This window comes from Flagellimonas chongwuensis, from assembly GCF_013376415.1.
GTDB lineage: Bacteria > Bacteroidota > Bacteroidia > Flavobacteriales > Flavobacteriaceae > Flagellimonas > Flagellimonas chongwuensis.
The window spans coordinates 57,672-519,044 of the sequence record NZ_WYET01000001.1 but is presented as its reverse complement, the minus strand read 5'-3'; the positions used below and the strand labels follow the sequence as shown (position 1 = coordinate 519,044).

Annotated in this window: 396 protein-coding genes and 5 tRNA genes (2 of these 401 running past the window's edge); 207 read left to right on the top strand and 194 right to left on the bottom strand. The window is 41.9% G+C overall.

The genetic code is table 11. From position 1 onward, the window contains the following. From GUA46_RS02245 to GUA46_RS02200, 10 genes are all read right to left on the bottom strand, one after another. Positions 1-1,590: the 5' portion of an ABC transporter permease gene (locus GUA46_RS02245; RefSeq protein ID WP_176619123.1), read on the bottom strand. Its footprint begins 822 nt before the window's first position; the window shows 1,590 of its 2,412 coding nt (coding positions 1-1,590); its start codon is at positions 1,588-1,590; its stop codon lies off the left edge, out of view. Positions 1,591-1,637: 47 nt separating this feature from the next. Beyond that, a complete protein-coding gene (locus GUA46_RS02240; RefSeq protein ID WP_176619122.1) occupies positions 1,638-4,076 on the bottom strand; it encodes an ABC transporter permease in 2,439 nt (812 codons plus the stop codon). A gap of 22 nt (positions 4,077-4,098) precedes the next feature. Further along, complete coding sequence (locus tag GUA46_RS02235; protein WP_176619121.1) at positions 4,099-6,531, bottom strand: ABC transporter permease; 2,433 nt, start codon at positions 6,529-6,531, stop codon at positions 4,099-4,101. A gap of 21 nt (positions 6,532-6,552) precedes the next feature. Continuing rightward, positions 6,553-8,919, bottom strand: coding sequence for an ABC transporter permease (locus GUA46_RS02230; RefSeq protein ID WP_176619120.1), 2,367 nt, complete (start codon positions 8,917-8,919; stop codon positions 6,553-6,555). 10 nt (positions 8,920-8,929) lie between these two features. Next, the gene (locus GUA46_RS02225) at positions 8,930-11,329 is read right to left on the bottom strand and encodes an ABC transporter permease (RefSeq protein WP_176619119.1); all 2,400 of its coding nucleotides are present in this window, start codon (positions 11,327-11,329) and stop codon (positions 8,930-8,932) included. Between the two features lie 24 nt (positions 11,330-11,353). Further along, a complete protein-coding gene (locus GUA46_RS02220) occupies positions 11,354-13,771 on the bottom strand; it encodes an ABC transporter permease (RefSeq protein WP_176619118.1) in 2,418 nt (805 codons plus the stop codon). A gap of 24 nt (positions 13,772-13,795) precedes the next feature. After that, complete coding sequence (locus GUA46_RS02215) at positions 13,796-16,177, bottom strand: ABC transporter permease (RefSeq protein WP_176619117.1); 2,382 nt, start codon at positions 16,175-16,177, stop codon at positions 13,796-13,798. Positions 16,178-16,207: 30 nt separating this feature from the next. Beyond that, positions 16,208-16,903, bottom strand: coding sequence for an ABC transporter ATP-binding protein (locus tag GUA46_RS02210; RefSeq protein ID WP_108245939.1), 696 nt, complete (start codon positions 16,901-16,903; stop codon positions 16,208-16,210). 65 nt (positions 16,904-16,968) lie between these two features. Further along, on the bottom strand, positions 16,969-18,219 hold the full coding sequence (locus GUA46_RS02205) for an efflux RND transporter periplasmic adaptor subunit (RefSeq protein WP_176619116.1): 1,251 nt from the start codon (positions 18,217-18,219) through the stop codon (positions 16,969-16,971). A gap of 8 nt (positions 18,220-18,227) precedes the next feature. Continuing rightward, complete coding sequence (locus GUA46_RS02200) at positions 18,228-19,562, bottom strand: TolC family protein (RefSeq protein WP_176619115.1); 1,335 nt, start codon at positions 19,560-19,562, stop codon at positions 18,228-18,230. Between the two features lie 204 nt (positions 19,563-19,766). On the opposite strand from GUA46_RS02200, the gene GUA46_RS02195 reads away from it, so the two are divergent. The 3 genes from GUA46_RS02195 to GUA46_RS02185 are packed head-to-tail and all read left to right on the top strand — an operon-like array spanning position 19,767 to position 22,932. Beyond that, positions 19,767-21,125, top strand: coding sequence for a sigma-54-dependent transcriptional regulator (locus GUA46_RS02195; protein WP_176619114.1), 1,359 nt, complete (start codon positions 19,767-19,769; stop codon positions 21,123-21,125). Positions 21,126-21,128: 3 nt separating this feature from the next. Then, a complete protein-coding gene (locus tag GUA46_RS02190) occupies positions 21,129-22,481 on the top strand; it encodes a sensor histidine kinase (RefSeq protein ID WP_176619113.1) in 1,353 nt (450 codons plus the stop codon). 7 nt (positions 22,482-22,488) lie between these two features. Beyond that, complete coding sequence (locus GUA46_RS02185) at positions 22,489-22,932, top strand: 3-oxoacyl-ACP synthase (RefSeq protein ID WP_176619112.1); 444 nt, start codon at positions 22,489-22,491, stop codon at positions 22,930-22,932. Here the strand turns inward: GUA46_RS02185 and GUA46_RS02180 are convergent. From GUA46_RS02180 to mce, 8 genes are all read right to left on the bottom strand, one after another. Continuing rightward, positions 22,929-23,546: an MCP four helix bundle domain-containing protein gene (locus GUA46_RS02180; RefSeq protein ID WP_176619111.1), complete on the bottom strand. Its 618-nt coding sequence runs from the start codon at positions 23,544-23,546 to the stop codon at positions 22,929-22,931. The genes GUA46_RS02185 and GUA46_RS02180 overlap by 4 nt on opposite strands. A gap of 151 nt (positions 23,547-23,697) precedes the next feature. Beyond that, positions 23,698-24,057: a hypothetical protein gene (locus GUA46_RS02175; protein ID WP_108245671.1), complete on the bottom strand. Its 360-nt coding sequence runs from the start codon at positions 24,055-24,057 to the stop codon at positions 23,698-23,700. A 43-nt stretch (positions 24,058-24,100) separates the two neighbouring features. Then, the gene (locus tag GUA46_RS02170; protein WP_159075793.1) at positions 24,101-24,517 is read right to left on the bottom strand and encodes a GreA/GreB family elongation factor; all 417 of its coding nucleotides are present in this window, start codon (positions 24,515-24,517) and stop codon (positions 24,101-24,103) included. A gap of 205 nt (positions 24,518-24,722) precedes the next feature. Next, a complete protein-coding gene (locus GUA46_RS02165) occupies positions 24,723-26,048 on the bottom strand; it encodes a sigma-54-dependent transcriptional regulator (protein WP_176619110.1) in 1,326 nt (441 codons plus the stop codon). Positions 26,049-26,053: 5 nt separating this feature from the next. Next, on the bottom strand, positions 26,054-27,145 hold the full coding sequence (locus GUA46_RS02160) for a sensor histidine kinase (RefSeq protein ID WP_176619109.1): 1,092 nt from the start codon (positions 27,143-27,145) through the stop codon (positions 26,054-26,056). A 141-nt stretch (positions 27,146-27,286) separates the two neighbouring features. Continuing rightward, positions 27,287-28,498 (bottom strand): esterase, encoded by a 1,212-nt coding sequence (locus GUA46_RS02155; protein WP_176619108.1) that lies wholly within the window; start codon positions 28,496-28,498, stop codon positions 27,287-27,289. Positions 28,499-28,862: 364 nt separating this feature from the next. Then, a tRNA-Ile gene (locus tag GUA46_RS02150) sits at positions 28,863-28,936 on the bottom strand. Positions 28,937-28,995: 59 nt separating this feature from the next. Beyond that, a complete protein-coding gene (gene mce, locus GUA46_RS02145) occupies positions 28,996-29,403 on the bottom strand; it encodes a methylmalonyl-CoA epimerase (RefSeq protein WP_176619107.1) in 408 nt (135 codons plus the stop codon). 102 nt (positions 29,404-29,505) lie between these two features. Between mce and rbfA the strand changes: the two genes are divergently transcribed. Next, positions 29,506-29,901 (top strand): 30S ribosome-binding factor RbfA, encoded by a 396-nt coding sequence (gene rbfA / locus GUA46_RS02140; RefSeq protein WP_108245666.1) that lies wholly within the window; start codon positions 29,506-29,508, stop codon positions 29,899-29,901. 2 nt (positions 29,902-29,903) lie between these two features. Then, on the top strand, positions 29,904-31,106 hold the full coding sequence (locus GUA46_RS02135; RefSeq protein WP_176619106.1) for an ABC transporter permease: 1,203 nt from the start codon (positions 29,904-29,906) through the stop codon (positions 31,104-31,106). Here GUA46_RS02135 and dusB read toward each other — a convergent pair. Both dusB and GUA46_RS02125 read right to left on the bottom strand, forming a co-directional pair. After that, entirely contained in the window at positions 31,103-32,095 is a 993-nt protein-coding gene (dusB, locus tag GUA46_RS02130) for a tRNA dihydrouridine synthase DusB (RefSeq protein ID WP_176619105.1), read from the bottom strand. The genes GUA46_RS02135 and dusB overlap by 4 nt on opposite strands. 52 nt (positions 32,096-32,147) lie before the next feature. Next, positions 32,148-34,568 (bottom strand): TonB-dependent receptor, encoded by a 2,421-nt coding sequence (locus GUA46_RS02125; protein WP_176619104.1) that lies wholly within the window; start codon positions 34,566-34,568, stop codon positions 32,148-32,150. A gap of 150 nt (positions 34,569-34,718) precedes the next feature. Between GUA46_RS02125 and lepA the strand changes: the two genes are divergently transcribed. Then, entirely contained in the window at positions 34,719-36,515 is a 1,797-nt protein-coding gene (gene lepA, locus GUA46_RS02120) for a translation elongation factor 4 (protein WP_108245663.1), read from the top strand. A gap of 220 nt (positions 36,516-36,735) precedes the next feature. Here the strand turns inward: lepA and GUA46_RS02115 are convergent, their stop codons facing one another. The 3 genes from GUA46_RS02115 to GUA46_RS02105 all read right to left on the bottom strand — a co-directional run bounded on the left by GUA46_RS02115 (position 36,736) and on the right by GUA46_RS02105 (position 41,104). Next, positions 36,736-37,176 (bottom strand): DIP1984 family protein, encoded by a 441-nt coding sequence (locus GUA46_RS02115; RefSeq protein ID WP_176619103.1) that lies wholly within the window; start codon positions 37,174-37,176, stop codon positions 36,736-36,738. Between the two features lie 182 nt (positions 37,177-37,358). Continuing rightward, positions 37,359-39,128, bottom strand: coding sequence for an SLC13 family permease (locus GUA46_RS02110; protein WP_176619102.1), 1,770 nt, complete (start codon positions 39,126-39,128; stop codon positions 37,359-37,361). Between the two features lie 122 nt (positions 39,129-39,250). Beyond that, entirely contained in the window at positions 39,251-41,104 is a 1,854-nt protein-coding gene (locus GUA46_RS02105; RefSeq protein ID WP_176619101.1) for a cation:proton antiporter, read from the bottom strand. A 210-nt stretch (positions 41,105-41,314) separates the two neighbouring features. Here GUA46_RS02105 and GUA46_RS02100 point away from each other — a divergent pair, with 210 nt between their 5' ends. From GUA46_RS02100 to GUA46_RS02075, 6 genes are all read left to right on the top strand, one after another. Next, positions 41,315-42,172 carry an MBL fold metallo-hydrolase gene (locus GUA46_RS02100; RefSeq protein WP_176619100.1) on the top strand — a complete coding sequence of 286 codons (858 nt, stop codon included), beginning with the start codon at positions 41,315-41,317 and terminating at the stop codon, positions 42,170-42,172. Positions 42,173-42,211: 39 nt separating this feature from the next. Next, complete coding sequence (locus GUA46_RS02095; RefSeq protein ID WP_176619099.1) at positions 42,212-43,861, top strand: S8 family peptidase; 1,650 nt, start codon at positions 42,212-42,214, stop codon at positions 43,859-43,861. 3 nt (positions 43,862-43,864) lie between these two features. Next, positions 43,865-45,715: a M1 family metallopeptidase gene (locus tag GUA46_RS02090; protein WP_176619098.1), complete on the top strand. Its 1,851-nt coding sequence runs from the start codon at positions 43,865-43,867 to the stop codon at positions 45,713-45,715. 143 nt (positions 45,716-45,858) lie between these two features. After that, positions 45,859-46,656, top strand: a complete 798-nt coding sequence (locus GUA46_RS16930; protein ID WP_176619097.1) for a ribonuclease P protein component — start codon at positions 45,859-45,861, stop codon at positions 46,654-46,656. Further along, positions 46,640-48,265, top strand: coding sequence for a S41 family peptidase (locus tag GUA46_RS02080; RefSeq protein WP_176619096.1), 1,626 nt, complete (start codon positions 46,640-46,642; stop codon positions 48,263-48,265). Before GUA46_RS16930 ends, GUA46_RS02080 begins: the two co-directional genes overlap by 17 nt. A 112-nt stretch (positions 48,266-48,377) precedes the next feature. Continuing rightward, positions 48,378-49,334 carry a hypothetical protein gene (locus GUA46_RS02075; RefSeq protein ID WP_176619095.1) on the top strand — a complete coding sequence of 319 codons (957 nt, stop codon included), beginning with the start codon at positions 48,378-48,380 and terminating at the stop codon, positions 49,332-49,334. Between the two features lie 17 nt (positions 49,335-49,351). Here the strand turns inward: GUA46_RS02075 and GUA46_RS02070 are convergent, their stop codons facing one another. Beyond that, positions 49,352-49,933 carry a hypothetical protein gene (locus GUA46_RS02070; RefSeq protein ID WP_176619094.1) on the bottom strand — a complete coding sequence of 194 codons (582 nt, stop codon included), beginning with the start codon at positions 49,931-49,933 and terminating at the stop codon, positions 49,352-49,354. A gap of 233 nt (positions 49,934-50,166) precedes the next feature. On the opposite strand from GUA46_RS02070, the gene dcm reads away from it, so the two are divergent. Continuing rightward, positions 50,167-51,414: a DNA (cytosine-5-)-methyltransferase gene (gene dcm, locus GUA46_RS02065; RefSeq protein ID WP_108245652.1), complete on the top strand. Its 1,248-nt coding sequence runs from the start codon at positions 50,167-50,169 to the stop codon at positions 51,412-51,414. Further along, on the top strand, positions 51,392-52,000 hold the full coding sequence (locus GUA46_RS02060; RefSeq protein ID WP_176619093.1) for a hypothetical protein: 609 nt from the start codon (positions 51,392-51,394) through the stop codon (positions 51,998-52,000). Before dcm ends, GUA46_RS02060 begins: the two co-directional genes overlap by 23 nt. Here GUA46_RS02060 and GUA46_RS02055 read toward each other — a convergent pair. From GUA46_RS02055 to rpiB, 3 genes are read right to left on the bottom strand one after another with little or no spacing between them, the layout of a single operon-like run. Continuing rightward, positions 51,997-52,437, bottom strand: coding sequence for a GNAT family N-acetyltransferase (locus GUA46_RS02055; RefSeq protein ID WP_108245650.1), 441 nt, complete (start codon positions 52,435-52,437; stop codon positions 51,997-51,999). The genes GUA46_RS02060 and GUA46_RS02055 overlap by 4 nt on opposite strands. Further along, positions 52,437-53,360 (bottom strand): cation diffusion facilitator family transporter, encoded by a 924-nt coding sequence (locus GUA46_RS02050; RefSeq protein ID WP_176619092.1) that lies wholly within the window; start codon positions 53,358-53,360, stop codon positions 52,437-52,439. The genes GUA46_RS02055 and GUA46_RS02050 overlap by 1 nt, the downstream gene beginning before the upstream one ends. 5 nt (positions 53,361-53,365) lie before the next feature. Next, positions 53,366-53,797: a ribose 5-phosphate isomerase B gene (gene rpiB / locus GUA46_RS02045; RefSeq protein ID WP_176619091.1), complete on the bottom strand. Its 432-nt coding sequence runs from the start codon at positions 53,795-53,797 to the stop codon at positions 53,366-53,368. 594 nt (positions 53,798-54,391) lie between these two features. Between rpiB and rnr the strand changes: the two genes are divergently transcribed. From rnr to GUA46_RS02030, 3 genes are read left to right on the top strand one after another with little or no spacing between them, the layout of a single operon-like run. Next, positions 54,392-56,575, top strand: coding sequence for a ribonuclease R (gene rnr / locus GUA46_RS02040; protein WP_176619090.1), 2,184 nt, complete (start codon positions 54,392-54,394; stop codon positions 56,573-56,575). A 52-nt stretch (positions 56,576-56,627) separates the two neighbouring features. Continuing rightward, positions 56,628-57,308 (top strand): head GIN domain-containing protein, encoded by a 681-nt coding sequence (locus GUA46_RS02035; RefSeq protein ID WP_176619089.1) that lies wholly within the window; start codon positions 56,628-56,630, stop codon positions 57,306-57,308. A gap of 2 nt (positions 57,309-57,310) precedes the next feature. Further along, the gene (locus GUA46_RS02030; protein ID WP_176619088.1) at positions 57,311-57,973 is read left to right on the top strand and encodes a LysE family translocator; all 663 of its coding nucleotides are present in this window, start codon (positions 57,311-57,313) and stop codon (positions 57,971-57,973) included. A gap of 35 nt (positions 57,974-58,008) precedes the next feature. On the opposite strand, the gene GUA46_RS02025 is transcribed toward GUA46_RS02030, so the two are convergent. The 7 genes from GUA46_RS02025 to GUA46_RS01990 form a co-directional block, all read right to left on the bottom strand. Next, a tRNA-Cys gene (locus GUA46_RS02025) sits at positions 58,009-58,079 on the bottom strand. Positions 58,080-58,155: 76 nt separating this feature from the next. Beyond that, positions 58,156-58,227 (bottom strand) — tRNA-Cys (locus GUA46_RS02020). A gap of 64 nt (positions 58,228-58,291) precedes the next feature. Continuing rightward, entirely contained in the window at positions 58,292-58,648 is a 357-nt protein-coding gene (gene folB / locus GUA46_RS02015; RefSeq protein ID WP_108245644.1) for a dihydroneopterin aldolase, read from the bottom strand. A 47-nt stretch (positions 58,649-58,695) separates the two neighbouring features. After that, positions 58,696-59,655 carry a PorP/SprF family type IX secretion system membrane protein gene (locus tag GUA46_RS02010; RefSeq protein WP_176619087.1) on the bottom strand — a complete coding sequence of 320 codons (960 nt, stop codon included), beginning with the start codon at positions 59,653-59,655 and terminating at the stop codon, positions 58,696-58,698. Between the two features lie 22 nt (positions 59,656-59,677). Beyond that, the gene (locus GUA46_RS02000) at positions 59,678-73,960 is read right to left on the bottom strand and encodes a T9SS type B sorting domain-containing protein (RefSeq protein WP_229418414.1); all 14,283 of its coding nucleotides are present in this window, start codon (positions 73,958-73,960) and stop codon (positions 59,678-59,680) included. 15 nt (positions 73,961-73,975) lie between these two features. Continuing rightward, positions 73,976-76,048, bottom strand: a complete 2,073-nt coding sequence (locus GUA46_RS01995) for a PorP/SprF family type IX secretion system membrane protein (protein WP_176619086.1) — start codon at positions 76,046-76,048, stop codon at positions 73,976-73,978. A 6-nt stretch (positions 76,049-76,054) separates the two neighbouring features. Then, positions 76,055-78,313, bottom strand: a complete 2,259-nt coding sequence (locus GUA46_RS01990; RefSeq protein WP_176619085.1) for a T9SS type B sorting domain-containing protein — start codon at positions 78,311-78,313, stop codon at positions 76,055-76,057. 267 nt (positions 78,314-78,580) lie between these two features. On the opposite strand from GUA46_RS01990, the gene GUA46_RS01985 reads away from it, so the two are divergent. The 4 genes from GUA46_RS01985 (at position 78,581) to GUA46_RS01970 (ending at position 81,459) form a co-directional block, all read left to right on the top strand. After that, the gene (locus GUA46_RS01985) at positions 78,581-80,266 is read left to right on the top strand and encodes a glutamine--tRNA ligase/YqeY domain fusion protein (RefSeq protein ID WP_176619084.1); all 1,686 of its coding nucleotides are present in this window, start codon (positions 78,581-78,583) and stop codon (positions 80,264-80,266) included. A 297-nt stretch (positions 80,267-80,563) separates the two neighbouring features. Further along, entirely contained in the window at positions 80,564-80,893 is a 330-nt protein-coding gene (locus tag GUA46_RS01980; protein WP_108245638.1) for a YtxH domain-containing protein, read from the top strand. 3 nt (positions 80,894-80,896) lie between these two features. Further along, positions 80,897-81,247 carry an LPXTG cell wall anchor domain-containing protein gene (locus tag GUA46_RS01975; protein WP_108245637.1) on the top strand — a complete coding sequence of 117 codons (351 nt, stop codon included), beginning with the start codon at positions 80,897-80,899 and terminating at the stop codon, positions 81,245-81,247. After that, entirely contained in the window at positions 81,244-81,459 is a 216-nt protein-coding gene (locus GUA46_RS01970; RefSeq protein WP_108245636.1) for a DUF6327 family protein, read from the top strand. Before GUA46_RS01975 ends, GUA46_RS01970 begins: the two co-directional genes overlap by 4 nt. Before the next feature lie 67 nt (positions 81,460-81,526). Here the strand turns inward: GUA46_RS01970 and GUA46_RS01965 are convergent, their stop codons facing one another. Then, positions 81,527-82,462, bottom strand: coding sequence for an SPFH domain-containing protein (locus GUA46_RS01965; protein WP_108245635.1), 936 nt, complete (start codon positions 82,460-82,462; stop codon positions 81,527-81,529). Between the two features lie 93 nt (positions 82,463-82,555). After that, positions 82,556-84,052 carry a glutamate--tRNA ligase gene (gene gltX, locus GUA46_RS01960; RefSeq protein WP_176619083.1) on the bottom strand — a complete coding sequence of 499 codons (1,497 nt, stop codon included), beginning with the start codon at positions 84,050-84,052 and terminating at the stop codon, positions 82,556-82,558. A gap of 164 nt (positions 84,053-84,216) precedes the next feature. Here gltX and GUA46_RS01955 point away from each other — a divergent pair, with 164 nt between their 5' ends. The 7 genes from GUA46_RS01955 (at position 84,217) to GUA46_RS01925 (ending at position 92,120) form a co-directional block, all read left to right on the top strand. Continuing rightward, the gene (locus tag GUA46_RS01955) at positions 84,217-87,636 is read left to right on the top strand and encodes a hypothetical protein (RefSeq protein WP_176619082.1); all 3,420 of its coding nucleotides are present in this window, start codon (positions 84,217-84,219) and stop codon (positions 87,634-87,636) included. Then, complete coding sequence (gene ybeY, locus GUA46_RS01950; RefSeq protein ID WP_176619081.1) at positions 87,629-88,048, top strand: rRNA maturation RNase YbeY; 420 nt, start codon at positions 87,629-87,631, stop codon at positions 88,046-88,048. The genes GUA46_RS01955 and ybeY overlap by 8 nt, the downstream gene beginning before the upstream one ends. Positions 88,049-88,050: 2 nt before the next feature. Continuing rightward, a complete protein-coding gene (gene mnmG / locus GUA46_RS01945) occupies positions 88,051-89,919 on the top strand; it encodes a tRNA uridine-5-carboxymethylaminomethyl(34) synthesis enzyme MnmG (protein ID WP_176619080.1) in 1,869 nt (622 codons plus the stop codon). Between the two features lie 99 nt (positions 89,920-90,018). Beyond that, positions 90,019-90,246 carry a hypothetical protein gene (locus GUA46_RS01940; protein ID WP_176619079.1) on the top strand — a complete coding sequence of 76 codons (228 nt, stop codon included), beginning with the start codon at positions 90,019-90,021 and terminating at the stop codon, positions 90,244-90,246. A 120-nt stretch (positions 90,247-90,366) separates the two neighbouring features. Continuing rightward, positions 90,367-90,564 (top strand): hypothetical protein, encoded by a 198-nt coding sequence (locus GUA46_RS01935; protein ID WP_176619078.1) that lies wholly within the window; start codon positions 90,367-90,369, stop codon positions 90,562-90,564. After that, the gene (locus GUA46_RS01930) at positions 90,542-91,372 is read left to right on the top strand and encodes a class I SAM-dependent methyltransferase (protein WP_176619077.1); all 831 of its coding nucleotides are present in this window, start codon (positions 90,542-90,544) and stop codon (positions 91,370-91,372) included. Before GUA46_RS01935 ends, GUA46_RS01930 begins: the two co-directional genes overlap by 23 nt. Before the next feature lie 241 nt (positions 91,373-91,613). Continuing rightward, a complete protein-coding gene (locus GUA46_RS01925) occupies positions 91,614-92,120 on the top strand; it encodes an OmpH/Skp family outer membrane protein (RefSeq protein WP_176619076.1) in 507 nt (168 codons plus the stop codon). Positions 92,121-92,174: 54 nt separating this feature from the next. Here GUA46_RS01925 and GUA46_RS01920 read toward each other — a convergent pair whose 3' ends face one another. The 5 genes from GUA46_RS01920 to GUA46_RS01900 form a co-directional block, all read right to left on the bottom strand. Continuing rightward, entirely contained in the window at positions 92,175-92,624 is a 450-nt protein-coding gene (locus GUA46_RS01920; protein WP_176619075.1) for a DoxX family protein, read from the bottom strand. Between the two features lie 52 nt (positions 92,625-92,676). Then, positions 92,677-93,243, bottom strand: coding sequence for a Crp/Fnr family transcriptional regulator (locus tag GUA46_RS01915; RefSeq protein ID WP_176619074.1), 567 nt, complete (start codon positions 93,241-93,243; stop codon positions 92,677-92,679). Between the two features lie 184 nt (positions 93,244-93,427). Continuing rightward, positions 93,428-93,883 carry a hypothetical protein gene (locus tag GUA46_RS01910; protein ID WP_176619073.1) on the bottom strand — a complete coding sequence of 152 codons (456 nt, stop codon included), beginning with the start codon at positions 93,881-93,883 and terminating at the stop codon, positions 93,428-93,430. Between the two features lie 12 nt (positions 93,884-93,895). Beyond that, entirely contained in the window at positions 93,896-94,291 is a 396-nt protein-coding gene (locus GUA46_RS01905) for a DoxX family protein (protein WP_176619072.1), read from the bottom strand. A gap of 12 nt (positions 94,292-94,303) precedes the next feature. Beyond that, positions 94,304-95,455 carry a DNA polymerase III subunit gene (locus GUA46_RS01900; protein WP_176619071.1) on the bottom strand — a complete coding sequence of 384 codons (1,152 nt, stop codon included), beginning with the start codon at positions 95,453-95,455 and terminating at the stop codon, positions 94,304-94,306. Between the two features lie 180 nt (positions 95,456-95,635). On the opposite strand from GUA46_RS01900, the gene GUA46_RS01895 reads away from it, so the two are divergent. The 3 genes from GUA46_RS01895 (at position 95,636) to GUA46_RS01885 (ending at position 99,557) form a co-directional block, all read left to right on the top strand. Continuing rightward, a complete protein-coding gene (locus tag GUA46_RS01895; RefSeq protein WP_176619070.1) occupies positions 95,636-96,826 on the top strand; it encodes a phosphoglycerate kinase in 1,191 nt (396 codons plus the stop codon). Between the two features lie 118 nt (positions 96,827-96,944). Further along, on the top strand, positions 96,945-98,540 hold the full coding sequence (locus GUA46_RS01890; protein WP_176619069.1) for a lytic transglycosylase domain-containing protein: 1,596 nt from the start codon (positions 96,945-96,947) through the stop codon (positions 98,538-98,540). Positions 98,541-98,552: 12 nt separating this feature from the next. After that, the gene (locus tag GUA46_RS01885) at positions 98,553-99,557 is read left to right on the top strand and encodes a DUF4837 family protein (RefSeq protein ID WP_176619068.1); all 1,005 of its coding nucleotides are present in this window, start codon (positions 98,553-98,555) and stop codon (positions 99,555-99,557) included. A gap of 75 nt (positions 99,558-99,632) precedes the next feature. Here the strand turns inward: GUA46_RS01885 and GUA46_RS01880 are convergent, their stop codons facing one another. From GUA46_RS01880 to tatA, 3 genes are all read right to left on the bottom strand, one after another. Continuing rightward, positions 99,633-99,803, bottom strand: a complete 171-nt coding sequence (locus GUA46_RS01880) for a DUF6747 family protein (protein ID WP_176619067.1) — start codon at positions 99,801-99,803, stop codon at positions 99,633-99,635. 240 nt (positions 99,804-100,043) lie between these two features. Next, positions 100,044-102,095 (bottom strand): OmpA family protein, encoded by a 2,052-nt coding sequence (locus GUA46_RS01875; protein WP_176619066.1) that lies wholly within the window; start codon positions 102,093-102,095, stop codon positions 100,044-100,046. A gap of 221 nt (positions 102,096-102,316) precedes the next feature. Then, positions 102,317-102,514 (bottom strand): twin-arginine translocase TatA/TatE family subunit, encoded by a 198-nt coding sequence (gene tatA, locus GUA46_RS01870; protein WP_166249756.1) that lies wholly within the window; start codon positions 102,512-102,514, stop codon positions 102,317-102,319. 166 nt (positions 102,515-102,680) lie between these two features. Between tatA and GUA46_RS01865 the strand changes: the two genes are divergently transcribed. From GUA46_RS01865 to purD, 23 genes are all read left to right on the top strand, one after another. After that, entirely contained in the window at positions 102,681-103,550 is an 870-nt protein-coding gene (locus GUA46_RS01865) for a M23 family metallopeptidase (protein WP_176619065.1), read from the top strand. Continuing rightward, positions 103,551-105,050, top strand: a complete 1,500-nt coding sequence (locus GUA46_RS01860) for a GH3 family acyl-acid amido synthetase (protein WP_176619064.1) — start codon at positions 103,551-103,553, stop codon at positions 105,048-105,050. It begins immediately after the preceding gene. Between the two features lie 50 nt (positions 105,051-105,100). Beyond that, positions 105,101-106,789, top strand: a complete 1,689-nt coding sequence (locus GUA46_RS01855; RefSeq protein WP_176619063.1) for a DUF6909 family protein — start codon at positions 105,101-105,103, stop codon at positions 106,787-106,789. Between the two features lie 2 nt (positions 106,790-106,791). Then, positions 106,792-107,787 (top strand): hypothetical protein, encoded by a 996-nt coding sequence (locus GUA46_RS01850; protein WP_176619062.1) that lies wholly within the window; start codon positions 106,792-106,794, stop codon positions 107,785-107,787. Between the two features lie 9 nt (positions 107,788-107,796). Then, on the top strand, positions 107,797-108,573 hold the full coding sequence (gene rfbD, locus GUA46_RS01845) for a dTDP-4-dehydrorhamnose reductase (protein ID WP_176619061.1): 777 nt from the start codon (positions 107,797-107,799) through the stop codon (positions 108,571-108,573). Between the two features lie 39 nt (positions 108,574-108,612). Then, positions 108,613-109,680, top strand: coding sequence for a dTDP-glucose 4,6-dehydratase (gene rfbB / locus GUA46_RS01840; RefSeq protein ID WP_176619060.1), 1,068 nt, complete (start codon positions 108,613-108,615; stop codon positions 109,678-109,680). Further along, the gene (gene rfbA, locus GUA46_RS01835; RefSeq protein WP_176619059.1) at positions 109,677-110,546 is read left to right on the top strand and encodes a glucose-1-phosphate thymidylyltransferase RfbA; all 870 of its coding nucleotides are present in this window, start codon (positions 109,677-109,679) and stop codon (positions 110,544-110,546) included. The genes rfbB and rfbA overlap by 4 nt, the downstream gene beginning before the upstream one ends. Next, positions 110,543-111,079 (top strand): dTDP-4-dehydrorhamnose 3,5-epimerase, encoded by a 537-nt coding sequence (rfbC, locus tag GUA46_RS01830; protein WP_218109495.1) that lies wholly within the window; start codon positions 110,543-110,545, stop codon positions 111,077-111,079. Before rfbA ends, rfbC begins: the two co-directional genes overlap by 4 nt. Before the next feature lie 72 nt (positions 111,080-111,151). Beyond that, positions 111,152-112,285 (top strand): non-hydrolyzing UDP-N-acetylglucosamine 2-epimerase, encoded by a 1,134-nt coding sequence (gene wecB, locus GUA46_RS01825; protein WP_176619058.1) that lies wholly within the window; start codon positions 111,152-111,154, stop codon positions 112,283-112,285. Then, complete coding sequence (gene wecC, locus GUA46_RS01820) at positions 112,282-113,496, top strand: UDP-N-acetyl-D-mannosamine dehydrogenase (protein WP_176619057.1); 1,215 nt, start codon at positions 112,282-112,284, stop codon at positions 113,494-113,496. The genes wecB and wecC overlap by 4 nt, the downstream gene beginning before the upstream one ends. A gap of 31 nt (positions 113,497-113,527) precedes the next feature. Beyond that, entirely contained in the window at positions 113,528-114,850 is a 1,323-nt protein-coding gene (locus GUA46_RS01815) for a lipopolysaccharide biosynthesis protein (RefSeq protein ID WP_176619056.1), read from the top strand. Continuing rightward, the gene (locus tag GUA46_RS01810) at positions 114,847-115,386 is read left to right on the top strand and encodes an acyltransferase (RefSeq protein ID WP_176619055.1); all 540 of its coding nucleotides are present in this window, start codon (positions 114,847-114,849) and stop codon (positions 115,384-115,386) included. Before GUA46_RS01815 ends, GUA46_RS01810 begins: the two co-directional genes overlap by 4 nt. Before the next feature lie 98 nt (positions 115,387-115,484). Continuing rightward, the gene (locus GUA46_RS01805; protein WP_176619054.1) at positions 115,485-116,441 is read left to right on the top strand and encodes a glycosyltransferase; all 957 of its coding nucleotides are present in this window, start codon (positions 115,485-115,487) and stop codon (positions 116,439-116,441) included. Beyond that, a complete protein-coding gene (locus GUA46_RS01800; RefSeq protein ID WP_176619053.1) occupies positions 116,431-117,651 on the top strand; it encodes an O-antigen ligase family protein in 1,221 nt (406 codons plus the stop codon). Before GUA46_RS01805 ends, GUA46_RS01800 begins: the two co-directional genes overlap by 11 nt. Before the next feature lie 72 nt (positions 117,652-117,723). Next, positions 117,724-118,098, top strand: a complete 375-nt coding sequence (locus tag GUA46_RS01795; RefSeq protein ID WP_218109494.1) for a serine O-acetyltransferase — start codon at positions 117,724-117,726, stop codon at positions 118,096-118,098. 3 nt (positions 118,099-118,101) lie between these two features. Continuing rightward, on the top strand, positions 118,102-119,175 hold the full coding sequence (locus tag GUA46_RS01790) for a glycosyltransferase family 4 protein (RefSeq protein ID WP_176619051.1): 1,074 nt from the start codon (positions 118,102-118,104) through the stop codon (positions 119,173-119,175). After that, positions 119,168-120,406, top strand: a complete 1,239-nt coding sequence (locus GUA46_RS01785) for an O-antigen ligase family protein (protein WP_176619050.1) — start codon at positions 119,168-119,170, stop codon at positions 120,404-120,406. Before GUA46_RS01790 ends, GUA46_RS01785 begins: the two co-directional genes overlap by 8 nt. After that, positions 120,403-122,532 (top strand): polysaccharide lyase family 8 super-sandwich domain-containing protein, encoded by a 2,130-nt coding sequence (locus GUA46_RS01780; protein WP_176619049.1) that lies wholly within the window; start codon positions 120,403-120,405, stop codon positions 122,530-122,532. The genes GUA46_RS01785 and GUA46_RS01780 overlap by 4 nt, the downstream gene beginning before the upstream one ends. A 19-nt stretch (positions 122,533-122,551) precedes the next feature. Further along, entirely contained in the window at positions 122,552-124,126 is a 1,575-nt protein-coding gene (locus tag GUA46_RS01775; protein ID WP_313790849.1) for an alginate lyase family protein, read from the top strand. Continuing rightward, complete coding sequence (locus GUA46_RS01770; RefSeq protein WP_176619047.1) at positions 124,123-125,316, top strand: glycosyltransferase family 4 protein; 1,194 nt, start codon at positions 124,123-124,125, stop codon at positions 125,314-125,316. Before GUA46_RS01775 ends, GUA46_RS01770 begins: the two co-directional genes overlap by 4 nt. A 17-nt stretch (positions 125,317-125,333) precedes the next feature. Next, positions 125,334-126,485 (top strand): glycosyltransferase family 4 protein, encoded by a 1,152-nt coding sequence (locus tag GUA46_RS01765; RefSeq protein ID WP_176619046.1) that lies wholly within the window; start codon positions 125,334-125,336, stop codon positions 126,483-126,485. Next, a complete protein-coding gene (locus GUA46_RS01760; protein WP_176619045.1) occupies positions 126,482-127,453 on the top strand; it encodes a UDP-glucuronic acid decarboxylase family protein in 972 nt (323 codons plus the stop codon). Before GUA46_RS01765 ends, GUA46_RS01760 begins: the two co-directional genes overlap by 4 nt. A gap of 216 nt (positions 127,454-127,669) precedes the next feature. Beyond that, positions 127,670-128,947, top strand: a complete 1,278-nt coding sequence (gene purD, locus GUA46_RS01755) for a phosphoribosylamine--glycine ligase (RefSeq protein WP_176619044.1) — start codon at positions 127,670-127,672, stop codon at positions 128,945-128,947. On the opposite strand, the gene GUA46_RS01750 is transcribed toward purD, so the two are convergent. Then, positions 128,936-129,157 carry a DUF6341 family protein gene (locus GUA46_RS01750; protein ID WP_108245594.1) on the bottom strand — a complete coding sequence of 74 codons (222 nt, stop codon included), beginning with the start codon at positions 129,155-129,157 and terminating at the stop codon, positions 128,936-128,938. The genes purD and GUA46_RS01750 overlap by 12 nt on opposite strands. 39 nt (positions 129,158-129,196) lie before the next feature. Between GUA46_RS01750 and GUA46_RS01745 the strand changes: the two genes are divergently transcribed. From GUA46_RS01745 to GUA46_RS01730, 4 genes are all read left to right on the top strand, one after another. Continuing rightward, positions 129,197-130,126 carry a DUF6427 family protein gene (locus tag GUA46_RS01745; RefSeq protein ID WP_176619043.1) on the top strand — a complete coding sequence of 310 codons (930 nt, stop codon included), beginning with the start codon at positions 129,197-129,199 and terminating at the stop codon, positions 130,124-130,126. A gap of 39 nt (positions 130,127-130,165) precedes the next feature. After that, positions 130,166-130,771, top strand: a complete 606-nt coding sequence (locus GUA46_RS01740) for a DUF4254 domain-containing protein (protein WP_176619042.1) — start codon at positions 130,166-130,168, stop codon at positions 130,769-130,771. Then, positions 130,755-131,804, top strand: a complete 1,050-nt coding sequence (locus GUA46_RS01735; protein ID WP_313790848.1) for a glycosyltransferase family 9 protein — start codon at positions 130,755-130,757, stop codon at positions 131,802-131,804. The genes GUA46_RS01740 and GUA46_RS01735 overlap by 17 nt, the downstream gene beginning before the upstream one ends. A gap of 105 nt (positions 131,805-131,909) precedes the next feature. Continuing rightward, positions 131,910-132,848, top strand: coding sequence for a hypothetical protein (locus GUA46_RS01730; RefSeq protein WP_176619041.1), 939 nt, complete (start codon positions 131,910-131,912; stop codon positions 132,846-132,848). Here the strand turns inward: GUA46_RS01730 and arsS are convergent. The 3 genes from arsS to GUA46_RS01715 form a co-directional block, all read right to left on the bottom strand. After that, entirely contained in the window at positions 132,845-133,933 is a 1,089-nt protein-coding gene (gene arsS, locus GUA46_RS01725) for an arsenosugar biosynthesis radical SAM (seleno)protein ArsS (protein ID WP_176619040.1), read from the bottom strand. The genes GUA46_RS01730 and arsS overlap by 4 nt on opposite strands. An 85-nt stretch (positions 133,934-134,018) precedes the next feature. Further along, positions 134,019-134,354, bottom strand: a complete 336-nt coding sequence (locus tag GUA46_RS01720; RefSeq protein ID WP_176619039.1) for an arsenosugar biosynthesis-associated peroxidase-like protein — start codon at positions 134,352-134,354, stop codon at positions 134,019-134,021. Positions 134,355-134,545: 191 nt separating this feature from the next. Further along, the gene (locus GUA46_RS01715; RefSeq protein ID WP_176619038.1) at positions 134,546-135,103 is read right to left on the bottom strand and encodes a fasciclin domain-containing protein; all 558 of its coding nucleotides are present in this window, start codon (positions 135,101-135,103) and stop codon (positions 134,546-134,548) included. A gap of 159 nt (positions 135,104-135,262) precedes the next feature. Here GUA46_RS01715 and GUA46_RS01710 point away from each other — a divergent pair, with 159 nt between their 5' ends. Continuing rightward, positions 135,263-136,036, top strand: coding sequence for a patatin-like phospholipase family protein (locus tag GUA46_RS01710; RefSeq protein ID WP_176619037.1), 774 nt, complete (start codon positions 135,263-135,265; stop codon positions 136,034-136,036). Between the two features lie 15 nt (positions 136,037-136,051). Here the strand turns inward: GUA46_RS01710 and GUA46_RS01705 are convergent, their stop codons facing one another. Next, entirely contained in the window at positions 136,052-137,101 is a 1,050-nt protein-coding gene (locus GUA46_RS01705) for a ferredoxin--NADP reductase (RefSeq protein ID WP_176619036.1), read from the bottom strand. Between the two features lie 120 nt (positions 137,102-137,221). Here GUA46_RS01705 and GUA46_RS01700 point away from each other — a divergent pair, with 120 nt between their 5' ends. The 22 genes from GUA46_RS01700 (at position 137,222) to GUA46_RS01595 (ending at position 158,161) form a co-directional block, all read left to right on the top strand. Next, the gene (locus tag GUA46_RS01700; protein WP_176619035.1) at positions 137,222-138,691 is read left to right on the top strand and encodes a DUF5687 family protein; all 1,470 of its coding nucleotides are present in this window, start codon (positions 137,222-137,224) and stop codon (positions 138,689-138,691) included. A 21-nt stretch (positions 138,692-138,712) separates the two neighbouring features. Continuing rightward, complete coding sequence (locus GUA46_RS01695; RefSeq protein WP_108245583.1) at positions 138,713-139,408, top strand: ABC transporter ATP-binding protein; 696 nt, start codon at positions 138,713-138,715, stop codon at positions 139,406-139,408. A 100-nt stretch (positions 139,409-139,508) separates the two neighbouring features. After that, positions 139,509-142,040 carry a type IX secretion system periplasmic lipoprotein PorW/SprE gene (gene porW, locus GUA46_RS01690; protein WP_417942307.1) on the top strand — a complete coding sequence of 844 codons (2,532 nt, stop codon included), beginning with the start codon at positions 139,509-139,511 and terminating at the stop codon, positions 142,038-142,040. A gap of 21 nt (positions 142,041-142,061) precedes the next feature. Then, a complete protein-coding gene (locus GUA46_RS01685; RefSeq protein WP_108245581.1) occupies positions 142,062-142,481 on the top strand; it encodes a bactofilin family protein in 420 nt (139 codons plus the stop codon). Then, positions 142,459-142,689: an AtpZ/AtpI family protein gene (locus GUA46_RS01680; protein WP_108245580.1), complete on the top strand. Its 231-nt coding sequence runs from the start codon at positions 142,459-142,461 to the stop codon at positions 142,687-142,689. Before GUA46_RS01685 ends, GUA46_RS01680 begins: the two co-directional genes overlap by 23 nt. Continuing rightward, entirely contained in the window at positions 142,686-143,075 is a 390-nt protein-coding gene (locus GUA46_RS01675; protein ID WP_176619034.1) for a hypothetical protein, read from the top strand. Before GUA46_RS01680 ends, GUA46_RS01675 begins: the two co-directional genes overlap by 4 nt. A 118-nt stretch (positions 143,076-143,193) precedes the next feature. Continuing rightward, complete coding sequence (gene atpB / locus GUA46_RS01670; protein WP_176619033.1) at positions 143,194-144,333, top strand: F0F1 ATP synthase subunit A; 1,140 nt, start codon at positions 143,194-143,196, stop codon at positions 144,331-144,333. Between the two features lie 37 nt (positions 144,334-144,370). Next, positions 144,371-144,562 (top strand): ATP synthase F0 subunit C, encoded by a 192-nt coding sequence (atpE, locus tag GUA46_RS01665; RefSeq protein WP_053970734.1) that lies wholly within the window; start codon positions 144,371-144,373, stop codon positions 144,560-144,562. 96 nt (positions 144,563-144,658) lie between these two features. Beyond that, entirely contained in the window at positions 144,659-145,159 is a 501-nt protein-coding gene (locus tag GUA46_RS01660) for a F0F1 ATP synthase subunit B (protein ID WP_108245577.1), read from the top strand. A gap of 6 nt (positions 145,160-145,165) precedes the next feature. Further along, entirely contained in the window at positions 145,166-145,705 is a 540-nt protein-coding gene (gene atpH / locus GUA46_RS01655) for an ATP synthase F1 subunit delta (RefSeq protein WP_176619032.1), read from the top strand. A gap of 2 nt (positions 145,706-145,707) precedes the next feature. Beyond that, positions 145,708-147,288 (top strand): F0F1 ATP synthase subunit alpha, encoded by a 1,581-nt coding sequence (atpA, locus tag GUA46_RS01650; protein WP_176619031.1) that lies wholly within the window; start codon positions 145,708-145,710, stop codon positions 147,286-147,288. 80 nt (positions 147,289-147,368) lie between these two features. After that, the gene (atpG, locus tag GUA46_RS01645) at positions 147,369-148,229 is read left to right on the top strand and encodes an ATP synthase F1 subunit gamma (protein WP_176619030.1); all 861 of its coding nucleotides are present in this window, start codon (positions 147,369-147,371) and stop codon (positions 148,227-148,229) included. A 349-nt stretch (positions 148,230-148,578) separates the two neighbouring features. Next, positions 148,579-149,844 carry a ParB N-terminal domain-containing protein gene (locus GUA46_RS01640; protein ID WP_176619029.1) on the top strand — a complete coding sequence of 422 codons (1,266 nt, stop codon included), beginning with the start codon at positions 148,579-148,581 and terminating at the stop codon, positions 149,842-149,844. A gap of 8 nt (positions 149,845-149,852) precedes the next feature. Further along, entirely contained in the window at positions 149,853-150,461 is a 609-nt protein-coding gene (locus GUA46_RS01635; protein ID WP_176619028.1) for a hypothetical protein, read from the top strand. Between the two features lie 285 nt (positions 150,462-150,746). Next, entirely contained in the window at positions 150,747-151,232 is a 486-nt protein-coding gene (locus tag GUA46_RS01630) for a hypothetical protein (protein WP_176619027.1), read from the top strand. 133 nt (positions 151,233-151,365) lie between these two features. Beyond that, the gene (locus GUA46_RS01625) at positions 151,366-152,829 is read left to right on the top strand and encodes a lipopolysaccharide biosynthesis protein (protein ID WP_176619026.1); all 1,464 of its coding nucleotides are present in this window, start codon (positions 151,366-151,368) and stop codon (positions 152,827-152,829) included. Continuing rightward, entirely contained in the window at positions 152,819-153,253 is a 435-nt protein-coding gene (gene dut / locus GUA46_RS01620; protein WP_176619025.1) for a dUTP diphosphatase, read from the top strand. Before GUA46_RS01625 ends, dut begins: the two co-directional genes overlap by 11 nt. A gap of 82 nt (positions 153,254-153,335) precedes the next feature. Then, complete coding sequence (locus GUA46_RS01615) at positions 153,336-154,352, top strand: sugar phosphate nucleotidyltransferase (protein WP_176619024.1); 1,017 nt, start codon at positions 153,336-153,338, stop codon at positions 154,350-154,352. Between the two features lie 43 nt (positions 154,353-154,395). Next, a complete protein-coding gene (locus GUA46_RS01610) occupies positions 154,396-155,313 on the top strand; it encodes a tetratricopeptide repeat protein (RefSeq protein ID WP_176619023.1) in 918 nt (305 codons plus the stop codon). Beyond that, on the top strand, positions 155,313-156,092 hold the full coding sequence (lolB1, locus tag GUA46_RS01605; RefSeq protein WP_176619022.1) for a lipoprotein insertase outer membrane protein LolB1: 780 nt from the start codon (positions 155,313-155,315) through the stop codon (positions 156,090-156,092). Before GUA46_RS01610 ends, lolB1 begins: the two co-directional genes overlap by 1 nt. Positions 156,093-156,144: 52 nt before the next feature. After that, on the top strand, positions 156,145-157,320 hold the full coding sequence (locus GUA46_RS01600; protein WP_229418413.1) for a murein hydrolase activator EnvC family protein: 1,176 nt from the start codon (positions 156,145-156,147) through the stop codon (positions 157,318-157,320). Positions 157,321-157,324: 4 nt separating this feature from the next. After that, complete coding sequence (locus GUA46_RS01595; RefSeq protein ID WP_176619021.1) at positions 157,325-158,161, top strand: aldo/keto reductase; 837 nt, start codon at positions 157,325-157,327, stop codon at positions 158,159-158,161. Between the two features lie 3 nt (positions 158,162-158,164). On the opposite strand, the gene GUA46_RS01590 is transcribed toward GUA46_RS01595, so the two are convergent. After that, positions 158,165-158,677, bottom strand: a complete 513-nt coding sequence (locus tag GUA46_RS01590) for an acyl-CoA thioesterase (RefSeq protein ID WP_108245565.1) — start codon at positions 158,675-158,677, stop codon at positions 158,165-158,167. 58 nt (positions 158,678-158,735) lie between these two features. After that, on the bottom strand, positions 158,736-159,680 hold the full coding sequence (locus GUA46_RS01585; RefSeq protein ID WP_176619020.1) for an HU domain-containing protein: 945 nt from the start codon (positions 159,678-159,680) through the stop codon (positions 158,736-158,738). Between the two features lie 105 nt (positions 159,681-159,785). Here GUA46_RS01585 and dprA point away from each other — a divergent pair, with 105 nt between their 5' ends. Further along, entirely contained in the window at positions 159,786-160,892 is a 1,107-nt protein-coding gene (dprA, locus tag GUA46_RS01580; RefSeq protein ID WP_176619019.1) for a DNA-processing protein DprA, read from the top strand. A gap of 333 nt (positions 160,893-161,225) precedes the next feature. On the opposite strand, the gene trpS is transcribed toward dprA, so the two are convergent. After that, the gene (trpS, locus tag GUA46_RS01575) at positions 161,226-162,194 is read right to left on the bottom strand and encodes a tryptophan--tRNA ligase (RefSeq protein WP_176619018.1); all 969 of its coding nucleotides are present in this window, start codon (positions 162,192-162,194) and stop codon (positions 161,226-161,228) included. 114 nt (positions 162,195-162,308) lie between these two features. Here trpS and GUA46_RS01570 point away from each other — a divergent pair, with 114 nt between their 5' ends. Then, positions 162,309-163,046 carry a lysophospholipid acyltransferase family protein gene (locus tag GUA46_RS01570; protein WP_176619017.1) on the top strand — a complete coding sequence of 246 codons (738 nt, stop codon included), beginning with the start codon at positions 162,309-162,311 and terminating at the stop codon, positions 163,044-163,046. Here GUA46_RS01570 and GUA46_RS01565 read toward each other — a convergent pair. The 7 genes from GUA46_RS01565 to recA all read right to left on the bottom strand — a co-directional run bounded on the left by GUA46_RS01565 (position 163,043) and on the right by recA (position 171,783). Then, entirely contained in the window at positions 163,043-164,908 is a 1,866-nt protein-coding gene (locus tag GUA46_RS01565) for a sensor histidine kinase (protein WP_176619016.1), read from the bottom strand. The genes GUA46_RS01570 and GUA46_RS01565 overlap by 4 nt on opposite strands. Positions 164,909-164,912: 4 nt before the next feature. Then, positions 164,913-166,073 carry a histidine kinase gene (locus GUA46_RS01560; protein ID WP_176619015.1) on the bottom strand — a complete coding sequence of 387 codons (1,161 nt, stop codon included), beginning with the start codon at positions 166,071-166,073 and terminating at the stop codon, positions 164,913-164,915. Between the two features lie 114 nt (positions 166,074-166,187). After that, the gene (locus tag GUA46_RS01555; RefSeq protein WP_176619014.1) at positions 166,188-168,089 is read right to left on the bottom strand and encodes a sensor histidine kinase; all 1,902 of its coding nucleotides are present in this window, start codon (positions 168,087-168,089) and stop codon (positions 166,188-166,190) included. Positions 168,090-168,210: 121 nt separating this feature from the next. Continuing rightward, positions 168,211-169,662, bottom strand: coding sequence for an outer membrane beta-barrel protein (locus tag GUA46_RS01550; protein WP_176619013.1), 1,452 nt, complete (start codon positions 169,660-169,662; stop codon positions 168,211-168,213). Positions 169,663-169,673: 11 nt separating this feature from the next. After that, a complete protein-coding gene (locus GUA46_RS01545; RefSeq protein ID WP_176619012.1) occupies positions 169,674-170,204 on the bottom strand; it encodes an RNA polymerase sigma factor in 531 nt (176 codons plus the stop codon). Positions 170,205-170,232: 28 nt separating this feature from the next. After that, positions 170,233-170,676, bottom strand: coding sequence for a hypothetical protein (locus tag GUA46_RS01540; protein ID WP_108245555.1), 444 nt, complete (start codon positions 170,674-170,676; stop codon positions 170,233-170,235). Between the two features lie 99 nt (positions 170,677-170,775). Next, entirely contained in the window at positions 170,776-171,783 is a 1,008-nt protein-coding gene (gene recA / locus GUA46_RS01535) for a recombinase RecA (RefSeq protein WP_176619011.1), read from the bottom strand. A 266-nt stretch (positions 171,784-172,049) separates the two neighbouring features. Between recA and trhO the strand changes: the two genes are divergently transcribed. The 8 genes from trhO (at position 172,050) to GUA46_RS01495 (ending at position 179,865) form a co-directional block, all read left to right on the top strand. After that, complete coding sequence (trhO, locus tag GUA46_RS01530) at positions 172,050-173,081, top strand: oxygen-dependent tRNA uridine(34) hydroxylase TrhO (protein ID WP_176619010.1); 1,032 nt, start codon at positions 172,050-172,052, stop codon at positions 173,079-173,081. 102 nt (positions 173,082-173,183) lie between these two features. Next, the gene (locus tag GUA46_RS01525) at positions 173,184-174,344 is read left to right on the top strand and encodes a PSP1 domain-containing protein (protein ID WP_108245552.1); all 1,161 of its coding nucleotides are present in this window, start codon (positions 173,184-173,186) and stop codon (positions 174,342-174,344) included. Further along, the gene (locus GUA46_RS01520; protein WP_176619009.1) at positions 174,334-174,825 is read left to right on the top strand and encodes a gliding motility lipoprotein GldH; all 492 of its coding nucleotides are present in this window, start codon (positions 174,334-174,336) and stop codon (positions 174,823-174,825) included. Before GUA46_RS01525 ends, GUA46_RS01520 begins: the two co-directional genes overlap by 11 nt. Next, complete coding sequence (locus tag GUA46_RS01515) at positions 174,825-177,149, top strand: penicillin-binding protein 1A (protein WP_176619008.1); 2,325 nt, start codon at positions 174,825-174,827, stop codon at positions 177,147-177,149. Before GUA46_RS01520 ends, GUA46_RS01515 begins: the two co-directional genes overlap by 1 nt. Positions 177,150-177,252: 103 nt before the next feature. Then, the gene (locus GUA46_RS01510; RefSeq protein ID WP_108245549.1) at positions 177,253-177,960 is read left to right on the top strand and encodes a CoA transferase subunit A; all 708 of its coding nucleotides are present in this window, start codon (positions 177,253-177,255) and stop codon (positions 177,958-177,960) included. A gap of 11 nt (positions 177,961-177,971) precedes the next feature. Then, on the top strand, positions 177,972-178,334 hold the full coding sequence (locus GUA46_RS01505; RefSeq protein ID WP_176619007.1) for a four helix bundle protein: 363 nt from the start codon (positions 177,972-177,974) through the stop codon (positions 178,332-178,334). Positions 178,335-178,371: 37 nt separating this feature from the next. Further along, positions 178,372-179,025: a 3-oxoacid CoA-transferase subunit B gene (locus tag GUA46_RS01500; RefSeq protein WP_108245548.1), complete on the top strand. Its 654-nt coding sequence runs from the start codon at positions 178,372-178,374 to the stop codon at positions 179,023-179,025. 324 nt (positions 179,026-179,349) lie between these two features. Beyond that, positions 179,350-179,865: a GNAT family N-acetyltransferase gene (locus GUA46_RS01495; RefSeq protein WP_108245547.1), complete on the top strand. Its 516-nt coding sequence runs from the start codon at positions 179,350-179,352 to the stop codon at positions 179,863-179,865. On the opposite strand, the gene GUA46_RS01490 is transcribed toward GUA46_RS01495, so the two are convergent. Further along, positions 179,854-180,174: a hypothetical protein gene (locus GUA46_RS01490; protein WP_108245546.1), complete on the bottom strand. Its 321-nt coding sequence runs from the start codon at positions 180,172-180,174 to the stop codon at positions 179,854-179,856. The genes GUA46_RS01495 and GUA46_RS01490 overlap by 12 nt on opposite strands. Positions 180,175-180,314: 140 nt before the next feature. On the opposite strand from GUA46_RS01490, the gene GUA46_RS01485 reads away from it, so the two are divergent. Beyond that, positions 180,315-181,016, top strand: a complete 702-nt coding sequence (locus tag GUA46_RS01485; protein WP_108245545.1) for a helix-turn-helix domain-containing protein — start codon at positions 180,315-180,317, stop codon at positions 181,014-181,016. On the opposite strand, the gene GUA46_RS01480 is transcribed toward GUA46_RS01485, so the two are convergent. The 6 genes from GUA46_RS01480 to GUA46_RS01455 all read right to left on the bottom strand — a co-directional run bounded on the left by GUA46_RS01480 (position 180,991) and on the right by GUA46_RS01455 (position 186,501). Next, positions 180,991-181,479, bottom strand: a complete 489-nt coding sequence (locus tag GUA46_RS01480; protein ID WP_108245544.1) for a very short patch repair endonuclease — start codon at positions 181,477-181,479, stop codon at positions 180,991-180,993. The genes GUA46_RS01485 and GUA46_RS01480 overlap by 26 nt on opposite strands. Positions 181,480-181,547: 68 nt before the next feature. Beyond that, the gene (locus GUA46_RS01475; protein WP_108245543.1) at positions 181,548-182,294 is read right to left on the bottom strand and encodes a succinate dehydrogenase/fumarate reductase iron-sulfur subunit; all 747 of its coding nucleotides are present in this window, start codon (positions 182,292-182,294) and stop codon (positions 181,548-181,550) included. Between the two features lie 6 nt (positions 182,295-182,300). After that, positions 182,301-184,304: a fumarate reductase/succinate dehydrogenase flavoprotein subunit gene (locus tag GUA46_RS01470; protein WP_108245542.1), complete on the bottom strand. Its 2,004-nt coding sequence runs from the start codon at positions 184,302-184,304 to the stop codon at positions 182,301-182,303. Between the two features lie 2 nt (positions 184,305-184,306). Then, complete coding sequence (locus tag GUA46_RS01465) at positions 184,307-184,972, bottom strand: succinate dehydrogenase cytochrome b subunit (RefSeq protein WP_176619006.1); 666 nt, start codon at positions 184,970-184,972, stop codon at positions 184,307-184,309. Positions 184,973-185,206: 234 nt separating this feature from the next. Further along, a complete protein-coding gene (locus GUA46_RS01460) occupies positions 185,207-185,824 on the bottom strand; it encodes an SIMPL domain-containing protein (RefSeq protein WP_176619005.1) in 618 nt (205 codons plus the stop codon). A gap of 62 nt (positions 185,825-185,886) precedes the next feature. Next, positions 185,887-186,501 carry a collagen-like protein gene (locus tag GUA46_RS01455; RefSeq protein WP_108245539.1) on the bottom strand — a complete coding sequence of 205 codons (615 nt, stop codon included), beginning with the start codon at positions 186,499-186,501 and terminating at the stop codon, positions 185,887-185,889. Between the two features lie 254 nt (positions 186,502-186,755). On the opposite strand from GUA46_RS01455, the gene GUA46_RS01450 reads away from it, so the two are divergent. The 3 genes from GUA46_RS01450 to GUA46_RS01440 all read left to right on the top strand — a co-directional run bounded on the left by GUA46_RS01450 (position 186,756) and on the right by GUA46_RS01440 (position 190,001). After that, positions 186,756-187,490, top strand: coding sequence for a LytR/AlgR family response regulator transcription factor (locus GUA46_RS01450; RefSeq protein ID WP_159075787.1), 735 nt, complete (start codon positions 186,756-186,758; stop codon positions 187,488-187,490). Between the two features lie 9 nt (positions 187,491-187,499). Continuing rightward, positions 187,500-189,032, top strand: coding sequence for a sensor histidine kinase (locus GUA46_RS01445; RefSeq protein ID WP_176619004.1), 1,533 nt, complete (start codon positions 187,500-187,502; stop codon positions 189,030-189,032). 81 nt (positions 189,033-189,113) lie between these two features. Beyond that, positions 189,114-190,001: a RimK family alpha-L-glutamate ligase gene (locus tag GUA46_RS01440; RefSeq protein ID WP_108245536.1), complete on the top strand. Its 888-nt coding sequence runs from the start codon at positions 189,114-189,116 to the stop codon at positions 189,999-190,001. A 10-nt stretch (positions 190,002-190,011) separates the two neighbouring features. On the opposite strand, the gene GUA46_RS01435 is transcribed toward GUA46_RS01440, so the two are convergent. Both GUA46_RS01435 and GUA46_RS01430 read right to left on the bottom strand, forming a co-directional pair. After that, a complete protein-coding gene (locus tag GUA46_RS01435) occupies positions 190,012-190,440 on the bottom strand; it encodes a hypothetical protein (protein WP_108245535.1) in 429 nt (142 codons plus the stop codon). 182 nt (positions 190,441-190,622) lie between these two features. Beyond that, positions 190,623-191,012, bottom strand: coding sequence for a DUF2721 domain-containing protein (locus tag GUA46_RS01430; protein WP_108245534.1), 390 nt, complete (start codon positions 191,010-191,012; stop codon positions 190,623-190,625). Positions 191,013-191,091: 79 nt separating this feature from the next. Between GUA46_RS01430 and GUA46_RS01425 the strand changes: the two genes are divergently transcribed. The 4 genes from GUA46_RS01425 (at position 191,092) to GUA46_RS01410 (ending at position 194,434) form a co-directional block, all read left to right on the top strand. Then, positions 191,092-192,384 carry an aminopeptidase P family protein gene (locus tag GUA46_RS01425; protein WP_176619003.1) on the top strand — a complete coding sequence of 431 codons (1,293 nt, stop codon included), beginning with the start codon at positions 191,092-191,094 and terminating at the stop codon, positions 192,382-192,384. A gap of 5 nt (positions 192,385-192,389) precedes the next feature. Then, positions 192,390-192,563 (top strand): hypothetical protein, encoded by a 174-nt coding sequence (locus GUA46_RS01420; protein WP_176619002.1) that lies wholly within the window; start codon positions 192,390-192,392, stop codon positions 192,561-192,563. A gap of 72 nt (positions 192,564-192,635) precedes the next feature. Further along, entirely contained in the window at positions 192,636-193,727 is a 1,092-nt protein-coding gene (locus GUA46_RS01415) for a serine hydrolase domain-containing protein (RefSeq protein WP_176619001.1), read from the top strand. 41 nt (positions 193,728-193,768) lie between these two features. Then, on the top strand, positions 193,769-194,434 hold the full coding sequence (locus GUA46_RS01410; protein ID WP_229418412.1) for a cation efflux transmembrane domain-containing protein: 666 nt from the start codon (positions 193,769-193,771) through the stop codon (positions 194,432-194,434). A gap of 177 nt (positions 194,435-194,611) precedes the next feature. Here the strand turns inward: GUA46_RS01410 and brnQ are convergent, their stop codons facing one another. Further along, entirely contained in the window at positions 194,612-195,901 is a 1,290-nt protein-coding gene (brnQ, locus tag GUA46_RS01405) for a branched-chain amino acid transport system II carrier protein (protein WP_176619000.1), read from the bottom strand. Between the two features lie 243 nt (positions 195,902-196,144). Here brnQ and GUA46_RS01400 point away from each other — a divergent pair, with 243 nt between their 5' ends. Continuing rightward, entirely contained in the window at positions 196,145-196,399 is a 255-nt protein-coding gene (locus tag GUA46_RS01400) for a hypothetical protein (RefSeq protein WP_108245934.1), read from the top strand. A gap of 121 nt (positions 196,400-196,520) precedes the next feature. On the opposite strand, the gene thiL is transcribed toward GUA46_RS01400, so the two are convergent. After that, positions 196,521-197,567 carry a thiamine-phosphate kinase gene (gene thiL / locus GUA46_RS01395; RefSeq protein ID WP_176618999.1) on the bottom strand — a complete coding sequence of 349 codons (1,047 nt, stop codon included), beginning with the start codon at positions 197,565-197,567 and terminating at the stop codon, positions 196,521-196,523. 247 nt (positions 197,568-197,814) lie between these two features. Between thiL and GUA46_RS01390 the strand changes: the two genes are divergently transcribed. From GUA46_RS01390 to GUA46_RS01345, 10 genes are all read left to right on the top strand, one after another. Beyond that, a complete protein-coding gene (locus GUA46_RS01390; protein ID WP_108245530.1) occupies positions 197,815-198,144 on the top strand; it encodes a HesB/IscA family protein in 330 nt (109 codons plus the stop codon). 40 nt (positions 198,145-198,184) lie between these two features. Next, positions 198,185-199,630 (top strand): Fe-S cluster assembly protein SufB, encoded by a 1,446-nt coding sequence (gene sufB / locus GUA46_RS01385; RefSeq protein WP_108245529.1) that lies wholly within the window; start codon positions 198,185-198,187, stop codon positions 199,628-199,630. A gap of 8 nt (positions 199,631-199,638) precedes the next feature. Beyond that, the gene (locus GUA46_RS01380) at positions 199,639-200,097 is read left to right on the top strand and encodes a hypothetical protein (RefSeq protein ID WP_176618998.1); all 459 of its coding nucleotides are present in this window, start codon (positions 199,639-199,641) and stop codon (positions 200,095-200,097) included. Between the two features lie 57 nt (positions 200,098-200,154). Continuing rightward, on the top strand, positions 200,155-200,907 hold the full coding sequence (gene sufC, locus GUA46_RS01375) for a Fe-S cluster assembly ATPase SufC (protein WP_176618997.1): 753 nt from the start codon (positions 200,155-200,157) through the stop codon (positions 200,905-200,907). A 76-nt stretch (positions 200,908-200,983) separates the two neighbouring features. After that, positions 200,984-202,300: a Fe-S cluster assembly protein SufD gene (sufD, locus tag GUA46_RS01370; RefSeq protein ID WP_176618996.1), complete on the top strand. Its 1,317-nt coding sequence runs from the start codon at positions 200,984-200,986 to the stop codon at positions 202,298-202,300. Positions 202,301-202,398: 98 nt separating this feature from the next. Next, positions 202,399-203,064 carry a porin family protein gene (locus GUA46_RS01365; RefSeq protein WP_176618995.1) on the top strand — a complete coding sequence of 222 codons (666 nt, stop codon included), beginning with the start codon at positions 202,399-202,401 and terminating at the stop codon, positions 203,062-203,064. Next, positions 203,064-204,290, top strand: coding sequence for an aminotransferase class V-fold PLP-dependent enzyme (locus GUA46_RS01360; RefSeq protein ID WP_313790847.1), 1,227 nt, complete (start codon positions 203,064-203,066; stop codon positions 204,288-204,290). The genes GUA46_RS01365 and GUA46_RS01360 overlap by 1 nt, the downstream gene beginning before the upstream one ends. 73 nt (positions 204,291-204,363) lie before the next feature. After that, positions 204,364-204,786, top strand: a complete 423-nt coding sequence (locus tag GUA46_RS01355) for a SufE family protein (protein WP_176618993.1) — start codon at positions 204,364-204,366, stop codon at positions 204,784-204,786. Positions 204,787-204,793: 7 nt separating this feature from the next. Beyond that, positions 204,794-205,123, top strand: a complete 330-nt coding sequence (locus GUA46_RS01350) for an iron-sulfur cluster assembly protein (protein ID WP_108245524.1) — start codon at positions 204,794-204,796, stop codon at positions 205,121-205,123. Positions 205,124-205,176: 53 nt separating this feature from the next. Further along, positions 205,177-205,683, top strand: coding sequence for a DUF2480 family protein (locus tag GUA46_RS01345; protein ID WP_176618992.1), 507 nt, complete (start codon positions 205,177-205,179; stop codon positions 205,681-205,683). 483 nt (positions 205,684-206,166) lie between these two features. Here the strand turns inward: GUA46_RS01345 and GUA46_RS01340 are convergent, their stop codons facing one another. Further along, complete coding sequence (locus tag GUA46_RS01340; RefSeq protein ID WP_176618991.1) at positions 206,167-207,924, bottom strand: Ig-like domain-containing protein; 1,758 nt, start codon at positions 207,922-207,924, stop codon at positions 206,167-206,169. Positions 207,925-208,476: 552 nt separating this feature from the next. Beyond that, positions 208,477-210,267, bottom strand: coding sequence for an Ig-like domain-containing protein (locus GUA46_RS01335; protein WP_176618990.1), 1,791 nt, complete (start codon positions 210,265-210,267; stop codon positions 208,477-208,479). 231 nt (positions 210,268-210,498) lie between these two features. Between GUA46_RS01335 and GUA46_RS01330 the strand changes: the two genes are divergently transcribed. After that, on the top strand, positions 210,499-210,681 hold the full coding sequence (locus GUA46_RS01330) for a hypothetical protein (protein ID WP_176618989.1): 183 nt from the start codon (positions 210,499-210,501) through the stop codon (positions 210,679-210,681). A gap of 185 nt (positions 210,682-210,866) precedes the next feature. Here the strand turns inward: GUA46_RS01330 and GUA46_RS01325 are convergent, their stop codons facing one another. Next, positions 210,867-213,062 carry a S8 family serine peptidase gene (locus GUA46_RS01325; protein WP_176618988.1) on the bottom strand — a complete coding sequence of 732 codons (2,196 nt, stop codon included), beginning with the start codon at positions 213,060-213,062 and terminating at the stop codon, positions 210,867-210,869. A 151-nt stretch (positions 213,063-213,213) separates the two neighbouring features. After that, entirely contained in the window at positions 213,214-214,164 is a 951-nt protein-coding gene (locus GUA46_RS01320) for an endonuclease/exonuclease/phosphatase family protein (RefSeq protein ID WP_176618987.1), read from the bottom strand. Positions 214,165-214,255: 91 nt separating this feature from the next. On the opposite strand from GUA46_RS01320, the gene hflX reads away from it, so the two are divergent. Beyond that, positions 214,256-215,467, top strand: coding sequence for a GTPase HflX (gene hflX / locus GUA46_RS01315; RefSeq protein WP_108245520.1), 1,212 nt, complete (start codon positions 214,256-214,258; stop codon positions 215,465-215,467). 251 nt (positions 215,468-215,718) lie between these two features. Here the strand turns inward: hflX and GUA46_RS01310 are convergent, their stop codons facing one another. Continuing rightward, the gene (locus GUA46_RS01310; RefSeq protein WP_176618986.1) at positions 215,719-216,651 is read right to left on the bottom strand and encodes a DUF3078 domain-containing protein; all 933 of its coding nucleotides are present in this window, start codon (positions 216,649-216,651) and stop codon (positions 215,719-215,721) included. 440 nt (positions 216,652-217,091) lie between these two features. Between GUA46_RS01310 and GUA46_RS01305 the strand changes: the two genes are divergently transcribed. From GUA46_RS01305 to GUA46_RS01295, 3 genes are all read left to right on the top strand, one after another. Further along, complete coding sequence (locus GUA46_RS01305) at positions 217,092-218,576, top strand: IPT/TIG domain-containing protein (protein ID WP_176618985.1); 1,485 nt, start codon at positions 217,092-217,094, stop codon at positions 218,574-218,576. A gap of 429 nt (positions 218,577-219,005) precedes the next feature. Continuing rightward, positions 219,006-220,772: an Ig-like domain-containing protein gene (locus tag GUA46_RS01300; protein ID WP_176618984.1), complete on the top strand. Its 1,767-nt coding sequence runs from the start codon at positions 219,006-219,008 to the stop codon at positions 220,770-220,772. A gap of 802 nt (positions 220,773-221,574) precedes the next feature. Then, complete coding sequence (locus GUA46_RS01295; RefSeq protein WP_108245517.1) at positions 221,575-223,359, top strand: Ig-like domain-containing protein; 1,785 nt, start codon at positions 221,575-221,577, stop codon at positions 223,357-223,359. A 792-nt stretch (positions 223,360-224,151) separates the two neighbouring features. Here GUA46_RS01295 and GUA46_RS01290 read toward each other — a convergent pair. From GUA46_RS01290 to hemA, 15 genes are read right to left on the bottom strand one after another with little or no spacing between them, the layout of a single operon-like run. Continuing rightward, a complete protein-coding gene (locus tag GUA46_RS01290; protein ID WP_176618983.1) occupies positions 224,152-224,865 on the bottom strand; it encodes a 3'-5' exonuclease in 714 nt (237 codons plus the stop codon). 9 nt (positions 224,866-224,874) lie between these two features. After that, a complete protein-coding gene (locus tag GUA46_RS01285) occupies positions 224,875-225,345 on the bottom strand; it encodes a methylated-DNA--[protein]-cysteine S-methyltransferase (protein ID WP_176618982.1) in 471 nt (156 codons plus the stop codon). After that, complete coding sequence (locus GUA46_RS01280; protein WP_176618981.1) at positions 225,345-226,466, bottom strand: CNNM domain-containing protein; 1,122 nt, start codon at positions 226,464-226,466, stop codon at positions 225,345-225,347. The genes GUA46_RS01285 and GUA46_RS01280 overlap by 1 nt, the downstream gene beginning before the upstream one ends. Positions 226,467-226,506: 40 nt before the next feature. Beyond that, positions 226,507-227,811, bottom strand: a complete 1,305-nt coding sequence (locus GUA46_RS01275; RefSeq protein ID WP_176618980.1) for a serine hydrolase domain-containing protein — start codon at positions 227,809-227,811, stop codon at positions 226,507-226,509. A 35-nt stretch (positions 227,812-227,846) separates the two neighbouring features. Further along, a complete protein-coding gene (locus GUA46_RS01270) occupies positions 227,847-228,032 on the bottom strand; it encodes a hypothetical protein (RefSeq protein ID WP_176618979.1) in 186 nt (61 codons plus the stop codon). A gap of 22 nt (positions 228,033-228,054) precedes the next feature. Then, positions 228,055-229,341: a hypothetical protein gene (locus GUA46_RS01265; protein ID WP_176618978.1), complete on the bottom strand. Its 1,287-nt coding sequence runs from the start codon at positions 229,339-229,341 to the stop codon at positions 228,055-228,057. 18 nt (positions 229,342-229,359) lie between these two features. Then, positions 229,360-230,349 carry a porphobilinogen synthase gene (gene hemB / locus GUA46_RS01260; RefSeq protein WP_176618977.1) on the bottom strand — a complete coding sequence of 330 codons (990 nt, stop codon included), beginning with the start codon at positions 230,347-230,349 and terminating at the stop codon, positions 229,360-229,362. Positions 230,350-230,379: 30 nt separating this feature from the next. Then, positions 230,380-230,739, bottom strand: a complete 360-nt coding sequence (locus GUA46_RS01255; RefSeq protein WP_176618976.1) for a four helix bundle protein — start codon at positions 230,737-230,739, stop codon at positions 230,380-230,382. Between the two features lie 36 nt (positions 230,740-230,775). Then, on the bottom strand, positions 230,776-231,564 hold the full coding sequence (locus GUA46_RS01250) for a PhzF family phenazine biosynthesis protein (protein ID WP_176618975.1): 789 nt from the start codon (positions 231,562-231,564) through the stop codon (positions 230,776-230,778). Between the two features lie 28 nt (positions 231,565-231,592). Continuing rightward, positions 231,593-232,495, bottom strand: coding sequence for an oxygen-dependent coproporphyrinogen oxidase (gene hemF / locus GUA46_RS01245; protein ID WP_176618974.1), 903 nt, complete (start codon positions 232,493-232,495; stop codon positions 231,593-231,595). Then, entirely contained in the window at positions 232,492-232,983 is a 492-nt protein-coding gene (locus GUA46_RS01240; protein WP_176618973.1) for a DUF6973 domain-containing protein, read from the bottom strand. The genes hemF and GUA46_RS01240 overlap by 4 nt, the downstream gene beginning before the upstream one ends. Continuing rightward, positions 232,980-234,005, bottom strand: a complete 1,026-nt coding sequence (hemE, locus tag GUA46_RS01235) for a uroporphyrinogen decarboxylase (protein WP_176618972.1) — start codon at positions 234,003-234,005, stop codon at positions 232,980-232,982. The genes GUA46_RS01240 and hemE overlap by 4 nt, the downstream gene beginning before the upstream one ends. Then, entirely contained in the window at positions 234,002-234,664 is a 663-nt protein-coding gene (locus tag GUA46_RS01230) for a uroporphyrinogen-III synthase (protein WP_176618971.1), read from the bottom strand. Before GUA46_RS01230 ends, hemE begins: the two co-directional genes overlap by 4 nt. Continuing rightward, a complete protein-coding gene (gene hemC, locus GUA46_RS01225) occupies positions 234,642-235,568 on the bottom strand; it encodes a hydroxymethylbilane synthase (RefSeq protein ID WP_176618970.1) in 927 nt (308 codons plus the stop codon). Before hemC ends, GUA46_RS01230 begins: the two co-directional genes overlap by 23 nt. Beyond that, positions 235,565-236,821 (bottom strand): glutamyl-tRNA reductase, encoded by a 1,257-nt coding sequence (gene hemA / locus GUA46_RS01220; RefSeq protein WP_108245504.1) that lies wholly within the window; start codon positions 236,819-236,821, stop codon positions 235,565-235,567. Before hemA ends, hemC begins: the two co-directional genes overlap by 4 nt. Before the next feature lie 211 nt (positions 236,822-237,032). Between hemA and GUA46_RS01215 the strand changes: the two genes are divergently transcribed. Next, positions 237,033-237,911, top strand: coding sequence for a helix-turn-helix domain-containing protein (locus tag GUA46_RS01215; protein ID WP_108245503.1), 879 nt, complete (start codon positions 237,033-237,035; stop codon positions 237,909-237,911). Positions 237,912-237,922: 11 nt separating this feature from the next. Then, positions 237,923-238,681 (top strand): ThuA domain-containing protein, encoded by a 759-nt coding sequence (locus GUA46_RS01210; protein WP_176618969.1) that lies wholly within the window; start codon positions 237,923-237,925, stop codon positions 238,679-238,681. Here GUA46_RS01210 and GUA46_RS01205 read toward each other — a convergent pair. From GUA46_RS01205 to GUA46_RS01195, 3 genes are all read right to left on the bottom strand, one after another. Beyond that, a complete protein-coding gene (locus GUA46_RS01205; protein WP_218109493.1) occupies positions 238,667-239,542 on the bottom strand; it encodes an N-acetylmuramoyl-L-alanine amidase-like domain-containing protein in 876 nt (291 codons plus the stop codon). The two genes, GUA46_RS01210 and GUA46_RS01205, sit on opposite strands and share 15 nt — an antisense overlap. Further along, positions 239,517-240,851 (bottom strand): hypothetical protein, encoded by a 1,335-nt coding sequence (locus GUA46_RS01200; protein ID WP_176618968.1) that lies wholly within the window; start codon positions 240,849-240,851, stop codon positions 239,517-239,519. The genes GUA46_RS01205 and GUA46_RS01200 overlap by 26 nt, the downstream gene beginning before the upstream one ends. A gap of 103 nt (positions 240,852-240,954) precedes the next feature. Further along, a complete protein-coding gene (locus tag GUA46_RS01195; protein ID WP_176618967.1) occupies positions 240,955-242,034 on the bottom strand; it encodes a mechanosensitive ion channel family protein in 1,080 nt (359 codons plus the stop codon). A 146-nt stretch (positions 242,035-242,180) separates the two neighbouring features. On the opposite strand from GUA46_RS01195, the gene hemH reads away from it, so the two are divergent. The 4 genes from hemH to GUA46_RS01175 are packed head-to-tail and all read left to right on the top strand — an operon-like array spanning position 242,181 to position 246,636. After that, on the top strand, positions 242,181-243,227 hold the full coding sequence (gene hemH, locus GUA46_RS01190) for a ferrochelatase (RefSeq protein WP_176618966.1): 1,047 nt from the start codon (positions 242,181-242,183) through the stop codon (positions 243,225-243,227). Between the two features lie 33 nt (positions 243,228-243,260). Beyond that, positions 243,261-244,052 (top strand): DUF3050 domain-containing protein, encoded by a 792-nt coding sequence (locus tag GUA46_RS01185; protein WP_176618965.1) that lies wholly within the window; start codon positions 243,261-243,263, stop codon positions 244,050-244,052. A 53-nt stretch (positions 244,053-244,105) separates the two neighbouring features. Beyond that, the gene (locus tag GUA46_RS01180) at positions 244,106-245,482 is read left to right on the top strand and encodes an MATE family efflux transporter (RefSeq protein ID WP_176618964.1); all 1,377 of its coding nucleotides are present in this window, start codon (positions 244,106-244,108) and stop codon (positions 245,480-245,482) included. A 53-nt stretch (positions 245,483-245,535) separates the two neighbouring features. Then, a complete protein-coding gene (locus tag GUA46_RS01175) occupies positions 245,536-246,636 on the top strand; it encodes a lactonase family protein (protein ID WP_176618963.1) in 1,101 nt (366 codons plus the stop codon). On the opposite strand, the gene GUA46_RS01170 is transcribed toward GUA46_RS01175, so the two are convergent. The 7 genes from GUA46_RS01170 to GUA46_RS01140 all read right to left on the bottom strand — a co-directional run bounded on the left by GUA46_RS01170 (position 246,637) and on the right by GUA46_RS01140 (position 253,983). Then, on the bottom strand, positions 246,637-247,731 hold the full coding sequence (locus tag GUA46_RS01170) for a TFIIB-type zinc ribbon-containing protein (RefSeq protein ID WP_176618962.1): 1,095 nt from the start codon (positions 247,729-247,731) through the stop codon (positions 246,637-246,639). A gap of 143 nt (positions 247,732-247,874) precedes the next feature. Beyond that, positions 247,875-249,014, bottom strand: a complete 1,140-nt coding sequence (locus GUA46_RS01165; protein ID WP_176618961.1) for an SPFH domain-containing protein — start codon at positions 249,012-249,014, stop codon at positions 247,875-247,877. A gap of 193 nt (positions 249,015-249,207) precedes the next feature. Beyond that, positions 249,208-249,822 (bottom strand): hypothetical protein, encoded by a 615-nt coding sequence (locus GUA46_RS01160; RefSeq protein WP_176618960.1) that lies wholly within the window; start codon positions 249,820-249,822, stop codon positions 249,208-249,210. A 277-nt stretch (positions 249,823-250,099) separates the two neighbouring features. Beyond that, positions 250,100-251,227 (bottom strand): DmpA family aminopeptidase, encoded by a 1,128-nt coding sequence (locus GUA46_RS01155; protein WP_176618959.1) that lies wholly within the window; start codon positions 251,225-251,227, stop codon positions 250,100-250,102. Then, the gene (locus GUA46_RS01150; RefSeq protein ID WP_176618958.1) at positions 251,220-251,741 is read right to left on the bottom strand and encodes a DinB family protein; all 522 of its coding nucleotides are present in this window, start codon (positions 251,739-251,741) and stop codon (positions 251,220-251,222) included. Before GUA46_RS01150 ends, GUA46_RS01155 begins: the two co-directional genes overlap by 8 nt. A gap of 18 nt (positions 251,742-251,759) precedes the next feature. Continuing rightward, on the bottom strand, positions 251,760-253,184 hold the full coding sequence (locus GUA46_RS01145; RefSeq protein WP_176618957.1) for a Gfo/Idh/MocA family protein: 1,425 nt from the start codon (positions 253,182-253,184) through the stop codon (positions 251,760-251,762). A 10-nt stretch (positions 253,185-253,194) separates the two neighbouring features. Beyond that, positions 253,195-253,983 carry a 3-keto-disaccharide hydrolase gene (locus GUA46_RS01140; protein WP_108245488.1) on the bottom strand — a complete coding sequence of 263 codons (789 nt, stop codon included), beginning with the start codon at positions 253,981-253,983 and terminating at the stop codon, positions 253,195-253,197. A gap of 107 nt (positions 253,984-254,090) precedes the next feature. On the opposite strand from GUA46_RS01140, the gene GUA46_RS01135 reads away from it, so the two are divergent. The 8 genes from GUA46_RS01135 to GUA46_RS01100 all read left to right on the top strand — a co-directional run bounded on the left by GUA46_RS01135 (position 254,091) and on the right by GUA46_RS01100 (position 266,879). Then, positions 254,091-257,225: a VPS10 domain-containing protein gene (locus GUA46_RS01135; protein WP_176618956.1), complete on the top strand. Its 3,135-nt coding sequence runs from the start codon at positions 254,091-254,093 to the stop codon at positions 257,223-257,225. 80 nt (positions 257,226-257,305) lie between these two features. Next, entirely contained in the window at positions 257,306-260,431 is a 3,126-nt protein-coding gene (locus tag GUA46_RS01130) for a VPS10 domain-containing protein (RefSeq protein ID WP_176618955.1), read from the top strand. Between the two features lie 18 nt (positions 260,432-260,449). Continuing rightward, positions 260,450-260,995 carry a CopD family protein gene (locus GUA46_RS01125; protein WP_108245485.1) on the top strand — a complete coding sequence of 182 codons (546 nt, stop codon included), beginning with the start codon at positions 260,450-260,452 and terminating at the stop codon, positions 260,993-260,995. A gap of 92 nt (positions 260,996-261,087) precedes the next feature. After that, the gene (locus GUA46_RS01120; RefSeq protein ID WP_108245484.1) at positions 261,088-262,503 is read left to right on the top strand and encodes a sensor histidine kinase; all 1,416 of its coding nucleotides are present in this window, start codon (positions 261,088-261,090) and stop codon (positions 262,501-262,503) included. A 39-nt stretch (positions 262,504-262,542) separates the two neighbouring features. After that, positions 262,543-263,325 (top strand): enoyl-CoA hydratase/isomerase family protein, encoded by a 783-nt coding sequence (locus tag GUA46_RS01115; RefSeq protein ID WP_108245483.1) that lies wholly within the window; start codon positions 262,543-262,545, stop codon positions 263,323-263,325. A gap of 24 nt (positions 263,326-263,349) precedes the next feature. Next, positions 263,350-264,903, top strand: a complete 1,554-nt coding sequence (locus tag GUA46_RS01110; protein ID WP_176618954.1) for a hypothetical protein — start codon at positions 263,350-263,352, stop codon at positions 264,901-264,903. A gap of 212 nt (positions 264,904-265,115) precedes the next feature. Further along, on the top strand, positions 265,116-265,679 hold the full coding sequence (locus GUA46_RS01105) for a hypothetical protein (RefSeq protein ID WP_176618953.1): 564 nt from the start codon (positions 265,116-265,118) through the stop codon (positions 265,677-265,679). Positions 265,680-265,805: 126 nt separating this feature from the next. Further along, the gene (locus GUA46_RS01100; RefSeq protein ID WP_176618952.1) at positions 265,806-266,879 is read left to right on the top strand and encodes a PA0069 family radical SAM protein; all 1,074 of its coding nucleotides are present in this window, start codon (positions 265,806-265,808) and stop codon (positions 266,877-266,879) included. Positions 266,880-266,947: 68 nt separating this feature from the next. Here GUA46_RS01100 and GUA46_RS01095 read toward each other — a convergent pair whose 3' ends face one another. The 4 genes from GUA46_RS01095 to GUA46_RS01080 form a co-directional block, all read right to left on the bottom strand. Then, a complete protein-coding gene (locus tag GUA46_RS01095) occupies positions 266,948-268,372 on the bottom strand; it encodes a Gfo/Idh/MocA family protein (protein ID WP_176618951.1) in 1,425 nt (474 codons plus the stop codon). Positions 268,373-268,436: 64 nt separating this feature from the next. Next, the gene (locus GUA46_RS01090) at positions 268,437-269,093 is read right to left on the bottom strand and encodes an HD domain-containing protein (protein ID WP_176618950.1); all 657 of its coding nucleotides are present in this window, start codon (positions 269,091-269,093) and stop codon (positions 268,437-268,439) included. Further along, positions 269,093-269,827, bottom strand: a complete 735-nt coding sequence (locus tag GUA46_RS01085) for a lysophospholipid acyltransferase family protein (RefSeq protein ID WP_176618949.1) — start codon at positions 269,825-269,827, stop codon at positions 269,093-269,095. Before GUA46_RS01085 ends, GUA46_RS01090 begins: the two co-directional genes overlap by 1 nt. A gap of 78 nt (positions 269,828-269,905) precedes the next feature. Continuing rightward, entirely contained in the window at positions 269,906-270,316 is a 411-nt protein-coding gene (locus GUA46_RS01080; protein ID WP_014032829.1) for a BrxA/BrxB family bacilliredoxin, read from the bottom strand. A 122-nt stretch (positions 270,317-270,438) separates the two neighbouring features. Here GUA46_RS01080 and GUA46_RS01075 point away from each other — a divergent pair, with 122 nt between their 5' ends. Then, entirely contained in the window at positions 270,439-271,176 is a 738-nt protein-coding gene (locus tag GUA46_RS01075; protein ID WP_176618948.1) for a TerB family tellurite resistance protein, read from the top strand. Here the strand turns inward: GUA46_RS01075 and GUA46_RS01070 are convergent. Next, a complete protein-coding gene (locus GUA46_RS01070) occupies positions 271,173-272,327 on the bottom strand; it encodes a PepSY-associated TM helix domain-containing protein (RefSeq protein ID WP_176618947.1) in 1,155 nt (384 codons plus the stop codon). The two genes, GUA46_RS01075 and GUA46_RS01070, sit on opposite strands and share 4 nt — an antisense overlap. Before the next feature lie 239 nt (positions 272,328-272,566). Here GUA46_RS01070 and GUA46_RS01065 point away from each other — a divergent pair, with 239 nt between their 5' ends. The 3 genes from GUA46_RS01065 (at position 272,567) to GUA46_RS01055 (ending at position 275,317) form a co-directional block, all read left to right on the top strand. Continuing rightward, complete coding sequence (locus tag GUA46_RS01065) at positions 272,567-273,151, top strand: HupE/UreJ family protein (protein ID WP_176618946.1); 585 nt, start codon at positions 272,567-272,569, stop codon at positions 273,149-273,151. 85 nt (positions 273,152-273,236) lie between these two features. Then, positions 273,237-273,674, top strand: a complete 438-nt coding sequence (locus GUA46_RS01060) for a deoxycytidylate deaminase (RefSeq protein ID WP_108245473.1) — start codon at positions 273,237-273,239, stop codon at positions 273,672-273,674. Positions 273,675-273,688: 14 nt separating this feature from the next. Beyond that, positions 273,689-275,317 (top strand): S41 family peptidase, encoded by a 1,629-nt coding sequence (locus tag GUA46_RS01055; protein WP_176618945.1) that lies wholly within the window; start codon positions 273,689-273,691, stop codon positions 275,315-275,317. A 1-nt stretch (position 275,318) separates the two neighbouring features. On the opposite strand, the gene GUA46_RS01050 is transcribed toward GUA46_RS01055, so the two are convergent. Continuing rightward, positions 275,319-275,519 (bottom strand): hypothetical protein, encoded by a 201-nt coding sequence (locus GUA46_RS01050; RefSeq protein ID WP_176618944.1) that lies wholly within the window; start codon positions 275,517-275,519, stop codon positions 275,319-275,321. Positions 275,520-275,528: 9 nt separating this feature from the next. Further along, a complete protein-coding gene (locus GUA46_RS01045; RefSeq protein WP_163624157.1) occupies positions 275,529-276,113 on the bottom strand; it encodes a MarC family protein in 585 nt (194 codons plus the stop codon). 121 nt (positions 276,114-276,234) lie between these two features. On the opposite strand from GUA46_RS01045, the gene GUA46_RS01040 reads away from it, so the two are divergent. After that, complete coding sequence (locus tag GUA46_RS01040) at positions 276,235-276,804, top strand: DUF3109 family protein (protein ID WP_176618943.1); 570 nt, start codon at positions 276,235-276,237, stop codon at positions 276,802-276,804. Here GUA46_RS01040 and GUA46_RS01035 read toward each other — a convergent pair. The 5 genes from GUA46_RS01035 to GUA46_RS01015 all read right to left on the bottom strand — a co-directional run bounded on the left by GUA46_RS01035 (position 276,797) and on the right by GUA46_RS01015 (position 282,999). Then, positions 276,797-278,764, bottom strand: a complete 1,968-nt coding sequence (locus GUA46_RS01035; RefSeq protein WP_176618942.1) for a tetratricopeptide repeat-containing sensor histidine kinase — start codon at positions 278,762-278,764, stop codon at positions 276,797-276,799. The two genes, GUA46_RS01040 and GUA46_RS01035, sit on opposite strands and share 8 nt — an antisense overlap. Before the next feature lie 15 nt (positions 278,765-278,779). After that, on the bottom strand, positions 278,780-279,514 hold the full coding sequence (locus tag GUA46_RS01030; protein ID WP_108245468.1) for a LytR/AlgR family response regulator transcription factor: 735 nt from the start codon (positions 279,512-279,514) through the stop codon (positions 278,780-278,782). Between the two features lie 235 nt (positions 279,515-279,749). Continuing rightward, positions 279,750-280,040 carry a hypothetical protein gene (locus GUA46_RS01025; RefSeq protein WP_108245467.1) on the bottom strand — a complete coding sequence of 97 codons (291 nt, stop codon included), beginning with the start codon at positions 280,038-280,040 and terminating at the stop codon, positions 279,750-279,752. A 587-nt stretch (positions 280,041-280,627) separates the two neighbouring features. Next, positions 280,628-281,281 carry a gluconate 2-dehydrogenase subunit 3 family protein gene (locus GUA46_RS01020; protein ID WP_176618941.1) on the bottom strand — a complete coding sequence of 218 codons (654 nt, stop codon included), beginning with the start codon at positions 281,279-281,281 and terminating at the stop codon, positions 280,628-280,630. Further along, entirely contained in the window at positions 281,281-282,999 is a 1,719-nt protein-coding gene (locus GUA46_RS01015; protein WP_108245465.1) for a GMC oxidoreductase, read from the bottom strand. The genes GUA46_RS01020 and GUA46_RS01015 overlap by 1 nt, the downstream gene beginning before the upstream one ends. A gap of 136 nt (positions 283,000-283,135) precedes the next feature. Between GUA46_RS01015 and GUA46_RS01010 the strand changes: the two genes are divergently transcribed. From GUA46_RS01010 to GUA46_RS00990, 5 genes are all read left to right on the top strand, one after another. After that, positions 283,136-284,134: a sugar phosphate isomerase/epimerase family protein gene (locus GUA46_RS01010; RefSeq protein ID WP_108245464.1), complete on the top strand. Its 999-nt coding sequence runs from the start codon at positions 283,136-283,138 to the stop codon at positions 284,132-284,134. Between the two features lie 23 nt (positions 284,135-284,157). Next, positions 284,158-284,601: a DinB family protein gene (locus GUA46_RS01005; RefSeq protein ID WP_176618940.1), complete on the top strand. Its 444-nt coding sequence runs from the start codon at positions 284,158-284,160 to the stop codon at positions 284,599-284,601. Between the two features lie 23 nt (positions 284,602-284,624). Continuing rightward, complete coding sequence (locus tag GUA46_RS01000; RefSeq protein WP_176618939.1) at positions 284,625-285,854, top strand: nucleoside permease; 1,230 nt, start codon at positions 284,625-284,627, stop codon at positions 285,852-285,854. 97 nt (positions 285,855-285,951) lie between these two features. Beyond that, positions 285,952-287,190: an MFS transporter gene (locus tag GUA46_RS00995; RefSeq protein WP_108245461.1), complete on the top strand. Its 1,239-nt coding sequence runs from the start codon at positions 285,952-285,954 to the stop codon at positions 287,188-287,190. Positions 287,191-287,210: 20 nt separating this feature from the next. Further along, the gene (locus GUA46_RS00990; protein WP_176618938.1) at positions 287,211-288,347 is read left to right on the top strand and encodes a Gfo/Idh/MocA family protein; all 1,137 of its coding nucleotides are present in this window, start codon (positions 287,211-287,213) and stop codon (positions 288,345-288,347) included. Between the two features lie 50 nt (positions 288,348-288,397). Here the strand turns inward: GUA46_RS00990 and GUA46_RS00985 are convergent, their stop codons facing one another. Beyond that, the gene (locus tag GUA46_RS00985; protein ID WP_176618937.1) at positions 288,398-288,862 is read right to left on the bottom strand and encodes an ASCH domain-containing protein; all 465 of its coding nucleotides are present in this window, start codon (positions 288,860-288,862) and stop codon (positions 288,398-288,400) included. A 9-nt stretch (positions 288,863-288,871) separates the two neighbouring features. Then, positions 288,872-290,575, bottom strand: coding sequence for a GMC oxidoreductase (locus GUA46_RS00980; protein ID WP_176618936.1), 1,704 nt, complete (start codon positions 290,573-290,575; stop codon positions 288,872-288,874). 142 nt (positions 290,576-290,717) lie between these two features. Here GUA46_RS00980 and GUA46_RS00975 point away from each other — a divergent pair, with 142 nt between their 5' ends. The 6 genes from GUA46_RS00975 (at position 290,718) to nadD (ending at position 295,393) form a co-directional block, all read left to right on the top strand. Beyond that, a complete protein-coding gene (locus GUA46_RS00975; RefSeq protein ID WP_176618935.1) occupies positions 290,718-291,770 on the top strand; it encodes a sugar phosphate isomerase/epimerase family protein in 1,053 nt (350 codons plus the stop codon). Beyond that, entirely contained in the window at positions 291,767-292,513 is a 747-nt protein-coding gene (locus tag GUA46_RS00970; protein ID WP_176618934.1) for a 3-keto-disaccharide hydrolase, read from the top strand. Before GUA46_RS00975 ends, GUA46_RS00970 begins: the two co-directional genes overlap by 4 nt. 40 nt (positions 292,514-292,553) lie before the next feature. Further along, positions 292,554-293,270 carry a 3-keto-disaccharide hydrolase gene (locus tag GUA46_RS00965; RefSeq protein WP_229418433.1) on the top strand — a complete coding sequence of 239 codons (717 nt, stop codon included), beginning with the start codon at positions 292,554-292,556 and terminating at the stop codon, positions 293,268-293,270. 84 nt (positions 293,271-293,354) lie between these two features. Then, positions 293,355-294,212 carry a YicC/YloC family endoribonuclease gene (locus tag GUA46_RS00960; protein ID WP_176618932.1) on the top strand — a complete coding sequence of 286 codons (858 nt, stop codon included), beginning with the start codon at positions 293,355-293,357 and terminating at the stop codon, positions 294,210-294,212. Next, positions 294,209-294,805, top strand: coding sequence for a guanylate kinase (gene gmk, locus GUA46_RS00955; protein ID WP_176618931.1), 597 nt, complete (start codon positions 294,209-294,211; stop codon positions 294,803-294,805). The genes GUA46_RS00960 and gmk overlap by 4 nt, the downstream gene beginning before the upstream one ends. Positions 294,806-294,808: 3 nt before the next feature. Continuing rightward, on the top strand, positions 294,809-295,393 hold the full coding sequence (gene nadD / locus GUA46_RS00950; protein ID WP_176618930.1) for a nicotinate (nicotinamide) nucleotide adenylyltransferase: 585 nt from the start codon (positions 294,809-294,811) through the stop codon (positions 295,391-295,393). 1 nt (position 295,394) lies between these two features. On the opposite strand, the gene GUA46_RS00945 is transcribed toward nadD, so the two are convergent. The 3 genes from GUA46_RS00945 to GUA46_RS00935 all read right to left on the bottom strand — a co-directional run bounded on the left by GUA46_RS00945 (position 295,395) and on the right by GUA46_RS00935 (position 299,735). Further along, complete coding sequence (locus tag GUA46_RS00945; RefSeq protein ID WP_176618929.1) at positions 295,395-296,117, bottom strand: DUF6503 family protein; 723 nt, start codon at positions 296,115-296,117, stop codon at positions 295,395-295,397. A gap of 37 nt (positions 296,118-296,154) precedes the next feature. Then, complete coding sequence (locus tag GUA46_RS00940; RefSeq protein ID WP_176618928.1) at positions 296,155-298,449, bottom strand: inorganic phosphate transporter; 2,295 nt, start codon at positions 298,447-298,449, stop codon at positions 296,155-296,157. Positions 298,450-298,520: 71 nt separating this feature from the next. Continuing rightward, entirely contained in the window at positions 298,521-299,735 is a 1,215-nt protein-coding gene (locus tag GUA46_RS00935) for a porin (RefSeq protein ID WP_176618927.1), read from the bottom strand. A gap of 300 nt (positions 299,736-300,035) precedes the next feature. On the opposite strand from GUA46_RS00935, the gene dgt reads away from it, so the two are divergent. Then, positions 300,036-301,394 carry a dGTP triphosphohydrolase gene (gene dgt / locus GUA46_RS00930; RefSeq protein ID WP_176618926.1) on the top strand — a complete coding sequence of 453 codons (1,359 nt, stop codon included), beginning with the start codon at positions 300,036-300,038 and terminating at the stop codon, positions 301,392-301,394. Here dgt and GUA46_RS00925 read toward each other — a convergent pair. Together GUA46_RS00925 and dxs are read right to left on the bottom strand one after the other, a co-directional pair. Next, positions 301,391-302,449 carry a DUF3078 domain-containing protein gene (locus tag GUA46_RS00925; protein ID WP_176618925.1) on the bottom strand — a complete coding sequence of 353 codons (1,059 nt, stop codon included), beginning with the start codon at positions 302,447-302,449 and terminating at the stop codon, positions 301,391-301,393. The two genes, dgt and GUA46_RS00925, sit on opposite strands and share 4 nt — an antisense overlap. Then, positions 302,440-304,251 carry a 1-deoxy-D-xylulose-5-phosphate synthase gene (gene dxs, locus GUA46_RS00920; protein ID WP_229418411.1) on the bottom strand — a complete coding sequence of 604 codons (1,812 nt, stop codon included), beginning with the start codon at positions 304,249-304,251 and terminating at the stop codon, positions 302,440-302,442. Before dxs ends, GUA46_RS00925 begins: the two co-directional genes overlap by 10 nt. Before the next feature lie 50 nt (positions 304,252-304,301). Here dxs and GUA46_RS00915 point away from each other — a divergent pair, with 50 nt between their 5' ends. Next, a complete protein-coding gene (locus GUA46_RS00915) occupies positions 304,302-304,751 on the top strand; it encodes a nucleoside deaminase (RefSeq protein ID WP_176618924.1) in 450 nt (149 codons plus the stop codon). 53 nt (positions 304,752-304,804) lie between these two features. Here GUA46_RS00915 and GUA46_RS00910 read toward each other — a convergent pair whose 3' ends face one another. The 4 genes from GUA46_RS00910 to aspS form a co-directional block, all read right to left on the bottom strand. After that, a complete protein-coding gene (locus GUA46_RS00910) occupies positions 304,805-304,999 on the bottom strand; it encodes a cold-shock protein (protein WP_108245446.1) in 195 nt (64 codons plus the stop codon). 83 nt (positions 305,000-305,082) lie between these two features. Beyond that, positions 305,083-305,343, bottom strand: coding sequence for a hypothetical protein (locus tag GUA46_RS00905; protein ID WP_108245445.1), 261 nt, complete (start codon positions 305,341-305,343; stop codon positions 305,083-305,085). Beyond that, entirely contained in the window at positions 305,340-307,124 is a 1,785-nt protein-coding gene (locus tag GUA46_RS00900) for a chloride channel protein (RefSeq protein ID WP_176618923.1), read from the bottom strand. The genes GUA46_RS00905 and GUA46_RS00900 overlap by 4 nt, the downstream gene beginning before the upstream one ends. A 64-nt stretch (positions 307,125-307,188) precedes the next feature. Next, positions 307,189-308,937, bottom strand: a complete 1,749-nt coding sequence (gene aspS, locus GUA46_RS00895; RefSeq protein ID WP_176618922.1) for an aspartate--tRNA ligase — start codon at positions 308,935-308,937, stop codon at positions 307,189-307,191. A gap of 365 nt (positions 308,938-309,302) precedes the next feature. On the opposite strand from aspS, the gene GUA46_RS00890 reads away from it, so the two are divergent. After that, positions 309,303-309,653, top strand: coding sequence for a toxin-antitoxin system YwqK family antitoxin (locus tag GUA46_RS00890; RefSeq protein ID WP_108245442.1), 351 nt, complete (start codon positions 309,303-309,305; stop codon positions 309,651-309,653). Positions 309,654-309,727: 74 nt separating this feature from the next. Here the strand turns inward: GUA46_RS00890 and GUA46_RS00885 are convergent, their stop codons facing one another. The 7 genes from GUA46_RS00885 to GUA46_RS00855 form a co-directional block, all read right to left on the bottom strand. After that, positions 309,728-313,240 (bottom strand): efflux RND transporter permease subunit, encoded by a 3,513-nt coding sequence (locus tag GUA46_RS00885; RefSeq protein WP_176618921.1) that lies wholly within the window; start codon positions 313,238-313,240, stop codon positions 309,728-309,730. Between the two features lie 20 nt (positions 313,241-313,260). Then, positions 313,261-314,433, bottom strand: coding sequence for an efflux RND transporter periplasmic adaptor subunit (locus tag GUA46_RS00880; protein WP_176618920.1), 1,173 nt, complete (start codon positions 314,431-314,433; stop codon positions 313,261-313,263). 22 nt (positions 314,434-314,455) lie between these two features. Continuing rightward, on the bottom strand, positions 314,456-315,787 hold the full coding sequence (locus tag GUA46_RS00875) for a TolC family protein (RefSeq protein WP_176618919.1): 1,332 nt from the start codon (positions 315,785-315,787) through the stop codon (positions 314,456-314,458). Beyond that, a complete protein-coding gene (locus tag GUA46_RS00870) occupies positions 315,788-316,393 on the bottom strand; it encodes a TetR/AcrR family transcriptional regulator (protein ID WP_108245438.1) in 606 nt (201 codons plus the stop codon). It abuts the gene before it with no gap. Between the two features lie 90 nt (positions 316,394-316,483). Further along, entirely contained in the window at positions 316,484-316,633 is a 150-nt protein-coding gene (locus GUA46_RS00865; RefSeq protein WP_159075784.1) for a hypothetical protein, read from the bottom strand. Then, entirely contained in the window at positions 316,611-317,045 is a 435-nt protein-coding gene (locus tag GUA46_RS00860; RefSeq protein WP_108245437.1) for a hypothetical protein, read from the bottom strand. The genes GUA46_RS00865 and GUA46_RS00860 overlap by 23 nt, the downstream gene beginning before the upstream one ends. After that, positions 317,035-317,583 carry an RNA polymerase sigma factor gene (locus tag GUA46_RS00855; protein WP_176618918.1) on the bottom strand — a complete coding sequence of 183 codons (549 nt, stop codon included), beginning with the start codon at positions 317,581-317,583 and terminating at the stop codon, positions 317,035-317,037. Before GUA46_RS00855 ends, GUA46_RS00860 begins: the two co-directional genes overlap by 11 nt. A gap of 172 nt (positions 317,584-317,755) precedes the next feature. Here GUA46_RS00855 and GUA46_RS00850 point away from each other — a divergent pair, with 172 nt between their 5' ends. Beyond that, a complete protein-coding gene (locus GUA46_RS00850; RefSeq protein ID WP_176618917.1) occupies positions 317,756-318,739 on the top strand; it encodes a polyprenyl synthetase family protein in 984 nt (327 codons plus the stop codon). On the opposite strand, the gene GUA46_RS00845 is transcribed toward GUA46_RS00850, so the two are convergent. The 3 genes from GUA46_RS00845 to GUA46_RS00835 form a co-directional block, all read right to left on the bottom strand. After that, complete coding sequence (locus tag GUA46_RS00845) at positions 318,736-319,929, bottom strand: lycopene cyclase family protein (protein WP_229418410.1); 1,194 nt, start codon at positions 319,927-319,929, stop codon at positions 318,736-318,738. The genes GUA46_RS00850 and GUA46_RS00845 overlap by 4 nt on opposite strands. A 23-nt stretch (positions 319,930-319,952) precedes the next feature. Beyond that, positions 319,953-320,423: a hemerythrin domain-containing protein gene (locus GUA46_RS00840; protein WP_108245433.1), complete on the bottom strand. Its 471-nt coding sequence runs from the start codon at positions 320,421-320,423 to the stop codon at positions 319,953-319,955. 159 nt (positions 320,424-320,582) lie between these two features. Further along, positions 320,583-322,853, bottom strand: coding sequence for a TonB-dependent receptor (locus GUA46_RS00835; RefSeq protein ID WP_176618916.1), 2,271 nt, complete (start codon positions 322,851-322,853; stop codon positions 320,583-320,585). 79 nt (positions 322,854-322,932) lie between these two features. Between GUA46_RS00835 and GUA46_RS00830 the strand changes: the two genes are divergently transcribed. Both GUA46_RS00830 and GUA46_RS00825 read left to right on the top strand, forming a co-directional pair. Continuing rightward, the gene (locus tag GUA46_RS00830; protein ID WP_176619528.1) at positions 322,933-323,589 is read left to right on the top strand and encodes a metal-dependent transcriptional regulator; all 657 of its coding nucleotides are present in this window, start codon (positions 322,933-322,935) and stop codon (positions 323,587-323,589) included. After that, positions 323,589-324,410, top strand: a complete 822-nt coding sequence (locus tag GUA46_RS00825) for a ZIP family metal transporter (protein WP_176618915.1) — start codon at positions 323,589-323,591, stop codon at positions 324,408-324,410. Before GUA46_RS00830 ends, GUA46_RS00825 begins: the two co-directional genes overlap by 1 nt. A gap of 6 nt (positions 324,411-324,416) precedes the next feature. On the opposite strand, the gene GUA46_RS00820 is transcribed toward GUA46_RS00825, so the two are convergent. The 7 genes from GUA46_RS00820 to GUA46_RS00790 form a co-directional block, all read right to left on the bottom strand. Next, positions 324,417-325,541 carry an efflux RND transporter periplasmic adaptor subunit gene (locus GUA46_RS00820; RefSeq protein WP_176618914.1) on the bottom strand — a complete coding sequence of 375 codons (1,125 nt, stop codon included), beginning with the start codon at positions 325,539-325,541 and terminating at the stop codon, positions 324,417-324,419. Positions 325,542-325,543: 2 nt separating this feature from the next. Continuing rightward, complete coding sequence (locus GUA46_RS00815) at positions 325,544-329,881, bottom strand: CusA/CzcA family heavy metal efflux RND transporter (protein WP_176618913.1); 4,338 nt, start codon at positions 329,879-329,881, stop codon at positions 325,544-325,546. 77 nt (positions 329,882-329,958) lie between these two features. Beyond that, complete coding sequence (locus GUA46_RS00810; RefSeq protein ID WP_176618912.1) at positions 329,959-330,357, bottom strand: hypothetical protein; 399 nt, start codon at positions 330,355-330,357, stop codon at positions 329,959-329,961. Between the two features lie 155 nt (positions 330,358-330,512). Further along, positions 330,513-333,629 carry a VPS10 domain-containing protein gene (locus GUA46_RS00805; RefSeq protein ID WP_176618911.1) on the bottom strand — a complete coding sequence of 1,039 codons (3,117 nt, stop codon included), beginning with the start codon at positions 333,627-333,629 and terminating at the stop codon, positions 330,513-330,515. 135 nt (positions 333,630-333,764) lie between these two features. Continuing rightward, the gene (locus tag GUA46_RS00800; protein WP_176618910.1) at positions 333,765-334,241 is read right to left on the bottom strand and encodes a hypothetical protein; all 477 of its coding nucleotides are present in this window, start codon (positions 334,239-334,241) and stop codon (positions 333,765-333,767) included. Between the two features lie 4 nt (positions 334,242-334,245). Continuing rightward, positions 334,246-335,004: an SDR family NAD(P)-dependent oxidoreductase gene (locus GUA46_RS00795; RefSeq protein WP_176618909.1), complete on the bottom strand. Its 759-nt coding sequence runs from the start codon at positions 335,002-335,004 to the stop codon at positions 334,246-334,248. A gap of 26 nt (positions 335,005-335,030) precedes the next feature. Then, positions 335,031-335,786: a DUF6090 family protein gene (locus GUA46_RS00790; protein WP_176618908.1), complete on the bottom strand. Its 756-nt coding sequence runs from the start codon at positions 335,784-335,786 to the stop codon at positions 335,031-335,033. Positions 335,787-335,911: 125 nt separating this feature from the next. Here GUA46_RS00790 and GUA46_RS00785 point away from each other — a divergent pair, with 125 nt between their 5' ends. From GUA46_RS00785 to GUA46_RS00775, 3 genes are read left to right on the top strand one after another with little or no spacing between them, the layout of a single operon-like run. Continuing rightward, the gene (locus tag GUA46_RS00785; RefSeq protein WP_108245424.1) at positions 335,912-336,355 is read left to right on the top strand and encodes a hypothetical protein; all 444 of its coding nucleotides are present in this window, start codon (positions 335,912-335,914) and stop codon (positions 336,353-336,355) included. Beyond that, entirely contained in the window at positions 336,352-336,765 is a 414-nt protein-coding gene (locus GUA46_RS00780) for a DUF2141 domain-containing protein (RefSeq protein WP_108245423.1), read from the top strand. Before GUA46_RS00785 ends, GUA46_RS00780 begins: the two co-directional genes overlap by 4 nt. 4 nt (positions 336,766-336,769) lie before the next feature. Next, complete coding sequence (locus GUA46_RS00775) at positions 336,770-337,162, top strand: DUF423 domain-containing protein (protein ID WP_176618907.1); 393 nt, start codon at positions 336,770-336,772, stop codon at positions 337,160-337,162. On the opposite strand, the gene GUA46_RS00770 is transcribed toward GUA46_RS00775, so the two are convergent. The 8 genes from GUA46_RS00770 to GUA46_RS00735 all read right to left on the bottom strand — a co-directional run bounded on the left by GUA46_RS00770 (position 337,159) and on the right by GUA46_RS00735 (position 343,578). Next, positions 337,159-337,872, bottom strand: a complete 714-nt coding sequence (locus GUA46_RS00770; protein WP_176618906.1) for a DUF4097 family beta strand repeat-containing protein — start codon at positions 337,870-337,872, stop codon at positions 337,159-337,161. The two genes, GUA46_RS00775 and GUA46_RS00770, sit on opposite strands and share 4 nt — an antisense overlap. A gap of 35 nt (positions 337,873-337,907) precedes the next feature. Continuing rightward, positions 337,908-338,660, bottom strand: a complete 753-nt coding sequence (locus GUA46_RS00765; RefSeq protein WP_176618905.1) for a DUF4097 family beta strand repeat-containing protein — start codon at positions 338,658-338,660, stop codon at positions 337,908-337,910. Between the two features lie 20 nt (positions 338,661-338,680). Beyond that, positions 338,681-339,466, bottom strand: coding sequence for a HEAT repeat domain-containing protein (locus tag GUA46_RS00760; protein ID WP_176618904.1), 786 nt, complete (start codon positions 339,464-339,466; stop codon positions 338,681-338,683). A 2-nt stretch (positions 339,467-339,468) separates the two neighbouring features. After that, on the bottom strand, positions 339,469-339,996 hold the full coding sequence (locus tag GUA46_RS00755; RefSeq protein ID WP_176618903.1) for an RNA polymerase sigma factor: 528 nt from the start codon (positions 339,994-339,996) through the stop codon (positions 339,469-339,471). Positions 339,997-340,207: 211 nt separating this feature from the next. After that, a complete protein-coding gene (locus GUA46_RS00750; RefSeq protein ID WP_176618902.1) occupies positions 340,208-340,351 on the bottom strand; it encodes a hypothetical protein in 144 nt (47 codons plus the stop codon). 7 nt (positions 340,352-340,358) lie between these two features. Continuing rightward, positions 340,359-342,575, bottom strand: coding sequence for a ferrous iron transport protein B (feoB, locus tag GUA46_RS00745; RefSeq protein WP_176618901.1), 2,217 nt, complete (start codon positions 342,573-342,575; stop codon positions 340,359-340,361). Further along, complete coding sequence (locus GUA46_RS00740; protein WP_176618900.1) at positions 342,572-342,814, bottom strand: FeoA family protein; 243 nt, start codon at positions 342,812-342,814, stop codon at positions 342,572-342,574. The genes feoB and GUA46_RS00740 overlap by 4 nt, the downstream gene beginning before the upstream one ends. An 89-nt stretch (positions 342,815-342,903) precedes the next feature. After that, entirely contained in the window at positions 342,904-343,578 is a 675-nt protein-coding gene (locus GUA46_RS00735; RefSeq protein WP_176618899.1) for an SCO family protein, read from the bottom strand. Positions 343,579-343,729: 151 nt separating this feature from the next. Between GUA46_RS00735 and rseP the strand changes: the two genes are divergently transcribed. Both rseP and GUA46_RS00725 read left to right on the top strand, forming a co-directional pair. Then, on the top strand, positions 343,730-345,085 hold the full coding sequence (rseP, locus tag GUA46_RS00730; RefSeq protein ID WP_176618898.1) for an RIP metalloprotease RseP: 1,356 nt from the start codon (positions 343,730-343,732) through the stop codon (positions 345,083-345,085). Positions 345,086-345,154: 69 nt separating this feature from the next. Further along, positions 345,155-345,228, top strand: a tRNA-Asn gene (locus GUA46_RS00725). Between the two features lie 55 nt (positions 345,229-345,283). Here the strand turns inward: GUA46_RS00725 and GUA46_RS00720 are convergent. After that, positions 345,284-345,844 carry a YceI family protein gene (locus GUA46_RS00720; RefSeq protein WP_176618897.1) on the bottom strand — a complete coding sequence of 187 codons (561 nt, stop codon included), beginning with the start codon at positions 345,842-345,844 and terminating at the stop codon, positions 345,284-345,286. Between the two features lie 261 nt (positions 345,845-346,105). Between GUA46_RS00720 and GUA46_RS00715 the strand changes: the two genes are divergently transcribed. Together GUA46_RS00715 and GUA46_RS00710 are read left to right on the top strand one after the other, a co-directional pair. Next, positions 346,106-347,104 carry a sensor histidine kinase gene (locus GUA46_RS00715; RefSeq protein ID WP_176618896.1) on the top strand — a complete coding sequence of 333 codons (999 nt, stop codon included), beginning with the start codon at positions 346,106-346,108 and terminating at the stop codon, positions 347,102-347,104. A 3-nt stretch (positions 347,105-347,107) separates the two neighbouring features. Then, positions 347,108-347,797: a LytR/AlgR family response regulator transcription factor gene (locus GUA46_RS00710; protein ID WP_176618895.1), complete on the top strand. Its 690-nt coding sequence runs from the start codon at positions 347,108-347,110 to the stop codon at positions 347,795-347,797. A gap of 36 nt (positions 347,798-347,833) precedes the next feature. Here the strand turns inward: GUA46_RS00710 and GUA46_RS00705 are convergent, their stop codons facing one another. Beyond that, positions 347,834-349,483, bottom strand: coding sequence for a solute:sodium symporter family transporter (locus GUA46_RS00705; RefSeq protein WP_176618894.1), 1,650 nt, complete (start codon positions 349,481-349,483; stop codon positions 347,834-347,836). A gap of 267 nt (positions 349,484-349,750) precedes the next feature. Between GUA46_RS00705 and GUA46_RS00700 the strand changes: the two genes are divergently transcribed. From GUA46_RS00700 to GUA46_RS00690, 3 genes are read left to right on the top strand one after another with little or no spacing between them, the layout of a single operon-like run. Next, complete coding sequence (locus GUA46_RS00700; RefSeq protein ID WP_176618893.1) at positions 349,751-351,043, top strand: DUF5690 family protein; 1,293 nt, start codon at positions 349,751-349,753, stop codon at positions 351,041-351,043. Then, complete coding sequence (locus GUA46_RS00695; protein WP_176618892.1) at positions 351,033-352,205, top strand: TIGR03364 family FAD-dependent oxidoreductase; 1,173 nt, start codon at positions 351,033-351,035, stop codon at positions 352,203-352,205. The genes GUA46_RS00700 and GUA46_RS00695 overlap by 11 nt, the downstream gene beginning before the upstream one ends. Next, entirely contained in the window at positions 352,202-352,876 is a 675-nt protein-coding gene (locus GUA46_RS00690) for a phosphonatase-like hydrolase (protein WP_176618891.1), read from the top strand. The genes GUA46_RS00695 and GUA46_RS00690 overlap by 4 nt, the downstream gene beginning before the upstream one ends. Here the strand turns inward: GUA46_RS00690 and GUA46_RS00685 are convergent, their stop codons facing one another. Further along, positions 352,877-353,443 carry a helix-turn-helix domain-containing protein gene (locus GUA46_RS00685; protein WP_176618890.1) on the bottom strand — a complete coding sequence of 189 codons (567 nt, stop codon included), beginning with the start codon at positions 353,441-353,443 and terminating at the stop codon, positions 352,877-352,879. Positions 353,444-353,725: 282 nt separating this feature from the next. Between GUA46_RS00685 and GUA46_RS00680 the strand changes: the two genes are divergently transcribed. The 11 genes from GUA46_RS00680 (at position 353,726) to GUA46_RS00630 (ending at position 368,942) form a co-directional block, all read left to right on the top strand. Further along, entirely contained in the window at positions 353,726-356,935 is a 3,210-nt protein-coding gene (locus GUA46_RS00680) for a SusC/RagA family TonB-linked outer membrane protein (protein WP_176618889.1), read from the top strand. A 21-nt stretch (positions 356,936-356,956) separates the two neighbouring features. Further along, positions 356,957-358,408, top strand: coding sequence for a SusD/RagB family nutrient-binding outer membrane lipoprotein (locus GUA46_RS00675; protein WP_176618888.1), 1,452 nt, complete (start codon positions 356,957-356,959; stop codon positions 358,406-358,408). A 79-nt stretch (positions 358,409-358,487) separates the two neighbouring features. Then, a complete protein-coding gene (locus GUA46_RS00670) occupies positions 358,488-360,143 on the top strand; it encodes an alkaline phosphatase family protein (protein WP_176618887.1) in 1,656 nt (551 codons plus the stop codon). A gap of 6 nt (positions 360,144-360,149) precedes the next feature. Beyond that, positions 360,150-361,517, top strand: coding sequence for a (R)-1-hydroxy-2-aminoethylphosphonate ammonia-lyase (gene pbfA / locus GUA46_RS00665; protein WP_108245402.1), 1,368 nt, complete (start codon positions 360,150-360,152; stop codon positions 361,515-361,517). After that, a complete protein-coding gene (locus tag GUA46_RS00660) occupies positions 361,517-363,121 on the top strand; it encodes a purple acid phosphatase family protein (protein WP_176618886.1) in 1,605 nt (534 codons plus the stop codon). The genes pbfA and GUA46_RS00660 overlap by 1 nt, the downstream gene beginning before the upstream one ends. After that, the gene (locus tag GUA46_RS00655; protein ID WP_176618885.1) at positions 363,111-364,184 is read left to right on the top strand and encodes an alkaline phosphatase family protein; all 1,074 of its coding nucleotides are present in this window, start codon (positions 363,111-363,113) and stop codon (positions 364,182-364,184) included. Before GUA46_RS00660 ends, GUA46_RS00655 begins: the two co-directional genes overlap by 11 nt. 132 nt (positions 364,185-364,316) lie before the next feature. Continuing rightward, complete coding sequence (locus tag GUA46_RS00650) at positions 364,317-364,949, top strand: Crp/Fnr family transcriptional regulator (protein WP_176618884.1); 633 nt, start codon at positions 364,317-364,319, stop codon at positions 364,947-364,949. A gap of 63 nt (positions 364,950-365,012) precedes the next feature. Beyond that, positions 365,013-366,746 carry a SulP family inorganic anion transporter gene (locus GUA46_RS00645; RefSeq protein WP_176618883.1) on the top strand — a complete coding sequence of 578 codons (1,734 nt, stop codon included), beginning with the start codon at positions 365,013-365,015 and terminating at the stop codon, positions 366,744-366,746. A gap of 54 nt (positions 366,747-366,800) precedes the next feature. Continuing rightward, positions 366,801-368,216 carry an MBL fold metallo-hydrolase gene (locus GUA46_RS00640; protein ID WP_176618882.1) on the top strand — a complete coding sequence of 472 codons (1,416 nt, stop codon included), beginning with the start codon at positions 366,801-366,803 and terminating at the stop codon, positions 368,214-368,216. A gap of 104 nt (positions 368,217-368,320) precedes the next feature. Beyond that, a complete protein-coding gene (locus tag GUA46_RS00635; RefSeq protein WP_176618881.1) occupies positions 368,321-368,665 on the top strand; it encodes a rhodanese-like domain-containing protein in 345 nt (114 codons plus the stop codon). Between the two features lie 10 nt (positions 368,666-368,675). Beyond that, complete coding sequence (locus GUA46_RS00630) at positions 368,676-368,942, top strand: heavy-metal-associated domain-containing protein (protein ID WP_176618880.1); 267 nt, start codon at positions 368,676-368,678, stop codon at positions 368,940-368,942. A gap of 15 nt (positions 368,943-368,957) precedes the next feature. Here the strand turns inward: GUA46_RS00630 and GUA46_RS00625 are convergent, their stop codons facing one another. The 3 genes from GUA46_RS00625 to GUA46_RS00615 are packed head-to-tail and all read right to left on the bottom strand — an operon-like array spanning position 368,958 to position 371,516. Further along, complete coding sequence (locus GUA46_RS00625) at positions 368,958-369,836, bottom strand: sterol desaturase family protein (RefSeq protein WP_176618879.1); 879 nt, start codon at positions 369,834-369,836, stop codon at positions 368,958-368,960. Positions 369,837-369,841: 5 nt separating this feature from the next. Further along, the gene (locus tag GUA46_RS00620) at positions 369,842-370,294 is read right to left on the bottom strand and encodes a monoheme cytochrome C (RefSeq protein WP_176618878.1); all 453 of its coding nucleotides are present in this window, start codon (positions 370,292-370,294) and stop codon (positions 369,842-369,844) included. 1 nt (position 370,295) lies between these two features. Beyond that, positions 370,296-371,516, bottom strand: coding sequence for a sulfite oxidase (locus GUA46_RS00615; protein WP_176618877.1), 1,221 nt, complete (start codon positions 371,514-371,516; stop codon positions 370,296-370,298). 163 nt (positions 371,517-371,679) lie between these two features. Here GUA46_RS00615 and GUA46_RS00610 point away from each other — a divergent pair, with 163 nt between their 5' ends. From GUA46_RS00610 to GUA46_RS00560, 12 genes are all read left to right on the top strand, one after another. After that, complete coding sequence (locus GUA46_RS00610) at positions 371,680-371,886, top strand: YgaP family membrane protein (RefSeq protein ID WP_108245391.1); 207 nt, start codon at positions 371,680-371,682, stop codon at positions 371,884-371,886. A 182-nt stretch (positions 371,887-372,068) separates the two neighbouring features. Then, positions 372,069-372,197, top strand: coding sequence for a hypothetical protein (locus GUA46_RS16895; RefSeq protein WP_262497841.1), 129 nt, complete (start codon positions 372,069-372,071; stop codon positions 372,195-372,197). Between the two features lie 185 nt (positions 372,198-372,382). Beyond that, the gene (locus GUA46_RS00605) at positions 372,383-373,684 is read left to right on the top strand and encodes a TolC family protein (protein WP_176618876.1); all 1,302 of its coding nucleotides are present in this window, start codon (positions 372,383-372,385) and stop codon (positions 373,682-373,684) included. A gap of 7 nt (positions 373,685-373,691) precedes the next feature. Then, a complete protein-coding gene (locus GUA46_RS00600; protein ID WP_176618875.1) occupies positions 373,692-374,783 on the top strand; it encodes an efflux RND transporter periplasmic adaptor subunit in 1,092 nt (363 codons plus the stop codon). Positions 374,784-374,799: 16 nt separating this feature from the next. Continuing rightward, positions 374,800-377,994: an efflux RND transporter permease subunit gene (locus tag GUA46_RS00595; protein ID WP_176618874.1), complete on the top strand. Its 3,195-nt coding sequence runs from the start codon at positions 374,800-374,802 to the stop codon at positions 377,992-377,994. A gap of 104 nt (positions 377,995-378,098) precedes the next feature. Beyond that, positions 378,099-378,404 carry a hypothetical protein gene (locus tag GUA46_RS00590; RefSeq protein WP_108245387.1) on the top strand — a complete coding sequence of 102 codons (306 nt, stop codon included), beginning with the start codon at positions 378,099-378,101 and terminating at the stop codon, positions 378,402-378,404. A gap of 9 nt (positions 378,405-378,413) precedes the next feature. Then, the gene (locus GUA46_RS00585; protein WP_176618873.1) at positions 378,414-378,617 is read left to right on the top strand and encodes a YgaP family membrane protein; all 204 of its coding nucleotides are present in this window, start codon (positions 378,414-378,416) and stop codon (positions 378,615-378,617) included. A gap of 60 nt (positions 378,618-378,677) precedes the next feature. Beyond that, positions 378,678-379,229 carry a YeeE/YedE family protein gene (locus GUA46_RS00580; protein ID WP_176618872.1) on the top strand — a complete coding sequence of 184 codons (552 nt, stop codon included), beginning with the start codon at positions 378,678-378,680 and terminating at the stop codon, positions 379,227-379,229. Positions 379,230-379,231: 2 nt separating this feature from the next. Then, positions 379,232-379,645, top strand: a complete 414-nt coding sequence (locus GUA46_RS00575; protein WP_176618871.1) for a YeeE/YedE family protein — start codon at positions 379,232-379,234, stop codon at positions 379,643-379,645. A gap of 102 nt (positions 379,646-379,747) precedes the next feature. After that, positions 379,748-380,152, top strand: coding sequence for a response regulator (locus GUA46_RS00570; protein ID WP_108245383.1), 405 nt, complete (start codon positions 379,748-379,750; stop codon positions 380,150-380,152). Positions 380,153-380,243: 91 nt separating this feature from the next. Continuing rightward, positions 380,244-380,315 (top strand) — tRNA-Arg (locus GUA46_RS00565). A gap of 231 nt (positions 380,316-380,546) precedes the next feature. Further along, positions 380,547-381,815 (top strand): site-specific integrase, encoded by a 1,269-nt coding sequence (locus GUA46_RS00560; RefSeq protein ID WP_176618870.1) that lies wholly within the window; start codon positions 380,547-380,549, stop codon positions 381,813-381,815. Positions 381,816-382,472: 657 nt separating this feature from the next. Here the strand turns inward: GUA46_RS00560 and GUA46_RS00555 are convergent. Then, complete coding sequence (locus GUA46_RS00555; RefSeq protein WP_176618869.1) at positions 382,473-384,134, bottom strand: MORN repeat-containing protein; 1,662 nt, start codon at positions 384,132-384,134, stop codon at positions 382,473-382,475. A 123-nt stretch (positions 384,135-384,257) separates the two neighbouring features. On the opposite strand from GUA46_RS00555, the gene GUA46_RS00550 reads away from it, so the two are divergent. The 4 genes from GUA46_RS00550 (at position 384,258) to GUA46_RS00535 (ending at position 389,438) form a co-directional block, all read left to right on the top strand. Next, complete coding sequence (locus tag GUA46_RS00550) at positions 384,258-385,268, top strand: hypothetical protein (protein WP_176618868.1); 1,011 nt, start codon at positions 384,258-384,260, stop codon at positions 385,266-385,268. Positions 385,269-385,713: 445 nt separating this feature from the next. Next, the gene (locus GUA46_RS00545; RefSeq protein ID WP_176618867.1) at positions 385,714-386,724 is read left to right on the top strand and encodes a hypothetical protein; all 1,011 of its coding nucleotides are present in this window, start codon (positions 385,714-385,716) and stop codon (positions 386,722-386,724) included. Positions 386,725-386,793: 69 nt separating this feature from the next. Next, positions 386,794-388,752 carry a tetratricopeptide repeat-containing sensor histidine kinase gene (locus GUA46_RS00540; protein WP_176618866.1) on the top strand — a complete coding sequence of 653 codons (1,959 nt, stop codon included), beginning with the start codon at positions 386,794-386,796 and terminating at the stop codon, positions 388,750-388,752. A 29-nt stretch (positions 388,753-388,781) separates the two neighbouring features. Further along, positions 388,782-389,438 (top strand): response regulator, encoded by a 657-nt coding sequence (locus GUA46_RS00535; RefSeq protein ID WP_136564776.1) that lies wholly within the window; start codon positions 388,782-388,784, stop codon positions 389,436-389,438. A gap of 451 nt (positions 389,439-389,889) precedes the next feature. Here the strand turns inward: GUA46_RS00535 and GUA46_RS00530 are convergent, their stop codons facing one another. The 9 genes from GUA46_RS00530 to GUA46_RS00490 all read right to left on the bottom strand — a co-directional run bounded on the left by GUA46_RS00530 (position 389,890) and on the right by GUA46_RS00490 (position 403,594). Beyond that, complete coding sequence (locus tag GUA46_RS00530; protein ID WP_176618865.1) at positions 389,890-392,937, bottom strand: hypothetical protein; 3,048 nt, start codon at positions 392,935-392,937, stop codon at positions 389,890-389,892. A gap of 61 nt (positions 392,938-392,998) precedes the next feature. Next, complete coding sequence (locus tag GUA46_RS00525; RefSeq protein ID WP_176618864.1) at positions 392,999-393,583, bottom strand: hypothetical protein; 585 nt, start codon at positions 393,581-393,583, stop codon at positions 392,999-393,001. A gap of 21 nt (positions 393,584-393,604) precedes the next feature. Further along, entirely contained in the window at positions 393,605-394,144 is a 540-nt protein-coding gene (locus GUA46_RS00520; protein WP_176618863.1) for a hypothetical protein, read from the bottom strand. A 21-nt stretch (positions 394,145-394,165) separates the two neighbouring features. Continuing rightward, positions 394,166-394,729, bottom strand: a complete 564-nt coding sequence (locus tag GUA46_RS00515) for a hypothetical protein (RefSeq protein ID WP_176618862.1) — start codon at positions 394,727-394,729, stop codon at positions 394,166-394,168. A 122-nt stretch (positions 394,730-394,851) separates the two neighbouring features. Next, positions 394,852-395,640, bottom strand: coding sequence for a hypothetical protein (locus GUA46_RS00510; protein WP_176618861.1), 789 nt, complete (start codon positions 395,638-395,640; stop codon positions 394,852-394,854). 28 nt (positions 395,641-395,668) lie between these two features. Then, a complete protein-coding gene (locus GUA46_RS00505) occupies positions 395,669-396,601 on the bottom strand; it encodes a DUF4412 domain-containing protein (protein WP_176618860.1) in 933 nt (310 codons plus the stop codon). A gap of 69 nt (positions 396,602-396,670) precedes the next feature. Next, a complete protein-coding gene (locus GUA46_RS00500) occupies positions 396,671-396,907 on the bottom strand; it encodes a hypothetical protein (protein ID WP_176618791.1) in 237 nt (78 codons plus the stop codon). Between the two features lie 39 nt (positions 396,908-396,946). Beyond that, complete coding sequence (locus tag GUA46_RS00495; RefSeq protein WP_176618859.1) at positions 396,947-401,464, bottom strand: two-component regulator propeller domain-containing protein; 4,518 nt, start codon at positions 401,462-401,464, stop codon at positions 396,947-396,949. Positions 401,465-401,929: 465 nt separating this feature from the next. Next, complete coding sequence (locus GUA46_RS00490) at positions 401,930-403,594, bottom strand: RluA family pseudouridine synthase (RefSeq protein ID WP_176618858.1); 1,665 nt, start codon at positions 403,592-403,594, stop codon at positions 401,930-401,932. A 333-nt stretch (positions 403,595-403,927) separates the two neighbouring features. On the opposite strand from GUA46_RS00490, the gene GUA46_RS00485 reads away from it, so the two are divergent. Both GUA46_RS00485 and GUA46_RS00480 read left to right on the top strand, forming a co-directional pair. Beyond that, positions 403,928-406,837, top strand: coding sequence for a PEP/pyruvate-binding domain-containing protein (locus GUA46_RS00485; RefSeq protein WP_176618857.1), 2,910 nt, complete (start codon positions 403,928-403,930; stop codon positions 406,835-406,837). After that, on the top strand, positions 406,838-408,100 hold the full coding sequence (locus tag GUA46_RS00480) for a serine hydrolase (RefSeq protein ID WP_176618856.1): 1,263 nt from the start codon (positions 406,838-406,840) through the stop codon (positions 408,098-408,100). It begins immediately after the preceding gene. Here GUA46_RS00480 and GUA46_RS00475 read toward each other — a convergent pair. Then, positions 408,087-410,822 (bottom strand): Npt1/Npt2 family nucleotide transporter, encoded by a 2,736-nt coding sequence (locus GUA46_RS00475; RefSeq protein ID WP_176618855.1) that lies wholly within the window; start codon positions 410,820-410,822, stop codon positions 408,087-408,089. The genes GUA46_RS00480 and GUA46_RS00475 overlap by 14 nt on opposite strands. 88 nt (positions 410,823-410,910) lie before the next feature. Beyond that, positions 410,911-411,813, bottom strand: a complete 903-nt coding sequence (locus GUA46_RS00470) for a serine hydrolase (protein ID WP_108245371.1) — start codon at positions 411,811-411,813, stop codon at positions 410,911-410,913. Between the two features lie 336 nt (positions 411,814-412,149). Between GUA46_RS00470 and GUA46_RS00465 the strand changes: the two genes are divergently transcribed. From GUA46_RS00465 to GUA46_RS00440, 6 genes are all read left to right on the top strand, one after another. Further along, on the top strand, positions 412,150-416,112 hold the full coding sequence (locus tag GUA46_RS00465; RefSeq protein ID WP_176618854.1) for a response regulator: 3,963 nt from the start codon (positions 412,150-412,152) through the stop codon (positions 416,110-416,112). 78 nt (positions 416,113-416,190) lie between these two features. Further along, positions 416,191-416,898, top strand: coding sequence for an Hpt domain-containing protein (locus tag GUA46_RS00460; RefSeq protein ID WP_176618853.1), 708 nt, complete (start codon positions 416,191-416,193; stop codon positions 416,896-416,898). After that, complete coding sequence (locus tag GUA46_RS00455) at positions 416,895-417,263, top strand: response regulator transcription factor (RefSeq protein WP_108245368.1); 369 nt, start codon at positions 416,895-416,897, stop codon at positions 417,261-417,263. Before GUA46_RS00460 ends, GUA46_RS00455 begins: the two co-directional genes overlap by 4 nt. A 9-nt stretch (positions 417,264-417,272) precedes the next feature. After that, a complete protein-coding gene (locus GUA46_RS00450) occupies positions 417,273-418,274 on the top strand; it encodes a HEAT repeat domain-containing protein (protein ID WP_176618852.1) in 1,002 nt (333 codons plus the stop codon). A gap of 14 nt (positions 418,275-418,288) precedes the next feature. Then, positions 418,289-419,731, top strand: a complete 1,443-nt coding sequence (locus GUA46_RS00445; protein ID WP_176618851.1) for a glycosyltransferase family 2 protein — start codon at positions 418,289-418,291, stop codon at positions 419,729-419,731. A gap of 50 nt (positions 419,732-419,781) precedes the next feature. Beyond that, positions 419,782-421,017 (top strand): YaiO family outer membrane beta-barrel protein, encoded by a 1,236-nt coding sequence (locus tag GUA46_RS00440; RefSeq protein WP_176618850.1) that lies wholly within the window; start codon positions 419,782-419,784, stop codon positions 421,015-421,017. A gap of 81 nt (positions 421,018-421,098) precedes the next feature. Here GUA46_RS00440 and GUA46_RS00435 read toward each other — a convergent pair whose 3' ends face one another. The 6 genes from GUA46_RS00435 to GUA46_RS00410 all read right to left on the bottom strand — a co-directional run bounded on the left by GUA46_RS00435 (position 421,099) and on the right by GUA46_RS00410 (position 428,242). Next, positions 421,099-422,451 carry a hypothetical protein gene (locus GUA46_RS00435; RefSeq protein WP_176618849.1) on the bottom strand — a complete coding sequence of 451 codons (1,353 nt, stop codon included), beginning with the start codon at positions 422,449-422,451 and terminating at the stop codon, positions 421,099-421,101. Positions 422,452-422,500: 49 nt separating this feature from the next. Continuing rightward, positions 422,501-423,076, bottom strand: a complete 576-nt coding sequence (locus GUA46_RS16890; RefSeq protein ID WP_218109491.1) for a collagen-like protein — start codon at positions 423,074-423,076, stop codon at positions 422,501-422,503. Between the two features lie 51 nt (positions 423,077-423,127). Beyond that, entirely contained in the window at positions 423,128-423,277 is a 150-nt protein-coding gene (locus tag GUA46_RS00425; protein WP_159075780.1) for a hypothetical protein, read from the bottom strand. 168 nt (positions 423,278-423,445) lie between these two features. Further along, on the bottom strand, positions 423,446-426,271 hold the full coding sequence (locus GUA46_RS00420) for a response regulator (RefSeq protein ID WP_176618848.1): 2,826 nt from the start codon (positions 426,269-426,271) through the stop codon (positions 423,446-423,448). 113 nt (positions 426,272-426,384) lie between these two features. Then, a complete protein-coding gene (locus GUA46_RS00415; RefSeq protein ID WP_108245362.1) occupies positions 426,385-426,969 on the bottom strand; it encodes a GDYXXLXY domain-containing protein in 585 nt (194 codons plus the stop codon). Next, the gene (locus tag GUA46_RS00410) at positions 426,962-428,242 is read right to left on the bottom strand and encodes a DUF2157 domain-containing protein (RefSeq protein WP_176618847.1); all 1,281 of its coding nucleotides are present in this window, start codon (positions 428,240-428,242) and stop codon (positions 426,962-426,964) included. Before GUA46_RS00410 ends, GUA46_RS00415 begins: the two co-directional genes overlap by 8 nt. Positions 428,243-428,496: 254 nt before the next feature. Between GUA46_RS00410 and GUA46_RS00405 the strand changes: the two genes are divergently transcribed. Then, positions 428,497-428,850 carry a hypothetical protein gene (locus GUA46_RS00405; protein ID WP_108245360.1) on the top strand — a complete coding sequence of 118 codons (354 nt, stop codon included), beginning with the start codon at positions 428,497-428,499 and terminating at the stop codon, positions 428,848-428,850. A gap of 3 nt (positions 428,851-428,853) precedes the next feature. Here the strand turns inward: GUA46_RS00405 and GUA46_RS00400 are convergent, their stop codons facing one another. Next, a complete protein-coding gene (locus GUA46_RS00400; RefSeq protein ID WP_108245359.1) occupies positions 428,854-429,795 on the bottom strand; it encodes an NAD-dependent epimerase/dehydratase family protein in 942 nt (313 codons plus the stop codon). A 64-nt stretch (positions 429,796-429,859) separates the two neighbouring features. Here GUA46_RS00400 and GUA46_RS00395 point away from each other — a divergent pair, with 64 nt between their 5' ends. Both GUA46_RS00395 and GUA46_RS00390 read left to right on the top strand, forming a co-directional pair. After that, a complete protein-coding gene (locus tag GUA46_RS00395) occupies positions 429,860-430,357 on the top strand; it encodes a hypothetical protein (protein WP_176618846.1) in 498 nt (165 codons plus the stop codon). Further along, positions 430,347-430,847, top strand: a complete 501-nt coding sequence (locus tag GUA46_RS00390; RefSeq protein ID WP_176618845.1) for a nuclear transport factor 2 family protein — start codon at positions 430,347-430,349, stop codon at positions 430,845-430,847. Before GUA46_RS00395 ends, GUA46_RS00390 begins: the two co-directional genes overlap by 11 nt. 1 nt (position 430,848) lies before the next feature. On the opposite strand, the gene GUA46_RS00385 is transcribed toward GUA46_RS00390, so the two are convergent. From GUA46_RS00385 to GUA46_RS00375, 3 genes are all read right to left on the bottom strand, one after another. Next, positions 430,849-431,559 carry a hypothetical protein gene (locus GUA46_RS00385; protein ID WP_176618844.1) on the bottom strand — a complete coding sequence of 237 codons (711 nt, stop codon included), beginning with the start codon at positions 431,557-431,559 and terminating at the stop codon, positions 430,849-430,851. Positions 431,560-431,641: 82 nt separating this feature from the next. Further along, positions 431,642-432,448 (bottom strand): SDR family oxidoreductase, encoded by an 807-nt coding sequence (locus GUA46_RS00380; protein WP_176618843.1) that lies wholly within the window; start codon positions 432,446-432,448, stop codon positions 431,642-431,644. Then, entirely contained in the window at positions 432,441-434,711 is a 2,271-nt protein-coding gene (locus tag GUA46_RS00375; protein WP_176618842.1) for a M28 family peptidase, read from the bottom strand. The genes GUA46_RS00380 and GUA46_RS00375 overlap by 8 nt, the downstream gene beginning before the upstream one ends. Before the next feature lie 122 nt (positions 434,712-434,833). On the opposite strand from GUA46_RS00375, the gene GUA46_RS00370 reads away from it, so the two are divergent. Then, complete coding sequence (locus GUA46_RS00370; RefSeq protein ID WP_108245353.1) at positions 434,834-435,304, top strand: CBS domain-containing protein; 471 nt, start codon at positions 434,834-434,836, stop codon at positions 435,302-435,304. On the opposite strand, the gene GUA46_RS00365 is transcribed toward GUA46_RS00370, so the two are convergent. The 4 genes from GUA46_RS00365 to GUA46_RS00350 are packed head-to-tail and all read right to left on the bottom strand — an operon-like array spanning position 435,305 to position 437,484. Continuing rightward, positions 435,305-435,658 carry a hypothetical protein gene (locus GUA46_RS00365; RefSeq protein ID WP_108245352.1) on the bottom strand — a complete coding sequence of 118 codons (354 nt, stop codon included), beginning with the start codon at positions 435,656-435,658 and terminating at the stop codon, positions 435,305-435,307. It abuts the gene before it with no gap. Between the two features lie 9 nt (positions 435,659-435,667). Next, on the bottom strand, positions 435,668-436,240 hold the full coding sequence (locus GUA46_RS00360; protein ID WP_176618841.1) for a pentapeptide repeat-containing protein: 573 nt from the start codon (positions 436,238-436,240) through the stop codon (positions 435,668-435,670). 17 nt (positions 436,241-436,257) lie between these two features. Further along, positions 436,258-436,749: a DUF6265 family protein gene (locus tag GUA46_RS00355; RefSeq protein WP_176618840.1), complete on the bottom strand. Its 492-nt coding sequence runs from the start codon at positions 436,747-436,749 to the stop codon at positions 436,258-436,260. A 36-nt stretch (positions 436,750-436,785) separates the two neighbouring features. Beyond that, a complete protein-coding gene (locus GUA46_RS00350) occupies positions 436,786-437,484 on the bottom strand; it encodes an SIMPL domain-containing protein (RefSeq protein ID WP_108245349.1) in 699 nt (232 codons plus the stop codon). Positions 437,485-437,609: 125 nt separating this feature from the next. Between GUA46_RS00350 and GUA46_RS00345 the strand changes: the two genes are divergently transcribed. Next, positions 437,610-438,755, top strand: a complete 1,146-nt coding sequence (locus GUA46_RS00345; protein ID WP_108245348.1) for a glycerate kinase — start codon at positions 437,610-437,612, stop codon at positions 438,753-438,755. Here GUA46_RS00345 and GUA46_RS00340 read toward each other — a convergent pair. The 4 genes from GUA46_RS00340 to GUA46_RS00325 all read right to left on the bottom strand — a co-directional run bounded on the left by GUA46_RS00340 (position 438,743) and on the right by GUA46_RS00325 (position 440,905). After that, positions 438,743-439,345: a GNAT family N-acetyltransferase gene (locus GUA46_RS00340; RefSeq protein ID WP_108245347.1), complete on the bottom strand. Its 603-nt coding sequence runs from the start codon at positions 439,343-439,345 to the stop codon at positions 438,743-438,745. The two genes, GUA46_RS00345 and GUA46_RS00340, sit on opposite strands and share 13 nt — an antisense overlap. Before the next feature lie 109 nt (positions 439,346-439,454). Further along, positions 439,455-439,925 (bottom strand): hypothetical protein, encoded by a 471-nt coding sequence (locus tag GUA46_RS00335; RefSeq protein ID WP_108245346.1) that lies wholly within the window; start codon positions 439,923-439,925, stop codon positions 439,455-439,457. Between the two features lie 49 nt (positions 439,926-439,974). Continuing rightward, positions 439,975-440,469, bottom strand: a complete 495-nt coding sequence (locus GUA46_RS00330) for a Dps family protein (protein ID WP_108245345.1) — start codon at positions 440,467-440,469, stop codon at positions 439,975-439,977. A gap of 211 nt (positions 440,470-440,680) precedes the next feature. Next, the gene (locus GUA46_RS00325) at positions 440,681-440,905 is read right to left on the bottom strand and encodes a hypothetical protein (RefSeq protein WP_176618839.1); all 225 of its coding nucleotides are present in this window, start codon (positions 440,903-440,905) and stop codon (positions 440,681-440,683) included. 200 nt (positions 440,906-441,105) lie between these two features. On the opposite strand from GUA46_RS00325, the gene GUA46_RS00320 reads away from it, so the two are divergent. Together GUA46_RS00320 and GUA46_RS00315 are read left to right on the top strand one after the other, a co-directional pair. Continuing rightward, positions 441,106-441,438, top strand: coding sequence for a single-stranded DNA-binding protein (locus GUA46_RS00320; protein WP_176618838.1), 333 nt, complete (start codon positions 441,106-441,108; stop codon positions 441,436-441,438). Between the two features lie 143 nt (positions 441,439-441,581). Then, the gene (locus GUA46_RS00315; RefSeq protein WP_108245342.1) at positions 441,582-441,986 is read left to right on the top strand and encodes a hypothetical protein; all 405 of its coding nucleotides are present in this window, start codon (positions 441,582-441,584) and stop codon (positions 441,984-441,986) included. Positions 441,987-442,046: 60 nt separating this feature from the next. Here GUA46_RS00315 and GUA46_RS00310 read toward each other — a convergent pair whose 3' ends face one another. The 9 genes from GUA46_RS00310 to GUA46_RS00270 form a co-directional block, all read right to left on the bottom strand. After that, positions 442,047-443,600, bottom strand: a complete 1,554-nt coding sequence (locus GUA46_RS00310) for a M20/M25/M40 family metallo-hydrolase (RefSeq protein WP_176618837.1) — start codon at positions 443,598-443,600, stop codon at positions 442,047-442,049. 76 nt (positions 443,601-443,676) lie between these two features. Next, positions 443,677-443,841: a hypothetical protein gene (locus GUA46_RS00305; protein ID WP_176618836.1), complete on the bottom strand. Its 165-nt coding sequence runs from the start codon at positions 443,839-443,841 to the stop codon at positions 443,677-443,679. Positions 443,842-443,923: 82 nt separating this feature from the next. Beyond that, positions 443,924-444,766 (bottom strand): phosphatase PAP2 family protein, encoded by an 843-nt coding sequence (locus GUA46_RS00300; protein WP_176618835.1) that lies wholly within the window; start codon positions 444,764-444,766, stop codon positions 443,924-443,926. Positions 444,767-444,795: 29 nt separating this feature from the next. After that, the gene (locus GUA46_RS00295) at positions 444,796-445,698 is read right to left on the bottom strand and encodes a histone deacetylase family protein (RefSeq protein WP_176618834.1); all 903 of its coding nucleotides are present in this window, start codon (positions 445,696-445,698) and stop codon (positions 444,796-444,798) included. Further along, positions 445,698-447,830 carry a Tex family protein gene (locus tag GUA46_RS00290; RefSeq protein WP_176618833.1) on the bottom strand — a complete coding sequence of 711 codons (2,133 nt, stop codon included), beginning with the start codon at positions 447,828-447,830 and terminating at the stop codon, positions 445,698-445,700. Before GUA46_RS00290 ends, GUA46_RS00295 begins: the two co-directional genes overlap by 1 nt. Positions 447,831-448,004: 174 nt before the next feature. After that, a complete protein-coding gene (locus GUA46_RS00285) occupies positions 448,005-448,424 on the bottom strand; it encodes a hypothetical protein (RefSeq protein ID WP_176618832.1) in 420 nt (139 codons plus the stop codon). Between the two features lie 93 nt (positions 448,425-448,517). Beyond that, on the bottom strand, positions 448,518-450,599 hold the full coding sequence (gene metG / locus GUA46_RS00280) for a methionine--tRNA ligase (RefSeq protein WP_176618831.1): 2,082 nt from the start codon (positions 450,597-450,599) through the stop codon (positions 448,518-448,520). Between the two features lie 142 nt (positions 450,600-450,741). Next, complete coding sequence (locus GUA46_RS00275) at positions 450,742-452,460, bottom strand: DUF1501 domain-containing protein (RefSeq protein ID WP_176618830.1); 1,719 nt, start codon at positions 452,458-452,460, stop codon at positions 450,742-450,744. Positions 452,461-452,469: 9 nt separating this feature from the next. Then, complete coding sequence (locus GUA46_RS00270) at positions 452,470-453,981, bottom strand: DUF1800 domain-containing protein (protein ID WP_176618829.1); 1,512 nt, start codon at positions 453,979-453,981, stop codon at positions 452,470-452,472. Positions 453,982-454,152: 171 nt separating this feature from the next. Here GUA46_RS00270 and GUA46_RS00265 point away from each other — a divergent pair, with 171 nt between their 5' ends. The 4 genes from GUA46_RS00265 (at position 454,153) to GUA46_RS00250 (ending at position 458,616) form a co-directional block, all read left to right on the top strand. Beyond that, the gene (locus GUA46_RS00265) at positions 454,153-454,512 is read left to right on the top strand and encodes a YraN family protein (RefSeq protein WP_176618828.1); all 360 of its coding nucleotides are present in this window, start codon (positions 454,153-454,155) and stop codon (positions 454,510-454,512) included. 52 nt (positions 454,513-454,564) lie between these two features. Further along, the gene (locus GUA46_RS00260) at positions 454,565-455,224 is read left to right on the top strand and encodes an aspartate kinase (RefSeq protein ID WP_176618827.1); all 660 of its coding nucleotides are present in this window, start codon (positions 454,565-454,567) and stop codon (positions 455,222-455,224) included. 73 nt (positions 455,225-455,297) lie between these two features. Next, positions 455,298-457,280 carry a DUF3352 domain-containing protein gene (locus tag GUA46_RS00255; RefSeq protein WP_176618826.1) on the top strand — a complete coding sequence of 661 codons (1,983 nt, stop codon included), beginning with the start codon at positions 455,298-455,300 and terminating at the stop codon, positions 457,278-457,280. Positions 457,281-457,461: 181 nt separating this feature from the next. Continuing rightward, the gene (locus tag GUA46_RS00250; RefSeq protein WP_229418409.1) at positions 457,462-458,616 is read left to right on the top strand and encodes a serine hydrolase domain-containing protein; all 1,155 of its coding nucleotides are present in this window, start codon (positions 457,462-457,464) and stop codon (positions 458,614-458,616) included. Positions 458,617-458,877: 261 nt separating this feature from the next. Here GUA46_RS00250 and mfd read toward each other — a convergent pair whose 3' ends face one another. Continuing rightward, positions 458,878-461,373, bottom strand: partial view of a transcription-repair coupling factor gene (gene mfd, locus GUA46_RS00245; protein ID WP_176619527.1) — the 3' portion only. 900 nt of this gene lie beyond the right edge of the window; 2,496 of the gene's 3,396 nt are visible here — the last part of the coding sequence; the start codon falls outside the window, past its right edge; the stop codon is at positions 458,878-458,880.

Here is a 461,373-nt window from a genome sequence, read left to right as displayed (position 1 = left end):
TCCCCTGCCTTTATAATCGAATCCCATGGCACTGCTGGTAATACTGCCGTCCTTCCCTAGGCCCAAATTGCTATCAGAGCCGGATACGCTCAAAATATCAGGGTTTTGGGTAAGTTCATCCCGCAAAAGTTCTATAACGGCATAACTATCCTTTCTGCCGTTCAAGGGGATGGATACCACCTGTTCCTTGTTATAGCCCAAGTCCTTGTTCCGCAAAAACTCTATTTGTCCGTGCAAAACCAATGTCCCACTGATCAAAATAATGGCGATTGCAAACTGAAGCACGATCAAACCGTTTCTTAACCGGTTTTTACCAAAGTCCAACTTACCTTTCAGTGCTCTAAGGGTGCCCAGTTTGCTCATGATCAATGCCGGATAGCCCCCAGCAATCAGGGTGATTATAAAAATGGATGCAGCAAACAGAAGAATAATAGCGGGCTTGGTCACCTCGGCAAAAGTGGCCTTTGTTACGAATAGGGTTTTAAAGGGATCTATGAGTAAATTGCTTAGCAGAAGCCCAAGTCCGATGGAAACCAAGAAAACAACTACACTTTCCATCCAAAACTGGAAGAACAGTTGCTTTTTTACCGCCCCCAGTGTTTTGCGCATACCGATTTCTTTCAATCTTTTTTCACTCAGGGCAATGTTCATGTTAATGAAATTTGCGCAAACAATGAATATAATCACAATTGCCACCCCAAGAATCAAATAGGGAAAAGTGCGGGCTGTTTCGGCCTTTCCTTCCTTAAAGGATACGAAGTGCATGTCGGTAATAGGCAACAAATGGAACTGCTTAAACTGTCCATTTTCATCAGGGGATGCTCCATCCCTTTTATCGCTTTCGATACTTCCCCTATAATGAAGATTGGCAAATTCCCTTGAATTGACCTCGAACTGTTCTGTCGTCATACCCTCTTCCAATTGCAGATAAATCGGAAAAAACTGAGAGTTCCAAACATCCTTGTTAGCCTCAAATTCGGGATGGTTCTCGAACGGAATCACAATATCAAAATCTATACTGCTATTGGTCGGTGTGTTTTCCAAAACGGCCGAAATGGTAAAGGGATAAACATCGCTTCCCACTTTAACCTGAAGCACATCGCCGACCACATTCGTGTTCCCGAACATTTTTGTGGCTGTTTCTTCGGTTATGGCAACAGAATTTTTTGAAGGCAAAGGATTGTTAGTATTACCCGCAATCACGGGAAAGCTGAAAATAGAAAAGAATTCGGCATCAACGAATTCGGCATCCAAATCCAAATCTTTGTCCTGGTAGCTTACCAAGGCATCCTCGCTCAAGCTTCGGGTAATTTGCTTTATTCCCGAAACTTCTTCCTTAAGGGCGCTCGCCAGAGGGACTGGGTTGGATGTGCTCGTTTCTGCTCCTCTTGGGGTTTGGCTGGTCAGGTAGATTTGGTATGCACTATCCTTATTCTCGTGGAACTGATCAAAAGACAGTTCAAACAAAGCTGTCATGCTCAACAGAATGGCCACGGCAAAAGCGCAGGTAAGTCCTACAATGTTGGCAATACTGAATATTTTGTTTTTTATCAGATTTCTCCAAGCGATTTTAAGATAGTTCTTGAACATGGTTTTCGTTGTTTGTTGGTTCCTGTTATGTTTTGATTTCTTTTTAACTACTCGTTCCTTAAACTCTCAATAGGGTTTATATTGGCCGTTTTATAGGTTCTTGCTCCCGTAACCAAAAGGGCCACCACGGCCATCCCGATTCCACTGGTCAAGAAAACCCACCAACTTAGCTCTGTCTTGTAAGCGAAACTTTCTATCCATTCTTGGACCAAGTACCACGATATAGGTACTGCAATGGCGAAGGCAACACCTACCAAAATCAAAAACTCCTTGCACAACAAAATGTTCAGTTGGGCTAGATTGGCACCCAACACTTTACGCACCCCTATTTCCTTTACTCTGCGTTCCGTGGTATAGACTACGAGGCCCATTAGTCCCAAACAACTGATCAATATGGCCAGTCCCGTGGCCCATTTTAAAAGTTGGACAGCGCTTTTCTCCTGTCTGTAAAATCCTTTTACCGTTTCATCCATGAACCTAACTTCCAACTCCTCATCCGGATAAACGGAAACTAAAACTTCCTCCACTTCATCAACAATTTGGGTCCACCGTTCGGGATTGTTGCCCAAATCAAAATGGATACCGTCAAACCCTCTGCTATAGTGCCCTCTAACGGCCAAAGGCCTTATTTCGGACCGTAATGATCTTTGGTTAAAATCTTTCATCACCCCAACTATGGCAATTTTTACGGTATCCAACTTTACCGAGGTTCCAACCACTTCTTCCGGGTTTTGGAAACCAATGGCCCGTGCAAATGTTTCGTTCACCACGTACTCGTCTATACTATCGTTCAACCTTTCCCTGCCGGCAATCAGCGGGATTCCGTAGGTTTTTAAATAGGATATGTCACCTGTCAAAATTTGCGCTTCTTGATGCGTTTCATTGCCATCTTTATAGTAGGAAAGTATGGTTGATGACATATTGTTGGAGGCAGGCGGATTATCGCCCCAGCTTACTTGGGAAAGTCCCTTTATATTCTTTATCTGATTGAATACCCTTTCCTTCTTAATCTGGGACCTATCATTCCAAGGCAAGTTTACATATGCGACCGCCTCTGTTTTCATTCCCATGTCCTTCTGCATTAAAAAATGTAATTGTTTTGCGACCAAGAAGGTCGCGATTACAAATACCTGGGCCACCACAAACTGGAAAACAGTAAGGGTCTTGCGCAACCGAACTCCTTTGTCCCCTTTTGAGAACTGCCCTTTAAGCACCGAAACAGGCTTAAATTTGGACAGTACAAAAGCTGGATAAAATCCAGAAAGCAGACACACTAAGAGCATCAAAAGTAATATGCCAAATATGCCCTCGGCACTGTACAATACCGATAGGTCTATCCCGCTTGGAAGAAAATCCTTGAACTGGCGCAAAAGAAATGGAGCCATCACAAGTGACAGTACCGTCGCCAATAAAGTCAATATAAAAGTTTCACCGAAGAATTGTCGCACCACTTGTTTTTTGGAGCTTCCCAGTGTTTTCCTGATGCCTATTTCCTTAGCTCGCGTAAGTGCCTGCGCAGAGTTTAGATTGATGAAATTTGCACAGCCCAACAACAATAGGAAAAGTGCTATAAAAGCAAGACTTTTCAATACCTTCATGTTGGCCACATGATTAGAATTATTGAATGGGTAATCGCCATGCTTTCCCCCAAAATGTATTTCTGAAAATGGCTGGATTCGGAACCACCTTTCGTCATTGACGGCCCAAGGCTCCCTATTTTTATGCTCTTTGGCCAATTCATCCAACCGAGATTGAATGTTCGGAACACTGGCCCCTTCACTTATCTTGAAAAAAAGTTGGTCTCCCGAACTTGTCCCGTTCCAGGCATCACTGGTCGTAAAATCACTTTCTCCGAACATTTTGGCGGAGGACAAGGACATAAATTCGGTAAACCTGAGGTCGCTATTTTGCTTAAGGTCATCCACTACGCCCATTACCTTCACATTAACAGAATCGTTATAGACCAAGGTTTGCCCAATTACCTCGTTGACATTCTTATGTGGAAAATATTTTTCCGCCTTAATCTTGGTCAATACTACTTGTGCGGGTTCGGAGAGTGCTGTTTGGTTATCTCCGGCCAACCAATTGTAATCAAAAATCTCAAAATAGGCCCCATCGGCCAATATGCCATTGTTCTCATTTCTGAACACCAGGTCTTGTGCCTTATTTTCGATGGTGGAGAAATAGGTGCTCATAAATGGAGCCGATACCTCTACGCCCGAAATTCCGTTCTTGAACTCTTTCATTAAGGGAACGGAGACACCTCTGTTTGAAAACTCATTCTCTCCGGATTCAAAAAGAGTAGTGACCCGGTATATCCGATCTCCATCTTTATGGAATGTATCAAAAGAAAAATCAAAATAAACTATGGCACCGATAACGATAGATGAACACAGACCAATGGAAAGCCCAATTACATTTATAAAAGAGAACAATTTGTTCTTTAAAATACTTCTCCAAGCTACTTTTAAGTTGTTGAAAAACATGGCATTTGGTTATGGTTAGTGTTTATTCGGTCCTAAGGCTCTTTACCGGGTTCACGATAGCAGCCTTTATACTTTGATAACTCACGGTCAATAGGGCTACTCCCACGGCCAACAGGGCCGATAGTGCAAAAATCCACCAAGGGATGTCTATTCGGTATGAGAAGTCCTCCAACCATCGGTTCATGGCATACCAACCAAGCGGTAACGCTATAAACACGGCAAGGCCAACGAGCTTTAAAAAGTCCACCGATAATCGGTAAACAATTTGGCCAACACCTGCACCCAATACTTTTCTCACCCCGATTTCCTTTACCCGTTTTTGAGCATTGAAAGTGGCCAAGCCCAAAAGTCCCAAACATGCTATAATGATGGAAAGCACTGTGAAAATCATAAAAATCCGCCCTAAGCGCTGTTCCGCATCGTAACTGGAATTAAAAGAATCATCCATAAAATAATGGTCAAATGGCTGAGTCGGTGCCATATCCCGCCAAATGTTTTCAATTTGCGCAACGGTCTGGGAAACATCTCCGCCATTTAATTTAATGGCCAGGTTACTGGCAAATTCACCCCCATGGAAAAGGGCCAATGAGCCCACCTCATCCCTAAGTGTTTCGTAATGGAAATTCTTTACAACGCCTATTACGGTGCTTAACGATCCATTCTGAAAATCATTGACAAATTGGGTTCCGATGACACTTTCAGGGGTTTTTCCCAAGACGGCCACTGCTTTTTCATTAAGAATTACGGCCGAGGAATCCGTAGCGAATCTGTCCAGATCAAAAGCTCTACCGGAAACCAATGACAGTCCGATGGTGGATAGATAATCATCATCCACCGTCCATTGTTGCATATTGATGGATTTCTCCTGACTACGATCTTCTGCCAACATGTAGGTTCCGCTGCTTCGTGAAGATGGGGTGGGCAGATAACTGCTCAATGTGGCGGTATTTACCTGGCTGAGGCGAACCACCGCATCTTTAAATGCCTGCCTTTTTCCTTCCAGACCGTTGACGCCGCCAATTATCAATACTTGGTTTTTTCCATAACCAAGATCCTTGCCCTGTATAAATCGTAATTGTTGAAAAACCGTAAGCGTTCCCATGATCAAGAATACGGAAATGCTAAATTGGAGTATGACCAGGGCATTTCTTATCCTTCCTCCACCTATGGAGTTGTCCCCTTGGCCTTTCAATACTTTTGCGGCAACAAAACGGGACATAAAGAATGCGGGGTAACTTCCAGAGAAAAGACCAAGGACCAAGGCTGCCATGATCAAAATCAACCAAAATATAGGGCTGGCATAGGGGATGGACAACTCTTTGCCCGCTAGGTCGTTGTACAGTGGCATAGCCAAGGATGCGATGATCAAAGCAAAAATTAATGAGCCCAAGGCAATTAGTCCAGATTCTGTCAAAAATTGACCTATTAAACCACTGCGCTGGGATCCCAATGTTTTACGGATGCCTACTTCTTTGGACCGTTTAAGGGAATGTGCCGTGGAAAGGTTCATAAAATTGACGCTTGCCAGCACCAAAAGGATCAAAGCGATTGCTCCCAAAATATATACATTTTTGATATCGCTAACCGTGCTGAATTCCGGGTTTCTTTTGGAGTATAAGTGAATGTCCATTAACGGAATGGTGGAGTAGTTCACATAATTACCGGAATCCAAGAACTGTTGTTCCGTTATCCCGGGGAAAAACCGTTGCGCATATGGAATCAGATACTTGCCGACCATGGCCTGCATCTCACTTTGTATATCTGTGCCCTTGGCTCCGGGCACCAATTTCACAAAAGTGTAATAATTATGGTTTCCCCATTCTGCAAGTTGTGCATCTTCATATCCTGCCATGGATAAGAAAATGGGCTTGTCCCTAAAAATGGAGTTTTTGGGCAGATCCTCCAATACTCCGGTCACGGTAAAAACTTCATCATCATTAATAACCAAGGTTTGCCCTACTGCTTGATCAATTGGAAAATGCTTTTCTGCTGCCGTACGCGTAATGACCAGCGTGTTCGGCTCTGCCAAAGCGGTGCGTTCATCTCCATAAAGAAGTTGGATTCCGAACATTTTAAAAAAAGTTGAATCCGCATAAGACACAAAAGATTCCCGTACGTTGTCCGTGGCCTCTTGTTCACGGATAAAAACACTCCCAATACTCCTGAACCTTGTAGCCATTTCCACTTGGGGAATGTCGTTCACCAATGCTTCCGCCATTGGTGCCGATACCTCAGATGTGTTTTCTACAGTGCCGCCGAATTTCATATCTGCATTTATTCGGTAAATGTGTTCCGCATCCGTGAACATTTTATCGTGGCTCAGGTCATCATATATATAAAGGCAGAGCAAAAGCCCACCAGCCATTCCAATAGCTAATCCAAATATGTTGAGGAAGGTGAAGAATGGCTGCTTTTTTAGGCTTCTCCAAGCGATTTTTATGTTGTTTTTGAACATGGTTCTCGTTTTTTGATGATGTTATTCCGTTCTTAGGCTCTTTATCGGGTTTGTGGTTGCCGTTTTGATGGATTGAAAACCAATGGTAGCCAAGGCCACTGCCAAGGTTCCTACTCCTGCCAAAACAAATATCCACCAAGATATAGGGGCCTTGTATGCAAAATTTTCCATCCATTTGTCCATAAACCAATAGGCGAAGGGTGACGCTATGCAAATGGCCAAAAGCACCAGTTTTAGGAAATCCTTGGACAATAATGTGGCTACGTTTTCCACCGATGCGCCCAAAACCTTCCTAATTCCTATTTCTTTTCTTCGCTGCAAGGCCGTAAACGTGGCCAAGCCGAAAAGTCCCATTACTGCAATCAAAATGGCAAAGCCCGTAAATGCCCCAAAAATCTTTGCCAACCGGTCTTCTGCTTTATACTGTGAGTCAAACACATCGTCGAGAAAGTAATACTCGAACGGCTGCTCGTTTTCATACTTCTGATAGATGATCTTCAATTCATCTAGTATTGTTGGAATATTGGTTTTAGGACCTACTTTGGCATAAAGCACCCCTCCCTGTTCAAGCCAAGCGTATGAAGGATCGTTTTTTACAAACAGGGATAGAGCTCCTATCTTGTGGTGTAACGAGGAGTAATTAAAATCTTTTAAAACCCCTTGGATTTCATACCTGTCATTAATTTTTTGATGAATAGGATTATCTTTTAAGCTTAATCTGGCAACAGCAGCTTGATTAATGATTACTGCAGACTTGTTCCCCATTTGGGCAATAGAATCCTTAGGCGGTATGGCCCAATCAAGCCCCATCATCGAAATAAAGTCTTTGTTAATGGTAAGGGTTGGCAAGAAAATCATCTCATCACCAGTATCGCTTTGGGCACTCATCATATTATGGCCCTTGTAAAGCGGTAAAATACCAGAGGTAGTTTCCACAATTTCCGAAAGGGAACTCACCTCTTCTTGAAAAGCTCCGAAGTGTTTGCCCAGGTTTCCGGAAAAAGGCAGCATTACAATATTTTCCCTGTCCACGCCCGTATCGGCATGCCTGAAAAAATCAAGTTGCCTATCCATCACCAATGCACAGATTATGAGTACTACGGATATACTGAACTGGAAAACAGTAAAGAACTTTCTTAGGGCTACTCCCCCTTGCTGTTTACTCATTTTTCCTTGTAATACCACAATGGGTTTAAACGATGAAAGTAGAATAGCGGGGTATGCCGCTGCCAAAAATATGGTCAGTAACAGAAGCAGTAAAAGTGACAGCAACATTTCGGGACTGTAGATGAAAGCTTTGTCCACTTCTACACCTAGAAGCTCAAAGAATTTGGATTGCGTGGTAAGGCATAAAAAATAACCGAAAACGAACGATATGACCGTATAAAGCGCGGATTCAAAATAGAATTGTTGCGCAATGGCCTTTCTGGGCGCTCCCATTACTTTTCTTACGCCAACTTCCTTTGATCGTGTCGTAGAACGGGCAGTGGATAAGCTTGCGTAGTTTACCAGTGCCAATATCAAAATCAAAAGGGCCACCAATGGAAATATTCTGATGTATTTGTTTTTGGCCCAGTCCTCACCTAGGTGCAAGCTACGTAATGGCTTCAATAAATACTTTTTTTGAAGGTCATCACCTGAGTTCTTTCCAATGGAATTTAACAGGCTTGCTTCCACCATTTTAGGGTCGGCCAATTCATCCAACAGAAAAAGTGTGGTGAAGTTCGAGTACCCTTGTTCAATATCCTCCTTATACTTTTCAATTCTCAACATACTGGAAATGGGCATGATAAAATCAAAATGTATACTTGAGTTAGAAGGTGGGTTTTCGGCAACGCCCGTAATGGTAAAAAGCATATTGCCAAAAAGCTGTAACGACTTCCCAATTGGGTCGGCATCTGCAAAATACTTTGTGGCTATCCTTTCGGAAATAACCATACTGTTCGGGTTAATCAAAACCTCCCTCTTATTGCCATTTGTAAGATTAAAGCTGAAAAACTCAAAAAAGTTAGGGTCGGCGAACAAAATATTATCCTCGGAAAACTTTAATGAAGGGGTCTCGGTATTGGTGACCAAAACATTTTCAGAAATCTTTTGGTACCTTAGGTATTCTTCAATTCCTGCTACACTTATTTTACTTTTCGGACCTTCAGAATAATCCAAATATGGAATGTAGATGGGGTCTTTGCCAAAGGTCATCTCCGTTTCGGCCTGGTAAATGTTGTCTGCATTACCATGAAACTTATCATAGCTCAACTCATGTCCAACATATAGAACTATCAGCATACATGCGGCAAGCCCCATGGATAGGCCGACAATGTTTATACTTGAATAACCCTTGTTCCTAATGAGTCCTCGCCAGGCTATTTTTAGATAGTTCTTAATCATGATTCTGTTCTTATTCCGTTCTTAAACTTTTGACCGGGTTGGATTTTGCCGCACGTATGGCCTGAAAACTAACTGTGAGTACCGTTACCGCTAGAGCTCCGAGCATGGCCAAGCCAAAAATCCACCATTTCAAAATCACTCTGTACGGATATTCTTGTAGCCATCCGTTCATCACATAATAAGCTATGGGCACTGCAATAAAACATGAGATTATGACCAATTTTAAAAAGTCCTTGGACAACATGTTCCAGACATTAAATACCGAGGCACCCAGCACTTTTCGGACACCTATCTCCTTGGTGCGTTGTTCGGCCACAAATGAGGTAAGACCAAAGAGGCCCAAACAGCTTATTAAAATGGCAAGTGCAGTGAAAATACCGGATAGGGTTCCTATTCGTTCTTCAGATGCAAATTTCTCAGCGTATTCCTCGTCAACAAAATCGTATTGAAAGGGAATGTTCGGAAAATGCTCTTTAAATACTCTTTCGATTACTGCAATGTTCTGGCTGGCACTCTGTGACGGATTCAATCTCATATTGTAATAGGAAGAATTACCGTATTTATCAAAAACATACATACCTTGCTTTACTGGTTCGTACGGCGATTGTGCGATCATGTCCTGCACCACACCTATTATCTTTAATGGTGGCGAAGGGTCTTCCTCATCATCGTCTTTAATAAATTTTCCAATTGGGTTCTTGAGCCCCATATATTTCACGGCCGATTCATTTATCAGCACGGCATTGGAGTCCGAGGGGAATTCCCGTGAAAAATCTCTTCCCTCCACAATCTTTAAGTTGAGACTTTTGGCATATTCAGGAGACACTTCGGTCCATGCCAGGTCTTCTTGGAAACCTTCCGGTTTGCCCTCCCAAACAAATCCACTCCGGTTGGACCAAATGTTAGTTGTCGGGGCACTGGAAGTGGACATTTCCACAATTGCGCCCGAATTGATGAATTCTTCCCTCATCAATTCAAACTTGCCGGTAAAATCCTGACTCATCGTTGGAATCTGTACCAGACCCTCCTTATCGTACCCAATGGGCCTGTTTTTTGCAAAATTGATCTGTTGCATTACAATCACGGTTCCGATGATGAACGCTACGGAAACCGTGAACTGGACCACGACCAATATCTTTCTTGGTAAACCGGAATGCTTGCCTGCCTTAAAGGTTCCTTTTAAAACATCCACTGGTCTAAACGAGGATAAATAAAGAGCGGGGTAGCTACCTGCCAAAAGGGCGGTGACCGTTATGAAGAGCAAAGAAACTCCCCAAAATGCGAGGGAGCTCCAAGGGAAGGATATCTCCTTTCTTGCCAAATTATTGAACCCGTTCAGCGAGGCCACAACAATCAATACAGCAATTAAAAAGGCAAACGATACCACCAAAAATGATTCGCCCAAAAACTGGTTGATCAATTGGGAACGTTGAGATCCAATGGATTTTCTGATTCCCACCTCTTTTGCCCTTTTTTCCGAACGGGCGGTGCTCAGGTTCATAAAATTGATGCAGGCCAAAAGCAGCACAAATCCTCCGATAATTCCGAACAACCAAACATATTTAATTCTGCCACCTGCTTGCTTCCCGTTTTCGAAATTGCTACGGAGGTGCCAATCCTTCATTGGAAATAGAAATAATTGAGTGTTGAATTCCCTTGAGTTTTCGTTTAGCTTCTGTTTTACTTCCAGAATTTTTGAGGTAACGGATTCCATGGTTGTATTATCCGCAATTTGGACAAACATTTGAAACGAATTGTTCCCCCACTGATCTTCGGCATTTTTGATCCATTCGTTCACCGAGACATATTTGTCCCATGGCATAATGAACTCGGTGTCGTTAAAAGAGGCATTGAAAGGAAGATCCTCGTAAACTGCCGTAACCATCATATCGTATTGGCTGTTGACCTCGATTACCTTCCCGATTGGTTCCTCATCACCAAAAAGTGCTTTGGCGGTGGACTCGTTCAACATTATGGAGTTGATTTCCCGAACACCGTCCCTTTCTCCCTTCAAAATTTTTATATCAAGGATTTCGGGAGCTTCCCGCTGCATAAAATTGCCTTCACGTGAGATGCTTGTTTCCTTATATTTTAAATATTGAGAGGTGGTCCAAGAAGACATCACCAAATACTCAAAATTATCCATATAACCATCCCTGAAAGCTTTCTCCAATGGCCTTGGGATAGCGGGCCCGGTTCCGGTTTCACCATTGAACGTTTGTGACTGGAATATTTGGGCAACTTTGTCCTTTTTGGTGTTGTAATTGTTATAGCTCAGCTCATCTTGCACCCACAGGCCAATAATGAGCGTTACCGCCATGCCCAACGCAAGGCCTCCAACGTTGATTATGGTGTAACCCTTGTTCTTGGCAAGGTTTCTCCAGGCGATTTTGATATAATTTTTTAGCATGATTGATGGTGTTTTTTGATTGATTTATTCATTGCGCAGACCTTTGGTCGGTTGTAAAAAGGCGGCCCCTATGGACTGATAGCTGATGGTTAGTACGGCAATGCACAGGGCGATGACCCCTGCCATTAAAAAAACTTCCCATCCAATACTGATTCGGTAAGCGAAACCTTCCAACCACCTGTTCATAAAATACCAGCCAATAGGTGTGGCAATCGCAATTGAAATGATGATAAGTTTCAGAAAGTCAAAAGTGAGCAGTTTGTAAATATTTTGGAAAGGCGCGCCAAGTACTCTTCGAATACTTATTTCCTTTCTTCGTTGTTCTACCATAAATGCTGATAGCGCAAATAGACCCAGACAAGCCACAAAAATGGCAAATAGGGCAAAACTGTTGAATATTTTGCCCATTCGCTGTACATCTTCATGCATTTGGGCAAATTCCTGCTCCAGAAAAAAATAGTTGAGTGCTTGATTTGGGACATTTCTGTTCCAAACCTGTTCAATGGCAGCGAGCGCATCGGTCGGGTTTCCTTTTTCAAGTTTTACCGAAACAGCTCCATTGTCCTTTCCGATGACTAATGACAATGCGGAGATATCCTCTTTCAAGGATTTAAAATGAAAATCCTCTATCACCCCTATAATCTCAAAAACTTGGCTGTTGTTGTCCAATTTTTTACCGATTGGATCCTTTAGACCAAGCTCTGTGGCCATTTTGTTATTGATGACTATCGAATTGATGGAATCGTAGGCAAAGTCCTTTGAAAAAGTCCTGCCCTTATCCAATTGGATTCCCAAGGTTTCGGTATAGCCATAGTCAACCTTCCAAATCTGTGCAGCTACACCTCTTCCTCCATCATCCTGGCCATCGACCATAAAGGTGTTACCATTTCGGCTCCCTCCATCAATGGGCAAATAGTTGGTGGATGTCACGCTTTTCACCTGGGATAATGATGATAATTGCTCTTTAAAGGATTCTATTTTGTTGTCAAGAATATGGGTGCCCTCGAGTACTACCACACGTTCCTTGTCGTACCCCAATTCCTTGCTCACGATATAATCCATTTGCCGGTAAATAATCAACGTGCCAATGATCAAAATTACCGAAGTGGTGAATTGAAAGATGACCAATCCACTACGTAACCTTCCGCTTTTGCTGCCCACACTCAAAGTCCCCTTGAGAACATTTGCAGGTTTAAATGCCGAAAGATAAAATGCCGGATAAATTCCTGCCAGCACACCCACAAATAAGGCTGCAACGAGCAATGTGGGTGCGAACCACCAATCGGTCCATGGCAATTCAATATTTTTTGAAGCAATTTCATTAAAGAACGGCAACAGTCCCCAAGCCAAGAGCACTCCCAGTACAAACGAAATAATACTGAACATCACAGATTCGGTCAAAAATTGGTTGACCAAACTGTTCCTAAATGCACCAATGGTCTTTCTTAAACCCACCTCTTTGGCCCTATTGGCAGATTTTGCAGTGGAAAGATTGATAAAATTGATAATGGCCAAAAGCAATACAAAAATAGCTATGGCCGCAAAGAGCCATACAAACTTGACATCGCCATGCTTCAATCCATCCTGCATTTTAAGATCCGATTTCAGATAAATGTCCGTCACCGGTTGCAGTTTGTACTCAGCGGTCCGCAACACATCTATAAAACTGGCCGAGCGGCCCCTTTCCATTTGCGCCGGAATAATGTATTTTTCAACAATTGAGGACATTTTTTGTTCCAATTCATCAATATTGGTGTTCGGATTCACCAATACATAGGTAAAATAGTTCTGATTCGTCCAGCTTCCATTGGTGTCCTCCACGGGAAGCATAAAATCAAAATCAAGATGTGAATTCTCCGGTATATCTTTCATGATACCTGTAACGGTATAGGGATTTGAGGTATCGTTGTCCAAGAACACAAGCTGTTCCAAAGCATTGCCGCTGGGAAAATATTTATCCGCTTTGGATTTGGAAATCACGATACTTTTAGGGTTGGTCAATGCTGTTGTCGGGTCTCCCTGTTCCAGCTCGATTTCCAATATTTCAAAAGCCTCTTGATCCGCAACAATAAAGTTCTCCTCAAAAGTATTCTCTTGAGTACCGTTTATCCTAAAACCTCGCTTGCCCGCACCAAAAATTTCAATGGTGTTCACTTTTCCAGCCTTGGTTATTTCTGCAAAATCAGATTGGAGTGCATCGGCAAAAGGCAGTTGAAAATGAGTGCTCTTCATTACCTCTCCTTGAATCTCTCCTTGGAACACCACTCGGTATATGTGGTCTTTGTTTTGGTAATGGGTATCATAACTGGATTCATTACCGATGAAAAGAGTGATTAAAAGGCATGCCGCTATGCCCACGGCAAACCCTCCTATCTTTATAAACGTAAAGAGCTTATCCTTTTTAATGCTTCTCCATGCAATATTTAGGTGGTTTTTGAACATGTGATTGATGATTTTCGATTGATTTTATTCGGCTCTCAGACTCTTGGTCGGGTTGGTCAAAGCCGCCCTGATGGATTGAAAACTTACGGTCAACAGGGCAATGCCCAGTGCAATGGTTCCTGCAAGAGCGAACAACCACCATTGCATATCGATTCTATAGGCAAACCCCTGCAACCAGTTTTCCATGGAAAAATAGGCCACCGGAAAACCTATGAGCAAGGCAATGAGCACCAGCTTGGCAAAATCCATGGACAGCATTTGGCTTATCTTGCTTACAGAAGCCCCCAATACTTTTCGAATACCGATTTCCTTTCTTCGCTGTTCCGCCGTGTAGGCCGCAAGTCCAAAGAGGCCCAGTGCTGCTACAAAAATGGCCAGTATACAGAATATGACACTGATCTGTCCCGCCCGTTTTTCGCGTGCATACATCCTAGCGATATTTTGGTCCATAAAGGAGTAATTGAAATCTAAATTGGGAACAACCCTGGTGAAAGTGCTTTTTAGATCAGCAACCGTATTGGCCAAATTCCCGGATTTAAAACGTACCAGCATGAACGATTTGCCTTCACTTGGATTGTTGTGGAATGCATAGGCCCCGATGGGTTGGTGCAGCGATTCGTAGTTGAAATCATCGACCACCCCGACAATGGTATTGGGCTTTCCGATATAAACTTCTTTTCCAATGGCCTCTTCAGGGGAAAATCCCAAATAATCGATGGCTTTTTTGTTCAACACGACTTCCACCAATGTATCTTTTTCGCTTTTGTACATCGGCAAGCTACTGCCCGCCAAAAGATGCAGTTTAAGAGCGTCCACAATACCTGCATCGGTGACATTGGTCTGAATGTTCAAGCCCTGTTCGTCCGAGCCTTTTCTTTTAAGGGTTCGTCCACTGACATCTCTGCCCGGATATCCTTGGGCCATGGATACTGCTGTAACTTCTGAAAGGTTTTTGAACTCTTGTTCCAAGGCATCACGATTGTCGTTGTCGCGCAATCCACCCACAGAAATTGCCATAACGTTGTCAGCGGTAAAGCCAAGGTTTTTGTTCTGGATGTATTTCGTTTGTTGATAGATGACCATTACTCCTACAATCAACGCAGTGGAGGCCGCGAACTGCATCACCACCAAGCCTTTTCTTATCATTACGTTGCCCTTTCCGCGCTTTAATGACGGGGACAGGATTTCTTTCGGCAAAAACCGGGACAGGTACATGGAAGGATATAGCCCTGAAAACAATGTCGTTATGGTCCAAACTCCCAACGCTGCCAGTAAAAAAGTTGGGGTGAGCAACAAGTTCATGTTCAAGTGTTGATTCGTCAGGCTGTTAAAGCTTGGCAACAATAACATGGTCAAAGCGATGCCCAAAACCATGGAAATGCCCGTAATGAATCCGGTTTCCACATAAAACCGACCTACCAACGATTCTGAGGATGCCCCCAAGGTTTTGCTGATCCCCACTTCCTTGGAACGTTTTTGGGAACGTGCCGTGGTAAGGTTCATATAATTGACACAGGCTATCAATAGGATTAAAATGGCCAGATAGGTAAGGTTGCGTACTTCGTGGATATCGCCGATCCTAGAAGAATATGCGTTTCCATAGGAGGCTGAATACAAGTGTACCTTGCTCAATGGCTGTAAACCGAAAGAGTACCATTGTTCCTTCTTTGGGAGGTTTGCATCCAACATTTGGCCTATCTGTGTTTGGGTGGCATCCACCGAAACGTTCTTCTTTAACAGACAATAGGTTTCAAAACTGGCATTGCTCCACGACTTAGTATTATAGAACCAGTACCCATTGCTGGATGCCATGATCTCGGCATCCAAAGTGCTGTTTTCGGGAAAATCCCGGTATATCCCCGTTACCTCTAACTCACGGTCGTTATCGACCAGAATCGTTTTGCCGATCGGATTTTCATTGTTGAAATACGTTTTGGCCGCAGTTTCCGAAAGAATGACCGTACCCGGCCTGTCCAGAGCACTGCCCGCATCTCCCTCGACCAATTCGATGTCAAAAATGGTCAATAGCTCCTTGTCCGCCCAATAGAAAAATTCTTCGGTAAAATTTTGATCGTTTATGCGCAAGGAGGCAGGTCTTCCAAAATTATGTTTTAATAACCTTGCAGCACTTTTCACATTGGTTACCTCTTCTTTCATGGCCAAGGCGGTTACCGGTGGGACGGTAGCCCAGGTCTCAAAGCCGAAATCACCATTGGTCTTCAACAATACCCTTTGGATCCTGTCTTTTTTTGGGAACATGGAATCGAAGCTCCTTTCGTGGGAGATAAACAGAAAAAGAAGCATGACGATGGTCAACCCCATAGAAAGTCCAACAATGTTTATTGTTGAAAACAACTTGTTGGTCTTTAAGTTCCTCCAGGCTACTTTTAGGTGGTTCTTGAACATGTGATTGATTTTTTGATTGATGAAAAACTCCTATACCATACTTTTCATGGGCTTGTTTTGGCTTTCGGTCACAATTTGACCGTCGAACAGGTTGATCACCCTGTGTGCGTAATGCGAATCCCGGTCGGAGTGGGTTACCATTACAATAGTGGTCCCTTCTTGGTTGAGTTCCGTCAACAGGTTCATTACCTCGATGCCGTTTTTGGAATCCAGGTTACCGGTCGGCTCATCCGCCAAGATCAGTTTTGGATTGGTAACCACGGCTCTAGCTATGGCTACTCTTTGCTGCTGCCCCCCCGATAATTGCTGTGGAAAATGCTTTTCTCTATGGGCGATTTTCATACGCTCTAGCACTTTCTGCACTTTTTCTCTTCTTTCGGCCTTGTTCATTTTAAGATAGATCAAAGGAAGTTCCACGTTTTCAAAAACGGTGAGCTCATCAATCAGGTTAAAGCTCTGGAACACAAAGCCCAGATTGCCTTTTCGGAGTTGGGTGCGTTGACTTTCCTTTAATCCGCCGACTTCGTGACCTGCAAAATTATAGCTGCCCTGAGTAGGGTTGTCCAGCATACCTATAATGTTCAGCAGTGTTGATTTTCCACATCCGGAGGGGCCCATGATTGCCACAAATTCCCCTTCTTCAACCTTAAGGTTTACGCCATTTAGGGCCAAGGTTTCCACCTCTTCTGTTCGGAAACTTTTTTTAAGATCTGTAATTTTTATCATTGTAATGGTTGTTTGATTGCTTTTTAAAGACTGTTCATTCTTGATCATTGTTACATTTCTGCGGATTATTTTAATACAATCCGTTCTGCATCGCCAAAACTATCGTAGTTACTGGTAATGACCTGTTCTCCAGGCTGAAGACCCTCAAGGACCTCATAATATCTTGAGTTTTGTTTGCCCAATCGCACATTGCGCTTAATGGCCTCATTGCCATCGGGACTTACCACGAACACCCATTGTCCTCCCGTGCTTTGGAAAAAACCTCCTTTGGGAAGCAACATGGCATCGTTGGATTCGCCCAGTTGCAATCGTATGTTGTAGCTCTGACCTGCTCTTATGGTTTCGGGTTTTTCGTCCACAAAAACCAAATCGACCCTAAACCTGCCGTTCCGTACTTCGGGGTACACCTTGCGCAAGCGCAGTTTGTACTCGTTTCCATTTCGCTCCAAAGAAGCGGAAAGATCTCTCTTTACACGGTCAATATAATGCTCATCGATATCCGCTTCGATTTTAAAATCGGTCAGTACATTGATCTGGCCGATACGCTGTCCCTGAGAAATGTTCTGGCCTATCTCGGCATCCAAAAAGCCCAATTGGCCATCGGCCGGGGCTCGAACGTTCAAGTGGTCCAACCGCTCGTAGACCATGGACAATGTTTTCTGCATACGATCTAGGTCCGTATCCAGTCCCCTTAATGAGGTTTCTCTCAATTCATCATCCTGCTCGGTCTGTAACTTTACTATTTCGTATTGTTTTTGTGCCAATTCGTAATCTTCCTTGGATTTTAGGTATGTTTCTTTGGAAACCAATTCTTCTTCATATAGTTCTTTGTTCTGCTCGTAAGCTCGTTTTAAGCGTTGCACATCGTATTGTGCAGTGGCCAAGGATTTTCTGCCCTCCACTTGTCTGGAATCAAAAGTAAGTTTGGTGGAACGTAGATCGTTCTGTTTAAGGGCCAAGTTGCTTTCGCTTGCCAAAATTTGCTCGTACAGGGCCATGTTCTCCAATTTAAGAATAATGTCCCCTTGCTTGACCATGGAACCTTCCTCGATCAATTTTTCGGATACCCGGCCTCCTTCATAGGCATCCATATAAATGGTGGCGATAGGTGCCACGTTCCCATTTATGGTTATGTAGTCGTCAAATTTGCCGGCGGTCACCGAGGAGATGGACAAGCGATCCTTCTCTGTCCTAAAGGTGGACATGGAGCTGGCAAAAATCAACTTATAGCCAACGAACAAGAGCAATATGCCCAAAGCGATGTAGCCGTAATGCTTGAGTTTAAGTCCTTTCTTTTTCTCTAATTGTATATCCATGGTTTATTTTAGTTGATGTTAAATATGGGCAGACCGCTGTAAAAATCAATGGTACTTTGATTGACTTTTAACCTTAATCCCACCTGTAAGTTCTCGTTCTGTGCCACACCGAAAAGGTTCTTGGCCTGAAACAGTTCCAATGCATTGATCAATCCCTTTTCATATCTTTTTTGAGCTATGGTGAAGGCCAATTCCTGTGCATCGACCTTTTGTAAGCTCTGCTCATATTCCGCAATGAGTGCACGGTTGTCCTGAACTAATTGTTGCAACAGTTTGAACAGTTCCTGCTCTTGTATCTCAAGGTTGTTCTTTGCCTGCATGTAAGCTATCTTTTGCTGTTTTACCCTGGAGTGATTGGCCCAACCATTGGTAATCGGAATGTTCAACTGGGCACCGACAAACTTGGATTGGTTGTCGTTGAACTGGGTCTTAAATGGAATTACATTGCCATCCTCATCCACATTGGTCTCAAAATAACTGGTTCCGTAACCTGCAAAAAGGGATAAAGAGGGGAATAGGTCTCCCCTTGTGGCCTGCATCTGCTTTTTGGCCGCGGAAACACGATACTCCTGTGCTTTTACCAAGGGAACAAATCCGCGGGCCGACCGATACAGCGAATCCAAGGTCACTTCTTGGTTGGGTGAGGTCTCTTCAAGGGTTTCTTGGATCTCAATGTCCGTAGCGCCGATCAGGTTCATTTCTTGTAAAAGCACCAGTTTGGCATTTGTCAATTGGTTGCGGTTCTGGGTCAATAGAAACTTATCCCCCAAAAGATTGGATTCAGCTTCGTAAAGATCGGCCCCTGCCATCAATCCCAATTCTACTTGTTTTTCGACCAAATCGTAATTGGCCTGCGAAATTTCGAGCTGCTCCAAAGTATTGTTCACTAGGCCTTGAAAGAACTTGATATCGTAAAACGCACTCATCACCCTAAAGGCCAACAAGAACTTTTCCTGTAGAATGTCCTCTTGGGTTGCCTTATAAATAAATTTTGACGCTCTTATCGAATTCATTTTTTGAAAACCGCGGAACAGGTCCAAACTGGCATTAAGCGAATAGTTGTTGCTGAAGAATTCCGTGTTCACGTAATCGTTGGTCTGGGGGTCGGCAGACCTACCATATCGTATAGTATAGTCGGTAGAGCCGCTTACCGATGGCAACAGGTCACGTATGGACTGCCGATAAGATTCCTTGCTGGATTCATTGTTGTATGAGGTATTCTTTACCTGAAGGTTGTGTTCGATGGCATAATCCACACATTCTTCCAACGTCCATACTTCTTGGGAAAACCCAAGGAACGAAGCCAATAATAAAAAGGTTGTTATGTTTATTTTTAGATTCATAGTGTATTACTGTGCCAAACTGTATTCTATTCTTATGCCAAAATATTTTAAAATTGATTATCAGACAGTTACACTTGATAAAGTGTTCTCAAGATAAAACAGGTGTAAAAATTTTGTACAAAAAATGTCCAAATATTTTACAGTAAGGCAGACCATATTGAAGCAATTACTAGTTTTAGCTGTCCATTTGAATACTGTTATCCAATGATTGATGCCAAAATCTTAGTGGTCGATGATAATAAGAGTGTGCTGAGTGCTCTGGAAATTCTTTTACAGTTTGAGTATAAAAGTGTTCAAACCATCTTCAACCCCAACCAGATTTCTTCCTTTCCAAATCTTGAGGATATGGACATTGTATTGTTGGACATGAACTTCTCCGCTGGTGTCAACACCGGAAACGAAGGATTGTATTGGCTCAACGAAATTAAAAAAAGGTCCCCTAACACATCGGTAATTATGATGACCGCCTACGGGGCCGTTGATTTGGCGGTAAGGGCATTAAAACAGGGGGCTTCTGACTTTGTACTGAAACCTTGGAACAACGAGCGGTTGATGACCACGGTGAAATCTGCTTACGAACTTCGAAAATCGAAGCAGGAAATACACAACCTCAAGAAAAAGGAGAACAATTTAAAACAGGTCATTAATCAGGATCGTAATTTTATCATCGGCCAGTCCAAAGCACTGACCTCTGTGCTCAACCTCGTGGCCAAGGTTGCGAAAACCGACGTTAATGTGCTGATCACGGGTGAGAACGGCACTGGAAAAGAATTGATAGCCCGTGAGCTGCACCGTCTTTCCAACAGAAAAAATGAAGTTTTTATAAGTGTGGATATGGGCTCCATTGCTGAGAATTTATTCGAAAGCGAGCTTTTTGGCCATACCAAAGGTTCGTTTACCGATGCCAAGGAAGATCGAGCGGGCAAGTTTGAGGCCGCCCATCAAGGTAGTTTGTTCTTGGATGAAATCGGAAATCTTTCATTGCAGATGCAGGCCAAATTATTGTCTTCCATTCAGAACAAATCAGTGGTACGCGTAGGTTCCAACAAACCTATACAAGTGGATATAAGATTGATATGTGCGACCAACTGCAATTTGGAACAAATGGTTGCCGATGGACTCTTCCGGGAAGATCTAGTGTACCGTATCAACACCATTCATATTGAGGTGCCACCACTTCGCGAACGCGATGGGGACATTTTGGTGCTTGCCGATTTTTTCCTGAAAAAATTTGCTCACAAATACGATAAATCGGGCCTACGAATGAACCAGGCGTCCCAGGAGAAACTGATGGAATACCCCTGGCCCGGAAATGTACGGGAGCTGCAACATACCATGGAACGTGCCGTAATATTATCTGACGGCAACGTACTTAAACCATCGGATTTTTTGCTGCATGCCAAGCCCATGCAATCCATGGATAGCGAACCCATGACCCTAAATGAAATGGAGCAACAGATGATCAACAGGGCCTTGGAGCAGAACGAGGGAAACTATAGTGCAGCTGCGGAACAATTGGGTATTTCTCGCCAAACGCTCTACAATAAGTTGAAAAAAAAGTGATCTATGGCCAGTAGAAATTTTTATATACAACTTATTCTTCGGGTCATTTTTTTGACGCTGTCCGCCATAGGAATGGCTTTCTCCATGTCCTATAAATGGTATTTTGCCATGGCACTCTTTGTCCTTATTTTGGTGGTACAGGTATTTACATTGATTACCTTCATCAACCGGACCAACCGCAAAATCGCCTATTTTTTCGATGCCATTAAAAACGAGGATTTCACCCTTCGGTTTCCAGAAGGTGTTACCATTGAGTCTTTCAAAGAGCTGAACAAAAGTTTAAACCGTGTAAATGGCCTTATCCAACAGGTACACATGCAACTCCAGATACGGGAACAGTACTATCAAGAAATCCTAAAACAGGCGAGCATCGGTATCATGACCTATAATGAGAAAGGCCACATCCTGTTTGCCAACCCAACTTTGGAAAAATTATTGGATTACACTCCTTTGAACCATATTAAACAATTAAAGCAGGTTGATGAAAACCTCTACCAGATATTTAAAAATTTCAATCCCTTTGAACGAAAGCTCTTTCAATTGTCCAATGAGCGGGAACAAATTCAATTGGCACTCAAGTCCACACCGTTGATGTTGAACGGACAGTCCTTACAATTGGTCGTGGTACAAGATATCCATAAAGAGTTGGACGAAAAAGAAACCGAGTCTTGGGTACGGCTCATCCGTGTGCTGACCCACGAGATCATGAACACCATTACCCCTATCGCTTCCATTTCGGATTCCATCATAAAGTATTACCGAAAGGGTGACAAGATCACCCCAATGGAGGAGCTGGAGGAGGTTCAGATCAAAAACACCTTAAAGGGCCTGGAAGTGATCAAAGAGCAAGGAGGCGACCTGATGGACTTTGTACAATCGTACAGAAGCCTACTGCACGTACCGGAACCCAACAAGTCATTGGTCAAGGGAAAGGACCTTCTGGAAAAAATCGACGTACTGATGTCGGCCAGGTTGGTGGATGGGGAAAGTGAGTTCGCCACCGTTTGCCATCCAGAGGATTTGGAATTTTACATTGATGAGAAACAAATTTCCCAAGTACTAATCAATTTGGGAAAAAATGCTTTGCAAGCGGTAGAGTCAACAAACGCAGGAAAAGTACAAATGATTGCCGGAATTGATGAAAACGGCTCCAAATTCATAGATATTCGTGATAACGGCCCCGGTATTCCTCCTGAGGTGATGGACGAGATATTTGTCCCGTTTTTTACCACAAAGAGTGAAGGTACGGGAATTGGGCTAAGCCTTTCCAAAAGAGTGATGCAACTTCACGGGGGGAGCATCCAAGTACGTTCGGTTCCCGATTCGGAAACTGTTTTCCGACTTACCTTTGCATAACCAAATTATGAAAAAAGCACTATTGGAATTTTGTTGGAACTATGTGAACGAACGTTCGGAACGCCTTAAAAAACAGAGTGGGGAGCTACAGGAATCCTTGGGCTCCGAAACCAAAAGTTCAGCAGGGGACAAACATGAGACGGGTAGGGCCATGGTACAGTTGGAACAGGAAAAGCTCGGGCAACAATTACAGGAAATCGATACTACGCGCGGTATTCTCCGTAAAATCAATATTGACGGTAGTTCGGAGAAAATACGGCTGGGCTCCTTGGTACAAACCAGTATGGCACATTATTTTTTAGCTATTTCCGCTGGGGCTTTCACCCAAAATAATACGGTTGTGTACTGTATTTCCACAAATGCCCCTATTGCCAAATTGTTGTTGGGAAAAGAAAAAGGGAAGCGATTTACCTTTAATGGTAAACAACATGAGATATTGGAGGTAGATTAAGCCTCGTCTTCCACCAATTCCATATTGGGTTTATCACGATAAAAAACGATGATGAGAAAGAGTATCCCAATGATCACCAAAAATACAATTTCGATTCGGGACAGTAATTGGTTCATTCCTAAAGACCTTTTGGATTGCTGTGTCAGCTGTCTGCCCTCAGAAAGTTGAACCTCTACAAGTTCGTCCAGATTTGTACTGATGCTGTTCAAAACAGCAGTGATATCCTCTTCAGAAGCCTGGTCCTTCAAATGCTTCTCTTCCAAGGTTTTGAGTTCTGCGTAATTCTCTTTTAAGCTTGTTAATTGTAACGATTCCTCACGGGTCAAATCCGTCTTTTCGAAATCGGCCAAAATAGTCTTTATCTCAGGATATTGTGGAAGCGATTTTTCATCCAAGGAATTATATGCCAAGAACATTTCCTTTTCGTGAAACAGATTGTTCAGCCTATAAATATATTCCTGAACAACCAAGCGGTCCTCAAACACAGAATCCACTCCATGCTCCACTGTAGAAAAGTTTCGATTGTTCAACCGATTGGATGCAAGAACCAATAAAAATGCTGCTGCGAGTACAAAACCTGCATGAATTCGTTGTCTTATCGTTCTTTTTGGCATCCTTTCTGTTTTTTACATGAATTGTATTAAATAAAATATAAATGAATGATATTAAAATTTTTACGGGGATGCAAATCCGCCCAGCCATTAGCTAACCATTCTAATTGAGCAAACCTAATGCTTGAGGCGGGCGGATATCATCAATCAACTACTACAGTACATTGAGCTCACCGGACTCGAGAGCATCCTTTAAATCTGCTTTAACCACCGGGTGACTATTAAAAAATCTTTTTCCGTCCGTTTTCTTGATCTTTACAACAACGGTACCATCCTTTTTCTCTTTGATGTCGGTTACTACCACTTTGTTCCCAACCACTGTTTTATAGTTGGCAATGCCTCCTTTTTTAATGATGAAGTTTGCCCTCGGAAAGTCGATATGTTGAAATTGAGGTGCATCTGGACGGCCGATTTCCAGGACATCGCCAACCTTGATTTCTTGTGGGTTTGCACTTTGTGCATTGATATTTGTGGTAGCCACCACGAACAGAATTGCTAAAACTATAATTCTCATAACTATTTAATATTTAGGGTTTATAATTGTTTTTATTGTTTTCTTAAAAGTCAAAACTGGACAATAATTGGTGTGACTGTTCTACACCGATTATTTTAAAGGATTGTATATCAGATGGAAAACCAAACTGAATTTGATCTCCTACTGCAAGGCCGACCAAACTGGCACCAAAAGTGCTCACCACGGAAATCATGCTTTTCTTGAGATTTCCCCGTGTGGAAGGAACCAGCTGGAACGTTTGCTGGGCCCCCTGTGCAAATTCCACAGTGACCTTTGAATTTAAACGGACCACATCGTCCGGCATGTCCGACTCATCCTCTACCAAAGCCCCGTCTATCCTCTCGCCCAACTGTTCCAAGGCATCCTTATGGGCATAATCCTCATAATACCTATGAAAGTTCAGTATTCTTTTCAGCGTTAGATAATCCTTTTTCTCCATGATCAGGCTTCCGTATTTCATTTTCATTTCTTAACGGACGGGATACTAAAAACGGCATCCCTGCATTTTGGACATTAAAAGGCAAAGCCTATGCCATTTGGATGTACTACAAGTGAATTTTAATAATAATAAATTGATTATTAGTCAATTACATGTTTATTGATGTTAAACAGAGGAGGTCGGTAGCGGGTAATTTTTACCCAGTCGGGGTATTCTGCCCCAGCGATTATTTGAGCTTCTCGCGAAGTGTTTTGCGGTTAATGCCCAAAATTTCAGCAGCCTTTGTCTTATTGCCTTGAGTGGATAGCAGCACTTCTTGAATATATTCCTTTTCTTTCTCCTCCAGTGTCTTAAAACCTTTTTTCGGAAAGTCGATTTTGTATTTTAATTCATCCGGAAGATGCTCCAAAGTAATTTTGCCGTCGCACATGATTACGGCGCGCTGCACTACATTTTCCAGTTCGCGGATATTGCCGGGCCAAGAATATCGCTTTAAGACTTCTAGGGCATCATCGTCCATACGCACAAATCGGTCCTTGTACTCAATGCCATATTTCTGCATAAATTTATCGACCAACAAGGTAATGTCCGAAGTACGTTCCCGCAGTGGTGGCACCTCCACAGTGACAACGGAAAGACGGTAGAACAGGTCTTCGCGAAAGGTTTTCTTTTGAATCAGTTCGTCCAGATCACTATTGGTGGCCGCTATCACCCGAACATCCAATTTTTCAGGTTTTTGAGAACCGATTTTGGTCACTTCTTTTTCCTGAAGCACCCTCAACAACCTATTTTGAACAGCCAATGGCGCATTTCCGATCTCATCCAAAAAGATGGTACCCTTATGGGCCGCTTGGAAAAATCCGTTACGGTTTTCGTTAGCACCTGTAAAAGCACCTTTGGTGTAACCGAAAAGTTCAGCTTCCAACAAATTCTCAGGTATGGCCCCACAGTTCACAGCTATAAAAGGCGCCCGTGCGAATTTGCCCGAATAATGGATGGCCCGTGCCACTAGTTCTTTTCCCGTGCCGCTTTCCCCACGCACCAAAACCGTTGCCCGGTTGTCCCTTACCCTATCTATAATCTCGGTAACTTTTTGGAATGCTTCGGAATTCCCGATCATATCAGCATAGCCATTGCTGGGGATGGGTTTTACTGCTGGTGTTTTAAAGGTTTCTTTTGCTTCCTTATGCGCTAAGGCTTTTTTTACGGCCATTTCGAGTTCGACCTTTGTAAAGGGTTTGGTCAGATAATCGGTTGCCCCATGTTCGATTACGCTTGAGGCATCTTCAACGGAAGGAAAACCGGTCACTACCAACTTCGGCATATTTGGATAATGTTCGGCCACATATTTTACCAATTGCAGCCCATCGATATCAGGCATATTAATGTCAGTCACCAACAGGTCTATTTCAGTATCCTTTAAAATGTACAGCGCCTCCTTTACCGAAATGGCCTTGTACGTGTGATAGTCCATCGATTTTAAGTGCCGTTGCAACAGCTCAAGAATATCAATGTCGTCATCAACCAGCAATATGTTCTCCTTTTTCAACAAGGCGCTTACTTTTTTGGGAATTTTAATGTAAAGATAGTTCCTGTTGGGGTATTTGGCCTAACCGCAATACTTCCTTGGTGACTCTGTACAATGCCGTGCACTACACTAAGTCCCAATCCGGATCCCTCTCCAACGGGTTTGGTAGTAAAAAAAGGGTCAAAAATATGTGCTTTGGATTCTTCCGGTATGCCAGGTCCTTCGTCGGCAATTTTTAAAATGACATTGTCTTTTTCCATCATCAAAGAAACGGAAATAACGCTTTTAGGCGGCGCAAAATAGATGGCGTTCACAATAAGATTGAAGACCACTTGGGTCAGCTGAATTTTATCGATACGAAGTTCGATGGTGTCCTGGGAATGTTGAAATTCGCAGGCTACCTCATTTTGGCGCAACGTGGTCCGTAACATGTTGATGGCTTCCTCAATTACCTCTACCACATTGATGATTTCCCGTGTCTCGGGCATTTCGCAGGCAAAGAACATCAGTTTTTTGACCACTTCGCGAGAAAATATGGTGTTGGTAATGATCTTGTCCAAATCTTTGGACGCTTGTGGGTCATTGCTGACGCGCTCCTTCAACAGTTCGGTGAATCCAAGAATATTGGCAAGTGGCGTATTGAGCTCATGGGCGATTCCGGCCGTAATCTCTCCCAGAATCCGTAGCCTATCGGATTGTTCCACCTGTCGGCGAATGTGTTCTTCCTTTTCCTTGATTTCTTTTCGCTCCAACAGATTGCCCACTTTTAGGCATACATTGTCCAACAGTTGCTGTTCTTCCTCCAAAAAATCCTTGAGTTGGTACTTGGGGGACGGATACCCTACTTTGATTTCTCCCCTTGGTTTATTGAACACGGTGATGAACGACTCCAAAAACACGTAGTCTTCTCCTTTTTCCTCTGTCTTTATAAAATAATCAGAGTTGGATAGGAGCACGTACGTTTCCTCATTAAACTGCCAGGCCCGCTGCAAACACTGCACAATACCGAGCAATGCGGTTTCCATATCATCGTAATCACAGTTTACAATGAGGGAAGTTACCTCGTACAAACAGGTGAGTTCCTTGATACGTTCCTTGAGTTTTTGTTCAGCAGTGAGCATGTTCTTCTCCTTTTTAGCAAATTAGTGAATTCTTTGGACTCAATCCCCTCGGTCAAAAGGACGACAATATTGATTCTTCCAACAAAAAAATCCTTCCAAATCGAGATGATTTGAAAGGATTCATTTTCAATATGAATAGGTTTATTTAAACAACATCGGTGCGAATTCCGATAGGTAGATTCTCCAGTTGGACCATGTATGTCCGCCGGTACTTTCGCGATAGGTGTAGTCAAAATCATGTTTGTCCAGTTCATTTCGCATATCGACCACACTTTGGTACAAGAAGTCATCCGTACCACATGCAATCCAATACAATTCAGGGTCAGCGGCTTTTAAGGCTTCTATTTGCTTTCCTCTTTTGGAATGGTCTACCTCGATTCCAAAACGGCTCAAATCGGCAAAGCCCATGCTCATAACACCTATGTAATCAAAAAGTTCAGGGTTTTCAAAAGATGTGTTCATTGTCTGTAGGCCGCCCATACTCAAACCGGTCAAAGCACGGTTTTCTTTGTTGGCTTCCACCTGAAAATGTGATTCTATATAAGGAATCACATCGTTGACCAAACTTTTTTCGAACATCATATTGGCCATGCCTCCTGCAGGTTGTGTTGAAGGCTCAAGCTTAGGACTTACCGTCAAAGCCGAGGCCTGGGTCGGGTTGCCATTGGTCATCACTACGATCATAGGTTCGGCTTTTCCTGAATTGATCAAATTGTCCAATATATGGTTGGCAACCCCAAGTGTTGGCCAAGCCTCTTCATCTCCACCTCCGCCGTGCAGTAGGTATAGAACAGGATAGTTTTCGTTACTGTCGGCATACCCTGGTGGGGTGTACACATACATTCTACGGGTTTGATCCAAGGTTGGGGACTCGTACCAAATTTGGTGAACTGTGCCTTTGGGCCCTGTTTTGGCCCAATAGAGTTCGGATGCTTCGCCAGGAATGTACAATACATTTTCCGTTCTAAAAGTCCCATCACGTGCGATCATCAAATTTGCAGTGTCCAAGGTGTTGACGCCATCCACTACAAAAGTGTAGCCGTAAAGCTCTGGTTCCAAAGGCCCCACCGTAGTGGACCAAACATCATTTTCACCTTTGGTCAGTTCCACTGTTTCGCGTGTCATGCCCATACCATCATTGGGAACCATTGGCATCCAATTACCGGATAAGATTACCTTATCTGCTTTTGGTGCCTTAATTCTAAAGGTTACCGTGTTGTCGTCAGCAATTTCCGGAGAGACAAGCCGCTCCATGGAACCTACTTCTTGGCCAATTACGGCCAAGGGCAGGATTAAGGCCACAAGCATTAATTGCATGCGGAACTTACTTACTTTGTTTACTGTTTTTTTCATTCTAATTTTGTTTAGTTGTTGTTTATGTGTCGCTTTCAGTGGATTGGTTTTTAAAAGAGCAAACCTTAAATACATTTTAGCCATCCTTGGAAAAATCAAATTATCACTGAACATAATATCACTAAGATATGATATTTTTCTTCATTGTAACAAATTGTTACAATAAAGATTGAGACATAAGAAATTTCTGGAGTCCAGTCTGGGATCAGTTATAAAAATGGTGATTAAAAAATGATGGTTTACAGAAAAGTAATTGGTTCTTTTTCTCTTTCTACGATTTTGGAAAACTGGTCGAGAAAATTATTAGACAATTGACATTATTAAAAAGCAAAAAATCCGTAACAGACCAGTTACGGATTTTAAGTGGTCCCACCTGGGCTCGAACCAGGGACCACCTGATTATGAGTCAGGTGCTCTAACCAACTGAGCTATAGGACCCGCAATTTGCGGATGCAATATTAGTGTTTATTTTTCATCATCGCAAGGTTTTAATGCCCCTAGCTTTCTTTTATTTCCTGACAGAGCTCCACCAATACGCCGTTGGTGCCCTTGGGATGCAAAAAAGCAACCCGTTTATTATCCGCTCCCTTTTTGGGTATTTCGTTCAAAACCACAAAGCCTTCTCCCTTCAACCGTTCTATTTCCAAGACAATATCTTCCACGGCAAAGGCAATGTGGTGTATGCCCTCTCCCTTTTTTTCCAAATACTTGGCAATGGGGCTATCGGGCTTGGTCGCCTCCAGCAATTCAATCTTATTGGGGCCCGATTTAAAAAAGGAGGTCCTTACCCCTTCAGAGGCCACTTCCTCGATTTTATAATGGGGCACACCCAACAATTTTTCAAATAAAATATTAGATGCTTCCAGGTTCTTTACCGCAATCCCGATGTGTTCAATTTTTTCCATATGAGATGATATGAGCGTTAAAATCTTCGCCTTTTTCCAAAATTACGGAGTGTAAATGGTTAATAGCGTGAGGATAGTCATTTATTCGCTTATTTTTGCAGTATGGAGGAAACACAAAGACAGAAAAAAATCGCTGGAATCATTCAGCAAGACCTAGCCGATATTCTACAACGGGCCGCTACGGATGGTGGCCTCAAGGGAACTTTGATTTCCGTATCCAAGGTATCGGTAACGGTAGATTTATCCTTGGCCAAGGTATATGTTAGTATTTTTCCGAACAAAGGGGCCAAAGAGCTTTTGGCAGGTATTAAAGAGAACCAAGTGGCCATTCGTTACGAACTCGCCCAACGCACAAAACATCAACTAAGGCGCGTGCCAGAGCTCAATTTTTATCTGGACGATTCCTTGGAATACATCGAAGGTATTGAAAAATCATTGAAAAGAGAGGAGAACCCTATCGAGAACAGGGACTTGCTCGACAAACGCAAGAAATCCTGATTTTGAACTTTCCGCTTTATATCGCAAAACGTTACTTACGGTCCAAAAGCAGCCAAAATGCGGTAAATATCATCAATTTCATTACTTTTTTGGTGATTGTGATAGGTTCTGCAGCACTTTTTATTGTGCTCTCCGCTTTTGCCGGCCTCAAAACGTTCAGTCTTTCCTTTTCCAATACCTTTGACCCAGATTTAAAAGCTTCACCGACCATTGGCAAGCATTTTTCCGTTTCGGCCGACGAAGAAGCGCAACTTGCTCAAATCGAAGGGCTGGCCGACTTTTCCAAGGAACTTGAAGAACGCGCCTACCTTACCTTTAAGGAAAAAAGTACCATTGCCTATATAAAAGGCGTAGACGAAAACTACCGTGCCGTTACAGGAGTCGACAGCACAATAACCTTTGGAAACTGGGGTTTCGATGTTTACAACACCGTAATCGGTTTTGGAATTTACAACTTACTTGGTGTCCCGGTTAGCAACAGGGCCGCACTGGAGGTTTTGGTGCCCAAACCTGGAGAAGGCTCTTTATCACAAGGTTTTAACTCCAAACCGTATAATGATCTTTCCTTGGTGGTGAGCGGGATTTATGCCGTTGAGGAGTCTTTGGATAAAAAATATGTGTTAGCACGACTCCCTTTAGTACAAGAGCTTTTGCAGAAAGATAGCACAGAAGTTTCCGGTATCAATTTTAAATTGACGGACAATGCTTCCCCTGATGATGTCAGGAACTCCATTATTGCTGTTTTGGGAGATAAAGTATCGGTTTTGACGCGCAGGGAACAAAACACCTCGCTCTACCGGATGCTGAACACCGAAAATTTAGCGACCTATTTAATTTTTACCTTAGTGCTCATCATTGCCCTTTTTAATGTGGTCGGAGCCATCATCATGATGATTTTGGACAAACAACAGAATTCCAAAACGTTGTTCAGTTTGGGTACAACTATTAAGGAACTGCGCCGTATCTATTTTATCCAAGGTTTATTGGTTACCTCTTTTGGTGGGTTGATAGGAGTGCTTTTAGGAACCATATTGATTGGCTCCCAACTGGCCTTCGGTTGGTTGAAGATTACCCCTTCTTTGGCCTATCCCGTGGAATTCAACGCTATTAACATATTAATCGTACTTGGAACGATTGTCGTCTTGGGCATTATTTCCTCAAAAATTGCGAGCAGTCGAATCAACGAAAAGCTGATTTCCGCTTAAGCGAACTGAAAATCACCGAACTTTTCCTGAACCTCATCAAAGGCGGCAAAAACATCTGCTGCATCATCGCTGGTCACCATTTTCATGCGGTATTCCTTAAAGTGGGGAATGCCCTTAAAATAGTTGGTGTAGTGCCTTCTGGTTTCAAAAACACCTAGTTTTTCACCCTTCCAATCGATGGCCATCTGTAAATGTCTTCGAGCAGCATCCACGCGTTCCAACATGGTCGGGGGTGCCAAATGCTCACCGGTTTCAAAGTAGTGTTTCACCTCCTTAAAAAACCATGGGTAACCAATGCTTGCCCTACCGATCATGGCGCCGTCCAATCCGTATTGATCGCGCATTTTAACCGCGGCTTCCGGTGTATCCACGTCTCCGTTCCCAAAAACGGGAATATGCATCCGTTGGTTGTTCTTTACCTCGGCAATGGGCTTCCAATCGGCCTCTCCTTTGTACATCTGCACGCGCGTACGGCCATGTATGGAGATGGCCTCGATACCGACATCCTGCAATCGTTCGGCCACCTCGACAATCTTAATGGAATTGTTGTCCCATCCCAAACGGGTTTTCACGGTTACTGGTAATTTGGTACGCTTAACGATTTCTTCCGTCAACTTGACCATCAAGGGAATATCCCGCAGAATACCGGCTCCGGCATTTTTGCAGACCACCTTTTTTACGGGACAGCCAAAATTGATATCGATAATATCGGGGTTGGATTTTTCCACAATATCCACCGCCTGTAGCATAGAATCCAGTTCGGCACCAAAAATTTGGATCCCTACGGGACGCTCCTTTTCATAAATGTCCAATTTGATGACACTTTTAGCCGCATCACGAATCAATCCTTCGGAAGAAATAAATTCGGTATACACCACATCGGCGCCCTGCTCCTTGCACAATTTACGGAACGGAGGGTCGCTAACATCTTCCATCGGAGCTAGAAGAAGCGGAAAATCAGGGAGTTCTATGTTTCCAATTTTTGGCAAATCCTTCAGGTTTTTGGACTGCAAAAGTACAAAATAGACAATAACCTAAAAGCTAGTTCTGGGATTGTAGTCGATCGCGCTCATTTTTATCGATTCCGCGCTGGTTGTCTTCCAATCGGAAATTGCCGAAATTATAAGTAAAGCCAAACCGGATAAACTGTGTTTCGGGCCGTCTTCTGTAAAAATTATCTTGGTTGAGATACTGCGAACGATACGTGGGCACGTATTGCTCCAAAATGTCCTCAGTAGCAAGCGATAAGGTGATTTTATTATCAAACAATGTCTTCCTCAAGCCTATAGTCAAATTGAACTGCTCGTCCGAAACATAGGAACCAAACAAAAACTTGGAAATATACGTCGCGGCCACTTCGCCCGTAAAGGTCCCATCCTTGGAGAGCGTCAGATAATTGCCAAAATAGGCGTAAACACCATTTACTTCGTTAGTGAAGGGCACATTTCCACTCTCCTCGGCCAAAAAGGTCTCTTCTTCATGGAACAGAGAGGTATAGGCATACAAAAACCAAGCGGGCAAAATGGATTTGCTCACGGTAAAATCCAAACCATAGGATTTACTTTCCAGAACATTCTGCTTAAGTTCCACCAAAGTTTGGTTGTCATTATCCTGAAATACCAAATAGGCGATATTCCTACCGTTATCCCGGTAGTACACATCAAAGAAGTATTCGCTGTTGAGCGTATAGTTGAAATTGAAATTGTTGCTAAAGCTTGGCCGCAACCCTGGATTTCCCTCTTCAAAATCATTTTCATTATAAAAAAAACGGAAAGGATTCAAATCATTGTACTTGGGCCTGTCGATGTTCCTTCCATAATCAAAAGAAAAGCTATGCTTGTCCGATGGTGAGTAGAGTACGTATACGGATGGAAACGGTTCAAAAAAGTCTTGCGTATTGGTCTCTCCCAACGTAATCGAGTTTCCTTCCGCTTTAGTGAGCTCACCTCGAACACCCAACTTCATGGACCATTTTTCCCAGTTTTTTATAAAGCTCATATAAGCGGCATACACATCCTCATCGTAAAAATATCTGTCTGATTGAGATGCATCGACAGTGTTGCTACTACCATTAAAGTTGAAAAAGCTCATCGTGTTTTCTGAGGTGATCGTTGATATCTTTGCTCCCGATTCGATGGATGCATTTCCCACGGGGGTAAAATAGTCCAGTTGTCCGGTGAAAATTTTTATTTCTTGGTCGGAATCGGTATCAAACCCAAAATCCCTCAAAAAAGTGCCATCTGCATCAAAATAATCAGAAGATAAGCGCTGGAACATTTCACCATTAAAATAGGTATAGTGTCCATTGGCCCTGATTTGCGCTCCTTCTTTTTTCAGCTTGTGCACATAGGTTAGGTCGAATGCCAAGTTGGTGTTGTCCATGTTGGCATTGTTCCGCGTTGTAAATGTGGAATCCAATTGTGCCTGGCCGTTCCTCATTTCGTTGTTGAGCAAGGTTTCCTGCTCTTGGTCCAAATTGAATAAAAGATTGGATGTAAGGTTCAAGCTGTTTCTATCATCAAAATCATAATCTAGGATAAAGCTGGCATTTTGCGATTGCGACCTATCCGTTTGATTGTAATCGGTGTCCCATGTAGAGAACACATTATTGGCATCGTCCATAAAATTGATGCCCTTTTTGGTCTTGTTGATTTCCTTTTTTGGGTTGATGGTGTAGTTCGCAAACAGGTTGAGCTTGTCCGTTTTGTAGTAATGGCTTGTACCGATACTGTATTTTGGAAAAACGGCCTGTGTGAAGGTTCCATTGACGCTTCCTTTATAACCCGGTACTATATTCTTGCTAGTGACAATGTTCAATATGGGTCCGCCTTCAGCATCGTACCTGGCAGGTGGGTTTGCGATTACCTCTACCGATTTGATGTTCGTTCCCGAGAGTCCTTGCAGCAAATCCTGAACCTCTTGACCTGAGAGCTGTACTTTTCTATCGTTGAGATAGACGGTAGCATTTTGGCCACGGATCATTAAATTATCTTGATTGACAATGACCCCTGGCGTATTTTTAAGGATATCCCACGACGTGCCTTGTGAAACCACGGTGTTTTCGACTGTAAAGACCAGTCTGTCCGGTAATCTTTGAAGCTTTGGACGTTGCGCGGTGACGACCACTTCGTCCAACTCGTTGCTTTCCATTGGAATGATCAAAGCCCCTAACGAAACGTCTTTTGTAATGTCCAGTGCCCTTGGCTCAGAGCCGCTTCCCACATAGCTCGCCTGCAACAAATATAGATTGGCCTCTACCCCTGTCAGTTTAAAAAACCCTTCTTCATTGGCAGAACTCCCTTGAACAAAAGTCGAATCGGCCGCTTCGAGCAAAAGAATATTCGCATAAGGAACCACTTGATTTTGTTCGTCGACAACCTTTCCGGTTATGGTAAAGGTTTGGCCGTACGCGCCACAAATTGTAAAGGACACCAATAAAACAATAGAGGTGAGGTTCTTCATTAGAGGTTAGGGTTGAGCTTCAAATCTAAGAAATTATTTCTGAGCGAAATACGAAGGAATTTTCTTATTGAGAAAAAACCGTTTACAGGTATTTAAAACAATTATATTTGCAGTTGATTATATCCCTTTTTAGGGTATGTTATTGTTGATATGGAGAAGATCAGGAATTTTTGCATCATTGCGCACATAGACCACGGTAAAAGTACCTTGGCAGACCGTTTGTTGGATTTTACAGGCTCGGTGACCGAACGCGAAAAACAAGACCAATTGTTGGACAACATGGACTTGGAACGCGAAAGGGGAATCACCATCAAGAGCCACGCCATTCAAATGGATTACATGCACAATGGTGAAAAATATGTGCTTAATTTGATTGATACTCCCGGTCACGTGGATTTTTCCTATGAAGTTTCCCGTTCCATTGCTGCGTGTGAAGGTGCACTTTTAGTAGTCGATGCTGCACAAAGTATCCAGGCACAGACCATATCCAACCTGTACCTGGCGTTGGAAAACGATTTGGAGATTATTCCTGTCCTCAACAAAGTTGACCTTCCCAGTGCCAATCCAGAAGAAGTTACCGACGACATCGTTGACCTTTTGGGGTGCAAACCGGAAGAAGTAATTCCTGCCAGCGCAAAAACTGGAATTGGAATAGAAGAAATTTTGACCGCGATCATCGACCGCATACCTGCACCAAAGGGAAATCGCGACGAACCGTTACAGGCCTTGGTCTTTGATTCCGTATACAACCCATTTAGAGGCGTTGAGACCTATTTTAGGGTGGTTAACGGTGAAATCACTAAAGGACAGAAAATAAAATTTGTAGCTACTGGTAGGTCGTATGAGGCCGATGAGATTGGAACCTTGAAACTTACACAACACCCCAAACAGAAGATTTCAACCGGGGATGTGGGCTATTTGATTACCGGTATCAAAGATGCCCGAGAGGTAAAAGTGGGTGATACAATCACCGATTCGGCCAATCCGACGAAAAACCCAATCGGTGGTTTTGAGGATGTAAAACCCATGGTTTTCGCTGGAATCTACCCTGTGGACACCGAAGATTTTGAAGACCTCCGCTCTTCCATGGAGAAGCTCCAGCTTAACGATGCTTCCTTAGTGTTTACTCCTGAAAGTAGTGCGGCATTGGGCTTTGGTTTCCGTTGCGGGTTTTTGGGCATGCTGCACATGGAGATCATCCAAGAGCGTTTGGAGCGGGAATTTGATATGACCGTAATCACTACGGTACCTAACGTTAGCTACCACGCGTACACCACAAAAGACAAAGAAACGGCCGTTATCGTAAACAACCCGTCCGACCTTCCCGACCCATCGACCGTAGACCGTGTTGAGGAGCCTTACATAAAGGCCACTATTATCACCAAGTCGGATTTTGTTGGGAACGTAATGTCACTTTGTATTGAGAAACGGGGACAGATCGTCAACCAGACGTATTTGACCACAGAAAGGGTAGAGCTCATTTTTGATATGCCATTGGCGGAAATCGTTTTTGATTTTTACGACCGGTTAAAGACCGTTTCAAAAGGCTACGCTTCCTTTGATTATTCACCGATAGGGATGCGTGTATCGAAGCTGGTTCGCGTAGATATACTTTTGAACGCCCAACCGGTGGATGCGCTATCCGCATTGGTCCATTTTGATAATGCACATACCATCGGTAAAAAGATGTGCGAGAAATTAAAGGAGCTTATACCAAGGCAACAGTTCGATATTCCGATTCAAGCCGCTATCGGATCCAAGATTATTTCCAGGGAAACCATAAAAGCATTGCGAAAAGATGTTACGGCCAAATGTTATGGTGGCGATATTTCCCGTAAGCGTAAATTGTTGGAAAAGCAGAAAAAAGGGAAAAAGCGTATGCGACAAGTGGGTAACGTGGAAATTCCACAGCAGGCGTTTATGGCCGTTCTAAAATTGAACGATTAATGCATAAAAGGGTGCAGTGCATACTCTGAATCAATGTTGTCAGACTGAAGCTGTTAAGGTATCATGAATATTGAGTCCTATGTTTTGAAGCTTGATTACAACTTTCTTGACGTTTGAATTGTAATGGCTAAATCAAATAAAGCTGTACCCCCAATAACTTTTTCAAGTTGAACTTCGGTATCAACAAACAGTAATTGCATTTCTGCACCACACTTTTTTACTATATAGTTGTATTATAGTTATGAGTGTCCAATTCTTGTTGGATTTTATCAATCTCCTCCTCCAAGTCAATAATATGGGCATCTCTTTCTTTTGTTTTGATGGATGATTCCCAAACATATGTCTCCGGTTGGGAATAATAAGTTTTTCCTGCGGGGGCTTTTCCCTCCGTAGTAGGAATGGTCTTTAAAAATTTAGCCAGTGTCTTGAGTTCGGACAATCGATATATTTTCTCTTGTACAGCTTGATTGGTTTTCGTAATCCTCGTTTTTATACTGACCAGCCTATCTATTGTATCATTGAGTTCTTCCAAAACTTTCTTGGGGTCGTATGCCCTTGGGTTTCCTTCAATAACACAATTATAGGTCGAAATCCTTTTTTGCAGTTCCAGAATATTTCTGATAAGTCTGTTCTTTTCTTTTAAAGCTTCTGCTATTGTCATATGGTTTAAATTTTATCTCAAGCTTGCATGACCAATAGAAACCATATTAATTTATACTATGGTTTGGTTTCGATTTAGCCGCAACTCACGGAAAAGATATATATGATTTTGAAAAGAGGCACCTGTCAATTGACGGATGGCCCATATCAATTGACGAATCGCCAAAAAAGAGGATTCTTGATTTATTGAAAAGGGAAAAAATACGGTATCACAAAAGTGGCCGCTATCCAAATAACAATATTGAGCGGGGTCCCGACCCTTAAAAAATCATTGAATTTATAGTTTCCCGGAGCATAGACCATTGTATTGGTCGGATAGCTTACCGGGGTCATAAACGTTAGGGAGCAAGCGAACATCACCGCAACCAAAAATGGTCTTTCGCTTATCTCCATTGCAGAAGCCAAACTGATGACTATCGGCGTCATCAATGCAGCCGTGGCCTTGCTTGAGAGCACATTGGTGCTCAAAAAAGTAACTAAATACAATATGCTCAGGGTCACTTGGGCGTGGTAATTTCCCAGCGTCTGTTCTATAAATTGGGCGATTTTTTCGGCCCCGCCAGTCTTTTCAAGGGCCGTTCCCATAGAAAGCACTCCAGCCATCATAAAAATGACCTTCCATTCCACGGCCTCGTATGCCTCTTTTGGCTTCAAAGTGGATGTGGCCACCAACAACAATGCTCCTACCATACTGCTTATCAAAATAGAGGTAAGGTTCAGCGAGGCCGCAAGCACCACCCCTATCGCAATAATAATAGCAGGAATGGCCTTTTTATAATTTACTTTTGCATGCTTGTATTCGGAAAGGGCCACCACCAAGCCCTGCTCGACCAGTGTGTCAACATCGGCTTCAGTGCCCAAAATCAGTAGCATATCCCCCTCCATCAAGTTTACGTCGGCCAATTTTTCATACAAAATCTCCCCTCGTTGCCGAATGGCCAAAACCGACCCATTGTACTGCCTCCTAAAATTAAGTGAGCGGAGAGAGCCCTCGGTAAGCCTAGAACCAAAGGGAACAATAACTTCATAAATGTTTTTCTCCAGTTCTGATTTGTCAAAACGTTTGTCCCCTGTCACCCTATATCCTTTTATGTCCCGAATAGCATTCAGTGTTTTTGGTGGCACAAGGACTTTCATTACATCTCCTTCCAAAATGAATGTTTCCGGGCCGATACTTTTCTTGTTAAATCTATCTCTGGAAATATCCAATATCTGCACGTTATAGTCGTTGACCAATTTGGACATGTGCAACGGTTTATTACTATCAAGGCAATCTTTTTCAACTAATAACTCGGTAATATACTTTTGGGCTTCTTTGGTAAGTACGTCTTGCTCCTTTTTTTGTTTTGGCAGTAGAAGCGGTGCCACAAAAAAGATATAGGCAAAGCCAATGGTTGCCAAACAAAGTGCTGCCAAACTGAATTCGAACATCCCAAAACCTTCCAATCCATATTCCTGGGCATAGCTGCTCACCAAAATGTTGGTGGAAGTGCCTATCAAGGTGCAGGTGCCTCCAAATAACGCCGAAAAAGAGATGGGAATCAACAACATGCCCGGGGCTATTTTGGTTTCCCTGCACACGGTCAATGCAATGGGCAAAAGTAGTGCCACTACGGCAGAATCGTTAACAAATGCGGAAAACATGCCCGCAATAAGACAAAAGGTGATGAGAGCAATGCTATAATGTATTTTGGCCAGTTTTATGATCCGGTCGCTAAGACCTCCTAAAATACCAGAGTTAAATACCGCGGCACTTACCACAAACATACACCCAAGGGTTATGGTGGCCGGGTGATTGAATCCCGAAAAACCTTCTTTGGGACTAAGAACGCCTGCCACTATAAACAGTGCCATAATGATGATGGAGGTAGTATCTATGGAGAAATAGTCCTTTATGAACAGGACGATCCCTATACAAATAATCACAATGGTAATAATCAAATCGCTGCCCATATTGCGCGTAATTTAGAGTTCCATTCTTTTTTGGCCACCTATCTTTTCTGTGCCGGCTCTATTAATGGTAAGTGAATAGAATAGTCTCTAAACCATTTTCGATTCTTCTTCAGAAAACAATTTTACTCATTCTCAGGATTCTTTTCCTCTTTTGTCACTTCGATTTCTTTCCCCAAATAAACCAACTTATAGCCCTCGCCTTTTGGATTAAAATCTTTACTATTGGCGGGAATTATCTCAATACTGCCATCCGGGGATTTGGTGAACAAAGGAACAATGTCCCTCTCTTCATAGGTAATGTCAATCAGCTCATCATAGTGCTCCTTGTCATCCAGATCAATTTCATGGATGGTAGGGTGCTTACGGACAGTGTCCATTAATTGGATAAAGTCATCGGTGTGCGAAAAAAGACCCTCTTTTGGATTATTGTCCGGGTCGTTCACCTCTTCGGTGTTTACAAGCCTGAAGGCCCCGTTCTCCCCAAATTGTCTTTGAAACTTGTTGATTGCGAACTTGTTGATATCCGAGTTTCCGGTCAAGGCCATTAAATAACCCATATCGTTCAGCTCGATATTGTCAGTAAGCGTATCTGAGAAAATATTGGCGGTAATGGCTTCAAGTCCCAGTTTTTTCGCCTTTTCCACATTGTTTTGGTTGTTGTCTATCAAGACCACGTGCCTATTGTTCTTTCTAAGATAGTTTCCAATGAGTCTGGAAAGTTTGGACGCGCCAATAATCAAAATACCCTCGGACTTCTTCAGGAAAACGCCGACCAATTTTGCGAAAAAACGGGCCGTGGTCGCGTTCAACAGTACCGTTCCCAGTACGATCATAAATACCAAGGGTGTAATATATTCGGCACCTGCCTCTCCCCTTAACACCAGTTTGGAACCAAAAAGCGAAGCTATGCCTGCTGCAACGATACCGCGCGGGCCCACCCATCCTATAAAAAGTTTTTCGTTGAACTTTAAATTGGACCCCTGTGAGCTCAGAAAGACCCCAATGGGCCGTATGATAAACACAATTACTGCGAAAAGTGCCACGGTGTTCCAATTATAAATAAGCTCCAGATCGCTGATGTTGATATTGGCCGCCAACAGGATGAAAAGAATGGAAATCAACAGTACGCTCAAGGACTCCTTAAAGTATAGAAGTTCCTTAAGGTTGGGCAGATTCATATTTCCCATCACCATGCCCATGACCACTACGGCCAATAGCCCAGATTCATGTGCAAACAAGTCCGATTCCACATACACCAGTAGCACGGTAGACAGGGAAACTACATTGAGCAGATAATGGGGGATAAAATTTCTTTTGATGGCAAATGCCAGTGCATGTGCAAAGGTGAAACCAAAAGTCGTCCCGAACAGGATGATTTTACCGAACTCGATAAGTGCCGTTTGGGTAAAGGCCTGTCCTTCTCCAACACTAATGAACTCGAACACCAGTACCGCGACCAAGGCCCCGATGGGGTCGATAAGGATTCCCTCCCATTTCAGTACAGCCGAAACGTCCTTTTTCAAAGGAATGTTTCTAAGGATAGGCGTAATTACGGTGGGTCCGGTTACAATGATAAGACCGGAGAACAAAAATGAAATTTGCCAAGAAAGGCCAAAAATATAGTGTGCGGCAACCCCTGCACCAAAAAAAGTGACTATGGTGCCAATGGTGATCAACTTGGTGATTACCGGCCCCACATTGGATATCTCGGCCCTTTTTAGGGTCAATCCCCCTTCAAAAAGGATAACGCTAATGGCCAAGGACACAAAATAATAAAGCCCTTCTCCAGGGAACAGTCCTTTTTCACCATTCCAGATCGGCTCTATCAGTTTTGATCCATCTTCCGTATATAAAGTAGCTATGGGACCCACCAGCAATCCTATCAAAATAAGGGGTAAGATTGCAGGAAGCTTAAAGCGCCAAGCCACCCATTGTGCAATAATGCCAAGAATTATGATTCCAGCAAGTTCGAGCATCGTCTAAGTTTTGTGGAAATTTACTGTTTTTCTTTTAGATAATCATTCTTCAATGTATGGGCAACGCAATACGAAAGTTCATATTTGCCCAAACATTCCTGGGATTTAACGAAACTCGTCTCCTTTTTGTTAAAATACGGCCAATATATCTTTATTTTTTCGCCATTTGGGTCGTGCTTTTCTTATTTTGCACCCCATTTTACTTTCGGAATGACAATTTATCCCATAGAGACAGGTAATTTTAAGTTGGATGGTGGAGCCATGTTCGGTGTGGTTCCCAAATCTATTTGGAACAGGACCAACCCTGCGGATTCCAACAATATGATCGACCTTGCCGCCCGCTGCCTTTTGATAGAAGATGGCGACAGGCTCATTTTGATCGATAACGGACTTGGCAACAAACAATCCGATAAATTCTTTAGTTATTATTATCTCTGGGGCGATCATTCATTAGACAGGTCATTAAAAAATGTCGGCTTCCATCGGGATGATGTAACTGACGTTTTTTTGACCCACTTACATTTTGACCATTGCGGTGGCAGTATCCAATGGAACAAAGACCGGACCGGATATGAGCCCGCCTTCAAAAATGCCAAGTTCTGGACGAACGAGGCACACTGGGAATGGGCTACCCAACCCAATGCAAGGGAAAAAGCTTCGTTTTTAAAGGAAAACCTTTTGCCTATGAAAGAAAGCGGTCAGTTGCATTTTGTGGACAGAAAAGAATCCCCGTTTGTCGAAAGTTCGGAACTGGGATTCGGCATTCACTTTGTGGACGGGCATACCAATAAGCAAATGCTGCCACATTTAAAATATAAAGGTAAAACCTTGATTTTTGTGGCAGACCTCCTACCAACGGTTGGACATATTCCGTTACCTTATGTTATGGGATACGACACCCGACCTTTGTTGACCTTAAAAGAAAAAGAATCATTTTTACATAAAGCTGCAGAAAACGATTGGCTACTCTTGTTCGAGCACGATGCACATAATCAAATCTGCTCACTGAAGCAGACCGAAAAAGGAGCCCGTTTGAAGCAACTGTTTTCTTACGACGAACTATTTTAAGTACAATAAATCAACTTCACTCTTTTACAAATACATTCTATGAATCGCACATATAACAAACTATCGTTCCTGTCGCTTTCCGCCTCTATTTTTTTGATGGGCTGTGGGTCTACCGCATTGGTCTCGACTCCTGTTGAGAATATTGATTCCGTACCCCTGAAAGTTGCCGAACTTACCGATACGGAAAAGAAAAACTGGGGCCATTTGGACCTGATCAAGGACACTATTCCCGGGATGAGCGTTGACAAGGCTTACGACGAAATCATCAAAAACAAAAAAGGAAAGACAGTTGTAGTGGCCGTATTGGATTCCGGCATGGATTTAGAGCATGAAGATTTGAAAGGCGTACTTTGGACCAACTCCGACGAAATACCCAACAATGGCAAGGATGATGATGGTAATGGTTATGTGGACGATATCCACGGATATAACTTTTTAGGCACATCTTATAATGAGCAATTGGAATATGTTCGAATGCTTCGTTTGAACATTGGAGATGCATCCGAAAGGGCAGAAGCAAGACTTTTGCTCGACAAGGAATATCCGGAAGCCGTTCAGAACAAACAACAGTACGAACAAATATTTCAGGTGGTAAAAGGTGCCGATGAACTTGTAAAAAGTGAGCTTGGCAAAGAAACCTACACTAAAAAAGATTTGCTCTCCATAAAGGCAACAACGGCACAAATGGAGCAAAGCGTTGCGGTATTGACACAAATGTTCACTTATGGCGACACTATTCCAGAAGTATTGGAGGAGCTTAAAGAGGGCATTACCTATTTTACCGATCAAGCCAATTATAACCTCAACAAAGATTTTAACGGTAGGGAGCCTGTGGGCGACGACCCTTACGATATTACCGACGTTCCATATGGTAACGGAAACCCAAAGAACATGGTAGATACCGAAAGTCATGGAACTCACGTAGCCGGAATCATCGCTGCCCAAAGAAACAACGGTATTGGCATGAAAGGTGTTGCCAACAATGTTGAGATTATGAGCATTAGAGCCGTTCCCAACGGAGATGAATACGACAAGGACATCGCGCTGGGTATCCGCTATGCTGTTGACAATGGCGCATCCATAATCAACTGTAGTTTCGGAAAGTCCTTTTCACCGAAAGCAGAATGGGTCTACGACGCCATAAAGTATGCCGCATCCAAGAATGTGTTGATCGTACATGCCGCAGGTAATGATGGTGAAGACCTAGAGCTTCCAGAAAACAGAAACTATCCCAACGACGATATGGACAGTGAAACGGAGTTTGTGGACAACGTGATTACCGTTGGGGCCCTTTCCAGTAGTTATGGCTCCGAAATGGTCGCGTCTTTCTCCAACTATGGGAAACAACGTGTGGATGTGTTTGCTCCCGGAGACGCCATATACTCCACCATGCCCAATAGCGATTACGAATTTCAAGGGGGAACATCCATGGCCGCTCCCGCAGTTGCCGGTGTTGCTGCCCTGATTCTTTCTTACTATCCAGACCTTTCTGCCTCTCAGGTTAAAAACATTATGATGCAGTCTGGGCTTAGGACCAAGACATCCGTTATAGTTGCCGGAGATGAGACCAAAGCAACCACTTTCGACAAAATTTCCAAGTCCGGCAAGATGGTTAATGCCTATAATGCCTTAATTTTAGCGGACAACATCTCAAACGGTAAAATGACCTTAGAGAGCAATTCAAAATAATATATGAAGCATTTACGATCCCTCTTTTTCTCGGCCTTTTTTGGAGCTACCCTTTTTTTAAGTGCACAATCAAGTGACTGGCAACAGCGCGTGGATTATACCATGGATGTACAAATGGATGTAAAGACCTATCAGTACACCGGTACCCAAAAATTGATCTATACCAACAATTCCCCGGATGAATTGAGCCGTGTTTTTTACCATTTATACTACAATGCTTTTCAGCCCGGTAGTGAAATGGACATCAGGCTACAAAACATCAAAGACCCGGATAAAAGAATGATGGTCGATGGAAAAAGTAGGATTGCATCCCTTTCGGAAAGTGAGATGGGTTACCTCCATGCTGAATCGCTTACCCAAGACGGTCAACCTGTTTCCTTTACAGAGGAAGGGACCATTCTTGTGGTTGATTTGGCCAAGCCAATTCCTTCAGGAGGAAAAACAACTTTAGAAATGACCTTCAAAGGACAAGTTCCTCTTCAAATTAGACGTTCTGGTAGAAATAGTAGTGAAGGCGTTGCACTTTCCATGAGCCAGTGGTATCCAAAACTTTCAGAGTATGATTTTGAGGGATGGCATCCAAATCCATACATCGCCCGTGAATTTCATGGGGTTTGGGGCGATTTTGATGTAAAAATTACCTTGGACAAAGATTATACCGTTGGAGGTTCTGGATATCTTCAAAATCCGGACGAAATAGGTCATGGATATCAAACACCGGGAACCAAAGTAAAGACCAAGGGCAAAACCTTGACATGGCATTTTAAAGCACCCAATGTACACGATTTTATGTGGGCGGCCGACCCAGAGTACATTCATGATGTGTATGAAATGGAAGATGGTCCTACCCTTCATTTCTTCTACAAGGACAACCTAGAGTTCAATGAAAACTGGAAAAACCTTCAGCCAAAAACGGCGGAAGCAATGAAATTCTTCAGCAACAATGTTGGTAAATATCCCTATGAACAATACTCCGTTGTGCAGGGAGGTGATGGTGGAATGGAATATGCCATGAGTACCTTGATCACTGGCGAACGTGAATTCGGGAGCTTGGTCGGCGTAATGGTTCACGAAATGGCCCATTCTTGGTTCCAGCACGTGCTTGCGACCAACGAATCAGAACATGAGTGGATGGATGAGGGCTTCACTTCGTTCATCAGCAGCTTGTGCATGAACCAGATTATGGAACAGAACAAACAAAACCCTTTTGAGGGGTCGTATCGGGGATATTACGCTCTGGTAAACTCAGGTCTTGAAATGCCCCAGTCCACCCATGCGGACAGATATACGACGAATTTTGCCTATGGAGTTTCTGCCTACAGTAAAGGTTCTATTTTCCTTTCCCAATTGGGCTATGTGATTGGACAGGACAAGTTGATGGAGACCATTCAAAAATATTTCGAAGACTTCAAGTTCAAGCATCCTGTTCCGAACGACATCAAAAGAACGGCAGAAAAAGTTTCGGGTATGGAACTCAACTGGTACTTAACAGATTGGACACAGACCACCAATACCATTGATTACGGTATTAAAAGTGTTGATGCCGATGGGGAGAATACCAAGGTTACCATGGAGCGCATTGGTGAAATGCCAATGCCCTTGGATATTTTGGTTGTGGGCAAGGATGGAACACAAAAAACATACTACGTGCCATTGCGTATGATGTACGGCGAAAAAGAAAACCCATATCCAAATTTGGACCGTACCATTTTGGAAGACTGGCCATGGGCCTTCCCAACCTACGAGTTTACCTTGGACATGCCCTTGGAAAATGTGCAGGCCATTATGATCGACCCGTCTCAATTGATGGCCGATGTGGATGGTGAGAACAACGTATACCAAGCAGAGGAATAAGCAGCTTTCCTTTAACAGAACAACAAGGGTGGCCGTTTGTGCCGCCCTTTTTTATTAAGGAAGGGCTCATCCTTGTCCCCTTGAGGGGACCTTAGGGGTGTTCGTTGACCAATTATTCTTAATATATTTAGCTTTTGTGACCATTGAAAAACAAGATTATTCCATACAATCCAAGGTTAAAAGAGTTCGCTAGGCAACTGCGTAAAAACAGCACGCTCTCTGAAGTCCTTCTGTGGGAAAAAATAAAACAGCGTGCTTTGGGGGTTCAATTTCATCGACAAGTGCCTCTCCTTGAGTACATTGTTGACTTTTATTGTCATGAATTACAGCTCGCTATTGAAATTGATGGGATATCTCATGAGTTCAAATATGATAAGGATGCAGAAAGAGAACGTCAACTAGAAAAAGTGGGCGTACATTTGATTCGGCTACAAGATAGTGAGGTCAAAAAAAATATGTTCAGTGTTTTGATGACCTTAAAAGAAGTCATAAATGAAATGCAAAGTAAAAAGCCTGGTTTTGAAATAGAAATTACACCCCTAAAGTCCCCTCAAGGGGACATTTCCTTCCCCAAAAAAGAGAAGCTGACCAACAAAAAATTGTTCGAAGCGCTTTTTACAGAAGGCAAGTCCCTTCATGAGTTTCCGGTTAAGCTGATCTACCTCCCTTCAAATTTTAACGATGGTGCCAGAGTAAAGGTCGCTGTTGTCGCCCCAAAAAGAAAATTTAAAACGGCGGTAGACCGCAACCATATCAAAAGACTTATGAGAGAAACGTACCGGCTCAACAAGCCCCTCATTTTTAACAACATTGAAGGGAATTTTGCGTTCATATTTTTATACCTTGGCAAGAAGGCCCCAATTTTTGATGAAGTAGAAACGGCTATGAAAAAGCTGTTAGATGCCTTTGTAAATAAAGAAGCCCATGAAAAGATTGATTAGAAAACAGGTTTTGATTCCCGTTTTAGCGGTAGTGGTATTAGTCGGTGCCAGTAGCTTTAAAAGCGACTTTTTTGAAATTGCCAAACAGATAGAAATCTTTACCACACTCTTCAAAGAGCTTAACATGAACTATGTGGACGAGACCAATCCCGCAGAATTGATGGATTCGGCCATAAAAAACATGTTGGGGGAGCTAGATCCCTATACCCAATTTTTGAACGAGCAAGATGTTGAATCCTTCAAAATAAACAATGCTGGGGAATACTCCGGTATTGGCGCCTTGGTCCGTTCTTATGAAAACAAATTGTTAATCGTAGAGCCGTATCAAGACTATGCGGCAGATAAGGCGGGGTTAAAGGCCGGTGATGAGATTATCAAAATCGGTGAGACCTTGGTCGCTGATTTTGACGATAACGCAGGAGAATTGCTCAAAGGGACAAATAACTCCACCGTCGAGGTTACTTTTTTACGACAGGGGGAAACCAAAACCACCACCATTACCCGAGGTGGCGTGGAGGTTGATGCGGTCCCTTTTTATGATATGATCGATGATAAAACCGGATATATTGTTTTGTCCCGTTTTAATCAAAAAGCTTCAAAACAAACACAATCTGCTTTGCAGGACCTTAAAGGCCGCGGAGCTGAAAGGTTGATTCTTGACCTTAGGGGAAATCCTGGCGGGCTGTTGTCCGAGGCGATAAACGTAACCAATCTGTTTGTTCCAAAGGGCGAACTCATTGTTACCACCAAATCCAAGGTCAAAAAATTCAATCAGGAATATAGGACCCGAAATCAGCCGGAAGATGAAGAAATTCCGTTGGTGGTGCTTGTAAATGGAAAAAGTGCTTCGGCCAGTGAAATTGTTTCGGGCGGACTACAAGATTTGGACCGTGCTGTAATTATCGGTGCCAGGAGTTTTGGAAAGGGTTTGGTGCAACGACCGCTCAAACTTACGTATGGCACCCAGTTAAAAGTAACTATCTCCCGATATTACACGCCCTCTGGTAGATGCATACAATCCTTGGATTATTGGAACCGGGATAAGCAAGGAAATGCTGTTCGGAATACAAAGTTCAATGAGTTCACCACTAGAAACGGAAGAAAGGTATGGGATGGAGGAGGCGTAATGCCCGATATCACCATCGAATCCTTAAAAACAAATTCGTTGATTGATGCTTTGGAATCCAACAATATCGTTTTTGATTTTGCCACACAATATTTCTACGACCATAGTTTTGATTCTGTCGACAACTTTAGCTTTTCCGACTCTGATTATAGCGCCTTCAAGGCCTATGCCTCACAACAAAACTTCTCTTATCAGACCAAAACAGAAAAAGTCTTGGAAGAAACCATCAATGGAGACGACACTTTATTGGGCGCCGAGGTGCAAGAAAAATACAAGGATTTGCTTTTGGCAGTAAATCGTGGAAAAATCAATGCCTTGGATACTTATAAAGATGAAATCCAGAAAAATTTGGAAGACGAGATCATTACCAGATACTTTTACAGAGAAGGTCTTTACAAGTATTATCTTAAACATGATGATGCCATTCTAACAGCCACCGGATTACTCGCGGACAACAACAAATATTCCTCTATTTTAAAATAATAAAACCACCTGTACCAATTCAAACAGGGCATCTATCAATTCAAAACGTGTAACCGTCAAGTTGGGTAGTTAAATCATCTTATAAGATGGTATTTTAACTTAAAACTTGTTTATGACCTACACCATCCTAACGCTCACCATAATTGGTATTGTGCTTTTGTTTTGGCTAAACAATCTGATCAAGAATTGTTTTTCTCGTTCCTTCTGTATACTTAAAAACCGAAAAAGTAAATCTATAGAGACTAAGGAGGCCTCGATTATCTCCGTAAAAACCATCAAAAAGGGAAAAAAACCGCTTTTGGAGCTCTTGGTATTGTTCGAAAACTTTTCCGGGAGCCATATTCATAGAAAAATTAGGGTGTGGGACAGCAAGCCCCATTTGCACCGTTTTGAACAGGATAAAAGTATTCCTGTTGGACTCAATATTGCTCGTAAGCCCAAAGACCCCATCTTTTTGTCGCAAGAAGTCTGTAGGTTCTCCTTTGTATTTGTTCTCATCTGTATACTGAAAATTTTACTGTATGTTATCGGAAGCTACATTCTGATAAGTGTAGCTTTGGAAAAAATATTTTCTTCCCCTGAGGAATATGAGTTTGTACTCAGAACATCGCAAACTTGGCAAATTGGGCTTATTTTAATAGGTGTAAGCGTTCTGTTATACTTACTCTTGCAAAGAATTGGTGTTTTGGTAAATGGAAAAACCAACGAGCAAAATTGGAACCTTCTATATTACGGCGTGGGTACGACGGCCAATATTATAGATTACAAAAACACAGAACCATTTATAAAAAATGATAAGACCATTCAGTTTTCGTATGCATTTAAAACCCCTTTGGGAAAGAGGTTCGAAGGGTTTGACAAAAAAATTATTGATGATGCAGATGTTGATTCTCTGTTGGAATCCGACCTGTTGGATATTATGTATCTTCCCAATAATCCGGAAGTATCGCGTATCAAAGAAAATTTAGAATCCCAGGATTTTGTCCATTTTCTCAACCGCTTGTTTATGATCGCGGTCTTTATCTTTTCTGTTGTTTTTGTGTTTTCCTTTTACAAAACTGTTTTTTGAGGCATGATTTAAAATAGTCAGTCCCCTTCTTCGTAATATATCTTCATCAAAGACAAAATATCATTCTCAAAAAAGAACTCCATAGCCCCGTAATCATCGGTAAAAACAATTATTGAAGCTAACAGTGCCTGAGGGTCTTCAATTTTCATGGCCTCTAAAAACGTTTGTTTTGGTGTCCCGATTTTAATTCCATCCAAAACTGATAATTTAGGGGTTGTAATATTGGAAAAATGAAGGCCTTCTCTGTTTTCATAAAATTTGATTTCAGTATCCTTACATGTTATTTTTACGAAAGCTTCTCTGTCTTCCTTTGATTCTCCTTCAGAATAATCAATTTCTATTGTCATCTCTTTGCCCAATATCGCTTTTAGCGTGTCAATTTGTAACGCAAAGTCATATGGATCATAGATGTCAACTTCCGAATCCACCACATACCTTTTTGCCTTGCTCTGTGTTATTTTGGATTCCTTCTTATCAACATCTATTTGTTCTATGGAGTCTATTGTGGCTATGTCTTGATTCTTGGTTTGCTCTTTTTTTGAATCCTTGCATGCCATAACGGCAAAAATTAAAATGCCAGAGATAATTGTCGCTTTCATAAGTGAAGCTGTTTTTAGAAATTATAAATCCAAAATAGCTAATCCTCTCCATAGATAGCCCAACCAATTGACGGATACTATATTTGAATTTACGAATGGCCCTTCAGGACCTATTCGTCTGTTCGTAATACCCAAAATTCGGTTAACTTTTATTCACATTTGGAGTTAAAGCCCATCATCACAAATTTGTATGACGATACTTTGTAAAAAAGGAATTAATTCTATTTTTGGGCATGCAACAACTTAAGGTCTGTGAACTTTTTGCGGGTGTTGGCGGCTTTCGCCTGGGATTGGAGAGCACGGGGTATTACCAAGTGGTGTGGAGCAACCAATGGGAGCCTTCTACAAAAATGCAGCATGCTTCCTTAGTTTATGAAGCACGTTTTGGTGCCGAAAATCATTCCAACGCCAACATTGAAAACGTAAAAACCGAGGAAATTCCCGACCATGATATTCTTGTGGGAGGTTTTCCTTGCCAAGACTACTCTGTTGCGACTTCGTTAAAAAATTCCAAGGGACTCATCGGAAAAAAAGGCGTGCTTTGGTGGTCCATTCACCGCATTCTTTCGGAAAAAAAAATTAAGCCCAAATACTTGTTCCTGGAAAATGTGGACCGTCTTTTAAAATCGCCCTCCAGCCAACGAGGTAGGGATTTTGCCGTAATGCTCCGCAGTCTATCAGATTTGGGTTATGCCATAGAATGGCGGGTAATCAATGCCGCCGAGTATGGAATGCCCCAGCGCCGAAGGCGCATTTTTTTTCTGGCCTATTCAAAGGATACTCCTGTTTACCAAAAACTTACAGAGACCCTTCCTCTCGACTGGATTTTAAAGAAAAGCACTTTTTGCAATGCGTTTCCTGTTGATGAATCCACACAAAATTTGGTAGAATTTGATTTGGAAGAGGATTTGGTCAAACTATCCAAAAACTTCAACAAAGAACAAAATCTTTCCCCATTTTTGAATACGGGAATGTGTATTGATGGAAAAGTATCTACCCTAAAAACCGTCCCTGCTTACAGTGGCAAAAGAACCGTTCTCTCCAATGTTTTGAAAAAAGGTCCTGTTCCTTCTGAATATTACATTGATGGTAACGATTTGCCCAAATGGGAATATTTAAAAGGGGCAAAAAAAGAAATACGCAAGACCAGCACTGGTTTTGAATACAATTACAGTGAGGGCAGCATGGTTTTTCCCGATGCCCTTAATCAACCTTCTAGAACTATTATAACTGGTGAGGGCGGCAAGTCCCCATCCCGGTTTAAACACGTGGTCCAAACCTCCAAGGGACTGCGAAGACTCTTACCTGTTGAATTGGAACGGTTGAACATGTTTCCAGATAATCATACCCAATTGGAGGGCATTTCGGATGCCAAACGTGCCTTTTTTATGGGCAACGCATTGGTTGTGGGCATTGTGGAAAAAATAGGTGATTCCCTGTTCCAGAAAATAGCCGAACTTGAAAAGCAACTTCAAAGCTGACCTATCCAAAGAAAAACAACTGGCGCCTTTACTGGATTCCTACTATCAAAAACACTTGAAACACTACAGTTTTAAACGTGTTCAACATCGTAAAAAACAATTGCAGGGCATAGATCTTATCCTAAAGGATAAGTCCTCGGAAAATGAATTCTTTGTTGATGAAAAAGCACAGTTGGATTACATAAACGAAAGTTTGCCCACTTTTGCGTTTGAACTTTTTTATCACAAAAATGAAATACAAAAGCAAGGTTGGTTGTTCGATGTTGCCAAAAAGACACATTTTTATGCCTTGGTGACCAGTATTTATTCGGATGAAGAAAACGTGTTCACCAGTTGCAATATTACTTGGGTTAACCGTGAAAAATTGATTCTTCGCTTACACGAATTGGGCCTGAACCAAAATAGTTTGAAACGGGTTTGCCTCCATCATACAGAAAGGCATGGAAAACTTATACTGGAGCAACTTGACCCTAGAAATCAGGGCTATCTGTTCTTTTCCCATCAAAATAAAGCGGAAAAACCCGTGAATCTTATTTTAAAATTGGATTTTTTGGAACGACTTGGTGTGTCGAGAAGATTGGTCTAAGCCTTCAACATTCTTGTATGCGGAATTCCATCCTCCAAGTATTCCTCGCCGAAAGCGGAAAAGCCCAAATCCGAATAGAATTTTAATAAATAGGATTGTGCAGAAATCTCGATGGGCTTGTTCGGAAATTTTTCATCAATTGCCGATAAGGATGCCTGCATAATCTGTTTGCCCAATCCATATTTGCGTTGGTCTTGGCTTACCACTACCCTGCCAATACTTACATTATCAAAATAATCACCAGGTTTAAAAACTCTGGTATACGCTACTACTTCGCCTTCTTTAACTCCTATTACATGAAGTGCTTTTTGATCCTTGTTGTCCACATCTTGGTACACACAATCTTGTTCAACTACAAAAACCTCGCTTCGGAGTCGTAGAATTTGATATAATTCTTCAGTCGAGAGCTCATTAAAACTTTTAACGGATACTTGCATTAATCTTGGACTATTATGCTTTTGGAGTCACATTTATCAAACTCGGGCTGAATGTTTACATGGTTTATACCATGTTTATGGTACACATGTTCCTCTATTTTCTCTAGGATTTCATCAAATTCTGAAAGTCGGATATCATTTTTAAAATCGATATGGGCTTCCATATGTACTTCATCTTCATTAAGTTGCCAAATATGTACATGATGTACATTTTTCACGGGTTCTATGGTACAGATAGATTCCACTATATCCTGAATGACCACGGATTTTGGTGTAAAAAGCATCAATACCTTGGTGGATTCCTTCAATAGGTCATATCCCATATAGATCAAATACACCCCTATGATCATGGTAAGAATGGCATCTACCCAATAAATCTGGAAATATTTCATTAAAATACCACCTATTAATACCGCTACGGATGCCATCATATCGGTGAGTAAATGCAAATAGGCGGACTTCATGTTCATATTCTCCTCTGAGTCCTTTTTCAACAACAATACACTAAAACCGTTGCCCGCAATGGCAATCAAGGCAAGCCAAATTACCAAGTTGGATTCTATTACTTGCGGTTCCAATAACCGTTCAATAGCTTCCTTCATTAAAATTATAGCCACGACCACCAACGTAGCCGCGTTAATGAAGGCCGCCAAAATTTCCGCACGTTTATACCCAAAAGTTTTAAGATTGGATGCCTTCTTCTTGCCCAACCGCCTTGCAACATAACTTATGACCAAGCTGAGTACATCGCTGAAATTATGAAGCGCATCGGACAATAGTGCCAAGCTCCCAGAAAGCAACCCACCAACAATCTGTGCCAGTGTAATGCCAATGTTCAGAAAAATAGAGATAAGAAGATTTCTTCCTTTTAGATCGGGATGTGCATGCGAATGTGAATGTCCGTGATGATGATGGTGCCCCATAAGGTTTATCTACAAGGAATTTTTTCTATTCTACGTTCGTGCCGACCGCCTTGAAACTCTGTCTTTAAAAAGGTTTCCACCATATCCAAAGCTTGCGGTAGTGCTATAAAACGAGCGGGCAGGCTCAAAATATTGGCATCGTTGTGCTCTCTGGCCAATTGGGTGATTTCATTGTTCCAACATAGGGCGCCCCTAACACCTTGGTGCTTATTAATGGTCATGGTAGCTCCATTGCCACTACCGCAGATAACTATTCCAAAATCCACTTTTCCTTCCTCCACATCTGTTGCCACAGGGTGGGTAAAGTCCGGATAGTCCACACTATCGGTTCCATCGGTTCCGTAATTGATAACTTCTATTCCTTTAGATTTCAATAGACCGATAATAGCAAGTTTGTAATCGGTTCCGGCGTGGTCGTTTCCTATGGCAATTTTCATGGGTATAGTATTAAAATGGGTACATAGCAAAGGTACAACATCTTTTCATGTTGCGTTGTTTATAAAAATGATGGAAATTTTGCATTGGTTTAAAAAACAACCCATTAACAATAACACTCTTTTGTTAACTATTTGAAGAAAACTAATTGCAATGAAATTTTGCAATTCCAGAAAATCGATCAGTAGAAATAATTATTTAATGTTGGTCTGATATTCGATTAAAAATTAATCAACCAATATGAAGAACTTTATTGCGGTAATTAACATTAAAAACACATTAACTTTTCAATAAATTGATGTTGATAACGGTTATTAAAAACTGTGTACAAAAAATCTAATCGATTGATTTTTAAAATTCTTGTGTTCTTACAAATTGTGAACAAAAAGTTTTGATCGTTCAAAGCAACTTTTTTGAAAAAATTTTATTCCACATTTCAACGATCAATCATAATCATCATTTTAATTAAATTTAAAAAAGAAGAAAAAATATAATATTGATTATTGTTGATAAAGTTGACTTTGTTTGAGATTACTCTTCCTTTCCTTGTTGGTCAAGGATTATAATTCGTATTTTTCAAAAAAATAAGGACGTTAATGTCAAAGAAAAAGAAGAGAGCTGGGAGTCAGCGAAAGAATGAAATTACTAAGGGCATTTTCACCATACTGGAAAAGGAACCATCTAAAAGCTTCAATTATAAGCAAATAGCATCAAAACTCGGAATAGACGATACCCAAGATAGGAATCTTTTAATCAAACGTTTGGGACAGTTGAGGGCCAGTGACCGTATTCTGGAGCCCGAACGGGGCAAGTATCAAAAGAAGCAATCACTTCACACGTATTACACCGGTAGGGTAGATTTAACCACAAGTGGCAATGCTTATATTATTGTTGATGAACTAGAGGATGACATCTTTATACATAACAATAATCTGAACCGGGCTTTCCATGGTGATACGGTCGAAGTTTTTATAAAGCCAAGACGAAAGAGCAAGAAGATGGAAGGTGAGATTTCCAAAGTGCTCGAACGTAAAAAATCATCGTATGTAGGTATTGTTGATAAGCAAAAAAGCTTTGCTTTTGTACGCCCTACCGATTCTAGGATGTATACGGATATTTTTATCCCTGCGGAAAAAATGAAGAAGGCCAATGATGGTGATAAGGTTTTGGTGAATCTTGGTGATTGGCCGGATGATACCGATTCGCCTTATGGAGAAATCGTGGAAGTCTTAGGAAGACCGGGGGAACACAATACCGAGATACACTCTATTTTGGCCGAATACGGTTTGCCGCATAAGTTTCCGTATGAAGTGGAACAGTTTGCCAAAACATTGGATACGAGTATAAAAGAATCCGAAATTGCCAAGCGAAGGGATATGCGCGATGTGCTAACCTTTACCATCGACCCAAAGGATGCCAAGGATTTTGATGATGCACTTTCTTTTCAAAAATTGGAAAATGGCAATTACGAAATTGGTATCCATATCGCCGATGTTTCGCATTATGTCCAGCCGGACACTATTTTGGAAGATGAGGCTTACGACAGGGCCACATCGGTTTATTTGGTGGACAGGGTAGTTCCCATGTTGCCCGAGGTGTTGTCCAATATGGCCTGTTCCCTTCGGCCCAACGAGGAAAAATATACCTTCTCTGCGGTTTTCGAAATGGACGACAATGCTAAATTGATAAACCAATGGTTTGGTAGAACCGCCATTAATTCCAACGAACGTTTTGCCTACGAAGAGGCCCAGCACATCATAGAAACAGAGCAAAACAACATTCCTAAAGAGATATCCATTCGTGAAAACGCTTATTCCGTATCTAATGATATTGTGGATGCCGTTCTCACTTTTGATAGATTGGCAAAGATCATGAGACAGGCCCGCATGGATGCCGGCGCCATTTCTTTTGATAAAATAGAGGTGAAGTTCCATCTATCTGAAGATAACGAACCTGTTGGCGTTTACTTTAAAGAAGCAAAGGATGCCAACAAATTGATTGAGGAATTTATGCTCTTGGCCAATAGAAAGGTGGCCGAGTTTATCGGAAAGCAGAAGAAAACGTTTGTGTACCGAGTGCACGATAAGCCGGATGAGGACAAATTAATGGCGCTGAACGGAGTTATTTCCAGATTTGGACATAGTATCAACCTAAAGGACAGTAAGACCATTAACCAGTCCCTAAATAAATTACTGGAGGACGTAAAAGGCAAAAAAGAACAGAACTTGGTCGATACCTTGGCTATCCGTAGTATGAGCAAGGCGATTTATACCACCGAGAATATTGGTCACTATGGACTTGGCTTTGAATATTATACCCATTTTACTTCGCCCATACGCCGTTATCCGGATGTAATGGTCCACCGTTTGCTGCAGCACTATCTTGACAAGGAAAAGGCGCCAAAAGCAACCATTTATGAAGAAAAGTGCAAGCATTCCTCGGACATGGAACTCTTGGCCGCCAATGCGGAACGGGATTCTATCAAGTATATGCAGATCAAATTTATGGAGGATCACAAGGACCAAGAATTCCTTGGTGTCATCTCCGGAGTTACAGAATGGGGCATTTATGTGGAAATTGTTGAGAACAAATGTGAGGGCATGATCCGTATCCGTGATATCAAAGATGATTATTATGTTTTTGATGAACGCCAGTATGCCATAGTGGGAGAGCGAACCAAACGGATGTATCAGTTGGGAGACGAGGTTTACGTAATGGTAAAAAACACTGATTTGGTCAAACGGCATCTCGACTTTTCGTTGATTGGTAAAAAGAAATAATACTATTTTGGAATAAAGTTTGTTATCCTATTGAGAACCAAATTTTTATAACATGAGAATTATTACGATTGTTATTTTGTTCCTATCCCTTCAATATATTGAGGCCCAGGATGCTACCATAACCCAAAACCTACAAAAGTTTACCGAAGTAAAGGGTTTTGATGGTATTTCCATCAATTTGATACGATCAAATGAAAACAAAGCGGTGATCACTGGTGCAAATACCACCAATGTGGCCATTGTCAATAATGAAGGTATTTTGAAAATCCGAATGGAGATCGTTAAAATATTCAGTGGATATAGAACCTATGTAGATCTTTATCACTCTGAAGAATTAGTGGTTATAGATGTAAACGAGGATGCAAGAATTTCTTCCGATGATACCTATGTGCAAAAAGTCTTGGAACTTAAGGCACAGGAGGGCGGGGAGTTGGAAATCAATTGTGAGGTGGACCAGCTGTTGATCAAAGCGGTTTCCGGCGGTAAAATTTTTGCTGGGGGCTTTTCCAATAACCAAGACGTGATCATCAATACCGGTGGTGAATACAGCGGAAGAAACTTTAAAACAAAGTTTACCACCATTAACGTCAATGCAGGTGGCAATGCCGAAATTTATGCATCGGACTACGTAAAGGCCAATGTAAAGGCCGGTGGCGAAGTACTGGTATATGGTGATCCGAAGAAAATGGACGAGCAGACCCTTTTTGGTGGAAAAATAAAAAGAGTGAATTAAAAATGATTGATGATATCCAAGCTGCGATTCCTTTGGGATTTCTATTGAGCTTTATGATCGGACCTGTTTTCTTTGTTTTGTTGGAAACGAGTGCCACAAAAGGTTTCAGGGCGGGTGTAAGTTTGGATATAGGGGTAATTTTGGCCGATATTGTTTTTTTGCTCATTGCCTATTTCAGCAGTTTTCAGTTATTGGAGAATTTGAGCAACGAACCTGGTTTATTTGTTTTTGGGGGGATGATCTTATTGGTCTACGGAATTTTTCTTTTTGTAAAGAAGGCCAAGAAAAAGACCAATGTCAGGGCATCCAAGGGTACATATTTTGGACTGTTGGCAAAGGGTTTTCTTTTGAATTTTATAAATATCGGCGTATTGGCATTTTGGTTGGGGCTTATTATCGTTGTCGGACCCAGTTTGGAGAACAATCCCAATAGAATGATGGTATTTTTCGGTACCGTACTGGTAGTCTATTTTGCAACCGACCTGATTAAGATCATTTTGGCCAAACAGTTGAAAAAATACTTGACCCAAGAACGTATCGTTTTGATTAAAAAGGGATTGGGAATTGTATTGATCATTTGTGGTATCATATTGATAAGCAAGGGTTTTTTACCGAGCGACAGGTTCGATCTCCAGGAACGTATTGAAAGAATAGAGGATTTGTAAAACAAAAAAACCCAGCACTTAGTGCTGGGTTTTTGAGGCATCGAGCGGATTCGAACCGCTGTACAAGCTTTTGCAGAGCTCTGCCTAGCCACTCGGCCACGATGCCAAAGGGATCGCAAAGCTAAAAATATTTTATGAATATTTGGATTGAAAATAATCTAAATATTCATGTAATAAATTTGAGGCATCGGGTGGACTCGAACCACCATAAAAATCCTTGCGGGACTTTGTCTATCCAATTCGACCACAATGCCGTTTAAAATGATAAAAGCAAAAATATAAAAACATAATTTTATTCAATGCTTAATTATCAGCGGTTTATCGAGTAATTCCGAGTTTCACCGAAACACTTTCCACATCGCCCCCAATGGGTGGATTAATTTTGGAAACTTCTACTTCCACTTCGGTTACTTCTTGTATTTCTTTAAAAATACGATCAATAATACGCTTGGCCACATGTTCCAATAAATTGGAACGTACCTTCATTTCTTCTTTTATAATATTGTTCAGATGAACGTAATCCACAGTTTCACTCAACTGATCGGAGATTGCAGGTCGGGAAAGATCTGCGGAAATCTCAAGATCTACCCTGTAATCGCTCCCAATGAGCATTTCTTCCTTTAAACATCCATGATTGGAGTGTATCCTAATATTTTTTAACCTGATTTTACCCAAAACTGTGAATTATAAGAAAGGGCAAAAATACGTGAAAACACATTAAATCAATACATACATCTACAGTTACTTATTCCTTGGAAAAGATCCATTCCAACGGTAACTACATGCGTACCTGTGCTATATCCCAAAATTTCATTGGTGATTACCTGATAGGAATAGCCAAAATAGAAATTGCTTTTTTTAAGACCGGCTATAGGTGCTATGTACAATGGTTTTCCTAATTGATCGTTCAAAAAACGATAGGTGAGACCCACGTAATAGTAATCTTCAAAATCACGGAAACGGAACTTGGCGTTCAAATCGGTAACGGAACGGCCATCGCTTTCGAACCACTGAAAGAAAACAGAGGGTTCAATTTCCAGTTTACTGTTCTTGCTCTTGGAAATGCTGTAACCGGAATATACGTAGTAGTTTCTAAGCTTATTGGGCTCTATGGTAATAATATCGGTATTGAAATTGGACAGATCCTTGTTAAGGACATTCCCTGCATTTGCACTAAAGAAGAACTTGTCATAACGATAAAGTACCCCAAGATCAAAATTGTGGTTGGTGGTGGCCTTATCGTCAGCTGGTAATTGCCCGTTGTTCTCCCTGAATTGCTCCACATCTATCCTAAACTGGTTAAAGTTGTAAGAGATACCAAAAGAGAGAAAGATATCGTCGTACCTATCCAGTGTCAAATGGTGTGCAAAAGAAACCCTGGCACCTCTTTGTCTGGTATATCCATTGCTATCGTTATAGAGCATCATACCAACTCCCGATCTATTCCCTATTCTGGCATCTGCGGCCAAGGTCTGTGTATCTGGAGCATCTTCTATTCCTACCCATTGCGTAAGACCGTTTAGACGGACTTTTATATGATCACCGATACCTGCATAGGTAGGTGACATTAAAAAGGGATTATCGGCAATGTATTGGGATAATTGGGGTACGGTCAACTCTTGTCCCTTGGCAATAAATGCCAAGGAAAACAATAAGATGGCTACGTATATTCTTTTTTGCATGGGGCTATAGCAGGTTAAGTGTTTATTCTCTGTATAATGTAAAGTGACCTACAAACTCTCTGTTATCCTGTGCTCCCTCAAGTCGTACAACATACCAGTAATCTCCGGTAGGCAATGGTTTACCTTCGTAATTACCATCCCAACCCTTAACGTTGCGGGTCATCTCTTCCACTACTCTACCATAACGGTCATAAATCTTGATTAGTACGTCGGGGAACCCTTCAATGTTGTCAGGTATCCAAAAGTCGTTGCGACCGTCGCCATCTGGGGTGAAAAAGTTCGGGAATTCGATATCTATGAACTCCATAAAGATCTCTGCAGTGGCCTCACAACCATTCTGATCAATCACTGTTACCGTATACGTTCCTGTACTGCTAATGAAGTACGTGTTATCGGTTCCATTGGCCACATCATTGAAGTAGAAGGTATAATCCTCTACACCACCATCGGCAATTGCTGTAATTTGATTGATGGTTGTGTTCTCCAAGGTCAGTACCAATGGTTCAAAAGTAGCTATGGTAAAGTCATAGGTGGCCATACATCCATTGGCATGTGCTATGGTGAGGTAATGGTCGCCTGGCGTCATATTGGTAAAGTCGGCCGACAATTGCATATCTGTCGGGTCTGTGGAATCCAAGGCATACATTAGGTCACCGGCAATGGATTCGTCTTCCAAAGCAATGTTCAAATAGTTGTTAGGAATGTTTCCGGTACACTCGTACATAGGGGTTACCGTGGCAGCCAATATAACTCCTGGGTCCATTTCGACGATTACATTAGTTTCACAACCTTGCGCATCCCTGATGAACACCACATGTGCACCCGCGGTCAAATTTTGGAACAAGGTCTGATCTTGTACAAAATTTGCATCGGCACTACTGTTCAAACTTGTTTCGTATGGAGCTGTTCCTCCAGAAATTTGAATTTCAAAGGAACCATCACCACTTTCAAAACATACCTCATCGGTAATATTGATGGCTTCCGCAACAATGGGCTCTGGTTGCTCAAGTTCGAACTGGAACGTAATGAAACATCCGTTTACATCCTGGGCAATAACATCGTAAATGCCCGGTGCCAAATCGGTAAAGGTGTTTACGGTATCGAATCTATTAAGGCTAGGAGAAATGGCGTATAAAATTTCACCTGTTCCACCGGATACCTCAACGGAAATGGTACCATCTTCCATTCCGGCACAGGTAATATCGGTAAATTCTTGTCTTTCAACCTGCAAAGGAGCTGGGTCCAGGATAGGGATCATTGGAGATTCTTCCATACAATCTTCGCTGGTCACCCTAACATAATATTCACCGGCCATAAGGTCATCGAACCTTCCTGTGGTATTGGGTCCATCTACCAAATTGCTGAAACCGGGATCGCTGAACAATTCGTAGCTATAGTTGCCCAGACCACCAGTGGCTCTGGCAATAATAGTTGCAGTGGCTTCTCCGGCACAATTGATGAAAGCTGCCCTGTCATCTATTTCCAATATTAATTCAGGTGGCTCTCGGAGACTCACTTGATTTGAAATCATGGCAGTACATCCATTTACGTCCCTCACCATATATTGATACTGACCGGCTCCCATGTTCAAGAAATCATGATGGGAGGTAGGATTGTCAAAATCCACCCAGGTTGAAGTGTTTTCATCAAAATACTGGTAAGGAGCTGTTCCACCTGTAGCGGATAAACGCATGCTTCCATTGGTCAAACACGTCAGGTCCTCAAGTTTGATCAGAGAAGCTCTTACCTCTGTTGGTTCCGAAATGGTAACGGTATCTGTTGTATCACTACAGCTCCAATTATCGGTAACCGTAATACTGTAGGTTCCGGCACCTAAATTGTTGAACATGTTGCTTCTTTGGGGACCTGTGGTGAATACAATGGTCGTTCCCGCTTCATCATAATAATTCAATTGATAATCATAGGAACCGCTGCCTCCGGTCACTGGATCTGCCCAAACTGATGCGGTGTCATCTCCATAGCAATCCAATGAAGTGGAGGATACGTTGATATCCGCAACTATTGGGGCTGGTGGCAGCAAGGTCAACGTTCTATCTTCAAAACAACCGCCAGCATCGGTAACCCTAATAGTATAATCATCTGCTGACAATCCAGTGAACACATGGCTTTGTACATCATTGATAGTGAAGACCTGCATTGTGTTCATATTGGTTAAAACGATATCATATGGGGCATATCCACCTACTGGTGCTACAAGAATTTCACCAAGATCATTGGTACAGGTAACGCTGGCTACTTGTTGTGGTGTAAAATCCAACTCAGCGCTTGGTGAAACTATGGTCACGGTACCTGAGGTGGCATCACAAAAAGGAGTACCTGTCGCGGTGACTTCAACATAATAGTTGCCACCTATCAAATCTGGGTGCGTTATCGCAAATGAGCCTGACGACGTATTTTCATTTCCGGATACGATCAGTGTTCCATCCGTTCTGTATACTTCATAATCATAAGCTCCCGCATATCCGGTAACATCTATCGTAATTTCACCAGCATCGTCAAAGCACACTGCCGCAGCGGTCGCCGTTGCCACTACATCTATGGTATCGTATGGAGCTACAGTGTAAATTGTCTGTACATAACAACCGGTAACATCATTAGTTGCCCTGAATGTATAGCTACCGGGTTGGGTCAACTCAAAAGTTGCCGTAGTTGCTGTAACCGAGCTAGGTACCACACTACCATAAGGATTTCCAACGGGCAACAATTCGAATGTGTAGGTATCGCCAGGTGTAGATTCCGTAACGGTCAGGATTACGCTTTCTGGATTCAAACAAGTTATAGCTACATCTTGCGATGCATCCAATGTGAACGTGTTCAAAGGTTGAACTGTAATACTATCCGGGAATTCACAACCATTGGCATCCCTAACCACATAGTTGATGGTTTGTACGGTTCCATTGTCAACAACATCAAAAGTAGCGCTCGAATCGAAACCATTTCCATTAAAACTGTAGAAATATGGAGCGGTTCCTCCCGTGGCCGTAACAGATATTGTTGATTCATCCACGGAATTGCTCGGGGTACAAACGAACGGTGTTGCCGTAGCTGTTGCGTCCAGAACAGCAGGTTCAATAACGCTCTCTGCCTTTACGTCTTCACATGATCTGGAAGAAACCACACGAACTTCGTAGTTTCCTGCGGGTAGATTTTCGAACAAAGGATTATTTTGTAATGGTCTGCTGGGTGCACCGGCACTAAGTCCAATCAATTCATATTGATAAATTGGATTGGTTGCGGTAGACGGATTAAGGACTGCTAAAATACTTCCATCACTTCCACCAAAACAGCTAACATTTTGTATGGTAGCATCCAATAGTTCTGGATCTACCTTATCATCCAACACTTGTGAAACCACATAGGTACAAGGTTCAGCAGTATCCAGATCTGTTATGGTAAATACATAGTTGCCTGGTTCCGTAAGGTTGGTAAAAATACCATCAGTATTAGTGATAATGGTCGATGTAACCGGACTCACCGTACTGTATTGTAGGTTGGAAGAACCACCAGTCACCGTTACGGTTATTTCTCCTCCCGGATTGATGGTACAATCTATAGGTTTAACAACGGCTGCCGTGGCAGTCATAGCGTTGGTCAATACTACAGGTCCTACGGTAGTAAAACAACCCCATTGGTCTTCAATATAAACTTCGTAGGTACCGGCGCCCAATCCAGAGAATACGGTATTGGTCTGTGGTGAACCTACGTTGGCTCCATTTCGGATCAATTGATAGGTATAATTGCTTCCTTGGCCACCACTAACAGGATCGGTTGCCGGTATGCCCACAACTTCAATTTCTCCTTGGAGGTTGGTACAATTGGCTTGATTGATTCTTAAATCGGCCACAATAGGGTCTGGAACGGTCAGTTCAACATCTGGAAGTTGCACCGAACACCCTTCTTGGTCCATTACCCAAACTTCGTAAGTTCCAGCGGAAAGACCATCAAATCTTGCATTGGCCACGTAGTTGGATGGGTTGTTCGGATCTGGGTTTGGAGTTGTATCTACATAGTAGGTATATCCTCCCCATCCACCTTGAACGTCCACAACCTCTATAATTCCATCGTTGCCGGGATCACAGGTAATCGGTGTCATTTCAGTGTCACCGGTTATTGCAGATGAAGGACCAGCAATAGTAAAGGCTTCCATATTTGTACATTCAGGGAAGGCATCTTGTGCAATTTCCACAATATAGCTGCCTGCCGCTATTGAAATGGGTGCCGTTGGTCCAGTAGAGGAGGAATTGCCATTACTGGCCACGGTATCGTCCGATGGATCGTTAGGGGTACCGTTGGTATTGTAAATGATCCAATTGAACCCACCAGAATACGTGGCATCCAAAAGTTCAAAGGTTACTTGACCACTATCTGTTCCATAACAAATTACATCGCTCACTACATTTACATCAATGGTAAAGGTGTTGGGGTCTGCAATTATTTCCGAAGTAGTGACTGTACAACCGGTATCTAGGTGCCTCACTACAAAATTATGTGTTCCAGCGCTCAAACCACCGAATACGTTGGATGGTTGCCAAGTAGCTCCATTATCAATACTGTACTCGAAACGACTTGGATCTCCTGCCGTAGAGCTTACGGTAATGGTGATTTCACCATCAGCTCCTGGATTACAGCTTATCGGATTGGTTATGGCGGCCGTCGCATTGGTAATTTCATCAAATGGGTCGATAGTGGCGGTGGTGGTTCCCACACAACCATTGTCGTCATACACATTGATGGTGTAGCTTCCCCCGTTCACATCAGTTTCAATATAAATAGGGTTATTACCGGATTGAACAACTACGGAGCCTGCATCATTGATGAATTCATAACGAACGTAAGTACCGCTTCCGCCGGTGATGGAAGAACCATCAACAGTGATAATAGCATTGTTCATGTTGTTGCCAGCGGTACAGGCAAATTGATCAACTGTCGGTGCGGGAACTATTATTGCTTCTGGTTCACTAATGGTAACTGTTTCAATATGGGTACAGTTGTTGGCCGCTGTAACTTCAATAGTATATGTTGTACCGGTTACAGAACCTGCAAGACCAGTAAAGTTTGCTGTAAAGTTGGTATTGGATGTAGGTGCGATCGGTACGGATATAGATCCATCGGTAGCCGAAATAATTTCAAAGGTATATGGACCAATTCCATTATCTACTGCGCTTACAGAAATTGTACCGTCATCGGCGCCATTACATGTTACATCGGTATACGTTGAGGTAAAAGATGGTATAGGCGCATCGGGTACATCAACGGTAATGGATTGGGAACAGTAAGGAGCTGTTGTGCCAATATCGTACACCAACACTACATAACTACCTGCCGCCCCTGCTCCTGCCCAAGTAAATTGGTTGGAGGCATCGAGGGTCAATGCTCCTCTTGGTTCATCATATGGGTCCGGACCGTCAATTTCGAACTCGTAGTTTCCTGATCCGGAAAGCACTTCTATTTGTAATTCTCCGTAGGCCAGATTACCTGGTTCACAATCCAATGCGACAGTTTGTATTACATTGAATTCCAATGGAGGGTATATATCAAATGTTTCGGAATCCGAGCAACCATTTAAATCTCTAACCGATACGGATTGATTTGTGCCGGAACTTAGTCCTGAAATGGTATATTGGTCGCTGCCATCAAAAGTGAACGTCTGGTAGGCCGAACCGTTCACGCTTATTTGGAACGGAGCCATTGCCACCGCAGCATTGTCCAAGGTTATGGTCACTTGGAACTGTCCTTCGTCCACACATTCGTCTACCACAACTAGGGATATTTCCGGACTTGGATCTTCAAGTACGGTTATTGGCTCGCTCTGGATACATCCGTAGGCATCCATTACATATACTATATAATCCCCGGCCTCTACATTAGCAGTGCTGCTGCTGGTCCAACCGGCACTTACAGCGGTTGGTGCTGGGTCGGTATCCAACAAATATTGGTATGTATAAGGAGCGGTACCATATCTTCCTGTGGCAGCAATAACTCCTGCATTAGGGTTACAATTGTCGTTTTGTGGGCTTGTCACATCTAAATCCAGCGGATTTGCAGATTCACGAATCGTAAATTCTCCACCGTCTACAGAACAGCCATTGTTTGGTCCTCCAACCTCTGATAACAACAGATAGTATTCTCCTGGAGGAAGTGTGCCAAAATTGTTAATGGTTACCGTTGTTGGAGCGTTAACTGGTGCTGTTCCGCTATAGCCAGTTGATACATTGGATTGCCTATTAAAAATTTCATAGTTTACCGAGGTCGCCAAAGCATCAAACCCAGTGAAAGTAAAGGATATGTTTCCATCTGAGGAACCGGTACAACTCACATTGTTTACAACATCTAGATTGGATGTCATTAAAGAAGGTGTATTGATAGGAGCCGCAGCTTCTTCAAAATAATAACAGTTGGTAGTGAGGTCAAAAACCACAAAGGTATAGGTGATACCTGGGGTAAGGCCTGTGAAAGTTGCAGTATCTCCCCCCGGTGTATCGGGAGAAATATAATCGTTTGCAGGATCATCCACGTAAGGAGCGTTATAATTTTCCAAGATGGCAAACTCATAATTTCCACTTCCAACAGCAGATCCTACGGTAACTATTGCAGTACCTCCAGATACACAATCTGCGGTTGTGGTACTCACATCAATATCAAGATCATTGGGTGGGGATGCAATAATTTCTGTTGTATAAGAAGCACATCCGTTGGCATCAACAACATCTATTTGATAGATTCCAAATTCCAATACCGTAAAAGTATGATCTCTGGCTCCAGATGTAGTTGTATAGGTTTGAGGTGCAATACCGTTATTTGCAGTAAGTATATAGGTATATTCAGCGGTTCCGCCAGAAACACCTGAAATAGTGATAGAACCTGGGTTTGTTACCCCAGAACTGGAATCACAGGTAATGGGCACATCCGTTGTAATATAAGTAATAGGGTCTGGTTCCGATATAACCACGGGAAACGGGTCGGAAACACAACCTTTGGAATCTGTCACCGTAACTTCGTAGTCACCAGCAGGGAGTCCTGTAGTTTGGCTGCCGTAATTGGTGGGGCCATTGACTTCAACCACATTGATAGTATATGGAGGAACTCCCACAGAAGTATCGATTACTATATCCAACGCTCCTGTATTTTCCCCATTACACAAAATGTCCGTTGGTGTAACACTGCTGATCACGGGTTGAGTTGCCGGAGTAATAACAATACTGTTTGTGGTGACTGTACAACCAGCGCTATCGGTAACTCGGAACATGTAAGTTCCATCTACATTGGTATTGAATTCGTTTCCGGTAAATCCGGTTGAATTGTATGATGCCCCGGCATCATTGGACCATTCGTAGGTATAAATCCCCGTACCGCCCGTTGCATTGATAAGAATGCTGGCATCGTCCAAACAAGTCAAATCATTGTTTAGTAATGCCGATGCGGTCAAAGCTGGATTGATCGTTGCCGTATCGGTAGTGGAACAACCAAAGTCATCACGAACCTCAATGGTATAGGTTCCAGCACCTAAGTTTATAAAGGTATACGTTGGTTCGGTGGTCGGAGTTGGTGTCATCCAAGCTCCATTGTTTATCCTAAATTGATAGTTTCCGTTACCACTTGTTACATCTACCTGAATGCTTCCATCATTGTTTCCGCTATAACATAACGTTGGAGTTAAATCAAACGCAATAATTTCGGCCGGGTCAACTGTGATAGTTACGGTATCCTCGCACATATTGGCATCTCTTGCCCTTACAACATAGTCTCCTGCTGCTAAACCAGAGAACGTACCTGTGGGTTGGTAGGCTGCTAATAATGCGCCACTGGTGTTTTCCAATTGATACTCATAGGTAGGTGTTCCGTCTGTAGCAGTAGCGGAAATGGTAGCCCCACCATTGGTACATGTTAGTTCGTTGACAATGGTAGCAGTTACATCCAAAACATCGGGTTGAGCCAATGTCTGGTTTAGAACTACGGAACATGCGGGATCCCTTAAATCTATAATTTCGATGGTATGAGGTCCTGCATCAAGGCCGGTTATGGTAATTGGGCTTGAAAGCTGGGTGCCAGAAATTGCACCTCCGTCCACCTGATAGGTAAATCCAGTTGTTGGATCAAAATTTTCAACTTCAAACGTGATCGTACCGTCAGCTGCACCATTACAGGTAAGATCTGTGAAAGCTGTTACGGCACCGTCGAAAGCATTGCCATCTTCAACGGTAACATTCAATGTGATGGACCCACCACATACTTCTGGAATTTGGTAAGCCTCAATATCATCGATGGCGATGTCGTTTCCGTCTGTTACGGAAGAGTTGGTACGGATTACAATATCCAGATTGGAGTTGGCCCCAGGGTTTAGGGTTACATTATAATCGTGCCAGTCAGAAGCTCCATTGTTTTTAGGGATGTTTCCCGTTGTAGTACTTTGGATAACGGTGCCGGAACCATCTACCAATTGTATTTCAATAGATGGATCACCACCGCTTGTTCCTGTTCTCAAAAGGTTAAATGCCCAAAGTGATACGGTGATATCACGGTTTGGAACGACCTCAACATCAGTTTTTTGATAAACGATACCGCCAACTCCGGCCACTCCGCCAACATTGATGGCCAAGAACCTTCCATTCGCTACACCAGTATGGTCATTTGGACTTAGCCAACTTCCGTATGGATTTGCAATCACCTGTGTTACAGAGTATTCTCCATCTTGGATTTCTGTGTTAATAGGTGTCCAACCACAAGAATTTAGTGTGCCGTTTTGTGGTTCGTAGCAATACACAGGGTCAATTTCCGAAATGCTGGTGTTTGGTCCTGTTCCAAAATTCTCTGAAAGCAGAATGCTTGGTGTAGGTGCTGAATTGCTGGTATAGTTTACGGTAATGGTATGGTTCCCAACAGGTACATCGCTAAATACATTGGAGTCGTTAGGTGTATTTAATGTGCCATTGATTTCGTAGGTATAGTCGAAATCTGCACTATCTGGGGTTACAGTTATTGTACCCTCGCCATCACACTCATAATCTACAGTTGCCGTAGCATTCGGGGGAGTCGGTTCCGGTTCTATGGTAACCGTCATAGGAAAGGTACAAAGGTTTGCATCCCTAATGTAAACGGTATGGGTTCCTGGCATCAAATAGCCAATGGAACTTGCTCCATAAGTTGATCCTCCATCAAAACTATATTGATAGGGAGCTGTACCACCAATGGCATTGGTAATTCGTACTTCCGCACCCATTCCTGGATTACATTCGGCCAAGGCTGTAACTGCTGCAGAGGCAGAAAGGGTCAATGGTTCGGTAATAGTGTAAATTTCGGTTACCTCACAATTATTGGCGTCCCTAACACGAATGTTGTAGCTGCCTGCGGGCTGGTTGTAAAAGGTATTCGATGTTTGGTAGGTCGACCCATTGTTTATACTGTAGGTATATGGTGCTTCACCTCCTGTTGCGGAAATGGTTATTTCTGCTGTGGATTCACCACTACATAGAATATCCGTGTTGGATATGGTAATGGCCAAAGGATCATCTTGGGCAATGGTGATATCGTAGGTAGCTTCGCAATATCCGGATGCCCCACCATTATCCCTTACATAGACAATATAGTCGCCGGCACCGGTTACGGTAACCGGATTGGTAGTTGAAAAGTCACTTGCACCAGGCGTTGTTCCGTTGGCAACCACGGCATACACATAGTTTCCGTCTCCACCGGCAGCAGAAATGGTTACATCGGTATCGGTTTCACAAGCGGTAATATTTGGCGCTGAAGCAACCACACTAAGTTCAGGGTCAATGGTAATGGATTCTGTATCGATACAATCATTTCCATCCCTTACCGTAATGGTATAGGTTCCTGGGCCCAAACCTGTAAAAACATTGTTGGTAACATATGGACCTCCGTTTAAGCTGTATTCATAATTTCCATCACCACCGGAAACTATATTTGCGGTAAGTGTTAATCCCGTGGCATCATCATAACAAATGTCGTTTGGAACAATGTCCAATTCGGGAGCTATGGCTTCATTGATTACAAAATCATCGGTGAATATACATCCGTTTGCATCGGTTACCGTATAGGTATAGGTTCCTCCTTGGTCAAGCCCGGCAAAGAAGCCGCTTGATTGCGGACCAAAAGTTTCAGGCCCAGCAGTGATTTCATAGGTAAAACTGCCCCATCCTCCACTGGCGGTAATATTTACGGAACCATCTGCCAAACAGGTTGGTTGGGTTACTGTAAATGGTGCTGTTACTGCTGAAGGCGGTGCGTTGATCGTAATGTTTGCTGTATCAGTACAGTTGGTAAGGTTATCCGTAACCGTGATGGTGTAGGTTCCGGCAGCCAAGTTGGTCAATTGTATAGTGCCATTAGTCTGTGCTGAACCAGAGAAGTTATCGGGACCTGTTACCGTATAATCAAAATCTGTATTGAAATTGGTGACGGTAAACTGGATTTCACCATCCTCTTCACCCAAACAACTGATATTGTTGATCAATTGTCCGGTCACGGAAATTTCAGTTACCGGGTCAATGGTGAAACTTTCATCGTAACTACATCCATCGTTATCGGTTACCCTGAACATATAGGTTCCTGGAGCCAAGCCTGCAAATGTACTGTTGTTACCGTTGTTGACCGCACTGCCAGAGGGCGAAATTATTTCATAGACCAAGTTTGGACTACCCCCTGTAACTGTTAGGGACACATCTGAAACAAAACTCGGACATAATGGATCGGTTGCGGCGAAATCGATATCCGTTGGAGGATCCAAAGGAGCAATCGTCAATGAGTCATCAAATGTACAACCATTGGCATCCCTGACCGTCAAAGTATAAGTGCCATCTGTTAAGTTGCCAAAGGATTCTTCCAATAAGGTACCGGAATCGGAAACAAAATTTACGCCGTCAATGCTATATTCATATGGTCCATTGCCTCCTTGAACATTGAATATCCTTACTTCTCCGAGTTGTGCACAGGTATAGTCCTGTACAATTTCAACCTCGGCATCCAAGGCATTGGTTGGTGCGGATATGGAATGGTATTCGTAATAGTCACAAGAGGCACTACCTTTTCTTTGGTTGATGACCACTACATAATCACCAGTTCCCAAACCAGGGAAATTACCAGAGGTATTAGTGGCCAACGCATTGGCAAAGTCATAGTTGTCCTCGTCAAAACCAGTTGCGTCAAATAGGTAGTAGGTAAGCTGATACCCATTGTCATCCACCAAATTGAAAGTGATTGTACCTGTTGATTCCCCGTAGCACAATACATCCATTACCGATGTTGCATTGTATTCGGCGGCAGGTCTGAACTCAATATCGACCGGATTTGAAAAGGCATGACAGTTATTTCGGTCCATAACCACGTAGGTATATGTACCTGCTCCCGCAGCCCCTACAACATCAAAAATCTGACTGGTCTGGTATTCGGAAGGCGGGATATCCGCTACACTGGGGTATGAAATCTGTGTTACCCCATTCCTGTCCACAAAGGACCAGATAGCATACAAGTGTGGGGTTCTACCCCCTGTTGAAGACATTTGTATATTTCCTTCCCTACATGTAATGTGCTGTGAAACCCTTGCTTCAAGCTCTAAATCAGCTTCGTCAAGTATGGTCACCTGTTCGGTATAAATACAACCGTCGTCTGTAGAAACGGTGACATCGTACACACCGCTGTTTAAGTTTTCAAAGGTGTAGTTGTTATCATCAGAAGGCCCATAGTCGTCCACTACGGTGCCTCCTTGGGAAATTTCATAGTAATATTGAGGTTCTACATTTAAAACAGATATAGAAATCTCACCTAAATCGTTGCAGCTTGTGTTTACGGTAGAGACATCGACTTGGAAGTCACGGTCCAAAATACCTATGTTGTCCAAAACGAAGACACAGCCATCGGTTACACCTTGCTGTCTCATTTCTACCATGTAGGCCCCATTATTGGTAATTTCGAAAGTTTTATCGGGACCATAGGGAACAAGAACGTTTCCAGTGGTTTGGTCTACCAATTGAAACTCGTAGGTATCCGGCATATTGATTACCTCTATACTACCAGGGTTTGTACAGATGATATCTTCGGAGATATATTGTGGATTGAGCGGGTTCTTGTATATATTGAAGTAGAACCTGCTAAAACATCCATTTTGGTAGTTGATCACCAATCGATACTGCCCTGTATTTTGGGCCAAAAAGTCGTTTCCTGTGTCAACAGTGTTCCAAGTACAACCGGAGTTGGTGTTTGCACAACCATCAACCGATGCAGTACAACTGCTCTCGTCCAATTGTTCCCAAACAATGCTGGTTGCATCTGGGATATTTATTTGGATGAGTTCGCTATCGTTTAATCCACAAAGGAAAATTTCAGGAAGTTCGCTACCGTCATTGGGGCAAATATCAATGGCTCCATCAATGGTGTTGGAAGTGTCATTGATCAATGCCGTAATAGGGTTGGATTGAACGGAACCGAACAGTTCCACAGTTATAATTTCCTGAAAGTCCTTACAAGGGTCAGCAACCTGTTTATCAACAATATAAGTTCCAATAGCGTTCACCAACATGGTGCTTGGGTCACTGTCGGAATCGCTGTCCGTAATAACGGTATCGATACCAACGTCTATTTGACCGTTTCCGTTTTCGTCGCGATACCATATATAATTGTCAAAATTATCTCCTGCATCCAAGAGCACGTTGTCCCCACAGAGTTGTACGGTTCGCGTAAAATCGCAGGCTTCAAGGTCATCCAATAAAAAGTTGGTAGCTCCGGGATATGGAAAGCCACAGCCATCAAAGTCGTATACACTGGGGTCGTCCGTTATTGGTGCTTGATTGATTGCTCCCGAATATGTGGAATAGGCAAGGTTTTCGATAATATCGGTACAGGCATCTATAAAATCAAAGCAATTTTCGGCCACTTGTACCCGCATGCGGATTATTGCGGCTGGATCATTTTCTTCAACATAGCGATCGGGTATGGAGAAAATTATGGTTCGTGTAGCTGGGTCGTATGTGTAAGTTACATCGGTGGGCGTGCTTATGCTGGACTCATCTAAAGTAACATTAATGGGCAGTACGTCCCTAATGGTATATCCCACGGCATCGTCGTTGCCTACGTTTTCAAAGGTGAGCACATAATCTAAATATTGGCCAAGGTGCACGCCTTGCCCTGTAATATCATTTCCGGCAATATCCTCTACGGTTTTACCAAGATTTATTTGAGGTTCAATAATTTCCACATCCAACGAGGTGAAAAAGATGTCGTATTTATCTCCTGTGGACGAAGCCCTTAGTGTAGCTCCCGTTTCATCATTGGGAATTACGGAATTGCTGGGGTTTGGAATGGTGAAAAGATCTACATCCCACCCCAAAGTGTTGATACTATTGGGGTTTCTGGAGGTAACTATTGTACCTTCATTAGTAATATTACTGTTAAAAAAGTTTGTTGAAGGATTTGCACTGTTCGATAAAGTAGTAAAGCCACCATTGCTATCCGCTTTAATGGATAGTTGATCGCCTGTAATCCTATTATCCCCCTCTGAAGTAGCTACCCCTAATTTTGCCCTTACCGGGAATGGAGCCGGCAATGTGGTAAATCCATCTATGGGAATATCAACGGTTTCTCCGGCCTTGATACCGGCATAACCATCAAAAGTGGTAATATATTTACCTGGGTAGGTAGGGTTTTCATAAACTACCACCATGGTCCACCCTCCAGAAACACCTCCTTGTACTGCGTCTCCCGAACTTGCACGAACATTTCCGACAAAGTATTCACCATCGGGATTTCCGAGCGCAGTAACAATATCGGTTACATCTTTATAGCAGGCATAAGGGGCATAGTTTCCAAAGTCGGAATCACCATCACCATCAAATAAAATTTCATCTGCGGTAATATCTTGATAAGTCCCCCCTGGCACCCGAAATTTAACTTGGTTGAAATCGCTACTTCTATTTGTGTCTAGATAAACTGCGGACCAATACAAACCAGCATATCTAATTCTGGAACAGCTGGGGTCCGGAACCGCCAACGTTGCACTACTGGAGCTAAAGGTAGAAGGGTCTCCGTCAATATCAATGTACTGCATGTTGAGATCATCGTTGTAGGATGAGCTCGACCCAGTAACATTGTAAGGGTCTTCAGGGTCACCGCCACTGTTGTCCCTGTTCACAATGTTGTTCGCTATAAAAGTAAGGTCTCCCTTAAGTTGGTTTTCATAGCGAACATCTAGATTATTCTTTATTTGTGAAAATCCTGTATAAGCAAACAGCAACATACAGGTTATTGTGCCCCACCTGAGTAGTGATTTTTTCATAAGCTGGTGGTAATATTAAATGGTAGTGTTTGGTTTGATTCGCATAATCCACATATCGTCGTCATACGAAGCGTTAAGTTTGGAGTAGTAAGATGTTAGGGCGTTGTTCCAGGTCTCGTGTCTTTTTAAATACACGTACCTGTTCTTGTCAGCTGGGCTGACAAAGTAGCTCGCGTGCAACCCTTTAGCATTCAATTCTTTAACAAATTGCTTTGCACTTGATGAGTTATCAAAAACATTAGCGATTATGTAATATCCTTCTGGTAATCCATCTCCGGATTGTGTTCTAATGACCACATGGTTTTTCCCGTTGGAAACACCTGTTACATTTTTGGACAATTGTCCAGTTCCGTACTTGGAGCCGCTATTATTCACTTGACCCGAGTATCCGGCAATTTGTGAATCATTGCCATTTACGTTCATCACCCAGGCATCCCCTTGGTAAGTACCGTTCATCTTATTATGATAGGCTTCCAAGGCATCGGTTTTGCTTCCGAAGTCACCAATGTAAACGTAGTTAAGTCCGTTCTTTGGGTTCTGGAAATAGTCGGCATCTATACCTTGGGCCCTAAGTTTTTCAATGAACGCATTAAGGTTATCTGTGTCCCTAAATACATTGGCGATGAGGTAGTGTCCGCTTTCCACATTTGGAACCACGTGGGATTTGAACCCGGTTGTTTTTTTGCTTTTTGTAGGTCTGTATGTATTATCTTTTTCAGAAGCGGTATTTGAGGCATATGTGACTTTGGTATTATCCTTAGCCTCATTGATTTTTATAACCTTTTTTGTGGATGTGTCATTGGTTAGCCCGTGATTGGCAACAGGTTGCTTTCTTCGAGTGACGATATCTGCGCTATCCATATTGGCAAAATATACCGCTTTGGCTTTTTCTTCCAATGTGGGGTTTTGGCCACGGGTTTCCCGCTGTACCATTTTCATAACAGTTTCAAAACGTCTTTCCAAGTCCTTTTTACGAGTGGACTCAATGGAATCCTGACGCATCAGCAACTTATCCAAAATAGCGTCGTTTTCGGCAAGTTTGTCCTGTAAACGGGCTATTTCAAGGTCTTTATCGGTGATGTTCAAACTATCTTGTGGAACATTCTCATCATTGGAAACTAATTCTTCTCCTTCTTTTTCCAACATCACACGATCTTCGGTCAGGTTAGGAGTAAACGAATAGGCCAAAGAGATTTCGTGGGTAACGCCAAAGTTTTCAAACTCGTTGGAAAGGCCTTTTTCTACGGTATATCCGAGTGAGATATTTTTAGTAAGGTTAAAACCAAGTCCAGCGGAAGCACCATAAAAATCATCGTAACCAGCTTGTACCCAACCCAATTTGGGAAGGTCAAGAATCAGGTTACCTCCAAGGGTTATGGTTTCTTCTCCAACCTTGCGAACCCGTGCCAAAGGCATCAGCCTTGCTTGTTCCATTATACCTGAACCATTTTCAAACTGATGGGTATATTGTAGGTGTCCGGAGTAGGTTTTTTCGTTGAAGTCGGTTACCGATTCACTTGTTTTTAAGTTGTAATCAAAAAGGTTTTCGGCAAAACCACCAATGTCGAACTTTCCAATGGAAAAGTTGAACCCAGGTTGAAAGCTCACTAACGAACTGCTTTCCAAAGTACCCAACAGTGGGTCAAAATCGACGGAATTGGCCCTATCTTGATTGAATGCACTTTGATAGTAACTGACGTTTGCCCCAAAGGTAAAGGTGCTTTTTGGGCTCAGACGCACGCCATATGCATAGTTGGCATGCACTCCAAAATTGTTGAACAACCCTTCACGGTTGGTAAATAAGCTTAAACCAACACCGCTCCTATCGCTTACTCTACCACTATAACTCAAGAAATACACCTGATTATTATCATCAAAAGATACCGACTGGTTTCTATGAAAAAGGTTGATGTATGACTTGTCCTCCCTTACTGTGGAAAAAGTTGGGTTCAGCAAGAACCTATTAAACTTTAAAAGGTTTTGGGAGGGTACGTTATAAGGTACATATGCGCCTTCTTCCTGTCCTCTCATTCCGGAGAAGACAAGTAACAAAAGGGCAAGTAATAGTAGAGGTTTTTTGGTCTGCATTGCTGCTTATTTAATAACAGTGATGGTTCCTTGTTTTAGGCTTTTGCCACCACGTGTGACCTTGTAATAGAAGATCATGTTCTGTTTGTTGAAAGAAGTGGTGGATTGTGGCCAATTATTTTCATAGCCCGCTTGGCTAAATACTTGTTCTCCTCGCTCATTAAATATGGTGACGAGAACATTTGGGTCACGGGAATAGGTGTTTGGCAATACCCAAAGGTCGTTGATACCGTCTCCATTGGCGGTTATAACGTTCGGTATGGCAAACATATCCCTGTAGGTAATTGTAACGACCTTGCTTACGGTACAGGTTCCAAAGGTTGCGACCAGCAGGTACTCACCTTCTTCGGTAAAGTCGTAATAACTGTTGGAAGAAATTAGGTTGTTACCGGCATCGTACCATTCATATGAATCTGCTCCGCTTGCTGTCAGCGTTTCTGTTTCACCCTCAATAATGATGAGGTCTTTTGACTTGTCCAATACCAACAATGATTCATCAAATGCGGTAATGGTTACTTGATTTGATACTAATGGACAATCGTTTGAAGTGATGACAAGTTGATAAACACCTGGTCCGCTAATAGTTAAGTTTTGTGATGAGGTATTGACTACGGTTCCGTCTTTTTTCCATTCAAATGATTCATCGGTCAAATCCGTTGTACTCTCCAACACGATAGGTTCTCCGCCTTCACAGAATACAGTACCGTTTGCCGTAATTTGAAGTGTTTCGTTGGAAGCCAATTTTACCTGTAGTGAGTTGGAAGCGGCCTGGAAAGCGTTCAGGGTTCCGATCAGGACATACGCCCCATTTTCTTCTTGGTTTGAAACGGTAATAGTTTTGGCGGTCTCCGCAGCAATATTACTACCGTTCAGTTTCCATTGATAATCAAAAGAGTTTTGAAGGTCTGTGGTTACATCCGTTTTGGAACCGTTGCCGCTAACAGCATTGATAGTGGTAAGGCTCAAGGTGGCATCAACACTTTCGCAAGAGCCGTAAGTTCCTATATAGTCCACTACAAACTCAAACGATTCTGGCGATACTACTTTTGTTGTGGCCGAGGCTATTGGTGCTGGGGTACACGACCCGCCATTGTCGGTTACGGTTACATAATATTCCCCAATGGTATCAACATTTAAAGTACTATTGGTGGCATCGGTGATGGCAACGCCGTTTTTATACCATTGATATGTTGCATTGGATGCTGTAGTATTTACTGATAATGTTTTGGTCTGGGCAGGAAGGAGTACAATATTCTCTTCGTTGTCCAAGGTAATTTCGAATGAGCTTGAGTTGGATACAGTAACCGGAGCTGACAACTCGGTACAAACACCAGAACCCGATATTTCAACTTTATAAGACCCTTCAAAACCACTGGTTCCCGCATCTACGGTAAAACTGCTGGCGTCAACAGTGGGCCCACTAATAACCGCTCCATCTTTATACCACTTATAGGTCAACCCTTGGCCGCTGATGTTAGCTTGCAACAAATGGGATTCACCTGGGCAAAGAGAAATACTGCTTGCACCATTAATGGCCAGTCCAGCACTGTTGCCGGTTGATATTTCAATATAATTGGACATAGTGTTTGCAGAACCTGAGCAATCCCCATAGTCCAATTCTACATAGTACATGCCGGGGTCAAAAACGGTGATGCTTTCTGTTTTTTCGGCAAGTGGGGTACCACTGCGGTACCAATTGTAGATATATGTTCCTGCATTGGGGATATTATGAGGCTTAAGAGTTACTGAGCCTCCTCCGCAAATTTGTATTTTACCTTCTGAAGGAATATTTCCGCTTCCGTTTTCACTGATGAGCAAAGGAGCTTTATAATCGATATAATACATGGTGAAGGCATCCGAAGCGGGACTTGTTTTGGCAGGAGAAGTACTCCGAACCCTCATTTTATAATTATCTCCCCTTATATCCGAAGGAAGAGAAAACTGAAAGACAAAGTCGAAAACCTGGTTCTTGTCACTTACACTGGCAAGTTCAGTAGGGTTGGAAAAGTAGCCATTGGCATCCGAAAGCTCCAGTATAAACTTATTGTTGCTGGCCACCAAGGGCGGGTCCCAGTTAAAGCCGACGTAGTATTGATTAAATTCACTGGAAGCACAGATGGCATCCCATGCAACATTTCCCCCAAGGTTGGGGTTGGCAGCTGGTTCTGGTTTATACAACACTTGGGCTTGTACTCCAAAAGTGCCCAGCAGCATAAAGGCAAAGGCCAAGACCAGAATGCTATACGTTGAATTACTTTTTTTCATCACCGTTAGATTTTAAGAGGGTTATGGGCTTAATAGCCCTGTTAGTTTGTGCCCCTTAATTGTAATTCATTCAAAAAGACGGTGTTCAGGCGCCTTTTCATCATATAGTATTCCAATAACAAATATGTCTCTAATTTCGTCGAAAGGAAAGATATTGTTGTAGGTGATACCAAAACTGTTGTGAAATCGCCTAGTTTGTATACACAAGAGCATGAAAAATAGCTATGAACTAGGGATTTTACTACATTTGCGCATCAAATTATGGGTATGTCAGAAGAAGCTAAATCGCTCAATTTTATAGAACATATTGTTGAGGACGACTTAAAAAATGATTACAAAAAGGAGGAGTTAAGATTCCGTTTTCCTCCAGAACCGAATGGCTATTTACACATAGGGCATGCAAGCTCCATCTGCTTGAATTTTGGTTTGGGCTTACGGTATAATGCCCCTGTAAACCTTCGGTTTGATGACACCAATCCGGCCAAAGAAGAGAAGGAGTATGTAGAGGCTATCAAAAAGGATGTCAGTTGGTTGGGGTTTGAATGGGACACAGAATGCTATGCATCCGATTACTTTCAACAGCTATACAATTGGGCCGTTATTTTGATTAAGAATGGCAAAGCCTATGTCGATAGTCAGTCTTCCGAAGATATAGCCAATCAAAAGGGAACTCCAACAGAACCAGGCAAAGAAAGTCCATATAGAAATCGTTCTGTTGAGGAGAATTTAGAACTTTTTGAAGGAATGAAGAACGGTGAATTCAGCGATGGTGCGCATGTACTTCGGGCCAAAATAAACATGGCATCTTCCAATATGTTAATGCGTGATCCAGTGATGTACAGGATTCTTCATAAACCGCACCACCGAACAAATATCGATTGGTGTATTTATCCTATGTACGATTGGACACACGGTGAAAGCGATTACATAGAACAAGTCTCACATTCCTTGTGTACACTGGAATTTTTACCACACAGAGAGCTCTACGACTGGTTTTTGGACCAAGTGGTATCTTCTGATAAATTACGACCTAAACAGCGTGAGTTCGCTAGAAGAAATTTAAGTCACACCGTGGTCAGTAAACGTAAATTGCTTCAATTGGTGGAGAAAGGTGTTGTTGAGGGTTGGGACGATCCTCGGATGCCCACAATTTCTGGATTGAGAAGAAGAGGATTTACCCCTGAATCCATCAGGAATTTTGCCGATACCATTGGAATAGCCAAGCGCGATAATGTTGTTGATGTTTCCCTGTTGGATTTTCATGTTAGGGAGCATTTGAATAAGATTGCGCCGCGCGTTATGGCTGTTTTAAACCCTTTAAAGGTTGTTATCACCAATTATGAAGAAGGCAAGGAAGAATGGTTGGATGCCGAGAACAATCCCGAGGACGAATCAGCTGGAAGTAGAAAAGTCCCTTTTTCCCGAGAGATTTATATTGAACAGGAAGATTTCAGGGAGGAAGCCAATCGAAAATTCTTTAGGCTAAAGCTTGGAGGTGAGGTCCGTTTAAAAAATGGATACATCATTAAAGCGGAAAGTTGCACGAAGGACGATAACGGGAACATTGTGGAAGTACAATGTACTTATGACCCCAAAAGTAAAAGTGGTTCCGGTACAGAGGAAAGTCTGCGAAAGGTAAAAGGAACCCTTCACTGGGTTTCCATACCACATGCCATAACGGCTGAAGTGAGATTGTACGACCGTTTGTTCACCGATGCGACACCGGATAGCCATAAGGAAAAGGATTTTATGGATTTTGTTAATCCCGAATCGTTGGAAAAAGTAACCGGTTATTTGGAACCAAGTTTGAAAGATGCCAAAATCGGTGATCGGGTTCAATTTCAACGTATGGGTTATTTTAATGTTGACAAAGATTCAACATCGGAACATTTGGTGTTCAATCGAACAGTCACTTTAAGGGATACCTGGGCCAAATTGGAACAAAAAGAGTAGCATAACATTTTCTTATAGAACTTAAACCCGCCATTGAAGTTTGTTATGGAAAATGACTTCATTAGGCGGGTTTTATTTGCCAATATTTTAAGGCCTTACAATTTCCTTATTGGAAGTCAAAAAAGCGACTTACGGACCTTTATTTGCCTTATTTCATCAAAAAATAGCTAAAGCGTTAATCATTCGTTCGATTGAATCGATCGTTGTGTATGTTGTGATATAATTTTGAGTAAATCGATTCGGGCAACACACTTGCCCTCGATTTAAAAATCAAGTTTAATTTAAAGAATCAATATTATGTCAAATAACACAGGAAATGTTCTAACCGCACTATTAACAGGAGCTCTTGTAGGAGCAGGTGTTGGAATTCTTTACGCACCAGATAAGGGAAAAAGAACCAGAAAAAAAATCAAGAAAAGTGCTGTTAAGGCAAAAGATGATATTTCACAAAGTCTTACACACGCCAAAGAGGAATTCAGCAAATCTGCCGATGCCAAAAAAGTGGAATTCGAGGAAAAGTTGGAAGACACGCTTTCTAGCATGAGCTATAAAGCAGATGACATTTTGGTGGCCCTTGAGAAGAAATTGGAAGATCTAAGAAAAAAGAATGCCCAACTACAGAAGTAATATATGGCCTTCGAAGAAATTAAAGAACAGATAGACCATGTAGAAGAAGGAGTGAGGTCCTATGTAAAAAACAGTTTTGATTTTTACAGGCTTCAAAGCTTTAAGTCCATGATGAGAGGAGTTACCATGGCTACCAAGGTGCTAATAATTGGTTGTGTGGCCTCTTTGGCCCTACTGTTTCTTTCATTGAGTGCTGCATTTTGGCTGGGAACACTGTTGGAAAGTACTTCGCAAGGTTTTTTAATAGTCGGAGGTTTTTATGTACTGATTGGTTTGCTTCTGTTCTTGTTAAGGAAGAAGTTTGAAAGCCCACTCCTAAAAAAGTTTTCTAAATTTTATTTTGATGAATTATGATCAAAGCACAATACACATCATTCGAAGACATTGATAGGGACCTTAAAATCTTAAAATTACAAAGACAGATAGATGAGGAACAGGTGAAGTTGTCCTTACAAAAAACCAAGGAGGAACTGTACCCGACCAATATATTAGCTGGCATGGCGCCATTGCTCCAAAAATTGGCACTTACCATTGTAGCAAAAAAGCTGATGAACAAATTCAGTTGATTATGAATCTGTCATAAAACAAAAAGGCCGCTTAGTAGAGCGGCCTTTTTTATGGTTTTTAGAGCATCTATGCATCTCCGGCATCTTTTTGGTTCTGTTTACGTTTCATAGCCTCACCAATTTGATTGCTTGCAGTAAAGGAAGCTACCATATTGTTCAGCATATCACTGCCCGCCTGTGGTGAGTTGGGCAATAGGATCAGGTTGGTATCAGTTTCCTCACCGATTGCTTGTAGGGTATCATAATGTTGCGTTACCACTATAAGCGCTGATGCTTCCTGTGAATTGATTCCCACCTTGTTAAGCACTTCTACGGACTCTTCCAGACCTCTGGCGATTTCCCTACGTTGGTCGGCTATACCTTGACCTTGAAGTCTTTTACTTTCCGCTTCGGCCTTTGCCTTTTCTACAATAAGGATGCGCTGGGCATCACCTTCAAATTGGGCAGCTATTTTTTCTCGTTCCGAAGCGTTGATGCGGTTCATGGCAGCTTTTACTTGTGCATCCGGGTCAATATCGGTTACCAGTGTCTTTATAATATCGAACCCATAATCCAACATGGCATCTTGTAATTCGGATTTAACAGCAATGGCGATATCATCTTTTTTTACGAAGACATCATCCAGTTTCATTTTGGGAACCTCGGCGCGCACTACATCAAACACGTAGGATGTAATCTGATCGTGCGGATATTCCAATTGGTAAAAGGCTTCGTATACTTTATCTCGAATCACTACATATTGAACGGAAACCTTGAGTTTGACAAAAACATCGTCCAAGGTTTTTGTTTCAACGATAACGTCCAATTGTTGAATTTTAAGGCTCAACCGGCCCGCTATACGGTCTACGATCGGAATTTTCATTTGAAGCCCGGAACTTCTGATGCTGTGAAACTTACCAAAACGTTCGATAGCAACGGCCGTTTGTTGTTTTACAATAAAGAAAAATTTAAATAGGATAATAAGCGCTACAAACGCAATAGGTATTATTAAATAGTTGCCCATAGTGTTTAGAATTTATGTTAGAAATGGAAATTACGAAACTTGACTAAAGTATTAGTAGCCAATTGTTAAATAATGTTACATTTCTTTTGAATTCTAAAGTCGGTCTATGGCAGCTTTGATACGGCCTATACTTTCTGCTTTGCCGATCAAGGCCATTATGTCAAAAAGATGAGGGCCTTTCATGTCACCAACAATGACCAAACGGAGTGGTGGCATCACTTTTCCGAAGGAAAGTTCTTTTTCTCCAATCCAGGCCTTAACGGTATCTTCAATTCTGGATGATTCAAAGTCTTCGATGTTTTCCAAAACCTCTACAACCTGCTGCATAATTTCTGGAGTATCTTCTTTCCATTGTTTTTTGACAGCTTTTTCGTTGTAGGAGGTAGGGGCCTGGAAGAAATAATCTGACAGCTCCCAAAAGTCATTCACGAAGTTTGCGCGTTCCTTTATAGACGACACTACTTGTTTGATATAGCTTTGCTCTACTGAAACCCCTTTTGCGTTCAGTTCAGTTGAAAACAGTTCCGCAAGTTCTTCATCTGTCTTGATTTGTAACCATTGCTGATTATACCAATTGTTCTTTTCTGGGTCGAAACGTGCACCTGATTTGTTTACCCGCTCCAAAGTAAAGGAGTCTATCAATTCCTCTAAAGTAAATATTTCTTGCTCTGTTCCAGGATTCCATCCCAACAAAGCCAAAAAGTTCACCACGGCTTCAGGGAAGAAACCGGCCTCACGATATCCTTCGGATTGGTTCCACGTGAGCGGAAAAACAGGGAAGCCTCCTTTTTCTCCATCACGCTTACTCAATTTTCCTTTGCCCACAGGTTTCATGATCAAGGGAAGATGGGCAAATTCCGGAGCATCCCAACCAAAAGCATCATACAATAGGGAATGCAACGCTAAGGACGGTAACCATTCTTCTCCCCGGATAACATGGGTAATTTGCATTAAGTGGTCATCAACAATGTTGGCCAAATGATAGGTGGGCATTCCATCACTTTTGAACAGCACCTTGTCATCAAGGATATTTGAATCTATTTTTATTTCTCCGCGGATAATATCTTTAAGGAGTAATTCTTTATTCTCAGGAGACTTAAACCTGATTACGTAATCCTCACCTGCAGCAATCTTAGCCTTGACCTCCTCATTGGTCAATGAAAGAGAGTTGGTCAGTTTTAAACGATTATGCCAATTATAGATAAATGTTTTCCCTTTGGCCTCATGGTCTTTCCTATGTTGGTCCAAAACTTCAGCTGTGTCAAAAGCATAATATGCCTTACCCTTTTGAATAAGCTCGAGAGCGTATGATTTGTACAATTGTTTGCGCTCGCTCTGTCTATACGGTCCAAAGTCACCTTCTTTTCCAGGCCCTTCATCAAAAGGAATACCGCACCAGTTCAACGCCTCGATAATATATGCTTCCGCGCCTTCAACAAAGCGGTTTTGGTCTGTATCTTCAATGCGAAGTACAAAGTCACCATCATTTTTTTTAGCGAACAAATAGTTGAACAAAGCAGTGCGAAGACCACCGATATGTAAGGGTCCTGTTGGGCTTGGTGCAAATCGAACTCGTACTTTTTGATTCATAATAGGGCTGTATTGGAACGCAAAGATACATTGATACCGATGAATTGAAAAGGGTTGTAGCAGCGTGTTTCAATATTTCCAAAGGTTTGGTAAAAGGAGGTTTAACAAATTTTTTCTGCTCTTTTCCAACGGATCGGGTAATTTGGTAATACAAATTCATCATTTTGAGTGCATATCAGAACATATTGGCTAAGCTGGAGAGCTTTATCAAAAGGTTTTATACCAAGCAATTGATAAAGGGGATTTTCTTGTTTTTAACCTTGGGCACCATGTTTTGGATTGCCATTACCTCTTTTGAATATCTCCTTTGGTTGGATAATTCTTGGAGATTGATGTTGTTCGTCCTTTTTGTAATTGTTGAAGTCTATTTGTTATTTCGATATGTAGTTGTACCGTTGATGTACCTCTTCAGAATGAGAAAGGGGATTGATAATAAAGCCGCGTCCAAGTTGATAGGAAAGCACTTTCCTGATGTGGATGACAAGTTGTTGAATTTATTAGAGTTGTCCGAAAACCCACAAAAGTCAGATTTGCTATTGGCCAGTATCGAGCAGCGAGCATCCAGTTTGGGGCCTGTACCATTTGCTCAGGCCGTTAATTTGAAGGAAAGTTATGCCTACGCGAAATACATCATAATTCCAATATTTATTTTCACTTTGATTTGGATAACCGGCGACATCGTTTCTTTTTTTAATTCACACCAAAGGGTAATGCACTACGATATGGCCTACGAAAAACCAGCGCCATTTACCTTTCAGGTTATGAACTCCACATTGGAAGTGATGGACAACGAGGCGTTGACAATACAAGTGAAGACAGTTGGGGATGTGCGTCCGGACAATGTGGAAATTGTGGTGAACGGCGAAGCACTTTTAATGCAGAATAGAGGGTCGTATTATGAATATACTTTTCAACCACCTGTTCCTGAAGCGAGTTTTTATTTGTCGGCGAACGGTTGGAATTCCAGAAGTTATAATGTAAGTAGTTTTAGGACGCCTACTTTAGTCGATTTTACACTGGAATTGGAGTACCCGAAGTATCTTAACCTCATGTCCGAAACAATTACTGGAACGGGTAATGCAGAAGTTCCAGAAGGGACAAAAGTTACTTGGAAGATTCAAGGAGACTATGTTGAAGATATTAAAATGATTTCGGCGGACACAACGCTTTCTTTCACAAAGGAGAATAACCTTTTTTCCAAAACAAAACGATTGTATGCTGATTTTGAGTATAAGTTGACCACTTCGAACAAAAGGGTTGAGGATTTTGAAAGGTTAGCTTATCGATTGAATGTTGTCAAGGATGCCAAGGCGACCGTCCAGGTAGATCAGGTTCTCGATTCTTTGAACCCGAATGAGTCTTACTATACGGGTCAAGCTGCTGATGATCATGGTTTAAGTGAGATTCGATTGGTCTGTTATCCATCCGACGATGCTAATGCAATACAACGGTTATCTCTAGAACGTCCAAATACAAATGTCTATCAGTTCTACTATACATTTCCATCTGGTTTATCCCTTGAGTCCGGAAAAAGATACAAGTTGTTCTTTGAAATCGTTGATAATGACGGGATTAGGGGAGGAAAGATTACCAAAAGTGCTGTCTTTGATGCTACCCTTTATAACGATAACGAATTGAATAACAAAGAATTAGAGTTTCAGAACACCACTTTGAACAAAATGGGTGAGTCTTTGAAATCTTTTAAAGAGCAAGAGGAAAAATTATCGGAGCTGAACAATCTTCAGAAAGAAGAAAAATCCCTGAGTTTTGAGGATAAAAGCCAGATTAAAAATTTCTTGCAACAACAGAAGAGGCAAGAAGAGTTGATGCAGAAGTTCAGTCAAGATCTGAACAAAAGCATTGATAAAGATTCTGAGGATACAGAAATGAAGAAGATGCTTCAAGAACGTTTGGAACGTCAAGAAGCCGAAGCAAAAAAGAATGCCGCCCTACTCGAAGAGCTTGAAAAAATTGCTGAAAAAATCGATAAGGAAGATTTGCAAAGACGGTTGGAAGAGTTGGGTAAAAATCAAGGAAAGAACAACCGTAACCTAGAGCAAATTTTAGAGTTGACAAAACGTTATTATGTTACTGAGAAAGCTTCCCAAATTTCCAAAGAACTGGATGAATTGGCTAAAAAACAGGAAACACTTTCAGAGTTAAAGCTAGGTCAAGATTTTAGTGATAAAGAACAACAAAAGCTTAATGAGGATTTCAATGATCTGGAAAAAGAAATACGTGAATTGGAGAAGGACAACGAACAATTGCAAAAGCCTTTGGAATTAAATACGGATAAGAACAAGACCGATGCAGTAAAAGAGGACCAAAAGGATGCTTTGGAGGAAATCAATAAGCACCAAGGAATGGAACAATCCTCCCAGACCGACGATAAGAGAAAAGCAGAGAACAATGCAACCAAAAAGCAAAAATCTGCTGCACAGAAAATGCGTGAGATGAGCCAGTCCATGAAGTCTAGCTCCATGGGTGGAGGAGAAAGTGATGCTGAGGATGCTGAAATGCTCCGTCAAATTTTGGATAATCTGGTCACATTTTCTTTTAAACAAGAGAACCTTTTTGACAAAATACAAACTGCCGATGTTGACATTTCACAGTTTTCACGCACAGTAAAGGACCAGCAAAACTTAAGGAGGTTATTTGAACATGTGGATGATAGTCTTTTCGCACTTTCTCTACGCAGGGCAGAGTTGTCTGAATTCGTAAACGAGCAGATTACCGAAGTTTATTATAACATTGATAAATCACTAGAAAGTATAGCCGAGAATCAAATTTATCAGGGAGCTTCATATCAACAATATGTTATCAATGCCACCAATGCACTTGCAGATTTTCTGGCCAATATTTTGGACAACATGCAACAGAATATGAGCCCTAGTCAAGGAAGTGGAGGAGAGGGTCAAGACTTTCAGTTGCCAGACATTATAAAAGGTCAGCAAGGCATTCAGGAAAAAATGAATGGGTCTGGCCAGCAGGGTAAACCCTCGGAAGGGCAAGGCCAACAAAGTGGTGAAAATGAAGGGGGCCAACAAGAAGGTCAACAGGGCAATCAAGGTAAAGGTGAGAACGGACAGGAAGGTGATAAAGGAGAAAGAGGGCAAGGCTCTGGTCAGGGTGAGGAAGGACAATCAACTGGAAATGGACTTGATGAAATGAATCTTAATGAGGTGTATGAGATTTATAAGGAACAGCAGTTCCTAAGAGAAAACTTGGAACGGCAGTTGGAAGATATCATGCAACAGTCCGACAAGAATCTTGCTAAAAAATTAATCCAACAAATGGAGGATTTTGAAAACGATTTGTTGGAGAATGGCATCACAGACCGAACCCGGAGCAAGGCAAACAATATTCAACATCAATTGATGAAGTTGGAGAACGCTTCCATGGAGCAGGGAGAAAAAAAGGAGCGTGAAAGCAATACTAATGTAAATCAATATGTAAACCCGGTTACCACCAAACCAGAACTGCTTCAAGATTACCGGAATAGCATTGAAATATTAAATAGACAAGCATTACCTTTGCGGCAAAATTTTGAAAGGAAGGTAAAGGTTTATTTCGATAATGATTGAGTTTCATTTTAAAAGTGATTTGCTGATCGAGGACAAATCCAAGTATGCCGATTGGGTAAATAGGGTTATACAATCCGAAGGATTTTCTGTCGGTCAAGTGGATTATATTTTTTGCACAGATGAATATTTGTTGGAGCTGAATCAGGAGTATTTAAAACATGATACCTTCACGGACATTATTACTTTTGACTATACAGATGGGAGTACCATTTCAGGTGATATTTTTATTTCAACTGATAGAGTTAAAGAGAATGCCAAGGAGTTTGAAGAAGATGTTTTAAACGAACTCCGCCGGGTGATGAGTCATGGTATTTTGCATCTCGCGGGATATGGAGACAAGAGTAAAGAAGAGTCCAAGTTGATGCGTGATAAAGAAGATGAAAAGATTAAAATGTTCCACGTGGAACCATAGATATGTTTGAAAAGGAGTATGATGTTATTGTAGTAGGAGGAGGACACGCCGGAGCCGAGGCAACAGCCGCCGCGGCCAATATGGGTTCTAGTACTTTGTTGGTTACAATGAACCTTCAAACTATTGGGCAAATGTCTTGTAACCCTGCTATGGGTGGTATAGCCAAAGGGCAAATTGTTCGGGAGATAGATGCCCTTGGCGGATATAGTGGAATTGTTACGGACAAGTCTGCCATACAGTTTAAGATGTTGAACAAATCTAAGGGGCCGGCAATGTGGAGCCCACGTGCACAGAATGACCGCATGCGTTTTGCAGAGGAATGGAGAATGGCTTTGGAGAACACCTCCAATGCAGATTTTTATCAGGAGATGGTCAACGGTCTTTTGATTGAAGGTGACAAGGTAGTAGGGGTAAAAACCAGTTTAGGATTAGAGATCCGTGCCAAGGCGGTAGTGCTTACCAATGGCACTTTTTTGAATGGATTGATTCATATTGGTGAAAAGCAATTGGGTGGAGGTAGAGCTGGTGAAAAAGCTGCAACAGGAATAACCGAGCAATTGGTTGAACTTGGTTTTGATAGCGGACGGATGAAAACGGGAACCCCTCCACGGGTGGATGGGAGGTCTTTGGATTATTCCAAAATGATTCCTCAACCAGGGGATGATCACCCAGAAAAGTTTTCCTATTTAAATACACCTATTCTTCAAACACAACGTGATTGTCATATGACACACACCAGTAAATTGGTGCACGATTTATTACGAGAAGGATTCGATAGGTCACCTATGTTCAACGGTAGAATTCAAAGTTTAGGCCCACGATATTGTCCGTCAATAGAGGATAAGATCAATCGCTTTGCCGATAAGGATTCCCATCAAATATTTGTGGAGCCAGAAGGCTGGAATACGGTGGAGGTATACGTAAATGGATTCTCAACGTCCCTTCCAGAAGATGTTCAATACAAAGCTCTAAAGTCGGTGAAAGGGTTTGAGCATGTCAAGTTTTTTAGACCGGGGTATGCAATCGAATATGATTATTTTCCGCCTACACAATTGAAGCATACGCTCGAAACTAAGTTGGTTAACAACCTGTATTTCGCTGGACAGATTAACGGCACTACCGGATATGAAGAAGCAGCTTCGCAAGGTTTGATGGCCGGGATAAATGCTCACTTAAAAATTAATGAAAGGGAACCATTTATCCTAAAAAGAGATGAGGCCTATATAGGAGTTCTGGTCGATGATTTGATTACAAAAGGGACAGAAGAACCTTATCGAATGTTTACCTCTAGAGCAGAGTACCGCACCTTGTTGCGACAGGATAACGCCGATTTAAGATTGACGCCAAAGGGATATGAAATAGGCTTGGCAAAGGAAGAGCGCCTAAAACGGATGGAAGTGAAGATGAGCAAGTCTGATAATTTTGTCGACTTCTTTAAGAAGACCAGCTTCACCACCGATGAAATAAATCCTATTTTGGAATCTTTGGATTCGTCTTTGGTAAAGCAATCCGATAAATTGTTCAAGGTCTTTTCAAGGCCAAAAGTTACCATGGAACACATGCTTCAACTGGACGCTGTTTCTGAATTTGTAAAGGAAAACAAGTTGGACACAGAGGTGTTGGAACAGGCCGAGATTCAAGTGAAATATTCCGGGTACATCGAAAAGGAAAAAACAAATGCGGATAAACTTCAGCGATTGGAGAATGTTCGTATTCCCGACAACTTCGATTATTCAAAACTTAAATCCTTGTCCTATGAAGCAAGGGAGAAAATGGAAGCCATTCGACCGGTTACCATATCGCAGGCATCACGGATTAGCGGAGTTTCTCCAGCTGATATAAGCGTTCTTTTGGTGTATTTGGGGAGATAAGCCAAAGACTTGTTCCACGTGGAACACAATTTTTTGTTTTTCCTCTTATATGTAAATGGCTCAGTTTTTGATTTCATTTTTGGCTTAACACTACGCCAGATGAAACGATTTTTACCATCTATTTTTGTTTTGGTCCTTTTGAGTTCCTGTATTCCGTTACGGATTGCTCCAAACATAAAGGACTATAAATTGATCCAAGGCAAACGTTTTAAAAAGGGACTTCCAAAGAAGAGTGTCTTCGTTTTTGAAGACCCGAAAGATGCGAACGAATTTTACGAATATATCAATACAAAGTTTCAACTCGACGATTATTATGTAGATGTATAGGTTCCCTTTTCGGTCAATGACAATACATTTTACTTTTCGTTTTACGAGGTTGAGATTCCGACGAAGACCATAAATTTAATTCCCGTGGCCTTAGATGTGGCGTTAACCAAATCGGCAGATATGGACCCGATTCTTGAAGATGCTTATGCCACACGAGTTGGAAACTGGTACATTGCCGTGGAAGTTTTTAGTGATACGGAAGAGGATTGTTTATCTGAAGATTCAATTTCAAGAGAAATGGTTTTGTCCTATCTTCGGGAATTGAAAAACGAATATTTGACAACCGATAACTATAATGAAGTTGTTTTTAAAAACTAAAGACTTTTCTGTTTCTGGAGAACAGTTCGAATTGCATTGGGATGAAGAATTGGATATGCTAGTGACCCAACCGCAACCCGAGAATTTGGCTCCTTACTACGAAAGCGAAGACTATATTTCCCATACTGACTCCAAATCTTCTTTCACGGACAGGCTGTATCAATCAGTAAAAGCTAAAAATCTTAAAAATAAGATTCAAATAGTTGAAAATCAATTAGATGACGTACAAAATCTACTCGATTTGGGTGCTGGAACCGGTGATTTTTTGATTGCGGCCCAAAATTCAGGTTTTCAAGCAACAGGAGTGGACCCAAATGACAAAGCAAGAAAACTTGCTGAGCAAAAAGGAGTCCGACTATTTTCAAGTGTAGAGTATGTGGCCGGACAAAAATTCCAGGCCATCACCCTTTGGCATGTTCTCGAGCATTTGCCCAATTTGAAGGAGCAGATAGAAACCTTGGTCCAACTATTGGAAGAGGACGGTGTCTTGGTGATTGCTGTCCCCAACTTTAAATCCTATGATGCCAAACACTATTCATCCCATTGGGCGGCTTTTGACGTTCCAAGACACCTTTGGCATTTTTCAAGAACATCGATTTCCAAACTTTTTGTCCCACATCAAATGGAAGTGGTAAAAATTGAACCGATGTGGTTCGATGCTTTTTATGTATCAATGCTGTCCGAAAAGTATCGAGGAAACAAACTGTACCTCGTTAGTGCATTTTTGGTAGGACTATGGTCCAACCTCAAAGCCATATTTACCAAAGAGCATTCTTCGTTGATCTACATTCTAAAAAAGAAGAAATAAGCGATTTTCGGGGCCGCTGCCGAACGAATCCGCTTTTGTATGCACAATCATATCAAACCAAAGAGAACCGCTCAAATCGGCTTGTCTCTGATTGCCAATAAAATAAATATAATGAATGCCGTTGTTGTATTTCCATAGAAAACATTTATGGTTTGGTCGGGCCTGATTTTTATATCACAAAAACTTAATGGGCGCCATTCCAAAAGCTTTTCTATTTTTGCGCATCTATAAAAAGTAAAAGATGAAAAAATTAGTAGTGCTTGCAATTGCCATTACGGCAATGTCGTGTCAGCAAAACAAAATTGGATATGTGGACAGCGTAAAAATCATGGACGAGTATCAAGAGAAAGTTGATGTCGAGGCCAAGTTCCAAAAAAAGGCCGAAACCATGGGTAGAAAACGTGACAGCATCTCACAAGCGTTCCAAATGGAATTGCAGGAATTTCAGGGCAAGGCACAAAGCTTGTCCCAACAAAATGCACAAGAGCAATATTCAGAATTGCAACAACGAGGACAGCGTATTGGCCAGCAATTACAGCAAGAAGAGCAACAATTGCAACTGACCAGCCAAGAACAAATGGACTCTTTGGTTAAGAAGGTGAAAAAAGAAATCAGAGCTTACGGAAAAGATAATGGCTACACCTACATTCTTGGTGGAGGCGAAGGCGGTTCTGTGATCTATGGTGACAAAACAAAAGATGTTACGGATGCCATCCTGAAGATTTTGAACGATAAGTACGAGAATTAAACTCGAAACATGAATTTATTCAATAAGCCCACTCTTTAGAGTGGGTTTTTTGTTTTACCTAATTGAAGCAAAGTAAACCCATAGCATAAAAAAGAACTGCAACGGGACACGGAACCATAGGTAGTCGATTCCCGGCCCATTCATTTCCCCCGTTTGGTAGTTGATTTCCTCAAGGGCCGCTTTGATGTTGGCTGGAAGAATCAAAATAAAAAATACGATCAACAAACAAGCCGTTTGTTTTTGATATTTAGGCAGCAAAAAGCCAATAGCGAAGAGAACTTCCATAAATCCGGTGATAAGCACAACTGCCTTTTTAAAAGGGATAAACGAAGGAACTATGGTCTCCATTCCCCCGATAAATGCAAAGTGCCCAATAGCAGTGAACACCAACATGCAGGACATGGCAATTCTGCCCGCTAATTGCAGGTCCAAATTCCTTTTAAAAACCTTTAAAATCAACGTGGATACTATAAAGGTACCGATAAGTACAACGAGAGGTTTCATCTTTTTTTAGGCAAAATTCCAACATTACATCTGGCAAGTCAATGAACCCAGGTTAAGAAATGCGCCTACGGATACGGCTCAGGGCCTGTGGGGTAACACCAATATATGAAGCAATATATTTCAAGGGAATTTCACGAAGTAGCTCGGGGCGTTCTTCAAAAAGATTGAGATAGCGTTGTTCGGCACTATCCCGCAGAAGGGAAAGCTCTCGCTTTGATTTTTTCAAAAAAAGTTCCTCGCTGGCCTTTCTCCCGATCAAGTTCCCAATGCTGGAAGAGGCATAAACCTCTTGAAGTTCCTTGTGGCCAAGACGCCAAAGTATCGTATCGGTAATCGTTTCCACTGTATATTCGGATGGTTTTTGGGTGAGGAAAGAGTCGTAGGCGCTAACAAAAGCCCCATTGAACACAAAACCAAAAGTGAGACCCCCATCTTCTTTGGGAATGTAGAGGCGAACAATCCCCTTTTCTATAAATGACAAATAGTTTTCCACCTTGCCCGCCTCAACCAACATACTCTTTTTAGGGAATTCATATCGGTTCAATTTTGATGAAAAAATCTCCCAATCGGCTCTTGAAATACCGAATTCCGATTCGAAATATTGTCTGATTTGTTCCAAGAGAGTTACCCTTTATTTTTTTTCTCACGAATCACCACAATCATGGCCACAATCAATAAAATGTTTGAGATAATCCCTAAAATGGCACTATTTCCTTTATTCAACTCTATGAGATTAAGTACAAAAAGAACCAGACTGATTACTATGACCAGTATAGGTGCGATTGTTTTTTTTCCGAACATGATTACATTTTAAGTTCTATATCGAGCTGTCGGCCCTCTTCCTTGGCCTTGTTGTCCATGCGGGTCCCCATTGCCAGCCCCATCGACATGCCTATGGGCAGTCCAATGCCCAAGAACGCCATATTTCCCAAACTAAGCCCCAGGGCAGCTCCAATGGGCAAACCAAAAACTGTCATGCCCAGAACAAACCATGTTTTTCTAAAATAATTTATGGGTACGATTTTGAGTTTCTGAGCCAACATTCCTACAATTTTTGATTGCTCTTTTCGGATTTCGTTCCGCAATATTTTACCAGAATCGGTAACCGAATTCAATTGTGTTATATGCTTGTTGATGACCAATTCGATTTCTTCGGGCAGTTTCTTTTTTTTGACTTCAACGATCAATCGTTCGAATTGCTCATAGGCAAGTTTGGTTTTGTCGGATAGTTCAGGACGCTGGATAGGCTCTAGAATCATGCTGGAAAGGTTTTACTGCATCAGATATACCAAAAAAACGGTCGGAATCAAATATACCACGATGGTTTGTGCACCTACATAATCCTTGGCCACTCGCTGCCCCAACAATAGCATTAACAACGTTATGGCAGAAAGTGTGGCGCCATAAAAACCGAACATACTTTCACCTTCCACAGCAAATTCAAAAATGCCCACTCCACACAATATTCCAGAGAGCATTTCCAACACTAAGACAACGCTCAGCAGAACAGGGACCGTTCCCTTGAAAATTGTTTTTGAGAAATGACCGGTCAGCCAACCAAGATTGCCTTTCCAATCCATGAGCTTGTCGATTCCGCTCTGTAAAAAAGTAATGGTAAGGAATGCCAGCAGTAGAATTTCCGTGGCATTTGAAAATAAATCATTCATGGTCAGTTTTATTTAATCGGCCTTTGCATGCAAGAGCCGTGTAAGTTTTATGGACAAATCCGTGAAGATCAACTTGGAATTTCCGTTGCGTTCCACGTGAAAAATGGCTTGCTCCAACTCCTTTACAATATCCAAAATATTGTTTTCATGTACAAAGGGAGCAAATTTTTTCAGGTCAAAACCCTCCATGTGTACTTTGGCATGTACAAGTTCGTTGGCCTTGTAGTTGAGCAAAAGGGCTTGTCGCATCATAGTGAGACAGTAGGCCAAGAACTTTTTTTGCACTTCGCGCCCCGTTTTGGATACCTCATCGCTCCACAGGATAAGTTCCTGCACGGCACCCTTGTTTCCCTTGGCTTTAAAGGCACTACGCACCCATTGTACGAACCAACGCTCAAAAACTAGATCTTCCGAATCCTTGTTCAAAAGATCTAAGGCTTTATTGAAATTTCCGTTTGCCTCAAAGGCTATGGTGAGTGCTTCTGTCTGCGATACGCCCCTGAGCAAAAGTTCATCGGTGATCGCCTGTTCCGCCAAAGGAGGGAAGTTCAGGATCTGGCAACGGGAACGGATAGTATTGATAATCTGCTCCTCTTCTTCTGCCAAAAGGAGCAACACCGTTTTGTCTGGTGGTTCCTCGATCAATTTTAAAAGTTTGTTGGCCGCAGAGGTGTTCATTTTTTCCGCCATCCAAACAATGAGAATCTTATATCCGCCTTCATAGGACTTCAATGAAAGCTTCTTTACCATGTCTTGGGCTTCATCCACCCCGATTTGGCCCTGCTTTTTTTCGATGCCGATGTGCCGGTACCAATCAAACAAATTGCCATAGGGCTGTTCCTTCACAAATTGTCGCCATTCCTCCAAATAGTGGTCGCTTACTGCATGCGATTTTACCTTGTCCGAATTGGAAACGGGAAAGGCAAAATGCAGGTCGGGATGCGAAAGGGAGTTGCACTTTGTATTGCAGACAGGGTTTCCTCCATCATTCTCCCCACCAGTATTGCCACAAAGTAAATATTGCGCATAGGCCAAAGCCATAGAGAGCACCCCGGAGCCTTCGGGCCCAACAAAAAGCTGTGCATGGGCGACCCTACCTGTTTCAGCGGTTGTCACCAAATGACTTTTGATATGCTCTAGCCCTAAAACGTTTTTAAAAAGCATGGACCAAAGATACATTTTTAAGCGTGGAAGTTTTGCATGCTGTCTTTTCTGTCCATTGCTGGTTTAACATATCGAACCGAAAAGGTTAAAAAGCGATAAACTTTCAAATAATAGGTCTCTGCAACCATGGAAAAAGCAGGAAATCTTTACATTTGAAATTCTCAAAAAAGAACACAATACATGAAGACGATAGACGATTTTAACTTCGAAGGAAAAAAAGCATTGATCAGGGTGGATTTCAACGTGCCATTGGACGGAGATTTCAAAGTGACCGACACCAGCCGTATAGATGCTGCAAAACCTAGCATCCTTAAAGTTTTGGAAGATGGCGGGTCCGCAATTTTGATGAGCCATATGGGCAGACCAAAGGGAAAAGCCAATCCGGATATGTCACTTTCACACATTGTCGAGACCGTCTCGAATGTAGTTGGTGTACAAGTGAAGTTCGCCGAGGACTGTGTTGGCGCAAAAGCAGATGAAGCAGTTGCTGCCTTAAAGAGCGGAGAGGTGCTTTTGTTGGAGAACCTTCGTTTCCATGCTGAAGAGGAAGCCGGTGATGAGTCCTTTGCAGAGGAATTGTCCAAGCATGGCGATATTTATGTAAACGATGCGTTCGGAACAGCGCACCGTGCCCATGCATCAACCACAATTGTGGCCAAGTTTTTCCCAGAAAATAAATGTTTCGGTTATTTATTGGCCAAAGAAATCAAAGCAATCGATAAAGTGATGGAAACAGGGGAAAAACCAGTGACCGCAATTTTGGGCGGGGCCAAGGTGTCTTCAAAGATCACGATTATCGAAAACATATTGGACAAAGTGGACAACCTTATCATAGGAGGTGGAATGACCTATACTTTTGTAAAAGCTCAAGGCGGCAAAGTAGGCGACTCCATTTGTGAGGATGATAAAATGGAACTGGCTTTGGACATCCTGAAACAAGCAGAGGCCAAAAACGTGAAAGTATACTTGCCAGTAGATGTTTTGGCAGCCGATGATTTTAGCAACGATGCCAACACCCAATTTGTTGACGTAAACGAAATTCCCGACGGATGGCAAGGATTGGATGCCGGTCCAAAAACCTTGGAGATATTCAAGCAAGTAATCTTGGCTTCCAAGACGATTCTTTGGAACGGTCCCGTAGGTGTTTTTGAAATGGAAAATTTCGCCAAGGGCACCATTGCCGTAGGTAATTATATTGATGAGGCAACACAAAGCGGAGCGTTCTCCCTAGTAGGAGGAGGAGATTCCGTTGCCGCCGTCAAACAATTCGGGTTCGAGGAGAAGGTGAGCTACGTATCCACTGGTGGCGGGGCCATGCTCGAAAGCCTGGAAGGGAAAACATTGCCGGGCATTGCTGCAATATTGGACTAAGTCTCACGTTGTGAGATATCAGGGCAAACGTTAAAAGTTAGAGAATTTTGTCTCGGGGCTTTATTCTTTCAGAAAAAAAAGCCATTTTCGTTCGCCCCGAAATCAAATTTTGTCCAAAATGAAACAGAGTTTAAGCGTAGCTGTTTTTGCTGTTCTCCTATCAGCAAGTCCCTTTGTGCGTGCACAACAATCCGAAATTGCACAGAACAAGTCAAAGGATTCCGTTTTGCTCCAAGAAGAGGAAAATGGGACCATCACGGTTTCCAACATTAAAATTGACGGCCAGCTTATGGCCCTGGAAACGCACGAGGACGGAAAATTCAAGCTACGCGACCTTGAGGAAGCTTGGCGGTACGATAGCCTTTGGCTGAAAGAACTCCATAGCAATGCCGATTTGTTCAGTGATATGTTGTTGGAGGTTCAGAATGATTCTGAACTGGAGGAAGCCTTTGAGGTAGATTTGCCTACCGATACGTTAAAAGCAAGGTTGGCTCGTATGAACGAGAAAACCCCGTTCAATATTACCTACAACTCATCTTTGGAAAGCGTGATCAAATCCTTTTTGACAAGGAGAAGGGACTTGATGCAGCGGATGATAACTGCTAGCCAGTTTTACTTCCCGTTATTCGAGCAAGAACTGGACAACCAAAACATTCCTTTGGAAATAAAATATTTGGCCATTGTGGAATCCGCCCTCAACCCCAAGGCTCGATCTAGGGTTGGCGCCAAAGGGCTGTGGCAGTTTATGTACAGCACGGGCAAAATGTACGGACTGGATGTAAGCAGTTATGTGGATGAAAGACATGACCCTATTATGGCTACAAAGGCCGCCAGCAAATACCTTTCAAGGCTCTACGATATTTTTGGAGACTGGGATTTGGCCTTGGCAGCGTACAACTCTGGTCCTGGAAACGTAAACAAGGCGATTCGACGTTCCGGAGGATATGAGAACTATTGGAACATTCGTCCATTTCTTCCACGTGAAACTGCTGGGTATCTTCCCGCGTTCTTGGCGACCATGTACATTTTTGAATATGCCGAAGAACATGGGCTACAATACAAAAAAGCGGATAGGCCCTATTTTGAGACGGACACGGTACATGTTAAAAACTTGATTACTTTCGACCAGATTTCAAAATTGGTCGATATAGGAGCCGAAGAGCTGGAAATGCTCAATCCGGCGTACAAGCTCAACATCATACCTAAAGTCGAAGGGAAAAACTATGCCCTGCGTTTGCCCATTGCCAAAATAGGCAAGTTTGTTTCCAATGAGGAAGAAATCTATGCTTATGCAAAAAAGGAGCTGGATTCTTTGGAAAAGCCTTTACCGAACATGGTAACTGCGGAAGACCAGATACGTTATCGGGTGAAGAGTGGGGACTATTTGGGCAAAATCGCGGAACAATATGGAGTCGGTGTAAGCCAGATAAAAAGCTGGAACGGGCTTCGAAGCAACAATCTTCGTGTTGGACAGCGCTTGACAATATATCCCAGAAAGCCATATATCGCGCAGAAGACCTCAAAATCGAGCAACTCTGGAACAACCGTTGCAGGAGGTTCCAAGATCCATACGGTACAATCCGGTGACTCACTTTGGACAATCTCCAAAAAATACCCCGGAGTTTCCATAGAAAATTTGCGAGAATGGAACGGTATTAGCGGTAATAACCTAAAACCGGGCACAAAACTTAAATTGTGTGATTGTTCTTCGTAAATTTAACACAAGATGAAAAAATTAGGAACACTATTGTTTGCCGCTACTATGTTGGCACTGGGAGCCTGTAAGAATTCAGGTCCAAAAGAAAAATTCTTACCGCCCTCAACGGGAGGCATCAATACCTTAATGGTAGTTATGGACACTGAGCTTTGGAGAGGGCCGGTGGGTGAAAAAATAAGGGATGAGTTTGCCGCACAAATTGTGGGACTTCCCCAAATAGAACCTAAATTTACCATAACCCAGGTACCACCAAAGGTTTTTAAGGGAACTACCACACACTCGAGATCTTTGCTGTATGTTGAACAAGATTCTACGTCTTTGGCCCATATAAAGGACGATGCCTACGCCAAACCTCAAAAAGTTGCAGTGGTTACAGGCCCAACAGAGGAGGTGATGATCAAAAACCTTGATTCTTTGGCAGACAGGGCCATAAAGGAATTCAGGGCCAACGAGATTGCCGAGGCACAACGAAGATTCGAGCGTTCTCTGAGCAAGGACAAAGCTTTGGAAGAGGAATTTGGGATACACATGAACGTGCCATCGCTCTACAAGGTCGGTAGAAGAGAGGACAACTTTGTTTGGATGGACATACAAATTCCAAAGGGAACCATGAACATCATTGCTTATGAGATGCCCTGGGACTATTTCAGCAACGATTCCACTTTTGTAGAGGATATTGTTAGGATGCGTGATTCTATTGGCCAAAAATTTATTCCAGGACCTTATGAGAACACTTACATGATTACCGAAAAAGCTTTTGCTCCTTATGTTTTTCCCGCTCAAATAGGCGGTAAAAAAGCGGCGGAGGTAAAAGGTGTTTGGGAAATTCATGGGTATCCTATGGCAGGTCCATTTTTAACCTATATCATCAATGACGAGGAGAACAATAGAAAAATGGTGATAGAGGGATTCACTTTCGCCCCCTCCGAAGAAAAAAGGGATTATATGTTCGAGTTGGAAGCTATCTTAAAGACAGTGGACTTTAAACCATCGGATACTGCCTCCACTGACTAAAAAATAATACTCATACAATACAAAAAGACCCGACAATTGTCGGGTCTTTTTGTTAGTTAAATATGAGATGATCTATTAGTCAAATGCAAAGCCTGTGGCCATTCTATATACAAATGCATAAAGCACTATAAAGAACATAACAAAGCTAAACCATGCGAACACTTTAAAGTATTTTTCTATGATGATGTGCCCAAGGTTTCTAAACCCCTCCAAATAGATTTCTTTAACGAGTAGTAATTTTTTCATATGTCTGATTTAAGGATTAAATACAGGCCAAAGATTTAGTTTACTGGGATGGAATCGAAAACAAAAGGACAAAAGGCAATAAAAACAAGGTGAAAGAAGCCACTTTTGGACAATAATCTATAAAGGCGAGCCTTTGATCGATAAAGTGCACATGGGCCAACCGTAGTTGGGCAGGCAGAAAGATCGATAAAGTGCAAAAATCCCAAGAAAAAGGGAGTCTGGATATCGCTTTAGCACGACTTATTCGGCCACTAGAATAAACTCCGACCTTCTGTTCAAACGATGTTGGTCGGCGGCACATGGTGTTCCATTGGAACAATTGTTCAACAGACGCTCTTCCCCGTATCCAACGGCACTTAAGATTCTTGAAACGTCGATTCCCTGGGAAACAATATAATCACGAGTGGATTTGGCGCGCTTGTCCGACAAATATTTATTGTAGCTCTCAGGACCAATGGCGTCGGTATGCGATTCAATTTTTAGGGAAAGTGTTTTGTTTTCGTTGAGCACGGTTACCAATTTATCCAGCTCTTGAGCGTACGTTGGTGTAATCTCATAACTGTCGAATGCAAAATAAACATTGCTTGGCTCGTACACTTCTGTTATTGATTTTTCTTTTAAGGCCTCCCTTAAGAATTGGGTAACCGGAACATTTTCATTCTCTTTGGTTTTTACAGAAATGGAGTCATCCATAAAACCTTTTTTTGTAGCCACAAGGGTATAACCCGTTGATGGACTCAGGTTTTTGAAAACATATCTACCGGTTGTGTCCGAAACGGTCTTGTTCAGCAATACACCATTTGTACCATACAAATTTATATTGGTTTCTTCCAATGGAATGCCCGAGGACTCACTGGTAACGGAACCAACAATGGCGTTGTAGTTCGGAATGGACTTAAAGGAATAAATATCATCATCCCCTTTGCCTCCTTTACGATTGGATGCAAAATAACCTTGCTCACCGGAAGCATCGACAATATAGGAGAAATCGTCCCTGTTACTGTTGATGGGTTCGCCCAAGTTCACACCCACACCAAAAGTTTCATTGGTACCATCGGATTTATATACATCCAGCCCTCCGAAGCCCATCGGTCTGTTGGAAGAAAAATAGAGAGCGTTTTCGACCGCGTAAGGAAACATTTCCTTCGCTTCGGTGTTGATGGTCTTTCCAAGGTTTTTTGGCTCGGAGAACGCCCCATTTGCACCAATGTCCACCACATATATATCTGTTTCGCCAAACCCCCCGGGTCTATCTGAAACGAAATACATTTTTTTCCCATCCGGGCTTACCGCAGGATGTCCCGTAGAATAATTTTCACTATTGAAGGGAAGCTCCTCTGCCTTGGTCCATTCGCCATCTTTAAGCTCAGAACGGTAAATCTTCAGGTGGTTGATTCCGTTTTCTCCCCGTTTCAAACGCTTTCCATAGTTGTTCCTTGTAAAATAAATAGTTTTTTGGTCTGGTGAGAAAGCCATTGAGGCTTCGTGATATTTGGTGTTGATCTTTCTAGAAAATTTCTGTGTAGCGGAAAGTTCACCGTCTTCACCTTTTTGGTGTGCAAGGTAAAGGTCCAAAAAGGGTTGATTGGTCCAACGATAGCGGCGTGTCGTCAAAAACAAAGTATCCTTGGCTGAAGCATAGACGATATCCGAGCCATTGTGAAACATGGGGGAGAAATCGGAGTAGGGAGAGTTGATTTTCAAATTTTTGATCGAAACATCATAAGTTGCTTCCCAAGTGTTGGGATCAACCTTATCGAGTTCATTTAGGGGCTCGTTTCTTTTCTGTCTTAATATTTTGGTCAGTGTGGCGGCTCTTTGATATTTGCCCGTACCTTTTAATGTTTCCTTGTACTTGAACAGTGCACCCTCCTCAATTTCTTCTTTGTACAATTGGTGCAGCTCATGGTACCATTGGTACGCTTTCTCCAAGTTTCCTATATAGTAATAGGAATCACCGGCCCTCGAGAGCAACTGTTGTGTGTGTTTGGCGTCGGTTTTTTCCAGGACCAAATCAAAAATGCGGGCTGCCTCAGCATACCACATTAGGTCAAAGTACTCATTTCCCTTATCGATAAGCTTGTCCACAGTTCCTCGCTTGCGAAGATATCTGCCCAACTTTTTGTCGTTAAGACCATCGAGGTGCTTTACAAAGTCTGTGGTTTCCTGTTCTTTCGCATGGTTCACTTTTTCGGATGTGGAAGATGTTCCCCCATACTCGGAAAAGGCAAACTCTTGGGAAAAGGCCCCAAGTGTGCACAAAAGAAAAATAAGCAAGATCAGTTTTTTCATTACCACTCCATCTGCACAAACAAACATGATTGTTCGTTTGGAGGTTAAGCATTTAGAGGCCTAACAGTTTAGTTATAACCGCTAAAGTAGGATAAGGTAAGTGGGGTGATAATTTTTTGTTGTGAAAGAGCGAAATTGTGACGCTGAATGGTAAAAAAGTGTTGTTGCTGCTCGAATTTTTTTATAATTCGGCACACCTCAAACCGTCAAAAAGGTCAAATTTACGATTTTGACTCTTTTGTTTCTCCTTCCAATTTATCGTCTTCTTTGGTCGCGTCCTTAAACTCTTTGATACCGCTACCAAGTCCTTTCATCAGCTCTGGAATCTTTCTGCCTCCAAAAAGCAAAACTACCACGGCCACGATCAAAACAATCTGCCAAGGACCTAGCATACCAAGAAATATAGTTTGAGCAATCATAATATCAAAACCTTTAATTAGAAATGTAAAAGTACTAAAAAGAAGTGAAAGAGCGTGTTCGATTAACGAAAATTGGCATTTGAGAATGATTTTTAAGAACTTATCGGCCCAAGCTTTTTAAAAAGCTTAACATGCATATTAAAATCTAAGACTATCTTTGTTCATCATGGCAAAGGATAAAAAGAAAAGAAAGGAGATCAAACGCAAGTTACTGCACAAGTATCGCTTGGTTATTCTCAATGAAAGCACTTTTGAGGAAAAGATATCTTTTAAGCTCAATAGGCTGAACGTTTTTGTTACCGGCACCATGTTTATTATTGTGCTGATCGGAGTTACAACCTTGATCATAGCCTTTACCCCATTGCGCGAATATATTCCGGGATACTCATCTACCAGATTGAAACGGCAGGCAACCGACCTTACTTACAAGACAGATTCTTTGGTAACGGTCCTTAACTATACCAACCGGTATTTGGATAACGTAAGGAAGGTATTACGGGGGGATGTAGAAAACAATCAGATGAATCGTGACTCGCTATTTGAACAATACAAACTGGACCCTGCTTCTGTAGACCTTACGCCAATACGACAGGATCTATTGTTAAGGGAGGAGGTTGAACTTGAAGATAAATACAATCTTTTTGAAAGGGACATCGAAAACTTGGGAACATTATTCTTTTCACCTGTAAACGGCACCATATCCCAAGGGTTTGACCAAAAAACGAAACATTACGCGGTAGATTTGGTAGCACCACGGGAAACCCCGGTCAAGTCCATTGCGGATGGTACAGTGCTTTTTGCGGAATGGACCACAGAAACGGGTTATGTAATGATTATAGAACATCAAGAAGGAATAACCTCGGTATATAAGCACAATGGTTCCCTGAGCAAGACCCAAGGAGATTTGGTTCGGGCTGGCGAGGTAATCGCATCAATCGGAAATACGGGAGAACTTACTACGGGACCCCATCTTCATTTTGAGCTTTGGAGAAAGGGCAAACCAGTGGACCCACAAAACTATATTGACTTCAATTAAATGTCCTTAAAAGCATTTGCCGCCAAAATATTTGCAAATCGGATAGCGAAGAAAACCGAAAAGTGGGTGAATCAACCTGTGAAAACCCAACAAAAGGTGTTTAACAACTTGATTACCCAGGGCAAGGGGACCCTTTTTGGCAAGGATCATCAGTTCGCAACCATTACATCCCACCAAGATTTTGTAGAGCGCGTTCCCATACGTGATTATGAGGAACTAAAAGGGTACGTACAACAGATAATTGATGGAAAAGAAGATGTGCTATGGCCCGGAAAGCCCATCTATTTTGCAAAAACCTCGGGAACCACTTCGGGCGCCAAATATATTCCGATTACCAAACCCTCCATCAAAAACCAAGTGGAAGCTTCCAGAAATGCCATTCTCAATTATATACACGAAACGGGGAACGCTGATTTTGTGGATGGCCGGATGATCTTTTTACAAGGAAGTCCTGAACTTGAAGAAAAAAACGGAATCAAGCTGGGAAGGCTTTCAGGGATTTCGGCCCATTATGTGCCCAACTACCTTCAAAAAAATCGATTGCCAAGCTGGGAAACCAATTGCATTGAGGATTGGGAGACCAAGGTGGACAAAATAGTCGAGGAGACCGAAAAAGAGAAGATGTCGGTAATTGCCGGTATTCCATCATGGGTGCAGATGTATTTTGAAAAATTGAACTCCAAGACAGGGAAAAAAGTCGGGGAACTTTTCAAAGAGTTTCAATTGTTCATATATGGAGGAGTGAATTACGAGCCATATAGGGCCAAATTTGAAAACCTTATAGGAAGAAAGGTGGACAGCATTGAACTGTTCCCAGCCAGTGAAGGATTTTTTGCCTATCAAAACTCCCAAAAAGAAAAGGGGATGTTGTTGTTGCTGGACGCGGGTATTTTTTATGAGTTTGTCAAGGCCGATGAATTTTTTGATGAAAACCCAAAACGATTGACCATTGCAGATGTGGAACTTGAGGTCGATTATGCAATGGTAATTTCTACAGATGCCGGACTTTGGGGTTATAATCTTGGAGATACCGTTCGGTTTATTTCCAAGAACCCATATAAGATAATGGTTTCGGGGCGCATCAAGCATTTTATTTCTGCTTTTGGGGAACACGTTATTGCCAAAGAGGTTGAAGAAGCATTACGACTTGCCGTCGAGGGAACCGATGCGTTGGTGAACGAGTTCACCGTTGCCCCTCAAACGGACCCTGAGGAAGGACAACTTCCCTATCATGAATGGCTCATCGAATTTGAAAGGGAGCCATCGGACGCAAAAAAGTTTATCGAAATCATAGAGGAGAGCATGAAGCATCAGAACAGCTATTATTTTGACCTCATCGACGGGAACATTCTCCAGCCATTGAAGATAAGCAGCATCAAACCAAATGGTTTCCAAGACTATATGAAATCCATTGGTAAGTTGGGAGGGCAGAACAAGGTCCAACGCCTTGCCAACGACCGAAAAGTGGCCGATGGGCTTCAACCATTTAAAATTAGTTGACTTAGAAGGGCTTAACTTTCATAGGAATTCATTTATTTTTGCCAGAAGATATGATGGCAACAGAAGTTAAACAAACGACCAGGGCACAGGAGTCCACTAATGCAATTGAACGCTTGTACATTACCATGCGCCATTTGCTCAATAGGGGGTTTTACAAGCCTTCGGGGGTTTCCGGTAATGCGCTACGTACCGCACTTTTACTGCTTCGCCCGGAAATTTATGGGACTATTGCGGAAGACAAGGCCGAATTGAACGGATTGATCTATGTATTGGAACGCTTGCCGCAAGGAATAGAGGAGTGCCGTTTCATCAATCTAACATCCGATGAAGGTTTTGGTAAATCGCACCTAAGGCCCATTGTGCCCCCAAAAAGAAGAAGAAACTGCTACCGCATTGATGATGAGCAGATGAACATTGAAATCACACGGGGAAGGAGCGATATTTATGATATACTTACCCACCTTACCTTTTTGTTCGTAGAGTCCGGTAAAATCTCCAAACGGGTCTTGGTGGATGACGGTACTTCGACCATACGGGACTGGGACAAGCTGAGCGAATTTGTACTCTCCGAGGAAAAGAACAATGAAGAAAGGGAAGTTGCCTTGATTCATTGTGCCAATATTTTGGGTAGGACTTTTGATGAGGTCGTTGATATTGAAAACAAGCTCAGGACCCCCGAGAATCCCGACCGTTTCTTGAATGTGATTTATTGGCTCGGCAAATTGGCGATAGAAGAAGAGACCACGGGCAATAAAAGGACCATCACTTTCAGTCCGTTGTTGAGAGAACGTTTGGGCCACCATATCCATGGGGAAAAGTGGGCCGATAAAATTAAGGCGACTCTCAAGGAGTACAACTTAATGGAGAGGCCCCTGCATATTATCAGTGCCAATATGCACAGTGTTATGAATTCCCTTTTTGCCAAAAAAGCATTGATGGAGGAATTTCCCGACAATGAATCTTTGGATGTTTATGAAGCTTTGGGCTCCGACAAAAACAAATCGCTCAACAAGAAAGTCAGGGATTTGGCCCAGAAAAATGGGATGATAACCTTAAAGGACGAGTCCGGGGCCAACATCGATGTCCAGATTTTTGATACCGCTAAATTTGGAGACAAAAGCTGCTGCTATCAACTCCCTGCAGATGTTGCCCAAGAGGATAAACCAGTTATATTTGTGATGGATTACGCCTTTGGCGAGCAGGCCTACGAGACCATAGACGAACTTTTGAAACCGATGGAAGATGGGAAGGAAAAAGTTTTTCTTAATGTCGATTCGGTCTCCATTATGGGAAAGGCGGGTATCTTGGAAGGAGGCAAGGGAGATTTGATGATTCCTTCCGCCCATATTTTCGAGGGCACGGCGGATAATTATCCCTTCAACAACGAACTCAAGGGTTCCGATTTTGAAGGGCATGGATTAAAGGTGATGGAAGGAACCATGGTTACCGTATTGGGGACATCGCTTCAAAATAGGGACATTCTCCAGTTTTTCAATGAATCGACATGGAACGTCATAGGATTGGAAATGGAGGGGGTGCACTATCAAAAAGCGATACAATCGGCATCCCAGATACGAATGAGCATAAAAAAAGATGTCAAGGTAAGATACGCTTACTACGCATCGGATAATCCTTTGGAAACCGGAAGCACGTTGGCTTCTGGTGGACTGGGAACAACCGGGGTAAAGCCCACATATTTGATAACGGACAGAATTTTAAAACAAATATTCAATTCATAGGTATGGCAGACCAACCAGTAAATCAGAATAACTCGGACGAGATAGATTTGGGGCAATTGTTCCAGATGATTCGAAATGGATTCAATAAGTTAGGAATACTTTTTTTATGCCTTTTTCTATATCTAAAAAAGAACGCATTGATACTAATTGGGTTGGTTGTTTTGGGCGTGGCCATAGGGTTTGGGTTAAAGTTCATAACGACCGAGAAAGTCCAGATTGATGTTATCGTAAGGCCTAATCTGGAAAGCAAGGATTATTTGTATGATGTAGTTTCTGAAATTGAGTCCAACATAAAAGACAAGAACCAAACCTTTTTAGATAGGTTCGACATTTCAGAGGAAGACCTAAATGGGTTTAAAATTTCGATTGCTCCGGTAAAGAAAGAGGAGACAGAGAATAATGATAAGCAATTGGAGTATTTGGAAATACTTCAAAAATTCCAAAATACGGATTTGATTGCGGATGTAATCAGGGAAGAATTGCTAAAGAAAACGGAACTCAACCATAGAATTTCGTTCACTTACAATAACACTAGAGGAGAGGAACTAGCCGAAAAGCTTATGAGCTATATCAATTCTAACGGTTATTTCATGGAACTGTTATCGGTGCAAAAGGAAAATTCAAAAGAAAGAATCGAAAAAAGTGAGGTGTTGATAGCTCAGATAGATACGATTATCAAGAGTTATTCAAAAAACCTAAATAAGCAGAACACACCTCTGGAAACGGGAAAACTGATTTTGCAAAATGAAGAGAAACTCAATATTACAGGGTTAATAAGCTTAAAAACAGGGTTGATAGAAGATATTGAAGAAAGAAAAGTTGAACTTAAACAAATGACAGCTCCCATAACTATTGTCAATTTTGGAAACCCACATCAGGTAAAAAAGCCCTTTTTTGGAAAGAAGATAATTGTTCTACCCTTATTGTTCCTTGGGATATTCTTTTTGTTGTCTTTCCTGAAGTACCTCAATAGGAAAGCTTCAGAAATTGAAGTTTAGAATTCTTGTATGGTTAAGGTGGTTGTCACAGGGTCTGATGGTCAACTCGGAAAAACTTTTGCTGAGGTTGTGTCAGGTCTGGATTTTATTTCCTTTGATTTTAAGAAATCCAAAGAGCTGGATATAGCAGATGGAGACCAACTGCAGGACACTTTTGAGAACGAACATTATGATTTCTGTATCAATTGTGCTGCCTATACGAATGTTGAACAGGCAGAAAAATCTCCTGATTTAGCGTATCAAGTCAACGCAAAAGGAGTCAAAAATCTGGCAGAAGTTTGCAAAAAGCATCATACTACTTTGATTCATATATCCACTGATTATGTTTTCGATGGCAAAAAGGACAGTGGCTACACCGTGGAAGATAAAACCAATCCCATTAATGTATACGGAAAGTCCAAGTTGGCAGGAGAAAAATTTATTCAACAGATTCAACCCAACCATTATATAATTCGCACATCTTGGTTGTACAGTAAAAAATATGGACATAATTTCTACCGTACAATTTTAAACAAGGCACTAGCAGGAGAGGATTTGTATGTTACCGATGCCCAAACAGGGTGCCCTACTAACGCAGAGTCATTGGCCAAATTTATTTTGAACGAAATCGTATTGGAAGAAAAGCCTTTTGGGACGTATCATTTTACTGACGGGAAGCCCATGACATGGCACGATTTTGCGGAACAAATATTGAAAGAGAGCGGGCTAACGGATAAGGTCAATCTTGTTTTGGATTCGAATTATCGTACATTAGCAAAGAGGCCAAACAACAGTGTTCTCTTATAATCCAAACGCAAGGTCATAAAGGCTTATAAATAGGATTGCATGGATAAAAAAAATAGTCCAAAAAAAATTCTGATTACGGGAGGAGCCGGCTTTATCGGCTCTCATCTTGTTAGGCGTTTGTTGACCCAACATAAAGATTACCAAGTTTTTAACCTAGATGCCCTTACCTATGCAGGAAACTTGGAGAATCTGAAAGATATAGAGGAAGCCCCAAACTATACCTTCGTTAAGGGTGATATTACTGATGCAGGTTTTGTAAACGATTTTTTCTCCCAATTTAATTTTGATGGGGTTATTCATCTGGCCGCGGAATCCCATGTGGATCGATCCATATCTGACCCGGTATCCTTTGTCCGGACCAATGTTTTGGGCACAGTCAACTTATTGAACGCCTCATTACAGTTGGCCAAGAACAACACTGGTTTTTTATTTTACCATATCAGTACCGATGAGGTTTTTGGGAGTTTGGGGCAGGAAGGTTTGTTCAACGAAAGTACGGCATACGACCCCAACTCGCCTTATTCGGCATCCAAGGCAAGTTCCGACCATTTTGTTAGGGCCTATGGTGAGACCTATGGTTTGCCTTACATAATCTCGAATTGCTCCAATAATTACGGCCCCAATCAATTCCCCGAGAAATTGATTCCCCTGTTCATCAACAATATCATAAAAAACAAACCATTGCCCGTTTATGGTGATGGAGACTATACACGGGATTGGCTATATGTAAAGGATCATGCCGAAGCCATCGATTTGGTATTTCATAAAGGAAGAAAAGGAGAAACATATAACATTGGCGGGTTCAATGAATGGAAGAATATAGAATTGACCCATTTGCTATGCCGATTAATGGATATAAAACTTGGAAGAAAAGAGGGAACTTCAGAAAAACTGATAACCTTTGTAAAAGACCGCCCAGGACATGATTTAAGGTATGCCATTGATGCATCCAAAATAAACAAAGAATTGGGGTGGAAACCCTCGGTCACCTTTGAAGAAGGGCTCGAAAAGACCATCGATTGGTATTTTGAAAACCAAGAATGGCTGGGGCATGTTACCTCAGGGGACTATTTGGAATATTATAAAAAGCAATATCAAACACAATGAAGGGAATCATTTTGGCAGGAGGAACAGGAAGCAGACTGCATCCACTTACCCTTTCGGTAAGCAAGCAGCTGATGCCCATTTACGACAAGCCGATGATTTACTATCCTCTTTCTACTTTGATGTATGCAGGAATCAAAGAAATATTGATTATTTCCACCCCAAAAGACCTTCCGCTGTTTAAGGAACTCTTGGGAGACGGAAAAAAGTACGGATGCTCCTTTTCTTATGCAGTTCAAGAATCCCCAAACGGATTGGCTGAGGCGTTTATCATAGGAGAAGATTTTATTGGCTCAGATAAGGTGGCTCTCATTTTGGGAGACAATATTTTTTACGGAGCAGGTTTGTCCAAACTATTACAGGAAAATAGCGATCCAGAAGGAGGAATTATATACGCCTACAGAGTAAACGACCCTCAGCGATACGGTGTAGTAGAGTTTGATGGGGAAGGAAAAGCTATCAGTATAGAAGAGAAGCCCAGAAACCCCAAATCCAATTATGTTGTGCCGGGGATTTATTTTTATGATAATGAAGTGATTTCTATTGCCAAAGGCATACTGCCCAGCAGTAGAGGAGAATTGGAGATTACCGATGTCAACAAAGCGTATTTAAAAAGAGGCATGCTCAGCGTAGGTATAATGGATAGGGGTACGGCGTGGCTAGATACCGGTACATTTCAAGCTTTAATGCAAGCGTCACAATTTGTGGAGGTTATAGAAGAGCGCCAAGGATTGATAACAGGGTCTATTGAAGTGGCAGCCTATGAAATGGGTTATATCGATGAAAATCAGTTGAAAGATTTGGCTGAACCCTTAATGAAAAGTGGTTATGGTAAAAGATTGCTGGGCATATTGAACAAGGAAGCATGATAAAAGCGACAGAGACAAAACTGAAAGGATGCTTTATAATAGAACCTCAGATTTTTGAGGATGAACGGGGGTATTTTTTTGAGTGTTTTAATCACAAAGAGTTTTGTGAGGCGATAGGTAAAGAAATAAACTTTGTGCAGGACAATCAATCTTTCTCTAAAAAAGGAGTGTTGCGCGGATTGCATTATCAAAAGAGAGAGCATGCCCAAGCGAAGCTAGTTTCGGTATTGGAGGGTAGAATTCAGGACGTAGTGGTCGATTTGCGTAAAGATTCCCCTACCTTTGGCGAACATTTATCTATAGAGTTAAGTAGTGGTAACAAGAAGCAGTTATTTGTGCCACGTGGATTTGCCCATGGGTTTTTGACATTGAGTGAATTCGCAAATGTATTTTATAAGTGCGATAATTATTATCATAAAAATGCTGAGGGAGGAATTAGATATGATGACGAACATTTAATGATTGATTGGCAAATAGACCCAAAAGACCTGTTGCTTTCAGAAAGAGATAAAAATGCTCTATTACGGTTCTGAGCTGAGAGAGAAGAGGCATTGTCATCTTTAACGCACTAAAGGAAATAGATAGTTAAGTAAAAAATCTTTGAATTGGGAAAAAAAAGGAATTTGATAGTTTTTGGAACGAGACCCGAAGCCATTAAAATGGCCCCATTGGTGAAGGAGTTTGAGAAACATTCTGATGAATTTGACACTAAAGTTTGTATTACTGCCCAGCATCGGGAAATGTTAGATCAAGTTCTTTCTTTTTTTGAGATAGAACCGGATTACGACCTTAATCTTATGAAACCCAATCAAAACCTTTATGGTTTAACGGCAGACATTATACAGAACCTTAAGGTAGTGTTGGAGGATTTTGAACCAGATTACGTATATGTTCATGGAGATACAACAACTACAATGGCCACAAGTATCGCAGCTTTTTATTCTGGATCCAAGGTGTGTCATGTTGAAGCAGGATTGAGGACCTTCAATAAAAAATCACCCTTTCCAGAAGAAATGAACAGATGTGTTACAGGGGTTGTAAGCGACATACATTTTGCACCTACCCAAACGTCCAAAGAAAATCTTTTAAAAGAAAACAAGCCCCCCAAATCAATTCTTGTAACGGGAAACACTGTGATTGATGCACTACATTTAAGTGTCTCCAAGGTCAATGCCCAAACATATGACCACCCGGAAATAAGTATGCTGTCCCAAATTTTAGATCCTAGTAAAAAGCTTGTTTTGGTAACAGGTCACCGCAGGGAAAATCACGGGAAAGGTTTTTTGGACATTTGTGAAGCGCTTAAAGAACTTTCCACAAAGTATTCGGATATTCAAATAGTTTACCCCGTTCACCTTAACCCAAAGGTTCAAGAGCCTGTTTATAAAATACTTGGTGATATTCCCAACATAGAATTGATATCTCCTTTATCTTATCCCTCTTTCGTTTGGTTAATGAATAAATCCCATATAATTATAACAGACAGTGGAGGTGTACAAGAAGAAGCGCCAAGTTTGGGGAAACCCGTTTTGGTAATGAGGGATACAACCGAAAGGCCAGAGGCGGTCGATGCTGGAACTGTTCTTTTGGTTGGGACCAACAAGGATTTAATTGTCTCAAAAGCATCTAAACTTTTAGAAGATAAAAATGCTTATGATGAGATGACCAAGCTGCACAACCCTTATGGCGATGGCATGGCAAGCAAAAAAATTGTAGAACATATAAGAAAGCAAAAATGAACAACCCTTCGGTCGTAATGGTAGGATTAGGTTATATAGGTCTTCCTACAGCAGCATTGGTGGCTCAGAAAGAAACAAAAGTATTCGGAGTAGACATTAACCAGGAAGTGGTTGATACTATAAATGCTGGAAAAATCCACATTGTGGAACCAGAGTTGGATGTAGCAGTTTCTAAAGCAGTTGCTTCTGGGTTTTTGAAAGCTGGGACACTGCCGGTTCCTGCGGACACTTTTTTAATTGTGGTACCGACGCCGTTCAAAGGAAAGAATGAACCGGATATATCCTTTGTCCAAGCTGCGACCAAGTCTGTCTTACCTTTCTTAAAGGCGGGGGATTTATATATAATTGAGTCAACTTCACCGGTAGGAACTACGGAAAAGATGCGCGATTACATATATAGTGAAAGGCCAGAGCTCGAAGGCAAGATTTACATTGCATACTGTCCTGAAAGAGTATTACCAGGTAATGTTATGTATGAGCTGGTCAACAATGATAGGGTAATCGGGGGAATCGACGATGAATCCACCGATAAGGCCGTTAACTTCTATGCGCAGTATGTCAAAGGAAGTCTGCATAAGACCAATGCGCGTACTGCTGAAATGTGCAAGCTGGTAGAAAACTCTTCAAGAGATGTACAGATTGCCTTTGCCAATGAATTATCCTTGATATGTGATAAAGCAGACATTAATGTTTGGGAGTTGATAGAGCTTGCAAACAAACACCCTAGAGTAAATATTCTACAACCCGGTTGTGGTGTTGGGGGACATTGTATAGCGGTGGACCCTTATTTCATTGTTTCGGATTATCCTATGGAGTCCCAAATCATTGGGAAAGCAAGGGAAATCAATAATTATAAATCATTTTGGTGCGCTGAAAAAATCAAGAATGCAAAATTGGAATTTCAGTTGCAAAACGGAAGAAAGCCTAAAATAGCTTTGATGGGACTGGCATTTAAACCTAACATCGATGATCTTAGGGAGTCTCCGGCAAAGTATATTGCACAAAAGGTTTTGCAGGACGCCAATGATGAAGAGTATTTTATTGTGGAGCCCAATATTAACGAACACAAAGTTTTTAAACTTACAGCGTATAAGCAAGCTGTAGAAAAAGCGGATATTATAGCTTTTTTGGTGGCTCATGATGAGTTTAAAAGTTTGGAAATCAATCCGGATAAATTGATTTTAGATTTTTGTGGAGTAGTTTCACGGTAGGTTAAGGTATTAAAAGCGATACTTCGGGTAAATGTTCAAGCATTTTTTCAAATCAGATTTTAGTAAAAATGTTGCAACATTAATGGGAGGAACATTGATAGGTCAAGCTATCCCATTCTTGTCTACGTTTATTTTGACCAGAATATTTACCCCTGATGATTTTGGACTATTTGCAATATACTTTTCATTAGTTAATATAATAGGTACAGTTTCCACGGGCCGATATGAAATGGCGATATTGCTTCCAAAACATAAAAGCGCAGCTTTGGGACTGCTTAAGATTTCAATTTTGTCTTGCCTTTTGGTTAGTGTCTTGTTGCTGGGAGTTCTGCTGTTGGTGGGTGAAGAAATAGCAATCTTGTTGGGTAACAAAGAACTGTATAAGTTTCTTTTTTTATTACCTATTAGTGTTTTTGGGTTTGGAATATACAAAACCCTTAGTGTTTGGTTTACAAGGCTAAAAAAATATAGAAAAATCTCAGCAAGTATAATTGTTAAAAGCATTTCTGGATTAATCTTCAATATAGGAGTGGGTTTGTATTATGGCGTTATTGGTCTTTTTTTGGGAAATGTTTTAAGTTCGATTATTGCTGTATTTATTTTAAACCCCTTTGAAAAGGGAGATTTTATAATAAAAAAGAGAAGAATACACTTTTTATTACGGAAATATTGGAAGTTCCCAGCTTTTGATGTTCCCTCCTCTTTTATTTATATGTTATCAAAAAATGGAGTGGTATTATTGCTGAGCAAGGGATTCTCGGCGACTATAACCGGACATTATTCTTTAACAGAAAGACTATTGATAGCGCCTTCACAAGTTTTTGTGGGGTCATATACTCAAGTATATAATCAAGAAGTAAGTGAAATGTTCAGTAAAGGAAAACAAATAGGCGGCTTTGTCTCTAGAAATATTTTTAAAGTTGCCAAACTTCTTGCAATACCTTTTATTGTTGGCACATATGCTTCACCCTTTCTGATATCTATTTTGCTTGGTAAGGGTTGGGAGGTCCTATATAAATACATCTTTATACTGTCTCCTTTCATCTTTTTTTCAATGATATTGAATCCAATGAGCTATGTATTAAAAATTAAGGATAGACAAGATATATCATTTATACAGCACCTTGTTTTGACGGCAATTAAACTTTTAAGCCTTTTTATTTCAATTATGGTTTTTAAGCTAAATGTTTTTATTGCACTTCTCGTCTATGGGATTCTTTCAATTTTAACCTTGGCTTTTAATGCCAACGTCATATTTAACATTCTTGAATTACCGGTAAAGAAAAGGCTCCCTGTTTTTTTAATTGCCTTGATTTGTGTTGTGATGACCCTAATCAATATGTACTTTATATGAATATTACAAAAAAGATAATCACAATCAAGGTTCTGGTATTAAACAGAATAAGTCTCATATTGCCCAATTTTCCAAATCATCGTTTTCTCTACAAACCGTTTGAAGGTTTAAGGCAGATTATATGGAAAAGCTTATTTAAAAGGTTTGGCACAAAATCTTTTATAAGAAGCAAAGTCCAAATAGTGGGCTATAATAACATTAGTGTTGGAAATAATTGCTTAATTGGACCTTCGTCTATAATCAATGCAACAAACAGAATAACTATTGGTGATTATTTTCTATCTGGTCCTGGACTGATAATATACACGGCCGAACATGGTTTGGAAAATAATGACACCCCTTATTGCCTTCAAAAGAGCACTTCTAGTAAAGTAGTAATAGGGGACAATGTGTATGTTGGGGCAAGAGTAACCATTTTAGGAGGAGTAACCATAGGAGACAATGTTATAATAGCAGCAGGGAGTGTTGTTACAAAAGATATTCCGTCCAATGAAATATGGGGTGGTATACCTGCTAGGACCATTAAAAAAGTATAACAAAATCATTTAAAGTATTGATGTATGTCCTTATTCAAAAAGATGATTTAAAGTCCAGAATGTGGTCTAGGTCGTTACAGCCACATGGAATTAACCTTATGGCATTACACGGCTCCCCAATAAAATGGAGCTTATTTTACATTAAATCCAGTATTAAGTATAAACCAAAGGCGATAATCTTTAGGTATCTTAACGATTACCCTAGTTTAGGGAAAACATTGCTAAGATTTTTCTCTGAAGCTCTTACCATAGCAATGGCTAAAATAAATGGCACCGCAATATATTGGATTTGTCACAATGTGGATAAAGAAACTGATTCGTACTATCCATATCTCAGTAAAATAAGAAGGAATTTATTGCAAAGCTATTCTGAAAGAATTTTTGTTTTGGATGAAATTCTTGTTCCATATGCAATTAAAGCTTTTCCAAAAGCAAAAGTTGATAATATATCCTTCGGCACTTTTGAAATTAAAAATAAAGATTATGATCGTATAAAAGAAATTAACGATTTTATAACTGAAAATAAGTCTGACAGAACAATTTTTGGATTGTGCATAGGTTCTATTAATTATAAAACCATTCATTTTTTAGAAATCCCAAAATTATTACAGAATGCAAAGGATCAGGGAATAGATTTGAAATTAATAGTAGGGGGTCCAATATCAGGATATCTTAGGGAAAAGCACCCTGAGATTTTTTCTTATTATACCGAAAGCAAAAATATTTTTTTTGTAGATGGGTTCATTAAACATGAAGAATTGGATATTAGGGAGATTTCCTTTGTGTTCAAGTCGAATACAGATTTATCGGTACCTTTGAGTTATTATACCGCAGCTAAAGCCAACGTCCCGATTATGGCTATTGAAGATACCTTTTCCGCCGAAATTGTAATAGCGTATAATTTAGGTGAGGTGGTAAACAAAGATTATAAAAACTTGTCGCAAATAATTGAAAAGGTAAACAATACGAAATACTCATATGATTCTTTCTTAAGAAAGAATTCTTGGGACAGAACAGCTTTGAAATTAAAAAAATATCTTCAAAATGGTGAATAGAAGCAGGTTTTATACAGTGGGCGTCTCTATTGTTATTGCTTTGCTATGTTTTGAAGCTCAAATACTGTTTAGTTTTATAACTACAACACGTATCTCATTGGCTGTTCTTCTATTTTTATTTGCTGGACTTCTCTTGGAAAAAAAACCAATTAGGATCAACAAAGCACATCTTCCTCTTCTATTTTTCTTTGTATTTATTCTTTTATGGTCTATTCTAAACAGTACAGTTCATATTTTTAGTGGGAGCAGGATAGATATAAAGCCTTTTATATCTCTTTGCTTGATTTTTTTAACAATAGGTCTTTTTAGTTTAATAATTACAAACGCCAAAATTCAATTTAAGGAACTGATTAGACTCTTGTGGATTTTTGGGAACGTTATGGTTTTCCTCACTTTTTTTATACTATATCTTCAAGCGGATTTTAATTTTTTTGATAGTAGTTTGCGAATCAGTAAATTAAAACATTTCTTCAATGACAACCTTCCTGGAGGGACGAGCCGATATTTCTATGGATTGGTAACGCTGAACACAATTTCATTGAGTTTTGCTTTGGGTTATTTGAAATCCAGTAAGAGAAACCGGTTGATTTCGATTGCAGGAATAGTTTTATTATTGATAATGCTTTTTGTTGCAAATTCACGACAGAACATATTGTTCTTGCTCTTTATTGCTATTTTTCCAAAGTTGCTAACTTTTAACATTATTAAAGTTCTAAAGTTTTCGATAAGGACTTTAGTAGTCGTAGCTATTTCAATTGCGGTATTGAGCTACACTACAGATATATTGTCTAACATAAAAGAGAAGTATATCGAAAGGACAACATCGCAGATAGAGGAAGGTAGCGAAAGGATCGAGACATATACCTTGGCATATGAAGACATAAGAGCAAGCCCTATTATGGGTACAGGCTTAGGCAATTTTGAAAGAAGGCATGGCATTACAACGCACAATGGTTACCTATGGGTGGGAGCGGAGCTTGGGCTCTTACCATTAGTAGTATACTCCCTAATCCTTATATGGCTGTTTTTTACTTTTACTAAAAGTAAATCTTCTTTTGGAGAATATAAGGCCTTCTACACTCTAATATTTGCTTATTTGGCAGGATATATTTTGATTGCAAATAACTTTAATGAACTTTTTAAAGATTATATATTCTATATTTTCTTTTTAGTGTATTTGATTGGCACCAAAAAAAGGATGTGCCATTAACATTTTTTAGTGAGAATGGAAAGACCTCCTATATTATTATATCGCTTTGGACATTGGTTACATACGAATAAAATGCGGTTTCCCGCTAAAGTAATAACATGGGCCAATAGGATGCTGTTTGCAACTTTTATACCGTCATCAGCTAAAATTGGGAAAAACACTAAACTTGGCTATTTAGGGCTCGGTATAGTAATTCATAAAGATGCAGTAATCGGCGAAAACTGTACAATTGGCCAAAACGTAACGATAGGAAGAAACCTAGGCGATAAAAAGGTTCCAATTATTGGAAATGATGTTTATATAGGGGCAGGTTCCGTTGTTTTTGGAGAGATAGAGATAGGAGACAACTCTATAATTGGGGCAAACTCAGTAGTGACAAAAAACATACCTAAGGACACTATTGCTTATGGAAACCCAGCAAAAATTATCAGAAAAAAGAGAACATAGGGCATGGCAAATAGGAAACATATTTTATTGATTACAGAGTCCATGCTTCATTATCGTATTTCATTATACGATAAATTCACTCAGTATTTTGAAAAGGAAAATTACAGATTGTATGTTTTTTCAAACCAAAGGCTAAAGGAGGTAGAGGCATCAAAAATTGAATATTGGCGAGGAGATTTTAGAGTAGATAAATTAATTAAACTAACAAAAAAGATTAAACCGGATTATGTAATTTTTTTTTGGAACATTTATAACTTAAATTCTTGGGCCTTCATGATTTGGTGCAAACTTAACCAGGTTAAATTTATTTACTGGAGCCATGGGATGAGTCTACAAGACCCAAATAATAAAGTTAAAAAGACTGTATACAATACCTTTCAGCACTTATCAAACGCAAACATTTTATATTCTAAAAATGAGTTGAGGTTTATTCCCGAGCAGTGTAAGAACAAAACCTTTATTGCAAACAACACAATCAATTTTTATGACTTCCCTGCAATTTCATCTTCCAAAGAAGAAATAAAAAAGGAGTTGGGCCTCCCATATAAAAAAATAGTATTGTTCGTAGGCAGAATCCAAAAAAGAAAAAAGCTCGATGTTCTTATAAGAATATTTGGTGGACGAAAAGAAAAAGATGTTGGATTGGTAATTGCTGGGCCAGATATGCCTGTTGAATATAGTGACATAATTGCCGAACAAGACAATATTTGTTATCTCGGCGCCATCTATAATAAGCAGAAGGTGAATAAACTTTTTAAGTGTGCCGATTTGTTTTGTATTCCTGGAACCAATGGTCTTGGAATCAATCAGGCGATGTATTGGGGTCTGCCCGTATTAACTTTAAATGTTAGGCATAGTCCAGAAATTTATTACTTAGAACAAGGAAAGAATGGATTTGTCTTGGATACAGAAAGAGAACTTGAAAACAAGATTTTTGAAATTTTGGAAGACAAAAACCGGATGGAAGAACTTTCAAAATATGCCAAACAACATATTCGGGAGGAAGCATCACCGGAGAAAATGTTCGAGGGTTTTATAACTGCTATTGAATACCTAGAAAGAAAGCGAGATGGGTAACATTTATTCTGTAAAAAAATATGGCGAGGTGACTTTTGACTACATCATGATTTTCTTTTTTCTGATTCTTCCCGTAGACAATAAACTTGTTCCTCCCTTATTAGTAGTATTGATTATATTGTCTTTGATTAAGCTTGAAAAAAATATCCTTAAGGTTAATTGGAGCAAATATAAAAAGTACTACCTACCATTTATTGTCTATTTTATTTTATGTTGTTTGTCTTTGATATGGTCAGAAGACTTTTTTAGAGGACTCAAACAACTGGAAACCCGTTTGCTTTTCCTTGTGGCCCCACTTATTTTCCTTATTAATAAACTCGAGCCCATTAAAGTATATAATTGGTTAAAAGTCTATTGTTATAGTGTATTAGTTTTAACTTCTTTCTTTTTCGTTTACGGCCTTATATCATATGCCCAAATCTATTCGCCATCAATAAAATACCCCTACTATGCATACTTGTTTGTAATGAGTGAAATTTTGGATGGTTTTGGAATACATAGGAGTTATTTTTCAATTTCATTATTGATTGCGATTATGCTCATTTTTGGTGGAGGCGATCAACTAAATAAAATCAAAAAATATATAAGTATTATTTTTTTATCTGTAATGATTCTTCTGTTTCAATCAAAAATGAACGCCATTATACTGGTTTCTATTTTCATTCTGTTTTGGGCTCTTTCGATGAGAAGGTTGCCTGTAAGGCTTAAGATATTTTCTACAGTTGCATTACTATTTTTTTTGACCTTTTCTGGTTTGGTAGCCAAGAAAAGATTTGCTCCCATGTTCGAAAGAATTGAGAATAGAGATGCCTTTACGGGAAGAAACAGTACAGAGGAGAGGTACCAATATCTAGAGGCATCATTTGCTTTGGCAAAGGAAACTCCACCCCTAGGATATGGAATGGGAGATGTAAACAACCTTATAAAAAGTAAGGCAGAGGAGATTGGCTTGCAAAGAATTTTAGAAAAAAAAATATATGATCCACATAATGAGTTTATAAAAATTTATTTGGGGTTGGGAGTTGTCGGACTTATCAGTATCGTTATACTATTCTACAAACTTTTTTATAGAGCTATTACCAACAAAAATATTTTTTTGTTTGGTATAACATGGGCTGTTTTTTGTAGCTGTTTTACCGAATCTTATTTAAGTAGACAAGGTGGAATTGTTCCATTTCTTATTTTTTCTTGTCTATTAATTCAGTTTAATCCTAAGCAAAAGATACCATGAAACTTTACCTGAAAGCAAATTGTACTGTAGTAATATTGGTTATGTTTTCTTTGTTAGCAAATAACGTCTTTGCAAATACATTCGATAAGATTTCCAATAGGGTTTGTATGGATTTATGGAGACAGGTTAACCCATCAGGTAAATATATGGACCAATGGATAGCCACTCAAGAAGATAAGGGCGGATGGGGAGAGTTCAGCTACGGAAAACTTACATCAGAGGAGTCAGACAATAACCAGCACATGTTTAGGATCTGGAGTTTGGCGAAGGAAGTTACCAACCAAGATAGCCCCAAGTATTTAAATGTCAACTATATAAATTCGATTCAAAAGGGTCTTAAGTATTGGTGCGATTCCGAAACACAGGACAGTAATTGGTGGGACAACCAAATAAATTATCCACAAAAAATAGGAGAGATATTGTTGCTTTTGAAGACTTTGCCATCAAGCTTTGATAAATATGATAAAGCGCTAGAATCACAGCTGTTAAAACTTTTTAAGCCAAGAAAAACCCAGGAGTTGTCCTCCTATGGTAAAGGTGCCAATATGATTGATTTTGCACTTCATTATATCTATAGGGGTGTATTGCTCGAGGACATGGAAATTCTTGTCCAAACCACTAAGTTTATAACTGCAAACCTGCAAACGAATATTCAACCAGACCTTTCTTTTCATGAACACGGACCTCAAATGCAAATTGCCAGCTATGGACTGGAGTTTTCAAAAGGGATGGTCAAAATCATGTATTACTTGCGAGGAACAGAAGCTTCGGTTGATCTTTCTTCAAAGAATGTAAAAGAGGTGCTGGCATTTATTAAGAAAACACAATTAAGAAGCTTCTGGGGCAATAATTGGGACTTTAACGTTGTGGGACGTGGCATAAGCCGCCCAAACGGAACAATAATTTCGAATGAGGATATAGAAATGATTAAAAAGTTGATTTTAATCGATGAGAACAGTGAAGAGGTTTATGAGGAAGCTTTAAATTCAATAGAAAATCCGAATAAAGGAGGAAATATCTCAGGCCCAGAGCATATATACTATTGGGAAAGTGATTACACTCAACATTGCGGAAAGGAGTATTGCTTTAATGTTAGATGCGTTTCTAAAAGGACTATAGAAACTGAAACAAGGAATGGGGAAAACATCAAAGGAAATAATCTGACTTATGGAGCAAATTTTATATCGATCCATGGTGATGAATATGAAAATATTATGCCCATTTGGGATTGGGCCATGATTCCTGGTACAACAACTGTATGGACTAGGACCTTTCCTTTGAGAGGAAATAAAAAAGATGAAAACTTTGGCACGGACGATTTTGTGGGCGGTGTCTCGGACAGTCAATATGGTGTGAGTGCAATGGTCATAAGAAAAGCGGAATTTAGAGCAAAAAAAGGATGGTTTTTTTTCGAAAACGAAGTTGTATGCCTAGGGTCAGGGATAGAAAACTATACTAAGTCTCCACTAAGAACAACCATAAATCAATGTTTAGGAGAGGACTCATTTAAGTTCTGGTATAAAGAAGGTTCAAAGGTAAAAAAAGTACAAGGAAATGGAATAACACAAAATTTTGATGATAAGCTTAACACCATAGTGCATGACGGAATAGGTTATTTTTTCCCAATTAGGCAAAATGTTAAAGTAGACCTAACCAATAAAATGGGCAATTGGAAGTCCATCAATAGAAAAGAAAGTAATTTGGAGGTTGAAAATAGGGTTTTCAAATTGTGGATTGAACATGAAAGGGGAGAAGAAGTTGATAATTACCAGTATGTAGTTTTTCCAAATGCATCAAAAAAAGCATTAAAAAAATATATTAAAGAACCTGTCATCAACATTATTTCAAATACTGAGCGGGTACAGGCTGTTTATCAGAGTATTTTAGGCATATTGCAAGTTATTTTTTATGAACCAGGAAGGTTAACTTTTAGCAAAGGTTGGATTGAGGTAGACAAACCCTGTATAATAATGCTTAATAAAAGCAAGGAAGTTTATTTGGCGGACCCTACACAAAAAGAAGAATTTTTAAAAGTAAGGCTGGGAATAGGAGATAGCCAGTATAGTTTTGATGTAAATTTTGCCGATGCTACCGATAAAGGCCAAACAATAAAAAAGTGCCTCTAAGGTAGAAATTAAAATATTGATGAAAAAGCACTTGAACACTATTAGACACTTAAAATGGAGACAAGTTTATTATCAGGTATTTTATCGGTTCAAAAGGAAGTTTAAAAGTTATACAACTCCTAAGTTCGATAAACATTTAAGGGAAAGAAAGCAACTTGAATGGAAGAATGGTTTAAGTGAACAGGAATCGTATTCTGTCCCCAATAAGTTTATGTTTTTGAATAGAGACAAGATATTTGGGCAGGCCGTCGACTGGAATTTTGGGAGCTTTGGAAAATTATGGACCTATAACCTCAATTATTTTGATTTTCTAAATCAAGAATCCATATCAGTTGAACAAGGTCTTTTTCTAATGAGAGATTATATTTCTAAGGAGGAGCAGCTAAAAGATGGCCTGGAGCCATACCCCATTTCGCTACGGGGCATTAATTGGATAAAATTTCTTTCCAAGAATGGAATTGAGGACGAGCAATTGGATAAAGCCCTTTTTAACCACTATCAAATCTTGTTGGATAATCTTGAATACCATCTTTTGGGAAACCATCTTTTAGAAAATGGATTTTCACTCCTATTTGGGGCATATTATTTTCAAGACGAAAAGTTATACAGGCAAGCAAAGAAGGTTTTAGGAAATGAACTCCGAGAGCAGGTCATGGGCGATGGCGCCCATTTTGAGCTCTCTCCCATGTACCATCAAATTTTATTACATAGGTTGCTTGATTGTATAAAGCTTTCCCAATCCAATTCATGGAAATCTGAAGAGCTTCTTTCACTCTTCAAAAAAAATGCAATAAGGATGCTCTCTTGGCTTGAAATAGTGACATATTCGAATGGTAATATCCCAATGGTCAATGATAGTGCTTACGGTATAGCTCCTTCATCTGTAAGTTTATTTAACTATGCAAGAAGCCTTGGTATAAAATGGGAAAAGGGAAAAATGTCTTCTTCTGGATATCGGAAATTTGAGAAATCAGGTTTTGAAGTCTTTATGGATGTGGGAAATATTGGGCCGGATTACCAACCAGGACATGCACATTCGGACACATTTAACTTTGAACTGTATGTGGATCAACAACCCATACTTGTGGACACGGGAATTTCAACTTATGAGAAAAATGAATTAAGACAGAAAGAGCGAGAAACCTCCGCACACAATACTGTTAAAATAGGTAATAGAGAACAGACACAGGTTTGGGGTGGTTTTAGAGTTGGGAAAAGAGCCAAGGTCGTTGAACTTGAAGAACGAGATGGTTATATTAAAGCATCTCACAATGGATATTATCCTACACTTCATGAAAGAGAGTTTAGAATTGAGGATAGTGGATTCAAAATAATTGATAGGATTAAAAACCAAAAAGAACATGCAGTTGCGCATTTTCATTTCCATCCAAGTATCAGCAATATAGAGCAAGAAAGGGATTCAATCATTTTGCAAACAGAAGGAATTGTGCTCTTTTTTAAAGGAGAGGGAATAAAGGTTTCCAATCAGCCATGCCATATTGCGGAAGGCTTCAATATCCGAAAAAACGCAATTAAAATTGAGGTAAGTTTTAATCAAACTTTAGAGACAACCATAAGAAAAGTAAATAGATGAGAATTCTTTTTCTAACGGACAATTTCCCCCCCGAATTCAATGCCCCTGCTTCACGCACTTATGCGCACTGCAAGGAATGGGTAGAACAAGGGGCAGATGTAACGGTCATTACCGGAGCACCAAACTTCCCAAAAGGGAAGGTTTTTGAGGGATATAAAAATAAACTGAGACAAGAAGAGTGGATTGACGGTATCAGGGTAATTCGGGTTTGGACCTATATTGCCGCCAACGAAGGCTTCATAAAAAGAATTGTGGACTATAACAGCTTTATGATTTCAGCAATATTCGCAGGTCTTTTTATAAAAACAGATTTGATTATAGCCACGTCCCCACAATTTTTTACCGCTATTGCAGGTAGATGGCTGTCCATTTTAAAAAGGAAAAAATGGATTATGGAGGTGAGGGACATTTGGCCAGAATCCATAAAGGCTGTAGGTGCTATGAAGAGCAACTTTATCATCAGGTATTTTGAGTATTTGGAAAGAAGAATGTATAAAACTGCCTATAAAATTGTTACTGTCACAGATAGCTTTAAAAAACAATTGATTCAAAAGCACAACATTCCATCCAGCAAAATAGGAGTGTTTAAAAATGGAATCGATGAATCGCTGTTTCAACCATCGCCCAAAAATCAAGACATTTTAAAAAACCATGATTTAGAGGGAAAATTTATTATTGGGTACATAGGTACCCATGGGATGGCACATAAACTCGATTTCATTCTAATCGCCGCTAAGGAAATTAAGGACCCGAACATTCATTTTTTGTTTTTGGGCTCAGGAGCGGAGAAAGAAAACCTTTTGAACCTAAAGGAAAAACTAGGATTAAAAAACATCACGATGTTGGATTCGGTACCCAAACATGAAGTAAGCATGCACATTTCAATCTTAGATGTGGGACTTGTAAACCTGAAGAAGTCGACAACCTTTAAATCTGTGATTCCATCAAAAATATTCGAGCTGGCGGCCATGCACAAACCTATACTCTTGGGTGTGGAGGGAGAGTCTAAAGAATTGCTTGAGAGCTATGGAATAGGTGAATCCTATGAGCCTGAAAATAAAGAGGAATTTATAAATAAGGTGGAAAAGCTAAAAGCTCAAAAAAATAAACAATATCCCTTTGATACCTTTGTGGCTGATTTTAAAAGAAATAATATTGCAAAACAAATGCTATTATTCATGAGTAAATAGCGCAAATTTTAAGTAAGATGAACTTTCTGGAAACCGCGGTCTTAGTTTTTATTGGATCCTTCCTTCTAGTGTATCTCACAATTCCCAAGATAATAGGTGTTGTTGAATACAAAAGGTTAATGGACGATCCCAACCAAAGAAGTTCACATAGTCAGAGAACACCGACCTTAGGGGGGGTTTCCTTCTTTTTCACACTCATTATTGCTCTATTCTTTATTAAGAACTGGCACGAACATACCGAAGACATATTCATCATTCCCGGTCTCACCATCTTGTTCATTATTGGTTTAAAGGATGATATGGTGGTACTGTCTCCTGGGTCAAAACTAATTGCTCAAGTAGTTGCAATTGCTTTTATTTTGGTTAACGATAGCTTTGGGATTGAGTCTTTGAACGGTTTTTTGAATATTTATGAAATACCATATTACCTCTATTTGGTGATCGGGGGCTTTTTAATGCTTACCATTATCAATTCGTATAACCTAATTGATGGAATAGATGGGTTGGCTTCAATAGTTGGAATTGTAATTATGGTAATTTACACAACTATTTTCTATTTGTCTCAAGAGTATTTTTTTGCTTTGATAGCCATTACAATGAATGCCTGTTTAATGGCGTTTTTTGGATTCAATATATCATCAAGCAAAAAAATTTTTATGGGCGACACCGGCTCTTTAATCGTCGGGTTTATCATAAGCGTTTTGACATTGAAGTTTCTGGCCCTTGAACCAACAGCTTATGGAGAACTTCCATTTTTGTTGGAAAATGCGCCATTGATAGCTATAAGCATTTTGATAGTTCCTCTTTTTGATACAGCAAGAGTGTTTGCAATCCGGTTGGCAAACAAAAGAGGACCATTTTCTCCGGACAGGAACCATGTACATCATGTTCTTATTGATTTTTGGGGGCTTTCCCACAAACAGGCAAGTTTTATCATAGGCTGTTTCAACATCATCTTTGTAGTGTTGTTTATAATATTGGGAAGCAAGGCAAAGAATACAGGGATGGTGATAATGCTAGTAAGTGTTGTGATTTTTTTGGGTTATATATTTTTCAGGTACAATTACAACTTTACCACATTAAAGCAGAAGATTCGGTTGAAAAGGAAAATAGAGTCCATCAAGGGAAAAAAGGAAAACCCTGCTAAAAAGAAGAATGATAAAGAATGAAAAAAACACTCATCACCGGAGCGGCCGGATTCTTAGGCTCACATCTTTGCGATAGGTTCATTGCCGAAGACCACCACGTCATAGGCATGGATAACCTGATTACAGGGGATATCAAGAACATAGAGCACCTATTCCACCTAAAGCGGTTTGAGTTTTTCCATCACGATGTCACCAAATTTGTCCATGTTCCGGGCAAGATGGATTACATCCTTCACTTTGCCTCACCAGCAAGCCCCATAGATTATTTAAAAATACCGATTGACACGTTAAAAGTGGGTTCCTTGGGAACCTTAAACTTATTGGGATTGGCTAGAGATCATGGAGCAAGGATTCTAGTAGCATCCACATCCGAAGTGTATGGCGACCCCTTGGTACACCCACAAAACGAGGATTATTACGGAAATGTCAGCCCCATTGGGCCGCGAGGAGTATATGATGAGGCCAAACGCTTTATGGAATCCATAACCATGGCCTATCACCGGCACCATGGACTGGACACCCGTATCGTTCGGATTTTTAACACTTATGGGTCCCGCATGCGGCTCAACGATGGCCGTGTGGTTCCCGCTTTTATGGGCCAGGCCCTTCGTGGAGAGGATTTGACCGTCTTTGGAGATGGTTCACAATCCCGTTCCTTTACCTATATCGATGATCAAATTGAGGGTATTTACCGCCTTTTGATGAGCGATTATGTAGAACCTATCAACATCGGGAACCCGGATGAAACCACGATTTTGGAATTTGCCGAGGAAATCATCAAACTGACGGGAACCGACCAAAAAATCGTGTTCAAACCATTGCCACAAGATGACCCCATGCAACGTCAGCCCGATATTTCACGCGCAAAGGAAATTTTGGATTGGGAACCCAAGGTGCATCGTTCCGAAGGACTCAAAAAAGTGTTCGAGTATTTCAAATCCCTTTCGGATGAAAAGTTATGGGAGGCCCACAGAGAGTTTTTACCATAAATCATTCGTCAAATGTCATTTCGAAAAGAGGAGCGAAGCGACAATTGAGAAATCTGACTTGTTTTAGATTTCTCGCATTCGCTCGAAATGACAACCACACTCCGTTACGGCCTAGTGGAAATTTGTGCAATTCGTGTCGAAAACTAAGCCTAGATCATTTGCAAATAACCCTTAAATTAAATTTGAATTGAGTTATTTTTGCCAAAACATCAAATCATGAATATCCTGGTCTTGGGTTCTGGCGGTCGTGAACATGCCATTTCCCTAAAAATCTCTCAAAGTCCTAAAACATCCAAACTTTTTGTAGCGCCCGGCAATGCGGGCACCTCTCAAATTGCCACAAATGTTGAGGTCGGCGTGAACGATTTTGAAGCCATCAAGCAATTGGTACTCAAAGAAAGCATCGAATTGGTGGTGGTTGGGCCGGAAGATCCTTTGGTAAATGGTGTACATGATTTCTTCTTGAATGATGCTGACTTAAAATCCATTCCCGTAATCGGACCGGAAAAAGCTGCGGCAGAACTGGAAGGCAGCAAGGAGTTTGCCAAGGAATTTATGATGAGGCACAATATTCCAACGGCAGCTTACGAGAGTTTTACCAGTGAATCATTGGAGGCAGGATATGCTTTTTTGGAAACTTTAAAGCCACCGTATGTTTTAAAAGCAGATGGTTTGGCCGCCGGAAAAGGTGTTTTGATTCTTCAAGATCTGCAAGAGGCCAAGGATGAACTCAAGTCCATGCTGGTCGATTCCAAATTCGGAAACGCAAGTGCCACGGTGGTCATCGAAGAGTTCTTGGACGGTATCGAACTGAGCTGTTTTGTGCTGACCGATGGCACTAACTACAAAATCCTTCCCACCGCGAAAGACTACAAAAGAATAGGTGAGGGGGACACAGGACTCAACACCGGCGGCATGGGGGCCATTTCTCCGGTTCCTTTTGCCGATTCTATCTTGATGGACAAGATAGAGCGCCAAATCGTAAAACCGACCGTAGACGGCCTTAAAACCGATAATTTGCCTTATGTGGGCTTTATCTTTATCGGGTTGATCAAAGTCGGCGATGAGCCCAAAGTAATCGAGTACAACGTTCGTATGGGAGACCCCGAGACCGAGGTGGTGATTCCTCGCCTTAAAAGTGATTTGGTGGATGTCTTGGTTGCAATGGCCAAAGGAACTTTAGATCAAGTTGACCTTCAAATCGATGAAAGAGCCGCAACCACGGTGATGGCTGTTTCCGGAGGGTATCCCGAAGCCTACGAAAAAGGAAAAGAAATCACAGGGGCGGAAAACATTCAGGATTCCCTAGTTTTCCATGCAGGAACAAAACTATCAGAAGGAAAAGTAGTGACCAACGGAGGGCGCGTCATAGCGGTTACTTCCTTCGGAAAAGACTTTAAGGAAGCACTGAAAACATCCTATCAAAATATGGAAAAACTCCATTTTGATGGAATGTATTACCGAAAAGATTTAGGGTTCGATCTAGATGTATGAGTGGGAGCTTATGCTCTTGTCCTCTTCACCGTTCTCGTTGAAAATCTTCAACTGGCCCATCCAATAGACCATCGCCACAAAACCGATGATCATAAAAATCCAGTTAATGGAGTTGGAACCCCACCAGCTGTGCATAAAGCGGAAAAAATCTAATGGTGCGAAAAGGTAGTTTACAAATAAGTCCTCTATACCGTAAAAAAACTTGCTCATCTTGGCTATATTTACTTTACAAAAGTAGCAAAAGATAGGATGATTTCAAGCTTTTTCGGAAAAACTAAACCCATAAACAATATAGTTCTCGCCAGTTTCCTGTTCCTATTCTATTTTACAAATGTTTTTTTTCAACTGGGCGACCAAAAACTCAATCAGGTTATCCCCCTGGAACTGATGCTGTTTGCGGTTTTGTTGATCTCGGTTTTCATCACCAATCAAATTGTAAGAACTGAAAAGGCAACGGAGTCAAACTCCTACGCGATGCTCTTCTTTGTACTTTTAATTGTTTCGTTTTCCGATGAATTGGTGCTTCAAAACGTATTGTTTGCCAATTTCTTTTTGCTCTTGGCCTTTTGGCGGATATTGTCCATCAAGTCCACAAAAAATGTCAAACACAAAATTTTTGATGCCTCCCTGTTGATTGCCATTGCAAGTTTGTTCTACGATTGGGCCCTCGCTTTTATGCTCCTTGTCTTTTTTGTTATTGGGGTCTACGACAGAAGAACATTTAAAAATTGGCTGGTCCCTTTCTTGGGCGTTGCAACTATTTTTATGCTAACCTTCACCGTGTTGAAACTCAAAGGCTCATTGGATTTTTTTGAGGACCATTATCAATTTTCTTTGGGGCTTTTTACCAGCAAATCGTTCTTTCAGGTATTAAATATAAAGACATTGATCTATTTGATATTGACCATACTTGTTTCCATTGTGGTATTCATCAGGTTGAGAAACGTGAGCGGGGGTAAATTACTGTTGCTTCGGATAGTGTTTTTGATTTTTATCTTAGGTACCGGTATTATCCTTTTTACCCCTGCCGATGCCTCGCCGGTTTTGCTCACCTTTTTTCCCGCCGCTGTATTTTTTACCAATTATTTTGAAGCCATGAAAAAAAGAAGGCTTCAAGAAGCCGTAATGGTTGGCTTTGTGGTATTGGCCTGTTCGCTTTTTGCCGTTCATCTCAACTAAATATGGCATAAAGCAATATCTTTGAACAAATTTTAAGCTATGTTCAGCGATTTTGCCTTCAAGATATTTCAGGAAAGTATAGATACTTACCATATCAAGGACGATGTGTACCAAGAATTCAGCAACCCTTATCCAAAGGATAAAGTGGAGCATTTGCTTTACAGAAAAAACTGGATTGATACAGTCCAATGGCACTACGAGGACATTATACGGGACCCACAAATCAATCCTGTTGCCGCTTTGGACCTTAAACGTAAAATCGATGCTAGCAATCAGGATCGCACCGATTTGGTAGAGTATATTGATGGTTACTTTTTGAATAAATACCAATCAGTACAAGTAAAAGAGGGTGCCACCATCAATACCGAAAGCCCGGCCTGGGCCATTGACCGTCTTTCCATTCTTGCGTTGAAAATATATCACATGCAAGAAGAGGTGAACCGTAGCGACGCCCCTCAGGAGCATATCGATAAATGTAGTGCAAAATTGGCCGTGCTTTTGGAGCAGAAAAAAGACCTTTCCACGGCTATTGACCAATTATTGGCGGATATTGAATCGGGTGACAAGTACATGAAAGTCTACAAACAGATGAAAATGTACAACGATGATGAACTAAACCCAGTGTTGCGTGGGCAAAAAGGGTAAACATACCCATATTTTGGTCATCCGCCTGTCCGCCATGGGCGATGTGGCGATGACCGTTCCCATACTCCATGCGCTTACCGAGAAATATCCAGAAGTACGGCTTACCGTACTCACAAAAAGACCGTTCACTCCTATTTTTGATGGATTGACAAATGTTGAGGTAAAAGAAGCGGATGTAAAAAATAGGCATAAAGGATTGATGGGGCTTTGGCGATTGTACAAGGAGTTAAAACCACTTCAGTTAGACGCCATTGCCGACTTACATAATGTGTTGCGAAGCAGGATACTTAAAAAGTATTTTGCCTTGGAGCGGATTCCGTTTGCCCAAATTGATAAGGGCAGAAAAGAAAAAAAAGCACTTACCCGGCCCAAAAACAAAGTTTTTGAGCAATTAAGGACCACACACCAGCGATATGCCGATGTTTTTGCAGAACTCGGTTTCCCCATTGACCTGACCACAGCCAAACCATTGGACCGCATCCAGCTTTCCGAAAACGTTCTGGGGTTGGTGCAGCAGGATGCCAAGAAATGGGTGGGCATTGCCCCATTTGCTGCTCACGAAGGCAAAATGTACCCGTTGGAATCTACGGAAGAAATTATCCAAACGTTAAATAATACCGATAAGTATAAAGTTTTGCTCTTTGGCGGTGGAGCCAAAGAAGTGGAGGTATTGGAGAAATTTTTTGAACGGTATAGAAATGTTGAATGCATGGCGGGCAAACTCAATCTGGCAGAAGAACTACAGCTTATTTCCAATTTGGATGTGATGTTGTCCATGGATAGTGGCAATGCCCATATGGCTGCCAATTATGGAATTCCTGTGGTCACACTATGGGGGGTTACCCATCCGTATGCCGGGTTTTATCCATTCGGACAACCTATGGAAAACGCACTTATGGCGGACCGGGAAGCATATCCGCTGATTCCTACCTCGGTATATGGGAACAAAGTGCCCGAAGGGTACGAAAACGCCATGAAAACCATCAAACCAAAAGACGTATTGGAGCGATTGATGATAATTTTGGAAAGGTGAGCAACCAATTATTCGTTGCTGCATCATTTCGATAAGGTCATTTGTTATATCTTTCCATGTCCTTTTGGACCCGCACAACCCAAAATCACATAAACAATACAGACTATGAAAAAGACAAACTTGATTTTTACAACTTTGATGGGCATCGCACTGTTCTCCTGTTCCACCGAATCGTCTACAGGAAGCCCTGAACCCGAAGTTGCCCGATTGAACATTACATTTATAATGGATGACGAAGCCGAGCGATTGGACAATTTGGGCAATCCTGTATCGGTTCCCGAAGGAAATGCAGCTCAAAACCCTGATTTTGAGGTTCTGGGATTGCATTTTATGGGTCTTTATCCGGACAAGTTCACTCCCTATGATGAGGGTGTCACCATAACTTCGACCGCGACTACGGGAAGCGGGGGAGCCACTGCCATTGATTTTGACAGCGAAGTGTTTTTGAATGAAGAGATCAACACCTTTAGCATTCCATTGAGTTACGTAGCTGCCGGCACGTATGAATATTTTAGGGCTTCTATTGGGTACCAGAAATACAAAATCGTATACAACCTTGAGGGAGCCGAAACAGAAATTCCCGATTGGCCGGATGGCGTTGACGATAATATTGATGTGGATGCCACTGTTGGGTCTTTTTTGGGTTACAACACTTATATAGGCAATTATACCCTGGAAAAACTTACAGTAGATATCAATGGGAATAAGGCCCAAGGGTATTTTGGCCTGGAAACCCAAGGGAATATTAACGGGTTTGTCCTGACACAATTAACACAAGGCAATGCCCCCCAGACCACGGTGCCCAACCCCATTGATGATACATCTCCAGTTCCTGAGGGCTCATGCGTGGTAACAGGACAGTTTCCTTCTGCTTTGGTGATTCCAGCAAATGCCATTGAGGACATCAATATTGAAGTGGTCATATCCATCAACAATAGTTTTGAATGGGAAGACGGCAATGGCAATGGCAAGTACGAGCCTCTATTGGGCGAAAATGTGGTGGATATGGGTACACGCGGAGTGTTCCCCTCCGTAGTGGATTAGGCCACTGTTCCTTGGCAGCTACTACCGGCACCTGCGGTACATCCGTAGCAATGTTGTGAAATAATAATCTCCCGATTGCTCAGTACATCATCATTATAATCTTTGATGTGCTTTACCTTGCTCGCCACTTTTAGGTCCAGCATTTGATTGAAATCACAATCGTACAACCAACCGTCCCAACTTACGGAGATGGTATTGGTACACATTACGTTTTCAACAGCAGCAGGATTGTAGGCCTCCACCAAGGAATACATGTAATCCTCGTAATTGTCGGATGCGATGAGGTAGTCCAAAAACCGTGAAATTGGCAAATTGGTAATGGCAAAAAGATTGTGGAAATCAATGTCAAAATCTTCTTTCAATGCCTTTTTGAAATCTCGTTCCATCGCGCTTTGGTCCGTAGGTAAAAAGGCCCCGGAAGGATTGTAGACCAAATCCAAGCGCAGATCGCTGTTTGGCATGCCGTAGCCTACTTGGTTAAGCATCTGCAAAGCTTTGATGGATTTGTAAAAAACACCATCGCCACGTTGCTTGTCCGTTTTGCCACGCGTATAGTGCGGCATGGAAGACACCACATGGACGTTGTGTTTTTTAAAGAACTCGGGCAGGTCGTGGTACTTTTTATTGGCCATTATGATGGTCAAATTGGAGCGGACGATGAAATCTTGGATACCCGCTTTGGAAGCTTCTTCTACAAACCACCTAAAATCCGGGTTCATTTCAGGAGCTCCGCCTGTAAGGTCCAAAGTGTGCGCCCCGGTGTTGCGGATGACCTCCAGACATTGTTGCATGGTTTCACGGGTCATGATCTCCTGTCGGTCCGGGCCTGCGTCCACATGGCAGTGTGCACAGACTTGATTGCACATATACCCTACATTGATCTGGAGCACTTCCAACTTTTTTGGCTTTAATGGGAATTGACCTGATGCTGCGATTTTATCCTTAAAAAATGGAAGCTCTCCATTGGCAAAAAGGTCGCCGCTCAATATTTCCAATTGTTTTTGGGTATTGGCAAGCTCGTCTTCCCGCGCTTTTAATGATTTTTTAGCTGCTTTCTTTATGTCGGTGAGTATACTCTGCGTCATTTCTAATTTATATCGTCCGCCGGAACCCCTTATGTTCCATTCGGTATATTTTTTCTACTACCTAAAACCCCAAGTTTCCTAGGCACTACATGGAAAGTTTATCGTACTTGTTCATCATTTGAACACCATGAACCAATGAAGCGCCGCTTTCAATAGCCGCGCCCGCGTGCACGGCCTCCATCATCTCTTCTTTGGTGATGCCACGTTGCAGGCCATCCTTAGTATAGGCATCAATGCAATAGGGACATTTTACCACGTGTGCTACAGCAAGTGCTATCAAGGATTTTTCGCGCGCACTGAGGGCACCTTCCTCGAAAACCTTTCCGTAATAGTCAAAAAACTTTTTCCCCAGTTCTTCGCTCCATTCTGTGATGTTGCCAAATTTTCTAAGGTCTGCTGGGTCATAATATGAATTGGCCATGTTCTTCTATTTAATGTTTTACCTAAACATACAACAATTATCACATTCTTTTAGGTCGAAAAATTTTGAATAGGATTACAAATTCCCAAAAACAATCATGTCGGATTATAAGAAAACTGATTGTCAGTCACCTAAAAAAGAAAAGAGCGACTACTGTCGCTCTTCCACTAATTCAAATTAAGGACTACCTATTATTTTGAAGGTAATACAACAGTATCCACTACATGAATCACACCATTGGATTGGTTTACATCTGCAATGGTCACTGTGGAAACATTTCCAGCACTATCTTTTATCATTATCATCCCTTTGTCCATCATGGCGGTCAATTTATCTCCATTGACTGTAGTGAGTTCGGCCATACCATCACCTTTCTTGATCCATTTTTTCAAGTCTTTGGCATTGTATTTTCCAGCCACTACGTGATACGTAAGTACACCTTGCAATTTTGCCTTGTTTTCTGGCTTAAGCAATGTAGCTACTGTTCCATCGGGCAATTTTTCGAATGCACTGTTGGTAGGTGCAAATACGGTAAATGGACCTTCGCCTTGTAGCGTCTCGACCAAATCAGCAGCTTTTACGGCAGCCACCAAGGTAGTATGGTCCTTGGAGTTTACTGCATTGGAAACAATATCCTTACTTGGATACATGGGGGCTCCCCCTACCATTTTAGTTTGTGAAAAACCTGTAGTGATGGTCATAAACCCAGCACAAGCAATTAGTAACGTTAATGTTTTAATAGATTTCATGAGATTAAATTTTTAGTTTATATAATCACTTACGGAGTTTTGACTAGATGGGTTTGGTTTTTTGATTAGAGTCAAACCTTTTAATTGAAATACAATGTTGCCGTAACCTTGAAAAACCATCATTATGTTAACTTTACAGTTTATTGATTCTGAACAAAAATGCTAGAAGATAAATCCATAGGCCTGATTCTTTCCGGAGGAGGTGTTCGGGGCATGGCACACATAGGTCTCATTAAGGCCATGCGGGAACATGAAATTGAAGCCAAAGTAGTGGCCGGAACAAGTATTGGAGCTCTGGTGGGTGCGTTGTATGCCAACGATAATTCGGTAGAGGACATGCTCAAGTTCTTCAAAGAGACCCCATTGTTCCAGTATAGTTTTTTTGCCATCAACAAACCGGGGTTTATTGACACGGAACGGTATTTCGGGATTTTTAAGCATTTCTTCCCCGAGAACAATTTCAAAAGTTTGAAGCGTCCCCTTTTCGTGGTCGCTACGGATTTATTGAAAGGAACGGAAAAGGTTTTTTATGACGGTGAACTCATCAAACCATTATTGGCATCTGCTGCCTTGCCGCCTGTTTTTAGCCCCGTGACCATTGATAATATATTATATGCCGATGGGGGCATTATGAACAATTTTCCAAAGGAATATGTGGACCATATTACGGATTTCACTATTGGAAGTAATGTGTCCATAACCGTACCCTTGGGGAAAAAGGATTTGCGAAATTCCTTTCAGTTGACAGCAAGGGTCACCAGTTTAATGATCCATGCATCCAACCACGAGAAGATGCTCGAATGTGATTTATTTATAGAACCAGGCGAACTGGAAACCATAGGTGTCCTTGATAAAAAAGGTATTGAAAATGCCTTTAACATCGGTTACGAACATGGGAGTAGGGCCTTGGAAAAATTATTGGCCAAAACCTAATAGGTCCCCTTTGATCTACACATCGTCATAATCCACCTTAATGCTCGGAGTGGTGGGATGGGATTGACAGGTTAGGATAAACCCTTCTTCAATTTCACTATCGGTCAAGATCTGGTTTCTTACCATTTCGACCTTTCCTTTGGTAAGCCGGGCAATGCAGCTACTGCAAACACCGCCTTGGCAAGAATACGGAGCATCAATATCTTCTTTTAGGACAGCATCCAGCACGCGTTCCTTTTTGTCCATTACAAAGGTAAAGGTCTCATCGTCCAAAAGAACTTCCACCCTAGTTTTTCCTTCCAGTTCTTCGGCAAGTTCGTCATCGCCCTCATCATCGGTGGTAAAGAGCTCAAAATGTATTTTCTCCTTGGCAACGCCATTGTCCTTGAGGGTATCCGTTACCTGCTCGATCATTTCTTCTGGCCCACAAAGGTAAAAGCCATCAAATTGGGTTCCCTTGAACTTGTTTTTAAGCACGAAGTTCACGGTCGAACGCTCTATCCTTCCAAAAAGAGCATCTTCCTCGGTAGACCTGCTGTACACATACTGTACAAAAAAGCGGTCACCATATTGCTCTTTAATAGATTGGATGGTGTTAAAATACATGGTCTCTTCGGGAGATTGATTTCCGAACACCAAGACAAAAGTGCTTTCTGGGTTGCTCTCCAAAACTGTTTGGGCAATGCTCATAATGGGAGTAATGCCACTACCAGCGGCAAAAGCAGCTATTTTCTTTGTTGAGGTTTCATCAAAGGTAAATCGTCCCTCTGGCAACATAACGTCAATTTCGTCCCCGGCCTTCAATTGCTCGTTGGCAAACACGGAAAAGGTTCCCCCTTCCATTTTTTTGATGCCCACCGTCAATTTTCCGGACGAAGGTGGTGATGAAATGGAGTAGGCCCTTCGGAGCTCTTTTCCATTCAAAGTGTACTTTAAAGTAATGTATTGTCCCGCTTTAAAGCTGTAATCCTCTTTTAAGTTTTCCGGTATGTCAAAGGTAAGGGCCACGGCATTTGGCGTCAATCGGTCCACCGCGGCTATTTTTAAGGCATGAAAATGACTCATGTATCGAATTTTGCTGCAAAATTAAGCATTACAGTCCTTTTGCACATCTATTTTTATAAAAAGCATGTTTCTTCTGTAACAAATCCAATAAATTAGACACCAACTAAAAAAACGCCGACCATGCTCAAACATTTTATTGGACTCCAATGGAAATCATTTTTTAGATCTGCAACCTTTAAAACAGAAATTTGGTTTAAGATATTGATGGCCTTGGGGGCCCTATACTTTATTGTGGTTTTCCTCGGAATGGGCGTAGGGGCCTTTTTCTTGATCAAGGAAATGGAAATTGGAGACCCGCTTCGTGTCGTGAACCAGTTTATGATTTACTACTTGGCCTTTGACCTCGTTTTTAGGTATATGCTGCAAAAAATGCCTGTCACCAATATCAAACCATTGCTCTATTTGCCCATAAGCAAGAGCAAGGTGGTCAATTTTTCATTGGGAAAAACGGTGATATCCTTTTTCAATATTGCTCACGCCTTCTTTTTTATTCCGTTTAGCATTGTGTTGCTTACCCAGGGCTACCCGCCCTTGCAGGTCATTGGTTGGCACTTGGCCTTGATGGCCTTGATCTACTGTAATAACTTCATCAATGTAATGGTGAACAACCAGAACGTGGTCTTTTATGTGATTGCAGTATTGTTCATTGTTGCCGGTGCATCACAATACTATCAATGGTTTGATATTACCATCTACACCGGCCCAATTTTTGACTTTTTCTATGATATCCCTTGGACGGCCATTATACCTTGGATGATTTTGGTCGGATTGTACTACGGTGCTTTCGCCTATTTCAAAAAACATATGTATCTGGATGGAGGTCTGGCCAAAAAGCAGACCGAAGCCAAGACCGAGAATCTGGAGTGGTTGGACCGCTTCGGGAACTTGGGTACTTTCTTGAAGAACGACATCAAACTGATAAAACGAAACAAAAGATCGCGTTCCGCTGTGATAGCGGGAGCCTTTTTTATCTTCTATGGACTCCTGTTTTTTACGGGAGCGTTGGAAGTCTACGATGGCCCTTTCTGGAAAATCTTTGCGGGGATATTCGTTACAGGAGGATTCCTGTTCAGCTTTGGGCAGTATGTGCCTAGTTGGGACAGTAGCTACTATCCTTTGATGATGAGCCAGAACATCAAGTACCGGGAGTACCTATCTTCAAAATGGTATTTGGTGATTATAGCTACCATTATTTCCACCATTTTGGCCACCTTCTACATCTATTTTGGGTGGGAGGCCTACGCAGCGGTATTGGTTGGTGCCATTTATAATGTGGGAATCAACAGTTATTTGGTGCTTTGGGGCGGAGCTTATGTAAAGACCCCGATAGACCTTACGTCCAACAAAAAGGCATTTGGCGACAAGCAGGCCTTTAATGCCAAGACCTTGTTGCTCACCTTGCCCAAACTGGTCTTGCCCATAGGGATTTATGCCATTGGTCACTTTTTGATCAACCCCATGGCGGGATACATATTTGTAGCGGTCTTTGGACTGCTCGGGTTCGTTTTTAAGAACAAAGTGTTCACCATGATCGAAGGCATTTACAAAAAAGAGAAATACAAAACATTACAAGCTTACAAACAGAAATAACACACCATTAATAAAAAATACATGATTACAGTTCATAATTTAACCAAGACCTACGGCCAAAACACAGTTTTGAACATTGAACATTTGGAAATTCCCAAAGGGCAGAGCTTTGGCCTCGTCGGTAACAACGGAGCAGGTAAAACAACGCTTTTCAGTTTGTTGTTGGATTTGATTCAGCCTTCATCCGGCCATATCATCAACAAGGACGTACAAGTGGACCAGAGCGAGGATTGGAAACCGTTTACGTCCGCATTTATTGATGAGACCTTCCTGATAGGATACCTCACGCCCGAAGAATACTTCTACTTTATCGGAGAGCTGCGTGGCAGGAACAAGGCCGATGTAGATGCCCTGTTATCCAATTTTGAAGATTTTTTCCATGGCGAGATATTGGGTCAGAAAAAATATTTGCGGGACCTTTCCAAAGGAAACCAAAAGAAAGTGGGCATTGTGGCCAGCTTTATCGGGAACCCCGAAGTGGTGATCTTGGACGAGCCTTTTGCGAATTTGGACCCGACCACCCAAATCCGATTAAAGGGAATCATTAAAGATCTCGCGGCAAAAGAAGGGGTGACGGTATTGGTCTCTAGTCACGATTTAATCCACGTAACCGAAGTTTGCGAACGTATCGTGGTGCTCAACAAAGGAGAAATCGTTAAGGATATCCATACCTCGGCTGAGACCATGAAGGAACTGGAAGCCTTCTTTGCGGGCTGATGTTTGAAAAGCGACACTGAAAATTCTTGCATTTTATCGATAAGCCTTATAATAATCCGCTCAATTTTGAGTTTAAGCTTACACAAGATTATCGATAATTTTGAAGCTTCATCACACATTTTTAGGCGCCATGGTCTTGGGAGGACTTGCATTCAATGCATGTTCCACCCAAAAGGACAAGTTCATCAACCGAAATTGGCACGCCATCAACACCGAGTTCAATACCTTGTACAACGGCAACCTTGCCTTTCAACAAGGGCTGGAAGAAATCAATGCCAACTACCGGGACGATTATTGGGAAATCCTTCCCGTGGAACGCCTCAAGGTGACCGATGAGATCAAACTCGACTCAGAGGACAACAATCCCAACTTCCTTATTGCCGAGGAAAAGGCCACCAAGGCCATCCAAAAGCACAGCATGGACATTAAGGACGAGGAGCGGAATCCGCAAATAGACGAAGCATTCCTTTTGCTTGGAAAGTCACGCTATTTTGACCAACGCTACATCCCGGCCCTGGAGTCCTTCAATTATGTCCTTAGAAAGTACAGCAAGAGCGACAAGTTGAACGAGGCAACCATTTGGCGGGAAAAAACCAACATGCGTTTGGACAATCCCGAAGTAGCCATCAAAAACCTGAAGAGACTTTTTAAATACGAGAAACTTAAGGATCAGGAATACGCCGATGCCAATGCTGTTTTAGCGCAGTGCTACATCAACCTGAACGCGCCCGATACCGCCATTCAAAAATTGAAAATATCCCAGGCCTACACCAAAAAGAACCCCGAAAAGGGAAGGTACCTGTTCATCATTGGGCAGTTGTACGATCAATTGGGGCATAAGGACAGTGCCAACTATGCCTACAATAAGGTAATAGACCTTAACCGTAAATCGCCAAGGGTGTACATGATCAATGCACACTTAAAAATGATACAGAACACGGAGCTCGCCGAGGAAAACCGAGAGGAGATGTTGGAATACCTCACCGATTTGGAGGAGAACCGGGAGAATAGACCGTTCTTGGACAAAATCTACCGTCAAGTGGCCGAATATCATATGGCCTATGGACAGGATAGCTTGGCCTTGGCCTATTACAATAAATCCATTCAGGCGACCCAAGGCGAACGCAAATTGTACGCTTTGAACTATCAGAGCTTTGCGGACTATTATTTTGATGAAGGCGAATATCGATTAGCGGGTTCTTACTACGATAGCACGCTGACCAACTTGAACGAGAATACGAGAATACATCGCAACATCAGTAAAAAGCTGGACAACCTTGAGGATGTGATCAAGTACGAGGACATTGTGCAACATGCCGATAGCGTGATCACACTGTACCAAATGCCGGTTGCGGAGCGAACCGTATATTTCGAGGATTACATTGCTGAGATCAAGCGAAAGGAAGAAGCTGAGGCAGAGAAACAATTGGAGCGGACCAATGCCGGTTTTGCCACTTTTGCCAATAGCAAGGGAGGAAAGGAGAACCAAGGGAAGTTCTATTTTTACAATATTACCAGTCTAGGCCACGGCAGAAACGATTTTAAGACCAGATGGGGAACAAGAAGCCTTGAAGACGATTGGCGCTGGAGCAACAAATCCAAAACATTGGTTTCCGAAGCTACCGGAGAGGAAATTGCCGCTAACGATGAGGTGTTGACCGAAGACCAAAAATATTCAGTCGACTATTACTTGGAACAGGTTCCTACCGATATCGCTGTAATAGATAGTTTAAAGGGCGAGCGCAACTTCGCCAATTATCAATTAGGGTTGATATATAAAGAAAAGTTTAAGGACAATATGCTGGCCGCTGCCAAATTGGAGCGCGTACTATCCTCCAACCCGGAAGAGCGGTTGATTTTACCATCAAAATATAATCTCTACAAAATTTACGAGGAATCGGGAAGCCCATTGGCGGTGAGCATGAAGCAGAACATCATCACCAATCACCCCGATACCCGCTACGCAGAAATTTTGCTGAACCCGCAAGCGGTGTTGGACGGAAACACAGATAGTCCTGATGCGAGGTATGCCTCATTGTTTAAACAATATGAAGACCAACAGTTCTTGGAGGTGATTACCCGATCGGAAGAATATATCAATCAATTTACCGGAGACCCAATAGTGCCTAAGTTCGAGATGCTGAAAGCCAATGCCATTGGCCGTTTGCAAGGTTTTGAACCCTTTAAGGAAGCGCTGAACTATGTGGCGCTTACCTACCCCAACAATCCCGAGGGGAAAAAGGCGGAACAGATGGTAGAGGAGCAACTCCCCAAATTGGAGACCAAGGAGTTTTCCCCAGAAACAGGTTCCACAGGAGCAGGAAATTGGAAAGTGGTTTTTCCGTTCAAAATCAAAAATGATGAAAATGCGACCAAGCTCAAAAACCGTTTGGTCGAGGTGGTGGACGAACTAAATTACAAGAACATTATATCAAAGGACATCTATAATTTGGAAAATGAGTTTGTGGTGGTACATGGTTTTCCATCCAAAGATTTTGCCCTAGGCTTTGCCGAGCTTATAAAAAATAATAAGGACTACCTCATTAAAGATGAGAATTTTGTAGTTTTATCCGACAATTATAAAATTATACAGGTCCACAAGAATTTAGAATCATACAAAGCACAATTTTAATCCCCAAAACCCTAGAACACTATGTTTTCTGACAACAAAAAACCACGACCTATGAATGAATTTGGCGGGCAGCCCAACAGAATTGAAAAGAACACTACCATAAAGGGAGATATTACTTCCGAGGCCGATTTTAGAATAGACGGCAAATTGGAGGGCAACGTTACCACATCGGGCAAAGTAGTTATCGGAAAAGATGGCTACATCAACGGAAAAGTGGAATGTGTGAACGCCGATATAGAAGGCAAGTTCAATGGCGAACTCAATGTTAAAGATCTTCTTTCCCTGAAATCTTCTGCATATATTGAAGGCACTGTGAGTGTAGCAAAATTGGCAGTGGAACCCGGAGCAACCTTTAATGCCGCCTGTACTATGGGCAAGGGTACTACATCTGCCACCAAAATGCAGTCGACCGCGAAAAATGAGCCAGCAAAAGCCTCCTAAAAAATATCAAAAAACAATTAATACAGCCGCCCGTTTGTCTGGTTCCGCCATTCAAATGGGTGTTGTTATTTATTTGGGGGTATGGGGCGGTAAATGGTTGGACGGCCATTTTGAAACAGAAAATGTTTTCTTGCCGATCTGCACTCTGTTGGCCGTTGCGATTTCCATATATTTGGTAATCCAACAACTCAAAAAAATCAACGATTGAAAATTAGGTATTACCCAATCCGCTTTGTCTCTTTTCTTTTAGTTGGGTTGTTGATTTTGTTCTACGCACAGTCTTGGTTTTTGGAAAACCACAGGCACAACCTTTATACGATTCAGTTGATAAAAAGTTATGTGCTCAATGCCATAATGGCCTTGATCGTTTTTTTTGTGATTTACATTTTTAGAAATAAATATCGGGATTTACTGGGTTTCTTTTTTTTGGGCGGGAGTCTTCTTAAGTTTGCTCTTTTCTTCATTTTTCTATATCCTTCCTTTATTGCGGACGGTACGCTGGAGCGTTTGGAGTTCCTTATCTTTTTTGTTCCGTATGGATTTGCGCTCGTTCTGGAAACCTACTTTTTGGTGAAACTGCTTAATACTGTGTGACAAAGGCCGGATTTTCATCAAAAAAAACAAAGAAAAAAATAATACCCGAAAAAGCTTTTTTCTTTTGAAGGAGCAATGTATTTTTGCACCAATTTTTGAGGACCCATAGTTGGATCATATGCGATATTCTTTTTTCAGTAAAAAACTAGTTGCCGTAATTTTTTTAATTGCGGGATTTGTATCGGCCCAAAATCATGAGGGAGAGGAAGTTGAAACCGGTGCGCATGATTTAAAGACCCAGATCAAGGAATATATTGATCATCACTTGTTGGATTCGTATGACTTCAATCTGTATTCCTACACTACGGACCAAGGAGAGCACAAATACATCGGGTTCCCGCTTCCTGTGATTCTTTGGGACAATGGACTCAAGGTTTTTTCTTCTTCGCAGTTTGAGCACGGTGAGGCCGTAGCTGAAGTGGATGGAAATCACTACGCACTTTATCACAACAAAATATACAAGACCGATGCCGAGGGAACCATTAATTTTGGTGGCCATCACGGTGACGAAACTCATACCGAGGATGCTTTTGGGGAGAATTTGGTAGTGGATGATGCCCATCCGACCAACGAAAAGCCACTGGATTTCTCCATTACCAAGAACGTTGTTTTTATCATGGCCGTTGCGCTTTTGATGTTTTTGGTCTTCCGTTCTATGGCGAAAAGATATCAGAAGAGTACCATGCCAAGAGGTGTCGGAAGGTTTTTGGAGCCTTTGGTACTTTTTGTTCGTGACGAGATTGCCATTCCAAATATTGGAGAACACAAATACAAGAGATACATGAGCTACTTGCTGACCGTATTCTTCTTTGTGTGGGTCATCAACTTATTGGGGCTTACCCCACTTGGCGTAAATGTGACCAATAACATTGCCGTTACTTTTGCTTTGGCAATGATTACTTACCTTATCACAACTTTTACGGGGAACAAGAACTACTGGAAGCACATCTTTTGGATGCCGGGCGTGCCGGTTCCTATGAAAATAATATTGGCGCCCATCGAATTGTTGGGAACTTTCATCAAGCCATTTTCGTTGATGATTCGTTTGTATGCCAACATTACTGCGGGTCACGTGGTATTAATGAGTATTATCGGGTTGATGTTCATATTTAAGAACTGGATAGGAAGCCCATTGTCTTTCTTGTTGGCATTCGCTCTTTCCTTGTTGGAATTGTTGGTGGCGGCATTGCAGGCATATATTTTCACCATGCTGTCCGCCCTTTATTTTGGTATGGCGGTAGAAGAGGATCATCATTAATTAAGAATAGAACGTTTAATATTTAAATTCATATATCATGACAATTCCAAACATCGTAGGTGCTGGTTTGATCGTAATCGGAGCAGGATTGGGTATCGGTAGAATCGGTGGACAGGCAATGGAAGCTATTGCACGTCAACCTGAAGCTTCTGGTAAAATCCAAACAGCAATGTTGATTGCAGCAGCCCTTATTGAAGGTATCGGTTTCGCAGCTCTTTTTGCAGCTTAATAACCGTAAAAACATTGATGAAGGCCATAGCGGTTGGCTATGGTCCTTCATTAATTTTAAAGTGATAGAGTTTAAAGAATTCATATTTTAAGATAAATGGAAAAGTTAATCGAGCAGTTTTCCTTCGGGTTGTTTTTCTGGCAATTATTGCTTTTTGTGGCTCTTTTGTTCTTGCTCAGAAAGTATGCGTGGAAACCGATCCTTGGAGCAGTTGAAAAACGTGAAGAGGGTATCAAAGGTGCACTTGAAGCTGCGGAAGCCGCAAAGAAAGAAATGCAGAATGTCACTGCTGACAGTGAAAGACTTCTAAAAGAAGCCAGAGCCGAAAGAGATGTTTTGTTAAAAGAAGCTAGGGACATTAAGGCCAATATTATTGCCGAGGCCAAGGAGCAAGCCCAGGTGGAAGGCGATAAGATGATCAAGCAAGCACAAGCGACCATCGAAAGTGAAAAGAAAGCTGCCGTAGCCGATATTAAAGCTCAGGTGGCAAATCTATCTGTGGAGATTGCCGAAAAGGTAATCAAACAGGAACTATCCGATAAAGGCAAACAGGAAAAGTTGGTCGAGGATATGTTGGGCGATATTAAACTGAACTAGAAGACCATGAACCAAAACAGGGCAGCCATACGTTACGCAAAAGCAACTTTGGATTTCGCAGTCGAAAAGAAAGCGGCCGATGCCGTCGAAAAGGATATGCGGGAAATAGCTGCGACCATTTCTGACAGCGTGGAGCTTCAAAATATGTTGGAGAGCCCAATCATAAAATCAGAGGTGAAACGAAACAGTTTGTTGGAAATCTTCAAAGGTGCCAACGAAATCACCAAAGGACTACTTCAGACGTTGATAAGCAACAAGCGTATCGATATGCTACAGGAAGTGGCCTTTAAGTACATTATCCTTCACGAAAAATTGAAGGGTGAGGAGGTAGCTTATGTTACAACTGCCGTTCCATTGACATCCGAATTGGAAAAGAAAATTTTGGAAACGGTCACCAAGGCCACCGGAAATAAGGTTACCCTGGAGAATAAAATCGATGAGAGTATCATCGGAGGATTTGTGCTTAGGGTGGGAGATACCCAATACGATGCGAGCATCGCGAACAAATTGAACGGATTAAAAAGAGAATTTACAAATAGTCTATAAAAATGGCAGGAGTAAAAGCCGCTGAGGTATCAGCAATTTTGAAAAAACAGTTATCAGGTTACGAAGCATCCGCTTCTTTGGATGAAGTAGGTACCGTATTACAAGTAGGTGATGGTATTGCCCGTGTATATGGACTTTCCAATGCCCAGTACGGGGAGTTGGTAGAGTTCGACGGTGGCATGCAAGGTATCGTTCTTAACTTGGAGGAAGACAACGTAGGTGTTGTATTGTTGGGCCCATCCAAAGAAATCGTGGAAGGAGCTACTGTCAAGAGAACTGAGCGTATCGCTTCCATCAACGTTGGTGAAGGAATTGTTGGCCGTGTGGTGGATACCTTGGGTAAGCCTATCGACGGTAAAGGACCTATTTCTGGCGAAACCTACGAGATGCCTTTGGAACGTAAGGCTCCTGGTGTAATTTTTAGACAACCCGTTGACGAACCTATGCAGACGGGTATCAAGGCTATCGATGCCATGATTCCAGTAGGTCGTGGACAAAGGGAGTTGGTAATTGGTGATAAGCAAACAGGTAAGACTACCGTTTGTATCGATACCATTCTTAACCAAAAAGAATTTTACGATGCGGGTGAGCCGGTTTACTGTATCTACGTTGCCGTAGGTCAGAAAGCATCAACGGTTGCCGCCATCGCCAAAACGTTGGAAGAAAAAGGAGCTTTGGCCTATACGACCATTGTTGCCGCAAACGCTTCCGACCCTGCTCCGATGCAGGTATATGCTCCATTCGCTGGTGCCGCTATCGGTGAGTTCTTCAGGGATACAGGCCGTCCGGCTTTGATTATCTATGATGACTTGTCAAAACAAGCGGTTGCTTACCGTGAGGTTTCCTTGCTTTTGAGAAGACCTCCAGGTCGTGAAGCATACCCTGGTGACGTTTTCTTCTTGCACTCAAGATTGTTGGAGCGTGCCGCCAAGGTTATCGGTGATGATGATATCGCAAAAAATATGAACGACCTTCCAGAGTCGTTGAAATCGATAGTAAAAGGTGGTGGGTCGTTAACTGCACTTCCAATTATCGAGACACAGGCAGGTGACGTTTCCGCTTATATTCCTACCAACGTAATCTCGATTACCGATGGTCAGATATTCTTGGAGCAAGACTTGTTCAACCAAGGTGTTCGTCCTGCGATCAACGTAGGTATCTCCGTTTCCCGTGTGGGTGGTTCTGCGCAGATCAAGTCCATGAAGAAAGTGGCAGGTACATTGAAGCTTGACCAAGCCCAGTTCCGTGAATTGGAAGCTTTCGCCAAGTTCGGTTCCGATTTGGATGCCGCTACCTTGAACGTAATCGAAAAGGGACGTAGAAACGTGGAAATCTTGAAACAAGGTCAGAACGATCCATTCACAGTAGAAGATCAGGTGGCCATCATCTTTGCTGGTTCCAAGAACTTATTGAGAGATGTTCCTGTGGACAAGGTAAAAGAGTTTGAAAAAGATTACTTGGAGTTCTTGAACGCTAAGCATAGAGATGTGTTGGATACCCTTAAGGCAGGTAAGTTGACCGATGAGGTTACAGATACATTGACAGCTGTTTGTAAAGACCTTTCAAGCAAGTATAAAAATTAGTCCAAAGTATTCAGTAGTCAGTATTGAGTCGGTAAAAGTGCTCAATACCCAATACCAGAATCTCAATACTAAACAATAGTATGGCAAATCTAAAGGAAATACGTAACAGGATATCATCCATCTCATCAACGATGCAGATTACCAGTGCCATGAAAATGGTATCGGCCGCCAAGTTGAAGAAGGCTCAGGATGCTATTACGGCGATGCGTCCCTATTCCGATAAGCTGACCGAGCTCTTGCAAGGGCTTAGTGCAAGTTTGGAAGGAGACGGTGGAAGTGAGTATGCCGACAAAAGACCCGTAAACAAAGTTTTGGTAGTAGCCATCACATCCAATCGAGGTCTTTGTGGTGGATTCAACTCCAACATCATCAAGCAGAGCAATAATTTGGTGTCCAATAAGTATCCGGGGAAACAGGTCGATTTCTATACCATTGGTAAAAAAGGAAACGACATCCTTAGAAAAAGACACACTATTTTGGGTGACCAGAGCCGTGTTTATGATGATTTGACTTTTGACAATGTTGCCGAAATCGCAGAGCTTTTGATGCGTTTGTTCACTAAAGGAGATTATGATAAAATCGAATTGGTGTACAACAAGTTCAAGAACGCTGCCACCCAGATTGTGATGACTGAACAATTCCTGCCCATTGTTGGAGCGGAAGGTGATGAGGCCATTGCAGCGGATTACATTTTTGAGCCATCAAAAGTAGAAATTGTAAAAGAATTGATTCCAAAATCCTTGAAGACACAGTTGTTCAAGGCCATTAGGGATTCTTTTGCCAGTGAGCACGGTGCCCGTATGACCGCCATGCACAAAGCAACGGACAATGCCGCTGAGCTCAGAAACGAATTAAAGTTGACCTACAACAAGGCTCGTCAAGCAGCGATTACCAACGAAATCCTTGAAATTGTTGGTGGAGCGGAAGCATTGAACAATTAAGACGAACCAAAGTGAGGCTAAATATTCAATAGAAGAGGCCTTGCACAACATAAGATTACCACTTTCATAATATGAAAAGGCCACCCATTCGGTGGCCTTTTTGTTTTGAGCTTTTTGGCCCATTTTTCATGGCGATTTACCCGTCAATTATGGAAAAACCCCAGTTTTTTTAAGGTTTTTGTCCAATCCATTGTCAAAAAAAGTTGTTAGTTTAGTTGCTACACAATCCCCATTACTTGTCAAGCGCAGCAGAAATGTACGTAAGCACAACGCTCATATACAAGGTGTTGCGTTACATTTTTTAAAAAAGATTCCCCAAATCTTAGTATAAATTAAAATTGAACAAGTAATGAAACTACTGAAGAAACTACTCCTCGTAATGCTATTGGCTCTGTTGGCCTGGAACTGCGAAAAAGAAGAGACCAACTACCTTGAACCAATCCAAGAAACAGAAGGCAATGTGCAGCTAAAGGCATTGACCATTGATGAGCTGCCCGATTTTTCTGGTTCCATAGCACAGCAGACCTCCAAGGTGGGCTGGGCCTCCAAAAACGACGGTTCGGACGTGGTGCTGGACGGCAGCCGCGTGCTAGTAGTGACCGACTCAGTGGGGAATACTACCTACTCGCTGCGGATGTACGTCGCCGATACCCCTCACAACGTATTTTATAACGTGGTGGCCAAGCAGACCCACGAAGGGGTACAGCGGGAGCCCTTTGTGCTGCGCTACGAGGTGGACGAGGACTACTGGCCCGAATATGTGGCGGGGCCACGACAGGAAAAACCGTTCAAGGGCTCCATAGGGGTATATACTTTGGAAGCCTTTGGCCTGCAAATGGACCAGAACGGCAAAATGGGCAGTGAACCGGAGCCCTGTCTGGAAGTGAATGCTGATGGAGGCGACGGGGACAGCGGTTATAGTGGCGGTGGTAGCAACAGTCAACCAGAAGAAGGAAGTTCCAGTTCTGGAGGTGGTGGCAGCAATGATCCGGGCAGCTATTACGACTATTGGAACACCTATGCGCCGGACAATGGTGGAGGTGCCGGCGACGACACCGAACCTTTTGTGGAAGTTGGCGAAGGAAATTTTGGTGGCCCGGGGACCGATGGCATTTTAAAGGCCATTGCCATAACGGGCAAGAGTGCTGACTGCCCCGAGGAAAACACCCTATTGCCGATTAATGAGGAGGATGCAACGGAAGACCCTAGTTGTGAAAGTTTTGACTATTATAAAGTTGGAAATACAGGTGTTCAAGTAGCTGGTGTAAATGGTGTTTGGGATGTGGTTACTAAATGGGGCAAATGTCCTGGCATTGGCGTTGCTGCATCATACCAAACTTATTATTTTCATTTACCTGCATATTGGAACCCAAATTATGCAGCTGAAAGAAGTGCAGATGCTTTGGCAGGTGCATTTTTCGATTTGCAGAAATGGTTTCAGAAGCAACCTTGCAGTCAAATTAATACGGGTGTACTTGCATTGAAAATGGATCAGTTTATAAAGGAAAATTTCCAAGAAATTGGAGGGCAGGCAACAAGAAATGCCCCTTTGGGTTGGTTGGGAACACCGAGACAATATAAAGAAGATTGGTCGGATACTGATGATTGTTATTAAATTTATGTATGAATTCAATTTCGTGGTATTTAGTTTTATCGTGCTTAATCGCTCAGACAATGGTTATTGATGAAAGTGTTTTATGCAAATCGTTCTCAGATGTGTTTAAAGATTCTACTTACATAGAATTAAATATGAGCAATTCTGTAGATTCTGGTCTAACATCCTACGACTATTGCACAGTTGATGGGATGGCAGGGCAATATCATTTTTTAGGATTTCCTGTAGAAAAGATAGCTGCTAAAATAGAATTTGCCAAGGATAAAAATTTCAAGGAAATTCTTGTAATACTTAAGGTATGGGATGCGGAACCGTTCTATAAAAAAGTTGTCCGTAAATATGGCATGCCCAATACATCTGGCTTATCCAAGTTTTATCTAGAAAAGCACGGGTTTAAAATACCAGTTGAAGTGCACAAAGATTCTTTGGATAAATATTACGAACAAATACCCAAACCAGAAGTAAAGGATTTCCATGAAATTCAAAGTTTGGCGTGGTATGATATTAACAAGAAAAACAATTGTGTTTTAACCGACCTTTTGATTAAAAACAGGACAAATCCCGCTAACAATTTCCAAGAAAAGGAGATTTGGGTTTCCTTTAAACGTGCTAGATGATTTATTTTTTAGTTGCAACCATAGCATTTTATTAGGAGTTGAAAAGACTTTAAGCTCAGCAACGGAGTGGAAGTCTTTTACAATTGACCCAAAGGTATCGGCAACTTCCATTTTACTTTATGGACTGTTTTTTTTGTATGAAATTAAAGAGTAAGTCCTGCCCATAGTTTATAACATTACACCGAAAACTTAAATAGGGTCGGTCAAAACCGATGAGAGTATTTATACACGAAAAAGACTTTTCTTTATATATTAATATTGTGTTTAAAAGTGTCTAATCATAATATGAAAATTGAAAGCTTGATAAGTAAGAACATATTGAATGTTCCTTTCGAATATAAAGTGCTTGACTCGAGGGGAAATTCTGGTTCAATAACCTATTTGATTACTGGCGCCAAGCAGGAGTTTTATACCAAACCATTGAAACATATTTTGGTAAAGACCGATGAGGAGGGGATTATAAAACAGTTATTGACCGATTTTCAAGGTATTGTGGATGAAGAATTCTATTGGTTTTTGGTACTTGAATTTGGAGAGGCCGATCTAATGCTTAAGCATGAAATTGAAACCCAAAGAAAGGCTATACAAGTTAATGGAACAACGTCCACAGAGACTAAAAGCACCCTAAAGAAGTGTGGCATTGGGGACGACCCTTTATTTATTATATGGGATAATCCTGAATTGAAGATGATGTTATCCATTATCAGGGAAAGCAACAAAACAGAATTGACGATAGGGGAAATTCCATTCACAAAAAATACAATCAAATAATAGAGTTAAAATAACCATTCATTAATATTAAAAGGCCACCGATTCGGTGGCCTTTTTGTTTTTCTTAGGATAATAAGGTTTAGGTAGTAACGGCTTTTATGTAACTTGTAGCACCATAAAGAAGCAATACCTATTGAATCCATTAAAGAGGCTTTTTAAACAAACGTTTATCTATGGTTTGGCCACGGTAATGCCAAGAGTGCTTTCGTTCCTGTTAGTGCCCTTGTACACTTCTGTAATGGACCCGGAAACCTATGGCGAAATTTCAGTAATCTTCTCATGGTTTGCCATTTTTAATGTGGTCCTGGCCTATGGTATGGAAACGGCATTTTTCCGTTTTTTCAATAAGTATGACGACAAACAGAAAGTGATATCGACCTCATTGATTTCACTGTTGTTATCTTCTTTGGTATTTTTTGCGGTAGCCTTTATTTTTAAAGGCACATTTGCTTCGCTGATAGATGTTCAGAGATCATTGGTCATATACATCATCCTTATTTTGGTCTTGGATGCCTTGGCCATAGTCCCTTTTGCTTGGCTAAGGGCCAACGAGCGACCGTTGCGGTATTCCATCGTAAAGGTAGTCAGCGTGGCGATCAATTTGCTCTTGAACGTTTTCTTCCTAACGATGTTGCCAAAGATGGCCCAAAATGGGGAAGCGCTGTGGACCGCGATCTATAAGCAGGATTTTCAGATTGAATACGTCTTTATCGCCAACGTTGTTTCCAGTGGTGTGGCCTTTGTATGGGTCAGTGGAATTTATTTCGAACGAAGATACAGGTTTGACAAGCTATTATGGAAGGAGATGCTAAGGTACTCATTGCCCATAATGCTTGCCGGATTGGCATTTACCATAAATGAGGTTTTTGATCGTATCCTGCTCGATTACTTGTTGCCGGAGGACATTGCCAAATCCGAAATAGGAAAGTACTCCGCTTGCTACAAATTGGCCGTTTTCATGACCTTGTTCGGAACCGCCTTTCGATTGGGCGTAGAACCTTTCTTTTTTAGTCATGCCAAAACCGAAAACCCAAAAAAGGCCTATGCCCAGATCACCAATTATTTTGTGATCATGGGAAGTATGATATTTTTAGGTGTAATGGTTTTCATAGACCCATTAAAACAACTATTGGTGCGCGACCAAGCATTTTGGGAAGCCTTGGATGTTGTTCCAATCATACTTTTGGCCAGTTTCTGTTTGGGTATTTACCATAATCTATCCGTTTGGTACAAGGTAACCGACCGGACCAAGTTTGGGGCGTATATTTCATCAGTAGGGGCCTTCATCACCTTGGCCATCAACATCACTTTGATTCCAAAAATGGGATATATGGCATCTGCATTGGCCACTTTGGCGGCCTACGCAAGTATGATGCTGCTATCCTATCACTATGGAAAAAAATACTATCCCATACCGTACAATATGCGGAAAATCGTATTCTACATGTCCGTATCCCTCGTATTTTCAATACTTTCGTTCTATGTTTTTAATAGAAATTTAATAGCCGGTGGCATACTACTTTTGTTATTTTTGGGGTTAGTGTACAAGATGGAAGGAGATAAATTAAAAAGCATATTTATAAAGCGTGAAAATTAAGATCATCAACAAATCAGGGCATAAGTTGCCGCATTATGAAACCCTTGCCTCGGCCGGAATGGATTTAAGGGCGGATTTGGAAGCACCTATAACATTGAAGCCTTTGGAAAGGGCCATTGTCCCCACAGGACTTTATATGGAGCTTCCTGTCGGCTTTGAAGCACAAGTGAGGCCACGTAGTGGACTGGCGGCAAAAAAAGGAATCACGGTGCTTAATGCGCCGGGAACCATTGATGCTGATTATCGTGGAAATGTAGGGGTAATTCTGGTGAATCTTTCCAATGAGGATTTTACCGTGGAAAACGGCGAGCGCATTGCCCAAATGGTGATTGCGAAGCACGAGCGAGCCGAGTGGGAAGAGGTTGAGGCCCTTTCGGAAACCGATAGGGGCGAAGGTGGATTCGGAAGTACCGGCACCAAATAAAAAAGAATGTCAGGTCGAGCGTAGTCGAGACCTTTTAAATAGCGTATAACTTTAAAAGATACCCGCCTCAGCGGGCATTTCTATGAAAATAATCGTACCCATGGCGGGCAGGGGATCTCGTCTAAGACCGCACACATTAACAGTTCCAAAACCATTGATACCCGTTGCGGGCAAACCTATTGTGCACCGATTGGTTACCGACATCGCCAAGGTGTTGGGAGAGCCCATAGAGGAAGTCGCCTTTATTTTGGGCGACCCCGCCTTTTTTGGGGAGGATGTTGTGGAAAGTTTGATGGAATTGGCCGATGAACTGGGAGCCAAGGGATCCATCTACAGACAGGATCAACCATTGGGAACAGGCCACGCCATAATGAGCGCCAAAGAATCATTGAGCGGTCCTGCGGTGATCGCTTATGCCGACACCTTGATTCGTGCTGACTTTGATCTGGATAAATCCGCTGACAGTGTTATTTGGGTAAAACAGGTGGAGCGTCCAGAAGCCTACGGGGTGGTTCAATTGAACGAGAACAAGGAAATCGTCGAATTGGTCGAAAAGCCGCAGGAGTATGTCTCAGACTTGGCCGTAATCGGTATTTATTATTTTAAGGATGTGGGAGTGCTCAAGGATGAGTTACAACACGTGCTGGATAACGACATCAAACACGGTGGGGAATATCAAATCAATGACGGCATCAAACGCATGATGGACAAGGGCATGAAATTTGTTCCGGGCAAAGTGGACGAATGGATGGACTGTGGCAACAAAAACGTGACCGTGGAGACCAATCAGCGTATGTTGGGCTTTTTGGAGAAGGAAGGAGAGCAAATGGTGGCCAATTCCGTAAAGCAGGAAAATGCCAATATTATTGAACCTTGTTTTATTGGGGAGAATGTTGTTTTGAAAAACACAACGGTCGGACCTTATGTGTCCGTTGGGGCTAACACCGTTTTGGAAAACTCAACGGTAAAAAACAGTCTGATACAGAGCAATAGCAAGATCAGCAACGCCAACTTGGATAACGCCATGATTGGCAACCATGTGGTCTATAATGGTAATTTTGAGACCATTAGTATTGGAGATTATTCCGTTTTGGAATAACTTTGGAATAGCTTTTAGTTTGATGGGGACTTAGGATGTTTATATGAAAAAGGAACTTCTCGTTTGGTTGGTTATGGGAGCATCAACAGTGATGCAATATAATACCTATGCCCAAGAAGAACAGGAAAGCTCCGAAGTCTACCTTGAAGAATATACCGATGAGTTTCAAGAAAACTTCTTTGAAGCCTTAAAGCAAAAAGGTATCCAGAACTACGATAGGGCCGTGGATCTGTTCCTGAAATGCAAGCAATTGGAGCCCGACAACAGTGTGGTGGATTATGAACTCGCCAAAGCGTATATGTTGGATAAAAAATATGTGCAGGCCCAAGATTATGCCGTTACGGCATTGTTATCAGAACCCACGGATTATTGGTATTTGGATAATTTGTTGACCATTCTGGACAAGCAGGGCAGTCCCATAGAAAGAATTAAACAACGAATACCTTATCAAAATAAAAAACTGCAGCAGAACATGGCCGTTTCCCTGTTCAAAATGAAAAAGTATGGGGAAGCATCAAAAGTGCTGGAGGATCTGGAGAGTTCTCAATTGAAATCGGACCTCAAGGAAAAAATAGGCGATTCGCTTCAAAAAGATAAACAACCGGATGCGGCACCTGTCTTAGAGAACCGCGCAAACCCTGATGATCCATTGGCCACAGAAAAGGCCCGGATGGAGCAATTAATAGCAGCATCGGATTTTAAGAAGCTATTGAACGATTCCCAAGAAGCGTTGGATGCCTATCCGTTGCAGCCCTATTTTTATTATGCATACGGAACAGCTTTGAACAATACGGGAAACCCCAATAAAGGTGTAGAGGTTTTGGAAAGTGGTCTGGACTACTTATTGGACGACGACGGTTTGAAGAATAAAATCTACCGGCAGCTTTCAGAAGGGTATTCCAAAATCGGAAACGCCCAAAAAGCGAACGAATATTTGAACAAAATCAATTCAGGATTATAATGAACCTATATAAAAATATTGTTAGAATAACGGTCATCTTGACTTTACTGATCACTTTCGGCGCATGTAAGGGAACCAAGTCCATTACCGGTGGAGAAGTGAACCCAAAGCTTTCAGCTAAGAACATCATCAATGCCCATTATTCCAATGAGCCCAAGTTCAAAACGTTGAGAGGTCGTGTAAAAATTGATTATACCAACGGGGACGATTCCCAAGGGGTAAACGTAAGTCTTCGAATGGAAAAGGATAAGGTGATATGGATGAGCGCGCCCCTAGGTGTGGTCAAGGCCCATATCACACCGGAGAAGGTATCTTTCTATAACAAGCTCCAGAACGAATATTTTGACGGTGACTTTAGTTATCTTAGTGATATGCTCGGAACGGAGCTGGATTTTGAGAAAGTACAAAACCTGTTGCTCGGAAATGCAGTCATGGATTTACGTAAGGAAAAGTTCAACTCGGAGGTGAATAATGGCAACTATCAACTAAGGCCAAAAGCTGCACAGGAATTCTTTAAGATACTGTTTCAATTGGAGCCCAAAAACTTCAAAATAGCTTCCCAACAAATATCCCAACCGGCAAGCTCAAGACAGTTGACGGCAAATTATACCTATCAGGATATTTCTGGAAAAATACTTCCTGAGGATATTAAGATAGTGGCGGAAGAAAAGGGTGAAGTGACAACGATAGATTTGAGTTTTCGTAACTTGGAACTCGATAAATCCATGACATTTCCCTATAAAGTGCCCAATGGATACGATAAAATTACATTAAAGTAATATGAAAGGTAAATTTTCATATTGTGCTTTTAGTCTGATAGTTATATTTTTTATGTCGACAAAGTCATTTGCTCAAACCAGTGAGCAAAAGGCGTTGGAGTCGAAGCGTGAGCGATTGCAAGAGGAAATCAAGGAAATCAATAGATTGCTCTTTGCCGAACGTAAGGAAAAGGGAACTGTTTTGGATCAGATGGAAGCTTTGGACAACAAAATAAATGTCCGTCAAGAACTGATTCGTGTTACCAATCAACAGTCCAATTTGCTAAACAGGCAAATCAATGTCAATATCAGGAATATCAGTAAGCTCCGTGAAGATTTAAAAATCTTAAAAGATGATTACGCTGAGCTCATTCAAAAAACCTATCAGAACAAATCGCAGAACAACCGCTTGATGTTCCTGTTGTCTTCGGAAAATTTCTATCAAGCATTTAAAAGGCTTCAATATATGCAGCAATATGCAAAGCATCGGAAGAAGCAGGGTGAGGGAATTGTCAAAAAAACAGAGGAACTTACCCAATTGAATCAAGACTTGGTACGTCAACGAAAAGAAAAGGACCAGCTCATAGCCGAAAATCAGAAAGCTAAGGCGGAATTGTCCAAAGAAATAGAGTCACAAAGAAGCCTTTTAACGAGCATAAAACAAAATGAAGCCAAATACACATCTGCAATCGCAGAAAAGCAAAAGGAGGCCCGCAAAATTGACCGAGAGATAGAGAGAATGATCAAAAGCGCAATTGCAAGTTCCAATAAAAGCTCAGGAAACTCTGCAAGCAGTGCCACATTCGCACTAACACCAGAAGCGAAACTATTGGCCGATAACTTCTCATCCAACAAGGGAAGGCTCATTTGGCCGGTAGAAAAAGGTATCAAAAGCCAAGGGTATGGTGTGTATGCCGATAAATTGTATCCAGGAATAAAACATAGGAACAACGGAGTTACCATCACCACGGATAAAGGTAGTATAGCAAGGGCCATTTTTGAGGGCGAGGTCATCGCAATTTTATCTGTTCCAGGTGGAAACAAAGGGGTACAGATCAAACACGGAAACTACATAAGTACATACTATAACCTATCCAATCTGTTCGTAAAAAAAGGGGATAAAGTGGCCGCCAAAGAGGCATTGGGAGAAATAAATACCAATCGGTTGGATGGCACCACTAAATTGAAGTTCTATTTGTATAAGGATTCCAATCGTTTGAATCCCGAAGATTGGATTTATCAACTATAACACTATGAAAGAAATAACAGATTTACAAGGCTCTTTTGAATTGCACAATGGGGTTCAGATGCCCTATTTTGGATTGGGTGTATATCAATCCGAAGACGGAAGCGAAGTGATCAATGCCGTAAAAGCTGCATTGAACCATGGTTATCGCCATATAGATACTGCGGCCATTTATGAAAACGAGGAGGGCGTTGGTACGGGTATCCGTGAAAGCAATGTGGACAGAAAAGACGTTTTTTTAACGAGCAAGGTCTGGAACACCGATCAGGGGTATGATGCTACTTTAAAGGCTTTTGACGCTAGTTTGGAACGATTGGGTACGGATTATCTGGATTTGTACCTCGTACATTGGCCAAAGGGCGAAATTTCCAAGGAAACGTGGAAGGCACTGGAAAAGTTATACAAAGAAAAAAGAGTCCGGGCCATTGGCGTGAGCAATTTTTTGCAGCATCATCTGGAAGATTTATTGACCTCTGCAGAGATTGTGCCCATGGTGGACCAAATGGAATTCCATCCCTATTTGGTGCAACAGGATTTGATTGATTTCTGTAACTCCAAAGGTATTCAGTACGAAGCTTGGTCTCCATTGATGCAAGGAAATATCTTCGATTTGGACATTATGAAGGATTTGGCCTCCAAGTATAATAAGACGATTGCCCAAATTGTATTACGATGGGACCTTCAAAAAGGAGTGGTCACCATTCCAAAATCATCTAAAGAAGAGCGCATCATTGCTAATTCCGACCTGTTCGATTTTGAACTATCCGAAGAAGATGTGCAATTACTTGATGGATTGGAGAAGGGCAAACGGTTTGGCCCCGATCCTAATAATTTTGCTTTCTAAAACTTAAGCGGTAAAAAGCGCCTTAAGTTCCGTGGCATCTGCGGGTTTTAATTTGCCGGCAAGCACCAAGCTTAATTGCTTTCTTCGCAGAGCAGCGGCAAAACGTTCCTTCTCTAAGTCGGTTTCAGGGTCCAGAGCGGGTACTTCCGTAGGTTTCCCGGTATCGTCTACCGCAACAAAGGTGTAAATGGCCTCATTGGCCTTGGTACGCTCACCCGTAAAGCGATCCTCTATCCAAACATCGATGAAAATCTCCATGGAGGTATTGAATGCACGTGAAACAGCAGCTTCCACGGTCACAACACTGCCCAATGGCACAGCTCGGTTAAAGGCCACATGGTTTACCGAAGCGGTAACGGTAATTCTACGGCTATGTCGTCGAGCGGCGATACTGGCAGCCCGGTCCATACGGGCCAAGAGTTCCCCGCCAAAAAGATTGTTGAGGGGGTTGGTTTCACTTGGTAATACCAAATCGGTCATTACCGTACGGGATTCACTGGGTTTTTTAGCGCGCATACCTTAAAATTTTGCGCAAAGATATTGAAGTGTGGAATGGTTTTAAAGGAAAGCGGGATTATTTCTCGGAAAGCATCCAAGCATCTCTTGATTCCTTGCTTTTTACCTCCCTTAAAAATATGAGAGCTTCCTTGGGGTCATCAAAACTATCATAGGCTACCTGATGCAATCCGTACTTGTTCACACCCAAATAAAATGCATTGTATCCCTTTTGTTTGAGTTGGTCCACCTTTTTGTCGGCATTTTGCTCTTCACGAAAAGCACCGGCAATAATGTGATGTTTGCCCAATTTCTTTTTGGTCACTTTAATGTTGATGGCGGGCAATTCCAATGGAGCACTTTCAAAAAACGTAGCTTCCTGGATCAAACGGGATACTTCTTGTTGCGCATCTTGTTGAGCGGCAACCTCTTTTTGTTGGAGTTCCCCATAAGTACGGTAGGATGTAGCACCAAAAGACACCGCCAACAGGATAACTGCCGCATACTTTAACCAAGGTCTAAAGGAAGTTTGTTCCCTTTTCTCTGGAGTGATGATAAATGGAATACGCTCTTCCAATTCTTCTATCTCTTCTTTGATGACCTCACGTTGAATTGGAGTAGCGGCAAATGTGGATAGTCCAAAGGAAGAAGTCAAAAAATTGATTTTTTCTTCGGGTTGAAACTGGATACGTTGTTCACTGTTATGCCACAATTTTCCGATTCCAAAAAGCTCAATGCTATCTCCTTGGGCCAATCTGGTGTTCCAATCGTCGGCAATGTTTTCCACTTCATGAAGCATATCCTCATACCCCAAATTCTTTTCTTTGGAGATATGGGACACCAACAAACCATCATTTTTGGACAGTTGGGCGTTAAAGGAAATGGTCTTGCTAGGTGGCACCAATGTATTGGTCGCCAAATCAATTTCTGCGGATTTACCATGGGCCAAAAAAGCCCCAAAACCTGGCACTACAACACAATTGTAATCGAACAACAATTTTTCTATGTATGAATCTATCCGCATAGGCACAAATATTGTAAAAAATGGGACAGTACAAAATAAGCCGGATAACTTTTTATTAACATTTGAAAATCTGTATTTTGTGGACAACTTTGACGCCCAAATCAAATGACTGAACCTGAAATTATTGCGGCCTTACGGTTGCAAAACATTCCGAATATCGGAGATGTTACGGCTAAAAAATTAATTGCCCATTGCGGAAGTTCAACAGCTATTTTTGAGGACAAGCTGCACCACCTTTTAAAAATTGATGGGATTGGAAAGATGACCTTAAAGGGTCTATTTGATACCATCCATCTGGAAGAAGCCCAAAAGGAGTTTGAATTTTTGACCAAAGAAGATATTATCATCTCTTATTTTATGGATGATGATTATCCTGCCCGTCTAAAGCATTGTGTGGATTGTCCGATTTTGCTTTTCCAACGAGGAAACATTGATTTGAACAACCAAAAAATTATCAGTGTGGTCGGGACTAGGAACGTAACCAACTACGGGACTTCATTTTGTACTCAATTTATTGAAGAATTAGCCCCGCTAAACCCGGTCATTGTAAGTGGCTTCGCCTATGGGGTGGATATTTCCATTCAAAAGGCGGCAATGGACCATGGATTGCAGACCATTGCCTGTATGGCACACGGGCTTAATCAAATTTATCCAAAGGTGCATGCCAAATATGAAACCAAGATGGAGAAAAACGGTGGTTTTGTCACGGAGTTTTGGAGCAACAGTCAACCCAATCGTGAGAATTTTCTAAAACGTAACAGGATTATTGCCGGAATCAGCGAAGCTACCGTTGTCATAGAATCAGCAGAGAAGGGCGGCAGTCTGGTCACGGCGGATATTGCACATGGATATCACCGGGATGTCTTCGCTGTTCCGGGAAGGGCGACCGATAAGTGGAGCAAGGGGTGCAATGACCTCATCAAATATCAAAAAGCACACTTATTGACCTCTGCAGCAGAGCTGGTTTACCTTTTAGGATGGGAAATTGAGGAAGAAAAACAGGAAAAAACGGTGCAAAAACAGCTGTTCGTCGAGTTGGATGAAACAGAACAGTCAATCTACTCCTACCTGCAGATAAACGGGAAACAGTTGCTGGATACCGTTGCTTTGGAGTGCAACCTGCCCATTTTTAAGGTTTCATCCACTTTATTGAACATGGAGATGAAGGGAGTTATCCGACCATTGCCCGGTAAAATGTTCGAAGCGGTGTAGTTGACATAGGTAAAAAGTTTTAGGTAAAGGGTATAGGGGTTATATTGATGGATGATTGGATTTTTGGGAAAAAGTGATTCTTCAGCTTAAAATAGGCACTAGTGCCTGCCGCTCATCTGAAAAAACAGCAACATAAACGAATTGAAGTGTTGGAAAACAACAGCTCATCGATGCAAGCCACAACAGAACAGTCACTCTGTTTTTGGGTGTAGTTCAGCGGGGAGAAGCCACAGAAAATCGAGGTTTTGGTAAAGTTTGCCCCAAATAAGGAGGGTTATCTAATTTAGGTGTCCAGATAATAATAAGCGATTCCATCAAATTGACGATGAAAGGCTAGTATCCCAACTTCTCACGAACCCTTGTTAACACTCCATCGGCTACTTTACGGGCTTTTTCTGCACCAAAGGCCAAAGCTTCGTCGACTTCGTTTTTGTGGTTCATGTAGTACTCGAACTTTTCGCGGGGCTCTTCAAACTTTTCCACGATAAGTTCGTACAGGGCCTGTTTGGCATGTCCGTAGCCATAATTACCGGCCAAATAGTTGGCACTCATTTCTTCTACCTGTTCTGGAGTTCCCAATAATTTGTACAATGCAAACACGTTGTCCTTGCTCGGGTCCTTGGGCTCTTCCATAGGAGTACTGTCCGTAACAATGCCCATAATCTGCTTCCGCAACTTTTTATCGGTCTGGAACAAATTGATGAGGTTTCCGCGACTTTTGCTCATTTTTTCGCCATCGGTTCCTGGTACGTACATGGTTTGTTCGTGTACCTTGGCCTCTGGCATTACAAAAGTTTCTCCCATTTGGTTGTGGAAGCGCGACGCCACGTCACGCGTCATTTCCAAGTGCTGAAGTTGGTCTTTTCCCACTGGGACAATATCCGCATCATACAACAAAATGTCGGCGGCCATCAACATAGGATAGGTAAACAGTCCGGCATTTACATCTTCCAATCTGTCCGCCTTGTCCTTGAACGAATGTGCCAAGGTCAATCTTTGGTAGGGGTAGAAGCAGCTAAGGTACCAAGCCAATTCCGCCGTTTGCGGAATATCGCTCTGTCTGTAGAAAACTGTTTTTTCAATATCCAGTCCAAATGCAAGCCAAGCGGCAGCAATAGCATATGTATTGTTCCGTAGCAGCTCCCCATCTTTAATCTGGGTAAGCGAGTGCATATCTGCGATAAAGAGGAAGGAATCATTCTTTGGATCCTGTGCCATTTCTATAGCTGGTGAAATCGCACCCAAAATATTCCCCAAATGTGGTGTTCCTGTACTCTGTATGCCGGTAAGTATTCGTGCCATGCCTAATTTTTGCCCGTAAAAGTAAGCATCCCTTACTTATAAAAAAAGTGGCTTTTAGTCTAAAAGATGGGACGCTATCAGAGCTAAATTTTGGAAATACTTTACATTTGGCGGATGCTTGGAGCAATCAAAAATGTGGGACATGTGTTGTATAGGGTCTGGTTCTATATTCTGGTTACCGTGCCCATTCTTTTGTTTTTTCCTATTCTTCTTCTGTTGACCATTTCGGAGAAGACCTATCACCAATTTTTTTGGCTTGCCCGGAATTTGTGGGCGAGGCCAATCCTATATGGAATGGGCTGTTTTCCAAAAATTCTGCGTCAACAGCGAATGGAAAGAGGTAAAAGTTACATGTTGGTGGCAAACCATACCAGTATGCTGGATATTATGTTAATGCTGATAGTTAGTCCTAATCCATTTGTGTTTGTAGGCAAAAAGGAATTGGTTAGCATTCCAATTTTTGGCTTCTTTTATAAGCGGGTTTGTATTCTGGTGGACAGGGATAGTGTAAAAAGCCGTACTGGTGTATATCGCCGTGCCCAGAAACGTCTTAACCAAGGGCTGAGCATTTGTATTTTTCCCGAAGGGGGCGTTCCGGAAGAGCATGTGGTTCTGGACAAGTTCAAGGATGGCGCGTTTAAAATGGCCATTGCCCACAACATTCCTGTGGTGCCGATGACATTTTTGGACAATAAAAAACGTTTTTCCTTTACTTTTTTAAGTGGGGCACCGGGACCGATACGTGCCATTGTGCATCCATTTTTCGAGACAGGAATTTTAGCTGCCTCCGATACCTCAACGCTTCGTGAAGAGGTGAGACAGGTTATTTTGGAGGATTTGGTAAAGAATTAGAGGATTTTTAGGGGAATACGAACGATAACTTTTGTTCCCTCTGGATGATTGTAATCATCATATTTGTCCACTATGGTAATGGAATCTTTGTTTTTGCCTAATGATTGCAATCGTAGTTTGGTAACCTCCAGTCCCCTTGATTTTTTTTCATTCTGATAGATATGAAGCCTATCCTTTGCAGCCAAACGGCCTACTCCGGTGTCATCCACGATACATATTAGATCATGATTATCTTTCGTAAAACTAATATGGAGTTGTTTTGTTCCGGATTTTTTTGGCAGCAGTCCATGTATCAATGCATTTTCTACAAAGGGCTGTAAAATCATAGAAGGAATCTCTATTTCGCCGGGATCAAGACCTTCGTCCATGGTAATTATATAGGAAAAACTGTTGTCGAACCTCAACAATTCCAACGACAAGTAGTCTTCGAGCATTTTTATTTCTTCCGATAAAAGAATGTTGATTTCCATGGAGCTTTCCAGAACATTTCGGGTAAGCCGACTGAACTTGTTCAAATATTTTAAAGCACTTTCGATTTTTTTCACGGACACCAGATGTTGAATCGCGCTTAATGAGTTAAAAATAAAATGTGGATTTATTTGGGCCCGTAGCGCTCTTGTTTTTTCAAAAAGAGCTCTTTGCTGGAGCATCAGGTTTTCGCGGAATTCCAAATGGATTTTATAAAAAAGACCGAATGCAAATATGACCATCTCAATAGAACAACCAATAATTATATAGTAAAGCCCATCCAGCAGTAATCCATCTTCAGGGGTCGAATAAAATGTTCTAATCAAAGGAGCGGCACAATAGGCAGATGTGGCCAAGGCCATTACATAGGCCAAAGGATCTTTGCCCACATACATGAGATAGGCCAGGCCAATAAGTGCGGTAAAGTTAAGTATAGCATAGGCGTTTTGTGTAATAAAGATAAAACCTATGGTGTCGCCTAGCGCAAACAAAACACCAATACATATAAGGATTATACTGTTCAGAACCACAAGCACTTGTACCAAAAAATGAACAAATGGGTATTCTTTTTTAGATTGAAGAAAACTTGCAAAAAAGAACAGATACACAATGTTGTCCACAAACAAGAAACTCTGGGAAACCCAGTAGGAGATGTAGTTATTGTTAAAGATGAACTCGTATATGCCAAACTTAAGTCCGCACACATACACAAAGGTCACCACAATGTAAATGGAGTACCACAAAAATTCTGATTTTTTGATGAAGAAGTAAAAGGACAATGTGGTAAAACACATGATAAAACAAAGCCCTGTAAAGAAATAGTAGGGGAGTTGGTCCTTATAATCCTTTTGCGAAACAAATGCATTGGGCGAGGCATTGCTAATGGTAAAGCCCCAATTCTGGACATCCTCCTTAAAGCTAATTCGCTTTGCTTTTATTAATAGATGCTCATTATCGAGCAAATTGCTCTTTCTCAACTTTAAAAATGAGTCGTAATACGAATGATTTACTTGGCTGCTCTCATTGTTTTTGTCAAACTTGCCTATTTTTTTAGAAACCATTTTATTTTGTGATTCCAGATATATGGTGGCATGATCAAATGAGTTGAAGGTCAGGTAAAAGTAATTGTCATTGGAACGGTTTGATACATGATCATACAAGTCCAACTGAATCCAATAGGTATCCTCAGGGGAAGTTTTTTCCGATATTTCTTCGGGTTTTACCAACTGACTTTTCTTGGTCAGGAAATCACTATAGGTCGTATCAGTTTGTGTTTTTAGAATTTTAAAACCTATCTCTTTTTTAAAAAAGGAACTTTCAAGGTTTTGGGAGAAAAGATTATTAGCGGGAAAAACGGCTAAAAAGGATAAAATAAACTTCACGTAAAATTTCATGTAGCTATCTTAAATTGGGGAGAGTAAGTGTTATGTTGCCAATCCATCTTTCCCCTATTTTATGGATTTTGCTTTCATTTTTAATATTGTACCCTTTTGCCGTATTGAGCAACTTGATTTGATCTTGCCATTTTAATATGCGTGCCCGATATTCTGGTGGCGTAGTGTTTTTTGAATCAAATTCCTGATATTGAATTACCAGTACAACTTCTGAGTTGGTGGATCTAAAGCTTATTTTAAAGTGTTGCCCTTTTTTTTGGTTGAACATGGAACGTTCGATTATATTTTCAAAAAGGGTGTGGGTAACAAATGAAGGTATTATGGCTTCTTGGAGTGTTTCGGAGCTTTTTTCCATGGCGATTACGTAGTCAAAGGAATCATCGTACCGTAGTTTTTGAAGCTTAAGATACCAGTGCAGCATATCAATCTCGTTATAGAGTGAAACGGTATCGTTCCCCAATTGCCTTAAATAGAACCGTATGAGTCTACTGAAAGTGGACAGGTATTCCAGTGCCAGTTTTTTCTTTTCGGAAGTAACAAAATATTGGATTGCGTTCAGTGAGTTGAACAAAAAATGGGGGTTGAGCTGTGAGTTGAGTGCCAATACTTTGAGTTCTAGCATCTCTTCTCGGATTTTTAAAAGTTTTTCTTGCTTTTTGAGCACTTCTTGGCCGGCCCTAACACTTTTGATCTTTATGGCACAGATAGAAGCTATGGCGGAAAGCATTTTTAAATGCCGTTCATTAAAATAGCATTTTTCGGGGTGCTCACAATCAATCACTCCATAAAGATGGTTTTCGTGCACAATGGGAACGCATATTTCCGAGAGTCTATTGGCATCGTCCTCAATATACCTAGGGTCCTTTGATGTATCCGGAATCAATGCTGCCCTTCTCGTTTTTGCAACATTTCCCGTAATGCCTTCGCCCATGGAAATGGAAACAGGATTGTACAATGCCTTATCCTTAGGATTCTTGGGTCCATAAGCGGCTTTCTGAACAAGCAATTGTCTGTTTTGATCGACCAAATAAATAACACAGTCCACAAACCCCAGTTTAGAGATGCAGTTTTTGGCCAGATCCCAAAGGATGTCTTCTTCATTTTCTTTTCCCATCAAGGATTTGGAAAAGTATATGAGAATGTCTTCAAACTGTTCAGAGTTCACAGTATCAAAGGGTTAGTTAGTGTTTAGGTTTTGAATGTAAGAAATTTATCGATAGTTATTGCGAAGAAACCTAGTTAATTAACTTTTAGCTCCACAGTTATGGAGATGTGAGCCTTACTGGTATTGTTCCAATGGAATGGAAATAATGACCTTGGTACCCATTGACTTACTTTGGTTATCCAATTTGTCCACTATTTCTACCTTTCCCGAGCCAAAATGCCATGACTCCAGTCTCTTGATCGTTACATCGAGCCCTCTTGATTTTCTTTGATTGGGATATGTTATTTTGGTTTCATTGTCCCGATGTCTTCCTACACCGGTATCATCGATTATGATTTTTAACGAACCTTCTTCCTCTTTCATGGTTATGGTCAGCTCTTTTTGGCCCGAAGTTTTTGGCAGTAAACCATGTATGATCGCATTTTCTACAAAGGGTTGCGAAATCATAAATGGTATTTCTATTTCGGAAGTGTCCAGTTGCCCATCTATATCTACACTGTATGAAAACGCATTGTCAAAGCGAAGGGATTCAAGTTCCAAATAATCGTTCAACATTTCAATTTCTTCATCCAGTGTGCCGGTACCCTCTACGGATGCTTCTAAGGCATTTCTCGCCATGCGGCTAAATTTGGTCAAATAGTTTAGTGCACTGTCGTTCTTCTTTTTAAGGATAAGATGCTGAATGGACCCAAGGGCGTTAAAGATAAAATGAGGGTTTATTTGTGCTCGGAGCGCCTTGTTCTCATTGGTAATGGCCTCTTGTTCAAAATAAATACGCTTAAGGTATTCGTTGAATGCCTTGTAGGTAAGGCCGTAGGCAAAAAATATTATTTCGAGGATCGAGCCAATGATCAACACCAAAGAATTTCCATAAAGCATGGGGTCGGAATCGGAACCTAAGTTAATGTAGTAATAGATGAAAATACTTATCATATAACTGCTTCCGCCAATCAGGAAAATTGTACTTATCCTGTTCTTATTGTAAATGAACAAGTAAATCAAAAAGGAAATGGTTATCAAAAACGAAACGACCCTTAATACTTGTAAAAGATAGATATGTCCTAGATGATACCTAAATGCGAAAAAAAAGAGATCTGTTATCAAAAGAAGTACGTGTGCATATATCCCAATTTTGATAAAGACATAGGTTCGGGGGTACTCTTTTTTTAAGTTAAGATAAAATAGAGCAAACATTAGGTAGAGTATTCCCAGAATTATGGCATTGGTATCCCAAAGCCAACTTATGATAAAAGAATTGTTCAGTTGGAGTCTTTCAGGTAAGATCAACTCCCCATGGAACAGATAGATTATAATGGACAAAACAAAAAGGGAATACAACAAGAACTCAATTTTTCCAAAGTAGATATAAAAAATCAGCATGGCTATGCTCATAATAAAACCAACACCCATGTAGATAAAAGTGGGTATCGACAATTTTATGTTGTTCCAGGTGTAGGAATTTTGATTGGAACTCTGTTTTAAGCAGAATGTCCAATTGTTGATGGATTCTATAAACTTTATACGCTTTACCTGCAAAAACAGAAAGCGATTGTTGATTAGAGCATTTTCGGGAATTGGGATTTCGCAGTGATATATGGAAGAGCTTGTTTTGTTGCTTAGGGTATTTTTATTGAACTGCCCTATAGGTTCATTAAATACGCGCCCATTTTTTTGGTAATAAACATGACCGTAATCAAAGCAGTTTAACGTTAAAAAGTATTTTTCATTTTTTGATAAGGATTGCTCCAGCTTCTCAAAATCGAGCATAACCCAATAGGTCTCATCAGGATGGGTCTTATAGTGAATTTGTTCCTTCGGTAAAAATTTGTTCAAATTGCCGTAAGCCTCTTCAAAGGTCATTCGAGAATCCTTTGTTGGAAATACTTTAAAGGTGAGTTGCTCTTTGCTAGGGCTTTCTAGTTGTTGCTGTTGACCCAATAAATTGTTTGCTACCAGTAGGATGGGGCAAAAAATCAATAAAGCCTTGGATAAGGAAGCCAACATGTTCTTTTTCATTGAAATTACGTAAAATAAGGAAAAAAGCTAATCTCTGCAGGCAAACAAAAAAGCGCCCTATGAAATAGGACGCTTAATTAATTGCTTAAAGGAGCAATCTTCCTAACCAACTTCTTTTGTGCTAAAACTTAAAGGTAAATCCGCTGTACACCCCAATGGAGTAGGGCTGAAAATTACCGGAAACATTCGAAAACGTATTTAGCTGGTACTTGAACACAGGTTCCACATTGAACCTGAATTTTGGGGTAAAATGATAGTTGAGCCCCATACCAAAGTTTGCACTAAAGTTTAATGAGTTAATGTTGTTGGCCTCTCCCATTTCGGTGACCAGTTCGTTGGATTCCAACAAAACGGAATTGTCTACAAGGAACAATGAGCTTACACCCCCTATTAGGTCAACCCCGAATTTTTTGTCGAGTAGGGCATAGTTTACTTCCAGCGGAACTTCGATATAGCCCAATTGTTGGACCATTTTACCTTCCAAGCTAGGTACTTCATTAAAAGCAACTTCTTTGGCACCCAACACAGGGGAATTCTTTGCACTTTCCTTGCTCTGGACCAGTATGGTCTCGGAGTTTTGATCATAATCTATGTTCGCTATCCTATTGCTCGCCGCTGCCTGTAGGGTAGAGGAAAAGACCACATCATTGGTGTTGTAACCAAAGTTTACTCGGTGCACCCCTGAACGTATCTTTACTTTTTTGCCAACCTCATAGGCCACATTTACGCCATAACTCAAGTTGAGGTTCCCCGTTTTGGAGTTGGTGGCAAAATCCGCTCCAACGGGCGACCCATCGCCGGCACCATTAAAATAGACGGGAGCCAAAGATGGACCAACCGACCATTTTCCAGAGTTGTTTTTTGCAACCGCTTCCTCCAATTGTTCCTGCTCCGCAATGGCATCGTAAATGGACTGCTTCTCTGTTACGTCTTTTTCTGTAGTGTTTTCAGCAACCTGATCTTCGTTCTTTTTGGTTGATAAAGTTGTTTTTCTTTTGGCAGATTCCTCCTCATCGATATTCATCACGATGGCACTGTTGTTCTTTTTCATCGCTTCTTTATCCTGAGAAAGTTTTTCATCCTTTGGCGCACGGTTCTTATCGATTTGAGCCAATTGTGAACCCTTTTGGTTTGATATGGAAAAATTATTTCCAGTGCTACTTGAAGCCTTGGTTTTGGCAAAACCGTTCTCTTCTGCTTGATTTTCCTTTTGATTCAAGGTGTTTTTGTCAGAAGTATTTGCTAAACCATTTTGCTCATTTTGGTTAGTAGTTGGAGGAATAAAATCTCGATTTATCTTTTCTTTTGAATTTGTTTGATTTTCAGGAACTGAGATGTTTTCGACATCGGTAATAATCTGCTCCTGTTCTTCTCCAAATGGATTAATGGCCAGCAAAGCTATGATCAAAGCCGCCGCCGCACCGCCGAGGCCCCACCAAATAGGAACGGCCCGCTTCTTTTGTTTTTTGTTGTCCAAAGAAGCTTCGATAGAGGCCCAGACCTTTTCGTCCGGAACTTCTTGAAAGTCCTGAAAGCTTTCTTTGAACAATTGCTCTAAATTCTTTTTCCCCATTGTCTTTCTATTTAAGCAATGTTTATTTTGGCTTTTTCTATTTTTTCCCTCAAAATGGCCTTGGCCCTTGCCAAATTCGATTTTGATGTTCCAGTGGATGTCCCCAACATCTCACTGATTTCCTTGTGACTGTAACCGTCCAACACGTATAGGTTAAAAGTTAACCTATACTTGTGCGGTAGCTCTTGAATGTATCCCAAAAGGGTAGAGAGGCTTATATCCGTATCTTCTGTATCTACCTCCTCCTCATCCTCGGTATTTTCCGAAACCACGTTGAGGTGTTGGTCTTTCCTATACTTTTGAAGAACCGTATTTACGGTTATCCTTTTGATCCAACCTTCAAAAGAGCCTTTAAAACCGTATTGGTCAATTTTGTCGAATATGGTCATAAAACTGTCGTGCAGACTATCTTCCGCCTCCGTTTTGTTACGGGAGTACTTCAGGCACATACCGAAAAGAATACTGGAATATCTCCGGTATAGTTCAGCCTGTGCCTGTCGGTTACCCTTTTGACAGTTATGTATCAATTCTTCAAGATCCAAATGTTGGTCAATTTTGGATTGTTGCTATTTAATTTGTCGGTTCACCTTCTTCCGCAATCGGAACCGTGTATTCTAAAAATTTAGCATTTCCTTCTTCATCATCCCCGGCGTAAAAACGGAAGGTGTAGTCCTTGGTGTAAATTACATTAAATTTTAAGGTGGCCACTACTTCTTCCACAGCTTCGGTGCAGGCCCTGTCCTCATCGGTAAGCACGGAACCGACCACTACGACATCACGACCCGTTTCTGCTGTTTGCGACACATCGAAACCTTCAAAAAATGTACAACCATTAGGTCTTAGGTAGGTTACTTCAATATCGTAAGTTTTTCCAAACTCGAACGACTCTGGAACTTCGGCCTCCACGGTAGTAAGGGCAGTAAAGTAAAAATTGGGGGAATCATCATCCACCTCACAAGAGATGAACCATGAGCATGCCACAATTAACATAAAGGGCATTAACACTTTTTTCATAATAAAAATCCTTTTATTCCCTAGATGTGCAGTATGCGTAGGGGTTGCGTAGGATTTTCACAACCAAAAGTTAAACTCCCCAAAAAATCGATAAAAGGTTTATTCGCTTAAGGCGGTTATGGCTTCCTTAATTTTGCTTTCCAATTCTTCGGATAGCTCTGGGTTGTCCACAAGAAGCGCTTTTACGGCATCTCTTCCCTGACCCAGTTTGGTGTCGCCATAACTGAACCAAGAACCACTTTTCTTTACGATTTCATAGGCAACCCCCAAGTCGAGTATTTCCCCGATTTTAGAGATTCCCTCTCCGTACATAATATCAAACTCTGCGGTTTTGAACGGAGGGGCGACTTTGTTTTTTACCACTTTTACCCTGGTCTTGTTCCCTTGAACATCACCATCGGTACTTTTAATTTGAGTGGAGCGTCTAATGTCCAGTCGGACGGAAGCATAGAACTTAAGTGCGTTACCACCGGTTGTGGTTTCGGGATTACCGAACATTACGCCGATTTTTTCCCTCAACTGGTTGATAAATATTACGGTACATTTTGTTTTACTGATGGTAGAGGTCAGTTTTCGCAAAGCTTGGGACATCAAACGGGCATGCAATCCCATTTTGGAATCCCCCATTTCTCCCTCGATTTCACTTTTAGGTGTCAATGCCGCAACGGAATCCACGATTACGATATCGATGGCCCCGGAACGTATTAGGTTATCTGCAATTTCCAATGCCTGCTCTCCATGATCGGGCTGGGAAATGATCAAGTTATCAATATCTACCCCTAATTTTTTTGCGTAGAAACGGTCAAACGCGTGCTCTGCATCGATAAAGGCAGCGATTCCACCCGCTTTTTGGGCTTCTGCAATGGCGTGCAATGTCAATGTGGTTTTACCGGAAGATTCCGGACCATATATTTCAACCACTCTTCCTTTGGGATAACCTCCAACGCCGAGGGCAATATCCAATCCCAAAGAGCCAGAAGGAATTACTTCTACATCTTCAACAACGCTATCGCCCATTTTCATAACAGCACCTTTACCGTAGGTTTTGTCCAACTTGTCCAACGTAAGTTTTAGGGCTTTTAATTTTGCTTCTTTCTCTTTGCTCATGGTAAAAATTGTTAGGAAGGCTAAAATACCATTTCTTTCCACATGAAAAAAAGGGCACGCAACCTTTTTAATAACAATACATCTTAAGGACACTAACTCATCTCCATAGGGCCATTTAGGGCTCGCAATTGCTATGAGGAAGAAAATTCAGCTATGAAAACGGTAATGGATTAAGGGGGCCTTCGCGGCCCTTTTAATTTACTCTCCCTTTAATTTTTATCTTTGCACAAATTTTAGAACCATTCTTTAACTTAATAAAGTATAGCATGCAACTGTACAACACATTAAGTGCAAAGGAAAGGGAAGCCCTTATCGAGGAAGCCGGGAAAGAACGGCTTACCATCTCTTTCTATCAATATGCACGAATCGGCAATCCGCAAATTTTAAGAAACCATCTTTTTTTGGCTTGGAACGACATGGAAGTTCTGGGGCGTATTTATGTCGCACACGAAGGGATAAATGCCCAATTATCCGTACCGGCAGAAAACTTCAATGTATTCAAGGAACATTTGGACAGCATTGTCTTTTTAGAAAATGTACGTTTGAACATTGCCATAGAGCAGGACAACAAGTCTTTTCTAAAATTGAAAGTAAAGGTCAGGGACAAAATTGTGGCTGATGGATTGAACGATGACACTTTTGATGTCACCAACAAGGGCATACACGTAGGCGCCGAACAGTTCAACGAACTCATTGAAGATGAGAATACGGTTTTGGTAGATATGAGAAACCACTATGAAAGTGAGATCGGCCATTTTAAAAATGCCATTACGCCTGATGTGGACACTTTTCGAGATTCCCTTGATATTATAGAACAGGACCTTGCCGAGCATAAAGAAGATAAAAAGCTGGTAATGTACTGCACCGGTGGCATTCGGTGTGAGAAGGCCAGTGCATATTACAAGCACAAAGGCTTTAAAAATGTATATCAGTTGGAAGGCGGAATTATTGAGTATACCAGACAAGTTCGCGAAAAACAGCTGGAGAATAAATTCTTGGGCAAAAACTTTGTTTTTGACCATAGAAGGGGAGAACGTATCTCCGAAGACGTGATAGCCCATTGCCACCAATGTGGAAAACCTTGTGATACCCATGTAAACTGCGCCAACGAAGCCTGTCATCTGTTGTTCATACAATGTGAAGAGTGCGCCGAGAAAATGAACAATTGCTGTTCGGTGGATTGTATGGAAGTACATGCATTGCCCTATGAAGAGCAGAAGGAATTGCGCAAGGGCAAGGGAGCCAGTAATAAAATTTTTAAAAAAGGGCGCTCTCCGGTTCTTAAATACAAGAAGTAGTATTTCAATGCTGCAACAAATTGTGTTATATTTACAACTAGTAATTTTTATGAACCCTTTTTAGGGAAGCCCATTAAGTTTCCTTAAATCAAGATATTATATATGGCGTGTAGCAGTTGTTCAACCGGCAAGGATGGACAACCGCGTGGTTGCAAGAACAATGGTACTTGCGGCACTGATGGTTGTAACAAGCTGACAGTCTTTGACTGGCTTTCCAATATGTCGTTGCCCAACGGTCAAAAACCTTTTGATTGCGTTGAGGTACGTTTCAAGAATAGTAGAAAAGAATTTTATCGGAACACGGAGAATCTCACTCTGTCCATTGGGGATGTAGTGGCCACACAATCCAAATCGGGCCACGATGTTGGAGTGGTGACCCTTACCGGGGAATTGGTGCGTATTCAAATGAAGCGCAAAAAAGTATCCATCGACGACAAGACCATTCCCAAAATTTATCGAAAAGCGACACAACGGGACATTGACATCTGGCAAAAATGCAGAGATAGGGAAGAGGAGATAAAAAAGCGTTCCCGTGAAATAGCCATTTCGTTAAAGCTCGAGATGAAACTTAGCGATGTTGAATTTCAGGGAGACGGTTCAAAAGCAACATTCTACTATACTGCTGAGGATCGAGTTGATTTTAGACAGTTGATTAAGGACATGGCGAAAGCGTTTGGAATCCGTATTGAGATGCGTCAAATCGGTTACCGACAAGAAGCCCAGCGATTGGGTGGTATTGGATCGTGTGGTCGTGAGCTTTGCTGCTCTACTTGGTTAACCGATTTCAGGTCGGTGAGCACAGCATCGGCACGTTATCAGCAATTGGCCTTGAACCCTCAAAAATTGGCGGGACAATGTGGCAAGCTCAAATGTTGCCTCAACTATGAGCTGGACATGTATCTGGAAGCATTGAAGGATTTCCCACCTTCTGACAGTAAGCTCAAGACCCAAAAAGGATTGGCCTTTTGCCAAAAGGCGGATATCTTTAAAGAAACACTATGGTTTTCGTATAAAGATGAACCAGCAACTTGGCACACACTTTCCAAAGACCAAGTTTTGGAAATTCTGGAACTTAACAAGAAAGGCGATAAGGTTGCCAGTCTTGAGGAGTACGCCGCAGATAATATAGCGGAAGAAAAAACTACTTTCGAAAATGTCGTAGGCCAAGACAGTCTTACCCGTTTCGACAAACCCAAGAGTAAGAAGAGAAGAAAGAAGAAGCGTAGAAAACCAAAATCTAAAGCACCCCACAATGCAAAATAAATTTTTGTTTCTCTTGGTTGTGATTCTTACCCTGTCGTCTTGCAACGAATTTTTGGTTTATTCAGATTATAAACCGGTTAAGGAAGCAAAATGGGAGATGGGTCAGAATGTTGACTTTCAATTTTCTGAACTGGATTCTACCCAAACCTACAACATGTTCATCAATATTAGAAACGATGACAATTTTGCTTTTAGCAATTTATTTTTGATAACCGAGTTAGAATATCCTAGCGGTAATACCGTTAAGGACACGTTGGAATATAGAATGGCGGAGCCCAATGGTGAATGGCTTGGTAAAGGAATGGGCAGCATTAAAGAAAATAAACTTTGGTTCAAGGAAAACATCGATTTTCCAGATTCTGGCGTATATAAGGTGAATATTTCCCACGCCATGCGAAAAAATGGCGATGTGGAGGGCCTCCATGTTTTGGAGGGAATAACGGATGTTGGTTTGGAAATAGAAAAAGCACCAAAATTATAATGGCAAAGAAACGTCAACAAAAAAAGCAGCAGAATTTTTTCCCTTTTATCAAGTGGTTCTGGATTATATTCGGAGCAGGCGTCCTATCCGTAGTACTTATTTTTCTATTGGCCTCTTGGGGAGTGTTTGGGGAAATGCCAACCTTTGAGCGTTTGGAAAACCCCGAGACCAACTTGGCCACCGAGTTTATCTCCTCTGATGGCGAAACCTTGGGGAAACTCTACTTGGACGACAACAGAACTTGGGTAGATTACGAAACCCTTCCTCAAAACATTGTAGATGCCTTGGTAGCTACCGAGGATGCCAGATATTACGACCATTCCGGTATTGATGCGCGCGGTTTCGCAAGGGCATTGGCCTTTTTGGGCACAAAGGGCGGTGCAAGTACCATCTCGCAGCAATTGGCGCGACAGCTTTTTGTAGGGGTTAGATCCAGAAACCTATTTGAGGCAGTTACCCAAAAAATTAAAGAATGGGTCATTGCAACCCGTTTGGAACGGAACTATACCAAGCAAGAGATTATCGCCATGTACCTTAATATATATGATTTTGGTTACAATGCGGACGGTATCCGTTCTGCTTCCAGAATTTACTTTGGAAAAGAACCTGCCGATCTCAAAACCGAAGAATCCGCTGTTTTGGTGGGCATGCTCAAGAACTCTTCGCTGTACAATCCAATGCGGAGGGAGGAATTGGTGTTCAATAGGCGAAATACCGTGCTTGGTCAAATGGCAAAGTATGGATATATTACAGAAAAAGAGAAGGACTCGTTGCAGAGCAGGGAGATGAAAATCAATTTTAACCCTGAATCGCACCGGGAAGGATTGGCCACTTACTTCAGGATGTACATGCAACGCTATTTGAACCAATGGGTCCGTGAAAACCCAAAACCGGATGGCGAAAACTACAATATTTATCTGGATGGACTAAAAGTCTACACGACCATAGACTCCAGAATGCAGCGTAATGCGGAAGAAGCCGTACAGGAACACATGAGTAATTTGCAGGCGGAGTTTTTCCATCAAAATACACCGGACCGGAACCCTACCGCGCCTTTTTTGGATTTAAGAAAGGGCGAGATTGATACCATTATGCGAAGCGCCATGAAGCGTTCTGCCAGATGGCGTCATTTGAAAAGGGAAGGGTTATCGGAAAAGGACATTGAGGCTACCTTCCATAAAAAGGAGGAGATGACGGTTTTTGATTGGAACAGTGATTCCTATGAGAAGGATACCATTATGACCCCGATGGATTCCATCAGATATTATAAAACTTTCCTAAGGACCGCCATGATGTCCATGGAACCACAAACAGGGCATGTGAAAGCTTGGGTTGGAGGTATAGATTATAAACATTTTCAGTATGATAATGTAATTCAAGGTTCAAGACAGGCAGGTTCTTTATTTAAGCCTTTTGTATATGCCGCTGCCATTGACCAATTACGATATTCTCCTTGTTATACCCTTCCTGATAACCAATACAGTATAGAACCAGGAAAGCATGGGAACATGTTGGCTTGGACGCCAAAGAACTCTGATGGAAAATACTCAGGTGAAGATATGACCTTAAAGAACGCATTGGCCAATTCGGTAAACACCATCACAGCTCAACTTATTGACAGGGTAGGCCCAGGAGCGGTAGTTTCCATGGCAAAAAATATGGGAATCACTAAGGAAATACCTGCAGTGCCATCCATTGCACTCGGTACTCCAGATGTGAGCGTTTATGAAATGGTGGGGGCTTTCGGAACCTATGCGAACCAAGGAGTGTATGTGAAACCAGTAATGGTTACCCGTATCGAGGACAAAAATGGTACCGTGCTGTTTGAATACAAACCCGAAACCAAGGATGTGCTGAGCAAGGATGTTGCCTATGCGATGATCAACCTTTTGGAGGGTGTTACACAATACGGTTCTGGGGGACGTCTAAGGCATACTTACGGAAAGAACAACACCGTATATAAGGAAATTATAACCGGCTACCCATACGAATTGACCAACCCGATAGCGGGTAAAACAGGAACCACACAGAATCAGAGTGATGGTTGGTTTATGGGAATGGTGCCCAATTTAGTGACCGGTGTGTGGGTAGGTGGAGAAGATAGGTCCATCCACTTTAACCGTTTGTTATACGGACAAGGTGCAGCCATGGCTCTGCCTATTTGGGGACTTTACATGAAGAAGAACTATGCCAACGAAGAAATTGGGGTCTCTAAAGATGCTTTTGAGGCGCCTGAGGAGATGTCCATTAATTTGGATTGTTCACAACTACAAAAAGATGAAAATGTCGATACAGATGATGATTTGGATGACCTAGACTTCTAGTCCGTCCAATCCGTTTTGATAAAATAAAGCTCCAAGCATATCTTAATTTGCTTGGGGCTTTTTTATTTAAATCGTAATTTCAGGGAATATTAATACGAATGCTATGATCAATAAAAAAGTTGCCAATGTATCCGATGCCTTGAAGGGAGTAGAAGACGGAATGACGTTCATGTTGGGTGGGTTTGGCCTATGTGGAATACCAGAGAACGCCATAGACGAACTCGTGCGATTGGGCATTAAAGACATCACTTGCATATCCAACAATGCCGGAGTGGACGATTTTGGACTTGGACTGCTGTTACAAAAACATCAAATCAAAAAAATGATATCCTCCTATGTGGGCGAAAATGACGAGTTTGAACGTCAAATGCTCAGTGGGGAGCTAGAAGTGGAACTCACACCTCAAGGAACGCTTGCAGAGAAGTGTAGGGCAGCCCAAGCGGGTTTCCCTGCATTTTACACCCCAGCCGGTTACGGAACTGAAGTGGCCGAAGGCAAAGAAACTAGGGAGTTCGATGGTAAAATGTATGTTTTGGAGCCCGCATTTAAAGCAGATTTCGCTTTTGTCAAAGCTTGGAAAGGAGATGAGGCAGGCAATCTCATCTTTAAAGGGACAGCGCGTAATTTTAATCCTTGCATGTGTGGTGCGGCTACAATTACCGTGGCCGAGGTAGAAGAACTACTTCCGGCAGGAAGTCTGGACCCTAATCAGATTCACATTCCCGGAATATTTGTACAGCGTATTTTCCAAGGCCGGAAATATGAGAAGAGAATTGAGCAACGAACAGTGCGAAAAATGGAATCAATGTAATAAATGAACTAATGGTTAAAAGGGAAAATATCATCGTTACCAAATCCGTTGATTTTGCCTTGATGATAATTGATTTTTGTGAAGTTCTGGAAAATAGAAAAAAATACGTTGTTGCCAATCAGTTATTAAAAACTGGCACCAGTATTGGAGCAAATATCCATGAGGCGCAGAATGCAGAAAGTAGAGCGGACTTTATCCATAAGGTGAAAATAGCCCTGAAAGAATTGGAAGAAGTAAAATATTGGTTGACCCTTTGTGAAAGAGCGGAAAGTTATCCTTTTGAAACTAGTTTAAAGGAAAATGTCAACGAGTTGGGATTGATTATGTACAAAATTATAAGTACGAGCAAGAGGAATCTTAAGAAGCACAATTGATTCATTGCTCCATTAATAGAATTAGAACATTATTTATATGTTGGATAAAAACGGAATAGCAAAGCGTATAGCAAAAGAAGTTAAGGACGGATACTACGTGAACCTTGGTATAGGAATACCGACTTTAGTGGCCAATTTCGTGCGGGACGATATCAGTGTAGAATTTCAAAGTGAGAATGGCGTTTTGGGCATGGGCCCTTTCCCGTTTGAAGGAGAGGAGGATGCGGATATCATTAATGCAGGAAAACAGACCATTACCACATTGCCCGGCGCTTCGTTCTTTGATTCTGCAACCAGTTTTGGCATGATACGTGGACAACATGTTCACTTAACCATTTTAGGTGCCATGGAAGTGGCCGAGAACGGTGATATTGCCAATTGGAAGATTCCCGGAAAAATGGTTAAGGGCATGGGAGGCGCTATGGATTTGGTAGCATCTGCGGAAAACATCATAGTAGCAATGATGCACACGAACCGCGATGGCGATTCAAAACTTTTAAAAAGATGTATGTTGCCCTTGACTGGTGTAGGATGTGTAACCAAAATAGTGACGAATCTTGCCGTGTTGGAAGTAACGGACCAAGGATTTAAACTTTTGGAAAGGGCACCAGGCGTTTCCGTGGAGGAAATCAAGAAAGCAACCGAAGGTAGGCTGGTTGTGGATGGAGACGTTCCGGAAATGAGGATTTAATAAATATGCACCGCATTTTTACAACATTTTATAGCTATTACACAACAATAGTTTTAGAATACCATTCATCGATTATATATTTGGTTATATCGAAATTTTTACCCAAATTAACACCACCAAAACCGATTTGACCATGGCCCTAAAAACACAGACTACAATGGACGAGAACGTCCAAGTTTACCGAAACGATTTTTTCACAGGATTTATGCTTTTGATTAAAAAGCTTTTTATGCTTTAAATCAGTTACATCCCCCTGAAAAATTTGGAGCCAACACCTTGTTCGGCTCTTTTTTTTGCTATAATTTTAAGGCAAACCATTCACATATGCCGCTTCACTTTCGGGAATGCGAGGGTGCCGATTTGGATACTTTGGTAAATATATCAAAAAGCACCTTTTCCGATGCCTTTGAAAAGGACAATGACCCTGAAGATTTCCAGACCTATATCAATGAGGCTTTCCATTATAAAAAGCTAGCCGCCGAACTCGCAAATAAGGATAGTCTTTTTCATTTTGTTTATGATGATGAGACTCTGGTGGGTTATTTCAAACTTAATATTGAAACCGCCCAAACTGATATAAAAGACCCTGATTCTGTGGAGATTGAACGTATTTATGTGCTGAAAGAACATCAAGGTAAAAAAATCGGCTCGTGGATGCTTAAGAAAATAGTGACCCAAGCAGAATCATTAAAGAAGAACTACATTTGGCTAGGAGTTTGGGAACACAATCCAAAAGCCATTCAATTTTACCAAAGGCATGGCTTTGCCAAGTTTGGGGAACACCCTTATTTCATTGGCTCAGATAGGCAGACCGACTGGTTGCTCCGGCTAAATATTTAGTAGTCCACCCAGATAAACATTATCCCCCTCGGCCTGTAGTTTATACGCCACGGAATTTTCAAAAGCGGCATGCATCAACAGAGAGATTGCCTTTGCGTTTAATTTTGTTAGACTATTTGTTCTGTATACTACATCACGAATGGTGGAAAAGCTTACGTTGCTCTGTATGGCAATATTGGCCAAATCGTTTTTAGAAGTGTTTCTACGTAAAGTCTCAGACAGTTTTTCACTAATCGGCTTGCCGTAATCTTCATCTTTAAAGATCAGTTCGGTTTTAAGGAGTGGCCCAAGGCCTTTTATAGAACCCATATATAATTCAAGTTTAAATAATTATATGTCGGGGTCAGATCCTATTTTCTATATTTGGCTTGTAACCCAATTACAGAAAACTAGATAAATTGCTGCGTCGAGTGCATATTGCGTAACAATATTACACAATATAGAAATAAATGTATATAATTAAGCAGTTACGAAGAAAAAATAATATAAGTCAATCGCAATTGGGCAAGGAAATCGGCGTGAGTCTTCGTACCATACAGCTCTACGAACGCAAGGATGCAAACATCCCGATTAAGAATCTAACCAAGATAGCCGAATATTTTGGCCTTACCATTGCCGAGCTGTACATGCACGAGGTGAACGATATGGGCGAGGCTTATACCAAACGTCAACCATTTACCAAGCATGGAAGTGTTTTTTACCCATTGGAGCATGGTAAATATTTGGTGATGGCTCCTTTGATATTGGTAGAATGGCAAAAAAAATATATTGAGAATTTACGGAAGGACAACTTCAGCAATCCATTTCAGGGTGGTTTTATCATTGATTTTTTAACGGAAGAACCCCACCGTATATTCGAAGTATCCGGTGATTCCATGAACGATTCCAGTGCTGAATCCATTCCGAACAAAGCATATGTTCTTGGACTCGAAATCAAAAAAGAATTGTTGACCCGAAACGAAACCTTATGGCACCAGTCCTATATATTGGTTTGTGCGGATAGGATTATCTGTAAGCAGCTTACAGGGTATAACAAGGAAAAAAAGACCTTACAATGTCACAACCTGAATACTTCACCGGAGTTTCAGGATTTTGAGCTATTGTTAGAAGAGGTACTACAGGTATTTAAGATTGAGAAAAAGCAGTTTTGACCTCGTTTAGATGGGTGAGTACCTGTTCCAAACATCCATCCAGATTCTTTTTTACCTCGGTTTCCCAGAATCGGAATACGGTGTACCCTTTATCCTTTAGGGCTTGATTCACCTCTTCATCACGTTGCATGTTACGTTCAATCTTTGGAATCCAGAATTCACGGTTGGTCTTGATTTTTTCTTTTCGTTCTTCCCAATTATGGCCATGCCAATATTCCCCATCAATAAATATGACGGTCTTATACTTTTTAAGGGCGATATCCGGCTTTCCAATGAGTTTTTTGTAATCGATGCGATATCTATAGCCCGATTGCCATAACGCCTTTCTAAAGACTAATTCTGGCTTGGTGTTTTTACCACGGATTTTTCCCATGATCTTGGAACGCTCCGGTGTCGTATAGAAACCTGATTCCTCATTGAACCGAGGGACTTTGATGCGTTCTTTTGGGTATTCTTTGGGCATACCGTAAGATAACAAAAAACCCAAACTCCTATTGGAATTTGGGTTTTGTATATAGAAATATGATTTGCTTATCCTTTTAGCGTAGCGGATAAATATTCACGGTTCATTCTAGCAATGTTGGTCAATGAGATACCCTTTGGGCATTCCACTTCACAAGCTCCGGTATTGGTACAGTTACCAAAACCTTCCAAATCCATTTGGCGGACCATGTTCTGAACGCGCTCGGTAGCTTCAACCTGACCTTGAGGCAACAGGGCAAATTGCGATACTTTAGCAGATGTGAACAACATGGCACTTGCATTTTTACAAGCGGCCACACAAGCTCCACAGCCAATACAGGTAGCAGCGTCCATGGCTTCGTCCGCAGCATGCTTATTGATTGGAATGGAATTCGCATCGATGGTATTTCCGGAGGTGTTCACGGAAATATACCCGCCAGCTTGCTGTATACGGTCAAAAGCGCTACGGTCCACGATCAAATCCTTGATAACGGGGAATGCAGTGGCTCGGAACGGTTCGATAACAATGGTATCCCCATCGTTGAACTTTCTCATGTGCAGCTGACAAGTGGTTACCAATCTGTCCGGTCCATGGGGCTCTCCATTTATTTGAAGCGAACATGTTCCACAGATACCTTCCCTGCAATCGTGGTCAAATTCTACGGGTTCCTCTCCTTTGGAGACCAATTCTTCGTTTAGGATATCCAACATTTCCAAGAAAGACATATCTCCTTCTACACCGTCAAGTGTATAATCAACTATTTTTCCTGGTGTGGATGCGTCCTTTTGACGCCATATTTTTAGATATAATTTCATAGCTTCTTATTTGTAGGATCTTGTCTTCAGTTCAATGTTTTCGTATACCAAATCCTCTTTGTGCAATTCGGCATCCTTGGGCTCGCCCTTATATTCCCAAGCGGCCACATATTTAAAGTTTTCGTCATCTCGAAGCGCTTCTCCCTCCTCGGTCTGGTATTCTTCACGGAAGTGGCCTCCACAAGATTCGTTTCTGTGTAGGGCATCTTTTGCGAAAAGTTCGCCCAACTCCAAGAAATCGGCAACGCGTCCAGCTTTTTCCAGCTCTTGGTTTTTAGATTCGATACTTCCCGGAATTTTCACGTTCTCCCAGAAATCTTTTCTAAGGTCGGAAATCTCCTTGATGGCTTCTTTCAATTCCTTTTCGTTACGAGCCATACCACATTTGTTCCACATGATCTTGCCCAGTTTCTTGTGATAATAATCCACGGAATGGATTCCTGAACCGCTCATCAACTTTTCCATTCTGTCGCGAACCTGTTTTTCAGCTTCGTCAAACTCTGGAGAATCGGTTGGTATTTTTCCGGTTCTGATATCTTTTGACAGATAATCCCCAATGGTATAAGGCAGTACAAAATAACCGTCTGCCAATCCTTGCATAAGGGCAGAAGCACCCAAGCGGTTGGCGCCGTGGTCGCTAAAGTTGGCCTCACCGGCAGAGTAACAACCAGGAATTGTGGTCTGTAGATTATAATCCACCCAAAGACCTCCCATGGTATAGTGTACAGCGGGATAAATCATCATTGGGGTCTTATATGGATTTTGGTCCACAATTTTTTCGTACATCTGGAACAGGTTGCCATATTTGGCCTCAACAACTTCCTCTCCCAATTTGGTGATGGTCGCCTTGTCTGGGTCTTTAAGACCAGAGGTCAAGGCCTTTTCTTTTCCGTAACGCTCTATAGCGGACGCGAAATCCAAGAATACCGCTTCTCCGGTTTTGTTTACGCCAAAGCCGGCATCGCATCGTTCCTTGGCAGCTCTTGATGCCACATCACGGGGAACAAGGTTACCAAAGGCAGGATACCTTCTCTCCAAATAATAATCCCTGTCTTCTTCGGCCAGTTCTGTCGGTTTCTTTTTGCCTTCCCGTATGGCAATGGCATCCTCCATTTTCTTGGGGACCCAGATTCGTCCATCGTTTCTAAGGGATTCCGACATCAACGTCAATTTGGATTGATGGTCACCTGAAACTGGAATACAGGTCGGGTGGATTTGAGTAAAACATGGATTGGCGAAGAAAGCTCCTTTGCGGTGCGCTCTCCAAGCGGCCATCACATTGCTTCCCATGGCATTGGTTGAAAGGAAGAATACGTTTCCGTACCCTCCGGTTGCCAGAACAACGGCGTGGGCACTATGCCTTTCAATTTCACCACTTACCAAATCCCTAGCGATGATACCTCTTGCCTTACCGTCTACCAAGACCAAATCCATCATTTCATGACGGTTGAAAGCTTGAATCTTTCCACGGTTTATCTGACGGTTCATTGCAGAGTAGGCACCCAACAATAATTGCTGACCGGTCTGTCCTTTGGCATAAAAGGTCCTTGATACGAGAACCCCACCAAACGAACGGTTGTCCAACATACCACCATACTCGCGGGCAAAGGGAACACCTTGTGCCACACATTGGTCGATGATATTACCTGAAACCTCGGCCAAACGATAAACGTTGGCTTCGCGGGAGCGGTAATCCCCCCCTTTTATGGTATCGTAGAAAAGACGGTAGTTGCTATCCCCGTCCCCTTGATAGTTCTTAGCTGCATTGATTCCCCCTTGGGCAGCAATGGAGTGTGCCCTACGTGGAGAATCTTGATAACAGAAGGTTTTTACATTGTAACCCAACTCGGCCAAAGTAGCTGCAGCGGCACCACCTGCAAGTCCTGTACCTACAACAATGATGTCAATATTCCTTTTGTTGGCAGGGTTAACTAGATTGATGTCATTTTTATGCTTGGTCCATTTGTCGGCCAACGGCCCAGATGGAATTTTAGAATCCAATATGCCCATACTTAATGTGTTATTGGGTTAAGGTGGTGGTACAAGGCGATAAAAGCGAATGCCAAGGGTACCACGACCGCAAATATTTTAGCAAATTTTGTGAATCCAACGGTGTACTTGTTATTGGCACCCATGGATTGGAAAGAGGAAGCGAAACCATGCCACAAGTGCAAGCTAAGCAACACAAAGGAAACCACGTAAAGAATGGTTCTCCAGAAAGGAGCAAATTTCTCCACCGTTTCATGATAGTAACGTGTTGGGTCCTCAGGATTGGCCTCTACGTATTTGTAGGCCATTTCGTGTATCCAAAAATCATAGAAATGCAACGCCAAGAAAGCAAGGATGACCAGACCTGAATAAATCATGTTTCGAGAAACCCAGGGCGCATTGGCACTACCTTTGTACTTAACATAGCCTACATTCCTGGCTTTTTTGTTCTGAATCTCCAAAACAAAGCCCATTACAAAGTGTACGATGACACCTGCAATTAGAATTGGTTGCATCAAAAACTGAACTATGGGGTTGTAGCCCATAAAGTGGGATGCTTCATTAAAAAAATCAGGGGAAAATACCGAGGCCAAATTAATGGTCACGTGAAGAATCAAAAATGTGACCAAAAAAAGACCCGATAGGGCCATAACATATTTTCGGGCCAACGAAGATTTTATCAAACTCATTAGAAGTTAGTTTTTACACAAATTTACGGCACGAATGAGTTTTTAACAAGTAATAAACAAGTAGACCCCCCTTATTTAGAAACATTATAGGGAAGGGGCAAAGCTTTGAAAATGATATATTAAAACTGCAAAAAGGGACTTGGGCTTAAATTTTATTCCATTGAAAAGGATAGAGCTTACGGAAAATGGTGGCAAAGGCAGCTATAAGGTATTTGAGAATATCTGGATCGGAGTTTATTTTGTTTTGAACACCACTTGAAGGGAATAGATGTATTCATTGACCGGGCGATCATAATATATGGCCGTTTCCACCTGTTCGCTTAGATATTGAGTGTCTTCTACAGTTATTACATCACCGAGTTCCTTGCCAAGGGCCTCGGCTATCAAGGATGCTTTATGGATAGCGTCTTCCATTGCTTTACCATAGAGCGATTTTGCTGCGCTCTCATCAATTTTTAAAACTGCCACACTGTTTAAACGTTGAAGCCCCAACGATTTTATGGTCAAAAAAGTTTTCATTTTTTCGATGGACGAAGTTGAAAACTCATAAATAACACCTTCCTTGTCGTATCCCATGGTTTCAAAGCCAAACTCGTGTGGATTTTTCTTGAGCTCTTCCCAAGCAATACCGTTCAGTTCAAGGGCTTTTTGGTAGAGAGACCTCAGTTCCTCGAAATCCATGCCGTCCGAAGCATAGCTAGAGTATGCAGAACTTATTGAAACCGTGGCTTTATAGGTGGGAGAAGAATCTGTGTGGATGGCCCTGGCCAATACTTTAATGGTAGCGCTTTGTTCTTGGGCGGCCATTGAAATGGACATCAATGCCAAGAGAACGTATAATAATTGTTTCATCTTTATATCGGAGCTTAAATAATAGGTATGTTTTGAATTAGGGGGAACTTTATGATACCTGATTATTCAGGAATGTTGAAATATTCGATGACTTGTTCGTAGCTCATTTTAGAATAATCCACAGCACTTGAAGCAGATTTATCAGGAGCAGATACCCCGCCGGGAATGAGTACATACCTGAAGTCATCAAAATAGGTAAACACGTTGGTTCCTCCATCAGAGGTCACTGCTTCTGCATATAGTGCTATGAAACCTGAACCTTGGTTTAATCTATACCTATATATTTCATTTTGGGAAACTAGCTCAAAGGGCAATTGATAGACCTCGTTTGATATTACATTGATTTCATGTCTTCCATAGACAAGGAGAACGTCGTTTGCATTGTTGAATTCAGCTAATCCAAAGGAAACCAACAATTGGTCGGATTCTTCGGCTGCAGCAAGACCACCAAATTCGGATGCTATCCAATCCGAGTATATCACATTGGCAGTACCTGTTTCCCCTTGCTCCCCTTGTTCACCTTGGGCTCCGGCAGGCCCTGCGACTCCTTGTTCACCTTGAGGCCCTTGAGGTCCAACGGCACCATCCTCACCATCTTCTGATGAGCAAGAGACGATCAATGCGACCGACATTGCTGTTAAAAAGAATGTTTTAATTGATAATTCACTTGTTTTCATGTTTAAATTTTTTGGGTTTCAACTGGCAAATTAGAATGGATTGACCAGCTCAAGAACTCGCTCCTTACTATATGTATGTATGATTATGCTGATCGATGGTTTTCTGTTACCGATGGAGTATTACATTCTTTTTTAGGTAAGTTTTACCATCTGTACAGCATATATGCATCTTATACACCATTTTATGTTAAACATCACTATAGGTGGGTTTTATAACGATTCAAGTTATAATTTGGAACAAAGAAGAAACCATCATGAGGGTAATTATTGTGGATGACGAGTTGGCTGCCATCAATAGCCTTTCTTGGGAATTGAGAAAACACTCGGACTTTATCTCGATCATTGAAACGTTTACCTCCCCGGTAGAGGCCATATCTGGAATCAACTATTTAAAGCCCGATTGCGTTTTTTTGGATATTGAAATGCCCGAAATGAGCGGGTTTTCCCTTTTGGAAAAATTGGAATACCGCAACTTCGCCGTTGTAATCACTACAGCGTACAATCAATATGCCATCAGGGCAATTAAAGAGAGTGCGGTGGATTACCTTTTGAAACCGGTAGATCAAGATGATATTTTGGGCGTTGTGGAAAAGCTGAAAAAATTGAACGGTGCACAAAATTTTAAACACCAATTTGAACAGACTTTTGAAGCCCTTTCCCGGGCAAGTTCACCACAGATTGTTCAGATTCCTGTAAGTGGAAAAATCTTGTTCCTGCGTGTGAACGAAATCGTGTATTGCGAATCGGATGGGAATTATTCAAAAACCTTTTTGGAATCGGGAGAAGAGTTGTTGGTATCAAAAAAATTGAAGGAGCTGGAGGACATGCTTCCCAACCGAATGTTCTTCAGGGTACATAATTCCTATATTGTTCATTTGCTCAAGGTGAAGGAGTATTTACGGTCCGATGGATATTTGGTATTGTTGAACCAAAAGAAAATACCCGTTTCTAGAACCAAAAAAGAGGCTTTTTTAAACAAGATGAGCTAAGATGACTTTATGCTGAAAAATTTGACAGACTTTTTCAAGGAAAGTAACCAGAATGGATTTGGGTTCCTTGTGGTTTCCGTACTGTTCTATCTTTTTGTTTTCTTTCTGATTCAGTTTTTTCAGCACAAGAAGCGGTTTTACCTTTTTTACTCCCTATATGCCTTGGTTACCGGCGTTACGTTGATGAAATATGTGGAAGGTGTCTTTTTTTCGGACTTTTTTCATAGTCCTTCCGGAAGAGGCTTTGTAGCCTGGGTTCATTACCCCACACAATTGTTTGCCTCTATGCTGTTCAGCTTTTTTGTCCTGGATATCATGCAGCTCAAGAACGACCATCCAAAATTTGTTAAATGGGCATACCGGGCCTATTTGGGGGTCGCGCCGTTATATTTGGTCTTATGGGCCGTCCAATTGATGAATCCCAGGTCTTATTTAATCGATTATTTCCATGGATTCTTCTTTTTGCCCATGAGCCTGATCGTTTTTGTGGGAGGGTTCTATTTGGTTCTCAAACAAGACCGTATCATCAAGTGGTATATTCTCTCGGGCATGTCGGCGCTTTTTGTTTCGTATCTTATCATCACCCTGTATTCTTTTGAAGAAAGTAGGGCCAGCGACGAAACATTGTACATCTTTTATCTTGGTGTACTGCTTGAAAGCTTATTGTTTGCCCTGGCCATCGGACTGGAGCAAAAAATGGTCTACAGGGATAAGGCCCATGTACAGAAAAAATATATTGAGCAATTGGAGGAAAACCAAGTGATCAAGGAGAGTATCAACCGAACCCTATCGGATGAGCTCTTACAGACCAAAGCAGAAATAGAGGGTCTTAGTTCGGAGGCCCAAAGGGAGCGGACCGAAAAACTTACCATGAAAATGGAAAATAGGTTCGCACAGCTCAAGCTCGATGCTTTACGAAGTCAAATGAACCCTCATTTTATTTTCAACGCGCTCAATTCCATTAAATCCTATCTAATAGAAAACGACCAAGAGAAGGCCATTTATTATCTGGGCAGGTTCTCCAAACTGATACGCGGCATCTTGGAAAGTTCAAGAAAAGACCTTGTGACCTTAAAAGAGGAGTTGGACATTATTGAAATGTACACAGAAATTGAAAGTGACCGATTCAAAAACAACATTGAGTACAATGCTGAAATTGATGAAGGAATAGCTCCAGATGATATTTTAATTCCCTCCCTCATACTTCAACCCTTTGTGGAAAATTCCATTTGGCACGGACTTACCACAAAAAAAGGCAAAAAACAGTTGGTCATTAAAGTCCAAGAAACCGATGAAGGGGGTTGTCTTACGGTTATCGTTGAGGATAACGGTGTTGGGCGGGAAGCATCCCGTCTTAAAAACCGCCAAAATCCCTTGAAGGGGCAATCCTTGGGATTGACCATCGTTCAGGATAGATTGGATTTTTTTTCCAAAAAATACCACGAGGATTTCAGCTATACCATTTACGATATAAAAGACGAAGAAACTGGAAAGGCACTGGGAACAACGGTAATTATGAACCTGCCTAAACTTACGGTATAACCCTCTTGCATCAAAAGAAAAACGGCTGGTAAAAGGAAAATCCAAATAATTGTTCGAATTTGGATAAAATTTATAATATCAATGGACATTGCCCTACTTTCCGTAAGCCTCAACGTGTATTCCACTTCCAGGATTGCCGAGGAGTTTGAAAAAGCAGGCCATTATGTGGAGCATATAGACCACACCAAGTGTTCCGTACAGTTGGGAGGAGAAAAGCCCCAGATTTTTTATGAAGCCGACAACATTACCGATGAGTTTGATGCAGTTGTGCCAAGAATCGGAACCACAGTTACAAGACATGGTGCTGCGATAGTGAAGCAATTCGAGATGAACAATATATTCAGTACGGCAAAGTCTCTTGGAATCATTCGGGCCAGGAACAAGGTTTCCACTTTGCAAATGATGTTCAAGAAAGGAATTCCAGTGCCAAAAACGGTGTTTTCCATCAACCCCAATAATGTGGAGCACCAGATTGAGCTTTTGGGCGGAGCCCCGGTGATCATCAAACTACAGGAAGGCACCCAGGGCAAGGGTGTTATTTTGGCCGAAAGCAAAAAATCTGCCAAGTCCGTCATAGATACATTGTATAACATGAGCACCAGTATTTTGTTGCAGGAGTATATTGAAGAGGCCAATGGGGAAGATCTCAGGATTGTGGTCGTGGACAACAAAATTGTGGCCAGTATGAAGCGGACCAGCGGTCTGGACGATTTTAGGTCGAATGTGCACCGTGGTGCCGAGACTCAAAAAGTGCAGTTGACGCCCCGTGAAAAATTCATCGCCATCAATGCTACCAAACATTTGGGGCTGGGTGTGGCCGGAGTGGATTTGATCCGTTCCAAAAACGGCCCTTTGCTTATTGAGGTAAACGCCTCGCCGGGCTTAAAAGGAATTGAGGCGGCCACTGGTGTAAACGTGGCCAAAACCATTGTTCAATTTGTGGAGAAAAATGCAAAACGAGGTAGATAGTGAAAGGGTTCTAAGCAGATAAGTCTATTTCATCGCTCACTTTGGCCAGACTCCATTTAATGGCGTCTTCAAGATTGGAAAACTGACGTATTTTATCCTTAAAAAATAACTTTTCTAAAATCACGCTCGTCAATCCACTATTGTTGTAGGCTACAATGGAATAAAATTCCAATTTGTGGCGATGTTTATAAAACTTTAGCCAATCTGTGGGCACTACCGAATAATTATGGATGCGATTACTGATATAGGCAATGGGTTTGTCCTTTCCCAAAACTTCGTAAGCAACTTTAATTATGGTTTCCGCTATGTCCCAATTAAAAGTTTCACCTTCGTTCATTTCTGAAATGACCAAACCATCGAAAAAATAGAAGGTCCCAAACTCATACTCCCTGATCTGTTTTATTTTTTTGAAAAACTCCAACTCCCTAACGCGCTGCATAATCCTTCTCTATATTATGTATAAAATTTATGCGCAAAAGTAGATGTAAGCAGAAGTTTTATTTGAATCGGGTTTACCAATGACCCTTTAGAATTGGTACAAGGCCCTTTTCAATTGACGGTTGATTTTTAAGCACTGAGCGCACGAAGAAGTATTCCTACACACCTTGTTTAAATAGCTTATTATTTTTCCATATTCTTCAACTGAATGCCAAGGGCTTTGGTAGAAAGTTGAACCTCTAAAAGTGAGAGAATCAGCGAAATCATGAGAAAAATCAGACTTATACCAAAAATAATGTTGGCCCAAACCTCCATCTCCACATATACAAGGAACATCGTGACCGCCGCCAATAAAAAGCTGATAATGGCCGAAGCTTGCATGTTCTTTATAATGCTTAGCCGGTTTCTTAATTGATTGATCTGTTGTTTTAAGGGCTGGGCAGAGGTTTCTTCGAACTGTTTGTGCAATTGCCGGATGAGCGCGGCAATGGCCAAGTACCTAGCATTATAGGCCAACATGGTCAAGGAAATAGCGGGAAAAAGTAAGGCAGGTATGCTTAGGTTGAGTTGCATTTTTTCAATTTGATATGGAAGGTAAGAATTTGTCTTCGGTAACGCAATTACCTAAATTTGGGGAAATCAAAATACAACTATGAAATACTTCCAGATAGACAGTAATCTTTTTGTGAAAAACCGTAAGAAATTTATGGCCCATATGCGGCCCAAGAGCATTGCGATATTCAACTCCAACGACATCTACCCCATAGGTGCCGATAGCACCTTGCCGTTTGAACAGGACCGTGATCTATTTTATCTGAGCGGTGCGGACCAGGAAGAAACTATTTTGTTATTGTTCCCCGATGCTATGGACTCAAAACATAGGGAGATTCTGTTTGTTAGGGAAACCAACGACCATATCGCTGTTTGGGAAGGCGCAAAGCTTACCAAGGAAAAAGCCACCGAGGTATCGGGAATACAAACCGTGTATTGGCTCACCGATTTTGACAAGATCTTTTTTGATTTGATGACCGAAGCGGACACCATATATTTCAACACTAACGAGCATTACCGCCAAGCGGTGGAAACGCAGACACGTGAAGATCGTTTCATAGAAAAATGCAAGAAAGAATATCCTGCTCACCAATGGGCCAAAAGTAATCCCATTTTGCAGAATATTAGAGGTGTAAAGGAGCCCGAGGAGATAGAATTGATGCAGAAGGCATGCGACATTACAGAGAAAGGATTCAGGCGTATATTGGAGTTTGTGAAACCGGGCGTTTGGGAGCACGAAATGGAAGCCGAGTTCCTTCACGAATTTGTCCGTAACCGGTCCAAAGGTTTTGCCTACAGTCCCATTATAGCCTCTGGGAGCAATGCCAACGTACTACACTATTTGGAGAACAACCAAGAAGTGAAGGATGGCGATATGATTTTGTTGGATCTTGCCGCTGAGTACGCCAACTATTCTAGTGACATGACCCGAACTATTCCTGCCAACGGTAGATTTACCGACAGGCAAAAAGAAGTATACAGCGCGGTACTTCGCGTCAAGGATGAAGCCACTAAAATGTTGGTTCCGGGTACCATTTGGGCGGAGTACCATAAAGAAGTGGGCAAGCTCATGACTTCCGAGTTAATAGGACTCGGCCTCTTGGATAAAGCTGATGTGCAGAATGAAAACCCAGATTGGCCAGCGTACAAAAAATACTTTATGCACGGCACCAGTCACCATATCGGTTTGAATACACACGACTACGGCGAATTAAAAACACCGATGAAGGCCAATATGGTGTTTACGGTGGAACCGGGAATTTACATTCCGGCAGAGGGAATGGGCATCCGTTTGGAGGATGATGTGGTTATCCAAGAAAAAGGAGAACCATTTAACCTCATGCGAAATATTCCTATTGAAATTGAAGAAATCGAAGAGTTGATGAATAAATAATCCTTATGAAGTTCCTATTATTCATTCAACAATCCGACATTGAAAAAAAGATAGCGGAAGCTCCCGATAGCTCCTACGAAATAGGTGTGGTCATCGGGAGCTATCTCCCTTTTGTGGTTTTGGTGGTTATCGCTTACGGCATATACCATTTCAATAAGAAAAAGCGGGGCTCTGAATAATTTCCTTGAACATTGTAACCTTTTCTGACAAAGTGCCGTCATACCTTACAAATCGAAAAACGTAAGGTAAAAATGAAAATCGGAATTTGTAAGGGAGCGGGGCTTTTGTGGTTTATTGTTTTAGTAGGGTCTCAATTAAGTTTGAATGCTCAAGACCTATCGTACCAAATAGACAACAAGCTCAAAGAGAAATTTACTGATAATAATCCAGGGGCCGTTTTTTTGGTAGCTAAAAAAGGGGACATTATTTACAAAAAGGCTTTTGGATTGGCAGACCTCGAACTTCAAGTGCCGATGGAGACAAATAATGTTTTCGAAATCGGTTCCATGACCAAACAGTTTACCGCTATCTCCATTTTAATGTTGATGGAAAAAGGAAAGCTCCGTTTGGATGATGAAATAACCAAATACATCCCTGATTATCCGACCCGGGGCCATAAAATCACTATCCACCACCTGTTGAACCATACTTCGGGAATAAAGAGTTTTACAAGCGTCAAGGGACTCAATGCCATTGCCAACGATGATATGGAGCCCTTGGAGGTAATCGATTTTTTTAAAAACGAGCCAATGGACTTTGCTCCAGGCGATCAATTCAAATACAACAATTCAGGTTATGTCATTTTAGGATACATAATTGAAAAGGCTTCGGGGATAAGCTATGGCCGTTTTGTGGAACAGCGGATTTTTGAAAAATTGGGAATGTCTTCATCCTACTATGCGAGCCACTCAAAGGTGATACCTAACAGAGCTTCGGGTTATCGTAAAGGAAAGACATATACTAACTCTAGGCATATCAGTTATTCTATACCCTTTGCATCCGGTTCGTTGATGTCCACTGTGGATGATATGCTCAAATGGGAGGAAGCAATCAAAAACAATGTATTGCTCAGTAAAGAAACTATGAACAAAGCCTTTGTCAATTATAGGTTGAACAATGGAGAGCAAACCGATTATGGTTATGGATGGCATGTTGAAACTTTGAACGGTACAAAAAGCTTTGAGCATGGCGGGTCTATCTTTGGATATAAATCTATGGGAGTTTATTTGCCAAAGGAAGATATTTATGTGATAGGTTTGAGCAACTGTGATTGCAACTCACCCACAAAAATCACACGGGATATAGCTAAAATGGCCATGAATAGTAGGGATTCCGATAAGTAGTCGAAAAACATTTGATTTTTGTTCCTGAATCCCGGAAATTCATGGTCCCTAAAGAAATGATAACCGAAACATTTCCAATGACCCAAGATGTAAAATTGTATAAAACTGCATTTGCCCTTGCCTTGTTCACCATTATTTATAACGTGGCTGAAGGCATAGTTTCCACATATCTCGGTTTTGAAGATGAAAGCCTTGCCCTTTTTGGTTTTGGAACGGACAGTTTTATCGAGGTCATCTCGGGATTGGGCATTGCCCATATGGTGCTGCGCATCCAAAAGAACCCAGAGAGCGATCGCGATAGGTTCGAACGTACAGCCTTGAAAATTACAGGTACTGCCTTTTATATTTTGGTTGTGGGTCTTGTCGTATCGAGTATATACAATATTTGGACAGGTCATAAACCACTGACCACTTTATGGGGTGTCATCATTTCCTCCATATCCATACTCATTATGTGGACTTTGGTATGGTGGAAGAGAAAAGTGGGACGGGAGCTTGATTCTGCACCGATTTTAGCTGATGCCAATTGCACCATGGTCTGTGTATACATGTCCATTATTCTTTTGATGAGTAGTGGCGTATATGAACTTTTCAAAATACCCTATATAGATAGTTTGGGAACCTTGGGCTTGGCCTATTTCGCATTTACTGAAGGGAAGGAATGCTTCGAGAAAGCTAACAGTGACAAATACTGTTGTTGTGATTAAGAATAATTTACCTTTCAATTAAAAAAGCTAAGGGTCATTCATTGCCCAGTGGGCATTATAGGTCAATTTATAAACCTTAAACATACCTGAACAGAATGGCGGGAGAATTTAAAGGAGGGGGCAGCCTAAGACCGATGTGGACAATGTGGCTGACAGGTTTGAATATTGGGCGACCTTCTAACTTTTCTTACCTAAATTTCCGAGGATAAAAACAATCAATGCAGGCAAAATCCACCCCATTTGATATTGTCCCAAAGGAACCCAATCAACATAAGGCGAAACATATTTGCCCAGTCCGATACTTCCCAAAAAATCAGGAATACTGAATAGGATTGTTGTGACAACGACCCACTTGAACACTTTTTCGGAAGCGTATCTGTCAGGGGCAAAGTTCAACACTATCAAAATAATGGTAATGGGATAAATGAACATCAATGCGGGTACCGCCACATCGATGATGTAACCAACATTGAACTGTCCTATCAAAATGCCTAGCACGCAACCTATAAAGGCTGTAATTCTGTATGCCAATAAAGAATCGTTGAACCGACTTTTTATAAAATCTGAAGTTCCTGTTACAATTCCTATAGCAGTAGTAAAACAGGCCAGGCTTACCAATATGCTCAATAAAAGATTGGCTGTTTGGCCTAAGGTATTTGTGCTAATTCCACGCAAGAGTGCTGTTCTGGTTATTTCATTATCAAAAGAGTTCCCAAACAAGGCTCCGGTGAGGATCAGTCCTCCATACACTAAAAATAGACCGGCACCAGCCCAAAGACCTGCTTTTCCTATAAGTTTTCGCTTTTCTTCATAAGATGCAGATTTTTCTTTGATGTTGACCGATATTATGATTACGGCACCAACCACAACTGCACCGATGGCATCAAATGTTTGATAACCCTCCAAAATACCCGAGCTAAAAGGTTGACTCATATGAGAAGGAGCAAAATCAAAATCCAAAGTAAATATGGTGGTCATGATAATGACCAAAAGGATGATAAGGATGCCAGGGGTCAATATTTTGCCCAGAGCATCCAAAACTTTGGTTCTATTTACGGCAAAAACAAAAACCAACATAAAGTAGATAAGGCTTGTAAGTAACGATGATGAGTCCCAAAAGGGCTGGATGGCCATTTCGTGCGTAACCGATGCTGTCCGTGGTGATGGCAAAGCAATGGAAATGGCGTAAATCAAATAACAATACACAACACTAAAGGTCGGCGATACTTTTTTGGCAAAATCGAATAAGGTTCCTTGTAGTTTGGAATGGGCCACTATCCCTAAAATAGGCACAAGCGCTCCCGAAATACAGAAGCCCAAGGCCACCAGCCACCATAAATTACCCGATTTAAATCCCAACAATGGTGGCAAAACCAGATTACCCGCTCCAAAAAACAGGGAAAAGAGTGCAAATGCAGTGACGGTTAACGATTTTTTACCGATGGGTTGTTGATAATTTGTTTTCAATACAGTATCTTACAAAAGCGTTTTTGGACGGAAAAAGGCAACTTTTAATCGATTTTAAGGTATTTCATCGAAAAAAATGTTATCTCGATACATTCACAAAATAAAAAGTTATCAACATCCGTTCCTGTAAAAAGTTGAATCTCAAAAATAATTTATATAACAAAAAATTACCATTAACCAATGTAAGCATTTTTCGAAGCCCCATTTCGTAATACAATGCTTTTCTCCAAAAACCACCCGCCTATGAAAACAACTACTACGCAACATGGCAACAAATTTTCTTCATTCTTTTGCAGCTTGTTCGGACACCATTACACGGTTTCCAAGAAAGTTACTCATCACATAAAGGAGTACAAATGCATTCACTGCCAAAAACAAGTTACAACAGATGTCAGCGGAAAGCTCTCTGCCTTGACACCTCAAATGCAAGAGATAAACAGTACACTGGAAGACATGTACAGAAAAAGACAAAGTAGGGTAGTCCACCAAGTGGCATAGCCCTTTTTTGTTTTAGGAAAAGGCCCAAATCTTATCCCGGAAACTTAAGTAATTACCTACTGCTAATGGTTGCGTGCCCCAATGCCATGATGTAGGGATGCCCTTGATTTTCGGGATTTTTTTATTTGTTAAAAGAATTCCATCCCTGAGCCGTAATAGGAATTTTGGTCTCTGCCCTTGTAATCAAATGAACGCCTTCGCTCTTTTCGGTCATGTGACCAATCACCGTTAAGTTAGGATTCCCTTTTATTTTTGGAAAGTCAGCCTGGTCAATAGTGAACAATAGTTCATAATCCTCGCCACCGCTCAATGCAATCATTGTGCTGTCCATCTTAAATTCTTCGGATGCAGAAATCACTGTGGGGTCCAACGGAATTTTTTCTTCAAAAACATTGCAACCAATATCGCTGTGCTTGCATAAGTGAATTACTTCGGAAGAGAGCCCATCACTTATATCTATCATAGATGTAGGTTGTACCTCCAATTTTTTGAGTAGCTCCACGATATCCTTTCTGGCTTCTGGTTTTAATTGGCGCTCCACAATGTACGAATAGGGTTCAAGGTCGGGTTGACTGTTCGGGTTTACCCTAAAGACTTCTTTCTCTCTTTCAAGAACTTGTAGGCCCAAATAAGCTCCGCCCAAATCTCCGGTGACGACGAGCAAATCATTGGGTTTGCTTCCTTTGCGATAAACAATCTCATCTTCTTTTGCCACGCCTAGGGCAGTTACGCTAACAATCATCCCCCGAGTAGATGAGGTGGTGTCTCCACCGACCAAATCTACGTTGTACAGTTTGCAGGCAAGGGCAACACCTTCATAAAATTCTTCGAGCGCTTCCAAAGGAAACCTGTTGGAAATGGCCAAGGAAACTGTGACCTGTGTCGCCATGGCGTTCATGGCGTAAATATCGGAAAGGTTGACCATTACCGATTTATAGCCCAAATGCTTCAAGGGCATATAGCTCAGGTCAAAGTGAACCCCTTCCACCAGCATGTCTGTGGAAACAATGGTTTTATTCCCATTGTAGTCCATAACAGCGGCATCATCGCCCACCCCGATAAGGGATGATGGTTGTTTGAGTTCAAAATTTTTGGTAAGATGGTCGATCAGGCCAAATTCGCCCAATTCTTCCAAAGATGTACGTTCTTGATTCTTGTCTTCTAGCATTTTGCAAAAATAATGAGGATAATCGTAAATTCTGGTGTCCGGAGGGGTATAAAATTTTTTTGGGGAAAGCGTATCAAAAATCATAGTAAATTGTTGGGAATACGCCATTGATGCGACTTACCGTAAATCAGCTTTGTTTTCCATAAGAAACACCTATGGAATCATTCGTTATAATAATGTTAGTTGCCATGGTAAAACCCTACATATACAGTATATTTGTAGGCTATTTAGATTAAATTCAAGTAAGATGATTAAGGTTTCAGAATCAGCAAGGCACAAAGTGGTATCGCTTATGACCGAGGAAGGTTTTAATGCTACCAAGGATTATGTGCGTGTTGGCGTAAAGAGCGGAGGGTGCAGTGGATTGTCTTATGAATTGACGTTTGACAATTCTGCAACGGATACAGATAAGATTTTTGAAGATAATGATGTAAGAATCATTGTCGACAAAAAAAGCTTTTTGTATTTGGTAGGCACTACATTGGAATATTCTGGAGGTTTAAACGGAAAGGGATTTGTGTTCAACAACCCCAACGCCCAAAGAACCTGCGGATGTGGAGAAAGTTTTTCACTATAAACATTGACAAAAGGCCTGTAATTGGCTAACTTAAAGATATATGGCTTATACAGAGGAAGAATTAAAAAAAGAACTGGAGACCAAAGAGTACGAGTACGGTTTCTATACCGACATTGAATCGGACACCTTTCCCAAAGGATTGAACGAGGAAATCGTTATTGCCATCTCCAAAAAGAAGGAAGAACCCGAGTGGATGACGGAGTGGCGGTTGGAAGCTTTTCGTGCTTGGAAGGAAATGGAAGAGCCGGAGTGGGCCAACGTAACCTACAAAAAGCCGGACTTTCAGGACATCTCCTACTATTCCGCACCCAATAAAAAACCCAAGTACAATAGCTTGGACGAGGTGGACCCAGAATTGTTGGATACCTTCAAAAAGTTGGGAATCTCCGTGGATGAGCAGAAAAAGCTGGCAGGTGTTGCGGTGGACATCGTAATGGACTCTGTTTCCGTGGCCACCACTTTCAAAAAGACATTGGCCGAAAAGGGAATTATTTTCTGCTCCATTTCCGAAGCCATTCAGGAACACCCTGAACTAGTCAAAAAATATCTCGGAACCGTTGTGCCGCAAAAGGATAACTTTTATGCAGCATTGAATTCAGCAGTATTTTCCGATGGGTCTTTCTGCTACATCCCTAAAGGCGTAAGGTGTCCTATGGAACTTTCCACCTATTTCCGAATCAATCAAGCGGGAACAGGCCAGTTCGAGAGAACCTTGGTAGTGGCAGAAGAAGGCAGTTACGTGAGTTATTTGGAAGGATGTACCGCACCTATGCGAGACGAAAACCAATTGCACGCAGCCGTTGTGGAACTAATAGCTTTGGACAATGCGGAAATCAAATACTCCACCGTTCAAAACTGGTTCCCTGGCAACAAGGAAGGAAAAGGAGGGGTGTACAACTTTGTGACCAAACGTGGATTGTGCGAAAAGCACGCCAAAATTTCATGGACACAGGTTGAGACAGGTTCTGCGGTAACATGGAAATACCCATCGTGTATTTTGAAGGGGGATTATTCTATTGGAGAATTCTATTCCATCGCAGTGACCAACAACTTCCAACAAGCGGATACCGGGACCAAAATGATTCATTTGGGAAAGAACACCAAAAGTACCATCATTTCCAAAGGTATTTCCGCAGGTCAGTCGCAAAACAGCTACCGCGGATTGGTGCAGGTGAACAGTCGTGCGGAAAATGCAAGGAATTTCTCCCAATGCGATTCCCTGTTGATGGGTAACCGTTGTGGAGCACACACGTTCCCATATATAGAAGTCAAAAATAAATCTGCACAGATAGAACACGAGGCCACCACCAGTAAAATTGGGGAAGACCAGATTTTCTATTGCAACCAAAGGGGAATCGATACCGAAAAGGCCATTGCCCTGATCGTAAACGGATTTAGTAAGGAAGTATTGAACAAACTTCCAATGGAATTTGCCGTAGAAGCCCAAAAGCTATTGGAAATCAGTTTGGAAGGTTCAGTGGGATAAAAAGAGAGATGTTAGAGAAGTATTTTTTTTTGATTTTGTTGTTTGCGGTTAATCTAGAAGATGCAAAACATAAAGAAGCTATAATAACCATGGACCGTATAAACTATCAATTAGACGAAAAAGGAGAGATTGATGTATGGAAACATTACTATAAAAAATCAATACTATATCTAAAAAAGAAAGAAGGGAAGGAATGGTATGTAAAAGACCCTTATATGAATGATAGCTTCTTTATAAATGTTTCTAAATCACAGATTGAATTAAAAGACGAACAAAATAGTAAGATTAGTTTCGATTGGGTGGATTTGAACGAATTCAGGCTTAATATAAATGATACCATATTTGATAATAGAACCAATTCCCCTCTTTTTGAGATAAATCATTTTAGTGAAAAAAAAGTTGTAGACATTGCCGTGCTAGATTCAAGCAGGGTATTATCTCTAAAGAATGTAAGGATACACTATTAATCAAAAATTATTCTGAGAAATAACCCGATTATTTAAAATAATACAGAAGAAAAGCAGATGCTAGAAATCAAAAATTTACACGCAAGCGTAGACGATAAAGAAATCCTTAAGGGAATAGACCTAAAGGTAAACGCAGGAGAGGTACACGCCATTATGGGCCCTAACGGTTCAGGTAAAAGTACCTTGGCCGAAGTAATCGCAGGTCAGGAGGAGTTTGAGGTTGGAGAAGGAAACATTCTTTTGGAAGGTGAGGACCTGGAAGAACTTTCCCCAGAGGAAAGAGCCCACAAAGGAGTGTTCTTGTCGTTTCAATACCCAGTGGAGATTCCAGGGGTGTCGGTGACTAATTTTATGAAGACCGCCATCAACGAATCAAGAAAGGCGCAAGGTCTGGAGGATATGCCGGCCAACGAAATGCTTAAGAAGATCCGTGAAAAGTCGGAAATGTTGGAAATCGACAGAAAATTCCTTTCACGTTCCTTGAACGAAGGGTTCTCCGGAGGTGAAAAGAAACGTAACGAAATCTTCCAAATGGCGATGATGGAACCCAAACTGGCCATCTTGGACGAAACCGATTCAGGTTTGGATATCGATGCGCTTCGTATAGTTGCCAATGGTGTCAACAAATTGCGTAGCAAGGACAACGCCATCATTGTAATTACCCACTACCAACGTTTGTTGGACTATATCGTACCTGATTTTGTACACGTATTGTACAACGGGAAAATCGTAAAATCCGGAACCAAGGAATTGGCTTTGGAATTGGAAGAAAAGGGATACGATTGGTTAAAAGAAGAAGCTGCGGTATAAAATAAGATGTAAGACTTCAGAAGTCAGATTTCGGAAAACATATTGCTGAAAGCTGACAACTGATAACTGAAAAAATATGGATTTAAAGGAAAAATTAGTCTCCTCTTTTATGGCTTTTGAAGATGGCCTGGATTTAGATCATCCAGTTCATGAAGAAAGGTCCAATGCCATGAAAAATTTTGAGACCAAGGGCTTCCCTACCAAAAAGGACGAAGCTTGGAAGTATACTTCGTTGAAAGGCTTGCAAAAGATAGATTTCAGCATCTTTCCGAAGCATGAAACCGCCTTGGAATACAAGGATGTGAAAAAATACTTCCTTCACGAAATAGATACCTACAAAATTGTTTTTGTTGATGGGGTTTATAGTTCTTACCTCTCAGAGACCACACATGATGGAGTAGATGTTTGTTTGATGAGCTCCGCCTTCAGTAAGCCAATGTTCAAACAGGTAATCGAGGTATATTTCAACAAAGCGGCCTCTAAAGATGAGTCGTTGACCTCGTTGAACACAGCTTTCAGTAAAGAAGGAGCATATATCTACATCCCAAAGAACAAAATGCCCAAGAAGCCTATCCAAATCTTGCATTTGGCCACGGGCAATGAGGCAGCCTTGATGTTGCAACCCCGTAACTTGATTGTTGCGGAGGACAACGCTGAGGTTCAGATTATAGAACGCCACCAGAGTTTGACCGGTAATGAAGTCTTCACGAACTCCGTGACCGAGATTTTCGCCGGAAAGGATGCCATTGTGGACTACTACAAAGTTCAGAATGATGAGCCTACTGCTTCCTTGGTGGATAATACCTATATCTCACAAAAGGATAGTAGTGTAGTAAGAGTACATACTTTCTCATTGGGTGGAAAATTGATTCGTAACAACCTGAACTTTTATCAGAACGGAGAACGTATCGACTCTACCTTGAAAGGTGTGACCATTTTGGGGGACAAGCAACATGTGGATCATCATACCTTGGTTCATCATGCACAACCCAATTGTGAGAGCCACCAGGATTACAAAGGCATTTTCGGCGACAGTTCCACAGGGGTGTTCAATGGAAAGATCATTGTGGACAAAATTGCCCAGAAAACGGATGCCTTTCAGCAGAACAACAATATTTTGTTGAGCGATAAATCGACCATCAATTCAAAACCACAGCTAGAAATCTTTGCGGACGATGTAAAATGTTCTCACGGATGTACCATTGGTCAGCTAGACGATGAAGCACTCTTCTATCTAAGATCAAGGGGAATCCCGAAAAAAGAAGCCAAGGCTTTGATGATGTACGCTTTTGCCAATAATGTTTTGGAGAGTGTTCGTATTCCAGAGCTAAAGGTGAGAATAAATAAAATCATCGCTGATAAATTGGGTGTACGCATGGGATTTGACCTGTAGAAAATAAGTTTTTTAAATAATACTTCAACCTTACTCTGTTTTTATTAATCAAAGCTACAATAATTAAAAGGTGGCTTTAAATTCAAGTTTGATTAAATATGAAAAAATCAGTAAGTGTTGTTGTAATTGTTTTATTAGCGAGCAGTTTATTTGTGAACGCCCAAGAAAGGAATTTTGGAGTTCTCGGAGGGCTAAATTATGCCAATATTAGAGGAGACAGAACGGATTTTACAAACAATAGTTGGCGAACTGCTTATCATTTTGGAGTCTTTTCAAATATTTCATTGAGTGATAGGATAGCTTTGGAACCTAGAGTACTGTTGTCTTCCAAAGGCTATAATAATGAAATAGATTTAAACGAGTTTGATAATCCATCTCAACAACCATCAACGCAAACACTTATAAAATATGCTAATAGAAATAACTATCTGTCATTACCCATATTGTTCAAGTATAAGTTAATGAGTAATCTTAGTTTGGATTTGGGGCCAGAAATCGCTTTCTTATTGTATTCCAAACATGTGATTACAAAAGTCGATGGAGAAGGCTATTTTGCGGAGGGAGATGTGCCACAGGAGGGATCAGGTGACTTCTTTCTGGATTATGGAGCTATGGCAGGTATAACTTTTTATTTTACAACCAATACATCTATACAGCTTAATTACTTTTATGGGCTATCCAATCTACATAGAAAAGCTATTATAGGTGATTCAACGGAGAACAATTCTGTGTTTCAACTTTCTTTAGGATATCTTATTTTTTAATGGTTATAAAAACATTGGACATACAAACAATTCGTAAAGACTTTCCCATCCTCCAAAGAGAGGTCAATGGGCAGCCTTTGGTGTATTTGGACAATGCAGCTACCTCGCAGACACCGCAGCAGGTAATCGATGTCATTGTGGATTATTACCAAGGGTACAACGCCAATATTCATCGTGGGGTGCATACCTTGTCTCAAGAGGCCACCGATGCATACGAAGCAGCACGCCAAAAAATCCAAAAGCACTTCAATATTGCGCATTCCCATGAGGTAATCATGACCTCGGGTACTACCCATGGTATTAATTTGGTGGCTACCGGTTTTACATCATTCTTGAAAAAAGGCGATCAAATCATCGTTTCAGCCATGGAGCACCATTCCAATATTGTGCCTTGGCAAATGTTGTGCGAACGCACAGGAGCAATCCTTAAAGTGGTTCCAATGAACCTCGATGGAGAGCTGGTCATTGAGGAATACCACAAGCTTTTGTCAGATAAGACCAAGTTGGTCTTTTGCAACCATGTGTCCAATGCGTTGGGCACCATCAACCCGATAGAAGAAATTATCGAGGCGGCCCATAAAGTGGGAGCAGCTGTTTTAATAGATGGTGCTCAAGCTGCAGCACACATCAAAGCTGATTTACAAGCCTTGGATGTGGATTTTTATACCGTTTCCGCCCACAAAATGTGTGGACCAACCGGTGTAGGAATGTTGTATGGCAAGGAGGAATGGCTCAAAAAATTACCACCGTATCAAGGCGGTGGGGAAATGATCGCTGAGGTGACTTTTGAAAAGACCACCTATGCCGATTTGCCCCATAAATTCGAGGCGGGAACCCCCAACATCTGTGGAGGTATTGCCTTTGGAGCTGCATTGGATTATATGAACAGCATTGGTTTTGATGCCATTGCCCAGTACGAAGATGAGCTACTGCAATATGCCACGGAGCAATTACTTGCCATTGATGGGTTAAAGATCTACGGTACCCCAGCGCACAAAACATCGGTGATATCCTTTAATATAGAAGGTGCCCATCCTTATGATATCGGAACCATCGTGGACAAATTGGGCATTGCCGTTCGAACAGGTCACCACTGTGCACAGCCCATTATGGATTTCTATAAAATCCCAGGGACGGTAAGGGCCAGTTTTAGCTTTTACAACACCAGGGAAGAGGTAGATAAGCTGGTAGAGGGCGTAAAGCGCGCAAGGAACATGTTGCTATAGGCCGAGAGGTTATCTTTATCATAAAGACTTGAATGACAACTTACCGAGTTGTACTTTTGAATAAAACCATCGCATGACCATAAAAGAGATACAGGAAGAGATAGTAGAGGAGTTTTCCATGTTCGACGACTGGATGCAGCGTTACGAGTACATGATAGAACTCGGAAAATCCCTTCCATTGATAGAAGAACAATATAAGACAGATGACAACCTGATAAAAGGTTGCCAGAGCAAGGTATGGGTGCATGCCGAACTGGATGGCGATAAATTGGTTTTTACAGCGGATAGCGATGCCATTATCACAAAGGGAATCATAGCCATTTTGATCCGGGCGTTCAGCGACCAAAAACCACAGGACATTATCGATGCCGATGTGGAATTTATTGATGAAATCGGTCTAAAAGAGCATTTGTCACCAACACGTGCAAACGGATTGGTAAGTATGATCAAGCAATTAAAATTGTATGCGGTTGCTTATCAAACACAGTTAAAATAAATTCAGAATGAGCGAAGAAACCACCATAGATACACAAGAGCTGGGCGAAAAGATCGTTAAAGTGCTCAAAACCATATATGATCCAGAAATTCCTGTGGACATTTACGAATTGGGATTGATTTACGATGTGTTCGTCAACGAGGAATACGAAGTAAAAATCTTAATGACCCTTACTTCCCCCAATTGCCCTGTGGCGGAAACCCTGCCAGTGGAGGTAGAGGAGAAGGTAAAGTCCATTGACATGTTGAAGGATGTTGAAGTTGAAATCACTTTCGATCCGCCTTGGACCCAGGAATTGATGAGCGAAGAGGCTAAATTGGAACTGGGTCTGTTATAAAAGATGTTAGCATTTAGTATTGAGAAGCTAGATAGTCCCAATACGCAAATCCAATGAGCGAAATTGTAAACAGAGTAGCCCAAAGCAAGTTGATTACCTTCAATCTGGAGGATTATTATCCAAAAGGGGAGCGCAAGGTACTTGACATTAAGGATTGGCTTTACGAAGGCTTTATATTGCGTGAAAAAGAGTTTCGCGCCCATGTTGAAGAGCATGATTGGTCAACGTATCAAGATGCTTATGTGGCTTTACAATGTTCTTCGGATGCTATTATCCCAGGGTGGGCCTTTATGTTGATTGCCTCCAAATTGCAACCTTACGCTAAAAAAATAGTTCAAGGAAATTTAGAAACCTTGGAAACAGCACTTTACCAATCCATTTTGGAAAACTTGGATGTAAGTGAATTTTCCGAAAAACCCGTAATCATAAAAGGGTGTTCCAACAAACCTGTTCCTGAAAACGCCTATCTCATGGCGGTGGCCAAAATCCAGGAAGTGGCCAAAAGTGTAATGTACGGTGAGGCCTGTTCTTCGGTACCATTGTTTAAGCGCAAGAAGTAGTTTTTAGCTTTCAGAAGTCAGTTGATGGTCGCTGAGCGGAGCCGAAGCGACACTCATGTTATCAACATTTTTCCCTCTATTAATGGAACCGACACGAATTCCACCAATTATCACGAACAATTGGCCAAAGGGAAAAGGTGAAGGGTAAAAGGTTCCGAGTGTCATTTCGAACGGATGTGAGAAATCTTGTAATGCGAGAGGCAAAGGAGATTTCTCAATCGGTGCCCTGCACCTCATTTCGAAATGACAAAAGTTGCTATGAAGAAATGAAGCCTTGATTCTACCCAACCCGCCCATTGTTAATTGATAATTGTTCATTGTCTACTAAACCGACACGAATTCCACGAATTTCCACAAACCTTCATACTGATTTCTGACCTCAGACTTCTGACCTCCGACTTCTGACCTCTGAAATCTAAAAAAGAAAAGCCCCCCGCTTTCACGGAAGGCCTTCTTAACATAATTAAATTGAAGAAAATGAATTTATTTTACGAATACCGAATAAGCATAACCTTCGAAATCCGAGGGTAAAAACACTTTTTCCCCATCTATCCATAAAGTTGGTTTGTACCCATTGTCGCTCATAATCCCCGCAACATATACCTTGTCGTTATGTACAAAAACTGCCTCTGCCCTTCCAAAAGTATCGGAAAGGTATTGTGGTGCATCGTTGTTCTTCCAGAGTACTGGTTTAAAAGTACCATCATCAACATATCCAGCAAAGTACACATTGCCGTTGCTGGCATAAACAGAATGGGCACTACCATTAAAAATAGGGTCGGGCAGAAACTTCATGGAACCATTATTCCAATAAGCAGCATACCCTGGATTACCTCCCTTTCCTGCCACATAAACATTGTTGTCGCCATCCGCAAAAACAGCATAGGTATGATGACTTGTAGTGATAGCATCCAATATAGCAGGTGTTCCATTGGTCCAAAGGGTTGCCTTTAGAACTTGGTTTTCAGAGCTAGACCCGGCAATGAATACATCTCCGTTGAGTACTTGAACTGAATTGGCATATTTAGCAACATACCCTTGACTGGATTCCAACACTTGTTCTACCCCATTGATCCACAATAACGCAACCAAGTTTGGATCTCTATATTCATGTCCAACAACGTAAACATTGCCGCCATTGTCCACAAAAACTGAGGCAGCCGTATTTTCTAGGTACTCTGAATTCTCAGCAAGTATGGTAAGCTCCCCGTTCTTCCAAAGGGCGGGGTGCGCATTCAATTGGCCGACCACATAGACATCCTCCCCGTCCACATAAACAGACCTTGCTAGACCATTTTCTTCGGAGAGCACGGTCTTTTCTCCGTTTTTCCAAAATACTGGTTTGGAACCATCATTGCCTGCTACATATACATCTGTCCCTTCGGGAAACACATCTGTTTTCACCACCACAGTTGCAGTTGCACTTGCATTGTCCACGGTAACGGTAATAACAGCCTCGCCCTCAGCAACGGCGGTAACGTTGCCCTCTTGGTCCACAGTGGCCACATCGGTGTTGTCCGAGCTCCAAACGGGCGTGCTTGTCTCCTCTACGTCTGCCTCCAGGGCAAAAATGGAGAGCTCCCCGGTATCGCCGGTGTAAAGCTCCATGCCCTCCTTGTCCAGTTCCAGTTTGGTCACCGGTCCGTCCACTACGCTTACGGTACAGGTGGCTTCCGCTCCGCCCGCGTTTGCGGTAATAATGGCCTCGCCTATTTTCAATGCAGTCACTACGCCGTCGGTGTCCACGGTGGCGATAGTCTCGTCGCTGCTGCTCCATGCTACGGTGTTCTCGCCTATGTCGGTGGTCACTTCCAGCATGGCGGTATATTTGGGGTAAGGATATAACGTCACCGCCTCTTCGTTAAGGGCAATGGTCAAGGGAACATCCTCTGTAACGGTGAAGGAGTCGCTACTGGTAACGGTCTTCCCGCCCACGGTAACGGATATCTTCGCGGTCTCTGCGCCCTCGGGCACCTCGGCCACGAGCTTGGTGGCACTGGCAGTGGTAACGCTGGCGGCCACGTTGCCGAACTTTACGGTGTTCTTGGATTTGGTGGCATCAAAATTGGTCCCGTTGATGGTGACCAAAGTGCCCACGGTGCCGGAAAGGGGCGTAAAGCTGGTTATCGTCGGGTTTTCATCGCCGGTCTTGGGCGTGTCAGGGCTATCGTCCTTGCCGCAGGAAAGCGCGAACAGGCAAACCGATAGGGCCGCAACGGCCCAAATACTGAATTTTTTCATTGGAATTCCTTTTTTAAAGTTATCAATGCCAACAAAGTAAGGGCAAGCGAAGGTGTTTCAAGGGCACCAATTGACGGATGCCCCGTTTGAATTGACGGATGGGGGTTTTGGGTTTAGGAGAAGTGAGATTTTAGTATTGAGAAGTGAGAAAACGGGGTGGGTTGAGCTATCAGAGGTCGGTTGACGGTCGCTGAGCGGAGTCAAAGCGACATTTTATTGATTGTACATTGAATGGACACGAATTACACGGATTATCACGAACTATTGGCCAAAGGGAAAAAGGTGAAGGGTAAAAGGTTCCGAGTGTCATTTCGAACGGATGTGAGAAATCTTGTAATGTGTGGCAAAGAAGATTTCTCAATCGGTGTGCTGCACCTCATTTCGAAATGACAAAAGTTGCTATCGAGTTCGGAGTCTTGGTTCTTGACTCTTGGCTCTTTTGTCTATCCTCTTTTATCTCACATCTCAATACTCCCATCTAATATCTACCAAAAAGAAAAGCCCCCCGCTCGCACGGAAGGCTTAATCTTATAAATGGTTAACCAATATTGTTTATTCCTTAAGGAACACGGAGTATATCCTAGCAGGGTTTAATCCATCTGTAGCAAAAGATAAATCGGCATTATTACTGAATGAACCTGCAAAAGCGAAATTGTCCGGAGTATATCCGCCAAACAAATCAGTTCCAGAAGTACTGACATATATAGAGGTATAGGTTTGTGCTGTTGGATCAAAAGGATCAAAATTCAGTGCACCATTTTTTGAGTAAAAGCCATAGTTATTACTGCCATTGTTTACATAGCCCACTATATGTTTGTTGCCTTCATGTACATACACGGAATTGGCAACGCTGAAGACTTCTCCATTTATTACACCTTGAAAAGCATTGAAGACTACACCATCAACCCAAACCGTGGCTTCTCTGCTGTTTCCGCTACCTAAATAGCCTGCCATATAAACGGTGTCCCCGTCCACATATAGCGAGTTGGCTCCGGAGGCTTGCTCCTCATGAAAACTGATTTCACCATCTTTCCATAATACCGCTTTTGTTGTATTTCCATCGGAGTAAGTTCCTGCTACATAAACATGGCCATCGCTCACAAATATATCCCTTGCCGTGGCGGTAGGGTTCTCATTGTCAAACTCCAGATAGGTCAGCACCCCATCTTTCCAGTACACGGCTTCGTTACTTAGGTTTCCGGCAACATACACAGATCCGTTGTCAACAAACACGGATGTTGCGCTACCAAAATCATCTCCTCCCTCGAGCTCGACAACTTGGCCGTTCACCCACAATCTTGCCATGTTGATGAACGTATCCGGGTCAATTTCTGTACCGGCCACATATACCTTATCGTCCACGAAAATAGAATTGGCATTGCTAATATTTTCACTCAGCTCGTAAAATACCTCTCCATTGTGCCATACCGTGGCGATATTCTTTTCGCCATTGTTCAAGTATCCTGCGGCATAAGGGCCGACTTCGGCCACTGTCGGCGGTAAAACCACCACAGTTGCAGTTGCACTTGCATTGTCCACGGTAACGGTAATGGTGGCCTGGCCCTCCGCCACAGCGGTAACCTTGCCCTCTTGGTCCACGGTGGCCACATCGGTGTTGTCCGAGCTCCAAACGGGCGTGCTTGTCTCCTCTACGTCTGCCTCCAGTGCAAAAATGGAGAGTTCCCCGGTATTGCCGGTGTAAAGCTCCATGCCCTCCTTGTCCAGTTCCAGTTTGGTCACCGGTCCGTCCACCACGCTCACGGTACAGGTGGCTTCCGCTCCGCCCGCGTTTGCGGTAATAATGGCCTCGCCTATTTTCAATGCAGTCACTACGCCGTCGGTGTCCACGGTGGCGATAGTCTCGTCGCTGCTGCTCCATGCTACGGTGTTCTCGCCTATGTCGGTGGTCACTTCCAGCATGGCGGTATATTTGGGGTAAGGATATAACGTCACCGCCTCTTCGTTAAGGGCAATGGTCAAGGGAACATCCTCTGTAACGGTGAAGGAGTCGCTACTGGTAACGGTCTTCCCGCCCACGGTAACGGATATCTTCGCGGTCTCTGCGCCCTCGGGCACCTCGGCCACGAGCTTGGTGGCACTGGCTGTGGTAACGCTGGCTGCCACGTTTCCGAACTTTACGGTGTTGTTGGATTTGGTGGCATCAAAATTGGTCCCGTTGATGGTAACCAAAGTGCCCACGGTGCCGGAAAGGGGCGTAAAGCTGGTTATCGTCGGGTTTTCATCGCCGGTCTTGGGCGTGTCAGGGCTATCGTCCTTGCCACAGGAAAGCGCGAACAGGCAAACCGATAGGGCCGCAACGGCCCAAATACTGAATTTTTTCATTGGAATTCCTTTTTTAAAGTTATCAATGCCAACAAAGTAAGGGCAAGCGAAGGTGTTTCAAGGGCACCAATTGACGGATGCCCCGTTTGAATTGACGGATGGGGGTTTTGGGTTTAGGAGAAGTGAGATTTTAGTATTGAGAAGTGAGAAAACGGGGTGGGTTGAGCTATCAGAGGTCGGTTGACGGTCGCTGAGCGGAGTCAAAGCGACATTTTATTGATTGTACATTGAATGGACACGAATTACACGGATTATCACGAACTATTGGCCAAAGGGAAAAAGGTGAAGGGTAAAAGGTTCCGAGTGTCATTTCGAACGGATGTGAGAAATCTAGTGATGCGAAGTGCAAAGGAGATTTCTCAATCGGTGCGCTGCACCTCATTTCGAAATGACCAACCAGCTTTGGAGTTTTGACTCTTTTTTATTAAAACTATCATAACTCACTTGATTGCTTATTGCCCATTGGTGATTGGTCATTGAAAAGACACGAATTACACGGATTATCGCGAACTTTTTATGGGGAGGCAGATGTCAGATGTCAGAAGTCAGAGGTCTGATTTCTGACATCTGATGTCTTGGTTCTTGAATCTTTATTCTTTTTAATTCTTGTAAAACTTGGTGCTTTTAATACCGGAATAATCCTGAACTACCAAAACATACAATCCGGATGATAAGGATGATACATTGATGGAGCCTTGTGTCTTCCCTTTTTTAATCACGTTGCCGGAAGTGGTCACGATGGAGAACTCTGCATCTTGGGATAGTTCTGCTTCAACATTTAGATAGTCCACAGCAGGATTTGGGAATATGGAGATGTTCAATTCTTGGGGAACAAACATGGGCGTATTCTCTATCAATACGGTTTCTTCGCCGTTAAATTCAAACTCGATGGTTTCAGAAAATTCGGAAACGGCATTTTCAGTACAAATGGAACGTACTCGCGCCTCGTATACTTTGCCTTCTTCCAAAGTGGTAAGTTCAAAATTGTTGTCCCAAATCAATTCGTTCGACCAATTGTCAGCATCAATACTTTTGTACTGGATCTCGAACAATGTTTCATCGGCTTTGCTCCAAGAAATGGTAGCACTCTCCCCCGTCAAATTTTCCAATGCAACATCAGAAGGAATATCGATAGAGCAATTGGAGATCTGTGCTCCTGAAACTACCAGCGAAAAATCCTGAAAACCGTTCTTTAAGCTACCCTTATGAGAAATGGTAATGGTGTAGGTGCCTTTTGCGTTTTCCACCTCAACTCGTTCAAACGGGTCAACTTTATTGTCGCCCTTGGTAGCAGCATCGTTGGCTTTTGCAGGATTCAACTTCCAAGGAAAATAAGTTTCTCCGTTCTTGGTGATCCTAATATCCAAATCGTTCACCAAAGCAGGGTTAGTGCTATTGAGTTCGCCTCGGTTTATGTTTTCCGATTCTGGGTCGGTCCAAGAAATCGAAGCCACCAATGGAACACCATCAGTTGCATTTACAGTTATGCTATAGGTTTCACCGTTTGATAGGCTTTCCTCGTTCACTAAAGCGGTAAAATCTTTATTCTGAAGAACTTCTGCCGCAGATTTGGCATTTATTACTCCCCAGCCCATTTTGTAGTCGGGCCCCTTTGCATCAACATCGTCGGCAGTATGAAGCGCAAGCCCTTTTAAGGTCGCCGCTTTCATATAACTGCCAAAAAGTTCTTCGTGGTACTGCTGCAACAACAACAATGACCCTGTTACTCCCGGCGCAGCCATCGAAGTTCCGGCGGAAACTTGGTAACTGCTATTGGTAGCCGAACTCGTGGAAAGTATGTTTCCTCCATCACCGGCAAGGTCTGGCTTTATACGCCCATCATCAATAGGTCCAAAACTACTGTAGTTGGCAACAGAGGCTTTTTTAAGTTCGCCATTGCTGCCTATTTCAGTATTGGCCCCGGCGACCGTCAATCCGTTTTTAGTGGTGGTAAAGCCCAATAGTAGATCAAAACCATCAGCCGTTTTGCCATAAAATGGAGATTCGTTGTCGTTGGAGGTTCGGGCATTGCCCGCTGCGGTCACCATCAAATAATATGGAGCGTTGTACATGATCTTGTCCCAGTCCTGTGTGACTTTAATATAGGCCCCAAAATACCAATCCGGCACCCTGTCCGACAAAATCCCATAGGAATGGTTGCTCAAGAGCATTCCGTTCGCGGCGGCTTCGGCAACTTCAATCTTATCCCTGCTCCAATCGTGGGTCAGGGCTTGGGCCCCGTATGCAACTCCTTTTGCATTGGGCTCGACACCGGCAGAAATCAAGTTTCCTGTGACCAAAGTAGCGTGAAGGCTCACCTCAACAGCATTATCCGCATTAATGGCCCGTGTATCAAATTCTTGATGCGATGTAAGCGCAACCCCAGAATCCCATACGCCCACTTCCATACGGGTGCCGGTAAGTCCCAAGTTCAACAGACCTTTGTCATAAAGGGTATGTGCTCTGGATGTTTGGGAGGCTGGATCGTTAAGCGTGGTGTAATATAGGGGTGTTCCATCGGTACCAATGTCCTTTAATGCGGTTTGTGTACCGTTTGTTTTGTTTTCCATGGCACTGATGCCTTTGGATTTTATCAACTCACCTATTTTTTTTTGTTTGGACTGATGCTCCATTTCCATTTCGGAAATCAAAGAGGACATTTTTCCTTGGTCGTAGGAAGCGCTGATCTTTTTTTTGGCAGAATCAGATTGTGCAAGGATGGAGGTTCCGCCTATAAGCGAAAGTAAAATAGTGAAGATCACTCCCTTGGCCCCTAAAGGAAATCTGTAATCCATAGTTAAGTTAAGGTAAGATTTGGACTACGAATATAATTTGAGATGTAGGATTCATCGATAAAATTCCTACTTTATTCGATGAAATGCATAGTGATTTACCGCTTTATGTTGTGAAAATTAACTTTTATGTGGTGTAGACTTATTCCTACTCTTACGTTTTGTTCTCATCCATGAGTATGTACACGGGAAAATGGTCACTATACCCACCTAAATATTTGTTCCCAGCATAAGTTCTAAATGGATTACCCTTATACCTGCCTTTCCACTCCTTTAAGAAACGGGGAGCAAAAATGTCTGCCTTTACAAAACTATGGGTGTTTACTTCGTAGTTCAAAAAACTGTGAGAAATAAGGATTTGGTCGAAAAGACTCCATGCTCTCTTGTAATTGGCGCTACCTGTGACGGGCGACAGAAGTTTTTTCATTGGGTTTATCAATTGACCGGTATCCATGAGGGTTTGAATACTTTCAGAATTTGGTCCATCGTTAAAATCGCCCATTATAATAACGTTCGGGTTATCCCCAGTTATCCGGTCGATTTTTTGAAGTATGGTGTTAGCTGCCTTTATGCGTTTGTAGCTTGTTATTTCTGCACCCTCCCTCCGAGATGGCCAATGGTTCACGAATATGTGAACCTCCTCTTGGTGCAACTTTCCACGTACATAAAGAATATCACGAGTAAGGTCGCGCTCGCCGTTGGTGTTCTGTACTATCAAGGGAATGGTTTCGGCACCGATTACCCCAAAATGTTTTTTATGATAGATAAGCGCCGTATCTATCCCACGTTCATCGGGTGAATCAAAATGCACAAAATCGTAGTCGATATCTCGTAGCTGTTTTGATTTCAACAAGGATTTTATCACATTTTTATTTTCAACCTCCGCCAAGCCGATCAAAATCGGAGGAGAATCACTTTCGTTCGAGCCTATCGCGGAAATTGTCCTTGAAATTTTGTTGGCCTTGTTCCAAAATTTGGCCTTGTTCCACTTCTTAAACCCGTTCGGCGTAAAGTCATCATCCAACAAATACGGATCGTTTACGGTATCAAAGAAATTTTCAAGGTTATAAAATGCTACGGAGTATCTGTTTTCCTGTTTTTGCAATTAAAAAAGTATAAGGGTTGACAAATAGAGAAGGCAAAGTACAAAAATAGCTTCCAAAACATTACGTAAATTTGTAGTCTAAATCCATTTGATGCTAGAAAAGAAATCAATAGAATATGAAAAGGCGGTACTTATAGGTGTTTTGAACCAGTACCAAGATGAGGACAAGGTAAAGGAATACTTGGATGAACTTGAATTTTTGACGTATACCGCGGGCGGAGAAGTTGAAAAAAGGTTTGTACAACGGATTGATGTGCCCAATCCAAAGACCTACATTGGGAGCGGTAAAATGGAAGAGGTACGCCAATTTGTAAAGGAAAATGAAATCGGCTCCGTTATCTTTGATGATGAACTATCCCCTGCACAACAGAACAATATTGAAAAGCTATTAAAGTGCAAGGTTTTGGATAGAACCAGCCTTATTCTGGACATTTTTGCCCAACGTGCTCAAACAAGCTATGCCCGTACCCAGGTGGAACTGGCACAATATGAATATTTATTACCGCGATTGACCGGTCTTTGGACACACTTGGAGCGTCAACGAGGGGGTATCGGTATGCGGGGGCCTGGTGAAACGGAGATTGAAACGGATAGACGGATTGTGCGTGACCGAATTGCCCTTCTAAAAAAGAAATTGGCCAAAATAGACCGCCAAATGGAGACACAGCGAGGCAACCGTGGGTCTTTGGTCAGGGTTGCTTTGGTGGGGTATACCAACGTTGGTAAATCCACTTTAATGAACGTGATCAGCAAGAGCGAAGTGTTCGCAGAGAACAAGCTGTTCGCCACGTTGGACACCACGGTCAGAAAAGTGGTGTTGGGCAATCTTCCTTTTTTGCTAAGTGATACGGTAGGATTTATTCGAAAACTGCCCACCCAGTTGGTAGAAAGTTTTAAGAGTACGCTGGACGAGGTACGTGAAGCTGACCTACTGTTGCATGTAGTGGATATTTCCCATCCGAATTTTGAGGAACATATCGACTCCGTAAATCAGATTTTGGACGAAATTGACAGTTCGGACAAGCCCTGCATTATGGTGTTCAATAAAATCGACCAGTACAGTCCGGAGGAGATAGATGAGGATGATTTGGTGACAGAACGCACTTCCGCCCATTTTACCTTGGAGGAGTGGAAGAAAACTTGGCTCAATAAAATTGGGGACAAAGCACTTTTTATATCGGCCCTCAACAAGGAAAACATGGACGAGTTCCGAAAACGTGTTTATGATGCGGTTCGCGATATCCATGTAACCCGATTTCCGTACAACAACTTTTTGTACCCGGAACATTTGGACGAGTATTGATTCTGGCGACATCTTCGACGAACTACAACTTAATATTTGTTTCACAACAGTTTTGGGACACTTCACAACAAAAGTTTAGGCAATCACCACCCATGGCCTACTTTCACATTGTTTTTAAGTCATTTTAGTGTCGAACGCAGATCTTAATCGATCTTAACCTACTTAGACCATGGTCTTGAAAACATAAAAAACATTTTCACCCCACAAAAAAGCCACCGTTTCGGTGGCTTTTTTTATGCTTCGTATTTAAATCAGAACTTATAACTAAGCCCTAAAGTCCAGTAGGTCTGTAGTTCGTTATCTATAGTATCGAAGGTAGCATCTGGATTGGGGGTCGGGGCATTGTTCACGATATAGTTAAGCGTCTCTTGCTTGTTGTTTCTCAAACCAAAATCAAAACCTACTCCTATCATTTTCCATAATTTATAGCTGAAGGAATTGGTCCAGGTCCAGTTGCTCAGGTCGCTGCTTTCATAGCTTTGGAACAGGGATAGGTTACTTTTAAAGCTCACTGCACCAAGTTGTTTGGTATAGTCCGCCACAATCTTGGCACCCATGGAAGATTCAAAAATGGTATCCTCACTACTGAATACAAAGTTGTAGTTGAGTGGATGCATTACTACCACCAAATCCGGTATCGGTGTCCAAGTGGCACCCACACCAAGATCTAAATAGCCAGGATCGTTAAAGTTGCTCAGTATCGTGGTCCTATATTCTGCAAGACCGGAAATAGCAAACTTTTCGCTTAGTTTTCTACCGTATAAGGATGAAATATTGAACACATCCGTAGCTTGACGAAAGCTATCATCATCTGTAGGGTCATCCTTATCGTCCAATTTTACCCAAGAAAGGTTGACGTTGGCGGCATTTCTCCAAAAAAACTTTTCTTCTTTAAGATTGGCAAAGGCATTTACCGTAAATCCGATATTGCCTGATGAGTTGTTGGGGATTCCTTGTGCAAACCAATTGTTGAACTGGGACAGGCTCCCGCCGATGGTCCCGAAAGCACCTATTTTCCACCCGGGAAGGGCGTCTAACTGAGCTTGAAGGGCATTCACCCTTTTTTGAATAGCTGCAATGGAATCTTTTTTAGGTCCCATTTCGGCCTTGATCTCCTCTGCTGTCTGCGCAGAAGCAAAAGAAACCGTAAAGACTGCCATGGCGGCCAAAAGCAATTTTTTCATAGTATGGAGTTTTCTGTTTAGAACCGTAAAAGTAAGAAATGTCATCACTTTTTCAGTTAACAATGGACAATAAGCGATAAACAATGTGATAGGGTTGGGTGGATTCAAGAACCAAGAACCAAGATATCAGATGTCAGACATCAGCAGTCAGACCTCTGAAACCTGAAATCTGATCTCCCTATAAAAAGTTCGTGATAATTCGTGTCCATTCAATGTACACTCAATAAAATGTCGCTTCAACTCCGCTCAGCGACCGTCAACCGACGTCTGATAGCTGAACCCACCCCGTTTTCTCACTTCTCAATACTAAAATCTCACCTCTCCTAAACCCAAAACCCTTATCCGTCAATTTAAAAGGGGCATACGTCAATTGGTGCCAGATCGCCCCAAAACTTTGACATTTCTTTGCGATGAATTAATAATCCCATAAAATTTTTGTTATGAAAAAAGTATTGTTGCAAGCATCGCTTGCTTTCTCAATTTTTATAGTTGCTTTGGCGTGCAGTAAGGACGACGCTCCCGCACCTATACCCGCTCCCTCTATCACCAATTTTACCCCGTCTTCCGGTAAAGTTGGAACCAATGTTACCATTAATGGTAAAAATTTTGGGAATACCAAAACCAATAACACGGTTAAATTTGGAAACATTGCCGCAGAAATAACCACCGTTTCCACCACTAAACTTGTGGTAACTGTTCCTGTTGGCGCAATTACTGGAAAAATATCCGTAACAGCCAATGGAGATACGGCAATTAGTACCTCCACATTTACCGTGGAAGAGGATGCCCCAGTATTGGCGTTGAACAAAACAGCCTTGGAACTTTACACCTTGGACAACGAAATCCTTGTTGCCAGCGGAAATGGAGGGGCAACCATTAACTGGACCTCCAGTAATCCGGAAGTGGCCATGGTAGATGCCAATGGTAAAGTAACTGCCATGGGAGCCGGAAATGCAACAATAACAGCTACGGTAGGAAGTCAATCTGTAAATGCAGTTGCGACTATTGTGCCCAATGTGTATATCGGAGGATATGAGAGCAATGGAACCAACAATGTGGCGGCCATTTGGAAAAATGGTACAAAACAAGGACTCAGCACCAGCAGTGACAATTCACAAGTGAATTCCTTGTTCGTTGTTGGAGCTGACACCTATGCAGCCGGTAATGACGGCAATGTGGCCATGGTCTGGAAAAACGGGGAAGAACTTTACCAGCTTACCAACGGCGCCAATGGGGCACGGGCCAATGGAATATTCGTTGAAGGTTCCGATGTATATGCTGTAGGCGAGGAAAGTGTAGACGGGTTTTTTGTAGCTAAGGTTTGGAAAAACGGCAACCTTTTAAAAAACGTAACCAACGGGGTTACCAATGCCTATGGTAAATCGATTCATGTGGACGGTATTGATATATACGTAGCCGGACATGAGAGCAACGGAGAGCTAAATGAAGCTAGGGTGTGGAAAAACTTTCAGGTATTGCACGATCTTTCAGATGGCAGCAACCCCGCGGAAGCATATTCCATGGTTTGGGATGGAACCGATGTCTATACAGTGGGGACAGAAATCAAAGTGGGCAAATTTGTAGCTCAAATCTGGAAGAACAATGTGCTTGCGAAAGAACTTACCGATGGAAGCAACAACGGATATGCCCAATCTGTTTTTGTTGATGGTGACAATGTATTTGTTGCTGGAAACGATGGTATTGCTCCGAAGATATGGAAGAATGGGGAAGTATTATATCAACATCCTGATGGTGGAAACTACACGGAAGCCAACGCTATCCACACCAATATTGGTAATGTGTATGCATCCGGGTTCGCAGCCTTAGGTGGTAAAAATGTGGTCAAACTATGGAAGAACGATGAGGAGATGACCATTACTGATGGTTCCCAAGATGCCAAATCTTTTGACTTGATAGTACAATAAATTTTATTTACTCTAATTTTTATTTGGTTGAACAGGCCCTCGCTTTGGTGGGGGCTTTTCTTTTTGGTAGATATTAGATGTTGGTATTGAGATGTGGGATAAAAGAGCTAAGAATCAAGATATCAGAATTCAGAAATCTGAGATCTGAGATCTGCCTCCCCATAAAAAGTTCGTGATAATCCGTGTAATTCGTGTCCATTCAATGTACAATCAATAAAATGTCGCTTCGACTCCGCTCAGCGACCGTCAACCGACCTCTGATAGCTGAGCCCACCCCGTTTTCTCACTTCTCAATACTAAAATCTCACTTCTCCTAAACCCAAAACCCCCATCCGTCAATTCAAAAGGGGCATCCGTCAATTGGTGCCCTTAAAATACCTTCGCTTGCCCTTACTTTGTTGGAATCGACAACTTTAAAAAGTAATTGATATGAAAAAATTCAGTATTTGGGCCGTTGCTGCCCTATCGGTTTGCCTGTTCGCACTTTCCTGTGGCAAGGACGATGACCCTGACACTCCCGATACCCCCGACACGCCCAAGACCGGCGATGAAAACCCGACGATAACCAGCTTTACGCCCCTTTCCGGCACCGTGGGCACTTTGGTCACCATCAACGGGACCAACTTTGATGCCACCAAATCCAACAACACCGTAAAGTTCGGAAACGTAGTAGCTTCCTTGAGCACTGCAAGTGCCACTAAGCTCGTGGCCGAGGTACCCGAGGGCGCAGAGACCGCGAAGATATCCGTTACCGTGAGCGGGAAGACCGCTACCAGCACCGACACGTTCAAAGTTACCGAGGATGTTCCCTTGACCATTGCCCTTAACGAAGAGGCGGTGACGTTATATCCTTACCCCAAATATACCGCTATGTTGGAAGTGACCACCGACATAGGCGAGAACACCGTGGCGTGGAGCAGCAGCGACGAAACTGTAGCTACCGTGGACGCCGACGGTACGGTGACCGCCCTGAAAATAGGCGAGGCCACCATTACCGCAAACGCGGGCGGAGCGGAAGCCACCTGTACCGTAAGCGTGGTGGACGGACCGGTGACCAAACTGGAATTGGACAAGGAGGGCATGGAGCTCTATACCGGCGATACCGGGGAACTCTCCATTTTTGCTTTGGAGGCCGATGTGGAGGAGACCAGCACCCCCGTTTGGAGCTCGGACAACACCGATGTGGCCACCGTGGACCAAGATGGCAATGTTACCGCCGTGGCAGAGGGCGAGGCCGTTATTACCGTTACTGTGGACAATGCAAGTGCAACCTCCACCATTGTGGTAAACCCGAATGTTTATATCTCAGGCAATGAAATGAACGAACAATTCCTGTATGTAGCCAAGGTCTGGAAAAATGGGGAAGTTCTTTATGAGCTTACCGATGGAACCAAGGATGCCTACGCCGGTGACATATTTGTGGATGGTGACGATATTTATGTGGTTGGTAATGAATATGATGGAAATATACAAGTTGCCAAAATTTGGAAAAATGGCGTTGCCACGACCCTTGCAGGGTTTGCAAACGCCCGCTCTATTTTTGTAAGTGAAAGCATTGTCTATGTTGCAGGGACCATAAAAACCGATAACGGTACCAAGGCCGCTGTCTGGAAAAACGGTATGTTGGAACTGTTGCCAACGGAAACCACTAACGGTGTAGAGGTCAACTCCATTTTTGTACATGAAGGAGTGGTCTATGTGGTCGGCTCTGATTTTACTAATTTCACTAGTGTTGCTGCTTTGTGGGAGGATGGAGAAGTTACATTTCTTTCTGAAACACAGTCAGAAGCCCAATCGGTATTTGTAAGTGATGAAAACATATATGTGGCAGGATTTATAGGAGGTGAACCCAACATCAGTGCCACTATTTGGGCAAATGGCACTGAGATTTCAGGGGCCGCACCATCCTCTGCTGAAGATGTTTACATTGAAAATGGGGATGTGTATACTGCCCTATCCGTTAATTATGAGCCACAGATTTGGAAAAATGGCGCATTGCTTTATGATCTTCCGGGACCGGTAGGAATTGAAAGCTCAATAGAAGGCTTAACATTGCATAATTCCAAGGTTTATTCGGTCGGTGAAGTGTATGATGAAAATGATAAATTAAATATTATTTATTGGGTCAATGATGAACTGTTTCATCTTACCGATGCAGAGTTTAATGCTTATGGCCCTTCCATTTTCGTAAAATAGTATAGTCTTTAAATTTAATGGTTAATTATTGAAAGGCCTTCTGCGTGAGCGGGGGGCTTTTCTTTTTTAGATTTCAGAGGTCAGAAGTCAGAAGTCAGAAGTCGGAAGTCAGAAGTCTGAGGTCTGAGGTCAGAAGTCGGAAGTCGGTATGAAGGTTTGTGGAAATTCGTGGAATTCGTGTCGGTTCAGTAGACAATGAACAATTATCAATTAACAATGGGTGGGTTGGGTGGAGTCAAGAGCCAAGACATCAGAAGTCAGAAGTCGGAAGTCAGAAGTCGGAGGTCAGAAGTCTGAGGTCAGAAATCAGTATGAAGGTTTGTGGAAATTCGTGTCGGTTCAAATAGATTGTTCCCAAAGATTCAACAACCAAAACTCCAAGAAAAACTTCTTATTGGGGAGCAACTTTTGTCATTTCGAAATGAGGTGCAGCACACCAATTGAGAAATCTCCTTTGTTCCCCACAATACAAGGTTTCTTACGTCCGTTCGAAATGACACTCGGAACCTTTTACCCTTCACCTTTTTTCCCTTGGCCAATAGTTCGTGATAATCCGTGTAATTCGTGTCCATTCAATGTACAATCAATAAAATGTCGCTTCGACTCCGCTCAGCGACCGTCAACCGACCTCTGATAGCTGAACCCACCCCGTTTTCTCACTTCTCAATACTAAAATCTCACTTCTCCTAAACCCAAAACCCCCATCCGTCAATTCAAACGGGGCATCCGTCAATTGGCGCCCCTAAAATACCTTCGCTTGTCCTTACTTTGTTGGAATCGACAACTTTAAAAAGTAATTGATATGAAAAAATTCAGTATTTGGGCCGTTGCGGCCCTATCGGTTTGCCTGTTCGCACTTTCCTGTGGCAAGGACGATGGCCCTGACACTCCCGATACCCCCGACACCCCCAAGACAGGCGATGAGGCCCCGACGATAACCAGCTTTACGCCCCTTTCCGGCACCGTGGGCACTTTGGTCACCATCAACGGGACCAACTTTGATGCCACTGCCTCCAAGAACACCGTAAAGTTCGGCAATTTGGCCGCCAGCGTTACCACTGCCAGTACCACCAAGCTCGTGGCGAAGGTACCCGATGGTGCAGCGACCGCCAAGATATCCGTTGCCGTGGGCGGAAAGACCGCCACCAGTACCGAAACGTTCAAAGTTACAGAAGACGTCCCATTGACCATTGCCCTGAACGAAGAGGCGGTGACGTTATATCCTTATCCTAAATATACCGCATCGCTGGAAGTGACCACCGACATCGGTGAGAACACCGTGGCGTGGAGCAGCAGCGACGAGACCGTGGCCACCGTGGACGCCGACGGCGTAGTGACCGCATTGAAAATAGGTGAGGCCACCATTACAGCAAACGCGGGCGGAGCGGAAGCCACCTGTACCGTAAGCGTGGTGGACGGGCCGGTGACCAAACTGGAATTGGACAAGGAGGGCATGGAGCTCTATACCGGCGATACCGGGGAACTGTCCATTTTTGCACTGGAGGCAGACGTAGAGGAGACAAGCACGCCCGTTTGGAGCTCGGACAACACCGATGTGGCCACCGTGGACCAAGAGGGCAACGTTACCGCTGTTGCAGAGGGCCAGACCACCATTACCGTTATCGTGGACAATGCGAGCGCGACCGTAACTGTGGTGGTTAATCCCAATGTTTATGTTGTAGGACGAACTAAAGAACAACCTTTGGGATCCATTGCAAAGATGTGGGTCAATGGAAATGTCACCCAACTGACTGATGGCAGTACTAGTGCTAACGCAGCCTCCATGTATTTGTATAATGATGATGTATACATTGCAATGACTGATAGCATTGCCCCAAATTCTGTAATTAAGCTCTGGAAAAATGGGAATGTCAGCAACATAACACAACCTTCCGAAACTTTTGCTTATGCAGCCAACTCGATATTTGTTGAGAATGGTACTGAATATATTGTAGGAAATATCAGAAATAACAATGACTTAAACAATTCAAAAAATGCGGTACAATGGGTGAATGGACAGGTGCAACCACTGAACTCAATGGGTTATGATACATCCGATGCATTGAATGTTGCAGTTGGAAATGGAAAAACATATGTTGTTGGCTACAGAGGATTGAACGGTAAATCTGTGGCTACTGTATGGGAAAATGGCGTACCAATAACTTTAACCGATGGAGAGGGTATTGCCGAAGCTACGGATGTGTTTATAGATGGCAACGATGTTTATGTTGTAGGTTTCGAGATCAAAAATTCTTTGGCAGCAGGAAAATTATGGAAAAATAATGCGTTAATAGGTAGTTATCTTGGAATATCCATACACACCGTTTTTGTAGATAATGGTGATGTGTATGTTGGTGGCAGAATAAAATCCCAAGACCATTATCTGGGAGCTATTGTCAAAAATGGATCTGATTATACATTTTTGGGAGAGCCAGATACTTTTACAAACATAAGATCTTTATTTGTTAAAAACGGGAAAGTATATGCTGTTGGAGTAACCGAAGATTCTCCGACATTATGGATTGATGGGGTCAATCAAAATTTAAGTAATATTTATGGAGTAGCTAATGATGTTTTTGTAAAATAAATTCATTTTCTTCAAATTTAATGGTTAATTATTGAAAGGCCTTCCGTGCAAGCGGGGGGCTTTTCTTTTTGGTAGATATTAGATGGGAGTATTGAGATGTGAGATAAAAGAGCCAAGATTCAAGACATCAGAAGTCAGAAGTCAGAAGTCAGAAGTCAGAAGTCAGAAGTCGGAAGTCGGAAGTCGGTATGAAGGTTTGTGGGAATTCGTGGAATTCGTGTCGGTTTAGTAGACAATGAACAATTATCAATTAACAATGGGCGGGTTGGGTGGAATCAAGAATCAAGGCTTCATTTCTTCATAGCAACTTTTGTCATTTCGAAATGAGGTGCAGAGCACCGATTGAGAAATCCCCTTTGTTCCCCACATTACAAGATTTCTCACATCCGTTCGAAATGACACTCGGAACCTTTTACCCTTCACCTTTTCCCTTTGGCCAATTTTTGGTGCGATTCGTGTCGCTTCGGCTCCGCTCAGCGACCAAAACGTTTCCCGAAACACGGCCACTCATCGGAATGGATGATAACAGAACAGTCACCCTGTTTTTGCGTGCGGTTGAACGGGGGTTTGCCGCAACAAATCGTAGGAATAGTGGTTTTTAGTCGAAAATCAAGGATTTGTATCACTTTTCAAATAATAGCACCTACCGGCTTTCCTCGCAAAATGCCGATAACATGCAATGTCGCTTCGGCTCCGCTCAGCGGCCGAGTTGTTATACTGAGCGAAGCGACCATTTTCTCATTACTCAATACTGCCTACTGACCTCCGACCTCTGATATATGACATCTAAACTCACACCTTTTTGATTTCATCTTCGGTTAAAAGTTCCTCGTTGCGCATGCGCAAAAATACCTGAGCGGTAGTGACTACGTCTAGTTCGCAATAATCGATAATCCTGTTGATATCCTTTTCCTTGTAGAACACATCTTTCACCATACTGCCATCCATATCCTCTTTTGGGGAAGGGATTCCAAGTATATGCGCCAATAACTTGAGCGAAGTGTAATGTTTGTAATCGCCGAACTTCCAAAGTTCCATAGTATCCAAATGAGGCACTTCCCACGGTTTTTTACCGAATAAATCTAGCTTGTAGGGCAGATTAATGCCGTTAATCACCATTCTGCGGGCGATATACGGAAAATCGAACTCCTTGCCATTGTGCGCACACAAAAGATGTTTTACGCTGCTAAAATAATCTATGAGCAGTTGTTTGAACTCTTTGAGGATTTTGGCCTCATCACCATAAAAGGAAGTGGTCCTAAAATTTCTGGTCTCGCCCTGCATTTTAAAATAGCCCACCGAGATGCAGACAATTTTGCCGAACTCGGCCCAAATACCGGCACGGTCGTAAAATTCCCCGGGCGAGAACTCGTCCTTGCGTTGGTACTGTGTTTTTAGCTCCCATAACTGTTGGGAAGTTTCATCCAGATGGGTGAAATTTTCATGTAGGGGAACGGTCTCGATATCCAAAAAAAGGATATGCTCCAGGTTAAGTTTATAAAGCATGGCAATAATTTAAAAAAGAGTCGTCTGCTTTGCAGGACTCTCGTGTTCCAATAACCATTTTTTTCTATGCAGTCCACCTGCATAGCCTGTGAGGTCTCCGTTGGTTCCTATTACACGATGACAGGGAACCACAATCCAAAGTGGATTTTTGCCATTGGCCGAGGCTACTGCACGAATGGCCTTTACATCACCGAGTTGTTTGGAAAGTTCCAAATAAGAAATGGTTTTTCCAAAGGGAATTTGCAATAAGGCATCCCACACCTTTTTCTGAAAATCGGTCCCCGACGGATTTAATTTTAGGTCAAATACCGTTCGGTTTCCATCAAAGTATTCTTGAAATTGCTGAACAGCATCCTTCAGAACCTCTGGAATTGTACTGTTTGGTTTTTTTTCTTCCAAAACAGTGATTGCAGCAAGTCCATTTTCATCCCCTTTTAATTCCGCTGTTCCTATAGGTGTCTGTAAGTAAGCGATTTCCATTACTCTATTTCGTCTTCTTCTTCAATAATTCCCAATCGCTTTGCTCGGGCATGCCAGTTCTTTCTAGCTAGCTTTTGAAGGTCTTCCACATTATCACTTTCGTCCATAATCTCGAATCCGAGCAAGGTTTCGATTACATCTTCCATAGTAACCAAACCACTCACCGAACCGTACTCGTCCACTACCAAAGAAACATGCTCTCTCTTCTGCACAAACTTTTTGAAAAGCTCGTTAATAGATTTACTTCGGTTGGTGACCAATAATTCCCTTCTGATGGTGGCCAAGGTTTCGTTTCCTTTTTTGTTGATGATGGCTTCCAACAATTCATCCTTTAAAAAGAAGCCCGTTATATTGTCCATACGATCCTTGTACAATGGAATTCTGGAAAAACGTAGTGGTCTGTTCTTTTCAAAAAATTCTTTTATCGGGGTGTCTTCCGATGCAATTTTCATGACGGTTCTTGGTGTCATCACATCGCGGGCCAGAATTTCATCAAAATAGAGCAGGTTCTTGATCATTTTGGATTCCGATTCCTGAAAAACGCCTTCTTCATGTGCGATTTCGGTCATGGCACTAAAATCCTCACGGCTCAAAACACTGCCATGTTCCCCTTTGGCGCCTACCAGTTTGGTAAATAACTGCAACAGCCATAACAGACCTGTCCATTTTAAGACGAATACCATGATGTTTAATGCTTTGCTGGTAAAGTTGGCCAGTTGCTTCCAGAAAGTTGCCCCAATGGTCTTTGGAATAATTTCTGAAGCTACCAGGATCAATATTGTCATAAGTGTGGATACAATTCCAACCATAAGGTCTTCGGTCAAGGTAAAACCAAATATGGTACGCTGTGTGCTTCCATACATTTCTGCATAAGCCACTTTTGCCTGTACACCGACCAAAATTGCACCTACGGTGTGGGCAACCGTGTTCAAGGTAAGAATGGCGATCAGAGGTTTGTCCACATCTTTTTTAAGGGATTCCAATGTGGCAGCATAATCTTTTCCCTCTTGCTTTTTTACATTGATAAAGGTTGGGGTAATACTTAGCAATACGGCCTCCAAAATGGAGCACAGAAATGAAAAGAATATGGAAATAAGGGCATAAAATATAAGTAGTCCCATAGAATGGCAGAATGTTTAGTACCAAGATAGGGAATAGGAATTAATTTTGGACGCTTAATGTATCTGCTTTATAAAAAACATCTTGTAGCGCCTGTCTAATGTCCAAACTGTACAGTTTTCGGTGGTCTCTAGAGGGATAAACCCGATTGGAAAGAAAGATGAAAGTCAAATTTTTTACCGGGTCTGCCCAAACAAAAGTGCCGGTAAATCCGGAATGGCCAAAACTTTCGGGCGAAGCCAAAGGAGAGGGGTAGGCTTCTTCCAAAGGAAGTTCTGAATTGTTCAGGAGAGGTTTGTCAAAACCTAAGCCCCTGTAATTTTCATTCTCGGGATATTGTATGGTAGTAAACTCTTTTACGGTTTCTTTTGAGATGAGCTGTTTACCATCTACATTCCCATAATTCTGATAGAACAACATCAATTTGGCCAGATCATCTGCCGTGCCAAATAGACCGGCATTACCAGAAACACCTCCTTTGAGCGAAGCATTTTCGTCGTGTACCCAACCTTTTACCAAGGTCTTTCGGAAAAGAGAATCCACTTCGGTGGGAACTATGGCATTTACGTAATTGTTTTCCATGGGAAGATAGCCCAAGGTGTGACAACCCAAAGGTTGATAGAAGTTTTCATCCAAATAGGTTTGGTAATCGGTTCCGGCGAGTTGTTCTATCAACGTTGGAAAAATCAAAAATGTAAGTCCGGAGTATTTGTACTTTTTTTGATCCGAAACTTTGGACCGGTTGATGATTCGGTTCATTTTTCGTTCAAACCGATTGTTGATAAAGAGACTATCGTAGACCTGCCCTTGATATCGTTTGTCTGATGAATTGTGCACGAATCTTTTTTTGATTTCTCCGTTTTTGCGAAGCACTTTCTGTAAAAAAACGATATAAGGTATTAGCCCTGCCTGATGCGCCAGTATTTCACGAAGTGTTAGGTCTTTTTTGTCCATTCTTCGCTTCCATGGGTCCCAATATATACTGAATGGTTTATCTAGGTCCAGCTTGCCTTCGTCCACCAGTTTCATCAATGCGGGAAGTGGCCCCGATATTTTCGTTACGGAGGCCAGATCATACAAATCGTTCAATGCAACTGGTTGAATGCTGTCGTATGTATGAAAACCGTAAGTTTTATGAAAAATAACGGTATCGTTCTTGGCGACCAGCAGTTGAGCTCCTGGAAATGCTAAATTATCAATGCCCATTTCCATGATGGAATCCACTTTTTGGTCGATGAAATTTTCATCGAAACCCAAAGTAGAGGGTAGGGCATGGATGAGTTCCCGTTGGGCACTAATTTTGCCGAAAAAAGACAGGATGACAAGAAATATAAATATGTACTTCATCCATTCTTAAAAATGAAGAACGGAAACTCTATCTATTAGAGAGTAACCTTCTTTTCAATAAGATTAAGCAGTTTTTTTGAAATTATATCGGCAATTTCTTCTGCATTGGTTTCTTGTTCAATAACCCTTTCGTCTAGAGACTCTTCCTTTTTTGAAATTTTTTTCAATAAAGAAGGGGTTAAGGTGTCATATTTTGATTTAGGTGAGTCTTTAAGAAACATTGCGGTTAAAATTTATAAGTAATTATGCCCTAAAATAGTTTTTTATAAAATGCGGATTATGATTTTCTTCAAAATAATGCTTTCTTTTTATCCAAATAAAACCATCACCTTTAGAAATAATCGCCACATCAACAGGTCCACCAACTGATTCTTCATCAGAACTAATCCTTCTTTTAAGATATGTCAAATATATTAAACTTTCAGCCATTTCGGCAAGATCTTCCTTTGAAAGGATGGATACCGTGTTTACTGTTGGTCGGATATGTTTTATTTTCTTTACATTATCAATTTCACTTATAAATTGATTGCAAATTTGATCTATATCTATTTGTTGAATTTCCTTAGCTAGTTTTGGTTGATCTTTTTCTAATAATTTAACCAAGTGCTCATTATATCCATGAAGGAAATTCTTAAATGTTGAAAATAGAGGTTCATTGATGTCTGGACTTATTCCTGTTATAAGTGTGTCAATAACATCCCTTTGAGCAAAGGGCATAATTGAGCCGGTATTTCCATCATCAATTTTTTCTACATCTTCGGTGTAAAACCTGATTTTATTGTCAAAAACATCTGAAATTTTTGTGCTAATTGTTGTTGGGTAAATATCATTGTCACCATAGCCAGCAAAAACTAGGCCCGTCCATTGTCCACGGAGAACTTTACTTTTCATATAATGAAAAATTAAAGAGGAAAATTTAGAACGGATGTTTTTTGTATTAAAGTCCGAAAATTCAATTTCCAGTATTTCATTTAATTCAGCACCAATAATTTCATCAAATCTCTTTTTTGTCAATGATTTAAAATCAGATAATTTTTCTTCTAGCTTTATTTTTTGAATCTGGAATTCAATCATTTCCAATAAATTATTTTTAAAAAGAGATAATCTGTCTTCCGGGGATTTGCTGATCAAATCAGAATGTTCTTCAATGGCTGATTGCATAGCCATGTCTATCAAATCGTTAAATGAATGATAGATTAATGATTGAATGGAATGACTAATTGTTTCGGGATTATTAAAAAACTCTTTTTCTTTTAAAAATTTAAAAAAATTATCCGAATAATCTTTGAGGTTTGGGAATGATTTCTCACCCAACTCATTCCGGTAGATTTTGATGATGATTTCCCAAGGTGTAGTTATGAAGTTAGCAGAATTATAAATAACAATCGAAACCGGATGGTATTTTGATAGGGTAAAGATTTTGTTGGCTGTATTATAAATTTTTCTTCCATTACTTCCAGAAACAGTAACAGCAGAATCTGCAGCCAAAGCCACAGCATTTTTATTTAAGATACCTATTACAGCAGTCATATGAAATTTTTAACAATATTAACGAAATATTCTTATAAAATCCTTCGCAAAATAACTGGCAATAATATTGGCACCTGCCCTTTTAATGGCCGTCAATTGTTCCAGCATCACGGCATCATGGTCCAGCCAACCTTTTTCGGCGGCGGCCTTTAGCATGGCATACTCGCCAGAAACTTGATAAACGGCAACAGGTACTTCAACTTCGTTCTTTATTTCACGAACAATGTCCAAATAGCACAACCCTGGCTTTACCATCACAATATCAGCCCCTTCGTCGATATCCATTTGAGTTTCTTTGATGGCTTCATACCGATTGGCATAATCCATTTGATAGGTTTTTTTGTCCTTCGGCACATTTGCAATGTCAACGGGTGCAGAATCCAGCGCATCCCGGAACGGGCCATAAAAGGCACTGGCATATTTGGCGGAATAGGCCATAATTCCGGTATTAAGGAACCCTTCGTCTTCCAGAGCTTCGCGGATGGTAAGGATTCTACCGTCCATCATATCGCTGGGAGCAACAAAATCTGCCCCTGCATTGGCATGGGAAACGCTCATTTCTGCCAATAGCTCTGCAGTTTCATCATTCAAAATTTGCCCCTCGGCCACAATACCATCATGTCCGTAGGATGAAAATGGGTCCAATGCCACATCCGTCATCACCAACATTTGTGGACAGGCATTTTTTACGGTTTTAATGGCACGTTGCATCAATCCATCTGGATTTAGCGCTTCGGTTCCTTTATTGTCTTTGAGTTTATCATCGACCTTAACAAAAAGAAGCATGGAACACAATCCCATGTTCCAGAGTTCTTTTGCTTCTTTTTCAAGATTGTCCAAACTCAACCGAAAATAGTTGGGCATGGATGGAATCTCTTCTTTGATTCCTTTTCCTTCGGTTATGAAAAGCGGAACCAAAAAGTCATCCGAGGTCAAGGTGGTTTCCCGAACCAATCTTCTAATGGATTCGGATGCGCGAAGTCTTCTGTTTCGTATTAATGGGTACATGTTGCTGGTTTTAAGTTATAAGCCTTAAGCTTAAAGTGATGTTTTTATAGTTTTGATTAATGCCGCGAGCATTTTTTTGATTTCGTCTATTTCTGAAATAATGTTTTTGGATATTTCTGATTCAATATAACCCAAGTCGGAGGCTAAAAGCAAAAGATAATCCAATTCGTGGGCAGAACCAGAAGCGATATAAAGAAATCGAATAAATTCTTTTTGAGTTTCGCGTCCACACCCTTCTGCAATATTTGTGGGAATGGAGACAGAAGCCCTATTCATCTGGGAGATTAAATTGTACTGTTCCGATTTTGGGAAATCCTTGGTCAAGCCATAAATGTCAAGTACGAGTTGATGTGATTTTTCCCAGACCTTGTAATTTTTATAGTTTCCCATGGCTTAGAGCTTACTGCTTAAGGCTTATCGCTAATATTAAATATCAATTTCTCCTGTTAGATAAAGCACGGCTTTCCCCGAAATTTTTACACGCTCGCCCAAATACTCGCAGACCAAATCGCCACCTCGTTCGGAAAGCTGTTTAGCTGTCATTTTGGTTTTGCGCAACACTTCTGACCAATAAGGGGAAAGCGATGTATGGGCCGAACCGGTTACTGGGTCTTCAGGAATACCGCAAGAAGGGGCAAAGAAGCGGGATACAAAGTCAACTTCGTTGCCTGGAGCGGTAACAATGACCCCTCTAGCGTCCACTTGGTCCAAAAGGAAGAAGTTGGGAGAGAGTTCCTCAATTTCCTTTTGGGATTGGTAAACCAGCATGTAATCGCTTTTTCCCTTGTATGTCTTTACCGGGGATTTTCCCAATGCTTGGTCGATTTCATCAATATTTTTGATGGCGACCAGCGTATCTGCTGGAAAATCCATGGTCAACCAGTTGTTGTCGGCCTTGTTTACATATAGGTTGCCACTTCGGCTCGAATAAAACTGAATGGTATTTTTGTCGAGTTCATAAAAATGAAATATAACAAAGGCGGTCGCTAGAGTGGCGTGTCCACATAGGTCAACCTCAACTTCAGGGGTGAACCATCGAATTTCGTACAGGTCATCTTTCTTTACTGCAAAGGCTGTCTCCGCAAGATTGTTTTCTTGGGCTATTTTCTGCATCAGCTCTGGACTCAACCAAGATTCCAAAATACAGACCGCTGCCGGATTGCCTCCGAAAGTTTGGCTCGTAAATGCGTCTATTTGATAAATTTTCTGTCTCATTGATTTGGTTTCTGGACAAAATTAAGCATTAGGCCCAATCTTTTGGGTTTTGTAGTACCTCTATCAATTTATCTTCGTCGCTACCTTTTTCTGGATGATGGTCATACTTCCATTGCACGTGCGGGGGCAAACTCATCAAAATACTTTCAATACGTCCGTTGGTTTTTAGACCAAAAAGGGTTCCTTTATCATGTACTAAATTAAATTCTACATAGCGCCCGCGACGAATTTCTTGCCAATCACGCTGTTCTTGTGAATATGGTAAATCTTTTCTTTTTTCAACTATAGGAGCGTAGGCCTCCAAGAAACTGTCCCCGACCTCGGTTACAAAATTGTACCAATCTTCCATGCTGGTTTCTTCGGTGGCTTTGCAATAATCGAAAAACAGTCCGCCTACGCCACGAGCTTCGTTCCGGTGCGCATTCCAAAAATAATCGTCGCACTTCTTTTTGTAGTTGGCGTAAAATTCTGGATTGTGGGCATCACAGGCTTTTTTACAAACGGAATGAAAATGTGCCGCGTCTTCCTCGAATAAATAATAGGGGGTAAGGTCTTGTCCGCCACCAAACCATTGGTCAACGATGTTACCTTCCTTGTCGTACATTTCAAAATAGCGCCAATTGGCATGCACCGTTGGCACCATTGGACTTTTTGGGTGAATCACCAAGCTAAGTCCACAGGCAAAAAAATCAACATCCTCCACGCCGAAATAGTTTTGCATACTTTTTGGCAACGGACCGTGAACTTTGGAAATGTTTACCCCGCCTTTTTCAAAAACAGCGCCATTTTCAATAACTCGTGTTCTCCCGCCGCCGCCTTCTTCTCGTTCCCAAAAATCTTGTTGGAACTTGGCTGTGCCATCCAATTCTTCCAATTTGGAGGTGATAGTATCTTGTAATTGTTGAATGTATGCGTAGAATTTATCTTTCATTGTTCTAAAATATGTACCATTCGGTTTTTATATTCAGAAAGCACTGAACTCTCATCAATTTTGGTGGATTCCAGAGCCATTTTCTTCAATAGCTCAACGACTTCCTGTTCCGATTTTTCAATGTTTTGCTCAAAAATGAAGCGGCCAACTTCATTATTGTGCAAATCCATTTCCCGTGGTAATTTTTTGTTCGGAAATGAGTCCTCATGCCAATCGCTTACTTTTTTGGCCCAATCCAAGACCACTTCTTCATTGTTTTGCCATTTGAAACATCGTTTTGAAATCAAATAGTTCCAAAAAGCGTGTCTGAAGGCATTCGCAGGACCATTCTTATGGTGCAACTTTCCATAGTTTTTGGTCGAAACGGAAATACAGTCCTTGGTAGCCTTTATAGTTGGCAAAATAAAGTGCGGGCGACTCAAACCAATAAATACACCTTTCAGTATATTTTTAAAATCGACTCGTTTTAGTACCGTAAATAGGTTCACTCCTTGTATTCTTTGACGGCATCAATAAATGCTTTTGCATTTTCCACTGGGATATGTGGTAATATACCATGCCCCAAATTCACAACATATTTGTCCTTGCCAAAATCACGGATCATTTGCGTAACCATTTCCTTGATTTTTTCAGGTGGCGACAGCAGACGGGCAGGGTCAAAATTACCCTGTAGCGTAACATTGCCACCAGTTAAGTATCGGGCATTTTGAGCGGAACACGTCCAATCCACACCAACGGCGGAGGCCCCCGAGTTGGCCATTTCCTTAAGTGCGAACCAGCATCCTTTTCCAAAAACGATTACGGGAGCTTCATCTTTTAATGCATCCACAATCTGTTGTATGTATTTCCAGGAAAATTCCTCATAATCTGTTGGCGACAACATTCCGCCCCAAGAATCAAAAACCTGAACCGCGTTTACACCGGCTTTAACCTTTGCTTTAAGATAGGCGATGGTCGTATCCGTAATTTTTTGAAGCAATTCGTGCGCAGCCTTTGGCTGAGTAAAGCAAAATCCTCTGGCTTTATCAAAACTCTTGCTGCCTTGACCTTCCACGCAGTAGCAAAGTATGGTCCAAGGGGAACCGGCAAAACCTATTAGTGGAATGTCATCGTTCAGTTTTTCTTTGGTCATGGTAATGGCATCCATCACATAACCCAATTTATCTTGAATGTCCGGCACGATCACCTTGTCCAGATTGGCTTGAGAACGGATTGGGTTGGGCAAATAAGGACCAAAATTTGGTTTCATCTGTACTTCGATGTCCATGGCTTGTGGAATCACCAAAATATCACTGAATAAAATAGCCGCGTCCATGCCGTAGCGGCGAATGGGCTGCACAGTGATTTCCGAAGCCAATTCCGGGGTCTGGCAACGGGTGAAGAAATCGTATTTTTTACGGAGTTCCATAAACTCTGGCAAATAGCGTCCTGCTTGTCGCATCATCCAAACGGGTGGACGTTCAACAGTTTCACCTTTTAAAGCTCTTAGGAACAAGTCGTTTTTTATCATGGGTGTCTATAATGGTTTATCGCCTGGACCAACACATTCTCTACGGTCGGTTTATTGGCAATGATTATATTTTTAGAATATTTCTTTGCTTCAGAAGCCGTAGTTTCTCCAATACAAAATAAAGTGCTGTTTATCAAACTGTTTTCCAGTTGATAGCTTCGGATGCCACTTGGACTAAAGAAAAGGATACCATCAAAATCGCGTTGAAACTTTTTCGAATTTAAGTGGGTGCGGTAAACTTCTAACTCCTTATACTGAACGTTATTTTTTGACAAGAGTTCTGGAAGGTCGTCCCTTCTTTTATTGCCACAGAGGAACAAAAAAGTTTTATTTTTATAGCGTTCAATCAGAATTTCACCTAATTCTGATGCATAATGCGCTGTTTCTACCACTTTAAGGCCATTTTCTTGTAGAAATGATTTTGTTTTTTCCCCGACACAAAATACACTGAGGTTAGATGTGTCCAAATCCTGAGCCTGTTTCAGGAAAACTTTTACAGCGTTTTTGCTGGTAAAAATTAAATTGCTGTAGTCAAACGGGATTTTTACATCCAACAGTTCAATTTTTAGGGCATCGTACTCCACCAATCCCAGACCAGAATTTAGAAAAAGCTCCTTTTGGGACAAACTCAACATTTTAGTGGACAGTACTGTTTTCATTTCTGATTTCTTGCATCAATTTGTCGCCTCCTTTTTGCAATACTTCAGCGGCGCAGGTTTTTCCAAGACCTAAGGCATCGGACAGTTTTACTTCTTTTTTGATGTCGATTTTCTGCTTTCCATCCAAGGAGAAAACAACGCCTTCAAAATATACCATCTTGTCTTTTATAAGAGCCAAGGCTCCTATGGGTGCAGTACAACCGCCTTCCAGCGTTCGTAGAAACTCACGTTCAATGGTTGTTGCCAACTCCGTTTCCGGATGGTTTAGGTTCCCCAGAGCTTCTTTGGCAAAGTCATCTTCTTGCTTGGCGACCACAAGCATGGCACCTTGCGCGGGAGCCGGTATCATCCAGTCCAGCTGAACGGCATCTTTGGGTAATAATTTGATACGTTCCAATCCTGCCTGTGCAAAAATGGCTCCTTGCCAATCGTTTTCAATAAGTTTCAGTAGACGTGTGTTTACATTTCCCCTAAGGTCCACTACCTTGTGGTTGGGATATTTGTTCAACCATTGGGCTTTTCGTCGTAGACTCCCTGTGGCAATAGTGGCAGGTTGGTCGCTCTCCAAAAATGATGAACCTTTGTGGACCAATATATCGTGGGTTATGGCGCGTTCCAGAACGGCTGCCTGTACAATTCCCTTTGGTAATTGAGTGGGTACATCTTTCATGGAATGTACAGCAATATCAATATCCCCTTTGAGCAGTGCAACATCCAAGGTCTTGGTAAAGATTCCAGTTACCCCAAGCTCGTACAACGGCTTGTCCAACACTTGGTCCCCCATGGATTTGGTAGGTACCAAAGTGGTATCGTACCCGAGTGCTTCCAGCTTTTGTTGCACGGTGGTTGCTTGCCACAGCGCCAATTCGCTGTCGCGGGTCCCAATGCGGATTATTTTGCTCATTTGGAGTGTAGTTCTAGCTGAAAAACTTTCTGAATAAGTTCCAGGCTGTCATCGGTATCGACCTCGTTGCTTTTTAGGTGGTTAGCAAACTGTTTGGTTATTTTTTGAATGATACGGTCGGAAATGATTTCTGCCTGCATTTGGTCGAAACCTTCAATTTTTTTGGTCTGAAAATCGATTTCTTCAGTTTTCATAGTGTTCAGTTTGTCCTTAAGGGCATTGATTACAGGGGCAAACTTGCGGGTTTCCAACCATTTTAGGAAATCCTTTTTTACTTTTTCTATAATAGCTTCCGCCTTGGGAACATATTCTTTTCTTTTGGCCAAGGTCTCATCCGTAATCTGTGAGAGCTGGTCCAAGTGCACCAAGGTGACATTATCGAGTTCCTTTACATCGTCGGATACGTTTTTAGGTACAGACAGGTCCAATACCAATAATGGCTTTTTTGGATAGATCAATGCTTTGGAAACAGTGGGCAATTGGGCCCCAGTGGCAACCACTAGAATATCGGCCTTTCGGATTTCGGTTTGTAGATCGCCATAGTCCTTTACGTTCAATTGAAATTTCCCGGCAATGTCCTCCGCTTTTTCGCGCGTTCTGTTGATTAAGGTAATGTGGGAATTATTGGAATGCTTTACCAGATTTTCACAGGTATTTCTTCCAATTTTACCAGTTCCGAACAACAAAATGTTCTTTTTGGAAATATCCGTTACGTTGTCCAATATGTACTTCACCGAGGCAAAAGCCACCGACGTAGCACCCGAAGACAGTTCTGTTTCGTTTTTGATACGCTTACTGGCCTGAATCACTGAATTGCACAAACGCTCCAAGAACGGATTGGCCATATCATGCTTTTTGGCACGGTAGAACCCTTGCTTTATTTGGCTGATAATTTCAAAATCGCCCAAAATCTGACTGTCCAGACCGGTACCAACTTTGAACATGTGGGAAATGGCATCGTGGTTTTTGTACACGTAGGCCACTTCTTGAAACTCTTCAACGGTTCCATGCGTTTCGTCGCAAAGAAGTTTGATGAGCTGGTAGGGATGTTGTGCAAAACCGTAGAGTTCGGTTCTGTTGCATGTAGAAATAGCAAGCAAGCCATCAATTCCGATTTCCTTGGCCTTGCCCAAAATATGGTCAATAGCAGGAACATCCAGACTGAACTTTCCTCTAACCTCTGCATCCGCCTTCTTATAACTCAACCCAACGGCATAGAAGGAATTATGTTTTGAAATATGGTAGTCCCTCATAAAGGATTATAAATCGCAGCACAAAAATAACAGGCTTATAGGTCAAAAAATAACGCTAGCGGAACTATAAATGACCAATGCTGTTATTTTATTGTTTATTTTTATTGAAAATGACGTTAGACGTTGCTATTATTGATAAATTTGATTGTTGAAATCACAATTTAGAGTGATTCTAAATTAACTAAAAAACAAAGATTCATTAAAATCGGATATGAAAAACATCGCTAGAGGTTCCTACGACGAAATTTTGGTCGAGGATGGAATTTACATACTTAAAATTCAAAATGATGCTCAGGAGGCAAAGCTTATCGAACGGGATATTGATAGTTCTTATATTCAATTTCATTTTTGTCTGAAAGGCAAATCCAAGTTCAATTTTAACGAAGGGAACTACTATTTGGAAGTGAACGAGGAAAATTCCTTGTTGCTCTACAATACCCAAAAAGATTTGCCACTGGATTTGGTGGTTTCACCCGGGTCTTGGTTGCTATCGGTGGTGATGACCATCAGAAAATTCCATTCTTTATTTTCCGATGAGGCTGACTACATTCCGTTCTTAAGCGAAGAGAACAAAGAGAAAAAATACTATTCCCAAGAGATGGTATCCCCGGCCACGGCGGTCGTTCTTAGTCAGTTAATGAACTACAACCTACATCCATCCATCAAAAAATTGTATCTGAAAGGCAAGGTCTACGAGCTGATTTCCCTCTATTTCAACAAAACCGAGGATGCCGATTTGGAGCAATGCCCCTATTTGGCCGATGAAGATAATGTTAGACGTATTCGCATGGCAAAGGAAATCATGATTTCCCGTATGGCCGAGCCACCCACTTTGGCCGAGCTATCGCAAGAGGTTGGGCTGAGCCTAAAAAAACTGAAAGAAGGCTTCAAGCAAATCTATGGGGATTCCGTATTCGGATTTCTGTTTGATTATAAAATGGAGTACGCCCGTAAAATGTTGGAAACAGGTAAGCACAATGTCAACGAAGTGGGACTTAAGGTCGGGTACAGTACTGCAAGCCATTTTATAGCCTCCTTTAAAAAGAAGTTCGGTACCACACCAAAAAAATACTTAACTTCAAACGTCTAAACAAACAACATATGAGAATCTTCACATTGTCCCTGCTATCCATTTGTTTTGTATTTCAGATGGCGGCACAAGATACACCTACAACCGAAACTGAAGCTCAAAAAATGCCGGAACTGGTATTGGTATTCACTAAAACCAAAGGTTGGAGGCACAAATCAATAGAAAAGGGCGTGCAGACGCTTAGGGAACTGGGAAGGGAAAACGGTTTTATCGCTTTACAGACGGAATCAGGGGAGGATTTTACCACTTCAAACCTTAACAACTACAAACTTGTGGTTTTTTTGAGCACTACTTTGGACGTGCTGGACGATGAACAACAACGTGCATTTGAATCGTACATTAAAGGAGGCGGTGCTTTCTTGGGGGTACACGGTGCATCCGATACCGAGTATGACTGGCCTTGGTATGGTAAATTAGTGGGCGGCTACTTTGTAGACCACCCCAACGACCCCAATGTGAGGGAAGCTAAAATTGATGTAGTGAGCAAGGCGCATCCGTCCACAGAGCACTTGCAGGATTCTTGGACAAGAACCGATGAGTGGTACAACTTTAAAAATCTAAATCCGGACGTTACCGTTTTGCTCAAATTAGATGAGACTAGCTACGAAGGTGGGACCAATGGTTCCAATCATCCTATTGCCTGGTACCACGAATTTGATGGTGGCAGGGCCTTTTACACAGGGGGAGGACACACCGAAGATTCTTTTGATGAGCCCATGTTCCGTCAACATCTTTTAGGTGCTATTGAATGGTGCTTAAAGCGAAAGTAAAGTCGGCCTTGCTACAATGATCCCAATATTGCTTTTGATGTTTTTCAGGTAATCCGCCAAGGGCAATTCGGATATTTCTACCTCACCATTTTTGCTGGAAGCATGTAATAAGTGCAATCTTCCATCTGGTTGATGGATGGCAATCCCCGTATGGGTCACATCCAATCCTTTTATTGAAGTGGCCAAAGCAAGAATATCCCCTGATTTGATAAGATGTTCTTTGCTCTCGATTTGATCTTGCGGCAAATAGCAGAGTTTTTCTTTGGCTATTTCTTTTTCCACGGTCAACATGGCGTCAAAGTTCTCGTCGCTGGTCAAAAATGGGTACAAATCTCGATGAGTTCCCATAAAATTGATGGGTTTTTCCAGCTCCACACCGCCCAAGTCGGCAGTAATATCCTTTACCAACCCTTTTTTCTCGTTGTTGCGTATCCATTCGGTAAAGTAATGCAAACGCGAAGGATATCCGTTTAAATCTCCATTTCTATACCGAACGGTTTCAAGATTTTCAGTGAAATCTTCAAAATTCCTTTGTTGTTCTTTAAGCATCAAACTAAAGGCCAGCACATTTTCCACAAATGTCGTGCAATCGAGTCCGCCAAAATTTACCACCAAGGTTTCCGTATCGCCAACTTCAAGCGTTTTTTCCACGTAAGGCGTTCCCAAAAAAGACTGACCTACCAAGGCAATTGTATCGCCTAAACTAGAAGCTCTGGTTTTTTCCAAATCGGAAATTTTGGTCTCGAAAAGGGATTTGTCTTCCGGAGAACAGGTGATTTGCTGGGAAAAAGTGGTAGATGGTATTCCTAGAGTAAAGAGTATGAAAAAGCATACCTTAATGTTTAAATCTAAAATATTCATGGGACTTATAGTATATTTTTAATTCTGGATTAATGAACTCGACCTGTAAAAGATCAGGATATGTGATGAAATCCAGATGTAAGGTTGTTGAGGTTAAAATTAAATCATCAATCCTTAAGTTGGGATAGGATGATTGTATTTCTTCTGGAATTTCTCCTATCGTTCCCGAAAAATCAGGAGCCGAAAACACATTCCAAGTTGTTTGAATCAAATCGACATATATTTCACCTTCTTTAACTTCCCACAGTATATCTTTCATTTGAAAACCAAGATTGGTTTCAAATTGATAGTTGGAAATGGATCCATCTAAAACCGTGATCGACTTGTTATCTGGAATTATGATTTCATCAGGTTTCTCTCCAAATTTTGAATAAGCATATAGAAAATCATCACTGTTAAAACTTATAATACTTAAATATTTGGAAAAGGAATCTAAGTAACCAAGCTTAAGTGGTTTGGGTGTTTCGGTTTCCGCAAAGAAATATGATGTGAATTTTCCTCCGCTCAAATCGATTGATTGCTCTTCATCAAAAAATGCCGAAATTGATGATAGTTGATAGGTTGAAGGGTTGTCAGGCATTACAATTTCTAAATAACTATCAAAGGATTTAAAGTCTGAATAATCCACTGTTATATCATCTCCATCATTTACGTTTTCAATTGAGTAGTATTTTAGGTCGTTATTTGAATCATAAATTGTAAAAAAGAAATCAGGGTTATCATAAATCGGAATGTTCTCATGGGTATAATTATCAATAAACCCAGGAAGGTCTGGCCCGCTAGTTGCCACTAAAATACCTTGTCTATCAGAAATCCATCGGTATTTTGGAGATACGACATTCTCAACGGTTATATTAAAACTGCCCGTGGAAGATTCTCTCGGTAATTCATTGGTTGCACTAGGATCTGAAGTGTATTGCCAATGGGATTTAGTAGCTATGTTGGGATATGATTCAATGTTATGCATCATTTCGCCATCAACCGAGTTTTTATATTTAAAAAATGTAATGGTTAAATTATCTGGTTGCGGTTGTTCTTCTGGAACCTGAAATTCAAAAATATCTCCGAATTCGAATGGCTTAAAGTCCACTAAAACCCCATTTTCATCATGGATGATAATCCAATCGTCGGTATCACCAGTGTTGGTTAAAGCCTCAAATGTGAAATAGGTCACCATTTCTGGCTCTTGTTCTTCTGGGTTCTCAGTGGTTGGTTCTTCTTGTTCATCCTCTCCTGTAGGATTGGGATTAGGTGGTTGTGATTCATTTTTGGAGCATCCATAACAAATAACAAGAATGCCCATTAACAATGGGAATAGGGTTTTCATGTGCATAGTTTAGTTGCGCTAAAGATAACTATCTCAATGAGAGTCAGAAGAAAATTCTGTCAAATGGCAAAAAAGGAAGTTGAACTTAGGAATCCGTTTGGTTTTCATTTTCATTCTGATGCTCAACCTTTAACCTAGTAGTTCTTGCGATACTTTCAGGATAATTCTCCTGAAGAAATACAATCAGCTTTTCCCGTACATGTACACGCAAATCCCATGCAGTGGGCGAATCCTTGGCACTTACTAACGTTCGGATTTCGACATAGTTCGGCTTGGTGTCGGTAACTTGTACCACATCGACCTTACCGTCCCATAAATCGGTATTTTTTAATATTCTGGTCTGTTCCTCACGGATTTTATCGAACGGCACGTTGTAATCCACATATAAAAAAACGGTTCCCAATAGGTCCGAAGAAGTCTTTGTCCAGTTTTGGAACGGTTGGTTTATAAAGTACGGGGTAGGAACTATCAAACGTCTTTTGTCCCAAATGCTCACCACTACGTAGGTCAGTGTGATTTCCTCGATTCTGCCCCATTCCCCTTCCACGATTACAACATCGTCCAACTTTATGGGTTGTGCTATAGCAATTTGTATTCCAGCCAATATGGTACCGATAAATTGTTGGGCCGAAAATCCGATAATGATACCCGCCACACCTGCTGAAGCAAAAATACTGATGCCAACTTCCCGGATTTCTTCAAAACTCATCAAAATAAACCCTATTCCCAACAGTATAATGATGAATATGAAGATGCGTTCCAATATGGTAAATTGCGTATATACTTTTCTCGCCTTCAAATTATCGGCAACCCCCATATCGTAGTTTTTGATAACGATTTTCTTGGCAATTTTCAAAATCGCGATCATTACCCAGGCCATCGCAAAGATAAAAAGCAAGGTGCTGGCTTTTTTAAACCAGTACTCGGCATCTTCAAGGTTCAGAAGGTCACGTAGCGCCTTCATTCGTAGGAGAACAGATATAAAAATCAAAACCAATGGGAAGGCCAAGCGCCGAAAAGCACTTTTAGGAAGAAGATATTTTGGGTTTTTGCCCAAACGTTTTAGTACAACGGAAGTACTCCAATACAGTACGATGAGAACAAAAAGGGCAACCCCCAAATAAATAAGTGATTCTTTGGAAACATTGTCGTAGAAAGACTCCATATCAACAAAAATAAGGTAGAATGCGGAAAGCACACAGTAGGACTGGATAAAATCGAAAATGATTATTTAACCATAAGAAAGTATTCTGATTAGGAAAAGGTGAAGTCCACTTGGTGTTGTATTTTAGCGGCCTAAACTAAAAAGCCGTGAAAAAAGGAGTTTTATTGGTCAATTTGGGTTCGCCGGACAGCCCTACAGCAAAGGACGTAAAGCCGTATTTAGATGAGTTTTTGATGGACGAACGCGTTATAGATGTGAACCCGGTTTTGCGGAATATTATCGTAAGGGGCATCATTTTAAATACACGTCCCAAAAAATCGGCCGAAGCCTATTCCAAGATTTGGTGGGAAGAAGGTTCCCCGCTGATCATTATTTCGGAAAGATTTGCCGAGAAAGTACAAAAACATACCGACCTTCCAGTGGCTCTTGGCATGCGATATGGTTCCATGTCCATAAAGGAAGGATTGCAAGAATTAAAAGATAAAGGGGTAGATGAGGTGTTCTTGGTACCCTTATACCCTCACTATGCGATGTCATCCTACGAAACGGTGGTGGTAAAGGCACTTGAGGTGCAACAAGAGGATTTTCCCGAAATGCACCTGACCACTTTGCCCGCTTTTTATAGTAACCCCGATTATATCAAAATATTATCAAAAAGTATCGCCGAAGGTCTACAGGGGTTTGATTACGACCACATACTTTTTTCTTATCATGGGATTCCCGAGCGGCACATTAAAAAATCGGACCCAACAAAGTTTCATTGCCAAATCAACGGACAATGTTGTAAGACCAATTCCGTGGCCCACAACACTTGCTACAGGCACCAGTGCTATGATACTACCGAACTGGTGAAAAAAGAATTGGGCCTGCCCGAGGAAAAAGTAAGTACTTCGTTTCAGTCTAGGCTAGGGAGCGACCCTTGGTTACAGCCGTTCACGGATAAGGAGTTTGAAAGGTTTGGAAAAGAGGGCATCAAAAAATTGGCCGTGATCACTCCGGCATTTGTAAGCGATTGTTTGGAAACCTTGGAAGAGATTGCCATGGAAGGCAAGGAACAGTTCCAAGAAGCAGGTGGAGGCGACTACATTCATGTCCCTTGCCTTAACGATAGAGATGATTGGGCCGAATTGATGGCCAAATGGATTAAGGAATGGGAAGAAAATGATGTATTGCCCGAAACCAACATCCGATAAATTCCGTAGAAACAAGAGAATAAAAGAACTGCTATGAAAATTGAAAACTTGGAGAAAGGGCTTCAACCCCTTCGTGAACAACTAAAAAACCATCCGCTTTACGCTCAGTTGGAGTCGGTCGATGATATTAAAACCTTTATGGAAAGCCATGTATACGCCGTTTGGGATTTTATGTCACTTTTAAAAGCGTTGCAGCGCCACCTTACTTGTGTTGACTTGCCTTGGCATCCGGCCAAAGACACATCCGTATCACGTTTCATAAATGAGATTGTTTTGGAAGAAGAGAGTGATTTTAACGAAAAAGGCGAGGCCAAAAGTCATTTTGAAATGTACTTGGATGCTATGCAGGAGGTTAAAGCAGATAGGCTTAAAGTGCAAGCAATCATAGCCTCCTTTACTAGTTTGGATAATATTTCCAACCAAATTGAGGCGGCAGAACTCAACAAAGCCGAAAAGAATTTTCTTCAGTTCACCTTTGATGTCATCAATACCCGACAGCCCCATATAATTGCGGCGGCATTTACTTTTGGTCGCGAAGACCTAATCCCCGATATGTTCCTAAGCATTATTGAACAATCTGGCGAAAATGGCCCAAGCAAGTATAAAAAGCTGGAATATTACCTAAAAAGACACATTGAATTGGACGGTGATGAACATGGTCCGCTTGCCTTGCGAATGATTAAGGCCTTATGTGGTTCCAATGATCAAAAATGGAAAGATGTATTGGAGTATAGCAAACAGGCATTGCAATACAGAATAGCGCTTTGGGACAGTATCGCAGAAAAATTGGAGGAGAACAAAGGGAATTTGGTGAATGCGTTGTAGCTTTGGGTTACAACATTTCAAGATTACCATAAAACCCTAGAATACCCGCTTGTATGGCCAAAATCACTTCTGATGAACTTGGGCAGGAACCCATTGGCAAATTACTGATCAAACAGGCCGTGCCAGCCTCTATCGGTATTTTGGTAATGTCCTTAAACGTACTGGTGGATTCTATTTTTGTGGGCAACTGGATAGGGTCCATCGCCATAGCCGCTATTAACGTAGTGCTTCCCGTATCCTTTTTTATTGCCGCATTGGGAATGGCCATAGGGATTGGAGGGTCCAGTATTATTTCACGTGCCCTCGGAGCGGGGAACCGAGAAAAGGCCCTAAAAACTTTCGGCAATCAGATTACATTGACACTTTTGGTCACCGTTACCATGGTGGCATTGGGACTCTATTATGTAGATGCCTTGATTCCGGCCTTTGGAGGTAAAGGTTCCATTTTTGATCCGGCAAAAATCTATTACACCATCATTTTGTACGGTGTACCGTTCTTAGCGCTCTGTATGATGGGAAATACAGTTATCCGTGCAGAGGGAAAACCCCGATTTGCCATGACGGCGATGATCATACCGTCCATAGGAAACCTATTGATGGATTATGTATTTATTTATGTGTTCGATTGGGGGATGGAAGGTGCTGCCTGGGCCACGACCGTCGGTTATCTTTTGTGCTTTTTCTATGTGCTGTATTTTTTTCTTTCTAAAAATTCCGAACTAAAGATTGATGTCTCCCATTTTGGGTTGAATCGCCCCATTCTTCAGGAAATCGGTTCTTTGGGGTTTGTGACCTTGGCGAGGCAAGCCGTTACCAGTATAACCTATTTACTAATGAACAACATACTGTTTAATTTAGGGGGAGAGGCCATGGTGGCGGTCTATGCCATTATCGGCAGAATGCTGATGTTCGCTCTGTTCCCCGTATTTGGGGTCACTCAAGGTTTTTTGCCCATCGCAGGGTACAATTATGGAGCGTTAAAATATGAACGCGTAAAAGAGTCTATATACACTGCTATTAAGTATGCAGCTTTGGTCGCAACCCTAGTTTTTGTGGTTTTGATGGTGTTTCCTTCGGAAATAGCTTCTCTGTTTTTAAGCAACCGACCGGAGTTATCACCCGAAGAGATAGCAACTAATAACTTTGTTTTGGAACACACTCCTTTAGCAATGCGATTGGTATTCGCTGCTACCCCGATTATCGCCATTCAGTTGATAGGTGCCGCATATTTTCAGGCCATTGGTAAGGCTGTACCTGCTTTGCTGCTCACATTGACCCGACAGGGCTTCTTTTTTATTCCTTTGATTTTGATTCTTCCCAGTTTTATGGGCGAGATAGGTGTTTGGCTTTCGTTTTGTATCGCGGATGTGCTATCAACTATTGTAACAGGATTTTTTCTTCAGAAGGAAATTAGGACCGAACTTTCTTAAATGCTTCCAGTTTGATTTAGAATGTTTAATTTGTGTGGCCTAACTAAACATTCATGAAAAAAATTATTCTAGCGGGTATGGTTGCTGTTTTAGCAATCGCTTGCGCTGAAAAACCTCAAGAAAAACCCATGTACACCCTATTTGTTGGAACCTACACCGATGGCGATAGCGAGGGCATCTACACCTACACCTTTGATGCAAATACGGGAGAACTTTCCAATCAAAAACTAGCCGCCAAATTGACCAACCCATCCTATTTGGCACTTTCGAAAGACAAAAAGAACCTTTATGCCGTTCAGGAAACCGCAAATTTTGATAGTTTGGGAGGAGGGGTTACAGCCTTTAGTTTGAACAAGGATGTATTGGAACTTCAAAATAGCATGGGGACACAAGGAGCGCACCCCTGCCACGTTTCAGTTTCCGGGGATGGGCATCTGGCCGTTGCCAATTACACTGGGGGAAATCTTTCTGTTTTCGCCTTGAATGAAGATGGTTCCTTGGCGGACAATCCTCAAGTAATAGATCATAAGCCCCTCGATACCGTGAAAACATCGCATGCGCATATGGCCCAATTCGATGCTTATGGACTTATGGTGACGGATTTAGGACTGGACGCCATAAAAAGATATGTAAAAAAAGAAGGGACCTTTGTGCCTGCTGAACAACCTTCCATACCATTTGCTGATGGTGCAGGCCCGCGCCACTTTACCCTTGGCGGCAATGGGAAAACATTGTACGTCATCAATGAACTGAACAGTACCATTTCTGTTTTTGAAAGGGTTGAGAACGGAAATTATCAGGAAGTTCAAGTGGTTCCGACATTGGATAAAGATTACCAGGGCAAAAATGCCTGTGCAGACCTTCATTTATCTCCGGACGGCAGATTTTTGTACGGTTCCAATCGTGGGGAGAACACCATCGTGATTTTTGCTGTGGATGGAGAGTCTGGTCAATTGGAATTGGTGGGAAGAGAATCGGTTCATGGGGATTGGCCTAGGAATTTTTCCATGGACCCAACGGGCGAATTCTTGTTGGTTGCCAATAAAAAGACAAGTAACATTACTGTTTTTAAAAGGAACAAGGAAAACGGCACCTTAACTTTTTTAAACGAAATCAGTCATCCGAATCCGGTTTGCTTGGTGTTTGTGGATTGATTATTTCTTGGATAGAAGCACAATTACACCAATTACTACAAGCGCTGCCAATACCGTAAAGAATATTTTCCAGAAACTATAGGGGCGACTTCCGGAAATGCTTCCATTGTCACCGTTGATAAAAAAGTTGTACTCCTTACCATTGAATCGGTATGCGCTTACATAAACGGGCAACAAAATATGTTTAAATGTTTCCTCTGTAAGTTTCATGTCCATGCTGGTGACCCGTTGGGTGTCGCCGCCAATATCGCGTCGGCACCAAGTATCGGCTATCCCTCTGGCCACTTCTTTGGAATGCAAATGCCCATCTTTTAATGGTATGGTATATTTTTCCGTGACAAACCCCGACAAAAAACCACTATCAAAAGGTTGTAGCTTCTTTAAATCCCAAAAAGCGATTTTTCCCGGGACCCGACCTGTTTTTTGGTGCGAGGCCTTGATCAAGGTATCGTCCACAAAACCTGACACCTGTCCGGATGCTGGGTACCATCTGGTTTTCCTAACTTGTTGGGTCACCATTTTTCCCTTTGAATTTCGGACCCTTCGGGTCTGGTAATAGTATTCGCCGCGTTGACCTGTGTAGGATGCGTACAATTGCGCATCAAAAGTCCAATAGGGTAGATAAAGGCCCTTTGTAAATTGAGGGTCGAGAGCCGCTTTTTTCAGGTTGTTGGGGGCAAACCATAATCCTTTTACCCAATTTTTAAAGATGAGAAAGGATTTATTTTTATCAATCTGGAAGGGTAATACCGCTCCTGGAAGAATCCACTTTTCCTTGTAGGCATCCTCAAGAACCAGGGGTTGTCCACAATACACACAGTGCAGCGATTTATAGTTTTCCTCCACATGTTGGTCGGCACCACAATTTTTACAATGTAGCATGGAGATTTCCTCACTGTGCTTTTGCCTTCCCATTTCTTGCAGATAGGGATAAAGCTCAAGTTCTTGGAATCCATTTTCATTTATTGAGATGGCTTCCTCATGTCCACAATACTCGCAAGTGATGCTTGTGGTACCGGGTTTGTATTTAAGTTCGGCACCGCAATTGGCACAAGCTTTTTTGAGTTCGGTTTTTTGGATTTTTTGTTCTTCCATAGGTTCATTTCCATATGAGCGGAAATTCATATCGAAATTGAAGGGCCGTCATTTCGAAATGAGTTGCAATGCAACAATTGAGAAATCTCATTTTAAAGTTAGATTTCTCAGTCGCAAGCTCCTTCGAAATGACATTAATAAGATCACTCCGTTGGTAACGGTGGTGGTGTATTCCCTCCCAAGAACGATTTTAATTCTTCCACCTCTTTCAGTGCTGTCCATGCCGACATGCCTTGTTTCCAAACCAAACTATCACGGTTGATAGCTCTAGAAGCGAACAAGGACTGCATTTGCTCAAAAGTTACCGGACCATGTTGTACCCCGTTTGCAGCATAGTAGTACATTGTTGGTGTGGGTATTGGCGGTGGTACAGTTCCTCCTGTTGGTTGAGCAGCTTGTTGTGGGGCGGCTTGCGTATTTCCTCCCATCATGCCGCCCATTTGTTGGGCCAGCACAAATCCCATTCCCATACCCATTCCGGCACCAGCGGTTCCACCTTCGTTTTGGGCAGCAGCCTCAATAGCTTTTGCGGTTTTGAACTTGGTCAATTTATCCAAGTCCAGTTTATCGATACGGCTGTATTCGAAGATTTCCTTTTTAAGGTCTTCGGGCATGGATACGTTTTCAATGTAGAATTTCTCCAAAGAGATGCCCACACTTTCAAACTCTGGTGACATAACTTCGCGGCACGTATCCGAAAGTTCGGTGGTGTTGGCGGCATACAATTCAATTGGTAAATTGGCCTGACCAACGGTATTTGTAAACCGCGTCGCAATCAAACTTTTTAAGTGCTCGTTGATCTCAAAATTGGTGAAGTTGCTATCGGTACCAACAATATCCTTAATAAATTTTCCAGCATCGGAAATTTTGAAGGCATAGGTTCCGAAAGCTCGTATTTCTACCAAACCAAAACGGTCATCACTAAGGGTGATCGGACTTTTTGTGCCCCATTTCTCATCGGTGAAAAGATGGGTGTTCACAAAATAGACCTCCGCTTTAAAAGGGGAATTGAACCCATATTTCCAACCTTTAAGGGTGGCTAAAATGGGCAAGTTTTGTGTGGTAAGGTCGTAGGTGCCCGGACTGAATACATCGGCCAACTGCCCCTCATTGATAAAAACTGCGGTCTGTCCTTCGCGGACAATCAGTTTTGCTCCGTTCTTTATTTCGTTTTGATAGCGCTCGAACCGGTGTGCAATGGTATCGTCCGTATAGTCGAGCCATTCAACAATGTCAATGAACTCGTTACTGAGTTTTTCCTTGATTTTTCCAAAAATATCCATGGTAGCGTTTTTAGTTTATTTGATGCTTAATTTATTAAAAAAGAAGCTTACTTCCGTTAGATTAGTGTAAAATGCATCGGGTTTGTTACAGTTGGAAAATTTTAAAGGACAGAAAAGAAGGTGGCAGATAGTTTAGTGCCAATGTTTTCTTTGGGCTTGCAAACTATCTACCACTTTCTTCAAGTAGGAATCATTACATTTCCAGAAATATCAAATAACTACATGATTCGAGACGCTTTTTAATAAGCTCAAAGTCCTTATGGTTTTTCACGTGTTCCATTTTTAAGAGCTTTATTAAATCATCGTTTGACAAACCAGAACCTATTCCTTCTAAATCTTGGTTGATTACATAAAGGAGCGTTTCGGTAAAGTCAGTTCTTTTTGATACTTCCGGGTTCATAAAAGATTGGTAACAGAAATCAGCTGTGTACTGATGAAAATCACAGACTCCGTCCATAATGCCACTTTCATGAAGAACCTCATCTTCATCAATGTATTCCAAGTCTTCCTCAGGAAAACCAGAATCTAACAATAGGTCCTTTCCTGAAGGGGTTAAATCAATTATTTTTTTAATGGCTAGACTCCATTGAGGACGGTTTATTGCTTCAGTAGAAGAGAGTATTCTCGAAGTAAGCTCTTTTAGCGTTACGAGATGGTCATGAAAATAACCTCTTTCGTGGTCGCTGTTATGCACTGCTTCATCAGTTGGTGTTACGAAATCAATTTTTTCAAGTATCTTGTTGATTTCATCAAACCATTGTTCATCAGATACATCATTTCCAATTTTGTTCCATTGAATATTTTCCATAATAAGTAGGTGTTAAGTTTTGGGGCAGCGCATCCAAATCTATATAATTTTTCTTTAACCTAAAGAGCCATAGGAGAATATAATTTAAAATCGGGCTACCGATATCTTACATGGAATTGTACTGATTTAAAAAACCTCTTGATTTTCCTTAGGATTCTTCTATAAATTCCATATTGATAAGCCCCAAGACGATGAGGGTTAAAAAAATGGAAAATCATAAATATTGGCTCTCTGATTGAAGAAAAACGAACCAATATTGTTACAGTTGGAAAAATAATCAGTCGATTTTACCTGCCTCTTTCAACATTTCCAACACTTTTTCCTTAGGTAGCGCCTCAATTTTATGTCCATCCCGGCCAATCAAGGTTTCTCCTGCAAAAAGGGAATTGAGGATGGCTTCTTCGGTCGCTTCGATGGTAGCTAAAAATAGAGCGGTCATGGCCTCATTTCTCAAGGTCGGAACATTTTGAATCGGATTTTCACTCTCATAAGGAATTCGACATGCTTCTGCCGTAGAAACGGCAATCACATAATCTCCGCTGCCATTGCTTGCAATGCCGCCCGTGCGCGAAAGCCCTAACATGGCCCGCTTGGCCAAGCGTTCCAAATTTCTGGAATCCAATGGCGCATCGGTGAGAACCACCATCATACAAGATCCATCGGGGGAATATTTAAAGGTATCGGAATAGTGTTTCAATTTTTTTCCTACTTCAACTCCTGCAACTTGCAATACACCGCCAAAATTGGATTGTACCAAAACGCCAACGGTGTAACCTCCGGATTTTTTTGGCAGTACTCTGGATGAGGTGCCAATTCCGCCTTTAAATCCAAAACAAATGGTTCCGGTACCGGCTCCGACGCTACCTTCGGTCACGGCTCCGTTCTTAGCATTTTTGATGGCTTGGAGTACATCGGCTTCGGTTACATGTCGTCCTCGAATATCGTTGAGGTAACCGTCATTGGTTTCGCCGATTACCGCATTTACGGAACGCACATTTTCGTTTTTGGGCAGATTGAGCGTATATCCAATAACTGCATTTGCAGCTGTGGAAACACTCAATGTGTTGGTCAGAATGATGGGTGTTTCCAAGTTGCCCAACTCTTTTACTTGAGTATATCCTGCCAACTTGCCAAACCCATTGCCCACGTAGATGGCAGCAGGGACCTTTTCTTGAAAAATATTTCCGGAATGGGGTAGAATAGCCGTTACCCCAGTTCTTATATTTTCTCCTTCATTACGAGTGGTGTGCCCGACCTGAACGCCGGGTACATCGGTAATGGCATTTAAAGTTCCGGGTTGAAGCACGCCAATTTCAACCCCATAATCTCGAAGTCGGTTTTGTGATAGCATCAGTAATGGAATCAATAGGAACAAAAAACTAAGACTGGATTTGGGTTTACTCATTACGAAACAATTGATCTTTTATGGCACTCGCCGTCACCAATAATTGCCCAACGTGCCTCTGGCTATGCTCTGCGGCATGGAACAACAATCCGATTACCGTTGAGGGCAATTTTTTGCGCCCCACAAAACGTTCTTCAGTTAGTATGGATTCTGGTGTATTTTTAAAATAGTCCAGAGCTTCGTCCACTTTTGATTCAAAATCAGCTATTAATTGTTGGGAAGAAGAAGCTCCTTCTCCATTGCCCTCATTTTTGAGATAATGAAATTGTTCCTCGGTCAATCCTTTGTTGTCCGCATAGGTGAGCATACGGTCCAGGACACCGGTAATATGGCGTAAATGAAATCCGACCGAAGCGCGATCAAATGGATTTTCCCAAAGATGGTCTTCGGGAAAATCCGTTAGATAGGTCTTTATTTCACGAACCGATTGCAACAGGGCGTGCGCCGCAGGTTGCAAAAGAGGAGGTATACGGGGCACCGGGCCACTTAACCAATATTCTTGGTTTGTTGGCATTATCTGTTCATTGTCTTTTTAAAAATCTCGATAGTCTCCGGACAAATATTTGTTTGCCTTTTCTTCTTGGAATTGAGCCGTTTCTGCATTCCAATGCAAGGTTTCCCCTGGGAATCTTCCTGCAATGGTCCCTAAAAGAATGGTTTCGGTCAATCTGGCGGCATAATCAAATGGTGCCGTGGTTTCCCCCTTGCCCAAACAAGCATCTACAAATTGGTGGTAGTGCTTTGGCCCTTCGGTAGCATAATTCCGGATAGGTTCCCCCAAATTATGCTCTTCGGATACCTTGGCAATTTCTTTGGAGATGTCCACATATTTGCCACGAACAATCTTTTTAGGTAACTGCATAAAGTGGGGCAACAATAATCGTCCTTTCGTCCCTACGAACATAGCCCCTTGTTCTGGCAATTCGTTTTCGCCAGCTACCCCTGCATCCAAGGAAATATTGGTTTCGCTTCCTTTCTTGGAGGTATCTTTATCTTTTTTCATTTCCATTCCCGGCAACAAAAGGTCTTCGTGCATTTCTGGTGCTCCGGGGCCATCATACCAAACCCATTTTAGGGATTTTCCGGTGTATTCGGTTCCTGGAAACTCGTAGGTTACGGTATTTTTTTCAGGGAAACCGAATCCGTTGGTCGGTCTGCACTCTGTTTTAATGGTTCTGGGCACATCCAGATTAAGGGCATTGTAAGGAGTGTCAAAAATATGAACTCCCATATCGCCTAAAGTGCCACAGCCGTAGTCCATCAATTTTCTCCAATTTCCGGGATGGTACATATCAGCTTTATAGGGACGTTGTTTTGATGTTCCCAGCCAAAGGTTCCAATCCAATTGTTCCGGTACAGGATCTTCTCCCTCTGGCAATGGGCCATCATATCCCCAGTTTTTGGGAGACCATGCGTGCACGGTATGTACTTTTCCGATTATTCCAGATTGAATCAACAATGTGGCCAATTTGTAATCGTAAAAAGAGTGTACCTGAATGCCCATTTGGGTGATCAAACCTTTTTCGGCGGCCACTTTCTTCATTTCCCTTGATTCGGATACGTAATGGGTCAGCGGTTTTTGGCAATACACAGGTTTATCCATATTCATCGCCATCAAAGAAGCGGGCGCATGTGTATGGTCAGGGGTGGATACGATTACTGCATCGATTTCATCCCCCATTTCCTCCAACATGGCACGGTAATCAAAAAAGATACGTGCGCCAGGATGCATTTTGTGGGCCGTGGATAAATTGATGGCATCCACATCACATAACGCAATGACCTCAACGGCGCTGTGGGAAGAAACCGCCTTTAAATCCTCCATTCCCATGTTACCGACACCGATATGGGCGGTTCTAAGTTTATCTTTTGGAAATCCTGCCTTTAAAATGGAAGGTGCCAGCATTATACCAAGCGCACCTACACTACTTTTCTTTAAAAATTCTCTTTTGTTCATGGTCTGGAGGTTATAGTTTTTTAATTTTTATGTTTCTGAACCAAATGGGGCTCGAATGATCTTGAAGTGCAATGTAGCCTGTTTTAAATTTTCCGTAATCAGGGGCGTTGTCCCATTTGCCCGATGATTTTTTAGTATTCCATTCTTCTGACCAAGGGACAAACTCCAATAATTTTTTGCCATTGAGCCAATGTTCCACCTTTTCGGGAGTAAATATGATTTTTGAAGAATTCCATTCACCGACGGGGTTTAAGTTTTTCTGGGATTCATCAGCCGTGTGCATGGCGTAATCGGCCCCTGTTTTTTGCCAATCTTGGAGCAGTTCCGGGTGCTCTGCACCAAATTGAGAGTTGTACCCGGTCAAGTCGTGGATGTTGGCATAGTTTTCATCATCTATAATTTGATATTCCGGTGCAACCACGGGAGGACCATCATACCCTTCTTTGACATGATAAAAGATCCCGCTATTGGCCCCTTCGGGAATTTTCCACTCCAGATATAGTTCAAAGTTATCGAACTCTTCGGCTCCGTAAATAATATCCTTTCCACCGGTATAGTCCTGTTCCAGTCCAAGTTCGGTATCAAAAGTGAGGATACTGTCCCGTATGGTCCATCCAGGGGGCAGGGAGTCCATCCCGTACCCTCGCCAGCCTTCCAGACTGGAGCCATCAAAAAGATAGGTCCATTCTAATTCTTCCTTTTCGGGCTCTGGGATTGCTGTTTCTTCTTTTTTGTTTGTTTGATTTTTGCAGGCGGTTATCGCCAGAATCAAAATGGCGACCTTTAAAAATTTAAGCATTGTTTAGTTTTAGGTTTAAATAAGCTGGGTTAAAGTACAAAATATTGAACAACTTTTTTTGTGTCTTTTTCACTACATTTAAAGCTGACTAACTCAACACTTTAAAAATGAAGACTTGCTTTTTCAAAATTGGTATGCTTTTGCTTGCCACCACATTATTTATTTCCCCTGCTCATTCTCAGCGCAGGAACAAGAAACAAAGTTCGCCCGAATACCCCGAAGAACTTTATTCAAGTTTAGAGTATCGATTGATAGGACCGTTTCGAGGAGGACGTTCCGGAACAGTTGCCGGTGTGCCCGGTGAACCGGATCTTTATTATTTTGGAGCTACAGGAGGTGGTGTCTGGAAGACCATGGACGGTGGACTTACTTGGGACAATGTCTCCGATGGTTATTTTGGAGGAAGTATCGGTGCCGTTGAGGTGGCCCAAAGTGACCATAACGTAATCTATGTAGGTGGCGGGGAACAGACCGTTCGTGGTAACGTATCATCCGGATATGGTGTATGGAAATCTGAGGATGCCGGAAAAACATGGAAATCGTTGGGCTTGGACAAAAGCCGTCACATTTCCCGAATGAGAATCCATCCAAAGAATCATAATATTGTGTATGCTGCTGTAATGGGCAATCTATATAAACCTACCGACGAAAGAGGTGTATATAAAAGTACCGATGGCGGAGAGTCATGGAAAAAAGTGCTTTTTGCCAACAATATGGCAGGAGCGGTCGACTTGACGTTTGACCCAAACAACCCAAGAATCATGTACGCCTCCACATGGAGAATAGAGCGTACACCTTATAGCTTGAACAGTGGGGGCGAAGGCTCTGCTCTTTGGAAAAGTACCGATAGCGGTGAAACCTGGACCGAAATTTCCAAGAATGAAGGTTTTGCTACCGACACTTTGGGAATAATAGGTGTGGCCGTATCCCCTCAAAATAGCAGCAGAGTTTGGGCCATGGTGGAAAACAAGGAAAAAGGAGGGTTATATCGTTCCGAGGATGGAGGTAAGACCTGGGCGTTAATCAATAGTGATAGGAGCCTAAGGCAACGTGCTTGGTACTACACAAGAATTTATGCGGATACCGAGAACGAAGATGTTGTGTATGTATTGAACGTAAGTTATCACAAAAGTACCGATGGTGGAAAAACATTCGAATCATCCAATGCGCCGCATGGAGACCACCATGATCTATGGATTGCGCCGGAAGACTCTAAGCGTATGGTAATGGCCGATGATGGTGGAGCACAGGTAAGTTATGATGGAGGTGAAACATGGAGTACCATGAACAACCAGCCTACGGCCCAATTTTACAGGGTTACCACTGATAATGCGTTTCCTTATAGAATTTACGTAGCCCAGCAAGATAACTCGACCCTTAGGATCAACTACAGAAGTGACGATGGTTCCATAGGTGAGGATGATTGGGAGGAAACAGCGGGAGGCGAATCGGCGCACATTGCCGTTGATCCGACCAATGACGATATTGTTTATGGTGGTAGCTACGGCGGATTGTTGACGAGGGTCAACCATGCCAAAAATACAACACGGGCCATTAACGTGTGGCCGGACAACCCTATGGGCCATGGTGCCGAAGGGATGAAGTACCGTTTTCAGTGGAACTTCCCTATTATGTTCAGCAAGCATGATCCCAATAAGCTTTATACCTTTTCCAACCATGTCCATATGACGACCAACGAAGGACAAAGCTGGGAATTGTTGAGCGATGACTTGACTCGTAACGACCCTACAAAATTGGTGTCGAGTGGTGGACCCATCACACAGGATAACACAAGTGTAGAATATTACTGTACAATTTTTGCAGCTAATGAAAGCCCTTTGAAAGAAGGTCTACTTTGGGTAGGGAGCGATGATGGTCTAATACATGTTACCAAAGATGGTGGACAGACCTGGGAAAATGTAACCCCGCCAAGTATGCCGGAGTGGAATATGATCAACAGCATCGAGCCCTCCGCTTTCGATGAAGGAACTTGTTATGTAGCCGCAACCCGATATAAATTGGGTGACTTTACACCATATCTTTATAAAACTACCGATTATGGTAAAACTTGGACCAAAATCACCGATGGAATCGAAGATGAGCACTTCACCCGTGTGGTAAGAGAGGACCCTAAAAGAAAAGGGTTGTTGTATGCTGGAACCGAAACGGGAATGTACATTTCTTTTAACGATGGGGCCCATTGGGAAAAGTTCCAAATGAACTTGCCCATTGTTCCAATTACAGATTTGACCATTAAGGATGATAATTTGATAGTGGCCACACAAGGTAGAAGTATCTGGGTTATCGATGACCTTACGGTACTTCATCAGTTGGATGATGCAAAAAAATCTGCCAATGCCATTTTGTACAAACCAAGGGATAGCTACAGAACTAAGGGAAGAGCAGCTAGAAGGCCGTCAAAAACAGAAGGTGAGAATTTGGAAAACGGTGTAATCACCCATTTTTATTTGAAAGACTTCTCCGAGAAGGACAGTATTGCTCTGACCTACACAAAAATGAACGGGGACACCTTGGAAACCTATAGCACCTATTCTAAAGAAAAGGGCAAAAAATTGGAAGCCAAAAAAGGAGGTAATACCTATGTTTGGGACACGCGCGGTAAGGGTGCCGAACGATTGGACGGTATGATTTTGTGGTGGGCCAATTTGAGTGGACCAAAAGCGGTGCCGGGAACATATAAAGTTACCTTGAATGTCAATGGTGACACCCAAACGGAAAACTTTACCATTCTTCCCGACCCAAGGGCGGAGGTCACCGCTGCCGACATGCAAAAGCAGTACGACTTCATCACCGAAGTGAACGAGACCGTGGACAGGGCGCATCAATCCATAAAAAAAATCAGAGCCATCAATGGTAAGTTGGATGAGTTCATCAAAAAGTACAAAGATGATGAGGCAACCAAAGCTTTGGTAGAGAAAGCCGAAAAAATGAAGGAAGAATTTGGCTCGATAGAGAAGCAACTCTATCAAACACAGAACAGAAGTAACCAAGATCCATTGAACTTCCCTATTAAATTGACCAATAAGTTGGCTCACTTGAACAGTTTGGTTTCCATAGACGATTTCCCGCCAACGGAGCAGGACATTGCAGTCAAAAATGAAATGACAGCTAAGATCAATGAGCAGTTAAGTACTTTTGATACCTTGATTGATCAGGAGATAGCTGCGTTCAACAACGAATTCAATCAACTCAAATTGGATTATTTGAGCATCGAAGAATAATTTTACAAAGCCCTTATGTTTTCATAGGGGCTTTTTCACTTTTACCGATTGCACCAATTTATTTACAACCAACCATCACCATGAAAAAAGGATTTCTTTTTTTGCTGAGTGCGGTTCTTGGAACCCTCACTTTTGCACAGACCGCCAACGATTATTTTGAACCCATGAAATTCAGGAACATTGGCCCATTTCGAGGTGGGCGTTCCGTAACCGCAAGTGGTGTAGTGGGCGACCCTTTGACCTATTATATGGGCACTACGGGAGGCGGTCTTTGGAAAACCACCAATGCGGGTGGGCAATGGGAAAATATCTCGGACGGATTTTTTGAAATGGGTTCCGTGGGTGCGGTCGCCGTGTCCCAGTCCAGTCCCAACATTGTGTACTGTGGCATGGGCGAGCATGCCCCGAGGGGAGTAATGACCTCTTATGGAGATGGTATGTACAGATCCAACGATGCAGGAAAAACATGGATCAAGTTGGGCCTTGAAAAGACACAGCATATTTCGCGGATCATAATCCACCCGAACAATCCTGATATTGTTTACGTAGCTGCTCAAGGGGCACTGTACGCCCCAAATGAAGAACGAGGGGTATACCGTTCCGTGGATGCTGGAAAAACGTGGGAGAAGATTTTGTATGTGGATGAAGGTACGGGCGCCGTAGAACTCTCAATGGATGCTAACAACCCATTGGTACTATATGCTGCCATGTGGGAACACCAACGCAAACCTAACAAAGTAATAAGTGGTGGACCCGGAAGTGGTTTGTATAAAAGCACCGATGGCGGAAGCACGTGGAAAGAGATGACCAATGGCCTTCCGGAAGAAAAAGGTAAAATGGCCATAGCGGTAAGTCCAGCAAATTCAGATAAAGTGTATGCACTGATTGAAAGCGACTCCAATCAAGATAAGGGAGGTCTATTCGTCTCCAATGATGCAGGGGATAGTTGGCACATGGTAAGCGGAGATAACCGCTTGGTGCAGCGCGCATGGTATTATATTGAGGTTTTTGTAGACCCCAATGATGAGGATACGGTGTATGTTTTGAGTGCATCCATGTTCCGTTCCGAAGATGGTGGCAAAACTTGGGAGACCATTTCCGTTCCTCATGGAGACACCCATGACCTATGGATCAATCCGGATAATTCTAAAAACATTCTTTTGGCGGATGATGGCGGCGCAACCATTTCGTTCGATTATGGAGAGAATTGGACGCTTCAGGACAATATGCCCACCGCCCAGTTTTACCGTATCAATACGGACAATCTTTTTCCTTACAATATCTACGGAGGACAGCAGGACAACACTTCCGTAAAAATTGCAAGCCTTTCCGTAGGTCGATGGAGCATCAACCAAGAGGACTGGCACTATTCTGCTGGGGGCGAGAGTGCGTTTTTGGCCTTTGACCCAGATGATCCACGGTATGTAGTGGGCGGAAGTTATTTGGGAACCATTGAACTGTTGGACATGGAATCCAAAATGTCCAGCAACGTGATGGCGGCCCCCATTCAATATTTGGGACGCGACGCTCGCGACATGAAATATCTGTACAATTGGAATGCGCCCATCATTTGGTCCAAGCATGAACCAGGAACATTTTATCATGGAGCACAATTGGTGCTTAGGACTAGGGATAATGGAGTCACTTGGGAGGAAATATCGCCAGACCTTACCCGTGATCAGGATGAATTACAAGGAAAAGGGGGGGGGCCATACACCAACGAGGCCGTTGGTGCGGAGAACTACGGTACTTTGGCCTATCTGTTGGAATCACCTCACGAAGCAGGTGTTTTGATCACAGGTAGTGATGATGGTTTGGTACACATAACAAAAAACGGTGGAGAATCTTGGGAAAACATCACACCCAAAGGATTAAAGGAATGTTTGGTGAACGCCATAGAAGTATCACCACACGACCCAGGCACCCTTTACATTGCCACTACAAGATATAAGTTCAACGACTACACCCCCGGACTGTACAAGAGCACGGATTACGGAAAAAGCTGGGCCAACATCAGCGAGGGAATCCCCTATGGGGCCTTTACTCGAGTCGTTCGTGAGGATAAGGAGCAAAGAGGGTTATTGTATGCGGGTACGGAGAAGGGACTTTACGTGTCATGGAACGATGGTAAAAAATGGGAGCCGTTACAACTGAACTTGCCCAAGACTCCCATTACTGACCTTAAGGCCCACGAAGGGGATTTGATTGTGGCAACATCGGGAAGGAGTTTTTGGATTTTGGACAACATCAACCTGCTTTCTCAATACAAGGGAATCACTGATGAATTGAAAATTTATAAGCCAGAGGAAGCGATTCACGGGAATTGGGGAAGTCAACTCAATAGTTCTTCAAAAAGTGTGACCGGAACCAGTTCTTTTGAAGGTGTCAACCCGGCCAATGGCATGGTGATTTATTATAACCTTCCGCAAAAAATTGATTCCACGGAGGTAACTATGGAAATAATCGATGCACAGGGCAAATTGGTCCGAAGCTTTACCTCCAAGAAAGATGAAAATTATATCCCGCACAATGGAGGAGGGGCGCCTCCAAAACCGGTTTTGGGAACGGATAAAGGGCTTAATCGTTTTGTTTGGGATTTAAAAACCCCTATTGTCCCTGGTGTGCCCGGGGTATATATTGAGGCAGATTTTTCTGGACATAAAGTTCCGCCAGGAATTTACACTATGCATCTTAAGGCAGGTGATAAAGTTGTTACTACCCAAGGAAGTGTTGTTCCTATGCCGAACACCGATGTTCCCCAAAAGCGGTTTGAAGAGCACCATGATATCATGATAGATTTTGAAGCCAACCTGACCGATATGCACAACAAAGTCAATAAATTAAAAGAAGCACAGGGCCAACTGGAGAAACTTTTGAAGGATTTGGATAATCAGGAATTGAAAGAAGAAGGCCAAGCTTTGCTCGATAAATTAAAGGAGTGGGACGAAGAAATGGTCCAACGCAAATCGCAAGCCTATGACGATGTAGAAAATTTCCCCAACAAGTTTACGGCGGAATACCTGTTTGTAATGAACCATAGCAATAGCGCCTTGCCACAGATTAATCAACCATCAAAAGATAGAAAAGCAGAGCTGGACGCACAATGGATTGTATTAAAAAGAAGAGCGGAGTCCCTTATGAATACAGAAATACCTAATTTTAACGCCAAACTTTGGGAGAATGGCATAGGTGCCATTCGGATGTAAATTGTAAAAACCGAGCAATTGTTGTATCCCTATATAAAATCGTTGCATCTCATATTTGTGGTGACCTGGTTCGCGGGTCTGTTCTACATTCCCAGACTGTTCATCTACCATATCGAAGCTTGGAAAAAGCCATCCCCCGATAAAGAGATTTTATCCGAACAATTAAAGTTGATGACCAAGCGGCTTTGGTACATCATTACATGGCCATCGGCCGTTTTGTGTACGATTACCGCAATTTGGTTGTTGATTTTGATGCCAGGATGGTTACAGCAACCATGGATGCATGTCAAACTGGTGTTTGTGCTCTTGCTGTTTGTGTACCACTTTAAATGCCATCAAATTTTTAAGCAATTGCAGCGCAATGAGGTCAAATACACCTCCAAGTTTATGCGGATATGGAACGAGGTGGCCACTATAATCCTTTTTGCTGTGGTTTTTTTAGTGATTCTAAAAAGTGCTTTCAATTGGATTTATGGGATAGTGGGCATGTTTGCCCTTATGATTTTGTTGATGCTGGGCATAAGGTGGTACAAAAAGGTACGGGATAGAAACCCCAATGCTTAAACTTTTTTGGCTCGATAATTGCTTAAATTTAACTCTAAAATCTAGCAAATTTGTTAGGAAAACTCTCCTTACGTTCCCGCATATTTGTCGCCATGATCACTTTGGTGGTGGTCGCTTCTGTATTGATTGCAGGGGTAACGGTATATCAGTATAAGGAGCAAGGCAACGATTACCATAACGAAAGACTGGAGCGTAAGGAAGAGCAACTCATCAAGAGTATCAATTATACACTCAAAGAGACAACTTACCCGATCTCAACGGAAAACCTCCATCTTATTTTTAGCGAGGATATATATAAGATTGCCAGCATTCAAAATGTGAACTTCAACATTTATGATTTAGAAGGAAATTTGATTAAAAGCTCCAGACCTACTTTCGAATCCAATTCAATCGCTACATGCCTGGATGCCGAAGTGCTGAATTATTTAAGGGAAAGTGGGGAAACCAAGTTCGTTGAAGAAAAGAGAGCGGCGGGGGACAACTATCAGGCCATCTATACGTATATCTACGACCTTAAATTTAAACCCATCGGCATCTTGAACCTTCCTTATTTTGAGGATAATACCTTCAACAATATGGAACTCAAGGAGTTTCTTTTTAGGCTGGCCATGGTCTATATTTTGATGCTGCTCGTGGCCATTATACTGGCTTATTTTATATCAAAATATATTACCCGCTCACTTCAGACCATATCGGACAAGATGTATCGTACCAACCTGACCCGTCAGAACGAGAAAATATATTTGGAAAGCCCTGGGGAAGAAATAGGTAAACTGGTGGACTCCTATAACCGAATGATTGATGAGTTGGAAGAAAGCGCGGTAAAACTGGCCCGTAGCGAGCGTGAACAGGCTTGGCGCGAGATGGCGAAGCAGGTGGCGCACGAAATCAAAAATCCGTTGACCCCATTGCGTCTTACCGTTCAGAGTTTTGAGCGAAAGTTCGACCCCACCGACCCGGAAATTCAGAAAAAGGTAAAGGAGTTCTCCAAGACCTTGATCCAACAAATCGATACCATGAGCAACATTGCCACCGCTTTTTCCAGCTTTGCGGATATGCCCGCCCAGCAGAACGAGACCTTGAATGTGGTAAAAGTGGTAAAGTTGGCGTTGGAAATTTTCAATGAGGATTACATTCACTTCATCACGGACGAAGAGGAAGTGGTGGCCAAATTGGACCGCACCCAATTGATACGGGTGATTACCAATTTGGTCAAGAATGCCATCCAGGCCATTCCGGACGTGGAAAGCCCACGAATTTTGGTAACCGTGGCAACCGTGGGCGATAGGGTAAAAATTTCCGTTGCCGATAACGGACTGGGCATTCCAGATGAGAACAAACACCGGATTTTTGAGCCCAAATTTACCACCAAGTCTAGTGGAACCGGTCTAGGTTTGGGCATGGTAAAGAACATTGTGGAAAACTATGGAGGAACCATTACCTTTACTTCAAAAGTTGGAAAAGGCACCGTATTTACCATAGATTTTCCAAAGGAACAGAAGAAATAACGGCAAGAAGTATACTTGTCGCCCCAAATAGCAATCGAAATGGATTACGAAAACATTTACATTGAAGAAGAGAACAATTTGGCCACCATTACCATAAACAGGCCCAAAAAGCTTAATGCACTCAATAAAAGGACTATAGAAGAGCTACATGTGGCGTTCAAGGAATTGGATGAGGATCCGGAAACCAAGGTCATCATAATTACCGGAAGTGGCGACAAGGCATTTGTAGCAGGTGCCGATATTTCAGAGTTCGCAGATTTCTCTGTAAAGGAGGGGCGGCAATTGGCCGCAACAGGACAACGGACTCTGTTCGATTTTGTTGAAAATCTGTCTACCCCTGTTATTGCGGCAATCAATGGGTTTGCACTTGGTGGGGGATTGGAACTGGCCATGGCATGCCATTTTAGGGTGGCCAGCAGTAATGCCAGAATGGGACTTCCCGAAGTATCTTTGGGTTTAATCCCCGGATATGGGGGCACACAGCGCTTACCACAGTTGGTGGGCAAGGGCCGGGCCATGGAAATGATCATGACGGCCGGGATGATAGATTCCGATAAGGCGTTTGGATATGGATTGGTAAACCATGTGGTGGCCAGCGAGGAACTTCTGCCTTTTTGCATCAAGATAGCGAGCAGGATATCGAATAATTCTTCCATTGCCATAAAACATGCAATAAAAGCGGTAAATGCTGGTTTTAGGTATGACGCTGATGGCTATTCGGCGGAAATTGATGCTTTCGGCACTTGCTTTGGAACCGACGATTTTAGAGAAGGTACCTCTGCATTTTTGGAAAAACGTAAAGCCGATTTCCCTGGATCATGACCATTGGCCTAACCAAGCCTAATCATGAAAAAATACCTGCTTCTACTGTTTAGCTTTGTGCTGTCGGGCATGGCCGTCAATGCACAAAAAATGCCCGTTTCCTACGATTTTGGTGAAAAATACAAGGATCGTTACCGATATTCCAATTTAGTGGCCATCGATGAGGACGATTCCGGGGGCTATGTTTTGGTACGCGCTTATTATCAAGGACTCATTCTTAAACCCAAGGGCTATCTTATTGAAAAATACAATAGCGATCTAGAGCTCGTCTCCGAGTACAACTATAAACTCAAGGATCTGGATTTTGTGGACGGATTCCTTAAAAACGGTCAGTTGAACCTATTATTTCTCAATTATAACTCAAATAGAGGTGAATACGAATATTGGGTACATACAAGTCCCGTTATCGATTTTAATTTTCAGGAGAAGAAGTTACTCTCCATTGCTTCAGAGCAGGTGGATGACCCAGTAGGGAAGAATTATTATAACCGTGATTTCTCGCGCGGATTTACCACCGCCATACTCTTTAATGAAGAAGAAACAGGTTTCGTCATCAGTACGCATCACAAAAGGGGTAAGAGCAACAAGCATATGATTCATATGTTCGATACGGCGCTCAATAAAAAGTTCGAGTTCGATTTTTCGGATGAAATAGAGGAGAAGAACTATGCTTTTGAGAACATTGCATTTACAAAGGACCTTCAAACTGCATACATAGTGGGTAAGGCCTATTTTAAAAAGAGAAGGTTTAGGGTCGATGAAAGAAAGTTTCAATATGAATTGATAAAAGTATCCCAAAGTGAGAGCAGGACACAGTCCTTTGTAGACCCAGGAAAATATCCCGAAGCATTATACCCTGTTTTGACTGGGAACAAACTGGTCTGTACGGGCTTTTATGCCGATAGAAAGGACAACAGGTACAATGGCATAGTTTATTTTGATGTAAATCCTGGCACTTTGGACATTCGTTCACAGAAATACAACCCATTTTCCCAGCAATTTATGGATGATAAATTTGGCAGGGAAGAGGATAAGGACATTAAAAACCTTGTTTTCAAAAATGTCGAAGTAACGGAGAACAATGAAATATTCTTCAATGCCGAAGAGTACTTCGTAACCTCGGGCTTGGAAACTACCGGTGCGGGGCAGCGGGTCAAAATCGAACGCTATCACCATAACGATATTGTCAGTGTAAAACTCGACCAAAATGGTAGTATGGAATGGGCGAGGAACATAAACAAAACAGAAGTGACCCAAGGCGATGGAGCATACGCATCCTATAGTTCGTATTGTAAGGACGGCAACACCTACTTCTTTATTTGTACGGCGGCAGAAAATCCCCAATTGATCAACAACGAACGTTTGATCTTTAAACAGGGCTTTAGTCGCAACCGGAATGTTTTTATGATCTCGTTGGATGAAAATGGCGTCATGGATTATGAAAAAATCATCGACCAGCAAGAAGCGAGGTTGCCACTCATGGTTTCCAAACCCTTAAAGGATGAAACTGAGGACAAGATGTTGTTCTATGCTAAAAGAGGGAGCAGAAAACAACTCGTAAAAGTTGACTTTAAATAGTTGAGCAATACATAGTTTGACAAAAATGGCCTCCATTGGGGGCTTTTTTTATTTCTCATCATTTTATAAGTAAGAAAAATCCTACATGAAAAATTAACTATCAATTGAATTGGGGCATTCATCAATTGATAGCCTGCATAGGTGAATTAGGGCCAAATGTAACCGCAGAACCACCATACATTTGGGGCATTAACCCTAATAAAAAAATCATTATGAAAGCATTAAAATTATTTAGTATGGCCATGTTGGCAATGGCAATAACGTTGGTTTCCTGTTCTGGTTCAGATGGAGAAACCGGTCCAATAGGTCCTGCAGGTCCTCAAGGAGAGCAAGGAGAACAGGGAGAACAAGGAGAAACAGGAAATGCAAACGTATTCCAGACTATTTACCCAATTGCAGAAGATTTCAGCAGTCACTTTATCGAGGAGAATTTGCCAATAGATATACAATCCTTTGAAAATTATTCATTTTTGTTTTATATCAAAAATAATAGTGGAATTGTTTACTCAATCCCGGGTTCACTGAATAAGAATACCCACTATGCCAGAGTTTTCTATAACGAGAATGAAAGTCTTTTTGCGATAAATTTTTATGATCAAATAGATGATTCTTCATATGCAATTGCTGCGGGTGATTATACTGAAGTTATTGTATTGTCAATCGAGTTTAACCCATCTACTTCAAAAAGTAGTGAAAACATCATGTCCGAACTAAAATCCGCAGGAGTTGATACTTCTGATTACAATGCAGTTGTCGATTATTTTGGATTGAAGTAAGCTAAAAGTCCCTCGGGACAACCTAACCATTAGCTGTAAAAGTCGGGCATTGCCCGGCTTTTTTTATATAATTTTTTTGATTTCATAAAAAGGAAATAATCCATATATTTGGAATAAATCCAAAATATGTCATCCAACGAATTCTTGAAGGGAAGGGGAGCTCAAAAAAATACCGACAATCGGTTTTTGCAGCATGTATTCGAAATGCGTGACGACTTTTTGGAGTTCTGCCGATTGGAAGGTGAAGAGCACGAAAGCAATAAAACCCAGTACATACCCATTTTCCCAAAGACCATCGTAAACAAAGTGGACAGCCCCGATGTGGGCATGGGATATTCCATGAACCCCTACCAAGGTTGCGAGCATGGTTGTATTTATTGCTATGCCAGGAACACTCACGAATATTGGGGCTATAGCGCAGGCCTTGATTTTGAAAGAAGGATTTTGGTAAAAAAATCCGCACCCGAACTTTTGGAAGCAAAGATTAAGCACAAAAATTGGAAAGCGCACACGATTGTTTTATCGGGTAACACCGATTGTTACCAACCCGCTGAGCAGAAGTTCGAGATTACCAGAAAGTGTTTGGAAGTTTTTTTAAAGTACCGACATCCCGTGGGCATTATCACAAAAAATGCCTTGGTATTGCGTGACCTCGATATTTTAAGGGAACTCAATGAAAATCAATTGATAGGTGTCAATGTGTCCGTAACATCATTATCCGAAAAAACCAGACGCAAGCTGGAACCCAGAACGGCATCTATTCAAAAAAGGCTCAAGACCATACAAGTGTTATCCGAGAATAAAATTCCGGTAAACGCCATGTTGGCTCCCATGATTCCGGGAATCAATTCACATGAATTATTGCCGTTGGCCAAGGCCGTGGCGGACCATGGAGCCCTTTCGTTTGGGTTGACCGTAGTACGGCTCAACGGGGCAATCGGCCAAATATTTTCGGATTGGATTAAAAAGGCCATGCCGGATAGGGCGGAAAAAGTATTGCACCAGATTCAGGATTGCCATGGTGGGACTGTTAACGATAGCCGATTTGGTACAAGAACCAAAGGTGAAGGTAAAATTGCCGAGCAAATACACGAAATGGCGCAGATTGCAAGGAAACGATATTTTAAGAACAGAAACTTTCCGAGATTGAACATGGAACTTCACGAACAATATAAGAACGGACAAATGAAATTATTCTAGGCCCTCAAATAGTTTGGAAACAAAAAATGGCCCATTATGGGCCATTCTTAATATGTAATTTTTAGGATCTATTTCAATTCCCAACCTTCGCGGTAATCACGGGTTACCCAATCGTTGGCTTTCTCGTAGTTGGTGATCTTCATGTTATCGCCGTCCCAGAAAAGTTTTCTTCTGCCCGGGAAACCATAAGGATCCCAATCCCCTAATTTTTTACCTTCCTTCAGTTCCTTGTATTGATACGCCTTTACTGCCAAGTTGCCCATCAATACGGTCTCGGTAAGCCTTCCCGCCTTTTCAAAATTGGAAGAAGTTGGCGTACCGTTCTGGCAACCATCCACAAAGTTGGCAAAGTGGCCATCTATTCCTCCGGGTACCCTGTCATATTTTGGGGTTGGGGATTTGTAAAGGTCCATCATTTCCGAAGGGAGCAATCTTGCATTTCGGGAATAGGTGTCGCATACCAATATACCCTTGTCACCATAAATAACACTTCCGCCACCGGAATCGCCAATGGTCTCATCGTCTTTTAGTTCATCAGGTAGGTCTGGTTTTAGGCCCCCATCGTACCAGTTCAATGCAATGTCGCCGTGTTCTTCGTGTTCAAACTTCAAATGGATTTTGGAAGAAGGAGGACAGGAGTGGCTATAATCAGCCTCTACAAAGTCATCTACCCAAACAGTGGTGCAACTAGCTTCTGCCTCTGTTGGATACCCTAAATCAAGCACGCTAAAAGGTGTTTCCATGATATGACATCCCATATCGCCCAACGCGCCGGTTCCAAAGTCCCAGAAACCTCTCCATTTAAATGGGAGATAGGCATCGTTGTAGTCCCTCATTTGGGCAGGGCCCAACCAAAGGTCCCAATCCAATCCTTTTGGGATACGGTCTTTTTCAGCAGGCAAGGGGACCCCCTGTGGCCAAACAGGCCTGTTGGTCCAACAATCTATCGTATGTACTTTTCCAATAATCCCGGATTCTACCCATTCGCGGGCAATTCGGCTACCATCACTGGAAGCACCTTGATTCCCCATCTGGGTTACAATTCCCTGCTCTTTAGCTACTTGGGTCATCAAGCGAGCCTCGTAAATGTTATGTGTAAGTGGTTTTTCCACGTAGGCATGCTTTTTTTCCCGCATAAACGGCAAGGAAATGGTTGCATGCGTGTGGTCTGGACTTGCCACGGCAATGGCATCAATGTCACCTAAATGTGCATCAAAAACCTTTCTAAAATCTTTATATCGTTTTACATCGGGGAACTGCTCGTAGGTTTGTTGTGCACGACGGTCGTCTACGTCACAAAAAGCAACAAATTTTACTCTTCCGGTATCGTTGAGGCCGTTTATTACAGCATTTCCCCTTCCGCCTACCCCAAATCCGGCTACATAAAGGGTGTCACTGGGAGCAATGTGGGTCTTTCCCAGAACATGACTGGGTACAATCGAAAATGCGGCAGATGCAGCGGCTGCATTTTGGATGAACTTTCTTCTTTGCATTATGTTTAGTTTGATATTATGTGAGTCCCCAAGATACAAAAAAGGTAAAGAGAAATCCTAGGTTTTACGATTCCCCATTCCACTCTCTGTAAAATTGGTCGAGATAGTTCAACATAAATTGATGACGCTCTTCCGCCAGCTTTTTTCCGGTTTTGGTATTCATCTTATCCTTGAGCAACAGTAGTTTTTCGTAGAAATGATTAATGGTGGGCGCTTTGGATTTTTTGTATTCCTCCTTGCTCATGTTGAGATTGGGCGGGACATCCGGATTGTGCAACTCCCGGTTTTTAAAACCTCCGTAGTTGAATGCTCTGGCAATGCCTATGGCGCCAATGGCATCCAATCGGTCCGCATCTTGTACAATTTGAAGCTCTTTAGATGTAAACATGGTTCCCTTCTCCAGGCTATTTTTGAAGGACATATGTTTGATGATGTTCACTACGTGATCAATGGTCTGCCCATCAACGGAGAGGGATTCTAGAAAGTTTTTTGCGGTTTCCGGGCCAATGTTCTCGTTCCCTCCATGGAATTTTGGGTCGGCAATATCATGAAGCAGGGCAGCCAATTTTACGACCGTAGCATTTCCCTCTTCATACTTCAGAAGCAATTTGGAGGTATTGAAAACACGCTCAATATGGAACCAATCGTGCCCGCCCTCTGCATCTTGGAGCTCTTTTTTTACAAAATTGATGGTCCGTAATATGAGTTGTGTTTCCTCCATTAGTTGTTGTTGACACCTGCCACGATGGTACTTTCTATTTGGGCAATAAGTTCATCGACTTTGCCTTCATTTTCAATTGGAGGATGCACCTCGAAAGTAACTTGGGAACCCAATCCCATGGGAAACTTTCCGTAGCGCAACAATTTCCAGGAGTTATTGATGCTGATGGGGACAAGCAAAGCTTCGGGTGCATTTTTCAGCATTACTTTGAGACCGGTTGTCCTGAATGGCTTGGGCACTCCATTCCTGCTTCGGGTACCTTCCGGGAAAATAACGGCACTTCGGTTGTTCTCATTAATGTACTTGGCCAATTTTTGAAGCTCGGAAATGGACTGTTTAGGGTCTTTTCTATCGATCAAGGCCGAGCCACCATGCCTTAAGTTATAGGAAACGCTCGGTATCCCTTTTCCTAGCTCTATTTTACTTACAAACTTGGGGTGGTACTTTCGCATATACCAAATAATCGGTGGAATGTCGTACATGCTTTGGTGATTGGTAACAATAATAAGAGGCCTGTCCGTTGGGATATCCTGATTGTTCTTGAAGCTGTACCGAGTTCCCAGAACGTTGGTACATCGCATAATGAACCAATTTAATATGGAAACGCTTTTTTTGTGCGCATTGTACCCGAACACTTTTAGGCAAAACCATTGTATGGGATGGAATATGACCAGAACCAGACCAAACAGCAAAAAGAATAAAACGGTTAGGGGGTATGACAACAGTTTTAGCACGGATACAGGTTTAAATTTTGGTAAAAATAAAAAAACCACCCATTTGGGTGGCGTGTTCATATCTTAATTTGCCTGATTTTAGCAATGCTCGTTGTATGCTTCCATCAAGTTTTCTGCGATCAGCTCGGCAGGTCTACCTTCAATATGATGTCTTTCAATCATGTGAACCAGTTCGCCATCTTTAAAAAGGGCCATACTTGGTGAAGAAGGAGGAAACGGGACCATATGGTTTCTTGCCGTGGCAACAGCTTCCATGTCCACACCGGCAAAAACTGTTACCAAGTTGTTCGGAGTTTTGCTGTTTTGTAAGCTCAATTTAGCGGCTGGCCGTGCATTGGCTGCGGCACAACCACAAACCGAATTCACCACTACCAAAGTAGTTCCATCCTTTTTTAGGGCTTCATTTACAGCCTCACTTGTATGTAGTTCTTCAAACCCGGCACTGGCCAAGTCTTCGCGCATAGGTTTTACCAATTCTTCTGGATACATAGACTTCTTTTTGATTATGTTACAAAGATACGGTATTGTAAGGATTTTTTCATCACCGTTAACATTGCTTAAAGCTTTGTTTCTTAATCAAACCCCTATCTTTGCGCTTTAAATTTTGCAGCATGATCAAGTGGATAGCCGCTATGCTCGGTTATTTTATGTTTAGGTTTCCCGGTGCGGTCCTTGGGTTTATAGTAGGGACCTTTTTGGATAATTTTGGAGGTTCAGGGAAAAGGCCTGGCTCTATTTTTGAAAATGTGACCAGACAATCGGTCTCCCCGGCCGATTTTGAATTGAACCTACTCTCACTTTGCTCCATAATCATTAAGGCAGACGGACAGGTGAACCAAAGGGAGCTCGATTATGTAAGACAATATTTTTTGAGCACCTACGGAAAGGAAAAAGCCAATGCCATCTTCAGGACGTTCAACGATGTCATCAAAAAGAGGGAGATATCGGCGCAGCGCATCTGTACTTTTATGGTGCAGCGTACCCGGTATGAGGTTCGCTTGCAAATGCTTCATTTTTTGTTCGGTATTGCCCAATCGGATGGGCAGGTTAGCAAGGCAGAAATTCAAAAGTTAAGGGAGATAGCAGGGTACTTTCGGGTAAATCAGCATGATTTTGAAAGTATCATGGCGATGTTCATCAAATCTACGGACAACTCGTACAAGATCTTGGAAATCGAGAAGACCGCTACCGATGATGAAGTGAAAAAGGCTTATAGAAATATGGCCAAAAAGTACCATCCCGATCGTGTGGTGACCGAAAACGAGGCCATCCGTAAAGGTGCCGAGGAAAAATTCAAGGAAGTTCAGAAAGCCTACGAATCCATTCAAAAAGAAAGGGGCATCTCCTAAGCGGTGGCCAAACTTCTTCTTCGCTTACTCTTCTTTTTAAGTTTGTTAATGTAAATAATAGTTCCCGTGATAGGCAAACTGGTCGCGATCAAGCAGGCCAAGAAGTATATCCATTTGCTAAATGTTCCGTAAATGGTTCCTGTATGGATTGGCTTGATGGCCGAAGCAATTTTAACGTTTAGCGGTTTGTCAGCATAGATTTCTTTGCTGACCACCTCACCGGAAGTATGGATCTGTAGCCTATCTTGGGCGACGGTAGACCAAGAATCGTCCGCCAGTTTTCTGAAACTGTAGATGGGGTTCTTATCGTTGGGCAGGCTAACCGATAGTTCTCCCTCATAGTTGAGCTCTTTGTTGGCCAAGGCTATGGCCTCTTCCAAACTGATTGATTTTTCACTGTCGAAGCTTTCCAAATCAATTTCTGGGCCTCCCCCCCGATTGCCGAACACCTTTGTTCCCATGATGGCACTGAGACCGTCCCTATAACCTTCGAACGACCAGCAAAGCCCGGTAATGCCCATGATTAGGATTAAAATACAAGCATAAAATCCTAAAGTATTGTGGAGGTCATGGTTGATGCGTTTCCAGTTGGCATTGGTCCTTATCTTAAAGCCGGCTTTCACGGTTTTCCATTTTATCTTTTTGGGGAACCATAGCACAATTCCGGAAATGGCCAATATCATAAAAATAATGGTGGCAATGCCCACAATCGGTCTTCCCCATTTAATGTCCATCATTAACCATCTATGCATACGGAACATGCTGAACATAAACTTGTCTATTCCCGTATCTTCTGGGGCTAAAAGTTCCGCGGTGTAAGGGTTTATATCGTATGTTGTTCCCCTTCGCTGCTTGAGGTCTTCTTTAATAGAAAATTCATACGGAGAGGTTTCATCGGTTGGAATGGTGATGGATGTGAGAATTCCTTTTTCTTGGATTATAGGGTCATTTATCAAATTGGAAATCGATTTTTTGGTTCCTATGGCCTCAACCTTCATGTCCTCTTTGAACCAACCTTCGATTTCCTCCTCAAAGGTCAGAATAGTTCCGCTTAGGCAGACCAAAAACAAAACAATACCGCTAACGAGTCCCAACCAAAGGTGAACGTCGTTGATAAAATCTCTAATTCCGTATTTCTTACTTTTTCCCATACCGATTGTTAAGCGCTCATATTATTTCAACTGGATTAAATGAATCAAATTCCGGTATACGACTGCACATCTGTTCAATCGTTTAATTGATTTAATGTAGAAATCCAATTTTCGCAAATATAATGGCTGGTCCCTAAAACAAAATCATTATTTGGATTAATTTAAAATAAATTCCATGGGGTTTGCCCGCTTTTGGATGAGGGAATGTTTTTTATTGGTAAATTTGAAAACAAAACTTCATGCAAGAATTTCTGTTCTACATAAAATTGGGACTTAGCCATGTTTTGGATTTTGGAGCCTACGATCATATCTTATTCTTGTCGGCCCTTGCAGTTCCGTTCACTTTTAAAAGTTGGAAAAAAGTACTTGTATTGGCCACTATTTTCACCATTGCCCATTGTACATCGTTGGCATTGTCCGTGTATGAAGTGACTACGGCAGATGTTGGTCTTATTGAGTTTTTGATACCGGTCACCATTTTGCTTACGGCCTTGTTCAACTTTGCATATGTGTTCAAAGAATCCCTGGATATTGGTCTTTTCCTGCATATTTTGGCGACAGCTTTTTTTGGTTTGATACACGGTTTTGGATTTTCCAACTATTTTAAGATGTTGATGGCTGAAGAAGAGGACAAGATTACTCCTCTATTAGGTTTTGCGACCGGTATAGAATTATCGCAAGTGACCATCATATTGGTTGTGTTGGCTATTGCCTATGTAGTTTTAGGTCTTTTGAAGGTAAAAAGATCTATTTATATTGCGGTCGCTTCAATTTTGATCATAGCCATTACAATACCCTTGCTCATAGCTACGTTCCCCATATAGGCCCTTAGTTAAATTTTATTGAAGATGGTTGTGAGGGTCTATCAAAGCAGGTATATTTATTTAATTATCAGCATTTTTTTGATTTATGAAGGCGAGCAAACAAGAAAAGTACGATAAAGCCTATTTGAGGATGGCCCAAGAATGGGGGAAATTATCGTATTGTAAAAGAAGGCAGGTCGGAGCAATTATAGTTAAGGACAGAATGATCATTTCCGATGGGTACAATGGGACTCCTACTGGATTCGAAAATTTTTGTGAAGATGAGGAAGGGTACACTAAATGGTATGTCCTTCACGCTGAGGCTAATGCAATTCTCAAAGTCGCCTCCTCTACACAGTCTTGTGAAGGTGCAACATTATATATCACATTGTCCCCATGCAGGGAGTGTAGCAAGCTAGTGCACCAAGCTGGCATAAAACGTGTGGTATACCAGAGTGCATATAAAGACGACTCTGGAATAAAATTTCTGGAAAGGGCAGGTGTGGAGATTGTTCATTTGCCAGTTCTGGAAGAAATGGTTTAAGACCATATTGCTATATGAAAAAGATTAAAGGATATATTTGGCCCACACTACTTGCTTTGGCAGTAGCCATAGGTATTTTTATAGGGGGCAAACTCCATTTTAACGATTCCCCGGAAAAGCTCTTCTCCACCAATTCAAAAAAAGACAAGCTCAACCGGCTTATCGATTACATTGACTACGAGTATGTGGATGATGTGGATACCGATAGCATCGTGGATGTAACGGTCAATAATATTTTGGGCAAGTTAGATCCTCATTCAGTATATATTCCAAAGGATGAAATGAAGGATGTTGCCGAAAATATGAAAGGGGACTTTGCGGGAATAGGTGTTAGCTTTTATATGTACCGTGACACTATAACTGTGATAAGAACTATAAAGAACGGCCCTAGTTATATCAGTGGTATAAAACCTGGTGATCGTATTCTTATGGCGGACAAGGATACACTTTACGGAAGAAGAATCGCCAATGATGATGTGGTCTCCACCCTAAAGGGTAAAATTGGAACCAAGGTCAATTTAAAGGTTTATAGAAAGACCGATAACCAGATGATGGATGTTTCCGTGGTCCGTGACCGGGTGCCCATCAGAAGTGTTGATGCCTATTATATGCTGACCAAGGATATGGGCTATATTAAAATAAACCGTTTTGCCGAATCCACTTTTGATGAGTTTAAAGATGCTTTGCGCAAATTGAAGCTAAGAGGTGCTGAAAAACTGACCTTGGACCTAAGGGACAATCCTGGGGGGTATTTAGGCATAGCCGAAAAATTGGCTGACGAGTTCTTGGGGGACGATAAGCTTATTCTCTTCACAAAGAACAAAAAAGGAAGAGTCAAAAAGGCTTACGCTACTAAGAAAGGTGATTTTGAAGATAGAGAGGTATATGTGCTAATCAACGAACGCTCGGCATCTGCCAGTGAGATTATTGCAGGAGCTTTACAGGACAACGATATAGGTACCATTGTAGGTCGCCGTTCCTTCGGAAAAGGATTGGTACAGCGAGAAATGGATTTGGGCGACGGGTCTGCCGTTCGTTTGACCGTATCGCGATACTATACCCCAACGGGGCGTTCCATTCAAAAATCCTATAAAGACGGGAACCATGATTATTACCAAAGGTTTATGGAGCGCTATGCCAGTGGCGAGCTTCAATCGGCGGACAGTATCAAGGTGGCGGACTCATTAAAGTTTGTCACGCCGAAAGGCAAGGTGGTATATGGCGGAGGTGGAATTATTCCAGATGTTTTTGTTCCGATAGGAAGCAATCAGGAAGAAGCTATTGAGAGTATGGACGATACCTATCAGTTTTTTGCACGTTTTGTTTTCGAGCATTTGGAAGAGGACAGAACCATGTACGATGGATATGAGCAGAATCAATTTTTGGACGAGTTCCAAGTAGACGATATCCTTTTTGACAACTTTATCCAATTTGTACTGGACCGTAAGATAAAACTGGATTTTTACGCCTACGAGGACAAGATAAAGGCGTTCATAAAGGCGAATATTGCGGAACAACTGTATTCACCAAACCTATCGGCCCAAATAAAAGGAGAGTACGACCCAATGCTCAAAAAAGTAAAGGCTTTGGACAAGGCCAAGATTGATGAATCCCAACTAGGGGCAATAGACATCAAGCCTTAACTTACTTCTTCAGTTTTTTGTCAATCTTTTTGGAAGTCATAAAAATCAACATCAATACAATGGCACTTAAAGAGGCAACAATCCCGATCAGGGCGATTGTACTGTCACCTTGTATTGGATTTTCAAAATCTACCAAGGTCACATTGTAAGCAATAAGGCCCAATGCGAGTATAATTAAAACTAAGGCAAATGTCCTGTTCATATCTATGTTTTAAGCGGCGTGCGATAGTAGCCCGTTTACATTGGTCACAAAAAGCTTTACGGCTATGGCCATAAGAATAACCCCAAAAACTTTGCGGATAATGTTGAGTCCGTTCTTTCCCAAGATGCGCTCAATTCTGGCACTGGATTTAAGCACGATGTATACAAAGATAACGTTTATAATAATGGCCACTATAATGTTCTCCACATGGTATTCCGCCCGCAAGGACAATATAGAAGTAAGTGTTCCCGCACCCGCGATCAAGGGGAAGGCAATGGGGACAATGGAGGCGGTTTCCGGTTCATCGTCTTTATAGAGGGAAATTCCCAAGATCATTTCAATGGCAAGGAAAAAGATGATAAATGCACCTGCCACTGCAAAGGAGTTTACATCGATTCCTATCAAAGAAAGAATGCTTTCACCAACGAACAGAAAGGCAATCATAATTGAAATGGCCACAATGGAGGCCTTTTCGGATTGCACATGACCCACCTTGCTTCTGAGCGATAAAATAATAGGGATACTTCCTAAAATATCGATTACAGCAAACAATACCATTCCAGCGGTCGCTATTTCCTTAAAATTAAAATTCATGGCGTCTTTTTTTTGGACGGCAAATTTACGGGTAAAAAACACTTTTGGATCATATAAAGTGTTTATAAATCATCAATTTTTTGGTTTTGATTTACCTTTGCCCAAAAAGTAAGGACATATTATGTTCCAGATAGGAAAGACCATAGTATCCGAAGAGATACTGGAAAATGATTTTGTTTGCAATCTGAATGCTTGCAAAGGAGCTTGTTGTGTGGGTGGCGAGTATGGTGCGCCGTTGGAGGATTCCGAGACGGACAAGTTACTCAATATTTATGATGAGGTGAAGCCTTTTTTGCGCCCGGAAGGTATTGCTGCCATTGAAGAACATGGGGTTTTTGTAAAAGGAGAGGATGGTGAATGGGAAACCCCTTTGGTGAACAATAATGAATGCGCTTATGTGATTTTCTCTGATGACGGGATAGCCAAATGTGGACTGGAAGCTGCTTATGAAGCCGGTGCCACCAAATGGAAAAAACCTATTTCGTGCTATCTGTATCCGGTTCGTACAAGGGAATATTCGGAATTTACCGCAGTCAATTACCATAAATGGGAAATCTGTGATCCGGCTTGCTCCTTGGGTAAGGAATTGAAAGTCCCTATCTACAAGTTTGTAAAAGATGCTTTGATCAAAAAGTTCGGAAAGGCCTGGTACAAGGAATTGGAGGAAGTAGCTGCAGAAAAGACTAGATAGTGGGGATGTCCAGCACAACTTTGGTTCCAATAGGATCACCGTTCTCATCGAACAGATCCAAGATATCCACATCAAATTTGTTTTGATAGTCCTTAGCGAAATTGGCCAATCGTTCCTTGGTAATGCGAATACCCAAAGACTTTCTTTTTAGTACACGGTTTTCCTTGTTAAGTTCGGCCATTGTTCTTCCCACGCCGTTGTCCACAATTTCAATCGTGACATGTCCCCTATCCTTGTGCTTTACATTGATCTTTATTTTCTTTTCACCTTCTTTGGGAGATAGCCCATGCCATAGGGAGTTTTCGAGAAAAGGCTGAAGTGTCAAAGATGGGATTTTGATATTATTTATATTGATGTTCTTTTCTACTTCTATTTTAAAATCTATTTCGTTGGAGAACCGGATATTTTCGATATTCATGTATAGCTCCATGGTTCCCAGTTCTTCGGATAGCGGGATTTCCTTTTGGGAAGATGCTTCTAGAATTTTTCGGACAAGTTTGGAGAACTTGTTCAGATAATGAACGGCATTTTTTTGTTCGTTGTTTATAATATAAAGTTTGATCGAGTTCAAGGAGTTGAACAAAAAATGAGGATTCATTTGGCTACGCAGCATTTGTTGCTCCAAAGTGAGTACTCTCTTCTCGTTCTTGCTCTGGTATTGCCGGTAAAGAATATAGAGTATGGATGAAATTAGCCCCACGATCAATGCACTTACCAGAAGAGTTGTCTGATTTTTTTTAAGCCTTAGCCGAACGATTTCGTTTTCTTTTGCCAAAACCGCGATCTGGCTGTTCTTCTTGTCGTTTTCGTACCTAACGATAATATCGTTCATGTACCGTAGGTTGGTTGCACTGGAAATTTCCTTTTCGTATTCACTGGCCTTTTTATAGGACTCATAAGCTTTTTTAAAATCTCCTTTGGCGTTTTCTAGATCGGACATCTTTTCATACGCGTACAAAATATTACTGGGCATATTTCGGTTTTGCGCCATTGTAAGTCCTTTTTGGATAAAGGTTTCGGCTTCCTCATAGTTGCCCAATTTGGTATGTGCCCATCCCGTATTGATATAGACTAGGCCCGTTACGGAGAAGTCTCCGATTTTTTCGGACTCCGAATGTAGAGGCTCTAAAAGGACCAACGCCAAATAGGGCATGTTCTGTTTAAGATAGATTTGCGCCAGACTGTTTTTGCATATAACACGGCCTACTTCCGAATCGATTTCCTCGTTATAGGCCAAGGATTTCCTGTAATTTTCCAAAGCCTCTTCCAAATCGCCCTTTTCCTCTAGGCAATGCCCAATATTTTGATGGTTTATGGCCAACCCCAATTTGTTGCCCAGTTCCTCTTCCAGTTTCAATGCCCTTCTAAATTGTAATATGGCCAAATCGTACTGCTCCAAAGTTTGGTACAGGTTTCCAATGCCATTGAGGGCAACATTGATACTTCTTTTAATATGGTTGGATGGGTTCTCGATTTGTTCTGCCAGTTCAAGCGCCTTTTGGTGATAATCCAATGCGGTCTTTATCCCATCGGTACGTCTGTAGACTACCCCCAGCATATTTAAACTAAGCACTTTAAAATCAATATTGTTCGCTCTTTCCGAGGCGGCCAAGGCTTGTTCGTGCAATGCAACGGCTTTCTCATATTCGGAAAAGTTCCGATACTTCATGCCTAATTGGTTCAAGGCATAAGATTGTCCTTCCAAATAGTCGTTTTCTTTACTAAAGTTGGCAAAATATCTTAATAGTGAGGTGTCCCTTTTTTCGGAATACAGCTCTTCATCTAGTGCTTCGTAGGTCTTGGGTTTAAGTTTTACCAATATTTCCGTTTTCTCAACAAACTCGTCGGTGAGGTTTTGAGCATGTAAAGGAGATAAAAAAGAGAACAGCAAAAAGGTGACCAGAGGCCCGGTTCGCGCTCGAGGTAGGTTTTTAATAAGGAGGAACTTTACTATAGGCACGTGAACATTTTGAGATTATAGCATATCCAAAAAGTCGGATTTTTTTTGCCGGGAGACTGGGATTTTATGATTGGATTCCAGAACCACATAACCGTCGGTTTTGAGGAATTCTTTTATTTTGTTGAGATTGATTATATAAGAGTTGTGTATTCTAAAAAAGCTACTTTCTGGTAACAAGGCATTGACTTCCTTCAATTTTTTCGTGAGAAGGATTTTTTGTCCATCCTTTAGAAAAATAGTACTGTAATTACCGTCGGATTCTGCATACAGGATTTCATCGCTGTTCAAAAAGACCAATTTACCATCCGTATTGATGGTTATTTTTTTGCTTTGCGATTCCGAATTAAAATTAAGAAGAATTCTTTCCAAGCGTTCAACGGTCAAATTTTTAGCGTTGAACTTTTTTATTTTAGCTATGGTTTCCTCCAGATCATCCGAGTCTATCGGTTTTAGGAGATAGTCGATGGCCTCATTTTTTAGGGCCTGCAGGGCATATTGATTATAGGCTGTAGTAATGACAACAGGAAAATCCTTGTTTTTCAAGTTTTTTATAAACTGGAACCCGTCCATTGCGGGCATTTCAATATCCAAAAATAGACAATCGGGAGTGTTCTTTTCCAAATAGTCCAAAGCTTCCCTGGCATCTGTAAAAGATGCAATAATATCCACTTCATCGCTCAAGTTGGTAAGTTCCCAGCTTAGGCTTTGGAGGGCTTTTATTTCGTCATCAACTATTACTGCTTCTAGCATAATCTAATATAGGTTATACCAAATTTAGAATTATTCTCTACATGGCAATAAAATAATGTGTTAATGGATATTTAGCACGTATAACTGGTATAAAAAGGGGAATCAGGTGAAAAATCACTGGTTTTTTCTGTTTTGGGCTTTAGTTAGCAGGAAAGCTAAAGCTGGTTTCCCATACGCAAAAACCAATTATACATAAAACAGAACAGTTTATACATAGACATTATATGCGTGAAATTTAGTTGTCTATATTCGGCATGTCAAAAATAAGAGGACAATTTTGAAATAGCCAGAAAATGAAAAAATGTGCAATATTGTTTTTGATTTTGATAGTGGCATTGTTTTTTGCCGCGTTATCAGAAAAGAACAATGCCCAATTGGGAGGCGATTGGAATAAGGTTGTTGCGAAGAAATGATTTTGTAACACATTAGCTCTTAAAATTTTTGTATTACCAAATAATTGTACGGCCACGGCAACCAATCTTTTGATTGTATAAACCGCTTGCACAATTAACTTCTGTTTGGCCATAATCTGGATTTGGTTTTAGGTTTCGGGGGAACTACCTAGGACAAAAAAAGATTTAGTAAGGCTCAATTGAAGAGGCCGTACTCTTTGGTAATATTTGGCTCTTTGGCCGGTTCATCGTAAAAGCAAGACCAGGTAAGCATACTTCTATGTTACTTGGTCTTTTGTTTTTACAGATTTTGTAAAGTATTGCTTACAAGGCAAGTCTGTGCCTAGATTTCAACATTTTGTGTTAAAAACTTTAAGGGTGTTTTTAGCGTTGAATCTTTAAAAACTCAAGGTATTTTTAAATCTTTGTCTGTGTTGACCGAAAAATTCAATTTAGGTAGATTTCACTCGCTGTAAAGCAAAGGATTCTCGAATTATTTTTTGGAAATCTTCAACAAATTACTGTGCCGATAATACAGTTGTTACTGTACTGCGTATACAGTTTTTTGTGCCTTGAATGGCAAATGTGATAGTGTTTATTGATTTTATGCCTCGGATAAGTTTACCCCACAGTAGAACCATCCGAGGTATTTTTTTGGTAACCGTATATAAAAAAACCCCCAGTATTGGAGGTTTTTGATTTTATGGATGTTAATTAAAGCTTAGATAGACCAAGCCTTGCCGCCTGTCAAGGTTTCAAGGTCGCCACAACCGATATATTCACCAGGAATTGGCAAATAAGCCAATACTTCCTCACCCACATATTCTGAGGATTTGTAGGCCCAAGTGGCCAAATCCCTCAAGTCATTGGCAAAGGAAAAACGGGCAATATCATCATCCAAACTACCTTCTCCACCTTGCATAATGGCTTCCATGTAGTTCATGATGGCTTCGGAATGTGCTTCTTCCTCTTCATCCGAACGTTTTCGTAGGTATGCTTGCAAAGCTGGCTCTATATCCGCGGCTTCCAAATCCAATAGAGATTCTTTGCCAGAATCGGCCAATACCTTGTCATAGAACTTGTTCATTTTCATGATGACAAACTCTCTTTGGTCCAAAGGCATTACTTCGTCCAAATAGGCATCGATAAATACATGAACATTTACCTCGGTTGCAGAAGGAGTATCCGTTTTGGGAAGAATTACATCCACGGTCTGCGCTAAGGCATACCCTTGCTCCTTGCTCAAAAAGCTGGGGGACCACTCCGAATATGCGGGTTTGTCCTTACAGCTTTGCAATAGCGATAACAATGTCGGGGTGGCCACGGCATAACCGAAGGCCAGTCCCATATTTTTAAGTGCTGATCTTCTTTCCATTATATATTTCCTTTTTTAAGTTCTTGGGCGGCATGGTTGGCTGCCCTTGCGGTAAATGCCATATAAGTCAACGATGGGTTTACGCAACTTGCAGATGCCATAAAGGAACCATCGGTCACATATACGTTCTTACATCCGTGTACTTGGTTGTTCCCATTGACTACGGAAGTTTTTGGGTCAAGCCCCATACGGGCGGTACCCATTTCGTGGATTCCCAGACCCAATGCATAAGGGGCGTTGAAAGCGGTGATGTCTTTTGCACCTGCTTTTTCGAGCATTTGAACCGCTTGCTCTTGCATATCCTTGCGCATGTTGTGCTCGTTTTCACCGATTTCGGCATCAAAGGTTACAGTAGGGAGTCCCCACTTGTCCTTTTTGTCGTAATCCAAGGTCATTTTGTTTTCGTGGTAAGGGAGGGTTTCACCGAAAGCATTGATGCTAAAGTTCCATCCACCGGGAGTCAACATTGCATCTTTATATGCTTTTCCGTAAGCTGCTTCGGCGACCAATTCTTCGTAATTGCCTCTGCCCGCACCTCCTTGGTAGCCATAACCACGTTTAAAGTTTTTCATATCGGAATCACCGCCAAGGTTTCTAAATCTTGGAATGTACACTCCATTGGGCTTTCTGCCCTTGTAGTATTTGTCTTCGTAACCATCAAACTTACCGGATGCACCTACTAAAAAGTGGTGGTCCATAATGTTGTGGCCCAATTCTCCGGAGTCGTTTCCTAAACCGTTAGGGAACCTATCCGATTTGGATTGCATCAAAATGGAAGTAGAAGCAATGGCAGAAGCACATAGGAAAATAACTTTTGCTTTGAATTCAAATTCTTCCTTTGTTTCTCTATCGATAACCTTAACGCCTGTAGCTTTCTTGGTGTTAGGGTCATAGATTACCTCGTGTACAATGGAATCTGGTCTAAGGGTCATGTTTCCTGTAGCTTCGGCAGCTGGCAACGTAGAAGAAACGCTGCTAAAATATGCTCCGAAAGGACATCCTCTAATACAACGGTTCCTAAATTGACAACGAACCCGACCGTCACCATCAAACTGTTTGTCACTGTTTATGTGGGCCACCCTACCTGCAGTGATAACACGGCCACCAAAATGTTCGGCGACCTTGCCTCTTACGTGGTCCTCTACACAATTGAGTTCCATCATGGGCTCAAACTGTCCATCGGGAAGTTGAGGCAGACCTAAATTTTCACCGGATACACCGATGTAACTTTCAACTTTATCGTACCAAGGGGCTATGTCCTTGTAGCGTACTGGCCAATCCACGGCGATTCCCTCATTTTTGTTTGCAGTGAAATCAATGTCGCTCCATCTGTAGCTGTGTCGTCCCCACATAATGGAACGTCCACCTACGTGGTAACCTCTCATCCAATCGAAACGTTTGGTCTCGTTGTAAGGATGGTCCAAGTCGTTTACAAACCAATGTTTTGAGGCTGCACCAGTGGTGTAACCGGTTCTGGATTGTTTCTCTTGTTGCTTAACGTCTTCTCGGGTTGCTCTGCCCGCATGCTTAAAATCCCAATCGTCCATATTGGCCGTAGGGTAATCTTCACGGTGTTTTACCATGGGGCCACGCTCCAAGACCAAAGTCTTGAGACCGTTTTCGCACAATTCTTTTGCAGCCCAACCACCGCTGATACCCGTACCTACCACAATGGCATCGTAGGATTCCTGCTCCTGATTGTAATAAAATTTACTCATTTATTCGGATTGTTTATTTGCTAAATGTATTAATTATTAAATTAATTTTCTACATTTAATCCCTATGTTTATTGAGAATTCAGCACTATAACGTTGTAGTTTTTGGATTCCGCACGAAATTAACTAACGTAAAAATATGAACAGAAGTAGTTTAGCACAGAAAAGTATTGTCACACTTATTGCCGTGGCTTTTTTAGGATTTTATTCCTGTAAAGAGAATTCAAAGAAGGAAACAGCGGAGGAATCTGGTACCGAGGTAGTAGCAGAAGATGAGCCTAAACCGGACATTAAGCTTTCTCTGGCACAATGGTCCATTCACAAAATGATTTTCGAAGAAGGCGTTGATCCTTACACGTTTGCGGAAAAAGCAAGCAAATGGGGTTTTGAGGGATTGGAATATGTGAGCGCTCTTTATTATAAAGAACTGCAAGCTGCGAATTTTTCCGAAGAGGCCATGAACAAATGGGTGGAAAAGAGTAAGGCCGAAAGTGAAAAATATGGGTTGAAGAATCTTTTGATCATGGTGGATGGACAAGGCGACATCGCGGTTCCTGATGAAGCCGAAAGAACAAAAGCAGTGGAAAACCATTATAAATGGGTAGATGCGGCCGCAGCTTTGGGTTGCCACTCCATCCGCGTTAACCTTAACGGAAGCATGGAGCCAGAAGTATGGATGCCTGCATCCGTTGCGGGGCTTACCCAATTGGCCACTTATGCCAAGGACAAAAACATCAATATTATTGTAGAGAATCACGGCGGGCCATCTTCCAATGCCCAAATGTTGGCAGACGTTATGGAAAAAGTGGGCATGGACAATTGTGGTACATTGCCGGATTTTGGAAACTTCTGCATCAAAAGGGAAGCAGGGGATTACTATTCATCAGAATGTTTGGAAGAGTACGACAAATATAAAGGGGTAAAAGAATTGATGCCTTATGCCAAAGGTGTTAGTGCCAAATCCTACAGTTTCAATGAAGAAGGCTATGAGACCAGAGTGGATTATCCTAAAATCATGGATATTGTATTGGATGCTGGATACGAAGGTTATGTTGGGGTAGAGTACGAAGGCTCTGAACTTAGCGAAGAAGAAGGAATATTGGCAACCAAGAAACTTTTGGAAAAAGTACTGGAATAGTCCTACTAAATATAAATGGGTAGATGAAGGGATTTTTACAACAGCTCTTCGATTACAATTTCTATTGTAACAAAAAAATAATTGAACAATGCAGTGGTCCGGGCCAGGTTCCGGACAACTGCATTAGACTTTTTAGTCATATACTAAATGCCCATCATATTTGGAACCAAAGGATACTGGAATACCCAACTGAATTTGGAGTCTGGGACCTGCATGAGGTAGATACATGGGAAGACATTCATTACGAAAATCAACGAACTTCCTTTGAAATTGTATCCAGCACGGATACTTTTGATAAACGAGTGGAATATACCAACAGTACAGGAAAGAATTTTTCAAATAAACTGGAGGACATCCTTTTTCATATCATCAATCATTCCACGCACCATAGGGGGCAAATTATGATGGAGTTGAGAAATGCAGGGATAGAGCCCGAGCCTTTGGACTATGTGCATTACAAACGATAATTACTAATTTTTGAATACCAACAATGAATATTAAGACCAAATTCCAACTCTCATTTATGATGTTCCTCGAATTTTTTATCTGGGGAGGTTGGTTTGTTACCCTGGGAACATTCCTAGGGAATAATCTAGAAGCAACAGCAGGGCAATCCTCGATGGCTTTTTCCACCCAATCATGGGGTGCTATAATAGCTCCGTTCATTATTGGACTTATTGCTGACAGATATTTTAATGCCGAACGAATTTTGGGGGTATTGCACCTTATCGGTGCATTTTTAATGTACCAGATGTATCAATCGGACGATTTTGCCGCCTTCTATCCATACGTATTGGGCTATATGATTTTGTATATGCCAACATTGGCTTTGGTGAATTCCATATCGTTCAATCAAATGAAAGACCCAGCAAAGGAGTTCTCGAATATCCGTGTGTTTGGTACCATTGGTTGGATTATCGCAGGGTTGGTAATAAGCTACCTTTTTGTTTGGGACTCTCCAGAAGCTTTGGAAGCGGGAATGCTTAGAAATACATTTTTGATGGCTGGAATCGCTTCGGCAGTTTTGGGGCTTTTCAGCTTCACATTGCCAAAGACACCGCCAAAGGTGGACAAAAGCGAAAAAGTGACCATCTCCGATGTGTTGGGACTTGATGCATTGAAACTGTTGAAGGATAAAAACTTCTTGGTGTTCTTTATATCATCAGTATTAATTTGTATCCCGTTGGCTTTTTACTATCAAAATGCCAACCCGTTCCTGTCAGAAATAGGATTGCCAAACCCAACAGGTAAAATGGCCATCGGTCAAATTTCCGAAGCACTTTTCATTCTGGCACTACCTTTCTTTTTCACCAGATTTGGATTTAAGAAGACCATATTGGTAGGTATGTTGGCCTGGACGGTTCGTTACCTATTGTTCGCCTATGGTAATGCTGATGAATTATCTTTTATGCTGATTCTTGGGATTGCACTGCATGGAATTTGTTATGATTTCTTCTTTGTATCCGGACAAATTTATACCGATACAAAAGCTGGTAAAAAGTACAAAAGTGCAGCACAGGGCTTGATTACATTGGCCACCTATGGAGTGGGAATGTTAATAGGTTTCTGGATCGCAGGCCAGATTACCGATTCACTTACTATGGAAGACGGCGCCCATGCTTGGGAAAGTATTTGGATTTATCCAGCAGCATTCGCGGCAGTAGTATTCGTGTTGTTTGCATTAATATTCAAGAACGAGAAAGTAGAATATAAATCTTAGGTAATCGGGAATGCACATGCTCGGACACCCTTTGATTTAAATATGATCAAAATAGGACATAAGATTATAGATACAACCAAAATTAACTGAAACAAAAATGAAAAACGTAAACAAGAATCAGCTATTTCTGGCAGCCTGTATATCGCTGGTGGTTACATCCATGACCTTTGCCATTAGGGCGGGTATATTGACCCAATTAGGGGAGGAATTCATGCTTTCCAATCAACAATTAGGTTGGATAAACAGTATGGGCTTTTTTGGATTCCCTATTGCCATGATCTTTGGTGGATTGCTCTACAATAAAATTGGGGCACGTAAACTCATGGTAACAGCATTTGTCTGCCACATGCTTGGATTGATCCTTACTATAATGGCAGGAGGGTTTTGGACATTGATTATATCCACCTTCTTTATTGGCTTTGCCAATGGTTCGGTGGAAGCGGCCTGTAATCCGATGATTGCCGATATGTTCACCAAGAACCGTACAGCCATGTTGAACAGGTTCCACGTATGGTTCCCTGGAGGAATTGTGATCGGCTCCCTTATCTCCAAGTTTATGACCGATTTTGGAATGGGTTGGCAATTGCAGATTGCGGTAATGTTGATACCTACGCTTATCTACGGATATATGTTCTTTAAGCAACAGTTTCCAGAAAGCGAACATATCGAAACGGACACCACAAAGAACATCAAAGGTCTTGCAGACCCATTGTTCATTTTTATCATGTTGTGCATGACCCTCACCGCAATTTCAGAATTTGGCCCTCAACAATGGGTGGAACGAATTTTGGGTAATTCTGGGGCAAGCCCCATGTTGGTCTTGGCCATGGTGACCGGTATTATGGCCATAGGCCGATATTTTGCCGGGCCCATTGTACATAGGCTTAATCCTATTGGGGTTTTGGTGATGTCCGCCCTGATAACTACCGCAGCAGTGTATAGCATGAGTGTTGCCGAAGGCTCCATGATTTATTTGGCAGCCGTTCTTTTTGCGTTGGGAGTTTGTTATTTTTGGCCTACCATGATTGGGTTTACTTCCGAATACCTTCCCAAAACGGGAGCATTGGGAATGTCCTTGGTAGGTGGGGCAGGAATGTTCTCCACGGCCATATGGCAACCCGTGATCGGCGGTTGGTTGGACACAGCAAAAGAAACAGCTGTTTCATCTGGACTTGCCGATGAGGTGGCGGAATTGGCAGCAGGAAAGGCAACCTTGGGGAAAATGATGTTTTTTCCGTTGGCAGTGTTGATTCTGTTTTCCATTTTGTTCCTGTTTCGTAAGAAATTGGAAGAAAGAAGAGTGCCTCAGGGCCATACAGCAGAAGAAGTAGTATAATTGAAAATAAAATAATAAAAATGCCTAAAAAGATTAGACTCGGAATTCTCGGAGGAGGAGGGGATTCGCTTATTGGTGTGCTGCACAGGGTGGCAGCCTTTATTAATGATAATTACGAGATTGTTGGTGCTGTGTTTAACCCAGACCATGATGAAAGTATAGCCTTTGCCAAGGAAATTGATATTCCAACCAATCGTATCTATAAAGATTTTGATACGTTGATAGAAGAAGAGATGAAGCTTCCAGAAGACGAACGTATTCAAGTTTGCTCCATTCTTACGCCTAACTTCTTGCACTTTCCAATGGCAAAAAAACTTTTGGACAATGGTTTCCATGTCATCTGTGAAAAGCCGATGACCACCACATATGAAGAGGCCAAAATCCTTCAAGAGACCCTTAAAGAAGTCAAAAAGGTATTTGCCGTAACACATACATACACAGGTTATCCGATGGTGCGACAAATGCGCGAGATGATAAAGGACGGTGTTATTGGGAAAGTACACAAAGTTGATGCGCAATATTATCAAGGTTGGATGAACCCTATTATTCACGATAAGGAAAAGCGTAGGACCGTATGGAGACTCGACCCCAAAAAAGCGGGAATCAGTTCTTGTATGGGAGATATCGGTGTACACGCCTTTAACATGATAGAATACACCACCGGTCTGCAGGTGCAATCCTTGCTCTGCGATTTCAATTATATGTATGATGACAATGTCATGGATATGGATGGTACCGCCCTTATTCGCATGGACAAAAACGTAAAAGGAGTCATTAGGGCCAGCCAAGTGGCCACAGGTGAGGAGAACAATCTCACCATAGCCATTTACGGTGAAAAAGGAGGGTTGAAATGGGAACAGGAAAACCCAAATTACCTCTACAAGTTGAATGATCCAGAACCGTTGCAGGTATATAAACCAGGGCATCAGTACAATTCCAAACTGTCTTTGGACGGAACAAAGTTGCCCCCTGGACACCCAGAAGGTATTTTTGACTCTATGGCCAATATCTACCTAGGTGTTGCAAGGGCCATCCGTGGTGAAGAATACAATGATGGTGAATTCCCTACAATGATGGACGGTGTACGTGGACTTAATTTTATAGAGAACACGGTAGCTTCCCACAAACAAGGAAATATTTGGGTGGATATGGATTAAATCCTTATGTATTCAACAAAGAATAGGTAATGGCTGCCAATTGGCAGCCATTATTTTTTATAAAGCATCTCAAACTGCTCAAACACCACAATCATACTTTCGGTAGGTTTGGTCCCTAACTCAGATAGTTCCCGGGTATAATAATCCCAATGGACCTTTTTCCAATGGTCGAGGCTTTTATCTCCTTCACCCTCCAAACGGGCATGCTCTTCCCTGATGCTGAAGTAGGGGAGAAGCTTAACAGCAGTGGTTCGTATAATACATTTGGCATCGCCACTCCAGTCCGTTACCACATAAAAATCCCCGATTTTGGGCAAAGCTTCATTGCGGAGCTGTATCCCTTTGAGGCTATATGTTGTCGCTCTTTTGGTTTCTTTGCAGATCAAATCTGCGCACAAGTTGGCATCTTTTTCATTATCACAAAAGTGAATCACCTTTGGTGCGTCCTCAGAAGCAAACTCCAAATAGGCATCCAAAAAATCGCCCCAAAGATTTCGGGCTGAAGCATTTTCCATAAGTAGGTTTTAAGCAAATTTATTTTGTTTGAACTGTTCCGCAGCATGGTTGGCGGCCCTTGCCGTAAATGCCATATAGGTCAAAGATGGGTTTACGCAACTTGAAGATGTCATAAAAGCACCATCGGTAACATAAACATTGGGTACTGCATGCAATTGGTTATGTTTGTTCAGCACGGAAGTTTTTGGGTCGTGACCCATGCGGGCACCTCCCATTTCGTGAATACCTAGACCTGGTCCTGTCTCCATATCAAAAACGGAAATATTTTTAAAGCCGCCTGCTTTCAACATAGCCTCGCCTTCTACTTTTATGGCCTCTCGCATATTGTATTCGTTTTCTTTGAATTCAACGTCAAAATCCAGTTGGGGCAGTCCCCATTTATCCTTTTTGTCCTTGCTCAAGGTTACTCGGTTGTCGTGGTACGGTAACATTTCACCAAAGCCGCCCAATCCAATTTCCCAGCCTCCAGGCTTTAAAATGGATTCTTTTAGCGCCTCTCCATATCCCATCTCTGCAACCATTTCCGACCAATCGGTTCTATTGGCCCCACCTTGATAACCAAAACCACGGAGAAAATCCGGGCGTTTAGTTTTCTCATCCAGATTAACAAATCTTGGAATATAGATGCCGTTGGGTCTTCGCCCTTTATAATATTTGTCCAAATGCCCATCTACTTTTGCCGATGCTCCGAGTTGGTAGTGATGGTCCATGATGTTCCTTCCTAGCTGGTCGTGTTCGTTGCCCATTCCATTGGGAAACCTATTGGATTTCGATTGAAGCAGAATCCCCACGGATGCCATGGAGGAAGCGCAAAGGAAAACTATACTACTGTTAAATTCCAGTTTTTCCTGTGTTTCAGCATCTATAATTTTGACGCCGGTCGCCCGGTTCCTATTTTCATCATAGACCACTTGGTGTACGATTGAATTTGGCCTCAAGGTCAAGTTTCCGGTTCTTTCCGCAGCGGGCAAGGTAGATGAATTACTACTAAAGTAACCTCCGAAGGGACAACCCCTCCAACAACGGCTTCTAAATTGACAAGGTCCTCGACCCGTAAAATCGGTAGTGTTTTCAGTAATATGTGCCGCACGGCCAATGGTAAGCAAGCGACCATCATCAAACTCTTTACTAAGCGATTCCTGGAGCTCCAGTTCAACACAGTTGAGTTCCATAGGTGGCTGAAAAACACCATCGGGTAGTTGTTTGAGGCCCAAAGCCTGGCCGCTAACGCCGATGTAGGATTCAACTTTGTCGTACCAAGGAGCAATATCTTTGTAGCGCACCGGCCAATCTACGGCAATACCCTCCTTCTGGTTTGCCTCAAAATCAATGTCGCTCCATCTATAACTTTGTCGTCCCCAGGTCAGGGATCTTCCCCCCACTTGATAGCCCCTGATCCAATCAAAACGTTTGGTCTCTTGGTAAGGGTGTTCCAAATCGTTCACAAAAAAGTGTTTTACATCTTCTTTGGGCGCCCACCCGACCCTAAGTTGTTTATGATATTTTTCTTTGTCCTCACGGGAAAGCTCTCCTTTAAAAGTATAATCCCACGGATCATCGTTCATGGTTTTATAATCTTCAATATGCTTCACCATTGGCCCTCGTTCCAATACCAACACGTTGAGTCCGTTTTCGCATAATTCCTTGGCGGCCCAACCGCCACTTATGCCCGTTCCTACAACAATGGCATCATAAACTTTGTTTTCAATCACTTTAATGTTGTTTTAATTGTTAGCTAATCCCTATATTTATGTTTTTCTACATGAGACCTAAAAATAGCATAGTTTTTTTCTTAAATATAAAAGATAAATCCCAATTAATTTGGGATTTCCTAATTCCTTAAATTTTAACTAAATGAAGACAATTAAAGGACCGGCCGTATTCCTAGCGCAATTTGTGGACAATCAACCTCCGTTCAATACTTTGGACGGTATGTGCAAATGGGCATCAGATTTAGGGTACAAAGGGATTCAGATACCAACTTGGGAATCCTTCTTGATAGATTTGGACAAAGCGGCCGAAAGCCAAGATTACTGTGATGAACTCAAAGGAACGATAAATTCCTATGGTTTGGAGATCACCGAGCTATCTACCCACCTACAGGGGCAGTTGGTAGCGGTACATCCTGCCTATGATATCATGTTCGACAATTTTGCACCCGAAGCATTGCACGGAAAGCCAAAAGAGCGCACAAAATGGGCGATAGAAACCGTTAAAAAAGCCGCTACGGCAAGCCGAAGACTTGGACTTAAGGCCCATGCGACATTTTCAGGTTCCTTGCTTTGGCACACCGCTCATCCATGGCCGCAAAGACCGGCTGGATTGGTAGAGATGGGTTTTGAGGAGCTGGCCAATAGATGGATGCCCATCCTTAACCATTTTGATGAAGAAGGCGTGGATGTTTGTTATGAAATCCATCCTGGCGAGGACCTTCATGATGGTGATACCTTTGAACGCTTTTTGGAAGCCACTGGGAATCATAAAAGAGTCAACATTTTGTACGACCCAAGTCACTTCGTACTACAACAACTGGATTATATAGCCTATATCGACCACTATCATGAGTTTATCAAATCGTTCCACGTGAAGGATTCCGAGTTTAATCCAACTGGGAAAAAAGGAGCCTTTGGTGGTTATAACGATTGGGGAGATAGAGCAGGTAGGTACCGTTCTTTGGGAGATGGACAAATAGATTTCAAGACAATCTTCTCCAAACTGACTCAATACGGATGCGATGTATGGGCCGTAATGGAATGGGAGTGCTGTATCAAGAGCCCTGAACAAGGAGCTCGCGAAGGAGCCAAATTTATTCAAGATCATATTATAGAAGCAACCACAAAAACATTTGATGATTTCGCTGGAGCGGATATCGATGAACAAAAACTTAAAAACATATTAGGATTATGAAAAAACCATTGTTGTTTATAGCTCTTGCAGCAGTATTTGCCTGCAAGGACAAACCAAAGGAAAACAAAGAAGAAGTTCAAGAAGAAATGACGGAGGTAGTTGAAGAAAAAGAAGCTGAATGGACCACCTTGTTCGACGGGACAAGTTTTGACGGTTGGCACATGTACAATGGAGGAGAGGTTACCGAGCCTTGGAAACTAGAAGATGGAGCCATGGTGTTTTACCCAATGGAAAAAAGACCCGAAGGAGCCAACTACAACTTGGTGACCGATGAAGAGTTTACCGATTTTGTACTGACCCTGGATTGGAAGATTTCCGAAGGAGGAAACAGTGGATTCTTTTGGGGCGTAAAGGAAGGGGAGGAATATGGCCAGCCATACGTTACCGGTCCGGAAATTCAAGTTTTGGATGACGAGAGACACCCTGATGCAAAAAATGGAGAAGATCGTTTGGCGGGATCCTTGTACGACATTGTTCCACCATCTGAAAAAGTGGTCAAACCAGCGGGCGAATGGAACTCCGTGGAATTGATGATCAATCACAAGACCAACCAAGGTCATGTAATTTTGAACGGGACCAAAATTGTGGAGTTTCCGTTGGAAGGTCCGGAATGGGACAAATTGATTGCCAATTCCAAATTTGCCGACTGGGAAGATTTCGCCGCTTTTAATACAGGTAAAATTGGATTGCAGGACCATGGGAATGTGGTAGCATTCAGGGATATTAAGATTAAAGAGTTGTAGAATGAAAAGATTGAAATACACTTTGGGGATAGTTGCCGTGATGACAGGTTTATTCGTTAATGCTCAGGAAGTAGAGCCCACAAAACCTGAAGCGACCGAATTATACAAGCCTGTTCCTCCAAAAGTAACACCCGGTGAGAACGGTGCGTCTCCAAGCGATGCCATTGTATTGTTCGATGGTACCTCGTTGGATAAATGGATAAGCACTGTGGACAGTACTGCCGCCAAATGGACTTTGAACAAGGACGGCAGTATGACCGTTAAGGATAGAACCGGCGACATCCAGACCAAGCAGAATTTTGGGAGCGTACAGTTGCATGTTGAGTGGAAATCACCTGCCGAAGTACAACGGGATGGCCAAAATAGGGGAAACAGTGGAATCTTCCTGAACGGACTCTACGAGGTGCAGGTATTGGATAACAATGACAATGACACCTACGTAAATGGTCAAGTTGGCTCCATTTACAAACAGCACATACCCTTGGCCATGGCTTCCGTGCCCACAGGGGAATGGAATACCTACGATATTATTTATCACGCGCCAGAGTTTGAAAAAGGTCAAAAAGTAAAGTCCGGTACTCTTACCGTGATACATAATGGTGTTTTGGTGCAAGATCATGTAGAGATCAAGGGAACCACCCCTTACATTGGTTGGCCTAAAAACCCTCCACACGGAAAGGGACCTCTTAGACTTCAGGATCATGGGGACAACAGTAGGGTAAGCTATAGAAATATTTGGGTAAGGGAGTTGAATTAACTCCCTTTCACCGTTTGCCAGATAGAATCTTTAAAGTGCCAGTAACCTATTTTGGTTACCTTTGGCAAAATTTATCATACATCTATGATTCAATCCATGACAGGCTTTGGGAAGCATATAGTGCAGCTTCCTTCCAAAAAAATCACTATAGAGCTCAAGTCGCTCAATAGCAAGAGTTTGGACATCAATGCCAGACTTCCGCAATTCTATCGCGAAAAGGAACTGGAACTGCGCAAAATGATAGCTGGGGCTTTGGTGAGGGGCAAGGTTGATTTTAATCTTTATGTTGAAATAACCGGGGAGGAAACCACGGCAGAAGTCAATCAAGGTGTGGTTCGGAATTATATGGATCAACTGGCCAATATTGTCAAGGGAGACGACATTAAACTCCTGGAGATGGCCCTGCGGATGCCGGATACGTTAAAAACGGATAAGGACGATATCGATGAGGAGGAGTACAAGTCCATAATCAAGGCTATGAACGAAGCCCTTTCCAAAATCGTCGAATTTAGAAATGAAGAAGGAAAAGTTTTGGAAGAAGACTTTGTAGCAAGGCTCAACAACTTGAACAATCTATTGGAAAAGGTGAATACCATGGATCCCGAGCGACTTGGAACAGTACGTGAACGATTGGAGAAATCGGTGGCCGATTTAAAGGTGGAGCTGGACGCCAATAGGTTTGAGCAGGAACTCATCTATTATTTGGAAAAATACGATATCACAGAAGAAAAGGTAAGGTTGGCCAACCACCTGAAATATTTTGAATCGACCCTAAACTCCGATGATTCCAATGGAAAAAAACTAGGATTCATTTCCCAAGAAATCGGAAGGGAAATCAATACCATTGGTTCTAAGGCAAACTATGCCCCCATGCAACAATTGGTAGTGCAAATGAAAGACGAATTGGAAAAAATCAAGGAACAAATGCTGAATGTGTTATGACGGAAGGCGGTAAACTTATCATTTTCTCTGCACCATCGGGCAGTGGAAAAACGACCATTGTGAAACATTTGTTGAATCAACCCGAACTCAACTTAGCATTTTCCATTTCGGCTACTTCACGTCCACGTAGGGGCAAGGAAAAGAATGGTATCAACTACTATTTTATGTCGGTCTCACAATTCAAGAGACACATTAAGGACGGGGACTTCCTAGAATGGGAAGAGGTATACCGAGATAATTTTTATGGCACCCTTAAAAGCGAAGTGGAACGACTTTGGTCAGAAGGAAAAAATGTAATTTTTGATATTGATGTGTCCGGTGGACTAAGAATCAAAAAGAAATTTCCTGAGAAGACTTTGGCGGTATTTGTAAAGCCACCCAGTGTTGATGAACTTAAGATCAGGCTCAAAAAGAGAAGTACCGAGAGCGACGATAAGATCAATATGAGAATTGCGAAAGCTTCAGTGGAGCTTGCCACGGCCCCTCAGTTTGATAAAATCATCAAAAATTATGATTTACCTGTCGCGTTAGACGAAGCTCATAAATTGGTGGCAGAATTCCTCGGTGTAGAGATACCTCCAAAAGAAAACTAGACCATGAAAAAGGTAGGGCTCTTTTTCGGGACCTTCAACCCCATACATATTGGTCATTTGATCATTGCGAACCATATGGTTGAGTTTTCCGATTTGGATGAGGTTTGGTTCGTAATTACCCCGCAAAGCCCGTTTAAGGTCAAGCAATCGCTTCTGGACAACCACCATCGGTATCAAATGGTTTTTGAGGCAGTACAAGAGTATCCCAAACTAAAGCCCAGTAAAATAGAGTTCGACCTCCCACAGCCAAACTATACGACAGATACACTGGCCCATTTGGATGACAACTACGGTAAGGACCATCGTTTTTCACTGATCATGGGAGAAGATAATTTGAAGAGTTTCCATAAATGGAAGAATTATGAAACCATCTTGGAGCACTATTCCATTCATGTCTATCCTAGAGTTTCAGAAGGCGTTGTGGAACATGAATTTAAAGACCATCCCAAGATCACTCGGGTCGATGCCCCGATTATGGAAATTTCCTCCACTTTTATTCGTAAGGCACATAAGGCAGGAAAAAATATCCGTCCGTTATTGCCATATACGGTTTGGAAGTATATGGATGAAATGAATTTTTATAGGTAGGCTATTGTACCTCTTTTGACAAGGTATCAGTGCCCAAATATGTATCGTCCCTGTTCATGTACCACGCCCTTGTTTTTGGCATTTTTATACCCTCGATGGTCTCCAGTCCCTTTAAAATGATATACTCACCATCATTTTTGCTTTCATCATGGTAAAACTGATATACTTCCATGGCATAGGTGGTAGGGTCAAAGTAAAAATACCAAGTATCCTTTCCGATTGTTGCATCATAAGTTACCTTTAGAACAAGATAATCTTTGCCTTTGAATGTTTTCTTTTCAGCTTTTGGTTCCAAGTTGGTTCCTGGGTCGTTCAGCTTCATGGGGAGTCCGTAGAGATAGGTATAATAGTCTTTCATGAAATTGCCGCGTTCACAGTTCAATTTGAACTCTTCAGCTTCCTTTTGGGTGTATTTTTTACTTCCGTTCAAGGTAATCTCGCAGGATGTGTTTTCAATTTGGTAGGAATATGTATTATCTCCTTGGGATACATCCAGATTAAATTCCTGTTTTGGAAAATCAACCTGAATTACACTAGTCCTTTCTGGGCTGTTAGGGGTTTCCATCATGACTTTAAAGGTGGCCTGCAAGCTTTCCCAATTTCCATTCGGATCGTGAAAGGCAATGGCCTTTTCTAGAATATTTTCCGCAGGAAGGGATTGTGAATGCCCGGAGGCAGCGGATAACACACCAAAAACAAGTAGAGCAAAACAATATCTTTTCATCCTATTAAAATTAATGAGGACGAAAAGATACCGTTTTTTATTTTTTTTCGATAGTGGCTGGTTGAACCGTACTATCGTGTTCGCGATAGTATTGTTCCAAAAGGTTCATCATAGCGGTAATCAAGTCCCTTGTTTCGAGCAATAGGGAGAAATATAGCGTGGTGTTCTTTGGGCTCGATTCCTCTGTTCTTGTTCGGGACACTTGGATGTCTATCTTTTGGGAAACCAAATCATAAAGTTCTTGCTTGGAATCCAATATGGCGCCTATTTGCTCAAAAGATTTTTCTTCGAACGCCTTTTGGGTACTGTTGAAGATTTCCTCCAATTTATGGTCGATTTCCTTGAGCTCCTTTATTTGATTGTACTTTAGCTTTTTATGGTTGTTTTGAACGTGATTGTAACTCACTTTTCCAATGTATTCCAAGGATTGGGACATATCTGTCAGGTACCCCATTATGTTTATGTAGAAGTTACTGGCTCCGATATGGGCCTCTTCCAAGTTCTTGATGAAATAAAAGGTGTGTTCCCTGAGGTCTTCTATTTCCAATGCAAGTTTGTTTCCTTGTTTTTTGTTCTTTTTTAGGGAATCCAAAGCCTGCTTCGCAAGACCGTTAATAGAATTGGAATAAATCTTATTGCTACGCTTTACCACATTGGCAATGTTGGCCGCAGTCTCTTCAATAACACCTTGTATGGAGCTGCTTTCAGCTCTTCTCAAGCGATCTTCGACCTTGATTTCCTTGGATTTTTTGTTGTAGGATATATAATTTCTTACCAAAAGAAGAACCGCTGCGAACAACAACATGGCTATGGCGGCACCTTTCCCAAAATTAATAAGGGACAAGACCACTCCTGAAGCAATAAAAGCAATTATGGCCGTACTGAACCATCCTGCGATTACGTTCAAAACCCCAGCAACCCTGTAAACAGCACTTTCTGCACCCCAGGCCCTATCGGCCAAGGAAGTACCCATGGCCACCATAAAGGTGACATAGGTGGTTGAAAGGGGGAGTTTGTAAGATGTGGCAATGGATATTAAGATACCGGCAACCATTAAGTTCACCGAAGCCCTTATCATATCAAAAGCAGGTAATTGAAGCACTTTTTCCTTTGAAAGGTTCACGGTGGGCTTTTCAAACCGTTTATTGATTTTCTTTTGTATTGAGTTGGGAACTATGGAGGAAGCCCATGTAGACAAATTGATGGAAAACCTTACCAGGCCTCTTGATAGAAAGTTTGGCTGAAACTTTTCCTTGGCCTCACCTTCTCTGGATAAATTTATTTCGGTATCGGCAACATATCTGGCTTTTTTGGACATCCATAGAGTTGCCACCATAATCATTCCTGATAGGAACAACAAAAGGGTAGGTGTCTCTACAGTGTTAGCCAAGATTCCCATACTAAATTCAGAAGCATCCACTCCTGACCCCGACCATGCTACATAGGATTGCCAAGCAGCAATGGGCACACCAATAAAATTGACAAGGTCGTTTCCTGCAAAAGCAAGTGCCAAAGCGAACGTGCCCACCCCTATGATAACTTTGTAAATATTGACTTTGGCGAATTGTATGAGTACATAGGACAAAATAGCCCAAAAAGCAAAATTGATAAAGCCCACTTTGTAGACTTCTGTCTCCAAATAATCCTTAATGGTTACACCTCCTATAAAACCGTATGTCTGGTCTGCAAAAGGAGTTCCCTTTATTCCTTTTAAAAGGATAAAATAAGAAATGGCGGACAGCGCGATTCCTGCAAAAACGGCGCCGACCCAATTCGCCTTTCTTTGAAATTGATAGGAAAGCAATACCCTGGATACCCATTGCACAAAGGCACCAATGGAAAATGCAATCACAACTGACGATAGTATTCCTATGATTATTTCAATCGCCTTGTCCGTATTGATAAAATGCACAATATCGGAGAAGCTACCATTTACATTTGCTATTTTTAGGATGGCCATTGCAACAGCGGCACCCAAAAGGTTAAAAACTATGGAAACCGTTGTTGATGTGGGCATTCCTATGGTATTGAAAAAGTCCAATAGTAGTATGTCCGTAATCATCACGGCCATAAAAATGAACATGATCTCATCAAAATAAAATTCACCGGGGTTAAAAATACCTTTCCTTGCAACTTCCATAAGACCGCTAGAGAAAATGGCTCCACAGGCTATGCCCACGCTTGCCACGATCATGATGGTCTTGAACGATATTGCCTTGGAACCAATAGCAGAATTCAGAAAATTTACCGCATCGTTACTAACGCCAACAACAAGATCTGCAATGGCCAGAATGCCCAAGGCCACAAGGATTAAAAAGTAAATGTTGTCCATAATTAGAAATCAAAAAAATTTTTCAAATATCAAGAGAATACGCTTTTGATAAGTTATGTTAAGGTTATTTTTTAAAAATGTACATCTACCTGTAGACGGTACATCAGCTCATTCAAACCATTGTCAATATTTAAATAGCTAAGGTCTGTTTGAACCTTTAGTTTATGTCCTACAATATATTTTGATAGCCCTAATGTATATTGTTTTTGCGGATTTTTACCTGTAATTTCCATGTCCAATTCAATGTTGGTGAATCGGGCCGATACCTCCCAATTATTTTTGAACAAGTAACCCGATTGCAGGTTAAGTCCATTCCCTACCTGCACAACGTCTCCCGTAGGAGTATTGTCGGAGTTCAATGCCACTGGTTCACCGGCATCGCGATGGGCAAACTCTCCCATTAGTGAAAAACCCCTGTATTTGAACATAAGGTCAAGGAACAGTGTATAGATGTTGGTTTCGTGGAACCCAATATCATTGGACATATAACTGCCCATATTGCTCCTAGTTTTAACCGCATTGTTGTTTATGTCATAAGTGGTTCCGAACATTAGTTTAGGCGTTTGCTCCCTGTTGAGATCGGCAGCTCTGTAATCACCTTTTTTAACGAAATTCCCAAAGGGAAGCAGCTCAATTCTTGAGGTGTATTGGTGCCCTCCTAGATTACCCTGTGTAACGTTTCTTCCCTCACCTTGTGAGAACGCGAATTTTTCACGGACCAAAAACCTATTGCCCAAATAGAAATGATGTCTGAGTTGAAAGCCCATATCCCTGTCTATATTGAACCTACTGTTCAACAATGAGCGATCCACCTGTTGAAGATTTCCGGAAGAGATGACCCTTTCAATGTTGCCGGGCAACTTGGTTTGTCCAAACCAAAGTTCAAAGTTCTGGTAGAAATTCCAAATGACCACGGCATCAAGGATGTATCTTGGCGTATTGCCCGTAAACTCTGATGACCCCGACATATCCCTGTTCGACAGACCAAGCTCAATCTTGTATTTAAGTTTTGGGGAATAGGCAAAGCCGTTGAATTTAAGCCGTGCACGTCTTACCAAAAAATCCTGCTCTGGGTTGGCAAATTTACTTTGCCCTTCATCAGTCCAGCTAAAATTGGATAATAATTGCATTCTTGCTCCCACTTTCATGGACCAAGTGCTGTCTTTGCCCATAATGTTGAGCAATCCGTCACCAAAATGCGTTGGTCTAATTTCTTGAGAATAAGAAAAATGCGTGCAAGTGAATATAAAGATAATCCCAATGAGGGTTAACTTTGGGGTATTCATTACGGTACTAGTTTTTGTCGCTGCAAATAACCGTACCCAATGTTAAGTTAACATTTCCTGTATGTTATCTTATAGATGTCATTTTGATAAAAAAGGCTACCTTTTGAAAGGTAGCCATCAGATTTCGAAGAATAGTCGACAAAAACTAATATCCATAAAGAAATCCGCTCCAAAATTGGACTTTGAAAATTTCTTTACCGTAATTTTAAGTTTAAGTAATCATTAAGCATTGTAAACAATGTAATATCCCTACGTTGGTGTATGATTTAGGTTAAACGTATATTGCACCAATAAATCATTATGAACTGGGAACAGCTACTCTCTTTAAAAAGATACGGGGATACGGGAAAACGCCTTCGCAAGGAACAGAACGAAACCCGGCTAGGGTTCGAGGTGGACTACGATCGAATCATTTTTTCATCTGCATTTAGGAGTTTGCAGGACAAAACACAGGTGTTTCCAATGCCGATTGCCGTAGGCTCACAGAAGAATTTTGTGCATACCCGCCTAACGCACAGCATGGAAGTGTCAGTGGTAGGAAGAAGTTTGGGACGCATTGCCGGACAACAAGTTTTGTCGAAGTATCCGTTCTTGTCCGAAGTCCATGGTCATCATTTTAATGATTTTGGAGCTATTGTTGCCGCTGCCGCCTTGGCCCATGATATTGGAAACCCACCGTTTGGGCACAGTGGGGAAAAGGCCATCGGCAATTACTTTAAACAGGGCAAGGGAAAATTTTATGAAGATGTTCTCACAGCAGAGAAATATCAAGATTTGATTGATTTTGAAGGTAATGCCAACGGGTTTAAGTTGTTGACAGAATCCCGCGAAGGAGTGCCAGGGGGATTGCGGTTGAGCTACGCCACTTTGGGAGCCTTTATAAAATACCCCAAAGCTTCCCTGCCCAAAAAACCATCGAGGAACATTGCCGATAAGAAGTTTGGTTTTTTCCAGTCCGAAAAAGCGTTTTTTAATGAATTAGTGGGGGAAATAGGTCTTTTGCCCAATCCTGCCCACCCGAAAACAGGATTTTTAAGACATCCGTTGACCTATCTGGTGGAGGCTGCGGACGATATTTGTTATACCATTATCGATTTTGAGGACGGCATCAATTTGGGTCTTATACCGGAAGAATACGCATTGGAGTACCTTATCAATTTGGTGAAGGACAACATCAATACCAAAAAGTATAATGCCATGACTACCTCCAGTGATAGATTGAGCTATTTGAGGGCACTTGCCATCAATACTTTGATAGGGGACGCAGTGGACGTTTTCGTAACAAACGAGGAGAAGATTCTCAATGGTGAGTTTGATGCATCTTTACTGGACAAAGGAAAATATATAGCCCAAGTTGATGATATCATTAAACTGAGCGTGGAAAAGATATATCAATCCACCGAGGTAGTGGATAAGGAATTGGCCGGATATCGAATTATTTCGGACTTATTGGATATGTACACTACGGCCCTTATCAACGTAAAGGAGGGAGAGGATACCAATTATGACCGGTTGCTCATCAAAAGTTTGCCTGAAAACTATAGGAATACGGATGCTTCCATCTATAAAATATTATTGGACACCAGTTGTTTTGTAGCCAGTCTGTCCGATAGTGCAGCAGTTCATATCCATGATAAATTAACAGGTCGAAAGGTCTAAAACGAATAGAGCAGTCCTACCCCCAGTAACTGCTTAAACTGGATTTTGGACACGCCCGGGCTGATTACGGTTCCATCTTCCGCAACTTCCTCATCAAATTTGATGTCATCATCAAAGATGATATGCGTTCCAATATTGGCATTTAAGAAGTCATTCACTTTGAGATTGAAGTTAAGTTCCCAATCCACATCTATGTTCCCAAAACTCCGAACATAATCTGTATATAAGTTGAGGCGATGACTCATAAGAACGTTGTTGGTAATTTCGGTTTCCCAAGTATTCGTCACCAAAAAACCAAGTTCCAAAAACACCCTGTCTCCTTCTTCTACACCAAAAGCGCCCTGGTTGGAGAGATTCTCATCCAATACAAAGGTCGATTTCATGGTAGCGGGTGAAATGTAAAGGTTGAACTGATCTTTTGGGGGTATGTATGATGTACCGACACCGACAAACAAATATCCTGGGGCCATGAACTTTGAAATGGGGGTCTCGCGATCGGGATATTTATAACCATTGGAAAATTGTGTCCGAATGTTGGCCTTTACCGAATAGTACCAATTGGTAATGGTGTCCTTCCTAAAACTAAGAGTGGTGGAGAGTCGGATCTGGTCGTCCGTTTTGCGGAGTTTTCGTCCTTCTTGTGCATTGAGGCCATATCGAAGCTGGGCTTCATTGTTCCAACTTAGGTAGCGGAATTTATAGTTACGGGCAAAATCAGCGCTCGCGAGAGCCGAAACAGAGTTGTCCCCCCCTGCATTCCAGTTGACAAATGAGACTTCGCTTACGTTGAGGCCAAATTTGTTGGTTTTTTTCCAAAAAGAAGTAGGCTTGAACCGATTGTACCATATACTCAAAGGCTTTACCCTGTTCAATACCGTACGCGGGTCGGTCAGTTTTGCATTTCGGGTGAGGTATTTGAGCTTTACATCCTTAATGCGAATTATCTTAAAGCTGCCATTGGTGCTATCAATTTCAAACGCCTTTAACTGGGTCACTTGGGCATGGGCAGATAGAAAAACGGCTAGAAATAAAATTAAAAAACAGTTTAATCGCATTGGTCTAAGGTTGATTGTATGTATGAGTGTATCGTATCAAAATCTATACCAGCCATTTGGTGGGTCTCCAAGACATCGCCATGATCCACAAATTGGTCCGGGATTCCAAATATTTTAACAGGTTTTGATAAACCTTCCTCGTTGATGAATTCGAGTACTGCGGAACCAAAACCACCCTGCTTTGTGCCATCTTCAACGGTAATAATATGCTCGTAAGTAACAAAAACGGTGCGGAGAAGATTCTTATCCAGAGGTTTTGCAAAGCGCATATCGTAGTGCCCCACTTCTTCGGGCCTATTCAGTTCTTGAATAAGTTCGGCAATTGTATTGCCAATATGCCCAATGGTCAGAACAGCAATTTTGGACCCGTTTTTGAGCCTACGTCCAGTACCTATTTCTATAGATTCAAAATCATTTTTCCAATCTATGGTCACGCCACGACCTCTGGGGTATCTTATTGCAATAGGTCTATCCAATCCCAATTGTGCTGTATACATGATGTTTCGGAGTTCCATCTCGTTCATTGGGGAGAATATGGTCAAGTTGGGAATACAGCGCAGGAACGCCATATCAAAAACGCCATGGTGCGTAGGACCGTCCTGTCCCACTAAACCCGCTCTGTCCAAACAGAAAATTACCGGGAGCTTTTGTAGCGCTACATCATGTATCACCTGATCATAGGCTCTCTGTAAAAATGTGGAATAGATGTTACAAAATGGCACAAGGCCCTGTGTGGCCATCCCCGCCGCTAATGTAACAGCGTGTTGCTCCGCGATGCCTACATCAAAGGCGCGCTCTGGAATTTCTTCCATCATAAATTTTAACGAGCTTCCACTGGGCATAGCAGGGGTAATTCCTACGATTTTTTCATTTTCTTTGGCCAATTCCACCAGGGTGTGACCAAATACGTCCTGATATTTTGGTGATTGTACCTCCCCTGATTTCTTTAATCTTTCCCCTGTGATTTTATCAAATTTTCCAGGGGCATGGTACACCACCTGGTCTTCTTCGGCCTGCTTTAAACCTTTCCCTTTTGTGGTAATTATGTGGAGCAATTTTGGGCCATCCACATGTTTTAAGCGTTCCAGTTCAGTGACCAGAGCTTGAAGGTCATGACCATCAATCGGACCTGTATAGTTCAGGTTGAGGCATTCAAAAATATTCTCGTCCTTGGCGGTTCCAGCCTTAACATTGGTAAGATATTTTTTTAATGCACCTACGCTAGGGTCGATTCCTATAGCGTTATCGTTCAAGACAATTAATGCGTTGACATCTGTCACGCCCAAATGGTTAAGTCCTTCAAATGCCATTCCGCTCGCAATGGAAGCATCCCCAACTACGGCAATATGTTGTTTGCTAAAGTCTTTGTTGAGTTTTGAGGCCATGGCCATGCCCAAGATGGCAGATATCGCTGTTGAACTGTGCCCGGTCCCAAAATCGTCGTATTCGCTTTCACTTCGTTTTGGAAAACCACTGATTCCGCCCAATTGTCGATTGGTATCGAAAATTTCTTTGCGCCCTGTGAAGATTTTGTGTCCGTAGGCTTGGTGACCTACATCCCAAATAAGTTTGTCATACGGTGCATTGAATACGTAGTGAAGGGCAATGGTAAGTTCCACAACCCCAAGACTGGCACCTAAATGTCCCTCTTTGGTAGAAACAATATCAATGATAAATTCCCTCAATTCCTTAGCGAGCTTGGGCAACTCCTTTAAGGTTAATTTTTTGAGGTCCTTAGGCGATTCGATATGTTTTAACAGTCTTTCCAATGAATAAAAAACAAAAGTATCGATTCTCTCCAAGATTATTTTATGTGTAGCTTAGCAATCTGTTGAAAAATGAGATAAAAATCGTGGAGAACCCTTTTGATGACAATTATTTTATGAAAAGAGCCATGCAAGAGGCAGAAATTGCCTTCGAAAATGGTGAAGTGCCTGTAGGTGCGGTCATAGTGGTGAACAACAGGATTATTGGAAGGGCCCACAATTTAACCGAACGGTTAAAGGATGTTACCGCACATGCCGAAATGCAAGCGATTACGGCTGCGTCGAACTTTTTGGGGGGCAAATATTTGCAGGGATGTACGTTGTACGTGACCTTGGAGCCTTGTCAAATGTGCGCAGGAGCATTGTATTGGAGCCAAATTTCCAAAGTGGTTTATGGTGCTTCGGATTTGGAGCGCGGGTTCAGTGTCATGGGAGGGCACCTTCATCCCAAAACCGAGGTCGTAGGAGGTGTAATGGAAAGGGAAGCTTCGGAAATGCTCAAGCGATTCTTTATTCAACGGAGAAACCTCAATTAAAGAAAAAACCCCGGACTTGCCGAGGTTTTAAATCAAATCAAAATAAAATATTTTTATCCGATTACTTGCACGCGTGCAGCAACCACTCCTTTTCTTCCTTCTTCTTCGATGTATTCTACTTTGTCGCCTTCGTTCAATTCCACTCCGTTCAATGCTGTAACATGAACAAAGATGTCTTTTCCTGTGTCGTCGTTTGTAATGAAACCATAACCTTTGGAATCATTGAAAAATTTTACTGTACCAGTCATTAAAAAATAAATAAAATGTTAAAATACGAATGTAACTTTTTTTATGACTGATTGGATGAAATGAAGTTTAAATCTTATGAAAATTATTTGTTTTCAGTATTTTTTCGCTCTTTTTCCTGCATTTTCTTAATATTTTCCTTGGTAAGCATGTAATCTTTCATGTTTTTGACCTTGCTTTCTTTCCATAGGAAAAGTGGCATGGCTACCAAAAATAGACCAACTGTGCCTCCTCCAATGTATTTGGGTGCCTGTGGATGCCCTTCTTCCAAGGAAAGACCGTAGAATATGGAGCCAAGGGATGCCAGCATAATAAAAAAAACGATATGTTTGAGTTTTATCTTCATTGAGAGTAATTGATCAATTTTCTGCGATAGGCGGTCAACATTTTTGATTTGCTGATGAAGCCCTCATATTTGCCATTTTTGATGACGGGCAAGTTCCAAGCGCCGCTATCCTGAAATTTTTTCATTACCTGCTTCATGTTGTCCGTCTCGTAAAAGATAACCTCTGGCGGTGCATGCATCAAATTTTTAACAAAAACGGTGTCATATATTTCGGTGTCGAACATCATGGGCCTGATGTCATCCAAGACGATAATCCCAATTAATTTTTTTTCATCATCCAGTACTGGGAAAAGGTTTCTTTTGGATTTGGATACGGATTGATGCAACATTTCGCCCAAGGACATTTTTGGGTGAACAGGCTTGAAATTCTTTTCGATAACATCATCCATTTCCATCAGCCCGAGCACCATTTGATCCTTATTGTGCGATAAAAGCGCTCCTATTTTGGCCAGTTCTTTGGTGTAAATCGTATAATCGAGGGCATTTTTAGTGATGAGGTATGAAATAGCGGCGGTTATCATCAAAGGAACAAAAAGTTGGTACCCTCCTGTTATCTCAGCTATCAAGAATATGGCGGTCAAAGGTGCGTGAATTACCCCGGCAATGAGACCTGCCATTCCAATCAAGGTAAAGTTACTTTCCGATACCGAGAATCCCAATCCCAGATTATTGATGACCTTCGCAACCACATTGCCCAATGCGCTTCCCATAACCATGGTGGGGATAAATACTCCTCCAGCTCCCCCTGCACCGATGGTGGTGGTCATGGCAATAGCCTTGAAAATGGTAATGCCGAACAAGAGCGCAATAACCACCCAGATATTGTCCGTGAACGCATCAAATGGAGTGGTGCCCAAAGCTTTTAGGTGATTACCGTCCAATAGGTTGTTGATAAATCCGAAACCTTCACCATAGAGTGGGGGAATGGCGTACAACATGATGCCGATGGCGATTCCACCAACCAATAATTTATACTTTGGACTTTTCAATTTTTTGAATAGCGAGAGTATCCGAAAGTACATTTTGGTAAAATAGATGGAGGCAAAGCCGGTACCTACTCCCAACAAAACGTAAAATGCGGTGTCTTCCAGTTTAAAGCCTTCGGATAGCGAAAAGCTGAACAATACTTCGTTGCCCAAAAAGAAATAGGAGGTGAGTACCCCTGAAATCGATGCCAAAAGCAAGGGGAGCATGGACATCATGGTCAAATCCAAGGTAAAAACCTCCACTGCAAAAATTATGGCTGCAATGGGCGATTGGAAGATAGATGCAATTGCACCGGCCGAAGCGCAGGCCACCAAAAGGGTTCTAGTTTTTGCATCAATATGGAACAATCTGCTTAAGTTGGAACTTACTGCGGACCCGGATTTTACAGCTGGACCCAACAAACCAACAGAACCACCAAAACCAACGGTGAGCGGAGCGGTGATCAATGGGGTGTAAATATCCTTTAGTTTGAGCAGTCCCCTCTTTTTGGAGAGTGAGAATATAATAGAGGAAACTGCATGTTGTAGTGGCTCTTTGTGTACAAATTTGACATAGAGATAGACCAAGGTAAGTCCTATCGTCGGAAGGATGAAATACAGTTGGTTCTCCGAGAAAACGATTCCTCTTTTTAAGAGCGATTCAATAAAATAGGTGGAGTTTTTTACGGTAACCGCTACCAGTCCTGCCAAAAATCCAACGACCAAACTCATTAACTGAATAAAGGTCCTGTTGGAGATATTTCGATATCGCCATTTTAAAAAGCGGGTGAGCAGTTTTTTATTGCTGTAGGGCATGGAGGTCCGTAATACCTATTAAAAGTATTAAAAAATCCCGCTTACAAAACGGGATTTTCTATTATTACATGTCCAATTTTAAATGGAGTTCTTTTAGTTGCTCTTCGTCGATGTTCGCCGGGGCATCTATCATAACATCGCGTCCACTGTTGTTTTTTGGGAAAGCGATGTAGTCTCGAATAGTTTCCTGTCCGCCCAAAATGGCCACCAATCTATCCAGACCAAAAGCGATACCACCGTGGGGAGGCGCTCCATATTGGAAAGCATCCATCAAAAAGCCAAACTGTGCTTTTGCTTCCTCTGGGGTAAAGCCCAAATGTTTGAACATGGTCGCTTGGGTCTCTTTGTCATAGATTCTGATGGAACCACCTCCGATTTCGTTTCCGTTCAGCACCAAATCATAGGCGTTGGCCTTTACTTCTCCGGGTTTTGTGTCCAACAATTCCAATTGACCTGGTTTTGGGGAAGTGAAAGGATGGTGCATGGCATGGTATTTTCCGGTTTCCTCATCCAATTCCAGCAGTGGGAAATCCACGACCCATAAGGGAGCGAATTCATCCGCTTTTCTAAGTCCCAATCGAGTGGCCAATTCCATTCGAAGGGCACTCAATTGTGCGCGGGTCTCGTTGGTATTTCCGGAAAGCACACAGATAAGGTCACCCGCTTTTGCACCGGTGGTTTCGGCCCATTTGGCCAAATCTTCTTGGTCATAAAACTTATCCACGGAAGATTTGTAGGTGCCATCCTCGTTACATTTTACATATACCATTCCCTTGGCGCCCACCTGAGGGCGTTTAACCCAATCAATTAACCCATCTATTTCTTTTCGAGTGTAAGAAGCTGCTCCCGGCACAGCTATGCCAACCACTAATTCAGCAGTGTTGAAAACATTGAAATCTTTATGCTGCGCCACAGGGTTCAATTCACCAAATTCCATCCCAAATCGGATGTCGGGCTTGTCGTTTCCATACAATCGCATGGCATCATCGTAGGTCATACGTGGAAATTCATCCACTTCCACACCTTTAATTTCCTTTAAAAGATGTTTTGTCAAACCTTCAAAAGTGTTTAGGATATCTTCTTGCTCAACAAACGCCATTTCACAGTCAATTTGAGTAAACTCGGGCTGGCGGTCTGCACGAAGGTCTTCGTCCCTAAAACATTTCACAATTTGGAAATACTTGTCCATTCCTCCTACCATCAACAATTGTTTAAAGGTCTGGGGAGATTGGGGAAGGGCATAAAACTGGCCTTCGTTCATGCGGCTGGGCACTAAAAAGTCCCTTGCCCCCTCGGGAGTGGATTTTATCAAATAAGGTGTTTCAATATCGATAAAACCTTGGTCGGACAGATATTTTCTGACCTCCATCGTCACCTTGTGCCTAAATATAAGTTTGTTCTTTACTGGGTTTCTTCTAATGTCCAGATAGCGATACTTCATTCGAATGTCCTCACCGCCATCGGTCTCGTCCTCAATTGTGAAAGGAGGAAGCAAAGAATTATTAAGGACAGTGAGTTCGGTCACCAGAACTTCGATTTCTCCCGTTGGGATATTCGGGTTTTTGGAAGCTCGCTCTATAACTTGCCCCTTTGCTTGTATAACGGTTTCACGTCCCAGTTCGCGAGCTTGTTCCAAAAGTTCTTTGGTAGTTCGTTCTTCATCAAATACCAATTGGGTTATGCCGTAACGGTCGCGAATATCTACCCACACTACAAAACCTTTGTCGCGCAGCTTGTGCACCCATCCACTTAGTATTACCTCTGAACCTATGTCCGATGCCCTTAGGGCACCACAAGTATTGCTTCTGTACATGATGTTTGTTATGAGAGCGCAAATTTAATAGGAATGTGGATATTTTACAGTAGATAATCTCTTTTTCTCCTTGACCTGCTTTTTTAAATTTCAAAAATGGCTACAAGGGGCATATCGCTTAACGTTAAATTAACATTGGAGATCATTTTTCCATTGTAGAGGTTGGGGTATAGGGCAAAATTCTTCGATTAAATGGTCGTTTTGAAGAATTACAAAAATATTAACTAATTGAAATACAGTAAATTGAACATTTTAAGTTAATTTAATGTAAACTAAATGTTATGTAAATGTGTGATTAACGTAAAATTTAAGTAACTTTGATTCGTTATCATATTGATACTAATAATATTAAATCCCATCTAGATATGAAAAAAGCAGTATTATTTTTGGCGGTGATGTTTGCGGTTGGTGTGTCTGCACAAGATACCAAGCCTACCTTTGAAAAAGTGGGAGATATGGTGAAAGCCACTTATTTTCACGACAATGGTGAAATTGCCCAAACAGGTTATATGTTGAACGGAAAGTTGCATGGAGATTGGGTAATGTTCAATGTAGAAGGTAAAAAAATTGCCACCGGCCAATACGACAATGGAGAAAAAACCGGGAAATGGTTTTTTTGGAGGAACGATGAATTGAACGAAGTTGACTTTACGGATAACCGTATTGTGCAAGTAAAAAGTTGGAGCCAAGGCGATGCCGTAACGGTAAACCAATAATTATTTAAAATCAGTGTTTAAGCAAAAAAGCCCCGACCATTTGGTCGGGGCTTTTCTATTGTTTTTGTACTACATTATGTGGTAGCAGTTTCAATTTGTTCTTGTTTGCGTTCTTGCCTTGCCAACTTTCTTTTTCTAATCCTTAGCTTTAGCTTGTATACCAAGGTGAATAGAATAGGTACAACAATCAGTGTTAGGAAGGTTGCCACCAATAATCCGTAGATTACGGTCCAAGCCAACGGTCCCCAAAATATTACGTTGTCACCTCCAAAATAAATACCAGGGTCAAACTCGCTCATTAGGGTAAAGAAGTTGATATTGAATCCTGTTGCCAATGGAATCAAACCTAAAATGGTGGTAATGGCCGTTAGCAATACGGGACGCAATCTCGATTTTCCTCCTCTTACAACGGATTCCAAGAAATCATCAGGCTCCAAAAGCCCATCTTCATCAAGGTCTAATTTCACCTTCTTTCTATCGATTAGCAGTTGGGTATAATCCAATAGTACCACACCATTGTTCACCACAATACCTGCCAGGGATATAATTCCCATCATGGTCATCATGATAACAAATGCACTTCCTGTAGCAACGATACCTCCGAATACACCAATCAAACTCAAGAAAATTGCAAGCATGATAATGCCCGGTTTACTGATGGAGTTGAATTGGAATATCAGAATAAAGAATATCAGTCCAAGACCGGTGAAAAAAGCACCCATCAAAAAGGCCATTTGCTTATTTTGCTCCTCTATCTGACCTGTATAATCTATTTTGATATTATCCGGAAGATTTTCGAAATCGTTCATTTCTTCCTGGATTTTGCCCACAATGGCACCGGCATCCGTATAGCCCGAAGCCAACGCGGAATAAACGGTTACCACCCGTTTTACATCCCGGTGCTTTATAGCGCTAAACCCGGTGCTGTTCGTTTGCTTGGTGACCGCCGAAATTGGAACTTCCTTGATTTGTCCGCTGGATGGGTCCCTAAATGTGATGCGCTGGTTGAAAAGGGCACTGGTGTTGTACCGGTCCTCTTCGTTGAACCTCACGTAAATGTCGTAATCTTCACCACCTTCTTTGTAAATGCCGGCTTTGGAACCAAAGATGGAACTACGGAGCTGTTGGCCAATCTGACCGGTTGCAATGCCCAACTCACCTGCTTTTTTACGATCAACCTGTACCAACATGGATGGCTTGGACTTGTTTACATCTATCTTGAGCTCATCAATACCGGGTATGTTTCTTGAATTGATAAAATTTCGCATTCTTTCCGCGGTATTGATCAATTCGGTATAATCCTCTCCTTCCAATTCTATGTTGATGGGGTAACCGACGGGAGGCCCAACGGCGTCTTTTTCAACCGAAATGGCAACGCCGGGATACACATCTTTCAATGCCTCCTGAACTTTTCTCAAAAGTTCTTGGCTATCCGCACCTTCACGGTATTTGAATTCCCGTAAGGTGGCCGTGATTTTGCCCCTGTTTGGCATTTCTGCACTGGAACCACCATCGGTCTGGGGGTTACCGGCACCTTCCCCTACTTGGGATACGGCACTTTCGGTCATAAAGTTGTAGTCACCGTTCATGTAAGCGTCCGAATTGATGATGTCGTATACCCGCTCTTCAATGTCCTTGGTGATTTTGTTCGTCTTTTCTATATCGGTCCCTTCGGGGTATTCGATATAAACGATAATTTGGTTGGGCTTGTTATCGGGGAAAAACTCCACCTTGGTTCTTTGGCTACCTACGGAAGCACCAAAACCGATAAAGGCGATTATAAGCAGGACAAAAGTGGTAACTGCAATAAAAATGGGCCTTCTTCCAGCAAGGGAATAGCGTAGTGTCCTCTCGTAAAAGCTTTCCCATTTGGGAAGGATCCTATTTTGGAATATCCCGGCCCAGTTTCTTAGGAACAAACGATAAATCCATAACATAATCGCAGTTAGCACCATCAGTGACCCCAATGACCTATACGCTCCACCGAAGATGACGATGAGAATGCCGATTACGGAAATAATGGATGTGATGCGCACAATCTGTTTTAGGGGCATCTCCTTGTCCTCAGTAGTCATGTATCGTGATACCAGAACAGAGTTAAAAAAGATTGCCACAAATAGGGATGAACCCAAAACCACCGACAGGGTAATAGGGAAATACTTCATAAACTGCCCCATGATGCCCGGCCAAAGCCCCAAAGGCACAAAGGCTGCAACTGTGGTCAGTGTTGATATGATAATCGGGAACGCAATCTCACCAATACCTTTTTTCGCAGCTTCGATACGTGGCATTTTTTCCTCGTCCATAAGACGATAAATGTTTTCCACAACCACAATACCATTGTCCACCAACATTCCTAGCCCCATAATAAGTCCAAAAAGTATCATGGTGTTCATGGTGTAGCCCAAAACGTTGAGTATCATCAGCGACATGAACATGGACATTGGAATGGCGAAACCTACGAACAATGCATTTTTGAAGCCCAAAAAGAACATCAGGACGGTTACCACCAAGATAATACCGAAGATGATATTGTTTACCAGGTCATCTACTTGGCCAATGGTCTTGGACGATTGGTCGTTGGCTATGGTTACCGTAAGATCTTGAGGAAATTCATTCTCAATAGCATCGTCAACTATTACTTTGATCTGGTCCACTGCGTCGACCATGTTTTTACCGGAACGTTTTTTTACATCGAGCATTACCACGGGGTGTCCAAACTCCCGTGCATAGGTGGTCTTTTCCTCTTCCTTAAAGGTAACCTTGGCGATATCCTTAAGGTAGATCGGGTTTCCGTTTTCGGATTTCACCACAAAATTTTCCAGTTCGTTGGGCTCATCGATTTCTCCAACTATCCTAATGGTTCTACGTTGCCCACTGGCAATAAGATTTCCGGCAGAGGTAGTCAGGTTTTCGTTGCTGATACTGTTTATGACATCGTTGAAACTGACCTTGGCGGCCATCATCTTGTAAATGTCCACGGCAACTTCTACCTCTTTTTCCTGTGCACCACGAATATCTACTTGCTTGATTTCTTGAAGGCCTTCTATTTCGTCTTCCAAGTATTCGCCAAACTCTTTGAGTCTTTCAATAGGGTAGTCCCCGGAAATATTGATGTTGAGTATGGGTATTTCTTCTGAAAGGCTCAAATCGAATACATTGGGTTCCACTTTGGCCCCGTTAAAGGTGGGCCAATCCTCGCCGGCTGTTTTAGAGTCAACTTCGTCCTTTACCTTTTGAAGAGCAGCCTCCACCGAAATGTTTTCATCAAACTCCACAATGATCATGGAATAATCCTCTTGAGAGGTAGATGTGATTTCTACAAGATTGCTCACAGTCTTGAGTTCGTCCTCAAGTGGGTCGGTAATGAGTTTTTCAATGTCCTCTGCGGTGTTTCCCGGATAGATTGAACTGATGTATATCTTGGTCTCTTTTACCTCAGGGAAGCTTTCCCTGGGCATGCTGAAATAAGCCATGCCACCAAGGATAAGGATAACCAGGATCAGCACATACATTGTGGTCTGGTTATCGATGGCCCATGAGGACAGCCGAAACTCCTTGTCTACACTTTTCTTTTGTTTGCTCATAATTTATTTGCTTTGGCTGTCTAGCTATTTTTTATGTTGACTTTTTGTCCTTCTTTTACACTTCGGGCACCTTCATCGATAATGGCATCCCCTTCGTTTATTCCGGAAAGTACTTCAACGTAATCGCCTTGTGTTTTCCCTGTTTTGATCACCACTTTTTTGGCTACCGGATCATTCTGAATGGAATCGGCGTCCACCAAATACACATATTGTTCGCCATCTGCGTTTTCTGACAACACACTTTGAGGGATAAGGATGGCCTTATCACTGGTATAGTCATTGATCATTACCCTTGCTGTAAGGTTTGGTTTCACCTTTCCATCGAGGCTTGGTACGGGAATTTCTGCTGTAAAGGATCTATTACTGGGGTTGATGAAATTTCCTGTTTGCCTAACCGTTGTCGTAACACTGTCACCTAGAACAGGGAAGTACACTTTAACGTCTTTACCAGGGGTAACATTGGGCAAGTGGCTTTCTGGAACCTCAACGTTAATGTACATGTTGGACAGGTTCACAATTCGGAACACTTCGGAACCTGGACCTGGGCTAACTACGGTCCCTTCATCTTTTATAACATCGTCAATGATACCTGTAAACGGTGCACGTATGCTCGATTTACCCACTTGGCTCTCCATTTGCTTTACGGCACTCTGTTGTGCTTCGTAATTGGTTTTTGCCTGAAGGTATTGTATTTCGGAACCGATGTTTTGTTCCCAAAGCCTTTTTTGTCTCTCAAAAGTGGTCTTGCTCAGTTCCGCCTGTGTTTTTAGTTGGGCCAATTGGCTGGAAAGCCCACCATCATCAATAGTGGCCAGTAATTGTCCTTTGGAAACTTTTTGACCTTCTTTTACGTAAACGCGGTTCAAGGTCCCGGACATTTCAGGATAGATCAGTACATTTTGTTTGGTCATAACATCTCCTTGGAGCTCTAAGTAATGGTCAAATTTCTCTGGGTGTACCTCGATTGTGGTTACCAAGGGAAGTTTTTCGGACTTGTCGAGCAGCGCAATGGCAGAATCCAATGATTTTAATTGTGCCTCCAACGCTTTCTTTTGGCTGGAGATTTCTGCGTGCTTACTACGCATGGTCTCAACATCGTTGCTGGCCAACGCTTTGTCCAAAGATTTGTTGCTGTTGCCTCCGCAAGAAGCCAAAACTACTGCAGTTAGTGTTATATATATTGCTTTTCTCATGATGGAATGGTTTTCTCTTTTGTTATTTGTTTAAAATATTTTCCAGTGCTGTCTTTTTGTTGATGACATCTACCATGGACTGTAAATATTCTTGTTGGCTTGTGTACAATTGGGTCTGGGCCTGTCTCAATTCAAAGCTGGTTGCCAATCCCTCCTCGTATTTAACCTGGTTTTTGTTTTCTATGCGTTCGGCCAGTTCCAGGTTTTCTTTGGAAGTTCCATACTGTTCTATGGCAAGGATGTAATCACTTTTGGCACTCTCCAATTGAAGACGAATCTGTGCTTGGGCTTCGGTAAACTGTGTTTTGGCTTTTTCCAAGGCAATTTTGGCACGTTGTGTACTTGCACTTCTACCCAAAGAACTGAAAATAGGAATGTTAAGGTCCACTCCTAAAATGGATGACCCGAACCATTGCTGGCCGCTGTCCAAAAAGTTGAAATCATTGCTGAAAGAGTTTCCCCCGTAGTTAACAAAGGCGTTCAATGTGGGCAGCGCTCGGCTTTTGGCCAATTTCAGCTCCAAAAACCGTTGTTCGTTGAGGTTGGCGGCCATTTTATAGTCCACATTGTTCTCAATGTTGAATTCGGAATCAATTAATCCAAGATCAATCTCCTTTTGGGTAAGGTCATCCAGGTTTTCGGTCAAAACCGTTGGGGTCTCAATGGGAAGACCCAGTACCAAATTCAACATTTGAAGGGTAATCTCTTCCATTCGGCGGGCATTTTTCAGCTGGTTGTCCACCGTGGAGAGTGTTATCTGTAATTGGTCCACGCTTTCCTCATCGCCAAGGCCATTTTCGTAGATTCGCTTGGTTTCGTAGAGGTTATCTTCCAGTGTGGATTTGTTCTTTTCCGAAATTTGAACACTTTCTCGAGCTAAAAGTACATTTCCGTAGGCTTCCACAACCGATTTTCGGACTTCCAATTCCGTTTTCTCCTTATTGTTCTGGCTGTATTCCAAAAAAGTTTTGGTTGCCTGCACACCCACAATGTAGGAACCGTCAAATATTTGTTGCCTTAGGGTTGCCGTTGCTGACATGGATTGTGCCTGACCAAATACAACTTCTTGGTACGTTCCCGGCTCCCCACCAAAAAACTCGGCAGGAATCTGCGAAACAGGCTGTTTTAACTGGTTTTGATAGCTAACGGCACCGTTGATCTGTGGAAGTCCGGTTGCAATGGTCTCCCATTTTTGCTTCTGTGCATCCACAATATCACGCTCTGCGTTTATGGAACTATAATTGTGCTCCAGTGCATAGGCAATGGCCTGATCTAAGCTAAGGTTCGGTATGGTATCCTGGGCGGACGCCAACCATGGTAGTATTAGTAATAGACTGATTAACGTTCTTTGCATTTATTCTTTATTTGAATTGATGATTGAGTTGAGTATTTTTCTTCCTTCTGGAGTTACAATGCCCCTTAAATGATATTCCAGATAATAATCCATTAGTTCCGCTTTACTGAAAATTTCCGTGGGAAACAGGCCATTGTCCTTTAAACTGGTTATTCCGGTAAAATAAATTCGAGAAACAAATTCCACGTTTAGGTTGTCCCTGTAAATTCCCATTTGCATACCACGCTTCACATTTTTGGCCACGCAACGATGGGTGCATTCAAATTGTACTTCCTTGAGGGACGTATAGATTTTTGGATAATATTTTTGTAATTGATAGAGCGGTGATGATTTTTCATCTTTTAAATGAAGCATCACAAACCTTTTGATTTCATAAAGTTCCTCAATAGGATTTTTTTGCAAGGCTACGATATCATCTATGCCACATACAATAAAATCGGTCATTGACATGGCGGTCTGTTGAACCAGGTCTGTTTTGTTCTTAAAATGGGAGTAAATCGTTTTCTTGGATATCCCCATCTCATGTGCCAAATCGTCCATGGTAATACTCTTAAACCCAAGATTTAAGAACATCTCACCTGCTTTTTGAATAATCTTTTCCCTCATAATCAGGGGCAAATGTAAAGATGGAAACTTTAAAAACAAAAAAAGTTTCCATGGTTTTACAATTTTTTAACGAAGGATTTATCATTTATTTCAATGGGACTCTTTTGCATTGGCGAACACAGGCCTAAGTTGTGCATCTTTGTCGATGGTATCGCCATCAATGTTTCCCAATCGCCAAAAAAAGGGACTGAACTGGAGTAAGTATTTCTTCTTGCTGTTAGTTTTCTTCTGTTGTATCATGATTTTCGTTTTTGATTTTTCTCACATATGTTTTAAAAGCTTCTTCACCTTCCTCTTTCCAAAATTGGTCGTAGTGCTTCCATTCATTAAAATCCCTTCTCCAAGACCGACATTTATTGGACGATTTAATCTTCTTTTTGTGACTGGAGCCTCCTTTGCTTTTTCCTCCGCCACCACCAAAGCCAAACAACAGTTTAGCTAAAATAAAGATGCCCAAAGCTTGCCAGTAAGTCACTGTCCCTACGCCAAAAAGGTCTGGCATCAACCAGTTCCAAAGCCGCATCAGCAGATAATTGGCCAGGAGGAATATCACCACACCCAATATGACCATGGCAATAACTTTAACCACCTTTTTCACGGTTCTCTCCACCTTCTTTTCTACGGCCTTCTCAAATTCTTTTTTATGTTCCATAACTCAGTTCTTTTAAATTCTCCAATGTTTTTGATAGTTCCGACATGGCCCTGTGTCTTCTGGACATTAAGGTGCCTTGCGGTATTCCTGTTCTTTCTGTTAGTTGTTTGTAATTGTATCCTTCAAAATCGATGGCGATAATGATATCCCTGTATGCAGGCTTTAGATCTTCTACGGCTCTTTTGAGCGCTTGTTCCATTTCCTGGGAGTAGCGGTTGTCCGCATCCCCATAAAAGAACTCAGCAAATTCCCGCCATTGTTGGTCGATATCCTCACTAGGCAATTTCCTTTCCTTTTTGCCGCGCATAATGTCTATGATCCTGTTCCTAATGGCATTGTACACAAAGCCGCCCACGTTGGTTATGGGCAATGCATCATCCGATCGTGAAAACATGCGCAGCGCAACATCCTGCACAATATCCTCCGCATCCCTTTCCGATGTATCCCTGATCTTGGACTGCACATAGGAGCGCAGCGAGCCATACTCCTCGTTAAAGAAGTCGGTCAGGTTGTTGCGATTATCGGTTTTGGCTGCCATTCGGTCGAATCAGGTTGCTTTTCACTTATAGAGACGAACAAAAACTATTTCATTGCAGTTTTTGTAAAATTTTTTTCAAAGATTCAATTTTTGGAAGGTTGGATACTTTGTATCCATATTTTAAAACCATAAGCCCATCACAAATTGAATATTTGAATGTATTTTTGGTTCCATGTCAGATATCGATATCATTAGTCAGTATAGGGACCAGTTTGTTACGTACCTCAATAAAAGGAACCAGCTAGGGGAGCCCAAGAATCTATACGAGCCCGTAAAATATATTTTGGCACTGGGAGGCAAAAGAATGCGGCCTATACTCACTTTGATGACGGCCGAAGCCTTTGGAGGTAAGGTAGAGTATGCTATGGACGCCGCATTGGCAGTGGAGATGTTCCACAACTTTTCCTTGGTGCACGATGATATTATGGACGATGCGCCATTGCGACGGGGAAAAACCACCGTACATGAAAAGTGGGATGTGAATACTGGAATTCTATCTGGCGATGCGATGTTGATTCTATCCTATCAGTTTTTTGAAAGTTATCCGACCGAAACTTATGTTGAACTCACCAAATTGTTCAGTAAAACGGCTCTTGAGGTATGTGAGGGTCAACAATATGATGTGGATTTTGAAATCAGGGATGATGTGACCGTTCCCGAATACCTCAAAATGATTGAATACAAGACTTCAGTTTTGGTGGCCGCCGCTATGAAGATGGGCGCCATTGTAGCCAATGCACTCCAAAAAGATGCAGACGCTATTTATGAATTTGGTCGTAATCTGGGGATTGCCTTTCAGTTACAAGATGATTATTTGGACGCTTTTGGTGACCCGAAAACCTTTGGTAAGCAGGTTGGGGGCGACATCATGGAAAACAAAAAGACCTATTTGTATTTAAAATCTTTGGAAAAAGCCTCCAAGGATGACCAAGAGGGGTTGTTGCACCTGTATTCCATTAAACCTGATGATTCCACCGATAAAGTCGAGGCGGTAAAAACTATTTTCAAAGAAAGCGGGGCAGTGGAAGAGACCAAAAAAGCAATAGAAAGTTTTACCCAAAAGGCTTTTGAGGCTTTGGCAAAAATCGAACTTCCGGAGAAAAGCAAAGTTTTGCTAAAGCAATTTGGCGAAAGTTTAATGGAGCGCACTGTTTAAAACACCCGTTTGAACAAGGCTCTTATGAAGGGTATGGGTTTAGGGGCCGTTACAATTTTCAGCTCTTCCCACAAATTGGTTTCGTTTTCGAGAAACTTTAAAATCAATGAAGCCTTTCTTCTCTTAAACATGGATTCAAAAATTTCGTGGCCCAAGTGATTGTTCTCATATAGAATATCCAATAAAAGCATGTCGTACAACAAGAACCTGTTATTTTCGTGAAAGTCGGTCAATGGTTTACCAGTTTTTAAATAGTCCACCAATTTAGGTGCTTGCCGACTTGTATTGTAAAAGGTATAGCCTGTGCTAGGTTTGGCCCATCCACCTGCAATACCGATTTGAAAAATTCTATTTGTATTATGTTGATGGAACGGATAGCAAGTCATCGGAATGCTGCCAAATTCGGTTTCTTCAATGGAGTATTTTATATCACCGTAGTTTTCTGAAATGTAGGTTTTTATAGCCTCTTCATATTCGTTTTTCTCCAACAGATGCTCGGAGAATAAAGTGTATTCTACCAATGCTTCGGTATCTGATAGTGGAAGCACATACATAAAACGTGTGTTGCCCTTTTGGGGCACGGAGAAATCCATAAAAGTTGCCTGATTCGAGTTAAATACCGACTGTTTGGTTTTTATTTGCCATCCTACAAAATGTTGTTGAAGAACAGGAAATTTATCTTGCTTTAAAGAGGTAGATGGGTCGTAAAGGCTAGAAAATACCGTTTGTCCCAAATATTTTTGAGAGGAAGTCGTAACCAAAACTTCGTATTCCTTTTCGTCAATGTTTAGCACTTCTCCCTGTGCCCAGGTAATGTTCGGATATGCCTTTACCTTTGGCAAAAAGTGGTTGTAAAAGTCAATCCCCCTTAGCATCTTGTAATTGTATGGAGCAATGGAAGTTGATTTTTGAAGTTGCTGTCCGCCTACATAAATCGTATCCCAAGTTTTGAAGATAAGGTCATCAAATTGACCCTTACCGCGTTCCCAAAAGCACCAAGTACGGTCGTTTTTGGATTTATTGTCCTTGTCCAGTACCAAAATGGTTTTGGATGCAAAGAACTCATCCTTGCCCATGGCATCGGCTAACAATAGACCTGCAGCTCCAGCTCCGATAATAATGTAGTCGTATTTGGGCATGAGTAAAAATACATAAACAAAACAAAGGGAAGACATTTGTCTTCCCTTCATATCAATGTTTTTATTGGTGGGCTTTATTCATCTTTACCTGGAATTGAAGCTGGCCAAGAATCACGGTATTCGGTCATCGTTGTTTCATAACTTTTTGCCAATGATTCAGCTTCTTCTTCAGAATACAGCTTTTTTGCTTTATCAAAAAAGTCTTTTTCCTCATCTTCCAAATGGTGCTCTACTTTGTGAATCAATTTTTTTACGGTTGCCAACCAATGAGGAGAACTCATGTCCGTATCGTTGATTTCTTCGATAAGCTCATCCATTTCATGATGTTCTGCCATTCCGTGTCTGGCATCTTCTTGCATATCGTCGCTATCAACCAATGGAGAATAGAAATAGCGTTCTTCGGCTACGGCATGCACTTCCAATTCTTTTTTTAGTTTTTTCCAAAGTTCCCTTCGTTCTTCGGTATCACCCGATGTGTTGCTTATTTTATCACATAAATCCCGTTGGATGTCATGGTCCTTTTTAATTGCTTTGTAAATTTTCATATACCTTGATTTTGTTGTAATTATTTAATAACTAACCTTTTAGTAAAATTAAAGGTGATGCAAGGATATCATTGCTCCATTCGATTAAATTATTGATAGAATTGAACAGGTGTTATTGGTTTGGGGTCAAATCAATTAGATAAGAGAATCAGGTTTTAATTAAAACACTGTATAACGTAACCCAAAGAACCCTCGTATCCCTTGGTTGGGTCCATATACATAACTTGGATCAAAAGTAAGGGCGTATGGATTATTAGGTGTGGCTACGGCATTACCATTGCTGTCAAACGTCACTTCCCTATCAAAAGGGTCGTTTGCCCGTGCAATAATAAAAGGGTTGCCACGGTTCGGTGTCCAATCCAAAAGGTTTTTAATGCCTCCGTACAGTTCAAAATTATTCAATCCTTTATAGGTAAATTGGATGTTCTGGATGCTCCAAGTGGGAGAATATTCACTTCTAGGGTCCAAATCGCCCAATAACGGTAAACGCATCGGTCCATATAAATTTCCTGTATAATCTGCGGTAAGTTTCAAAGCATGAAAAGTGTATGATAAGTTCCACGTAGCGGTAATGCTCTCTGTTAGGATTTGTTGTTGGGTAACCCCGTTTTCAGTATTGCTCACATCTTGCCAAGTAGCACCGACCATAATCTTAAAACTGCTCGGAAAAACAATGTCCAAATTGGCGCTTACTCCTTGGGAAACCGATTTTCCATTCAAGTTGTCATAAATGATTTGGTTGGGATTGGTCTCATAATCCGGCAAAATCACATTCGAGAATCGGGTATAAAAAGCTGAAGCATCCAATCCAATAAAGGTGCCGTTGTCGCTATAAATCTTTTTCAAATAGTTAAGGTTGACATTTACAGACCGCTCTGGCTTCAGTTCTTCGGCAATGATTACCTCTCTAGATCCTGTAAGCGCAGCATGATCTTCGGTGAACAAGTTGACTACGCGAAATCCTGTCCCGGCATTCACCCGAAAAATATCGTTATCCGAGATTTTCCATTTGTAGGCAGCTCGTGGCGTAAGAATATTGCCGTGCCTTTGGTCATAATCGTACCGTAGTCCGGCCAAAAAAGAATGTTTTGGAGCAAAGGAGTATTCATCCTGTGCAAAAATGCTGGGAATCCAAATATTATCAGCTTCGGTAGTTGCAGGGGTATTGTCGTTGTAGTGATTATAGCGCACCGCACTCCCGAACAGCAAATCGTGATTCCCGGCAGTTTTGTCCCAAGTCAGTTGTGCAAAACCAATACGCTGATCTGCCAAATATTCAGTGTCGCCATATACCGAGTTCTGGTTATGGTCATTGTAGGAGAATGATAGTAGCAATTTTTCTTTAACCGGCAGCTGATACTTTCCGAGCAGTTCCCACCGTCTTGTATAGATACTTTCGCCATAAATTTCATCCCCGCCCCGGAAATCTGGGGTCCATTGCATTTCACCGCCCCACCGGTCCTCATAAAAAAAGCGGCCTGCCAAAGAGAACAAGCGGTTATCCTCTCGTTCAAAATCCCATTTTTGGAATAGGGAAATACGGTCTTGAAGCGTCAAATCAGTAAAATTATCACCGTTGTTGTCCACGGGGACATCGTAATTGAAGTAATTGATGCCCACAAGCAGATTGGTTTTGTCACTGACCGATATTTTACTGCCCACATCCAAATTGTACTCGCCCCAACCCGTGGCAAAGCCGTCGGCAAAAAACTCAGGAGCGTTCAAAGCTTTTTTAGTGATGATGTTGATTAAGCCACCAACCGCTTCGCTGCCATATAGGGAGGACGCCGGACCTTTTACGATTTCAATCTGCTCGATCAAGGAGTTTGGGATGCCGGTTAAACCGTAAACCGTACCCAAACCGCTGACAATGGGCATTCCATCAATAAGAACCAAGGTGTAAGGGCCTTCTAACCCATTGATGTGGATATCGCCCGTATTACAAACATTGCAATTGATCTGTGGACGGACCCCGTTCACATTTTGGAGCGCATCAAAAACGCTGGCCGTGGGATTCTTTTTTAAAAAAGTAGGGGAGTAGACCTCTACCGGAACAGGGCTTTCCAATCGGCTTACTGGTTTTAGGGTGCCCGTAACCACAGTTTCATCCAAACTTTGTGCTGAGGCTTCCAGTTGTATGTTGATGGTTTTATTGGCTCCTGCCTCCAAACTGATTTTGGTTTGATAGGGTTGATATCCCAATGAGGTCACAAGAACTACATAATCTCCAGCCCGAATATTGGTCAACTCAAAAATACCATCAATATCGGTAGCGGTGCCAATTTCCGTGTTTTTAAACAATACGTTGGCCAAGGGTAAGGGCTCCCCGTCGTCGGTCACCTTTCCGCTCAGGGATGCTGTCTGTGCGAAACAAGAACTACTAGTAAAGACTATCCATAAGAGGGTGATATGTTTACGAAGTGATTTCAATCAGCAAAAAATTAAATTTAGACAAATCTAAAAATAGATTTTGTCAAATAAAAATGTATTTTTGAAAAAATATTTTTTGATGACCCGATCAGAGGAGAATTATTTAAAGACAATTTTTCATTTGGGAGGTGGTGATGCCAAGTCGATTACCACCAACGCCATTGCAGAACAGATGGAGACAAAACCATCTTCGGTAACGGACATGGCCAAGAAATTGTCGGAAAAAGGATTGGTGGACTATGTGCGGTACCAAGGAGTGTCGTTGACTGATGTAGGAGTGAAGACTGCCTTGTCAATTATCAGAAAACATCGTCTATGGGAAGTTTTTTTGGTAAAGAAGCTCGATTTTACTTGGGATGAGGTACACGAAGTAGCGGAACAGTTGGAACACATCAAAAGTGAAAAATTAATTGATAAGCTCGATGAGCTTCTGGAGTTTCCCAAACATGATCCGCACGGGGACCCCATTCCCACCAAAGATGGAAAGTTCCAAGAACGGGATGAAAAACTGCTCAGTGAAATGCCCATCAATTCTCAAGGAGTTTGTGTGGGGGTGAAAGACTCCTCTGTACCTTTTTTAAAGTTTTTGGATAAGAACAAAATCGCTTTGGGAAATACCATCAAAGTATTGGACAAGGAAGATTTTGACAATTCCCTTCGTATTCAAATGGATGGAAAGGAAATGCGGATATCACATCAAATAGCAGCTAACCTTTATGTAAAAAAGAACGACTGATGGAACAAGTAATTCAATATTTTCAAGAAATAGACCCCGTATTGGCGGCATTGTACGCGACTCTTTTTACTTGGGGATTGACTGCGGCGGGAGCAGCACTGGTCTTCTTTTTTAAAGGCATGAACCGTGCACTTTTGGATGGAATGCTCGGATTTACTGGAGGGGTTATGGTGGCTGCTAGTTTTTGGAGCTTATTGGCGCCGGGAATTGAGATGAGCCCTGGCGACGGTTTCGTAAAAGTAATTCCGGCAGCAGTCGGCTTTTTGTTAGGTGCGGCCTTTATTTTTGGATTGGATAAGATCTTGCCCCACTTGCACATCAATTTTAAAATGAGCGAAGCGGAAGGGGTAAAGACTCCGTGGCACAGGACCACATTGTTGACTTTAGCGATAACCTTACACAACATTCCCGAAGGATTGGCCGTAGGGGTATTGTTCGGTGGCGTGGCAGCAGGTTTTGAAGGAGCCTCCATCGGTGGGGCAGTGGCCTTGGCCTTGGGTATAGGGCTGCAGAATTTTCCAGAGGGGTTTGCAGTGGCCATGCCTTTGAGAAGACAGGGTTTAAGTCGAAGGAAAAGCTTTTTATATGGTCAAGCATCTGCTTTGGTAGAGCCCATTGCCGGGGTATTGGGTGCTTGGGCGGTGCTAACGTTCGAACCCATATTGCCTTACGCACTATCCTTTGCGGCCGGAGCTATGATCTTTGTGGTAGTGGAAGAAGTAATTCCCGAAACGCAACAAGATAAATACACCGATATCGCCACAATGGGCTTTATCGGTGGATTTATAATTATGATGACCTTGGATGTGGGTCTGGGATAAAATGATCTATCCGCCGATCAAATCAAATACACCCTTGGTCAAAAACTGATCTGTTTCGTTAAGTCCGGTGGATATGATTTCAGTAAACCCATCAAAGGTACCGCCTTGTTTAACGGCTACTCTCTCAAAAGTGTAACTGCCATCTGTTTGCTCTACCAGCTTAAGCACATAATAGTTGCCTTCGGATTCTATTACGGCTTCTTCGGGCAACGACCACGTTTTGGTTGTGTCGGTCATTATCATGGCATCAACGAACATTCCCGGTAAAAAGTTACCCTCTTCATGCTCCAAATGTCCGTGCACCTTGATGGTTCTTTTGGCATCGTCAATGGATGTTCCCACCAAATGCACTTCTGCGTTAAAAGCTTCTTCGGATGCTTCAGGAATCTTGAACTGTATTTTTTGACCTTTCTTCACTTTTAAAATATCCTTTTCAAAAACAGTAAGCTCTAAATGAACATGTTGGTTGTCTACAATTTCTAAAATTTCCGTAGCGGGTGAAACGTGGCTTCCTTTGGTCACGTTCATTTTTGTTATGCTTCCGGCAATGGGTGCATAAATAGCGGCTTGCGATGAGATGTTTCCTTGTTCCACCTTGCTGGGAGAAATATTCAGCATTTGTAGTTGTTCCCTAAGACCTTGGTACCGGGCTTGGGCCGTTTGATAGTTGCTCTTTGCTTGAAGAAAGTTCTTTTGGGAGGCGATTTTCTCATCAAAAAGCGTTTGGTTCCGTTCAAATTCTGCTTTTAGGTAATCTAACTGGTTGAAAACCTCAAGGTATTCCTGCTGCATTTGCACAAATTCTTGGTTTTCCAATACTACCAAAAGTTGTCCCTTTTTAACTCGGTCACCCACAAGTAGAGACGTCTGTTTCACAAATCCACCCATAAATGGAGTGACGCTGGCCCTGTTCTCTGGCGGAACATCTATCATGCCAGAGGTCTCGACCATTTTTGGGAAAGTCCTTTGCTCCATGGGACCGACCACCAAGTTGTTCGTGTCAAACTGGTCTTGTGTAACCACAATTCCCGATGGTTCTCCTTGTTCTTCCGTGGCGGATGCTTCACTGGTCTTATCGCCGCAGCCTATCAACAGAAGGAAAATAGCGGCTATTTGAAATATATTTTTCATTGTTATAATGTTATTGTCAAGTAATTAATGGCGATTACGGTTTGATTGTATTGGTTGAGTACATCCAAGTAATTAAGTTGAATGTCGTAGGCGTTCTCCAAACTTTGGATGTACTGGAAAAAGTCGATTTCCCCGTTTTGAAAGTTGCCAGAGGCGGCTTTCAAGATTTGATCGGAAAGTAGACCGCCCTCGTCCTCGTAGTAGGAGAGTTCCTTGGCCTGTTGTTCCAGTTGTCCCATCAAAGTTTTATAACGCTGGTTTATGGCCACGGTGATTTCGGTGTTCTCCATTTCCGTGATCTTGGTCTGGATTTTGGACGACTTTACTTTGCTACTATGTCCAAAGAAGAAGATAGGGATGCGTACCCCCAATTGAATACCGTACAGCGAAGTGCCCAGAGTGCTGTTTGTACCTTGAAAATATTCGAGGTTGAGGTCGGGCAACAATCTATTTTCCTCCAAACTCTTTTGGGCATTGCTCCGCTCTTGCCGGTTGTCCAAAAATGAGGTTTCCGTTTGCAGCATTCCCTCGGAATTCAATACAGTCAACTTTTCTGGTTTTTTATGGACGATCTCCAAAGTGTCTTCACTTTGCACCAAGCTCACAATCTGGCCGTACGTAGTCAACATCTGTTGCTTGACCTTCGAATAGGTGTTCGCGATCTGGCGTTGTTTGGCCGTTGCGGTCACTTTTTCCAGATAGTTGGTCTCTCCCAGTTCAAAACGTCTATTGGCCGCATGGGCGAATTTGCTGTAAATACTGTCCAGCGTATGGTAAAGCTTTGCCTTTTGGTTCAGTGTCTGGTATTGATAGTATGCCTTGCTCAAGGATTGGTACAATTGCTTCTTCTGTATCTCAAAGGATGACTTCTGTAGCTCATAGTTCGACTTCTGGAGTCGGTTCTTGGCACCGTAAACCGTCGGGAACTCAAATTGTTGTTGTGCCCCAAAAACCTTGAGGGGTTCCCCGTTCATTGCCAAGTTGTTTTCATCATATTGGTAGTAAATGTCCGTTTTATCAAACTCAAAAGCAGAACCCTTTAGTGTTTCTGCCTGATCGACCATTAATGAACCTGCTTGGATGCCCTTATTGTTTTCCAAGGAGAGCGTTATCAAACCTTCTAGGTCCAATTTGGTCTGGGAGAACCCTGAAAATGAAATCAACATCACTATCAATGTCAATGTATTTCGGTTCATCTTTCTTTTTCTTTTGATTTTTCTGAACTTGATATTATGGGAATAGGCATAGAGAACGGGGAGTACTACCAAGGTAAGCATGGTGGCCGTTACCAATCCCCCGATAACTACCGTTGCAAGGGGGCGCTGTACCTCGGCACCTGCATTGGTGGAGACCGCCATGGGCAAAAATCCCAATGCAGCCGCAGAAGCTGTCAACAATACGGCCCGTAGTCTATCCTTGGTCCCTTGCTTTATCAGGGCTTCCATGGATTCAAAGTCTTTTCCCTTAAGCTCTTTAAAGTGCTCTATCAATACAATTCCGTTAAGAACGGCAATACCGAAAAGTGCTATAAAACCTACACCTGCCGAAATACTAAATGGCATATCCCGTAACCAAAGCAGAAGTATACCGCCTACGGCAGATAATGGAATGGCAGAGAAAATCAGTAGTGCTTCCTTCACAGACCCAAAAGCAAAATATAGCATGATAAAGATGAGCAACAGCGCTATGGGCACGGCGATAAGTAGCCTTGCCTTTGCTGATTGCAGATTTTCAAATTGCCCGCCATAACTGATAATGTAACCTGGGGGCAATGTCAAATTCTCGTCGATTATCAATTGAATGTCATCCACCACCGACTGAAGGTCGCGGTTCCTTACGTTGATACCCACAACAATACGGCGTTGGGTATCGTCTCGGGAAATTTTCGCCGCACCTTTTTGATAGGTGATCTCGGCAAGCTCGCTCATGGGTATCTTGCCTCCATTTGGGATATCCACGTACAGATTCCTTAGATTGGAGATGTCTTTTCTGTTTTCTGAGTCGAGCCGAACGGCCATATCAAACTGGCGTTCACCTTCAAACACACTTCCGACGACCTTCCCTGCGAACCCCATGGCGATCATTTCGTTGAGGTCGGCAATGTTCAATCCGTGACGTGCAATCTTGGCACGATCAAAGGACACATTCATTTGTGGGAGGCCTTCCACTTTTTCAACAATAATATCCGAAGCTCCTTCCACATCTTGTATTAGGTCTTTGATCTGGTTGGCTTTTTTGTTCAGGATTTCGAGGTCCTGTCCAAAGATTTTTACCGCAATGTCGGCACGTACCCCAGTAATCAATTCGTTAAAACGCATTTCAATGGGTTGGGTGAACTCTAGCTCAATACCTGGAATTACGGCCAGCGCTTCTTTGAACTTATCGGCCAATTCATCTTTGGTCTCGGCAGATACCCATTCGCTTTTTGGTTTTAATGAGATGATCACATCACTTTCCTCCATGGACATCGGGTCCGTTGGCACTTCTGCGGCACCGATACGGCTTACCACTTGCTTCACTTCTGGGAAATTATCCAATAGGATTTGCTCCATTTTGGTCGTGGTCTCCACAGTTTTGGTCAAAGTGGTTCCTGTTTTGAGCACGGGTTGAATCACAAAGTCACCTTCGTCCAAAGTGGGAACAAATTCACCTCCCATCGAGGTAAATAATAGTATGGCCCCGATTAGTAGTGCAGCGGCAACTGAGAGCACCAACTTTTTACTTCGCATTGCCCATTCGATAACCGGCTCATATCTTCGGTTAATCCAGTTGACAAGGCGCGTAGAGATGCTTTTCTTGGATTCTTTGGATGGCTTTAGAAACAATGCCGAGGCCACTGGAACATAAGTAAAGCACAATAAAACCGCTCCCAACAAGGCAAAACTGAAGGTCAGTGCCATAGGTTTGAACATTTTGCCCTCTACACCGCTCAATGACAGAATGGGTATAAAAACAATCAAAATGATTAGCTGTCCAAATACGGCGGAGTTCATCATCTTGGTGGCTCCCTGTAAGGTAATCTCATCTTTAATGGATTGTGCTTCAGTCTTACCAAGATTGGCGAGCTGAGCCTTTTTCTGGGTAATCTGAAAGGCAATGTACTCCACAATGATTACAGCACCATCTATGATGATTCCAAAATCGATGGCACCGAGGCTCAATAAGTTGGCATCCACACCAAAAATATTCATTAAGGTGAGAGCGAATAGTAAGCACAATGGAATTACAGAAGCGACCACAAGTCCAGACCGCCAATTGCCCAAGAGCAGGACCACCACAAAGATTACGATCAAACAACCCAAAACCAAGTTCTCCGTAACGGTAAAGGTGGTTCTTCCGATAAGTTCGCTACGATCCAAAAATGGATTGATGTAAACCCCTTCGGGAAGCGATTTAGATATGGAGGCAACACGTTCTTTTACAGCCTCGATTACCCTTTTGGAGTCGGCATCCTTCAGCATCATAATTTGACCAAGAACCTTTTCGCCCTCCCCATTTCCGGTAATGGCCCCAAAGCGTGGCGCGCTGCCAAACCCGACTTTGGCTACATCTTTAATATAGATAGGGATTCCGTTGCGGTTGGTGACCACGATGTTCTCGATATCCTTAAGGTTGCTCACAAGGCCTTCGCCCCTAATGAAATAGGCTTGGTTTACTTTTTCGATATAACCGCCACCGGATACACTATTGTTCATTTCCAAGGCAGTGAACACTTCTCTTGCGGTAATGTCCAAGGCATTGAGTTTTTGGGTCTGGATGGCAACTTCGTATTGTTTAAGGTGGCCTCCCCATGTATTTACTTCGACGACACCGGGAATTCCTGATAGTTGACGTTTAACAATCCAATCCTGTATGGTCCTAAGCTCCGTGGAATTGTATTGGTCCTTGTACTCGGGCTCGACATCCAAAATATATTGATAGATTTCGCCCAAACCGGTGGTAATTGGTCCCATTTCCGGGCTACCAAAACCCTCCGGGATACGACTGGATGCTGATTTTATCTTTTCGGCAATGAGCTGCCTTGGCAGATAGGTGCCCATATCGTCCTCAAAGACAATGGTGACCACCGAAAGGCCAAATTTGGAAACCGACCTTATTTCTTTTACACCGGGCAGGTTCGCCATTTCCAACTCAACGGGATAGGTGACGAACTTTTCCATATCCTGTGTGGAAAGTCGATTTGATGTAGTTAAAACCTGTACTTGGTTATTGGTGATATCGGGTACAGCTCCGATAGGTATTTGTGATAGCGAATAGAGGCCGACAAAGGCGATAAACGCGGTGAACAAAAGAACAATAAACTTGTTCTTAATGCTAAAGTTTATAATTTTTGAAAACATGATTCATAGAGAATGATAGCATTATTAAATAGAATAAAGCTTGAGAAAAGTGTCCAGCTGCGCTGGAATACTATGAATTATGCGTGTTTTGGCGGTTGAAAAGGGCCATCTCCCCATACTAGGGAATAAGAAAATTGATAATGGAAAATTCCTTTGACAACCAAAGGAATCTCAGAATAGGAATTAATAAAATTATCCGCTCCAAGAACAAAAACATGCGGTTGCGAACAATGGGATTGATGCTGAAAAGGTAGTTTTTCGTGCTCTTTTTGTTCTTCTTGGTGTTTTTCGCTGTGCTCGGCTTTGAGTTCTCCGTAGTGTTTGGAAACAAAGACCATAAAGTCATCACCATATTCCTCGTTGTGGAATTGGTAGTGCTCAATAAGCTGCCCAAGTTCTACCAAATCCTTAAAATGAATGTTGGCTCCTTGGAGCAGAATGAGGAAGGATATCCCTATGATAACTATTTTATTCATCCTGAAGCATCAAAATTACGAATTAAACAGGCTTTACGATAATTGATGTCATAATTTGTAATGAATTTAAATTCTCCTTAAAATATCTTGTGATAAATAAAAACATGCCCTTTTTGAGGGCATGTTTTTTATAGTACTTAATTGTTGCAGTCCCTTTATTCAGAACTTATGGGCTCCATTCCTTCCTTTTCAAGGACAGCATTTACTTTGGGTAGTTTGTTTTTTAAAGCGGTGTTCAGTTTGGCCATGTGTGTATCCAATTCTGCACTGAGCTCATCGTATACCACATAAGCGGCATCAGTTGGTCTTGCATCACCATTCTCTATACTGCGCTGCAGTGCATTGAATCTATTGTTCAATTTGATGGGAAAGTTCAAAGGATCTTGTCCCGATTGGTTTTTGGTTTGATAAAGGTCTTCCTCGATTTGGGTCAGCGTTTCCATTAGGTCTTCCGATGCTTTCTTGAAGGGTCTGCCACTGATGGCCTTGCCCAAGCTGTCTATTTGTTTACGTATATCCCTAATCTGGATAACCGCTTCATTGGCAACAGTGGCTTTTTTGGTGATTTTTGATGCCAATTCAAATTGTTTTTGAAGGTCTTCCGCTGTTATCCCTTTCAGGTTTGGGTCCATTTCAATCTTAAATGGATAGCTTTTGATGACCTCTTCACCAACTTTCATTTGGATGGTATAATCCCCGAGCGGTGCCTTGGGACCTGTGGTGGCCGATGCCCCCCAAATAATAATGCCATCAAAAGTGGTTGGGCCAGGGTATCTAAGATTCCATGTAAAACTATTGATGCCCTTGGCCGTGGTTGGTTTGGTACTGCTGAAACGACTCCACCATGACGAACCGCCAGTTTCTTCATATTTTGGCTTGTTTCCCCCAAAGGCTTCTATCAAATTGTTGTCGGCATCAAAAACCGAAAAGGTCACCGAATCCACTTCCTCTTCCAAATAATATTGAAACTTGGCATTGTAGATGCCTCGGATGGCATTTGTCGGCTTGAACAATACGCTCTTCTCATTTTTCAGGTCTTCGGAATACTCACGCAACGGCTGGATGTCGTCCAGGATCCAAAAACCTCTTCCGTGGGAACCTAATACCACATCATTGTCCTTGATCACCAAATCCCGGATTGGCGTGTCCGGCAGGTTTAATTGAATCGATTGCCATTCCTCACCATCGTTTATGGAGAAATATACACCGTGCTCTGTGGCCAAGAACAATAGGCCTTCTCGTTGATGATCTTCGCGGATGGCCCTTGCGAAATGTCCTTTTTCGATACCGGTTATAATTTTTGTCCAAGTTTTTCCATAATCATGGGTCTTGAAAACGTAAGGCTCCCGGTCATCTACTTGGTAACGGTTTGCGGCAACGTACAATGTTCCCGGATTGTGGACGGATTCATCTATGATACTTACCCTGGAATATTTGGGTAGGTCCTCGGGAGTGATATCTTCCCAGTTTTTACCGCCATCACGAGTAATGTGAATTTTTCCATCATCGGAACCTGCCCAGATTGTGTTGATATCGTGATTAGATGGCGCTAGTGCAAATACGGTCGCATAAATTTCCGGACCGTTCATGTCCATGGTGATCACACCACCTGTTTTTCCTAATGTTTCCGGGTCGGCATAGGTAAGGTCTGGGCTTATTTTTTCCCATGTTTGTCCATCGTTGGTGGTTTTCCAAACATGTTGTGAACAGGTGTACATCACATTGGGGTCTTTTGGAGCAAACATGATTGGGAATGTCCATTGCCATCTTTCCGGTAAGGCGCTTGCCGGTTCACCGGAGAAAAACCTTGGATATACCTGAATATCGCGGGTCTGCCCATTGCTTCTGTCAAAACGGGTTAAGAGTGCACCTTGACTTCCTGCATAAAAAATATCTGGATTGGTAGGGCTTTGTGTGATCCAGCCGCTTTCTCCACCACCAACTTCATATTGCCATTCGGCATCGGTTCCTCCGGCAAGTTTAAAATCCCAACCATCACTGGGCATGGCCAAGGTGGAGTTGTCCTGCTGGGCCCCTGCTACGTGGTAAGGAACATCGCTTGTCGCCATCACGTGGTAGAACTGAGCTGTTGGATAATCTTGTTCGGTCCAAGTTTTTCCTCCGTTGATGCTGACTACGCCACCGCCGTCGTTGGAACTTATCATCCTGTCCGGATTGTTTGGGTCTATCCACAGATCGTGGTTGTCGCTATGTGGTGTATCTATTTTTTCATCAAAAGTTTTTCCTCCATCGGTAGATTTAAAGAATCCTACATTAAGACCATAGACTACATCCTTGTCCTTTGGGTCGGCATAGATTCTGGAGTAGTAAAAGGCACGTTGTCTCAATTTACGCTCATTGTTCGTCATTTCCCATGTTTTACCTCCATCATCCGAACGGAACACACCACCTTCGTTGGCTTCTACAATGGCCCAAACCCTGTTGGAATCCGCAGGAGAAACGGTCACCCCAATTTTACCAATGGGACCTTCTGGCATTCCTTTGTTCTCGGTCAAGTCCGCCCAAGTTTCACCACCATCTGTGGATTTCCACAGTTTGCTGTCGGGACCACCGCCCCACATTTTCCAAGCTTTACGGTATACTTGCCATGTGCTGGCATACAGCACATTTGGATTATTTCTGTCGATGATCAAGTCTGCGGCACCCGCTTTGTCGCTCACGTAGAGAACTTTTTTCCAAGTTTCCCCTCCATCTACGGACTTAAAAACACCGCGTTCCTCGTTTTCGCCGTATGGATGTCCCAACGCGGCAACGTATACAATATTTTCGTTGGTGGGGTCTACACGGACCCTAGAGATAGCTTGGGTCTCCTCCAATCCTAGATGGGTCCAAGTTTTTCCTCCATCGGTTGTTTTGTACACACCATCACCTTGGGTAATACTTCCCCGCAATTGGGTTTCTCCCATTCCAATATATACGACATCGGGATTGGTTTCTGCAACCGCAACGGCTCCGACGGATGAACTCGTTATCTGTCCATCGGTTACACATTTCCAGGTGATTCCACCATCAACGGTCTTCCATAGACCACCTCCGGTAGCACCAAAATAGTATTCGTTCGGTCGTGTTGGGCTTCCGGATGCGCCCAAGCTTCTGCCACCGCGGTCAGGTCCCAGATTTCGCCATGTAAAACCACTGTAAAAACTGGTATCGATTTTTGTGGTGGATGCATTTTGGGCATTGATAAAAAGTGTCGAGAAAAACAGGGAAAGAAGTGTCCATGTTTTCAGAGAGGTTGTTGGCATTCTCATGATGTCAAGGTTGGTTATGAGTAGTTATAATAAAGTCACAATTTACTCAATATCGATGAGAAATTTTAATCAAATTATCCAAATCCTTGAATATTTTGAGTCGTTCTAAAACATTTACTGCATTTTATTGGCCAATCAATAATGGAGTTCTTCAAGGATTGCACCGTAATCATGCTGAAGGTCTTCATGCAGCAGGGGTATTTTCTTTTTAATGTACTCCAATTGTCGGGTGTACAGATTTTTAAGGGTGGTGTTTCTGTTGATGGAAGGCCGAAACGATTTCAGTTTTTCACAGAAGTACAGCAACAGCTCCACCTCAGTGGACTTGTTGCCTGAATAGCGAATATATTTTTTGATGGTTCGTAGAATTTTACGAACGCTCTTTTTGATGTAGAAATAGCTGTTCACGTTGATTTCAGAGAACATCTGGTCAATCTCCTCCTTTACGGTTTCGATGTAGCCCTCTTCACTATCGGATTCGAACAGCAAATAGGTGAGCAGTTCCTTGTTTTCTTTTTTAAAACGTGCCAGTCTAAGGCAAAGCTGTAGCACTTCGTCCTGCGATTTGTATTGCAGTTCCTTTTTGAGTTGGGCAACGGTTGCAGCCTTCATAAATTTAACTTCTTAGGTATGATGCCCCATTTACATCGATAATGGTTCCAGAAGAATACGCAGCCTCTGAAGATGCCAAAAATAATATGGCATGGGCCACCTCTTGGGGTTGGGCCATTCGTTTAAAAGGGGATTCGCGAAGCAGGTTTTCCCGCTCGGCCGGGGTTAGGGTCTCTTTCGCCATTTCAGTTTCGGTGAACCCTGGTGCGACCACACCAACATAAATGTTGTGCGGAGCCAATTTTTTGGCAAGCGACTGGCTCATGGAATTCAATGCGGCTTTGCTGGCCCCATAGGCCGGTTTGGTAGGTTCCCCACGAAAGGCACCGCGGGAAGATACACTTACAATATGTCCGCCACCGGTCTTCATCATGGCGTTGGCGCCCCAATAACAAAGGTTGGCCACAGCAAATAGATTGGTTTGAAATGTTTTTTCCCAAGCGTTGGTCCAATGGTCAAAATCAACTTGGTCTATTTCATGAAAAATAGAAATACCCGCATTGTTCACCAACACGTCCAGACGGCCAAACTCTGCTATAAAATCGTTGATTAACGCTTCGGTTTCTGATTTCTGTGAAATATCCCTTTTAAAAAGCTGGTGTCCATCACCGGGAAGTTCCGCCAAAGTTTCTTGCGCCACTTGATCATTGCTTCGATAATTGATGCCTACTGTTGCACCTTTTTTGGCAAATGCAATGGCGGTTGCCTTACCAATGCCGCGAGAGGCACCTGTAACGAGAACATATTTGTCGGTAAAATTCATAAGCTAACTATGGCGATTGAATGGATTTATATTTGTTTGATTTCTTTTTCGATTTCTTGTTTAAGCTTTTCCGCATCTTCTTTCATAAGTCCCCAGCGGCCTATTTGCTCTTGGTTGCTCCCAAACTTTAGCAGAACCATTTTCCAAAAATCCCGGTTTTTTTGTAACCCTGCAAGGTTTAGGGAATCTAATGGGGCAATTGTGGCAAGGTCTGTTGCAATCAAATCAAAACCGTTGGTATTCATCATCAGGGACTCGATTAATAAAGGTGTGATGAACTCATCGGTAACTTGGCGGGTGGTGCCATCGGTATAACTTTCCTTTACGGTACGGTAGTAATTAAAAATTTGTTGTCGCAATCTTTCGTTTTGGATGTAGCTCATTTTTCCCGAAGAAACCGCTTCATCAAAGATTCCGCTGTTGCTCTTAAAATAATTATCTATCACAAAATTGTAGGAGGATTGCAAGAAACTAGATTTGTCTATGGTTTCTGGATGTTTTAATTTTTTGATTACACTATCCAGCATTGCTAATCTTGTCAAGGATTGTTCTGTGTTTTCTGTGATTTGACGGATATCCAAATCCACCTCCAAAAATAGATTGTTCAACAGAACACTTTCAATTTCTCTTTTCTTTATCTCCTCGCTATAATTGTTGATCTGTAAAGCAATCAAAATCCCGATAACCACAAGTACAATTTCGCCAATAGCATATAAAATGTATTTGGTTGCACTGTTTCCGGAAAGCAACGCTTTTCTAATTTTTCTGAATAGGATCGGCATAGCTTGTGATTTGTTTAAAGATAATAAGTTAGGACACAATATTGTACATATTATAATGTTGTTCTATTAATTATGTTTCTTTGTGGGCGACACTCTTTTTCGTACAGGAAACTTCGAGAAATACTATGAAATCAAAAAAAAGACATTGGTTGTGGAATGTTTTGATCATTCTGACCTTGGTTATTTGTGTGCTGGCATATGTGGAGCACTATAAAAATTGGCATAAGATAGAGGAGGGGAACTTTAGGGTTTTCTCGGGTATCTATTACCAAAAAATTCCTTTGAGCGAATTGGACAGTGTGTTTTATGTAGACAGACTTCCCGAGATGGAGCGTTCCAGCGGTTTTTCTTGGATGGAAAGAGAAAAAGGTGTTTTTAATGACTCGATCACCCAGACCAAAGTTTATGTTTTTGTGGACAATCTTTACCAGCAAAAAATTAAGTTGGTGCACCACGACTCTCTTAAAATGTACCTCAATTTAAAGGACAGCCTTGAAACCGAGGAATTATTTGCAATTTTGAGGACAGAATTGGAAAAGAACCATGAAACAGCCACGGTAAAGCCATGAACAAATTAAATTGTCTGCTCCTAATTTTACTTTTACCCGTTTTTTGCTTTGCTCAGAATACCCTGTCCGTTCAGGTAAACAATGTGCCTTCCGGCCATGGGAGCGTTAAAGTTGCAATCTACGACTCAGACGATAGCTTTTTGTCCTTTGACCAGGTTTTAAGATCAGATAGCGTAAATGCCGATATGGGAAGTGTAGTGTTACATATTTCTGACCTTCCTGCTGGTGAATATGCGCTTGCTATTTTCCATGATGAGAACGATAATGGAAAGCTTGATACCAACTGGTTGGGAATTCCAAGGGAGAAAGTGGCGTTTTCAAAAGCTAAAATGAAGACTTTTGGTCCTCCCAAATTTAAGGAGTGTTCGTTTAAAATGAGTTCTGACCACGAAATCCATATAGACCTATAAAATTATGGGAACAATTTTTATGGCCCAGCTTATGGGCGCGCTTTACGGACTGTTAGCGGTGATTTTTGGTGCCTTTGGTGCCCATGCGCTTAAAAAGAAATTGACCCCCGAACTCCTACAAAGTTTTGAGACAGGGGTCAAATATCAAATGTACCACGCCATTGTGCTATTGGTCATAGGCTTTAACCTAGGATTTGACGCCCCGATAGATACATGGATCGTCAACTGCTTTATTTTTGGAACTTTGTTGTTCTCCTTCAGTATTTATGCCCTTTGCTTAGGTGCAGCCAAAGGCAATAAGCCTAAGTTCTTGGGCCCGGTTACGCCAATCGGAGGGCTGCTGTTGGTTATCGGATGGGCCTTGCTGCTCTATTCTTTTATAGCCCATATAATTTAAAGCCTAAGGTACATATTCCCATTGATGGTGTTCAGTGTAAGGCTGTTTGAAGCATTGTCAAAACTACCTTGGACCTTTTGGCCCACATATCGGTCGGAAATGGTCAATTGCATATCCTCATCCGCATAAATATTCCCATGGATTGTCTCTGCGGTCAATTTCGCGTTTTTCATCACCAAATCAATTTCTCCATTAATGGTCTGTAGGTCCATATCGCCATCATACTTGGAAATATCAATGTCTCCGTTTATTAAATCTGCGGTAAAATCACCTTCAATAATTTCGGAGGTAAGGTCCCCGTTTATGCTGCTCACCTTAAAGGTAGCTCCTTTCGGAACATACAAAACATAATTGAACTCATAGGTGTCACCTTTATAATAGTAACGTCTTTCCTTCCCTGGATTGTTTTTGTTCCATTCATCGTGGAATGCTTCAAAAATGGGTTTGGCATCAGATTCTATAAGCAGTGAGCTACTGCTCTCATCAATATCCAATTTGTAGAGGTCGATGAATTTACCATCCTCGGTGGTTATGTCCGCCTTAAAATAGATGTTCGATTTGTCCCATGTTTTGACTTCAATTTGATGGGCAAACTTTACATCCAATTCAATGGATTGACCGGAATAGTTAAAGTTTTTTTCGATGATTTTTTGTGCAGTAAGGGATAGTGTGGCCAATCCCACGATTGCGGTAATGATCAATTTTTTCATGACTGTTCGATTTTTTGATTTTAGATGATTGATGTTTATTTTTTCCTGAGGTACATATTCCCGTTGGTGGATTTCAATGCTATTTTAACACCACCTCCGTTAATGGACGTTTTAATGTCCCTGCCCAAAACTGATTTCAATCCGTTTTTGTCCTCTGCCTTTACCTCAAAGTCGGTGTAGACGTTACCGTTTAAGGTGCTCAAGGCCAAGTTGGCCGGAGTGTTGGATGGCAGGCTTACATCTACGGCACCGTTCGTGGAATAGAGGGAAATCGGGGAACTTTGGGTTACCTTTCCAAAAACCACCTCCAGTACACCGTTGAGTGAGTTAGCGGTAACGGGCCCGTTCACGTTTAAAATTTTGACACCACCGTTGAGTTGGGCATCCGCTTCTATTTCCCCTGAAAACCCATCTATTTCAATATCGCCGTTCCAAGTACTCTTTACGGAAACGTTTTGTGAGGCAGGTAAATAAATCTCACCTTTTTTATCCTTTCTGAGGTTGTGGACAATCAATGTGTTCCCATCTTGGACCACTGAAAAACCTACGTTGGTATTATCGGTTCCGCCTTCTCCCACTAATTTGAGTCCTTTGGCTCGCTCTGGGGTCTTGATTTCCGGCCCTGACTTGATCAATAGCTGGTTGGAGCTGTGGGTCTTGACCACAATATCGGATTTAGATTCGATTTTCACCCATTGGATACCATCCAGGGATTTGGTGTAATCGCTTTGCGCTCGGGCAACAGTGGCCATGAAAAGGGCTGTTAGAATAAAGGTTAATTTTCTCATGATTTTTCGCTTTTTGATGTTTATGTTAAACTTGGCAATACTGCCTTGATTTGTTCTTTGATAAAAGGTTGTGTGTCTTCTTTTTCCAATAGTTTCTTCATGGGTTCGGCCGCTTTTTTCTCTTGAATCTGAACTAGGGCCTGAATAATTGATACTTGTATGCTCGGATTTTTTTCTTGTTCCAGAGCCTCGATGAAGGTGGTTTTGACTGTTTGGGATGAGGTGAACTTTGCCAACGCCTCAAAAGCAGTCATTCGCACATTGTCGTTATCATCATATAATAATCGGTTGGAGAGCGCTTGAATGATGGCTTCATCAGGTTGTTCAAATTCCTCGATATAGTTTACCCCTTGAATTCGCTTGCTCGCAGATTGGTTTTCCATTAACGATAGCATAGCGGTTTGTTTCATCTGATTGGTCTCGTCCTGAAGCTGCGCAATATCTTCGTTGACTTTTCGCTGCTGGAATATACTTCCCATTTGAAATGCGGCAACCAACAGTGCAATACTCGCTGCTATTTTCAATACATTTCCTGTCCAGTTGGATGATGGTTTCGACTCAAGTTGAACTACTTTCCCCTGATTCAATTTTTCCTGTTCAAGGGCAGATTCAAATTTAGATTTAAGTCTGTCCGATGGTGTAGCTACGTCCTCTTCAAAAGCATTGAAAAAGGTCTTCATTTCTTCCAGTTCATTTTGGCATTCTCGACAACTCTTTATGTGTGTTTCAAATGCTCTTTCTTCTGATTTGGTCAAATTGCCATCCAGATAATCTGGTATTTGGTCAAAAACGTGATTCTTTTCCATGGCTATATACTTTCTAAATAAATATTCTTCAACTTTTTTAAAATCCTGCACACCCTTGTTTTTACGGCACCGGGGGTGCTTCCAAAAATTTCCGCTAGTTCATCGTATTTTATTTCCTTGTAGCGGTTCAATATCACTAGTTCCCTATCGTATGGGTCAAGTTGGTTCAGCGCGTATTGCAGGTGGGCATTGTTCTCGCTCATATCGTTTTCTTCTTCTTCTACTGCTTTATACGCCAAGACCTCAATATCATCATGGGTTTTATGGTTTCTCGTATAATGGGTTTTAAGGCTGTTGCGGGCTATGGTGAACATCCACGACAAGAACGACCCATTGTTGTATGAATTCCGATACTTGATGAGTTTGTAAAAAACATCTTGTGTAAGATCTTCGGCCAACATTTTGTCCCCGGACATTTTGTAAAGAAAATTATACACATGTCTGTGGTGACGGTCAAAAAGTACCTTGAGCAAATCCAAGTTTCCCTCGGACACTTTTTGCATAATCATTTCATCTGAAAGCGTTTCCAAATGCTGTTTTTTAGTTGGCGTTTGACTTATATAGTCAGGAAATTAAGAAAGGTTACAGAAAGGAGTCAAAAAAAATGAAAAATTGTTTGATGAAAGGGTAAGTGGTTGAAAATACGGTATACTAAGTAGGCCTCTAAAGTGTTAGAGAGGTCATCGAATCTAATGTTAAGGTCTCGACTGCGCTCGGCCTGACAACCGCATTAAAAAGAAGTTAACTACATCCGCAGTTATCGCTTCCGCAGGAATTGGAGTTGCCTTTACCCTTGCTGAAGATGGATTTGGGCAGCAAAAATTTCCAGACCAAATATCCTGAAGCGATAATCAATGTTCCGTATGCTAAAATTTGTTGTACCATCTTTGGATCAGCTTAATATTTGATAGGCCATTAATGCTATAATATACGCAAAAACGCTCATAAAGCCCAATTGAATCATGGGCCATTTCCAAGAGTTCGTCTCTCTTTTTACAATAGCGAGTGTACTCATACATTGCATGGCAAAAGCGTAGAACAACATTAAAGATATGCCTGAAGCCAAATTGAACAATGGTTCGCCATCTTCATCCAGTTCCGCCGCCATTCGGTTCTGTATGGTTTCTTCCTCGTCGCTCCCCACACTGTAAATGGTGGCCAAGGTACCTACGAACACTTCACGTGCGGCAAAGGAGGTCAAAACAGCTATACCTATCTTCCAATCATAACCCAAGGGTTTTACAAGTGGTTCAAAAGCTTTTCCTGCCTGCCCGATGTACGAGTGTTCCAATTTGTAGCTGGCAATCTCTTGGGCAACGGCCCTTTCGGAAAGTTCTTCTCTGAGGACTTGGATGGAATCCTGTATTGCACCGGCGGCCATACCTTCCGCTTCTGCATTGCTGCGATAGGCATCTATATTGTTCTGGACATAATTTTTACTGTAAGTGCTCAATCCTTCGCTCTCAATGCGTTCGGCTACAATACTTTCGGCATTTTGGAAATCATCAGAATAACCATTGGATCCTAAAAACCATAATACAATGGATATCGCCAAAATAATCTTACCTGCACCGAGCACAAAGCTCTTGGTCTTTTCGATCACGGTATAGCCCACATTTTTTAACAAAGGCAAGCGATAGGTTGGCATCTCGATCATAAAAACGGACCTGCTCTTTATTTTAAGGATCTTGTTTAGGACCATAGCGGATAAAAGAGCCATTCCAAATCCTATAAGATATAATAGCATCAAGGTCAATGCTTGGTAACTCAACCCTAGGATGCTTCCTTCGGGAATTACGAGTGCTATCAAAATTAAATAGACGGGCAATCTCGCGGAACAAGTGGTAAATGGGGTCACCAAAATGGTAATAAGACGTTCCTTCCAATTTTCTATGGTACGTGTCGCCATAATGGCCGGAATGGCACAGGCGTTTCCTGAAATCAATGGGACGACGCTCTTCCCACTCAATCCAAAGGGACGCATCAACCGGTCCATTAAGAATACCACGCGGCTCATATATCCTGATTCTTCCAAAAGGGAAATGAATAGGAACAAAAAGGCAATTTGTGGAATAAATATTACGATTCCGCCAATACCGGCTACAATCCCTTCGGCAAGTAAATCCGTGAAAACGCCGGGAGGCAAGGTGTTTTTAATCCATTCCGCTGCCATGGCAAAGTTTTCGTCAATAAAATCCATGGGGTAGGAGCTCCACTCAAAAATGGCCTGGAAAATCAGCAATAAAATGGCAAAGAATATAAGGTAGCCAAAGACTTTGTGCGTAAGTATTTTGTCCAAGGAAGCACGTAGGCCCTTGGCGGCCATAAAATCCACCTTATAGGTTTCCTTTAAAATATTGTTAATCAGCTGGTAGCGAAGAACGGTTTCCTTATGCTGTAATTTTTTGAGCTCGTCCTTGGACTTGGTGGAGAAATCAGTCGCATCCTGAATGCGTTTTTTCTCGATGGGCATAAAGTTCACGTCCTGCGTGATTACCAACCACAATTTATAAAGATCTTCTTGTGGGAAGGTACTTTTTAGGCGCTCAAAATATTCCGGGGAAATTCTGGAGGTATCCAAGATAGGTTTTGAGGAAATGCTCTTATAGTCGGCAATGAGCTCCTTGATTCTATCGATTCCGGTATTTTTTCTGGTACTCACAAGGGCAATTTTGGTGTCCAGCTTTTTTTCCATGGCCTCCACATCCAACGAAATACCCTTACGGTCCATGCGATCCGCCATATTGATGACCAGAATGGTCGGAATCTTAAGGTCTTTGATCTGGGTGAAAAGCAGCAGGTTCCTTTTTAGGTTCTCCACATCGCTGATCACTACGGCAACATCGGGATAGTCCTTATCGTTTTTGTTGAGTAAAAGCTCTACGACCAAACTTTCGTCCAACGAAGTAGTGTTAAGGCTATAGGTTCCGGGTAGGTCCAAGATATGGGCCTTTACGCCCCTTGGAAGTTTACATATTCCTTCTTTTTTCTCTACCGTAATGCCCGGATAATTGCCTACTTTTTGTTTAAGTCCTGTAAGTTGGTTGAAAACCGAGGTTTTTCCAGTGTTGGGGTTACCAATTAAGGCTACATTGATATTCTTGCTCATTTGGCCTGCGTTTCTTCAATAATTTCCAACTCGATGAGTTTTGCCAAAGACCTTCTTATTGCCAAATGGCTCCCGCTTAGGTTGATATAGATAGGGTCGTTCAGGGGCGCAATTTGCAAAAGCTCCACACTGTTTCCGGGCAAGCACCCCAATTCCAATAATTTTATCGGAAGTATATGTTCGGTGAAATCTTTGATTATCCCCTTTTGTCCATATTTTAAATCTGCAACCGTCACCACTGTTCTTATTTAGAATAAATTTAAGTAAGGCCAAAAATAAGTAAAAAAGGAGAATTTGAAGGTCTAATTATAGAGAAAGGTGCAGGGAATTACTCTTTGTAGCTGGCTTCAAGTATTTTAATATCGCTGAGTAATCTATCTATTTCTTCCCGATTGGTGCCATCATAAAAGCCCCGAATACGTTTTTCCTTATCTACCAAAATAAAATTTTCGGTATGGATCATATCAAATGGACCTCCGTCCCCATCATTTTTAACGGCTAGATAGGATTTTCTGGCAAGCTCATAAATCTGTTTTTTATCGCCGGTAACCAAGTTCCATTTGCTATCGATTACTCCCTTTTCCACAGCGTACCGTTTTAATTGGGCAACGGTGTCGATTTGCGGGGTGACGGAATGTGAGAGTAGCATAATGTTAGGGTCGTTCTTGATAGCTTCTTGCACCTCGCCCATGTTTTTTGTCATTATAGGGCAAATGGTGAGACATGTCGTGAAAAAGAAATCCGCTACGTAGATTTTGTCCTTGTAATCTTCCTGCGTGATAGTTTCCCCATTTTGGTTCACCAGAGAAAAATCTGCCACTTTGTGGTATTTTTTGGTGTAGTGCAAGGTGCTGTCCACTAGTGATTTATCAACCATGGAAGGCTGGTAGACCGGGAGCATTTTTTCGGGTTGCAACGCATTGTAAAATAGATAGACGATGACGCCGGAGAGTACCAGCATTACAATTCCGAACATTTTGTACTTCGCGAAGAATGATCCCATAGTTGCAAAATTACGCCCCAATTGGCTATTCTTCAAGGAGAAAGAGACTTATTGTTGCTAAATCTTTCTTAAATGATAGAGGGATTAAAAATGCGGTTTTTTTATCAATCCCTAAAAGGTTACTTTTGTGCGTTTTAACAAAAGACGACGGATGACCCCTATAGTTATAAAGACCATACAATTCTTTCTAAGTTTATCGCTCTTGATCGTACTTCACGAGCTTGGACACTTTATCCCAGCAAAGCTTTTTAAGACAAGGGTGGAGAAGTTTTATCTCTTTTTTGATGTGAAGTTCTCCCTGTTCAAAAAGAAAATAGGGGAGACCGTATATGGTATTGGTTGGCTGCCCTTGGGCGGATATGTGAAGATATCCGGGATGATCGATGAAAGCATGGACAAGGAGCAGATGAAGGAGGAACCTAAGCCTTGGGAGTTCCGTAGCAAACCAGCTTGGCAACGTTTGATCATTATGCTCGGCGGAGTTGCCGTTAATTTTGTTTTGGCCGTGGTTATTTTTATTGGTCTTGTTTTTACCTATGGTGAAGAGTACATCGCCAATGATAGCTTAAAGGATGGAATCTGGGTTACCGAGAAAAGTTTGGGAGATGAGTTGGGTGTCCAGACAGGGGATAAAATTTTATCTATCGACGGTAAAAAGATAGAAGCCTTGCAACAGGTGCTTCCAGAAATGGTTTATGGTGAGAAGTATACTATTGAAAGGGATGGGCAGGTAATAGAGAAGGAGATTCCTGTAGATTTTATAGAAACTTTGTCTGAGGATAAAGAAAAAGCCCGTTTTATTTACTATAGGGTTCCGTTTTATGTGAATAGTGTTCCAGATACTTCCCACAATAAAGGAGTTGATCTAAGGCCAATGGACGAATTTCTGTCCATAAATGGGAAACAGGCCATTTATCGAGATCAAGTAATGCATGAACTTGAAAAGAACAAGGGAAGAGATATAGACATACTTGTGCGTAGGAAAAATGGTAAAGAAGAGCATGTTACGGCCAAGGTAAATAGTAAAGGAAAGCTTGGGCTTGTAACGGCTCCTGTTACTATGAAGGATTTGCAAGAAAAAGGATATTTGAAGGTAAAAACTTTAGAATATTCTTTTTGGGAATCCATTCCCGCTGGATGGAACAAGGGTGTAAAAACACTTTCGGACTACATCAAGGGAATGAAAAAAATATTTAATCCCGATACTGGTGCGTATAAAGAAGTTGGTGGTTTTGCGGCTATTGGTGGCATGTTCCCCGACACTTGGAACTGGCCGGCATTTTGGGCCACAACGGCTTTTATATCCATTATTTTGGCCTTTATGAACATTTTGCCCATTCCGGCACTGGATGGTGGACATGTAATGTTCCTGCTCTACGAAATGGTCACTGGACGCAAGCCAAGCGATAAATTTTTGGAGTATGCCCAAATGATAGGCTTCTTTATTTTAATTGCTTTGTTGCTGTTTGCCAATGGTAACGATTTATACAAATGGCTTTTTAAATAGAAAAGCAAATTTTTTGTTTGTGGTGTAAAAAAGAATCCGTTATATTTGCACCCGCTTAAGGTAAAATATTCCTCCTTAGCTCAGTTGGTTAGAGCATCTGACTGTTAATCAGAGGGTCCTTGGTTCGAGCCCAAGAGGGGGAGCATCTAAAGCAAAAGCCACCGAATTTTCGGTGGCTTTTTTGTTGGTTTTTATTTGTTATTGTTGAGCCATTTCCAAATGGATGGTCAGCTCCACTTCATCCCCCAATGTAGGTGTGTCACCACCAACTCCGAATGCCAATCGGTCTACGGTTCCGGTAAGTTTTAGTCCTGCTTTCAATTTTTGACTGCGTTGATCGGTAATTATTCCGTTCACAGTGCCTTCCAAGGTAACCGGTTTGGTAACCCCGTGCATGCTAAGGTCGCCCATTAACTTAAAGGTTTTGTCTCCGGTCTTTTCAAAGCTGGTACTCTTAAAAGTGATGGAAGGGTATTTTTCCGCATCAAAAAAGTCGCCACTTCTTAAATGATCGTCACGCCTATCATTATCCGTATCAATACTGGTGGTTTTAATATCCACCATAAATTCCGCGTTGTCAAAAGTGTCAGTCGCTGTTGCTGTTATGTCAAAATCACTAAAATGGCCCTCTACGGTAGAGATCATTAGGTGTGAAATGCCAAAACCGACTTTGGAGTGTGCCCCGTCCGATTTCCAAGTGGATTGTGCCGCAACCGCTAGGGATGTTAAAAACGCAAGTGCGAAAATAGTCTTCTTCATGATTGTGTGATTTAAGTGTTAGTAGTTTTGTTTATGATGTTTTTACCAATTTTAGATAAAATTTTCAACTAAATATGGTCAATTAGAACTTAAGATATAAATATTTTCCGTGAACAACATGGGTTAACCCTCAATCAACCAAATGGTTATGAATGGATATGAATATAATGTCGTTGAGGGGTTAAATATGGTTGTTGGTAAAGCTACTTTTCTGTAAACGCAGTTTTATATATAGTTTTGGTACTCATTAACCTAACTGTATTGATTTCTAAAAAGGAACTTCTTTTTCAAATAGTATTGCACGTATTGGTTCTCCTGTTCTTTTCTTTTGATAGAAATACAGGGAGCATAGTAGTGCACAGGGCAATATTTCTTTTGTTTTATGGCTTGGCCACGGTAGGCGTTACCTACTATCTTATGCCTAAATTCTTGTACAAAAAGAAATATTGGCAGTTTTTCTTGGGTTCGGCCATAGTGGTATCAATTGTTATCGTAATTGAAGAGGTTGTTTTGGAACCCATTATCTTCCCGGGTACCAAACGCGCAGATGCTTTCCCGGGTGTTTATGTTTCCCTATTGGGTATTCTGCCCGTAATGTTCATTCTCTCAGGATGTAAATTTGGATGGGACGCCCTTAAAAAACAGGCCCAAATCGATGAGCTCGAAACCACCATACAAGAAAGTGAACTTCAATTTTTGCGTAGTCAAATAAACCCCCATTTTTTGTTCAACAACTTGAACAATCTATACTCTTACGCTTTGCAAGAATCGCCAAAGACGCCGGAGATTATCCTCGAAATGAGCGGCGTGCTGCGATATATGCTATACGAATCCAAGGAACAATTGGTCCCCTTAAAAAAGGAGTTGGAGCAATTGGGCAACTTCATCCGTCTTTATAAATTGCAGATAGAGGATAGGGGAGAAGTACAATTTGATGTGGACGAGATCGAGGGTGAGTATAGGATCGCGCCATTGATTTTGATTGTTTTTATAGAAAATGCCTTCAAGCACAGCCAATCCGGACAGTCTTCGGATATTGAGATAGATATTTCCGTAAAGTTGAGCAATTCTATATTGGAGTTCAGATGCAAGAACAATTATGAGCCAGGGTTTAGTCTGGATAGTGTTGCTAAAGGAATTGGTTTGAAAAATGTAAAGAAACGCCTTGAACTTCTTTACCCAAAAAAGCATATTTTGCATATAGAGGAGGCCGATAACAGCTACAAGGTGTTTCTAAAGCTGGAATTGGAAAAGATTTAGGTTATGAGGTGTATCATTGTTGAAGATCAACCGCCGGCACAGCGGATATTGAAGAAGTTTATTCAGGACGTGCCCACATTGCAGTTGGTACAGGTTTTTTCTGATGGACTGACAGCTATGGAGTTCTTGAACAAAGAGTCGGTAGATCTTATGTTTCTGGATATTCACCTGCCCAAGATCAATGGTCTCGATTTTTTGAAGAGTATTCCAGATCCGCCACATGTGATCTTCACTACCGCTTTCTCCGAATATGCACTTGAAGGATACGACTTGAACGTGGTGGACTATCTTTTAAAGCCATTTTCTTTCCAGCGGTTTTTACAGGCCGTGAACAAGGTAAATGCAAAACATGAGCATGTCATATCCAAAAATGATACCACTCCACTTACTGAGATTTATGTAAAATCCAGTCATGAACATATCAAGGTTTTGGTTAGGGATATTTACACGATTGCCTCTGATTCCGATTACACAGAGATTCATCTAAAGGAAAAAAAAATATTGTCCAATGAGCCCCTGCGGCACTGGATGGAAGTGTTGGGGGGCAGTCAATTTTACCAAATACACAAATCCCATATCATCAATACCAAAAAAATAGACCGTATTTCCGGTAACATGGTGTTGCTGACCAACGGCGCCAAAATACCCATGGGGAGGGCCTATAAAGACAATTTCTTAAAAAGCATCCTATAAAAAAGCCCGGAACATCCGGGCTTTTAAATTCAGCTTCTACCTCGCAAAATAGATATAGATTCCAATTACGACTATGGCAATAAATGCACTTGCCAATTTTACGTGTTTCCAAGGCTCTATGGATACTTGCTTGGTATATTCCAATTGGAAAGGCTCCTTTCTTGGATAAAACTTACCAATGATCAACATAATAGCAATGTTTGAAATAAACAGGATTGCCATTACGTGCAAATAATGAGGGTATGCACCGGCCTCTATCAAATTAAGTTCGGCAGCATCGGTAACTCCGTTTGCTTTTGCTTCAGCCAATGCGTTGGCGACCATTCTTGGCCCCACGATAAATTGACTGATAATGTAAAGAACAGAGCCTGAAAGGATACCAATTTTTGCCGCGATGGCAGGAACTCTTTTAGTGAGATAGCCCACCACGATAATTGTGAAGATGGGAATACTATAAATACCATTGATTTCCTGCAAATAATTGAACAAGCTGCCCGCGTTGGCAATAAGCGGTGCTATGAACATGGCCGCAAGAGCCAAGCATACGCCGAACACCTTGCCATATTTTACCACGGTCATTTCCGATGCATTCTTGTTGATATGCTGCTTGTAGATGTCTATTCCGAACAAGGTTACCGAACTATTGAGTACACTATTGAAAGAACTCAAAATGGCCCCGAAAAGTACTGCGGCGAAGAAGCCCATCAATGGTTTTGGAAGTACGGCCCGTACCAATTCTGGATAAGCAAGGTCACTGCTGGCCAACCCCCCTTCAAAATAGTAGTAGGCGATCATTCCGGGCAACACTAGGATAATAGGCCCTAGAATTTTTAAAAATGCTGCTAATAAAAGTCCTTTTTGCCCTTCGGCAAGGTTCTTTGCTCCCAGTCCCCGTTGAATAATTTGTTGGTTGGTCCCCCAATAGAAAAGCTGAACCAGCATCATTCCGGTGAAAATGGTGGAAAATGGCACCTCCTGTCCCGGATTCCCGGTCGAATCAAAACGTTCCGGATTTGCTGCCATTAAGGTTTCCAATCCTCCCATCACACTCCCATCACCTATGGCCATCAGACCAAAAACCGGAATCATGATACCACCGATAATAAGACCAACGGCATTGATACTATCTGAAACCGCAACCGCTTTCAATCCACCAAAAACTGCATAAATGGAACCGATGATGCCAATGCCCCAGATACAGATTACCAAGGCTGTGGAGTCCGAAACCCCCAATAATCCGGGAACATCGAACATACCACTTATGGCGACCGAACCAGAATATAATATGACAGGAAGCAGAACCACTACGTAACCTGTGAGGAACAATCCAGAGGTTATGGTCTTTGTGGCCACATCAAAACGTTTGGCCAAAAACTGGGGAACCGTTGTTAATCCACCCTTAAGGTAGCGGGGTAGGAGGAACATGGCCGTTACCACGATGGCGAGTGCGGCCAAGGTTTCCCAGGCCATTACCGATAGCCCATCTTTATAAGCGCTTCCGTTTAGCCCTACAATTTGTTCCGTGGATAGGTTGGTCAGCAGCAAGGAGCCCGCTATTACTCCAGCGGTAAGGCTTCTGCCTCCCAAGAAATAACCATCCGACGATGTTTCATCTGTTTTTCTAACGGACCACCACGATATGATTCCTACCAATAGTGTGAATCCCAAAAACGAAATAAGTGCCATAGTATAATATTTGGTGTTCTGTCCATGGACAAAACAATTTGTTCAGCTGGTTGTGCACGCTAATATAGCCTGAATTTTCCGAAATGCGGGATGAACCCGTAAACACAACATTTTAACTTGGATTGGAGGTTTTTGGAAAATTTGATATGGCAATAAATGCTTGTAAAAAGATAATGGATAGCTAACAATTATTTAAACTGAAAAGGCAGGTTTTATCCTTATAAATGTGAGTAATTTGAAACATATTTTTATTATTTGTAAACATTTATGAGTAAAAGTACGCTCACAAAGCGATCAGGGTTTGGGTTTCTGCTGCATGCTTCGCTTGCTGCCTTTGGCACATACTTTTGTATGTACGCCTTTAGGAAACCATTTTCCGTGGCCTCTTTTGAAGGACTCTCCTTTATAGGAGTGGATTACAAAATTCTTTTGGTGATTGCCCAGGTACTTGGGTATGCCCTTTCCAAATTTGTGGGTATTAAGGTGATATCCGAATTAAAGCCCAATAGAAGATTACTTTACCTAATTTCTCTTATAGTACTTGCCGAAATTTCGCTAGTGCTATTTGCATGGGTACCCACCCCGTACAATATTCCATTTATGTTCCTTAACGGTTTTCCATTGGGCATGATCTGGGGCATTGTGTTCTCCTATATAGAAGGACGTAGGTTTACCGATATTTTGGGAGTAGTACTGTCCTCAAGCTTTATTGTATCAAGTGGAGTGGTAAAATCGGTCGGGTTATTTGTGGTGAATTCATGGGGGGTTAGTGAGTTTTGGATGCCGTCCGTAACCGGGGCACTCTTCCTTTTTCCTCTTTTGATATGTTCGTATTTGTTGCAACGGGTACCTCCACCAACCCCTGAGGATATTGCCAATCGAACCGAGCGGATACCGATGACAGCTGCAGATAGAAAAAGCTTATTAAAGAAGTTTATGTTCCCATTGCTCATCATAGTGTTGTTCTATACTTTTTTGACGGCTTTTAGGGATTTTCGTGACAATTTTGCCCGAGAATTGTGGGATAGTATCGGTTATCAAGGGAATGCCTCTGTTTATTCTACCTCCGAAATTATCATTGCCCTTGTAGTGCTTTTGATTATCGGGGCCATCTTTTATGTGAAAGATAACTTTAAAGCCTTGCTTACCTATCATGCCCTGCTTATCCTAGGGACCTTGGTATTGGTGGTCAGTACCATAATGTTTCAAACCGGGGTGTTGGACCCGTTTGTTTGGATGGTCTGTACTGGGTTTGGACTCTACATCTGTTATGTGCCGTTCAACTGTCTCTTTTTTGACCGGTTTATTGCCACTTTTAAAGTAAAGGGAAACTCGGGTTTTCTAATCTATATTGCCGATGCCTTTGGTTATTTGGGAAGCATTTTGGTGTTGCTCTACAAGAATTTTGGACAGGCCGATGTATCATGGCTCAAGTTTTTCGTCTATGGCACCTATGCCGTTGCTGTAATCGGTATAGTAAGTACATTAATATTATATGGGCATTTCGTGGCCCGCCGCAAGTCGGAAGAACTTAATAAGCAATTGGAATATGGACAATAAGTATGATGCCGTCATAGTAGGTGGGGGTGTTTTGGGAACTTTTCACGCCTACCATGCACTGGAATTGGGCCTAAAGGTTTGTTTGGTGGATAAAGATGCCTATCCCAGAGGAGCTACTACACAAAATTTTGGACAGGTTGTCCCTTCGGGTATGGATTCCAAATGGCAGAAATTTGGAATGGAAAGTCTGAAAATATACAAGGAGATTCAATCCCAGTTTGATATAAGTATCCGCCAGAACGGAACAGTATACTTGGCTTCCAATGAAGAGGAAGAACAGTTGTTGATGGAGTTGAGAGCTATCAATAATGGGAACGATTACATATCAAAAATGCTCACCAAACAAGAATGTTTGGCCAATTACCCTGGACTTAGAAAGGAGTATGTTACAGCTGGATTATTTTTTCCAGATGAGGTCACAGTGGAACCTAGGACCATGATCCATAAGCTCCAGAAATATTTGATGGACCAGAAAGGCTTGGACATCAGGTTTGATTTCCCCGTTGTATCCTGTGAATCCAAAGAAGAGTGGGTTTCGATCCAAAGCACAACAGGTGATGCGATATGCGGTAAGAAAGTAATTGTTTGTAATGGAGCGGAGTTTAAAAACCTGTATCCTGAACTATTTGCCACCAGTGATCTGGAAGTTTCCAAACTGCAAATGATGCAGACCAAACCGCAAAAGAACTACGAGTTAAAAGGTTCTATCCTAACGGGATGGTCCATTCGAAGGTACGAAGCGTTCCATGAATGCCCATCCTTTGCCGGAATCAAGGAAAAGGAGCCAAAGAATAGCCTTCAGAAAAAATGGGGCGTGCATATTCTTTTTAAACAAGCGGCAGATGGTTCGGTGATTTTGGGAGATTCCCATCAATATGCGGATGCCCACAGAGTTGAGGATTTGGGTTATGATCTGGATATGGATATCGACAATTTTATGATTGATGAAGCCCGAAAAATCATTGACCTTCCCACGTATCAAATTCAAAATAGGTGGTACGGAATGTACTCGCAATGCAGGAACAGTGATATTTTTCAAAAAACCATCGACCACAATATTCATATTGTAACAGGAATCGGTGGAAAGGGGATGACGGGCAGCGCCGGATTCGCGAAGAAGAACATTACTACTATATTCAATAAGCAGAAAATCAAATTATGAAAAAGATAGAATTGGCCGTTTTTGATATGGCAGGTACCACAGTGAACGAGGACAATGTCGTATACAAAACGGTAAGGGCAGCTTTGGCCAAACATGGGGTCGAGGTTTCTTTGGATACCGTTCTGGAATTTGGCGCTGGAAAGGAAAAATTCAAGGCTATTGTAGATATCTTGGAACAGACCAAGAATGCATCAATTGATGCTAATCTTGTTTTTGAAGACTTTAAAGGAATGTTGGAAGAAGCCTATGCCAATTTAGAGGTTAGCTCTTATAATGGTGTTGAGGCCTTTTTCCAACTATTAAAGTCTAGAGGGGTCAAAGTGGTCTTGAATACAGGTTACGACCAAAAAACCGCAAGTTCGCTTTTGGACAAATTAGGCTGGGCTGCGGGGAATCAAATTGATGCTGTGATTACTGCCGACGATGTGGTACATGGAAGACCTTCTTCGGAAATGATAGACAAGGCGATGGATATGTTCGGTATCAAAAACCCAGAACATGTATTGAAAGCTGGTGACTCCGTTATCGATATTGAAGAAGGAAAAAACGCGAATTGTGGTTGGACAGTGGGCGTTTTAACCGGCGCCCAAACACGGGAACAGCTGGAGACCGCGCAACCAACTTTGATCCTGGATTCCCTGACCAATCTGGAAAAGGTGTTATTTTCTTGATCAAATAAAGTAATAGACCACCAACATTTTAGAGGGAACTGTTCCTCTGTTGATAGGTACATGGGGGATTCTACCGTCGAAGAAGATAGAATCCCCTTCTTCTAAAAGAACCTCTTGGTCGCCAATCTCGTAATAGCACTCTCCGGTTAAAATATACTTGAACTCAAAAGCATCGGTCACTACCTTTTCTCTTCTTGAATTGGGCTGTACTTCCAGAAGCACACTTTCAAAACCCACAGAGTTCAACTGTTTTCCAAAAATATAATTATATGTAAAACCAACTGCTTCGTCCTCCTTTTCTATAATGGACTGTTCGTGTTTGCGGGTCACAATAAAATTTTGACCCATACCTTTCGGGATACCATCAAAAAAATCCGTCATCTGGGTGTCCAATGCCTCCACAATTTTTAAAAACACTGGAAGGGATGGTATAGTTCTACCGTTTTCAATGCGTGAAATAAGCCCAGCGGTTACCCCGGCAGCTATCGCAACATCGTTTATGGTCTTTTTATTGTTCTTACGGATTTGCTTTATTCTTTTCCCGATTCCGATGAGGTAATCTTCCATTACTTATGGCCCTCCTAAATTTTAGTATTTATAATATTTTTTGATAAATCAAGATTACTAAAAAAATACGGTTAATCCATTAAACTACTGGGGTATGTTGTGAAATCTCTGTTTTTGTCGATTTGAATAAATTGCATATTTGTAAATAATGTTTACATAACATTGAACCCTTTCTTTTAACCATTCCGTATCATTTTTTTAATCTGTTTAAAGGCCTGTCTTAACTCTTGTATAGGATATTTGTTGATAAATAATTAACCAATTTTTACAAATACTCAACAAATGAAAAAATCGATTGTAGCTTTTTTACTTGCATTCACCGTAAGTATAATTGGCTATTCGCAAGTCACCTTTTCAGGAAAGGTATTAGACGAGAACAACGTACCATTGCCGGGTGCATCGGTAGTTGTAAAGGGTGGGTCCACAGGTGTGGCCACCGACTTTGATGGAAATTTTGAAATTGAGCTCCCACAAGGAGGGGAAATTTTGGTAGTATCCTATATAGGGTATATCTCCCAGGATTTGGAAACAGCCGGTAAAACTACCGCGACCATCGTATTACAGCCCGATTCACAACAATTGGATGAGGTTGTGGTAACTGCTTTGGGTATACAAAGAGAGACCAAAAAGCTTGCCTATGCAGTACAAAAGGTTTCGGGAGAGGAAATTTCCGAGGCCAAAGAGACCAACGTGGTCAATTCGCTTGCCGGTAAAATGGCCGGTGTCCAGATTACGGGAGGAAACTCGGGTGTTGGGTCTTCTTCACAGATTATTATCCGTGGTGAGAATTCCCTTAACCCAAGTCCCAATGCCAACTCGCCATTATTTGTAGTGGACGGTATTCCTATCAACAACAATGTGAACAATACAGGAAGTGAGGGGAACATGGGGGTTGATTATGGTAACGGAGCCATGGACATTAACCCAGATGATGTAGAGACCATGACCGTGCTTAAAGGACCAAATGCAACAGCACTCTATGGTTCCAGAGGAGCCAATGGTGTTGTGCTCATTACCACCAAATCTGGTAAGGGCAGCAAGGGAATTGGGGTGTCCTATACCCACAATTCGACTTTCGAAGATCTTTTGACACTCCCAAAATATCAAAACCGCTACGGACAAGGTTCCGGAGGGCAGTTTGCTTTTAATGATGGTGGGCAGAACCGTTCCTTGACAGGAGGTATAAACGATCACGTGGACGAAAGCTGGGGGCCAGCTTTAAACGGACAATTGATCCCTCAGCACGATAGCCCAACAACCAGTGGATTGAGAGCTGGTGACGTTCATGTTAGGCCAAGAAATCCTGATGGAACTTTTGCTGGTGAAATCATCGCAACGCCTTTTTCTCCACAGCCCAACAATATCGATGACTTTTTTAGAACAGGTTTCACCATGAGCAATAACATTGCTTTGACGGGAGCTAACGAAGATGGTAATTTTAGGGTATCCTTTACCGATTTGCAAAGTGAGAGTGTTATTCCAAACTCCAATTTTAAAAGAAGGTCGTACCAAGTAAATGGTTCCTACAACCTTACCGATTGGTTAAAGGTGACCGGTTCCATGAACTACATCAATTCGAACTCCCGCAACCGTCCCAATAACTCTTACGGAACAGAAAACGTAATGTATCTGTGGATTTGGTTCGGTCGTCATATCAACATGAACAATTTAAGGGATTATTGGCAGCCAGGTTTGGAAGGTGTGCAGCAGTACAACTATAACTACAACTACCACGATAACCCTTTCTTTACTGTGTACGAGAACACCAATGCCTTTAACAAGGACCGTGTGATCACCAACCTAAGGGCGGATATGACATTGGCAAAAGGATTGAGCCTAATGTTGCGTTCCGGTTTTGACTATTCCAGTGAACTGGATATGAGGAAAAGGGCCTATTCAACCCAACGCTTCCCAAATGGTCAGTACAGGGAGGATTTTATTTATGCCTACGAGCAGAATACGGATTTCCTTTTGGCTTACAACACTGAGCTGAACCAAGATTTTGATTTTGGTGTATCCTTCGGGGGTAACCATCGTTCGGCAAAGAACAGATATCAACGTATCAGTGCCAACTCCTTGTCAATTCCTGGAATCTATAACTTTGGAAATGCGGCCGAGCCATTGACGCAGAGTGATTATGACGGTAAATTCACCGTAAACAGTTTGTATGCCTTCTCCAATTTGGCCTATAAAGATTATGCTTTCTTGGATGTTACCGCTCGTAACGATTGGTCTTCCACATTACCTGATGGAAACAATAGTTATTTCTATCCATCCGTTGGTTTGAGTTTCATTCTTTCTGATATGTTCCAGATGCCAGAGTCCATCAGCTTTGCGAAAGTTCGAGGAGGCTGGGCCAGTGTGGGTAACGATACCGACCCTTATAATTTGGCCGCGACCTTTGGATTTGGAAACACATTCAATGGATATTCTAGGGCCTACTCCCCTTCCGAGTTGAAACTTGCCGACCTTAAACCAGAACGCACCAACTCATTTGAAGTGGGGGCCGATGTTCGTTTCTTTGGAAACCGTTTGGGATTGGATGTGGCTGCATATAAGTCGGTAACCAATAACCAGATTCTTTCTTTGCCCGTATCCAATACTTCCGGATTTAGTTCCAGGGTCATCAATGCAGGTGAGGTAGAGAACAAAGGTTTGGAAATCACCTTGACCGCAACACCGCTTAGAACCGACAACTTTAGCTGGGATACCAACATCAACTTTACCACCAATCGTGGAGAGGTAAAAGAACTTACGGATGGATTGACCCAATATCTTGTAAAGGAAAATTACCTTCAAGTTGTTGCTGAGGTCGGAGAGCGTATGGGTGACCTTTACGGAACAGGTTTCGAACAGGTGACCGACCAAAACAGTCCTTATTATGGACAATGGATCATTGATGGTGATTCAGGTTTGCCCATCAGAAGCAATGAACTGAGAAACCTAGGAAACTACAATCCAGATTTTATGGTTGGTTTTCAGAATAGCTTCCGTTACAAAAACCTTCGATTTGGTTTCCTTTTCGATTGGAGACAAGGTGGTGTGTATCACTCCAGAACGGTTGCCATTGGCGGTACTACAGGTATGTTGGATTTCACTGTTCCCGGTCGTGAATCGGGCATCGTTGCCCAAGGTGTTGTGGATGATGGAAATGGAAACTATACACCGAACACGGTCAATGTAGCGGCTTCAAACTACTACTCACACGTGTACAACAGAAGCAACGAGCAAAGCTCAATGTTCGATGCTACCTATGTAAAGCTAAGAGAAGTAAAATTGGGCTATACGCTTCCAAGCAAGTTGTTGGCCAACACGCCGATACGATCAGCGACCATCTCTTTGGTAGGTCGTAACCTGGCACTTTGGACGGAGAATGACCATGTGGATCCCGAATCCATTTCTTTCTCCGGAGGTTCGATCGTACCCGGTGTGGAAGATATGGCATTGCCCAGCACAAGAAGTTTTGGTCTTAACCTTAACGTAGAATTTTAAACAAAGAATTTAAGATAAAGAATGATGAAAACATCAAACTTCATAACATCCATCTTATTTGCAGGAACCCTATTGGTTTCGTGTACGGACAATTTTGAGAGTATCAACTCCAACCCCAACGCCCCGGAACAGGTGAGTGCCAACTTGCTTACCTCCACCGTAACTTCGGAAATCACAAGAACGTTGACACAAGAGGGGTATAGCGATGGAAATACCATTACCCAGCTCATGGCAAAAAATAACTTTCCTGGTTTTAGTCAGTTTGATTGGGGAGATCAAGGCATGTGGAATTTCTTTTACAACTACTTGCCCGAAATCAACGATATTTTGGAAATTTCCCGTGCAGAAGGATCTCAAAATGCGACCTACGAAGGCATAGCCCTGACATTGAGAGCACTTTCTTTTGCCAACCTTACCGATTTGTATGGCCACGTACCTTACACCGAGGCCATGTCAGGTGAGTCCGAAGGAATTTTTACGCCCGTTTACGATGATCAAGAAACCGTTTATAATGGGGTCCTTCAAGATTTGGCAGATGCCGATGCCGCACTGGCAAAAGGGGAAGCGATTACCGGATCTACAGGTGACGTTATCTATGATGGAGATGCTTCCAAATGGAGAAAACTGGCAAATTCATTGCGTCTTCGTTACCTGATGAGAATTTCCAAACAACGAGATGTATCAGCCGAAATGCAGGCCATTGTCAGTGCAGGAAACTACATCAATTCTAATGATGACAACGCCACATTAACCTATAGTGGTACATCAAATACCGATTCTTGGCCAGAGAGTACAGGTCGTATCGGTGGTTTTGACGAGAAGAGTCTTTGTACCACATTGTTGGGCTATTTTGAAGAATTCAACGATCCTAGATTGGATATCTGGTTCGATCGTAACAGTGATGGCGAATGGGTAGGTATTCCAATTGGTCTGAACCAAGACAATGCCCGTGCTTATGACGATGCCAACAGTCCAAGCCGTTTGGATGTGGAATTGTTTTATTTCTCCTCAACAGCTGCCGAAGCGTTCATCATGAAAAATTCAGAAGTACAATTTATTTTGGCAGAAGCTGCCCAGAGAGGTTTTATTGCTGGCAGTGCCGCAGATTATTACAACGCTGGTGTTAGGGCAAGCTTGGCCTATTGGGGCGTTGCAGATGCTGATATTGATGCATACTTGGCCCAACCAACCGTACAATATGATGGTTCTTTGGAATTGCTGCTTACTCAAAAAACCATAGCACTTTGGAACGTGGATTACCAAGGATGGATGGATTACAGAAGAACGGGTATTCCTGCTTTGGAAACAGGCCAAGACGACCTTAACGGAGGACGTTATCCGGTTCGTTTCCTTTATCCATCGTCCGAACAGACATTGAATACGGCAAACTATGAAGCTGCCGTACAAGCCATGGGCGGAGAAGGGGACAACATCAATACACCTGGCTGGTGGGAAACCGGAACCAGATATTAAACGATTGAAAAATAGTCTTTTAAACAAAATATGGTTGCCCTGTTTTTCAGGGCGGCCTTTGTTGTTAAAAATAAATAAGATGTCTAAAAAACTACTGTTACCTATTCTGCTGATTGGTTTGATGGTATCGTGCACAAATAAAGTAAATCGGTCCACTGATATTGAGCATGTAGTCATCATTGGAATAGACGGTATGAGTCCTAATGGGATTCAAAAGGCCAAAACGCCAACATTGGATTCCATGATCCAGAGTGGGGCCGCAACCATGCATGCACGGTCCGTACTCCCATCAAGTTCCAGTCCCAATTGGGCCAGTATGATCATGGGTGCCGATACGGAACAACATGGAGCGACTTCCAACGGTTGGGAAAAGTTCGACCATCAATTACCACCGGTCGTAGTTACTGAAAACGGTACTTTCCCTACCATATTCACACTGTTTAAAGACCAACAGCCAGAAGCGCATGTAGGTGCCATTTACGACTGGGACGGTTTTGGACGTTTGTTCGAAAAATCCGATGTGGATTTTGATATCGACGGAGATCATGAGGACAAAACCACACAAGAAGCGGTAAGCTACATCAAGGAGCATAGACCAAAATTCACCTTCGTGCATTTGGATCACGTAGATCATGCGGGACATTCCCAAGGCCATGGGAGCCCTGAGTATTACAAATCAGTGGAAAAGGCAGATTCCCTGATTGCCAAAATCGTAAATTCAACCAAGGATGCAGGGATTTTTGAAAAAACCATGTTCATTATATCCGCAGACCACGGAGGTTTAGGCTTTGGTCATGGCGGAGAAAGTCTGGCCGAAATGGAAATACCATTCATTATGTACGGGGCGGGAATCAAAAAAGGCTATAAAATCGAAGAGACCGTTTACCAATACGACAATGCACCGACAGTTGCCTATGCCATGGGATTGCAAATGCCCCAAGCTTGGATGGGCAGACCCGTAAGAGGGGCTTTTATAGGAAATGAAGCTCCAAAGCTTATATACAAACGAAAAGAGCAGATAAGCCAACCCAAAATTCTTCCAGATGCTGGGCATTTTGAGCCCGCAGGAGGCGTTTTTAAAGCGGATTCTGTTGCAGTGGTCATGCAAAACCCGAACAATATGGGTGAGATTCGATATACCATTGGCAATACTGTACCCACCTTTGAAAACAGTCAAGTCTATCAAGACACCTTTTATCTAAAGGAGACAAATATCATCAAGGCAGGTATTTTTCAGAACGAGCGATTGGTAAGTACCGTCGCCGAAGGAAATTTCAGGATTATTTCAAAAGCAAAACAGGACCCTGTCAAATTTGAGGTTTTTCAAGTGAGCGGTATCGAAAAGCTTCCGGTTTTCACTACCTTAAATCCGGTGCATGAAGGTTACGTAACGGAGTTCTCCCATAAGCAAGCACTCTCCGAAGATATGCCGCAAGAGCAAGTGGCCGTGGTTTTTGAAAGTTATTTGGAAGTGACCGAAGAAGGAACATATAACTTTTTCACCAATAGTGATGATGGTAGCAAACTTTATGTGAACGGTGCCGAGATAGTGGACAACGATGGTGACCATGGTGTTATGGAACGCAGCGGGACTTTGGAACTATCCGGAGGGAGGCATTTGGTCCGTGTAGAATTTTTCAACGGTGGCGGGGGCTATCATTTGGATATTAAATATTCGGGTCCCAATACGCCAAAACAAATTATTCCAGCGGATAGGCTGTTTAGAGAAAAATAACAAAGAATGAAGCAAAAGCGCAACAAGCACAACTCAGAATCTGTTGTGGAGGGCGACATCAACCTAACTCCTGCGCGGAGAGCATGGTTGCAGAACGAAGTTGGCGATGAAACCCAAGAGCTACTGGAAAAGGACGCCAAATATTTTATGCATCAATCCATGTCCACACCTTGTTTGGACGTGCTCCAAAATTGTGATGGCTCGCACATGATCAGTGTATCGGGCAAAAAGTACCTCGATTTTCATGGAAACAACGTGCACCAAATCGGGTTTTCGCATCCAAAACTGGTCGCTCGACTAACGGAGCAGCTGCAAAACTTGACGTTTTCCACCAGACGCTACGCCAATGAGACCGCTATTCAATTTGCGGAGAAATTGACCTCTTACACTCCAAAGGGCCTTAACCGCATCCTAATGACCCCCAACGGAAGCTCGGCCATTGGCATTGCCCTAAAATTGGCAAGGGCCATTACTGGTAAGCATAAAGTCGTCTCTTTTTGGGACTCGTTCCACGGTGCATCTTTGGATGCCATAAGTGTTGGGGGCGAAGCGATCTTCCAAGAGCATATGGGGCCATTAATGCCCGGTGTGGAACGCATTCCGCCACCAATAACCTATCGTGGTATATTTGAGGGTAATGAGGACAAGGCATTGGAGTATTTGCAGTATGTTTTGGAGAAAGACCATCAAATTGGAGCTTTTTTAGCGGAGACCATTCGCAACACCGATGTGCAGATCCCATCAAAAAAATTCTGGAAAGCAGCTAGGGAACTTTGTACCAAACATGGTGTTTTACTGATTTTGGATGAAATCCCCATCGCTTTTGGAAGAACGGGAACTATGTTCGCCTACGAGCTTTTTGATATTGAACCGGACATTCTCTGCTTGGGTAAAGGATTGGGGGGTGGAATTATCCCTCAAGCAGCGATTGTTACCCGTGAAGAATACAACAAATTCGGACATATTTCCCTCGGGCACTATACCCATGAAAAAAGTCCGTTGGGATCCATGGCCGGCTTGACGCTTTTAGAGGTTTTGGAAGAGGAAAACATCTTGCAAAAAGTGAAGGAGGATGAAGAATTCATGAGAAAATCCTTGTACAAAATGCACCGAAAATATTCATTGATCGGAGATGTGCGGGGTGTTGGTCTTTTATGGGGCATTGAACTGGTGACTAACAGAACGACCAAAGAAAAAGCAACAGCCGAAGCCGAAGAAATTATGTACGAGTGCCTAAAACAAGGATTAAGTTTTAAAGTTTCCAAAGGAAACGTGCTACAGCTTTCTCCACCATTGACCATAACAAGAGAAGAACTGGAAAAAGCATTTGAAATATTGAACTCTGCCTTTTTAAAAACAAACCATATCGCCTAATGAAAAAAACGAACCAACTACTACTTGTACTTTGTTTGGGTGTGATGAAACTATCAGCGCAAACCGAACCCCAAATTTTGGTACAACCTTATCTCCAAGATGCAGAACCGAATTCCATCGTCATCATGTGGGAGACCACCAGTGGCGAAGAAAGCATTGTGGAATGGGGAACCACGGAAAAACTGGGCAAAAAAACCTCGGGGAAAGCCGAGGATATCAATTTCTCTGAATCCCGGGTGCATACCGTAAAACTGGAAGGCCTTAAACGCTTTACGGAGTATTATTACCGGGTGAAAACAGATAAGGCCAAATCGGATATCTATCAATTTAAAACACCACCCTTTTCAAGTGACCAAGAGTCGTTCAATATTGTGGCCATGAGCGATATGCAATACGATAGCCAGCATCCGGACAAGTTTTCCGAAATCGTAAATCAAGGGGTTCTTCGGTATTTGGAAAAGGAGTACGGAGGCAAGTTGCCCGACAATCTGGCCATGGTGATGATTCCCGGCGACCTGGTGCAGAGCGGCAGCAAATATTACCAATGGAAGGAACACTTCTTCGACCCGGCACAAAAACTCTTTGCCGAGGTCCCCGTGTATCCGGTTTTGGGCAACCACGAACGCAACTCTGTTTTCTACTTCAAATACTTCAGCCTTCCAGAAAATGGAACACCAGCCTTTGCAGAACATTGGTGGTACAAGGATTATGGCAATACCCGAATCATCGGATTGAATTCCAACGACGGCTATCGTGACCTTCGTGAACAATACGAATGGTTGGAGCAAGTGCTGGCAGATACGGAAAAGAACGATGATATTGATTTTGTATTTGCGCAACTCCACCATCCACATAAATCCGAACTTTGGATTCCGGGCGAGGAAGAATCAACGGGCAAAGTGGTAAAAATGTTGGAGACGTTCTCCACCAAAACAGGAAAACCAAGCATCCACTTTTTTGGTCATACCCATGGCTATTCACGAGGGCAATCCAGAGACCACAAACACCTTTGGATCAATGTGGCCTCGGCGGGAGGCTCCATCGATAATTGGGGAGAGTTTGCAGGTAGGGATTATGATGAATTTACGGTTACCCAAGATGAATATGGATTTGTAATGGTTGAGGTCGACGGAAACCGTAGCGACCCTAAATTCACTATCAAAAGAATCAGTCAGGGCAATACCGTAAAGTCCCGTCAGAACGAGCTTACCGATAGCATCACCGTTTGGCGATTGGAAAAAAAGCCCAATGCCCCAAAAGTAGATTCACCTGTGAATAACAAAACGGTGACTACGGAATTTACGACCTTAAAAGCAGGTGAGTTTTCAAGCCCTCTAAATGGTGCATTTCATGCCGCATCACATTGGCAGGTTTCGGAAAGTCCTGATTTTGATAAGTTGGCTTTGGACAGTTGGAAACAATTTGAAAACTGGTATTACGAAGAAGACCGTCAAAAAGAGGACGATTTGACCGATGAAAAAACCAAACGATTAAAAGCAAATACCACCTATTATTGGAAAGTTCGGTACCGTGACCAAAACTTGAACTGGAGTGATTGGTCCGAAACAGCATCATTTAAAACACCACAGGAAAATGAAAAATAATTTTTTGTTCTTGATGATTGCCGTAGTGGCAATGTTCAGGGTTAATGCCCAAAATACCGATACCAAAGTAATCTTGATAACGTTGGATGGTTTCCGTTGGCAGGAACTGTTTACCGGAGCAGATTCCCTTTTGATCGGTCACAAGGATTATGTTCACGAAGCAGACATGCTGAAGGAAGCTTTTTGGAGGGATACACCGAGCGAAAGAAGGGAGGCGCTACTGCCCTTTATTTGGGGTCAAGTCGAAGAGATGGGCCAAATTCATGGAAACCGAAAGTTGGAAAGCAAAGTAGATTTGACCAACTCCATGTGGTTCTCTTACCCGGGTTACAACGAAATTTTGACAGGAACTGCGGATGATGAAAACATTCGAAGCAATGATAAAATCCCAAACCCCAACACCACCATTTTGGAGCGCTACAACAGTACGCCCGAAGGAAAAGGTAAAGTAGCTGCCTTTGGTAGCTGGGATGTTTTTCCCTCTATAGTTAACGAAGAGCGCTCGGGAGTTCCAGTAAATGCGGGATTTGAGAAGGCCACCGATAATTTGAATGCCAGGGAGGAGTTTTTGAACGAGCTTCAGGACCAGATACCAAGTCCTTGGGGCACGGTCCGTTTGGATGCATTCACCCATCATTATGCCTTGGAACACATGAAAAAGAAGCACCCAAAATTGGTTTTCATTTCCTACGGAGAAACCGATGATTTTGCTCACGATGGGGATTATCAAGCCTATTTAAAATCGGCCCACAATACCGATGCATTGATCAAAGATTTATGGGAATTTACCCAACAAAATGACTTTTATAAGGACCAAACCGTGTTTTTGATCACTACGGACCATGGCCGGGGTACCGAGCCTTTGGACACATGGAGAAGTCACGGAAGCGATATCAATGGGGCAGGCTCCGTTTGGATGATAGCTTTTGGAAACAGCATTGCTCACAAAGGCGAAGTCAAGCAGAGCGAACAATTGTACACCAATCAGATTGCACCGACCATTCTAAAAATATTGGACATGCCCATTCCTAAAGAAATCGAGGGCAAGCCCATGAAATTATAAGTTTAAGTTCGTTTATTAGTTTGCGTTACCGCAAAGACCCGTGCCCTAGGTGCGGGTCTTGCATTTTTGGACATTTTGGCAAAGGGCCATATTCTCTAAAATAGTTACCTTAGAGGAGCGTATCAGTTTACTATGAAAGAAGACCTTTTAGAGATATTCAGCAGTCATTTTGAGCAGTCCCTTATCGATGAAATCCTTCAAGAAGGAAGATTAATGGAAGTGCCCGCGGGAGAAACCATAATGGATATTGGGCAATACATAAGAAGTATACCCTTATTGTTGTCGGGAGCAATTAAAGTGCTTCGGGAGGATGAAGAGGGAGATGAACTACTTTTATATTATTTGGAGCAGGGAGAAACCTGTTCGGTGACCATGGCATGCTGCATGGGTCAGACCAAAAGTGAGATCAGGGCCATAACAGAGACCGATACCAAAATGGTGATGGTGCCGGTTCAAAAAATGGAGGAGTGGATGGCCAAATATAAGGGGTGGCGAAACTATGTTTTTGAAAGTTATCAAAACCGTTTAAACGAATTGTTGCAGACAGTGGATAGCATTGCCTTTAAAAACTTGGACCAGCGGTTGGTGGACTACCTTAAAAAGAAGGTGGAGGTAACCAATGACGACCGAATCCGAAATACCCATCAGGAAATAGCGTATGATCTTCATACCTCAAGGGTAGTGGTATCCAGATTGCTCAAGAAACTTGAAAAAATGAAAAAACTGGTCTTGCACCGAAATTACATACACGTCATAGACCTTTAGGTCTGTGCCCTTTGTTACCGTAGGTTCCAGTTAGGCTGCGTAATTTTGCATAAAAACAATTGCATGCTCAAAAGGATATTTCCTTTTTTATCGTGGATCTCCAACTATGATCGCTCAAAGTTCAACAGCGATTTGGTGGCAGGTCTTACGGTGGGAATCATGTTGATTCCCCAAGGTATGGCCTATGCCATGATTGCCGGTATGCCACCTATTTATGGATTGTACGCGGCGTTGGTACCCCAGTTTGTCTATGCCTTGATGGGAACTTCAAGGCAGCTGGCGGTGGGACCTGTGGCCATGGATTCATTATTGGTAGCAGCAGGTGTTGGAGCCTTGAATCTAATCAGCAAGGAAGACTATATCACAACAGTACTTTTCCTGACTTTGCTTATCGGGGGGCTGCAGTTGCTCATGGGAATATTGAAAATGGGCTTTTTTGTCAATTTTTTGTCCAAACCGGTCATAAGCGGATTTACATCTGCTGCAGCACTTCTCATAGGTTTTGGTCAACTGAACCATATATTGGGGACCCATTTTGCCCAGTCAGGTAGAATACATGAACTTTTAGCGAATATATTTCTAAGCTTGCCCTACATTCATTGGCCAACCCTTGTTATGGGTTTGGGATCCATACTATTTATAGTTCTGTTGAACAGATTCAACAAAAAATTGCCAGTGCCACTGTTCTTGGTGGTATTGGGCATTTTGGCCGTGGTTATCTTTAAGCTTAATACGGCGGGAGTCCATATCGTGGGGAATATTCCAAAGGGACTTCCAGGTTTTCAGGCCCCTGAGTTCCAGTGGGACAAAATGGGACAACTTATGCCCATAGCCATAACGGTGGCCCTATTTGGGTTTATGGAATCCGTTTCCATAGCCAAGACGGTGGAGGAAAAGCATCCTGAGTATGAATTGGACGCAAACCAAGAACTCAGGGCATTGGGTATTGCCAATATGTTAGGTTCATTCTTCCAGTCCTTTTCGGTATCTGGAAGTTTTTCGAGAACCGCCGTGAACGATAAAGCCGGAGCTAAAACAGGAATGTCATTGATATTTAGCACCCTGATTATTGCAGGTGTATTGCTTTTTCTTACCCCTTTGTTCTATAACCTTCCAGCAGTGGTGTTGGGGGCGATCATAATTGTTTCGGTATCGGGCCTAGTAGATTTAAGGTATCCTTGGGTACTTTGGAAGAATAGAAAGGATGAATTTTTATTGCTCGTCGCTACATTTTTGATGACATTGTTCATCGGTTTGATGGAGGGAATACTGTTCGGAGTACTGTTGTCCTTGATGTTGTTGGTCTACCGAATTTCCAAGCCACATATGGCGGTCTTGGGAAGAATCAAGGACACAAGTTATTTTAAGAATATTGACCGTTTTTCGGGCGATGTGGAGGTGGAAGCCGATAAGCTCGTCATAAGATTCGATGCACAATTGTATTTCGGTAACAAGGATTATTTCAAAAAGCAACTTTACCGGCAGATAGATAAAAAGGGGCCTGTCCTGCAATATATCATTTTAAATGCGGAACCCATCAATTATATTGATAGCAGCGCCGCTTCCATGTTGGAGCGCATTATCTTGGATCTAAGGCACCGCGACATCCACTTTTTGATCGCAGCGGCCATAGGTCCGACAAGGGATATTTTGTACAGTAGCGGAATCGTGGACATCCTAGGGGAGGAAAACCTCTATGTGCAGACCATTGATGCCGTGAATGGATGTAACGAACAGAATGAGCGGAGCCTTATGCAAAAAAAGGTGTCGCTCCAGTCCAAAAGAAGGACTTTGTAACTTTGGTAACTGAACTTAAGGATTCGGAATACTATATTTGAAAAAATCGAAAATATGAAAATAGAACAGATATATACAGGCTGTCTTGCACAAGGTGCCTACTACATAGAGAGCGAAGGGGAAGCGGCGATAATCGACCCATTGCGGGAGATCGACCCCTATTTGAAAACGGCAAAGGAGAGCGGAGCAAAGATCAAATACATTTTTGAGACACACTTCCATGCCGATTTTGTAAGCGGACACCTTACGCTATCCAAAGAAACTGGGGCGCCCATTGTCTACGGCCCAACGGCAGAACCCTCTTTTGATGCCATTATTGCCAAAGACCAGCAGGAGTTTAAACTGGGTAAGATCACCATAGTGGCATTGCATACACCCGGTCATACCATGGAGAGCACTACCTATTTGTTGAGGGACGAAAATGGAAGGGATCATGCCATTTTTAGTGGGGACACCTTGTTCCTTGGAGATGTTGGCCGTCCGGATTTGGCCCAAAAAGCGGCCCATATGACCCAAGAAGAACTGGCGGGGACCTTGTTCGATAGTCTGCGCAACAAGATTATGCCATTGGCAGACGATGTAATCGTTTATCCGGCACATGGTGCTGGTTCCGCGTGCGGAAAAAATATGATGAAGGAAACCGTGGACACCTTGGGCAATCAGAAAAAGATGAACTATGCCCTTAGGGCGGACATGACCCGGGATGAATTTATCGACGAAGTGACCGATGGCTTGTTGCCCCCGCCTCAATACTTCCCGCTCAACGTAAAAATGAACAAAGAGGGTTACGAGGATATCGATAAAGTGTTGGAAAGAGGTACCCGGGCCCTTACACCGGAAGCCTTTGAAGCGGCTGCCAACGAAACAGGAGCCATAGTGCTCGATGTGCGCCATCAAGATGAATTTGCAAAAGGACATGTTCCCAGGTCTATATTTATTGGGTTGGATGGAAGTTTTGCCCCATGGGTGGGAGCATTGGTCGCCGATGTAAAGCAACCGATACTTTTGGTGACTCCCGAAGGTAGGGAAGAAGAGACCATCACTCGATTGTCCCGTGTTGGGTTTGACCACACCTTAGGGTTTTTAAAAGGCGGAATAGAGGCATGGAAGGCAGCTGGAAAAGAAGCGGATACCGTGGACAGCATCAATGCAGAAGAGCTTAAAGAATTGATGGAAGAAAAGGAGGAGGTTCCTGTTTACGATGTCCGAAAGGAATCTGAGTATCAGGCGGAGCATGTGGAAAATGCAAACTTGACACCTTTGGATTACATCAACGACCACTTATCGGAATTTCCGGAAAAAGAGACCTTTTATGTCCATTGCGCGGGAGGATATCGTAGTATGATTGCCTCTTCCATATTAAAAAGTAGGGGAATCCATAACTTAGTGGATGTAGCTGGTGGCTTTGCCGATATTAAAAAGGCTGGAATACCGGTTACGGACTACGTTTGCCCTACAACATTGAAATAAGACAAAACCCACTGGAATTGATTAAAAAAATGGCACTGTGTAACCGTGGTTACTGAACTCGATGGGGTGTATGGTGTACTTTGGTCTCATAAAACAATGGGACTATGTCAATACTAGGTTTTTTGTTCAAAGAACATAACCTTCCCGATGAAATCCAAGTAATGGATAGGGAAGAATATAAGGAAGCCATATCCAGAGGAAAGGTGCAATTAGTGGATATAAGGACCAAGGCGGAGTTTGCTTCTGGTCATATCAAAGGAGCCAAGAACATTGACTTTTTTCAAGGTTCCGCTTTCGAGTCAGCATTTTCCAAGTTAAAGAAAGATGCCCCGGTATTTATTTATTGCCAATCCGGAAACAGAAGCCAAAAGGCGGCGAGACGATTGGTAGAATTGGGCTTCGCCAAAGTCTACGACCTAAGGGGAGGCTATAGAAGCTGGTGCTACTAATCCATTTGCTATGCAAACTACTTTTCAAGTACAAAATCTAAAGTGCGGGGGTTGCGTAAAGACCATTTCCAACAAACTTTCTGAGATAAAAGAAATTAAAAATGTGATTGTGGATAAGGAAAGCTCATCGGTTAGCTTTGACCATCAAGGCGCCGATGTAGCTTCCTTAATTAAAGATGCCCTTAAACGCATGGGATACCCCACCATTGATGATGAGAATGGTTTTGTGGACAAAGCAAAATCGTTTGTAAGTTGCGCGAGCGGAAAGTTGGCTTAGTTAATTGGATGGACATCACCCTTTATCTTTTTTTCTAAAACCTGATACTGATTGACCCCAGAACCCCTTCGGAAGTTTTTCATCACCGGGAAACCCCAACTCTATTTTACCATCGCTTTCGGGAATATAATTTGTTCGGAATAAATAGTCCCAAAGACTCAGGCTAATTCCAAAATTCATTCCATAGCGATGACCCTCGGGAAGATTATAGGCATGGTGGTACAGGTGCATCACAGGATTGTTCAGCACATATTTTAATGGGCCATAGGTCAGTTTAATGTTCGAATGATTAAAGTGTCCGATGGCAATGGCAGCAAAATGGACGATGTAGGCCTGTTCGGGCTCAAACCCTCCGAGGACCATCAATCCCAAAGTTTTTAAGGGTTTGTAGAGAACATTTTCCATCCAATGAAAACGCATGTGAGCTGCGAAGCCCATTTCCTTTACGCTATGGTGCACTTTATGGAACTCCCAAAAAGCGGGGACCCTGTGCAAAAGAATGTGCGTGAACCATTGAACAAAATCGAGCACCACAAAAAACACAACCAACTGAACCCATTGGGGCCAATTGGCAATATCCACGATGGCCAACGTTTTTGAACTGATCCCAATATCTCCAAAGAGTACGGTCAGGACTTTGTACACCCCGTTTATAATGATGGCGAATACAAAGAAATTGAAGAACATATAAAATACATCCAACCAAAAGTCCTTTCTAAAAATGGATTGTTCCTTGCGCCAAGGAAAGAGGATTTCCAGGCCCCACACCAGAATTGAGATAAGAATCAACCCCCAGAAATAATTGGTGTACCAAGGCACATCAAAAATGATGGACCTCCAGGTCCATTGAACCATTCCCAGAAAACCATTAACGAGTGCATCAACGTATTCCATTGCAGCTATTTTAGCTCATACCATTCAATATCCTCCAAATTCTGGCGTCGTCCCTTGTCTGTAGGAGCATAATTTTTTGATAAATAGGTCAAAATCAATTCTTCGTTCGCGCCCAAATCCCAAAGGTTCTGGGTTTCTTGCATCCATTCTATAGTAGCTTTCCATCCTTCCCTGCTCATTCGGTTTTGGGTCACCAATTTTGCGGAATGGCAAGCGGTACAATTTTGTATGGTCGCTTCCATTCCTTTATCATCTATAAATCCGGTGGCAACGTGGACACCATTTTCTACTTTGTCGTAATCATCGGCGGTTTCTTCCAAAGGAATTTCCACAATGTCCGATTGTGGGGTATAGTTAGCCCAATAGTATAACCCACCAAAGATGAAAAGGACCAATATTAGAAAGGACAAGAGGGTTTTGGAAAGCGCGCGTACCTGTTTTTGAAACTGTTTTCCCATCTTATACTATTTTGACCGCAATACGATGGCAGGCATTGTTAAGATAGCCTTTCGGATTCCAGCCAGGAAGTACCATCGGTTGGGCTTTTCCATTAGCATCTGTAGCCCTTCCCCAGACCTCGTAATAGCCTTTTTTGGGAAATGATACAGTCGCATTGAAATGTTGCCAAGCCAAACGGTTAGCTGGTTTTTTAAGGGAACAGTTGTGCCAGGTACTGCCAAAATCGATGGAATATTCCATTTTTGAAACCTCAAGCTCACCCGCCCATGCATGGCCATTAATATTCAATGTTTTCCCCTCTTTGATTAGTGCTCCACTTTTTGGATAGGTTATCAAGGATTTTACCGGCATGGACTCTATGATGCACATATCAGAATCTTCGACCTTGCTGCCCGGAGCAACAGTTTCACAAGGGACTCGGTACGAGGTACCCCCCATTTTTTCGCCATCGTGCACTTTGTTCCGAACACTGATTCGATTCACCCATTTCCCCGATGTGGATGCGGGCCATCCCCCACATACCAATCGCAACGGGTGTCCATGGGCTAAGGGAATAGCCGAACCGTTCATGGCGAAGGCAAGCAAGGTTTCATCTTGCATGGCCTTGGATATGGGAACACCTCTGGAAATAGGTTCCTTTTTTGGGTCACCGCTCAAATGCGTATCTGCGGCATGGTAACCAATGTAAACGGCCTCTGGTTTGATTCCAGCATCCTCAAGAACATCCCGTAGTCTTACTCCCGTCCATTCGGCACAAGATATGGCACCAACGGTCCATTGGTTTCCTTTGGCTGGCGGGTTGAACTCACTTCTACCGTTGCCCCCGCATTCTAGTGTAAGTTGGTAAGTATGGTGCTGAAATTTGCTTTTAAGTTCAGCAAGGGAATAAGTTTTAGCATTCTTTACGGATTCACCATCCAACGTTAACGACCATTTGGAAGTATCGATTCGTTCTGGGATCCGACCATTGTTTCTAATGAACATGAATTTGTTCGGTGTAACATCATCGTTCAGTAGATGGGCTTTGGCTTCCATATTCCAGGGCTTGTCATTTAAAACGACCATTTCCTTGTCCTTGTCGAACATTTTGAAAGGGTCAGGGTCCTGTAACCCCAAGGGCAAGTAATCCTGTGGCATCCTATGTGCAAAAACTATTTCGCTGCCCAAAAAGGTGGCCATGGCTGCCAACGAAATTTTGTGGGAGAAACCTCTTCTGTTCATGTAGGTCAAAATTTAAATGTATCGTAAAAATAGGCAAAGCTATGTAACCGATGTTACCGTAAGGTTGAAAGTGAACATGTAATTTTACGGTAAGGAACTGATTGTCAGAAATAACAAAAAGGTTATTAAGTAAATTGTACGGTAAAATCCAAAACTATCGATTATGAAAAAAAATATGGGCGGTGCGGACCGCACGATTCGGATTCTCTTGGCTCTCGTTGTAGGTGCGCTGTATTATTTTAATGTGATAACAGGAACATTGGCATATGTGCTTTTGGCCTTGGCCGCCATTTTCGTACTAACGAGCTTCATAAGCTTTTGTCCTTTGTATACGGTATTCGGAATTAACACTTGTAAAATTAAACGCTAAGTTTTTTGGTTGGTTGATAATGAAGGCCGCTCCAAAAATTGGAGCGGCTTTTTTATTTAATGGGGTTTTGAAGGTCTTGAGGCTCTCATAATTAGATGGTTGGACTCTGGTTTTATGAGCATTATCATATTTTGACTTGAAAACAGCGATTACATTTGATTCAAACTTAAAACCAATACATTGTGAGATCATTAGTAAACATTCCGTTGGTATCTTGGGAAAATGGCATCTGGATGATAGGGGTCTTCGCCCTCGTTGTCATCGTTTTAGTGGTTGCCGTTCTATCCTTGATGAATAGCGGTAAAAAATAAACAATTTCTAGAATCCCTTTTTGCCAAAATGCTGGCTTTTTAAGTTTGATGCATTAGGTATTTAATTGATAATTAAGGATTAATGGGGCTGGTATCAGCCCCATTTTTACTTTTCTCCCATGGTAACCAATGTTACTGTAGGAACAGCGTTGCCATTCTAATTTTGCCTCAAAACAATACAAATAATGAGGCATATATTCATTTTTATTGCATTTGGTCTAATGCAGGCTGCGATTGCCCAGGAACCTGTGAATATTTCTTTGGAAGAAGTATTGGAAAAGGTGAGGGAGTCCAATGCGAGCATTCAGATTTCCGATCAGGAAGCCAAAATGGCCAAATACGATTATAGATTTTCCAACTCCGTTTTTTTGCCACAGATTTCTGTTTCTCATACGGGAATGGCAACCACAAACCCTTTAATGGCATTTGGGTCCAAACTCAACCAAGGGATTCTGACCCAAGCAGATTTTAATCCGGATCTATTGAACGACCCCGATCAAGTGGAAAACTTTGCCACCGTGGTCTCCGTCCAGCAACCTTTGGTCAATATGGACGGTTTTTATCAGCGCAAGGCTGCCAAAACAACCATGGAGGCCAAAGAGCTTCAAGCCATGAGAACTAGGGATTATTTGGATTTTGAGGCCCAGAAAGCTTATGGCCAATTGCAATTGGCCTATCGTGCCGTGGAAGTCATGCAAAAAGCATACGATGCAGCAACTGCCAACCTGAACATGGCCCAGAACAGTTTTGACCAAGGATTACTTCAAAAAGCAGATTTGTTGGAAGTAAAAGTGAGGGTGACCGAAGTCTCCGATCAGTTGAAAACATCCGAGAGTAATGTGAAAAATGCTTCGGACTACGTGGCTTTTTTAATGAATGAACAAGTAAATGTTCTTTTTGAACCTACCCAAGAATTGTTGCCTGAAAATATCGGGGAAGCGACCGAAGCTTCCTTGGAGAACAGAGCGGATGTTAAAGCTATGGATTTGGTTTCTGAAGCGTACAGAGCAAATATGAAGGCGGATAATATGACCTTTTTGCCCAAGTTGAATGCCTTTGCGAGCTATGAGATGTATGATGATCAGATATTTCAGGCAGATTCCAAAGGATACATTGTTGGGGCAAGTTTGAGCTGGGATGTTTTTAAAGGATCACAACGCTTTGCCAAGGCAGGAAAAAGCAAAACAAACTATGAAAAAGCACAGAAAGAATACGAACAATACGTTGCCAAAAGTACGATGGAGCTTCAACGCACTAAACGAATGGTGGAAGATGCCAAAAGTCGACTCCAGACATCAAAATTGGCTATGGAGCAATCCGAAGAATCATTGAGAATACGTACAAACCGATTTAAAGAGGGATTGGAAAAAACAACCGATTTATTAATGGCCGAAGCTACTTATGCCGAAAAGCAATTGGCCTATTATCAAACCATTTTTGAATACAATCAAGCACAATCCTTACTCACATTTTTAACCAAAGAATAATTGCAACATGAAAAACACTACGATATATAAAAGCATCATTTTAACCGTGTCCTTGATGCTGACCTTAATGGGATGTGGAAGTGACGAAAAAAGGACTGTTGATACTTCTGCCGCGGTGCCAGTAACTGTTGCCGATGTGGACTTGGGCGATAGCTCGACCATTTTGGCAGGAAGTGGTCAAATCAAAGCTGTGAACAGCGCTACCTTGAGTACCCGAATGATGGGCTATGTGGAGTCCTTACCTGTAAAAATAGGTCAGAAAGTAAACAAGGGAGACCTGCTTATTTCCATCAACAATGGAGATTTAAGAGCTAAAAAAGCACAGGTGGAAGCGTCCATTACAGAGGCTACAGTGGCATTCAACAATGCTAAAAAGGACTACGAAAGATTTCAAAACCTATTTGAAGAAAGCAGTGCTTCTCAAAAGGAACTGGATGATATGACTGCTCGTTACGAAATGGCCAAAGCCAGATTGGAGGCAGCAAATCAAATGAAAAACGAAGTGAATTCCCAATTCGCTTATGCCGATATCAGAGCACCATTCAGTGGTGTGGTGACCAACACCTATATCGATGCCGGCGATATGGCCAATCCTGGTGTGCCCTTGGTTTCCGTGGAATCACTAGGAACAGGATTTGAGGTAGAGGCCAAAGTAGCCGAAAACAATATTTCTGCCATTAAAGTAGGAACAACAGCCCAAGTTTTGGTGAAAGCATTGGATACCACAATCACAGGTAAGGTTTCCGAATTGAGTGCTTCGGCTCAAAATACAGGTGGCCAATATGTAATGAAAGTAAGCTTGGATGAAACAGATGCCAAGATTTTGTCAGGTATGTATGCAACCGTTAGGCTAGAGACGGAAAATGAGAGCAATGGAAAAACAGTTGTGACTGTTCCGTCCACAGCCTTGGTGCACAAAGGGCAATTGACAGGAGTTTATACGCTAGGACAAGACAATGTGGCTTTGCTGCGTTGGTTGCGTTTGGGCGAGAATTATGGTGATGAAGTAGAAGTATTATCTGGATTGTCCAAAGGAGATCAATACATCGTATCAGCCGAAGGAAAGCTGTACAATGGAGCTAAAGTAAGCATTCAATAACCCTAAAAAGCTAACAATGAAAGACGGACTAGCAGGAAAAATAGCCAAAGGGTTTATCAGCTCCAAACTAACGGTGCTCTTAATGATCGTGTTCATGGTCATTGGGGTGTACAGTTCATTCCTAATTCCAAGGGAAGAGGAGCCACAGATTGATGTGCCCATGGCGGATATTTTTGTCGGATACCCTGGAGCCAGCCCAACAGAGGTGGAATCCAGGATTACAAAACCACTTGAAAAAATCATATCGAATATAAAAGGCGTAGAATATGTGTACACCACTTCCATGCAAGAGCAGGGGATGGCCATTGTACAGTTCTACGTAGGAGAGGATATCGAAAGATCATTGGTGCGTTTGTACGACGAGATCAACAAGCACATGGATCAAATGCCAAACGGGGTTACCATGCCCTTGGTAAAAACCCGTGCGATTGATGACGTTCCAATGCTCGCCTTAACACTTTGGAGCGATGAGTATGATGATTTTCAGCTACGGGAGATTTCTGGGGAATTGATCAATGAGGTTGAAAAAGTAAACGGGGTTTCCATTACCAAAAAGATTGGTGGAAGAAACCGTCAGCTTCGCGTTGTGGTGGACAAGGATAAAATGGCCGAATCTGGCATCGATATGTTGGCCGTGGCCCAAATGATTCAGGTTAACAACCAACAAATGGATGCTGGGAATTTCCTTTCCAACGATACTGAGTTCCATATCAGCACAGGTAACTTTTTGGAAAGTAAAGAAGATCTGGAAAACCTGATCGTGGGCACCAAACAAAATCAACCTATTTATCTCAAACAGGTAGCAACCGTTTTGGATGGTCCAGAATTGCCAAAAAACTATGTTTCCCTTGGATTTGGAGCTGCAAGCGAGAAATCAGAAACCTTTAGGTCCGAATATCCAGCGGTAACCATTTCCATTGCCAAAAGAAAGGGAGCCGATGCCATGAAGATTGCCGATGTGGTGTTGGAAAAAGTGGACCATTTAAAAACAACTTTGATTCCAGACGAAGTTAAGGTTGAGGTAACCCGTAACTATGGTGAAACTGCTTCACAAAAGGTGTCCGAATTGTTGATGCACTTGATTGGGGCGATCATAGCCGTAACCTTTGTGGTGATGTTGGCCATGGGTTGGAGAGGTGGATTGGTCGTATTCCTTTCCGTACCGATCACTTTCGCTTTGACCTTATTGAGTTATTACATGCTCGATTACACCCTGAACCGAATCACCTTGTTTGCATTGGTTTTTGTAACCGGTATTGTGGTGGACGACTCCATCATTATTGCCGAGAATATGCACCGACACTTTAAAATGAAGCGGTTGCCCTTCAAAGATGCTGCCATCTATGCCATCAACGAGGTAGGTAACCCGACCATCTTGGCCACCTTTACGGTAATCGCATCCGTATTGCCCATGGCATTTGTATCTGGTTTAATGGGGCCTTATATGTCTCCAATGCCCATCGGGGCATCCATTGCAATGTTGTTGTCCTTATTTGTGGCGTTGACCATTACCCCTTATTTGGGATTCATCTTCTTGAAAGAAAAGGATAAAAAGAATAGAAAAGAAAAAGAGGCGGTCGAAATTCAAGACACCTTTATTTATAAAGCCTACGAGCGTTTCGAAAAACCACTGATTGAAAGTAGAAAGAAGCGATGGGTTTTTATTGGCATAACAGTGGTATTGTTATTTGCTTCTGTGGGGATGTTCTTTACCAAATCGGTAGCCGTAAAAATGCTTCCTTTTGATAATAAGAACGAGTTCCAAGTGGTGATTGACCTCCCTGAGGGATCTACTCTGGAACGTACTTCAGCAGTTGCCAAAGAAGTTGGGGCGTATTTGTCCACAAGACCAGAAGTGGTGAACTATCAAACCTATGTGGGAACATCAGCACCAATCACATTTAATGGATTGGTGAGACACTATGACCTACGTGGAGGAAGCAATATGGCCGACATTCAAGTAAACCTTACCGACAAGCAAGACCGAAGTGAGCAAAGTCACGATATCGCCAAGGTGTTGCGACCTAAAATCCAAGAATTGGGTAAAAAGTACAATGCGAACATCAAAATAGTTGAGGTACCACCAGGGCCTCCTGTACTTTCCACCATTGTTGCTGAGGTGTACGGACCCGATTACGACAAGCAGATTGCATTGGCTAATGATGTAAAAGGCATCTTGAACAATACCACCGATGTCGTTGATGTGGATTGGATGGTTGAGGACGACCAAGTGGAGTTTGATTTTGTGGTGGACAAAGAGAAAGCTATGCTTTATGGCGTAACACCCCAGCAAATAGTTCAGGTGATGGCCATGGCTTTCCGTGAGCAGCCCGTTTCCCACATCTATCGCGAAGAAGCATTTGACCAAATCGGGATCGTGTTATCCGTTAGTGAAAAGGATAGATCGAGCTTGGATCAAATCAAACAATTAAAAATAACATCCCAACAAGGAAATATGGTGTCTGTTGGTGACTTGGTAAGCATAAAAGAAGGGACAAAGGCCAAGAGCATCTATAGAAAAAACCAAAAGCGGGTGGTTTATGTGATGTCCGATATGGCAGGTGAACTGGAAAGCCCAGTGTACGCCATTTTGGGCATGACGGATAAGTTAAATCAATTGGAGCTACCTCAAGGCTATTCCATTAACGAGCTCTATATGGAGCAACCCCAGTATGAGGATGACTACACGGTGAAATGGGATGGGGAATGGCAAATAACCCTTGAGGTGTTCCGTGATTTGGGAATCGCATTTCTCGGTGTAATTGTGATCATTTATATGTTGATCGTGGGATGGTTCCAAAACTTTAAGGCGCCAATGGTGATGATGGTGGCCATTCCACTTTCCTTGATTGGAATTGTGTTGGGTCACTGGATGTTGGGCGCATTTTTTACCGCAACCTCCTTTATCGGGATGATTGCCCTAGCGGGAATCATGGTGCGGAACTCGGTATTGCTTATCGACTTCATCAATCTTAGGTTGAATGAGGGAGTTCCCCTAAAGCAAGCCGTAATTGAAGCAGGTGCCGTGCGAACCACGCCTATTTTGTTGACAGCGGGAACCGTTGTTATTGGAGCTTTTGTGATCTTGTTTGACCCTATCTTCCAAGGGTTGGCCATATCACTTATGGGAGGAACCATAGTGTCTACCGTATTGACGCTCTTGGTGGTGCCATTGGTGTATTATATGATTGAACGTAAAAATTACAACTAACATGAAACCGACACTACTAGAAGAATCTTTTGAGATACAGGGCAATGATTCTTTTAGTCGTCAAAGGTTGCATGTGACCCTTGAAAAACAATAAAAATAAGCACATGAAAATGATTATCGTCACCACGGTTGAGGAATATAAAAGCGAGGTTTTTAAACTGTTTAAAAAGGCTGGTGTGGAAAGTTTCAGCGGTTCCGATATCGACGGATACAAAAATGCCGCACCATTAATGTACACCAGCAGTTGGTTTCCTAGTGAAAAGGGTGGTTCCGCATCCGATATGTTCTTCTCCTTTACTGAAGAAGAAAAAGTAACCGAATTGTTCAAACTCATAAAACAATTCAATGAAAATAGCGAGACTACCAATCCTATAAGGGCAGTAGAAATACCCATTGAAAGAACCGTTTAAAATTTAAAAATGAGAAATAGAATCGTGCGAGGAGTAGCAGGAACCTTTATATTGATCAGTTTGATATTGGCCATATATGTGAGTCAAAACTGGCTTTGGTTTACCGCATTTGTCGGTGCCAATTTGTTGCAATCTTCCTTGACCAAATGGTGTTTGCTCGAAGATATCTTGAAAAAGTTTGGGGTGTCCGACGGGGAAAAGGATTGTTGCTAAACCCCTCCTATATTTGATAATTAAAGCATTTTCGTGACATTTGTATAAAACCTCGCGAAAATGCTTTACCAACCTTGGCCCTGGTATGTAGCAGGGCCCCTTATTGCCATCCTTATGGCGCTGCTCATTTTAATGGGCAAACGCTTCGGTATGTCCTCCAACCTAGAGACTTTTTGCTCTATCGGAGGCGCTGGAAAATTCACAGATTACTTCAAAGTAGATATCAAATCCAAACGCTGGAACCTTTTGGTGGTTCTTGGTTCGGTAATTGGCGGATTTTTGGGCGCACATTGGTTGTCACCCAATCCAGCGGTCGATATTTCACCTAAAACCGTAAACAAACTTCAAGAATTGGGATTCAGTAGTGCAGGAAAAGCCTATTTGCCCACGGAATTATTTAGTTTGGAATCGTTGTCCGACCCAAAGGTCTGGATCATCCTTTTGGTTGCAGGGTTTTTGGTGGGCTTCGGAACGCGTTATGCAGGCGGATGTACCTCTGGGCACGCGATTTCGGGCTTGAGTAATTTACAGCGACCTTCACTCATTGCGGTCATCGGATTTTTTATTGGTGGATTGATTATGGTTCACTTATTGTTCCCTTTAATTTTTTAAGCATGAAGAATCTAGTTTATATCATATTAGGGACATTCTTGGGTATTGTATTGTACAAATCTGAAGCAGCATCTTGGTTCAGGATTTATGAAATGTTCCAGTTCGATTCGTTCCACATGTACGGAATAATTGGTTCAGCCTTAGCTGTTGGGATTGTATTGGTACAGTGGATCAAGAAATCAAAAACTAAATCCTTTTTTGGCGAATCCATCCATATTGAGGACAAGGAAAAATCCTTTACCCGATATATCTTGGGAGGAACCCTTTTTGGATTGGGTTGGGCGTTGGCCGGGGCATGTCCTGGACCCATTTATATATTGGTAGGAGCTGGGTATTGGCCTATAGTTATTGTGCTGATAGGAGCGATGTTAGGTGCGTTCGTTTATGGTGTTGTAAGGGGTAAATTACCGCATTAAGGTTGTCTTGACGGTATATTCGGGCCAAACAACGAAAATGAATGGTGCATTGATGGATTGCTTCTAGCTTTGCTCTCCCCAAACTTACGTAATAGTCCCTACATGAAGTTAACAACGTTTATCATAGACGATGACTTGGTGTCGCAATTTGCGACTCGGTACTGCATACAGCAATCCCATGGAAATTTCGATATTGTTACTTGCTCTAGCGGAGAGGAAGGCATACAAGCTTGTTTGAGTTCGATTGAGGAGCATAACAAATTGCCCGATATTATCTTTTTAGACCTAGTTATGGATGGTATGAACGGATGGGATTTTCTGGAAAATCTAAGAAACTTGTTCAAAGGACATCTGCTACCCAGTGTATATGTTCTTTCAGCGTTTACCAATGCAAAGGACCGTGCCATAGCCAAAAAGAACGGTATGATTTCGGGTTATGTGGACAAACCCTTGTCACGTTCCTATCTGGAAAAAATTTTGAAGGAAGAAGAGGCAAGACGAACCTAGATACTTCCCTCGGTCTTTTTGAAGCAAATAGATAGGTGTGTTTGCATAAAATCCATCAAAAACCCTATTTTTGCAGTCCATTTTATGGAATGGCCCCGTAGTTCAATGGATAGAATAGAAGTTTCCTAAACTTTAGATGCAAGTTCGATTCTTGCCGGGGCTACTTTTTGACTTCTTAATGATTCAAAGAATCATTAAATAAATGAAAACCAGACATTTAATATTTTTTGATTTTAATTGAATTACTTTGATTTCGGCTTTTAGAGTTCACAAATCGTCAACATTTTTCAAGTTGCTATTTTAATTTAAGTAATTAAAATTCAGTAATTTAGTTGGAACACTCGATTTGATTTGACTTTCGTCTTCGTCAACGTTTAACAAAAAGAAGACAACTATGAGGTCAAATTTCACTTTTTCCGTCCTGTTTTGGCTTTATTCCGGTAGGTCAAAAAATGGAAAAGCCCCTATTTATGCCAGGATTTCTGTCAATGGTAAAAAACTGAACATTAGTTTAAAGCGGAGAATCCAAATCAATCACTGGGACTCCGAAAGGCAGCGGGTAAAAAATTCTACTATTGATGCCAAATCCATCAACCAATATCTTGATGGGTTCTACTCTGGTTTGTTTCATTCATTCCAACAATTACGAATAGAGGGTAAACATATCACTCCTAAGAGTGTAAAGGCCAGGTTTCTGGATGAGGAAGTGGAGAATCAACATTTTACCATGAAGGACTTAGTGTCCTACCATAATTCCAATATGTTTCCCAAGCTCCACGGAAATACCTCGAGACTCTACCTGACAAGCCAGAAGTATATCTTTTTATTCTTGAAAACAAAATTAAAATTGGAAGACATCAGACTTGATGAACTGAATTATAAGTTTATCCTTGACTTTGAAAATTTTCTTCGCAAGCATAAACCTAATCACTATCAGAAGCAAATTGGTAACAATGCTGTAATGAAGCATATTCAAAGACTGAGGAAAATGGTCTCTCTAGCCTATCGACTGGAGTGGATAGATAAAGACCCGTTTAGGCAGTTTAAACAAAGGTTGACCCCTAAGAACAGAGAATATTTAGGTTCCGAGGAACTTCAAGCGATTGAAGAATTGGAGCTTCAAACCAAGCGATTAAAAACTGTTAGAGATCTTTTTGTATTCAGTTGCTATACCGGTATATGCTATACTGATTTAATGCTTCTGACCGAAGATAACGTAATAATGGGGTTGGATAAAAAATATTGGATAATCACTAAAAGGCAGAAAACCCATAACCCTGTTAAAATACCACTTTTAAAAAAAGCTATGGATTTGATTGAACGGTATAAACAAGATTCCAGATCAGTAATAAATAATACGCTGTTCCCAAGAATATCAAATCAAAAGATGAACGCCTATTTGAAAGAGATTGCAAGTGAAGCAAAAATTAAAAAGAATCTTACATTTCACATGGCAAGGCATACGTTCGCCACGACAGTTACCCTGACCAATGGTGTACCCATAGAAACCATTTCAAAAATGTTGGGACATCGAAAACTTACCACCACCCAGATTTATGCAAAGGTGTTGGAAAGGAAGGTTGGTGAGGATATGGAGATTTTGAGAAGCAAATTAGAAGTAGCAACCGAATCAGATTTAAAGAAGAAAGCGAACCAAGGGTAACGTAGTGTTGCAAGTCCCAATCTTACCCAGACTTTTGCGCTTGGTTCCTATCGAGTTTTTGTAGTGTTCGGGAAGATAAATTCATTCAACAGCTTCTAATAAACAAAAACCACTGAATTTATTGTTACTCTATACACCAAAGAAAGGTATTTCGGTTTTCACGCTTGCGTGAAAAAAGGAATAGCAAGAGGGTGATGCGCAGATTGCGCCATCACGGTTGTTTTTGGGTATTCAACAAGTTGAAAACCAGTTGATTGACCTGATTTTGTAATACTTCACAAAAATCGGGGCTACAGTAAACTTTTCCTAAATCTACAGTAAACCCTTTGGGAAGCCCTGTAAGCCCTGGAAATTTTTGACGAAAAAATTGACACAATTTGATGAAAAAACAAAATGGCCTATGGAAGCAGTCTAAAGCTTAAAATAACGGAATGGAGATTGGAACAATATAAAATTGAGGCTAACAGACCGTTGGATTACCTCAAATGATGAGAAGAGTATATCGGATTAATGGATAAAATTACCTCGCTCAGTAGTATTAGTTAAGGGTAAGTTTTGGGACGCTTGCAGCACTTCACTGCGTTACGCTCGCTAAATTTTGATTTTTAATACTAAATGAATCTTGGGTAGCGCAAGCTTTTCATAAAATCAAGTTTTCTAGAACTCATCTGTCAATTGTCCATCACCCCAAATACCTTTTTGTAGTATTTTATGCTCATTGTTATAAAAAATGCCAAGTCCAGTGCGTTTTCCTTGTGAAAAATCACCAAGATAATATTGTCCGCTAGGTCTATAGAATTCTTGACCGTAACCGTTATGCTGTTCATTTACAATTGTTCCGATATGCGCCATTCCAGATTTCCAAGAATAAGCACCTACATGATCTCTTTTACCATTGGTAAAAAACCCAACATAGCTATCTCCATTGTCAAACTTGTAGTACCCAAATCCATTCTGACAGTCACCTACACAGTTTCCCCGTGCAATTTTCTTCTTGTAATCATCGGTAAGGAAATCCTGAACCAACTTTCCTTTTTCGTATTTGCCTGCCTGCAATATTTCACCTCCGTTTTTAATATAGCCATAGCCATTCTGATACCCTTTTGCCCATTGTCCAATGTAATAGTTCTTACTGTCTATCCATGTGTATATGCCAAATCCATCTCTAAATCCATCAACAAAGTTTCCCTGATAGTATCCTGAATTGTCCTTGTAAAATAAAGTTCCTTGCCCATGTGCCTTTCCATTGCTAAAAAAGCCTTCAATAGTGTAGGTCCCAAAATCTGCTTTCCCAAAGCCATTGGAACAGTCACCATTTAAACATGTTATGGTGACCTCGTTTTTGGTCGCTTCAGCCTTCCCTTGTTTAGTGTCGTTCCTGAGCCTGGTAATATCTTGAAGAAACTTCATTGATTTAGACATTAAAATGGGGTCGCTGAGTTTTGGCAGGTCTTGTAATTTCCCCTGATTGGATGAATAAGCCAATTCTGGAGTTGTTGGTGTACCGTTACCGCTAATGGTGCCGTTAGTGTATGTGATGATCCTGTATTTTACTTCGTCAATATTCCATTGATACTTACTTCCCGAATAGTTAGATGCTTTGAATTTTGTTCTTTTGATCCAATTGCCATATTCATCATACACATAATCGTATAAAATGCTTTCCCATATATCGGACATCCCCAATTCTTCCTCCAAATGGTTTTGGTCATTGTACCGAAAGTAGCGTATGTCATCTTGGTTATATGATTCATGTAATTTTAATCCATCGTAGGAATAATTGCTCGTATAGAAAACCGTGGCCTTACCATTGCTGGATTCGGCAAGTTCATAAACGATCACATATTTTTGATATTTAAAGATGGCCCCATATTTTAAACCACCCAGAACAATATATTGCCCTTCATCATTTTTTACGGTTTCTGGCAAGTCATCCGAAATTATACCAATAGGTGTTTTGTAGATGTAAAGTGTTTTGGCGATTCCTTCTTGTTTTCCCGATGAGTTGAACTTCTTCATAATGGCTTTTGAACTATCGGCCAAGTAATTATAGGAAGTACGTGTTTCGTAAATGTTGTCCAAGTAAAGTTTATCCTCTGTCAAATACCCATTGGAGTCGAACAGAAGTTCATTCTTTTCACTATATAAATGGGCTCCAATAGCATGATATTTGGTGATGGACATCGCTTTTACCTGTCCGTCCTTTATATCAAAATTGTTAAGGTGTAGGTTTTGAGCAGTCCCGTTGTAATAAAAAAAGTGTGCAAGAATTATAAGTACGGTAGAGGAGAGTTTTTTGAGAATGGTTTTGGAATTCATCTGTTTTGATGGATTGGTTTCCAGCAAAACTACCGGAAACCCCACCTGTAGTGCAATAGGACAATTGCCCTATTGTATGGATTTGTACAGGTTCTAATTTTGGTTCTGCATAATAAATGACTCATGCCCACATTAGAAACATTGCCCTTAGAACATGGAGACAAGACCAAGCTTAGGCGTCAGTTATATGGCATGTTGCTATTTCCGGTAGTCGTGATTGGAATATTCTGGTCGTTCCTTTCTATTATGTTCAATTCCAGTTTTGCCAATGATTCCTTTGGCATTTATATGATGATGGCATTCTCGGTTTTATTTTTTGGCGTCATAGCCTATATCATTGCATCTACAGCAATCGATTTAAAAAGAAGGGTTAAAACACGGATTTCTGGAAAGATTACGGATAAGAGGCTGCACAAATCCACTGTTAGTAATAGACCTGTTCATGGTCATAGAAATAGGACAAAAACCAGAAGTTCATATTATATCTATATTGATAATGATGAGTTTGCAGTGGACTACTCTTGTTACTCGAAAGCTAGGGTAGGTGCAGAGGTGCAGTTGGACCGTGCGCCCAAATCAGGAATTACATTAGATTTTCAAGTGGTGCGGCGGGCTGATGAAACCAATGGTATTCCAAAAGAAGATGAAGAGGAAAAGCATTTGGAGAAGCACGTACCCCACGCTAGATATACACCAAAAAATCATGAGGTTTTGAATCGTAAATGGAAAGCTGAAATAAAAAATCGTCTGGTCAAATCCAGCCCTTTTCTAGCCATCGGATTTCTATTGATCATAAATGGATTTTGGAGTTTTGTAGTTGTTCTTTTTCCGCTATGGGCCGTACCCCTTTATCAAGGATATAGACTCTACGTGGCTTACCGAAATTATAATAAGAACAAGAATAGGTCATACAAACGTGGCGTGCCCGCGGTAGTTGAAGATAAATTTACCCATACCTCTAACCGACATTCAAAGAATAATCGGATCGTACTTACAACAGGGTCACTCTTGGTAAGTGCGGTCTTGTACGATAAACTTTCTGTTCGTGATAAGGTAATTTTATATAAAACCCAATATGGCAATATACCGTTAAGTTTAGTGCTTCCCAATGGTGAAGAAATTCATCTTCTCTAAAAGCTAATTATGCTCGGCAGTGTGTTGTTATTGATTGCGATGATAGGGCCTATGGTACTCTTGGCAACTTTTCTACATTATCTTTTTCCCGTTGAGAATGTCAATGGATTTGATCAATGGGTTCCGGCGCTAGTATCGGCGTTTTCAGCTTGGTCCTTTTTTACAAGTTGGTTATGGTTTTATCTGTTTAACCTCTATTTGAGTTTGCCCGTATTCCTTCTTGCACTTGCACTACATCTATGTACTGTCCGCAAAAATCTGAACCCGAAGTTGATACGAATAAATACCGCCTTGTTAATGGCTGCAATATTGATGGGGTTTGTAAGCTTCCTTTATTTTGATATTTAAAATGAAAACTGTCGGTTTTCCTTCATTTTACGACAATTGCCCTATTGAAACCAAGATACTGGGAGACTAGGTTTGTTCAAAACTTTAAACCAATAGTATGAAACGTATCAATTTATCTGTATTTTCTTTTTTATTGATCCTAATGTGTGTCTTGCCAGAGGTCAATGCCCAAAATGTCAAGGATTTTAAAATCAAAATGTTGGGGCCCGCTAATTTGAATTTTAGAAAGAGCCCAAAGAGAATTGTTATTTCCGATTTTCAAGTCAATTTCCAAACAGCACTTCAATTAGAGGACAAGAAAAAAGGCGGAAAACTGTGGAGAGGTGGAATAAAAGGTGATGCCAAGGCATCTTTGACCTTGGTGTTGGATGGGCTCAATATGGACGAGCTGCAGCAACTAACCGATAAGCTCTTTGAACAATATAAGGCAGACCTCGCTTCCAATGGATTTGAGATAGTTCCCATTGAAGAGTTATGGAACCATAGTACCTATCAAAAAAACCGTGAAAAGCGATGGGATTTAAGATCAGGTCAAGGAGGGGAAAAAGGAGATGAGTTTGGCGCCATTGTAATGCGTCCCACCGGTCAAAAATTTATTGTGAACAAGCAATCCATGGAAAATAAGAAGACCGGTCCCTTGAAAATAGCCAATTATGAAGAGCAAGTCGAAATGAAAGTATCCAACCAAAAAACTGATTTTATATTCAATAAGGTGGTTTTGAACGTACTCGCTTTCGATAATGCATTGAGCGAAACTACACGAGCCTTGAACAGACATGCCGGATATGCACAGGTAAAGGCAGAGACCGATTTTAAGATTGATTCAAAAAGTTACAATAAGTTTAATATTGGTATGATGGTTTCCAATCGTGGTGTAGAGGTCGAAGGGGTTCTTGAAAAGCAAAAATTTGATGCTTCTCAAGGAGCAGATGTGGACAGGAGAGGAATGGATGCTGGCGTGTTTCACGTTTGGCGCGTAGAGGACAAGGAAGATATAAATGTTTCAGTCGTAAAATGTAATCCAGAAACATATAAGAAAGGAGCAGAACTAGCCATTACATCATTTTTGGATGCCACTATCGAAAAGTTGGTGGACAAGGCGAATTAAATTTTCTGGAAAAACTTAAATTATATACTCAATTGGATTAGTTTTAAGCACCAACCATTTTTTTCTCTAATGACCATTTTTCAGAAGACCCTGATTCCCATTTTACTTTTCGGCCTATTGTCTTTGCATACTGTTGAGGCGCAGGATATTCAACAGGCCATCAATGCGTTGAAAGATACCTTGGAAGTCAAGGAAGGTGAGGACAGGATTCTTGTCTTGAAAGATATCGCAATGAAGTTTCGTTCCATAGATATGGACAGTGCCAGATATTATACAAAATTGGCATTTAATGAAGCAGAAGCTTTGGATGACGATTATTACAGGGCCAGGATATGGATTGTGTACGGGATTCTCTCTTGGGACGAGGGCAGGCCCAAAGAAGCATTGAGTTTTCATTTGAAGGCTAAACCTATTTTGGAAAACTCCAAAGATTATTTTGTTTTGGGAAGTCTCTATACCAATTTAGCCAATACGTACGAAGCACTATCTGAGTTTGATAAGGCGGTAGATTTTCAGTTTAAGGCTTTGGAAAGCTTTACGGAAGGAAAGGATACCCTCTGGATAGCAGGATCCTATTTGAATTTGGGGAATAGATATAAGTTGATTCAAGAACCTGGTCTAACCATGGAGTATTATCTCAAAGCATTGGATTTGTACGAAAGAATCGGGAACAACTATTTTATGGCGATGTGTTATAACAGTTTGGCCGTGGCCTATTTAGAAAACAAACAGTATAACAAGGCCATTGAATATGCCAAAAAATCGTACGACACCAATAAAGATGTAGGAGCTATTTTAGAGCTCGCGTATCCTTTGACGAATTTGGCTTTAGCCAGTTGGGCACTTGGTAAATATGATGAAGCGGAACTTTATTATATTGAGGCCATAGCCCTTCAGGAAAAAAAGGGAGAGCGTTTGGCCCTGATTTCCCTAAAAAATGACTTGGCCAATATATATCTTAATCAGGGAAAAATGAATCGTGCTGAAAAATTGGCTTTGACCACATATCGAGAAGCAGATTCTATAGATTACCTTCCAGGTATTGATGCACTTTCCAAGACCCTGTCCTTGATTTACGAAGAAAAACCGGATTTTAAAAAGGCCTATGTTTATCACCAAAAACATAAGGCAGCAAGAGATAGCTTATACTTTACAGAAAAGGCCAAGGAAATGTTTAACCTAAAGGAAAAGTACGAGTCGGAACAAAAGGAAAATGAGATACTCCGTCAAAAGAACGAACTGGTCGAAGGCGAGCTTGCTCTAAAAAATAGGAACAATATGCTTATGGGCAGTGGAGCTCTTTTGGCCATTCTGCTTATTGTCGGTTTTGTGATTTTTCGTGAGCAAAAGGTTAAGGCGAAGAATTTTGCAAGGGAAACCGCTTTGGAGAAGGCTATGGCAGAGGCTCGGGCACAAGAAAACCTAAAGGAACAACGTTTACGGATTGCCCGCGACCTGCACGATAATATAGGTTCGCAGCTCACATATCTTACCTCCATAACCGATTCCGCTAAAAGGGGCATAGACAAGGGAGAGGTATTCTTGATGGAAAAGCTCACCCAAATGAAACAGTTTTCACTGGTAACCATATCCGAGCTTCGGGATACCATTTGGGCCATGAACAAGGATGAGATCAGTTTGGAAGATATCAAAGAAAGAACCCAGCAATTGGCCGCGACCGTTCATGAAGCCACGGATGATAAAGTTAGGATGAAGGTTGAAGGGAGGCCGGATCATAAGGTGCTCAATGCCTTTGTAGGGATGAATCTTTTCAGAATTATTCAAGAATCCGTGAACAATGCCGTAAAACATTCCGGGAGTGAACAGATTCAAGTCAGGTTTACCGATATTGATAAAAAAGTACAAATTGAAATAGAGGACTTTGGCCAGGGGTTTGACACATTGCAGTCATCAAATGGCAACGGACTTCAAATTATGAAGAACAGGGCCGAAAAAGCCGGGATTGATTTCAAACAAGAAAGTATAATCGGTAAAAGCACCAAGGTAACATTACAGGTTAAGGCATAATTCTTTCAGCACAAAAAAAATACAAGACCATGAGCAAAATCAAATTGGCCATTGTGGATGACAATACGTTCTTAGCTAGGGCCATCAAAGAAAAATTGGTCGATTTTGAGGAATTGGACATCAAGTACATGGTTTTTAATGGTAGCGAGCTGCTTGCTAAACTGGAAAAAAGCCATAATCTGGATTTGGTGTTAATGGATATAGAAATGCCCATTTTGGATGGGATAGAAACTGTTCGTATCATAAAACAGAAATATCCCCACATTAAAGTGCTCATGCTTACCGTTTTTGACAATGATGAAAATATCTTCAATGCCATCCAGGCCGGTGCCGATGGTTATTTGCTCAAAGAGATTGAAGGGCCAAAGTTGCACAATGCCATTGTTGAGACCATTGGCGGGGGTGCGGCCATGAGCCCTTCGATAGCGGTAAAGACCCTAAAATTATTACGCTATCCCGAAAGACAGGAATCACTGTCCGTGCAAGAGGAAGAAATTTTGCTCAGCGACCGCGAAAAGGAGGTGCTGGAGCAACTGGCCGAGGGGTTAAGCTATACCCTGATTGCCAAAAATCTCTTTCTCTCACCAAGTACGGTTAGAAAACATATCGAGAATATTTATAAGAAGCTTCAGGTCCACAACAAGTTAGAGGCCGTGCAAAAGGCAAGAAGACAAAGTTTAATATAGTACTTCAAAAAGTGTAATTTATATTGCTTTAAGTATATTTGAAATGACGAAAGACAAATCAATCACAAAAGTTCACAAATCGTCAACATTTTGAAATCAAAAATCGAAAACCCTAATAAAACAAGGGGTCCGAGAGAAAAGTTCGATTCTTGCCGGGGCTACTTTTTGACTTCTTAATGATTCAATAAAGCATTTCTCTTTCCAGATAGGCTTCAAGTCAACTTGTATTGGTGCAAACAGTTCTTCAAAATATGGAAGTGCGTAATGTGACACACAATCTGGCCACCAGCGAATTAGAATACAATTCCCTGCTGGACTCCATCAAAAAAAGAAAAGATTAGGATTTTGCTGCTCCAAAGGAACAACACCTAGCTTGCAAAAGTTCCTCCTAAAGAAGTAATCACCAAATTCCAATTTTAACCAAATCGCCGTAACATCAACAATGAATATTTTAAGCCGAAGGACAGGGCAAAAATGAAAATTCATCATCCCCCATCATGTTTATTAAGTTTTCCAACCCGTCCATGCCGGTGATGACTCCTTGTGCCTTTCCGGTTCCCATTTTTCCAATAAAAGTCATAATGATACTTTTATATACATTACAGGCCAATTCTTTCAAGGCCAAGCTTACCTGCCCCTCCAGTTTATCGGGATTCATCACTATAATGGCTTCTGTGGCAAAGGCATAAAGTTTTACCAAGGTCATGCTGTACAATGCCACGATAGGGGCCGCCGATGTTGCAGCTCCCGGAATCATCATCATGAGCTGAATTCCCGCCACCACTTTTTTATATTCATCCATCACATTTTTCAGGGCTAATAATTGTTCCGCTGTCGAGGAGCTTCCGCCGCCGCTTCCATCTGGCAATATTCCCCGAAGTTCCCCTGTGTTTCGATCTACTTCATAGTAGGATGGAACATTCATATCCCTATCAAAAAAAGACAATTGGTTCTCCCTAAAAATCCGGTTATGGAAAACGTTGTGCTTATTTTTCAATATGTTATACCCGTATTCTGGTTCATTTCGGATATTGTGCAAACACACCAAATCATGTCCTTGTAATTGTTTTACGGCATTGTCCTCAAATACGGCTTCTTCCAAAAAGGCAAACTGGGCTGTCTTCTTGACCGTTTCGTAGAGATTGCCCCTTTTGGTCCCCGACCGGGTTATGCTGGCATATTTTGCAGTGGGCAGATAATCGAACAGGACCTTTGTTCTGTCCTCATAATAGCCGGGCTTCATTCTTAACAAACAGGAACGGAATTGGGTGGGATAGGTAATGGATTTCTCCGTGACGTGCTGATTCAATGGTTGCATCATGGTAAGCAACAACGGTGGGTACCCAAATGTACCCTTTTCCAGTGCTTCCACTGCTTTTTTGGTATCATTCCCTTGTTGAGCCATGAACCACTCTTCATTACTGACTAAAGATTTCAAGTATTCGGTGAGCCTCACGGACAAGGTGGGTGCTTCCCGTTCAAAGGCAAGCATGGCACCGCCCAGCATCATTTCGTGTACATCGTCAATATATTTTCGGCTGGGTGTGAATCGGTCCCTGTCCAGGTAATTGTCCCAACCGGCCAGAGTACGTTTTATTTTATTGCTCCTCCAACTAATTTCAACATATAATCCTATGATCCGTTCACCTAAATAAAGATTGTTTGGTTTGGGAAATGCAATTGTTGTTTCATCCGAAAGCTCTTTTTCTTTAATGGACACATTTATGCGGTGTTCCTTTTCTTCCTCAAAAGAATGGTAGGTAAGTACATAAGGGGGAAAAGACATCTGTGAAATGATGTTTTGAATCTCCTCTTTTGTTTTTTCTTGATCATCAGCAGGAATTTCCTTGAACTCAAAATTTTTCCGCAAGTGTTTATAGAAGGTATCAACATTAAAGACATTCAACAAAATGGCTGGTGGCCCCGTTTCGTATACATCTTTGTATTCGGCTTGGAATTGATCGTCATTGTGGCCATCGGTAGCGTACAATATCAAGTCAGAACTACTTTGCTTGGCCTTTAAAAGCGACGTATACACATTGGAAGTGGTTGCCTTGCTCCTGACACTGGCGTAGGGGTACATTTCCTTTACCATTTTCTCGAGCGATGCTGCAAATTCTTTTGCACCGTCTCCCCGATATGCTGTTGGCATACTCAATGAAGTATCGTAGAGCAGCATGATCTTTGGGGAAAACACATTTTGTTCCAACCACCCGGTAACGGCTTTACCATTATCGGTTATCTTAAAATTGGCAGCGGACAATCCTTCAACAATGGTTCCCGACCCATCCTTTGGGTATAGTTCCAATTTCACTTTAGGAAAAGCCATTGCTGTGGCCTTTACTTCAAAAGTCTCTACTTGTGAAACATCTCCAAGCTTTCCACTCTCTTCTTTGACTACCACGTTTTTAAGGATTTCCTTACCTTCCAAAGTAATGGGTTCGCCCACAAGTGAGCGTTCTTCCATAAAGGACAGGTCCTTATCAAATTTCTGATAGGCATAACAGGGCGTGAATGTGCTGATATCGGAAATGGACTTTGTGGCCTGTTGGGTGAAATCCATATTCTTTAAGAACTGTATCTGCATTGTACTGCCGATTAAATCGCTCAGTTTCCATGTCCCGGAAAGGAGCTCCTTTTCTTCCCAATAATCAATGGCCGTTCTATACGTCAGCGAAATGTTGATATCCTCTTCGCGTACCTGGGAAATTTTCGGGGCATCCTTGAACTTATGGTCTTGATTAGTTGGATGTAATTGACCCACTGGCACTTGCGAATCAAAAACATGGGCGTAATGTTCTACTCCATCCTGAAGATATACCACGGAGGGGACTTCGTTTTGGTGAAAGCGGAAGGAATTGGGCTTGATGGCCGAATATTGTTTTTCAGTCAGCTGTGATACAAGCTTATCTGCCAAGTTTGTGCATTTTTCATCGAGTTCCAATAATTGTTGGACTTTTCCATTGGTATCGTTTGCCCCTAGCAATCTCTTCCATTTTTTGAGTTGTTTTTTGCTGATGGGAGGTGCAAATGCTGCTTGGTTGTCACGAAATACGATATTCTTTACTTTCTCTTCGGTAATTTCAGTTTGCTCCAAGACCACTTTTGCCTCAAAACCGGCCTCGACCAGCATATCCTTCAATATTTCAGCTTTTTCACGGGGTGTGGCCAATCCGCATCGTAAGGCAACATCGGTTCCATAAATGGACAAACGGTTTGCTTGGTGAAGAAACTGCCCGATTTCAGGGATCATTTGCAGGCTATCGCGTACAAATTCAATCATGGCTTTGGGATCTTTGGCCGCAACCAATGCCTTCTTTCTGCCGGGAAGATGGTCTGGGCTTTGCTCCAACGCTGCAATCATTTCTTTCCAAACACCGAATGGAACAGCTGGGTCGTTGCTTTCACATCCCGAAAGTAACAATGGTGAAAAAGAGAGCCCTGCTGAACCAGCTCCGACCAATTCGATAAATTCTCTTCTGTTAAATTTCGATTCCATATTTGGTTTTCAAGATTGAAACTTCTGGGTATCCCCTTTTAGTAATGGTATGTTTGGGACTTTATTTAAATAGCCTATCTACTTCAAGTTCTTTAAAAGCATCCCAAACAACTTGTTTTTCAATATTGTCCGCTTGCATGTTTACTGCGAATCGGTCTTTGTACAGGAAGTTGATCAAAACCTTCTTTTCAGTTTTATAAATAGTTTCCACGCCCAACATGGTGTTGTTGTTCAGAATTTTTTCCGATTTAGTTTCGGTTTCCACATCAGTATTCAAGTTTTTGAAGGTAATGTACTGGGAGGTTAGCATCATACCCTTTTCCCCGGCACCATCGTTTATGTTCACTACTAAACTGTTTTTATCGGAACCTTCATATGTGGCCGTGGCACCACTAATTCCATAGCCCGTCAACGTACCTTTGACTATTTTCTGGAGTTCCATGCCCTGAAGGGTTTCTGGAAACCAACTGTTGAGCGTCTCCTCGGAAACAGGCGCTATTTTTTTCAGGTCTTGTGACTGTTTGGCCAAATCTTGTACTGTTTTGCCCATTTTTACGGTTTGATCAACAGAATCATCTTTTTTGTTCTGCGAATTGCACGAGACTATCAGTGCCACTAGTCCAAGTATTTTTAATGCTGTTTTCATTTGATTGCAATGGGTTTTGTTTTAATAGGAGACATTTATTTTGCCCGAAATTGGAAAATCACCGCCACGCTCTGTCATTCCACTGCCTTCGCCCGTGAAGGTCATTTCCAGATTATTTTCCGTTAATTTTTTAATTTTGATGGTACCTTTTTTGAATACAATGCGTTTGTTGGTTCTTTTTACATCCCTATCGGCATTGAAGAAGTTGAGATCCACTTTTATTTTCCCCGCATTCACATCTGGGATGCTGTATTCTACACTTTGGTCATCCAGAATATTGGTATGTGTAAGGTTTAGGTTGAGCTGAAAAGGGTTTTCATCCGCCCTGAACAAAAGTAAAATACTGTCCTTTGTGAAGGTTTGTTTTACAGGTAGCAGGTTTTCTTGCTCAATATGGAACACTTGGTTTTCCATGCTGACTTCCACTGCAATGTTGCCCGTAAGTTCGCCAGTGGAGGCTGCAACTTCTTTTTTTTGCCCATTTTTACATGAAACCAATAGGATTACGCCTACGAAAATGGAAAAAAGATAATTGTGGAAATATGATTTTCTAAAATGCATCATTTAAGTTTTAATATTGTGCTACTTTGATTTTAATACGACCATTTCTTTCTTTTCGTCGAACATTACAAGGAAAGTGTCCCCAGAGACATAATCGGGTTTTTCTACCACATAATCCCTAAATAAAAACTTACTTCCCGGGCTATAGGTTTGTGACAGATCAAAGGCCAGTATGGCATCTTTTTGAGGTACCACGGAAAAGTTTTTGGTGCTTTTTATGGATAGGAATGTCCTTTTTTCAATATCCGAATACTCATGTGGCCGTACTGAGCGGGAATCTGTTATGGAGCTGTTGCTGGCAAATTGCCTTTTTTTAATATCCGAATATTCATGTGGCCGTACCGAACGACTGGATTCTCCATAAAGCATGCCAGCAAAAAAAGTGCTGCCCGGGTATTTTTTGGCTGCTGTGACTTTGTCCGCCAAGGCTTCTAACGGAAGTATGTCCAAAACCGTTTTCATATCATTATCAATGGCCACAATGATTTTTTTGCCATTTTTAAGTGGTGCCGACTTAGATTGTGCCTGAGTGAGTGTGAAGATACTCATACATACAATCGCTGGGATAATTGCTTTTATTTTCATGATTTCATTTATTTAAGTTGTTCCAAATTCAATTCTTAGAGGATTAATTACCATTCTTTATGTGGGAACCTCTCAGGTCTCTAGCTATAATGCTAACTTAGCTTCAGGAGTGGGGTTGGTTGTCAATACCCTGTGCAGGGTTTGAGTGCATCCATTTCCTTGCTGATTTCTAGGGTGTTTTTAAGGAGGTTGCCGGGTTCGAAATACTTATTAAGTATTATTCCTATTGGGAGCGCAAAAGAACCTTTTCCATCTTTATTCTGATATTCTTCTTTATTATCCTTAAGAGTTTCTTCATAGAACTCCTCTATTATTGTTATATCCAGATCGGAATCCGTTAAATCTGCATAGGCAGGGAAAAGTTCATCATCTTCTACACCTCCTTCTCTATTTAATAAAGCTAGATAGTCATCATATTTTTTAACTATCTCAAAAAGTTCAGTATCCAAATCTACTAGGGCAGAAGGTTTATCCTGAGTCTCCCAATCAAAACTTGAGATTAAGTTCCATAAATCTTCAGTACAATACATTATAGTTGTTGAACTCATCATCATCATGAGCTTCATTCCATATAAATCATACTTTTTCCTACAATCACTGGTTGATTGAATTTCACCTGTCAATGCATCAAATTCTGATTTATATTTCAGCATTATGTAAAGACATTTTGTCTCTGGCAGGTAATCATCAAGGTCATTAATATAATTAACATATTCAGTAAAAGAATTTTGAAAAGCTTCTTTAAATTTTCGGGTAGCGTCAGTATCTGCGGCGGCTTTTTCGGCGTCATCCTGTGCTTCTCCAAAAAAATCCTGCGCTTCGCCCATAATGTCCCCAAGGTCAAAATCCTGTGCCTGCATTCCAGTGCCGATAAGCAAGAAAATCACGGTGTATCCCAATATTTTTTTCATGTGTTACATTTTAGTTGTTCAACATCTATTAAAACCCACCCATTGTGGAATATTCCGCTTTTACAATGGACATGCTTTCTTCTTTCAGTTCGGTACATACCATACTGAAGTTGTCCTTTTTCTTCTTGGCAGACTCAAACTGCATTTCCATGAACATGGTGTTCTCGCCAATGGGCAATACACTGCTCGGTAGGCCTTCGGTGTTGGCTATGCCGCCCAAGTATCCCACAGGGGCCTCATTGGTGACCCACACTTTTGAAATGCCATCTTTGCTTGTAATTTGATAACCTTCGCAATGGTAGCCCAGAATGGTCTTGCCCGCAATGGGGACGACTTTGATAGCTTCCTTTGAATTATTGCCCTTTTCTTCCATTTTTTTGGTCAACTTTTCAATGGTTTTTTTTCCAGCGGGCATCTTCATGGCCATTTTTTGCGCACCATCGTCAGTAAACATCACCATGGCTTGGTTTTCCATGTCCATAACAGTGATGCTGTTTGTTTTGCCATCGTTGTACCTATTGCCAAAATAGCGTTGGCCCGGTTCCATCCAATAGTGTATATAGCTCTCATCTTTTTGGGTGGTAATCTTCATGGTGGCCCTATATGAGAATTCATAAACATCAGGAACCCCTTTTAGATTGCTACCCCCGAACAGACCTGCCATCTTTTTCTGCATGGCAGCTTCCTTGGCCTGGTTCTGTTGTTTTGTGGAGTCAAGGTTCTTTTCGGTTTCCCCGATATTCTTTGGGTCACTCTTTTTCTTCTTTTTTCCTTTACCTCCCTTGGTTATGGAATCTATGGCATTATCGGTTCCTTTTGACACTTCTTCGTCCGTACGGTTCAAGATGGTCCGTTCAACGGCGTTTTCTGCTTTTTTCTTTAATTTTTTCAAAAATTGGGCTTCTGCGGAGTATGATATGGCTAGAAAGCACATAAGCATAATAACTACTTTTCTTTTCATGACGATTGTGTTTTGTTTATGTTTAATTGAGATAATGAAAAAGGGTAGGGGGAGTATTTGCCTTTCTCGTTATTTTTTTAATCTCTTGGTTTCTTCCTTCTTGATTTCCAAAGTTTGGACCACCTTGTTTTCCAATAAAATGTTCAACTGGTATTTCCCGCTTTTTAAGTGGTCGATACTCATATATATTTTATCGTGTCCCGTACCTTTTTTCATACTGTTCGGAAGAGGTGTAAAACCTGCTAGTTGAAACTTATGATAAAGGTATCTTGGAGGGGAAAGAGTGGATGGAAGATATGTTTCCAATGATGGAAGATATGTTTCCGACTGTAAAAAAACCTTGTTTTATACCTGTTTGGAGAGATATTCGTTAGGGGTGCAACCCACAATTTCCTTGAAGACCTTGTTGAAATAGGAGGGAGTGTTAAATCCAACTTGGTATGCAATTTCAGAGATAGTAGCGTCGGAATGGCAAAGTAGTTCCTTGGCCAGATTGATGCGCTGTGTGCGCACGAACTCCGTTGTGGACATTCCAGTGACCGCATGTAATTTTTTGTGCAATTGGGAACGGCTCATGAGCATAAGCTTGGCAAATTTCTCACTTGTAAACTCTGTGGAGGTAATGTGTTTGTCCAATACCCTCTGCAACCGTTGTAAAAATTCTTGCTCCGTTTTTGTGGGGACGAGCCCTGGGTCGACCTTAAATGTTTTGGAGTAATGTTCTTGTAGACGACTTCGATTTTCCAAGAGTTTTTCTACCCTTACTTTTAATATTTGTGGGCTGAACGGTTTGGTTACATAGGCATCGGCACCTGTTTCCAATCCTGATAATTGACTTTCTTGATCGGCCTTGGCAGTGAGCAATATAATAGGGATATGGCTGGAGGTTTCGTTCTCCTTAATGGTATGGCAAAGCTCAATCCCACTACAAATGGGCATCATAATATCGCTTATGATCAAATCGGGAAGTTCTTCTTGGACCACTTCTATACCTTTCTTTCCGTTTGGGGCCTTGAGGATGATATATTCATGTTTAAAAATGGAAACCACATAGGAAAGGATGTCGTTGTCGTCCTCCACAATGAGTAAGGTCGGCTTTTTACTTTTGCCCGATATTGTCCCTTCTGTAGGAATCAATTTGCCATAGGAGGAAGGTTCCGGGGTGCTTTGGGGTATCTTTACAGGTTGGCCTATAGGCAAGGTGAGCGTGAACTGGATTTTGCCCTCTCCAATATTGTGCGCGATAATGCTTCCTTTTGATAAGGATACAAGTTCCCGTACAAGAGCCAGTCCTACGCCAACACCTTCGGATTTTTCACTATTTTGATGAAAACGTTTAAACAGTTTGCTTAGGTCCTCTATTTTTAATCCATCGGTGGAATTTAGAATGGAAAACACAAGGTTTTGCTGTTCTTCTTCGGCAGTTACCATTATGGTACTGTTCTTAGGGGCGTACTTTATGGCATTGGACAACAGGTTGGAAATAATTTTTTCCACAACGTCCGCATCAAACCATGCGTTGCCCAGTTTTTTAATGTTGTGCTGTATATCCATGCTTTTGTCCTTGGCAACATAAGAAAATGCCTCGATCAATTGGATCAACAATCCTTTTAGGTCGCCTTTGGCAACATTGGGCTTGAATTGACCGGAATCTATCATGGATAAATCCAACATTTGATTTACAAGGCCCAAAAGTCTTTGGGTGTTGTTTTTGATAAGGGATAGTTCCTTTTTATCGTCATTGGAAAGTCCTGCTCTGTCCAATTGATGCTCTATTGGTCCCGAAATAAGGGTGAGCGGGGTCCGTATTTCGTGGGAAATATCCGTGTAGAGTTTGGTTTTTAGCTCGTCGAGCTTTTGAAACTTGTTTTTTTCGATTTCCACAAGGTAAAATTTGTGTCCTAGACCCATGGAAAACACAAGTAGCTCTAAAAATACCCCCAATTGTGAAATATTGAAACTGTAGAACCCAAATACGTTGTTTGCTTCGACTCCAGCAGATAAATCGTTCTGAGACCCATAGTACACCCCCAGAACGGTAAAACCCACAAGGAAAAAATTTCCCAACAAAATATAATATCTCAGGGGTGATTTTACCACAATAAATGCCCGGACGACCGCATAAATGGAGTAAACATGTAGGGGGAGCAATATAATGTTCAAATGATGTTTTACCAAGGTCAAGTTTTGGGTGATGACCAGGTACAGAAAAGAGAGTACTGAGAATAGAAGTGTTATTGCTGCGAAAAGCTTTATTTCTTTAGAAAACTTGGCATTATGTTTTTTTATTTCAGCAAATGAATCAACAAATAATATGAAGAGTCCAGTGACCAAAAAAAGAAGAGGGGTCAAAAAATAATGATAGGAATCAAGATCTTTAAAAAACAAGCCTAACTGGAGCTCAAGATCTACCCGCATAAAAAAATAGGCGGAAAAGATTAAAATGTAACTGCCGTACAATATATAATCCCTTTTTCTTAACCTTAAGAAAATTAAAACCATAAATATGCCGATGGCCGTAAAAGCCCCTTGAAAGGTAAAGGTGGTAAATACCGCAGCAGCCATATTTGTAAAATGCCAAGGCTGATTTATTTCAAAACCATAGGTAGCCGGAACATCGCCCCAAATGCCGTCATAATTGCTGGAGAGTACCTGAAAGGTATACTCGCCGGGAGACAAATTTGTATATCGGGCCGTATTGTTGTTGCCTGCATTGATCCAATTTTCATCATTGCCTATTAATCTGTATTTATATTGATTTAGGCTGGGTTGAGAGAATTGCAAGGATGAGAACGCGAATGTAATGGTGTTCTGGGTATGCTTTAAAGGAACGTTTTCCGAAAGATTCCGGGTATCGTTAAAAACCTTTACATTGGTGATCACGGTTTTGGGTTTGAAGGGATTGGTCTGCAATTGTTCCGGCCGAAACCAATTGAGACCTTCCAAACCACCAAAGTAAAGCGTTCCATCTTCATCTTTGAAATAGGCCCCGGTATTGAATTCGTAGGATTGTAGACCGTCGTAGTTTCCATAATTTTCCACGGCATGTTTCCCATTATGATATGAGAACCTGGAGATACCTCGATTGGAGCTCAACCAAAGGTTCCCTTGTTCGTCAGGTAGGATGCCATAGACAACATTGTTGGGCAATCCAGTTTTAACCGTAAAATGTAGAATCTCTCCTGTGGATGGTTCATAGGACTTCAGTCCATTTCCATTTGTACCTATCCAAAGTCTATCATTTTTATGGAGCAAGGATTTTATATCATCGGCGATTGAGTCAATTTTTACTATCCTTCGGGTATCCATGTTAAGGGAAAAGAGGCCGCTCTGTTCAGTCCCCACCCAAAAAATATTGTCTTTGAAATGTTCAATGGTTCTAATATTGTCCGTGGTCAAATTGGAGTTTTCTGAATTGAATTGGGCTACAATACCATTTTTCTTATCGAATAAGATGAGCCCCTTGTTTCTTGTGCACAGCCATAGTTGATTATTGGAAGCTCCATAAATCTTCCAAATCGTATGGTTTCGTAATTCTTCAATGGTTTCAATTTGATCGTTGCCCAACATTTTTTGAAGACCATGCTCTTGATGTCCGATCCATAAGGTATTGCCATCGTGATATAGGGACATGATCCTGTCCCCGATCAAATTGGATTCCCCGATTTTGATGGTGAAGGCCTGCTGGGTATCCAAATTAATTTTGGTCAACCCTTTGCCCGAGGTTCCCAGCCAAAGGCTTCGGCCATCCTTGGCAATGGCCCTTATGACATCCACATGGGCCTCTTTGGGCACATTTTTGTTGGTGAGAATATTGAACTTGGCCAAGTACTCATCATAATAGCTGACCCCGGCTCCGTCCGTACCTAGCCAAATAGTTCCTGTGAAATCCTCGAATAGAAATAAAATGTCATCATAATGAATGGCATCGGGGTTGTTTCTATCGGCCAAAAAATGCCTAAAGCTCTTGGTGGAGAAATCAATGATGTACAAACCTTGTCCGTACGTTGCAACCCATAACCGGCCATATTTGTCCAACAAAAGGTCTTGTATGACCAAATCCGTTGGGAATCTTTTATTTCCAAACCCCTTGAATTGAGCAAAGGTTTCTGATGATGCCGATTTTATAAAAAGTCCTTTTTGATAAGAGCCCGCATACATATTTTCTCCATTTGCGGTAAAAGCACTAAAATTTGTGCCAGATGATCGGTAGATAGTGTCCAAGGCCTGTTTATCATTGATCAACTTATAGATTCCTCCCGATGCCGCTATCCAAAGATGGTCGCCCCATTCGATTAAATCGTATATCTCCAGTGACTTATCTTGACCGCCCAGGACCTGGATAGTGTCCTTCTCATTGGCTTTGATTCGAAAGAGCCCCTTTTTATAAGTGCCAACATAGATGTTCCTTCGCGAATCTTCGTACACAACACTGGCACTATCTATGGACTTTATTCTTTGAAATTCCCCCTTTTTTCTATCATAGAGTTTTAAGGTCCCGGGATTGGTAATGACCCATAATGTGTTATCGGAGTCAATGAATACCTTGCCAAGTTTACTGTAAGTGGGTCTGGTAACATCTTCAAACTGTTCTTTATAGATGTTAAATTCTCTTCCATCGTATTTGTTCAACCCATCCTGTGTGGCAAACCAAAGATATCCGGTGGTGTCTTGAGCGATGCCCACTACACTGTTCTGGGAAAGGCCGTCATTGACTGTAAGGTTGTTAAACGAAAATCGATTGTGAGCTTTGGGTGAACCTTGAGCTTGACCCAATGAAGACTTTCCAAGGCACAATAATAGGACCAGTATGGTGCACGGGTATAAAAAGACAAGGCCGTTATGGCTACTTTTTTTTTGCAATACCGTTAATGGTTGAGGTTTGTTTTTACAAGATAACCCTTTTCTTGATTCTCAAGCCCATTTTAGCTCTAACATGCTCGTTTTGATAAATCTAGAGTAGGTAAGTGGCCTATTCATATTGTAAAGGCGTAAATATTTAATTTTTATAAGTCGTTATCTACTAATCAAGGGGTGTAGTAGAATAGAATCATCTCAATGGTTAAATAATCCCAAGTAAATTTTAGGACAGTATTATCTTATTTTCAACATGCATATCATATTAATCAGTTTTATTTAAGATGATTATTTTGCAATTGTTTAGGTATATTTGAAATGATGAGAGACAAATCGGTCGCAATAGTTCACAAATCGTCAACATTTTGAAATTAAACAGTGGAAACCCTAATAGAACAGGGGGTCCGAAAGAAAAGTTCTATTCTTGCCGAGGCTACTTTTTGACTTCAAAAATCCTGAATTGTTGTCCCATCAAACAGAAAATGGCCTTTCCGTTTTAATCTTCATCGGTTCGTTGGTAATGGGATGGGCAAACGCTATTTTTTGGGCATGCAGACAAAGTCGTTCCAATGGAGTACCATATAAATTATCTCCTACAATTGGTGCATATAGGCCCAATTTATGGGCGCAATGTACCCGTAATTGATGTGAACGCCCCGTAATCGGTTTCAATTGGATCAAAGTCCGAGTTGTTGTTTTTTCTATTACCTCATAATGTGTGATTGCAGGCTTGCCATAATCAAAATCTACCATTTGCATGGGCCTGTTATTGATGTCCAAGACAAGAGGCAGTTCTATAACCCCTTTGGTTTCTTCAATGGGCTTTTCAAGAATCGCCAAATAAGTTTTACGAACGGTACGCTCCAAAAATTGTTGTTGTAGGCGTTTGTGCGCTTCTTTATTGAGGGCAACAAGCATTATTCCAGAAGTATCTTGATCCAGTCGATGTACAATTATTGGTCCAGTAGCCTTGGGATATTGTTGTAGGATGCGGGTTTGAACAGAATCTTTTATGTGTCTTCCTGGAACTGACAACAATCCGGCAGGTTTATTTACAATTAATAGATGCTCATCCTCGAACAATGTTTCCAGTAGCTTATCAGCTCCAAAATTCTCTAGCAAGGGATTAGGTTTTACAGGGATTCCTTTAAGCATGTGTGCTAAAATGGGCTGGCATTTTCCTTTGCAGGCAGGATAGAATTTGCCATGTTCCCTAATTTGTGAATTGGGTGATTTTCCCCACCAAAATTCAGCCAAGCCCACAGGTTTCAAACCGTGCATAAACGCATATTGGAAAAGTTTGGGGGCGGCGCATTCTCCTGCTCCACCGGGAGGAACTTCTATTCCAAATTCAGTAAAAACTGTCTTTAAGTCTTTTCCTTCTTGCTGGCTGTTCAAAAAAACGAACGATCTAAAAATGGCCTCCAACAGTTCATTGGACTTGTTTTTTTGAAGTGTCTTCAGCGCGTCCAATTGTTCTTCAAATGCCCTGGTTTCTGCAATCGCTTTTTCCAACCGTAAATTTTCCGAGCGGGTAAAGCGTCTTAGGTTCATTCCGTCCCGAGTACCTTGCTCGGTTAAATCGGCCAGTAGTTCTTCACGTTTTTTCTGTGGAAGGTGAGCGGCCTCCTTTCTAAGTTGGTTACGTTCGGATTTGGCCTTTTTTGCGCGTTTTTTTGCTTCCAGTATATTTTCCTTGGTCTCTTCGGTGATTCGTTTTAATTGCTCTTTGGATTGGATGAAAGCCTTACTTTCTTCAAACTGTTTTATTTCTTTACCTATGGCGTTGATGGTGGCCATTTCTTGAAAATCTTCTCCTTTTGGCAATGGATGAACAGGAGGCACAAAAGCTAGCGTTTCCAGCTCAGGCTGCAACTCGCCCGAATAAGCACTAAGATAACCAAGTTTACTGTCCTTGGTTTGCACTACAAGAACACCGAGCATGCGACCCTTTGGTTGATTAACCAAGCCGGGCAACTCTCTTCCCAATCTATTTTGAAGGTCCTCCGCCGCTTGTTGGGCTATGGCAATAGGGGTATAGAAATGAGGATATTCGAATGAATCAGGTATCTTGTCCTGATCATTTGTTTTTAAATAAACTATTTTGTATTCCTTTAAAGGTGAGTTGGTTGCCAATAATTTTTTATTATCTAAGTTTGATTGTCAGTCCATTCAAAACTTGATTATCCTTGCAAATTTACAGTTCTTCTGTAGATTCAACTGTTCAAGGATTTAAAAGTGAAGGTTCACTTTTGACCAGATTACTTTTTCTCTTCAAATGTGGTTCTATAATTCTTATAATTCAATAAAAATTAATGAATAAATATTGACGCTTGTTCATTTATTCCAATAGTCCAAAATTGGAAAGCGCAAGTAATAAATTTTGATGTTATTTGAATATATTTACTAGAAAAGACAATATTCCAAAAGTTGCTTTACTTCTGGAAATCATTGTTAAACGTATTTGCTATGAAGCGTTTTACCCTTACACTATTTTATTGTTTAATGGCATTGCCATGTATCGTTAAAGCTCAAAAATTGGAGCCTAATGATATAACAGTACTCATCAAAAAGTATAAAAATGATATCCGGGGTCCGTACAAGGACATCCGTTGGTTCTGCACAGATGGAAGTATCCGAGCTCCCAAAGATCCATGTCCCGATAACATTGGCCCTGGCGTACAACATGCCCGTTATAAGGATGAAGTGGTAGCCTTGGGCAAAACCAACCATATATTCCTCGGTCAAATCTTGGCATACACCGAGTTGGAACCTTTTTGGGACGCTCAGAACAATCATTCCCGGCTCAAGCAATACCAACTCGATAAATATTTAAAGAGCGTGGATAATGGTTGGATCAATCAAAAAGGCCAGTTCTATCGAGGTGCAATACAGTCCGAGGACGAACAAGCTTGGGGAATCGAATTTTATAAATGGCTTTTGGCCAAGGATGAGGTGTTGAGAGATGAATACTTTTTGGTGCGTCAATCCTTAAAGGATATTCCACATAACGGGGACGACAACGTTGCTCAAAAAATGAGGAGCGAATCAAAAGTGATATCCGACTTGTACCTTCCTTTTATGGACCTAAGGACCAAAATCCACAGTCAGCCAGAAGAATCTGATATCCAGAAAGTAATTAAGTTCAAACAGGCGCAGGCTTCAAAATTGACAGCGGACATCGCTCAAAAGCTCGATGGACTGGTTGCCACCATGAAAGAATTTCATAAGCCCGTCGATATTTCAAGATTGCCCAAAATAGCACCTTTGGCCATAGGAACACCGCTTGGTAATTCCATCAGTAGTTTTGCGGCAAGTGCGTCAAGTTTAAATTCACCAAAGCAGTTGGTTGAACAAGCGTCTCAGCTTTTGTACGATATACGTGAAGGGCTCATCGAGGAAGAAAGACCACTCGCAAGACTTCAACTGCTGGATGTTTCTTTGAAATTGGAAGAGATTGTATTCAAAAGTTCACCGGAATATCAGCCTGAAAATTTGAAAGAGCTATTGCATAAAATATGCTACTTGGGAATGGCGGTTACGGGATCGGGCTACCTAGAACAATGGGAATGGAGCCAATTGGCAAGCGAACTCACCAAATACGATATGCAAGAACGCTCCCTAGGAGAACTTACCGAAGTTTTGAACAGGGCAAGAGCCGCTGTGGAATGGAGCGCCGCTATGACAAAGGCGAACTATGAAGCCACCGTTAAGCAATATGTAGCTTTTGAACCCCTCGCAGCCGGATTTATAGATGACAAAATCCGTGGTTCGGTCTCGCTTCATTTAGGGCAGAGCGTTGGCGAATTGGGCAATTTAATATCAAAGGAATCGCAATTGGCGAACAAAGTGATGGATGTGCAGAACCAAAGCACTATTCGTGGACTTAACCCGGGTTATGCTTTTGGGGAACTTGTGGTCGTGGGAGGCAGTTCTGACGATATTGAGGTTTCTTCCGATAAAATCTATGTGTTCCAGCGTCCACCCTCAGATTTAAAACCCGTGGCGGGCATTGCCACGGTGGCCGAGGGCAACATGGTCTCGCACGTACAATTATTGGCGCGAAACCTTGGGATTCCGAATGCGGCCCTATCCGATGAAAATTTACAGGCCTTAAAAAAATATGACGGTACCAGGGTTTTCTATGCCGTATCCAATAAAGGGAACGTCATCATTAAGCCTGAGAACCAAATGTCGCAAGAAGAGCTGGCTCTTTTTGAGATTAAGGAAAGAAGGGAAGAACGTATAGAGGTGCCTGTAGGACAAATCCGTTTGGACGAGAATAATGTGCTTAACATGCGAACCGTTGATGCCGATGATTCCGGAAAATTGTGCGGGCCCAAAGCGGCCAACCTTGGACAGCTCAAAAAAATGTTTCCCGATAAGGTTGTTGAGGGATTGGTGATTCCCTTTGGGATTTTTAGAACCCATATGGACCAAAAAATGTCCGGCCAAGAGGGTTCGTATTGGGAATTTTTGACCGATATGTTCCAAGAGGCGAACCGTATGTTGGATTCGGGAATTTCTGAAAATGAAGTAGAAAATTATCAGTTGAGACAATTGGAGACCCTGCGCTCGGCCATAAAAAAAATGGAGTTGCTCGACAGTTTTGTAGATCAATTGGAAAATGGGTTCAAAGAGGTATTGGGAGGTGACCTTGGTAAAGTTCCTGTATTTCTACGTAGCGATACCAACATGGAAGATCTTAAGGAATTTACAGGTGCAGGTCTTAACCTTACCATTTTCAATTCGGTGGACAAAACCAAAATTTTGGAGGGTATAAAAGATGTTTGGGCATCGCCCTACACGGAAAGGAGTTTTAAATGGCGCCAAAAATATTTGTTGAATCCCGAAAATGTGTACCCTTCCATTTTGGTAATCCCGAGCGTAGACGTAGATTATTCGGGCGTTTTGATTACCAAGGGAATAAGTTCAGGAACGGATAAAGACCTTACCGTAGCTTTCAGCAGAGGAGCCGGTGGCGCTGTGGATGGTCAGTCGGCAGAGCAATATCTTATCAAGGACAGTGGAGCCTATACCTTGTTGGCACCGGCAAGGGAACCTTTTTACAACGTACTTCCTGTAACGGGCGGTACCGAAAAGAAGAGTGCAACCTTTCAAGAACGAGTGCTCAAGGAAAGGAACATCAAAGAAATCCGAGATTTGGCACGTACCATTCGGGAACGTGTTCCCAAAGAAACCAACTCGGATTACGAGGGTGCTTATGATGTGGAGCTTGGTTTTAAGGACAACAAATTATGGTTGTTCCAGATTCGTCCGTTCGTTGAGAACAAGAAGGCTTTGGGGTCAACGTATTTGGAATCCATCACTCCAAAGATTGACCTTGAAAAACGTATTTCACTTTCTAAAAAATTGTAAATGAAAAAGATAGTTGTTATAGTATTTTTAGGTTTGATAGGACTCGGATTCAGCGAGTTTGTGGAATATCCTATCGATGGATACGAGCGTACTGGAATCAAACGCCTCAAAAGACTTCAAATGGTCAAAAACGGTGAGTTGAAGGAATCTTCTCCATTGCCCGAGGGTGCCATGAAATCTTGGGAGGACATCAAGCTCAATCTCTTATCCAGAAAGGAAGATAGCGTTGGAAGTTTTTTTGAAGTGGACGAATCATTTCAGAAAGATATAGGTGCCCTGTTCCGAGGTCTCGACAAAAGCTATTCTTTGGCCATTTTGGATATTTCCGACCCCGATAGCGTCCGATATGCCGAACGTAACAAAACATTGGGTTATCAGCCTGGGAGCGTGGGCAAATTGGCCGTACTTACTGCACTTTTTGAACAGTTGGCCAAAATCTATCCCGATTCTTTTGAACTGCGTACACAATTACTAAAAGATAAAGTGGTGAAAGCCGGGGTTTGGGGGCTTACCGATGAACACACCGTTCCCGTTTTTAATGTGGAAAAAAATACATTGGTAAAACGCCAAGTCGTTGCCAGTGATGTATTCAGTCTGTATGAATGGGCCGACCATATGCTCTCCGTGAGCAACAATGGGGCAGCCAGTATTGTATGGCGGGAAGCATTGTTGATGGCCGCCTTCGGCAAAAAATATCCTGAGCTCACGGATGAAGAGGCGATGGCTTATTTTAAGGAAACTCCTAAGAAAGAACTGACTGACTTGGCCAACGATGTGGTAAATCTACCGCTTCGGGATTTGGGAATAACTTCCGATGAATGGCGCTTGGGCAGCTTTTTCACCTCAGGAGCCAATACCTACGTAGGAGATAAAGGCGGAAGTATCGGCACTCCTTATGGTTTGATGAAGTTTTTGGTACAGTTGGAGCAAGGTAAGGTGGTAGATGAGGAAAGTAGCCTTGAAATGAAGCGGTTAATGTACATGACGGATAGACGAATACGGTATGCGCAGTCACCAGCTTTAAAAGAAGCAGCGGTCTATTTTAAATCGGGAAGTCTATATAAATGCGATAGGAGCAAGGGCGAGGAATGCGGAAAATATATGGGGAATGTTCAGAACTTTATGAATTCTGTAATTATAGTGGAACACCCCGATAATTGTAGATATATGGTGGTATTAATGACCAATGTACTCCGAAAAAATTCGGCATCCGATCATATGTATTTGGCATCCGCCATTGATAAGATTGTTAGGAAAGGTTGATTTCCTTGAGGGCATTTTGAGCAAAATCCTTAATTTTTGGGTTGTCATCGGTAGCCAAGTTCTCCAATAGTGGAACAAAACGATTGTCCTGTTGTTTGCCCATCAGATAGATTACGGCCAATTTTAATCTTACATCAGGGATTTGCAATAGCTGCTCAAAACATTCGATTTCGCTGGGGATGGTGTGTTTGATTTTTTGTATTGCCTCTTCAGACGAAAAATCCATAGTGGCCTCCTCTATTATGGGCAATAACCTTTGTTTAAGGTTCCCGGTAAGCAGATTGTCCAAAAATTCTATCGCTTTGATTCGCGATTCTTCCTTGGGACTCAAAAGGCCCAAATAGGCATTATGAACATCTTCCTGCACATATTTAAGCCCAAGTAATTTGAATATGCGTTCCAGCCCTGAATCAAGTCTACGTTCCAATAGCTCCAATAAGGATGCCCTCGCATCTTTTTCTTCCATATTGATGAGTCCTCCGGATTTTTTTCGATTTCTGTACGAAATAATGATCTGCGTGTGCATTGCCGATAACGTTTGGTGGTACAGCGTACATTCTTCAAAAATCTTAGCAACTATCTTGAATCGGTTGAAACGAAGCGTAGGGCGCTCTTTTCTGATATCGCTCAGTGCTCGTACCACGGACAATCGTACACTTAGGTCCACATCATCAAAAAGTTGGAATAATGAATGTACAGCCTCCTTGGACATAAAGGTTTTTATGACCAATGGTACAAGTCTGCAAACGTCGAGGTTTACTGAACGGTTCTTTACATTTGAAACTAAGATAGGAAGGATGCCTGGACCGTAATTGTGAAAGGCCTCTATGACAAACGGACGCATGTTTTTATGAGTGAGCAATTGCAGTAATTTGTTAATGAACAATGGCCGCATGCTCAATCCGGCCGCTTTAATTGCGGCCTCCCTAAAATGATTATCCATACTATCGAGATAATCTGTTATCACCGGATAGAATTGAGGATAACCCGAAGCGCCAATGGTCTTTAATACGAGTGGATTTAGTGCGATGTCTTTTTGGGACAATCGTTTTTCCAATCTGGCTGAAAGTTCATATTTGTTTTTTAGGGTCTGGTTGCCCGTACTTTCCAAGGCCAAACAATACAGTGCGGTATCTTTTATTAATTGGCTGTCCGCTTCTAGAAATTTGTCGAAAATGTATTCTTCATTTTGTTCGGCGTGCAATAACAAGTATTCAAAGGTTGCCAAGGTCAATTCTTCATCATTATGCTCTAATAGTTCGTTGATGTTGGTAATCATGCTGGAGCTGTTCAAAAAATACAGATTCCGCATGGCGGCTGCTTTTACCTTAAGTGAGGGATGGTCAAGCAATCTGATAACATCATCTGTAAATCTCTTGTCATTGATTTCCATCAATTTGTTGAGCATAAAAAGAATTTGTTCGTCGGTACCGCTGTAAAAAACGTTTTTCATTCCTTCCACAGCGGAAATCGGCTTCACTTTTGCATTGGATGATGCTGAGGCACTTGGCGAAACATTTTCAAGGTTCTTTTTAAAAGTGGCATAATATTCCTTGCGTAACACACCGATAAAAAATATCCATACGAGCACTAAAACTATGATCAATAGGGTAATGCTAGTGGTTCCGAGGTCTAGGGCGCTCACGAAAAAAATGAGCAATAGACCGGCAATTCCAGTGGCTATGCTGTCAACAACCACATCTATAAAAGATTTGGTACGGTTTTTTAGTTCAAAAGGTAAAGGGAGCACCAATAATTCGGATGCACTTTTGTTTATGGATTGTTTTAAAATTCCATCCATGGCCTTGATGACGACGATTGCGGACAGTTCGGGCAATATCAAAAAAAAGATAGAGCCGAAAAGAATGCCTAAAGGTAGGAGCAACAACGAAAATCCAACGCCCCAGATTCCTACAATGCGATGCGTAATAAATAATTGAATTCCCAATGACAGTAGGTTGAACGTGGAAAACCAAAAGGCCAAAAAGGAAGTAAGTTCCTCAGGATCTTCAAAGGATTTTGCGGCAAAATCACTGAACTGATAGTCCACCAACTTGGCCACCAACACGCCTATGGCCACCGAGAGTGCCATGTAGGTTAAATGGCGTGATTTTTTGATCAGTTTGTACGGATGGCCATCTGTAATAGAGATTCGCTTCTTTTTTTTGAAATCATCTAGCTTATTTACCCGAAGTTTCCAGATTACCCGTAAAACGGGAAAACAACCCATAAGCATGATTGCGGCGATGAGAATCATGGCATCGTTCCCTACAAAAGGTGCCAAAATGGAGGTAATGTAGCCTCCAAATATACCGCCCAATATGGCTCCAGAACCTATAAATCCAAACAGCCTTTTGGCATCCCTTACATTATACACTAGATTGGCCAATACCCAAAATTGGGATGCGGAAAGCACGGCATATATAGCCGACCAGATATAAAAAAAGAACAACAAATAGGGATTCATTAGTCCCATTTTTAAAAGAATGGCCAATGCCACAAGTACACTTATGGAAGTGAGCAATGTGGTTTTTATAATGTGGTTTAGCTCAAATTTGGTCAGCACCCGTGTATAGAAAAAAGAACTTAGGACCGCGGTGAAAGCGACCAGAATATAGGCCACGGATAATTTTTCCGCACCAAGTTCTGAAAGAAAAAGCGCATTGATTGTCGGTTTTATAATCAGTAATACGGAAATGATCAGAAAGATGTAGCAAAACATAAAAAGGGAGATTTTGAATTCTCCCTTTCGTATGTCAAAAAACTTCTTTGTTAGCTCAAATATCATTGGCGATGTGACTTTCCAATGATTAAATTTCGGGTTTTTTCAATACTTTTTCGATGGGCTTTACCAAATTTCGAATAATCTGTTCGCCATTAGGGTCATCGATCAGTGCGACCAAGATGTATCTTCGATTGGACTCTTTGCCCCATACCAGAATGGAATCGGAATGATAGGTTTTCCAAGAGCCTGATTTCCTAAAAAGACGTGCGGAAGGCGCAATCACCTCCAAGGTATTCACGAATTTGTGGTGAAGTTCCGGGTTCTCCATGATGTTGAGCATTTGTTTGGAGCGCTTTTCATTTACCAGTTTACCATTGGCAAGTAAATAATAAAAACGGCACACCTGTGTAACGGATGCGGCATGGCTGAGTTGTTTTAGAGGTTCCCTATTGGTGTCTCCACCGCCACCATATCTTTTGCCTACCCAGAGCCCGCCTCCGTTGCCTTCATCGTAGAAAGCATACTTTGGGTCGGTCATTACGGATTCTATCTTGGCATACCCCAAACGGTCAATCATTCTGGTAGATGCTGCATTGTCCGATTTGCTGATCATTAATCTCATGTCCTTTTTGACTTCGGAAGTTTCAATGATCTCACTCTTTTCTATAGCGTCCATTGCGGCAAGTAGAATGGCAATCTTTGGTAGGCTTGCAGCATACATCATGTGATTGCCGTTGATCCTTGCAAATCTAACACGTTCGGGGTTGCTAAGATCCACGATGCCAATTGCCATCTTTTTTTGACCTATCAAGCTGGCCCACGCCTCATTGCCCAAAATCTCGTCTTCTAGATTTGCTTGTAACGAGGTGTCTATCAACTTGGTCAACGGTTTTACTTTTTCGCTCCCCACTTTTATTGGTAGAGTTTGCTGCCCAAAGATGGAAAAGCAAACGGGAAAAAATAAAAATGCGAAATAGGTGATTTTCATTTAAAACGCATATTTAAAAATTAGTCAAAATTATATAATCTTAAGACACACAATGTGTTAAATAATAAAAATTAGTTAAAATGCTAAATTGAGCATTTATAGGGTGTATGAGCTGTGTTGGAAATTCAACATGTTAAAATTCATATGGATTAATACGATTGTAAATATTGTTTCGGTTTTTCGGTAAGGGCTAATTTTTCTATGATAAGTAAATGTTTATGAAGAAGTATCCGAACCTTAAAAATGGATTTCTTTTTACAACAGAGTTCCTTTTTTGAATTAAGTATAATATATTGTAAGTAAAACGTTACATAATTATACTGTTTCCCCAAAAAAATGCTCAAGAGATACATACTTATCATTTCTGCCATCATCAATATCGTGTCAATTTTGGCCATATTGGGATGGATGTTTCAATTGGAATCCCTCACCAGGGTTGTTTCCGAACTCCCGTCAATGAAATTCAACACAGCCTTGTGCTTTATTTTCTTGGGAGCTACCATAGTACTTATTGTAAAACACTATAATATAGTTTTTGCGCATATCGTCAATGCATTTTTATTGATTGTAGGTTTGTTAACTTTGAGTCAGGATATTTTTGCCATTGATTTGGGAATAGACCAATTTATTGTGGAGGATCACTTTGGGATACGATCAAGTAACCCGCACCCGGGCAGGATGTCGTCTGCCACTTCACTCTCTTTTTCGCTTTTGGGGATATCACTTTTACTGATTTTATTAGGGAAACCTAACAAAATGAGGTTTGCAGCATACATGTCCCAAGCTGTGGCATTTTTTTCTTTCTTGGCGATCACAGCTTATTTTTTTCAAATTCCTACGGAGGATAAGATCAACTTTCTTTCATCCATGGCCGTGCATACAGCAATCGGATTTCTGTTGGCGAGCACAGCCATTTCACTTATGGTCCCAAAATATGGGATTATGGAACTTTTTATTGGCAGGGGGATAGGAAACCATCTTGTAAGAAAAATGTTTCTCCAATTATCGGCTGTGACCCTTTTGATCACATATGCCATCTTCCGTATCTACAAGGCAGGGTACTTAGAATCAGGTTTTTCAATTGCCGTACTTGCAGTTGCATTTATTTCGACGGTACTGTTTTTTTTAATGGTAGTTATACCGGCCATAAACGATTTGGAACAGGAAAGAAGAAGTGCACAAAGAGACCTTTTGGCCACTAGTACGTACCTTAACGCCACACCGGACCCTATCGTAATTATTGATGACTCCGGCAAGATTCTACTTTCCAATAGTTTAATGAAAAAGACCTTTGGCTATGATGCCATACGCTTAAAGGGAAAAAACATTAACGATTTTGTGTCCGATGATTTTACAGAGGTTCATAAGAACCATATCAAGGAATTTTCAGCGGTAGAACCTACCATTGAGGAAAATGGAGAGGAAGCAAACATTACATCTGTAATTGAGACCCACTTGCTCAAAGATAAAGGCAAAAAATTACCGGTTGAAATAACATTAAATTCCATTATTACCTTAAATGGTTACAACACCATTGTTGCTTTTAGGGATATTTCCAGAAGGATCAAAGCAGAGTCCAATTTCAAAAAGGCCAATGAAAAGGTTTTGGCTGCCTTGGATGCCTCCATCATTGGGATATGGGATTATGATATCGAGGATGGTTCCATTATCTGGGACGATACCATGTACAGTATTTATGGTCTGGACAAGGAAAAAGAGCCTATAAAGTTTTCGATTTGGGCAAGTATGATCCACAAGGACGATTTAGATTGGGTGCTAAAACTTTTGGAGGGTGCCATAGCCAATAAAACGTCTTATGAAGGTGATTTTAGGATTATTTGGCCTGACGGTTCCATGCGCCACATACGCGCAAAAGGATCGGTATATCTTAATAAAGAAGGCGAAGTAATCAGAATGTTGGGGACCAATTGGGACATCACCGAGCAGAAAACCTATGAGCTTGCTTTGGAAGCAAGTACGGAACAAAATAGACTGTTTATAGATGAAGCACCAACGGCCATAGCCATGTTCGATACCAACATGGTGTACTTGGCAGCTTCCAAAAAGTGGTTGGAAGATTATCACCTTACAGAAAGTGTTATAGGTAGGTCGCATTACGATGTGTTCCCAGAAATCGGGGATGACTGGAAAAAAATCCACCAAGAATGTTTGAACGGGGCCGTAAATACGTGCGATGAGGCCGTGTTTGAAAGGGCAGATGGCTCTAAACAATGGATAACATGGGAGGTTAAGCCATGGTACAAAAAGCCCGATGAAGTTGGAGGGTTGCTCATGTTTACCGCAAACATCACACAGTTCAAAGAAAATATCATGGAACGCTTGCGGTTGCAAGATATGTTGGACCAATCCAACCAGATTGCAAAAATTGGGAGTTGGGAATATGATGCTTCAAAAAATACTCTTGCCTGTAGTTCTATGACCAAAGAAATATATGGTGTGCCCAAGGATAGGGAACCCAACTTGGACAGAATGCTTTCTTTTTACTCCAAGAAAGATGCAAAAACGTTGGACGAAGCCATTCAACAATCCTTGGAACAATCGCACTCCTTTGATATGGAACTTAAAATGAACGCCGCCGATGGAGAGAAAAAATGGGTAAGGGTCATAGGTAGGACAAAAGGTTCTGAAACTGACGGTAAAGTGTATGGAATTTTCCAGGACATTACCAGAATGAAGGTTTATGAGACCTCATTGATAAAGGAAAAGCAGAAAGCAGAGGCAGCTAATAGATCAAAATCCGAATTTTTGGCAAACATGAGCCATGAAATCCGAACACCCTTGAACGGTGTAATCGGATTTACGGATTTATTGATGAAAACCGAGCTCAATGAAAGTCAGTCCGAGTATATGCACACGGTCTATAACTCGGCGAATCACCTTTTGGATATAATCAATGATATACTGGATTTCTCTAAGATCGAGGCAGGGAAATTGGAATTGAACATTGAGAAAATAGATCTGCTGGAACTTTGTGATCAAACCATGGACATTGTCAAACATCAGGCACATGCCAAGGGCCTTGAAATATTGTTGGATATTTCCCCGGATATTGATCGCTCTATACATGCAGATTCTGTTCGCCTACGCCAAATACTAACCAATCTTTTGGGGAATGCAGTAAAATTTACCCATCAAGGTGAAGTAGAGCTTAAAGTCAGGTATAAGCCCGAATTGGGGACAGACCCAAACAAAAAATGCTTTGTTTTCTCTATTAGGGATACAGGGGTCGGCATAGCCGAACATAACTTGGAGAAGATTTTTAAGGCTTTCGATCAAGAAGATGCCTCAACGACCAGAAAATTTGGAGGAACGGGTCTAGGACTTACCATTAGTAACCGTCTTCTGAATTTTATGGGAAGCAGTTTGCATGTGGAGAGTAAACTCAACCAAGGTAGTGTGTTTTCCTTTGTTGTTGAGTTTAAAACGGAGGATGAATCCAGTAGGGGAGATGAACCGTTAAAATCCAAAGTAAAAAAGGTCTTGGTGGTCGATGACAATCACAATAATAGAATCATATTAAGGGATATGCTAAAACTCTCCCATATTGATTCGGAGCTTGCGATCCACGGAGTCGAAGCACTGGAACTTTTGGAGAAGCATTCAGATTTTGATTTGATGATCTTGGATTATAACATGCCTTATCTCAACGGAGTTGAGGTGATTCAACATGTTCGTGAAAAATTTGGTATGTCCGCGGAACAACTTCCCATAATGCTGCTACACAGTTCCATCGAAGATGAAAGCATAAAACAAGCCTGCTCCGAATATGGGGTGCGTTTCAATTTATCGAAACCCGTAATGTTGCGGGATTTACAGTCTACACTCATTAAGGTCGGCAGTTCAAATGGTGTTGTTAAAACAGAGTCATCGGAACAAGCAGATACTAAAAGTTTGGAACATTTATCTCCGAATATTCTGGTGGCCGAGGATAACCCCGTAAACAGATTTTTAGCACGCACTTTGTTGCAAAAAATAATGCCGCAGGCCAAAATTGTGGAGGCTCACGATGGCTCGCAAGCAGTTGAACATGTTTTCCAAGCTCAGTTCGATGTTATTTTTATGGACATCCAGATGCCCGTAATGAGTGGGTTCGATGCTACCCAGAAAATAAGGGAGCTAGAGGAGCCTAATGAACATGTTCCTATAGTTGCACTAACCGCAGGAGTTGTTAAAGGAGAAAAAGAACGCTGTTTGGAATATGGAATGGATGACTATGTCACCAAGCCGGTAGTCTTAGAAAAGTTAAAAGAAGTCCTTTCAAGTTTCCTCTTGAAGTAAAATATTACAATTAATATGTTTTTCATACAATTTTATGTCCGATTCTATGTTTAAGTAGGTATAAACCTACTTTTAGAAATGGGCACTATCCTAAAAAATGTATTGATTATCAGTCCCACGGAAAACCTCATGGAGAGTTTCCAGAGTTTTGATACTTGTCGTGACTGGGAAATGGACTATTGCCAAGATAGCTTTAGTGCCTTGCAACGTTTAAAGAATTCAACCTATGATCTGATCATAATGGATGAGGGCATAGGACCTTTAGATCCTTTCAAGGTTATGGACTATGTTTTTCATGAGCTGCAAAAGTCCTATCCAATAGTAATCGTAGGTGACAATAGCAAACCAGAAGCGATACACGAAAACTATCAACGATGCAATTATCCCATAGAGCAATATAATGTTGATGCGCTTGTACATTATGGAAAAAGTGAAGAAAAAGAAAAGAAACTTTTCTCCTTGGAATATTTAAACGAACTATCCGACAATAATCAGGAATTTATAGAAGAATCCATTGTATTGTTCAAAAACACCTTGGATGCCAAGTTTGTTGATCTTCAAAAGGCCATTTCAACCCCGGATTTTGAGGAAGCACGTCAAATTGCGCATAACATAAAGCCCAGCTTTTCGATGTTGGGCAATGATGCAGGACCGGTTATTTGCAATACGATTTGCTATGACGCTTTAGAAAGCGAGATTCCAGAATTGGCCCAAACCTTGATGAATGAATATGGGTTGATTGTAGATGAAATTGAAAAACAGTTCCCCAAATTAAAAGCAGTATGAAGAAGAGAATTTTGATCATCGAAGACAATCCCATGGTTGTAAAATCATTGGAGTTTAAGCTGACCAAAGATGGGTATGACGTTGTTGTGGCCGAAGACGGTAGAAAGGCTTTGGAAATACTCAAGGAAGACGATGCCATTGAATTGGTCATTACTGACCTAATGTTGCCCTATATTACAGGAACGGAACTCATAGAGCATATCAGGAACAATACTCCCACTATGCCCATAATAGTACTCTCTACTTCCAATCAAGAGGAAATTATAACTGATGCCTTTATGATGGGGGTCAACGATTTTATCACCAAGCCCTTCAGTCCCAACGAATTGTCTTTGCGGGTAAAAAGAACCATTGAAAGTCATTGATTGTCTGTATTGGAGAACATAATGCCTGATTGGCCTTGGCCGTTAAAGGTAACGGCCTTTTTTGTATGCTTGTTTTTTTTGTTGGTGATCGTTACAGTGTCCGCATTGATAATCCTCAGACGCTATAAAAACGCAAGAGACCGCAAGAAAAAATTATTTCAGGATAATATCGATACTTTTTTGAACAACGCTTTGTTCGATGAAACGTTTAATCTAAAAAAGGAGGCAAAAACCTTCAGATTCCAATTCTTAACATTCAAGTTGCAAAAGAAAATTGCCGTAAGGCAAATCTTGGTCTATAACGAAAATCTAAAGGGAGAATCATCCATCACCCTAAAAAATATTTTCCGGGCTTTGGAGCTGGATACCTTTATATTGGATTCCTTGAAGAACGGCAGGTGGTATGATAAGGCACGGGCAATCTACGTACTCTCGGAACTCCACGTAAAGGAATCCAAGCAAGTGGCACTTTATTTAAACGATAAGCACGAGACCGTGCGTGCCCAAGCTATCTATTTCTATATAAAAACGGCAGAGAACAAACCATTGTCTTTCTTCTCCAAATTAAAAAAAGAACTTACGTTGTGGGAGCTCATCCAGCTGGAGGACTGTTTAAAGTTTGTATACGAAGGGGCTACCCCGGACTTTTCCTTATGGTTGAAGCATGAATTGAGCACCGTTCTCCTTTTCTCCATTAGAATGATTCAGCAATTCAATCAATTTGAGCACATTCCGGCGATTGTTCCTTTTTTGGACCATCCCAATGAACAGGTAAGAAAACAAGCAGTGACCTCCTTGCGAAAACTGAATTATGAAAAGCTGCTGGATGAGGTAATGCCCAAATTTTCCAAGGAGACCCGATTGGTCAAAAAAGAAATCATCAAAGCGGTGGAAACCCTTGGAGATCTACAAATGCTTCACAAATTAAAGCCGACCCTTGAGGAAAATATGGAGTGGCAGACCCAACTTATGTACTTGAGTGCAGAAAAAAGGATGCAACCCAACTTTTAAATTTAGGCGAACCTGTGGAAAACCTATACATCAACCATATTACGGAAATTATAAGCTGGCTGTTTTTGGCGTATGGGGCCATTGTATGTTCTGGGTATGTTTTTTCTGCATTTTTTTCCTATCTGGAAATACGCGAATATAAACGTAAGAATGGTTTAAAGGATGAGATAGCACTGTTGCAATCCACAAATCTACCTTCCATATCCATTTTGGCCCCCGCCTATAACGAAGAGGCCAATATTGTGGAAAATGTAAGGTCATTGCTTACGATGAACTATCCCTCATGCGAAATTGTCATCATCAACGATGGCAGTAAGGATGGCACCATGGAAAAACTCATTGAAAGCTTTCACTTGGTCAAGGACGATTCCGTTTACTATAACATTTTGCCTTCACAGAACATCAAACAAATATATAAGTCAACATTTAAATCCTTCAAAAACCTTAAGGTTGTGGACAAGGCAAACGGCGGCAAGGCTGATGCACTTAACGCAGGGATCAATGTGTCCAAACACGATATCATTTGCTGTATCGATGTGGATTGTGTACTGGAAAGCGATGCATTATTAAAATTGATAAAGCCATTTTTGAACAACGAGAAAAAGGTTATCGCATCAGGAGGTATTATTCGTATAGCCAACTCTTGTATTATCGAAGATGGAAAAATTGTTGAGGTGAAGCTGCCCGACAAGTTCTTGATACGCGCACAGATTATTGAATATTTCCGGGCTTTTTTAATGGGACGTATGGCCTGGTCACGTGTTGATGGACTATTGTTGATTTCGGGCGCATTTGGCATGTTTGACAAGGAGACCGTAATAGAGGCAGGAGGCTATAACCCAAATACCGTTGGGGAGGACATGGAACTCTTGGTACGCATGCGTAGGCTCATGAGAAACAGAAAAGTAGATTACACGGTCGGATTTATTCCCGACCCGCTCTGCTGGACCGAGGTTCCGCACAACTGGACCATATTGCACCGGCAAAGAAACAGATGGACGCGTGGAACCGCTGAAACCCTTTGGATTCATAGGCGCATGATGTTCAACCCAAAATATGGGGTGCTTGGTCTTTTGAGTACACCGTATTGGCTGTTTTTTGAATGGTTTGCGCCCCTAGTGGAATTTTTTGGGATACTATTTTTTATTGCACTTATGATCTTGGGTCAAATCAATTGGATGTTCGTGCTCGGATTTACCATGGTTTCGTATGGATTTGCGGTGCTCTATTCAGTAACCGCACTATTTTTTGAGGAATTCTCATTTCAGCAATACAAAAAAACCACCTATACCTACAAACTCATACTCACCGCATTTTTGGAACCCATCATTTTTCACCCCTTTATCCTTTGGTCATCCCTAAAGGGAAACATTGATTTGATACGCGGAAGAAAGTCTTGGGGCGATATGAGCAGAGCAGGTCTGGGCAAGATAAGGGAAGAGGTAATTACAAAATAGATCATGATACAGCCTTTTTCAAACAATAATATTTTAAAAACCATTCATGTATGAGAAAACAGTTTTGGTTATATGTTTTTCTTTTTTTGACATTGGGCGTTTGGTCACAAGAGACTGTTCCGGTGAACGAGATGTATACAATGGCCAGGGAAGAAGCGTTTGAACATAAAAATTATGATAAGGCCATTGGTTTTATGGAGGAGGTGGTGAAAAAAGCTCCGGAAAATGTGGACTATGCCATTTTTTTGGGGCGATTGTACACATGGGACAAACAAACCGATAAGGCAAGAAGAATCCTAGGAGCAACTTTCAAATCGAATTCGGAGTATGAAGACGCAGCCTTGGCTTACGCCAGCTTGGAGTTCTGGAATCAAGATTCGGAGAAGGCCTTGGAAATTACCAATAAAGGATTGCAATCCCATCCAGATTCCGAGAACCTGTTGGTGCTCAAAGCAAAAGTCTTAATGGACCTAAAGCGAGGTCAAGAAGCAAGCAAAACGTTGAACACCGCTTTGAAATACCATCCAAAATCCACCAACGTACGGTCCTTGTTACAGAATATGGCCACGGGCGAGAACTTGAATGAGGTAGGAATATCCTATAATTTTGTGGATTTCAAGGAGCGTTTTGACCAACCTTGGCATTTGGCAAGTCTGCATTATGGAAGGCAAACAGGCATTGGACCGATTTTTGGCAGGCTTAATTATGGCAATAGGTTTGGAATCGGAAGTACACAGTTCGAGATGGATTTTTATCCAAGAATTTCAAAAACGTTTTATGCCTATATCAATGGGGGAATATCCAACGATAAAGCTATTTTTCCAGAGTATCGCGCTGGATTTTCACTTTATGCCAATCTACCTGCTGCCTTTGAGGTGGATGCTGGTTTTAGAATGCTACAGTTTGATGAATCCTCATGGACCTACACCTTTGGATTGGGTAAATATTACAAAAACTATTGGTTTAACCTTAGGACGTATCTGAATGCGGTAGATGCTGAGGTAGCAGATTCGTATGCACTTACGGCAAGATACTATTTTGGCGGAGCCGACGATTATTTTAGCGTACGGGTGGGGACCGGTTTTTCGCCGGACAATACATCGAACAATGTGCTGTTCAATAATACAGCAAGGTTACACTCTACTAATTTTGCCTTGGGCTATAGAAACCTGTTGGGCCAAACCCATGTTGTTTATGTAGAAGCATCTTATGACCGTATAGAGTTTGCTTCGGACACTTTTGATGACCAATACACTGTGAAATTGGGTTATATCAAGCGTTTTTGAGATGTAGGATGGACATACAAGAAGTATCGGATTAATATTCGATACTTCTTGTAGATCAATATTTCCTCAAATACTATTGCATCAGTTTAACTTCCAAACGCTATTGTCGGTTGACGAAAAATTACTCCTTTGGGTCCCTCCGATGGCAAATAGATCACCATTTAAATTGACCAACGTAAAGAAAATAGCCCGTATAGGGAAGGAATCAATCGTAGTGGCCAATTCCCAATCTTCACCATTTGGGGATATATAAAAGGTGGAGTAGCTATTGGGGCCATCAACAGGAGTAGTCATCAATATAATGGCATTGTCCAATACTACGGTTCTTACAGAGTTTATACCTCTCTCCCGAATGCCAGAAACCACCGGAGCGGACCAGTTTGCCCCATCCGTACTTGTTCTTGTACTGATTGATTCGATATCGGAATCTGGATTGGGTTCAAAGCAATATAGAATATCATTGAGGCTTTCAATTTGAAAACCGTATTTGGATTCAAATCCATGGTTTTCGGTTTCCAGCACCCAATTTAAGCCATCCGTACTACTATAAACATTTCGCTCAGGGGAAAGTTCTTCCACATCGCCCCGGTAGCCGGCAATCCTAAATATTTGATCTCCAAGAGCTGTAAATCTAGAGGACTGATATTGAGTAAAGGGTGTGGTCTCCGTTTCCTCCACCCAAGTGATGCCATCTTCGGAACTAAAAATCTTGTTGGACACAATACCCTCGTAAATACCTCCGTAGATCCATAGTTTACCATTGAACGCTATCAGCTCGTGCCCATAAATGGCCCCAAAAGAAAGATTGCCTTCAAATGTCCAGTTTTCACCATCAACACTGGACCAAATATCCGGGAGCGGAGTATCCGTTTCGTCTCTGCCTCCGATCAACCATATTTTTTCATTAAAAACTTCAACAGCTGCACCCTTTCTGCTGCCGTATGCTGCATCTTCGGTAATCAAAGTAGCGAAAATGGCTTCGGTGGTAAAGACCTGTATTTCGCTTTCTGCTAGGGTAGTGCCATCTTCAATGGCTATTACCTGCCAATAATAGTCGGTATTCAGCTCAAGGGTGTCGGTTTCCTCTATATCAAAGGTGGGCATGTCAAGTCCGGATGCGAATTCTGTCAACCCATCCTCGGAGGTTCCAAGAAAAACCGAGTATGTTGCCGTTTGCTCTCCATCGTACTCCTGCCAGGCTATGGTCGGTGTCTTGGAAACGGGCTTTTCGTTATTGGAAGGACTCAATGTAACCAAGGTCCCAACCGTAATTTCTTCCCCGTCATCGTCGTTGCCATCGTCATCATCTCCAACGTCATCCACGTCTTCAATTTCATCTTCGATTTCACTTCCATTGTCATCATTGCTGCAGGATAGCAGTAAAAATGTAAAGCAAATAGACAGTAGTGTCAAAAAAAGCTTTGTAAGTTTCATAATTTATGGTGTTTATTATAAGTGTTGTAGTTTTTGTTTCAGGTCAGAGTTAATATGAAAGGCCAAAATGGTCCATTACTTCATGGTAGGTCATTTTGTTAAAGTTCATTGTCTGTCCGTTTTTAGTTGTGGTACTGCTGGCAGGGATAATCACATATCTAAAATCCGTGAATACACCAAAGGCGGTGGGGGAGTTATCAACTGAGCGGGCGATAAAGATGATTTCGCCCAAAGTTTCCGGCACTGTAAAGTAATAGGTTTGGTTGTTGAACACTACGGGAATAGCAACTACTGAAATTCCATCACGCCCATATACCAAAACGGTTCCAGAATTTAAAATATCGCTAGTAAATGCTTCATCTTCAATATTAAACTGTGTATAGCTTACAACGTTATTCGAAAATTGTTCCGGTATCCATTCAGAGGCGATTACATTGGCATTTCCATCTTCTCCAGGTTCACCTTGGGGTCCAGTTGGTCCTTGTTCACCCTGTGCCCCTGTCGGACCTTGCTCACCTTGGGGACCGGTTGCACCCGCCTCACCATCTTCTGCGGAACAGCCGATGAATAAAGAGGCCAAGAGTATAATAATTGTTGTTTTAATAAATAAAATTGAGGTTTTCATTTTTAAGGTTGTAATTAATTGTTCTGTTAAAGGCTTACGTTTTACTGGGAATCATTCTTTGGAGAAATGTGTGTTCTTGACAATTTTGTTTTGGTTCATGATTTTTAGTAGGTACTTCCCTCTTTTTAGTTTGTTCACATTTAAATAAATCTCAAAGCGGGGAACTTCATCTAGTGTACCTTCATACCTCTTTTTTTTCATGTTGATATGAAGTTTTTTTGTTAGTAATTGGCAAGGTGGAATACGTTTGTGACTTACACTGCCAACCTTTGAAGCAAACTTAATGGTGTGGGGGACAGGGGTCTATGAATTATGTATCAAAGCCTGTGAAATATGTAACATAACGACTGTTTTCCGATCAGGAAGAATTTAAAAAGTCTTGTTCTTACTGAATTCAGAAGGGGAGAGGCCATAGGTTTCCCGAAAGCATTTGGTAAAATAGGAATGATCGTTAAAACCTACTTGATATCCTATTTCTGAGATGTTGACATTGCTTTCCTGTAAAAGTTTAGCTGCCAGTTTAAGCCGTTGTCCGCGGATAAATTCCGAAGTGGTCTGTCCGGTTAGGGCCTTTAGTTTTCGATGTAGTTGCATTCTGCTCATACCAATGGCAATTGCAAAGGCCTCCGCATTAAAGTTGGAAGATACCAATTGTTGGTCCAGAATATTTTGTAGCGACTCCAAGAACCGTTGGTCGTAGGAATCAATGGAAATATCCTTGGGGGTTAGGATTACTTCTTGACTAAATCGTTTTTGTAGTTTTTTACGGCTCTCCAAAAGGTTTTTTATCGTTTGTTTCAAAACCTTGTTGTTAAATGGCTTGGTCAGGTAGGCATCTGCCCCTATCTCCAATCCTTCCAGTTGGTTTTCATCACCGGTCTTGGCCGTGAGCATAATAATGGGAATATGGGAGGTAGTATCGTTGGTCTTACAATTCTTGGTAAGTTTCAGACCATCCTCTTTTGGCATCATTAAATCTGTGATGATTAGATCGGGCACCTGCTTTAATGCCTTTTGAAATCCGATTTCCCCATTTTCGGCACTAAGAATATGGTAGTTTTCCTGAAGAAGGGAAGAAACATATGTTCGTATATCCTCATTATCATCCACAATTAATACGATGTCCATGTTCTCATCACTTTTCGAGATGGATGCTTTGGAATCCATGATAGGGATGACTTCATTTTTCTGATGGGGCGGTTTTTGGGTTGTCGGTTTGGAATGCATGTCTTTCTCATTTGCTGAGAAGGCTTTTTCGTGAACTGGAACCTTTATATAAAAAGTTACGCTGTCAAGATCACTTTTTACATCTATTTTGCCCTTATGAAGTTCTACAAGCTCTTTGGTGAGGGCTAAACCAATACCCGTACCGGGCTCATCTTCGTGACTTCGGTGAAATCGGTCGAAGATTTTTTTGAGCTTTTCTTGCGGAATGGATTTCCCTGTATTTTTAATGGATAACAAGAGGTTGCCATTCTTAATATTTGCGCTTAGATGGATTTCGGCATTTTCAGGACTATATTTTAGTGCGTTGCCCAAAAGGTTCACGATAATTTTTTGGAGCACATCGGAATCATACCAATAGTTGTTTTTATCTATGGATATATCACTATTGAGCAGTTGCGACTTTTTGTTGGCTTTGAAAGAAAATGATTCCACAAGGGATTTTAGAAAGGGAGTCAACAACCCTTGCCCAACCCGTAATTTGTAAAAATTGGACTCCAGTTTGGAAAGGTCCAGCAATTGGTCCACCAATGTGGTCAGCCGTTCAGCACTGTTTTTCGCAATGGTCAGGTTTTGTTTTTCTTCCTTGCTCAGAAGGGTATTTTCCAGCTGTTGTTCCACCGGGCCCTGTATCAAGGATAATGGAGTGCGCAGTTCATGGGAAATGTTGGCAAAGAAATTTGATTTGGCGGTGTCTAGCTCCATTAACCGTTTATTGGTCTTTTGACGGTTGCGGTAGAGCAGAAATAGAGAAAGGGTGACCAATGAGATAAGCACAATTCCTCCCAAAAAAATATGTTGTTGATTTTTTTTGCGCTCCTCGGCCAGTTCACTCTGAGACTTTAGCAAAGCGATTTCCTGCTCTTTTTTTTGTGTTTGGTATTTGGCCTCTAGGTCCAATGCAAGACTTTTTTGTTTTCGGGTATCCAAAGAATCTTGATGCACCAAGGTTTGGCTATAGAACTCGGTGGCTTTTTCAAAATCCCCCGTTTTTCTGTAAGCCTCGGCAAGTGAGCTTGTAATACCCAATAGAATGCCACTATGGCCCGCGTCGGAAACTTGGAAATAATCATATGCCTTTTCCAAATATGGGATGGCTTCTTGCTGTCTGTTAATTCTTTGAAGGAAACCTGCATGGACACGATTGGCATTTGCGATTTCTTCGGGGTTTTCCGCCTGTGTCAATAGGTCGAGTCTTTTCTTGTAATAAAATTCGGCTTGCTCGTAATTGTTGAGGTCCGTCTCAATAATACCAAGGGACCAATAGATGTCCGCTACCCGTTTATTGGAGTCCATACGTTCAAAATAGGCCAAACTTTTTTTAAAGTAGGGGATAGCTTTTTCATATTCCCGTCGTTGCCCATAAATATTGCCCAGCATTATATAACCGAAATGTTCCTCTTCAGGATTTCCGATTTCCGAAGCTATTTTTTGGGCACTGCGGAAATAACGCTCTGCTTTCCCAATATAGGATGTGTCCTGTACGCTGTAGGTTCGCAACAGTACCTTTCCCAGATTGAATAGTGCATTTACCACGTGAGAGTTTTTTTCATCATAGCGCTCGGAAATGGAATCTATTTTTTGATAGTGGTCAATGGCATCAATGTCTTCGAACTTTGAATAATGGACATTGCCCAGTGAAAGCAAGGCGCTTGTCATTACCTCTGGTAGTCTGTTGGCACTCGCCAAGTTCATTGCTTGCTTGGCATAATAGGTTGTGGAATCGTAATCGCCCTTCCTGAAATATAGATGCGAGATTTTGCTCTTTGCCTTTCCCAAAAGCAGATGGGAACCTTCTCTTTTTGCGATTTCAAGATTTTGAAATGCAAGCTGGAGCGCATCATCATATTTTGATAATTTGGATAAGGAATCCATTTGTGTTTGATGGACCAAAAATTCTTCAGGAATATCTTGACCAAATGATGAAAACCATATTGACGTAAGAATAAAAGCTAAACCTTTTTTAATCATAAAATCAATTTTTTTCATCGACCTGATGGATCAAGTTAAATAAAATTCCATTTCACAACCGCCCTCCATGTTGATGTGCTGCAAAAACAGGAACTCTTTGGAAGTGTACGTTGTTAGCGTTGATTTTTGCTTTGATCCTTTTTCACTATTTCTCTGATGGGGACTCCATCTATCAATACATCCTTTAGCACGGCATCACCATTTTTGATTTGAACCAGGGCATATGTGGTTTTTGAGGTATCTATTTGAGATTCCCTATATGTGACCTCTGCATCATAGGCCTTGGACTCTTCCATATAATACCTATTAAAAGGGTAGTCTATGGTCAACTTGTTTTCACCGTTTCCGGAGAGAAACCATACTTTGGCCTTAACAAAATCGATAGAGTTGTCCGGCGTTTGTTTGGTAATGGAGTCTATTTTTGCAAATCCGGATGCGTTGGTAGTAAGCAGTACATATACTTCCTCCCCTCGTGTCCACTCCATCTCACCACTAACTTTATAGGTGTTCTCTTCAAAAGTCAGGGTGATGTATTTTCCCCTGAAAGGATCGTTGGGGTCTATGGGTGCAGTCTTAAATTTATATTCTTTGCCATCTTCCAATATGCTTTCCTGGTTCCATATCATCTTGGCAGGAACATAAAGTTGAACCAATGCGACCAGGGCAAAAATGAGTATGTGCTTATTCTTGCTAGTCATTTCCCTGTCTTTTTTGAATCATTCTATAGTTGGCAAAAAAGAATCCCACACCAACAGATATAAATAGTAATCCACGGATTACAAAACTTAGGTCGGTATCAAAAAACCGGCATACGATCAATGCAGCTATAATAAGAAGACCGTAGTTGAGAATGCCCAAATGGTTCCGGTTGGAGCCATCCCGAATCGTTAGGATTCCAATGGCAAAGACCAAAAAGTTTATCAAGAATACCGCTATGGGTGAAAATGTTCCTATAAAGAACACAGGTATAAACAATAGGAAAGCAGCCGAAAAAGGAGAGATGCTTTTATTCGATGACGATTTAAACCGTTCATACACAAACACCATGGCTAATACGGTCAAAATGATGGTAATGATAAATTCCGGAGCAACACTAATTTCACTCAGGAACATATCTTTTTTAATGAGATGTTCCCAAAACTCATTAAAGCTTAAAATCAATAAAATGATAACGGTCCCCAAGCTTCCCAATAGGGTGTAGGCATTTTTTGTGGTTCTATCAGGGAGGAATTTACTTGTTCCGAAAAGATAGAACAGGCCAAATAAAGAGGTGTATGCCAAGAACATGAGTTCGTCCATTTGTTTTGAAAAAGTACCCAGAACCACAGTAAGGGACAAGGCGACAAACCAATTATGAAAGCGGACAAAGTTGCTATGGGGACTTTTCTTTAGTAAAAGATAATAATGTGGAACAATAGCAGCAAGCATCAGCCAAAAAACATAGGGAGAATCAGTGGGGTAGTCCCAATATCCAGTTTCGCTTGCGAAATAGGTTATTCCAATAATGTAGAGCAAAGAAACCATTGAAGATCTCATTACATAAACAAGGGGCAATGTCAAAATCATCCAGGTCAGCAGATATGAGCTTAAATCACCGGGAATATTATATATCTGGCTGATTAAAGCGATGCTAGCGCCTACTGCAAAAAACAAAAAAACAGCTGAACTTTCTTTCCAAACAACGTTTTGATGCTTTTTTAGTAAGGTGAACGAGCATAGGGCCTGTCCGACCAATAGAGGAAGAAATGCGGCCCCTGTTTTTAGCCCACGGGGCAGTTCATCCCAGTTATGCGCAATTATGAGGATTATGCCCAGCCCCACCAAGATGGCTCCCAAAACACCAAAAACCAAAAAAAGCTTATTGGTGGATGTATCGTTTCTGCCTTTGTAGTACGATTCTATCCTTGTCGCGGTATCCTTGGAGATTACCCCGGCCTTTTCAAGTTCTTGCAGGTCGTTGAGAATACTCATAGTCCTGGGTTTGTAGGTTAAGAGCTGTGTTAGATTAGGTTAAGATACATAATTATTGTAAAGTCGGTAGAATGATTTAATCTTTCCTATAAGTTGCTTTTCTGTGTTCTTTCCCTTTTTTTAATATCAACTTCAGGTTAACATCATTTTTGGTCGATAAAATCGCCCCAATTTTGAAATGCAAAGATTTTTTTTATAATTTTTCCATACAATCACAATAGTTATATAACTTAGGATAAGTAACCAACAATACCATGGACAACCTCAAACGCGTAATTGTAGACTATAAAAAACTCACCTCCGAGGTACTCAAGCTTTTGGTGGAAAAATATCCTGATGGATATGGGGACGATGATGTCATTAACTTCAAGAATATAAAGGGAGAATATATAGAGGCCGTGGAAGTATCCACCGAGGATACCAAATATCTGGTAAAGATCAGTTCTAAACTGGAACGCACCATGGCCGATTTTGACGAGGATGATAATGAGGAAGATAATTTTGATTCTGAGGGCTACGAAAAAATACCTGAGGAAGATGAAGACTTTTCAGATTCCGATGATGATCCGGATTCGGATGGTGATTCCGACTCTGACGAAGACGAATAATCCTTAACCCTTCAAGTTGTCGAGCATTTCTTTAGTGGTCTGTTCCAAGTTGAACTTCGGCTCCCAACCCCACTCGTTTCTTGCTTCCGTATCGTCAATGCTACTGGGCCAAGAATCGGCGATTTCCTGTCTAAAATCCGGAGCGTAGCTAATATCAAAAGCAGGGATATGTTTCTTAATGCTTTCGGCCATTTGCTCAGGTGTAAAGTTCATGCCTGCCAAATTATAGGAAGACCTCACTTTTATTTGCTCCGATGGACTCTCCATTAAATCAATGGTTGCTCTAATGGCATCGTCCATATACATCATGGGAAGTTCTGTATCGCTCTTCAAAAAGCACTCATATGAACCTTTTTTAAGTGCTTCATGATAAATCTCCACGGCATAATCGGTGGTGCCGCCGCCGGGCATCGTTTTCCAGCTGATCAAGCCAGGGTAGCGCACACTTCTAACGTCCACACCATATTTTTTGTGATAGTATTCGCACCACCTTTCGCCCGATTGTTTGCTTATGCCATACACAGTACTTGGCTCCATAATTGTACTCTGCGGAGTATTGGTTTTAGGGGTGTTCGGTCCAAACACAGCTATGCTGGAGGGCCAGAATACTTTGGAAATCTTTTTGTCCTTAGCCAAATTCAGGACATTGAAAAGAGAGTTCATGTTCAGGTTCCATGCACGCATTGGGAATTTTTCTGCCGTAGCACTGAGCATGGCGGCCATTAAGTAAACTTCATCGATCTCGTAATGCATCACCACATCTTCAATTGCCCCATAGTTGGTGGCGTCCAAGAGCTCAAAAGGTCCTGACTGCATCAAGGCGTCCCCACCCTCGCGAATATCACTTGCAATTACATTATCAGCACCGTACTTGCTTCTAAGTTCAAAGGTGAGTTCCGTTCCTATTTGGCCACAGGCGCCAATAATCAATATGGGCTTATGCATTAAAAATGAAGTTAATTTGGTTCGAGGGCAAAGATACCCTTTATTAAAATTTGTACATTCGCTTATGCAAAAATTGTTAGGTATTCTTGTTCTGATAGTGCTTCTAAATGCCTGTAAAAAGGTTGAGGAAGCTCCTGTTGAGGTAAATACAGAGGAGTTGGAGTTTAACTATCAAAAAATGCCCGAGAAAATTGAAATCAATCCCGAAGCTGCTGCTATAGTAGCTGATTGGCAACAGTTCAAAGATTTGAACAGTAGTGTCGATGTGCTTTATAAAGCAACCAACAATGAAGATTTGGCCCTTGCCATAGATGATTTAATAGAAAAGGAGAAGAAACTTGAAGCTGGAAAATATCCTGAATTGTTCGATTCTTTTCAAGTGAAGAGCAGACAAATGGTGATGCGCACTTTTCTCTACAAAGCAAAGACCAGCATCATGGAAAATCAACCGACCACAGAGCCCACCATAAAGGTGTTGGAAGCATACAATTCCATACGTAAGCAATTGAATGTGATCATGAACAGCCAGTTGGATAAAAAACTGATTCTAGATGAAACATAAGATTCTTGTCTTGGTGCTTTTAACGGTATCAGCGACCCTATTTGCGCAGAATACGGAGAAGGATAAAATCAATGATGTGCTGGACAGTTGGCACCTTGCTGCGGCAAACGCGGATTTTGAGGCCTATTTTGATAAAATGACCAGGGACGGTGTGTTCTTGGGAACCGATGCCATGGAAAACTGGCAGAACGATGAATTCAGGGCCTTCTCCAAACCGTATTTTGACAGGGGAAAGGCCTGGAGCTTTATGGCGGTGCAGCGAAATATTTATGTAGGCGAGTCTGCCGATTTTGCCTGGTTCGACGAATTGTTGGATACCCAAATGAAAATTTGCAGAGGTTCCGGGGTGCTTAAAAAAATAAATGGGCAATGGAAGATTGCCCATTATGTATTGTCAATAGCTGTACCCAACGATAATGTGGCAGAGCTAGTCCAAATCAAGGAAGAAAAGGACAATGCGTTACTCCAAGAGCTAAAAAAGAAGCAGTAGCTTAATTTTTAGTCGCTTCAGAAGTTTCAGCGGCTTGTTGCTTTCTCGATTCCAAAGCTTGCTTGCTCAAACTTGCCAAATTAAAATTCGGGGCTATTTTCAGTGCTTCATCAATAGAAGCAATAGCGGCATCGATATTCTCTTTGTTCTGGTTAAAATCGGCCAATCCCTTTAAATGGTAGAAAGCCGCTTTTAGAGGAACTTCATAGGGTTGTTGTCTTTCATAAAAAGCATACTTCATTTCATCCGTTGCATTGGCAATACCATATTCTATATTTTTAACGGCTCCTTCCATGTCCCCAGTTTGAATTTTAAGGTCGGCCATTTCATAAGCCAGGTAAGGAGATGGGTTTCTGGAATTCAACTCCTCAAAATGTTCCAAAGCTCTTTTGGGCTGGTTCAAGGATTTTAGGGAAAAAGCCTTTACCTGTACAGCCAAATCCGAATCATCGGCATTCTTTTCAATGCCTATAGTGTTCAAGGCTTGCATGTGTTTGCCATTGTTCATGTAAACAAAGGCCAAGGTATCTCTTCTCTCTTTGGAAGGAGAAATCACGTTGAGGTGCGTCAATGCACTTATTACACCATTTACATCACCCTGAAGGCGCATTTCTTTGTAATAATCATTGTAGTGTTTTAGGAGCGCATCGTTTGTTTGGGAAATACCTGTAAAGCCCACAAATAGGAGCAAGAGGAATACAGACTTTTTCATTGATCTTCAATTTAGTGCGCCAAATCTAACAAATTAATCCCAACCCGCCTGTTAAGAATTCGATAAGTAAAAGGCTATGGCCCTAGGAATCAATTGCAGTTTGAAAGGTATGGCCTTTGCCCATAAAGTTTTTGCTCAGTACTATCTTCCCTTTGGTATCGGGTTCTTCGTCATAAGCGGGAGCGGGCAAGCCTCTCTTTTGGGCTGCTTCAAAATAATATATTTGCTTTTTGGGGTGATGCGGATATACACCGTTAAAGAGTTCTCCCCAGTATCCTTGCGCTAGAATGGTAGCAATCATATGAATGCAATCATGAAGGTGGATCAGATTTATTGGATTGTTTCCGCCAGTCAGGTTCTCCCGACCGGAAAGCATGGTGACGGGATGCCTATTTGGACCAATCAAGCCCCCAAACCTGATGATGGTAGTTTTGAATTGGTTTTCGTTGCAAAATAAGCTTTCGCATTCCACCAATTGTTTGCCCGATTCGGTTACGGGCTGTGTAGGCGATTCTTCGGATACTTCGCCTTCGGCATCCCCGTAAACGGCCGTACTCCCTACAAAAATGACATGGGCCACTTCACTCTTTTTGATTTCCGTGATGAGGTGCTTGATTTTTTCAACATAGCTTTCGGTTTGCTTGCCACGAAGTTTCGGCGGCACGTTGATGATTACTGTATCAAGATGGGAAAGGAAGCTTTGGATGTCGCCTTCAATTTCTTTTTCCGACAAACGAACCTTGAAGGGTTTGATTCCTTCGTTCTCCAAGGCAGAGAACTTATCGGATGATGTGGTGGTCCCGTGAACGTTGTATCCATCTTCAATTAATTTTTTCGCTAAGGGCAATCCTAGCCAGCCACAGCCCAAAACACCAATGTTTTTACTCAAATCGTAAAGTTTTAATCGTTAATATAGCGTCATTTAGAACAAATGGCATGGGAATACTGTTTTTTGGACGTTCCGGAATACTGAAGTCAGGATGTGTCAAAAGGTCGTTGGAGGCTTCATAAAGAGTAAGTTCCAGTACAGAATCCTTGGGAAACTCCAATTGTAGTTCCGTAAAATTATTGTTTGTTATGTAGTGTGTGACCAATCTGTTTTTCCTGTTTTCCAAGAAATGGGAGGACAACTCAATTTGGTTTACTTTGGCTTTCCCCAGTTTTATGGGGTTTGTAAAGACCTCTAAACGGTTTACATCTCTTTGTGGGGTTATGCAGATTTCAATCACTCTGTTTTCACCAACGATGGTATCCATTACCGTATCAATGTACGGCACAGGTATTTCTTTTTTTGGAGCATCGGCAACATAATTCAAATTGGTGCGGTATTTACTGGAAATCGTCTCTGCTTCGGGTTGCTTTTTATCCTCTCCAAGAAATTGACCGTTCCAATCAATCAGAACATTGTCGTAAGTGGCCCATTGGGAAGTGTTTTTGTCTTCATTGTAAACATATAGCAAGCTGCTTGGTTTTGGTCTTTTCTCGTTAAAGTCGGATTGGATATGGCTTGTGATTCCAAATGCGAAGAAGAGAAACAAACAGAGATAGGCCAAACGCCCTTTACTTTTTAGCTGGCCAAAAAATGGGAGTATCAGGAAGAACAACAGTGTTGTGAACAGCGTTGCGGCGACCATCATTTTTAAACCAAGGCCAACGGGGAACATTTTAATGAAAGGGGAATAAATGAGCACTGCGGGCAATGCCAGAAATACCATGAGGAACGGATTTGGTTTTTCTTGATTGACGGTCACCAAGAGTCCTGCCAACAAACCAAATAGAGGAATTATAAAAAAGCTGGCTCCTTTAAGGTAGTGTGCCACCAAGCCACAAATGATCAACCAAATAAATATGGGAGCAACCAATAAATTGGACGTACTTGTTTTTCGGAATTTGTGATAGGTGTAAAAGCACACGAAGAGCGAGAACATGACATACACCGCAATGTAGAGATGTCCATTGTAAGTGAATCCATGAAGCATATCCTTAAAGCCGGGATACCACCATGTAATGATGGACCAACAGAAATATCCCACAAGTCCGTTAACAACCAAAGTGATAAGAACCGGAACAAAGCCCTTGAAAATTTCCTTGATATTGAGTTTTTTGTTTTTGAAACCAAAAAATAGCAGCAGTACAAACGCAAGAACTGCAAAACCGAACATAGGCCAAATCCATTCAAAAGGGTAGGAGACCATCTTGTAAAAAGGAAGATTATAGTATACTTCATCGCTCAAACTTTTTAAGTTGTTCAAATCGGCATCACTAAAATGGGTGAGCAGGGGCATTAAGTAGCTGCCTTGGTGGGCAAGTGTGTTTCTGTCCAATCTTTCGTAGTTGTCCAATGCAGTATGGTAATCAAAATGGTCGTCGATAAATGCAAAATTGAAGCCTTCGATATCGCCGTCTTCCCTAAAAACAGTAAGGTCTGTATCGTTCGGGAGCATTTTGTAGATACTGTAGGCCAAGGAATTGGCCACGGGGTATTTTGGATTGGCCTCTTTGAATTCCTTTATCAATTTGGCATTGCCCCTATTGGTTTCGATAAGCATGTAACTGGGGCCACCGCTCCCCCGTGCCTCAAAATTAAGTACAAGGCCTACATCTTTGGCCCACGGGTGCTTGTTTACAAAAAGATCCGCTCCGTTAAGCCCAAGCTCCTCTGCATCACTGATGAGGATAATGATGTCGTTTTTGGGCGTCTTGTTCTCGCTCAAAAAGGCGCGGATTCCTTCCAAAATAGTCGCCACGCCGCTTCCTGCGTCACTTGCTCCGAAGGATGAATGTGGATTGCTGTCGTAGTGAGACAATAGAAGAAGTGCTTTTCCATCTCCACTTCCTTCTATTCTTGCAAGAATATTGGTTGCCTTGCTCAAGTTGCCCCAGTCACCAGCTGTGTACCCATTTTGAACTGTGGTCGTCAACCCCATTTTATTCAATTCGGAAATGATATAGTCTTTGACGCGTTCGTGCCCAGGGAAACCAACGGCATGGGGTTCCATAGATAATTGTTTTACATGCTCCAGCGCCCTGTCTGTGGAAAAGGCTTCCAGCTCAAGATCTTGGTCGGGGCTGTAGGAAGGCATCAAGGATTTAAAACTCCAGTATACGGCAAAAAGAAGGAGTAATAGGGTAAGGGTTCGGGAAAATTTCATGGCTTAGCGTTGTTGGTGATTAAATGTATGAAATTCTAAAAGGTTCTCATATTTTGATGTCAAAAATTAGGTTATTCGCTAAAAAAGTCTATATTTATTATTCAACTTTAAAATCTAACCATATGGCAATCAAAAGTTTTCAAGGCGTACGATGCAAAGAGGAGGCCAAGAAGAAATACAATGCCCCAATTTTGGTGGAGGATTACATGACCAAAAAATTGATCACCTTTTCTCCGGACCAGTCCATTTTGGAAGTGATGGAGACTTTTGCCAAACACCATATTTCTGGTGGACCCGTTGTGGACAACAATGGTTTTTTGGTGGGGATTGTTTCGGAGGCTGACTGTATGAAACAGATATCCGAGAGCAGGTATTTTAATCAACCTATTTTGGACAAGAGCGTGGAGCGGTTTATGACCAAGAATGTGGAGACCATCCCACACGATATGTCCATTTTTGATGCGGCAGGTGTTTTTGATAGGCATAATAGACGTAGGTTGCCTGTGATGAAGAACGATATTTTGGTAGGTCAGATCAGCCGAAAAGATATTGTGGTTGCGGCCCTCAAGCTTACTTCCCATAGTTGGAAATAATTATTCCCTTTTTACAATCATAAAATAGTCGTTGTCGAGGGGTAGATAGCCCAAATCGTAGACAAAAAAGTAGGTGCTTCCCTTTTTTGTGGTATATAGGTTAGTCAGGTATTCAAAATCGAACCCCTTGTCCAACAAACGCATTTTAGTGGTCTTGGTTTTGCCGTCCTTGAGAGGGAAACTGTCAAGAATCCTATAGTTTTTGCGAAGTTTGTTGTTGATGTTTCGAACAAGGTTTTTGCTGTCTCTGTTCAGTAGGTTATTGTATGCGTTTCTGCAATGGTCGGAACAGTATTTTTGATCGATACGGCCCAAGAGTTTTTCGCCACAGACCAAGCATTTTCTTTCGGACATAGGATAAGATTAGGTCACCACAATATCATACTTTTTTAATAAACCGATTAGCCCGCTCTCGCTGAAGCGGGTTTTCTTTAGTTGATTGATGGATGGGTCGATGTTGAAATTAATGGCTGAGGTAAAATCGGCCTGTTCGAGATTTGTATTTTCAAAAAGGGCATTTTCAAGGTCGCAACCAGAAAATCCTGCTTGCTTTAGATGAGCCTCTGAGAAATCAGTTTGATGGAGCTTACATCCATCAAAGATGATACGCGGCAAATCCATGCCATGAAAAGATGCCACCGAAAGATTGCACCCTGTACAATGTAGGGATAACAAAAGTTGGCTGCAAGTTTCAAACTGAAGCCCCACCATTTTACAGTCCATAAACGTCACTTCGTTAAAAGTGGTATTGGCAATATTGGTGTTGGTGAGGTCGCACCCTTCAAAAGTGCATTCCACAAAATTTTGGTTGTCCAAATACCCCTTGGAGAACAGGCAATCCACAAAACGGCAATTTTCGTAATCACCCTTGGGCAATTTTTTCTGTGTGTAATCCTCTTTTGTAAACTCCTGATCTGTCCAAAAGTTTGCCGACATGGTCTTGGGTTATTTGGTTACTTCATTCGGTTGTATGCAAAAAGCACTTCTCCGGTATTTCCATTTTCTTCGATAAGGACCCAAACATTGATTTGGTCCTCGCTTATTTTTTCCATGGTAAGTCCCTCAAAAAACACTTTGTTCGGTTCCAGTTTCACCAGTTTAAAATCGATGGTCTGGTCTTTTTCCTCCCAACCTCGCATATTTCCATCAAAATGTTTAAGCTGTAGTATAATGGAATCGTCCAATTGTTGAATGTGTCCCGATTCATAGAAGGAAACCTTGTCATCATTGACCAAACGAAAAACGAACATCATGGAATTGCCCATGGGGGCGCTCCAGATTTCTTCGGCAATTCCACCAAAGGCTTCGCCGGTCCAATGACCTTCTATCCATGCGACTTCCTCTAAATTGGCCTTGGGCGATGATTCTCCTTCGGAAAGTTGAAGCGTTTCCTGGGCAGAAACGATTCCTGCGCAAAACAGCAAAATAAGTTTGATTGATTTCATGGGTTGGTCAGTTTTTGATTGATAAAACCCTATCCATTAATTGGACAGGGCAAATTTTACGTTTACAGTGGTCTCCACTCTAATTTTTTCAAAATCGATGTCCAAAGGTTGTGCTTGTCCCATATCGGAAGAAACGGCTTTCATTTCCATCATCGGAGCTTGGTTGTATCGTGGATAATACTGTGAGTTATCGGCAATATGAATGGCCATTCCCACTTTTTGACCCAATGGTTTTGTTAGGGCCTCAGCTTTTTGCATGGCCTTTTTTACAGCTTTTGTTCTTAGCTCGAGTTCCAGTTCTTCCATTTTGGAGTACTCGGTTTTTTCAATGCTTGTGTTGGCGATGTCCAATTGTTCCAAGGCCACCATTACTTCGCCCAATTCTTTTCCAGAATACACTACCAACGAGTATTGCTTGCTTTTGAGCACCTCTTTTTGGCGCAAAAAATATTTTTTGAAGTTACTGCCCATGTCTTTGATGACAAGTTGCTTGTCCAAATCAATGCCCATGGCCTTAAAGCGCTGTGCCATTTGGTTTTCCTGCTCCTCTACGGAAACACGGCCTTTAGTATCCTTTTCTTGTATAATGATGTTCAGATAGATTTTATCCGGGGTCACCAGCGTGTCCACTTGTGAAGAGGTTTCCAGATAGGGAGTGTCCAAAAAGTTTTTGGATTGGGCAAAGGTTGTCATAGTAATTAAAGCTGTTGCTACAAAAATTATAGTCTTTCTCATGATGTAATTTTATTAAAGATAAATACTTCCGCCTTATGTTCAAAACCTGTGCCGTTTTGGATTTTGCTCCCTCGTATTGATTCAAATCTTTGGATTAACTCGATAAACTTGAGTACATTGTAGGGATGAAATTTATTTTGGCACCCGATAAATATAAAGGCTCGCTAACAGGACGCGAATTTTGTGAAACCGTTGCTCAAGGTATATATAAAGTTTTCCCAAAATCGGAAATTTTAAACATGCCCTTGGCCGATGGTGGTGATGGTACCATTGATGTGGTGGCCGATTATCTCAAGGCATCAAAGGTGAGCGTAAAGGTCAAAGATCCTCTTTTTAGGGAGATTACAACACAATATCTGCTGTCGGAGGATGGGCAAACGGCCTTTATCGAGATGTCTGAAGCCTCTGGCTACAAATTGCTTCAAAAATCCGAAATGGACTGTATGCACACCACTACCTTGGGCACCGGTGAGGTGATTTTGGACGCTTTGGAGCGTGGTGTCCAAATCATATTGTTGGGAATTGGTGGCAGTGCTACCAATGATGGGGGCATGGGAATGGCAAAAGCATTGGGCTATCAATTTATGGATGCCCATGGAAATGAATTGAAACCTATTGGGAAAAATTTGGGCCAGGTGAAGGAAATCCAGCAGCATAATGTTCACTCAAAGCTTTCAAAAGCTAAAATTCAAGTGGCGTGCGATGTGAGCAATCCTTTTTATGGAGAAAACGGTGCGGCCAAAATATATGGCGTCCAAAAAGGTGCTTCGGATGAGGATATCGAGTTTTTGGACAGAGGGTTGAAAAACTTTTCCGAAATTCTTAAAGCATCATTTGACATTGATGTCCAAAATATTCCAGGTTCCGGAGCGGCCGGTGGTGTTGGTGGGGGAGCGGTAGTTTTCTTGAATGCAGAACTGGTTTCAGGTGTTGATTTGATTATGCAGCTAGCCAATTTTGATGAAGCGTTGCAAGGAGCGGATTGGGTGATTACGGGAGAGGGACAATTGGATAGCCAGACCTTTTCTGGAAAAACCATCAGCGGAGTGATACGATCTGCAAAAAAACGAAAGGTTCCTGTTGCTGCCTTTTGCGGGTCGGTCGATGTCAATATGGAAGAGATGCAAGAAATGGGATTGGACTATGCCGTCTCTATTCTTAATCAAATAGGGAATCTGGATGACGCCAAAGCAAGTACGGTGGCGAACTTAAAATTGGCCAGTTACAATTTTGCCAACTTGGTAAAGCTTTCCAAAGGTCAACTCAAATAACTACGGGTCATTTTAAATTCCAACGAGGTTTTTACCGTCTTCCATTCGCTGTTCAAAATGGAGAACACAACGGTATCCCTTAGGTTACCTTCTTCATCTACCCGGTGGTTTCTTAAAATACCATCCTGTTTGGCTCCCAACCTTAAGATGGCATTTCGGGAAGGATGGTTGTGGAAGTGGGTTCTAAATTCAACCGCAATACAGTTTAAATTCTCGAAGGCATATTTGAGCAAAATGTACTTGCATTCGGTATTGATTCCTGTTCGCTGGACTTTTTTGGAGTACCAAGTAGCACCTATTTCCACGCGCTTGTTCTTGGCGTCCACATTGAGGTAACGGGTGGTTCCTACAATAGTGTTTGTTTTTTTGTTGATGATGGCAAATGGCAATGATTTTCCTGCTGCCTGCTCTGTTAAGGCGGTGTCCAAATAGGAATCTACGGTTTTGGGCGAGGGAACGGCCGTGTACCATAACTCCCAAAGTTTCCCATCAGATGCGGCAAAGGCCAAATCCACTTTGTGCGTTTTTTGCAGGGGAACCAATTTTACCAATTCGCCTTCCAATTGAAGGGGGCGTAACCAAGAATCCATAGGTTGAATTTAAAGTTCAAATATAAGTTTTAATCCATCGATTTGAACAAAGAAAAAGCCAGGGAAAACCCCTGGCTCCATCATCAATCAAAAAACGAAATCATATCAACTATTCCGATTCAAATTCCTCAATTATAAAGAAGCTTTTATCCTTCTTGTCAATGAGGTAATTGCTTTCCAGCACATTGTAGTGCATGGACCTATCGTCAACGTTAATATCAAAACCGTTATCGGTCTGTACCACCTCAAAGTTGTTCCTTTCGGAACCTTTGTATTTTAGTACCATATAATCGTCGTAATTAGGGTCTGAGTCACTATCTATGGCCACCAATTTGGTGACGTATGCGGAGGATGGTTTCCTATCTTGGTTCACCATGCCCTTGTCCTTACTGTCCAGTTCCATGGTATAGTTCCTTCGTTCCATCACCTTTACGCTATATTCCTTTTCCTTTCCATTTTCGGAAACGGTAAAGGTCTTTAATTGCGTAGTGGCCTTCATGACCCCGGAATTTTTATTTTGACCATAACCTGCAAAAGCGGTTAGGGTTGCTAGTGATAGTATGGTAATGAGCTTTTTCATAGTATAATTTTTATAGTTAATAAATCAGTTCGCTGAATGTGTGCTTCAACTATTTTAGGTAAGCGGTGAACATCCAGTGTCTTTTCTCCAACGCTGTCATAAATTCCGTTAGCATGTTCTCTGTGACCACATCGCCTGTTTCCAGTGCTGCATTTACGGCATCCAACATGCTATCATGGAGAATTTCGTAATCGTGCAATACTTCCCTGACCATTTCCAGTGCGGAAATATTTTTTTCCTGCTCTTTTATTTTTGAAAGCTCAAGGGTTTTTTTAAGCGAAAAATTACTTTTTACGCCAAATACACGGATTCTTTCGGCAACAATATCAATGTTTTCTTTTACCGTATTGTATTCGTTCTCGAACTCCTCATGAAGTTCAAAGAACTCTGGCCCTTCGATATTCCAATGGAAATTTCTCAGTTTATTATAGAAAACCTGATAGTTGGCCAAAAGAGTATTTAGACTTACTACTATTTCAGCAGTTTCTAAATAAGTGAATCCTAGTTTTTTAAAAGTTTTATTTTTTGCTTTAACAGCTTCCATATAATAGATTTTTTTGATTTGTTTTCTATAAAATTACATACCAACACGCGCGCGGATTGATTGAAATGATGTAAATATTGATGCAAAAGGTATGCGAGGATTCTTTTGGTGCTAAATTGGCCTGTGGCCACTATTGGGTAGGGGATAAGTAAGCTTTGGCTAGGCGGATTACTAAAAATCGTCTTTGTTTGGTGCTTTAACACAGTTGCGATCAGTCTGTTTCCTGATCGTCTATAATGAATCCTTTGCGCAATGAAAGGTATACGTCTGAAGAAATATCGGTAACATACTCTTTCTCACCGTTGAAAACCTTCTGGGGTTCTTTGTTTACAGGGTCATGTTCCTGTACATAAATGGTATCCGATTTATCATATAGCACCTTGCCCAAACTAAATCTTTTAACAACAATATATTTATTGATACTTCTGATTGACATGAACTAAGAAGTTATTGGTTAATTAATAAGACACAGTTAGCATTCTTAGGTCACTTTTAATTGTATGTAATTGTTTACATACGTTTACAAACGAAAGCAAACGATTACAAACCAAATAATACTTTCTGATGCTTCTAAGTTTGCCTCGTCGAGCAATGAAGTTCGATGGATACATGTTCAAATCTTAAATCTTAATTACTATGAACTCACTTAGAAACAAAGTACAATTGATCGGAAACTTGGGAAACGACCCGGAAATCATCACACTGGAAAATGGTGCCAAATTGGCCAAATTTTCCATCGCAACAAATGAATCCTACAAAAATGCAAAGGGCGAAAAGGTAACAGATACGCAGTGGCACAATATTGTAGCGTGGGGCAAATTAGCTGAAATAACAGAGGATTTTTTATCAAAAGGGAAAGAGGTAATGATAGAAGGGAAACTTATAAATCGCTCTTACGAGACCAACGAGGGCGAAAAAAGATACATCACAGAAATTAAATGTAATGAATTGTTGATGCTTGGAAAATAATCAAGTATTCCAATGGATAAAAAGAGGGGGGCATAGCCTCCTTTTTTGTTCGAGGCAGTAGGGTATAATTCTTTTTTGTTGTTATAAGGACAAACGCCAGAACTTTTTTCGAATGAACAACGTACATATAATAAATGCGAGGGATGAGATTAAGAGTTCAAATAGTAGCACTTTTTGCCCTAGGGGTAATCACTAAAATATCCGCACAGGATAATGAAATCCCTTTTTATGAAAAACAGGCTCGTAAGGATGCCCAACACGAACAATTGTCTGTTTTTTTCTCTATGGAGGATGAGAAGGATTTTTGGAAGGATCAAACAAGCTATGAAAATGATTTGGAGACCCAAGATAATGCGTCTTACCATATTTATATGAAAGCCAAACAGTCTGCCTACTCAGAGCACGCGCAATCGTGCGGGAATCATTGTGAGCATAGCGACTATTATTATCAACGAACCAGTTTATATTTTACCTATAAAGCCAAACAAGATATCTCGAAAGAGGCCTTTGTTGAGGCACAGCAAATAGCATCGCCCCGAATTTTGTAAACATAGATTTTAGTTAGTTGAAAAACGCCCCAATTTTGGGGCGTTTTTTTGTATGTAGTTTTAATTCTGACCTCCGTTACGCTCAGGTGAGCGTGGCTCTGGCCACTCCAATTGCTCGCCAGTTCTATTGCTAATCGGCAATACTGCTTTTTCTCGAGATGTTTTTTCAGGGTGCTCGCTGGCCATGTAGGCCAAAATAGCTGTTAAAATGGCATTGTTTCTTACATCATCAAAAATAATTTTGTCGTAAGTATCCCTGTTGGTGTGCCAAGTATAGTTCCAGTAGGACCAGTTCAAAGAGCTCAAACTAAAAGCCGGTGCTCCTGCTGCCTGGAAAGATGCATAATCCGAACCGCCACGTGCCGGTGTTCCGGGGAAGGTAGTTTCAATTTCATCAGTAATTTCTGTAGGCACTTCGTGAAGCCATTTACCCAAATAATCGTAAGCATTCAAAAATCCGCCTCCGGAAATTCGGACCACTCTTCCAGTACCATTATCTTGGTTGAATAGGGCCTGTACTCCCTCAACAATCTCAGGATTGTCTTCCACAAAGGCTCTGGACCCGTTAAGTCCCTGCTCTTCGCTTCCCCAATGCCCGACCAAAATGGTTCGCTTTGGGTTGGGATATGCTTTTTTCAGAATACGCATGGCTTCCATCATCACCAAGGTTCCCGTACCATTGTCTGTTGCGCCGGTTCCACCGTCCCAAGAATCAAAATGGGCGGAAAGAATCACATATTCATCAGGCTTTTCTGAACCTTTAATTTCTGCAATAGTGTTGAAGGTGGGCATTTTACCCAATTCTTTGGATTCTGCAACTACATGTAGCTGAGGTTTCTGTCCCGATTCAACCAAGCGATACAGCATCCCATAATCCTCCAGTTCCAAATCTATCGTAGGGACTTCTTTGGTGTAGGCCCCGAATATTTTGTTTACTCCAAAACCGTTTGACCAATACGAGGCAACGATTCCGACAGCACCTGCTTCTTCAAGGGCAATGGGTAAAGAACGTCGGTTCAATCCAATGTTGCCCATGTTTTGGTCCCACGCTTTGGATTGCTCTTCACGCTCATCCTTCATTTTTTCAAACGACTTTTCGGTGGCAAACTCTTCCCAGTTGTAATCTGGTCTTCCTGTAGGTTGTGGCATGGATATCATTACCAGTTTACCCTTAACATTCGGAAGCCAATTTTTGAATTCCATGGAGTCGGAAACTGTTGGTAGAACAACCAACTCCGCAGTAACCCCCTTTTTCGGTGTACTTGGGCTCCAAGCCAATTGCGTGCCCCTTAGACTTTGGACTCTGGGATGTACCATATCAATATGGCTAATGCCACGTTCCCATCCTTTCCATTCGCCCCATTGCTCGTTACGGGCGGGGATACCCCAACTCTCGTATTTTGCCGCGGCCCAATCGTGGGCTTTTTTCATTTGGGGAGTACCCACTAAACGAGGGCCAATACCATCCATTAGTTGATGGCCAAGAGTTTCCAATTGTGAGTTTTCGTTGGCTTCTTGAATAATTGCTTCAATAACCGCATCCTTGTCCTGTGCCAATATGGACATGCTGGAGACAAGGAGCATGGTAAGTAAAAAAGAGGTTTTTTTAATCATAGTTTCTAGTTTGCCCTAAAAATAGGACAAATACGGAAACCGAATGTGATTGAAAAAGGAATTTAAAAGAGGATAGTTAGGCTACTTTTTGCATCAGATCAAAGCACGGACACTTTTTACAGCGTTTTTTTTCGCTTTTCTTGTATTTTTCGCAGCACTTGGATTTTACTTTGCCGGTCGGGGGTAATTCCCGTAGCAAAGCTTTTTTTAGTTTCTTCTTTTCTTTTTTCTTCTTGCCCATTGCTGATGGTGAAATAGGGCACGAAAATAATTATTTTAAATCAATCTAAATAAATAATTAACACAATTAAGTCCCCAATGGTTTAAAAATGAAGAGAGAGGCCTAACGTGTTTGGTCCAAAGGAAAGATTCCAACTTACATTTTTTGGTTTTTGGTCATTATATTTTTCATCGTATTTGGAATCAAGGTACCTGTCGATGGACTCCACAATAAAAATACTCAGAACTGTGCTGAAGGCAACATCGGAGACCCAATGAAAATCATCCATTACCCTGACCAGTCCTGGAATCATACCAATGGTATACAATCCTCCCTTTACCCATGGGCTCTTAAACTGTTTGGCAATGGCATAGGCGTTGCTGAACGCCAACATCGCGTGGCCCGAAGGAAATGAGTCGTAATCGTACACACGGTCCAGGTGCAGTGGGTCGAAGGTTGCCGGACCTGCTCCACTTTTGGGACGGGCCCTACCAATGATACGTTTACTCACTTGTTGAAGAAAACCTCCGGCTGTGGCAGAGGAAATCAAGAGTACTCCGGTACGTCTCAGTTTTTCATTCTTGGTGAAGAGACCTGCTAGGTAAACTCCACCGGTAAGCATATAATTGTTTTCGGGACTTCCGTACTCATGGCCATAATCCATAATCACATCTGGAATGTCTTGGTCAAAACCGTTTTTCCAGCGGTTGAGCTCTTCATCAGCGGTAAAAAGGAGAAGTGTGCCCCCGGTCAAATAACCAAAATTGGCCCAATCGTTCCCCTGCCAGTGAAACGGACGGGAATAGGAATAACCCACTCCGCCGAACATATTGCCCACATCGTAGGTAAAGTTGTTCCAAAGATTTTTTTCTTTTTTTGGCTGTAATTCTTGACCTGTCACCTGAGAGGTCAGTAAAATAAGAACGAGGTATCTAAATGCTTTCATGGGGTTATAAACAAAAACAGTCGGCAAAATTACTCATAAATATCTTTTGCCAATCGAAAAGTATTGGCATGTGCCTCAACAATTATTTTGATATCTGGAGAATACCCGCCACCCATACTGCATTGAACGGGTATTTGCGAGTCATGGCAAGTTTGAAGTACAAAGCGGTCCCGCTCCTTGCATCCTTCCAAGGTCATGGACAAGGTGCCGAGTTTATCCGATTCCAGTACATCCACACCACAGAGATAAAAGATAAAATCGGGTTGGAGATGTTCCAATAATTCTGGTAATGTCTTTTTTAGTGTGGAAAGATATTCATCATCCGTAGTGCCTTTTTCCAAAGGAATATCAAGGTCAGATATTTCCTTTTTAAACGGATAATTGCCCTTGCCGTGTATGGAAAATGTAAATACAGAATGGTCGGTCTGAAAAATTTCGGCCGTACCATTGCCTTGGTGGACATCCAAGTCCACAATCAGAATTTTTTCGGCCAATTTATGGTTCAAAAGGTACTTGGCACCAATCGCTTGGTCGTTCAACATGCAAAAAGCTTCGCCCCGGTCGGAGTAAGCATGGTGTGTTCCTCCCGCAATGTTCATGGCAATGCCGTTCGCAATGGCAAAATCGCAACCTTTTATGGTCCCGTCGGCTATGATACGTTCCCGTTTAACTAACTCTTCACTCAAGGGAAAACCAATCTTTCTGGCTTCACTTTTGGAAAGTTGTAGGCCAACTAGATTTTTATAATAATTATCATCGTGGGCGGCCAAAATATGATGGTCTTCAGGAAAGGAAGGTTCAAAAAAGTTGTCTACGGAGCAAGTACCTTCATAAAGTAATTGTTGTGGCAGTAATTCGTATTTGATCATCGGGAACCGATGGCCTTCTGGCAAGGGATGTTTGTATATGGGATGGTAGGCAATCTTGAGCATTAGGCACCTTTTTTATGCAGTGCCAACTGTATGCGTTTTCTTGCCACGTCCACATCCAAAACTTTCACCACCACCTGCTGATGAAGACTCACATGTTCGTTTACATCCTTTACAAAAGTATCCGATAGGTTGGAAATGTGGATCAATCCACTTTCCTTGATCCCGATATCCACAAAACAGCCAAAGTTGGTAATATTGTTGACAATTCCCGGAAGCAACTGACCTTTATGTAAATCGGTAATCTCTTTTATATTTTGGTTAAAGGTGAAAACTTTGGCCTTTTCCCTAAGGTCCAATCCCGGTTTTTCCAATTCCTTTAAAATATCCTCCAAAGTCGGCATACCAATGGATTCGGTGCAGTAAGATTTTAGGTTGATGCCCTTAAGGGCAGAAGTGTTGCCAACGATTTCCTTTAGTGACACACCTTGGTCCTTCGCCATTTTTGAAACTAGGTTGTAGCTCTCTGGGTGCACGGCGGAATCATCCAAAGGATTTTCACCATTTTTGATGCGCAAGAAACCTGCACTCTGTTCAAAAGCTTTTCCGCCCAATCGAGCTACATTTTTAATTTCTTCGCGGCTTTTGAATGCCCCATTTTCATTTCTGTGAACAACGATATTTTCTGCAAGTTTGGGTCCAATACCGGAAACATAGCTTAAAAGGGGTACACTTGCCGTGTTGATGTTAACGCCGACAGAGTTCACACAGCTTTCCACCACCGTGTCCAAAGATGTCTTTAATTGAGTCTGGTCCACATCGTGTTGGTATTGGCCAACTCCGATGGATTTTGCATCGATTTTCACCAGTTCGGCCAAGGGGTCGGCCAATCGGCGCCCGATGGAAACGGCTCCACGAACCGTTACATCATAATTTGGAAATTCATCACGAGCAATTTTGGAAGCCGAATAAATGGATGCACCGGCTTCACTGACCACAAACACCTCAATCGGTTTTTTGAAGGGTATGCGTTTTACCAATTGTTCGGTCTCGCGCGATGCCGTTCCATTGCCTATGGCGATTGCTTCGATTTTGTAAGCATCTACCAACGAACTTATCTTTTTGATGGCTCCGGAACTGTCCCGCTGAGGGGGATGGGGATAAATGGTCTCATTGTGCTTTAAATCGCCCTGCTCGTCCAAACAAACTATTTTACACCCTGTTCTAAAACCCGGGTCAATGGCCAAGATTCGTTTTTCGCCCAAAGGAGCACCGAGCAATAGTTGCTTCAAGTTTTTGGAAAACACCTGAATGGCATCTGCATCTGCCTTTTCCTTGGCCGCTTTTAAAAGTTCGTTGGATAGGGATGGTAACAACAGTCGTTTGTAGGCATCCGCAATGGCCAGTTCAATTTGTTCTGCACAGGCATTATTTGTTTTAATGATGCGCCTTTCGATATTTTGAAGCGCCCTTTCATCATCTATCTCCACTTTTATTCGGATAAATCCTTCTTTTTCTGCTCGCATTATCGCCAAAAATCGATGGGATGGGCATCGGTTCAAAGGTTCGCTCCAATCAAAATAGTCGCGGAACTTTTGGGCCTTCTCTTCGTCTTTTTTGGTTTTGACAACCTTGGTCGTGATCAAGGCATATCGCTCCAACTGGCCCCGGAATTGGTTACGGATATCGGTACGCTCATTGACCCATTCGGAAATAATATGACGGGCTCCCTCGAGGGCATCGTCTTCGTTGATGACGTCCTTGTTGAGATATTTGGAGGCAATGTATTCGATTTCATCGCTCCGTTGCGCCATAATGATTTTGGCCAAAGGCTCCAATCCATTTTTTCGTGCGGTCTCGGCCTTGGTCTTTTTACTTTTTTTGAACGGAAGGTAGAGGTCTTCCAAACTGGTCATATCGGTACAGTTCAAAAACTTGGCTTTCAGTTCGGGGGTAAGGGCATCTTGTTCCTTAACAGCTTTGATGATGGCGGATTTTCGCTTTTCCAACGCCTCAAACTGGTTCTTGAATTCGACAATGGAACCGATCTGGACCTCATCCAAATTTCCAGTAAGTTCCTTTCGATATCGGGAAATAAAGGGAACGGTACAGTCTTGGTTTAAAAGCGAAACGGTGTTCTCCACACTTTGCTCTGAAAGATTGGTATGGCGGACGATATAGGGGACAAGTTGCATGATGTTTGTATAGTATTTATCACTTAGAGCGCAGTCGAGAAGTTTTTCTGTCCAAGTTTTTAATGTGGGTCTCGACTTCGCTCGACCTGACAGTTTCGGTCTCGTGTAACCGTCGGTTACTGGTTAATATGCGTTAATTTTCGGTTTTGCGCTTAACATTTTTGTAACACGTTTTTATTCAGTCCGTTTTTCAATTACTACTATTTTATATTTCGGCCAAATATTGTCATCTGGTCCGTCAAAAATCCGTTTTTGGCACCAACCTATTGGAAATAAGGTCATTTCATTCCAGTAGAAAGGGAAAGAGTTTTCTCCGAAGTCTTTGTGATTCCTTTCAAACCAAACTTTTCCGTGATTCTGTTCGATTGTCTCCATTATGTAAAATCCGAACTGAATTGCAACTCCATTTAATCCTTCGTCATTTTTGGTTGAAACATATTCATCGTGAATTTCCGATAAAATTTTTTCAACGTTTTTAATAGAATCATCAGTAAAGTCAAGATTTAATTCAAATATTTGTCCGATTTCGAGCGCGTATTTTATCATATCGGCTTTTAATTCGATTAGCTCTTGATTAGTTTTTTGTCCGCTCATTATTGTGGAAAATAGAATTGAAAGAAGTAATATTTTAAGTTTTGGATTTAATTTCTTTTGTTTGGTTAAATGTGTAACAACTTTGGATATGAATTAATTGATGGTCTCTCCGTTGCTTACCCCATCTTCATCCGTATTTACAAAAACAAGTTTGCCATTTTTGTCCTCCGTCATCAAGATCATGCCCTGACTTTCCACACCACGTAGTTTTCTTGGAGCCAAATTGGCCACAACGGTTACTTTTTTGCCCAAAATGTCCTCAGGTTGAAAGCTATTTGCAATACCGGAGACAATGGTTCGGGTATCAAGCCCCATATCTACTTTTAGAACCAAAAGTTTGTTGGCTTTGGGCATTTTTTCAGCTTCAATAATGGTCCCAACCCGTAAGTCCAGCTTGGCAAAATCATCGAAGGTAATGGTGTCCTTAAGTGGAGCTGCTTCTTTGTCCATTTGTGCGTTGGCTTTTTTGGTGGCTTCCAATTTATCCAGTTGTTGTTGGATTTCGTTATCCTCAATCTTTCTGAAGAGCAATTCACTTTTGTTAATTGTGTGTCCTGCTGAAAGCAAGGTTGCTTTTGAACTAACATCATCCCACTCGATAGATTTCTCACCTTCGTTCGAAATGACATTGAGAATTCCTTTTAACTTCTCCGAAGTAAACGGTAAAAATGGCTCGCTCAAAATTGCCAATCCAGTCGCTATCTGAAGTGCTACGTACATGATGGTTTTTACACGCTCTTCGTCCGTTTTGATGAGTTTCCAAGGTTCTTGGTCAGCCAAATATTTGTTGCCCAATCGCGCCAAGTTCATCAATTGCTGACTCGCTTCACGGAAACGGTAGCGCCCCAACGATTTGGAAAGGGTTTCTGGAAACTCCTTCAGGGCTTCCAAAGCTTCTTTGTCTACAGCGGTCAATTCTGCAGGTGTTGGTATCTCGCCTCCGTAGTATTTATGCGTCAGTACGGCAACGCGGTTCACAAAGTTCCCAAAAATGGCCACTAGTTCATTGTTGTTCCTAGCCTGAAAATCTTTCCAAGTAAAATCGTTGTCCTTGGTCTCCGGTGCATTGGCAGTCAATGCATAGCGAAGTACATCTTGCATATCCGGGAACTCTTCCAAATACTCGTGCAACCAAACCGCCCAGTTTTTGGAAGTGGAAAGTTTACTGCCCTCAAGGTTCAAAAACTCGTTGGCAGGCACATTGTCCGGTAAGATATAATCGCCGTTGGCCTCCAACATGCTCGGGAAGATAATACAGTGGAACACAATGTTGTCCTTGCCGATAAAGTGTACCAATTTGGTGTCCTTGTCCTTCCAGTACGGCTGCCAATCCTTACCTTCTCTTTCTGCCCATTCCTTGGTGGAAGAAATGTAACCAATAGGCGCATCAAACCATACGTATAGTACTTTTCCCTCGCCACCTTCAACGGGAACGGGAATACCCCAATCCAAATCACGGGTTACGGCCCTGGGTTTTAGGCCTTCGTCTATCCACGATTTACATTGTCCGTACACATTGGGCTTCCAATCGGATTTGTGCTCTTCGAGAATCCAATTTTTCAAGAAATCTTCGTACCTATCCAAAGGTAAAAACCAATGTTTAGTAGTCTTTAAGGATGGAACAGTTCCCGTTATGGTGGATTTTGGATTGATAAGGTCTGTTGCGTTCAATGAGGAACCACAATTTTCACATTGGTCACCATACGCTTCTTCGTGACCACATTTGGGGCAAGTTCCTATAACGAAACGGTCTGCCAAAAACTGTTTGGCCTCATCATCATACAATTGCTCGGTCTCCTCTTCGATAAAATCCCCTTGCTCGTACATTTTTTTGAAGAACTCCGAAGCGGTCTTATGATGCACCTCTGCGGAAGTTCTTGAGTAGTTATCAAAAGACACACCAAAATCAGTAAATGATTTTTTGATGATAGCGTGGTACTTGTCTATAATTTCTTTTGGGGTAACACCTTCCTTTTTGGCCTTCATGGATATGGCGACACCGTGTTCGTCGCTACCGCAAACAAAGGCCACATCGTTGCCCCTTAATCGTAAATAACGGGAATAAATATCGGCGGGAACATATACGCCTGCCAAGTGCCCAATATGGATAGGGCCGTTGGTGTAGGGCAGTGCCGCAGTAATGGTGTACCTGGAAGGTGAAGTATTTTGAGCCATTTAAATCTAATTAGGCCCCAAAAATACTGATTTTAACGGGATACTCACAAAAAACGAAACCCCCGGAAATGCGACCCTATTTGGGGTGAGGGGTACATTACCGAAGGGTTTCGAAATAAAGGATAACAAAGTGTCCCGCTTTTTACGCAATCATTACTGATTTGCTCATCTTTTTTTCTCCCACGGAGATTCTATAAATATATTTTCCTGTGGATAGGCTATCGCGCATTCGCTCCCGTATATTGATATCTACGGCGCCTTCCAGCATCATTTCATTGAACAAGGTACCAACGCGTTGCCCCAAAATATTGAAGAGTTCAATGTCCACATGGGCCGCAACCGGCATCTCCAAATGAATGTGAGGGTTCCTAGGTGACGTTGCCGGATATATGGCCGCGTGCGCAATGCCATCCAAAATATCGATATCTGGATTATTCGGGTCTTGGCTCGGGGGTGTTTCCGGTAATGTAGGTGGATCGTTGTCCATGGCGATGTCATCAAAAGTTTCACCACTACAATTAAAGCCTAGGTCGATCGCCTGATAGGGGTGGCCCAATAAATGCTGTTCCACTGTCTGCCTTGGTACACAAAGCCATTCTGCCAATACAGTTCCGTAAAGGTTTCTAAAATCCATGGTGTACTCCAGGTTTCCACGGTTGTTGGGTTCGTCCAATGAGGGATGTTCGCCTACAAAGGCACTTCCGCTCAATCCGGAACCAAAGAACAGGGTAGGGGCCGCTTTTCCATGGTCGGTACCATTGGAACCGTTTTCAAAGATTCGTCGACCAAACTCGGAAAAAGTCATGCTGAGAACATTGTCATCTTGTTCGGTAAATGCGAGGTCTTCGTAGAAATTATTGATGGCAATGGATAGATTGGACATTAAACGTTCATGAACAATAGGCTGATTTCCGTGGGTGTCAAATCCTCCCAAAGAAATCATATATACCTTGGTACCCAAGTTCCCTTTGATCAAACGTGCCAAAAGGGCCAATTGTCTGGCAAAGCCGTTGTCTTGATATTCAACTTGATTTTGTCCGGCCATATACGCATCATGGATGATTCCAGCATACTCGTAGGTGGTATTGGCTACTCCACGAAGAAAACGCAATTGGTCCCCGTACATACAATTATCGAAAGGGGCGTTTTCTATATCATAAAAAGCTCCTGTTTCGGCAATTTGTTCCAATTGATCCACATTGTTGGTTACGAAAGCATAGTTGGTTTCTTCACCTTGGAAGACCAGGTTTGCCAAGTTTCCAATTTGAATGGCGGCGGGTGCGGCCGGTGGATTAATTAAATAATCCGGATAAAGATTTTCAAAATGTCTACCCATCCAACCAGTGTTCTCTCCCGAAAATCCAGTAGTGGTCAAATCCGTATTGGCAAAAATATCGGAACCGGTAAAGTGGGACAAACTTTGATTTTCGTAACCTACGCCATGCACTGCCTTGAACTGGCCATCCCCCCAAAGGGATTCTAGGGCGCTCATGTAGGTGGGCACCCCAAAATCGTCGGTAAGTTTTAAGACCTTACTTTCCGGGATGTAGATGTTGGGCCTTGCATTTGCATAAGTGTCATATTGTTGAATTGGGATTACGGTGCTCAGACCGTCGTTCCCACCCGATAATCGAATCAGTATTAAAATATTGTCCGTTTCTGCGGCAGCAACTGCGGCCGTAAGAGGTGATGGGGAAGAGGCAGAAATCATATGGCTTCCCAAAAACATGGAACCCGAACCGGCAATGCCCAAAGCTTGGACAAAGGATCGTCGGCTCCATTTTTTATGTTCTAGATCGTGGCCATCGTGCTCGATGCCTTTGTGAGGGGAATTATCGTGGGTATGGTGATTATCGCACATGATGATGGGTTATTTGAGTTGGAATTCGGGTTCTCTGGATAAGTGGCGCAACAGTATGTATACCTGTGTTGGAGTTTCTGCACTTACTTGCAGCACCCATTGGCTTGTACCGCCAGGGTAATACTCTGGAGCGTAATATTCCTCCGGGACATCATCAATTTTGAAGGCGTCCATAGCCCGCTCAAAATCGGCATCTGTTAAAAGGCCCTTTGGTGTAAACTTGTCCACCAAAGCCCTAACCACAATTTCGGGGTTACTCGTATTGCTGTTGGCCGGGCCCACAGCATTCACGGCCAAATCTCTGAACTGCTCTGGGTCGTTTTGGAAAAAACGTTCCAAGAATACTTCGGCGGTCAACCATCGACCAATAATAAAATTGGTATTGATCCAGGTTCGGTCCCGTTGCCAACCTTCCACCTCGGGAGGTTGAAAAAATCGTTGTCCTATCAATGCGCATGAATCTATCATATTAATAATGGTCATGTCATCGTAAGTAAACCCTGTTTCTTTCAAAAGGTTGAAATACAGATCCGCCGGACTTTTAATAATGACCCCGATGGCGGTTTCATCAAAAAAGTGCTGACTTTTAAACAATTGTCGTAAAACTGGAGCGAGTTCAAAACCACTGCTGATGAAAGTCTGCGCTAAACCATCAATAATTTGGGGAGCAATTCCTCCATCTTCGCTTGTTGAATCTGGATGGACAAAGAACTCGTATAATTTTTTACAGATAAACCATCCTATCTCGTCCGGTCTTTCATTGAAAAGGATATTAATTACATCATCGTATCCCCAATTTCCGGTCTGTCCAAAAATGGTTTTGTTTTCGGTATTGAACTCGGTAGGGTCAAAGGTCACCGCGGTACATCCCTCTTCACCACGTTCGGTATATCCCGAAAGTGCCTTGGAAGTCTCAATAATATCTTCTTCCGTATAATTGTTCCCTTCGCCCAAGGTAAAGAGTTCGTAGAGCTCACGGGCGTAGTTCTCATTGGGGTTGTTACCGCGGTTGCGGACACCATCCAAATAATAGAGCATGGCGCTGGTAAGGCCTATTTCGCTGGTAAAGGTCTTAAAGTTGCCCAAGGCATTACGTTGCAAGCAATTGATGTAATAGAATAGGAAACCGGGACAGTTATAAGTTTCTAGTTGGGTAACAAAGTGATTGCTCCAGAAAAAACTGAGTCGGTCCAATAATTTATTGTTGACGAGTGCATTGCCATATGTGGTCGTAAGGTCTTCGATTTGGGCGTTTCGCATTTGCCGAGCGAGGTCATCGTCGGCCGGATAGTTTGCATTGTTCCAATCTGCCCATGCCGGCGCTGGAATGGTTGGTGCAGCAAGCGCTTGATCAACCAAGTTGTCTACTAGGGCACCAGCTGATTGTCCCACAGCGGCATTTATGGTCTGTACTGAGGCACTAAAGCCAAGCCTTCGGTACAAGTGGGCTGCGCGTAACTCGTCCAATGGAGTAGTGTACGGCGCCAAGGTTGAGGAATTACAATTGATGAAGTACTCCATAGCAATATCTGGCGTTAATTTGGTACATAGTTTTGGGGTGAACTATATGCTTATGCTAGTGTTGGATGTGGTTCAATTGAGCCAACAAATTACAACCTTAACGTTCTAAAGTCCATGAACTACCAAATTTTTCGACGAAATGCATATTTTTTTTGGACTTTTACAAATTGTATGGGGGATCATAACACTTTTGGTAAACTCGGCGAACAAAAAGCAGTGGAATTTTTAAAGGCTTCCGGATATGAAATTAAGGCTCTGAACTATCGCTATTTAAAAGCTGAGATAGATATTATTGCAGTCAAGCACAACGTCTTGGCGATAGTGGAGGTGAAGTCAAGAAAAATGGGGTTTCTCAAGGAAATTTCGGAAGTTGTTTCTGCTAAAAAAATCAAGTTGTTGACCATGGCTGCCAACCATTTTGTAGAAAAGTCGGAGGATGATTTTGAGGTACGGTTTGATGTAATAACAGTGATTCAAAAGGAGAAAAAATTTGAAATTGAGCACCTTGAAAATGCATTTTATCATTTTTAACCATTTGTTTGTTTTGTAACAATATGTTATTTTTGTTAAAAATCAACCAAAGATGAAAACAATTTCCGCCGTAGTTGAGCACTACATCAAGAAAAAGCCCTTTTTGCAAACAGCTCTAGCACAAGGAATTATAAACTTAACTTCTTTGTCCAGACAGATAAAGCCCGAGATTGCGGAGGAATTGGGCAAGGATGTAAAAGATGGGGCCATTGTGATGGCACTAAAACGTTTATCCGATGATCTGGAGTTCAGGGCCACGCATAAAATTGTAAAGGTGCTCAAGAATATAGGTGAGATAACGGTTCGCTCCAACCTTACGGACTATACCTTTTTAGCTTCAGACACGATTTTGCAGCAACAAGCCAAATTGTTGGAAGAAGTCAATATCAATCAAGATGTCTTCTACACTTCTTCCAGAGGGGTGAATGAAATCAATATTGTAATCAGCAATGTGATGGACGGCGTGGTGGAAAAGAACTTTAAAATGGAACGCTGCACGCAAAAGGCGGAAGGACTGTCTTCCATTACGGTAAAATTGCCAGCCGAAAACGTTTCGGTCCCCGGAATCTATTATTTTATTTTTCAGCGATTGGCCTGGGAGGGTATTGTGCTTTATGAGGTGATTTCCACTACTAACGAGTTTACCATTTTGGTGAACGATGAACAGGTGGATGTCGCTTTTAAGACCATCAAAGATTTAAAATCCTTATAATTTGAGATTCCTTTTCTTGGTCTAAACTAAAAAGACATCTTCTTCGTTCTAGGAAAAGACACTTTTTGGAAAAATGACCAGAAAAAGGATTCTTTTCGGTTTGCTAGGACTGTTTGCACTCTATTTGTGCTATTTGGCCTATATCTTTATTCTGTCTCCCAAGACTAATCTACAGTCCATTTATCTAATTCCCAAGGATGCGGTTTTCATTATTGAATCCGAACAGCCTGTCGAAAGTTGGGAAAAGGTAAGCAGGAGCAAAGCTTGGTGCCACCTTAAAAAGAACGATTACTTTTCGGAACTCACGGAGAACATTCAAAAGGTAGATACGGTTTTTAACGACAATCATAAACTGTTCGAGTTTTTTGATAACCGTTCCCTGTTCATATCCATCCACATGATATCGCCCAAAGATTACGGGATTTTTTATGTGCTGGATTTAAAGCGAATTGCCAAACTACAATTGCTCAAAACCTATTTGAACACCTTACTGGATGATGGCTACGTGCTGAGCAAACGAATCTACCACGAACACGAGATTTTGGAAGTACACGATAGGGACACCAAAGAGACGATGTACCTGTCCTTTATCAAAAACCAGTTGGTGGCCTCCTACACACATACCTTGGTGGAAGCTTCGATAGACCAATATAATGAACCCGTGTTGGGACGAAATCTTAATTTTTTGGAAATCAACCAAAAAGTAGGGCACGAGGATTTGTTTCGAATGTACGTGCAATATCATTTTTTTGATGATTACATTAAAATGTACTCGGACAGACCTTCCGATTGGGTACAACGGGTAAGTGAAAACTTTTTGTTCTCGGGCTTTTATTTTGATCTGGATAACAATAGCACTTTAACGGCCAATGGATACACCAACATTAGCGCCGTGAACGAATATTATTTGGAAGCTTTGCAAAAGTCGGGCACGGCCGAGCGTTCCATTCCACAAGTGGCGCCCAATAGTACGGCACTTTATATCAGTTATGGGTTTGATAGCTTCTCCGAGTTCTATAAAAATTTTGAGAGGGTTCAGCAGAACGACCCAGAGCAGTTCGAAAGTTATCAGACCGGGATTGCAAAAGTGGAAAAGTTTCTCAAAATAGACGTTGAAGAAAACTTTGTGAGTTGGATTGGGGATGAGATTGCCGTGCTTCAAATTCAATCCCACATTACCAAAGGTAAGAATGATGTTGCACTCGTCCTCAAAGCGAATGATGCCGAGGATGCCAAGACCAATTTGGACTTTGTCGTAGAGCAAATACGAAAAAAAACACCTGTAAAGTTCAAAGCAGTCAATTATAAGGACTACGAAATCAATTTCCTATCCATAAAAGGTTTCTTTAAACTGCTCTTGGGGGGGCGGTTCGACGAATTTGATAAACCCTACTTTACACAGATTGATGATTTTGTGATTTTTAGTGATAGCCCCAACACGTTAAAGGGTATTATTGATAAAGTAACGGAAGGCGCAACCCTGGCCACTTCGGAAGCATACAAAAGCTTTGACCAAAAATTTGATTCTGAATCCACAGTTTTCGTTTACAGCAATGTGCCGTTATTGTTTGATAATATGTATGCTTTGGCCGATGCGCCCACAAAGGAAAAGATGCGAAAGAACAAGGATTTCATTATTTGTTTTCCGCAGGTGGGATTACAATTGACCCCCGAGGATGATTTGTTCGAAAGTAGGTTGGTACTCAATTATCAGGATGTGGAGGAAGTGAAGAAGACCATCAATTCGGTCAGGACATCTACCAAACCCGTTCCAAAAATTGATGATTCAGCGAATACCGAGATTACCGATGCCGTTTTTGATTTGGCCCCCATTTACCCAACGGACCTGAATGCCAAATCCTTCAATAAAAAATACACCAACGGAAACATTCGTTTTGAAGTGGATTTAAAAGATGGTCTAAAACATGGTCGTTATGAAGAATTCTACTCGGATGGCACCCGAAAAATCCGCGGCCGCTTCCGTGAAGATGAACAAGTCGGTACTTGGCGCTATTACGACAAGGAAGGCAACCAAGTTCATAAAAAGCGGTTTTAGATTTCTTGTCACCATATCCTTTCGAAATGACTTCAGACATTCAATGTCATTTCGAACGAATGTGAGAAATCTATTGGTTATTCTGAGCAAGGACAAGAATCTCCCTTAAATATACCTATGGATGATTGGGAGCAATTCCCCGACAATCATTACCTTGTTTGCCCAAACCAAACCTCGGACAATGAAAAATATTCTAGTAGCAACCATGTTTGTTGCCGTCACCACATCTTTCACGGTAAACTCCCAACAAATCAATTTTCCAGAACGCTACGCAACATGGAAATCAGCCGAAAAAGGTCAGTTCAAGTTGAATCAATCAGCTTTGGACAAGGCGGTTGATTATGCCAATGCCAACGAATATTCCGGTTCAAGGGATTTGCGGATTGCCATTTTGGAAGGTTTTAAAAAGGAACCGTTTCACGATGTTTTGGGTCCTACAAAAAAACGTGGTGGCCCAGCGGGAATGATCATGAAGAACGGCTATGTTGTGGCTTCCTGGGGCGATACCAAACGTGTGGATATGACTTTTAGCGTTACCAAAAGCTTTTTATCCACCGTGGCCGGATTGGCCGAAGACCAAGGTTTGATCAATAGCACCGATGACAAAGTTGGCGACTACATTTGGGACGGCACTTTTGATGGAGAACATAATTCCAAAATAACTTGGGAGCACCTGTTGCAGCAAAATTCAGATTGGTCGGGTGAACTGTGGGGAGGAAAAGATTGGGCCGACCGCCCACCGAGCGAAGGCGGTCTGGACGATTGGAAATTCCGAACCCTTAACGAACCTGGTACCGTAATGGAATACAACGATGTTCGCGTAAATGTTCTCGCTTATTCACTCACCCATGTGTGGAGAAAACCGGTGCCCATGGTCCTCAAAGAAGAGGTGATGGACAAAATTGGGGCTACCACTTCGTGGAGATGGTTTGGATACGATAATGCGTGGACGGTTATCGACGGAATCAAAATGAAATCCGTAACGGGTGGTGGGCACTCTGGGGCTGGACTGTTTATTTCCACGGAAGATATGGCCCGATTTGGAACGCTCTTCTTAAATAATGGAAAATGGGGCGATGAGCAGATTATCAGCGAGGAGTGGATCAAAAAAGCGATTACACCATCTATTCCCAACGTGAATTATGGGTATATGTGGTGGCTCAATCAACAAGGAGGCAGGCATTGGGACGGCGTTCCCGAACATGTGTTCTACGCTGCTGGTTTTGGAGGTAACTTTATTGTGGTGGACCAAAAAAGTGGTTTGGTCATCGTAACCCGTTGGTTGGAGCCTTCAAAAATTGGGGAGTTTGTAAAGCAAGTGTACGAGGCTTTTTAATTTGAATGTATTCCCACAATTATATTTGATATCCGCCACCCTGAACTTGTTTAAGGGTCTCATCAGTTTTGATATTGTCACGCAATTAAAAATGACACGAATCACACTAATTTCCACAAATCATTATTGATTTCATTCTGAGCTGTTGCCTGAGCCCGAATCTTTGACTACTTAGGATTTCTCGTCGCTACGCTCTGTCGAAATGACCACGAGTGCTTAATTGTCATTTCGAACGAATGTGAGAAATCTCTTGATAATGGACTAAGCAGAAATATTTTCTTTTTGAGGGGTAAAAGGCTCCAACACCTTCAACGCCTTGTCCACACTGGTAATCTTTTCAAACACCAGTAATAATCGGAGTCCATTCCGGGTCTGTTTCTCTTTGAGTTTTACCAATTGCGGATGCGTTTGCGCGTATTGCAATATTTGTGTGAATGTAGCACTTTGGTAAAAACTGGATTGCTGGTCGGCGATAAAATATCCAATGAACTTGCCTTTCTTCATAATCACCCTTTCCAGACCAATATGGGTCGCGATCCATTTGATGCGGACGGAATCCATCAAATCTTGAGCAGGCTCCGGTAATTCTCCAAAGCGATCTACCAGCTGTGCTTCAAACTTTTGAAGGCCTTCTTCATCCTCTACATCGTTCAGTTGAGTGTAGAGGTTCAAGCGTTCGGTGATGTTATTGATATAGTCATCAGGGAACAACAGTTCAAAATCCGTATCGAGCTGCATCTCTTTGACATACACTTTCTCCTTGTCGCCTTCAACTTCCTCGTATAGTTCCTTAAACTCATTTTCCTTGAGTTCGTCAATCGCTTCGGACAATATTTTTTGATAGGTCTCGAACCCAATTTCATTGATGAAACCACTCTGTTCTCCTCCCAAAAGGTCTCCCGCACCACGGATTTCTAAATCCTTCATTGCTATATTGAATCCACTTCCCAAATCGGTGAATTGTTCCAAGGCCTCGATACGTTTCCGGGCTTCTGGAGTCATCACTTCGTATGGTGGTGTAATAAAATAACAGAAGGCTTTTTTGTTGCTTCGTCCCACACGTCCACGCATCTGGTGAAGGTCGCTCAACCCAAAATTGTTGGCGTTGTGAATAAAAATGGTGTTGGCATTGGTCACATCCAACCCACTTTCAATAATCGTTGTGGAAACCAAAACATCAAACTCCCCGTTCATAAATGCAAGCATCAAAGATTCCAGCTTTTTGCCTTCCATTTGGCCATGACCGATGCCAATTTTAGCATCGGGCACCAAACGCTGGATCATACCTGCCACCTCTTTGATGTTCTCTATCCGATTATGGATAAAGAACACCTGTCCGCCCCTTTGGATTTCATAGGAAACAGCATCACGGATAATTTCTTCGTTCAATCGGATTACTTGGCTCTCGATAGGGTAGCGGTTCGGTGGCGGTGTGTTGATGACGGACAAATCCCGAGCGGCCATCAAACTGAATTGGAGGGTCCTCGGAATAGGTGTAGCCGTCAAAGTAAGTACATCCACATTTTCTTTGATGGAACGTAACTTTTCCTTTACCGACACCCCGAATTTTTGTTCCTCGTCCACAATCAACAATCCCAAATCCTTGAACTGAACGTTTTTGTTCACCAGTTGATGGGTCCCGATGATGATGTCGATTTTACCAGCGGCCAAGCGCTCCAACACATCTTTTTTCTCCTTTGCGGTACGGAAGCGGTTAAGGTAATCCACCGTTACCGGCATTTCCTTTAAACGTTCCCTAAACGTTCTGCTGTGCTGAAAGGCCAAAATGGTGGTCGGTACCAAAACAGCGACTTGTTTACCGTTGTCCACAGCCTTGAATGCAGCCCGAATGGCAACTTCCGTTTTTCCAAAACCAACATCACCACAGATCAAGCGGTCCATTGGGCGTTCGCTCTCCATGTCGTTTTTAACGTCTTGGGTGCTTTTTTCCTGATCGGGAGTGTCCTCGTACAGGAAAGATGCTTCCAGCTCGTGCTGTAAATAACTGTCGGGAGCATATTGAAACCCTTTTTCCAATCTACGCTTGGCATAGACTTGGATAAGGTCGAAGGCAATCTTTTTGACCCTTGCCTTGGTCTTTTGTTTTAGTTTTTTCCAAGCAGCGGAACCCAGTTTGAATATTTTGGGAGGTGCTCCGTCCTTGCCGTTGTATTTTGAAATCTTATGAAGTGAATGGATGCTCACATAGAGAATATCACGGTCGCCATAAATCAGTTTGATGGCTTCCTGCTTTTTGCCCTCCACATCTATTTTTTGCAATCCGCCGAACTTGCCGATACCATGATCAATGTGGGTCACATAATCCCCGATTTCCAATTTGTTGAGTTCCTTCAATGTGATGGCCTGCTTTTTGGCATAGCCATTTTTTAAATGGAACTTGTGGTAACGTTCAAAAATTTGATGATCGGTGTAGCAAGCAATTTTTAAATCCGGGTCCACAAAACCTTGGAACAACGGAAAAATGATGGTCTGATAGTGCACTGTTCCATCCACTTCCTCAAAAATGTCGTGAAAACGCTTGGCCTGCTGCTCCGTGGAACAGAAAATATAGTTACTGTAACCTGCGTCCCGATTATCATTGAGATTTTCGATGAGCAGGTCAAATTTTTTATTGAAGGAAGGTTGTGGTTTGGTGTTGAATTGAATTTCGTCACCCTGAACTTGTTTCAGGGTCTCACTCGAAACTCCGATGTGAATGCACAAATAATCATTCAACTGTTCTTTAAGCAAAGCCGA

What these genes read in the sequence shown, in the direction of transcription:
- GUA46_RS02240 (WP_176619122.1), bottom strand. Translation starts at nt 4,076, where the DNA reads ATGTTTTTCAACAACTTAAAAGTAGCTTGGAGAAGTATTTTAAAGAAC.
- GUA46_RS02235 (WP_176619121.1), bottom strand. Translation starts at nt 6,531, where the DNA reads ATGTTCAAAAACAACATAAAAATCGCTTGGAGAAGCCTAAAAAAGCAG.
- GUA46_RS02230 (WP_176619120.1), bottom strand. Translation starts at nt 8,919, where the DNA reads ATGATTAAGAACTATCTAAAAATAGCCTGGCGAGGACTCATTAGGAAC.
- GUA46_RS02225 (WP_176619119.1), bottom strand. Translation starts at nt 11,329, where the DNA reads ATGCTAAAAAATTATATCAAAATCGCCTGGAGAAACCTTGCCAAGAAC.
- GUA46_RS02220 (WP_176619118.1), bottom strand. Translation starts at nt 13,771, where the DNA reads ATGTTCAAAAACCACCTAAATATTGCATGGAGAAGCATTAAAAAGGAT.
- GUA46_RS02215 (WP_176619117.1), bottom strand. Translation starts at nt 16,177, where the DNA reads ATGTTCAAGAACCACCTAAAAGTAGCCTGGAGGAACTTAAAGACCAAC.
- GUA46_RS02210 (WP_108245939.1), bottom strand. Translation starts at nt 16,903, where the DNA reads ATGATAAAAATTACAGATCTTAAAAAAAGTTTCCGAACAGAAGAGGTG.
- GUA46_RS02205 (WP_176619116.1), bottom strand. Translation starts at nt 18,219, where the DNA reads ATGGATATACAATTAGAGAAAAAGAAAGGACTTAAACTCAAGCATTAC.
- GUA46_RS02200 (WP_176619115.1), bottom strand. Translation starts at nt 19,562, where the DNA reads ATGAATCTAAAAATAAACATAACAACCTTTTTATTATTGGCTTCGTTC.
- GUA46_RS02195 (WP_176619114.1), top strand. Translation starts at nt 19,767, where the DNA reads ATGATTGATGCCAAAATCTTAGTGGTCGATGATAATAAGAGTGTGCTG.
- GUA46_RS02190 (WP_176619113.1), top strand. Translation starts at nt 21,129, where the DNA reads ATGGCCAGTAGAAATTTTTATATACAACTTATTCTTCGGGTCATTTTT.
- GUA46_RS02185 (WP_176619112.1), top strand. Translation starts at nt 22,489, where the DNA reads ATGAAAAAAGCACTATTGGAATTTTGTTGGAACTATGTGAACGAACGT.
- GUA46_RS02180 (WP_176619111.1), bottom strand. Translation starts at nt 23,546, where the DNA reads ATGCCAAAAAGAACGATAAGACAACGAATTCATGCAGGTTTTGTACTC.
- GUA46_RS02175 (WP_108245671.1), bottom strand. Translation starts at nt 24,057, where the DNA reads ATGAGAATTATAGTTTTAGCAATTCTGTTCGTGGTGGCTACCACAAAT.
- GUA46_RS02170 (WP_159075793.1), bottom strand. Translation starts at nt 24,517, where the DNA reads ATGAAATACGGAAGCCTGATCATGGAGAAAAAGGATTATCTAACGCTG.
- GUA46_RS02160 (WP_176619109.1), bottom strand. Translation starts at nt 27,145, where the DNA reads ATGCTCACTGCTGAACAAAAACTCAAGGAACGTATCAAGGAACTCACC.
- GUA46_RS02155 (WP_176619108.1), bottom strand. Translation starts at nt 28,498, where the DNA reads ATGAAAAAAACAGTAAACAAAGTAAGTAAGTTCCGCATGCAATTAATG.
- mce (WP_176619107.1), bottom strand. Translation starts at nt 29,403, where the DNA reads ATGGAAAAAATTGAACACATCGGGATTGCGGTAAAGAACCTGGAAGCA.
- rbfA (WP_108245666.1), top strand. Translation starts at nt 29,506, where the DNA reads ATGGAGGAAACACAAAGACAGAAAAAAATCGCTGGAATCATTCAGCAA.
- GUA46_RS02125 (WP_176619104.1), bottom strand. Translation starts at nt 34,568, where the DNA reads ATGAAGAACCTCACCTCTATTGTTTTATTGGTGTCCTTTACAATTTGT.
- lepA (WP_108245663.1), top strand. Translation starts at nt 34,719, where the DNA reads ATGGAGAAGATCAGGAATTTTTGCATCATTGCGCACATAGACCACGGT.
- GUA46_RS02115 (WP_176619103.1), bottom strand. Translation starts at nt 37,176, where the DNA reads ATGACAATAGCAGAAGCTTTAAAAGAAAAGAACAGACTTATCAGAAAT.
- GUA46_RS02110 (WP_176619102.1), bottom strand. Translation starts at nt 39,128, where the DNA reads ATGGGCAGCGATTTGATTATTACCATTGTGATTATTTGTATAGGGATC.
- GUA46_RS02105 (WP_176619101.1), bottom strand. Translation starts at nt 41,104, where the DNA reads ATGCTCGAACTTGCTGGAATCATAATTCTTGGCATTATTGCACAATGG.
- GUA46_RS02100 (WP_176619100.1), top strand. Translation starts at nt 41,315, where the DNA reads ATGACAATTTATCCCATAGAGACAGGTAATTTTAAGTTGGATGGTGGA.
- GUA46_RS02095 (WP_176619099.1), top strand. Translation starts at nt 42,212, where the DNA reads ATGAATCGCACATATAACAAACTATCGTTCCTGTCGCTTTCCGCCTCT.
- GUA46_RS02090 (WP_176619098.1), top strand. Translation starts at nt 43,865, where the DNA reads ATGAAGCATTTACGATCCCTCTTTTTCTCGGCCTTTTTTGGAGCTACC.
- GUA46_RS02080 (WP_176619096.1), top strand. Translation starts at nt 46,640, where the DNA reads ATGAAAAGATTGATTAGAAAACAGGTTTTGATTCCCGTTTTAGCGGTA.
- GUA46_RS02075 (WP_176619095.1), top strand. Translation starts at nt 48,378, where the DNA reads ATGACCTACACCATCCTAACGCTCACCATAATTGGTATTGTGCTTTTG.
- GUA46_RS02070 (WP_176619094.1), bottom strand. Translation starts at nt 49,933, where the DNA reads ATGAAAGCGACAATTATCTCTGGCATTTTAATTTTTGCCGTTATGGCA.
- dcm (WP_108245652.1), top strand. Translation starts at nt 50,167, where the DNA reads ATGCAACAACTTAAGGTCTGTGAACTTTTTGCGGGTGTTGGCGGCTTT.
- GUA46_RS02055 (WP_108245650.1), bottom strand. Translation starts at nt 52,437, where the DNA reads ATGCAAGTATCCGTTAAAAGTTTTAATGAGCTCTCGACTGAAGAATTA.
- GUA46_RS02050 (WP_176619092.1), bottom strand. Translation starts at nt 53,360, where the DNA reads ATGGGGCACCATCATCATCACGGACATTCACATTCGCATGCACATCCC.
- rpiB (WP_176619091.1), bottom strand. Translation starts at nt 53,797, where the DNA reads ATGAAAATTGCCATAGGAAACGACCACGCCGGAACCGATTACAAACTT.
- rnr (WP_176619090.1), top strand. Translation starts at nt 54,392, where the DNA reads ATGTCAAAGAAAAAGAAGAGAGCTGGGAGTCAGCGAAAGAATGAAATT.
- GUA46_RS02035 (WP_176619089.1), top strand. Translation starts at nt 56,628, where the DNA reads ATGAGAATTATTACGATTGTTATTTTGTTCCTATCCCTTCAATATATT.
- GUA46_RS02030 (WP_176619088.1), top strand. Translation starts at nt 57,311, where the DNA reads ATGATTGATGATATCCAAGCTGCGATTCCTTTGGGATTTCTATTGAGC.
- GUA46_RS02010 (WP_176619087.1), bottom strand. Translation starts at nt 59,655, where the DNA reads ATGCAAAAAAGAATATACGTAGCCATCTTATTGTTTTCCTTGGCATTT.
- GUA46_RS02000 (WP_229418414.1), bottom strand. Translation starts at nt 73,960, where the DNA reads ATGAAAAAATCACTACTCAGGTGGGGCACAATAACCTGTATGTTGCTG.
- GUA46_RS01995 (WP_176619086.1), bottom strand. Translation starts at nt 76,048, where the DNA reads ATGCAGACCAAAAAACCTCTACTATTACTTGCCCTTTTGTTACTTGTC.
- GUA46_RS01990 (WP_176619085.1), bottom strand. Translation starts at nt 78,313, where the DNA reads ATGAAAAAAAGTAATTCAACGTATAGCATTCTGGTCTTGGCCTTTGCC.
- GUA46_RS01985 (WP_176619084.1), top strand. Translation starts at nt 78,581, where the DNA reads ATGTCAGAAGAAGCTAAATCGCTCAATTTTATAGAACATATTGTTGAG.
- GUA46_RS01980 (WP_108245638.1), top strand. Translation starts at nt 80,564, where the DNA reads ATGTCAAATAACACAGGAAATGTTCTAACCGCACTATTAACAGGAGCT.
- GUA46_RS01975 (WP_108245637.1), top strand. Translation starts at nt 80,897, where the DNA reads ATGGCCTTCGAAGAAATTAAAGAACAGATAGACCATGTAGAAGAAGGA.
- GUA46_RS01970 (WP_108245636.1), top strand. Translation starts at nt 81,244, where the DNA reads ATGATCAAAGCACAATACACATCATTCGAAGACATTGATAGGGACCTT.
- GUA46_RS01965 (WP_108245635.1), bottom strand. Translation starts at nt 82,462, where the DNA reads ATGGGCAACTATTTAATAATACCTATTGCGTTTGTAGCGCTTATTATC.
- gltX (WP_176619083.1), bottom strand. Translation starts at nt 84,052, where the DNA reads ATGAATCAAAAAGTACGAGTTCGATTTGCACCAAGCCCAACAGGACCC.
- ybeY (WP_176619081.1), top strand. Translation starts at nt 87,629, where the DNA reads ATGATTGAGTTTCATTTTAAAAGTGATTTGCTGATCGAGGACAAATCC.
- mnmG (WP_176619080.1), top strand. Translation starts at nt 88,051, where the DNA reads ATGTTTGAAAAGGAGTATGATGTTATTGTAGTAGGAGGAGGACACGCC.
- GUA46_RS01940 (WP_176619079.1), top strand. Translation starts at nt 90,019, where the DNA reads ATGAAACGATTTTTACCATCTATTTTTGTTTTGGTCCTTTTGAGTTCC.
- GUA46_RS01935 (WP_176619078.1), top strand. Translation starts at nt 90,367, where the DNA reads ATGGACCCGATTCTTGAAGATGCTTATGCCACACGAGTTGGAAACTGG.
- GUA46_RS01930 (WP_176619077.1), top strand. Translation starts at nt 90,542, where the DNA reads ATGAAGTTGTTTTTAAAAACTAAAGACTTTTCTGTTTCTGGAGAACAG.
- GUA46_RS01925 (WP_176619076.1), top strand. Translation starts at nt 91,614, where the DNA reads ATGAAAAAATTAGTAGTGCTTGCAATTGCCATTACGGCAATGTCGTGT.
- GUA46_RS01920 (WP_176619075.1), bottom strand. Translation starts at nt 92,624, where the DNA reads ATGAAACCTCTCGTTGTACTTATCGGTACCTTTATAGTATCCACGTTG.
- GUA46_RS01910 (WP_176619073.1), bottom strand. Translation starts at nt 93,883, where the DNA reads ATGATTCTAGAGCCTATCCAGCGTCCTGAACTATCCGACAAAACCAAA.
- GUA46_RS01905 (WP_176619072.1), bottom strand. Translation starts at nt 94,291, where the DNA reads ATGAATGATTTATTTTCAAATGCCACGGAAATTCTACTGCTGGCATTC.
- GUA46_RS01900 (WP_176619071.1), bottom strand. Translation starts at nt 95,455, where the DNA reads ATGCTTTTTAAAAACGTTTTAGGGCTAGAGCATATCAAAAGTCATTTG.
- GUA46_RS01895 (WP_176619070.1), top strand. Translation starts at nt 95,636, where the DNA reads ATGAAGACGATAGACGATTTTAACTTCGAAGGAAAAAAAGCATTGATC.
- GUA46_RS01890 (WP_176619069.1), top strand. Translation starts at nt 96,945, where the DNA reads ATGAAACAGAGTTTAAGCGTAGCTGTTTTTGCTGTTCTCCTATCAGCA.
- GUA46_RS01885 (WP_176619068.1), top strand. Translation starts at nt 98,553, where the DNA reads ATGAAAAAATTAGGAACACTATTGTTTGCCGCTACTATGTTGGCACTG.
- GUA46_RS01880 (WP_176619067.1), bottom strand. Translation starts at nt 99,803, where the DNA reads ATGAAAAAATTACTACTCGTTAAAGAAATCTATTTGGAGGGGTTTAGA.
- GUA46_RS01875 (WP_176619066.1), bottom strand. Translation starts at nt 102,095, where the DNA reads ATGAAAAAACTGATCTTGCTTATTTTTCTTTTGTGCACACTTGGGGCC.
- tatA (WP_166249756.1), bottom strand. Translation starts at nt 102,514, where the DNA reads ATGATTGCTCAAACTATATTTCTTGGTATGCTAGGTCCTTGGCAGATT.
- GUA46_RS01865 (WP_176619065.1), top strand. Translation starts at nt 102,681, where the DNA reads ATGGCAAAGGATAAAAAGAAAAGAAAGGAGATCAAACGCAAGTTACTG.
- GUA46_RS01860 (WP_176619064.1), top strand. Translation starts at nt 103,551, where the DNA reads ATGTCCTTAAAAGCATTTGCCGCCAAAATATTTGCAAATCGGATAGCG.
- GUA46_RS01855 (WP_176619063.1), top strand. Translation starts at nt 105,101, where the DNA reads ATGATGGCAACAGAAGTTAAACAAACGACCAGGGCACAGGAGTCCACT.
- GUA46_RS01850 (WP_176619062.1), top strand. Translation starts at nt 106,792, where the DNA reads ATGGCAGACCAACCAGTAAATCAGAATAACTCGGACGAGATAGATTTG.
- rfbD (WP_176619061.1), top strand. Translation starts at nt 107,797, where the DNA reads ATGGTTAAGGTGGTTGTCACAGGGTCTGATGGTCAACTCGGAAAAACT.
- rfbB (WP_176619060.1), top strand. Translation starts at nt 108,613, where the DNA reads ATGGATAAAAAAAATAGTCCAAAAAAAATTCTGATTACGGGAGGAGCC.
- rfbA (WP_176619059.1), top strand. Translation starts at nt 109,677, where the DNA reads ATGAAGGGAATCATTTTGGCAGGAGGAACAGGAAGCAGACTGCATCCA.
- rfbC (WP_218109495.1), top strand. Translation starts at nt 110,543, where the DNA reads ATGATAAAAGCGACAGAGACAAAACTGAAAGGATGCTTTATAATAGAA.
- wecC (WP_176619057.1), top strand. Translation starts at nt 112,282, where the DNA reads ATGAACAACCCTTCGGTCGTAATGGTAGGATTAGGTTATATAGGTCTT.
- GUA46_RS01815 (WP_176619056.1), top strand. Translation starts at nt 113,528, where the DNA reads ATGTTCAAGCATTTTTTCAAATCAGATTTTAGTAAAAATGTTGCAACA.
- GUA46_RS01810 (WP_176619055.1), top strand. Translation starts at nt 114,847, where the DNA reads ATGAATATTACAAAAAAGATAATCACAATCAAGGTTCTGGTATTAAAC.
- GUA46_RS01805 (WP_176619054.1), top strand. Translation starts at nt 115,485, where the DNA reads ATGGCATTACACGGCTCCCCAATAAAATGGAGCTTATTTTACATTAAA.
- GUA46_RS01800 (WP_176619053.1), top strand. Translation starts at nt 116,431, where the DNA reads ATGGTGAATAGAAGCAGGTTTTATACAGTGGGCGTCTCTATTGTTATT.
- GUA46_RS01795 (WP_218109494.1), top strand. Translation starts at nt 117,724, where the DNA reads ATGCGGTTTCCCGCTAAAGTAATAACATGGGCCAATAGGATGCTGTTT.
- GUA46_RS01790 (WP_176619051.1), top strand. Translation starts at nt 118,102, where the DNA reads ATGGCAAATAGGAAACATATTTTATTGATTACAGAGTCCATGCTTCAT.
- GUA46_RS01785 (WP_176619050.1), top strand. Translation starts at nt 119,168, where the DNA reads ATGGGTAACATTTATTCTGTAAAAAAATATGGCGAGGTGACTTTTGAC.
- GUA46_RS01780 (WP_176619049.1), top strand. Translation starts at nt 120,403, where the DNA reads ATGAAACTTTACCTGAAAGCAAATTGTACTGTAGTAATATTGGTTATG.
- GUA46_RS01775 (WP_313790849.1), top strand. Translation starts at nt 122,552, where the DNA reads ATGAAAAAGCACTTGAACACTATTAGACACTTAAAATGGAGACAAGTT.
- GUA46_RS01770 (WP_176619047.1), top strand. Translation starts at nt 124,123, where the DNA reads ATGAGAATTCTTTTTCTAACGGACAATTTCCCCCCCGAATTCAATGCC.
- GUA46_RS01765 (WP_176619046.1), top strand. Translation starts at nt 125,334, where the DNA reads ATGAACTTTCTGGAAACCGCGGTCTTAGTTTTTATTGGATCCTTCCTT.
- GUA46_RS01760 (WP_176619045.1), top strand. Translation starts at nt 126,482, where the DNA reads ATGAAAAAAACACTCATCACCGGAGCGGCCGGATTCTTAGGCTCACAT.
- purD (WP_176619044.1), top strand. Translation starts at nt 127,670, where the DNA reads ATGAATATCCTGGTCTTGGGTTCTGGCGGTCGTGAACATGCCATTTCC.
- GUA46_RS01750 (WP_108245594.1), bottom strand. Translation starts at nt 129,157, where the DNA reads ATGAGCAAGTTTTTTTACGGTATAGAGGACTTATTTGTAAACTACCTT.
- GUA46_RS01745 (WP_176619043.1), top strand. Translation starts at nt 129,197, where the DNA reads ATGATTTCAAGCTTTTTCGGAAAAACTAAACCCATAAACAATATAGTT.
- GUA46_RS01740 (WP_176619042.1), top strand. Translation starts at nt 130,166, where the DNA reads ATGTTCAGCGATTTTGCCTTCAAGATATTTCAGGAAAGTATAGATACT.
- GUA46_RS01730 (WP_176619041.1), top strand. Translation starts at nt 131,910, where the DNA reads ATGAAAAAGACAAACTTGATTTTTACAACTTTGATGGGCATCGCACTG.
- arsS (WP_176619040.1), bottom strand. Translation starts at nt 133,933, where the DNA reads ATGACGCAGAGTATACTCACCGACATAAAGAAAGCAGCTAAAAAATCA.
- GUA46_RS01720 (WP_176619039.1), bottom strand. Translation starts at nt 134,354, where the DNA reads ATGGCCAATTCATATTATGACCCAGCAGACCTTAGAAAATTTGGCAAC.
- GUA46_RS01715 (WP_176619038.1), bottom strand. Translation starts at nt 135,103, where the DNA reads ATGAAATCTATTAAAACATTAACGTTACTAATTGCTTGTGCTGGGTTT.
- GUA46_RS01710 (WP_176619037.1), top strand. Translation starts at nt 135,263, where the DNA reads ATGCTAGAAGATAAATCCATAGGCCTGATTCTTTCCGGAGGAGGTGTT.
- GUA46_RS01705 (WP_176619036.1), bottom strand. Translation starts at nt 137,101, where the DNA reads ATGAGTCATTTTCATGCCTTAAAAATAGCCGCGGTGGACCGATTGACG.
- GUA46_RS01700 (WP_176619035.1), top strand. Translation starts at nt 137,222, where the DNA reads ATGCTCAAACATTTTATTGGACTCCAATGGAAATCATTTTTTAGATCT.
- GUA46_RS01695 (WP_108245583.1), top strand. Translation starts at nt 138,713, where the DNA reads ATGATTACAGTTCATAATTTAACCAAGACCTACGGCCAAAACACAGTT.
- GUA46_RS01685 (WP_108245581.1), top strand. Translation starts at nt 142,062, where the DNA reads ATGTTTTCTGACAACAAAAAACCACGACCTATGAATGAATTTGGCGGG.
- GUA46_RS01680 (WP_108245580.1), top strand. Translation starts at nt 142,459, where the DNA reads ATGAGCCAGCAAAAGCCTCCTAAAAAATATCAAAAAACAATTAATACA.
- atpB (WP_176619033.1), top strand. Translation starts at nt 143,194, where the DNA reads ATGCGATATTCTTTTTTCAGTAAAAAACTAGTTGCCGTAATTTTTTTA.
- atpE (WP_053970734.1), top strand. Translation starts at nt 144,371, where the DNA reads ATGACAATTCCAAACATCGTAGGTGCTGGTTTGATCGTAATCGGAGCA.
- GUA46_RS01660 (WP_108245577.1), top strand. Translation starts at nt 144,659, where the DNA reads ATGGAAAAGTTAATCGAGCAGTTTTCCTTCGGGTTGTTTTTCTGGCAA.
- atpH (WP_176619032.1), top strand. Translation starts at nt 145,166, where the DNA reads ATGAACCAAAACAGGGCAGCCATACGTTACGCAAAAGCAACTTTGGAT.
- atpA (WP_176619031.1), top strand. Translation starts at nt 145,708, where the DNA reads ATGGCAGGAGTAAAAGCCGCTGAGGTATCAGCAATTTTGAAAAAACAG.
- atpG (WP_176619030.1), top strand. Translation starts at nt 147,369, where the DNA reads ATGGCAAATCTAAAGGAAATACGTAACAGGATATCATCCATCTCATCA.
- GUA46_RS01640 (WP_176619029.1), top strand. Translation starts at nt 148,579, where the DNA reads ATGAAACTACTGAAGAAACTACTCCTCGTAATGCTATTGGCTCTGTTG.
- GUA46_RS01635 (WP_176619028.1), top strand. Translation starts at nt 149,853, where the DNA reads ATGAATTCAATTTCGTGGTATTTAGTTTTATCGTGCTTAATCGCTCAG.
- GUA46_RS01630 (WP_176619027.1), top strand. Translation starts at nt 150,747, where the DNA reads ATGAAAATTGAAAGCTTGATAAGTAAGAACATATTGAATGTTCCTTTC.
- GUA46_RS01615 (WP_176619024.1), top strand. Translation starts at nt 153,336, where the DNA reads ATGAAAATAATCGTACCCATGGCGGGCAGGGGATCTCGTCTAAGACCG.
- GUA46_RS01610 (WP_176619023.1), top strand. Translation starts at nt 154,396, where the DNA reads ATGAAAAAGGAACTTCTCGTTTGGTTGGTTATGGGAGCATCAACAGTG.
- lolB1 (WP_176619022.1), top strand. Translation starts at nt 155,313, where the DNA reads ATGAACCTATATAAAAATATTGTTAGAATAACGGTCATCTTGACTTTA.
- GUA46_RS01600 (WP_229418413.1), top strand. Translation starts at nt 156,145, where the DNA reads ATGTCGACAAAGTCATTTGCTCAAACCAGTGAGCAAAAGGCGTTGGAG.
- GUA46_RS01595 (WP_176619021.1), top strand. Translation starts at nt 157,325, where the DNA reads ATGAAAGAAATAACAGATTTACAAGGCTCTTTTGAATTGCACAATGGG.
- GUA46_RS01590 (WP_108245565.1), bottom strand. Translation starts at nt 158,677, where the DNA reads ATGCGCGCTAAAAAACCCAGTGAATCCCGTACGGTAATGACCGATTTG.
- GUA46_RS01585 (WP_176619020.1), bottom strand. Translation starts at nt 159,680, where the DNA reads ATGCGGATAGATTCATACATAGAAAAATTGTTGTTCGATTACAATTGT.
- dprA (WP_176619019.1), top strand. Translation starts at nt 159,786, where the DNA reads ATGACTGAACCTGAAATTATTGCGGCCTTACGGTTGCAAAACATTCCG.
- trpS (WP_176619018.1), bottom strand. Translation starts at nt 162,194, where the DNA reads ATGGCACGAATACTTACCGGCATACAGAGTACAGGAACACCACATTTG.
- GUA46_RS01570 (WP_176619017.1), top strand. Translation starts at nt 162,309, where the DNA reads ATGCTTGGAGCAATCAAAAATGTGGGACATGTGTTGTATAGGGTCTGG.
- GUA46_RS01565 (WP_176619016.1), bottom strand. Translation starts at nt 164,908, where the DNA reads ATGAAATTTTACGTGAAGTTTATTTTATCCTTTTTAGCCGTTTTTCCC.
- GUA46_RS01555 (WP_176619014.1), bottom strand. Translation starts at nt 168,089, where the DNA reads ATGAAAAAGAACATGTTGGCTTCCTTATCCAAGGCTTTATTGATTTTT.
- GUA46_RS01550 (WP_176619013.1), bottom strand. Translation starts at nt 169,662, where the DNA reads ATGGGGAAAAAGAATTTAGAGCAATTGTTCAAAGAAAGCTTTCAGGAC.
- GUA46_RS01540 (WP_108245555.1), bottom strand. Translation starts at nt 170,676, where the DNA reads ATGAAAAAAGTGTTAATGCCCTTTATGTTAATTGTGGCATGCTCATGG.
- recA (WP_176619011.1), bottom strand. Translation starts at nt 171,783, where the DNA reads ATGAGCAAAGAGAAAGAAGCAAAATTAAAAGCCCTAAAACTTACGTTG.
- trhO (WP_176619010.1), top strand. Translation starts at nt 172,050, where the DNA reads ATGCAACTGTACAACACATTAAGTGCAAAGGAAAGGGAAGCCCTTATC.
- GUA46_RS01525 (WP_108245552.1), top strand. Translation starts at nt 173,184, where the DNA reads ATGGCGTGTAGCAGTTGTTCAACCGGCAAGGATGGACAACCGCGTGGT.
- GUA46_RS01520 (WP_176619009.1), top strand. Translation starts at nt 174,334, where the DNA reads ATGCAAAATAAATTTTTGTTTCTCTTGGTTGTGATTCTTACCCTGTCG.
- GUA46_RS01515 (WP_176619008.1), top strand. Translation starts at nt 174,825, where the DNA reads ATGGCAAAGAAACGTCAACAAAAAAAGCAGCAGAATTTTTTCCCTTTT.
- GUA46_RS01510 (WP_108245549.1), top strand. Translation starts at nt 177,253, where the DNA reads ATGATCAATAAAAAAGTTGCCAATGTATCCGATGCCTTGAAGGGAGTA.
- GUA46_RS01505 (WP_176619007.1), top strand. Translation starts at nt 177,972, where the DNA reads ATGGTTAAAAGGGAAAATATCATCGTTACCAAATCCGTTGATTTTGCC.
- GUA46_RS01500 (WP_108245548.1), top strand. Translation starts at nt 178,372, where the DNA reads ATGTTGGATAAAAACGGAATAGCAAAGCGTATAGCAAAAGAAGTTAAG.
- GUA46_RS01495 (WP_108245547.1), top strand. Translation starts at nt 179,350, where the DNA reads ATGCCGCTTCACTTTCGGGAATGCGAGGGTGCCGATTTGGATACTTTG.
- GUA46_RS01490 (WP_108245546.1), bottom strand. Translation starts at nt 180,174, where the DNA reads ATGGGTTCTATAAAAGGCCTTGGGCCACTCCTTAAAACCGAACTGATC.
- GUA46_RS01485 (WP_108245545.1), top strand. Translation starts at nt 180,315, where the DNA reads ATGTATATAATTAAGCAGTTACGAAGAAAAAATAATATAAGTCAATCG.
- GUA46_RS01480 (WP_108245544.1), bottom strand. Translation starts at nt 181,479, where the DNA reads ATGCCCAAAGAATACCCAAAAGAACGCATCAAAGTCCCTCGGTTCAAT.
- GUA46_RS01475 (WP_108245543.1), bottom strand. Translation starts at nt 182,294, where the DNA reads ATGAAATTATATCTAAAAATATGGCGTCAAAAGGACGCATCCACACCA.
- GUA46_RS01470 (WP_108245542.1), bottom strand. Translation starts at nt 184,304, where the DNA reads ATGGGCATATTGGATTCTAAAATTCCATCTGGGCCGTTGGCCGACAAA.
- GUA46_RS01465 (WP_176619006.1), bottom strand. Translation starts at nt 184,972, where the DNA reads ATGAGTTTGATAAAATCTTCGTTGGCCCGAAAATATGTTATGGCCCTA.
- GUA46_RS01460 (WP_176619005.1), bottom strand. Translation starts at nt 185,824, where the DNA reads ATGAAACAATTATTATACGTTCTCTTGGCATTGATGTCCATTTCAATG.
- GUA46_RS01455 (WP_108245539.1), bottom strand. Translation starts at nt 186,501, where the DNA reads ATGAAAACAAGTGAATTATCAATTAAAACATTCTTTTTAACAGCAATG.
- GUA46_RS01450 (WP_159075787.1), top strand. Translation starts at nt 186,756, where the DNA reads ATGAGGGTAATTATTGTGGATGACGAGTTGGCTGCCATCAATAGCCTT.
- GUA46_RS01445 (WP_176619004.1), top strand. Translation starts at nt 187,500, where the DNA reads ATGCTGAAAAATTTGACAGACTTTTTCAAGGAAAGTAACCAGAATGGA.
- GUA46_RS01440 (WP_108245536.1), top strand. Translation starts at nt 189,114, where the DNA reads ATGGACATTGCCCTACTTTCCGTAAGCCTCAACGTGTATTCCACTTCC.
- GUA46_RS01435 (WP_108245535.1), bottom strand. Translation starts at nt 190,440, where the DNA reads ATGCAGCGCGTTAGGGAGTTGGAGTTTTTCAAAAAAATAAAACAGATC.
- GUA46_RS01430 (WP_108245534.1), bottom strand. Translation starts at nt 191,012, where the DNA reads ATGCAACTCAACCTAAGCATACCTGCCTTACTTTTTCCCGCTATTTCC.
- GUA46_RS01425 (WP_176619003.1), top strand. Translation starts at nt 191,092, where the DNA reads ATGAAATACTTCCAGATAGACAGTAATCTTTTTGTGAAAAACCGTAAG.
- GUA46_RS01420 (WP_176619002.1), top strand. Translation starts at nt 192,390, where the DNA reads ATGAAGTTCCTATTATTCATTCAACAATCCGACATTGAAAAAAAGATA.
- GUA46_RS01415 (WP_176619001.1), top strand. Translation starts at nt 192,636, where the DNA reads ATGAAAATCGGAATTTGTAAGGGAGCGGGGCTTTTGTGGTTTATTGTT.
- GUA46_RS01410 (WP_229418412.1), top strand. Translation starts at nt 193,769, where the DNA reads ATGGTCCCTAAAGAAATGATAACCGAAACATTTCCAATGACCCAAGAT.
- GUA46_RS01400 (WP_108245934.1), top strand. Translation starts at nt 196,145, where the DNA reads ATGAAAACAACTACTACGCAACATGGCAACAAATTTTCTTCATTCTTT.
- thiL (WP_176618999.1), bottom strand. Translation starts at nt 197,567, where the DNA reads ATGCTAGAAGACAAGAATCAAGAACGTACATCTTTGGAAGAATTGGGC.
- GUA46_RS01390 (WP_108245530.1), top strand. Translation starts at nt 197,815, where the DNA reads ATGATTAAGGTTTCAGAATCAGCAAGGCACAAAGTGGTATCGCTTATG.
- sufB (WP_108245529.1), top strand. Translation starts at nt 198,185, where the DNA reads ATGGCTTATACAGAGGAAGAATTAAAAAAAGAACTGGAGACCAAAGAG.
- GUA46_RS01380 (WP_176618998.1), top strand. Translation starts at nt 199,639, where the DNA reads ATGTTAGAGAAGTATTTTTTTTTGATTTTGTTGTTTGCGGTTAATCTA.
- sufC (WP_176618997.1), top strand. Translation starts at nt 200,155, where the DNA reads ATGCTAGAAATCAAAAATTTACACGCAAGCGTAGACGATAAAGAAATC.
- sufD (WP_176618996.1), top strand. Translation starts at nt 200,984, where the DNA reads ATGGATTTAAAGGAAAAATTAGTCTCCTCTTTTATGGCTTTTGAAGAT.
- GUA46_RS01365 (WP_176618995.1), top strand. Translation starts at nt 202,399, where the DNA reads ATGAAAAAATCAGTAAGTGTTGTTGTAATTGTTTTATTAGCGAGCAGT.
- GUA46_RS01360 (WP_313790847.1), top strand. Translation starts at nt 203,064, where the DNA reads ATGGTTATAAAAACATTGGACATACAAACAATTCGTAAAGACTTTCCC.
- GUA46_RS01355 (WP_176618993.1), top strand. Translation starts at nt 204,364, where the DNA reads ATGACCATAAAAGAGATACAGGAAGAGATAGTAGAGGAGTTTTCCATG.
- GUA46_RS01350 (WP_108245524.1), top strand. Translation starts at nt 204,794, where the DNA reads ATGAGCGAAGAAACCACCATAGATACACAAGAGCTGGGCGAAAAGATC.
- GUA46_RS01345 (WP_176618992.1), top strand. Translation starts at nt 205,177, where the DNA reads ATGAGCGAAATTGTAAACAGAGTAGCCCAAAGCAAGTTGATTACCTTC.
- GUA46_RS01340 (WP_176618991.1), bottom strand. Translation starts at nt 207,924, where the DNA reads ATGAAAAAATTCAGTATTTGGGCCGTTGCGGCCCTATCGGTTTGCCTG.
- GUA46_RS01335 (WP_176618990.1), bottom strand. Translation starts at nt 210,267, where the DNA reads ATGAAAAAATTCAGTATTTGGGCCGTTGCGGCCCTATCGGTTTGCCTG.
- GUA46_RS01330 (WP_176618989.1), top strand. Translation starts at nt 210,499, where the DNA reads ATGGACACGAATTACACGGATTATCACGAACTATTGGCCAAAGGGAAA.
- GUA46_RS01325 (WP_176618988.1), bottom strand. Translation starts at nt 213,062, where the DNA reads ATGGATTACAGATTTCCTTTAGGGGCCAAGGGAGTGATCTTCACTATT.
- hflX (WP_108245520.1), top strand. Translation starts at nt 214,256, where the DNA reads ATGCTAGAAAAGAAATCAATAGAATATGAAAAGGCGGTACTTATAGGT.
- GUA46_RS01310 (WP_176618986.1), bottom strand. Translation starts at nt 216,651, where the DNA reads ATGAAAAAATTGCTTTTGGCCGCCATGGCAGTCTTTACGGTTTCTTTT.
- GUA46_RS01305 (WP_176618985.1), top strand. Translation starts at nt 217,092, where the DNA reads ATGAAAAAAGTATTGTTGCAAGCATCGCTTGCTTTCTCAATTTTTATA.
- GUA46_RS01300 (WP_176618984.1), top strand. Translation starts at nt 219,006, where the DNA reads ATGAAAAAATTCAGTATTTGGGCCGTTGCTGCCCTATCGGTTTGCCTG.
- GUA46_RS01295 (WP_108245517.1), top strand. Translation starts at nt 221,575, where the DNA reads ATGAAAAAATTCAGTATTTGGGCCGTTGCGGCCCTATCGGTTTGCCTG.
- GUA46_RS01290 (WP_176618983.1), bottom strand. Translation starts at nt 224,865, where the DNA reads ATGCTTTATAAACTTAACCTGGAGCATATCCTTTTTTTGGATATCGAG.
- GUA46_RS01285 (WP_176618982.1), bottom strand. Translation starts at nt 225,345, where the DNA reads ATGGAAATCGCTTACTTACAGACACCTATAGGAACAGCGGAATTAAAA.
- GUA46_RS01280 (WP_176618981.1), bottom strand. Translation starts at nt 226,466, where the DNA reads ATGGGACTACTTATATTTTATGCCCTTATTTCCATATTCTTTTCATTT.
- GUA46_RS01275 (WP_176618980.1), bottom strand. Translation starts at nt 227,811, where the DNA reads ATGAAGTACATATTTATATTTCTTGTCATCCTGTCTTTTTTCGGCAAA.
- GUA46_RS01270 (WP_176618979.1), bottom strand. Translation starts at nt 228,032, where the DNA reads ATGTTTCTTAAAGACTCACCTAAATCAAAATATGACACCTTAACCCCT.
- GUA46_RS01265 (WP_176618978.1), bottom strand. Translation starts at nt 229,341, where the DNA reads ATGACTGCTGTAATAGGTATCTTAAATAAAAATGCTGTGGCTTTGGCT.
- hemB (WP_176618977.1), bottom strand. Translation starts at nt 230,349, where the DNA reads ATGTACCCATTAATACGAAACAGAAGACTTCGCGCATCCGAATCCATT.
- GUA46_RS01255 (WP_176618976.1), bottom strand. Translation starts at nt 230,739, where the DNA reads ATGGGAAACTATAAAAATTACAAGGTCTGGGAAAAATCACATCAACTC.
- GUA46_RS01250 (WP_176618975.1), bottom strand. Translation starts at nt 231,564, where the DNA reads ATGAGACAGAAAATTTATCAAATAGACGCATTTACGAGCCAAACTTTC.
- hemF (WP_176618974.1), bottom strand. Translation starts at nt 232,495, where the DNA reads ATGAAAGATAAATTCTACGCATACATTCAACAATTACAAGATACTATC.
- hemE (WP_176618972.1), bottom strand. Translation starts at nt 234,005, where the DNA reads ATGATAAAAAACGACTTGTTCCTAAGAGCTTTAAAAGGTGAAACTGTT.
- GUA46_RS01230 (WP_176618971.1), bottom strand. Translation starts at nt 234,664, where the DNA reads ATGAAAACAGTACTGTCCACTAAAATGTTGAGTTTGTCCCAAAAGGAG.
- hemC (WP_176618970.1), bottom strand. Translation starts at nt 235,568, where the DNA reads ATGAGCAAAATAATCCGCATTGGGACCCGCGACAGCGAATTGGCGCTG.
- hemA (WP_108245504.1), bottom strand. Translation starts at nt 236,821, where the DNA reads ATGAGGGACTACCATATTTCAAAACATAATTCCTTCTATGCCGTTGGG.
- GUA46_RS01215 (WP_108245503.1), top strand. Translation starts at nt 237,033, where the DNA reads ATGAAAAACATCGCTAGAGGTTCCTACGACGAAATTTTGGTCGAGGAT.
- GUA46_RS01210 (WP_176618969.1), top strand. Translation starts at nt 237,923, where the DNA reads ATGAGAATCTTCACATTGTCCCTGCTATCCATTTGTTTTGTATTTCAG.
- GUA46_RS01205 (WP_218109493.1), bottom strand. Translation starts at nt 239,542, where the DNA reads ATGAATATTTTAGATTTAAACATTAAGGTATGCTTTTTCATACTCTTT.
- GUA46_RS01195 (WP_176618967.1), bottom strand. Translation starts at nt 242,034, where the DNA reads ATGGAGTCTTTCTACGACAATGTTTCCAAAGAATCACTTATTTATTTG.
- GUA46_RS01185 (WP_176618965.1), top strand. Translation starts at nt 243,261, where the DNA reads ATGAAAATTGAAAACTTGGAGAAAGGGCTTCAACCCCTTCGTGAACAA.
- GUA46_RS01180 (WP_176618964.1), top strand. Translation starts at nt 244,106, where the DNA reads ATGGCCAAAATCACTTCTGATGAACTTGGGCAGGAACCCATTGGCAAA.
- GUA46_RS01175 (WP_176618963.1), top strand. Translation starts at nt 245,536, where the DNA reads ATGAAAAAAATTATTCTAGCGGGTATGGTTGCTGTTTTAGCAATCGCT.
- GUA46_RS01170 (WP_176618962.1), bottom strand. Translation starts at nt 247,731, where the DNA reads ATGGAAGAACAAAAAATCCAAAAAACCGAACTCAAAAAAGCTTGTGCC.
- GUA46_RS01165 (WP_176618961.1), bottom strand. Translation starts at nt 249,014, where the DNA reads ATGGATATTTTTGGAAAAATCAAGGAAAAACTCAGTAACGAGTTCATT.
- GUA46_RS01160 (WP_176618960.1), bottom strand. Translation starts at nt 249,822, where the DNA reads ATGGAAAATATTCAATGGAACAAAATTGGAAATGATGTATCTGATGAA.
- GUA46_RS01155 (WP_176618959.1), bottom strand. Translation starts at nt 251,227, where the DNA reads ATGAGTAAACCCAAATCCAGTCTTAGTTTTTTGTTCCTATTGATTCCA.
- GUA46_RS01150 (WP_176618958.1), bottom strand. Translation starts at nt 251,741, where the DNA reads ATGCCAACAAACCAAGAATATTGGTTAAGTGGCCCGGTGCCCCGTATA.
- GUA46_RS01145 (WP_176618957.1), bottom strand. Translation starts at nt 253,184, where the DNA reads ATGAACAAAAGAGAATTTTTAAAGAAAAGTAGTGTAGGTGCGCTTGGT.
- GUA46_RS01140 (WP_108245488.1), bottom strand. Translation starts at nt 253,983, where the DNA reads ATGCTTAAATTTTTAAAGGTCGCCATTTTGATTCTGGCGATAACCGCC.
- GUA46_RS01135 (WP_176618956.1), top strand. Translation starts at nt 254,091, where the DNA reads ATGAAGACTTGCTTTTTCAAAATTGGTATGCTTTTGCTTGCCACCACA.
- GUA46_RS01130 (WP_176618955.1), top strand. Translation starts at nt 257,306, where the DNA reads ATGAAAAAAGGATTTCTTTTTTTGCTGAGTGCGGTTCTTGGAACCCTC.
- GUA46_RS01120 (WP_108245484.1), top strand. Translation starts at nt 261,088, where the DNA reads ATGATCACTTTGGTGGTGGTCGCTTCTGTATTGATTGCAGGGGTAACG.
- GUA46_RS01115 (WP_108245483.1), top strand. Translation starts at nt 262,543, where the DNA reads ATGGATTACGAAAACATTTACATTGAAGAAGAGAACAATTTGGCCACC.
- GUA46_RS01110 (WP_176618954.1), top strand. Translation starts at nt 263,350, where the DNA reads ATGAAAAAATACCTGCTTCTACTGTTTAGCTTTGTGCTGTCGGGCATG.
- GUA46_RS01105 (WP_176618953.1), top strand. Translation starts at nt 265,116, where the DNA reads ATGAAAGCATTAAAATTATTTAGTATGGCCATGTTGGCAATGGCAATA.
- GUA46_RS01100 (WP_176618952.1), top strand. Translation starts at nt 265,806, where the DNA reads ATGTCATCCAACGAATTCTTGAAGGGAAGGGGAGCTCAAAAAAATACC.
- GUA46_RS01095 (WP_176618951.1), bottom strand. Translation starts at nt 268,372, where the DNA reads ATGCAAAGAAGAAAGTTCATCCAAAATGCAGCCGCTGCATCTGCCGCA.
- GUA46_RS01090 (WP_176618950.1), bottom strand. Translation starts at nt 269,093, where the DNA reads ATGGAGGAAACACAACTCATATTACGGACCATCAATTTTGTAAAAAAA.
- GUA46_RS01080 (WP_014032829.1), bottom strand. Translation starts at nt 270,316, where the DNA reads ATGTATCCAGAAGAATTGGTAAAACCTATGCGCGAAGACTTGGCCAGT.
- GUA46_RS01075 (WP_176618948.1), top strand. Translation starts at nt 270,439, where the DNA reads ATGATCAAGTGGATAGCCGCTATGCTCGGTTATTTTATGTTTAGGTTT.
- GUA46_RS01070 (WP_176618947.1), bottom strand. Translation starts at nt 272,327, where the DNA reads ATGGGAAAAAGTAAGAAATACGGAATTAGAGATTTTATCAACGACGTT.
- GUA46_RS01065 (WP_176618946.1), top strand. Translation starts at nt 272,567, where the DNA reads ATGCAAGAATTTCTGTTCTACATAAAATTGGGACTTAGCCATGTTTTG.
- GUA46_RS01060 (WP_108245473.1), top strand. Translation starts at nt 273,237, where the DNA reads ATGAAGGCGAGCAAACAAGAAAAGTACGATAAAGCCTATTTGAGGATG.
- GUA46_RS01055 (WP_176618945.1), top strand. Translation starts at nt 273,689, where the DNA reads ATGAAAAAGATTAAAGGATATATTTGGCCCACACTACTTGCTTTGGCA.
- GUA46_RS01050 (WP_176618944.1), bottom strand. Translation starts at nt 275,519, where the DNA reads ATGAACAGGACATTTGCCTTAGTTTTAATTATACTCGCATTGGGCCTT.
- GUA46_RS01045 (WP_163624157.1), bottom strand. Translation starts at nt 276,113, where the DNA reads ATGAATTTTAATTTTAAGGAAATAGCGACCGCTGGAATGGTATTGTTT.
- GUA46_RS01040 (WP_176618943.1), top strand. Translation starts at nt 276,235, where the DNA reads ATGTTCCAGATAGGAAAGACCATAGTATCCGAAGAGATACTGGAAAAT.
- GUA46_RS01030 (WP_108245468.1), bottom strand. Translation starts at nt 279,514, where the DNA reads ATGCTAGAAGCAGTAATAGTTGATGACGAAATAAAAGCCCTCCAAAGC.
- GUA46_RS01025 (WP_108245467.1), bottom strand. Translation starts at nt 280,040, where the DNA reads ATGGCCAAACAGAAGTTAATTGTGCAAGCGGTTTATACAATCAAAAGA.
- GUA46_RS01020 (WP_176618941.1), bottom strand. Translation starts at nt 281,281, where the DNA reads ATGGAAAGAAGATCAGCACTTAAAAATATGGGACTGGCCTTCGGTTAT.
- GUA46_RS01015 (WP_108245465.1), bottom strand. Translation starts at nt 282,999, where the DNA reads ATGAGTAAATTTTATTACAATCAGGAGCAGGAATCCTACGATGCCATT.
- GUA46_RS01010 (WP_108245464.1), top strand. Translation starts at nt 283,136, where the DNA reads ATGAACAGAAGTAGTTTAGCACAGAAAAGTATTGTCACACTTATTGCC.
- GUA46_RS01005 (WP_176618940.1), top strand. Translation starts at nt 284,158, where the DNA reads ATGAAGGGATTTTTACAACAGCTCTTCGATTACAATTTCTATTGTAAC.
- GUA46_RS01000 (WP_176618939.1), top strand. Translation starts at nt 284,625, where the DNA reads ATGAATATTAAGACCAAATTCCAACTCTCATTTATGATGTTCCTCGAA.
- GUA46_RS00995 (WP_108245461.1), top strand. Translation starts at nt 285,952, where the DNA reads ATGAAAAACGTAAACAAGAATCAGCTATTTCTGGCAGCCTGTATATCG.
- GUA46_RS00990 (WP_176618938.1), top strand. Translation starts at nt 287,211, where the DNA reads ATGCCTAAAAAGATTAGACTCGGAATTCTCGGAGGAGGAGGGGATTCG.
- GUA46_RS00985 (WP_176618937.1), bottom strand. Translation starts at nt 288,862, where the DNA reads ATGGAAAATGCTTCAGCCCGAAATCTTTGGGGCGATTTTTTGGATGCC.
- GUA46_RS00975 (WP_176618935.1), top strand. Translation starts at nt 290,718, where the DNA reads ATGAAGACAATTAAAGGACCGGCCGTATTCCTAGCGCAATTTGTGGAC.
- GUA46_RS00970 (WP_176618934.1), top strand. Translation starts at nt 291,767, where the DNA reads ATGAAAAAACCATTGTTGTTTATAGCTCTTGCAGCAGTATTTGCCTGC.
- GUA46_RS00965 (WP_229418433.1), top strand. Translation starts at nt 292,554, where the DNA reads ATGACAGGTTTATTCGTTAATGCTCAGGAAGTAGAGCCCACAAAACCT.
- GUA46_RS00960 (WP_176618932.1), top strand. Translation starts at nt 293,355, where the DNA reads ATGATTCAATCCATGACAGGCTTTGGGAAGCATATAGTGCAGCTTCCT.
- gmk (WP_176618931.1), top strand. Translation starts at nt 294,209, where the DNA reads ATGACGGAAGGCGGTAAACTTATCATTTTCTCTGCACCATCGGGCAGT.
- nadD (WP_176618930.1), top strand. Translation starts at nt 294,809, where the DNA reads ATGAAAAAGGTAGGGCTCTTTTTCGGGACCTTCAACCCCATACATATT.
- GUA46_RS00945 (WP_176618929.1), bottom strand. Translation starts at nt 296,117, where the DNA reads ATGAAAAGATATTGTTTTGCTCTACTTGTTTTTGGTGTGTTATCCGCT.
- GUA46_RS00940 (WP_176618928.1), bottom strand. Translation starts at nt 298,449, where the DNA reads ATGGACAACATTTACTTTTTAATCCTTGTGGCCTTGGGCATTCTGGCC.
- GUA46_RS00935 (WP_176618927.1), bottom strand. Translation starts at nt 299,735, where the DNA reads ATGAATACCCCAAAGTTAACCCTCATTGGGATTATCTTTATATTCACT.
- dgt (WP_176618926.1), top strand. Translation starts at nt 300,036, where the DNA reads ATGAACTGGGAACAGCTACTCTCTTTAAAAAGATACGGGGATACGGGA.
- GUA46_RS00925 (WP_176618925.1), bottom strand. Translation starts at nt 302,449, where the DNA reads ATGCGATTAAACTGTTTTTTAATTTTATTTCTAGCCGTTTTTCTATCT.
- GUA46_RS00910 (WP_108245446.1), bottom strand. Translation starts at nt 304,999, where the DNA reads ATGACTGGTACAGTAAAATTTTTCAATGATTCCAAAGGTTATGGTTTC.
- GUA46_RS00905 (WP_108245445.1), bottom strand. Translation starts at nt 305,343, where the DNA reads ATGAAGATAAAACTCAAACATATCGTTTTTTTTATTATGCTGGCATCC.
- GUA46_RS00900 (WP_176618923.1), bottom strand. Translation starts at nt 307,124, where the DNA reads ATGCCCTACAGCAATAAAAAACTGCTCACCCGCTTTTTAAAATGGCGA.
- aspS (WP_176618922.1), bottom strand. Translation starts at nt 308,937, where the DNA reads ATGTACAGAAGCAATACTTGTGGTGCCCTAAGGGCATCGGACATAGGT.
- GUA46_RS00890 (WP_108245442.1), top strand. Translation starts at nt 309,303, where the DNA reads ATGAAAAAAGCAGTATTATTTTTGGCGGTGATGTTTGCGGTTGGTGTG.
- GUA46_RS00885 (WP_176618921.1), bottom strand. Translation starts at nt 313,240, where the DNA reads ATGAGCAAACAAAAGAAAAGTGTAGACAAGGAGTTTCGGCTGTCCTCA.
- GUA46_RS00880 (WP_176618920.1), bottom strand. Translation starts at nt 314,433, where the DNA reads ATGAGAAAAGCAATATATATAACACTAACTGCAGTAGTTTTGGCTTCT.
- GUA46_RS00875 (WP_176618919.1), bottom strand. Translation starts at nt 315,787, where the DNA reads ATGCAAAGAACGTTAATCAGTCTATTACTAATACTACCATGGTTGGCG.
- GUA46_RS00870 (WP_108245438.1), bottom strand. Translation starts at nt 316,393, where the DNA reads ATGAGGGAAAAGATTATTCAAAAAGCAGGTGAGATGTTCTTAAATCTT.
- GUA46_RS00865 (WP_159075784.1), bottom strand. Translation starts at nt 316,633, where the DNA reads ATGATACAACAGAAGAAAACTAACAGCAAGAAGAAATACTTACTCCAG.
- GUA46_RS00860 (WP_108245437.1), bottom strand. Translation starts at nt 317,045, where the DNA reads ATGGAACATAAAAAAGAATTTGAGAAGGCCGTAGAAAAGAAGGTGGAG.
- GUA46_RS00855 (WP_176618918.1), bottom strand. Translation starts at nt 317,583, where the DNA reads ATGGCAGCCAAAACCGATAATCGCAACAACCTGACCGACTTCTTTAAC.
- GUA46_RS00850 (WP_176618917.1), top strand. Translation starts at nt 317,756, where the DNA reads ATGTCAGATATCGATATCATTAGTCAGTATAGGGACCAGTTTGTTACG.
- GUA46_RS00845 (WP_229418410.1), bottom strand. Translation starts at nt 319,929, where the DNA reads ATGAAGGGAAGACAAATGTCTTCCCTTTGTTTTGTTTATGTATTTTTA.
- GUA46_RS00840 (WP_108245433.1), bottom strand. Translation starts at nt 320,423, where the DNA reads ATGAAAATTTACAAAGCAATTAAAAAGGACCATGACATCCAACGGGAT.
- GUA46_RS00830 (WP_176619528.1), top strand. Translation starts at nt 322,933, where the DNA reads ATGACCCGATCAGAGGAGAATTATTTAAAGACAATTTTTCATTTGGGA.
- GUA46_RS00825 (WP_176618915.1), top strand. Translation starts at nt 323,589, where the DNA reads ATGGAACAAGTAATTCAATATTTTCAAGAAATAGACCCCGTATTGGCG.
- GUA46_RS00820 (WP_176618914.1), bottom strand. Translation starts at nt 325,541, where the DNA reads ATGAAAAATATATTTCAAATAGCCGCTATTTTCCTTCTGTTGATAGGC.
- GUA46_RS00815 (WP_176618913.1), bottom strand. Translation starts at nt 329,881, where the DNA reads ATGTTTTCAAAAATTATAAACTTTAGCATTAAGAACAAGTTTATTGTT.
- GUA46_RS00810 (WP_176618912.1), bottom strand. Translation starts at nt 330,357, where the DNA reads ATGAATAAAATAGTTATCATAGGGATATCCTTCCTCATTCTGCTCCAA.
- GUA46_RS00805 (WP_176618911.1), bottom strand. Translation starts at nt 333,629, where the DNA reads ATGAGAATGCCAACAACCTCTCTGAAAACATGGACACTTCTTTCCCTG.
- GUA46_RS00800 (WP_176618910.1), bottom strand. Translation starts at nt 334,241, where the DNA reads ATGAAGGCTGCAACCGTTGCCCAACTCAAAAAGGAACTGCAATACAAA.
- GUA46_RS00795 (WP_176618909.1), bottom strand. Translation starts at nt 335,004, where the DNA reads ATGAATTTTACCGACAAATATGTTCTCGTTACAGGTGCCTCTCGCGGC.
- GUA46_RS00790 (WP_176618908.1), bottom strand. Translation starts at nt 335,786, where the DNA reads ATGCCGATCCTATTCAGAAAAATTAGAAAAGCGTTGCTTTCCGGAAAC.
- GUA46_RS00785 (WP_108245424.1), top strand. Translation starts at nt 335,912, where the DNA reads ATGAAATCAAAAAAAAGACATTGGTTGTGGAATGTTTTGATCATTCTG.
- GUA46_RS00780 (WP_108245423.1), top strand. Translation starts at nt 336,352, where the DNA reads ATGAACAAATTAAATTGTCTGCTCCTAATTTTACTTTTACCCGTTTTT.
- GUA46_RS00775 (WP_176618907.1), top strand. Translation starts at nt 336,770, where the DNA reads ATGGGAACAATTTTTATGGCCCAGCTTATGGGCGCGCTTTACGGACTG.
- GUA46_RS00770 (WP_176618906.1), bottom strand. Translation starts at nt 337,872, where the DNA reads ATGAAAAAATTGATCATTACCGCAATCGTGGGATTGGCCACACTATCC.
- GUA46_RS00765 (WP_176618905.1), bottom strand. Translation starts at nt 338,660, where the DNA reads ATGAGAAAATTAACCTTTATTCTAACAGCCCTTTTCATGGCCACTGTT.
- GUA46_RS00760 (WP_176618904.1), bottom strand. Translation starts at nt 339,466, where the DNA reads ATGGAAAAGAATCACGTTTTTGACCAAATACCAGATTATCTGGATGGC.
- GUA46_RS00750 (WP_176618902.1), bottom strand. Translation starts at nt 340,351, where the DNA reads ATGGTACAACAAATTTTAGCATACGGAACATTGATTATCGCTTCAGGA.
- feoB (WP_176618901.1), bottom strand. Translation starts at nt 342,575, where the DNA reads ATGAGCAAGAATATCAATGTAGCCTTAATTGGTAACCCCAACACTGGA.
- GUA46_RS00735 (WP_176618899.1), bottom strand. Translation starts at nt 343,578, where the DNA reads ATGGGATCATTCTTCGCGAAGTACAAAATGTTCGGAATTGTAATGCTG.
- rseP (WP_176618898.1), top strand. Translation starts at nt 343,730, where the DNA reads ATGACCCCTATAGTTATAAAGACCATACAATTCTTTCTAAGTTTATCG.
- GUA46_RS00720 (WP_176618897.1), bottom strand. Translation starts at nt 345,844, where the DNA reads ATGAAGAAGACTATTTTCGCACTTGCGTTTTTAACATCCCTAGCGGTT.
- GUA46_RS00710 (WP_176618895.1), top strand. Translation starts at nt 347,108, where the DNA reads ATGAGGTGTATCATTGTTGAAGATCAACCGCCGGCACAGCGGATATTG.
- GUA46_RS00705 (WP_176618894.1), bottom strand. Translation starts at nt 349,483, where the DNA reads ATGGCACTTATTTCGTTTTTGGGATTCACACTATTGGTAGGAATCATA.
- GUA46_RS00700 (WP_176618893.1), top strand. Translation starts at nt 349,751, where the DNA reads ATGAGTAAAAGTACGCTCACAAAGCGATCAGGGTTTGGGTTTCTGCTG.
- GUA46_RS00695 (WP_176618892.1), top strand. Translation starts at nt 351,033, where the DNA reads ATGGACAATAAGTATGATGCCGTCATAGTAGGTGGGGGTGTTTTGGGA.
- GUA46_RS00690 (WP_176618891.1), top strand. Translation starts at nt 352,202, where the DNA reads ATGAAAAAGATAGAATTGGCCGTTTTTGATATGGCAGGTACCACAGTG.
- GUA46_RS00685 (WP_176618890.1), bottom strand. Translation starts at nt 353,443, where the DNA reads ATGGAAGATTACCTCATCGGAATCGGGAAAAGAATAAAGCAAATCCGT.
- GUA46_RS00680 (WP_176618889.1), top strand. Translation starts at nt 353,726, where the DNA reads ATGAAAAAATCGATTGTAGCTTTTTTACTTGCATTCACCGTAAGTATA.
- GUA46_RS00675 (WP_176618888.1), top strand. Translation starts at nt 356,957, where the DNA reads ATGATGAAAACATCAAACTTCATAACATCCATCTTATTTGCAGGAACC.
- GUA46_RS00670 (WP_176618887.1), top strand. Translation starts at nt 358,488, where the DNA reads ATGTCTAAAAAACTACTGTTACCTATTCTGCTGATTGGTTTGATGGTA.
- pbfA (WP_108245402.1), top strand. Translation starts at nt 360,150, where the DNA reads ATGAAGCAAAAGCGCAACAAGCACAACTCAGAATCTGTTGTGGAGGGC.
- GUA46_RS00660 (WP_176618886.1), top strand. Translation starts at nt 361,517, where the DNA reads ATGAAAAAAACGAACCAACTACTACTTGTACTTTGTTTGGGTGTGATG.
- GUA46_RS00655 (WP_176618885.1), top strand. Translation starts at nt 363,111, where the DNA reads ATGAAAAATAATTTTTTGTTCTTGATGATTGCCGTAGTGGCAATGTTC.
- GUA46_RS00650 (WP_176618884.1), top strand. Translation starts at nt 364,317, where the DNA reads ATGAAAGAAGACCTTTTAGAGATATTCAGCAGTCATTTTGAGCAGTCC.
- GUA46_RS00645 (WP_176618883.1), top strand. Translation starts at nt 365,013, where the DNA reads ATGCTCAAAAGGATATTTCCTTTTTTATCGTGGATCTCCAACTATGAT.
- GUA46_RS00640 (WP_176618882.1), top strand. Translation starts at nt 366,801, where the DNA reads ATGAAAATAGAACAGATATATACAGGCTGTCTTGCACAAGGTGCCTAC.
- GUA46_RS00635 (WP_176618881.1), top strand. Translation starts at nt 368,321, where the DNA reads ATGTCAATACTAGGTTTTTTGTTCAAAGAACATAACCTTCCCGATGAA.
- GUA46_RS00630 (WP_176618880.1), top strand. Translation starts at nt 368,676, where the DNA reads ATGCAAACTACTTTTCAAGTACAAAATCTAAAGTGCGGGGGTTGCGTA.
- GUA46_RS00625 (WP_176618879.1), bottom strand. Translation starts at nt 369,836, where the DNA reads ATGGAATACGTTGATGCACTCGTTAATGGTTTTCTGGGAATGGTTCAA.
- GUA46_RS00620 (WP_176618878.1), bottom strand. Translation starts at nt 370,294, where the DNA reads ATGGGAAAACAGTTTCAAAAACAGGTACGCGCGCTTTCCAAAACCCTC.
- GUA46_RS00615 (WP_176618877.1), bottom strand. Translation starts at nt 371,516, where the DNA reads ATGAACAGAAGAGGTTTCTCCCACAAAATTTCGTTGGCAGCCATGGCC.
- GUA46_RS00610 (WP_108245391.1), top strand. Translation starts at nt 371,680, where the DNA reads ATGAAAAAAAATATGGGCGGTGCGGACCGCACGATTCGGATTCTCTTG.
- GUA46_RS00605 (WP_176618876.1), top strand. Translation starts at nt 372,383, where the DNA reads ATGAGGCATATATTCATTTTTATTGCATTTGGTCTAATGCAGGCTGCG.
- GUA46_RS00600 (WP_176618875.1), top strand. Translation starts at nt 373,692, where the DNA reads ATGAAAAACACTACGATATATAAAAGCATCATTTTAACCGTGTCCTTG.
- GUA46_RS00595 (WP_176618874.1), top strand. Translation starts at nt 374,800, where the DNA reads ATGAAAGACGGACTAGCAGGAAAAATAGCCAAAGGGTTTATCAGCTCC.
- GUA46_RS00590 (WP_108245387.1), top strand. Translation starts at nt 378,099, where the DNA reads ATGAAAATGATTATCGTCACCACGGTTGAGGAATATAAAAGCGAGGTT.
- GUA46_RS00585 (WP_176618873.1), top strand. Translation starts at nt 378,414, where the DNA reads ATGAGAAATAGAATCGTGCGAGGAGTAGCAGGAACCTTTATATTGATC.
- GUA46_RS00580 (WP_176618872.1), top strand. Translation starts at nt 378,678, where the DNA reads ATGCTTTACCAACCTTGGCCCTGGTATGTAGCAGGGCCCCTTATTGCC.
- GUA46_RS00575 (WP_176618871.1), top strand. Translation starts at nt 379,232, where the DNA reads ATGAAGAATCTAGTTTATATCATATTAGGGACATTCTTGGGTATTGTA.
- GUA46_RS00570 (WP_108245383.1), top strand. Translation starts at nt 379,748, where the DNA reads ATGAAGTTAACAACGTTTATCATAGACGATGACTTGGTGTCGCAATTT.
- GUA46_RS00560 (WP_176618870.1), top strand. Translation starts at nt 380,547, where the DNA reads ATGAGGTCAAATTTCACTTTTTCCGTCCTGTTTTGGCTTTATTCCGGT.
- GUA46_RS00555 (WP_176618869.1), bottom strand. Translation starts at nt 384,134, where the DNA reads ATGAATTCCAAAACCATTCTCAAAAAACTCTCCTCTACCGTACTTATA.
- GUA46_RS00550 (WP_176618868.1), top strand. Translation starts at nt 384,258, where the DNA reads ATGCCCACATTAGAAACATTGCCCTTAGAACATGGAGACAAGACCAAG.
- GUA46_RS00545 (WP_176618867.1), top strand. Translation starts at nt 385,714, where the DNA reads ATGAAACGTATCAATTTATCTGTATTTTCTTTTTTATTGATCCTAATG.
- GUA46_RS00540 (WP_176618866.1), top strand. Translation starts at nt 386,794, where the DNA reads ATGACCATTTTTCAGAAGACCCTGATTCCCATTTTACTTTTCGGCCTA.
- GUA46_RS00535 (WP_136564776.1), top strand. Translation starts at nt 388,782, where the DNA reads ATGAGCAAAATCAAATTGGCCATTGTGGATGACAATACGTTCTTAGCT.
- GUA46_RS00530 (WP_176618865.1), bottom strand. Translation starts at nt 392,937, where the DNA reads ATGGAATCGAAATTTAACAGAAGAGAATTTATCGAATTGGTCGGAGCT.
- GUA46_RS00525 (WP_176618864.1), bottom strand. Translation starts at nt 393,583, where the DNA reads ATGAAAACAGCATTAAAAATACTTGGACTAGTGGCACTGATAGTCTCG.
- GUA46_RS00520 (WP_176618863.1), bottom strand. Translation starts at nt 394,144, where the DNA reads ATGCATTTTAGAAAATCATATTTCCACAATTATCTTTTTTCCATTTTC.
- GUA46_RS00515 (WP_176618862.1), bottom strand. Translation starts at nt 394,729, where the DNA reads ATGAAAATAAAAGCAATTATCCCAGCGATTGTATGTATGAGTATCTTC.
- GUA46_RS00510 (WP_176618861.1), bottom strand. Translation starts at nt 395,640, where the DNA reads ATGAAAAAAATATTGGGATACACCGTGATTTTCTTGCTTATCGGCACT.
- GUA46_RS00505 (WP_176618860.1), bottom strand. Translation starts at nt 396,601, where the DNA reads ATGAAAAGAAAAGTAGTTATTATGCTTATGTGCTTTCTAGCCATATCA.
- GUA46_RS00485 (WP_176618857.1), top strand. Translation starts at nt 403,928, where the DNA reads ATGAAGCGTTTTACCCTTACACTATTTTATTGTTTAATGGCATTGCCA.
- GUA46_RS00480 (WP_176618856.1), top strand. Translation starts at nt 406,838, where the DNA reads ATGAAAAAGATAGTTGTTATAGTATTTTTAGGTTTGATAGGACTCGGA.
- GUA46_RS00475 (WP_176618855.1), bottom strand. Translation starts at nt 410,822, where the DNA reads ATGTTTTGCTACATCTTTCTGATCATTTCCGTATTACTGATTATAAAA.
- GUA46_RS00470 (WP_108245371.1), bottom strand. Translation starts at nt 411,813, where the DNA reads ATGAAAATCACCTATTTCGCATTTTTATTTTTTCCCGTTTGCTTTTCC.
- GUA46_RS00465 (WP_176618854.1), top strand. Translation starts at nt 412,150, where the DNA reads ATGCTCAAGAGATACATACTTATCATTTCTGCCATCATCAATATCGTG.
- GUA46_RS00460 (WP_176618853.1), top strand. Translation starts at nt 416,191, where the DNA reads ATGGGCACTATCCTAAAAAATGTATTGATTATCAGTCCCACGGAAAAC.
- GUA46_RS00455 (WP_108245368.1), top strand. Translation starts at nt 416,895, where the DNA reads ATGAAGAAGAGAATTTTGATCATCGAAGACAATCCCATGGTTGTAAAA.
- GUA46_RS00440 (WP_176618850.1), top strand. Translation starts at nt 419,782, where the DNA reads ATGAGAAAACAGTTTTGGTTATATGTTTTTCTTTTTTTGACATTGGGC.
- GUA46_RS00435 (WP_176618849.1), bottom strand. Translation starts at nt 422,451, where the DNA reads ATGAAACTTACAAAGCTTTTTTTGACACTACTGTCTATTTGCTTTACA.
- GUA46_RS16890 (WP_218109491.1), bottom strand. Translation starts at nt 423,076, where the DNA reads ATGAAAACCTCAATTTTATTTATTAAAACAACAATTATTATACTCTTG.
- GUA46_RS00425 (WP_159075780.1), bottom strand. Translation starts at nt 423,277, where the DNA reads ATGAAAAAAAAGAGGTATGAAGGTACACTAGATGAAGTTCCCCGCTTT.
- GUA46_RS00420 (WP_176618848.1), bottom strand. Translation starts at nt 426,271, where the DNA reads ATGATTAAAAAAGGTTTAGCTTTTATTCTTACGTCAATATGGTTTTCA.
- GUA46_RS00415 (WP_108245362.1), bottom strand. Translation starts at nt 426,969, where the DNA reads ATGACTAGCAAGAATAAGCACATACTCATTTTTGCCCTGGTCGCATTG.
- GUA46_RS00410 (WP_176618847.1), bottom strand. Translation starts at nt 428,242, where the DNA reads ATGAGTATTCTCAACGACCTGCAAGAACTTGAAAAGGCCGGGGTAATC.
- GUA46_RS00405 (WP_108245360.1), top strand. Translation starts at nt 428,497, where the DNA reads ATGGACAACCTCAAACGCGTAATTGTAGACTATAAAAAACTCACCTCC.
- GUA46_RS00400 (WP_108245359.1), bottom strand. Translation starts at nt 429,795, where the DNA reads ATGCATAAGCCCATATTGATTATTGGCGCCTGTGGCCAAATAGGAACG.
- GUA46_RS00395 (WP_176618846.1), top strand. Translation starts at nt 429,860, where the DNA reads ATGCAAAAATTGTTAGGTATTCTTGTTCTGATAGTGCTTCTAAATGCC.
- GUA46_RS00390 (WP_176618845.1), top strand. Translation starts at nt 430,347, where the DNA reads ATGAAACATAAGATTCTTGTCTTGGTGCTTTTAACGGTATCAGCGACC.
- GUA46_RS00385 (WP_176618844.1), bottom strand. Translation starts at nt 431,559, where the DNA reads ATGAAAAAGTCTGTATTCCTCTTGCTCCTATTTGTGGGCTTTACAGGT.
- GUA46_RS00375 (WP_176618842.1), bottom strand. Translation starts at nt 434,711, where the DNA reads ATGAAATTTTCCCGAACCCTTACCCTATTACTCCTTCTTTTTGCCGTA.
- GUA46_RS00370 (WP_108245353.1), top strand. Translation starts at nt 434,834, where the DNA reads ATGGCAATCAAAAGTTTTCAAGGCGTACGATGCAAAGAGGAGGCCAAG.
- GUA46_RS00365 (WP_108245352.1), bottom strand. Translation starts at nt 435,658, where the DNA reads ATGTCCGAAAGAAAATGCTTGGTCTGTGGCGAAAAACTCTTGGGCCGT.
- GUA46_RS00360 (WP_176618841.1), bottom strand. Translation starts at nt 436,240, where the DNA reads ATGTCGGCAAACTTTTGGACAGATCAGGAGTTTACAAAAGAGGATTAC.
- GUA46_RS00355 (WP_176618840.1), bottom strand. Translation starts at nt 436,749, where the DNA reads ATGAAATCAATCAAACTTATTTTGCTGTTTTGCGCAGGAATCGTTTCT.
- GUA46_RS00350 (WP_108245349.1), bottom strand. Translation starts at nt 437,484, where the DNA reads ATGAGAAAGACTATAATTTTTGTAGCAACAGCTTTAATTACTATGACA.
- GUA46_RS00345 (WP_108245348.1), top strand. Translation starts at nt 437,610, where the DNA reads ATGAAATTTATTTTGGCACCCGATAAATATAAAGGCTCGCTAACAGGA.
- GUA46_RS00340 (WP_108245347.1), bottom strand. Translation starts at nt 439,345, where the DNA reads ATGGATTCTTGGTTACGCCCCCTTCAATTGGAAGGCGAATTGGTAAAA.
- GUA46_RS00335 (WP_108245346.1), bottom strand. Translation starts at nt 439,925, where the DNA reads ATGAAAAAGCTCATTACCATACTATCACTAGCAACCCTAACCGCTTTT.
- GUA46_RS00330 (WP_108245345.1), bottom strand. Translation starts at nt 440,469, where the DNA reads ATGGAAGCTGTTAAAGCAAAAAATAAAACTTTTAAAAAACTAGGATTC.
- GUA46_RS00325 (WP_176618839.1), bottom strand. Translation starts at nt 440,905, where the DNA reads ATGTCAATCAGAAGTATCAATAAATATATTGTTGTTAAAAGATTTAGT.
- GUA46_RS00320 (WP_176618838.1), top strand. Translation starts at nt 441,106, where the DNA reads ATGAACTCACTTAGAAACAAAGTACAATTGATCGGAAACTTGGGAAAC.
- GUA46_RS00315 (WP_108245342.1), top strand. Translation starts at nt 441,582, where the DNA reads ATGAGATTAAGAGTTCAAATAGTAGCACTTTTTGCCCTAGGGGTAATC.
- GUA46_RS00310 (WP_176618837.1), bottom strand. Translation starts at nt 443,600, where the DNA reads ATGATTAAAAAAACCTCTTTTTTACTTACCATGCTCCTTGTCTCCAGC.
- GUA46_RS00305 (WP_176618836.1), bottom strand. Translation starts at nt 443,841, where the DNA reads ATGGGCAAGAAGAAAAAAGAAAAGAAGAAACTAAAAAAAGCTTTGCTA.
- GUA46_RS00300 (WP_176618835.1), bottom strand. Translation starts at nt 444,766, where the DNA reads ATGAAAGCATTTAGATACCTCGTTCTTATTTTACTGACCTCTCAGGTG.
- GUA46_RS00295 (WP_176618834.1), bottom strand. Translation starts at nt 445,698, where the DNA reads ATGCTCAAGATTGCCTACCATCCCATATACAAACATCCCTTGCCAGAA.
- GUA46_RS00290 (WP_176618833.1), bottom strand. Translation starts at nt 447,830, where the DNA reads ATGCAACTTGTCCCCTATATCGTCCGCCATACCAATCTTTCAGAGCAA.
- GUA46_RS00285 (WP_176618832.1), bottom strand. Translation starts at nt 448,424, where the DNA reads ATGAGCGGACAAAAAACTAATCAAGAGCTAATCGAATTAAAAGCCGAT.
- metG (WP_176618831.1), bottom strand. Translation starts at nt 450,599, where the DNA reads ATGGCTCAAAATACTTCACCTTCCAGGTACACCATTACTGCGGCACTG.
- GUA46_RS00275 (WP_176618830.1), bottom strand. Translation starts at nt 452,460, where the DNA reads ATGTGCGATAATCACCATACCCACGATAATTCCCCTCACAAAGGCATC.
- GUA46_RS00270 (WP_176618829.1), bottom strand. Translation starts at nt 453,981, where the DNA reads ATGGAGTACTTCATCAATTGTAATTCCTCAACCTTGGCGCCGTACACT.
- GUA46_RS00265 (WP_176618828.1), top strand. Translation starts at nt 454,153, where the DNA reads ATGGGGGATCATAACACTTTTGGTAAACTCGGCGAACAAAAAGCAGTG.
- GUA46_RS00260 (WP_176618827.1), top strand. Translation starts at nt 454,565, where the DNA reads ATGAAAACAATTTCCGCCGTAGTTGAGCACTACATCAAGAAAAAGCCC.
- GUA46_RS00255 (WP_176618826.1), top strand. Translation starts at nt 455,298, where the DNA reads ATGACCAGAAAAAGGATTCTTTTCGGTTTGCTAGGACTGTTTGCACTC.
- GUA46_RS00250 (WP_229418409.1), top strand. Translation starts at nt 457,462, where the DNA reads ATGAAAAATATTCTAGTAGCAACCATGTTTGTTGCCGTCACCACATCT.